This is a genomic window from Streptomyces sp. RLA131, assembly GCF_056270125.1.
Window position 1 is genome coordinate 1510033 of the sequence record NZ_JBWDOQ010000002.1, and the last position, 357468, is coordinate 1867500.

Below are 357468 nucleotides of genomic sequence, written 5' to 3' on the forward strand. Positions count from 1 at the left end.
GGTACTCCTTGCCGTCGGCGTCCCAGAGCCGGGCGCCCTCGCCGCGCACCAGCGGCAGCCGGGGGGTGCCGTAGTTGTCCATCAGCGAGCCCTGCCAGCGCCGCGTGAACTCCTGGTTGGTCATGACCGTCCCCCTTCGGTGTCGCCGGGCGCGTCCGGCACGACCATCGTGCCGATTCCCTCGTCCGTGAAGATCTCCAGCAGGATGGAGTGCGGCACCCGGCCGTCGATGACCCGGGCGGTGGTGACGCCGTTGCGTACCGCGTGCAGGCAGCCCTCCATCTTGGGCACCATGCCGCTGGACAGCTCGGGGAGCAGTTTCTCCAGCTGGCTCGCGGTGAGGCGGCTGATCACCTCGTCGCTGTTGGGCCAGTCCTCGTAGAGGCCCTCGACGTCGGTGAGGACCATCAGCGTCTCGGCGCCCAGCGCGGCGGCGAGCGCGGCCGCGGCGGTGTCCGCGTTCACGTTGTAGACATGGGTGTCGTCGGCGCTGCGGGCGATGGAGGACACCACGGGGATCCGGCCGTTGTCCAGCAGGGCCTCGATGGCGCCGGTGTCGATCGCGGTGATCTCGCCGACCCGGCCGATGTCCACGGCCTCGCCGTCGATCTGCGGGAAGTGCTGGGTCGCGGTGATGGTGTGGGCGTCCTCGCCGGTCATGCCGACGGCCAGCGGGCCGTGCTGGTTGAGCAGTCCGACCAGCTCACGCTGGACCTGGCCGGCCAGCACCATCCGTACGACGTCCATCGCCTCGGGGGTGGTGACCCGCAGCCCCGCCTTGAACTCGCTGACCAGGCCGTGCCGGTCGAGCTGGGCGTTGATCTGCGGGCCGCCGCCGTGGACGACGACCGGCTTGAGTCCGGCGTGCCGCAGGAAGACCACGTCCTGGGCGAAGGCGGCCTTGAGCCCCTCGTCGATCATGGCGTTGCCGCCGAACTTGATGACGACGGTCCTGCCGTTGTGGCGGGTCAGCCACGGCAGCGCCTCGATGAGGATCTGGGCCTTGGGCAGGGCGGTGTGCTTGCGAGTGGTGCTCATGAGCTGTACGCGCTGTTCTCGTGGACGTACTCGGCGGTCAGGTCGTTGGTCCAGATGGTCGCCGTGTCGGTGCCGGCGGCGAGGTCGGCGGTGATGTGCACCTCGCGGTAGCGCATGTCGACCAGGTCGCGGTCCTCGCCGACCGAGCCGCCCTTGCAGACCCAGACGCCGTTGATGGCGACGTTGAGGCGGTCGGGGTCGAAGGCGGCGGAGGTGGTGCCGATCGCCGAGAGCACCCGGCCCCAGTTGGGGTCCTCGCCGTGCAGGGCGCACTTGAGGAGGTTGTTGCGGGCGATGGACCGGCCGACCTCGACGGCGTCGTCCTCGGTGGCCGCGTTGACCACCTCGATCCGGATGTCCTTGGAGGCGCCCTCGGCGTCGCCGATCAGCTGCCGGGCGAGGTCGGCGCAGAGCTTCTCGACGGCGGCGGCGAACTCGTCCTGGGCGGGGGTGACTCCGGAGGCGCCGGAGGCGAGCAGCAGCACGGTGTCGTTGGTGGACATGCAGCCGTCGGAGTCGGCCCGGTCGAAGGTGGTGCGGGTCGCGGCGCGCAGTGCCCGGTCCAGGGCGGCCGCGTCCAGGTCGGCGTCGGTGGTGAGGACGACCAGCATGGTGGCCAGCCCGGGGGCGAGCATGCCCGCGCCCTTGGCCATGCCGCCGACCGTCCATCCCGTGCCGTCGACAACGGCGGTCTTGTGGACGCTGTCGGTGGTCTTGATGGCGATCGCGGCCTTCTCACCGCCGTGTGCGGACAGTTCGGCGGCGGCCTTGTCAATGCCGGGCAGCAGCTTGTCCATCGGCAGCCGGATGCCGATCAGGCCGGTGGAGGCCACCGCGATCTCGGCGGCGTTCCCGCCGGTCGCCTCGGCGGTCCGCTCGGCGGTGGCGTGGGTGTCCTGGAAGCCCAGCGGGCCCGTACAGGCGTTGGCGCCACCGGAGTTGAGGACGACGGCGCTCACCGCGCCGCCCTTGACGACCTGCTCGGACCAGACCACCGGTGCGGCCTTGACGCGGTTGGAGGTGAAGACGCCGGCGGCGGCGAGGCGCGGCCCGTTGTTGACCACCAGGGCCAGGTCGGGGTTGCCGTTCTCCTTGATCCCGGCAGCGATGCCCGCCGCCGTGAATCCCTTCGCTGCCGTGACGCTCACGGTGTCTCCTTCTTCTTCGCTGCATGGGGGAGGTGGCAGGGCACGGCCCTGACCAGAAGCGCCGCGAGCGCCCGGCGGGCGAGCCGCAGCCCGCTCACGGCGCCACCCCGGTGGTGGTCAGCCCCAGCTCCTCCGGGAGCCCGAGGGCGATGTTCATACTCTGGATCGCGCCGCCGGCGGTGCCCTTGGTCAGGTTGTCGATCGCGCTGATGGCGATGATCCGGCCGGCGGCGGCGTCGAGGGTGACCTGGATCAGCGCGGCGTTGGAGCCGTACACGGCGGCCGTGGAGGGCCACTGGCCCTCGGGCAGCAGATGTACGAAGGGCTCGTCGGCCAGCGCCTTGTCGTACGCCGACCGTACGGCGTCGGCCGTCACGCCCGGCCGGGCCTTGGCGCTGCAGGTGGCGAGGATGCCGCGCGACATGGGGGCGAGCGTCGGCGTGAAGGAGACCGAGACCCGCTCCCCCGCCGCCGCCGACAGGTTCTGGATCATCTCCGGGGTGTGCCGGTGCCCGCCGCCGACGCCGTACGGGCTCATGCTGCCCATGACCTCGCTGCCCAGCAGGTGCGGCTTGGCCGCCTTGCCCGCGCCGGACGTGCCGGACGCGGCCACGACGACCGCCTCGGGCTCGGCCAGCCCGGCGGCGTACGCCGGGAACAGCGCCAGCGAGGCCGCGGTGGGATAGCAGCCGGGCACCGCGATCCGCCGGGAGCCCGCCAGCGCCGCGCGGGCGCCCGGCAGCTCCGGGAGGCCGTAGGGCCAGGTGCCGGCGTGCGGGGAGCCGTAGAACGTCTCCCAGTCGCCGGCGTCCTCCAGCCGGAAGTCGGCGCCGCAGTCCACGACCAGCACCCCTTCGCCGAGCTGCTCGGCGACCGCGGCGGACTGGCCGTGCGGCAGCGCCAGGAAGACCACGTCATGCCCGGCGAGGACCTGTGCGGTGGTCGGCTCCAGCACCCGGCCGGCCAGCGGCAGCAGATGCGGCTGAAGCCCGCCGAGGCGCTGTCCGGCGTTGGTGTTGCCGGTCAGGGCACCGATCTCGATCCCGGGGTGGTTCAGCAACAGGCGCAGGACCTCTCCGCCCGCGTACCCGCTCGCTCCCGCCACCGCTGCCCGCAATGCCATCGAATCCTCCATAGCCGATGGCATGACTATACGGTCTCCGGAAGCTTTATGCAATGAAGAGATGGACTCCCCGGCTTCGGCCGTGAGACGTTGCGCTTCAGTTGGCGGGTTTGCAATCGACCTGGCGGGTTGTGCGCGAGGCAGTGACGATGATGCGCAGGCGCTGGCTCACCAGCCCAGGCCATCCCGACGGACGGTAGCCTTCAGTCAGGCTTCGGCCGAGGGTTCTGGATCCGCGAGGGCATCGGCGAATCGCTCCTCAGAGGCGAGGGCGCGCAGGAATGGGCCGACCAAGCGGCGGGTGATGGCGCCGGGGGCGTCATTGAGTTCGGCCCAGGTGGTTCCGGTCGCTTCCTGGTAGGCGTCCTGGTCATAGCGGGTGGTAGAGCTGAAGCCGCCCCAGTTCTGCTGCCCGGAGTAGGGGCGGCGGCCACGAAGGCGGGTAGCGCCCAGGGCGAGGGCCCAGTTCCCGACGTAGCCAGCCTCCTCGGCGGCGGCAAGCACGAGAGCGAGGAAGCGGCGGGTAAAGCTCACTGCGGAGGCGTCGAAGATCATCTGGTCGCCAGGGTTGATCGCGTCCGAGAGACGGCTGGAGAACAGCCGCAGACCGCCGTTTTCGAACACCTGCAGTTCAATCACGTCCTCCGCGCGGTAGCTCCCCTCGACGGGAGCGTATTCGCGAGCTTCTCCGAGATTGGTAGAGGCCCGGGCAGCGCCCCCGTTGCGCCGGTAGCCGTTTCCGGCGTCCAGGAGGTCCGGGGAGGCATCGACGCTGGTCAGGATGGTGTTCAAGGCTGGGGTGTGTGCACGCTGGATGAATTCGGCGAGTTTCAGGTTCCAGCCGGGTCCACTGGTGAGCTTCAGGAGCATGTCCCGGCGGCCCGCCAGGGGATGCGCGACCAGGAAGAGGTGGGATTGCTCGCCGACCTCGCGCAGCGGGTCCTGGTCGAATTCTCGCTGCAGCAGCGCGAGCGCGTCCTGTTCGGCGGACCGGCGCCGCGAGTGGAGGCGCGCGACCTCAGGGTCGGTAAGAACATGCTTGGTCTTGTCATTGCGGCCGTAGTAGCGGCCGTCGACCATGTGGGGTGCCTGCGGGCTCGCCGGGACGTGGACCAGGAGGTAGCCCTGGGTGCGGTCCGCGTCGGTGGCGATGGCCTCGGTGACGACGTTGAACGGCGGGTCGGGGATGGAGCGGGCGACGGAGTCGACCTTCTCCGCCAAGCCGGCCAGCGGTTGCGGCGTGAGGTTGAATGTGCGGTTGGGTTTATCCTCGCCGATACCGATGATCAGGGTTCCGCCGTCGATGGCGAAGGAGGACAAGTCCTTGGCCAGTTCCTTGTTGTCGCCCTTGGTGACGAGTTCCTTCTTCACATCCAGACGACTCGACTCATCGATCAGCCCGCCGTCGATGACGGACTGAAGATCGGCTTCGCTTTTGGGCGTCCATCGGGGGGTGTCCGAGGAGAGGTAGATCGACGTCACGGAAATCCTTACGACTCGTGCAGCAGATGCCCCCGTCCCGGAGGCGTTGACGGAGAGTATGGGCCATGTGCACCAATAGGTGCATTTGGATTCCTGATGTCAGTCGCACTGGTACCGCTTGTCGCCTGACATGGAGCCGCGGACCAACCACCTGCTCTCGCTGTTCGACGGTCACGGCCTGTGAACGGCTGGGGTTCACGGCCGGATGTTCGTCGCGTGCCGGATCGCGAGTTCTCCGTTGGCGCCGCGCCCGAGGTTGCCGGTAGGAGCGCACCAGCGGCAGCCGATGTCCTGGCGGGCATCTTGGGGAAGGCGTTCGCGAATACGTGGGCGGTGAATGACTGATCCGAGGTCGTCATCGTCCTGGTGAAGGCCGGCGGATGCGAGCAGGAAGTGGGTCAGGGCCTCGCTGGCGGCGAGGGTGTTCAGAGGCATCACGCTCGGCGCGGGAACCCCAGGGACGTAGCGGGCCTGTTCCCGTTCCGCGTCCGGGTGCATCTCGATGGCGAGTTCGGTGCGGTCGATGAACCGATTGCACCAAAGGCATCCGATGCCGGGCGCGATGAGGCGGGTGGCCGTGTGGATCTGCCCGATCTCGCCGTCGCTGGTAACGGGGATCTTCACGCCGACCTGGGTCGCGGGAATGAGGTACTCGTGGACGGCGGAAGACTCAAACCAGTTCGGTCGGGGCCAGCGGCGGGCCGTCTTTGAGGAAGCGGGAGACGAGATTCGCGAGGTCGGCAGGGTAGATCGTCTGCGAGGTCTCGCGAATTTCGGTGATGGTCCACCAGTGCCAGGCACGGATCGTATCCGATTGGGTGGCGAGCGCGGGATCGACGGTGCCCGGCGCCACGACCGTCACGAAGTAGCGTTCGACCTGGCGAGCTGGCTTGCCTCCGACCATGTGCTCCTTGGTGCGGACCGCGAGTTCCGGGCCGAAGCTGACGTCGGTGACGCCGAGTTCCTCGCGGAGTTCCCGCAGGGCCGCTGCTTGGTGAGTCTCACCGGGATCCAAGGATCCCCCGGGGGTTGCCCAGAAACCTTCTCTGCACCAGTCAAGCGGCGGGACTCTGTACCTTCCACGGTGCTCAGAGGCGGTGGCGGAGGTACCAGAGAGTGGCACAGCTTCCCGTGACGGCTGGCGGGTGGTTGCGTCGCCCCAGAATGCGGTCCGCGGAGCCTCGCTGCACCGTCGCTGTTCTGGGTGATCCCACCGTCGGTGACGTCTTCGGCCTTGGCCTGCGTGTGTGCAACGTTCTGGACGACATGCCGGCCTCCGTGGCTTCGATGCCTCGACCTTGGACCGGTGCGAGCGCTGATCTATGGCAGGTCAGGTAAGAGGCTCGCCCTATCGCCGAAGAGGAAACCCGTCTTTGTAACAAGCGGACGAATGCGGCTTGACTGCACTGCTAAAGGCATACGGCAACACGGTGCAAGCCCGGTCCGGTCGTGCGACGTGGACGATGGACAACCCGGTTGTGTCGGTGCGCAGACCGTTCTGTGTTTTGAACCTGTTTCTCAACTGTGGATGTTCCAGTCCCGCGCCGGCCGCACCTTGCGGTCTTTTCTCGGAGGCATTTCCGAAATGAACGCAACGATGCGCAGATTCGTCATAGGTACCGCCGCGGTTTCTATGGCTCTTTCCGTAGCCGCCTGTGGGAAGGCCGGGGACGACGGCTCCGGCAGTGACAGCACCGGCTCTTCCTCCGGAGGCAACTCCGTCGGTCTCCTGCTGCCGGACAGTGTCACCGCGCGCTACGAGAAGTTCGACAAGCCGTACTTCGAGGCCAAGGTCAAGTCTCTCTGCCCGGACTGCACCGTCGAGTACGCGAACGCCGCCGGCGACCCCGCCAAGCAGGCGCAGCAGATCAGCAGCATGGTGACCAAGGGCGTCAAGGTCCTCGTGGTCGACCCGCAGGACTCCGCCGCGATCAAGTCCTCCATCCAGTCCGCGGTGGACAAGGGCATCAAGGTCATCGCCTACGACCGCCTGGCCCAGGGCCCGGTCTCGGCGTACGTCTCCTTCGACACCGTCAAGGTCGGCGAGCTCCAGGGCCAGGCCCTGCTCGCCGCGCTCGGCTCCAAGGCGACCACGAAGTCCAAGGTCGTCATGATCAACGGTGACGACGCCGACCCGAACGCCGCCAAGTTCAAGGAGGGCGCCCACAAGGCCCTCGACGGCAAGGTCGACATCGCCTACGAGCAGTCCGGCCTGTGGAAGGACACCGTCGCCGCGCAGAAGATGTCCGCCGCGATCACCCAGCTCGGCGCGAAGAACATCGCGGGCGTCTATGCCGCCAACGACGGCATGGCCGGCGGTATCGCCACCGTCCTCAAGGGCGCCGGCATCAGCGGCATCCCGCTGACCGGTCAGGACGCCGAGCTCGCCGCCATCCAGCGCATCCTCACTGGAACCCAGTCGGCCACCATCTACAAGGCATTCAAGCCTGAGGCGGAGGCTGCCGCCCAGCTCGCGGTCAACCTGATGCAGGGCAAGGACATCTCCTCCCTCGCCACCCAGACCGAGACCAGCGGCTCCGGCGACAAGGTCCCCTCCCGGCTGCTGACCCCGGTGTCGGTCACGGTGGACAACATCAACGACACGGTCGTCAAGGACGGCCTGTACACGGTTGCTGACATCTGCATCGCCGGCTACGCCACCGACTGCAAGAAGGCCGGCCTCGAATAGGCCCGGCCTCACCGGCCGGGGGTCATCCCCGGGTCTTGCCCTCGGCCCGGGTCCGGGAACGCCGCACCGTTCCCGGCTCGCCGCCGGGCCGCTCGCAGAACTCGTCCGGCGCCCGCCCACCTTCACTCCCCGCTACCGGGCGGCGCCGGACGATACCGCCGCCGAGAGTCACACGCTTTGCGCCTCATTCTTTTGTCATCCACCGCGCCTTTCGACAAGCGCGGCATCCCCGCCGGTCAGGCGGCGAAGGAGATGGTTCACGTGTCCGCTACGCCCGTGCTGGCGTTGCGCGGAGTATCCAAGCGATTCGGTGCTGTGCAGGCACTCACCGATGTCGAACTGGAGGTCCACGCCGGAGAAGTGGTCGCGCTCGTCGGCGACAACGGCGCAGGAAAGTCCACCCTGGTCAAGACGATCACGGGTGTGCACCCCATCGATGAGGGCGTCATCGAGTGGGAGGGCGACCCGGTCAGCATCACCAAGCCGCACGACGCCCAGGGACTCGGCGTCGCGACCGTCTACCAGGACCTCGCCCTGTGCGACAACCTCGACGTGGTCGGCAACCTCTACCTCGGCCGTGAGCTGCTGCACCGCGGCGTCATCGACGAGGTCACGATGGAGAAGAACGCCCGCGAGCTGCTGAGCACCCTTTCCATCCGGATCCCGAGCGTGCGCATCCCGATCGCCAGTCTCTCCGGCGGTCAGCGCCAGGTCGTCGCGATCGCCCGCGCGCTCATCGGCGACCCGAAGGTCGTCATCCTCGACGAGCCGACCGCGGCCCTGGGCGTCGAGCAGACCGCACAGGTCCTCGACCTCGTCGAGCGGCTGCGCGAGCGCGACCTCGGCGTCATCCTCATCAGCCACAACATGGCCGACGTCAAGATGGTCGCGGACATCGTCGCCGTCCTGCGCCTGGGCAGGAACAACGGCTCCTTCCCCGTGAATGACACCAGCCACGAAGACATCATCGCCGCGATCACGGGTGCCACGGACAACGCCGTGACCCGTCGTGCGGGGCGTCGCACCGCGGAGGCGGCACAGTGAGCAAGACCTCGAAGACCCTCAACGACCGCTCTGCGGGCGCTACCAGCCCCGTATCGGGCGAGGGGGACACCGTCGCGGCCGCCGACGACCTCACCGCCGCGCCGATCGCCGTAGTCGACCCGCGCCTGCTGGTTCGTGAGGAGGGGCTCAAGGGCTACGTCACCGAGTTCAAGCGGAAGACCAAGGGCGGCGAGCTCGGCTCCCTGCCCGTCGTCGTCGGCCTGATCGTCATCTGGGCGATCTTCCAGCTGCAGAACGACCGCTTCCTGAGCTCCGACAACCTGGCGAACATCAGCTACTACCTGTCGGCCACCGGCATGCTCGCCATCGGCCTGGTGTTCGTGCTGCTGCTCGGCGAGATCGACCTGTCCGTCGGCTCGGTCAGCGGTCTGGCGTCCACCCTGTTCGCGGTGTTCGTGGTCAACCAGGGGTTGAACGCCTGGCTCGCGCTCGCTCTCACGATCATTACGGGCATCCTGATCGGTGCGCTGCACGGCTGGTTCTTCGCCAAGCTCGGTGTACCCGCCTTCGTGGTGACCCTGGCCGGTTTCCTCGGCTGGAACGGTCTGATGCTGTGGCTGCTGGGCGACAGCGGCACCATCAACATCCCGTCCGACTCCGGCCCGGTCCACCTGCTCGGCCAGAACTCGTTCTTCATGGACCAGGCCGTCATCGGCGCCTACCTGCTGGCCGGTCTCGGCGTCGTGCTGAGTCTCGTCGGCAACGTCAACGAACAGCGCCGCCGCAAGGCCGCGAACGTGCCCTTCCGGCCCACCAGCGAGATCTTGCTGCGCGTCATCCTGCTGGCTCTCGTGTCCTTCGCCGCAGCAGCCGTGCTGAACAACGCAGCCGGCGTCTCCAACGCGCTCGTCATCTTCCTGGCCTGCCTGATCATCGTGGACTTCGTGCTGCGCCGCACCACCTACGGCCGGAAGGTGTTTGCGGTCGGTGGCGGCACGGAGGCGGCCCGCCGTGCGGGTATCAGCGTGCCGATGATCCGTATCACCGTCTTCGCGATCGCCGGTGGCTTCGCCGCCGTCGGCGGCATGTTCTTCGCCGGCCAGACCGCCAGCGCCACGCTGTCCGCCGGCGGCGGCAACACCCTGATGCTGGCGATCGCCGCGGCGGTCATCGGCGGCACGTCGCTGTTCGGCGGTCGTGGCTCCGTCTGGTCCGCCCTGCTCGGCATGCTCGTCATCCAGTCGATCCAGACGGGTCTGGACCTGCTGAACATGAACACCTCGATCCAGTACATGATCACCGGTGGTGTTCTGCTGGGAGCGGTCGTCATCGACTCCGTCTCCCGCCGCAGTCAGAAGGCCGCCGGCCGCGCCTGACGCGCACCGGCCCTATGACGTGCCGCCGCCTGCACCTGACCCAGGCGGCGGCACCCGCCATGTCCTGCCCCCAGCGATCCGGCACAGAAGCATGAACGACAGCGCCACGGCAGGTGTGAGGCACGGAGCAGACGATGGCGACATCCGGTGGGGCCACGGATCGCGACCACCGGCGATCGTCACGGACGGGACAGGCGCGATGCCCTCGAAGCAGGAGCAGACCGGCTCGCTGCCTCCCCGCGGTCTGGGGAAGTCCTGTGTCCTGTGCGGAGCGAGAGCAGGGCTCAGGAGGGGTTGTGCGCGGTGATCTCTCGAGCGATCCGGTTGAACGTCACCGCGTCGGTGCTGCGCAGGGCGAAGGCATAGACGTCCACCGTCGGCGGGGGATTGATGGTCACCAGGTCGAGCGAGGCGGGCAGGGCGTAGCCGGAGGGCACCAGGGTCGCGCCCAGACCGGCGTCCACATAGGAAACGGCGGCATTCAGAGTAGCTGCTGACGGATCGTCCGTGCGCGTGTCGCCGATCGAATTCCGCAGTCCGGTCAAGACCGGAGCGTTCGACGGACAGGTGACCCAATCCTGTGCACCGAGGTTCCCGGCCGGCACAGAAGCCGTGGGGGAGGAGCCGTGGGGGACGGCCATCCCGAGTTCCAGTGAGCCGATGCGGTGCTTTCGCTCCCGCCACGACGAGGCGTGAAGAGGACCGACGCCGACGTCGATGCCCCCCGATCTGACTGCCTCGCTGAGCGATGCCGCGTCGGCGAAGTTCACGACGCGGGCCGAAAGCTTCGAAGCGGACGCCCGCAGACTTGCCACGGACTTCGCCAGCCACAGGGTGGGCGTCATCTCGTTCGCGCCGATGATGAGGTCCTTGCGCGTGCTGCTCGCTGCCCGGACCGCCACCTCCCGCGCACGCTGGACCGCATGCATCGCCTGCTGGGCCTCGACGAGGAAGGCCCGCCCCGCGGGAGTGGTGGAGGTGCCCGTCGCCGTCCGCTCGAACAGCACGACACCCAGGGAGCGCTCCAGGCTCGAGAGCTGCTGGGACAGGGACGGCTGGGCGACATGCAGTGCTTTCGCGGCGGCGCAGATGGCCCCCGCTTCATCGACAGCGAGCGCGTACTCGATCTGCCGCAGAGTGACTGTCATAGGACCACTCTAATGGCACCTCATAGGCTTGCCCTATAGCCATTTCCTCTTAGGTAAGTGAGAAGTGGTCTTTGTTACCCCTCCAGCGAGCGTGTTTCGCTACTCGTATGACTCCCCAGATAGACGCCGTCGGCGAGATCGACCGTCTCGCCGACACCCTGCGTGGCTTCGACATCGTCGACCTGAGCCACACGCTGGAAATCGGCATCCCCACTTTCCCGACGCATCCGAAGTACATCATCGCCGACTACGTGTCGATGGACGACGTCGCGGAATTCAAGCAGCTCATCATGTGCGACCACTCCGGCACGCACATCGACTCGCCTTCGCACTTCGTCCCCGATCCCGAGGACCCCCGGCGGATCTCCACCGCTGACCTGAGCGTGTCCCAGCTGATCGGCCGCGCCGTGGTGATGGCCTTCGGCCCGTTCGAGGCCACCAGCCACCACATCAGCCTGCAGGACGTGCGGGCCTGGGAGGAGGCGAACGAGCCGGTCCGCGAGGGCGACATCGTCATCATCAACACCGGCTGGGCCCGGCACTGGAAGCGCATCCCCGAGGGCTTCGACTACCTGCGCGGCTGGCCAGGGCTGAGCGGTGAGGCGTCCGCCTACCTGCGCGGCAAGAACATCAAGGCCGTCGGTATCGACTGCATCAGCATCGACCCCGGTGACGTGTCGGGCGCCGGCCTGAAGGCGCACTACGAGTTCCTGCCCAACGGCATCCTGGTCCTGGAGAACCTGACCAACCTCGACGGCCTGCCCCCGGTGGTCCTGTTCGCCGCCCTCCCGCTGAAGATCGCAGGCGGCACCGGTTCCCCGGTCCGCGCAGTCGCTCTCGTCGCCAAGGGAGAATCCCGTGTCTGACCACATCACGCTGCGCGACGTCGAGCTCCCCCCGCTGTCCGCGCTCGAGCCCGAGCCGGTCCTGTCGGGCGAGGTGTACGCCGGCCGTATCAGCCGCACGCGCGTGCGGATGCGCGAGCTGGGCCTTACCCACCTCATCGCCTACGCCGACCGGGAACACCCCGGCAACAGCCTCTACCTGACGGGTTTCGACCCCCGGTTCGAGGAAGCCCTGGTGGTGCTGGACCTGGACAATGCACCCTGGATCCTCGCCGGCAACGAGTCGGGCGCGATGATCCCCGGCCTGCCCGTCACCGCGACCGCCGTGCTGTGCCAGTCGCTCAGTCTGCCCGGGCAGGACCGCAGCATCCAGCAGCGCATCTCCGCAGCCCTGCGCCAGGCCGGCGTCGGCCCCCAGTCCCGCGTGGGACTCGTCGGATGGCGGCAGATCACGACCGGCGACTCCCCCGTCTCGCCGTACGCCTACGCCGTCCCGGCCTTCGTGATCGGCGAGATCCTCGACGTCACCCAGAACCTCACCGACGCCACGTCGATTCTCATGGGCATCGACGGCCTGCGCTCCCGCAACGAGGCCGACCAGGTCGCGCTCAACGAGCACCGCGCCACCCGCGCCGCCGGCCACGCCTGGCGCGCACTTGAGGCCCTCAAGCCCGGACGCTCGGAATTGGCGACCGCCGAGCACATGGCCCTCAACGGCCTGCCCCTGACCGCGCACGTGATGCTGACCACCGGGTCCGGCAAGGTCGTGGGCCTGTGCAGCCCCAGCGACCGCGTGATCGGGCACGGAGACCTGCTGTCGACCGCGGTCGGGCTCCAGGGCGGACTGACCTCGCGCGCCGGATACGTGCTGCGCGCCGACGAACTCGACCAGCGGCAGATCGACTTCGCGGCCGGCTACTTCGCCGCCATCGCCACCTGGTACCGGGCCCTCACCCTGGGGGCATCGACCGCCGAGATCGCCGAGCAGACCACGCAGGAGCTGGCGAAGTCATCGATCCGCCCGCTGCTGAACCCCGGGCACCTGCAGCACATCGACGAATGGCTCGACAGCCCCTTCGCCGCCGGATCACACGGCACCGTCCACTCCGGCATGTCACTGCAAGCCGACATCATCCCCGTGGGAGCCACACCGGACCTGGCCGCCAACTGCGAGGACGCCGTCGCGATCGCCGACGCCGACCTGCGCGCGAAACTCACCGAGCGCTATCCGCAGATGTGGGCACGCGTCACCGCCCGCCGCACCTTCATGACGCAAACCCTCGGCCTGCAGATCGCCGAAGAAGTCCTTCCCCTCTCGGACCGGCAGGCAGTGCTGCCGCCCGCACTGCTCTCGCTCTCCTCGGTCCTGGTCGCCACCGCCACCGCGTAGCAGCGAGCGCGTCCGGCGTAGCCAGACAAACCCAGCCTCTCCCTGAGGGCGCTGGTGCATTCCAAGGTACTGGCGACAGCACCCCCCAGATATCAAGGACAGGGGCAAACGAGTCATACCGGCCTCGAAGGCCACGAGCCCGAACCGGGCTCTACAACGAAGGTATGGGCATCGACTCTCGGCATGGACTCGATGGGATCGCTGGTGCACAGCAGGTGTCGCCGTGTGCCGACTTCAGCTGGCACACGGCGACAGGCCGGCTTCTGCCCCTGAGTGAGCGCCTACCCGGCCAGTTCGATCGATGTGGCGGGAGGGCCGCTTCGGAGGTAGTCGATGATGAGTTTGGCGAGGCCGAGCGGATAGATCGTCTCAGCCGTCTCCTGCATCTCGTGCAGACTCCACCACTGCCAAGCGCTGATGTCGTCAGGCTGGCCGGCTCGGGCCGGGTCGATCACGACAGCGTCCACGACGGCCATGAAGTATTTCTCTACCTGCCGGGCCGCCTCGCCTCCGACAAGGTGGTCCTTGGTCCGGATCGCCAGCTCAGGACCGACCTTAACCTCGATCTTGCATGACGGTCCGTCGGTTTCTCCGGCGGGCCGTTTCACTGTTGTGGGCTGAACGTGGGAATGGCAGTGGCCCGGCTGTCGCGTCGGGTGGGCGCCGGGTTCCACGGCTCCGGTGGGGTGGTGCTGCTCGCAGGGGCGGGAAAATGCTGGTCAGTCGGGGTTCGGCAGGGCTTGGAGCCGGTCGGCCGCTGCGGTGATCACGTCGGTCCAGGGCCAGTGCGTCGGGAGGTGGAGGTAGCGGCGGCGGCCGGTGGTGACGAGGTGGGCGGCGGCGGAGAACAGCCACAGCCGCAGGCGTTTGGGCTCCCACCGCCTGCTCTGGCCGGTGAGGGCGAGCATGGGCATCCAGGCGAGCAGGTCCAGGGCGAGCTGGACGATCTCCAGCCAGATCTGGTTCTGCGCGAAGCCGTGCAGGGGGAGGTTGCGCAGGCCGGTGTCGCGTGCGTTGCGGATGCGGTCCTCGCAGCGGGCGCGCTGGCGGTGCCGCAGTTCCAGGGCGGCGATCGCGGTGCCGGGAGTGTTGGTGGCGAAGCAGGTCAGCCGCAGGCCGTCGGCGTCGGTGAAGCGGAGCTGGGCGCCGGGGTGCGGTCGTTCCCTGCGGACGATCAGGCGCATTCCCTTCGGCCAGCCCGTCAGGCAGTCCCCGCCGATCTCGGCGACCCAGGCGCCGTCGCGGACATCGCCTCCGGGCTCGACGGCCGGCGTCCAGGCCGATGCCGGGACCTGCAGCACAGCCTGGTGGATGGTGTCGGTGATGGTCATGCCGACCGAGTACGACAGCCACCGGCCCCGCGCGGTGAGCCAGTTGACGAACTCGTGGGTGCCGCCTGCGGAATCGGTGCGGATCAGGGTGCGGCGCCCGCGCCGGTACTTCTTCGGGAGCTGGGCCAGGGACAGCTGGGTGGCGGTGATGTGGTCGGCGGCGGTGTTGCTGCCCGCGTTCCCCGCTCGCAGCAGGCCCGCCACCGGCTCACCGGCCCCGACCGCCCCGTGGTCGACGAACCCCATGATCGGGTGGTGGCCGAACGTCCGCTTCCAGGTCGCAGCGGCGTGCTGCTTGTCCGAGTGCGCGATCACCAGCACCCCGTCCAGGTCCACGATCACCTGACCGTCCCGGTCGGGGGCTGCGTCCCCGGCCGCGGCCCAGACATGTTCGCGGACCTGGGCGCGGGCCCGGCGGATCGCGGTCAGCACGCGCTTCCCGCCGAGGGCGAGCGTGTCGACCAGGCGGGAGACCGTCGGGTCGGAGGCCACCGGCCCGAACACGCCCGGTTCGGCCCGCAGCACCTCGACATCGGCCAGGCAGTCCCCGCCCAGCGCCACTGCCAGCGCTACGTCCAGCAGGATCTTGCCCGGATCGTGCACCGTCCGCTGCTTGCGCCACGGCGCCAACGCTGCCGATATCGCGCTGTCCAGGCCGCTCTTGCGGACCGTCTCCACCAACAGCACGACCCCGGCCTGAGAAACCACTCCCCGGCCACCGCCCTCGACACGGACACGGGGGTAGGACCCGGTATTCTTCTTCACCTGAGGAGTGCAACTTTCCTGACGACGACGTGACCCTAGACAAGTCCCATCGTCCCAGGTCAGCGGCACTCCTCGCTTATTTGATCAAGCCTCGGACACCCGCAGTCGCGAAAGCGCGAGGTTAGTGCAGTCAACTGGACGCCGTTTTCCGAGTAGCTGAGGAGGAGTACGCGGTTGTCGGTGTCCAGAACGATGACGCGAGCGGCTTCACGGAGTTGTGGTGACGGCATCACATCAGTTTCGCAGTGGATCGGGGTTCTGGTTTGCGGAGGTTCGGCTGCCGTCAGCGTCGATGGCCTGCGCGAAGTGATCGGCGTAGGCGGTGAGCGTGGTTCGTAGCGCGGCGTAGTGCTTCAGGGGTTCCGGATGGGTGAGCTGGTGCCAGGTGGTGTTGCGCCGGCCGGCCCAGTCCGCTCTGATCTCTGGTGGCTGGATGGCTTCGAGCGGGCGGGGAGCGAAGAGATGCTCACCTTGGGTGATGTACGCCCAGATGAAGATCGAGGCAGCCTGGCGTTTCCGATCGTCGTAGGCGGGCTGGTTCCCGGGGAAGTGCGGGAAGGAGGTGATCATGTGGTGCCATGCTTGCGGAGGGAGGATCCAGTTCTTGAGTGCCTCGCGTCGCTGCTGGTAGTTGATCGGGGCCGGGTCGTCATCGAGTTCGTTCGCGAGGTTGTGCAGGGCTTCGTCGAAAGCGAAGGGGTCAGGTTGAGTACGGGCCCAGCGGTGGGTGTTGTCGATGGACACGTGGACGGAGAATCCCAGGAATTCCGCTGCCTGGTCCAGCGACCCCCCAAGCGCGAGTTGTGCCAGGCGCACGGAGGCTGTGCGGCGGAGCTTTCGAGGGTTGACGTCGGTGAAATGTGAGAAGTGCCGGTCGAACCAGTTCTGCCGCAGGAAAGCGGGGACGTGTTCAGGCGGGAACTGCCGGTGACCTGTTCCGGCAGCTGATCGTCCGAACCGGGTTCTGCTGCCCCTGAAGGTGCGGACGAGTGGTCCTGCAGCTTCCCTCAAGTGGGGACTGCATTCGTCAGCGTTCGTGGTGAAGGCCATAGACCATGACGCACTCCGCGTCTGTGCCCGGTTTTCCGCCACGAGCGGGGCCAGTACCGCTCGCAGGTCCGGGCTGTCCAGGATGTTCTGGGCGGCGTGCAGAAGTGCTGCCGTCGCATGAGATTCCGCAGGGAGAACGGAGAGGAAGCGCAATCGTTGATTGGAAGTGATCAGTTCTTCCTGTCGGTTCAGGTACTGGTCTGCGGCTTCGGCGGGTGTGCCAGGAGAGCTGAGCCGGGCTTTCGGCCACGTGACGCAGACCAGCGAGGTGATCATTTTTAGGTCATTGAAGTACCGGGCCGTATCATCTGCGGGCTGACGGAGATCCAACATCGCGAGAATGCGATGTTGGAGAGTGAGGAGGTCCCGAGATGGCCGTTCGGGAGGCATTGCCGACTGGTCCAGGCGGGTGCCGCATGCCGGGTCGGAGCGGTGAGCCCGGTCATGCACACGGAGTGAGTTCCGGCATTGTGCTGAGTGCAGACCCACATCTCCGACCCGGGCGGCCAAGCGCCCGTGTTCGCCTGAGTTGGCGGGTTGGTGGCAGCCTGGACAGAGGTGCTGGAGATAGACCTGGTGCTCGGGGCAAATGAAGATCACGGGCAGACGCCAAAGCTTCTTCCAGGCGCCGCCGTGCCGTTGTTGGATGGGTGAGCCGTCACCGGCCAGGCACTGCGGGCAGTAGCGGGCGGCTCTTCGGAAGAGCCAACTGGTAGTGCGTGGACGCCGGATGGCGTAGGGCTGGAGTACTCGGGTGACCGATGGGTAGCGCCCGTTCCAGCAGGCCAAGGTCAAGGCGGTGACCTCGGGCGGGGTCAGGCGGGTGGCTGTGGCGAATGCGACCGTCAGGTCGCTGGACATGGCGGTGGCCAAGGAGACGTCGGAGGAGAGCAGGCCGTGGGCGTTGATGCCCGCGATGCCGGTGCGACGCATCAGCCAACCCGGCGAGAGGCTGAGCCGGTGGGACAGGCGGAGAACGAATCCGGTGAGGGACTCTCCGGGCAGCGGGTCCAGGCTGCGGGGCAGCGGTGCCGTGGTCATCGCGGTCACCGGGCACCTTGCGCGGCTGCGGGGCCGTGGTCGTCGTAGACCGAGTTGCGTGACGGTTTGCGATTCCCGGTCGGGCGGGGCGGGACGGCAGGCACTTCGCCGGCAGTGGGATCCCGGCCCGGCGCCCCGGCCAAGTCGATGGTGATGCTCTCCAGGAGCTGTTCCGTCAGTCGTTCCTGCCCGGTCTCGATGGCTTCCCGGCACCCGTCTTCCATCAGCCGTTCAAGCAGGCCGACAACACCGTCGGTCCGCTGATAGAGGTATTCGGGCATGGTGCCTGCGGTGAGCATCCCTTCGGGGGCGCTCATGAGCCGCAGTTCGTACTCGACGCCGGCCAGGTGATCGATCCACGCAGTTATCTGGTCGTCGCTGTCATAGCGGAAGCGGTCGAGTTCGACGAGGTCGAAGCGGCGTTCGGTCTGGGTCGCTTCCAGCCCATGGATCTCGGCGTGCCGCGACGGAGGCATGACTACCTGCCCGGCCCGGGGGTCGTGACGGCCTTCCCGTAACAGGCCCGAGGCTGGGATGTCGACGCCGATCAGCACCAGGGTGACGTTCATGCTCATGAACGCGCGGATGAGATCGAGGGTGTCCTGGTCGTCGGCGCGGTGCATGCGGAGCCTGGTGATGTCGTCCAGCAGCAAAGTCTTCGTGCCATGATCATGCAAAGAGGCAGCGACCTGGCGGACCAGGTCGGGCAGGTCCATGTTCTTCGTTTCAGCACCGTAGAAGCTCAAGATCGCCTTGCAGGTGCTTTTCGGTTTCGCGGTCACGGGGGTCTGGACATAGGCAACCGGAGCGTGCAGATCACGGGTTCCTGGCAGTGCGTCGGGGTTGAGGTTGCGGTGCAGGGCGAGCCACCGGTCCTCGAAGGCAGCGGCGACCTCGCATGTGGATTCGGTCTTCCCCTGATAACCCCCGCCAGTGATCATCACTCCGGCGCGGGTGGTGGGTTTGTGCTTGAGCGCGTTGCTCTCGATGCGGCCGTTCAGCAGCTTCGCGATGGCTCGGCTCATGGGTGTGTCCAGCAGCGGGAGATTGGCGTGGGTGGCTGCCCGGTGCAGGTCGTGCAGCGTCCGCCGCCGAGGACTCAATGCCCGCCAGGCGGCCAGGTCGAGCCGGGGCGCCGGCTCGAAGACGCCCCGGGAGGTCCGCCAGGACTGCCAGCCCGCCGCGGTGTCCCGCTGCGGTGGTGGGCCGGGGAGGATGAAGGGAATCGCGCTGTCCGTCACTCGGGATCGCCTGCCCCGGCCGGGTCGTCCTCGTCGGGGAGTACGAATACGCCCTGGTGCCGTAGTGCTTCGCCCATCCGGGGCGGCAGGGTGGGGCGGGAAGAGACGGCGGTCTCGCGGCGGCGCCGGCGGTCCGCATCGATGGCCTGCTGGTTGTGCTTGACCAGCTCCAACGGCTTTATGGCTGCCGGGCGTTGTGGGAGTGCGGGCGTGGAGTTCGCGGGGCGGTCCGTGGCGGCGGCTCGGGCGCGAGTCAACTCGCGTGCCCGTTCAGCTTTCTGCGTCTTGGTCATCTGGCTCGGCCATGCCGTCACGGGGGTATGGCCGGCGACCAAGTCCAGGAGCACGGGCAGCAGTTCGCTGTCGTCGCGCGGTTTCAGGCCGGAGCGGGCCGCCTCGCGCAGGACCTCGCGGACGCGTGCGTCGGAGAAGGCGAGGACGTCGTCCCCAGGCGGCAGACCGCGCCAGCGCAGCGGATGCCACTCACCGGTGTCAGGGTGCTCGAAGAAGACTTCCCTGCAGTCCCGCGGATCACGGCGGACAATCCACTCGCCCCGGTAGACACCGCTGCGGCGTGATCGGCGTCCCCGATATGGGTCAAGGACGGGATCGTCATACCAAAGTCCGCCGGCCTTCACTCCGCGATTCCCGTGGATCATCACGGAGTGGGCGGGCAGTAGCTGGTAGTAGAGGCTGGGCTCGGGGACCTGGAGGTCGATTCCCTCGCGGGCGCCCGCCATCGCGAACAGCGTGTTCGGGCTGTGCCGCCCGCCCGGGTCCCAGGCCGGAGCGTGCTCCGCCAGCTGTCGGTTCTGCCAGATCTTGACGGTCCACGTGGCCAGAAGGTGTTCCATTTCCTCCAGGGTCCAGACCGCGTCGCCTTCAGGATCGGCGCCGCGGTCGGCGACATCGATGCCGCTGTAGCCGAGAAGCATCTCCAGCAGCAAAGACCGAATTCCTCCGAAGGCGCGCTCGCAGGCAGCCTTGTCGGTCGGGCGCATGACACGGGCCGGCAGCACAACCACCCCCAACGTGCGGGCGACCTGTACCAAATGGTGATTCTTGTAGACGCTGCCGTGATCGGTGGTCACAGTCTCCGGGGCGAAAAACGGCCGTCCCGCCACCGGGTAGCCGGCGAACTCCGCCACCAGCGCTGCCGGAACCCCCGGGTAGAGCCACCGCATATCCTCACCCCAGCCGGGCCTCATCGGCAGCGGAAGCATCACATCCCTCAGCAGCATCGCCACTTCCACCGATGAGTCAGATCCGGGTGTCAGCCGGAAGGCAACCAAGGAGTGTGTGAACGCGTCCAGGGCCAGGGTCAGGTCAACAGAGATCGGCTCTCCGAAGACATCGTCGAGGACCTTGACCGGCAGGGGCGTGGTGTCCAGCACCACGACCTGTCCCGGCCGGGTGATCACCACTCGCGAAGTACCGGCGTCCACCGCCGCGGCGGAGCGGACGTAGCGCTGCCGGGCGCCCTGCGAGCCGAACCACTCCTTCCAGACCCTCCACAACGTCACATAGTGCGGGATGTTCTTCTCCGCCTCCGGGCCGAACTTCTCCCGGACGTACTGGTGGATCATGCGTTCCTTGGTCCGCATGCTCACCTTCGAGCGGTGCAGCGTCTCCGCATGAACGGCTTGGATCGCCTCCTCGATCTCCGGCTTGATCGAAGGGTGCCCGCGCAACGGCGGCGTCCACCGCCCATCCGCCAGCCCCATCACCCCATGCTCATCGAGCTGGGCGGCCATCCGCTCCAGGGTGCGGTGGCTGATCTGCCCCAGCCCGAGCAGCTTGGCATCCTGCGTGTGAAGGCCCTGCAGCTCGGCCACCTTCGCCAGGCGGCGCTGGGTCAGTGTCGTTCGCTCGGGGTCGTACTCAGGGCGCGGTTCACCCGGCTCGGCCCAGAACCGACTGCCGCTGCGGAAGCCTGTTTCGACTTCCAGCACGTGTGCCATCCGGGCTCGTGCCCGGTCCTGGTGGACCCGCTCCAGGTCCTCGATCTGGGGCCGCTGACGACCGTCATCCATCTCCCTCTCCTGCCCGGTAGATCCACGTCTTGTCCTTGAAGGGCTGAGCCAGGTCCATGGCCAGGCGGCGGTGCCAGAGCAGATGGATGGTGTGAGTGCGGGCGACCGCCGGTAGCGACGTGCCCTCCACCAGGTCGACGAACCGCCGCGGCCGTTCTTGAACCCCTGCCAGCAGCTGCTGCTGAAGACCGAGCCGGTCGGCCATGCTCCGGCGACGGGACGACAGCGTGTCGATGCCCGTCATGACATGCCGTCGCCACCCGGTCACCACGGCATAGCGCCAGCCCACCGCAGCCGCAGCCTGGGCTGCTGCCGCGAAGCGAAGCTCGTCCTCCGGCTTGATCCTCCCAGCGGGCCGGACGTCCAACAGCCAACCGGCGCCCGCCCCCAGCGCCAGGAAGTCCGGGGTGTGCTCGCCCGATCCCTCCTCGGCGGTGAACCGCAGCCGGAACGGCTGGGACAGCACCTCGGTCACGCCTCCGGCAAAGTCCAACGCCAGCAGCAGCCGCCGCTCGGCGAGACTCTCGAACCCGTGCTGTCGCCCCGTGGACACCAGGCACTCAAGCCCGGGACGGTGTTCCTGACCAGTGCGCCAGGAGAAACGCCGCAGCGGAACGGACGACAGCATCGGCGCCCCGGCCAGGTCCTTCACCGGGCAGACAACGTCAGCCTTGCCGGCCTTCCATGTGGTGGTCCACCGGCGTGTCCAACCCGGACCGCTGTCCATCTGGCGTACCGCCCGTTCCGGCAGGGCGTACGGAGCACACAGACCCTCAAGCGTGCACGCATGGGACCAGACCACGGAGGACTCGACGCCTCCCGTACGGAATACGGCGTCCATGCCACCAGAACACCGCCACCGCCAGTGCCCCGCAAACGATTCTCACAAAACAGCACCAACCCCCCATCGAGGGCCCTATGCTGCCCGCCAACCACCACGCAGAACCCGTTGACTGAAACGCAACGTCTCGTAGGATGAGACGTTGCGTTTCGATCACCGACGCGTGGAGGGCTCCGCGGCCTCGCCCTGGTGGAGGCTCTGGCGGGCAGCTGAGGCGTCAGGACGGCCGGTCCTCCGGTAAGAAGTGTGGGCGGAGCTGCCCTAACGGCTGTAGCAGGTCAGAGGAAATGCCCGCTGGCGAGGTAGGGCGCCGGGACTGGCATGTCGCGAACGGCGGTGTAGCCCTCCTGGCCGATGTCGAGACAGGCGGCCAGACCGACATCGACCGCCCACTCGTTGGGGGTGGTGATGCAATTGACCAGGGTCCTTCCCTGTGACGAGGCCAGGGCCTCCCACAACAGTCTCTGCGCGGTTTCCGGGTGCGCGGCAGCCAGCAGCGACGCCCGTCCTCGGTCGTCGATGTAGACGTATCCCGGCCTGGTCCGGTCCGCGGACACGACCAGCCGTAGGGTGCCAAGCATGTAACCGTGATCGGGGCCATGGCGCGCGACACGCAGATCCCGGTCCAGCCGGTCCATCCACTCGAAGTCGTCGGACCGGCCCTCCCGCAGGCCGTCGACTGCGGGGAGGGTAGACCGGTCGACGATGCCGACCATCCGCATCTGCGGGTGGAGCGAGAAGCCCGCCAGCCGGTATCGGCGGGTGGCACCGGGGTGGACGCTGGAGGAGAAGATGCCGGGGCGCCCGTCGGCGTAGGCGAGGGCGGCGTCCATCAGGCGCTTACCGATGCCCTGTCCCTGGTGGCTGGGCAACACGCCGTAGGTAGCAAGGAACCACAGACGGCCGCGGTTCTGCGAGATGGCGAACCCGACTGCTCTATCGGCGCCGGCATCCGCCTCCACCGCGACCCAGCACCCTTCTGGATCGACGCTCAGGAAGAAGCGCATCCGGTCGATCCACTGCTTTGAGGCGACCGCCGAACGTGGCTCGACTTCCGGATCGCTGACCCGCCTGGTGCCCTCCTCCGCCTCGAAGAACGTCACCGCCGAAGCACGTTCGGCCGACGGGAGATCGTTCTCTTGCATCGGCCTGACCTGCACAGAGTCCATCACTTCAGCGTAAAGAACGGTCAGGCCATGCCGCACCCGGATTTCTGGGCCGCCTCCGGCCCAACATAGGCAATAGCTTGCCCGCCAGTCATCACGCACAACCCGCCAACTGAAGCGCAACGTCTCAGCCGTTGAGACTGAGCGGGTTACGGTCCGCGCTCCGGAGAGCGAATGCCTGCCGGTGTGATCGCACAGCTGCGCCCTGAATGATCTCGTCGCGCCGTACGCCATTGAGCCGGCGGTGGCGGAGAGGTTGGACACGGGCCCCGGGTGGGCTCGGCGGTGGACGGCGAGCTGGAAGACCGAGCAGGCAGATGTGGTCTGCCCGGTCCAGGAGCTGGCTGGCGTCCCGGCCATCGCCTCGGTGCCGGTTCGCGGGTTCACCTGGCGGGCGGGGCAGCGACATCGTCCCGGGTTGCAGTACCTGCTGGCCACAGGGCGGATGCATGGCTTTGAGAGCCTGGCCGAGCGGAATCTGTTGATCGCCCTCGACTTCGCCGGCGACGTGATGGAGGTGCTGTCGCAACCGTTCAAGCTGCGGTTCACCACTACGGACGGCAGCGAGGACCACACGCCGGACTTCCTGGTGCTCTGGCCCGATACGGCTGTGCTGATCGATGTCCGGCCCGGGCACTTGGTCAAGGACAAGGACCTGGTGAAGTTCGCCGCGACGGAGTGGGCAGCCGGAGCTGTGGGGTGGCGCTACCTGGTGGCTTCCGGCTGGCGCCGCCAGGTGCTGACCGGCCTTGATGCGCTGTCCGCGCGGAGGCGCCCGAAGTCCGATCGCCTCGGGCTTCCTCAAGATCAGCGGCACTCGATGGATCCGCTCCTACTACGACGACCTCGACACCTGGTCCTACTTCGAGCTCGACGCCGAGGGCTGGGCACTCCGCCACGTCGACCTTCAAGGCCCCACTCTGCGACCAGTCACCGCAGCTGCCTTGAGCGAGGTCCTCGACATCCGTGACCGCGGCGATCGCACCGCTATGGCTGTCTATCAACACAAGTACGGCATCCTCGCCGAGGGCAGCCTGGACGGCTGGCAGGACACCGACTCTGCGGCCGAGATCACGGCGACCGAGTTCGAACCCATTTGGGCATCAGCCCGTGAGGGCATCACGGGTGCCACTGATTGATCAGGTGGTGTCCCCTGGAGTGGTGTAGCAGCGATCACTTCTCGCGACTTGCTGCTACCACATCGCGCTACTACACCACTCTGCGGGACACGATCCGCACACCGGACCGGCGGTCGACGGCAGTCACCCCCAGCCCTGGCAGCCAGCCGACCCTGCTTATGCTCACGCCCATGGCACTCGAATGGGAACAGATCATCGTCGACTCCTCCGACCCCATCGCCCTCGGGCGCTGGTGGGCCGAGGCTCTCGGCTGGGTAGTGGTCGACGAATCCGAGGAGATCATCGAGATCCGGCCTGAGCCGGACCAGATGCCGGGGCTGCTCTTCGTGCCTGTCCCCGAGGGCAAGACGTCGAAGAACCGGCTCCACCCCGACTTCCGCCCCGACGACCAGGAGGCCGAGGTCGCCCGGCTGCTCTCCCTCGGTGCCCGGCGCGCCGACACCGTGCAGGACGAGCAGCGCTGGGTGACCCTCCTCGACCCGGAGGGCAACGAATTCTGTGTCCTGGGTGAGCGGAAGAGCTGAGCGGGGCCGGGCAGCCGTTCGGGCGGAGGTGCCGGACGGTTTCGCCCACCCGCAGCTGCCCCCGCCGCTACCTCCCCGAAGGCAGCATGGACAAGATCTACCCCCAGGACATCGACCAACTCGACCCGGCTACACCACTACACGGGACATGACCATTGATCATCGTCATGCCCAGATAGGGGGAGGCTCCGAAACGGCGCTTCCGACCTTCTCAGCGATTGAGCGTTCCACTTGGCGAAACGGGCCAACTGAGCCGCTCAGTCACAGCCGTGCGGCGTCGGCCGATAGCCGGCCATTCCGATCGATGGTCGGCCGGCCTTGAAGTGACGGGCCGGTCCTGACCTCGCCGGCCCCTGCCCGGGGCGCATCGCCCCCACCCCCGGTGAGAGGCGACGGGTGGACTGTCGCCGCAACTTGGCGAGCCCCAGTTCTCCGCCTCCGCGCTCGCGCTGGGGGGTCTTGTGGGCGCCAGCATGCCGGCGCCCGCCGCCGCCGTACGCCGAGCCCGCCTGCGGCGGCTCCATCGGCGACTGGAGGGACATCGACGTGGCCTCCCGCTACAGCGGCACCCTCACGACCAGTTCCGGCGGCACGGTGGAGCGCACCGTTTCCCTGGAGGGCGACACCGCGTGGGTTCCCGGTGAGACAGACAAGGTCTCGTACACCTTCACGGCGGGGAAGTTGACCTGGTACACCGGCGACGAACACGGCGGTACGAGCTTCAGCCTCAGCTCGCCGGAGTGCGCGCCGGGAGACACCCGCGTCACCGGCGCGCAATTCGAGGCGAGTTCGGGTGGCATGGGCGGTGGCGGCTCCGAGAAGGGTCGGCTCACCCGGAGGTGAGCTCCCCGAAGCGGTAGAAACGCGGTGCTCGTACGCGTGGGCCCCTCACCGAGCGGCGAGGAGCCCAAGCCTTGGGGGCTGGCCCCGCCGGCGGTGGGTGGGTGGTTGTCGACGGGATCCGACACCACTTGTCGCTCGGGGCCGAGAACGCCTCGTTCGGCCGTAGGGCGATACACGGTGCCTGCGGAGCTGTCAGCCTGCCAGCCGAGCTTTCCAGATCTCCTCGCTGGGCCATTGCTGGGCCCAGTCGGCGGAAACTTCTTCGTAGTCCCGCGCAGGCTGGGGTGCCTGAATCTCAATCAGATCTTCAACGACGAAGTCGCAGGCCCGCAGCAGACGGAGCATCTCACCGTGTGGCAGGACGAACTCCACGTGATTCCCCCAGTCCAGCCGCGTCAGGCCGAATTGGCCGCGGGACAGAGTGGTGGATGCCGGTCCCTCGGGCGGTACACACAGCGCGAACAGCGGTGAGTAGCGCGAGAACACCAGCCGGCCTCCAGGAACGAGAAGCCGGGCTGCCTCCGGGATCCACTGGTAGGGGTCGCACCACAGCGAGGCGCCGTATTCGCTGATCGCCAGGCCGAACGTGTTGTCCTCGTAGGGCACCTTCTCGGCATTGCCCAGGACAAGGGGGAAGTCGATGCCGAACTCCGCCTGCATCGCGCGAGCCGTGGCGAGCTGCTTCTCCGAGAGGTCGATCCCGACCGGGTGGGCTCCTGCTCTGGCCAGCCAAGCGGAAACATAGGCAGTACCGCAGCCCAGCTCAATGGTGCGCATCCCGTCGATGCCGTCGGGAAGCACGGAAACCTGCGACTCAGGGGTGGCCCACAATCCCCAGGACGGTTCCACCTGCGCCCAGTGATCACGGGCGAGCGGCCCGTGCCACGCAGCCGCCTCGTCATCCCAAAAGCGTCGGTTCTGCTCCACATGGTCCGCCGGGCCGTCATGAGTCATGGAGGCATTCGATAGAAGATGCTGCTGTTCCGGCAACGGAATTTTCACGGCGCCGGACTCCCTCGAAACGCGCGGCCGGCACGACGGCCAGGTAGGCACCACCACCTGCGGCGCGCATCACAGGCCGGCGAGCAGCTCCACCACCGGACCCCCGTCAGCGCGACCACTTCGCAACAGACGGTGCTACTTCTCATCGACATTCTCGGGCTCGTTGATCGCGAAGTGATGCCGAACCCATCGACAAACGTTGCTCACTCCCACCTCCGAGACCAGGTGGGTGCCGGCGGGGCCGTTCTCGCGTAGAAGCCCGAACGGGGTGATCGGCCGCCGAGGGCGACGAGGCGTTGTCACCCGGCCGGTCCAACGACCGGCCGGGGCGCGGGGTACGGCGCGGTCAAATCCGGGGGTGGCATCCGGGCTGAAGATCCCCAGCCGGGTCGGGTCCGTAGGCCACGGGGCGACCGGGAGCCAGGTATCGGTCGACGCACTGACCAACTACGAATCGTGACGGCGGTCGGACCTGCGCGGTTCCAGACGCCGCTGGCCACCTATCGGTCGCAGTCACACGGCCGCGCTCAACGACAGGTGGCCGTCCGCGGTCGCGGCCCCCCGAGCCTTGGCCGGTGCGCAACAGCCGGGATGTGACGCCCTACTGTCGGCGACATGACGGAGCCTGTGGTGCGACCGCACCCCCACGAGGACGACCCGGGCGTGGCACGCCTGGTCGCGCTGTCCGACGGCATCTACGCCATCGCGATGACGCTGCTCGTCATCGACGTGGCGGTCCCCGCGCACCTGGACGACACGGCGTTCCACAAGGCCCTGGGCGACGCCCTCCCCAACCTCGGCGCCTTCGCCCTCAGCTTCACCCTCATCGCCGGATTCTGGCGTGACCACCGCCGCATCCTCACCGCGCTGCCCGCCGGGACGACCGTGATCACCCGGCTGGTCCTCCTCGGGCTGGGCCTGGTCGCCCTGCTGCCCTTCCCCACCGCGCTCCTGGCCGAGTACGCCTCCCAGCCAGAAGCGGTCGCCCTCTACGCGGGTGCCATGGCCGCGATCCACGCGGTGCACGCGGCCCTGCTGCTGCTCACGCAACGCCAGGTGCACCCCTCGCCCGCGTCGCCCGCCGCCGTGGCCCGCCGCCGCTTCACCGCCCGGCTCGGCGCCAGCGTGCTGGTCTTCGGCCTCTCCGTGCCCCTGGCCTTCGTCGACCCGGCGGCGGCCATGTGGTTCTGGCTCACGCTCGTCCCCGTCCACTACGTCATCGGCCACCACGTCCGGCGGCTCCGGCCGCGGTGAACGGCGGCTCGCCTACTTCGTCGCCACGTAGACGGTGTTGGTCGCGGTCCCGCCCTGCAGCGGGTTGGCGAAGTCGACGACGTGGGCTTCCGATCGCGCGAAGACCTCCGCGAGCACGGCGCCGAACAGCTCGTCCGGAGGATCGTTGGACCACAGGGCGAAGACACCACCGGGATGGAGGCGTCCGGCGAGAGCGCGCAGCCCCGCCGGCTCGTAGAGCGCCGCGTGACGGGGGTGCAGCACATGACGCGGCGAGTGGTCGACGTCCAGCAGGATGGCGTGGAAGCGACGGTCCGGGGTCCGGGGATCCAGACCGCCGGAGTCGCCGATCATCGCGAAGAAGTCGCCGTGGACCAGCCGGCAGCGGGAGTCCGACGCCAGCCGGGCACCCAGTGGCACCAGCCCGCGCTCATGCCACTCGATCACCTCGCTGAGCGCGTCGACCACGATCAGCGAGCGCACCCGGGGGTCGTCCAGCGCCGCCTGCGCGGTGTAACCGAGGCCGAGCCCGCCCACGGCGACATCCAGTTCGGCGCCCGGCAGTTCCGCCAGTCCCAGACGGGTGAGCGCGATCTCGCCCGCCGTGAAGAGGCTGGACATCAGGAACTCGTCACCGAGCTTCACCTCGTACACGTCCTCGCCCGACCCGGGGTCCCGGCGGCGGCGCAGACTGATGTCGCCCATCGGTGTGGGGCGCCAGTCGATCTCCTCGAAACGCGCGCTCATCCGTTCGCCTCTCTGCGTCACCGATGCCGGCGGGTGGTGCGTCCGGGCGCCCCGGACGACGATGACGGGCCTCCCGCGAACCGGTCGCAGGGGGCCGGGAAGGGCTCAGGAACGCGGCTGGCGGGGCTGGTCGCGCCGCTCGGCGTTCTTCTCCTTGATGCGCACCGCTTCCTTGCGGACCTCGGCCTGGGTGGCGCGTTCCTGCCGCAGCCACTCGGGCTGGTCCTGCTTGAGCGCGTCGATCTGCTCCGTGGTGAGGGCGTCCGTGATCCCGCCGCGGGCGAGGCCCGAGATGGAGATGCCCAGCTTGGCCGCGACCACGGGGCGGGGGTGCGGGCCGTTGCGTCGCAGCTCCTGCAGCCACTCGGGCGGATCGGTCTGCAGGGCACTCAGCTCGTTGCGCGAGACGACACCCTCCTGGAACTCGGCGGGGGTGGCCTCGAGGTACACACCCAGCTTCTTCGCCGCGGTCGCGGGCTTCATCGTCTGGGTGGTCTGGTGCGACGTCATGGTGCCAAGGGTATCGAGCGTGTGCGCCACCTCCGACCACGACCGGTAGCCTGGCCATGTGACAGCCTCGGAAACACCCCCTTCGTTCCGGCTCGCGTACGTCCCGGGGGTGACGCCCACCAAGTGGGTACGGATCTGGAAGGAACGGCTCCCCGAGGTCCCTCTGGAACTTGTCGCGGTGTCGGCCGCCGAGGCGCCCGACGCGTTGCGCGGCGGCGCCGCCGACGCCGGTTTCGTACGACTGCCGATCGACCGGACGGACCTCAGCGCGATCCCCCTGTACGCCGAGACGACGGTGGTCGTGGTCCCGAAGGACCACGTCGTGACGGCGGCCGAGGAGGTCTCCGCCGAGGATCTGGCCGACGAGATCGTGCTGCGTCCCCTCGACGACACCCTCGGGTGGGAGCACCTGCCCGGACAGCCCGCGAAGGAGCGCCCCGCCACGACTGCGGACGCCGTGGAACTGGTGGCGGCGGGCGTGGGCGTGCTGGTCGTGCCGCAGTCACTCGCCCGGCTGCACCACCGCAGGGACCTCACCTACCGGCCGCTCACGGACGCCCCCGAGTCCCGGGTCGCGCTGTCCTGGCCCGAGGACGGGACCACCGACCTGGTGGAGCAGTTCATCGGGATCGTCCGCGGGCGGACCGTCAACAGCACCCGCGGCCGCCCGGCGGCCCAGCCGCAGCCCAAGGCGAAGGCGAAGCGCCCCGACACGGGCGGGGCGCAGCGCAAGCCCGCGGCCGGCAGGAGCCCGCGGAGCGGTTCCGGTGGCGCCAAGGGCGGCAAGCGCGGGAAGCCCCGCCGCCGTTCGTAGGGCCGGCGCCGCCGTCCGGCCCGGGCCCTACGAACGGCGGCGGGGCTTCCCGCCCCGGGCCGGCGGATGCCGGCCGGGGGCGGGACCGCTGCCGCCGGCGGGTCAGCCGAGGGTGGCGATGGCCTGGTTGAAGGTGGCCGACGGGCGCATGACGGTGGCCGCCTTGGCCGCGTCGGGCTTGTAGTAGCCGCCGATGTCGGCGGGCGAGCCCTGGACGGCGATCAGTTCGCCGACGATGACCTGCTCCTGCTCGGAGAGGGTCCGGGCGAGGGCCGCGAACGCCTTGGCGAGCTCGGCGTCGTCGCTCTGGCCGGCCAGCTCCTGCGCCCAGTAGAGCGCGAGGTAGAAGTGGCTGCCGCGGTTGTCGATACCGCCGAGGCGGCGGCTGGGCGACTTGTCCTCGTTGAGGAAGGTGGCGGTCGCGCGGTCGAGGGTGTCGGCGAGGACCTGGGCGCGGGCGTTGCCGGTGGTCTGCGCGAGGTGCTCGAAGCTGACCGCGAGGGCCAGGAACTCACCCAGGCTGTCCCAGCGCAGGTAGTTCTCCTTGACCAGCTGCTGGACGTGCTTGGGGGCCGAGCCGCCGGCGCCGGTCTCGAAGAGGCCGCCGCCGTTCATCAGCGGGACGACGGACAGCATCTTGGCGCTGGTGCCGAGTTCGAGGATCGGGAAGAGGTCGGTGAGGTAGTCGCGCAGGACGTTGCCGGTGACCGAGATGGTGTCCTCGCCGCGGCGGATGCGCTCCAGGGAGAACGCGGTCGCCTCGACCGGGGACTTGATCTCGATCCGCAGGCCCTCGGTGTCGTGGTCGGCCAGGTAGGTCCTGACCTTCCCGATGAGGACGGCGTCGTGCGCGCGGCTCTCGTCCAGCCAGAACACCGCCGGGACGCCGGTGGCGCGGGCGCGGGTGACGGCGAGCTTGACCCAGTCCTGGATCGGCGCGTCCTTGGTCTGGCACATCCGGAAGATGTCACCGGCGCCGACGGTCTGTTCGAGGACCACGTTGCCATCGGTGTCCACGACCCGCACCGTGCCGGTGACGGGGATCTCGAAGGTCTTGTCGTGGCTGCCGTACTCCTCGGCCTTCTGCGCCATCAGGCCGACGTTGGGCACCGAGCCCATGGTGGCGGGGTCGAAGGCGCCGTTGGCGCGGCAGTCGTCGAGGACGACCTGGTAGACGCCGGAGTAGCTGCTGTCGGGCAGCACGGCGAGGGTGTCGGCCTCCTGGCCGTCCGGGCCCCACTCATGTGGCCGGAGGTGCGGATCATGGCCGGCATGGAGGCGTCGACGATGACGTCGCTGGGGACGTGCAGGTTGGTGATGCCCTTGTCGGAGTCGACCATCGCCAGGGCGGGGCCCTCGGCGAGCTCGGCCTCGAAGGACGCCTTGATCGCGTCGCCCTCGGGCAGCGCCTCCAGGCCCTTGAGGATGCCGCCGAGGCCGTCGTTGGGGCTGAGGCCGGCGGCGGCGAGGGTGCGGCCGTGCTCGGCGAACGTCTTCGGGAAGAAGGTGCGCACCACGTGGCCGAAGACGATCGGGTCGGAGACCTTCATCATCGTGGCCTTGAGGTGGACGGAGAACAGCACGCCCTCCGCCTTGGCGCGGGCGACCTGCGCGGCGAGGAACTCGCGCAGCGCGGCCACGCGCATGACGGACGCGTCCACGACCTCGCCCGCCAGTACCGGTACCGACTCGCGCAGGACGGTGGTGCTGCCGTCGTCCCCGGCGAGCTCGATGCGCAGCGAGCCGGGCGCGGTGACGACCGCGGACTTCTCGGTGGAGCGGAAGTCGTCGGCGCCCATGGTCGCGACGTTGGTCCGGGAGTCGGGGGACCAGGCGCCCATGCGGTGCGGGTGCGTCTTGGCGTAGTTCTTGACCGAGGCGGGGGCGCGGCGGTCGGAGTTGCCCTCGCGCAGCACGGGGTTGACGGCGCTGCCCTTGATCTTGTCGTAGCGGGCGCGGACGTCCTTGTCCTCGTCGGACTTGGGGTCGTCCGGGTAGTCCGGCAGCGCGTAGCCCTGCTGCTGCAGCTCGGCGACCGCGGCCTTCAGCTGCGGGATCGAGGCCGAGACGTTCGGCAGCTTGATGATGTTCGCCCCGGGCGTCTTCGCCAGCTCGCCGAGCTCGGCGAGCGCGTCGTCGATCCGCTGGTCCTCCTGGAGGTACTCCGGGAAGACGGCGATGATCCGGCCCGCCAGAGAGATGTCACGGCTCTCCACAGTGACCCCGGCCGTCGAGGCGTAGGCCTCGATCACCGGCAGGAACGAGTACGTCGCCAGGGCCGGCGCCTCGTCGGTGTGCGTATAGATGATGGTCGAGTCAGTCACCGGGTGCTCCGCTCCACGTCTGCAACATTGCTCGACATCAAGATATCTCCTGCGCGCCCTCGTCTCGACAGGGCCCTGCGGGACTGAAAGCGTTGACATGAGCGGCGGGCGATCGCAGACTACTTGGTCAAAGATTCAATAAACGGTCGTTCACCGGTGAACGCGAGAGACCGCGAGGGACCCGCGAGCAAAGGAATGCCGCCATGACCATCCACCGCGAACTCCTGATCGGCGGCAAGGACGTACCCGCCGTGTCGGGCCGTACCACCGAGGACATCAACCCCTACACCGGGGAGGTGTACGCCACCCTCGCCGCGGGCGGCACCGAGGACGTCACCCTGGCCGTGGACGCCGCGCAGGCGGCCTTCGCGGACTGGGCGGCGACGAGCCCGTTCGCCCGGCGGGCGGTCTTCCTCAGGGCCGCCGACATCCTGGAGTCACGCGGCGAGCAGGCCGCCGGCCTCATGGCCGGCGAGGCGGGCGGCACCCGCCCGTGGGCGTACTTCAACGTATCGCTGGCCGCCAACATGCTCCGCGAGGCGGCCGCCGCGATCACCGCCCCGCGCGGCGAGGTGCTCGCCGCGCAGGAGCAGGGCGCCCTCGGACTGGCGGTGCGCGAGCCGGTCGGGGTGGTGGCGGCCTTCGCCCCCTGGAACGCCCCGGTGATCCTGGGCGTACGGGCCGTGGCCGCACCACTGGCGGCCGGCAACACGGTGGTGGTCAAGCCCAGCGAGGACGCCCCGCTGGCGTGCGGGCTCTTCGTCGCCGACGTACTGAGGGAGGCCGGGCTGCCGGACGGCGTGCTCAACGTCGTCACCAACGCGCCCGAGGACGCCGCCGAGGTCGCCGAGGCCCTGGTCGCGGACCCGCGCGTACGGGCGGTCAACTTCACCGGATCCACCGGGACCGGCCGGATCATCGGCACCCACGCCGCCCGCCACCTCAAGCCGGCCGTCCTGGAACTCGGCGGCAAGAACGCCATCCTCGTCCTGGACGACGCGGACGTGGAGTACGCGATCGACGCCGTCACCTTCGGCGTCTTCATGAACGCCGGCCAGATCTGCATGTCAGGCGACCGCGTCCTGGTCCACGAGTCGCTGGCCGAGGCGTTCACGGCCGGGTTCACCGCCAAGGTGGCCGCCCTGCCGTCCGGCGACCCCGCCGAGCCGACCACCGTGATCGGCCCGCTGGTCAGCGCGGCCGCGGCGCGGCGGGTGGCCCGGCTGGTCGCCGACGCCACCGCCAAGGGCGCCACCGTCCTGACCGGCGGCGGCGAACCGCGGGGCGCGGTGCACCCGGCGACGGTACTGAGCGGGGTCCCCAGGGACGCGGACCTCTACCACGGCGAGGCCTTCGGACCGGTCTGCGTCATCGAGACCTTCTCCACCGACGACGAGGCCGTCGCGCTGGCCAACGACACCGACAACGGCCTCACCGCCGGCATCATCACCGAGAACGGCACCCACGGTCTCGCCGTGGCCCGCCGGCTGCGCACCGGCATCGTCCACATCGGCGACCAGTCCGTCGCCGACGAGCCGCAGGCCCCCTTCGGCGGCTTCAACGCCTCCGGCTACGGCCGCTTCGGCGGCCGCTGGGGCATCGAGGCCTTCAGCAACACCCGCTGGGTGACCCTGGCCACCCAGCACGCGCACTTCCCGTTCTGAGGGCCGTCCCGCACCCGGAGGGCCGGTGCCCGGTGCGGCGGCGGACATACCGTCACGCCTCGGGCACCGCGACGACGGCTTCCACCTCGATCAGCAGCTCGGGACGGTAGAGCGCGGCGACCCGCACCAGGGAGCTCGCCGGGTTGGGGCGGTCGCCCAGGGCGGGCCGGATCAGCTCGTCCCGTACGTCCCGCATCGGCTGGAGGCCGGCCGGCTCGGTGACGTACCAGGTGAAGCGGACGACATCGGGCCAGTCCGCGCCGAGCGAGCGCAGCACCCGGTGCGGATTGCCCAGGGCCTGGCGGGTCTGGGCGGCCAGGTCGTCGCCGACCGGGTCGCCCCCGGCGTCGATGGCGACCTGGCCGGAGACGAAGGCCAGCCGGCCGGTGGCGGTGACGGCGTGCGCGTAGCCGGGCCCGGGCGCGAGATCCGGGACATCGGCGAGACGATCGGTGATCGGCATGGCGTGACCGTACGCGCCAAGATCCTTACCCGGCACGGCATTTACCGGCCGGGGCGGTACCGTCCCGCGCATGGACGACTACCGGAACGACCCGGCCGCCGCCGCGCGGGACTTCGTGCGGGAGCGGTACCCCGAGGCCCTGGCCGCCTTCCTCGGTGGCTCCACGGCGCGCGGCGAGGGGACCGCGACCTCCGACCTGGACATCGTGCTGGTGCTGCCGGAGCCGGCGCGGGTCCGGGGCGAGAACCTGCTGTGGGGCGGCTGGCCGGTCGAACTGTTCGTCCACACCGGGGAGTCGGTGACGGCCTTCATGGAGTTCGACCGCTCCCGCGGCTCGGGCACGACGGCCTTCATGTGTGCCACCGGCGCCGTGCTGCACGACCGCGACGGCACCGCCGCGCGGCTGCGCGAGGCCGCCCGGCGCTCGCTGGCCGCCGGGCCGCCGCCCGCCACGCCGGAGCAGCTGGAGCGGGCCCGCTACGAGGTCACCGACCTGCGTGACGACCTGCTGGGCGCCACGGACGAGGACGAGCTGCTGGTGATCGCCACGACCCTGCTGGAGCGCACCGCCGGGCTGCTGTTCTCCGTACGGAACCACTGGCACGGCGCCGGCAAGTGGCTGCCCCGGCGGCTGCGGGAGGCCGCGCCGGAGCTGGCGGAACCGCTGCTGGGCGGCTGTCGCACGCTGGTGCGCGGCGGGCCGCGCGAGCCGTTCGCCGAGGCGGTGGCTGCCGCCCTCGACGTCTGCGGCGGTCCGCTGTGGGCCGGATACCGGCGGGAGCCGGACGCCCGGATGCTCGCGTACATACGCGAGGCGCACACGAAGGGTGCGGACCGGGCGAGCGCCCCTAGACTGGAGACGCAGGCTCCAGACCGCACCTAGGGAGGTCGGATCGGATGCACGCGAATGTGGGCGACACCCTGAAGCAGCACGGCCGGGTCGTCGGGCAGCACGACCGGGACGCGCAGATCGTCGAAGTCATCGGCAGCGGCGGCGAGCCGCCGTACCGGGTGCGCTACGAGGACGGGCACGAGTGCGTGAAGTCCCCCGGGCCCGACTCCGTGGTGGTGCACCAGCCGGGGCAGGAGACCATCCCCTCGCCCTGACGACGCGATGCCCTGGCGTACCGCTGACGCCGCCGGCGGCCGGCCGCGTCAGCGGTAGTCGTAGTGGTCGGCCACGACCCGGCTCATCGCGCCGATCGGGTCGGCCACCACCTGTTTGGCGGCGAAGAAGACGTTGCCGCGCACCTGCGGGTACCCGGCGCCGAAGCTGAGGTGCCGGGACAGCTCGTCCGGGTCCTGCCAGGCGGCGGGCTGCCCCGGCGCGCCCGCCTTGTAGAGGGCCTCGCCGATGTAGAGCCGGACGCGGGTGCCCTCGACGACCCGGGACCACCACGGGATCAGCTCTGCGTAGTCGGCGGCGGCGTTGCCCAGGTGCCAGTAGACCTGGGGGACGATGTAGTCGATCCACTCCTTGCGCACCCAGCCCCGGGTGTCCGCGTACAGGTCGTCGTAGGTCTGCACGCCGGCCCGGGTGTCGGAGCCGAGCCGGTCGGTGTCGCTGTTGCGCCAGACCGCGAAGGGGCTGACGCCGAACCGGGTGCCGGGCCGGATCTGCCGGATGCGGGCGGCGGTCTCCTGGACCAGCCGGTCGATGTTGTCGCGCCGCCAGTCGGCACGGCTGTCGAAGTCCGATCCGTGGCGTTGGTACGCGTCGTCGTCGTCGAAGGTCCGGCCGGCGACCGGGTAGGGGTAGAAGTAGTCGTCCCAGTGGACGGCGTCGACGGCGTAGTGCCGGACCGCGTCCAGCATCGCGTCCTGGACGAAACCGCGCACCTCGGGCAGCCCGGGGTTGTAGTAGAGCTTGCCGCCGTAGGGGATCACCCAGTCGGGGTGCACGCGGGCGGGGTGGCGGGCGGTCAGCCGGGAGGGGTCGGTGTGGTTGGCGACCCGGTAGGGGTTGAACCAGGCGTGCAGCTGCAGCCCGCGCTGGTGGGCCTCGTGGACGGCGGTGCCCAGCGGGTCCCAGCCGGGGTCGCGGCCCTGGGTGCCGGTGAGGTACTCCGACCAGGGCTCGTACGGTGACGGCCACAGGGCGTCGGCGGTGGGGCGGACCTGGAACATCACGGCGGTGAGGCGGCGGTCGACGGCGGCGTCGAGCAGGTCGAGCAGTTCCCGCCGCTGCCGCGCGGCGGACAGACCGGGGGCGGACGGCCAGTCGAGGTTGGCGACGGTCGCGATCCACATGCCCCGCATCCGGGTGCGCGCGACGGCGGCCGCGCCCCCGCCGGCCCTGCCACGGGCGGCCCTGGCGCCCGCGACCGCGTCACGGGCCGCCGCGTCGCCGGCGGCCGGGAACGCCAGGGTCAGCGCTCCGGCGGCTCCCGCGGTGAATGCCCGGCGGGTGATGTGCTGGTCCATGTGGCCCATGACTGCCCCTTGATGGTCCGTTCGGCGCTCCGCTGTGCTGACTGTCCGTCACGTCTGCCTGTCCCGCTCGATGATGGGGGGCCAGGGGGGCGGCGGGCAATCCTCACGCCGTCGCGGCGTGTCACCGCGGCGAGCCACCGGGGCGAGCCACCGCGCGGGAGGCGGTCCACGCGGTCCGGAGTCACGGCGGCGCCGGCCGGGAAAGCCCTTTCCCCACCCCTTCTCGCCCACGCGGGCGGCCGCTACCATCGGTCTGCGATCCACTATGGGAGCGCTCCCAATACGTTCCGTCCACCCACCGCCCGCACCGCGCGGTTGTACGGAGAGGGAGTCCCGCCATGCCACGAAGAGCTTCAGGACCTGTCCTGGGCGCACTGCTGGCCGCCCTGGCCCTGTTCGCCGGACTACTTTTCGCCGGTGCGGCCTCGTCCGCCCACGCGGCGGCCGCCGCCGAGACCTACACCTGGAAGAACGCCCGGATCGACGGCGGCGGCTTCGTCCCCGGCATCATCTTCAACCGCTCCGAGAAGAACCTCGCCTACGCCCGCACCGACATCGGCGGCGCCTACCGCTGGAACGAGAGCGGCAAGTCCTGGACCCCGCTGACGGATTCCGTCGACTGGGACCACTGGGGGTACACCGGAGTCGTCAGCCTCGCCACCGACTCCGTCAACCCGGACAAGGTCTACGCGGCCGTCGGCACCTACACCAACTCCTGGGACCCGAACAACGGGGCGGTGCTCCGCTCCTCCGACAGGGGCGCCACCTGGACGGCCTCCGCGCTGCCCTTCAAGCTCGGCGGCAACATGCCCGGCCGCGGCATGGGCGAGCGCCTCGCCGTCGACCCCAACAAGAACAGCGTCCTGTACCTGGGCGCGCCCAGCGGCAACGGCCTGTGGCGCAGCACCGACTCGGGCGTGACCTGGGCCAAGGTCACCGCCTTCCCCAACGTCGGCAACTACGCCCAGGACCCGACCGACACCTCGGGCTACGCCAGTGACAACCAGGGCATCGTCTGGGTCACCTTCGACGAGCGCACGGGCAGCTCGGGCAGCGCGACCCAGAGCATCTACGTCGGCGTGGCCGACAAGGACAACACCGTCTACCGCTCGACCGACGGGGGCTCGACCTGGTCACGTATCGCGGGCCAGCCCACCGGCTACATCGCCCACAAGGGCGTGCTGGACCCGGTCAACGGCTACCTCTACATCGCCACCAGCGACACCGGCGGCCCCTACGACGGCGCCAAGGGCCAGGTCTGGCGGTACGCGACCGCGACCGGTACCTGGACCAACGTCAGCCCGCTGTCCGACTCCGACACCTACTTCGGCTACAGCGGCCTGACCGTCGACCGCCGGCACCCCGGCACCGTCATGGTCACCGGCTACAGCTCCTGGTGGCCGGACACCCAGATCTACCGCTCCACCGACAGCGGCGGCACCTGGACCCACGCGTACGACTGGAGCGGCTACCCGAGCCGTACCTTCCGCTACACCCAGGATGTGTCCTCCGTGCCGTGGCTGACCTTCGGCACCAATCCGTCGCCGCCCGAGGTGACGCCCAAACTGGGCTGGATGACCGAGGCGTTGGAGATCGACCCCTTCAACTCCGACCGCATGATGTACGGCACCGGCGCCACCGTCTACGGCACCGACAACCTCACCGCCTGGGACACCTCCGGCGGCCAGATCAAGATCACACCGATGGTCAAGGGCATCGAGGAGACCGCGGTCAACGACCTGGTCAGCCCGCCGTCCGGGGCCCCGCTGCTCAGCGCCCTCGGGGACATCGGCGGCTTCCGGCACACCGATCTGACCGCCGTGCCGGCGATGATGTACACCTCCCCCGGCTTCACGACCACCACCAGCCTCGACTTCGCCGAGTCGAGCCCGGGCACCGTGGTCCGGGTCGGCAACAACGACACGGCGCCCCGGGTCGCCTTCTCCACCGACAACGGCGCCAACTGGTTCCAGGGCTCCGAACCCTCCGGCGTGACCGGCGGCGGCACGGTCGCCGCGGCGGCCGACGCGAGCGGCTTCGTCTGGAGCCCGGACGGCACCGGCGTCAACTACACCACCGGTTACGGCAGTTCCTGGACGGCCTCGACCGGCGTGCCGGCCGGCGCCACCGTGGAGTCGGACCGCAAGAACGCCAAGAAGTTCTACGCCTTCAAGTCCGGCACCTTCTACGTCAGCACCGACAGCGGCAAGACCTTCGCCGCCACCGCCGCCACCGGTCTGCCCGCCGACGGCCCCGTACGCTTCAAGGCGGTCCCCGGCACCGAGGGCGACATCTGGCTCGCCGGCGGCGCCACCACCGGCAGCTACGGCCTGTGGCACTCCACCGACTCCGGGGCCTCCTTCAGCAAGCTCTCCAACGTCCAGCAGGCCGACACCATCGGCTTCGGCAAGGCCGCCACCGGCGCCTCGTACCAGGCGCTCTACACCAGCGCCAAGATCGGCGGCGTCCGCGGAATCTTCCGCTCCACCGACGCGGGCGCGTCCTGGGTCCGGATCAACGACGACGCCCACCAGTACGGCTGGACCGGCGCCGCGATCACCGGCGACCCGCGGGTCTACGGCCGGGTGTACGTCAGCACCAACGGCCGGGGCGTGCTGTACGCCGACACCTCGGACACCACGGGCGGCGGTACGGCCACACCGACCCCGACGGCGACCCCCACCACCTCCCCCACGACCGGCCCGAGCCCGACCACGAGCCCGACCACGACCACGTCACCGGCGGGCTGCGCGGTGACCTACGGCATCACCAGCCAGTGGAACACCGGCTTCCAGGGCGATGTGTCGATCAGGAACACCGGCTCCTCGGCGGTCAACGGCTGGACACTGGCCTGGACCTTCCCCAACGGCCAGACGATCTCCCAGCTGTGGAGCGCATCCTGGACCCAGGCCGGCTCGACGGTCACCGCCACCGCCCTGAGCTGGAACTCCACCATCGCCGCCGGAGCGTCGGTCTCCTTCGGCTTCACGGCCGGCTGGTCGGGCACCAACGGGAAACCGACCGCCTTCACGCTCAACGGCGCCGCCTGCACGGTGACGTAACCGAGGCCGAGGCCGAGGCCGCAACGGCCACCGGCCACCGGCCACCGGCCACAGCCGTGCAGGTGTGCCCACCACGCAGGTGTAGTGTCGGTCGGTGCGATCCGGCCCGTACCGTGGTACGGGCCGGATGCCGTTTCGGGACCGGGGAGAGGAAGAGGCCAGAGCGTTGAACGACATCCAGAACGTCGGTGTGGTGGGCTGCGGCCAGATGGGCGCGGGCATCGCGGAGGTGTGCGCCCGTGCCGGGCTCGACGTCCGGGTCGCCGAGACCACCGGTGAGGCCCTGGAGTTCGGCCGCACGCGGCTGACCAACTCCCTCACCAAGGCCGCCGAGCGCGGCAAGATCACCCAGGACGAGCGGGACGCGGCCCTGGGGCGGCTGTCCTTCACCACGGATCTGGGCGAGTTCGCCGACCGGGATCTCGTCATCGAGGCCGTCGTGGAGAACGAGCAGGTCAAGACCGAGATCTTCCAGGTCCTCGACCAGGTCGTGAGCCGCCCCGACGCCATCCTGGCCTCCAACACCTCCTCCATCCCCCTGGTCAAGCTCGCGGTCGCCACCTCACGCCCCGACCAGGTCCTGGGCATCCACTTCTTCAACCCCGCCCCGGTGCAGAACCTGGTCGAGCTCATCCCCGCGCTCACCACCGGCGACCAGACCCTGCTGCGAGCCGAGAAGCTCGTCACGGATGTGCTGGGCAAGCACGCGATCCGCGCCCAGGACCGCTCCGGGTTCATCGTGAACGCGCTGCTCATCCCCTATCTGCTCTCCTCGATCCGGATGTTCGAGTCCGGTATAGCCAGCCGCGAGGACATCGACAACGGCATGGAACTGGGCTGCGCCCACCCCATGGGCCCGCTCAAGCTCTCCGACCTCATCGGCCTCGACACGGTCGCCTCGGTCGCCGACTCGATGTATCACGAGTACAAGGAGCCCCTGTACGCCGCTCCGCCGCTCCTCCAGCGCATGGTCGACGCGGGGCGGCTGGGTCGTAAGACCGGCCACGGCTTCTACGACTACGCGTAGTTCAGCGCGTAGTTCAGCGGCGCGGCCGGGCCGCGCCGTCCAGCGGGACCGTGACGGTCACGGTGCGGGAATCCGCGGCGTCGATGTCGAGGTCCACGGGGACGAGCGCGGCGCCGGAGGCGATGACGGCGGCGGCCATGGCGTGGGCCAGGGCCGTACGGGAGCGGACGCCGAACTTGCGGTAGATGCGGGAGAGCGTTCCCTCGACGGTCTTGACGCTGATGAACAGCTCGGCGGCGACCTCGCGGTTGGTGGCGCCGCCGCCTACCAGGGTGGCGACCCGGTGCTCGGTGGCGGTGAGCCGGGGTCCTCCCCCGCCGCCGCGTTCCACCGCGTCCAGGCGGCCCAGTTCCTCCCGGGCCTTGGCCGCCAGGGGCGCGGCCCCGGCCTCGCCGCAGATGCGCAGGGCCTCGGTGAGGGCGGCCCGGGCGGCGGTACGGCGCCGGGAGCGGCGTTCGACGGCGCCGAGGGCGATGAGCGTGCGGGCCAGGTCGACCGGCAGCGGCAGGTTCCGGAGCCGGTCGGCGGCGGACTGCAGCCGGGAGACGCCCTTCCCGGCGCGGCCGAGGGCGGCCTCCCGCAGGCCCTCGGCACGTTCGAGGGCGGCGAGGCCGCTGCCGGGGGTCTGCCGGCCGGTGCGGCGGTGGGCGGCCTGGAGGACCTCGCCGGCCGCGTCGGTCTCGCCGAGGACGACCAGGGCTTCGGCGAGGTCGGCGTACCAGCGCAGGGCGGCCGGGTCGGCGATGCCCATCGACTCCCCGGCGCGGCGCACCCGTTGCAGGGCCTCTACGGCGGCGGCGTTGCCGTGGCTGCCGCCGGCCAGCGCGTGGGCCTGGCCGAGGGCGGCGAGGGCGCGCAGCAGGAAGAGCTGGTCGCCGTCGGCCTCGCAGGCCCGGACGGCACGTTCGGCGAGCCGGATGGCGTTGCCGGTGTCGCCGCCGGCGATCTCGGCGAGGGCGACGGCGTAGAGGGCGGGCGGTGAGGCGCTGCCGGCCCCGGCGGGTAGCCGGGCGATCCGGGCGGCGCCGGCCAGCGCCTCGTGGCAGAGGCCGGCCCTGACCTGGATGCGGGTGAGGGCGACCAGGGTGGCGACGGTTTCCTCGACCCCGGCGATGTCGCCGATGCGGGCGAGGAGCTCGGTGACCTCCTCGTGGGCGTCGGTGACCCGGTCGGCGTCGGCGGCCAGCAGGGCCCCGGTACGGATCAGGCCCCAGGCGCCGGGTTCGTCGTCGCGGCCGCCGAGCAGGGCGAGGGCGTCCCGCAGGGCGCGGTCGGCGGCGGCCGTGTCTCCGTGCAGGGCCTGGAGGCGGGCGAGCAGGGCGAGGGCGGCGAGCAGGGTGTCCGCCGCGTCGGGGCCGGCCTCGCGGGCCCGGTCGGCGGCCTGCCGGGCGTGGGTGGCGGCCCGGGCCGGGCGGCCGCCCAGGAGGTGGCGGACGGCGGCCCAGTGGTGGAGCCGGGCCTGAAGCCCGGGGTGCCCGGCGGATTCTGCGAGGCCCTCGTCGATGAGGCGGGCGGTGCCGGCGAGTGCCTGGCCGGCGTTGCCGAGCAGGATGAGCCGGGCCCGTACCCGGTGGGTGGCGGACGCCGCGCCGGTCAGTACGGTCTGCGCGGTCCGGGCGGCCTCGTCGCGCAGCCCGGCGTCGCAGGCGTACCCGGCGGCGGCCAGCAGCCGGTCGGCCCGCTCGCCCGGCAGCGCCCGCGGGGTGCGGCGGGCGGCGAGTTCGGCCAGTTCGGCGGCGACGGCGGGGTCTCCGGAGCGGCGGGCGGTGCCCGGCGGCGGCGATGAGGGTGCGGGCGGTGGCCTCGTCCTCGTAGGGGTGGGCGAGGGCGAGGTGCCGGGCCCGCTGGACGGGCTCGGTGACCGCACCGGCCAGCAGTGCGTGCACCGCGCGCCGGCTGTGCTCGGGGGCGTCGGCGTGGACGGCGGCGCGGATCAGCGGGTGCCGGAAGCGTACGGTGCCGTCGGCGTCGGCGGCGGCGATGCCGAGGTTCTCGGCGGAACCGAGGTCACGGGCGGGGTGCGGCACCCCGGCGGCGTGCAGCAGGGTCAGGGTGGGGCGCTCGGCGGCGCCGGCCACGAGCAGGGTGTGCCGGGCGGCCGCGGGGAGCCGGCGGACCCGGTCGAGCAGCAGGGCGCGCAGCCTCGGCGGTACCGGCAGCGGGCCGCCCGGAGTGGCGGGCAGCCCTTCGCGGAGCACGGCGCGGCCGAGTTCGAGACCGTAGAGCGGGTTGCCCCCGGCGGCGTGCCCGACGGCCCGCAGGGCGACCGCCGGGAGCCGGTCGCCGGTGTCCGCGCGCAGCAGCGCCTCCGACTCGGCGCCGGACAGCGGCGGTACCCGGATCTCGGCGGTGCCGGGCGGGCAGCAGGGCAGCCGGGTGGGCTGCTGCCCGTCGGCCACCCGCTCGGCGGCGAGGAACCGCAGTCCCGTACCGGGGTCGAGCCGGCGCAGGGCGAAGCCGAGGACCTCGCCGCTGGGCTGGTCGAGCCACTGCAGGTCGTCGATGACCAGGTGCAGCGGGCCGTCGGCGGCCAGCGCCGCCAGGACGTCGAGCACCGCGACCCGGACCGCGAGCCGGCCGCGGTCACCGGCCGGGGCGCGCCCGCGCAGCAGGGCCGCGCGCAGCGCCGCCCCGGTGGCGGGCGGCAGCGCGTCGACGTAGCGGCCGGGCACCGCGGTGAAGAGGTCGATCAGGCCGACGAAGGGCAGTCTGGCGTCCTCGGCGGCGGGGGCGCAGCGCAGCAGGGTGCCGCCGCAGTCCGGCGCCGCGCGGTCGTGCGGCGGGGTGAGCGCCTGGACCAGGGTGGTCCTGCCGATACCGGCCGGTCCGTACAGCAGGACGCCGGGAACGGCGGTCAGCTGTGTCCGGGCCTGGTCGAGAAGTTCCCGACGCCCGATCATGGACGGCATCTGGACATGACAAGCTACTGGCGAGTCGCTTGTCAATGACCGGCGTCACGCCGGGCCCGGCGGCCCGTCCGCGCGGGGCAGCAGCACCATCCGGCGGACGTACGGTCCCGCCCCCGGTACTTCCGTCACGTCGTCGGTGCGTTCACAGACCGCGGTGGCCCAGCCGGCCCGGCCGAGCGCGAGCAGCATCCGGTCGCGCTGCTCACCGGCGGGTCCGACGACGGTGATCACCTCTCCTGCGGGAGCGGTGCCGGTGGGCGTGGCCATCCGTGCCCTCCTTCTCTTGGACGCGATCCGCGATCCGCGATATGAGCGTTTTCTTCATCGAACGCCCATTAGATCTACCAAGGATGAGAAGGATCGGCGGCGCGGCACTCCGGGAAGGAAGGTGCTCTGTCCTCAAACGCCGGGCCGGGGGCACTCCCCCGCCCAGCGGTAGCTGGGGGCGCTGAGAGTCAGCCGGCCCGGCGCTTGAGGACAACCCGGGGTTACGCGCCGCGCAGCACCGCGCCGGTGCGGTCGGCGGCCACCGTGACGGCCGCGTCACGGGCGGCGGACGCCTCGTCGGCCGTCAGGGTGCGGTCGGCGGCCCGGAAACGCAGCGCGTAGGCCAGGGACTTCTTGCCCTCGCCGATCTGTTCGCCGGTGAAGATGTCGAACAGGCGCAGCGATTCGAGGAGTTGGCCGGCGCCGTCGCGCAGGGCGGCCTCGACGTCGGCGGCCGGGACGGAGTCCTCGACGACGAGAGCGACGTCCTGCGTGGCCACCGGGAAGGCGGACACGCGGGGCGCGACGACCGGACCGGCAATGGCCCGCTCCAGGCCGTCGAGGTCCAGCTCCATGGCCGAGGTGCGCTCGGGCAGGTGCAGCGCCTTGATCACCCGGGGGTGCAGCTCGCCGGCGTGGCCGACCAGGGTGCCCCCGGCGTGGAGCGCGGCGCAGCGGCCCGGGTGCCAGGGGGCGTGCTGGTCCTTGCGGACGGTCAGCTCGACCCCGGCCTCGCGGGCGATGATCCGGCCGGCCTCGACCGCGTCGGCCCAGCCCGCCGGGTGACCCTGGCCCCACCAGCCGGCCTGCTCGCGGGCGCCGGTCAGGACGACCGCGACGCGGCGCGGCTGCCGGGGCAGCGCGGCGTCGAGCGCGGCGATCTCGGCGTCCGTCGGGCGGCGGTCGACCGGCAGACGCGGCGGCGCGGGCTCCTCCCCGCTGGGGCGGAAGACCAGGCCGGTCTCGAAGAGCGCCACGTCGTGCGCGCCCCGGCCGGTGTTGCGGCGCAGCGTGGCCAGCAGCCCGGGCAGCAGCGTCGTACGGAGCGTGGGCTCCTCGTCGGAGAGCGGGTTGGCGATCCTGACCGTGGTGCGGCGGGGGTCGTCCGCGTCGAGGCCGAGCTGGTCGAAGACGCCCTCGCCGAGGAACGGGTAGGCCTGGATCTCGACATAGCCGGCCCCGGCCAGCGCCCGGCCGACCCGGCGGCGCAGCTTCTGCGACTCCGTCAGGCCGCGCCCGGAGGGCAGCTTGGGCAGGGTGGAGGGCAGGTTCTCGTACCCCTCCAGCCGGATGACCTCCTCGGCGAGGTCGTTGGGGTCGGTGAGGTCGGGCCGCCAGCTGGGCACGGTGACCGCCAGGTCGTCCGCGCCGTAGACGTCGCAGCCGACCTGCTGGAGGCGGCGTACGACGGTCTCGCGGCCGTACTCCATGCCCGCGACACGGTCGGGGTGGTCGGCGGGGATGGAGATGGTGTGCGGCGCGGAGGGCGCGATGATCTCGGTGACCCCGGCCTCGGCGGTGCCGCCGGCCAGCAGCACCAGCAGGTCGACCGTGCGCTGGGCGGCGGCGGAGGCGGCCTGCGGGTCGGTGCCGCGCTCGAAGCGCTTGGAGGCCTCGGAGGACAGCTTGTGCCGGCGGGCCGTCCGGGCGATGGCCACCGGGTCGAAGTGCGCCGCCTCGATCACGACATCGGTCGTGGCGGCGGAGGTGTCGGCCTCGTCGTGGTCGGCGATCTCGGTGTTGGCGCCGCCCATGACGCCGGCCAGGCCGATCGGGCCGCGGTTGTCGGTGATGACCAGGTCCTCGGGGTCGAGGACCCGGACCGTGCCGTCGAGCGTGGTGAGCTTCTCGCCCGGCTGTGCGCGGCGGACACCGATCGTGCCCTCGACCCGGCTGCGGTCGTAGGCGTGCAGCGGCTGGCCCAGCTCCAGCATCACGTAGTTGGTGATGTCCACGGCGAGCGAGATCGGCCGCATGCCGGCCTTCTGCAGCCGCCGCTGGAGCCAGATCGGCGACCGGGTCTCGGGGTCGAGGCCGGACACCGTGCGGGCGGTGAAGCGGTCGCAGCCGACCGGGTCGGAGACCTTGACCGGGTAGCCGTAGGAGTTGGGGCCGGGCACGTCGAGCAGGGCCGGGTCGCGCAGCGGCAGCCCGTAGGCGATGGCGGTCTCGCGGGCGACACCGCGCAGCGACAGGCAGTAGCCCCGGTCGGGGGTGACGGCGATGTCGAGCACCTCGTCGACGAGCTCCAGGAGCTCTATGGCGTCGCTGCCCACCTCGTGCTCGGGCGGCAGCACGATGATGCCGTGCGAACCGTCGTCGCCCATGCCCAGCTCGGAGCCGGAGCAGATCATGCCGTGCGAGTTCCGGCCGTAGGTCTTGCGCGCGGAGATCTCGAAGTTCCCGGGCAGGACACCGCCGGGGAGGATGACGACGACCTTGTCGCCGACGGCGAAGTTGGTGGCGCCGCAGACGATCTCCTGCGGCTCACCGGTGCCGTTCGCGGAGCCGACGTCGACCGTGCAGAAGCGGATGGGCTTCTTGAAGCCCTCCAGCTGCTCGATGGTGAGCACCCTGCCGACGACGAGCGGGCCCTTGAGCCCGGCGCCGAGCTGCTCGACGGTCTCGACTTCGAGACCGGCGGAAATGAGCTTGGCCTGGACGTCGCGGCCGGTCTCACCGGCGGGCAGGTCGACGTACTCCCGCAGCCAAGAAAGCGGGACCCGCATCAGATCTCCATCCCGAACGGAAGGGTGAAACGCACGTCACCCTCGACGATGTCTCGCATGTCCTCGACGTTGTGACGGAACATCAGCATTCGCTCGATGCCGAAGCCGAACGCGAAGCCGCTGTACTTCTGCGGGTCCACACCGCAGGCGGTGAGCACCCGCGGGTTGACCATGCCGCAGCCGCCCAGCTCGATCCAGCCCTCGCTGCTGCAGGTCCGGCAGGGGCGGTCGGGGTTGCCGACCGACTCGCCGCGGCAGACGTAGCAGGCCATGTCCATCTCGGCGGACGGCTCGGTGAAGGGGAAGTAGTTGGGGCGCAGCCGGGTGGTGATGTCGTCCCCGAAGAGCGCCTGGACCATGTGGTCGAGGGTGCCCTTGAGGTCGGCCATGGTCAGGCCCTCGTCGATGGCGAGCAGTTCGATCTGGGTGAAGACCGGGGTGTGGGTCGCGTCCAGCTCGTCGGCGCGGTAGACCCGGCCCGGGCAGATGACGTAGACCGGCGGCTCGCGGTCGAGCAGCGAGCGGATCTGCACCGGGGAGGTGTGCGTGCGCAGCACGACACCGCTCTCCTCGTCACCGCCCGCGCTCTTGCCGCTGCCCTTGGCCTTGGCATTGGCCTTGCCATTGGCTACGAAAAACGTGTCCTGCATGGTGCGGGCGGGGTGGTCCGACCAGATGTTCAGCGCGTCGAAGTTGAACCACTCGGCCTCGACCTCGGGGCCCTCCGCGACCTCGTAGCCCATGGCCACGAAGATGTCGGCGAGCCGGTCGGAGAGGGTGGTCAGCGGGTGCCGGGCACCGGCGGGGACACGGTCGTAGGGCAGGGTGACATCCACCGCCTCCTCGACCAGCACACGGTCGTCACGCTCGGCCTCCAGCACCTCCTGCCGGGCCTTCAGCGCCTGGTTGACCGCACCGCGCGCCTGGCCGACGCGCTTGCCGGCCTCGGCCTTCGCGTGCGGCGGAAGGGCGCCGATCTCACGGTTGGCGAGCGCCAGCGGCGAGCGGTCACCACTGTGGGCGACCTTCGCCTCGCGCAGCGCGTCGAGGTCGGCGGCCGACGCGATCGCGGCGAGCGCCTCGTCGCGCATGCGCTCGATCTGTTCCGGTTTCAACGCCTCGACCTCAACAGGGTCGTACGACTTATTGGGTGCCGACATTTCTTCCCGTTCCGATGTGGGTGCTGGCGCGGCCTGCCCGACCGGCACGTGCCAAGGGTCGAGTCTACTGGGACCGCGATGATCCGCCGGTCATGCCCGCCGGGGGTTGTGGACAACTCGCACAGTCGCTCAGGCCATGAAGGCCGGCGCCCCGACGGGCAGGATAAATCGGAACTGGGCGCCGCTGCCGGGCGCGCGGCCGACCGTGATGGTGCCGCCGTGGGCCTCGACTATGCCCTTGACGATGTACAGGCCCAGGCCGGTGCCACCGCGCTTGCTGCCCCGCCAGAAACGGGTGAAGACGCGGCTCACCGACTCCTCGGGGATGCCGGGGCCTTCGTCGCTCACGGTGACCGCTGTTCCTTCCGTCTGCCCCTTGGAGGGCGCGGGTGCCACCTCGATGGTGACAGTTCCCTCGCCGTGCCGCACCGCGTTTTCCAGCAGGTTGCCGAGGATCTGGTCGATCTTGTCGGGGTCGGCCCACAACGCGGGCAGCGACTGGTCCACACGGACGGCGAAGCGCTCGGGCCGCTGCCCGGCGGCGACCTGCGCGTCGACGTGGCGCCGTACGGCGGCGGCCATGTCGACCGGCTGGCGGCGCAGCTCCAGGCGGCCGGAGTCGATCCGGGAGATGTCGAGCAGTTCGGCGATCAGCCGCGTGACGCGGTTGGCGTCGGCGTAGACCGTCTCCAGCATCAGCTTCTTCTGGTCGTCGGTGAAGCGCTCCCACTTGGCCAGCAGCGTGGCCGTGAAGCCCTTGACGCTGGTCAGCGGGGAGCGCAGCTCGTGCGCGACGGTGGCGATCAGCTCGGCGTGGCTGCGCTCGGTACGCCGCCGGGCCTCGGTGCCGCGCAGCGCGACGACCAGCCGGTGGAGGGGACCCCCGGGGTACGTACGGACGTACCGGGCGGAGACCAGCACCTCGCGGCCGCCGGGGAGCAGCAGATTGCGCTCGGGCTGGCCGGTGCGGATGGCCAGCCCCCGGTACGGGTCGGTGACGGTCCACCAGCGGCGGCCCTCCAGGTCCTCCAGCGGCAGGGCCTGCTCGATCGGCAGGCCGATGACGGCGGGCGGGCGCAGGGCGGTGATCCGGGCGGCGGCGGTGTTGAAGCAGATGACCCGGCCGCTCTCGTCGGCGACCACCAGGCCGTCGGGCAGGTCGTCCGGTGTCAGGCCGTACTCGGTGAGGATCTCCGCCCAGCCGGACAGGGCGTCCCGCGCGGACCGGCCGGTCGTCCTGGCTTCCATCCCCGCGTCCCCCCTTCCAGGGCCCCCGGGGCGCCACCCTACTAGCTGATTGTTACGGTGCGGCACCCTCCGGGAGCGCGCTGCGCCCGCGCGGAGGCATAGAGGCAGACGGCGGCGGCCGTGGCGAGGTTGAGGCTTTCGGCGCGGCCGTGGATGGGAACCCGTACCACCTCGTCGGCGAGTGCGCGGGTCTGTGCCGGCAGGCCCCACGCCTCGTTGCCGAAGATCCAGGCGGTGGGCCCGCCCATCGACCCCTCGTCCAGCTCCGCGTCCAGATCCCGTTCCCCGGCGCCGTCCGCGGCCAGCAGCCGCACGCCGGCGCCCCGCAGTCCCTGGACGACGGTCTCCACCGGCACCCCGACCGCGACCGGGAGGTGGAAGAGGCTGCCGGCCGAGGCCCGGACGGCCTTGGGGTTGTAGAGGTCGACGGAGGCGTCGGTGAGGACCACGGCGTCGGCCCCGGCGGCGTCCGCGCAGCGCAGGACGGTGCCGGCGTTGCCGGGGTCGCGGACGTTGGCCAGGACGGCGACCAGCCGGGGGCGGGCGGCGAGGATCTCCTCGAACGGCCGGTCCAGGAAACGGCAGAGCCCGACGATGCCCTGCGGGGTGACCGTGTCCGACATCTCCGCGACGACCTCGGGGGTCGCGGTGAGGACGGGGACGCCGGCCTCGTGGGCGGCGGCGAGGATGTCGGCGTGCCGGCCGGCCGCCTCGGGCGTCGCGTACACCTCGACGAGGTGCGGGACGGCCTCCCGGACGGCCTGCGGACCCTCGGCGATGAACCGGCGCTCCTTGCCGCGGAAGCTGCGCTTGGCGAGCCGGTGGGCGGCGGTGACACGCGGGGAGCGCAGGGAGGTCAGCTCGGGGCCGGGCATGGTCCGGGGTCTCATTTCGTGGGTCGTGGGCAGAGGTTCCGCGGCGCCGACGGCCCGGGGGCCGGTGACCGGTGGCTGTGGGCCGGGGTGCGCGCCCGGCCACCGGCGCCTCGTCCGGGGCGGACGGCCCGGGCACGCCGCGGGCCCGCAGGCGGCGATCCGCCTGCGGGCCCGGTGCCCGCTCAGGGCAGGCGCGGCGTCGCGTCAGGCGGCCTTGGGGGCGTTGACGTCAGCCGGAAGGGCCTTCTGGGCGACCTCGACCAGGGCGGCGAACGCCGGGGCGTCGTTGACGGCCAGCTCGGCGAGGATCTTGCGGTCCACCTCGACCTGGGCGGCCTTGAGGCCCTGGATGAAGCGGTTGTAGGTGATGCCGTTGGCGCGGGCAGCGGCGTTGATGCGCTGGATCCACAGCTGACGGAAGTCGCCCTTGCGCTTCTTGCGGTCGTTGTAGTTGTAGACCAGGGAGTGGGTGACCTGCTCCTTGGCCTTGCGGTACAGACGTGAGCGCTGACCGCGGTAGCCGCTGGCGGCTTCGAGGATCGCCCGGCGCTTCTTGTGGGCGTTGACTGCCCGCTTGACGCGTGCCACTTGATAACTCCTAGTGAAGGACCGCGGTGGTACTCACGCGGCCCGAAAGACGGATAGGTCCCGGTGATGTGCGGCGCGCCCCGGACGGGGCGCGGCGCTCACTTGCCGAGAAGCTTCTTGATCTTCTTCGCGTCGGCCGGGGCCAGCACGACGGTGCCGGTGAGGGCACGGGTCTTGCTCGACGGCTTGTGCTCAAGCAGGTGGCGCTTGCCGGCACGCTCACGGACAACCTTGCCGGAGCCGGTGAGCTTGAATCGCTTGCTCGCACCGCTGTGCGTCTTGTTCTTCGGCATGGCGCCGTAGTCTCCTCGTCGCTGGCCCTCCCGTCCGCCGAAGCGGACGGAGAGCGTCAGTACTTCATTGCGCCCGGAGCGGTCGCCCCGGGCTCTGGCTACGCCGTCAGTTGTTCTCGTCGGCGGTTTCGTCGGCGGTTTCGCCGGCCTCGGCTGCCTCGGCGGCCTCGGCGGCCTCGGCTGCGAGAGCGTCGTCGTACGCCTGCTGCTCCACGTCCGACGGGTTCTCCGGCAGGCGACCGGCCTTGCGGGCGGCCTGCGCCTCGCGGGCTTCGGCCATCGCCTCGGTCTTCTTCTTGTGCGGACCGAGAACCATGATCATGTTTCGGCCGTCCTGCTTCGGCGCGGACTCCACGAAGCCCAGCTCCTGGACGTCCCCCGCCAGCCGCTGGAGCAGCCGGTGACCCAGCTCGGGCCGGGACTGCTCACGGCCACGGAACATGATCGTGATCTTGACCTTGTCGCCCTGCTTGAGGAACCGGACGACGTGACCCTTTTTGGTGTCGTAGTCGTGCGGGTCGATCTTCGGCCGGAGCTTCATCTCCTTGATGACCGTGTGCGCCTGGTTCTTGCGCGCCTCACGGGCCTTCATGGCCGACTCGTACTTGAACTTCCCGTAGTCCATGAGCTTGCAGACCGGCGGACGTGCGGTCGCCGCGACCTCGACCAAGTCCAGGTCGTACTCCTGCGCGAGTTCCAGGGCCTTGGCAAGCGGCACAATGCCGACCTGCTCGCCACTGGGACCGACGAGTCGCACTTCTGGGACGCGAATCCGGTCGTTGATACGGGGCTCGGCGCTGATGGGGCCTCCTCGGTAGCACCACGCGACTGACTGGCCGACAGCCGCGTTTACGTCAATTGTTATCCGTCCGGCCCGGGCCAGGGCGCAAAAAACGCCCCGAAACGGGTCACAGGCGGGGCTCCTCACAACCGGGAGCACCGCCGCGGCATTCCCGCGGGGCGCATCGGGCAGTGGCACGCACGTCCTGATGACGCGGTGCACCGCCTGACCGGAACCCGCCGACCTCTACGGTCGGCCAGGTGGGAGATCGGAGCCTCCACTTGTGGGCTGAAGACCTGTTCGCACGGAGCTCGCAAGGTGTCCAGCCGGTCAATCGTCAAGCATACCAGCGATCGACCGCAGTCCGTAATCGGCCACACGGGGCCTATCGTGTGAGGCATGAGCGACGCGACCCCGCAGAACGACCGCCCCGACTTCGACACCATGACCCGCGACATCGCGGACGTCCCCGCGGTCGAGGTGATCACGACGGTGGCCGTCCACCTGATGAGCGCCGCGGCGGTCAACCTCGGCCTCGCGGAGGAGGGCACGGACCACAAGGACCTGGACGAGGCCCGCAAACTCATCACCGCCCTGGCCGGCCTCGTCACGGCCGGCGCCCCCGAGATCGGCTCCTACCACGCCGGCCCGCTGCGCGACGGCCTGAAGTCCCTCCAGCTCGCCTTCCGCGAGGCCTCGCTCGTCGCGGACGAGCCGGGCCAGGGTCCCGGCGAGAAGTTCACCGGGCCGGTGTACGGCAAGTAGCGGCAGTCAGCGCCGCCGCCCACAGCTACGGCTACAGCTCGAACAGCGGTACGCCCGGCAGTCCGGCGCCGGCCGGCAGCAGGGCGAGGTCCAGCCCCTGGCGCAGGGTGCCGCGCAGCACCTCGTCACCCGCCAGGGCCCGCGCCACACGCCGGGCGACCTCGGCCACCGCGGCGCCCTCCGCCAGCACCAGGCCGAGCGTCCCGTCGGAGGTCTCGGCCGGCACCAGGTAGGCCCGTACGACGCCGGGCTCGGCGGCCACCGCCGCACGGACCGCCTCGCGGACCGACGGGTCGGTGAGCGGGTCGGCCAGCGGACGTCCCTCGGCGACGGCGCGCAGAGCGGGGCCGCTGAGGGCGTAGGGGGCGGGGCCGGCCATGTCGATGAGCAGGGTGTCGGCACCCTCGTGCGCGAGGGCCTGGAGCGCCTGGCCCAGCGGCACCGCGACGGGGCGGGCGTCGGGGCGCCAGCGGGCGAGCGTGGCGGTGGAGGTGAAGGCGGGCAGGGCGCGCCGGCCGTCGGCGGCCCGGACCGTGGGGACGGCCATGTCGCTGGTCTTCTCGCGGCGCAGCGTTTCTCCCGCCGGTCCGGCGGCCACCTCCTCGACCTCTCCCAGCAGTGCGACCACCGGCACGAGCAGCCGCGCGGCGGGCAGCGCGGCGAGCACCTCCCCCTCGGCCGTGCGGTCGGCGGGTGAGGCGTCGTACGCGAGGAGCGCGGCGGCGAGCCGGGGGTCGGCGGTGCCGTCGTCGTCGGAGAAGCCGGGATCGGGAATGTTCTTCAGGGCCACGGGTCGAGGGTAGCCGGGCCCGCGGACAGGAATTTCTTACGGGCTTTTAACCCTGCTCCCATGGGGCACGCAGGTTCGATATCTAGCGTCCCGGGACATGGCATCCGAGACCTCTGAGAGCGCGGACCGTCCCGCCCCATCGCGGCGGCGCGCCGACCGGCGCCGCTCCCGCGCCACCGGCCCCCGCGCCGTCGTCGTCACGGCCGTGGCGGCGACACTGCTGCTGGGCACCGGGCTGGCGACCACCGCGTATGTGAAGGCCCAGGGACGCGGAACGGGCTCGGCCGCTCCGGCGGCGTCGGCCTCCTCCACCCAGGCGGTGGCGAACGCGGTGGCCGCGATGGCGACGACCAAGCCCCTGGTGGACTGGGACGACGTACTCGACAAGGCGCTGGCCGGCGTGACGAAGAGTTCCGCCGCGAAGTACTCGGTGGCCGTCCTGGACACCGGGTCCGGGGACAGCGCCGTGTACGGAAGCGGGTCCTTCGACACGGCGAGCATCGTCAAGGTCGACATCCTGGCGACGCTGCTGCTCCAGGCGCAGGACGCCGGGCGCGCGCTGACGGACAGTGAGAAGGCCGCCGCCAAGGTCATGATCGAGAACAGTGACAACACCGCGGCCAGCACCCTGTGGCAGACCATCGGCACCGCCTCCGGGCTCGACACGGCCAACCGGCGGTTCGGGCTGACCGGGACCAGCGGCGGCAGCGGGGTGCTGTGGGGCCTGACCCAGACCACGGCCGCCGACCAACTGCGGCTGCTGGAGGTGGTGTTCGGCAGGGCACCGGGGCTGAACGCCGCCTCGCGCTCGTACATCCAGGGCCTGATGGGCCAGGTCAGCACCTACCAGGACTGGGGGGTGCCGAGCGCGTCCACCGGGGACTTCGAGGTCAAGAACGGCTGGCTGCAGAGGAGCACGACCGCCCTGTGGGACATCAACAGCATCGGCCGGGTGACCTCCGGCGGTCACACCTACCTGGTGGCGGTGACCTCCAGCGGCAGCAGCACGATGAACAGCGGCGTCGCCCTCGTCGAGGGGGCGGCGCAGGCGGCCGTCAAGGCGTTCAACAAGGCCACGGCGGAGTCGGGTTCCTGACCGGCGGCGGCGGGGGCGGCGGGGTGTGGCGCGGGACGTCGCGCCGGGCCTCCCGCCGGCCGCGCCGCATCAGCCGGGTCGCCATGGCGACCAGCGCGCACCCGGCGACCGCGAAGCCGACGGCGATGCCGTCGCCCAGGCCGCCCCCCTCGTCGTCCTGCGACGACTGCCGGGCGGCACCGGGCCCGGAACCGAAGTACTTCTCCCCGTACGCCGACGGGGCCGGAGCCTGCGGAACCGGCTTGAGTCCGGCCGCCGCCTTGAGCGCGGCGGCCGGGTCGATCAGCCCGGTCCCCACGTCGTCGCTGCGCCCGCCGGCGGGACTGTCCCTGGTGGTGTCCTCCAGGACTTCCTTGATCTGGGCCGGGCTCAGCTTCGGATAGGCGGAGCGGATCAGCGCGGCCGTGCCGGAGACGTACGCGGACGCGGTGCTGGTGCCCCAGCCCTCGTAGTAGTGCCGGTCGGGGTCGGCGATGACGACGTCGACGCCGGGCGCGGCCACGGCGGCGTACCAGCGGCGGGTGGAGAAGTCGGCCCGGTTGCCGTAGCGGTCGACGGCGGCGACGGCGATCACCCCGGGGTAGGCGGCCGGATAGGAGGCGCGGTTGCCCTCCTTGCCGCCGTTGCCGGCCGAGGCCACCACCACGACACCCTTGGCCAGGGCGTACTGGATCGCCTCGTCCTCCTGCGGCTCGGGGTGGGCGGTGCTGCTGTCGTCGCCCAGCGAGAGGTTGATGACGTCGGCGCCGTGGTCCGCGGCCCAGCGGATGCCCTCGGCGAGCGCCCCGCCGCGGGTGGTGCGGGCCTTCTTCCGCTGCGGGTCCTTGTCCTCCAGGATCACCCGTACGGGGAGGATCTTCGCGTCCGGCGCGATGCCGAGGACACCGTCGGCGCGGCCCGCGCCGTGGCCGTGCCCGGCGATGATCCCGGCCATGCCGGTGCCGTGCCGGGCCCAGGAGCTGTCACCGCGCTCCGCCCCGAAGCCGACCATGTCCTTGCCGGCGAGCACCTGTCCGGTCAGGTCGGGGTGGGTGTCGTCGACCCCGGTGTCCAGCACGGCGACGGTGACGCCGGCGCCCTTGGCGGTACGCCAGGCCTGCTCGGCGTGGAGTGCGCCGAGCGCCCAGTCCGCGTCGCGTACGGCGTCGGCGTGCGCGGGCGCGGCGGGGCTCGCGACGACGGCGGCCGCGGCTGCGAGGGCGGCCAGCAGGCCGCGTACCCGGCTCATCGCGGCGGCTCCGAGGACGGGCTCACGGCTCTGGCGGCCTTGCGCACCCGGGCGTCGACCGCGTCCGACAGCGCCTCGGCGGCGTTGCCGAGGCCGGACTGGGCGGGGGCCGAGGTCGCGCCGTCGGCGGAGGCGGCGGAGGCGGGCTGCGGGACGTCGATCTCGCGGCCGTCGGCGAAGCCGCTCACCGCGTACACGACGACCGGCAGGTCGGCCGAGACGTCGACCGTCCAGCTCGCCCGCTGCCGGTCCCCGAAGCCGGAGGCCGCCGTACCGGCGAAGGCCACCGGACGGGGCATCAGATCGGTACGGGAGCCCAGGTGTTCGTCGTTCCAGCGGTTGTGCAGCGCCAGCATGGTGGCGGCGTCGGTCCTGGTGACCAGGATGCCGACGGTGGTCACGTCGGTGGAGGTCGCGTCGGTGTAGGTGGCGCGGAGCAGCCGGACACAGCCGGCCGGGGCCAGCACCTTGGCCAGCAGTGGGTCGAAGGCGTCGGCGCAGTCGCTCTCCGGCGCCACCCCGATCCGCGTCCACGTCCGGTCGGCGCCGCCGGGGCCCGCCGCCCGGCCCTTGACGGTGCGGGGGAACAGGGTGTCCACCGGGGCGCTGTGCCACAGGGCGCGGGTCGCGCCGAAGGCGCTGGCCGAGGCCTGCGCCGCCGTGGGCACCCCGGCCGCCGCGTCGTGGTTGATGACGGCGCCGACGACCGCGCCGCCGAGCAGGCCCAGGCCCAGGACCAGGCACAGGGCCGCCAGGGCCGGGCGCTTGGGCCGCGGCGCGGCGTGCGCGTTGGGGACGTACTCCTGCTGGGCCGCGTACCGGGGCGGGCGCGGCTGCCGGGCCGCGCGCGGGTCACGTGGGTACGGCTGCGGCTGCCGGTACGGCTGCGGTTGCGGCATGGGCTGCGGCATGGGCTGAGACCGAGACTGCGGCTGGGGCATGGGCTGCGGCTGGGACGGCGGCTGCTGCTGCGCCCACTGCGGTGTGCGCGGCGGCGGATACTGCGGCGGCAGGGGCGGTGGCGGGGGTATCGGACGCGTACGCGGTGGCGGAAAGCCCCGGTGCGGCGGCGCCGGATGCGGCCCGGCTCCCCCACGGTCGACTCCGGTGCTCACCCGGCGCCCCCTCGTCAGATGCTCGGCACGTGAGTGACCACGTGGGTTGTCGCACGCTCTTGTCACAGCGTGCGCGTCACTCTACGGGTTGCGGGGCGTTAATTCTCAGCTGGGCCGGATCCGTTGCCCCTACCGCCGGGTAGGGGCATTCTGGCAAGCTGCGGCCATGTCAGATCGCGCAGCCGACCGGCGTCGGTACGACCGGGCCACGGCACACCTCGACGCGCCGTTGGCCGTCGTCGACCTCGAAGCATTCGACGCCAACGCGGCGGACCTCGTGCGCCGCGCGGGCGGCAAACCGATCCGGGTGGCGTCCAAGTCCGTGCGCTGCCGCGCCCTGCTGGAACGGGTGCTGGCCCGCGACGGCTTCGCCGGGATCATGTCGTTCACCCTCGCCGAGTCGCTGTGGCTGGCCCGCGCGGGCTTCGACGACGTCCTGCTGGCCTATCCCTCGGCGGACCGGGCGGCCTTCGCGGAGCTGGCCGGCGACCCCAAGCTGGCCGGCGCGGTCACCGTGATGATCGACGACGTGGCGCAGCTCGACCTGGTCGACGCCTCGCGCGGCGGCGGCTCGGAGATCGTCCGCGTCGCCCTGGAGCTGGACACGTCGCTGCGCATGCTGGGCGGCCGGGTACGGATCGGCGCCCTGCGCTCGCCGCTGCGCGAGCCCGCCCAACTCGCCGCGCTGGCCCGCGAGGTGGCCCGCAGGCCCGGTTTCCGGCTGGTCGGCCTGATGGCCTACGAGGGGCATGTGGCGGGCGTCGGCGACGCGGTGGCCGGCCGCCCCTTCCGCTCCCGGGCGGTGCGCCTCATGCAGTCCACCGCCCGCCGTGAACTCGCCGCGCGCCGAGCCGAGGTGGTGCGGGCGGTGCGGGCGGTCGCCCCGGACCTGGAGTTCGTCAACGGCGGCGGCACGGGCAGCGTCCAGTACACCGCCGCCGAGGACGCGGTCACCGAGATCGCCGCCGGCTCCGGGCTGTTCGTCCCCCGGCTCTTCGACAACTACACGTCCTTCCGGGGGCGCCCGGCCGCGCTCTTCGCCCAGCCCGTGGTGCGGCGCCCCGGCGTCGGCGTGGTGACCGTGCTGGGCGGCGGGTATCCCGCCTCCGGTGCCGCCGGCCCCGACCGGCTGCCCGTGCCGTACCTCCCCGAGGGTCTGCGCTACGACCCCCAGGAAGGGCCCGGCGAGGTCCAGACGCCGCTGATCGGGTCCGTCGCGGACGACCTGCTGATCGGCGACAAGGTCTGGTTCCGGCACGCCAAGGCGGGCGAGGTGTGCGAGCGGTTCGACACCCTCCAGCTCATCGAGGGTGACCGGGTGGTCGGCACCGCCCCGACCTACCGGGGCGAGGGCCGGACCTTCCTGTGACGGACGGGCCGCCCGGCGGCCGGGCGGCCGGGCGGGCAAAGCGAGCGGGCGGGCGGGCGGAAAAGGCGTGGAGCCGCCCCCGCCCGACCCGCCATGCTTCCGGCATGAGCAACAGCACGCCGCGCACCGCCCCCCGTGACGCCCCGCCCGCCGCCGAGGGCGTCCGCATCGGGTGGCACGAGGTCGCGCCCTGGATCCGGCAGGCCGTCGAGGCCGACCTCGGCGGCATCGTCGTGGGCGCCGCGGGCCAGGTCGGCGGGTTCTCGCCCGGCGCGGCCGTACGGCTCACCCTGGACGACGGGCGGCGCGCGTTCGTGAAGGCGGTGAGCGCCGGCCAGAACCCCGAGAGCCCCGGTATGTACCGCGACGAGGCGCGCAACGCGGCCGCGCTGCCGCCCCGCGTCCCGGCGCCGCGACTGCTGGCCACGTACGACGACGGGCACTGGGTGGCGCTGCTCTTCGAGGACGTCGAGGGCCGCCATCCCCGGACCCCGTGGCGGCAGGGCGAACTGGACCGCGTGCTGCGCGGGATCGAGGAGCTGTCGGCCGCGCTGACGCCCTCCCCGGCCGCCGTGCCGTCGGCCGGGGAGCGGCTGGCCGGGGCGTTCCGGGGCTGGCGGACCCTCGCGGCGGAGTACGCCCGCGGGGAGAACGGCCTCGACGGGCTCGCGCCCTGGGCCCGGGAGCGGCTGGCCGCGCTCGCGGACCGCGAGGCCGGCTGGGCGGCCGCCGCCGAGGGCGGCACGCTGGTCCACGCCGACCTGCGGGCGGACAACATCCTGCTCACGGCCGACCGTGTGGTCTTCGTGGACTGGCCGCACGCCTGCCTGGCGGCGCCCTGGTTCGACCTGCTGCTGATGCTGCCCTCGGTCGCCATGCAGGGCCTCCCAGGAACAGCCCCCTTGCCGGAGGCGCTGTTCACCACGCACCCCACGGCCCGTGACGCCGATCCGGACGCGGTGACGACCGTACTGGCCGCGCTGGCGGGGATGTTGCTGGAGCGGGCCCGGCATCCGGCGCCCCCCGGGGCTGCCGACGCTGCGGCCGTTCCAGCGGGCCCAGGGAACGGCGGCGCTGGAGTGGCTGCGGCATAGGCTGGGAGCATGAGTGATCTTGTGTTCCGGCGGGCCGCGGTCGCCGACATACCCGTGATCGTCGCGATGTTCGCGGACGACGGTCTGGGACGGGGCCGGGAGACCCCGGACGACCTGCAGCCGTACTACGCCGCCTTCGAGCGGGTGGCGGCCGACCCCAACCAGCACCTGACGGTCGCCGAGCGCGACGGCCGGCCGGTCGGGGTGCTGCAGCTGTCGGTGATCCCGGGGCTGTCGCGGCGCGGTACGACCCGTTCGGTCATCGAGGCGGTCCGGGTGCACGGCGACGCGCGCGGCACGGGGCTCGGCACGGCCCTGATGGAGTGGGCGATCGAGGAGTCCCGCCGGCTGGGCTGCACCCTGGTGCAGCTCACCTCGGACAACGCGCGCACCGAGGCGCACCGGTTCTACGAGCGGCTGGGCTTCACCGGCTCGCACGTGGGCTTCAAACGGCAGCTGTGACCAGCCCCCGCATCACCCGTTCGTCGTCGCCCATCTCGGGGTGCCACTGGACACCGAGGACGAAGGGGTCGCCGGGCAGTTCGACGGCCTCCACGGTGCCGTCCCCGGCGTGCGCGGCGACGGTCAGGCCGTCGCCGAGCCGGTCGAGGGCCTGGTGGTGGAAGGTGGGCACCGACGCGGCCTCCGGCACCAGCGCCGCGTAACGGGTGCCCGGCACCGGCCGGACCTCGTGCGAGCCGAAGACACCGGCCCGGCCGCGGTGGCCGTCCAGGTGCTGTACGAGGGTGCCGCCGAGGGCGATGTTGAGCAGTTGCATGCCGCGGCAGATGCCGAGCAGGGGCAGGCCGGCGGCCAGGGCGGCGTCGATGAGGGCCAGCTCCCAGGCGTCGCGTTCGGGGGCCGGCGGGCCGGTGCGGGGGTCGCGGGAGGCACCGTAGCGGGCCGGGTCGGCGTCGGGGCCGCCGGCCACGACCAGCGCGTCGAGCCGGGCCACGGCGGCGCCGGCCCGCTCGGGGCCGTCCGGGGGGAGCAGGGCGGCCAGGCCGCCGGCGCGCTGCACCAGGCGGTGGTATCCGGCCGGCAGGAGGGCGGCGGGCAGGTCCCAGTCGCCCCACCGGGCGGACGCCTCCAGATAGGTGGTGACGCCGATCAGCGGACAACGGGACATGGACGGGCTCCTGACGACGCGCGCAACGCGGATTTCTGGTCGCACCGTACCCAAGTCGGTGCTCAGCCCGTACTTTTGGATCACCTGACGGCCGCTAGGAGAGGTGATCCCCTGTGGTGCACCGCAGAGCCCCGCTCAGTACGGAAGAACTACGGCGGCTGGCCGAGGCCGGGAAGATCGACACGGTGGTGGTCGCCTTCACCGACATGCAGGGCCGCCTGCAGGGCAAGCGCTTCGCCGCGCGCCACTTCCTCGACGACGTCCTGGAGCACGGCACCGAGGGCTGCAACTACCTGCTGGCCGTGGACGCCGAGATGAACACCGTCGACGGCTACGCGATGTCCTCCTGGGAGCAGGGCTACGGCGACTTCGCGATGCTGCCCGACCTGACGACGCTGCGGCTGACCCCCTGGGACGCGGGCACCGCCCTGGTCGTCGCCGACCTCGCCTGGCTGGGCGACGCGGCCCCGCCGGTGGCCGCCTCGCCGCGCCAGATCCTGCGCCGCCAGCTCGACCGGCTGGCCGAACGCGGCTGGTCGGCCTACGTCGGCACCGAGCTGGAGTTCATCGTCTTCAACGACACCTACGAGCAGGCCTGGAACGGCGGCTACCGCGATCTGACCCCGGCCAACCAGTACAACGTGGACTACTCCCTGCTGGGCACCGGCCGGGTCGAGCCGCTGCTGCGCAGGATCCGCAACGAGATGGGCACGGCCGGCATGCGCGTGGAGTCGGCGAAGGGCGAGTGCAACCTCGGGCAGCACGAGATCGCGTTCCGGTACGACGAGGCGCTGACCACCTGCGACCAGCACAGCGTCTACAAGACCGGCGCCAAGTCGATCGCCGCGCAGGAGGGCCGCGCGCTGACCTTCATGGCGAAGTACGACGCCAGGGAGGGCAACTCGTGCCACATCCACCTCTCGCTGCGCGACGGTGAGGGCAACCCGGTCTTCCACGACGCGGACTCCCGCGACCACGGCATGTCGGAGACCATGCGGCACTTCCTGGCCGGGCAGCTGGCCGCGCTGCGCGACTTCTCCCTGCTCTACGCGCCCAACATCAACTCCTACAAGCGCTTCCGCCCCGGCTCCTTCGCGCCCACCGCGGTCGCCTGGGGCCCGGACAACCGCACCTGCGCGCTGCGCGTGGTCGGGCACGGCCCGGCCGCGCTGCGCCTGGAGAACCGGGTGCCCGGCGGGGACGTGAACCCCTACCTCGCCGTCGCCGGGATGATCGCGGCCGGGCTGTACGGCGTGGAGCACAAACTGACCCTCCCCGAGCCGGTCACCGGCAACGCGTACACCGCCGGAGGCACCCGGCACGTCCCGGCGACGCTGCGCGAGGCGGCCGGGCTGTGGGAGGCGAGCCCGATCGCGGTGGCGGCCTTCGGCGAGGAGGTCGTGAGCCACTACCTGAACATGGCCCGTGTCGAACAGGACGCGTACGACAGCGCGGTCACCGACTGGGAGCGCCACCGCTCCTTCGAACGCATGTGAGGCGCAGGTGCTCGAAGTCCTCAACCCGGCCACCGAAGAGGTGATCGCCACCGTCCCCGCCGCCTCGGCGCGGGAGGTGGACGCGGCCGTCGTCCGGGCCGCCCGCGCCCAGACGGCCTGGGCCGCCCTGGCCCCGGGCGACCGGGCACGGCTGCTGCGCCGCTTCGCGGACGCCGTCGACGCCCGCACCGGCGAACTGGCCGCCCTGGAGGTCAGGGAGGCCGGCCACACCACCGCGAACGCCCACTGGGAGGCGGGCAATGTCCGCGACCTGCTGGAGTACGCGGCCGGGGGCGTGGAACGCCTCAGCGGCCGGCAGATCCCGGTGCCGGGCGGCGTGGACATCACGTTCCTCGAACCGCTCGGGGTGGTCGGGGTGATCGCGCCCTGGAACTTCCCGATGCCCATCGCGGCCTGGGGCACCGCCCCCGCGCTCGCGGCCGGGAACGCGGTGATCCTCAAGCCCGCCGAGACCACCCCGCTGACCGCGCTGCGGCTGGCGGAACTGGCCCTGGAGGCGGGGCTGCCGGAGCACCTGTTCCAGGTGCTGCCGGGCACCGGCCCGGTCGCGGGCGCGGCCCTGGTCGAGCACCCCGGGGTGGCGAAGATCGTCTTCACCGGGTCGACCGCCGTGGGCAAGCGGATCATGGCGACCTGCGCGAACAGCCTCAAACGCGTCACCCTGGAGCTCGGCGGCAAGTCGCCCAACATCGTCTTCGCCGACGCGGATCTGGAGAAGGCCGCGCGGACCGCGCCCGCCGCCTTCCTCGACAACGCCGGACAGGACTGCTGCGCCCGCACCCGCGTCCTGGTGCAACGGCAGGTGTACGACCGCTTCCTGGAGCTGCTGGAGCCCGCCGTACGGGCCGTCACGGTCGGCGACCCGGCCGATCCGGCCACCGACATGGGCCCGCTGATCTCCGCCGCGCAGCGCGACCGGGTCGCGGCGTACGTGGCACCCGGCGCGCCGGTCGCCTTCCGGGGCAGCGCCCCCGGGGGCAAGGGCTTCTGGTATCCGCCGACCGTGCTGACCCCGCACGACCCGGGTGCGCCGGTCGCGGTCGAGGAGGTCTTCGGGCCGGTCGCGGTGGTGATCCCGTTCGAGGACGAGGCGGACGCGCTGCGGCTGGCCAACGCCACCGCGTACGGCCTGTCCGGCTCCGTCTGGACCCGGGACGTCGGCCGCGCCCTGCGGCTGGCCCGGGGCACCCGGGCCGGCAACCTGTCGGTCAACTCCCACAGCTCGGTGCGCTACTGGACCCCCTTCGGCGGCTTCAAGCAGTCCGGGCTGGGCCGGGAGCTGGGGCCGGACGCGCTGGCCGCGTTCACCGAGACCAAGAACGTATTCATCAGTACGGAGGACTGACCGTGACCGAAGAAGCAGTGTGCCGTCGCCTGGTGGACCGTACGGCGGTGATCACCGGCGCCGGCAGCGGCATCGGCCTGGCCACCGCCCGCCGGCTGGCCTCGGAGGGCGCCCGGGTGGTGTGCGGCGACATCGACGCGACCGCCGGCAAGGCCGCGGCCGAGGAGGTCGGCGGGCTGTTCGTCCAGGTCGACGTCACCGACGCCGAGCAGGTGGACGCGCTGTTCCAGGCGGCGTACGACACCTACGGCAGCGTCGACATCGCCTTCAACAACGCGGGGATCTCACCGCCCGACGACGACTCGATCCTCACCACCGGCATCGAGGCCTGGAAGCGCGTCCAGGACGTCAATCTGACCTCGGTCTACCTGTGCTGCAAGGCGGTGCTGCCCTACATGCGGCGCCAGGGCCGGGGGTCCATCATCAACACGGCGAGTTTCGTGGCGGTGATGGGCGCCGCGACCTCGCAGATCTCCTACACCGCCTCCAAGGGCGGCGTGCTGGCCATGTCCCGTGAGCTGGGCGTGCAGTTCGCCCGCGAGGGCATCCGGGTCAACGCGCTGTGCCCGGGGCCGGTGAACACCCCGCTGCTGCGGGAGCTGTTCGCCAAGGACCCCGAACGGGCCGCGCGGCGGCTGGTGCACATCCCGCTGGGCCGGTTCGCGGAGCCCCGGGAGATCGCCGCGGCGGTCGCCTTCCTGGCGAGCGACGACTCGTCGTTCGTCACCGGGTCGCAGTTCCTGGTGGACGGCGGCATCGCCGGGGCATACGTGACCCCTCTGTAACCCGGCAAGGGGCCCTCTCTCACGGGAATCTTAAGCTGATAGACCTAAAGTGACGCCGTGACGATGACGACCCCGCCCGGCTGGTACCCAGAGCCAGGGCACACAGGCAACGACGGCCCGGCACTGGAACGCTGGTGGGACGGGACCGAGTGGACCGAGTACACCCGCGCCGCGCAGGGCCACGCCGCCGCTTTCCCGGCCGCCCCCGGCTACCAGCCCTACCCGGGTGACGTCGTCGCCGGCGGCGCCCCGTCCGGGCGGCGGGGCGGCCGGATCGCCATCGCCGTCGTGGCCGCCGTGGTGGTGGTCGCGGCGGTCGTCGGCGGCGTCGTCGCGCTGACCTCCGACAACGGCGACGGAACCGCGGCCGACGGCCGGCCCACCCCCTCGGCCAGCGCCCCCTTCGGCCAGGGCGGCCCGGGCGGCGGCGCCGACGGCGGCCCGAGCGGCGCGCCCAGCGGCGCGCCGTCCACCCGGCCGTCCGCGCAGCCGAGCGCCGAGGAGGGCTTCCTGCCCGACGTCAACAACGGCGTCAGCCTGCCGCTGCCGGACAACTGGACGGCCGGCTACGACAGTACGGGCACCGCGCTGATGGTGGTCGGGCAGTACGCCTGCCCCGCCGACACCTCGCTCAGCTGCTCCCGCGGCGGTGTCAGCTCCCGCTCCGCCACGGCCGCGAAGCTCAAGGCCACCACGGCCGAGGCGGCGGCCAAGGAGGACATCTCCAAGAACGTCGAGGAGTCCTACGGCGCGAAGGCCTACGGCGGGATCACCTCCCACCAGCAGCTCAAGTCGCAGGCCGTCACGGTCGCCGGTGAGAAGGGGTACCTGGTCCGCTGGAAGGTCGTCACGAAGAAGGGTGACGACGGCTACGTCCAGTCGCTGGTCTTCCCCTCGCCCGGCGACAGCAAGAAGCTGGTCGTGGTCCGCTTCGGCTTCGACATCAACGCCAAGGCACCCAAGGCCTCGGTGATGGACACCATCACCAAGGGCATCAAGGAGACCGGGTCGTCCAGCGGTACCGGCGTCTGAGCAGGTCAGCCCAGAGCCCGCCGCAGGACCGCCGGGGCCTCGGCCAGTGACGGCCCGTACCAGGTGAGGTGCCTGCCGCTGACCAGCGCGGACCTGATGCCGGGGAACGCCTCGGGGCCGTCGTCGGCCGTGAAGGCGTAGGGCTCGTCGGGAAGGACCACGAGGCCGGCGCCCATGGCGTTCAGCTCGGCGGCCGGGATCCGGGGGTAGCGGTCGGCGTGGCCCGCGCAGGCGTTGTCCACGCCGAGGCGGGCGAGGAGGTCACCGGCGAAGGTGTCCCGGCCCAGCACCATCCAGGGGCGGCGCCAGACGGGGACGACGGCGCGGCGCCGGGTCACCGGGGCGGGCAGGGCGCGCCAGGCGGCCTCGGCGTCGTCGAGCCAGCCGGGCCGGGACAGGCCGCAGCCGTCGGCCAGGACGCGGTGCAGTTCGGCGAAGGCCTGGCCGAGGTCGCGCACCTCGGTGACCAGCACGTCGAGCCCGGCCTCGCGCAGCGCGGCGAGGTCGGGCTCACGGTTCTCCTCCTCGTTGGCGATGACGAGGTCGGGGGCGAGGTCGATGATCGCGGGGACGTCGGGATTCTTGGTGCCGCCGATCCGCCGGACGCCGAGCCCGGCGGGGTGGCTGCACCAGTTGGTGGCGCCGGCCAGCAGGCCGGGGGCGGTGGCCGCCACGGCCTCGGTGAGCGAGGGGACCAGGGAGACCACGCGGCGTACGGTGGGGCGACCGTTCATCGCCCCACCGTATCCAGGCCCGTCCGCGTCAGGCCCCTCCGTCAGGAGGAGACCGGCGCGAGCCTGTCGGCCAGACCGGGCTGCTTCTCGAGCCAGCTCCGTACGCCGTCCTGCTCGTGGCCCTGGCCGGCGTCCTGGATGGCCGCCTCCAGGCCGGTGAGCTGCTTCTCGCCGAGGTGGAAGTCCTTCAGCCACTTCGCGACCCGCGGTTCGTCGGAGGCGAAGCCCTTGCGCGCGAGGGTGTGCACGCCGTCGCCCTTGCCCCAGGCGCCGAGCGGGTCCTTGAGCTTCTTCAGGGAGTGCTTGCTGTACGCCCAGTGCGGTGACCAGAGGGTGACCACCACGGGCTCCTTGGCGGCGACGGAACGGTCGAGCTGGGCCAGCATGCTCGCGGTGGAGCCGGTGGTGACCTGGTACTCCCCGTCCAGTCCGTACTTCTTGAGCACGGTGTCGTTGAGCATCTTCATCATGCCTGCGCCGGGCTCGATGCCGATGATCCGGCCGCCGAACTCCTTGCTCCTGCCCTTGAGGTCGGCGAGCGAGTCGACGCCCTTGACGTAGGAGGGGACGGTGAGTTCCAGCGAGGTGGGGCCGTACCAGGAGCCGTAGTCGTCCAGTTGGTCGCGGTACCTCTCCCAGTAGGACTTGTGGGTGGTGGGCAGCCAGGAGTCGGTCTCGAAGTCGACCTTGCCGGTGGACATGCCGGTGTAGAGCGCGCCGACGTCGTACTGGGTGGCCTTGGGGCTGTAGCCGCGCTCCTCCAGGATCTCCTTCCACAGGTAGGTGGAGGCGATGCCCTCGTCCCAGGGGATGTAGCCGAGGTCGACGGTACGGCCGTGGCCGACGTTCTTGCCGGCCGCGACGTTGTCACCGCCGCCGGAGCCGGTGAAGACGTTCATACCGCCCGCGACCAGGGCCAGGACCACGACGCCGACCACGGCGACGGCGGTCTGCGGCCGGTAGCTCCAGAACGTCGGGGCGGGCAGCGCCCGGCGGCCGAGCGGCGACACCCGGCTGCCCAGCGCGCCGGTGATCCGGTCGAGGTACATGGCCAGGATCACCACGGAGATACCGCCCTCGAAGCCGAGGCCGATGTTGACCTGGCTGATCGCGGTGAAGACCGAGGAGCCGAGGCCGCCGCCGCCGACCATGCCGGAGATGACGACCATGGACAGCGCCAGCATGATGACCTGGTTGATGCCGGCCATCAGGGTGGGCAGCGCCAGCGGAAGCTGCACGCGCAGCAGGGTGTTGCGCGGGCTGGTGCCGAACGCCTGCGCGGCCTCGACGAGTTCGCCGTCGACCTGGCGGATGCCGAGTTCCGTCATGCGCACGCCGGGCGGCATGGCGAAGACGATGGTGGCGATGATGCCGGGGACCTGGCCGACACCGAAGAAGAAGATGCCGGGGATGAGGTAGACGAAGGCCGGCATCGTCTGCATGAAGTCCAGTACCGGGCGCAGCACCGCGCCGACCGTGCGGTTGCGGGCGGACCAGATGCCCAGCGGCACGGCGAGCACCACGGTGATGACGGTCGCGACCAGCACCAGGGACAGGGTGTCCATGGCCTGGTCCCACTGCTGTACGGAGTCGATGAGCGCGAAGCCCACGAAGGTGAGCACCCCGGCGGTCAGACCGCGCAGCCACAGCGCGACGACGGCCAGGATCCCGGCCAGCAGCAGCGGTTCGGGGGCGCGCAGGACCGCGTCGAGTCCGTCGTACATGCCGGAGACGACGGCGGTGATGAAGTCGAAGAGCCAGGCGGCGTGGTCGCGCAGATAGGTGACGGCGCTGTCGATCCAGTCGCCGAGAGGGAGCCTAGGCATGGGCGGCCTCCTCCTCGGTGGTCTTCTCGGCCGTCCGGTCGGCGGTCACCGCGGGCGACGCGGCGGTCACCGCGGGCACCGCGGCGGGCTCGCCGGCGGTCACCGCCGGGGATGGTGCCTCGGGGGGATCCCCCGCCAGCGCGGCGAGCAGGGCCTGCTGGGGGATCAGGCCCGCGAGACGGCCCTGTTCGCCGCGTACGGCGATGGGCTCGTCGCTGCGCGCGCCGATCGCGCACAGTTCGGCGATCGGGGTGTCCGCGGTGACGGACTCGCCGGCCGGGTAGGCCGCTGTGCCGGCCGGGCAGGACTCCATGACGGCGGCGGCGGTGAGCACCCGGCTGCGGTCGACGTCCTGGACGAAGGACGCGACGTAGTCGTTGGCGGGGTGCAGCAGGATCTCCTCGGCGGTGCCGATCTGCGCGATGCGCCCGTCGCGCATGACGGCGATGCGGTCGCCGATGCGCATGGCCTCGTTGAGGTCGTGGGTGATGAAGACGATGGTCTTCTTGAGCCGTTTCTGCAGTTCCAGGAGCTGGTCCTGCATGTCGCGGCGGATCAGCGGGTCGAGGGCGCTGAAGGACTCGTCCATCAGCAGCAGGTCGGCGTCGGTGGCCAGCGCGCGGGCCAGGCCGACGCGCTGCTGCATTCCGCCGGACAGCTCGTCCGGCCAGGACTTCTCCCAGCCGGCCAGCCCGGTGAGCTCCAGGGCCTCGGCGGCGCGCCGGTCGCGCTCCTCGCGCGGGACGCCCTGCACTTCGAGGCCGTAGGCGGCGTTGTCCAGCACCGTGCGGTGCGGAAAGAGGGCGAAGTGCTGGAAGACCATGCTGATGCCGTGCGAGCGCACCCTGCGCAGTTCGCGCGGATCGAGGGCGGTGAGGTCCTGGCCGTCGAAGAGGACGCGTCCCGAGGTGGGTTCGAGCAGCCCGTTGAGGGTACGCAGAAGCGTGGACTTGCCCGAGCCGGACAGTCCCATGACGACGAAGATCTCGCCCTCGCGGACATCGAAGCCCGCGTCGATCACCGCCGCGGTCGTGCCGCTCTCCCGCAGCTCGTCACGGTCGGCCCCGTCCTGGAGACGGCGTACCGCCTCCTGCGGACGTGGGCCGAACACCTTGTACAGATGCTCCACTCGCAGCCTGGACACAAACACCTCTCGGGTCGTACGGAACACGACCCGCTTCCCCCGCGGGCAGGTCGTGGGAGCGTGCCGGGACGGGCCCGTGCGGCCGGTCGCGCGCCTGTGGTGCGGTTGGGCGTCGACGTCCGGATGCTCCGAGAACGGCGGCTGCCCGGCAGCAAACGGAGCAAACCATTCCGTGAGCGAGGTCACGTTGTCGGTGGCGTACGGCATCATCGGGTGCGTGACGACGCGACGCCTGATGCTCCTGGACACGGCCAGCCTCTACTTCCGTGCGTACTTCGGCGTGCCCGACTCGGTGCGGGCGCCCGACGGCACTCCGGTGAACGCCGTGCGCGGGCTGCTCGACTTCATCGCGCGGCTGGTCGCCGACCACTCCCCCGACGACCTCGTGGCCTGCATGGACGCCGACTGGCGCCCTCAGTGGCGGGTGGAGCTCATCCCCTCGTACAAGGCCCACCGGGTGGCCGAGGAGGCGCCCCAGGGGTCGGGCGCCGCCGACATCGAAGTGGTGCCGGACACCCTGTCCCCGCAGGTCCCGGTGATCGAAGCCGTGCTGGACGCGCTGGGGATCGCCCGGGTCGGCGTGCCGGGGTACGAGGCGGACGACGTGATCGGCACCCTGACCGGGCTGGCGGCCGGCCCGGTGGACATCGTCACCGGCGACCGTGACCTCTTCCAGCTGGTGGACGACGCGCGGGGGGTGCGGGTCCTCTATCCGCTCAAGGGCGTCGGCAGCCTGGATCTGGTGGACACCGCCTGGCTGCGCGCCAAGTACGGGGTCGACGGCTCCGGTTACGCCGACCTCGCCCTGCTGCGCGGCGACCCGAGTGACGGTCTGCCGGGGGTGCCGGGGGTGGGCGAGAAGACGGCCGCGAAGCTGCTGGACGCCTACGGCGACCTGGCGGGGATCATGGCCGCCGCGGACGACCCGCTGTCGAAGCTCACCCCGGCGCAGCGCAGACGGCTATTCGAGGCGCGGGAGTACGTCGCCGTGGCGCCGAAGGTGGTGCGGGTCGCCGGGGACGTACCGCTGCCGGAGTTCGACCCCGCACTGCCGGGAGCGCCCAAGGATCCCGCCGCGCTGGAGGCGCTGGCCGGGCGGTGGGGCTTGGGAGGATCTTTGCAACGACTGCTGGAGGTCCTGGGTTAGGCTTACCTAACTCAAACCCTTTCAGGAGGTCGGCATGGCAGACCGTCCGGCGCGCAAGCCGCCACAGCTGCACCGGGGGCGCGTCGAGCGCGTCGAGCGGCTGACCCCGCACATGATCCGGGTCGTCCTCGGCGGCGACGGGCTCGCGAACTTCTCCGCGGGCACGTTCACCGATCACTACATCAAGCTGTCGTTCCCGCAGGATGGCGTCGACTACGGCGAGCCCTACGACCTCCAGCGGATCCGCGCCGAGCTGCCGCGCGACCAGTGGCCCTGGCAGCGTACGTACACCGTGCGGCGCTGGGACGCCGACGCGCGCGAGCTGTGGGTGGACTTCGTGCACCACGGCGACGAGGGCGTGGCCGGCCCGTGGGCGGCCGGCGCCCAGCCCGGCGACGAACTGTTCTTCGCCGGCCCCGGTGGCGGGTACGCCCCGGACGAGGACGCGGACTGGCATCTGCTGGCGGGGGACGAGAGCGCGCTGCCCGCCATCGCGGCGGCCCTGGAGCGGCTGCCCGCGGGCGCGCGGGCCCACGCCTTTGTCGAGGTGGACAGCGAGGCGGACGAGCAGAAGACCGAGACGGCCGCCGACGCCGAGATCGTCTGGCTGCACCGTGACGGGGCGCCGGTCGGCGAGAAGCTGGTGCGGGCCGTGTCGGAACTGGCGTTCCCCGAGGGCACGGTGCACGCCTTCGTCCATGGCGAGGCCGGTTTCGTGAAGGAGCTGCGGCGGGTGCTGCGGGTCGAGCGGGGTGTCGCGCGCGAGCAGCTGTCGATCTCCGGCTACTGGCGGCTCGGGCACGACGAGGACGGCTGGCAGTCGGGCAAGCGGGTGTGGAACGAGCAGGTGGAGGCCGAGCAGGAGGCCGCAACCGGCGCCTGACACGGGAGAGCTGCAAGGGGCAGGGCCAACGGGCTCTGCCCCTTACCGTTTCCCGCGGTCAGACCGACTTCTGGTAGGTGCGGAAGGTGCGGGTCGACAGCCAGACCGCCGCCACCGCCAACGCGAGCAGCGCACCGCCGCGGCTGAGCACCACACTCGGGTCGGGGCTGCCGGACATCGCCGAACGGCCGGCGACCATCGCCCAGTTGACGGGGTTGAAGTCCGCTGTCCGGCGCATCCAGCCCGGCATCAGCGCGGGGGCCATGAAGGCGGAGGACAGGAAGGTCAGCGGCAGCAGCAGGAAGGTGTTGACGCCGATGATGCTCTCCCGTTCGCGCACCAGCATGCCGATGGCGTTGGACAGGGCGCCGAAGACCGTGCCGAGCAGGATCGAGGCGACGATCAGCACGAGGATGCCGCCGATGCCGCCGGGGTAGTCGGCGCCGCCGGCCTTGCCGAGCAGGATGATGCACACCGACTGGAAGGCGGTGGACAGCCCGAGCTGCACGACGTTGGCGTTGATGATGGCGCTGCGGCTGACCGGAGTGGTGAGGAAGCGGTTGAGCGTGCCGCGCTCGATCTCCTCCAGGGTGCCCATGCCGGCCCACATGCTGGAGCCCAGGGCGCTCATCACCACGATGCCGGGGACGAGATAGTCCAGGTAGGGCGTGGTGCCGAAGCCGGGCAGCTCGACGACCCGGCGGAAGAGGGCACCGAAGAGGAACAGCCAGATGACCGGCTGGACCAGGGTGATCACCAGGTAGACCGGCTGCCGCAGGATCGCCATCAACTGACGCTGCGTCATGTACCAGGTGTCGGTGAGGGTGTTCGTGCTCATCGGGCGCCTCCGGCGGCGATCAGGGGGGCGTCCGCGTCGCCGAAGCGGCGGCCGGCGTGGCGCAGGTACACGTCGTCGAGCGAGGGACGGGCCACGGTGACGGACGCCACGGCGGCGCCCTCCCGTTCGAGTACGGCGAGCACGTGCGGCACCGCCGCCGCCCCGTCGTCGGCGCGCGCACTGAGCCGGCGGCCGTCGAGCACCGCCTCGCGCACCCCGGCGAACTCCGCCAGCGCGGTCCGCAGGAGCTGGGCCTCGACCGGGCCCGGCGGCTCGCGCAGCTCCACCTGGACGGCGTCGCCGCGCAGTTCGCCCTTGAGCCCTTCGGGGGTGCCCTCGGCGACGACGCGGCCGCGGTCGACGATGGCGATCCGCTCGGCGAGCCGGTCGGCCTCCTCCAGATAGTGGGTGGTGAGCAGGATTGTCAGCCCCTCCTCGCCGGCCAGCCGGGAGATCTCCTCCCACATGGCGGCGCGGGCCTCGGGGTCGAGCCCGGTGGTCGGCTCGTCGAGGAAGAGCACTTCGGGCCGGTGGACCAGGCCCAGCGCGACATCGAGGCGGCGCTGCATGCCGCCGGAGTACGTCTTGACCATCCGCCGGGCCGCGCCGGCCAGGTCGAAGCGGTCGAGGAGTTCGTCCACCCGGCGGGTGAGGGCGGCGCCCCGGACCCCGTAGAGCCTGCCCTGGAGCAGCAGGTTCTCGCGCCCGGTGGCGACCGGGTCGGCGCCGGAGCGCTGGGCGACGACCCCGATGGCACGGCGTACCCGGCCGGGGTGGCGCAGCGCGTCGTGCCCGGCGACGACGGCACTGCCGGAGTCCGGGCGGGCCAGGGTGGTGAGGATCTTGACGGTGGTCGACTTGCCGGCGCCGTTGGGGCCGAGCAGGCCGAAGACGGTGCCGGTATCGACGGTGATGTCCATGCCGGCGAGGGCGGTGACGTCACCGGGATAGGTCTTGGTCAGGTCGCGCGCCGTGATGGCGGGCGCGTGCGTGGTCATGGCGGATTCCTCCGTGTGGTGGGCCGGTCGTCCGGGCGGACCGATCCACGGGAGGGGAGCCGGGCTATCCTGGGTGTGCCGCACCCTCGATCGCCTGGCCTGTTCCCGCAGGTCCGGTCCGGGGTTCACGATCCCGGCGTCCGCTGTTCCCGCAGCGGGCACCGGGATCGCCCTGTCAGGTGGGCGGTTCGCTCTTCGCCATCTCCTCCTTGGGGCGTTCGACGGCCGGCGTGTGCGAGGTCCGTTCCTCGATCTCGGCCCACTTGTCCGGGATCTCGCGGGTCTCGTGCCACTGCTGCCACTCGGCGACGCCGGACAGCGTGCCGTTCCTGATCTCCTCGACCAGGCCGCGCACCCACCGCGCCTCGGCGTCGAGCATGTGCGCCTGGTACTCGGTCTCGATGGTGAAGACCCGTGGCAGCTCGTCCCCCAGCTTGCCCAGCATCCCGCGCACCCCGGCCGCCCGCAGTTCGATCCGGCCGGCCCGCTGCTCCAGCAGCCCCACGACCTCGTCGAGCGGCAGGACCAGCAGCAGCGAGAGCGCCGCCTCGAAGGCCGGATACTCGTGCTGCGGTACGGAGATGAGGTCGGCGAGCCAGTCGTGCATCTCCACGGCGCCGGCGGCGGTGAGTCCGTACAGCGTCCGCTCGGGGCGGTTGCCCTGCCGCTGGACACCGGTGACCTCGACGAAGCCGTGTTTCTCCAGGTTCTGCACGACGGTGTAGAGCGACCCGTAGTTGATCTTGATGCTCTGTTCCTTGCCCCGGTGACGGAGCACGGACGCGATCTCGTACGGATGCATGGGCCGTTCCGCGAGCGTCGTCATCACCGCCAGCGCCAGGGGATTGCTGAGCTTGCGCCGTATCACCACGATCACCGCACCTCGCTTCCGTATATCCGTAGCCGAACATATCGCGAGTCATAGGCTTTGACAACCGCGATACATCGCGTATTTGACGGTGAGGACTTCGGAGCGCGGGCGATACGGCGGCGTCATCCGGGCGAAACGCTCCACCCCTAATTTCTGTCAACCGACAGGAATCGCAGGCATCCAGCGACAGGGGCCTCCCCATGACCGCCACCGCACCGCCCCCCAAAGCCCCCAAAGCCCCGACAGCCACCACCACCGACCCGGACTCCCGGGAACTCGCCGGGTTCGGCTACCGGCAGGAACTGCACCGCAGCATGGGGCGTTACGCCTCCTTCGCCGCGGGCTTCTCCTTCATCTCCGTACTGACCACGGTGTTCCAGTTCTTCGCCTTCGGCTACTCCTTCGGCGGCGCCGCCTTCTTCTGGACCTGGCCCGCCGTGCTCATCGGCCAGCTGCTGGTGGCCGCCTGCTTCGCCGAACTCGCCGCCCGCTACCCGATCTCCGGCGCGATCTACCAGTGGTCGACCCGGCTGAGCACCCCCGCCTTCGGCTGGTTCGCCGGCTGGATCATGGTCGTCGGCCAGGTCGTCGTGGTCGCCGCGGCGGCGCTGGCCCTTCAGGTCGTACTCCCCGCGATCTGGTCCGGCTTCCAGCTCGTCGGCGGCGACCCCTCGCCGGTCACCTCCAGTGGAGCCGCCAACGCCGCGCTGCTGGGCGTGATCCTGCTGATCCTGACCACCGTCGTGAACACCCTCGACAACCGCGTCATGTCCACGATCAACCGCGTCGGGGTCACCGCGGAGATCATCGGCGCCGTCCTCATCGTCGTGCTGCTCCTGACCCATGTGGAGCACGGCCCCGGCGTCACCCTGCACACCGGCGGCCAGGGCGGCGCGATCGGCGCGCTGCTGGTCGGCTCCTTCACCGCCGCGTACGTCCTCATCGGCTTCGACAGCGCCGGCGAGATGAGCGAGGAGACCCACGCCCCGCGCCGTACCGCCCCCCGCACCATCCTCACCGCCCTCGCCGCGGCCGGCGTACTCGGCGGGCTGCTGCTGCTCGCCGGGCTGCTGGCCGCGCCCAGCCTCACCGACGGCCGGCTGGCCGGCGAGGGCCTGAGCTACGTCCTGACCAGCAGCCTCGGCGACGGCGTCGGCAAGGCCCTGCTCCTCGACGTGACCGTGGCCATCGCGGTCGCCACCCTCGCCATCCAGACCGCCGGCTCCCGGATGCTCTTCTCCATGGCCCGCGACGGCGTCCTGCCCTTCTCCGCCGGACTCTCCAAAGTCTCGCCGCGCACCGGCATGCCCTCCACCACGGCCCTGGTCGTCGGCACCGGCGCGGCCGCCCTCTGTCTGCTCAACCTCGCGTCCCCCGACGCCTTCCTGGCCATCGGGACCACCTGCATCGCCATGCTGTACCTCGCCTACGCCATGGTCACCGGCCCCCTGCTGCTGCGCCGGCTGCGCGGCGGCCTCCCGGCCGGCGGCACCGACGAGTCAGGACGCCCGCTGTTCTCGCTGGGCCGCTGGGGCATCCCGGTCAACGCCCTCGCCCTGGCCTACGGCCTGGCCATGACGGTCAACCTCGCCTGGCCGCGCGCCGCCGTCTACGACCCGGCGGGCGGGCACTGGTACTTCCAGTGGTTCACCATTTTGTTCGTGCTGGTCACGGTAGGGATCGGAGCCCTGTACCAGTGGCGGAGCGCACAACGCCCGCACTCGGCTGAAGAACCCGCTCCGGCTCTCCCGGAACCGATTCGATAGCCGCCGCGGTCGTATCCTCCGCGATCGGCCAGAAGCCGACGTACTTGTCGGGCCTGATCGACGGCTTCGAGTGCCCGAGGCGGACCTGAACCAACTTCACGTTCCCGCTTCGTGATCAACCTCGTGGCGCAAAAGTCCCGACGACCTCCGCCAGTCCGAAATGGTTCGGGCTCGGCGGGTGTGATCTCGGCCCCCGGCCTGGGCACCCCGTGTCAGGTACGGCAGACACGCGGGACCGGCCGGGGCAGCGGGTGAGGTCGGCCTCGCGACGCAGGAGTGGTCCGAAAGCGGCGGCGAAGGGCTGTCCCGTGATCCCCGGTGGATCGGCGCGCGGCGTCGGATGCGGTGCATCGCAAGGCGGTGGGGGCACCCCCGGCGGTAGCTGGGGGAGGTCGTCCTGATACCGGGTGTGTTCGGGCGATCCGACAACGCGGCGAGGTGCCGTAGTCCCCCGGCCCGGCGGCTGGGAGGTGCCCCCAGTCGTCCGTGCGCCCGCCGGGGATTACGGGACAGCCCTTCGGGAGCGACATGCGCGCGATGGGCGGTTGTTTGCCCCAATTTGCTAACTCGTATGAAACGACAAACAGTTGACTGATTCTCGAACGAATGATCTTCTTCCGCTTATGCCGAATTCGAGCACTCGAACGGGTGTTTTGGCAGAGGCGTGAGGCGAAAGGTGAACGTGAAAAGAGTAAAGACCAAGAGACCCGCGCTTGGAGCGGTCTTGGGAATCAGCCTGCTGTTGGTCGCCGGGACTCCCTCGGTGTCCCTCGCCCTTGGAGCCCCCACGGCGGTGGGCTCGTCCACCGCGCCGGCGATGCCGTCGACCGGCGGCCCCGGCGCCGAGATCGGGAAGACCTCGACCGGCACGGCGCAGCGGTGGATCCCGCTGATCACCGGCGACCGGATCGCGGTCGACGCGAAGGGCACGGTCGTCTCCGCGATGCCCGCGAAGGGGCGCGAGGACATACCGATCCGGGTGGAGAGCGCGGGCGGGCATGTCTTTGCCATGCCCGATGACGCGCGGAGCCTGGTGCAGAGCGGCCGGTTGGACCGGAGCCTGTTCGACATCACCACGTTGAGCACGCCCGACTACACGAAACGCGACGATCTGCGTCTCATCGTCATGTACGACCAGGGCCGCCAGGCGGCCAGGACGGCCCTGCGGTCAACTGCCGGGGCCGAAGTGCAGCGCACGCTGCCGAGCGTCAACGCCGACGCCATCAGCGCTCCGGCCACTGGCGCCACGGAACTGTGGTCCGCCCTCACCAACGGGTCGGCGGACACGGCGAAGCGCACCGTCGCGCCGGGTATCGCCTCGGTGTGGCTCGACGGTGCCGTCCACGCCAGCCTGGACAAGAGCGTACCGCAGATCGGGGGCCCTGAAGCGTGGGCGGCCGGTTACGACGGTACCGGTACGAAGATCGCCGTACTTGACACGGGTATCGACACCACCCACCCCGACCTGGCAGGTCAGGTCGTCGCAGAACACAACTTCTCCAAGTCGCCGAACACCGGGGACGCATACGGTCACGGTACGCACGTCGCGTCCATCGCGGCCGGTACCGGAGCCAAGTCCGGCGGCAAGTACAAGGGTGTGGCGCCGGGTGCCAGCCTCCTGAACGTCAAGGTGCTCGACGACAACGGCAGCGGCGACTTCTCCCAGATCATCGCGGGTATGGAGTGGGCGGCGGCCCAGAAGGCGGACGTCGCCAACCTCAGCCTCGGCAGCTACGACTCCTCGGAGATCGATCCGATGGAGGAGGCCGTCAACAGACTGTCGGCCGAGAGCGGAACACTCTTCGTCGTCGCGTCCGGCAACAACGGTCTGGAGGGGGACGGAACGGTCAACACGCCGGGAAGCGCCGACGCGGCCCTGACCGTCGGAGCGGTGGACAAGCAGGACCAGCTGGCCTCGTTCTCCAGCATCGGCCCGCGTGTCGGTGACGGAGGGATCAAGCCCGACCTGACGGCGCCGGGAGTGGACATCGGGGCGGCTGCCGCCCATGACAGCAAGATGGCCGAAGAGGGCAAGCCCGTCGCGGACGGCTATGTGGCGCTGAGCGGCACGTCGATGGCGTCCCCGCACGTCGCGGGCGCCGCGGCCATCCTTGCCCAGCAGCACCCCGACTGGACCGGCGACGACCTCAAGCAGGCGCTGATCGCGTCGACGACGCCGGGCGAGTACACGGCGTTCCAGCAGGGCTCGGGCCGGGTCGACCTGCGGACGGCGATCAAGCAGACGGTGCTTCCCCGAGAGGCATCGCTGTCGTTCGGTCTGGTGCAGTGGCCCCACACCGACGACCAGCCGATCAGCAAGGCCCTCACCTACCGCAACACCGGTGGCTCCCCGGTCACGTTGACGGTGACCGCGAACGCCACCGGGCCGGACGGAAGCCCCGCGCCCAGCGGCATGTTCACCGCTGACAGCCAGGTCACGGTTCCGGCGTACGGCGAGAAGACCGTGAACGTCACCGTCGACCCTCGGATCGCCGGTTCCGCGACGGGTGCCTACACCGGGCGGATCACGGCCGTCGGGGACGGGCAGACCGTCGGCACCGCGATGGCGGTGGAACTCGAATCGGAGATGTACAACGTCACGCTGAAGGTTCTGGACCGCGAGGGCAAGCCCGCGCCCGGACCGTCATGGGACGCTCAGCTGCAGGGCCTGGACGGGCCGCTCAGGGGAAGGTTCACCCCCCTGGGCGGGAGCGCCTACCAGGTGCGCGTCCCCAAGGGCAGGTACTTCCTCGACGCCACGGTCCGGGTGGACCCGGCGGGGTCGACCAGCCAGGGCTTCGACTGGCTCAACCAGCCCTCACTCGACGTCAGCAAGGACGTCACCGTGACGCTGGACGCACGCACCGCCAAGCCGGTCGACATCACGGTCCCGGACCGTTCGGCCCATCAGGCCTTCGGCTTCGTCAGTGCGAGCAGTGAAAGGTCCGACGGATTCATCGTCCTGTACGGGGTGTTCGTTTCCTCCTTCAAGAACCTCAGAACCGCGCACGTCGGCCCGAAGGAGACGGAGCCCGGGGAGCGTCTGGGCCAGAAGATCGACGTCTCCTTCCACTCCGGCGCCGAGGGACACGACGAGTACCAGTTGGTGTACACGCCGACCGGCGACAAGTTCGTGACCGGCTTCACCCGGCACACCACGCCCCGCGAGTTCGCCAAGATCAAGGTGACGGTGGGAGCACCGGCGAAGAACAAGGTCGGATTCGTCTCGGCGTGGACGGAGGCGGGCGGCGGCCTCGCCGCAGCGCATCCCCTTCCCTACACCGGGACCCTCCATCTGCTCGCGGAGAGCGGCCCGTGGGGGTTGGTATTCTATCAGACGGTCGACGACGAGACCTTCGAAAGCGAGTACATCTCGGCTCCCGTGGCGTACAAGAAGGGCCACTCCTACAAGAAGACGTTCAACGTGGGTGTCTTCGGCCCCGATCTTCCGGAGGGCGCCGGCCTCATCAGGGCCGACGAGGTTCTGAAGGGCTCGGTGCCGTTGTTCTCGGACGGCAGCGGCAACTCGAGCGACAACAACAACGCTCCGTACGAGAGCGCCCTGACGTCCGTGTACCGCGACGGAACCCTGGTCAGCAGGAGCATCTACCCGTTCGACTTCTTCTACATCGCGCCGGAGGAGCGGGCGGACTACCGACTGGACGTCACGGAGACCCGCGGCGGGGTGGCTGACGTCTCCAAGAGGGTCGACGCGAGCTGGACGTTCTCGTCCGAGCTCGCTCCGGGAATCACCAAGCTGCCGACCTCGGTCGTGCGGTTCAACCCCGCGCTGTCCCTGGAGAGCACCGGCAAGGCGAGGGCCGTGGTGCGGGTGCCCGTCACCGTCAAGGGTTCCGCCGCCGGGAGGAACCTCAAGTCCCTGACCGTGCAGGTCTCCTACGACAAGGGAGTCCACTGGAGCAAGCTGTCCGTGTGCGACGGCAAGGTCCGGGTAACCAACCCCAAGGCCGGCGGCAGCGTCTCGTTCAAGGCGAAGGCCGTCGACAAGCAGGGCAACTCCGTCGACGAGACCATCATCGACGCGTACCTGACAAAGTAGCCGGAATCGGGTGGGACCCGAAGGGTCCGACCACGCGCCGGGCGATGCGCTCGGCCGGGAGTTCCCGGTCGAGCGCCTCGCGTGCGGCGACTGCCGGTTCGACGGCGGCCGCGGCGCTCGGACGTTGGTGGCGGCCGCAGGCCGCGGCCGCCTCATCCTGCGGTTCTGACGTCTCCATTCGACATGGCCGGCATCCCCGGCGAAGCCCGCGTCGACTGAGCGACGGGCTGTTCGGCCAGTGCGTTCGCCCAGTCGACGCACTTGGGCGGGATACACGCCGAGGATGCGAACCTCGGACGAGAAGAAGCGCAGCAGGTCCCGGCCGCTCTCCGCCGCGCGCCCCTCGCCCGGCCGCCGGTTGGCGGCGAACGCCACCGCCGGCCATGGGCGTCTGCCGTCCGATGGCAGACGCCACAGTCCGCAGAGCGCGAAGCCACCCGGAACCGGCCGGGCGGCAGGGCGGACACCGGCGTCGGCGACGGGAAGGGCGGTGATGAGCGACGCGGCCCAGTTCCACGTGCTGGTGAAGGCCTCCCAGGCCGCCGCGGGGTCGTGACAGCCGTCGAGCTCGAAGCGTTCGAGCACCCGTGGCAGGCCCGCGTCCGGCCCAACTGTGCTCAGGTGGCCATCACGCACGGCCGTCGTCGCGTCTTTCGGTCAGCTTGCTCGCCGTTCCAGGGCCCGGTCGTCGTCAGGACGGCAGGGCTGCGTAGTCCAACTCCCCGCCTTGCGCGTAGCGGTGCGCCTGCCGCCGAGGGGACACCGGGGTTGCCGGTCCGGCAGTCGGAGGGACGGCGCCCGGTGCTTCGGGAACCACATGGTGCTGCCGTCATTCATCGTGTAGCAGCTTCGTCCGGAACTTTCAGAGCCTCATGGGCCGTGACCAACGCGCCGCTGCCCATGAAGCAGAAGCTCCTCTGCGCAACGTTCCTCCACGCAGCAGGCGACGTCCGGACCGCTTCGACCGGTGTCTGGTCCTCACTCCATTCACGTACGCGTCGCGGACGAAGGTTCACGTGAGCCCAGCCATAGGCCGTCAAGGGCGGGCGGCCGCCGGACACGGCGCGGCGCCCCACAGGGCATTCACCGCGGTCTCGACCGTGCCAGCGAGCACCGCGCGCCCGGCCGGCACGTCCGGCGGCACCGGAGTGACGGCGCTCGCCGGGACGACGTAGCGGGTCTGGTGCGGGTACAGGCAGAAGACCCTGCGGCCGGCCAGCTCGCCGGGGCCCTCCCCGACCACCCCGAGGCTGAGGTAGCCGTACTTCACCGGCCCCGGGAAGTCGCCCTCCCGGAAGGGGGCACGCATGGCGCCGCGCCGGCTCTGCGGCGCTCCGCCGCGGAACACCAGCCTTTCGGTGCCGCGACTCACCCCGGACCACGGTGAGCGCACCAGCACCTCACCGTGCGTATTTCCCACGGCACGGCCTCAATCCGAGAGCGTGGCCCGCCTGTACGCCCACGCCGTGTCCGTCCGTGACACATACACATCTGTCGTCGGGCGACAATAAATCACCTGTTTGACCGGTGACGAATCCTGTGGAACAGTCATCGCGCAGCCCACCGCGATGCCCCGGAGACGATCTGGTGGCATGCCCTGCGACCAACACATCGCCCCTTGGGAACCGGACAACGGAGGATTTCAAATGATCGGCAGGCGTAACTTCAGCAAGGCTGTCGGCCTGGGTGCCGGCGCAGCCGCGGTCTCGCTGGCCGGCTTCCAAGGAAGCGCGAAGGCCTCAGCCGCAGCCCACCGGGGTGGTGGCACTCCGGCGCCGACGGTGCCCACGGTGACCCCCGGCACACACACCTCGTTCGCCACACTGAAGCAGGTCAAGGCGGGTGTGCTGGACGTCGGCTACGCCGAGGCCGGCCCCGCTCATGGCCCGGTCGTCATCTGCCTGCACGGCTGGCCCTACGACATCCACAGCTATGTCGATGTCGCTCCCCTGCTGGCGGCGGAAGGCTACCGGGTCATCGTCCCCTACCTCCGCGGCCACGGCACGACACAGTTCCTCTCCTCCCGGACGTTCCGCAACGCCCAGCAGTCCGCGGTCGCCCTCGACATCATCGCCCTGATGGACGCCCTGAAGATCGAAAAGGCCGTTCTCGCCGGCTTCGACTGGGGCTCACGCACCGCCGACATCATCGCGGCCCTCTGGCCCGAACGCGTCAAGGCGTTGGTATCAGTGAGCGGATACGTCATCACCAATGTCGAGGCGCAGAAGAAGCCGTTGCCCCCCAAGGCCGAACATGCGTGGTGGTACCAGTACTACTTCGCCACCGAGCGGGGCCGTCTCGCCATGGAGGACAAGACGGACCGGCACGACCTGTGCCGCCTTGTCTGGGACACCGTCTCCCCGACCTGGCACTTCGACGACGCCACCTTCGAGCGCACAGCCGCCGCGTTCCAGAACCCCGACTACGCGGCCATCGTGATCCACAACTACCGCTGGCGGCTCGGCCTCGCCGACGGCGAACGCCGCTACGACCGGTACGAGAAGCAGCTCGCCACCCGGCCCGTCATCGGGGTGCCCACCATCACCCTCGACCCCGAGCTCGATCCCTTCACCGCGCCCGGCAACGGCGCCTCGTACCGTGATCGGTTCACGGGGAAGTACGACCACCGAACGCTGACCGGCATCGGCCACAACCTGCCGCAAGAGGCTCCCGCCGCCTTTGCCCAGGCGGTCGTCGATGTCGACCACTTCTCAGGCCGCCGTACTCGTGCGTCACATGCGGCGCACGGGGAGGAACCACGTGAAGACCAGTAACCCGATCTTCTCTCGCTGGGGATTCGACCGCACGGTCGGTCAGGCCGGCACCAGCGTGCGGCAGCCGGTCGGCGCCTCGGATGCCGCCCGCCCCACGGTCGATCACCTGACCAATCCGTACCAGTAGACCAGGGGTCCAGGCCTCCTGAACGGCTCTCGGGCCGACCGTGCCACGATGACGTTGGACGACGTGATCGTCCGCACTGCGACAGCGCTCCCTGCCGTGGCTCTGGCAGCGGCTCTGTCGTGGATCCTGCTGCCCGTCGACGAGACGAACATCGGCCGGTCGTACGGGGCTCGCCATCGGCGCGGCCGTCATCGCCTTACCATCCCGCACAGCGACGACTGAGCTGCCGGCACCGGCGAGGGGGCATGCGAACCGCACGCATGCCCCCTCGGTCAGTTCCTCCTCCGACATGTCCGCCGGGCCGCAGCGGTAGAGATGGCCGCGCACGAAGTCGCGGGATCTCCTGACTCCCCTCAGGTCGGTCCCCACTTGCGAGCCGACGGTGTCCAGTCGCGCCGCGGCGCTGTCGCCGTCCCGACCGCGATGCGCCGGTCCGTTCCAGGAGCGCCGCCGGCCCATGGCCCTCGGTGGCGTATGCGGCCACCGCGCAGCGCAACCTTGCGCAACTTCCCCATCACGGCGGCGCTTTCGATCGGGTGGCCCTCCACGTCCCCGATGACCAGTTTCTGTGTCGCCTCGGCGATCGCTTGGCGCTTGGTGCTCAGTTGGACGCGCTGGACGGCCGAGTCCAGGAGTCCGGCCATCATGGTCAGTACGGCCCTTCCCCCGGGCGGGAAAGTCCGCGGTCCGCCGAAGGACAGACAGCAGATCCCGACGACGTGCTCGGCTTCGGGGCATCGGCACGTCGATGACCTACCTGCCGCCGACGAGCGGAAGGTAGGCGGCGGCATGCGCCTTGTCGTCGGGCCCGTCGCGCGGGTTGGGCTGACGACCGGGCTCGCCGCGAAGGAACAGCGCCCGTCCCCGCATGGCGCGGGCGGCGGGCGCGCGGGCCCGCAATCCGCTGCCGTGGAGTTCCCGGACCAGGTGCGACGACTCACCGCTGTGCCCCAGGGCCCACAGGCGAGCCGCCCACGGGGTACCCCTGTCCTGAGAAACGGTGTGCGTTGGATGTGTCCGCGCCCTTTCGAGACCCTGTTGGCCGCCCATCCAGCGCGACTCAGTACACCCGGAGCCCGGGGGTCACACTCGCCGCATCATGTGGGCCTTGGCTTTTTCGGTATCGGTAGCTGCGTGGTCGTGCCGCAGCCACCGGGAGTGATGCCGCGCAGCCCAAGACGTGCTGACATATCCCGTGCGCATCCCGAGCCTCGCCTCGGGATCCTGGTACGCCTTCCGCATGTGCCCGACCAGGACGATGGTGATCGCCCAGGCGAGGCAGTCGTGCACGAAGATCGCGCTGGTACGAGAGATGAAGGGCAGCAGTCCCATGAACCACATGAGCAGACCCGTGAACATCATCACCAGCACGGCGCCCGCGACCCAGCCCGCGTAGATCTTCTGGCCCGCGTTGAACTTCCCGGCCGGCCGAGCGTCCGGCGACGACCGCCGTCTGCGGACGGCCCTCAACCACTGTCGGTCGTATACCGCGAAGCGGTTCAGTCTGCGCAGGTCCGCGCGGAGGTCCTGGGAGAGAAGCCCGAGCAGGAAGGGCAGCGGCAGACAGATGCCCGACCACTCATGGAGGGTGGCCATCAAGTGGCGTCGGCCGACGAGTTGGGACAGCGGGCCGAGGTACAGACAGGCCGCGGTGACCAGGCACAGCAGCATCAGCCAGCCGGTCGCCCGGTGGACCATGCGTTCGGCAGGGCTGAACCGGCGGACCCTGCCGGTCCGCTCAGGCCGCTTCACTGTGCCTGTCGGCGTCGTCGAGCCAGCCGTCGACCGCATAACCGCGCTCCTCCCAGTAGCCGGGGATGACCTTGCCGGTGACCGAGATACCGGACAGCCACTTGGCCGATTTGTAGAAGTACATGGGGGCCACGAAGAGGCGCACCGGTCCGCCGTGTTCGTGGGTGATCGGTTTGTCCAGCATGTTGAGCGCCACCAGAACATCCGAGCGGCGCGCCTGCTCCAGGGTGAGGCTTTCGCTGTAGGCGCCGTCGAAGCAGGTGAACCGGATGGCCGCGCCCTCGGAGCGCACTCCGGCGGCATCAAGGAGGTGCGCCAGCTTCACGCCTTCGAAGGGCGTTTTGTCCACCTGCCATCCGTCCGTGCACAGGACGTCGTGGACGACCCGGGTCTGTGGCAGGGCACGCAGCTCTGACAGCGTGTAGGTCTTCGGCCGGTCGACCAGGCCGTCGATCCGCAGCTCGTAGTTCGTCTCGTTCTTGCGCGGCACGGAGCCGACGATGCTGTAGTACCGGAATCCGCCGGGGTTGGGAAGCAGGCCGGTGAGGCCAGTCGCGTCGACCTGCGAGGCGGCGCCGAGGAACCCCTCCCAGCCGCGCTGCAGATATGGGGCGGTGGCGAGGCCCGCGGCACCCGCGGCAAGCATGCCCAGCAGCGCCCGCCGCCCCACCGGCGCGCCTTCGGCGTTCCGTTTCGGCTGTTCTGCCACGTTCAGCGCTCCTTCGAGGTGTCGGCTATTTCGGCGACGCGCGTCGCGCGACGCGCGAGACGGTCGCGTCTGTGCAACCGAAGGTGACGGCCGGCCTGACGGAGGCGTCGAAAACGCGCAGTGCCGGACCGCGGAGCCTGGACTGCTTGTCTCCACGGCACCTCGGCCCGCGCCGATCCTTGACACCCCTCAGGGACTGAAGGACCAGGCCACCTGGCTCAGCCGATAGCCGCGACGCCGTCACCAGTTAAAGCGGTGACGATGGTGACACGACCTCCCGCGCACTGTCAACGAAAGGGACGAAGGCGATCGATCAACCAGCGGCCGACCGAGCCGTCGCAGCGAGGTGCCGCCGGCGCCCGCAGGCCTCTATGGCGAATGCGCTGCCGCCGACTCCGCGGCAGGCCGAGGCCCTTGACAACTGCACAATTCACCGCGACCACAGGGCCCCAGGCGAAGCGCCAGGCGACGAGCCGAAGGCTCGCCTTCCTGACAGCGATGACCCTTGCCATCACTTGAAGTCACCTGTCAGAATGGTGACGTGAATTATGATCACGTTTTCGTGTGCGGCAATCCTGCCCTCGACTTCGCCGCGACTCTGCGCGCGCGACGTTCGGTGCGCTTCGAGATGTTCGTTACACCGGACCGGCTGGACGCCTGGTACGTGGAGTCCGGACTCGCCGACACGATCACGCCTGGCGACGAAGACGACATCGAGCAGGCCAAGGCGGTGCGGGAGGCCATCTACGAGCTCGTCACGGCCCGTCGTCTCGGGCAGGAGTACGGCGGGGAGGCGCTCAGCGTGTTGAACACCGTTGCGCGCAAGCCCCCCACGTCGCCGCAGCTCACCCCGACCGGGCGCCGGACCGAGGCGACCCCCGAACAGGCCCTGTCCACCGTCGCTCGGCATGCCGTCGAACTGCTCAGCGGTCCGGATGTGCCTTTGATGAAGGAGTGTGGCAACCCCGAGTGCACCCGCGTCTACGTCGACCGCTCCCGAGGCGTGCGCCGACAGTGGTGCGGCATGGATTCCTGTGGGAACAAGATCAAGGCAGCCGCCTACCGCGCCCGCAAGAAGAGCGCGCCCACGGTGGCCGCTCGCTGAACGTCGACACCGTCTGCGGGGCAGTACTCGAGGACGGCGGAGGACGGCCGATTCCAAGGTCTCGATGGCCCCCGGGGGTCAAGATCGGCCTGTTGACCTCCCGTGGTGGGCGATATCGTCCTCCGACGCCCCGGGCAGACCGGAAGCCGCTCTGACACCGATGGGCAAGGCGCGGCGACAGCGGCCCGGCGTCGGGACACCTGTCCCGCCCCGATGGCCTCAGTCAGTCGACCGGACCGACGCCATGGACGAGCTGCCGTCCAGCCGCGCCGGAACAGTGGTGCCCGCCCGCGACGCGAAGCGTGTCCAAGGGCGACAAGGCGGCAGAACACCAGGACGAGACTTCGTGGCACAGCCCGGCCAGCCGGTTCGCGGAAGCGCTGAGCAAGGTGAGGGCCTCGGCCGCTCGTGCGGCGGCTCCACCAGCAAGATCCACCTGAGCGCCGAGGGCCGCTGTCGCACGGCCCAGCTCAACACCACCCACGCCAAACCATGGATCTGAGGCGATCCGACGCCGTCTACCCGACGCTTGAGCAACGGTGGAGTCCACGCTGACCAGCGACAGGTCGACCCCGCCTCGCGCGCCGGCCTCGGTGATCATCCCTTCCATGAGCGCCTGAACACGCCCCTGCCCGCCCACGAGTGGAACCGGCCGTGGATGGCGGACCGATTGCCGTACCGCTCGGGAGAGCTTCTCCCCCGTTGGCGGCGGCCACGGCTCACCCTGCGCCTGATTTCCAGGGGTGATATTTCCCTGCGGTGAGGCCGTGGCCCCCCGGTCAAGAATCAAAGACCCAGGTCCAACGCAAGGCACGAGAAATAATTCCACGAACCTTCGGGGTTGTAGGAGTCAGTTTCCAGACGGTTCGGCGAGGCCTGCTTGGTCTCAACCATTTCCTCATAGCGGATACGCGCCGGCAGCTTACCGAACCGCTCGTGCCGTGCCACTGCCGTATCCATCGCACCTTCAATTCCCACGGTGGTTTCCTTTCCGTCGTATCGAACCAGCGCAAGCTCACCGCGACTGCTAGCGACAAGAGTGTGCCGACCACACGTCACCTGTCAAGGTGGTGACGGTTGAGTTTCGACACTCGGCCCCACCTCTCATCGGTCGCGTGCAGTGACCAGCGTCACGACGACGGCCGCCCCCTTCCCGCGCGGCCAGGGACACATTTGGCCACCGCACGAACTTGATGCCGACGTGAGCCGGCGCGGATCCTCTCCCCCGCGGGCCCCCTGCCGCGTCGGCCTCCCCGCGCCACACCCCGGGAAAGGCGCTCCGGCCGGCTCCGCCGGTTCAAGGGCGGCGCGCGTCGGTGAACACCTTGGCCTCCCGCCAGGCCGCGACCAGGTTGAGGCGGGTCGGGGTCTCCCCGGCCCGCGCGGCCTCCTTGGTGTGCATGTCGGCGCAGAAACCGCACCGGATGTGACGTGCGCCTCCCCCGCCGGCTCAACCGGACAGCAGGGCCTCGCCCTCGCGGCGGAGCTTGGGCAGCACATGCTCGGCGCAGCCCGCCACGCGCAGGGCGGCGTCGGCGGTGGCGGCCGCGAAATGGGCCGGGTCACGGTCCGGGGACTCACGGCGGATGAGGATGACGCCCTCGATGAGGCCGAAGACGAGGTCGGCGCGGAGCCCCAGGTCGGCCGGGGCCAGGCCGGCGCCGGCGGTGGTGGCCGCCAGCAGCTCGGCGTAGCCGGCCTTGAGGTCGTCGCGTGCGGCACGGAAGGCCGTGAAGCGCTCGGCGCCGACCTCGGGCAGCAGATAGAGCGCGCCGGGGTTGTGCGGGCCGGCGCAGAGCAGGGCGACGTCGGCCCGGCACAGGGCCCACAGCCGGGCCTCGGCGGGGACCTCGTGGCGGGCGGCGAGCCCGCGGGCCAGCTCCAGGGAGGGCCGGACGGTGCCTTCGAGCAGGGCGGCGAGCAGATCCTCCTTGCCGCCGAAGTAGTGGTACATCGAGGCCTGGCGCATGCCGGCCCGTTCGGCGACGGCGCGGGTGGTGGTGGCGGCATAGCCGCGTTCGGCGAAGAGTCCGGCCGCCGCGGTGAGGAGTTCCTCGCGTGCCGTCAGACCGCTGTCCGGTCGCGTCTGCGCGCGCGGCCGTCCGACGCGCCGTCCCGTGGTGCTCACCCGACGATCGTCGCACACGCGCGCGGACCGCCCGGCGCGTGAGTGGTCGGTAACTCCCGCGAAACAGCCGGGCAATCGGCCCGAAGTCCCGCCCGCCTAATTTCTGTCGCACGACAGAAATCAGGATCCCCCAACCGGAGGTGGAAGCCGTGGCGACAGGGACGACACACGGGGCCCGCGACCATGCCCGTGCCCAGGAGGGCAACCGGGTCGACACCATGCCGACGCTTCCCGCCGGTGACTGGCCGGCGCCACCCGCCGGTGTCACACCGGACCGGGTGGTCTGGGCGGAGACCGTGGCGGGCGGCAACTACACGCACAAGGTCCTCGCGCGCGGCACCGAACTGCGCCTCACCGACCTGGCCGGGGACGCCTGCGCCCATGTGCTGCTCTACGCGGACGGCCGCCCCTGGGAACGGCTCAACGCCGCCGACACCGTCAAGGTCGCGTGGAACGCCTACCTCGGCGAGGGCCGTCTGCTGCTGTCCGGCCAGGGCCGTGTCCTCGCCTCCGTGGTCGCCGACAGCGGCTCCCGCCACGACGCGCTGTGCGGCACCTCCACCGCGGTACTCAACAGCCGGCGCCACGGCGACGGTTCGCCGCAGGGCCCCTCCCCCGCCGGGCGCGAGCTGCTGAAGCTGGCCGCGCTCAAGAACGGCCTGGAGCCGCGCGACCTGCCGCCGTCGGTCTCCTTCTTCCAGGGCGTACGTGTCGTGGCCGACGGCAAGCTGGAGTTCACCGGATCGGCCGGCCCGGGGGCGTTTGTGGTGCTGCGCGCCGAGCAGCCGCTGACCGTACTGATCGCCAATGTGCCGCATCCGCTCGACCCGCGCCCGGAGTACGTCAGCACCCCGCTGGAGGTGCTGGCCTGGCGCGCCGCGCCGACCGCGCCCGGCGACCCGCTCCGGGAGGCCACCCCCGAGGGCCGCCGCGCCTTCCTCAACACCGCCGACCACCTCACCGCCAGGGGGCTCCAGTGACCGCGCCCGTGACCGCGACCGCGACCGGCACCACCTCCGTCGTACCGGCCCGCGCCCCCTGGTCGGCGGTGGTCCGCCGGGGCGAGCACCTGACCATCACCGACCTGGGCGGCAACCAGGCCGTGGACTGCCTGCTGTACGACGCCCACGACACCGCCGTCCGCTACAGCGCCCCCGACACCGTCCATGCGCAGGGCGGCATCTTCCTGACCACCGGCAGCGTGCTGCTCTCCAACGAGCACACCCCGCTGATGACCGTGGTCGAGGACACCTGCGGGCGCCACGACACCGTCGGCGGCGCCTGCTCCAAGGAGAGCAACACCCTGCGCTACGGCCACCACACCTGGTCCCAGCACGCCTGTGTGGAGAACTTCCTCGTCGAGGGGGCCAAGTACGGCCTGACCGGGCGCGACCTGGTCAGCAACATCAACTGGTACATGAACGTCCCCGTCGAGGAGGACGGAACCCTCGGCATCGTCGACGGCATCTCCGCGCCCGGCCTGAAGGTCGTCCTGCGCGCCGAGACCGACGTCCTGGTCCTGGTCTCCAACTGCCCGCAGATCAACAACCCCTGCAACGGCTTCGACCCGACCCCGGTGCAGATGACGATCAGCGGGGGCACCGCATGACGGGATTCGACACGCTCCTGGTCGCCAACCGCGGTGAGATCGCCGCCCGGATCATCCGCACCGCCCGCCGCCTCGGCCTGCGCACCGTCGCGGTCTACTCCGACCCCGACCGGGCCGCCCCGCACGTCCGGCTGGCCGACGAGGCCGTACGGCTGGGGCCCGCCCCCGCCAAGGCCAGCTATCTCGACGTCGACGCCGTGCTGGAGGCCGCCCGCGCCACCGGCGCCGGCGCCGTCCACCCCGGGTACGGCTTCCTGTCCGAGGACGCGGGCTTCGCGCGCCGCTGCGAGGCCGCCGGCCTGGCGTTCGTCGGCCCCACCCCGCACCAGCTGGAACTGTTCGGCGCCAAGCACACCGCGCGCGCCGCCGCCGCGGCCGCCGGGGTGCCGCTGCTGCCCGGCACCGGGCTGCTCCCCGGCCTGGACGCGGCCCTGGAGGCGGCGGAGTCGCTCGGCTACCCCGTCATGCTCAAGGCCACCGGCGGCGGTGGCGGCATCGGCATGCAGGCCTGCCACTCCCGCGCCGAACTCGGCGAGGCCTGGGACCGGGTGCAGCGGGTCGCCGCCGCGTCGTTCTCCTCGGCCGGCGTGTTCCTGGAACGGCTGGTGGAGCACGCCCGGCACGTCGAGGTCCAGGTCTTCGGCGACGGACACGGCCGCGTCGTCACCCTCGGCGACCGCGACTGCTCCCTGCAGCGCCGCAACCAGAAGGTCCTGGAGGAGGCCCCGGCCCCCGGGCTCCCGGACTCCGTACGCGCGCGACTGACCGACAGCGCCCGCGCGTTGTGCGCCTCCGTCGGCTACCGCTCGGCGGGCACGGTGGAGTACGTCCACGACGCGGCGCGCGGCGAGGCGTACTTCCTGGAGGTCAACACCCGCCTCCAGGTCGAGCATCCGGTCACCGAGGAGATCTACGGCGTCGACCTGGTGGAGTGGATGCTGCGGCTCGCGCGCGGCGAAACCCTCGACCTGTCCCCGGGCACCGCGCGCGGCCACGCGGTGGAGGCCCGGGTCTACGCCGAGGACCCCAGCCGCGGCCACCGGCCCAGCGCGGGCCTGCTGACGCGGGTCGGTTTTCCGCAGGACGTACGCGTCGACGCCTGGATCGAGACCGGCACCGAGGTGACGACCTCCTACGACCCGATGCTCGCGAAGATCATCGCCCATGGCACCGACCGCGCCGACGCCCTCGACCGGCTGGGCCGGGCCCTCGCCGCGACCCGGGTCGACGGCATCGAGACCAACCTCGGCCTGCTGCGGGCGGCCGTCGCCGAGCCCGCGCTGCGCTCCGTCACCCACACCACCGCCACGCTGGACACGGTCGCCGACCCCACCCCCCGGATCGAGGTCGTCCGCGCGGGCACGCTGACCACCGTCCAGGACTGGCCCGGCCGCACCGGGCTGTGGCACGTCGGCGTACCCCCCTGCGGCCCGATGGACGACCTGTCCTTCCGGCTCGGCAACGAGGCGCTGGGCAACGACGAGGGCGCCCCCGGTATCGAGTGCACCCTCCAGGGGCCGCAGCTGCGCTTCACCCACGCCACCACCATCTGTGTCACCGGCGCCCCGGCCGCCGTCACCGTCGACGGGGTGCCGGTCCCGCGGTGGGAGCCGTTCACCGTCCCGGCGGGCGGCCTGCTGGACGTCCCGGCACCGGACGGGGCGGGCCTGCGGACTTATGTGCTGTTCGCGGGCGGCCTGGACGTGCCGGGCTTCCTCGGCAGCGCCGCCACCTTCACCCTCGGCCGGTTCGGCGGCCACGGGGGCCGCGCCCTGCGGGCCGGCGACGTGCTGCACGGCGGGGGCCGCACCACCGGGGGCACCCCGGTGCCCGGCGGACGGCGGCCGCGGTTCGGCACCCGGTGGCTGGTCGGCGCGGTCGAAGGGCCGCACGCCGCACCCGAGTTCTTCACGCGGGACGACATCCACGACTTCTACGCCGCCGAGTGGAAGGTCCACTTCAACTCGGCCCGCACCGGCGTGCGGCTGGTCGGCCCCAAGCCGCGCTGGGCGCGAACGGACGGCGGCGAGGCGGGACTTCACCCCTCCAACATCCACGACACCCCGTACTCGGTGGGCGCCGTCGACTACACCGGCGACATGCCGGTACTGCTGGGGCCCGACGGCCCCTCCCTCGGCGGCTTCGTCTGCCCCGCCACCGTCGTCACCGGGCAGCGCTGGAAACTCGGCCAGCTGCGGCCCGGCGACACCGTCCGCTTCGTGCCGGTGAGCGACAACACCACGGCCCCGACCCCGGTGGCCTCGCGCCCCGCGCACCTCGACGGCGGCGTCCTGGAGCGCCTCCCGGAGACCGGCGCCCGGCCGTCCGTCACCTACCGCCGCAGCGGCGACGACAATCTGCTCATCGAGTACGGGCCCATGCAGCTCGATCTCGCGCTGCGCATGCGGGTGCACGCCCTGGCCGAGCGGCTGGCCGCCGACGCCCTGCCCGGCGTCGTCGACCTCACCCCGGGCATCCGCTCGTTGCAGGTCCATGTCGATCCCGGCGTCCTGCCCACCGCCAAGCTGCTCGACCTCGTCCAGGAGGCCGAGGCCGCGCTGCCACCCACCGACCAGCTCCGGGTGCCCAGCCGCACCGTCCATCTGCCGCTGTCCTGGGACGACCCGGCCACCCGGGAGGCCATCGCCCGCTACATGGCCGGCGTCCGCGACGACGCGCCCTGGTGCCCCTGGAACATCGAGTTCATCCGCCGCGTCAACGGGCTCGCCTCCGTCGACGACGTCTACCGGACGGTGTTCGACGCGGAGTACCTGGTCCTCGGCCTCGGCGACGTCTACCTCGGCGCGCCCGTCGCGACCCCGCTCGATCCCCGGCACCGGCTCGTCACGACCAAGTACAACCCCGCCCGGACCTGGACCGCCGAGAACTCGGTGGGCATCGGCGGCGCCTATCTGTGCGTCTACGGCATGGAGGGGCCCGGCGGCTACCAGTTCGTCGGCCGCACCGTCCAGGTGTGGTCCAGCCGCACCCCCGAACAGCCCTGGCTGCTGCGCTTCTTCGACCGCATCAAGTGGTATCCGGTCGAGGCCGCCGAACTGCTCGACATGCGGGCCGACATGGCGGCCGGACGGCTGGCGCTGCGGATCGAGGACGGCGAGTTCTCCCTCGCCGGCCACCAGCGCTTCCTGGCCGACAACGCCGCTCCCATCGCGGAGTTCCGGGCCCGGCAGGCCGCCGCGTTCGGCGCCGAGCGCGACGCCTGGGAGGCCGCGGGCGAGTTCGCCCGGGCCGAGGCGGCCACCGCCCCCGCCCCCGCGACGGCGGAGGTCGCCGTCCCGGCCGGGGGGTGCGCCGTGGAGGCCGAGTTCGCGGCGAGTGTCTGGCAGCTGGCGGTCCGGCCGGGTGAGCGGGTGCGCGCCGGTCAGAAGCTGCTGGCCCTGGAGGCCATGAAGATGGAGTCCGCGGTCGAGGCGCCCGCCGACGGCGTCGTCGCGGAGATCCTGGTCGGCCCCGGCGACCAGGTGGACGCCGGCACGGCGCTGCTCACCCTGGGCCCGGCGTGAGCCCCGGACACCCCGACCGGATCCACCGGACCGACCGCACCGACCGCACCGACCGCACCGACCGCCAGGAGACGCGATGACCGGACCAGCCCTCACCCGTGTACGCGCCGCGTACCGCCGCGTCGCGGAGGCCGACCGCCCCGAGATCTGGATCGGCCTGCGCCCGCGGTCCGAGACGGAGGCCGAGGCGCGGGCCGTCGACGCCCGCCTCGCCGCGGGCGAGGTGCTCCCCCTCGCCGGTACCGTCGCGGCCGTCAAGGGCAACATCGACGTCGCCGGGCTGCCGACGACCGCCGGCTGCCCGTCCTATGCCTACCAACCGGCCGCCGACGCCCCGGCCGTGGCCCGGCTCAGGGCAGCCGGCGCCGTCGTCCTGGGCACCACCAACCTCGACCAGTTCGCCACCGGCCTGGTCGGCACGCGCAGCCCGTACGGGGCCGTGCGCAACGCGTACGACCCGCTGCGGGTCAGCGGCGGATCCAGCAGCGGTTCGGCGGTCGCCGTGGCACTCGGGATCGCCGACTTCGCCCTGGGCACCGACACGGCGGGCTCCGGCCGGGTCCCGGCGGCCTTCAACGGGATCGTCGGCATCAAACCGACGTACGGACTGGTCCCGACCGGCGGCGTGGTACCGGCGTGCGCGAGCCTGGACTGCGTGACGGTGTTCGCCCGCACCCTCGGGGAGGCGGAACGGGCCCTCGGCGTGCTGGCCTCCGGCGCACCGGAGCGGCCCGACGTACGGCCCGACGTACGGCCCGATGTACGGCCCGACGTGCGGCGCCCCGGCCCGTGGCGGGTCGCGGTACCGCCGGCCGGGCAGCTGGGCGAGCTGGACCCGGGCTGGGCGGAGGCCTTCGACGAGGCGGCCCGCTCCCTCGCGGCGGCCGGGGCGGAGCTGCGGACCATCGACCTCACGCCCTTCTTGGAGGCGGCCGCACTGCTCTACGAGGGGGCGTTCGTGGCCGAGCGCTACACCGCCGTAGGCAGCTTTGTCGACAAACACACCGGCGACCCGGGGCTGGACCCGACCGTCGCCCGCATCATCACCGCCGCCCGCGACCTGCCCGCCCACCGGCTCTTCGCGGACCAGGACCGCCTCGCCGGACTCCGCGCGCGGGCCATGGCCGGGCTGGGCGACGCGGACGCGCTGCTGCTGCCCACGGCGCCCGGCCACCCGACCCTCGCCGAGGTGGCCGCCGACCCGCTGGGGGCCAACGCCCGCCTGGGCCGGTTCACCAACTCCACCAACCTCTTCGGGATGTGCGGGATCGCCGTCCCGGCCGGCGAGGTCGGCGGGCTGCCCTTCGGCGTGATGCTGCTCGGCCACGGCTTCACTGACGACCGGGTGGCCTCCGTCGCCCGGCTGCTGCGGCCCACCGCCCGCCTGGTGGTGGCCGGCGCCCATCTGACCGGCCAGCCGCTCAACCACCAGCTGCTGGACCTGGGCGCCCGGCTGCGGGCCACCACCACCACCGCGCCCGAGTACCGGCTGTACGCGCTGGACACCGAACCGGCCAAGCCCGGACTCGTCCGCGTCACCGGGAACGGGGCCGCGATCGAGGCCGAGGTCTGGGAACTGCCCCTGGAAGGGCTGGGGGCGTTCCTGGCCGCACTGCCCCGGCCCATGGCGCTGGGCCGGGTGGCCCTCGCGGACGGCACGGCCGCCCCCGGGTTCCTCTGCGAGCCGGCGGCGGTCCGGGGAGCCTCCGACATCACCGCGTACGGCGGATGGCGGGCCTACCTGGCGCGGTGACCGCCCTGGTCCACCGGGTCGTGCGGCCGACGGCCGCACGACCCGGTGAACGCTCGCGGTCTCAGCCCACCGACGAGTACGCCACCACGCCCCGCAGCAGGGCGTCGACCGCCTTGCGGGCGTTGCGCCGCACGGGGCTCGCCTCGGGTGCCGCCTGGGCGATCTGGCCGAGCACGTCGATCAGCTGCTTCGTCCAGCGGACGAAGTCACCGGCCGGCATGTCGGCGTCGCGGAGCACCGCGTCGAGCCCCTGGCCCGACGCCCACCGGTAGGCGGGCCAGGCGAAGCCGAGGTCGGGCTCGCGCTGGCCCACGCCCTCGGTCTGGTTGATGCGGTGCCGCTCCTCCAGCAGATCGAGGCGGCCCCAGATACGGACCATCTCGGCGAGCGCGTCCCGGGCGTTGCCTGACGGCAGGCGGGGCGGCATCGCGTCGTCCGCCGAACGGGCCTCGTAGACCAGGGCGGAGGCACAGGCGGCGAGTTCGGCGGGGCCGAGGCCGTCCCAGACGCCGTCGCGCAGGCACTCGCTGGCCAGCAGGTCGAGCTCGCCGTAGAGCCGGGCCAGCCGGCGGCCCTCGGGGGTGACCTGGTCGCCCTCCAGGTATCCGAGCTCGGTCAGCAGTCCGCAGATCCGGTCGAAGGTGCGGGCGATGGTGTTCGTACGGCCTTCGATACGGCGCTCCAGCTGCCGGGTGTCGCGCAGCAGCCGCTGGTAGCGCTCGGCCCAGCGGGCGTGGTCCTCGCGGTCGTCGCAGCCGTGACAGGGGTGGGCCCGGATGTCGGCGCGCAGCCGGGCGATCTCACGGTCGTCGGCGGCGGCCGCCCGCTCCTTGCGGTGCCGGGGCGGGCCGGCGATCCCGGCCGGGCCCACCTTGGAGCGCATGGCGGAGGCGAGGTCGCGCCGGGACTGCGGGCTGCGCGGGTTGAAGGTCTTGGGGATGCGCATCCGGTCCAGGGCCTCGACCGGCACCGGGAAGTCGATCGGCGCCAGCCGCTTGACCTGCCGTTCGGCGGTGAGCACGAGCGGGCGCGGCCCGTCGTAGGCCTGGATCTGGTCGTGCCGGGGGTGCTGGCCGGTGCTGCGGCCGGCCGGTACGCCCGGGTCGAGCACCAGGGCCAGGCCGGCGAACCTGCCCGCCGGGACCTGGATGATGTCGCCCGGCTTGAGCTTCTCCAGGGCGCCCGCGGCGGCGGCCCTGCGCTGGGTGGTGCCCTCCCGGGAGAGTTCGGCCTCGCGGTCCTTGAGCTGCCTGCGCAGGCTCATATAGGCGTCGAAGTCGCCGAGGTGGCAGGTCATGGACTCCTTGTAGCCGTCCAGTCCCTCCTCGTTGCGCTGCACCTGCCGCGAGATGCCGACCACCGAGCGGTCGGCCTGGAACTGGGCGAACGAGGTCTCCAGCAGCTCCCGCGAGCGGTGCCGCCCGAACTGCCCGACCAGGTTGACCGCCATGTTGTACGAGGGCTTGAAGGAGGAGCGCAGCGGATACGTGCGCGTGCCGGCCAGGCCCGCGAGCGCGGCCGGGTCGAAGCCGCGCTGCCACAGCACGACGGCGTGGCCCTCCACGTCGATACCGCGCCGCCCGGCCCGCCCGGTGAGCTGGGTGAACTCACCCGGGGTGATGTCGGCATGGGTCTCGCCGTTCCACTTGACGAGCTTCTCCATGACCACCGACCGGGCGGGCATGTTGATGCCGAGTGCCAGGGTCTCGGTGGCGAAGACCGCCTTGACCAGGCCGCGGACGAACAGCTCCTCCACGACCTCCTTGAAGGTCGGCAGCATGCCGGCGTGGTGCGCGGCGATGCCCCGCTCCAGGCCCTCCAGCCATTCGAAGTACCCCAGGACGTGCAGGTCCTCGTCGGGGATGGACTTGGTCCGCTCCTCGACGATGGCCCGGACCTTCGCCCGGGCCTCCTCGTTGTTGAGCCGCAGGCCCACCGCCAGACACTGCTGGACGGCGGACTGGCAGCCGGCCCGGCTGAAGATGAAGGTGATGGCGGGCAGCAGTCCCTCGGAGTCCAGCCGCTCGATGACCTCGGCCCGGCTGGGTGTCCACACCCGGCTGCGCTGCCGTCGTTCCCGCTCCCGGTCGGCCTCGCGGACCTTGCCGCGCCCCCGGCCGAAGTTCCCCTGGCTCTCCGTCCGGGCCAGCCGGACCAGCTCGGGGTTGACCTCGCGGCGGATCCGCTCGGAGGGGCCGGCGCCGTCGCGCTTCTCCTCGTACAGGTCGTACATCCGGCGGCCGGCCAGCACGTGCTGCCACAGCGGGACGGGGCGGTGCTCGGAGACGATGACCTCGGTGTCGCCGCGCACCGTGTCCAGCCAGTCGCCGAACTCCTCGGCGTTGGAGACCGTCGCGGACAGGGACACCAGCGTGACGGACTGCGGGAGGTGGATGATGACCTCCTCCCACACCGCGCCCCGGAAGCGGTCGGAGAGGTAGTGCACCTCGTCCATCACCACATGGCCGAGACCGTCGAGGGCCTGTGATCCCGCGTACAGCATGTTGCGCAGGACCTCGGTGGTCATGACGACGATCGGGGCGTCGCCGTTGACGCTGTTGTCGCCGGTGAGGAGGCCGACCTTCTCCGCGCCGTAGCGTTTCACCAGGTCGGTGAACTTCTGGTTGGACAGCGCCTTGATGGGCGTGGTGTAGAAGCACTTGCGGCCCCTGGACAGGGCCAGATGGACGGCGAACTCGCCGACGATGGTCTTGCCGGATCCGGTCGGGGCGGCGACCAGCACGCCCTTCCCGGCTTCCAGTGCCTGGCAGGCCTCGATCTGGAAGGGGTCCAACTCGAAGTCGTACAGCTCCCGGAAGGGAGCGAGGGCGGTGGCCTGGTCGGCAGCCCGGAGCTTGGCGGCGGCATAGCGCTCTGCGGGGGACATCTCGTCACTCATCTTGAAAACGAGAGTACCGGCAGGCACTGACAGCCGACGTGATCTTTTCTGTTCGGATGTCCGGAGGGGCCAGGTCATGCCCGGGTCGCGACCTGCTCGCGCTCAGGACGCGGCCAGGTCCCGGTCAGGTCCCGGTCAGGTCGCGTCGTCGAAGCCGTCGCCGGCTTCGAGCTCCTCACGCCTGCTGGCCTGCTCGGGCAGGGAGGCGCCGACCGACTCCGGGGTCAGGTCCAGATCGGAGGCCTCGTCGTCGTCCAGGTCCGCGTCGGGGTTGGCCCGGCGGCGGCGCCGGTCGTTGAGCAGGGAGACACCGACGGCGACGAAGTACAGCACCCAGATCGGGCCCGCCAGGGCCAGCATGCTGAGCGGGTCGGTGCTCGGCGTGGCGATGGCGGCGAAGACGGTGATGCCCATGATCATGCCGCGCCACCAGCCGGCCATCTTCTTGCCGCTGAGGATCCCGGCGAAGTTGAGCAGCACCAGCAGCAGCGGCAGCTCGAAGGAGAGGCCGAAGACCACGACCATGCGCGTGACGAGGTCGAGGTAGTCGTCCAGCGGCAGCAGGTTGTCGACGTTGGCGGGCGTGAAGCCGATCAGCACCGACGCCGTGGTCGGCAGGATCTTGTACGCGAAGAAGGCGCCGGCCAGGAAGAGCGGGAAGCCCGCCCCGACGAAGCCGATCGCGTACTTCTTCTCGGCCCTGTGCAGGCCGGGCGCGAGGAAGGCCCAGAGCTGGTAGAGCCAGATCGGGGTGGCCAGCACGACACCGGCCATGAGGGAGACCTTGAGTGCCAGCGTGAACGGCGTCAGCAGGCCGTTCATGGTGATGTGCGCGCAGTGCTTGTCCGACGCCGTCTGCTGGACGATGTCGTTCAGCGACGCGCTGCAGCCGATCGACTTCAGCACCGGATCGACCAGGAAGGCGATCAGCTGGTTGTAGTACAGGGCCGCGACGACGGTGACCACGCCGATGGCCAGGACCGACTTGAAAAGCCGGTTGCGCAGCTCACGCAGGTGCTCCGCGAGGGACATGCGCCCCTCGGGGTCCTTCTCCTGCTGGCGGGCAGACTTGAGCAACCCACGTCCTCATCTCGTGCGGCAGCCGTCGTCGCCGTCGGCTTGGTGTCCCTGTCGTCGTGGCCTGGGGCGGAACGCCGGGTCAGCTCTGGGTGGTGGTGTGCTGCTGGGGCTCGCTGACCGGACGGGCGCTGGTCACATCGCCGGGGGCGGCCTGGATGGTCTTGGGCGCGGCCTGCTGCTGCGCGGTGGCGTCGTCGGCGGGCGGGCCGGCCGGGGCCGGCGCGTCGTCGCTCTTCATCGCCTTGGCCTCGCTCTTGAGGATGCGCATGGACTTGCCGAGGCCGCGTGCCATGTCCGGGAGCCGCTTCGCCCCGAACAGCAGCAGGACGACGACAAGGATGAGGATGATCTCAGGGGCGCCGAGCTTGCCGAACATAAGCGAATACCTTCTCACCGAGGCGGCGTGGGTCCATGTCTGCCGACGGCCAAACGGATGTCCGGCCCTCGTACTGTCAGCGATCGTAACCTGCGGGGGTAAACGTCTGGCAATCCCCCGGCATCCACGTGGTTGCCGCCCCCGCCGCTCTCGTCCGGGGCTGCTTCGCCAGCGTACCTCCCGATCATGTGAAGAACGAGGGGCCGAGGTGTCAGCGCTTTCCCGAGCGGTGATACCAGGTATCCGCTCAGCGCCTGGCGGTCTCCCCTGCCCGCCTGACCAGCGGCTCCGCGGCACGCCGCAGATCCTGTGAGACTCGTGCGAGTTCTTCGGTGCTGCGGCCGAGCTGACCGGCCAGATTCCGGACCTCGGCGAAGACCCGGATTCCCAGGACGCCCAGGACGAGAATGCCGGCGGTCGCCAGGCCGACGTAGAGATAGAGCCACCACATGGCAGGAGATCCTATGCGTCCGCGGGTCAGCCGATGTGCAGACGCATGGTGCTGACGCCGCTGCCGGTGAGGAGTTCGACTATGCGCTCGCCCGCCGGTCTGCGTACGACCATGTCGCACTCGGGGCAGATGAAGGAGTAGAAGGTGGTTTTGTGGCTGCCCCCTATGGCCAGCCGCAGGGCGCTCGCGGTCAGCTCGAAACGGGCCCGGCAGTCGGGGCAGGCGGCCTTGAACACGACGCTCGGCACCATCACCGCATTCTCCTTCTACTCGCCGTACGCCGCCAGGGCCTCCGCGGCGGCCCGCCGGGCGCTGTCCGCGAGGTCCCGTGGGGAGACGATCCGGCCGTCCCGGCCCAGCCGGAGGGCGAGCCTGCGCAGCGAGCCCGGGTCGGGGGTGCGCAGCGTGACCCGCAGGGCGCCGTCGGGAAGTTCCTCGGCGGTGTCGTGCGGGTAGTACTCGGCGACCCAGCGGCCACCGGGGCCGACCTCGACCACGACCTCCGGGTCGTCGCCGGCCGGCTGGACCAGGCCCCGGTCCAGGTCCCGGGGCTCGAAGCGGGGCGGGTCCGAGGCGATGTCAAGGAGCCTGATCTCGGCGACCCGGTCGAGCCGGAAGGTGCGCCGGTCCTCCGACAGGTAGCACCAGCCCTCGAAGTAGGTGTGGCCCACGGCGAACAGCCGGATGGGGTCGACCTCGCGTTCGGTGAGCGCGTCCCGCGAGGGCGAGTAGTAGCGGATCCACAGCCGGCGGCCCTCGGTGATGGCCCGGTCGACGTCGGCGAACACGCTGCCCTCGGACTCGAAGGTCACCGACAGTCCGCTGCTGGCCCCGGCCGCCTCGCCGGCCGCCGTCTCCACCTTGGCGGTGGCGCGCAGCAGCGCCTGCCGGTCGCTGTCGCGCAGCCCGGGGAGGTTGGCGACCGCGCGGGCGGCCACCAGCAGCGCGGTGGCCTCGTCGGAGGCCAGCCGCAGCGGCTGCGAGGCCTCGCCGAGGGCGCCCTCGTTGTGCCACCAGATCCGCTCGCCGTCGGTGTCGATGTCGAGCAGGTCACCGCCCCGGAAGCTGGTGCCGCACAGCGGCAGCACGTTCAGGTCGCCGATCAGCTCGGCCTCGGTGACCCCGAAGGCCCGGGCGACGTCGCTGACGCGGGCCCCGGGTCGTTCGCGCAGATACGTCACCAGGGACAGCATCCGGCGGGTCTGGTCGATCGCGTTGGCCATCTGTACGTGACCCCTCAGCCCTTGGCGACGGCGCGCAGCCGGTCGATGACGTCGGCCCGCAGCTCGGCCGGTTCCAGAACCACCACATCGGGCCCGAACTCCACCAGCCAGGCGTCCAGCCCGTGGCCGTACGGGATCTCCAGCTCGTCCCAGTGCGCGTCGACGGGCACGGTCTCCACCGCCCGGGCGCGCAGCGGGTAGCCGGAGTCGCGGCGCAGCCGGATGCGGGCGGTGCTGCCGGTGTCGCCCTCGCCCGCCCAGCCGGCGACGGCGGCTCGTACGTCGACATGGTCGGGGACGGGCGCGGTGAAGCCTCCGCCGCGGACCCGCACCCGGCCGGTGATGCGGGAGAGCCGGAAGACCCGGACGGCGCCGCGGTCGCGGTCCCAGCCGGCCACGTACCAGTGGCCGCGCCAGCACTCCAGGGCCCAGGGCTCGACCTGCCGGGGCTCGGGCCGCGCGGCGTTGGCCTTGCGGTAGTCGAAGGCCACGGCCCGGCGTTCGCGGGCGGCGGTCATCAGCGGCTCGAAGGCGGGCTCCGGGGCCGGGATACGGGGTTCCAGGGCGCTCAGGCCGGTGGCCGCACCGCCGGGCAGGTCGTCCGTGCCGTCGTCGAAGGGGACTCCGGCGGCGCGCAGTTTCTGCAGGGCGCCGCTGGCGGCCTCGGCGAAGCGGGCCTGCTGCCAGACCTTGGCGGCCAGGCTGAGCGCGGCGGCCTCCTCGGCGTCGAGGGCGATCTCCGGGAGGCGGTTGCGGTCGCGGCGGGCGAGGTAGCCGATCTCGCCGTCCAGGCTCTCGATGGTGTCGATGACCATGCCGAGCTCGCGCAGATCGTCCTTGTCCCGCTCGAACATCCGGTTGAAGGCGTCGTCCGAGCCCTCGTGGTAGGCCTCGATGGAGGTGCGCAACTCGCGCTTGCTGACCGGGCGCCGGGTGTTCATCAGGCACAGCGCCAGGTTCATCAGCCGCTCGGCCTTGGCAATGGCCACTCGCGCAACCGTCCTTGTCCTGGAATCACGTGATGAAGCCGCGCCGGTCCGCCCCCGCCCGGGCGATTGCAGCAGCTCCCGATCGAGACCGTACCGCGACGACGCTGCGCGGCAAAACCGCCGGGGGAAATGCCGGGAGCCCCTGCTGGGCAGGGGCTCCCGGGGCTACTTGGCCGCGACGTCCGTCAGACGGAGAGCAGGTCCACGACGAAGATCAGGGTCTCGCCCGGCTTGATGGCCGGGGTGGGGCTCTGGTTGCCGTAGGCGAGGTGCGCGGGGATGGTCAGCTGGCGGCGCCCGCCGACCTTCATGCCCTGCACGCCCTTGTCCCAGCCCTTGATGACGCGGCCGCCACCGAGGGGGAAGGTGAAGGGCGAGTTGCGGTTCCAGCTGGCGTCGAACTCCTCGCCGGTGCTGAACGAGACACCCACGTAGTGGACGGTGACGTTGTGGCCGGACTTGGCCTCCGGGCCGTCACCCTCCCAGATGTCCTTGATCTCCAGCTCCGCCGGGGGGTTGCCACCGGGGAAGTCGATCTCGGGCTTTTCGATGCTCACGTGCTTGCTCCTCGTTGAATTGCGGTCAACCTGGTCATTCTTGCAGCTCCGGGCCGGGCGGCTCGCTACAGGACGGCGAGGATGTCGACCGAGAAGACCAGCGTGGAGTTGGCCGGGATGCTGCTCTGCGCGGTGGAGCCGTAGCCCAGCGACGGCGGGATCACCAGCAGCAGACGGCTGCCGACCTTCTTGCCGGTCAGGCCCTGCGTCCAGCCCTTGATGACCTGGTTGAGGGTGAAGGAGGTGGGCGAGCGGTCCCAGCTGCTGTCGAACTGCTTGCCGGTCTTCCACAGCACGCCCTTGTACTGGACGACCACCGTGTCGGTGCTCTTGACCGCCTTGCCGTCACTCTCCAGGACGTAGTTCGACACCAGCTTCGTGGGCGGGGTCTTGGAGGACGGGACGGTGATGGAGGGGGCCTTGCCGTCGGTGTTGGTGCCGACCTTGGGCAGGGCCGCGTCGGTCTGCTTGACGACGGCGCCCTTGGCGGTCTTGGGCACGGTGGTGGTGGAGACGATGTCCACGACGAAGACCAGGGTGGAGTTGGCCGGGATGGTGGTGCTGACCGCCTGGCTGCCGTAGCCCAGGGACGGCGGGATCACCATCTCGACGCGGCTGCCGACCTTCTGCCCCACCAGGCCCTTGTCCCAGCCCTTGATGACGGCGTTGGTGCCGATGGCGGTGGTGATGGACTTCTTCTGGTCGTAGCTGTTGTCGAAGACCTTCGCCGACTTGAAGATCTGGCCCAGGTAGTTGGCCTGGATGAAGTCGCCCTTCTTCACCGTCGCGCCCGTGCCCTGGATCACGGTCCTGGTGACCAGCTTGGTCGGCGCGGTCCCCGTGCCCTTGGCGACGGTCGGCTTCGCGCCGAACTTCGCACCGGCGGTGATCTCGGGCACTCCGCTTCCGGCGGAGGAGGATTTGTCGTCGCCACCGCCGCAGGCCGCCGTCAGCAGCAGGGCGGGCACGATCAGGAGGGCGGCTAGTCGTCGGCGCACGGTGGATGCCTCAGCTCATCGGTGGTTCGTTACGGACGGTCAGGGCCGCCACTCTACGACGTGCGTGGGGCCCCGTACGAGTAACGTACGGGGCCCCGCGTCGCATTGACGCCACCTGTCACATTCCGGCGATCAGCTTCTCCACCCGGTCGTCGACCGATCGGAAGGGGTCCTTGCAGAGCACGGTGCGCTGCGCCTGGTCGTTGAGCTTGAGGTGCACCCAGTCGACGGTGAAGTCCCTGCGCTGCTCCTGCGCGCGGCGGATGAAGTCGCCGCGCAGCCGGGCCCGGGTGGTCTGCGGGGGCACCGACTTGGCCTCGAAGATCTTGAGGTCGTTGCAGATCCGCTTGGCCTTTCCGCGCTTCTCCAGCAGGTAGTACAGGCCGCGCCGACGGTGGATGTCGTGATAGGCGAGGTCTATCTGCGCGATGCGCGGGTGGGACATGGTGAGGTTGTCGCGGGCCCGGTACCGCTCGATCAGCTGATACTTCATCACCCAGTCGATCTCGGTGCCGATCTTGTCGAGATCGCCGCTGCCGATGGACTCCAGGGTGCGTCCCCACAGTTCGAGGACCTGCTCGATGACGCCGTTCCGGATGCCGCGGCGCTCGCAGAAGTCCACCGCCTTGGAGTAGTACTCCTCCTGGATCTCCAGCGCGGAGGCCTCGCGGCCGGAGGCCAGACGCACCTTGCGGTGGCCGGTGATGTCGTGGCTGACCTCGCGGATGGCCCGGATCGGGTTCTCCAGGGTGAGGTCGCGCATGACGGTGCCCGCCTCGATCATGCGCAGCACCAGGTCGGTGGCGCCGACCTTGAGCAGCATGGTCGTCTCGGACATGTTGGAGTCGCCGACGATGACGTGCAGGCGCCGGTAGCGCTCGGCGTCGGCGTGCGGCTCGTCGCGCGTGTTGATGATCGGGCGGGAGCGGGTGGTCGCGGAGCTGACGCCCTCCCAGATGTGCTCGGCCCGCTGGCTGACGCAGTAGACCGCGCCTCTGGGGGTCTGCAGCACCTTGCCGGCGCCGCACAGCAGCTGCCGGGTGACCAGGAAGGGGATCAGGATGTCCGCGAGCCGGGAGAACTCCCCGTGGCGGGCCACCAGGTAGTTCTCATGACAGCCGTAGGAGTTCCCGGCGGAGTCGGTGTTGTTCTTGAAGAGGTAGACGTCACCCGCGATCCCCTCCTCGTGCAGGCGCCGTTCGGCGTCGACGAGGAGGCCTTCGAGGATGCGCTCGCCCGCTTTGTCGTGGGTGACCAGCTCCGTCACGTTGTCGCACTCGGGAGTGGCGTACTCCGGGTGCGAGCCGACATCGAGGTAGAGGCGGGCGCCGTTGCGGAGAAAGACATTGCTGCTACGACCCCATGACACGACACGGCGGAAGAGGTACCGCGCCACCTCGTCCGGGGACAGACGCCGCTGTCCTCGAAACGTACATGTGACGCCGTACTCGTTCTCCAGCCCGAAAATGCGGCGGTCCATGACTGAACATTACGCCTGATGCGTGGAGCTGAAACCGGGTTCGGCCACGGCGATTCGATCTTTTTCGGTCCGGCCGGCCGGGTTTGAACAGGTAAGGAACCGGCCACACGCGAGCAGTACCGCCAGCGCCACCAGGCCACCGGCCCCCGCGACGGCGAAGGCGGCGGTGGCGCCCCCGTACTGCGCGGCCGGACCCGCGCCGGCGGTGCCCAGGGCCGCGCCGACACCGAAGGCGGTGACGATCCACGAGAAGGCCTCGGTGACGGTGCCCGCCGGGGCGTGCCGGTCCACGACCACGAACGCGCAGGCCAGTACGGGTGCCAGGAACAGCCCGGCCAGCCCGGCCAGCGCGGTCATCGACGGGACACCGGGCACCAGGGCCAGCGGCAGGTAGCAGGCCGCCAGGCCCGCCACCAGCAGCCGCAGCCGGCGCTCGGGCACGCCGGGCCACTGCCGGGCCCCGTAGACCAGTCCGCCCACCAGCGCGCCGAAGCCGATCGCGGAGAGCAGGTAGCTGGAGACCATGCCGCCGCCGTGGCTGTCGGCGTACGCGACCGAGGCCACCGCGATCGAGCCCAGCGCGACGCCGACGAAGAACAACGAGCCGATCAGCGCGACCAGCCCGGGGGCCCGCAGCGGCCCCAGCCAGTCCGCCGCGCGCGGCGCCGCCCGCCAGGCCCGGGAGGGCTGCGAGACCACCACCGACAGGGCACCCGCGACACCGACCGCGGCGATCCACAGCAGGGCCGCCGTCTCGGAGAACGCGGCCACCAGCAGGGTCACCAGCAGCGGGCCGACGGCGAACATCACCTCCTGGGCGGCGGCGTCCAGCGCGTAGGCGGTGTGGACGCGGTCGGCCCGCTTGAGCACGCCCGGCCACAGCGCCCGCAGTCCGCCCTCCAGCGGAGGCGTGAAGAACCCGGCGATGACCATGGCGGCGTAGGCGAGCGGGAGGGGGTCGGGGCCGGTGAGGGCGAACAGCGTCATGCCCGCCGCCGAGAGCAGTGCGGCCGGGAGCATGACGCGGGGCTGGCCCCAGCGGTCGACGGCCCGGCCCAGCAGCGGCTGGCCGACGGCGTTGGCGATGCCGTAGACGGCGGACAGGATGCCGGCGAGGGTGAAGTCGCCGCCCTGGGAGCGGGTGAGCAGCACGATGCCGAGGGCGGCGGTGGCGTTGGGCAGCCGGCCGGTCAGGGTGCCGGTGAGCAGCCGTACGGCGTGCCGGGTGCGCAGCAGGTCCAGGTATCCGGCCGCCATCGCTGCTCCGCTTCCCCGGGAGGTCCCGGCTGCTCGTCCCCCGCGTGTTTCCTTGCGTCCACTGCGTGGTGTTACGTATAACGTGCTGGTCTATACGTAGCATGGCACACAGCGCGGGTCCACCCCATGGACGCCGCCGCCAGGACGAGAGGACCGGCACCGACGTGACGCGCACGGGCAGTCCCGCGCCCCCGGCCCGGCCGACCAGCAAGGACGTGGCCCGCGCGGCGGGTGTCTCACAGGCCACGGTGTCGCTGGTGCTGGGTGACAAATGGCGCGGCCGGGTCTCCGAGCGCACCGCGGAGGCCGTCCGCGCCGCCGCCGGGGAGCTGGGCTACCGGCCCAACCTCGCCGCCCGCAACCTGCGTCTCGGCCGCACCCGCACCGCCCTGCTGGTCGTGCCCACGATCACCAACGAGTACTTCGCCCGGGTCTACACCGGCGCCGCCCGGGTGGCCGCGCAGCACGGCTTCGGCGTGGTCCTCTACCCCTCCCCCGAGGGCGTCGGCCCGGCCCGGGACCCCTTCGGTTCCGCGCAGGCCGCCCTGGACGGCGTCATCGCCTCCTCCATGGCGGCCGACGCCCTCGCCGCCATCGGGGACGGCGGACTGCCGCTGGTGATGCTCGACGCCGATCCCCGCGAGCCCGGCCCGGCCGCCACCGTCAACCTCGCCATCGCCGACGGCATGCGGCAGACCGCCCGGCATCTGCTCGGCCTCGGCCACCGGCCCGACCGGATCGCCCATCTGGCCGCCGGCATCGACAGCTGGACCTTCCGGGTCCGCGCCCGGGCGCTCCACGACACCCTGGGCACCACCCCGGCCACCGAGCTCTCGCCGCTGACCTTCGAGGACGCCCGGCACGCCACGGAACGCCTGCTGGACCGCCCAGGTCCCCGGCCCACCGCTCTGGTCTGCGACGACGACATCCTGGCCGTCGGCGCCTGCAAGGCCCTGCGCCGGCGGGGGGTGCGGGTGCCGGACGACATGTCGGTCACCGGCTATGACGACTTCGCCCTGGCCACCGCCGTCGAGCCCGAACTCACCACCGTGCGGCTGCCCGCCGAGGAGGTCGGTGCCGGCGGCATGACCGCGCTCCTGGACGCCCTGGAGAGCCGCCCCGTCACCAGCACCGATCTGCCGGTGCGGCTGGTGGTACGCGGCTCCACGGCGGCGCCCCGGCAGCCGTAGGGCCGCCGGGGCGCCGGCCCGGCTCCAGGACCGCCGGGAACGCTGCCCGCTCCTTCTGGTGCGGCTACTCCTCGGCCTCGTCCGACGGCTCGTCCGTCTTCGTCGCCGAAGCGTCCTCGGCCTCCAGCAGCCGGCTCAGCTGACGGCCCAGGATCCGCTTGAACTTCCGCTGCTGCGGCCGCGTCCGGTCCAGCACCGCGACCTCCAGCTGCTCGGCCGTCAGCTGACGGTCCGTGCCGTTGGTGTCCCGGCCCAGCGACTCCACGGCCAGCTTCAGCGCCTCGGCCAGTGACATGCCGTCACGGTGCCGCTGGTCCAGATAGCTGCCGATCTGGTCGGAGTTGCCGCCGACCGCCACCGCGCCGTGCTCGTCCACGATCGAGCCGTCGTGCGGCAGCCGGTAGATCTGGTCGTCCTCCGGGGCCGGACCGACCTCGGCGACGATCAGCTCCACCTCGTAGGGCTTCTCGCCCACACTGGAGAAGATCGTGCCCAGCGTCTGGGCGTAGACATTGGCCAGACCGCGCGCCGTGACGTCGTCACGGTCGTAGGTGTAGCCCCGCAGATCGGCGTAACGGACGCCGCCGATGCGGAGGTTCTCGAACTCGTTGTACTTGCCCACCGCCGCGAAGGCGATCCGGTCGTAGATCTCGCTGACCTTGTGCAGGGCGCGGGACGGGTTCTCGGCGACGAAGACGATGCCGTCGGTGTACTGCAGAACGACGACACTGCGGCCGCGCGCGATGCCCTTGCGGGCGTACTCGGCACGGTCCGCCATGGCCTGCTGGGGTGAGACATAGAACGGCGTCGACACCGGCTATCCGTCCCTTTCTGTCAATGGCGAATACATCTGCGCTCAGATGCTCGGAGTGCTCGGAGTTCCCGGAGTGCTCAGAGCAGCTCGGCCCGCGGGCCGTCCGGCTGCTCCAGCCGCCGCTCGATGATGGAACGGGCGATCTCGGAGGACTCGGACTCCGTCAGCTTCCGGAAGCCGTCCTCGGTGATGACGGTGACGATCGGGAAGATCCGGCGCGCCACGTCCGGGCCGCCGGTCGCCGAGTCGTCGTCCGCCGCGTCGTACAGCGCCTGGACGACCAGCGTGGTCGCCTGGTCCTCCGTCAGCTCCTTGCGGTACAGCTTCTTCAGCGCTCCGCGCGCGAACACCGAGCCCGAGCCGGTGGCGGCGAAGCCCAGCTCCTCCGAACGCCCGCCCGTCACGTCGTAGGAGAAGATCCGGCCCCTCTCGCGGTCGGTGTCGTACCCCGCGAACAGCGGCACGACGGCCAGGCCCTGCAGGGCCATCCCGAGGTTGCTGCGGATCATGGTCGACAGGCGGTTCGCCTTGCCCTCCAGGGAGAGCACCGCGCCCTCGATCTTCTCGTAGTGCTCCAGCTCCAGCTGGAACAGCTTCACCATCTCCACGGCCAGGCCGGCGGTCCCGGCGATGCCCACCGCCGAGTACTCGTCGGCCGGGAAGACCTTCTCGATGTCCCGCTGCGCGATGACATTGCCCATGGTGGCCCGGCGGTCACCGGCGAGCACGACCCCGCCGGCGAAGGTCGCCGCCACGATGGTCGTCCCGTGCGGCAGCTCCACCGCGCCGAGCCCGGCCGGCAGCGGGCGGTTGCCCGGCAGCAGGTCGGGCGACTGCGCGCCCAGGAAGTCCATGAACGAGGACGAGCCGGGCGTCAGGAAGGCGGCCGGCAGACGCCCGGTGCTACGAGTGTTGGCTTCCACGCGTTTCCTTCCACGTAATCCGCTGCACGGCGCAGCAGCTCTGGGTTGACCTTGAACTGCCCCGGACCGCCGTCGCAGTTGAAGCAGAGAACTGATCGCACCCTACCCGTCGTGTGATCGTGATCCACCTGCTGCGGGCCGGGAGTTGGGCAGGCAGAACCCGATCACGGTCAGGGCGCCGCCGAAAGCCTTCGGGGACCGCGCCGCGGGCAGAGCGGGAGGGTCGCGTTTCGCGCGCCTCCCGCTCTGCCCGCCTGCCGGCCGGCTCGGCATTCCGCTGGCCGGAGCACGGCTTACGGCAGTAAGCCGAACCGCCGGCCGGAGAATTCGTACTACTCTCCGCCCTTTTGCACGAAGGACCGGACGAAGTCCTCGGCATTGGACTCGAGCACGTCATCGATCTCGTCCAGCACGTCGTCCACGTCGTCCGACAGCTTCTCCTGCCGCTCCTTGAGATCGGAGGCGGCCTGCGCGTCCTGCGCGGTCTCCTCGACCTCCTCGGTCGAACGCGTGGCCTTCTGCTGCCCGCCGTCGGTGTCCTTGGTAGCCATGTACCTCACCCCGCTCCGGTGTCATGTCCTACAAGATCAGACCCTACTCGCAGGGTCTGACATCGGCCTTCGGTTGCTCCAACCTACGGGAGCCACTCAGATGATTCCCGGTTCTGAGGCATTTCAGCCGCTTCTCAGCCCCCGGACAAGATCCGTACCAGCTCCTCCGCCGTGCGGCAGCGGTCGAGGAGTTCCTTGACGTGGTTACGGGTACCGCGCAGCGGCTCCAGGGTCGGCACCCGCTGGAGGGAGTCGCGCCCCGGCAGGTCGAAGATCACGGAGTCCCAGGAGGCGGCGGCGACGTCGTCGGCGTACTGTTCCAGACACCGGCCCCGGAAGTAGGCGCGGGTGTCCTCCGGGGGCTTGGTACGGGCCCGGGTGACGTCCTCCTCGTCCAGCAGGCGCTGGATGCGGCCCCGGGCGACGAGGCGGTTGTAGAGGCCCTTGTCGGGGCGGACGTCCGCGTACTGGAGGTCCACCAGATGGAGGCGGGCCGCGTCCCAGCCGAGGTTGTCGCGGCGGCGGTAGCCCTCCATGAGCTCGCGTTTGGCGATCCAGTCCAGCTCGCCGGACAGGCTCATGGGGTCGCTTTCGAGGCGGTTGAGAACGTCCTCCCACCGTGCCAGGACGTCCTTGGTCTGGTCGTCGGCGTCGGTGCCGAAGCGGTCCTCGACATACTTGCGGGCCAGCTCGCAGTACTCCATCTGCAACTGCACCGCGGTCAGCGTCCGGCCGCTGCGCAGCGTGACCAGCCGCCGCAGGGTCGGGTCGTGGCTGACCTGGTGCAGCGTCCGTACCGGCTGGTCGACGGCCAGGTCGACGTTGATGAAGCTGTCCTCGATCATGGACAGCACCAGGGCGGTCGTGCCGAGCTTGAGGTAGGTGGAGATCTCCGACAGGTTCGCGTCGCCGATGATCACATGGAGCCGGCGGTACTTCTCGGCGTCGGCGTGCGGTTCGTCGCGGGTGTTGATGATCGGCCGCTTGAGCGTGGTCTCCAGGCCGACCTCGACCTCGAAGTAGTCCGCGCGCTGGCTGATCTGGAAGCCGTTCTCGTGACCGTCCTGGCCGATTCCCACCCGTCCGGCGCCGGTGACGACCTGGCGGGAGACGAAGAAGGGCGTCAGGTGCCGCACGATGTCCGAGAAGGGGGTCTCCCGCTTCATCAGGTAGTTCTCGTGGGTGCCGTAGGACGCGCCCTTGTTGTCGGTGTTGTTCTTGTACAGATGGATGGGCTGGGCACCGGGCAGCTGGGCAGCGCGTTCGGCGGCCTCGGCCATGATGCGCTCGCCGGCCTTGTCCCACAGGACGGCGTCGCGGGGGTTGGTGATCTCGGGCGAGGAGTACTCGGGGTGGGCGTGGTCGACGTACAGACGGGCACCGTTGGTGAGGATGACGTTGGCCAGGCCGATGTCCTCGTCGGTGAGCTGGCTGGAGTCGGCCGAGTCCCGTGCCAGGTCGAAGCCGCGGGCGTCCCGCAGCGGGTTCTCCTCCTCGAAGTCCCAGCGGGCGCGGCGCGCCCGGTGCATCGCCGCCGCGTAGGCGTTGACGATCTGGGACGAGGTGAGCATGGCATTGGCGTTCGGGTGACCGGGAACGGAGATCCCGTACTCCGTCTCGATTCCCATTACTCGCCGTACGGTCATGCGGCCCTCCTTGCCCGGCTCCGGCCCGTGCTGGGCCGGACGCTCAAGTACCGCTTCGCATATGGCCCCAGTGCGGCTCCTGGTGCGGTACCGACGAGCCTAGAACGCGAGGACGGTGCTGGGGAGATCATTTCGCGCTTTCTTCGGGTGCTTCGGGGGTGTTTCGGGGCGAAACACTCCGGCTGCGGGTGCCCCTGCGTGGGCAACCGCAGCCGGAGGGTGATCGCGCTACAGGTACTGGCCGGTGTTGGCGACGGTGTCGATGGAGCGACCGGTGTCGGCGCCCTGCTTGCCGGTGACGAGCGTGCGGATGAACACGATCCGCTCGCCCTTCTTGCCGGAGATGCGGGCCCAGTCGTCCGGGTTGGTGGTGTTGGGCAGGTCCTCGTTCTCCTTGAACTCGTCCACGCAGGCGGCGAGCAGGTGGGAGACGCGGAGTCCGCGCTGTTTGTGGTCCAGCCAGTCCTTGATCGCCATCTTCTTGGCCCGGTCCACGATGTTCTGGATCATGGCGCCGGAGTTGAAGTCCTTGAAGTACAGGACCTCCTTGTCACCGTTGGCGTAGGTGACCTCCAGGAAGCGGTTCTCCTCGGTCTCGGTGTACATCCGCTCGACCACGGCCTGGATCATGGCGTCGACGGTGCCGGCGCTCGACCCGCCGTGCTCCGACATGTCCTCGCTGTGCAGCGGGAGGGTCGGGACCAGGTACTTGGAGAAGATGTCCTTGGCCGCCTCGGCGTCCGGCCGCTCGATCTTGATCTTCACGTCCAGGCGGCCGGGCCGCAGGATCGCGGGGTCGATCATGTCCTCGCGGTTGGAGGCGCCGATGACGATGACGTTCTCCAGGCCCTCCACACCGTCGATCTCCGCCAGCAGCTGCGGGACGATGGTGTTCTCCACGTCCGAGCTGACACCGGAGCCGCGGGTGCGGAAGAGGGACTCCATCTCGTCGAAGAAGACGATGACCGGGGTGCCCTCGCTGGCCTTCTCCCTCGCCCGCTGGAAGACCAGGCGGATCTGCCGCTCGGTCTCGCCCACGTACTTGTTGAGCAGCTCGGGACCCTTGATGTTGAGGAAGTAGCTCTTCCCCTGCGGCTGGCCGGTGACCTCGGCGACCTTCTTGGCAAGGGAGTTGGCGACCGCCTTGGCGATAAGGGTCTTGCCGCAGCCCGGAGGGCCGTAGAGGAGGACGCCCTTGGGCGGGCGCAGCTCGTACTCCTTGAACAGCTCGGCGTGCAGATAGGGCAGTTCGACCGCGTCGCGGATCTGCTCGATCTGGTTGCCGAGGCCGCCGATCTGGCGGTAGTCGATGTCGGGGACCTCTTCGAGGACGAGGTCCTCGACCTCGCTCTTGGGCACCCGCTCGTAGACGTATCCGGAGCGCGGTTCGAGCAGCAGGGCGTCGCCGACGCGCAGGGCGCCGTCGAGCAGCGGTTCGGCGAGCCGTACCACCCGCTCCTCGTCGGTGTGCCCGACAACCAGGGCTCGTTCGCCGTCCTCCAGGACCTCCTTGAGGGTGACGATGTCGCCGATGCTCTCGAAGGCCATGGCTTCCACCACGTTGAGCGCCTCGTTGAGCATGACTTCCTGGCCGCGCCGGAGTTCCTCCGTCTCGACGGACGGGCTGACGTTCACCCGCAGCTTGCGGCCGCCGGTGAAGATGTCGGCCGTGCCGTCCTCGTTGACCTGCAGGAACACACCGAAGCCGGCAGGCGGCTGGGCAAGCCTGTCCACTTCTTCCTTGAGGGCCACGATCTGGTCGCGGGCCTCCCGGAGCGTGTTCGCCAGCCGCTCGTTCTGAGCGGACACGCCTGACAGGCTGCTCTGCAGCTCGACGATCCGCTCTTCGAGAACTCTCGTGTGACGCGGAGAGTCGGCGAGCTTACGTCGCAGGACGGCGATCTCCTGCTCAAGAAAGGCGACCTGGCCCGTGTGGTCATCCTGACCACGGGTCGGTCGGCCGCCACGGTTGATGTCGTCGTCGTGGGCCGCCACGGTCCTCACCTCCTCCAAGGGGAGCTGGACGTTTCCAGACCCTACCTGTGCCGGTAGGGGTGTAAACCCCTAGATCACCAAAGACGGTCGGGGTGTGTCCGATCTTCACCCTTGCGCACGTCCTCTCGCGAGGGAGATACCCACCCAGCAACATCGGAAAGCGGGCGGTTGTATCGTCGATTCGGTCAACGCCCGTCAGGGGCGGTTCCATCCCGGTTTCTGACCGGACTACGAACGGCAGGCGAGGTATCCGTGAGTGAGCCGGCAGTCGAGGCGCTGGAAGTCTGGATCGACCAGGACCTGTGCACCGGCGACGGGATCTGTGTCCAGTACGCGCCCGAGATCTTCGAGCTGGACATCGACGGTCTCGCCTATGTGAAGGGCGACGACGCGGAGCTCCGCCAGGCACCCGGGGCCACCGCGCCCGTGCCGCTGCCGCTGCTGACCGACGTGGTGGATTCAGCCCGGGAATGTCCGGGCGAGTGCATTCATGTACGCAGGGTTTCGGACAGCGTGGAGGTCCACGGTCCCGAGGCCGTGTGATCTGTCACACACTCCCGGCGAGAGGCCCCGGCACCGCGTAGTAGGTGCCCGAACGCCATTCCCAGGTGTAGGAGCGCTGCTGATCCGGGCAGCATCGGGGTACGTCCTCGCCGGAGTAGCCGAGGACGGTGGCTTTGACCGTGCCGTCGGAGATCCGGAGGTCCTTGATGGAGCGCTGTTCCCCCGGGTTCACGAGGGTGTCGGTGATCCGGGGCGTCCGGCTGCCCGCGCCGCTCGCGGAGAGGACGTAGAGCCCGCTGGGCGGGGTGCCGGTCCCGGACTGGCAGCGGACGACGGCGACCGTCTCGGCGCGGCCGTCCCGGTCGAGATCGCCCGAGACCTGGTCCACGACGTCCACCGGGCCACCCGCGCAGTCCAGGGGGTAGTGGGCGGCCTTGGCCCGCGGCGCGCCGGCGGCGGAGCCGCGCGAGGAGCGCGGGGCGGCTCCGGCGGGCTGGACGAGCGCGCCCGCCGCGATCACGGCGGCGACCACGGCGGCCGTGGCGATCCAGTGCACGGATCGGGCTCGGGTGTGGGAAGGGGCCGGGCCTGCGGAGGGCTGCACGCGCCTGTCTCCTGTGGAGTTCGTGTTGCTGGTGTGGCCAGCATGGTGCCATACCCGCCGGGGCCGCGGAACGGCCGGGGCCCGGTGTCGCCGGAACGGCTCCGCCGCCCGCCCCTGACGGGGAATCGGGCGGCGGAGGCCGGGGGTTGCGGGCCGGTCGGACCTGTACCGGTCAGCTGTTGTCGTCGGCCTGGGCGGCCGGCTCGGGCTGCTGCGGCTGCCCGGACTCAAGCTGCTCGGGCTGCCCGAGCGGCTCGGGCTCGACGAGCTGCTCGGGCTCCGGCTGTTCGGGCTGCTCCGGCTTCGCGGTCCGCTCCGCCTTCGCGGTCTGCTTGGCCATACCGCCCCGGCTGGCGCTGCCCGGACCGGTGTAGTCCTCGCCGTACGCGCCCGGCGCGGGCCGGCGGCGTCGCAGCGGGGGCTCGACGCCGTCGGCGAGGCGCCGGGCGGTGAGCAGGAAGCCGGTGTGGCCGATCATGCGGTGGTCGGGGCGTACCGCCAGTCCCTCGACGTGCCAGGTGCGGACCATGGTCTCCCAGGCGGACGGCTCGTTGAAGGTGCCGTGTTCGCGGATCGCCTCGACGGTGCGGGCGAGCTGGGTGGTGGTGGCCACGTAGGCGCAGACGATACCGCCGGGCACCAGGGCCTTGGAGACGGCCTCCAGGCACTCCCAGGGGGCGAGCATGTCCAGGATGACGCGGTCGACGTCGGTGTCGCTGAGGTTGTCCTGGAGGTCACCGACGGTGAGCTGCCAGGCGGGGTGGGGGCCGCCGAAGTAACGCTCGACGTTGCCGGTGGCGATCTCGGCGAAGTCGGCACGGCGCTCGTAGGAGTGCAGCATGCCCTGGTCGCCGACGGCGCGGAGCAGGAACATGCTGAGCGAGCCGGAGCCGACGCCCGCCTCCACGACGCGGGCGCCGGGGAAGATGTCGGCCATCGACAGGATCTGCCCGGCGTCCTTGGGGTAGACCACGGCGGCACCGCGGGGCATGGACAGGACGTAGTCGGGGAGCAGGGGGCGCAGCGCGAGGTAGGCGACGTTTCCCGTGGTGCGGACAACACTGCCCTCGGGAGCACCGATCAGCTCGTCGTGCGGGAAGGAACCCTTGTGGGTGTGGAAGTTCTTCCCGGCTTCGAGCGTGAAGGTGTAGTGACGTCCCTTGGGGTCGGTGAGCTGGACCTGGTCCCCGACCTGGAAGGGGCCGCGACGACGGGCGGCACCGGTCGGTTCGGACATGCCGGTAAGCCTACCGGCCCTAACTCTGGGGTCGTGCCATGGCCGCCAGGAAGGCCCGCTCGACGTCGGCCGTGGAGAGCACCCCGTAGATCTCGCCGGTCGGCTCGACGACCAGGTACTCGGTGGCGGGGGTGGCCCGGAGGGTGTCCAGGAGGTCCTCGCCGGCCAGTTCCGCCGAAACCTTCATGCCGGGCCTGATGTCCTGCGCGAGGCCGGAGACGGCCACCCAGGGACGGCGGTGTTCGGGGACGCCGACGATCGCGGTCTCGCGGACGACGGCGGTGGGGTCGCCGTGCCCGTCGACGACCACGAGGGCGCGGGCGCCCGCCTCGTTGGCCCGGCGCAGGGCCTCGGACAGCGGGGTGTCGGAGGCGACGGGCACGGCGCGCCGGGTGAGGGTGCGGGCCTGGAGCTCGGGCAGGTGCTCGCGGAGCCGGGCCATGCGCAGGCTGTTGCCGGCGCCGGTCCAGATGATGGCGGCCAGGATCGCGGCGAGCAGGGCGTCGGTGAGGGAGTCGAAGCCGGTGGAGCCGTCACCGCCGTCGGAGACCCCGCCCGCGTACGACAGCAGGGGCAGGCCGACCAGCACCGCGATGGCCAGCGCCCGGCCGGTCCAGGCGGCGGCGACGGTACCGGTCATGGGCCTGCCGGTGAGCTTCCAGACCACCGCGCGCAGCATCCGGCCGCCGTCCAGCGGCAGGCCCGGCAGCAGGTTGAACGCGGCGACGATCAGGTTGCTGATCATCAGGCCGCCGAGCAGCACTCCGGGTACGGTGCCGGGCTCGACGAACTTCATGCCGACGTAGAAGACCCCGGACAGCACCAGCGAGAGCAGCGGCCCGACGAAGGCGAGGACGAACTCGCGGCCGGGCGTCTCGGATTCCTTCTCGATCTCCGAGACGCCGCCGAAGAACTGGAGCTGGATACGCCGTACGGGGAGGTCGAAGCGGAGCGCCGCCACCGTGTGGGCGAGTTCGTGGACGAGGACGGAGGCGTAGAAGGCGACCGCGAAGAACAGCGAGACGAGGTAGCGGGCGCCGCCCAGCTCCGGCAGGACGCGGTCGAGCTGGCCGCCGAAGACCCAGGTGATGAGGGCGGCGACGAGGAACCAGCTGGGGGCGACATACACGGGCACGCCGAAGATGCGGCCCATCAGGATCCCACCGCCTGCCGGGCGCTTGCCGTTGCCGTTGTCGCCGTCGGCCGGCGGTTGCCCGTTCTCGCTCACTGGTTCCCCTCGTTCGGACACGTCTGACGTCGATGGTATTGCCCGGTCGCACGGTGCCGACACCGGCTGTCGGTGAGTGGCAGAGCCACGACCACCGGAACCCGCTACGAGTATCAATGTCAGTGGTACGCCGTAAGGTCGCGGCATGGGCACCACTGAAGACAGCATTCCCGTGCAGCGCGAACCGGGGCCGCGGCCGCCGGTCTCGTTGTCACCCTCGCGCGCCTCGGACTTCATGCGGTGTCCCCTGCTGTACCGGCTGCGGGTGATCGACCGGCTGCCGGAGAAGCCCTCCGAGGCGGCTACCCGGGGCACGGTGGTCCATGCGGTGCTTGAACGGCTGTTCGACGTACCGGCCGCCGAGCGCACCGCCGAGCGGGCGCGGGCGCTGCTGCCGGGCGAGTGGGAGAAGCTGCTGGCGTCCCGGCCCGAGCTGGCCGGGCTGTTCGCGGCGGACGCCGAGGGCGGGCAGGGCGGTGACGGCGGCGGTGCCCGGCTGGCGGCGTGGCTGGAAAGCGCCGCCGCCCTGGTGGAGCGGTGGTTCACCCTGGAGGACCCGACGCGCCTGGAGCCCGCCGAGCGCGAGCTCTACGTGGAGACCGAGCTGGAGTCGGGGCTGACCCTGCGGGGCTATGTCGACCGGCTGGACGTCGCGCCGCTCACCGGCGATCTGCGGGTGGTGGACTACAAGACGGGCAAGGCCCCGCGCCCGGAGTACGCGGACGAGGCGCTGTTCCAGATGAAGTTCTACGCGCTGGTGCTGTGGAAGCTGCGCGGCACCGTGCCGCGCCGGCTCCAGCTGGTCTATCTGGGCAGCGGCGACGTGCTGACGTACGACCCGACGGAGGCCGATCTGCGGACGGTGGCGCGCAGACTGGAGGCGCTGTGGGACGCGATCCGGCTGGCGACCGAGACGGGTGACTGGCGGCCCCGCCCGGGACGGCTGTGCGACTGGTGCGACCACCGCGCGGTGTGCCCGTCCTTCGGAGGCACTCCCCCGCCGTACCCGCTGCCGGTGGTGGGGAAGAATGAGGACACCTCGGCAACGGCCGAGACGGTGTGAGGGGGACCCCGTGGCCATTCGCGTTCTGCTGGTGGACGATCAGCCGCTGTTGCGCACCGGCTTCCGCATGATTTTGGAGGCCGAGCCCGATCTCGCCGTGGTCGGCGAGGCCGGGGACGGCCAGCAGGCCCTGGACCAGGTGCGCGCGCTGCAGCCCGACGTGGTGCTGATGGACATCCGGATGCCGCGGATGGACGGGGTGGAGGCGACCCGCCAGATCACCGGCCCGGGGCGGGACGGCCCGGCGAAGGTGCTGGTGCTGACCACCTTCGACCTCGACGAGTACGTGGTGGAGGCGCTGCGCGCCGGAGCCAGCGGCTTCCTGCTCAAGGACGCCCCCGCGACGGAGCTGGTGCAGGCGATCCGGGTGGTGGCCGGGGGCGAGGCGATGCTCGCGCCGAGCATCACCCGGCGGCTGCTGGACAAGTACGCGGGCCGGCTGCCGTCGGGCGAGGATCCGGTGCCGCAGGCGCTGCACACCCTGACCGAGCGCGAGGTCGAGGTGCTCAAGCTGGTGGCGCGCGGCCTGTCGAACGCGGAGATCGCGGCGGAGCTCTTCGTCAGCGAGACGACGGTCAAGACACATGTCGGCCATGTGCTGACCAAGCTGGCGCTGCGGGACCGGGTGCAGGCGGCGGTCTACGCGTACGAGAGCGGCCTGGTACGCCCCGGGGCCCAGTGACACCTCCGGGCCCTGCCTGATGCCCCCCGGGGCGGCCCCGGGGGCCGCCCCGGCCGCCGTCTAGCGGTCGGAACCCTTCTCGATCTCCCAGAAGCGGAAGACGGCCGCCGGGTCGAGGCTCCACTCCAGGCCGTTGATGTTGTCCTGGGCGACGGCGAACTGCTTGCCCTGCCAGAGCGGGATGACCGGGACGTCGGCGGCGACGCGGTCCTGGATGTCCTTGAAGTCCCCGGCGGCGGAGCCGCGGTCGGACTCGGCGGCGGTCGCCGGGATGAGCTGACCGGTGATGCGGCTGTTGCTGTAGTGGTTGAACAGCACGTTGCCCTCGCCGAAGAACGGGACGGTGAAGTTGTCGGGGTCCGGGAAGTCCGGGACCCAGCCCTTGACGTAGGCGGCGTACTTTCCGGCCTCGATGTTCTTGGCGTAGGTGTCGGCGTCGACGGTCTTGACGGTGACGTCGAACAGGCCGGTGACGTTGAGCTGCGCGGCCAGGGTCTTCAGCTCGGCGACGGTGCCGGTGCCGTAGCGGACCGGGGTGGCCCACAGGGTGAAGGTGACCTTGTCGGTGATGCCGGCCGTCCGGAGCACCGACCGCGCCCGGGCGGTGTCGCCGCCCTCGCCGTAACGGTCGAAGAAGGCGGTGTTGTGGCCGGTGATGCCGGCCGGGACGATCGAGTAGAGCGGGTCGACCGTGCGCCTGTAGACGTCGCGGATCATGGACTGGCGGTCGATGACGTACGCGATGGCCCGGCGGACGGCCTTGTCGCCGACGACCTCGTCGTCGAGGTTGAAGACCAGGTGCTGGATCTCGGCACCGCTGCCCTCGACGACCTGCAGGCCGGAGTGGGTGGTGCTGGTGGAGGCCTGCAGCTTGGCTATGTCGGCGAGCTTGAGTCCCCGGTAGGCGAAGTCGACCGTGGCGTCGGTGACTGCCTTCTTGAGGGTGGTCTCGTTGTTGTAGAAGCGCATGGTCATGCCGGAGTTCCTGGCCTCGGCGTCACCCTTGTAGCTGCCGTTGACCTTGAAGACGGCTTCCTTGTTCTTCTCGTACGAGTCCAGCGTGTACGGGCCGGAGCCGACGGCCTTCCCGTCGGTGCGCAGGGCGTTCATCGAGTACTCGTTGTGGTCCACGATGGAGCCCGCGGCCGAGGCGACCTTCATCGGGAAGGTCGCGTCGGAGTACTTGAGGTGGAAGACGACCTTCTCCGACGAGGGGGTGTCGATCTTCTTGACCGAGCCGAGCAGTGCGCCCGCCGGGCCGTTCTCGTCGTTGATCTTGATGGTGCGCTCGAACGAGAACTTCACGTCCGCGGAGGTCAGGTTGTCGCCGTTGCTGAACTCCAGTCCCGGCTTCAGGGTGCAGGCGTACGTCTTGGTGTCGTCGTCGGTGAACGCGCAGCTCTTGGCCGCGTCGGGCTCGGGCGTGGTGCCGCCCCGGGGGAAGGCGAGCAGCGACTGGAAGACGTTGTTGAAGACGATCCACGAGCCGACGTCATAGCCGGCTGCCGGGTCGACGGAGGTGACCTTGTCGGTGATGCCCATGGTGACGGCCTCGCCGGAGCCGCCTCCGGCAGCCCCCGATCCGCACCCGGCGACGACCACGGCCGACAACGTCACGGAAAGCGGAAGCACAAGCCGCTGCAAATTCCTCACGAGCATTCCTCACAGGTCTCGACCACAAGGTCGCGCGGTTCCCGGACGCGCTGCTGTCCGGGACCCGCGCGACCGAGGGGTCATCCTGTCACGCCGCGGCTCAGTTCTCCGTACTGGGTCGTGGAAGCGGAATTCAGCAGCCACTCGACGCCGCTGATGTCGTCGCGGGCCGCCACGTAGCCCTTCGCCTGCCAGAGCGGGATCAGCGGGACGTCCTGGGCGATGATGTCCTGCATCTCGCCGAAGTCCGTGCCGGTGGAGTCGCGCTCGGCCTGCTCACGGGTCTTCGGGAGCAGCGTGTTGTTGATCCTGGTGGACTTGTAGGGCAGGTTCAGGAAGTTGTCGACGATGAAGGGCGCGACGTAGTTGTCCGGGTCCGGGTAGTCCGGAGCCCAACCCAGGCCGTAGAAGGCGTACTTGCCGGCGATGGCCTTGGAGACGAAGGTGTCGTACGGCACCTTCTTGATGGTGAGGTCGAACAGCCCGCTGGAGTCGAGCGTCTTCTTCAGCCACAGGGCCTCTTCACCGGCGGAGGAGCCGGCGGTGCTGCGGTAGGAGTAGGTGATCTGCACCGGGGTGGTGATGCCCGCGGCCTGCAGGGTCTGCTGGGCCTTGCTCACGCTCGGCTCGCCGTACTTGTTGTAGAACGAGTTCTTGTGGCCGCTGATGCCCTGCGGAACGATCGAGTACAGCGGGTCGACGGTGCGCTCGAAGGTGTCACGGGCCAGCGTCGAGCGGTTGATCAGCTCGGCCACCGCCTGGCGGACCGCCTTCGGCTCGACCGAGTCGAACTTCGTGTTGAAGAAGAGGTACCGGGTCTCGGTGCCGGCGGCCTCGGTCAGGTTCACACCCTTGACCTTGCCGTCCTGGATGGCGTTGAACTGGGCGGGCTTGAGGGCGCTGGAGCCCGCCGCGACGTCGACGCTGCCGTCCGCCAGCGCGTCCTTCAACTTGGCGGAGTCGTCGAAGAACCTGATCTCGATCTTGCCGTTCTTCTGGCTGGCGTTGCCCTTGTAGTCCTCGTTCTTGGACAGCACGGCGGACTTGCCCTGGCTGAAGGAGTCCAGCTTGTACGGGCCCGACCCGACGGCCTGCAGGCCCGTGTAGCCGGCCTTGGCCGGGTAGACCTGGCTGTCCACGATGGAGCCGGCGGACGTGGCGAGCTTGTACGGGAACGTCGCGTCGGAGGCGGCGAGGTCGAAGACGACCGTCTTGTCGTCCGGGGCCTCCACCTTCTTCAGCCCGGACAGGATGCTGGCCGGGCCCGAGTCGTTGCCGATCTTGAGCATGCGGTCGAAGGAGAACTTCACGTCCTCCGAGGTCAGCGCGTGCCCGTTGGTGAAGGTCAGCCCGTCCCGCAGGGTGCAGCGATAGGTCTCGTTGTGCTTGTCGGAGAACACGCAGCTCTTGGCGGCCTCGGGCTCCGGGGTGCTGCCGCTGCGCGGCAGCCGAAGCAGCGTCTGGAAGAGGTTGGACTGCACGTTCCAGGTGCCGGCGTCGTAGGAGAAGGCCGGGTCGAGCGGGGCCGGGGTGTCCTTGGAGACAACTATGGAGTCCGTACTGCCGATGACAATCGCCTTGCCGTCGGAACCGCTGCTTCCGGAGCCCCCGCAACCGGCCAGTACAAGCGCGGTCAGGCCCATCAGGGCCGGCAGCACCAGTGGCGTGCGCTTCATCCTCGTCGTTCTCCCTTATCCGGCCATCGGCCGTGCAGTTCAGTGTCGTGCTGGTACGTCAGCTGATACGTCAGTGGTGCTGGCCGTCGACAGCGGATGAGGGGCTCGCACATGTGGGCGACGATACCGAGAACGCAGGGGTACGGCACGAGGCTTGGGACGATGTTGACGAGGAGCCGTGACGGCAGCGGTATGGACCTGCGAGGACAGTACTTCGAAGGCCCGGCGACACTGGAACGCGGACAAGTCGGGGCTGAATCACGAGCAGGTAACGGAGAGCCGTGCACCGATATCCGGACACCGGAACGATCCGGCGGATTAACGTCTCGATACGGACACAACGACCCTGTGGACGCGGGCATTCCGGGTGCCGGGCGAGGTAATGTCCGCCTCGCGCCCCGCGATTGACGTGACGAGAATCACGCGGCGACTTCCTCCAATGGTCAGCGGAAACCCCGGCACACCAATTCGCGAGGACACCCTCAGTGCGCGGACGTAATCAGAGAGCGCAGGAAACCCAGGTCGACGTGTTCGAGCGAGGACACGACGGTGCGTCCCTCGGCGGCGCCGATCGGCGCGATGGAGGGCACCGCCACCACCCGGCAGCCGGCCGCCTCGGCCGCCGCCACGCCGGTCGGGGTGTCCTCGATGACCACGCAGCGGGCCGGGTCGGCGCCCAGCCGGGCCGCCGCGACCAGATAGGACTCCGGGTGCGGCTTGGGCCGGCCGACCTCGTCACCGGCGATCGAGAGCGCGAAGTGCCGGTGGCCGAGCGAGTGCAGCACGGAGTCGATGACGTTCCGCTGGGAGGCGGAGACCAGCGCCGTGGGCACCCCGTGGGCACCGAGTTCGGTGAGCAGCCGGCGCGCGCCGGGCATCAGCGGCACCCCGCGGCCGATCAGCTGGGCGAAGCGGACGTTGATCAGGGCGGACAGCTCGGCGATGGTGGCGTCGGTGCCGGTGACCGAGATCAGATGGCCCAGGCTGCGGGCCATCGGGCCGCCGACGACGACCTCCCGGTGGATGTCGTCGATGGCGTGGCCCATCTCGGCGAAGACCGCGACCTCCGCGTCCCACCAGAAGCCCTCGGTGTCCACGAGGGTGCCGTCCATGTCCAGGAGTACGGCCTGCAGAGCCGAGCCGTCGGCCGGTGAGGCCTCCACGGCGGGAATTGTGCTGGTCATACGGCCCACTCCTCGCGCTGTCCAGGGGAGACGAAGGCCGGTCGCCATGGCTCCACGGTGGTGGGGCGGGGCGACCGGCCTCTACCGGACCGTCCAGTATACGACGGATCGACTCGGCGGCCACCGATTCCACGGCAGGGTGCCCACCAGGGTGCGCCGGCGGCCCCGGAGCGCACCCCGGGGCCGGGCGGCTCAGCGCGCGTTGAAGTACTTGGCCTCGGGGTGGTGGATGACGATGGCGTCCGTGGACTGCTCGGGATGCAGCTGGAACTCCTCCGAGAGCACCACGCCGATACGCTCCGGTTCGAGCAGTTCGGCGATCTTGGCGCGGTCCTCCAGGTCGGGACAGGCACCGTAGCCGAGCGAGAAGCGGGCGCCCCGGTACTTCAGCGCGAACATGTCCTCGACCTCGGCCGGGTCCTCGCCGGAGAAGCCCAGTTCGGAGCGGACCCGGGCGTGCCAGTACTCGGCGAGGGCCTCGGCGAGCTGGACGGACAGGCCGTGCAGCTCCAGGTACTCGCGGTAGGAGTCGGTGGCGAACAGTTCGTTGGCGGCCTCGGAGATCCGGTTGCCGACGGTGACGACCTGCAGGCCCACGACATCGGTCTCGCCGGAGTCCTCGGGGCGGAAGAAGTCGGCGAGGCAGAGCCGGCGGCCCCGGCGCTGGCGGGGGAAGGTGAAGCGGGTGCGCTCGGTGCCGTCCTCGTGGAGCACGATCAGGTCGTCGCCCTTGGAGACGCAGGGGAAGTATCCGTACGTGACGGCGGCCTCCAGCAGACTGTCGGTCTGCATCCGGTCGAGCAGGCCGCGCAGCCGGGGCCGGCCCTCGGTCTCCACCAGTTCCTCGTACGTCGGGCCGCCGGCGCGGGCCTGCTTGAGCCCCCACTGCCCCTTGAACAGGGCACCCTCGTCCAGCCAGGCGGCGTAGTCCTTGAGCGGGATGCCCTTGACGACCCGGGAGCCCCAGAAGGGCGGGGTGGGGACGGGGTTGTCGACGGCGACGTCGGAGCGGATCTGGCCGCGGTTCTCCTCGGGCTCCTCGACCGGCTGCTCGCGCCTGGCGACCCGGCGCTGCTTGAGCTCGGGCAGGCCGGCGCCGGGCACCCCGCGCTTGACGGCGATGAGCGCGTCCATCAGGCGCAGGCCCTCGAAGGCGTCGCGGGCGTAGCGGACCTCGCCCTCGTAGATCTCGTGGAGGTCCTGCTCGACGTAGGCCCGGGTGAGGGCGGCGCCGCCGAGGATGACGGGGTAGTCGGCGGCCAGCTTGCGCTGGTTGAGCTCCTGGAGGTTCTCCTTCATGATCACGGTGGACTTGACCAGCAGGCCCGACATGCCGATGACGTCGGCGCGGTGCTCGACGGCGGCGTCCAGGATCGCCGAGACGGGCTGCTTGATGCCCAGGTTGACCACGGTGTAGCCGTTGTTGGACAGGATGATGTCGACGAGGTTCTTGCCGATGTCGTGGACGTCGCCGCGGACCGTGGCCAGCACGATGGTGCCCTTGGCCTGCCCCTGGCCGTCCTCGGTCTTCTCCATGTGCGGCTCCAGATACGCCACCGCGGTCTTCATGACCTCGGCGGACTGGAGTACGAACGGCAGCTGCATCTGGCCGGAGCCGAACAGCTCACCGACGACCTTCATGCCCTCCAGGAGGGTGTCGTTGACGATGTCCAGTGCCGGGCGGGCGGCCAGGGCCTCGTCGAGGTCGGCCTCCAGACCGTTCTTCTCGCCGTCGATGATGCGGCGCTGCAGCCGCTCGTCGAGCGGGAGCGCGGCCAGTTCCTCGGCCCTGCCCGCCTTGACGGACTTCAGGTCGACGCCCTCGAACAGCTCCAGGAAGCGCTGCAGCGGGTCGTAGCCCTCCCGGCGGCGGTCGTGGATCAGGTCGAGGGCGACCTCGCGCTGCTCGTCGGGGATGCGGGCGATCGGCAGGATCTTGGAGGCGTGCACGATGGCGGAGTCCAGCCCGGCCTCGACGCACTCGTTGAGGAAGACCGAGTTGAGCACGACGCGGGCGGCCGGGTTGAGGCCGAAGGAGATGTTGGACAGGCCCAGGGTGGTCTGGACGGCCGGGTGGCGGCGCTTGAGCTCGCGGATGGCCTCGATGGTGGCGACGCCGTCCTTGCGGGACTCCTCCTGGCCGGTGCAGATGGTGAAGGTCAGGCAGTCGATGAGGATGTCCGACTCCAGCACTCCCCAGTTGCCGGTGAGGTCGGCGATCAGCCGCTCGGCGATGGCGACCTTGTGCTCGGGGGTACGGGCCTGGCCCTCCTCGTCGATGGTCAGGGCGATCAGGGCGGCGCCGTGCTCGGTGGCCAGCTTCGTGACCTTCGCGAAACGGGACTCGGGGCCGTCGCCGTCCTCGTAGTTGACCGAGTTGATGACCGCGCGGCCGCCGAGCTTCTCCAGGCCGGCCCGCAGCACCGGCGGTTCGGTGGAGTCCAGGACGATCGGCAGGGTGGAGGCGGTGGCCAGGCGTCCGGCGAGCTCGTTCATGTCGGCGACGCCGTCGCGGCCGACGTAGTCGACGCACAGGTCCAGCAGATGGGCGCCCTCGCGGATCTGCTCGCGGGCCATCTCCACGCAGTCGTCCCAGCGGCCCTCCAGCATGGCCTCGCGGAACTTCTTCGAGCCGTTGGCGTTGGTGCGCTCCCCGATCGCCAGGTAGGAGGTGTCCTGACGGAAGGGCATCGTCTGGTAGAGAGAGGCGGCGCCGGGCTCCGGGCGCGGCTCACGGCGGGCCGGGGTCAGGCCGTCCATGCGGTCGACGAGCTGCCGCAGGTGCTCCGGCGTGGTGCCGCAGCAGCCGCCGACCAGCGACAGTCCGTACTCGCGGACGAAGGTCTCCTGGGCGTCGGCCAGCTCGGACGGGCTGAGCGGGTAGTAGGCGCCGTCCCTGGCGAGGATGGGCAGGCCCGCGTTGGGCATGCAGGACAGCGGGACGCGGGAGTGCCGGGCCAGGTAGCGCAGGTGCTCGCTGTAGGCCTCCGGGCCGGTGGCGCAGTTCAGCCCGATCATGTCGATGCCCAGCGGCTCCAGGGCGGTCAGGGCCGCGCCGATCTCGGAGCCGAGCAGCATGGTGCCGGTGGTCTCGACGGTGACCGAGACGATCAGCGGCAGGTCGAGACCGGCCACCTCCAGCGCGCGCCGGGCGCCGACGACGGAGGCCTTGGTCTGGAGCAGGTCCTGGGTGGTCTCCACCATGATCGCGTCGGCGCCGCCGGCGATCATGCCCTCGGCGTTGCTCTGGTAGGCGTCGCGCAGCGCCTGGTACGGGGCGTGGCCCAGGGTCGGCAGCTTGGTGCCCGGGCCCATGGAGCCCAGCACCCAGCGCTGCCTGCCGTCGCGGGCGGTGAAGGCGTCGGCGGTCTCGCGGGCGATCCGGGCGCCGGCCTCGGAGAGCTCGTGGACCCGCCCGGGGATGTCGTACTCCCCCAGGGCCGCCAGGTTCGCGCCGAAGGTGTTGGTCTCGACACAGTCCACGCCGACCTCGAAGTACGCCTCGTGGACCGAGCGCACGATGTCGGGGCGGGTGGCGTTGAGGACCTCGTTGCAGCCCTCCAGCCCCTGGAAGTCCTCCAGCGAGGGGTCGTGCGACTGCAGCATGGTGCCCATCGCGCCGTCGGCCACCACGACGCGGGTGGCGAGGGCCTCCCGGAGCGCTGCGGCCCGGCCGGCGGAGCTCGGCGACGAGCTCGGGGACGAGGGGGACGACGGGGACGGCGAGGCCATGGATGTGCTCCCTGGGATGCGACGGCTGTCGGCTTTGCCCGTCCGACGGGTCGGACGGGCACGCGGCCAGACTAACCCGGTGCCGGAAGTCGCTCCCGGACATTCCGAGGGGCGGACGCCAGGTGTCACACTCTTCTCTGGAAGCATGTGGTCGGCATCGTCTGACATCGTTCAGCATTGTCGACCCACTTCTGGCCGTCATTACGGAGGGTGTTTCATGCCAGGACCCATCCAGTCGCTCACCAGGGCGGCGGCGATCCTGCGGCTGCTCGCGGGCGGCGAGCGCAGGCTCGGCCTGTCGGACGTGGCCTCGTCGCTGGGACTCGCCAAGGGCACCGCGCACGGGATCCTGCGCACGCTCCAGCAGGAGGGGTTCGTCGAGCAGGATCCGGTCTCCGGCAAGTACCAGGTGGGCGCCGAGCTGCTGCGGCTGGGCAACACCTATCTGGACGTGCACGAGCTGCGGGCCCGCGCCCTGGTCTGGACGGACGACCTGGCCCGCTCCAGCGGCGAGGCGGTCTATCTGGGCGTGCTGCACCAGCAGGGCGTGCTGATCGTGCACCACGTCTTCCGGCCCGACGACAGCCGCCAGGTGCTGGAGGTCGGCGCGATGCACCCGCTGCACAGCAGTGCGCTGGGGAAGGTGCTCTCGGCGTTCGACCCGGTCGCGCACAGCGAGGTCACCGACATGGAGCGGGAGGCGCTGACCTCGCGCACGGTCACGGAGCTGCCGGACTTCGAGGGCATGCTCGATCTGATCCGCGCCCGGGGCTGGGCCTCGGACCTGGAGGAGACCTGGGACGGGGTGGCGTCGATCGCCGCGCCGATCCACGACCGGCGGAGGATGCCGGTGGGCGCCGTGGCGATAACCGGCGCCGTGGAGCGGGTCTGCGACGAACACGGCGACATCCGGGCCCAGTTGGTGGCGGCCCTGCGGGACTGCGCGCGCTCGGTCTCCCGCGATCTGGGCGCCGGACGTTTCTGAGACGTTTCTGAGACTTTTCGTACTTTCGGGAGTCCTGGCTCACACACCCCTTGACGGGTGCCGTCAGGCAGGAGTTCACTTCCGTTCGGCGGTCGACAATGTCGAACACCTGCCGACGGAATCGGTAGGCTGTACGAGGTCGACGACCGCTTTGCCCTCCCCTGGACGTGGACAAAGGAGTCGCGGGTGTCCAGCGACAAGATCTTCATCGGCGAGACCATCGGTACCGCCATACTCATCCTTCTCGGCGGTGGTGTCTGCGCTGCGGTCACCCTCAAGAGCTCCAAGGCCCGGAACGCCGGCTGGCTGGCCATCACCTTCGGGTGGGGCTTCGCCGTGCTGACGGCCGCCTACATCTCGGGCAGCCTCTCGGGCGCCCACCTCAACCCCGCGGTGACCATCGGTCTGGCCATCGACACCGGCAAGTGGAGCCAGGTCCCGGTCTACCTCGCCGGCCAGATGCTCGGCGCGATGATCGGCGCGGCACTGGTCTGGATCGCGTACTACGGCCAGTTCCAGGCCCACATGAACGACCCCGAGATCGCGGCCCTGGCCAAGAACAGCGACAGCCCGGCCGGTCCGGTGCTCGGCGTCTTCTCCACCGGCCCTGAGATCCGTAACACGGTCCAGAACCTGGCCACCGAGATCATCGGCACCTTCGTACTGGTGCTCTTCATCCTGACCATGGGCCTCACCAAGGGCCTGGCGGTCTCCGGCACCGGCACCCTCATGGTCGCCTTCGTCGTGGTGAGCATCGGCCTGTCCGTCGGCGGACCCACCGGCTACGCCATCAACCCGGCCCGTGACCTCGGACCGCGCATCGTGCACGCCCTGCTGCCGCTGCCCAACAAGGGCGGATCGGACTGGCGCTACGCCTGGATACCCGTCGTGGGCCCGATAGTGGGTGCGGCGCTGGCCGCCGGCCTGTACAAGATCGCGTTCTGAGCGTACGCAACCGAGTCCGAGGATCTGAGGAGCACACCGTGACCGACGCACACACCACCGGCCCGTTCATCGCGGCCATCGACCAGGGCACCACCTCCAGCCGCTGCATCGTGTTCGACAAGGACGGCCGGATCGTCGCGGTCGACCAGAAGGAGCACGAGCAGATCTTCCCCAAGCCCGGCTGGGTCGAGCACGACGCCGCCGAGATCTGGACCAACGTCCAGGAAGTCGTCGACGGGGCGGTCACCAAGGCGGGCATCACCGCCGCCGACGTCAAGGCGATCGGCATCACCAACCAGCGCGAGACCACCCTGCTGTGGGACAAGGCGACCGGCGAGCCGGTGCACAACGCCCTGGTCTGGCAGGACACCCGCACCGACGCGCTGTGCAAGGAACTGGGCCGCAACGTCGGCCAGGACCGCTTCCGCCGCGAGACCGGCCTGCCGCTGGCCTCGTACTTCGCCGGCCCGAAGATCCGCTGGCTGCTGGACAACGTCGAGGGCCTGCGCGAGCGCGCCGAGCGCGGCGAGATCCTGTTCGGCACCATGGACAGCTGGGTGATCTGGAACCTCACCGGTGGCCCGAACGGAGGCGTGCACGTCACCGACGTCACCAACGCCTCGCGCACCATGCTGATGAACCTGGCCACCCTCCAGTGGGACGAGAAGATCCTCGTCTCCATGGAGGTCCCGGCCGCGGTGCTGCCGGAGATCCGTTCCTCCGCCGAGGTCTACGGCCACGCGGCGAGCGGTCTGCTGGCGGGCATCCCCGTCGCCTCCGCGCTGGGCGACCAGCAGGCGGCCCTGTTCGGCCAGACCTGTTTCGCCGAGGGCGAGGCCAAGTCGACGTACGGCACCGGCACCTTCCTGCTGATGAACACCGGTGAGACGCCGGTCAACTCGTACAACGGCCTGCTGACCACGGTCGGCTACCGGATCGGCGACCAGAAGCCGGTCTACGCACTGGAGGGCTCCATCGCGGTCACCGGTTCGCTGGTGCAGTGGATGCGGGACCAGATGGGCCTGATCAAGAGCGCGGCCGAGATCGAGACGCTGGCCTCCTCCGTCGAGGACAACGGCGGCGCCTACTTCGTGCCGGCCTTCTCCGGCCTGTTCGCCCCGCACTGGCGCTCCGACGCCCGTGGTGTCATCGCCGGCCTGACCCGCTACGTCACCAAGGCGCACATCGCCCGTGCCGTACTGGAGGCCACCGCCTGGCAGACCCGCGAGATCGTCGACGCGATGACCAAGGACTCCGGTGTCGAACTGGCCGCGGTCAAGGTCGACGGCGGTATGACCTCCAACAACCTGCTGATGCAGACCCTCGCCGACTTCCTGGACGCCCCCGTGGTGCGCCCGATGGTCGCCGAGACCACCTGCCTCGGCGCCGCCTACGCCGCCGGTCTCGCCGTCGGCTTCTGGGCGGACACCGACGAACTGCGCGCCAACTGGCGCCGGGCCGCCGAGTGGACGCCCGACATGGACGCGGCCCAGCGTGACCGCGAGTACAAGAGCTGGCTCAAGGCCGTCGAGCGGACCATGGGCTGGCTCGAAGACGAGAACTGACGAGGAGCAAGCCAGAAATGAGCACCCTGCAGAGCGTCCCGACCCTGGGGACGCACCCGACCGCCGGCCGCAACCCCGGCCGTTCCGAGACCCGGGAGCTGCTGAGCCACGCCACGTACGACCTACTGGTGATCGGCGGCGGCATCCTCGGCACATCGGTGGCCTGGCACGCCGCGCAGTCCGGGCTGCGGGTGGCCATGGTGGACGCCGGTGACTTCGCCGGCGCCACCTCCTCCGCCTCCTCCAAGCTGGTCCACGGCGGTCTGCGTTACCTGCAGACCGGCGCGGTCCGGCTGGTGGCGGAGAACCACCAGGAGCGGCGCGCGCTCGCCAAGGACGTCGCGCCGCACCTGGTCAGCCCGCTCACCTTCTACCTGCCCGTCTACAAGGGCGGCCCGGTGAGCGCCCCCGTGCTCGGTGCCGGGGTCTTCGCCTACACCGCGCTGTCCGCCTTCGGCGACGGCGTCGGCAAGGTGATATCCCCGGCCCGGGCCGCGGCCGGCAACCCCGGTCTGAACACCGACAACCTCAAGGCCGTGGCGGTCTACTACGACCACCAGATGAACGACTCGCGGGTCGCGATCATGACGGTCCGCGCGGCCGTCGAGGCCGGGGCCGTGGTGCTCAACCACGCCGAGGTCACCGGCCTGCGCTTCACCCGCGGCCGGGTCAGCGGCGCCGACCTCAAGGACCGTACGGACGGCACCGAGTTCGGTGTCGACGCCCGGATGGTGCTCAACGCCACCGGCCCGTGGGTGGACCACCTGCGCAAGATGGAGGACGCGGGCTCCGACCCGTCGATCCGGCTGTCCAAGGGCGCGCACGTGGTACTCAAGCGCAAGACGCCGTGGAAGGCCGCCATGGCCACCCCGGTCGACAAGTACCGCATCACCTTCGCCCTGCCGTGGGAGGACCAGCTGATGCTGGGCACCACGGACGAGGAGTACACCGGTGACCCGGCGGACGTCCGGGCCACCGAGTCCGACATCCAGCAGATCCTGGACGAGGCCAGGCTCTCGGTGAAGGACGAGCACCTGGACCGCAGCCTCATCACCTACGCCTTCGCGGGACTGCGGGTACTGCCCGGCGGCCCCGGCGACGTCAAGAAGGCCAAGCGCGAGACGGTCGTCAGTGAGGGCCGCGGCGGCATGCTCTCGGTCGCCGGCGGCAAGTGGACCACGTACCGCCACATCGGCCGTACGGTGGTCGACAAGCTCGCCAAGCTGCCGGGCCGGCCGCTCGCCGACGACATGGAACCGCTGTCCCGGCTGCCCAGGCGGCTGCCGCTGCCCGGTGTCGCCAACCCCAACGCGGTGGCTCACCGGCTGCTGGTGGACCGTGACCCGGGCAACCGCATCGACCCACTGACGGCCCGTCACCTCGCCACCCACTACGGCTCGTTGTCCTTCGACATCGCCCGCCTGGTGAACGAGGACCCGGCACTGGGCGAGCGCATCCACCCCGACGCCCCCGAGATCTGGGCCCAGGTCGTCTACGCCCGCGACCACGAGTGGGCGCAGACCGCGGACGACGTGCTGCGCCGCCGTACGACCCTGACCGTACGCGGCCTGGACGACGAGTCCGTACGCGGCCGGGTCGAGGAACTGCTCGCGAAGCGGGACTGACACCGCCCGCGGGCATGCGAGAGGCCGGGTGGGAAGCAGCTGCTTCCCACCCGGCCTCTCGCATGCCAGGACGCCCGCGGCGGTCAGAGCGCGGCGCCGACGTCCGCCGGGACGGCGAACGCGGCGCGGTCGACGATCAGCGCACGGCCCAGCAGCAGGGCCTGCCGGGAGGCGGGGACCTGGAGGGGGTCGGGGAGGGTGGTGAGGTCGGTGAGGTGGGCGAAGCCGATGACGCGGCGGATGATCTCGGTGCCGGCGAAGCCGAGGCTCTGCGACCAGAGTTCGCGCAGGAACCGGTCGAGGTAGGCGTCGTCGAAGAAGGTGTCGACGCGGGTGGGCCACAGGCGGCGCAGCTCGGCCTCGAAGCCGTGCCAGCTGAGGGCGAGCTGGTCGGTGTGGTCGCCCTCGATGCCCAGGGCGCGGGCGCGCAGGGCGGAGACCAGCACATTGCCCCAGTACAGGCCCAGGTCGAAGCCGATGGGGCCGACGAAGGAGAACTCGGGGTCGAAGACCCGGACCACCGGGGCGCCGGCGCGTTCGCCGACCATGACGCTGCCGGTGTGGAGGTCGCCGTGCAGGAGGGCCTGGGCGCTGGTCATGAACAGGTGCCGGAGTCCGGCGACCTCGGTACGCAGCGGCCGGTCGGCGCGGAACGCGGCCGCGAGGTCGTCGAGGCCGGGGTGCCAGTGGTTGTGCTCGTGCTCGACATAGGGCTCGGAGAGGACGACGTCCTCGGTGATCCGGCACAGCTCGGGGCTGACGGAGGCCGCGATGAAGGCCTTGCGGTCGGCGGAGGGCATGCCGAAGTCGCTGGTGGCGAAGGAGAGCCGGGCGACGAACTCGCCGATGCGGCGTGAGGTGCCCTCGCCGTACGATCCGCCGTCGTTGAGGACGGTGCGCAGGACCTGGAGGTCGGACATGTCCTCCATGGTCAGGGCGTAGTTGGCGGCGTCGTAGCCGTGGACGGCCGGGATGCTGTCCGGGGCGACGGCGGCGACCTGCCGGTAGGCGCGGGCCTCGGCGTCGGCGCGGCCGGGGGACATCGGCCACGAGGGGCCGGCCACCCGCACCCAGGGCAGGGCCTGCTTGACGGCGAGGCTGCGGCTGCCGTCGGGGGCGGCGGCGATGAACACCCGGTTCATGTTGCCGTCGGAGACCTCGTGCACGTCGACCGGGCCGGCGTTCCAGTGGCCCTGCTCGCGGAGGTAGCCGGCGATGTCGCCGGGCTCAAGGATTCGGTACGTCATGCGCGCTTTCCTCGGGACAGGGTGAAGCTGAAGACCAGGGCGAGGATGAGGACCGTGCCCTCGACCACGTCCTGGGTGTAGTAGGGCAGGCCCTTGATGGTCAGGCCGGTGGTGATGACGCCGATGAGGACGGCGCCCAGTGCGGTGCCCCAGACGTTGGGCTTGCCGCGGCCCAGTACCGAGGTGCCGACGAGGGCGACGGCGACGGCCTCCAGGAGCTGGGACGTGCCGGCCGAGACGTCGCCCTGGCCGATGCGGGCGGCCAGGATGAGGCCGCCGGTCGAGGCGAGGACGCCGGACAGGACGTAGGCCAGGGCCCGGTAGGCGCCGACCCGGATGCCGGCCAGCCGGGAGGCCTCGGGGTTGGCGCCGATCGCATACAGGATCCGGCCCCAGCGGGTGCGGGCCAGGAAGACATAGGCGAGGACGGTCAGACCGCCGAAGACGACCACGGAGACGGGGATGCCGGCGATCGTGCCCCGGTCGATGGACAGGAAGCCGTCGGTGAAACGGCCGGGGGCGGTGGTGCCGTCGGACAGGGTCATGCCCGCGGAGAGGGACTGGCCGTCGACGAGGACCAGCTTGAGGCCCTGGATGACGAACAGGGTGCCGAGCGTGGCGAGCATGTCGGGGATCCTGAGGACGACGATCAGCACGGCGTTGACCAGTCCGGCGAGCGCCCCGGCCGCGATGACGGCGATGATCGCGACGACGCCGACCTGGTTGTACACCACCATCGTCTTGGCTGCGACGGTGACCCCGAGCCCGGCGACGGCGCCGACGGACATGTCCATGCCGCCGACCGCCATGGTGAGGGTGACACCCAGGCCGAGGATGGCGGCGACGGAGACGTACCGCAAAGTGTCCAGGAGGGTGGCGGAGTCGCGGAAGGCGGGCTCGCTGAGCGAGAAGTACGTGAACAGGGCGACCGTGACGAAGATGAAGCCGTACTTGATGACGGCGCCCTGCACGCGCACCCCCGTGCCGGGAGCGGCGGGCAGGGCCGCCTTCACCTGCGGGGCGGTTGACTCGGTCGTGGTCATCGGGAGTGGCTTTCTGTGCGGGCGATGGTCTGGATCACCTGGTCGCGCTCGGCGTCCTCGCCGTACGCGTCGAGCCGGATCTCGCCCTCGGTGAGGACGATGAGGCGGTCGGCGACCTCCAGGACCTCGTCCACGTCGGCGGAGAGCACGAGGACGGCGGCGCCGTCCGCGGCGAGGGCGCGGGCGCGGCGGCCGATGTCGCGGCGGGCACCGATGTCCACGCCTCGGAACGGCTCGTCCAGGATGAGGACGCGGGGAGTGGTGGCGAGCCAGCGGCCGACGACGACCTTCTGCTGGTTGCCGCCGGACAGCTCCTCCACGGTGCTGTTCTCGTCACGGGCGACGACGCCGAGTTCGCCGATGGTGCGGCGGCCGAGGGCGGCCTCCTGGGAACCGCGTACGAGACCGGCCCGGGAGAGGGACCTCAGGAACGGCAGCGAGACGTTCCGCGCGACCGTCCAGCCGGGGATCAGGGCGTCGGCGTGCCGGTCCTCGGGCACGAGGTGGACGCCGCGGCTGATGGCGTCGGCGGGACGGCGCGGCCGGTAGGGCCTGCCGTCCAGTTCGAGGGTGCCGGCCGGGAACGGCTCGGCGCCGAACAGGCCGCGGGCCAGTTCGGTCTTGCCGGCGCCCAGCAGGCCGACGACGCCGGTCACCTCTCCGGAGCGGATGTCGAGGTCCTGCGGGCGACGGCCGGGGAGCAGCGGCACGCCGCGCAGGCGGAGCGCGGCCGCGCCGGTGCCGCCGTTGCCGTCACGGGGGCGGGCGGTGGTCGCGCCCTGCGGCTGGGCGAGCATGGCGCGCAGCGCCCGGTCCCAGTCGAAGGGCTTGGTGAGGTCGTCGGTGAGACGGCCGTCCCGCAGGACGACCAGCCGGTCGGCCAGGGAGTCGATCTCGCCGAGCCGGTGGGACACGTACAGCACGGCGATGCCCTCGGCGCGCAGCCGGCCGACGATGGCGAACAGCCGCTCGGCCTCGGTGGCGGACAGGGCGGAGGTCGGCTCGTCCAGGACGAGCAGCCTGGGGCGGGTGGACAGGGCGCGCGCCAGGATCAGCAACTGCTGGTCGGAGATGCCGAGTTCGGCGACATCGCGGCGCAGCACATCGGTGTCCCAGCCCAGTTCCAGGGTGGCCTGGATCTCGCGCGCGCGGGCCAGCAGCCTGCGGCCGTTGAGCAGCGGGTTGCCGCGGCCCTGGGCCAGTTCCTCGAAGACCAGGTTCTCGGCGACCGACAGGCCGGGGACGACGCCCTCGCTGATCCGCTGGTGGACGGTCTGGATGCCCAACTGCCGGGCGGCCAGCGGCGACTGGAGGGCCACCGGTTCGCCGCCCACCAGCACCTGGCCGCCGTGGCTCGCGTGCACACCGGACAGGATCTTGATCAGGGTCGACTTGCCGGCCCCGTTGGCCCCCAGCAGCGCGACGACGCTGCCGGGGGCGAGGTCCAGCGAGACGGAGGTGAGGACCGGCTTGCCGCCGAAGGCCATGGAGACATCACGGAGTGAGACGGCCGTCTCGTCCTGTGTCCCGACAGGCACCTCAGTGGGCGACATCGGCGATCCAGTCCGCCGTGCTCACCTTGCTGAGGTTGAGCGCCGGGAGCGCCTCGCGCAGCTGGTCCATGTTCTTGATCTTCTTGCCGACCAGGAAGTCACGGGTGATGGCGACGGCCGGGAACTCCACGGAGGACTTGTTCAGCTGACCGGCCAGTTCCAGGGCGGTGGTGCGGACCACGGCCGCGCCGACCGCGGAGGGGTCGGTGCCCGCGGTGGCCACCCAGGGGCTGTTCTTGGCGGTGATGGCCTGGATGTCGGCGTTGGAGACGTCGGCGCCGAACACCTTGACCTTGCCGGCCAGCTTCTTGTTCTGGACGGCGAGCAGGGTGCCCTTGGCCAGCTCGTCGTAGGGGGCGAAGATGCCCGTGACGTCGGAGTGCTGGGTGAGGGCGGCGCTGACCAGCGGCACGTTGTCGGTGGCGGTGGAGTCGGTGACCTTGCCGACCTTGAACTCCTGGGTCCAGCCGTTGGCGGTGACCGCCTTCTTCCAGACGCTGTCGCGCTTGTCCAGGGCCGCGTAGCCGGCGACGTTGACGTAGCCGACCTTGGCGTCCTTGCCGAGGGACTTGCCCATGACGCCCAGCACGGCGGAGGCCATGCTCGCGTCGTCCTGCTCGGTGCTGATCACCTTGGAGTTGGTGGTGTCCACGTCGTAGACGACGACGGTGATGCCCTTCTTGACCGCCTTGTCGATGACCGGCTCGATCGTGTCCGGGAAGCCGTGGTCGACGATGATCGCCTTGGCGCCGGAGTTGATGGCCGAGGACAGGTCGGTGGCCTGCTTGGCGTTGTCGGCCTGGGCGTCGTAGACCGTGAGGTCGATACCGAGGGCCTTGGCCTGCGCCTTGGCGCCGTTGCCCCACTGCTCGAAGTAGTCGCCGGCGCCGCTCTGCCGCACCAGGGCGACCTTGACGCCGCCCTGGTCGAAGGGGGCGGGCTTCTTGCCGGTCGCGGCGGAGGCGGAGGCCGCGGTGTCACCGGTGGCGTCCGAGGCGGAGTTGGACTGGGAGCAGCCCGCCGCGAGAAGGACGGAGGCGGAGGCGAGGGAGATCGCGGCGAGGGGAAGTCTGGCCGAACGGGACATGACGGGGCTCCGTGGTGCTGGTGCGTGACGCGGGAATCACACGGGGAAGGACGCGGGGAAACGCGCGGGACGGACTGCGCGGGAGAGCTGTGCGGCGACAGGTGCCCGGGAGGCGGCGCGGGAGGCCGCGTGAACTCCGGTGTCCGGAGCGGGGGAACGGGACCGACGACAGGGGTCAGCGACAGCTGGCCGTGGTCATCCGGAGCAGGTCCACGTACAGCCGCCGTACGAGCAGCAGCTTCTTCATAGGAAAAGCATGGGAACAATTTCGGCCATTCGTCAAAGCCTGAGACAATTGATCTCAGGGGTTGAGACGTCGACTTCGTCACACCGTCCCGGGCCAGGACCTCGGGTTACCATCCGAAAACCGGCAGCCATCCGCATTTCCTGGAGTTCTCCATGACCCTTCTGACCACGTGGCCGGAAACCGGCCCCGGCACCGTCGTGCGGCGCACCTCCGACCCGGCCGAGATCGCCGCCGCCCTGGCACCGCTGGGCGTGCGTTACGAGCAGTGGCCGGTCCGGTCCGACGTACCGGCCGACGCCGACAGCGACACCGTGTTCGCCGCCTACCGCGCCGAGATCGAGAAGCTGAACCAGGAGGAGGGCTTCGCCACCGTCGACGTCGTCGCCCTGCACCCCGGCGACGACCCGGACTTCCCGGCCAAGGCCGCGGCGGCGCGGGAGAAGTTCCTCAGCGAGCACACCCACGACGATGACGACGAGGTCCGCTTCTTCGTGGCCGGGGCCGGGATCTTCTACCTCCACGTCGGCGGCGAGGTCCACGCCGTCTACTGCGAGAAGGGCGACCTGCTGGGCGTCCCCAAGGGCACCACCCACTGGTTCGACATGGGCACCGCACCCTCCTTCACCGCCATCCGCTTCTTCCACGAGGAGGACGGCTGGGTCGGCACCTTCACCGGCGACAGCATCGCGACCCGCTTCCCGGACTTCGACACCATCCACGCGGGACTGCACGCGTGACCGCAGTCATGACCGCACTCATGACGAGCGGCTTCGACGCGGAAGCCGTGGTGCTCGACATCGAGGGCACCACGAGCGCCACCGGCTTCGTCGTCGACGTGCTCTACCCGTACTCGCGCAAGAGGTTCGCCGGCCTGCTCACCGACCGGGCGTCGGATCCGGCCGTGACCCGGGCGGTCGGCCAGGTCCGTGAGCTGCTCGGCGAGCCGGACGCCGACGCCGTCCGGATCGAGCAGGCGCTCAACACCTGGCTCGACGAGGACCGCAAGGCCACCCCCCTGAAGACCCTTCAGGGCATCGCCTGGTCCGAGGGGTTCGCCCGGGGCGAGCTGGTCTCGCACTTCTACCCCGACGTGCTGCCGCGGCTGCGCCACTGGCACACGGCGGGCGTACGGCTGCACGTCTACTCCTCCGGGTCGGTGGCCGCCCAGCGCGCCTGGTTCCGGCACTCCCCCGAGGGCGATCTGCTCCCCCTCGTCGAGGGCCTCTACGACACCGAGAACGCCGGCCCCAAGCAGTCCGCCGGCTCCTACCGGGCCATCACCGCCGCCATCGGGACCGAGCCGTCGCGCACCCTCTTCCTCTCCGACCGTGCGGCGGAGCTGGACGCCGCCCGTGAGGCCGGCTGGCTCACCGTGGGCGTACGTCGCCCGGGCGAGCCGTACTACGAGGCCGGGGTGGGCGACCATCCCGAGGCCGCGGCCTTCACCGACATCCGTATCAACGCGTAAAGGACCCCCGCAGTGACCGAGACCGAGACCACGACCGGGACCACGCCGGAAACCGCGGCCGCCCCGGGGACCGACGCGGCCGCCGACCTCCACCGGGCCGGATCCGTCCTGGCCGCCGAGGCCGCCCGCTACGCCTCGTTCGGGTGGATGCGCGGCACCTCGGGCAACCTCTCGGTCGTGGTGTCCCGCGACCCGCTGCGGCTGGCCGTCACCGCCAGTGGCCATGACAAGGGCGAGCTCACCGCCTCCGACGTGGTCCTGGTCGACGGCCAGGGCGCCGCGGCCGGTCCGGGCCGGCCGTCCGCCGAGGCCGAACTGCACGCCCGGGTGGCCCGGCTGACCGGCGCGGACGCGGTGGTGCACGTCCACACGGTGGCCTCGGTGGTGATGGGTCACCGCAGGCCCGGCGGACTCGTCTTCAGCGACCTGGAGATGCTCAAGATCTTCGGCCACCCGGCCGAGGGCGAGGAGATCACCCTTCCCGTCATCGCCAACAGCCAGGACATGGGCGTCCTGGGCGACCGCCTCGAAGCCGCCCGCGACCCGCGCATGCCGGCCGTCGTGGTGGCCGGGCACGGCATCTACGCCTGGGGCCCGGACCCGCGCCGGGCCCGGCACCACACCGAGGTCGTGGAGTGGCTGCTGGAGCTGGAGATCGCGCGCTCGCGCTGACCCGCACCGCCGCGACCCACGCTGCTCCGACCCGTTCCGCCCCGACCCGCGCCGCCCTGCGGCGTCTTCGCACGACCGACGGCCCCCGCACCCGCAGGGGCCGTTCGCGTATCCCCGTCCCCGCCGAACCGTCAGGAAAGCGCAGGCGGAGCGAGTTGACAGCACGTCATGCCCTACAGCACTCTTTCACTACTTGATTAGCGAAAGGGGGTAAGGCTGTGTTCGAGTACCGCATCGACCGGCGCAGCGGCGTCGCCACCTACCTCCAGATCGTCCACCAGACCAAGCAGGCCCTGCGGCTGGGCCTGTTGGAGCCCGGTGACCGGCTGCCCACCGCCCGCGAGGTGGTGGAGGCGACAGCGATCAACCCCAACACCGTCCTCAAGGCCTACCGCGAACTGGAGCGCGAGGGCCTGGTCGAAGCCCGGCGCGGCCTCGGCACGTTCGTACAGAAGTCGCTGGACGGCGCGTCCGCCGGCTCACCGCTCGGCACCGAGCTGGCGGGCTGGATGCGGCGGGCACGGGCCGGGGGGCTCGACCGCGAGGGCGCCGCCGCGCTGTTCCAATCCGTGCTGGACCAGGAGTTTCCCGAGGGGGACCAATGAGCGAGGACACGGCCGCACTTGAGGCCGTCATGCTCGGCAAGCAGTTCCGGCCCGGCCGCGGACACGTCCTGCGGGACTGCTCCTTCCGGCTGCCCGCGGGCCGGATCTGCGCACTGACCGGGCCGAACGGGGCCGGCAAGTCCACACTGCTCGCCCTCGCGGCCGGGCTCCTGCGGCCGACCGGCGGAGAGATACGGGTGCTGGGCACCAGCCCGGCGCGGGCGCGCGAGCGGATCGCGTACGTCGCCCAGAACAAGCCGCTGTATCCGCAGCTCACCGTCGCCGCGACGCTGCGGCTCGGCGCCGAACTGAACCCGGGGCGCTGGGACCCGGCCACCGCCGAGCGGATCGCGTACAACGGCGAACTGGAGCCGTACACGAGGATCCGGTCCCTGTCCGGCGGCCGGCGCACCCGGGTCGCGCTCGCCCTGGCCTTCGGCAAGCGGCCCGAACTGCTGCTGCTGGACGAGCCGATGGCCGACCTCGACCCCCTCGCCCGGCACCAGCTGACCGGCGCCCTGATGGCCGAGGCCGCCGAACACGGCACGACGATCCTGATGTCCTCGCATGTCGTCGCCGAACTGGAGGGCGCCTGCGACCACCTGCTGCTGATCGGCGCCGGCCGGGTGCGCCTGGCGGGTGAGAGCGAGACCATCCTGGCCGCCCACTCCCTGCTGACCGGTACCGGCCCGGACTTCGGCCCGCACACGGTCGTCGAGGAACGAGCCACCGGTCGCGGCCGGACCGCGCTCGTCCGCCCCGTCGGCCCGGTCGACAGCGCGGCCTGGCTGGTCGAGCAGCCGACGCTGGAAGAGCTGATCCTCGCCCATCTGCGCAACCCCGACGCCCCCGCGTGGCACGCGGGGAGCGCCGCCGCCGTGAACTCCCAGGAGGCTGTCGCATGACCGCTGTCACTCTCCCTGTCCCCCGGGGGCTGGCCTGGTCCGTTCTGCGGGTGCATCGGGTGCCGTTGTGGATCTGGACCGCCTTCGTCGCCGTCGGCTCCGGCGGACTGCTCTGGCTGTACCGGCTGGCCGGGGAATCCCGCGGTGCCGAGGGGTTCGGCATCGTCTGCGGCACGGGCTCCGGTGTCCCGCCCTGCGACGACCTGGCCAACGACATCGTCTCCGCCTACTGGGCCTGGCTCGGTCCCGCCGCGACCCTGATCACCTGTCTGCCGTTCGCCGCGGCCGTCTTCGCCGGCGGCGCGCTCATCGGCCGTGAGCTGGAGAACGGCACCGCGGCCCTGGCCTGGACCCAGTCCGTCACACCGGCACGCTGGCTCGCCGCCAGACTGGCGGTGCCCGCGGTGCTGCTCGGTACGGGCACGGCGCTGCTGTCGGTCCTCTTCAGATGGGTGTGGTCGTCGGGCAGGCAGTACGGGATCTACCAGTGGTACGGCGGCGACACCTTCCACGCCACGGGCCCGGTGGGCGTCGCCTACGTCCTGCTCGGCCTGGCCCTCGGTGTACTCGCCGGCCTGCTGACGCGGCGCACGCTGAGCGGGCTGGGCCTGGGGTTCCTCGCCACGCTGCTGGTCCAGGTCATCGGCGGTGCCTACCGCTTCGAGCTGTGGCCGAAGACGACCTGGACCGGCACGAGGGTGCTCAACCTCCCCGACAACGTCGTGTACTTCGACCGGGGCGTCATCACCGCGGCCGGCCGGCAGGGCAACAACCACGCCTGCGTCGGCAGTGACTCCGCGGCCGACCTCAAGCGGTGCGTGACGGAGTCCGGCGCCACGGACTTCTACGCCGTGGTCCACCCCGCCTCGCACTACTGGCCGCTCCAGCTCGTCGAGACCGGCGTGGTCCTGACGGTCGCCGGGCTCGCGACGGCGGCAGCCTTCTGGCTGCTGCGGCGACGTACGCCCTCACGGGGGTAGGGCGTACGTCGCGTCTCCCCCGAAGGCCCCGCGGCAGGCTCTGCCGCAGGGCTGCGGCCGGCCTGCCGCCGGCCCGCTGCCCGCCTACCGCAGGCGGTCGCCGGGGAGTTCGCCCGCCGACACCTCAAGGACACCGCGCTCGGTGACCAGCGCGGTGACCAGGCTTCCCGGGGTGACGTCGAAGGCGGGGTTGTGGCCCCGGGAGCCGGCGGGGGCGGTGCGCAGGCCGGACCAGTTGAGGATCTCGGCCTCGTCGCGCATCTCGATGTGGATGGCGTCGCCGGTGGCAGTCGCGAGGTCGACCGTGGTGGTGGGGGCGGCCACCATGAACGGGATGCCGGCGTGGGCGCAGGCGAGGGCGATGCCGACGGTGCCGACCTTGTTGGCGGTGTCGCCGTTGGCGGCGATGCGGTCGGCGCCGACGACGGCGACGTCGATCTCACCGCGCAGAATCGTTCCGGCAGCGGCGGCGTCGGCCTGGACGACATGCGGGATGCCGTCGTGGGCCAGCTCCCAGGCGGTGAGCCGGGAGCCCTGGAGCAGCGGGCGGGTCTCGTCGGCGTGCACCACCTCGACCAGGCCGCGGGCGTGGAGTTCACGGATGACGCCGAGCGCGGTGCCCCAGCCGGCGGTGGCCAGGGCGCCGGTGTTGCAGTGGGTGAGGACGCGCAGCGGCCGGCCCGCCCCGATGCGCCCGACCAGCCAGTCGGCGCCGTACGCGCCCATGTCGTGGTTGGCCCGCAGGTCCTCGCGGACGATGGCGTCGGCCTCGGCCAGCACGGCCGCCACCCCGCGGGAGACCAGCGGGGCGACCCGGTCGACGCACACCGCGAGATTGACGGCGGTGGGGCGGGCCTGGCGTATACGGGAGACCGCGGCGGCCAGCTCGTCACCGGTCCAGCCCTCACGCCCGCCCTGCAGGACGGCGAGCGCCACGCCGTACGCGCCCGCGGCCCCGATGGCCGGCGCACCGCGCACCACCAAGTGCGTGATGGCGTCGACGAGTTGGCCGACCTCGCGGACGGCGATGCGGTCCAGGCGGGCGGGAAGGGCCGTCTGGTCGATCAGGGAGAGGCCGTCCCCGGTCCACTCGACGGCACGCAAGTCCTGGCTCTGGCTCATGCCGTCACCGTACCCGACCTGCGAGAACCACAGTTCGAGACGCCGGTGCGGGGCTCTCGGAAGCGGTGTTACCCTCACGGCTCCCGACCGGCCGACTGGTGAAGGAGAGCAACCATGCGCGTACGAATGTGCAGGTTCGTGCTCACGGTTCGCCGCCATGTCGATCACGGTCGCTGCGGGACGTCCTGCTGTCCTCGCTGAGCCGCTGTCCTCGCTGAGCAGCGTCACTCACTCCCGCCTCATCACATCGCAGTACCCGCCTGTGCTCCGCCAGGCCTGTCCCTAAGGCGTACCCTCATGTCCTTCAGACGTCGTACCCTCCAGCTGACCGGCGTCACCGCCGGCGTCGTTCTTCTCGCCACCGGCTGCAACGCCTCCGCGAAGAGCACCGGCACCTCCTCCTCCGGTGCCGCGAAGAAGTCCTTCACCCTGGTCACCCCGGACGCGGTGTCGCAGAACGAGTTCCTCAAGCTCGCCGTGACCGGCGTGAAGGCCGCCGCCACCGCGCACGACGGTACGGCGAAGGTCTACGAGAGCACCGACACGTCCTCCCAGCAGCAGAACGTGCAGGCGGCCGTCGCCGCCGCCCCGGACGTGATCGTGCTGGTGGGCTACGAGTTCGCCGACATCGCCGCGCAGCAGGCCAAGGCGCACCCGAAACAGCAGTTCCTGATCGTGGACTCCTGCACCACCAAGACGTACAAGAACGTCACCTGCGCGCTGTTCCGCGAGCACGAGGCGGTCTATCTGGCGGGCGCCGAGGCGGGTCTGCTGACCACCTCCGACAAGGTCGGCGCGGTGGACGTGCTGGACACCCCGCAGTTCCGCCGCTACAGCGACCCCTTCGCGGCGGGCGCGAAGAAGGTCAACTCCAAGGTGAGCTCCACCACGCGCTTCGTGGGCGGCCAGTCGCCGTTCAACGACGCGGCCCGCGCCAAGGCCCAGGCCACCACGCTGGGCGCCGCCGGCGTCGACCAGGTGATGGCGGCCTCCGCGGCCGGCAACACCGGCGTCTTCCAGGCGGCCAAGGCCAAGGGCTTCACGGCGTACGGCGTGGATGTCAACCAGTGCCTGACCGCGCCCGGCTACGTCGTGGACAACGTCATCAAGAAGACCGACACCGCGGTGAAGAAGGGCATAGCCCAGGTGCTGTCCGGCAGGACCGGCACCACGGTCTCCTACGGTCTCAAGGAGGGCGGCATGTCGCTGACCGGCCTGGAGAGCGGTGTGGCGTCCTCCAAGTGCCTGATCGCCGACCACCCCGACGTGCTCAAGAAGGTCGAGGCGCTGCGCGACGAGATCGTCGCCGGGAAGCTGACGGTCGATGACCCCGCCGCTTCCTGACCAGCACCCCTACGCGGTCGAGCTCCGGGGAATCGTCAAGCGGTTCCCCGGCACGCTCGCCAACGACCGGGTGGACCTGCTGGTACGGCACGGGGAGATCCACGCCCTCATGGGCGAGAACGGCGCCGGCAAGTCCACCCTGATGTCGGTGCTCTACGGCATGCTGCGCCCGGACGCCGGCACCGTGACCGTCGACGGCCGCGAGGTGGCCTTCGCCGACCCCAGCGAGGCGATCGCGGCCGGGCTGGGCATGGTGCACCAGAGCTTCAAGCTCTTCCCGTCGCTGACGGTCGCCGAGAACGTGGTCTACCGCGCCGAGCCGCGCCGGTTCGGCTTCGTCGACCGGGCCGCGGCGGTGCGGGACGTGGCCGCGCTGGCGGAGCGCCACGGGCTGGCCGTCGACCCGCGTGCCCGGGTCGGTGACCTGCCGGTGGGCGTACGGCAGCGGGTGGAGATCCTCAAGCTGCTGCACCGGGGCGCCCGCACCCTCATCCTGGACGAGCCGACCGCCGTGCTCACCCCGGCCGAGGCCGACTCGCTCTTCACCGTGCTGCGCTCGCTGACCGCCCAGGGGCGCACCGTCCTGCTGGTCACGCACAAACTGCGTGAGGTGCTGGAGGGCAGTGACAACGTCACCGTCCTGCGGGACGGCCGGGTCGCCGCCCGGCTGCGTACCGCCGGCACCACCGCGGCGGAGATCGCCGCCGCGATGACCGGGCGGCAGGTCGAGCTGGACCGGGTCCACCCGGCGGGCACCCCGGGCGGGACCGTGCTCGCCGTGGACGGACTCACGACGGACGGGGTGCGCGGGGTCTCGCTGTCCGTGCGTGCCGGTGAGATCGTCGGCGTCGCGGGCGTGGCGGGCAACGGCCAGAGCGAACTGGTCGAGGCCCTGGCTGGGCTGCGGCCGGTCTCGGCCGGCCGGATCGACGTGGCCGGGCAGGACGTCACCCACGCGTCGGCGGCCGCCCGGCGCGCGGCTGGGCTGGCCTACGTACCGGAGGACCGGGCGGCGGTCGGCACCGCGCTGACCGCCACCGTCGCGGAGAACCTGGCCATGGGGCACCACCGTTCCCTCGGGGTGCGGCCCGCCGCGCTGCGGGCCCACGCCGCCGCCGTCACCGAGCGGTTCGGGATCAGGGCGGCGTCCTCGGACGCCCCGGCGGGGTCGCTGTCCGGCGGCAATCTGCAGAAGCTCGTCATCGGCCGTGAACTCGCCCACAACGCGCCGCTGCTGATCGTCGAGCAGCCCACCCGCGGCGTCGACATCGGCGCCGTGCAGACCATCCACGACCAGCTGATCGCCTACCGCGACGCCGGGCACGCCGTGCTCCTGGTCTCCGCGGAGCTGAGCGAGATCCGGGGCCTGTCGGACCGGGTCCTGGTGATGTACGAGGGCCGGGTGGCCGCCGCGTACGACCGGGACGAGGCCGACGAGGCCACGCTCGGGCTGGCGATGGCCGGCGGCGTCGCGGCGGGTACGGCCGCGCCCGGCATCGCGGCCGCACCCGCCGAGGAGGGCCGCTGACATGGCGTTCACCACACTTGTCCCCACCGCCCGCAGGGCGCTGCGCTCGCCGGTCCCGCACTCCGTACTGGCCGCGCTGGTCATCGGCGCGCTGTTCCTGCTGGGCACCGGGGCCGATCCGCTCGCCGCGTACGGCGCGGTGGTCAGCGGCTCGCTCGGCCCCGAGGGGATCACCTCGACGCTGTCCACCGGTACCAGCGTCCTGGGCCTGGCGCTCGCGCTGGCGATCCCGCTGCGGGCGGGCGTGTTCAACCTGGGCGGCGACGGCCAGCTCGTGCTCGGCGGCATCAGTGCCGCCGTCGTCGGCCTGTACGTGCCGCTGCCCGCGCCGCTGGCCGTGGTCGCCGCGCTGGTGGCCGGCATCCTGGCGGGCGCCGGCTACGCGGCCCTGGCCGCGGTGTGCGAGAACCGGCTCGGGGTCCCGCTGCTGGTCAGCAGCCTGCTGCTGAGTTATCCGGCGGTGTCGCTCGCCTCCTACCTGGCGCGGTACCCGCTCAAGGACCCGGACTCCAGCCTGCCGCAGACCCGGCAGCTGCCCGACGGCGTGGCGCTGCCCGCGTTCGGCTCGTCGGCGGTGACCGTCGGCCTGGTGCTGGTGGCCGTCGTCGCGGCGGCGTACGTCTACGCGGACGCCCGCACCCCGGCCGGCTACGAGATCCGGATGACCGGGCTGAACCCGCGCTTCGCGGCGTACGCGGGCGTGGACCGGCCCCGGCTCACGCTGCGGCTGATGGCCGTCTCCGGCGGCGTGTGCGGGCTGGTCGGCGCGATCGGGGTGCTCGGCTTCCCGTACCGCTTCCTGGACGGTTCGCTCACCGAGGCCGGGCACACCTGGACCGGTCTGACGGCGGCGCTGCTGGCGGCCGCCGCCCCGGTGGGCACGACGCTGGCCGCGCTGTTCTTCGCGGCGCTGGAGGTGGGCGGGCTCAGCATGGAGCGGGCCACCGAGGTGCCGCGCGAACTCACCCAGGTGCTGCAGGCGATCATCATCGTCTTCCTGGCCGCCCGTTTCCGGTTCGCCGGGCGGCGCGGGCCCGGCCGGGCCCGCGCCGGCAGCGCGGAGCCCGGCAGCGCGGAGCCCGGAAGTGCCGGGGCCGAAAGCACGCCTGCGAACGAGAGCGAGTCCGTCTGATGTCCATCGACTCCGACCTCTTCTTCGCCGCGCTGCTCGCGCTCACCCCGATCCTGCTGGCCGCCCTGGGCGGGGCGCTGTGCGAGCGCGCCGGGGTGTTCAACATCGGTCTCGAAGGCATGATGCTGGTCGGCTGCTTCGCGGCCGTCGCCGGCAGCTGGTTCACCGGGAGCGCCTGGGCCGGGGTGCTCGCGGCGGCGCTCGCCTCGGCCGGGTACTCACTGATCCTCGCCGTGGGCGCGATCACCCTGCGCGGTGACGCGGTGGTGCTCGGCGTGGCCATGAACCTGCTGGCGGTGGGGCTCACCAGCTTCCTGCTGCGGACCGTGTTCGGCGTGCAGGGCACCTTCTCCGACCCGTCGCTGGCCGGGCTGCCGGGCATCGACCTGCCGTTCCTCGGGCCGGTGCTGTCCGGGCACTCGGCGCTGGTCTACCTGTCCTGGGCGGTGGTCGCGGCGACCGCCCTCTTCCTGTCCCGGCACGCCTGGGGGCTGCGGCTGCGCGGCGTGGGCGAGGCCCCGGACGCGGCGGCGACGCTCGGGGTGAGCCCGGCGAAGTACAAGTACGGCGCGGTGCTGGCCTCCGGTGTGCTGTGCGGGCTGGCCGGGGCGCAGCTGGCGCTGGGCAATGTGACCCTGTTCTCCGAGAACATGACGGCCGGGCGCGGCTGGATCGCGGTCGTCGCGGTCATGCTGGGACGGGCCGCCCCGGTCGGCGTGCTGGCCGCCGGGCTGCTGTTCGGCGTCGCCGAGGCGGTCGGCTTCCGGCTCCAGGGCCTGGGTCTGCCGCAACAGGCCACCGACGCGGCCCCGTATGTCGTTACGCTCATCGCCCTCTTCCTTTCCACGGCGCGACGGCGCCGGCGCAAGCCCATCGGAGTCGGATCGTGACCGCTGACCTGCTGCCCATCACCCGCATCCCGCGCACCGGACTGCCGCCGCACGCGGTGGTCGTCGGCGACCCGGCCCGCGCGGCCGAGGTCGCGGCGCTGCTGGACGACAGCCGCGAGGTGTCCCACCACCGCGAGTACCGCACCTTCACCGGTACCTGGAAGGGCACGCCCGTGGTGGTGTCCTCGCACGGGGTGGGCGGGCCGGGCGCGATCTGCCTGTTCCAGGAGCTGGCGGACGCCGGGGTCCGTACGATCCTGCGCTTCGGCACCGCCGGCGCGATCCGGCCCGGGATCGCCGACGGCGACCTGGTCATCGCCGAGGCGGCGGTCCGGGACGACGGGGTGACCCAGCAGCTGCTGCCGCCGGAGTACCCGGCCTTCGCGGCGCCGGAGGCGGTACTGGCGCTCCAGCGGGCCGCCCTGGCCGAGGGCGCGCCGCACCACCGGGGCGTGGTGTGGACCCGGGCGGCCTTCCAGCCGGGCTTCATCGCGCTGCCCGGGGACGCGTACGCCCGGGCCGGGATCGCGGCGATCGAGATGGAACTGTCGGCGCTGCTGGTGCTGGCCTCGACCCGGGGCCTGGTGGCGGGCGGCATCCTGGTGATCGACGGGGCGAACGCCGACGAGCTGGTCGACGCGGAGGACCCCTTCTCGACCGCCGGCTACGACCCGCACCGCGAGGTGGTCGCCACCGGGGTGGCCCGGGGCAGCCGGGTAACGTTGGACGCCGTGCGTCTGCTGGCGACCGCCGCCGACGGAAAGTGATCCTGGACCGGACGAGGGGAAACCAGACGTGACCGAGGCAGACCTGCTGGTGCACGGCGGCGACATCCTCACGGTGGACGCGGCCGGCACCGTCATCGCCTCCGGGGCGGTCGCCGTCCGCGACGGCGAGATCATCGCGGTCGGGCCCGCCGACGAGCTGCGGGCCGGGTACCTCGCCGTCGAGGAGATCGACGCCACCGGCTGCCTGGTCCTGCCCGGCCTGATCAACACGCACACCCACCTGGCGATGACCCTGCTGCGCGGCTGCGCCGACGACGTCACCCTCCAGGGCTTCCTGGAGCGCGTCATCCCGCGCGAGGCCGAGCTGCTCTCCCCCGAGCACGTCGCCGCCGCGCTGCGGGTGGCGGTCGCGGAGAGCGTACGGTCCGGGGTGACCGCGGCCCTGGACATGTACTGGTTCCACGAGGCGGCCGAGGCCGTCGCGGCGCAGACCGGCTGGCGGCTGCTGACCGGGCCGACCTTCATGGACGTCCCGGGCCCGCCGGACGGCCGGGCGTACGAGGACCGGCTCGGCTGGGCCCGCGCGGATCTGGCCGCCCGCGCCCCGGCGCCGGGCACCCGTCCGGTGGTCTTCGCCCACAGCACGTACACCCTCTCCCCCGACCAGCTCACCGGGATCGCGGCCCTGGCCCGCGAGCACGGCGCGCTGCTGCACATCCACGCCGCGGAGAACGCCGCCGAGGTCGCCACCGTCGTCGAACGGCACGGCAAGCGGCCGGTCGAGCTGCTGGACTCCCTCGGGCTGCTCGGCCCCGATGTGCTGCTGGCCCACGCCGTGGACCTCACCGACGCCGAGATCGCCGCGCTGGCCAGGACCGGGACGGCGGTCGCCCACTGCCCGGTCTCCAATCTCAAGCTGGGCTGCGGCATCGCCCGGGTCACCGACCTGCTGGTGGCGGGCGTCACCGTCGGCCTGGGCACGGACGGCGCCGTCAGCTCCAACACCCTGGACCTGCTGGGCGCGGTACGGGTCGCCGCCCTCGTCCACAAGGCGGCCGGCGACCCGACCGCCGTCACCGCCGAGCAGGCCGTGCGGATGGCCACCATCGAGTCGGCCCGCGCCCTGGGCCTCGACGCGCGGCTCGGCTCCCTGGAACCGGGCAAGCGCGCCGACCTGCTGGTCCTGGACCTGGCCCGACCGCATCTGACGCCCCGTCACAACCCGTGGTCGATGGTCGCGTACGCCGCTGCCGCCGCCGACGTACGCGACACCGTCGTCGACGGCCGGATCCTGATGCGCGACCGCGAACTGCTCACCCTGGACGAGCCGGCCGCCCTGGCCGCCCTGCACGAACTGGCGGACCCGGCATGAGCGAGCACACCGTCACCCGGGGGTTCACCGGCCGGGCCACCGCCGCCGACCGCGACCCGCGGCTGCCCCCCGGCCAGTACGACGCCCGCGACGGCTGGCCCGTGCTGTCCGCCGAGGTCACCCCTGAACTGACCGAGGCCGACTGGACGTTCCGCATCGACGGTCTGGTCGAGGCGCCCCGCAGCTGGGACTGGGAGCAGGCGCACGCCCTCCCCCGCTCCGAGTACCGGGGCGACATCCACTGCGTGACGACCTGGTCGAGGTTCGGCACCCGCTTCGCCGGCGTCAGCCTGGACTCCTTCCTGGCCCTCGTCGGCCCGCGACCCGGGGCCAGCCATGTCGTCGCCTGGTCCCACACCGGCTACACCACCAACCTCCCGCTGGCCGACGTGACCGGCGGCCGGGCCTGGATCGCCTGGGAGCACGACGGCGAGCCGCTGGCCCCCGAACACGGCGGCCCCGCCCGGCTGCTCGTCCCCCACCTCTACTTCTGGAAGAGCGCCAAGTGGATCGCCGGACTGCGGATCCTCGACCACGACGAGCCCGGCTTCTGGGAGGCCAACGGCTACCACCACCGGGGCGACCCGTGGCGGGAGGAGCGCTACTCCGGTGACTGACACCACCTTCGTCCCCGCCACCCGGTTCGCCGTCCCCGGCCGCATCGCCGTCAGCAACCGGGCCGCCGCCACCTGGCAGCGCGCCGTGATCACCGAGATCCGCCGCGAGACGCGTCGCACCGCCACCTTCCGGCTCGCCGTCCCGCAGTGGTCCGGCCACCTGCCCGGCCAGCACCTCATGCTGCGCCTGACCGCGCCCGACGGCTACACCGCCCAGCGGCACTACTCCATCGCCTCGGCACCCGAACCCCCCGGCGGCTCCGGACACATCGAGCTCACCCTCGACCACGCCGAGGGCGGCGAGGTCTCCGGCCACCTTCACACCATCGCCCGCCCCGGCGACACCCTCGAAGTCCGCGGCCCCCTCAGCGGCTTCTTCGCCTGGCCCGGCGACCGCCCCGCCCTGCTCCTGGGCGCCGGCTCCGGTGTCGTCCCCCTCATGTCCATGCTCCGCCACCACCGCCTGCGCGGCCTGGACGTGCCGCTGCGCCTGGTGGTCTGCGCCCGCACCCCCGAGGACCTGATCTACGCCGGCGAGTACGGCCGGGAGACCACCGTCGTCCACACCCGCACCGACGGCCGCCTCAGCGCCGCCCACCTCGCGCCGTTCCTCGGCGAGGGGCAACCCCCGGGTGGCTGGGAGGCGTACGTCTGCGGCGGCAACGGCTTCGCCGAACACGCCTCCCGCCTGCTGGTGGCCGGCGGGCAGCCGGTGGACCGGATCCGCATCGAGCGATTCGGCTGATCAGCGCGGACAGGGTAGTGTGATCACGTTCACCGGGACGTGGCGCAGCTTGGTAGCGCACTTGACTGGGGGTCAAGGGGTCGCAGGTTCAAATCCTGTCGTCCCGACGGTGTGAAGGGTCTTCACGGGCGAGAGCCCGTGAGGACCCTTCTTTCTTGTCGCCGGCCACGACGCCGAAGCCGCCGCCCGCAGGGCGGGGCACGATGTGCCCCGTGGCGAGCGTCCGGAGCGCCGCGTCGGGCCCACCGCACGCCCTACCGCCGCCGGCTGTTCAGTGGACGCAGAACTCGTTGCCCTCAGGGTCCCGCATCACGGCGGAGAACGAACCCGAGCCGTGCGAGTCCTCGACGCGTGACAGGGACGCGCCCACGCTCTCCAGCCGCGCCACAGCGGCAAGCACTCGCTCCTTGCGGGTGGCGAACGGGACGCCACGGCCTCCGCTCACGCCCAGATCGAGGTGCAGCCGGTTCTTGACGGCCTTCGGCTCGGGTACCTGCTGGAACCAGATCCGTGGGCCGACACCAGTCGGATCGACGACGGAGTCACTGCAGTCGCCCGCGCCCAGCTCCTCCTCCGGCAGGCCCTGGTCCAGCCAGTACGCCCGCCAGGTGGAGAACGGTGCGGGCGGCGGCTCGACCTTGTACCCGAGTGCAGCGGCCCAGAAGGCCGCGAGCCGCTCGGGCTCGGCACAGTCGATGGTCAGCTGGAGTTTCGGACTGATGCTCACCAGCCAACTCTAGTGGCCGTGTCGGCGCCGACCGCGACCAGCGGCCGCTGGTCGGCGAGGAAGGCGTTCAGGTCGTCGTAGGACAGCGCACAGTGCCGTACGGTCGTGGGCGCGTCACCGCACCAGGTCAGTGCCCGGCGCACGCCTTACCACCGCACAGGAGACGAACGCCATGAGCGACCCCCGCACCGAGGCGGCCGGGCCGACGGTGATCCTGCGGCCCGCGCCGCAGCGCACCGCCCGCATCTTCACCCCGGCGGCCCTCGCCCGGCTCCACGACCGCTTCACCGTCGTCGACCTGGAGAACGACCCGTCCGACGCGGCCCTCGACGCGGCACTGCCCGAGGCGTTCGCCGTCATCGGCCAGCCCGACCTGCCCGCCGAGCGCATCGCCCGCGCCCCTCGGCTGCGGGCCCTGCTCAACGTCGAGGGCAACTTCTTCCCCAACGTCGACTACGCCGCCTGTCACCGGCACGGCGTCCACGTCCTGGGCTGCGGCCCCGCCTACGCCCAGGCCGTCGCCGAGTACGCGCTCGCTCTCGCCCTCGACCTCGCGCGCGGCATCAGCCGCGAGGACCGCGCCTTCCGGGCGGGCCGCGAACGCTATGTCTCCGACGGCAACGCCGACGCGATCCTGCTCAGCCGCGCCCCCGTCGGTCTCATCGGCTTCGGCAACCTCGGCCGCGCCCTGCACCGGCTGCTGGTCCCCTTCCGGGTCACCACCCGCGTCTACGACCCCTGGCTGCCCGACAGCGTCCTGCGCGACCACGACGTCATCCCCGCCACGCTGGAGGAGACCCTCACCCACAGCCGGTTCGTGTTCGTGCTGGCCACCGTCACCGCCGAGAGCCGGCAGCTGCTGGGCCCCGGCCGGCTCGCGCTGCTTCCCGACCGGGCCCGCCTGATCCTCGTCAGCCGCGCGCCCGTCGTGGACTATCCGGCCCTGCTCGCGGAGGTCGCGGCCGGACGGCTGCTGGCCGGCGTCGACGTCTGGCCCGACGAACCGGTCCCCGCCGGCCACCCGGCCCGCGAACTGGAGGGCCTGGTCCTGTCGGCACACCGGGCCGGCGGCATCCCTCAGGCCTTCCACGAGATCGGCGACATGGTCCTCGACGACCTCACCCAGATCTCCCGCGGCCTGCCGCCCGCCCGTATGCAGGTCGCCGCCCCCGAACTCGTCACCCGCTACCGCAACCGCCCCGTCACCTGAGGGGGCGCAGCGGGCGCGGCACCTTCACCCGGCCGGTGAGGCGGCCGGTGGCGACGGCGTACAGCCGCTCCTTCGCCCACCAGAACAGCCGGTCGTCGCACGGGTCGGGGGCGGTGACGAAGCTGAGCCGGGTACGTTCCAGCAGCGCGCGGGCCGTCCCGTCGAGGCTGCCGGGCCGGGCGGGGGTGAGCAGGACCTCGCTGTAGCGGGGCAGGGTGACCAGGACGCCGTCCGGGCAGGGGCCGGGCAGGAAGCGTTCGAGGGCGGGCAGGGCGCTGGTCACGTAGGGGCTGCCGGGCCGGGTGACGGCCCGGATCCCGCTGTCGTCGTCGGTGACGGTGAAGGCGGGCAGCTCGTCGCGGAGGGTGTTGGCGAGAGCGTGGCTGCCGGGGTCGTGGATGACGAGCCGGCGCGCGCGGTCGCGGGTCAGCGGGCCGCGTCCGTCGAGGTGGATGACGAGGTCCAGCAGGTCGCCGTACGGGGTGCAGATCAGCCGGCTCCGCTCCGGTTCGTCGAGCCGGGGGGTGACCTGGACGCGGAGCCGGTCCTCCAGGACGCCGAGCCGGTCGCGTTCGGCCATGGCGGCGGTGACCTGGGCGGCCTTGGCGGCGAGCCAGGACTCGACCTGGCCCGGCCAGGAGCGTCGGGGCAGTCGCGCGCAGGCGGCGGTGATCGCTTCCAGCGAGATGTCGGCGTGGACGGTGCCCACGGGCAGCACCAGCAGCCCGGTGTCGGTGTCGATCATGGCGTGCGGCGCCAGCCCGGGCAGCAGACCGGCGACCAACGCCCTTACCCCGGCGGCGACATCTGGTTGAGTCTCCATCCGCCGTTCATATCAGCCGGGCCGCCGAACGGGTCAACGAGGTCCCCGGCAGCGCGTCGCCACCGCCGTGGGCACGGCGGCCCGCTGTCCTGGGGGCATGCCACCCACGACCACGGACACCGTCCTCGCGGACTCGCTCTCCTACCGTCTGAAGCTGCGGCTGCTGGGGCCGCCCATGGTCTCGGAGCGGATCGCCACGGAGAAGCTCGGCAACCGCACCGCGCTCGGGGTACTGGCCTCGGACTGCATCTCCTCGTCCGCGTACGGGTCGGAGGAGATGCTGCGGGTGCTGGTGCCGGTGGCGGGGGCCGCGGCCTTCTCGCTGCTGCTGCCGGTGACCGGGGCGATCCTGCTGGTGCTGGTGCTGCTGACGCTCTGCTACAGCGACGTGGTGATGATCTACACGCGGGCGGGCGGCAGCTATGTCGTGGCACGCGAGAACTTCGGGCCGGACATCGCGCAGATCGCGGCGGTGGCCCTGCTGGTCGACTATGTCGTCACCGTCGCCGTGCAGGTGTCCGCCGGAACCAACGCGATCGTCTCGCTGGCCCATCTGCTGGGCGACGGCTGGACCGGCCTGGATCCGTACCAGCTGCCGATCAGCGTCGGGGTGGTGCTGGTCCTGGCGTACGGGAATCTGCGCGGGATGCGCGAGGCGGGACGGGCGTTCGCACTGCCGGCCTATCTGTTCATGGGCGCGGTGGGGCTGATGATGCTGGCCGGGGTCGTACGGGGGCTCACCGGTGGGCTGCCGCACGCCGACCTGACCGCGCCGGGGGTGGTGCCGCTGGGGGTGCCCGGCGACGGATGGCTGTACGGGGTCCCGGTGTTCATGGTGCTGCGGGCGTTCGCCAACGGCGGTTCGTCACTGACCGGGCTGGAGGCCATCTCCAACGGCATCGCGGTGTTCCGCGAGCCGCAGGGCGTCAACGCGCGGCGGACCCTGGTGACGATGAGCTGCGTGCTCGGCGTTCTGGTGCTGGGTGTCTCCCTGCTGGCGCACGCCACCCACGCGGTCCCGTACAGCGACGGCACACCGACGGTGATCGCCCAGGAGGCCCGGCTGGTCTTCGGCGGCGGGGTGCTGGGCATGGTGGGCCTGGTCTATGTGCAGCTGGCGACCGCCCTGATCCTCTACACCGGCGCCAACACCCCCTTCACCGGCTTCCCGTACCTCGCCAGCTTTGTCGCCGAGGACCGCTTCCTGCCGCGCCGGCTCACCCGGCGCGGCCACCGGCTGGCGTTCTCCGGCGGCATCCTCACCCTGTCGGCGGTCTCGCTGGTCCTGCTGCTGGTCACCGGGGCCAGCGTGGACCGCCTGGTGGCGCTGTACGCGATCGGCGTCTTCACCGCGTTCACCATGGCCGGGGCCGGGCTGATGACCTACCACCGGCGCCGCCGGGAGCCGGGGCGCGGCTGGCGGATCGCGGTCAACGCCACGGCCGCGGTGGTGTCTGCGGCGGTCGTCCTGATCTTCGCGGTCACCAAGTTCACCGAGGGTGCCTGGCTGGTCGTGGTGGTCTTCCCGCTCGGGGTGTGGGCGCTGATCCGGATCAACCGGCAGTACCGGGCCGAGGCCGCCGTCCTGAGCGCGCTGCCCCCCAGGGCCGACGACCGCCCGGCGTGGCGGCGGCATGTGGTCTGCGTCCTGGTCGACAGCCTCGACCTGGCCGTCCTCAACGCGCTGCGCTACGCCCACGCGCTGTACCCCGACGACGTACGGGCGGTGCACATCGTCGTCGACGAGCCGCGCGCCCGCCGGCTCGCCGCGCGCTGGCAGGCCGCGGAGGCGGTGAGTGTGTCCCTGGAACTGGTCGACTGCCCGGACCGCAGGCTGCACCACGCCGTCGCCGAACTCGCCCTGCGGTGCACGGCCGACGGCGAGACCGCCATGACGCTGCTGGTGCCGCGCCGCACCTACACCCCGTTGCTGGGGCGGCTGTTGCACCCGGGCACCGGAGAGGTCCTGGCCAGGGCCCTGGACCACCTGCCGGACGTGGCGGTCACCATCATCCCCTTCGACGTCCAGCAGGCCGTCCGGGGAACCGGCGGCGCGGGGATTGCGTCGCAGTGACGACGAGCCCATCATGCGGTGAGAACAGAGGGGGGACGCGATGGCATCGGCACCGGGGGCGGAGACGTATACGGACGCGCACACCGACGACGAGTGGCTGTTCGGGGCGGCGTTCGGGGCAACCGGCGAGGAACACCCGCGAGGGCCCGGGGAGCACCCGTCCGACGGGACCGGCGGCAACCGGGGCAAGCTGCTCGGGGGGCTGATCGTGCTGCTGGTCCTGGGCGTGGTGGCGGTCGGCCTGGTGATCCTGGTCGCGCCGTCAGTGAGCGCGATCGGCGGCTGCGGCGGGGGCTGACGGGCCGCCGCCGGCACCGAGGAGATACGGCAGACGCCGGGTGAGGAAGCGGCGCGGGAACTCGTCCCGCAGCCGCCACAGCCCGGCGTCGACCACGAAGTGGGCCATCACCGCGCCCAGATACGCCCCGTACAGCGCCCGCCCGGCCGGCGTGGAGTCGTGCAGATGCGAGGCCAGGTTGAGCGCGACACCCAGCAGCAGGCCGATGTTGAGCAGCAGCGCCAGGCTCACCAGCCGGGACAGGCCTCGGCGGCCGCCGCCCGCGACCAGCGCCATGATCAGCAGGTACTGGTAGCCGTGGGCGGCGGTGAGGCCGGCCACGGCGGCGTACGGCGAGGTGAACAGGAACACCGGCAGGAAGAACAGCAGCGACAGCCCGTACACCGCGGCGAAGGCCGCGCCGGGCGGCCGGCGCAGGAGCAGCACGCAGCCCGCGCCGACCGAGGCCGCGTACGCGAGCGCCGCCACCGGGAACAGGAAGCGCAGCCGCAGGTCCACGGTGAGCTGGAGCAGTTCGGGCCGGGACAGCAGGGCGGCGATGCCGGCCAGCCCGGCGGCGGTGACGGCCAGCCGTTCGGCGCGGGTGAGGCGGCCGGCGCCGAAGGCGGTGGCGCTGAGCGCGGCCAGGCCCAGATTCTGCTTCTGGAAGTGGAAGAACTGCCAGGCCAGGAAGGCCGGGAGCAGCCAGACGAAGGTGCCGGCCGGCGCTGCGGCGGCGGCCAGGGCGGCGCACACGATCAGGACCAGCGGCGCCAGGACGTACCGCCCGCGCCGGGCCAGCATGTGGCGCCGTACCTCGGGCACGGTCCAGAACCAGGCGGTGGTGGCCACATGCACCGACGTCCCCAGGAAGAGCAGTGCGCCCAGCGCCGGCACCGGCCGGGCCGTGCCCGCCGGGGCGAGCGCGACGGCGGCCGCGTAGCAGCCCAGCGTCAGCGCGACCGTGCCGCCCAGCCATGTCCCCCTCAGCATCAGGCCAGGATAGGTCCCGGGTGGAGCTTGTCGAACTCCTGCGCGGTCATCCCGAAGAGGACCTCGTCCCAGTAGCGTCCGTTGGCGAAGTCGTGGTCGCGCAGCCGGCCCTCCTCGCGGAAGCCGAGTCCGCGGTGGAAGGCGATGGAGCCGGTGTTGAAGGACCAGGCCGTGGCCTCGCACTTGTGGAAGCGGCGTTCGTGGAACATGAAGGCGAGCAGCAGCCGTACGGCCTCCGAGCCGTAGCCGCGCCGGTGGTACCGGGGGCCGAGCGCGATGCCGTACGCGAAGCGTCCGGCGGGCAGATCGACACCGTGGGTGCTGACCTCGCCGACGAGCAGCCCTTCCTCCAGGGACTCCACGCCCAGCGCGAAGGCGTCGTCGCCGGGCTTGCGCTCCGCCGTCGCCCGCTCCTTGGCCCAGGCCTTGTACCCCTCGTCGGAGCGCGGCGGCTGGACCATCCATCCGTCGCGCTGTACGTCGGTGTCCTCGTCGAACTCCCGGAACCGCTCCCAGTCTCCCGGCTCTATCGCCCGCAGCCGCACCCGCTGCCCCGTCCACATGGAAGTCATACGTCCACGGAAGCAGCCGTGCGCGGCCGTTGTCCAAGGAGTTTCACCGGTGCTGTGGTCGTGGTCGTGGTGGTGGTGGCGGGCTGAGCCGGTACCCGGGTCCGCACGGGCCGGCTGATCGGACCGGGCACTCGCCGGGCGGGACCCGGGGGCATAATGGCCGATACATCGGAGGTCTGGCGCGGAACAAGGGGAAGGAGGCCGCTCATGGCGGTCACCGACGAGGCGATCGAGAAGATCAAGGGCATGATCGTCTCGGGTGCGCTGCGCCCCGGCGACCGGCTGCCCCGGGAGAGCGAACTCGCCGCCGGGCTGGGCCTGTCGCGCAACTCGCTGCGCGAGGCGGTCCGCGCGCTGTCGCTGATCCGGATCCTGGACGTACGGCAGGGCGACGGCACGTATGTCACCAGCCTCGACCCGCAGCTCCTGCTGGAGGCGCTGAGCTTCGTCGTGGACTTCCACCGGGACGACACGGTGCTGGAGTTCCTGGCCGTCCGCAGGATCCTGGAGCCGGCCGCCACCGCGCTGGCCGCCACCCGGATCACCGGCCCCGAACTGGACGCGCTGGACGCGCGGCTCGACGCGCTCGGCGAGCGGCCCTCGGTGGAGCAACTGGTCGCCGCCGACCTGGAGTTCCACCGGAGCATCGTGCAGAGGTCGGGTAACTCCGTGCTGTGCTCGCTGCTCGACGGACTGTCGGGCCCGACCACCCGGGCGCGTGTCTGGCGCGGGCTCACCCAGGAGGACGCCGTGAGCCGCACCCTCCACGAACACCGGGCGATCCTGGGCGCGTTGCGCGACCGGGACGCCGAGGCCGCGCGCTCGTGGGCGACGGTGCACATCGCGAGCGTGGAGCAGTGGCTGCGCTCGACGCTGTGAGCGGGAGCCCGCCACGGACCGCCCCGGCCGCCCCGGCCCCTCCCCGGCCCCTCCCCCGGCCCCCGGCCTACGCCTGTGTCGCCGGGCGCAGCCGCAGTCCCTGCATACCGCCGTCCACCGCCAGCGCCGTCCCGGTGACGCTCGCGGCGGAGGGCCCGGCGAGATAGACGATGGCGGCGGCGACCTCCTCCGGGCGGACCAGCCGGCCCATCGGCTGACGGGCGTCGAGCGCGGCCCGCTCGGCGGCCGGGTCGTCGGCCAGGTCCAGCAGCCGGCCGATCCAGGGGGTGTCCGCCGTACCGGGGTTGACGCAGTTGACCCGGACCCCCTCGCGGACGTGGTCGCCGGCCATCGCCAGGGTCAGGGACAGCACGGCGCCCTTGGTCGCGCTGTACAGGGCGCGCTGCGGCAGCCCGGCGGTGGCCGCGACGGAGCAGGTGTTGGTGATCGAGGCGTCGTGCCCGTCCGCCGCGGCGCGCCGCAGATACGGCAGCGCCGCCCTGGAGGTGCGCACCATGCCGAGGACGTTGACGTCCAGGACCCGGTGCCATTCGTCGTCGGCGTTGTCCTCCACGGTGCCGACCGCGCCGATCCCGGCGTTGTTGACCAGGATGTGCAGCCGCCCGCCGAACTCCGCGGCCGCGGCGGCGACCGCGGCCCGCACGGTCTCGTCGGAGCTGACGTCGGCCTTGAGGCGCAGGGCCCCGGCCGGGGCGGAGGAGGGATCGCGGTCCAGGACGGCGACCCGGGCGCCGCGTGCCAGCAGCAGGGCCGCGGTGGCGGCGCCGATCCCGGAGGCGCCGCCGGTGACGAGGGCGCCGGTTCCTGTGAGGTCGGTCATCGGCGGGCCTCCAGCCGGGCCCGCCAGATCGGGCCCTCGGGGTAGCGGTGGTCGGCGACGGACTCCGCGTGCATGGCGGCGGAGAACCCGGGCGCGGCCGGGGCGCGGTAGCGGCCGCCGGTGACCACGGCCGGGTCGGTGAAGTGCTCGTGCAGATGGTCCACGTACTCGATCACCCGGTTCTCCCAGCTCCCGGACACCGCGACATAGTCGAACATCGCCAGATGCTGCACCAGCTCGCACAGTCCGACGCCGCCCGCGTGCGGGCAGACCGGCACCCCGAACCTGGCGGCGAGCAGCAGAATGGCGATGTTCTCGTTGACCCCCGCGACCCGGGCCGCGTCGATCTGCACGAAGTCCACCGCCCCGGCCTGGAGCAGCTGCTTGAACACCACCCGGTTCGCGACATGTTCGCCGGTGGCCACCTTCACCGGCTGCCCGGCGCGGATCGCGGCGTGCGCGAGGATGTCGTCGGGGCTGGTCGGCTCCTCGATCCAGTACGGGTCGTAGGGCGCGAGGGCGGTCATCCACTCGATGGCGGCGGCCACGTCCCAGCGCTGGTTGGCGTCGACCGCGATCCGGATGTCGGGGCCGACGGCCTCGCGGGCCAGCCGCATCCGGCGGATGTCGTCGTCGAGGCTGCCGCCGACCTTGAGCTTGATCTGGGTGAAGCCGTCCGCGACGGCCTTCTTCGCCAGCCCGGTCAGCTTGTCGTCGGTGTAGCCCAGCCAGCCGGGAGAGGTCGTGTACGCCGGATATCCCCGCTCGCGCAGCCGCGCCGCGCGCTCCGCCCGGCCCGGTTCGGCGGCGCGCAGGATCGCCACGGCCTCGTCGCGGGTCAGGGCGTCGCTCAGGTACCGGTAGTCGACCAGGTCGGCGATCTCCTCGGGGGACATCGAGGCCAGGAACTCCCACACCGGCTGCCCCGCCTCCTTGGCGGCCAGGTCCCAGGCCGCGTTGATGACGGCGCCGGCGGCCATGTGCATCACCCCCTTCTCCGGTCCCAGCCAGCGCAGTTGGGAGTCGTGGGTCAGCTCGCGGTACAGCCCGCCAAGATCACCCGTCACGCTGCCGACGGTCCGCCCCTGCACGTAGGGTCTCAGTGACCGGACGGCGGCGGCGACCACGTCGTTGCCCCTGCCGATCGTGAAGCACAGGCCGTGGCCCTCCAGTTGGCCGGGGGCGTCGGTGCGGAGCACGACATAGGCGGCGGAGTAGTCGGGGTCGGGATTCATGGCGTCGGAGCCGTCCAGCTGTTCCGAGGTGGGGAATCGGACGTCGATCACCTCGACCCCGGTGATGGTCGGACTCATATGTCACGCTCCGCTGGGGGATTCATCGGATGACTTGCTGGACATCCGATGTATAGACCGAACCCAAGGGCGAAGTCCAGGGTTTGGTGACGACGAGGGGAACAAGGATCGGATGTCTGACCGAGAATCGACGTCTCCACCGGGGCGATCCCGAGGGTGGCGGGCCGTCCGCCGGATGGTGCGGGAACGTTCCGCCCGGCGGGCGGGGCGGGACAGGGGCACCGCCCGCCCCGCCGTGCGATGGGCGCGGCGGGGCGCCCTCACGCTGGTACTGGTCGTACTCGTTCCGGTGGCGGCGGCCGGCACGGCCCTGCGCCTGGAGTACGCGGGCGATCCCGAGGGCGCGGGCCGCACCCGCGGCCGGGATGCCCTCTGGCTGGGCCACGCATGGGTGGACGGCCGCCGGGACGCGGCGGACCTCGCGGCGCTGGCGAAGCGCCTCGGGGGCACCGGGATCCGGGACCTGTACGTGCACACGGGGCCGCTGGAGCACGACGGGAGCCTGGACGCCGCGCTCTACCCGGAGGCCGGCCGGCTGGTCCGCGCGGCACACCGGGCGCTGCCGGGGGTACGGGTGCAGGCGTGGCTCGGCGACATCGTCTCGCACCAGGGGTCACCCGGCCTCCGTCCGGACCACGCGGCGACCCGCTCCGCTGTCGCGGCGAGCGCGCGGCAGGTCCTGGACGCGGGCTTCGACGGCGTCCACTTCGACCTGGAGCCGATGTACTCGGGCGACAGCGGCTTCCTGGCCCTCCTCGACGCCACCCACCGTATGACGGCCGCGCGCGGCGTCCCGCTGTCGGTGGCGACGCACCAGATCGAGCCGCTGCCCTCCCTGCACTCCGCCGTCCACAAGTACTGGTCGCAGCGGTACTTCGGCGAGGTCGCCCGGCGCGTCGACCAGGTCGCGGTGATGGCGTACGACAGCTGGATGCCGCTGGAAAGCCTGTTCGGCGGCTCCGTGGCGCACCAGACCGCCCTGGCCCTCGAAGCCGTCCCGGCCGGGACGGATCTGCTGATCGGCCTGCCCGCGTACCACACCCACACCAACGGCCATCACCCCTCCGCCGAGACCGTCGGCGCCGCCGTCCGCGGCGCCCGGCTGGGGCTGGGCCGGCACGACCCGGAGCGGAAACGTTTCGGCCTCGCCCTCTATATCGATTTCACCGCGACCGAGGAGGATTGGGCCGCATACCGCTCTTCGTGGGGCAAGACGTGACCGGACGCGTACGTGAGATGACGATGGGGATCATCCCCGTAGGAGGGCTGCGGCACCGGCCCCCGGAAGCCTTAGGCTGGTGCCGCACGCGGAAGCGGACCGAAATGACGAAGTTCGGCAGGTACGGCAGCCGGTGGGGGCGGCGAAGGTCCCCTCTCCGGCCGGAAGGAGGCGCTGGGTGATCGAGCTCGAGGGTGTGCCCGAGCTGATCGACCCGGTCATGGTGGCCGCGTTCGAGGGCTGGAATGACGCCGGGGACGCCGCCTCCACGGCGGTCGGGCACCTGGACCGGGAGTTCAAGGGTGAGGTGTTCGCGGCGCTGGACGCCGAGGACTACTACGACTTCCAGGTCAACCGGCCGACGGTCTGGCTGGACGGCGGCGTACGGAAGGTGACCTGGCCCACCACACGGCTGTCCGTGGTCCGCATCGAGACCCCCAAGCCGCGCGACCTGGTGCTGGTGCGCGGCATCGAGCCCAGCATGCGCTGGCGGTCGTTCTGCAACGAGATCCTGGGCTTCGCTCACGAGCTGGGCGTGGAGATGGTGGTCGTGATGGGCGCCCTGCTGGGCGACACCCCGCACACCCGCCCGGTCCCCGTCACCGGGGTGACCTCCGACCCGGACCTGGCCGCCGCCCTCAACCTGGAGGAATCCCGGTACGAGGGCCCGACCGGGATCGTCGGCATCCTCCAGGAGGCCTGCACGCACGCCGGCATCCCCGCCGTCAGCCTGTGGGCGGCCGTCCCGCACTATGTCTCCCAGCCGCCCAACCCCAAGGCGACCCTGGCCCTCCTCAACCGCCTGGAGGACCTGCTCGACCTGCGCATCCCGCTCGGCGAGCTGCCCGAGGACGCCCGCGCCTGGCAGGTCGGCGTCGACCAGCTGGCCGCCGAGGACACCGAGGTCGCCGAGTACGTCCAGAGCCTGGAGGAGGCCCGCGACACCGCCGAGCTGCCCGAGGCCTCCGGCGAGGCCATCGCCCGCGAGTTCGAGCGCTACCTGCGGCGCCGCGAACCCGGCTCCCCCGGCCACGCCACGCAGAGCGGTGAGCCGATGGACGGCCCCTATCTGCGGGACCGCCCGCAGCCGCCGCGCGAGACCAAACCGGACGACGACGAGCCCGACGAAGACCGGTAACACCACGGCGCCGCCGCCCCGGAAGGGGACGGCGGCGCCGTTGCGTGGGCCTGTCGGCCGGTGCCTCAGAGCGCGACGCCGAGCAGCGCGTCCACCGCCCGGGAGATCAGGCCGGGCGCACCGGTGTCCGTACCGCCCTCGCGTTCCTGCAGGGCCGCCCAGCGGTCCACGGCGGCCAGTGCGGAGGGCGCGTCGAGGTCGTCGGCCAGGGCCTGGCGGATCTCCTCCAGCACGCCGTCGGCCGGCGGCCCGTCGGGGCGGGAGACCGCCGCCCGCCAGCGGCCGAGCCGTTCGGCCGCGGCGGCGAGCACGCCGTCCGTCCACTCCCAGTTGTCCCGGTAGTGGTGGGCGAGCAGGGTGAGCCGTATGGCAGCAGGGTCGACCCCGCTGCCGCGCAGCCGGGACACGAAGACCAGGTTGCCCCGGGACTTGGACATCTTCTCGCCGTCGAGCGCGACCATCCCGGCGTGGACGTACGCCTTCGCCATCGGGAACTCGCCGGTCAGCACCTGGGCGTGGGAGGCGCCCATCTCGTGGTGCGGGAAGGCCAGGTCGGAGCCGCCGCCCTGGACGTCGAAGCCCATTCCCAGGTGGTCCAGCGCGATGGCCACGCACTCGATGTGCCAGCCGGGCCGCCCCGGGCCGAGGCTGCCGCCGTCCCAGCTCGGTTCGCCCTCGCGGGCCGCCAGCCACAGGATCGGGTCCAGCGGGTTCTTCTTCCCCGGGCGGTCCGGGTCGCCGCCGCGTTCGGCCGACAGCAGGCGCATCGCGGCGGCGTCCAGGTTGGACACCGTGCCGAAGTGCGGGTCCGACTCCACCGAGAAGTAGACGTCGCCCTCCAGCTCGTACGCCGCTCCGGCGTCCCGCAGCCGCTCGACCAGCGGGACGATCCCGGGAATGGCCTCGACGGCGCCGATGTAGTGGGCGGGGGGAAGCATCCGCAGGGCCGTCATGTCCTCGCGGAAGAGGTCCGTCTCGCGCTCCGCGAGCCCCGTCCAGTCCTCGCCGTCCCGCGCCGCCCGCTCCAGGAGCGGGTCGTCGATGTCCGTGACGTTCTGGACGTAGTGGACCTGGCGCTTCGTGTCGAGCCACACGCGCTGCACGAGGTCGAACGCGTTGTAGGTGGCCGCGTGCCCCATGTGGGTGGCGTCGTAGGGAGTGATCCCGCACACGTAGATGCGGGCGACCGGACCGGGCTCCAGGGTTACCGGGCCGCCGGTCGCGGTGTCGTAGAGGCTTAGGTCGCGTCCGCTGCCCGGAAGGGCGGGGACGTCGGAAGCGGGCCAGGCATGCATGTCATGAGATTAACCGGCTGCCTGACCAGCAAAACGACCGCGGCCACCGTGATGGGGGTGATACACGTCCTTGCGGCATCCTGCGAGCTGTGTATCAGCCGGTTCCGGCCGGTGGCGGTTTCGTCCTCGGACCTAGGGCGTGTTGCGAAAGTCCCGCCTGCTCCACGACGCCTGGCACGCACGCTCGCCGCGTTGTCGGGATCATCCAAGTACGTCCAGTACGAGGACGACCCTCCGCCTTGCGATCGCACGCACCAGACGCCGCGGAGCCCGCCCTGCGGGCGGACGGCGCTACTTTCGCAACACGCCCTAGATCGGCGGCCAGGGAATGGCGGGCCACGCCCCGCTCGGCACCGGGTGGCGGCCGGTGTCCAGGAGGGCGGCGACCCTCTCGCGCAGGGCCAGCAGCTCGGCGGGGGTGACCAGATCCGCCAGCCGGGCGGCGAGCGGACCGTCGGCCAGATCGTCGGCCAGCCCGGTGAGGACGGCGCGGGCCTCGTCGTCGAGGGGTTCGCCGGCCCAGCCCCACAGCAGGGTGCGCAGTTTCGGCTCGGTGTTGAAGGTCACGCCGTGGTCGATGGCGTAGAGGTGGCCGCCGGTCGTCGGAAGGAGGTGGCCGCCCTTGCGGTCGGCGTTGTTGATGACGGCGTCCAGCACGGCCAGGCGGCGCAGCCGCTGGTCGTCGGCGTGCACGAGCAGGGCGGTGCGGCCCTCGCCGACCTCGGCGAAGCCGACGGCCTTCCAGCCGGGGCCGGGCTCCTCGCCCTCCACCAGGGCGAGCAGGCCGTCCACGCCCAGGCCGCCCTCACCGTCGCCGTCGTTCCCGTTCTCGCCGTCGCCGTTCTCGCCGTTCTCGGCCGGGGTCTCTATCCACAGCTGGCACATGCCCTCGCCGTACGGCCCGTCGCGCAGCACGGTGGGCGGCACCAGCCCCCAGCCGGTCGCCTCGGAGACCAGATACGCGGCGACCTCACGCCGGGCGAGATTGCCGTCGGGGAAGTCCCACAGCGGCCGTTCGCCGGCCACGGGCTTGTAGACGCACGCCGACTGCCGGCCCTGGTACTCCACGGCGCAGTAGAGCACCGCGTTGGACGCGTCGCGCACCCGCCCGCGCACGGTGAGCTCGCCGTGCGTGAGCAGGTCGAGCTCCGCCGTCAGGCCGTCGCCGACCGCCGGTACCCGTTCTGACGCGGGCATACGTGTCCTTCCGGGTCCAGGGGCAGACTGCACAGCGGGCACGGCGGGCGCCCGGCGGAGACCACGTCCAGGGCGCGTTTGGCGAAGGACCGGGCCTGGGCGCCGGTGAGGCGGACCCGGAGCAGCGGGGGGCCGTTCTCGTCGTCCTGGAGGAGCAGTTCCTCGGCGGCTTCGAGGTCCTCCTCGTCACCGGGCTCCACCTCGACGAGCGCCTGGGCCTCCAGGATCATCCGCTCCTCGGCGCCGTCCCAGGCCAGGGCCATCGTGCCGACCCGGAACTCCTCCTCGACGGGGGCGTCCAGCGGGGCGGTGTCGGCCATCTCCGACGGGGCGACGGCGGGCACCGGGGCCGCGCCGCCGGTGCGGCGGACCACCTCGTCGAGCAGCTCGTCGATCCGTTCTGCCAGCGCCTCGACCTGGGTCTTCTCCAGGGCGACGCTGGTGGTCCGGCCGGCGGCGGTGGCTTGCAGGAAGAACGTGCGCTGGCCGGGCTGGCCGACCGTCCCGGCCACGAACCGGTCGGGTTTGTCGTAGAGGAACACCTGACGCGGCACTTCCCGCTCCGTTTCTGTCACTCGTGCAGGCTCACCACCCTACTGCGGAAGCTGATCACGAGTTGCCGGTGCCGCCGCCCACCACCGCGTCCCCCGGGGCCCCCGCTTCGGGCTTCTCACGCGGGGCCAGGGCACTGAGGTCGCCGGTGTCACCGAGCCGCAGCAGGAAGGGGCGTTGCGGGCCGTAGCTGATCGCGGTGACCGAGCAGGGGTCGACGGCGAGCCGCTGGAACAGGTCCAGGTGCATGCCCAGGGCGTCGGCGGCGATGGACTTGATGATGTCTCCGTGCGAGCAGAGCGCCCAGACCGCGTCCGGGCCGTGCTCCGCCTCGATCCGGTCGTTCCACTCCCGTACCGCGTCGACGGCCCGGGCCTGCATGGCCCGCACCGACTCGCCGCCCTCACCCGGGAAGACGGCGGCCGACGGATAGCGCTGGACGGTCGCCCACAGCGGTTCCCCGGCGAGCTCGGCGAGCTTGCGGCCGGTCCAGTCGCCGTAACGGCACTCGCCGATCCGGTCGTCGTTGTGCGCCTCCAGTCCCGGCCGGGTGTCCAGCAGCGGCTGCACGGTCTCGCGGCAGCGCTGCAACGGGCTGGTGACGACGGTGGCCAGCGGCACCACGGCGAGCCGGGCGGCCAGCGCGACCGCCTGGTCGCGGCCGATGTCGTCCAGGGCTACGCCGGGGCTCCAGCCGGCCAGCACGCCGTCGCTGTTGGCGGTGGACCGGCCATGGCGGACAAGGATCACGGTGGGCATGCCCACACCCTACGTGGGGTGCCGGTCCGGCATGGATCGCGGCGATCGCGGAAGGATAACCAGGGTGATCGTGGACTGTGCCATCTATCAGGACGGACGCCGCAGCGACGGCCCCAAAGACCTGTCCGACGCCCTCGACAAGGCGCGTGCCCTGGGCGACGCCTTTGTGTGGATCGGCCTGTACGAGCCCTCCGAGGAGGAGTTCGAGCTGGTCACCGCCGAGTTCGGGCTGCACCCGCTGGCGGTCGAGGACGCGCTCAAGGCCCACCAGCGGCCCAAACTGGAGGTCTACAAGGACTCGCTCTTCCTGGTCCTGAAGCCGGTGGACTACGACGACGCGCAGGACACCGTCGCGGCGGGCGAGCTGATGGTCTTCATCGGCGACTCCTTCGTGGTGACGGTCCGGCACGGCCACGGCATCGCGCCGGCCGACGTCCGCCACCGCATGGAGGCCGACCCGGAGGTGCTGCGGCACGGCCCCTCGGCGGTGATGTACGCGATCTGCGACTCGGTCGTCGACCACTACACCGAGGTCGGCAGCGAGCTGCAGACCGACCTGGAGGAACTGGAGACCGAGGTCTTCCAGCCCGACGCGTCGACGCCCTCCTCGTCCGGGCACAGCATGGCGAGCATCGCGAGCCGGATCTACAACTTCAAGCGCCAGGTCCTGGAGTTCAGGCGGGCGACCGGGCCGCTGGCCCTGCCGATGGACCGCCTCGCGGCCGGCTCCGTACCTTTCACCGAGCCCAGGACGCAGCCCTTCTTCCGCGATGTCGCCGACCATCTCACCCGGGTGAACGAGCAGGTGGAGGGCCTGGACCGGCTGATGTCGGACATCCTCCAGGCCCATCTGACGCAGGTGAGCGTCCGCCAGAACGACGACATGCGCAAGATCTCGGCCTGGGCGGCGATGGCCGCCGTCCCCACCATGATCGCGGGCATCTACGGCATGAACTTCGACCACATGCCCGAACTCCACTACATCTGGGGCTACCCGGCGGTCCTGACCGTCACCGCCGGGCTGGTCGTCGCCCTCTACCGCCAGTTCAAGCGCCGGGGCTGGCTCTGAGGGCCTGGATCGCCGCCTCCGCGGTGGGCGCCGGGCCGCCCAGGGCGTCGCGGCGGGCGGGCATGGACAGGGTGACCATGCGCCGCCAGCCGATCAGCCGCTCGTAGCCGTACACCGCGTGGATACCGGCCCGCAGGGCCAGCGCCTTCGGCCTGGGCCAGCGCAGGATGCGGCCCATGCCGTCCATGACGGCGAGGCTGACGTCGCGGTAGACGCGGATCTCGGTGAGCGCGCAGACGCGCAGCACGCGCTGGATGGTGCGGCCGTGGCCGCCGCGGGCCAGCCGCAGCAGTTCCTCGTGGCAGTAGGCGAGGTGGTTGTCCTCGTCGTGCGAGATCATCCGTACCGCCCTGCCGATGTCCGGGTGGTCGCCGAAGTACCGGGTGAGCAGCCGCATCTGCTCGGCCGCCCGCTGTTCGGTGACCCGGCTGTGGGAGAGGTACACGAGGATGTCGTGCTCGCTGAGCGGCTCCTCGCGGCGCAGCTGGTCGTGGGCGAGGCCGATACCGGCCCGCTCCAGCAGCATCGTGTAGTCGGTCCCGGGCGGTACGGGGACGGGCCGGAGGCCGCGCCGGTGCAGCAGGGCGTCGAAGATCCGGCCGTGCTTGTCCTCGTCGGCGCCGTGCCGGGCGACCTTGGGGACCAGGTCGCGCCGGTCGGCGGGAACGAGGGCGGCGATCCGGCCGTTCTCCCAGCCGCCCTGCGACTCACCGCTGGCGGCGATCGAGCAGAAGAGCCGGAACGAGTCGTCGTTGTCGAGGATCTCCTGGAAAAGGCTCTTGGCCGACAGCATCACTTACCTCCGCTTACCGCCCGGAAAAACCGACATACAGAGGAAAAGTCAAGCCTTGTCCCCGGAGGCGGGCAACAGCAATCACCCCGGGTGGGCCGTAACTCCTGGCGTTCAGGTGCGTTGTGTTTGGTGACGGCCGTGGCGGGGAAGACCCCCGAGCCCCCACCACGGCCGCAGAAAACACAGCGATTCGCAACCCGACGTGACTTGTCGTACCTCCTGGGTAAGGTGCAACAACGGGGTCGGGGGGTGCGACCCCCTCCAGGGGTTCGGGATCGCGAAGCAGGTGGACATGTTCAGCAAGGCCACGAGGAGCCGTCCTACGGCCAGCCGAATCGGCCCGGCGGGCTCGGACTGGTCGCCGTACGGGCGCCTCGACGACGCCGCACACGCCTATTTCCTGCATGCCGACGTCGCGCTGGACGCGATCTCCGGGGTGCTCGGGCGGCGCCGGATCCGCGGCTTCACCCTGGAGCGCGTCGTGGATCTCACCGAGGCGGGCACCTCGGTCTGGCAGGAGGCTGCCGTGTGCGACGGTCGGCGCCTCATCCTGTGGCACAGCGAGGAACTCGCCGACGACAGCGCCCCCGGCGGCACCGTGCTCGACTCCTCGGTCCAGGTGCTTCCGCTGGACGGCATCGGGCATGTCGGCATGCGGACCCTGGTCGGCCGGGACGACGAGGGCCGGCGGGTCGACCGGGGGGTCTTCGTGGTGCTGGCCACCGCCATGCCGCACGAACTGAGCGCCGTCCAGAGCGGTGACGCCGACGGCACCGTCGCCGCCGCCCGCTTCCGCCCCGAGGCGTTCCGGTTCAGCAAGTCCCTCGACGACGGCGGCGCCGGCCAGATAGAACGGCTCATCGCCTTCGGCCGGCTCCTGGGCCGGCTGGTGCCGGGCTAGGCCCGCGGCCCGGCAGCCGTGTGCCGGGCGGCTCTCGCCGCCCGGCACACGCTCAGGCTCTCCGGTCGCTCAGGCCAGACCCGCGAGCTCCAGCGCTCGCGTGCCGGCGCGCAGCGCGGCCATCCGCTCGTCGAGGGTGAAACCGGCCGGGCTGAGGCTCAGCGTCGTCACCCCCGCCTCGGCGTAGGCCCGCATACGGTCGGCGATGCGCTCGACGGGGCCCAGCAGGGTGGTGGAGTCGATCAGGTCGCGCGGCACCGCCGCCGCCGCGCCGTCCTTGTCACCGGCCAGGTACTTGTCCTGGATCTCGGTGGCCTCCTTCTCGTAGCCCATGCGGCGGGCGAGCTTGTTGTAGAAGTTCTGCTGCCGGCTGCCCATGCCGCCGACGTACAGCGCCGTGTAGGGACGGAAGAGGTCGGCCAGCGCGTCCACGTCGTCGCCCAGGGCGATCGGGACGGTCGGGCAGACGTCGAAGCCCTCCAGCGTCAGGCCGACCTTCTCGCGGCCCGCCCGGATCGGGGCGAGGGCCGTCTCCTCCAGGTGCTCGGCGGAGGGGAAGATCAGCAGCGCGCCGTCGGCGATCTCGCCGGTCTGCTCCAGGTTCTTGGGGCCGATCGCGGCGATGTAGAGCGGGATGTGCTCGCGCTCGGGGTGCACGGTGAGCTTGAGCGGCTTGCCGGGACCGCCGGGCAGCGGCAGGGTCCAGTGCTCGCCCTCGTACGACAGGCGCTCGCGCGTCATGGCCTTGCGGACGATCTCGACGTACTCGCGGGTCCGGGCCAGCGGCTTGTCGAACTTGACGCCGTACCAGCCCTCGGAGACCTGCGGGCCGGACACGCCGAGGCCGAGGCGGAACCGGCCGCCGGACAGCGAGTCCAGGGTGGCGGCGGTCATCGCGGTCATCGCGGGCGTACGGGCCGGGATCTGGAAGATCGCGGAGCCGATGTCGATCCGCTCGGTCTGGGCCGCGACCCAGGAGAGCACCGTCGGCGCGTCGGAGCCGTAGGCCTCGGCGGCCCAGCAGACCGCGTAACCGAGCCGGTCCGCCTCCTGCGCGACGGCGAGATTGTCCGAGTCCATCCCGGCGCCCCAGTAACCGAGGTTGATCCCGAGCCGCATACCGCTCCCCTTACCGATCAGTAACGTCGTTGTCCCCCGGACCTTATCGCCCCGGGCGCCGTCCGGCGGCTCCCCGTGCCTTGTCAGCTTCGTCACTGCACCCCGCCGACCGCCTCCGGCAAGTACTCTCACCGGTCATGGAGCAACGGCATCTCGGCCGCACCGGCCTGCGCGTTTCCCGGCTCGGACTCGGCACCCTCACCTGGGGGCGGGACACCGGAGAGCGCGACGCCGCGGATGTGCTGAAGACCTTCTGGGCGGCCGGCGGGACGCTCGTCGACACCGCGGACGTCTACTCCGACGGCGGCGCCGAATACCTCCTCGGCCGCCTCATGGAGGAGCTGGTGCCGCGCTCCGACCTGGTGATCGCCACCAAGGCCGGCAGCGTTCCCGACCCCGACCGCCGCTTCGACGGCTCGCGCGGTCATCTGCTGGCGGCGCTGGACGCCTCGCTGCAACGGCTCGGCACCGACCATGTCGACCTGTGGCAGGTGCACGCCTTCGACCCGCTGACGCCGCTGGACGAGACACTCCAGGCCCTCGACCTCGCCGTCAGCTCCGGCCGCGCCCGCTACGTCGGGGTCTCCAACTACTGCGGCTGGCAGCTCGCCAAGGCCGCGACCTGGCAGCGGGCGGTCCCGGGGCGCACCCCGCTGGCCAGTACGCAGATGGAGTACTCGCTGCTCCAGCGCGGCGTCGAGCGCGAGGTGCTGCCGGCCGCGCTGGACCTGGGCGTCGGGCTGCTGCCGTCCTCACCACTGGGCCGGGGCGTACTCACCGGCAAGTACCGCTCCGGCATCCCGCAGGACTCACGCGGCGGCTCGGAGGACATGGTGCCCTTCGTGGCCCCGTATCTGGACGAGCCGGCCGGCCGCATCGTGGACGCCCTGGCGACAGCCGCGGACGGGCTGGGCGCCACCCCGCTCCAGGTGGCCCTGGCCTGGATCCGGGACCGGCCGGGAGTCGCCGCGCCGATCGTCGGCGCGCGCAACGCGCAGCAGCTCACGGCGGCTCTGTCAGTGGAGGCCCTTAGTCTTCCGGATGAGATCTGTGAGGCGCTGGACGATGTGTCGGCGCCGCTGCACCGCTACCCGGACCACGACTGGAGCACGCTGTGACGACCGAGAACCAGGGCCAGGGCACCGGACTCTCGCCCGAGCTGCGGGACCTGGCCGCCGCGGTACGGGCCATCGAACGCGGCGAGCAGCCCGCCGCGCGGCCGGCGCCCGCGGCCCGGCCGACGGCTCCCGCACCGGCTCCCGCACCGGCCCCCGGGCAGGATCCCGGGGTGAATCCGCAGGCGGGTCCCGGGGCGGGTCCCGCAGCTGATTCCCGGCCCGCTTCCGGGGCCGCGCCGGCGGCCCGCCCGGTGATCCCCGCGTCCGAGGACGCCGTCGCCGACGCTCGGGCCGTGCTGGCGGCGGGCGGCGCCCCGCAGACCCTGGCCGAGGCGGCGGTCGCCGCGCTGGGCGAGCGGGCCGGTGCGGTGCTGCGCGAGGACCCCTGGCAGGTGCTGGCCGTGGCCGGCGTCCGGGTGGAGCAGGCGGACGGCTTCGCCGGGGCGCTGCTCGGCGGCGCCGGCGGCCCCGACGACGAGCGGCGGGTCCGGGCGCTGGTCGGCTGGCTGCTGGAACGGGCCGCCGAGCAGGGCCACACCGCGCTCGAAGCCTCCGTACTGCAGGCCGCGTTGGGCAAGCAGTCGGTGTCCGATCCCGAGGAGGCGCTGCGGGTGGCGGTCGCCGACGGCGGCGTCCTGGTCTTCCACGACACCGAGGGCGAGGTGGACGAGACGTCGGAGGTGCGGCTGCTGTTCGGCCTGGACCGGTACGCGCTCGCCGAGGAGAGCCTGGCCGACGGGCTGGGGCGGTTGCTGAACACCTTCGAGCCCGTCGGTCCGGACGAGGACGGACCCGGCTGGGAGGCCGCGGCCACGGCTGCGCCCTCGCCCTCGGCCGCGGCGCTGATCCGGGCCGCCGCCGCGAGCGGGCTGGTGGCGCACACCGGTGGCGAGGCGGCCCGCGCCGAGCCGCTGGCCCTGGTGGCGGCCGCCCGGTCGCTCGGGCTGCGGGCCTACGCGGCCACCCACGCCCCCGCGGCCGACGGCTCGGACTCACTGACCGTCGGCGCCCTGCTCACCGGCGCCGGCGGCCCCGGGCGGGACGAGGACGGCACGCTGGCGCTGGACGTACTGGCGGTGCTGGACGCGCCGCAGCTGGACGTGGAGACGGCGGCGACGCTGGTGGAGGCGGTGCCGGACGGGGCACGGCTGGTGCTGAGCGGGGATCCGGGCGTGCTGTGGTCGGCCGGGCCCGGGCGGGCCTTCGCGGATCTGCTGGCCGCCAGGAGCTGCCCCCAGGTGGCGTCCCGCACCCCGGACCCGGGGCCGATCGGCGAACTGGTGTCGGGCATCGGCATCGGCGAGCTGGAGCAGGTCGAGGCACCGGGCAAGGAGGTCGTGACGGTGCCGGTGCGGGACGCCGGCGAGGCCGTGCACCGCACCGTGCAGCTGGTCGCCGACTCGGTGCCGCGCGCCATCGGCATCCCCGCCGGCCAGACCCAGGTGATCACCCCGGGACACGGCGGCGCGGCCGGCACCCGGGTGCTCAACGCGGCCCTGAAGGAACGTCTCAACCCCGGCCCCGGCCGCTTCGGCGGCTTCGACCCCGGCGACCGGGTGCTCCATGTGCCGGCCCCCGGCCACGCGGTCGCGGGCACCGTGGTGACGGCCGGCCCGGACGGGCTCCACCTGGACTGCGGCGGTGCCCGCGTCGTCGTACCGCCGGACGCGGTGACGGCCGGCGCCGTACGGCACGGCTGGGCGGTGACCGCGCACCAGGCGGCCGGAATGCGCTGGCCGGCGGCGGTCGTGGTGCTGCCCGGGGACGCGGTGGGGGCGCTGACCCGGTCCTGGGTCTATACGGCGTTCAGCCGGGCGGAACGCCATCTGTCGGTGGTCCAGGGCGTGGACCAGGCGCTGGCCAGGGCGGTCTCCGAGCTGCCCGCCAAGGAACGGACGACCCGCCTGCGGGCGGTTCTGCGCGAGCAGGCGGGCACGTCGGCGACCTCGGAGTAGCGGAAACGGCGGGACGGCTGCGGTCTACCGGTCCGGGTCGAGGGCGTCCAGTTCGTCGTCGAAGACCGCGCTGACGTCGAAGCGGCAGATGACGAGCTGGGGATCGGCCTGGTCGAAGGGGGCGGTCAGCCACTCCCCCGCCTCGGCCGGCTCGGCGGCGGTGACCCACAGCGTGGAGTCGCCCTCGTCGAGGCCGAACTCCTTGTGCCGCTGCGCGATCTCATCGGGTTCGTACTCCCCGAAGAGCACGCCGACGGCGGCGTTGACGCTGTCGCCGGCCGGGTCGTCGTCGGCGCCGGCGACCCGTTCGGCCTGCGCGAACAGCCGCTGTGGCTCGGTCACGGTGTAGTCGCGCCGGATCAGGACGCTGATCGCGGCCGGGTTCTCCGGCCCCGCGTACTCGGGAAGGTTGTCGCCGGAGGGCACCTCGAAGGGTGTGACCTCGTCAAAGGCGTCGTAGAGCAGCTCGTCGTAGGCTTCGGCCGCCGTGGCGAGGGCGTCGAACGCGGCATAGACCGCGGGGTCGTCCTCCCCGCTGCGGCTCTCGATCGCTTCGAGGTGACGGTCCAGCGCGGACTTGACCGCCTCGGCGGCGGCACGTACCTCGTCAACGGTGGGCTGCGCGGCATCAGACATGCAGCAGACGCTATCCGTACCAGGGTGTTCCCCGCACAATAGATGCGATGCCCGAATACGAATTCAGAGAGATGTACGTGCCGCGGGGTGTGACCCGCAAGGAGGCACAACGGCTGTTGACCGACCAGGCGGAGTACGGCCACTGGGAGTTGGACCGGGTCCGCCTCTACCCCGACGGAAGCCGCAGGGTGCGGCTGCGCCGCCGGATCATCCGCCAGGTACGGGCTACGTGGTGAGACGACATGGAGCGGCGCCCCGTGATTCACGGGGCCCCGCTCCATGCTGCTCGAAACGCGCTCAACGCGCCCGTGGCATGAGTACCGGGATCAGACCCGGGCCTTGCGGGACCGGCGGAAGAGCACCGCGCCGCCCAGCAGCAGGCCGGCGCTGCTGAACAGCGTCAGACCCAGGTTCTCCGAGCCGGTGTGGGCCAGCTGCGGACCGCTCGGCCTCGACGGCACATTGACGACCGGCTTGCCCGGGTGTCCGGGCCTGACCGGGCGCTCCGGGGACTTCGGACCGTGGCCGGGGTGGTGGCCGTGGTGACCGTGGTGACCGTGTTCATGGCCGTGGCCGTGGCCGTGCTCGTGGCCGTGGCCGTGCTCTTGGCCGTGCCCGTGGCCGTGGCCGTGCTCGTGGCCGTGCTCATGGCCGTGGCCGTGCTCGTGGCCGTGCTCATGGCCGTGGCCGTGGCCGTGGCCGTGGCCGTGCTCGTGGCCGAAGCCGTTGACGCACGTGTTGCCGATCGCCCCGTTGCCCAGACCGACGACGTTCACCGAGTTGCCGCAGGCGTTGACCGGAACGTCAACGGGCACCTGGATGACGTTGCCCGAGCCGACGCCCGGTGAGCCCGCCGCGATGGCCTGCGCGTTGGCGCCGCCGCCGCGGTGACCGAAGCCGTCGTGGCCCGAACCGTCGTGGCCGAAACGGCCGTGGTCCGAACGGTCACGGTCGCCGCGCGAGCCGTGGTCGCCGTCGTGGTCCCAGCCGCCGCGCTCGGACCGGTGGCCGGAGCCGCGGTCGTTGCCGCGCTCCCAGCCGCGGTCGTTGCCGCGCTCCGACCGGTGGCCGAAGCCGTTGCGGTGACCCCGGACGTGGTGGTCGCCACCGCCGTTCACGCAGGTGTTGCCGGCCGCCGGGTTGAGCGCTCCGACGATGTTGATCGTGTTGCCGCACGCGTTCACCGGGACGTGGACGGGCACCTGGATGGTGTTCCCGGACAGCACACCCGGTGAGCCGGCGGCCACGCCCTGCGCGTTCGAGTCGGCGTAGGCCAGCCCGCCGGTAACCGCAAGCACACCGCTCGTGGCGACCACGGTGAGCAGGCCCTTCTTCGCGACCTGTCGCATGATTCTCCCTGCCTTGGTAAGGAACTTTGGAACAGACAGATGGGTCCTGGACCGCTGTCCGGTTCCCACCAGTAGCCGTCTCGGCCCCGGAACACCGGGATGGCGCTCCAGGGCCGAGCGGGGTCGGACCGTCAACCGGTCCGACGCAACGTCACTTGTTGATGCAGGTGTTGCCGATCGCGGGGTTGAGCAGCCCGACGACGTTGATGGTGTTGCCGCACAGGTTGACCGGGATGTGCACCGGAACCTGAATGACGTTGCCCGACAGCACACCCGGGGAACCGATAGCGGCCCCCTGAGCGTTGGCGTCGGCGACGGCCACGCCCGCACCTGCAGCCACAAGACCACCGGTGACAGCGGCAGCGGCGACGACCTTCTTGATCATTTTTCCTCCTCGTTGGCAAAACGGCCCCAGACCGCGGACCGCACAGGACTCAACGACGACAGAGGAGGCGGGCTACTACCGGCCGGATTCATTCACCCTTTTCGGCTAAACAGGCAGGGAGGCGTAACTATTGGGCAAATGTCGACCTGTCGTTTCCACCGCATGTGGCGGGCGGGAGGCGGTCAGCAGTCGTCGAGGAAACGGTCCAGCACCCGGACGCCGAACTTCAGGCCGTCCACCGGAACCCGCTCGTCCACGCCGTGGAACATCCCGGCGAAGTCCAGCTCCGGCGGCAGCTGGAGCGGCGCGAAGCCGAAGCAGCGGATCCCCAGGTCGTCGAAGGACTTCGCGTCCGTGCCGCCGGAGAGCATGTACGGAACGGCGCGGGCGATCGGGTCCTCGGCCTTGAGCGCCGCCTGCATGGCGTCCACCAGCGACCCGTCGAAGCCGGTCTCCAGCGCGATGTCGGAGTGCACGTCCTCCCGCTTGACCCGGGGGCCCAGGACCCGGTCGAGGTCGGCGAGGAACTCCTCCTCGTAACCCGGCAGGAAACGCCCGTCGACATGCGCGGTGGCCTGGCCCGGGATCACATTGACCTTGTACCCGGCGCCAAGCATCGTCGGGGCCGCCGTGTTCCGCAGCGTCGCGCCGATGATCTTGGCGATGCCGCCCAGCTTGGCCAGCGTCGCGTCCATGTCCTCCGGGTCGAGCTCGGTGCCCAGCGCGTCGGCCAGCTCGTCCAGGAACGACCGCACGGTCTTGGTGATCCGTACCGGGAACTTGTGCCGCCCCAGCCGGCCCACCGCCTCGCACAGCTCGGTGATCGCGTTGTCGTTGTTGGTCATCGACCCGTGGCCGGCCGTGCCCTCCACGGTCAGCCGCATCCAGTGCATGCCCTTCTGGGCCGTCTCGATCAGATACAGCCGCAGGTTCTCGTTGACCGTGAAGGAGAAGCCGCCGACCTCGCCGATGGCCTCGGTGACGCCCTCGAACAGCTCCGGGTGCTTGTCCACCAGGTGCCGCGCGCCGAAGACGCCGCCGGCCTCCTCGTCGGCGAGGAACGCCAGCACGATGTCGCGCGGGGGCCTGCGGCCGCTGCGCAGCCGGTCCCGTACGACGGCCAGCGTCATCGCGTCCATGTCCTTCATGTCGACCGCGCCGCGGCCCCACACGCAGCCGTCGGCCACCTCGCCGGAGAACGGGTGGTGCGTCCAGTCCTCGGCGTTGGCCGGTACGACGTCGGTGTGGCCGTGGATCAGCAGCGCCGGGCGCGAGGGGTCCTCCCCGGCGATCCGCGCCACCGTGGAGGCGCGGCCCTTGTGCGACTCGAAGATCCGGGGCTCCAGGCCGACCTCCGCGAGCTTCTCCGCCACGTACTCGGCCGCCGCGCGCTCACCCGGCCCCGAGTGGTCGCCGTAGTTGCTGGTGTCGATCCTGATCAGGTCCCGGCACAGGTCGACCACCTCGTCCTGGCCGGTGGTCGTACGGGCGGCCGCGTTCGTCTCGCTCACGCTGTCTCCTCCTCATTCGGGTTCCACCGCCATCCTCCCGCGCCTGTCCACCCCGGCGCCGCCCGGGAGCTCGATCACCGGTGATCGGGCACCCCCGAATGTTTGCTATCGTTTCCTACGTCGCGACGGCCGAGAGGCCGGCGGCGACACACCTGGTCCGGGTGGCGGAATGGCAGACGCGCTAGCTTGAGGTGCTAGTGCCCTTTATCGGGCGTGGGGGTTCAAGTCCCCCCTCGGACACTTTGCATTCTGTTATGTTCTACGGTCTTTTCACGCGGCGTTGTTCAACGCCCGTCGCCCGCTCCCGGCCTCCGGCCAGGCGCGGGTTTTTTCGTGCCCGGCACCCGGCGGCGTGCCGGGTGACCCGCTGCGTGACGGCGACCCCGCGGTGGTCAGCGGCCGGGGCCGGCATGGCCCAGCGGATGGCTGAAGCCCTGGTCGGCGATGAGCCGGGCGGCCCCGGTGAGTTCAGCGGCGAAGCGTTCGACGGCCTCGTACGGGAAGCGCTGGCTGGGTCCGCTGAGGGAGAGCGAGGCGATGACGGCGCCGGAGCGGCCGGTGACCGGGACGGCGACGGCGGTCAGGCCCTCGTCCCACTCGCTGCTGCTGACGGCGTAGCCGCGCCGGGCGGTCTCCTCGGCCGTCGCGCGCAGCCGGGCGGCGTAGGGCTCGCCCTGGGGTGAGGCGCCGGCGACCCGGCGCAGCAGCGCGTCGCCCGCGTCGCGCAGCAGGACCTTGGAGGAGGCGCCGGCCCACAGCGGCTGCTCGTCGCCGACGTCGACGACATGGCGCAGCGGGTGCGGGCTCTCCTCGTGGGCCACGCACACCCGCCGGATGTCGCGGGCGACGAAGAGGTTGACGGTCTCACCGAGCCGGTCGGCCAGATCCCGCATGACCGCGCGGGTCTCGCGCGGGACCTCCCACTGGCTGCGGGCCAGATAGGCCCAGCGCCACAGGCCGGGGCCCGCGGTGTAGCCGCCGGGGGCGGACCACAGCAGTCCGCTCTCCTCCAGGGTCTGGACCAGGCGCAGCACGGTGGTCTTGGGCAGCCCGGTGGCCTCGGTGATCTGCCGCAGGGTGAGCACCGGCCGGTCCTCCGTCAGCAGCGCCAGGATGTCCAGGGCCCGCCGTACGCTCCGCACTCCGCCGGCGCCGTCGGCCTCGCGGCCCGGCTCTCGGCCGCCCTTGTCGTCCAATGCCGCTGCCTCTCCGTGGCCCGGTCCGTTCCGGGGCGTCCTGAACGCACCTTATCCCCGCGCGTCCGCTCTGGTCCGCTGGGTGGAACGGGTTTCCCTGGTCTGCGCGACTGACCCGCCGTATTCTCTCCGTACAGCGGGTCATCTGGTCCACACAACGGACCATAGATCAAGCAGACCGGGCAGACCACGCCGTCGCGACCTGCTCGCCAGTCGGCTCGGTCCGCAGGAGGTCCGTGCCCGGGCGGCCGACCTCGGGCTGACCATCGACCTGTACCAGCCGATGCGCTACGTCGAGGCCCTGCCCGCCGAGCTGTTCGCCCGCGCTAAGCGCCGGGCCGAGCTGAAGTTCGACGTGATGCGGCGGCTCGGGGCCGATCTGCTGCTGGTGTGCTCCAGCGTCTCCCCCGAGGCCGTGGACGACGACGATCTCGCCGCCGCGCAGCTGCGGCTGCTCGCCGGGCGCGCCCACGAACACGGCATCCGCATCGCGTACGAGGCACTCGCCCGGGGGCGGCACATCAGTACCTACGACCACGCGTGGCGGATCGTCGAGCGGGCGGACCATCCGGCGCTGGGGGTGTGCCTGGACAGCTTCCACATCCTGTCCCGGGGCTCGGACCTGGCCGGTATCGACCGGATCCCGGGCGAGAGGATCTTCTTCCTGCAGCTCGCGGACGCGCCGCTGATGGCGATGGACGTGCTCCGGTGGAGCCGGCACCACCGCTGCTTCCCCGGGCAGGGCGGCCTCGATGTCGCGGCCCTGGTGCGGCACGCGGTGGCCGCGGGTTACCGGGGACCGCTGTCCCTGGAGGTCTTCAACGACGTCTTCCGGCAGGCCGAGGCGGGAAGCACCGCCGTCGACGCGCTGCGTTCCCTGATAGCGCTGGAGGAGAGCGCGGGGATCTCCGCCCTGCCGGCCCCCGTGGTGCCCACCGGGTTCGCCTTCGCCGAGCCGGCCACCCCCGACACCGGGCCCGTCGCCGCGCTGCTGGCGGCGCTGGGGTTCGTACGGACCGGCAGGCACTCCGGGAAACCGGTGGAGCTGTGGGAGCAGGGCGACCGGATCCTGCTCAACAGCGGCACCGCCACCCGCCGCGAGGGCACCGCGCCGGCGGTGAGTCGGCCTGGAGTCCCCCGACCCCGGGGCCGCCGTCAAGCGCGCCGAGTCGCTGCTCGCCCCGGTGCTGCCCCGGCGGCGGGCCGAGCAGGACGTGTCGCTGGACGCGATCGCCGCGCCGGACGGCACCGGGCTCTTCCTGTGCGCCACCCGCCGCCCGGGGCACCCCGACTGGACCCGCGACTTCGGGGCCGGCGCCACCGCCACCGCCACCGCCACCACGGGGACGCTGTCGCGGGTCGACCATGTGGCGCTCACCCAGCCGTGGCACCAGTTCGACGAGGCGGTCCTCTTCCACCGCGGTGTGCTCGGGCTCCAGCCGCACGAGAGCGTCGAACTGGCCGATCCGTACGGGCTGTTCCGCAGCCGTGCCCTGTCAGGCGGCGAGGGCGGGCTGCGGCTCGTCCTCAACCTCGCGCCCACGCCCGCGCAGGAGGACGCCCGGGCCCAGCACATCGCCTTCGCCACCGACGACATCACCGCCGCGGCGCGCGCGGTCCGGGCCGCCGGCGGCGCGCCGCTGGACATCCCGGCCAACTACCACGACGACCTGGACGCCCGGTACGAGTTCGCCGCCGGCGAGCTGGAGACGTACCGCGAGCTGGGCATCCTCTACGACCGCGACGAACAGGGCGGCGAGTTCCGGCACTTCTACACCGCGACCGTGGGCCGGGTCTTCTTCGAGGTCGTCCGGCGCACCGGCGGCTACCGGGGCTACGGCGCCGCCAACGCCCCCGTCCGCCTCGCCGCGCAGCGGGGCTGAACTCACGCGCCGCTCAGTCGTCCGCGTGGTGGCGGTCGGGGCGGACGGCTATGTGGTCCGGCTCCAGTTCCAGCATGACGCGGTCCCTGATGGCGAGGGCGTCGGTGAAGTCGCGGGGCAGCTGGAGGCGGCCGGCGCGGTCGACGGTGGCGTACTCGCGGGCGGTGACGGATTCCAGGCCGGATTCGTCGACCGTGGTGCGGCGCAGCACCTCGGAGGCGATGCGGCCGTCGCGCAGGGCGACGGTGCGGCGGACGGCGGAGGCGACGGTGAGGTCGTGGGTGACCACCACAACCGTGGTGCCGAGTTCCTCGTTGGCCTTGCGGAAGGCGTCGAAGACCTGATCGGCGGTGGCGGAGTCCAGTTCGCCGGTGGGTTCGTCGGCCAGGACGACGGACGGGGAGTTGGCCAGGGCCACGGCGATGGCGGTGCGCTGCTGTTCGCCGCCGGACATCTGGTGCGGGCGCCGGTCCGCGCAGTGGGCGACCCCGAGCATCCCGAGCAGGTCGTCGGCGCGGGCCGCGCGCCCGCGCCGGCCGCGCGGGCCGCCGCTCAGCCGCATGGGCAGGACGACGTTCTGCGTGGCCGTCAGATAGGGCAGCAGATTGCGGGCCGTCTGCTGCCACACGAAGCCGACCACCTCGCGGCGGTAGCGCAGCCGGGCCGCGGCGTCCATGGCCAGCAGGTCGAATCCGGCGACGGAGGCGGCCCCGGCGGTCGGCACGTCGAGCCCGGCGAGGATGCCGAGCAGGGTGGACTTGCCGCTGCCGGACGCGCCCACCAGTGCCATGAGTTCACCCCTGGCGACCAGCAGATCGAGGCCCTGGAGGGCCTGCACCTCGACGCCGTCGGCGGTGAAGATCCGTACCAGCCGGTCGCAGGCGATCAGCGTGTCCTGACCGTGGCCGGGGCCTTCGCGCCGCTCGGTGGCGCGGCGCTCCAGCTCCGCCAGCGTGATCGCGGTCGCCGTCGCCGTCGTGGTGTGCTGTGCCGGGTCCGTCATGCCCGTTCCCCCATTCTGAGTTCGGCGCCCTCGCCGCCGCGTCCGGTCAGCCAGGCCTGCGCCGCCAGGATGACGCCGGCCAGCAACAGCAGGCCTGCCGACGGCAGCAGCAGCGCGGCCGGGTCGGTCCGCAGGACCGTGCCGGCGGTCCCGGCGGCCGGGGTGCGGGCGGCGAAGGCGAGTGCGGTGAGGTCGACGCCGGGGCGCAGCAGGGGGATCACGGCCAGGCCGACCAGGATTCCGCCGGCCGCCCCGAGCAGGGTCTGCGGCAGCATTTCGAGGAGTGCCAGGCCCTGGCACTGGCGGCGGCTCATGCCCATGGTGCGCAACCGGGAGAGCAGCGCGCCGCGTTGCGGGGCGCTCCGCAGCAGCGAGAGCAGCAGGGCCAGGGCGCTGTAGCCGGCGCCCGCCGCGACCGCCGTGAGATAGACCTGCCGGGCGCCGGTCTGCAGGGGCGTGGCACCGTACCGGGCGTACACCTCGGACCGCAGGGCGACCGGGACGGGGTGCGGAGCCCGCTTCACCGCGGCGCGCAGCGCGCCGGCGTCCAGGTGCGGCCCCGTGACGTACAGCGCGGTGGGCCGGGCCTGGGCCATGGCGTACGCCGGGACGACGACGAAGTCGCCGTCGGGGGCCGCCGGGGTGCTGTCCAGGACCGCGGCGACCCGGATCCGGGTCGCGCCCGAGGAGGCGTCGGCGGCGGCGGTGGAGTCACCGAACTCCTTGGCCAGGCGCGGTGACACGACCGCCGGGACGGCGCCGTGGCCGGCCCCGCGGGTCAGCGCGACCGTGGGGAAGGGGGTGCCGGGGGCGGTGCGGGCGGTGAGCCGGGCGTACGCGGCCGGTTCCACGACGAGCAGCTCGTACGGGGTCCCCCGGGCCTCGGTGGTCAGTGCCTCGGTGTGCACGGCCACCACGTCCCGTACGCCGTCGACCCGCTTGACGCGTGCCGCCAGCCCGTCCGGCAGGGTGCTCGGCGCACCGGCCGAACCGGCCGCACCGACCCGGGCGTCGGCGCCGACAGCGGTCAGCGCCGCCCGGTCGCGGCCCGCCGCCACCCCGGCCAGCACGGAACCGCCGAACGACGTGACCGTCAGCGCCGTCAGCACCGCCAGCAGCGGCAGTGCGGCGCCGGCGGGGGCCCGGCCGGCCCGGGCCAGGCCCAGGTGGGCGACGGCGCCGGGGAGCCGGGCGGCGGGGCGGGCCAGCAGGCGCAGCGGCAGCGGGTACAGCCGCAGCAGCACCAGGGCCACCGCCGCCGCGACCAGTACCGGGGCGGCGGCGGTCAGCAGGTCGGCGCCGCCGTCCGCGGTGCCCCGCCTGCGCAGTGCCAGGACCGCGCCGGTGACGACCACGGCCAGGGTCAGTTCGGCGACCGTACGGCGGCGCGAGGGCCGGGCGGTGGCGACGTCCTCGCGCGCGACGGGGCGGGGCCTGCGGTGGGCGGCCACGGCCCGTACCGGCAGCGCCAGTGAGGCGACGGCCGCGACGAGGGCGGCGAGCAGCAGCGCGGTCGCGTACCGCTCGGTGGGCAGCAGGAACAGCGCGAGTACGGCCCCGGCCGTGGCGGCGGGCACGGCGACCGCGGCGCTCTCGCCGAGCAGCCGGGCGCCGATGCCGGTCAGGGCGGCGCCGCGGGCCCGCAGCAGGGTCAGTTCGGGGCGGCGGCGGGCGGCGGCCAGGGCGCCGGTCATGAGCAGCACGCAGGCGGCGACCGCGCCGACACCGACGGCGGCGACCAGCACCAGCGGCTGCGCGGCGGCCCGTTCGCGGGCGAAGGAGGCGAGCAGGACGCTCAGACCGCCCTCCTCGACGGCCACCCCGGGCTGCGCCGCGCGGGCCTGGAGCCGGGTCGCCGCCGGGCCGTCGGTCAGTGCGCTCAGTTCGGCGCGCAGGGCGGGGACCTGGCGGGCGGTCAGGGCCGCGGTGTCGGCCTCGTGGTGCCAGTAGAGCCGGGCGCCGCCGTGGAGGGTGAGCAGGAGGGCGGTGGCGTCGTCGTCGATCAGGGCGGTGAAGTGCCAGTAGTACGTGGGCTCGCCGCCGGGCATCGAGGGCGGCACGGTGACCAGGGTCGGCGCCCGCAGGTCCTCCTCGGCGTTCCAGTAGGGCGTGCCGGGGGCGCGGGGCCGCACGATGCCGGTGATGCGTACGGTCAGCGGCGCGCCGGTGGCGTCGGTGAGGTGGACGGCGGAGCCCGCGCGCAGGCCGAGCCGCCGGGCGGTCGCGGTGGTGAGTGCCGCCTCGACGGTGCCGGCGGTGGTGGCGCCGCCGGTGGTCGTACGGGCGCCGGGCAGGCGTCCGCTGACCAGCCGGGTGTGCGCGGCCAGACCGGGCTGCGCGACCAGGGTGGTCTGCGGGTCGAGCCGCGGGGTGGGCCGGGGCAGTCCCGGGTCACCGGCCGTGACGCCCTGCGCGTTCCGTACCCCGTATACCGCGTTCACCTTCTCCGGCCGGCCCAGCGCCGACCCGGCGAGCCGCCGGAACTCCTTCTCGGTCGCGGACATCGCGCCGGGCTTCACCAGCCCCTGTGCGCCGCCCGGCCCCGGCATCCACGACGTCCACGACAGCGTGGTCTCCATGCTGACGCCGCGGTCGGCCGGCGGGGCGCTGTCCAGCGCGTCGCGCAGGGCCGCGTTCTCGTAGCCGTCGACGGCACGTGGCAGCCCGGCGGCCAGGAAGGCGGTGACCAGCACCAGCACGGCGAGCGCGAGCGCGCCGCCGGGGGCGGCCCGCAGCCGGGTACGTATCCAGGGCGCCTCGGCGCGGCCGGGCCCCGGGCCGCGTCCGGGCCCGGGGCCGCGTCCGGGGCCTGCTCCGGCTCCAAATCCGGCTCCGGCTCCGGCTCCGGCTCCGGAACGTGATCGGGTCATCGGTCACTCACCCCCTTGCCGGCGCAGCGCCCGGGCGGGGTCGCCCGGCCGCAGCGCGGTCACCACGACGACGAGCAGCGGCACCACCGCCACCGCGGCCAGCAGCCGCAGCAGCGGCCCGGCCGGCAGCTGGACCAGGACCGGCGGGACGGGGTGGCGGGCCTGCGCGGTGAGCACGATCAGCGGGACGACGAGGCGGGTCAGCACTCCGCCCAGTGCCACCCCGATGCCCACGGCGACCAGCACCAGCAGCCCCTGCTCGGCGGCGATCACCCGGGCCAGGCCGCCCCGGGAGGCGCCCAGTGCGCGCAGCACCGCGAACTCCCCGGCACGTTCCCTCACGGCACCGGCCGCGGAGACCGCGAAGCCGGCGGCGGCCAGCAGTACGGCGGCCACGACGGCGGCCGGGAGCGCCGACTGCGGGCCGGCGCCGAGCGGGTCGGCGCTCAGCTTCCGCCGCTCCTCGGCCCGGACCAGGACGGAGTCGGTGTCGCTGCGGTCGCGCAGCGCGGCGGTGACCCGGGGGCCGGCGCCGGGGGCGGTGGCCAGCCACCATTCGCCGGGTTGCAGGCCGCCCAGCTCCTGGTCCCCCAGGACGCGGTTGACGGCGCGGAGGTCGAGCAGCAGGGCGCCCCCGTCGGTGCCGGAACTCCCGGTGCCGCCGTCGCTGCCGTCCTGGGTGCCGTCGGCGCCGGTGCCGGTGCCGGTGCCGGGCAGGGACCGGACGACGCCCGTGATGCGGACGGTCAGCTCGGTGCTCGCCAGGCTGATCTTCACCGAGTTCCCGGTCCGGGCCCCGGTGGCGCGCAGGAAGGCGTCGTCGGCGACCCCGGACAGCGCCGGGGCGGCCCGGACGTCGGGGCGCAGGGTGAGGGTGGCGCCGTCGGACCCCTGGTCGGCGAACTCCTGGAACGGCTCCTGCCCGGTGTCGTACCGCACGGACAGCGGCGTGCCCGTGCTCGAACTCGGCTTCCGGGAATGGGCGTTGGCGTAACCGTTGGTGGCGATCCGCGGGAAGTCGTCGTTGTCGACCGCCGTGGCGGCGCTCCACCGCGAGCCTGCGGGCACCGGGACGGCCCGGGTGCCGCCGCCGTCCATGACGGCGCGCAGGCCGGCGACGACCAGCCGGTGGTGCTCGGTCCGCCTCGGGACGAGGTAGTCGGCCCGGAGGCCGGTGAGCCGCAGCGGGCCGGCCGGGGCGGCCCCGGCGGCGAGCCCGGCCTCGGCGGCGAAGTCGGCGGTCAGGACGTGCGGTTCGCCGTCGGAGAGCAGGTCGCCCAGACGGAAGGAGTAGCGCACGCCGTAGCGGTCCTCGACGGTCGCGGTGAGGGTGTCGGTGACGCCGCCGTGGCCGCCGGCCGGCCCCGTGGAGGTCAGCCGCGCGGTGATCCGCAACCGGGCGGTGCCGTCGGGCAGGACGAACCCGCCGCTGTCGCCGTCCTCCGCGTGCAGCGGCGCCAGCAGCCGCGGCACCGACCGGTCGGCCAGGTCGCCGCGCAGCCGCAGCACCTTGGCGGCGGCCGCGGTGTCCATGGTCAGAGCGGTCGCGGTGCGCTCCTGCGACAGCGGTACGTCGGTCCGGTTGACGGGCACCGCCGTGGTGATCCCCCGCGTGCCGTCGTACACCCCGCCCTGGCCGAACGGCGAGGTGGTCGAGCCGGTGACCCGTACGTCGGCGCCCACCGCGAAGTCCGCCTGGTCACGCTGCGACCGGGCCCAGCTGGAGGCGTCGCCGACCGCGAACATGCCCATCGCCACGGCGAGTACGAGCAGCAGCGCCGGACCGCTGCCCCGGGCAGGCCGCCGGGACAGCTGCCAGCCGGTCAGTGCCGTCGGCAGGCCGCGCGCCAGGACCGCCAGCCGTTCACCCAGCCGGGCGGCGAGCGGCAGCAGCCGCAGGGCCACGACCGTACCGGCGAGCAGGCACAGGGCGGGCGCGGCCACCAGCACCGGGTCCACGCCGAGCGCCCCGGCGGAGTCGGCGGTCAGTGCCCCGGCCCCCGAACCCCGCCGGGACAGCTGCCAGTACGCGAGCCCGGCGATCGCGGCGAGCCCCAGGTCCGCCCCGGCCTGTACGGCCCCGGGCAGTGGCCCGCGCCGGGCCCCGGCGGCCCGTTCGGCGGCGTATCCGGCGGGGCGGCGCAGTGCGGGCCCGGCCACGGCCACCGCGCAGGCCAGGGCCGTGGCGGCGGCCACCCACCAGGCGCCGGCCGGCCCGCCGACGCGCACGCCCGCCCGGTCGGCCAGCAGCCGCATCAGCGGCCCGGCCAGCAGCGGCGCCGTCACGGCCGCCGGCACCGCCAGCAGCAGGGCCTCCGCTCCCGCCAGTCCCGCCACCCGGCCGCGCGAGGCGCCCCGGGCCCGCAGCAGCGCGGTCTCCCCGGCGCGTTCGCGGGCCAGCAGCCCGGCGACCAGCAGCAGCGCGAAGGCGGCCACCAGGCCCAGCTGGAGCGTGCCGATCAGCAGCGTGGAGCGGCTCACCAGCAGGGTGCCGCGCAAAGTGGTCAGCAGCTCGGGCAGATCGCTGCGCGCCGACGCGGCACCGTCCTGTGACGTGTCGCCGAGGCGCTTGACGCCCCGTACGACCGCCTTGCGCAGCGGCTCGATCCGGTCCGGCGTGATGGTGGAGAAGTCGGCGCGGGCCTGCCAGGACATCGCGACCGCCGCGACCCGCCCGGAGTCGAAGACCCCGGGGTCGGCGAGCAGCGGCCCGTACGTGGTGAACGCCGAGGTGGACACCCCCCGGCCGCCGAGCGTGTCGAGCCGCCAGTACGGGGAGGTGCGGTCGACCGGACGGTAGACGCCGGTCAGCCGCACGCGCAGCGCCGGGCCGCCCAGCCGGTCGGTGAGGGTGAACTCGTCCCCCGCCCGTACCCCCAGCAGCCTGGCGGCGGTCTCGGGCACGGCGACCGGCACGGCGCCGTGCCCGGGTGCCTTGCCCGGGCGGCTGCCCTCGGTCATCGTCACCCGGGTGCGGTCGAAGGTGGCCAGCAGCGTCAGGTCCGGGTCGGCGCTCCTCGCCGCCCCGGCGGGGCGCAGCGCGCGCGGCAGCGCGTAGGGCCCCGAACGTGTGCTGGCCGCCACCCGCACCGGCAGCCCGTCGTACGCCCGCGCGGCCGCTTTCCGTACGCTCGCGTCCATGCGCACGCGGTCCCGGCCGCCGACGTCCGCCTGCACCTCGACGAGGCTGCGCGGATCCGACCGGTCCTGCAGACCGCGGCGCAGTCCGGCCTCACCGATCGCCCCGCCGTAAGCGGCGAGGGCGGCCAGCACACAGGTCGTCAGGACCACCGAGAGCAGCGCCGAGCACAGCAGCAGCCGGTGCGCGCGCACGCGCAGCAGCAGAAACCCCGTCACCCGGTCACCCGGTCATCCCGTCACCCCGTTACCCGACGCCTCGACGCCCCGACGCCCCGACACAGGGTGTCCCCCTCGGCACCGCAGCCGACCCTACCCCGGGCGTACGCTGACCGTCATGAGCGGGGGAACGCGGGAACAGCGCGAGCACGGGGAGCAGCGGGGGCAGGGGGCGAACCGGGGCACGGCGGTCCGGGACGACCCGGCGGCGGGCGGCATGGTGGTCGTCGAGGACCTGGTGAGGACGTACGGCAGCGGGGACACCGCGGTGCGCGCGGTGCGCGGGGTGTCCTTCACCGTGGCGCGCGGTGAACTGGTCGCGCTGCGCGGGCGGTCCGGCTCCGGGAAGACCACCCTGCTCAATCTGGTCGGCGGCCTCGACCGCCCCGACTCGGGCCGGGTCACGGTGGACGGCACCGAGGTGGCGGGGCTCGGAGAGAAGGAGCTGCTGGCGCTGCGCCGGGACCGGATCGGTTTCATCTTCCAGTCCTTCGGTCTGCTGCCCATCCTCACCGCCGCCGAGAACGTCGCCGTGCCCCTGCGGCTGCGCAGGGCCGAACGCCGCGAGCGTGAGGAGCGCACCGCCCTGCTGCTGGCCCTCGTCGGCCTCGAAGGTCACGCCGCGCAGCGCCCGGGCGAGCTCTCCGGCGGTCAGCAGCAGCGCGTCGCGATCGCCCGCGCGCTCGCCAACCGGCCCGCCCTGCTCATCGCCGACGAGCCGACCGGTCAGCTCGACGCGGAGACCGGCCGCTCCGTGATGGAACTGCTGCGGGCCGTCGTGCGCGCCGAGGGCGTCACCGCGCTGGTCGCCACGCACGACCCGCAGCTGATCGAACTCGCCGACCGGGTACTGGAACTGCGGGACGGCCGGATCGTCCAGGAAGGGTGACGTCCGGGCTCACGGCTCTACCGCACCACGGCACTACAGCACTACCGCGCCCGGGCCTCGCGCCACGCGCGGACGAGGTCCTCGACGTCGTAGGGCTTCAGATTGAGCGGCGGCCCGGCGGGCGGCAGGCGCAGCGCGGCGCGGATCTTCTCGTTGACGTTCTCGATGATCACGCGCACCTGGTGTTCGGTCGCGGCGGCGGAGGCGGCCTCCAGGGCGTCCTCGGCCTCCTTGCGCAGGGCCAGCGCGGGCGGCAGCGCGCTCAGCTGCTCGCGGTGCATCTTCTGCTTGATCCACCACAGCTCGTCGTAGGGCCGGTCCAGGGCGGGCAACGGTTGGCCGAAGCCGGGCAGGTCCCTGAAGTCGCCGCGATCCGCCGCTTCGCGGATCTGTTTGTCGACGAATGACTCGAAGCTGACACCGGGTGGCTTGCGCTCTGTCACCCTTCCGAGGTTACAGTCCGGCCATGTCCTTCCGCAGCCGGCCAGACGACGACGTCCCCGCCGACTCCCCCTTCGGCATCGCCAACCTCCCGTACGGGGTGTTCACCACCGCCGACCGCCCCGGGGACCGCCGTATCGGCGTCGCCTACGGGCGGTACGTCCTCGACGCGGGCGCCGCGGCACGGGCGGCGGGCGCGCCGGACCCGCTGCTGGAAGCCGCCACGCTCAACCCGCTGCTGGCGGCGGGCCGGCCGGTCTGGACGGCGGTACGGGCCCGCCTCACCGCGTGGCTGACCGACCCCGCCCCGCGGGCGGCGGTGGGACCGCATCTGGTGCCGCGCGACTCCGTCGCCCTGCATCTGCCCTTCGAGGTCGCCGACTACGCCGACTTCTACGCCTCCGAGCACCACGCGGCCAACCTGGGCCGTATCTTCCGCCCGGGCGGCGAGCCGCTCACCCCCAACTGGAAGCACCTGCCGATCGGCTACCACGGCCGGGCCGGCACGGTCGTGGTCTCCGGCACCCCGGTGGTCCGCCCCAGCGGCCAGCGCAAGGCGCCGGACGAGGCGGTGCCCGCCTTCGGGCCCACCCGGCGCCTGGACATCGAGGCCGAGCTCGGCTTCGTGGTGGGCGGCCCGACGGCCCTGGGCGAGCCGGTGCCCCTGGACCGGGCCGACGACCATGTCTTCGGTGTCTGCCTGGTCAACGACTGGTCCGCCCGCGACATCCAGGCCTGGGAGTACGTGCCGCTGGGGCCCTTCCTCGGCAAGTCCTTCGCCACCTCGGTCTCCCCGTGGGTGGTGCCCCTGGAGGCCCTCGCCGCCGCCCGGGTGGCCCCGCCGCCGCGCGACACCGAGCCGCTGCCCTACCTGGACGACCGCACGTCCCCTCCCGCCGGGCTGGACATCGCCCTGGAGGTCCGGCTCAACGGCACGCTCGTCTCCCGGCCCCCGTTCGCCTCCATGTACTGGACGTACGCGCAGATGCTGGCCCATCTGACCGCGAACGGCGCCTCGCTGCGCGCCGGCGACCTCTTCGCCTCCGGCACCGTCAGCGGCCCCGGGGCCGGCACCCGGGGCGCCCTGATCGAGCTGACCTGGAACGGCGCGGAGCCGATCGCCCTGGCCGACGGTTCCCGGCGCACCTTCCTGGAGGACGGCGACGAGGTCACCATCACCGCGACCGCCCCGGGCACCGACGGGGTCCGTATCGCCCTGGGCGAGGTCACCGGCCGGGTACGGCCCGCGGTGTGACGGCGCCGCCGGCCGACGCCGGCGGCCGCCGGCCGGGCTCGGCGGGCTGGTTGCTCTGGTCGGGCTGGTCAGGCTGGTCAGGGCTGGGGTCCGGTCGCAGCCAGGTGGTCAGGGCCCACCACCAGTGCAGGGTGCCCAGCGGCCCGGACCGGCCCTCGGAGAGGGTGTCGGTGAGCGACTCCCCGGTGATCTGCTGGAGCCGGCCGAGCCGGTACCGGACGGTGTTGGGATGGGTGAACAGGGCCGCCGCGGTCTGGTCCAGGCGCCTGCCGTGGTCGAGGAACGTCAGGGCGGTGAGCGCGATCTGACGGTGGAAACCGTCCGACCGGTCGAGGGATCCCAGCAGCCCGCGGCTCAGGTACGAGCCCAGCAGCGGCTGTTCCGCCAGGGCGATCTCACCGGCGAAGTCCGTGAGATCGCGCAGTCCGCGCAGCCCCCGCCGGCTGCCGATGTCCAGGGCGCGGACGCAGAGCCGGTGCACCGGGCGCAGTTCGTCCAGGGCGGTGACCGGCGAGACCACGACCAGGGCGCCCCCGGTGATCTCCTCGCTCCTGGGCATCCGGGGGCTCAACCCCACCAGGTGCCCGTCGACCAGCCCGGAGATCCCGCGCAGCGACGAGAGCCCGCGGGTGAGCAGACGTGTGTGCGCGGGATCGCCGGCCTCGGAGACCAGGCAGTGGTGCACCCCGTCCGGCCGTATCCCGGCCTTCGCCAGGTCCTCGGGGGCCGGGGGCGCGTCGCCCGCCAGCAACCGGCGCAGCAGCCGGGTCCGTGTCTCGTCGGCCGCGTGGGGCATGCCCTGCTCGGCGGCGCGGTATCCGTGGACCACATGACGCTGGAGTGCGTCGCCGTACTCCTTCAGCCGCAGGACCGCGGTGAGCAGCACGGCGTCGGGCACCCCGGCGGACCGGCAGCGGTCGACGGTGATCTCCACCGCGCGGGCGAGGGCGGCCTGGACGCCGCGCAGTACGGCGGTCATCGGGACGCGCTGCCCGGCCCGGTCGGTGCCCAGCAGCAGGGCGGCGGCGAAGTCCTGCTCCTCGGCCCGGTCGAAGGTGGCGAACCACTCACCGGCGGCGGTGACCAGGGCGGCGACATGCCGGCGGCTCTCCGCCTCGGTGAGCCGGGCCACGTCGGGCGCGTGGGTCCTCGCCGCCCGTACGAGCTCGCCGCACACGTCCGCGTCGGCGGCCATGACCCGCAGGATCCCGGTGACCGGCCCGTACTGCGGCTCGGGCTGCGGGCCGTGCTGCGACTCGTGCTGGGCGCTGACCGTCATGAGCCCCGCCTTTCTCCGTCCGGGCGCTGTCGCCGGGCCACAACGACGGGGCGGACGCGTTGACGCCCGGCCACTACCGCACGCGCGTGGCGAACTGATTATCTGTGAGCTACCGCACAGTAACAGCGCGGTCATTCCCACAACACCCTCCACGAGCGCGTTCCGCGCCTCCCCCTTGCCTACCCCTTCCGGAAGGTAATCCATGGAGAACCCCGCAGGCCCGCCCGTCGTCAGCCGCCGCCGTGCCCTGGCGGTGGCCGGAGGCGTCATCGCCGGCGCGACCGCCTTCGCCCACGCGACACCGGCCTTCGCCGCCCAGTCATCGGACGCCGATGTGATCGTCATCGGCGGCGGGCTGGCCGGCCTGGTCGCGACGGCCGAACTGGCGGACGCCGGGCGCAAGGTGCTGCTGCTGGACCAGGAACCGGAGTCCAATCTGGGCGGGCAGGCGTTCTGGTCGTTCGGCGGCCTGTTCCTGGTCGACTCCGCCGAGCAGCGCCTGATGGGTGTGAAGGACTCCCAGGAGCTGGCCTGGCAGGACTGGCAGGGCGCGGCCGGCTTCGACCGCGGCGTCACCGATCCCGGAGGTCAGGACTACTGGGCCCACAAGTGGGCCGAGGCCTATGTGGACTTCGCCTCCGGGGAGAAGCGGTCCTGGCTCTACGGGCAGGGTGTGCGCTGGTTCCCGCTGGTCGGCTGGGCCGAGCGCGGCGGTGGCCTGGCCGACGGGCACGGCAACTCGGTGCCCCGGTTCCATGTCACCTGGGGCACCGGCCCGGCCGTGGTCGAGCCGTTCGAGAAGCGGGTGCGGGCGGCGGTGGCCAGTGGACGGGTGACGTTCAAGTTCCGGCACCGGGTCGACGAACTGGTCCGTACCGGCGGCGCCGTCACCGGCGTGCGCGGAGCGATCCTGGAGCCGAGCAGCGCCGCCCGGGGGGTCAGCACCTCCCGCACCGTGGTCGGCGACTTCGAGCTGCGCGCCCCGGTGGTCGTCGTCACCTCCGGCGGCATCGGCGCCAACCACGACCTCGTACGGGCCAACTGGCCGGCCCGCCTCGGCACTCCGCCCAAGAACATGATCACCGGTGTGCCCGCGCATGTGGACGGCCGGATGCTCGCGATCACCGAGCAGGCCGGCGGACGCATCGTCAACCCGGACCGGATGTGGCATTACACCGAGGGCCTGCAGAACTACGCCCCGATCTGGCCCAAGCACGGCATCCGCATCCTGCCCGGCCCGTCCTCGCTCTGGTTCGACGCCACGGGCAAGCGCTTCTCCGCCCCCAACCTGCCCGGCTACGACACCCTCAGCACGCTGAAGGCGATCACCGACACCGGGTACGACTACTCCTGGTTCGTCACGACCCAGAAGATCCTGGCGAAGGAGTTCGCGCTGTCGGGCTCCGAGCAGAACCCCGACCTCACCAACAAGGACATCCTGCTCACTCTCTCGCGCGCCTGGCAGACCCCGGAACCGATCGAGCGGTTCAAGAAGAACGGTGTCGACTTCGTCGTCTCCACGACCCTGCCCGAACTGGTCGCCGGCATGAACAAGCTGACCGGCGACAACCTGATCGACCTGGCCGACCTCAAACGGCAGATCGACGCCCGGGACCGCGAGATCGACAACCCGTACACCAAGGACGTCCAGGTCATGGGCATCCGCAACGCCCTGAACTACCCCGGGGACTACCTCAGCCGCACCGCCTCCGCCCACAAGATCATGGACTCCACGGCCGGCCCGCTGATCGCCGTACGTCTCAACATCCTGACCCGCAAGACCCTCGGTGGACTCCAGACCGACCTGTCCGGCCGCGTCCTGGACAGCACCGGCACCCCCGTCCCCGGCCTGTACGCGGCCGGCGAGGTCTCCGGCTTCGGCGGCGGCGGCGTACACGGCTACCGCTCCCTGGAGGGCACCTTCCTGGGCGGCTGCCTCTTCTCGGGCCGTCAGGCGGGCCGGGCAGCGGCCGCCGCCACCGCGACCTGACGTCGGCGCCCCGGCGGTCGGTGGGCGCCGGGGGCGGGTTGCCGGGCCGCCCCGGCCGCCCGTGCTGCCCCGGCTGCCCCGGTCGCCCCGGTCGGTCGGGGCCTACTCCCGCGGCGGCTGCGCGAGCCGGGGCACCCGCGTCCGCCCGCTGCCGGGGCCGCGGAGGACCTGTTCCGGCCGCACGTCAGGGCCGGACACGACGGAGCGGGTGCTCACCCCGCCCGGGCTGCCGCAGCGCGCCAGGTCCGGACCCGCCCCGAACTCGCCTCCACCCGACTCCGGCACGGGGGCAGTCACGCTTTGTCAGTGGCTGGTCGTACGGTGCGAGCAGGATCCTGGAGGGAGTGCGGTGGGGTTTTCCGGAGACGTCATCTTTGGCCGCAGTGATCGTCCGCTGCTGGAGGCGCCGGTGTTCGGCAGCATCCGGCAGGAGGCCGGAGGCACGGTCCGTTCGTGGTGGCCCCGGCGGGGTGGCTGGCAGACGCTGCAGTTCGACCACGGCCTGACGGCCCACCCCGACGCGGTTCTTCCCGCGGTGGTCGAATGGACCGGGACCGCGGCCTGTTTCGTTTCCGTCCACGACAGTGATGTCGCGCTGGTGACCGGGACGGCACCCGGCGGGAAGTGGTGGGAGGCGTGTCTGAACCTGGAACCGGCGGCAGCGCTGTGGGCGGAGGAACCCGAAGACGTTGACGACACGAGCCTGTGGGCGGACACACCCGGATTCGCCGAGGCGGTGCGACTCAAGCGCGCGGAGCTGGAGTCGAAGGTGACGTCCTCCGCGGAAGGCGCCCTGACCTGGGCTGCGGCAGCCGGCTTCGGGCATGGCACGGAGGTCACCTCGATCGAGGAACTGCTGCGCTCTCGTGAGGTCTTCGTGGAGGACCTGCTCACCGCGCTGCTCGACGGCCTGGGCTTCCCGGCGGCCGCACCGTCGTGATCGTGGGCCCGGGAGTCGGGCCCCCGCACCCCCTGCGCTGCCCGGCCGCCAGGCCGACGGCACGGCAGTGGCGCAGCCCGGCTCAGGCGGGGACCCCGGTGTGGAGGCGGGCACGCAGGAAGGTGCCCGCGCCGGCCAGGGCAGCTGCGGCTTCTTCGAGGAGCGCCGCGAGTCTCGTCGCGTCGTCGAGGAGGATCTCGTGGGAGCGACCTGGATCAGCAGGGGCGGCAGGCCGGTCAGGTCCGCGAACACGGGGCTGGTCAGCCCGTCGGCCGGGTCGGCGGCGGCGACGTAGTCGGCGACCCGGCGCCGCAGCCCGTCCGGGGTGAGGGCGGGATCGGCGGCGGCCTTCTGCGCCATGCTGACGCTGGTGAGGGTCAGGTCGGCCAGGGGGAGAACAGGACGGCCGAGGACGGCTGCGGCAGCCCCGCCGCCCTCAGGGCCACGAGGGTCGCCACGGCGAGGCCCGCTCCGGCGGACTCCCCGGCCAGGGCGATCCGGGCGGCGGGCAGGCCGCTGTCCAGCAGCCCCCGGTACGCGGCCACCGCGTCCTCGACCGCGGCGGGGTAGGGGTGTTCGGGCGCGAGCCGGTAGTCGACCGAGACCACCCGGGTGCCGGCCTGCCGCGCGATGCCCGAGGCCAGGCCCACGGAACCGGCCGCGGATCCGACGGCGTACGCGCCGCCGTGAAGTAGAGGACCGCGCTGCCGGACCGGCCGCCCGCGACATCGACGCCGATCACGGGAACGCCGCCGAGCGACCCCGGCGTCGTCACGACGTCATCGGCCAGGGGATGCGCCGTCAGCATGTCCTCGAAGAGCACGCGCTGCTCCTTGAGGTCTCCGTCGAGGCCGAGGAGCGCGTTGCGCATCAACTGGTCGACGGCGTCGCGCTGCTGCTTGCCCACAGTCGTTGTCCTGTTCGTTCGGTTCCTGGGTCCGGGCCGTTCACCGGGGCCCGCGCGGGACACGCGTTTGCGCCGGCCCTCGCGGGCAACGGCGTTGGCGGGTGGCCGCGCCTCAGGCCATCCCGCCGTTGGTGAACAGGACCTGGCCGTTGACCCATCGGCCGGGACCGGCGAGGAAGGCGACGGTCTCGGCGATGTCGGCCGGGGTACCCAGGCGTTCGAGCGGGGGCTGGGCGGCGAGGCGGTCCAGGGTGTCCTGGTCCTTGCCGTCGAGGAACAGGGCGGTAGCGGTGGGGCCGGGTGCCACCGCGTTGACGGTGACGTCACGCCCGCGCAACTCGCGGGCCAGCGCCAGGGTCATGGCTTCGACGGCACCCTTGCTGGCGGCGTAGGCGGCGTAACCGGGGAACGCGAGCCGGGTGACCGACGTCGAGAAGGTGACGACGGCCCCGCCGGCGCGGGTCCGGCGGGCCGCCTGCTGGGCGACCACGAAGGTGCCGCGGATGTTGGTGCGGTGCATCCGGTCGAGAGCGTCGAGGTCGAATTCGGCGACCGGTCCGAGGACCATCACCCCGGCGGTGTGGACGACGACGTCGATCCCGCCGAACGCCGCCTCCACCGCGTCGAACGCGCCGGCCATGGCGCTCTCGTCGGCGACGTCACCCGTCACCGCGATCGCCCGCCCGCCCGCGGCCTCGATCGCGCCGACGGTGTCGTCGGCCGCGGCCTTGTTGCCGGCGTAGTGCACCGCGACGGCCATCCCGTCCGCGGCGAGCCGCTCGGCGACGGCGCGGCCGATGCCCCCCGACGCGCCGCTGACAAAGGCGACTCTCACAGTCGTGGTGTCGGACATGCGGACTCCTTCGGATCTCAGTTATGAACGTAGCGTCCATATAATCATATTGTGAACGGCCGTCCATATGTCACTCTGGGTGGCGTTCTTGAGACATGAATCCCGGGGAGGTCGGTCCGATGCCGGTGCCGGAGCCGTCAGAGCAGGAACCGCCCGAGCGGGCACGGCGAGGCCGCGGACGGCGGCCCGCCGCCCAGGTGCGCGCCGAGATCCTCACCGCGGCGGGCGCCCTGCTGCTCGGCGAGGGCATGGCCGCGTTCACCATCGAGCGGGTCGCCGACGAGGCCGGCGCCAGCAAGACCACGATCTACAAGTGGTGGCCGTCCAAGGGCGCACTCGCCCTGGACGCGTACTTCCACGCGGTCGAGTCGACCCTGGCCTTCCCCGACAGCGGTGACATCGAGCACGACCTGACCACGCAGATCCGCGCCTTCGCCCACCTCGTCGCCGAGACGACGGCAGGCCGGGTCATCGCCGAGCTGATCGGCCAGGCCCAGACCGACCCCGACCTCTCCGCCGCCCTGACCGCCCACTACAGCGGCCCCCGGCGCGAACTCGCCGTGGAGGCGATGCGACGCGCCCAGTCACGCGGTCAACTCCGCCCCGACGTCGACCCCCAGGTCGTCGTCGACCAGCTCTGGGGCGCCTGCTACCACCGGCTGCTCCTGCCCAACCTGCCCGTCACCGAGGAGTTCGCGGTCAGCCTGGTCCACAACATCCTGCGCGGAATCCGGGCGTGACCACCCGACGCGGTCGGCAGCCGCGTCCGCTCCGCCGGCGGCGGCACCGCGAGGAACGAGACGGACGGCGCGGGGGCCGGGCCCGAGGGCCCGGCCCCCGCGCCGGTGAGGGGAGAACGCTTCGTCGCTACTTGACGGTGGCCTTGCTCTGCACGATGTACGCCGAACCCGAGGCCGGTTTGATCGTGGTGGAGGTCTTGGCCACCGTGGCGTTGCGCACGGTCAGACCCGTCTTCGCGGTGATCGTCACCGAGGTCAGGGTCAGCCCGGTGATCGGCTGCTCCGGCAGGCCCACGATCTGCCCGGCCTCGGTGGCGCCGGTCGCGGTGATGCCGGAGATGGTGATGTCGTGGTAGTTCGGCGTGGTGCTGGTGATCGCCTGCGCGGCGTCGCCGTCCGCGGGAACCTTCGGGTAGTACCCGACGACCTGGATCGGGGTCGTCACATTGGTCATCGTCAGGTTCTTGTACGTGATGTCGTGGACCTCGCCGCCACGGTCCCGCGCGGTCTTGATCCGGACCCCTGCGGTGGTGCTGTTGAGGGTGTTGTCATGGATGTTGATGTCGTAGACGCCACCGGCCGTGTAGCTGCCGATGGACAGACCATGACCGTGCAGGATCGTGCAGCCGCTCAGCGAGATGTCATGGGCCGGCCCGTTGGCCGTCGAGGAGTCGATGGCGATGTTGTCGTCCCCGACATCGATCGTGCTGTTGGTCACCGCGACGCCCGAGGACGACCACACGTCGATTCCGTCGGTGTTGGGTGAATCCGACGGCGACGAGATCGTGAGCTTGGTGACGGCGGCCGTGGTCACCTTCTTGAGGGTGATGTGCACGTTCGGGGCGTTCTTCAGCGTGATCCCGGTGATCTTCAGGTTCGAGGCGTCGTTGACCGACACCAGGCCGGGCCGGGGCGACAGGGTCTTGCCCGCTGCCTTCTCCGCCTTGGTCACGGCCCACCACGTGGCGCCCTGGCCGTCGATCGTGCCCGCTCCGGTGATCGTGAGGTTCTTGCCGGTGCCGGCCAGCAGCGGAGCCAGCTTCGATCCCGACGCGGGATAGTCCGCCACGTCCTTCGAGGCGAGCAGGGTCGCTCCGGAATCGATGGTGAAGGTGAGGTCGCCGGGCAGCGTCAGGGCGCCCGAGAGGTACTTGCCGCTGGTCAGTTCCACGGTGCCCTTGCCCGCGCAGGCGTTGATCGCCTTCTGCAGGGCCGCGGTGTCCTTCGTGGTGCCGTCGGCCTTCGCCCCGTAGGCGGTGGGCTTGCACACCGTGCCGGACGCCGTGCTCGTCGTGGCGGTGGCGGTGGCGGTGGCGGTGGCGGCGGCGGTGGCGGCGGTGATCGGGTTCCAGCCGTCCGAGCCGGCCAGGTACTTCGCCGGGGTGTAGCTCGCCGCCTGGGAGTCGCTCAGCTGCGACCGGTTGGAGTTGACGGTCGCCCCGGCCCCGGTGTTCTTGTACTCGTTGAACCGGGCCTTCGTCCACACGGCGCTGGACATGTCGCTCCAGGGCTGTCCGGTGTTGACGAACGACCCGAGGGTGGACTCGCGGTAGAGCACCTGCGCGTCCTGACGCCACGGGCGGCCGAGGCTGCCGGTCTTCGTGGTCGTGGGCCCGGTGATGTTCGACTTGTAGAAGAGGTATCCGTAGGCGCGGGTCGCCGGTGTGCTGGCCGCGGTGATGTAGCCCCCGCTGCTCAGCTGGTGGATCTCGTTCTGGTCGAAGACCGCGATCCCGCCGCCGAAGATGAAGTCGACGGTGCCTTCCACATACGACTTCAGGAAGTAGGCCCGCGCCGAGTCGTTGACCAGGAGGGTGTCCTGGTGGCCGAGGATCCGCACGTTGGTGAGGACCGCGCGGTCGGCGGACAGGCTCAGCGCCACCGCCTGGCTCGTGCCGGCAGAGGCGTCGTAGTCGTTGGATATGGTCAGGTTCGAGGCCGAGAAGTCGTGCCCGTCGATGAACGCGGTCGCGCTGCCGAAGGTCCCGTACGTCGTCCCGTCCGCCTTCTTGGTGCCGGCCGAGTGGTTCTCGACGAGCACGACGTCGGAGGCGGCTGACCCGAGGCCCTTCAGCGTCACGTAGGGCTTGGTGCTCGGGATGGTGAAGACGCCCCGGTAGGTGCCCTTCTTGATGGCGACGGTCACCTGCTTGGTGTTGTTCGCCGGGACCTTGTCGATCGCCGCCTGCACCGTTTTGACGTCACCGGAACCGTCGGCGGCCACCGTGATCGTCGTGCCCGAGGCCGAGGCGGTGGCCGAGGTGCCGGCCGAGGCCGTGGCGGTCGAGCCGCTGCCGACCGGGGTCAGCGACCAGCGCTTGTTGCTGTTGGTGGTGCAGGTCTCCTGGACCACCGCGGCGCCGGACGCGGTGCTCGCCTTCTCGTCGCTGATGCACAGACCGCTGTTGACGTTGACGATCTGGAAGGTGCTGTCGCGCGTCGCCTTCAGCGTCCACAGCTGGTTGGCCTGATCGGTCCCGCAGCCCCACTGCTGCAGCCGGACCCCACTGGCGGTGGAGGCGTTCGGGACGTCGAGGCACTTCCCGCTGGCGACGGACTTGATGTTGAACTCGCCCGATCCCCGATCGACCAGGGTCCACTGCTGGTTGCTCTGCCCCGAGCCGCAGCCCCACTGCTGGATCAAGGCGCCGCTGGTCGAGCTGCTCCCGATGAGATCCATGCACAACCCGCTCCTGGCGACCGCGAGGTTGTAGGTGCCGGCCTTCACGCCGGAGTCACCGGATCCCGAGCCGCTTGTGGCCGCCGCCGCGAAACCGACTCCGGCGACGACGAGAGTGGCCACGCCACCCACCGCCGCGATGGGCCACCGGGTCCGTCTGTCCCGCTTGTGCCGACTGAGGTTCATGCCGATCCTTTCTCCGTTGCTGCTTCGGAGACGGTGCGCATCAGCACCCCATAACGCGTTCGCGGCCATGAATTTTTAGCGGATACCCCGCCCGGCCCGGCTCGGCCCTCGACTCGCGCCTCGACTTGACCCCCGACTTGACCTCCGGTTGCCCCTCGGGTTGACCCTCCGGAAACCCGTGTCATCATGAGCGCCTTCCGCTGAGGGACCACTCTGTGAGGGTGCATTGCGCAACGTTTCGGCACGGCCCACGGCCGACACGGCGACTCATCTGTCCGGAACCGACCTGGTCAACGCTGCCCGATCCGGAGATCCCCGCGCACGGGCCGCCCTGTTCAGCGAGTATCTGCCCCTGGTCTACAACGTCATCGGGCGAGGACTGCACGGGCACGCGGACGTCGACGACGTCGTCCAGGAGACCATGCTGTCCGCCATGCGGGCGCTGCCCCGGCTCCGCGAACCCGAGCGTTTCCGATCCTGGATCGTGGCCATAGCGATCCGGCAGATACACGATCACGGACGGCGGAACAAGGCCACGGTGGCCCATCAACTGCCCCTGGCCGACGTGGCCGACGTCCCTGATCCCTCCCGCGACCTGGCAGAGCTCGCCGCCGACCGACAGGCTCTGTCCCGGGCGAGCGGCGATCTGCTGGAAGCCAGCCGGTGGCTCAGTGGCGACCAACGCCGGACGCTGGCCCTGTGGTGGCAGGAGACCGCCGGGCAGCTGACCCGCGCCGAGGTCGCCGACGCACTGCGCCTGAGCGTCCCGCACACCGCGGTACGTATCCAGCGGATGAAGGCCAAGCTCAGACTCGCCGTCGGCGTGCTCGCCGCGTGGCGGGCCCGACCGCGCTGCCCCGAGCTCGATGCCCTCGGGGACGGCGGCACGACGGCGGCCGGGGAACGGCGGCTGACCAAGCTCAGCCGCCATGTGGCGGGCTGCCCGCGGTGCGAGGCGGCGGCCGGTGCCTGCCTTTCCATCGACGACCTGCCGATCCGGATCGGAGCGCTGACGGTCCCGGTCGTGCTGGCGGCCCGCATCCCGGGCCTCGTCGGTCCGCATGGTGCGACCGCCGCGCCGGTGTCCTCAGCGCTGAGTGCCCTCCGCCACGGTCCGGGCCGGGTCACGGCGAAGTCCGCCGTCGCCGTGGGCGGCACGGCGACTCTCGCCGCGGTGCTCGGCATCGCGATCTGGCCGGCACTCCTGCCTCGCCCTCACACCACTCCGGCGGTGCGGACCCCGGCCCCGATCGCGAGCTCCTCACGCCTGCCCGGCCGGACCCCCTCGACGACGACCACGACGGCCGGTCAGACGCCGTCCCCCACCCCGAAAGCCGCGGCCCCCGCCTACTCCGGCGTCGCGACCGCCGACTACTACGTCGCCCCCGGTGGGGACGACGCGAATCCGGGCACCCTCGCCCGGCCCTTCGCCACCGTGACCCGGGCCGTCGCCATGACCGAGCCGGGCCAGACGGTCGCCGTCCGCGGCGGCACCTACCGCCCCGGGACCACGGTCGCCCTCAAGGCCTCCGGCACGGCGGATCACCGGATCACGGTGAGCAACTACCGCGACGAGCATCCCGTGCTCGACGGGTCCCGGATCCCGGCAGACGCCTCGTTCATCGTCCAGAGCGGCGGGTATGTCACGGTGCAGGGCATCGAGATCGTCAAAGCCCCCGGCCACCCCTACGTCTGCGACTCCTGCCACAACGACGTCCTGGCCCGGCTCAGCGTTCATGGCAACGGGCAGACCGGACTGCTGCTCCACGGCACCGGGACACACGACAACCTGGTCCTCAACAGCGACTTCTTCGACAATCACGAGTCCGGGTCCGGGTCCGGGTCCGGGTCCACCGGCGGGTACATCAACGGTCTGGTGTTCAATGACGGCTCCGGTACGGGCAACCGGATCCGGGGATGCCGGTTCTACGACAACTCGGGCGACGGAGTGGACCTCAGCCGATTCGGCGACGCCGTGACCATCGACCACAGCTGGGCGTTCGGCAACGGCGTCAATCGCTGGGGTATCGCGAACTTCTCCAGCGGAGGCAGCGGGTTCAAGCTCGGCGGCGACACGAGCCGTCAGGTCGACCACGTTGCCACGGACAGCGCGGCCTGGGACAACGCCGGCTTCGGATTCACCGAGACGGGCAGCGCGGCAGCCCCCCGGCTGACCAACGACACGGCCTTCCGCAACGGGGCGGCGGGATTCGCCTTCGTCTCCTCCGCCGCAACCCTGCGGCGCGATCTCGCCCTGGCGAACCACCCCGACTCCTGGCTGGGCGACCGTACGCAGCACACGGGCAACTCCTGGGACCAGTCGGGCTGGACGACGGCGGCACTGCGCCTCACCGACGCCGCAGCGACGACCGCCGACCGCGACCCCGACGGACAACTGCCCTCCACGCGCTTCCTCAGCAACATCAAGTCCCCGACGATCGGCGCCGCGTTGACGTCCTGATCACTTCCAGCGGCCGGCCTGTGGCCGGGGTCGGTCACCTGCGGGCACGGTGCGCTGTCTTCGTCAGCTGCAAGGACCCGCCCAGCATCCCCTGCTATGGACGATTCGGCGCACGTCATCGACTGGTTGCAAAGCTGGTACGCGGCCCAGTGCGACGGCGACTGGGAGCACGAGTGGGGCGTGAAGATCGAAACGCTCGACAACCCTGGCTGGACCATCAGCATCGATCTTGAGGAAACGGTGCTGGAATGGCGTGAGTACCCCCGCCAGGACGTGCATCGCAGCACGCATGACTGGTTCTCGGTGTGGACCTCAGAGAAGACCTTTCGCGCCGTGTGCGGTTCCGGCAACCTCACCGAGGCCCTCACGCTTTTCCGGTCCTGGGCGACCGGCAGTTCCCTTCCGGTCCCACCGCACATGCAGGGTGGCGGGCTTGCGGAAGACCAGGCCGTACGGGGCCGCGGGGTGGACGGCATCGAGGCGCAGGGCGGGGAGGCGTTCCAGCAGGTGCTGGACGGCGATGCGGGTTTCCAGACGGGCGAGGTGGGCGGCGGGACAGTAGTGCGGGCCGTGTGCGAAGGACAGTTGGAGACGCGCGTTCTCGCGGCGGACGTCGAACAGGTCGGGGTCGGGGAAGACTGCCGGGTCGCGGTTGGCCCCCGTCAGGGAGACGGTGACGAGGTCGCCGCGGTGGATCATGGCCGGGCCGAGGACGGTGTCGCGGGTGGCGTAGCGGTCCACGACCGCCGCGCCGGGTTCGAGGCGTAGTGATTCCTCGATCGCGCCGTCCAGCAGATCGGCGTCGGCCCGGACCAGAGCGAGCTGGCCGGGGTGCAGCAGCAGGTGCAGCAGCGCGTTGGTGATCATCGCCTCGGTGGTCTCGATGCCTCCGAACATCAGCACCGCGGCATTGGATGCCACCTCGGGCACTGTCAGCTGCCCGGCGGCCGAGACGAGGAGGGAGGAGGTGTTCCGGTCGGCGACGGTGGCTTCCACCGCGGTTCGCAGCTGCGTGTACGCCGCGACACCCGCGGTCCCGCCTCGTGGCCGGCGGTGATGTCCGAGACCGACCGCACGATGGAGTCGTACCAGGCGAGCACCGTGTCCCCGGTGGTCCCGGCCAGCCCCAGCGCCTCGGTCACCACCGCGACCGCGAGGGGTCCGGCGAAGGCACGTCGCAGTTCGGCGGCGCCTGTCGGCTCCAGCGTGGTGATGAGCCGGTCGGTCTCCCGCTCGATGAACGCGGCGAAACCGTCACGCACGGCCCTGGGGCGGAAGGGGGCGGTGAAGGGCTCGCGGTGCCGGGCGTGGTGGTCGCCGTCGAGGGACAGCATGCTGGGGCCGACGACCTGCGCGGTGGAGAACCGGGGGTCGTCGACGGTGAAGGTGTCGGCGTCCCGCATCACGCTCAGCGCGAGATCACGACGGGTCACCAGCCAGCCGTCCAGTTCGGGGAGCCAGGACATCGGCTCCTGCGCACGGAGCAGCGCCAGTCGCGGATGCGGGTCCCGGGCGAGTTCGGCGAGCGTGGTCGCGGCACCGAGGGGGTAGGAGCCGGCGACGCTCATGGCGCGCCTTGGCCCGGCAGGGAGGAAGGGTTCACGCTGCTGAGGCTAACAATCGCCCGGCACGCGCCGCTTGGTCGCTGCGGTCGCGTCCGTGAGGGCGCACTCGGCGGGCCGACGAGCGGAACAGTCTGAGTAGGCTTGATCGCGAACCGTAGCCCTTGACCCCATGGGACGCTGGAGCGACAGTGGCCAACCCCTTTGCACCGCCGCCGGAGATCCCCGGCCAACCGTTGTGGTCACCGTTTGACGAATACCTCTGGCACGCGTGCGACATACTCGCGGATGTTCTCGAAGGGCACCTGACCCGCCGACCGGTTGTGGCCACGACCGCACGACTGCGACACGGCGATCGTGCACTCGCTGTCGGGCCGGGACAACGTCTGACCTGGAGAGCCCTTGGCAGCGGAAGGTACACCCACAACAACGTCGCTGCCTTCGGCAGCCCTGGCTTTGTGATCGGTTCCCTGGCCGGCGCCGCAATCGGGAACTCCGCTCGCCGTCGTCAGGCAGCACGTGATGCCCAGCCGCGTTGGACAGCGGACGGGACCGGCGAGGTCACGCTCACGCTCCAGAGGCTCCACTTCGCGCATTCCGCGGAACTCGACCTCGAATGGGGGGCGTTGAGCTCTATCGACCTCGTGGCCGCTGATGTCTTCCAGACGGGTTTCGTCAACACTCGTGGTTCCCGGACGATGGTTCGTGTGCGGACGCCATGGGCCTCGCTTGCCTTCGCGCTTGCTGCGATCACCGCGTTTCCGGCTCACCCGCGTTTACTCACCGGCGGCTGGCTTCCTCCGGACTTCGAGCAACGGTGTGCCCGGGCAGGCCGTCCATGTCGTCCGGCGGCGCATCTCGCGCTGCGCGCGAACGGCGCCTAGTGCTGCGCGGCGAGCATCAGGCTGACCAGGGCTGACCACAGGTGGCCGGCCCTGGTCGTGCCACTCTGCGCTTCCTGCGCGGTGAGGACCTCGGGTACGTCGACCGTGCGTTGCCGCTGGCTCCGACACGACGTCGATGCTGGACAAGGGCGCATGACGATCTTCCCCGCTCCCGGTGATCGGGACCGCCGGGGCCGGCTGATCATGCGCCAGGTCCCGGCTCGGTGACCTGGCCACCGTCGTCCGGAGCGGATGCCGGGCGCACCCGTGGAAACCCGGGTGCCTGCCGCTTCTGCGCAGGGGTGAGCCCCTCCACACGCGCGGTGAAGTCCGCCACGCGGCGGTGCGTCGCTCCCATATGAGCCTCCCGGTACAGGAAGCCCTCGATGTCGGTCAGGCCGCGGGCGGCCTCCTCACGTGCGTCCATGGCGTACCCCCGATGGAAACGAGAACCCCACATGGTCATGCGGTGCTGCCCTCCTCCGCACGGCCGGCACCCGGGCCCTGCGTCCGCCCACTCGTGACGAAGGCGTCCCCCGGGTGCTGCACGGAGGCGAGAGACACGAGGTCCCGGCCCGTCATGGCCGCGGTGAGCCAGACCGCCAGAACGCGGATCTTGCGCTCCCAGCTGGGCACCGCCAGCACGTGATAACCCCGGTGCATCAACCACGCCGGGAATCCCTTGATGACGATGCCCTTGTACTGGAAGATGCCCTGCCCCAGCCCCAGCGTCGCCACCACGCCCAGGCTGCTGTGGCGGTAGTTCCGGACTCGGCGCGCGCGCAGGTCGGCCACGAGGTTCCTGGCGAGGAGCCTGTCCTGCCGCACGGCGTGCTGGGCGTTCGGTACCGTGCGTGCGCCCGGAACCGGCGAGGCCAGGTCGGGAATGGTCGCGTCGTCACCGGCCGCCCACACGTCCGGCACCGGTTCGCTGTCCGTGCCCACGCGCAGATCGGGGCGGACCAGCAGCAGGCCACGCTCGTCGACCGGTAGGTCCGTGTGGTTGTGCACGACCGGGTTCGAGGCGTTGCCGGCGGCCCAGACGATCAGTGTGCAGTCGTACTCCTCTCCGTCGGAGAGGACGACGTGGCCGTCCTCGGCGGACAGCAGTTGCGTGTTCAGATGGACATGTGCGCCGCGGCGTTCCAGGTGGCGCACCACCCAGGCACCCGGCTTGTCGCTCACCTCGGGCAGGATGCGGCCCCGGGCCTCGACCAGGTGGAAGGACAGGTCGTCGACGGTCAGTTCCGGATAGGACTTGAGCATCGCGGTCGCCAGCGACAGCAGTTCACCGAAGCCCTCGACGCCGGAGAACCCACCTCCCACGAACGTGACGGTGAGCAGCTTTCGCCGCTCGGGGCCGGGTGGCAGCGACGCGGCCTGGTCGAACGCGGTCATCAGCCGGTCACGGATCGCCACGGCCTCCTCCACGTGCTTGAGTCCGATGGCCTGCTGCGCGAGCCCGGGAACGGGGAAGGTGCGGGTCACGGCGCCGGCGGTGACCACGAGGATGTCGTAGCGCAGCTCGTAGGCGTCTCCGCGCACCGGGCGGACGGTCACCGTACGGTCCGCGTCGCGGATCTCGGTCACGGTCCCCGAGATCAGCCGGGTACGGCGCAGGTGCCGCCGCAGCGACACGACGGCGTGACGTGCCTCCACCGAACCGGCCGCCACCTCCGGCAGGAAGGGCTGATAGGTCATGTACGGGCGCGGGTCGACGACCGTGACCCGCGCCTCGCCCGAACGCAGCGCCTTCTCAAGGCCCCACGCGGTGTAGAAGCCCGCGTAGCCGCCACCGACAATCAGAATCTCTCGCATGATTCCCTCTGCTTGTTGTCCGTCACCACGTAGACCGCGCAGGCCGGGCCGATGTGACACGCAAGGGCGACTCAGGCCGTGGAAGTGGCTACCTGCCCGGCGTTCTCGCCCGCAGACAGGGTGCTTGCGCGCCGGGGACCAGGTCTGCGACCTCGTCCGGCGCCGGTCCGTCCGGCACGGGCAGTCCCTGTCGAAGCGGCTCACCGGGGTCGCTGTCGCTCAGGAGTTGGTGGACGGCTCCGTCCATGTCCAGGTGGCATTCCTCGGTACCGGCGGGCACCACCGCGAGGGTTCGTCGCAGGAATGCCTCCAGGGCTCGCGCCGAGGCGGTCACGACGACCGCCTCCTGCTTCGGACACGGGCACAGCGCGATGTGCGCGTTGCCCGCCCCTGGGCCAAGCATCCGGCACACCACCGGGGCAAAACTGTCGGGTTCTCTCATCACATCACCGCTCGGTAAACCGGTGGGATCAGGGGAGCTCGGAGGGCACACGGTGTGACGTGTCATGCGCCTGCTCGTGTGATCCAGGGGCATCACGATTCTGCGCGGCCCCGTGAGCCCGTGCCATCAGTCAGATGACCCGCGAGTCGCCGACGCAGTCACCTTACTGATGTTCATCCTCGCGGGCCGGTGCACGGTGAGCCCAGGCTTTCCCGACAGGAGATCACGGCGCTGCTCGGGCAGGGCACGGCCGCGGGCCGTGCCCTGCTGCTCTCCGGGGAGCCGGGTGTGGGCAAGAGCGTGCTGCTGGGTGAGATCGCCAGGGTCGTGTCCGGGGCGGGCGCCCGGGTTCTGCCGGCCGTCGGCGTCCGGTTCGAGGCCGAACTCGCCTACGCCGGTCGTCCACCAGCTGCTGTTGCCGCTGGACGACCGGTTCGAACGTATGGGAGACCCTCGTCGGAAGGCTCTGCGCGGTGCCCTGGGTTTCGGTGGCGATCCGGTGCCCGACAGGCTGCACGTCTGCGACGCGGTGCTCTTTTTGCTGCGCCAGGCGGCAACCGAACACCCTGTGTTCATCGTCGTGGACGACCTCGCCTGGCTCGACGGGGCCAGTTCTGAGGTGCTGGGCTTCGTCGCCCGTCGGCCGGCGGGCAGCCGCATCGGTGCCCGCTTTCCGGGGCTGGCCGCACCTGTACGGCACCGCGTCCTGACTCAGGCGCAGGAGGTGCGCCCGAGCACCGGCGCTCGTACGGTGAATCAGCAGCTCAGCGCATGCGGCCCCGGGGCTTCAGGGGCGTTGGGGGCAAGGCGGGGGCCGGGATCGGCGCCCCGTCATAGCCTCGTACGGTGCCGAAACGATCACTGGTCATCCAGTCGGCACGGGCCTGCGCGATATCGTCCTGGGTTCTGCCCACGAAGTTCCACCACATGACGATGTGTTCGTCGAAGGGTTCGCCGCCCAGCAGCATCAGCGCGCTGTCGGCGTCGGCCCGCAGGGGCAGTTCGGTGCGGCCGCAGCCGAGGTAGAGCATGGAGCCGGCCTCGACCGGTACGCCGTCGACGGTGGCGGCGCCGGACATGGCGAGCACGGCGTACTCGAAGTCCCGTTCCAGGGGGAGCCGGGCGTCCGTGCCGGCGGCGAGGGCGAGGTCGGCGCCGACGATCGGGGTGTAGGCGGTGCCGGGCGAGGTGGCGCCGTCGACCGAGCCGAGGATGACGGTGGCGCGGAGGCCGCGGCCGCCGTTCACCTCGGGGAGGGAGGCGTGGTGCTCGAAGGCGGGTGCGGTGTGGCGGTGGGCGTCGGGCAGGGCGACCCAGAGCTGGGCGCCGTGCAGGAGCCTGGCGTGCTCGCGCGGGGACTCCTCGGAGTGCGAGATGGCCCGCCCGGAGGTCATCAGGCCCAGCTCGTACGGCCGTACGGTCCGCAGGCTGCCCAGGCTGTCGCGGTGCAGCACCTCGCCGTCGTGCAGCCAGCTGACGGTCTGCAGGCCCATGTGCGGGTGCGGGGGCACCTGCATGCCGGGCTCGTCGGCGATGTCGTCGGGACCGTAGTGGTCGACGAAGCACCAGGCGCCGACCATCCGGCGGCCGAGGTTGGGCAGCAGCCGCCGTACGACCGTGCTTTCGCCCAGGGGTACGACGCGCGGGGCGAGGAGTTCGTGGACCGGCCGCGCCGAGACGTCGTCCCGGCCGCCGCAGAGGGAGGGGACCGGTTTCTGGTCAAGATTGCTCATGGTCCCGACCGTACGCCTGGCGGCGTGCGGTGTGCGGCGTCAGGAGATGGCGGTGTGGACGCCGTGGATCATGTCCCAGGCCTCGCCGACGTAGCGCTCCCGCTCGCCGAGGTGCAGCTGCGGGAAGTAGTTCTTGAGGCCGTCGACCGCCTGTTGTTCTGATTCGCGGCAGTCGCGCAGCAGGAATATCGCCTTGCGCAGGATGTCGTTGTCCATGAATTGAGGTTAGACAGCGAAACACCTGATCAATCGCGTTTTCGGCAGTCATGACCGAAGTGCGGACGGCTTTTTGCCGTCCCGATACTCACGGCTCATTTATGTCGCTCAACAGCGTCACGGGTATCTCAAGAGAGCACGCCCGGAGGAATTCACCGAGGCTCTTGGCCTGCGGGTCGGGCCTGGTCGAGGCGGCGACGCCGTCGCCGAGCAGGCCGTGGATCACGAAGTTGACGGCCCGCAGGTTGGGCAGTTCGTGGCGGCTGACGGAAAGTCCCGCCGCCTCGGGCAGCAGTTCGCGCAGCAGGCCGACGTCCAGGGTCGCCCGCAGCCAGGCGTACGCGTCGTCACCGCGGGCCCAAAGGCCTACGTTGGCGTCGCCGCCCTTGTCGCCGGAGCGGGCGCCGATGATCCGGCCCAGCGGCGCGCGGGCGGTGGGGCCCCCGGGCGGGCGCCCCTGCCGCGGCACGGAGGCCGGCGGCGGGATCACCGGCGGCCGGCGGGGCGGTTCGGGTACGGCAAGCCGGGTGCCGTCGGACAGGACGGCCTCGGCCCGTACGGCGTCGGCGGCGAGCAGGGCCGGCCAGTAGACGCCGTACTCCTCGGCCCGGGGGGAGAAGTGCTCCAGGTACAGCCCGGGGTAGCCGGACAGGCCGGTGCCGACGACGTCGGTGAACAGCGAGCGGCCCACGGTGTCCGGGTCGGGGTCCTTGACGGTGAGGGTGAGCCGGGAGGTGGCCGCCGGGGTGTCGCCACCGTGCTCCAGCCGGACGTCGTACGTGGCGAAGCGCCCGGGGCCGCCGGTGGCGTCACGGAGGGTGGCCTCGGCGAAGGCGGCCTTGGCCTCGATGTCGAGTCCGGTGAGCGCGAAGACCGCGGAATTGCGGTAACCGCCACGGTAGTTGAGGCAGACCTTGAGCGTGTCGGGGGCGGGTTCCCCCCGGGCGCCGCTGACCTGGACCCGGTCGGGGCCGAGCTGCCGGAGCCGCACGGTGTCGAAGCGGGCGATGACGTCGGGATTGAGGTAGGCGGGTCCGCCGATCTCGTAGAGCAGCTGGGCGGTGACGGTGTCGACGGTGACGGCGCCGCCGGTGCCGGGGTGTTTGGTGATGACGGCGGAGCCGTCGGCGCGGAGTTCGGCGATGGGGAAGCCCGGGCGCAGCGGCTGGTCGAGTTCGGTGAAGAAGGCGTAGTTGCCGCCGGTGGCCTGGGCGCCGCACTCGATGATGTGCCCGGCGGTGACGGCTCCGGCGAGCCGGTCCCAGTCGTCGGTCGCCCAGTCGAAGGCCCAGGCGGCCGGGCCGGCCACCAGGGCGGCGTCGGTGACCCGGCCGCAGATCACCACGTCGGCCCCGGCCCGCAGCGCCTCCGTGATGCCCCAGCCGCCGAGGTAGGCGTTGGCGGTGACCGGTTCGGCCCCGGAGCCGGCCAGTGGGCGGCCGGTGGCCAGGTGGGCGAGGTCGTGGCCCTCCTTCTGGAGCCGCGGCAGCCGGGCGAGCAGGTCGTCGCCCTCGACATGGGCGATCCGGGGCCGCAGCCCGGCGGCCCCGGCGAGGGTGCCGAGCCGGGCGGCCAGTCCGGCCGGGTTCAGCCCGCCCGCGTTGACCACGACCTTGATGCCGCGCTCCAGGCAGGTGCCGAGGACGTCGTGCATCTGGGCGAGGAAGCTGACGGCGTATCCGGCCCCGGGGTCGCGCTGCCGGGCCTTCCACAGGATCAGCATCGTCAGCTCGGCGAGGTAGTCGCCGGTCAGGACGTCTATCGGGCCGCCCTCGACCATCTCGCGGGCGGCGGATAGCCGGTCCCCGTAGAAGCCGGAGCAGTTGGCTATCCGCAGGATGCCGTCCCCGGTGCGTGCCTGGCCCTCGCGCAACATGTCCCCCTGTGCCCTGTACCCGGTCGCTGCCTGTGGTGGTGCCCGCGCAACTGTGCCGCCTGTGCGGGCGGGTTGCCCGCGCAGGTGGGTTGCCCGCGCCGGTGGGTTGCCCGCGCCGGTGGTGCCCGGTGGTGCTTACGCCGCCCGCAGGCCCTCCGCCCGCTCACGCGCCTGCTCGGGCGTGAGGTAGATGTCGGTGACCTCGAAGTCCCGCAGCCTGGCGGGGCGCCGGGCCTGGAAGCCGGTACGTACGAAGTCGTCCCCGGCCACCGAGTTGAGCATCCAGCCGGCGACGGTCCGGAAGCGGGCGGGGAAGGTCCGCAGTGCTCCCAGATGATAGCCACGGGCGACGACCTGGGCGGCCGGTCCGCTGAGCGGGATGCCGAACGGCTTGGAGACCGCCTGGGCCCCGCCGAGGTCGACGACCAGGCCGAGGTCCTTGTGCTCGTACGGCTTGCCGGGCCCGCCGCGCAGCGCGGCGACGACGTTCTCGGCGGCGACCTTGCCCTGGCGCATGGCGTGCTGGGCGGTGGGCGGGCAGACCGCGTCGGCGCCCTTGGCGAGGTCGGGGACGGCGGCGGAGTCGCCGAGGGCGAAGATCCCGTCGACGCCGGGCACCGCCATGTCGGCGCCGACGACCAGCCGGCCCCTGACGGTCTCGCTGCCGAGGGTGGCGACCAGCGGGCTGGCGACCACCCCGGCGGTCCAGATCAGCGTCCGGCTGGGGATCTTGCGCCCGTCGGTGAAGGTCACCAGGTCCTCGGTGACCTCGGCGACCGAGACCCCGAGGGAGACCTCGACACCGCGCTTTCTGACGATCTCCAGCGCCTTCTGGCCCAGCTTGTCGCCGAGTTCGGGCATCAGCTTGGGCGCGATGTCGATGAGGTGCCACTTGATGAGCCCCGGGTCGAGCCGGGGGTAGCGCTTCACGGCGGCGGTGGTGAGGCGCTGCAGGCAGGCCGCGGTCTCGGTGCCCGCGTAGCCGCCGCCGACGACCACGAACTGCAGCCGGGAGGCGCGCTCGGCCTCGTCGGCGCTGGCGGAGGCGAGGTCGAGCTGGGTGATGACGTGGTCACGGATGTACGCCGCCTCGGCGAGGGTCTTCATGCCCCGGCCGTAGTCGGTGAGCCCGGGGATGTCGAAGGTCCGGGTGACGCTGCCGGGGGCGAGGACGAGGTAGTCGTAGCGCTCGACGAACTCCTCGTCGGTGATCTTCTTGATGACCACGGCCTTGCCGGGCGCGTCGACCCCGATCGCCCGGCCCGGGATCACCTGCGTACGGTGCAGCATGCGGCGCAGGGCGACGGCCACCGCCTGCGGGGTCAGGACGCCCGCCGCGACGTGCGGCAGCAGCGGCAGGTAGAGCTGGTGGCTCCATGGGGACACCAGGGTGATCTCGGCCTCGTCCGGCGACAGCCGCCGCTCCAGGCGGTGCGCGCACTCCATGCCGGCGAACCCGCCGCCCACCACGAGAATCCGGGGTCGATTCATGCTCTGCCTCTCCAGAGGGGCGTTTCCTGTCCTGCGGCCACGCTCGCACAAGCGCCCTACGGCCGCGAACGGAGCACTACCCCGCGCGTGGCGGGGCAATCCGGCCCAGCGTCCGATCAGGGGTCCCGACCGGAGTCCAGACCGAAGTCCGGACCGAAGTCCAGACCGGAGTCCAGACCGGAGTGAGGACGGCCGATGAGTCACGCCAGAACCGAGCTCCCGCCGTGCGGTTTCGGCTCGGAACTGCGGGACGCGATCAGTCTGCGGGGCCTGGTGATGGTCCTCGGCGGGCTGGTGATCCAGCTGGCGTTCATCGTCTCCTGCCTCGGTGCCTTCCCCTCCCCCACCCCGCGCCGGATCACGGTCGCGGTGGTCGCCCCGGCGCAGGCCCGGGGCAGATCGTGGACCGGCTGAACGCCCTGCCCGTACGGTGGACGCGGGCTTCGTCCAACGAGGCCGGCGGCAGCACCGACACCCTGCTGGTCGCCTCGGCCGCCGGCCCGTCGGTGTCGTCGCAGACCGCCGCCCGGATCGCCCAGGAGCTGGAGAAGGCCCAGCACCGGCAGGTCACCGTGACCGACATCCGGGCCCCCGGCAAGGGCGACGGCCGCGGCATGACCTCGTTCTACCTGAGGACCACGGGCCCTCCCCGCACGGCCTTCGCACGACCGCGCTCGGTTTCGCCGTGGCGGCCGTGATGTTCGCGGCCCTTCCCGCGAGCATGCTGCTGGGGGTGGGCTGAGGTGATCAGGGTGCTGATCGCCGACGACGAGCCGCTGATCACGGCCGGGATCCGCACGGTGCTGGAATCCGCCGGCGACATCGACGTCATCGCACAGGCGGAGAACGACCGTTCGGCGGTGGAGCAGGTGATCGGGCACCGTCCGGATGGGGCGCTGATCGACATCAGCATGCCGGTGATGGACGGTCTGAGCGCCGTCGAGGACCTCCGCCGGCGGATGCCCGGGCTGCGGACCGTGATGCTGACGGCGTTCGGTGCGGAGCCGCACGTGCTGCGCGCCCTCCACCACCGCGCGACCGTTCCTGCTCAAGAACTGCGCTCCCGACGAGCTGATCCACGCGGTCGGAGCGGCGCACGACGGCGACGCCTATCTCTCTCCGCCGGTGGCGCGCCTGGTACTGGGCATGATCGCGCCCGTGGAGGCCGGCCGCAGACAGCAAGCCGTCGAGCGGCCGGCCGCCCTGACGGCCCGTGAGTCGCAGGTCCTGCGGCTGGTCGCCGAGGGCCTGTCCAACGCCGGGATCGGCCGGCGGCTCCACACCAGCGAGACGACCGTCAAGACCTGTGTGAGCCGTGTCCTCGCCAGGCTCGGCTGCTCCAACCGTGTCCAGGCGGCCCTGCTGGCCCGCGACGCCGGTCCGCGACATCTCAGCGGAACCGATCCCCACGGCACGGCGATCGGTCCTGAGGCACCTGCCGCGGCGCGGGGCGTTCTCGTCTAGGGTGACGCCATGCCGCCGACGCCGACGCACGACGATCTGCCGCAGTTCGCACTCGCCTTCCCCGGGCCGTTGCGCGACCGGCTCGTCGCCGCCGTGCTGTCCGGTGCGAAGACCTCCACGACCGGGCTGCTGCGGGAGTACGAGCAGGACGGTGATCCGCTGCCGGTGCCCGGGGACCGGGCCGTGATGGTCGACTCCGCCGGGCGGCCGGTCGCCGTGGTGGAGACCACGCAGGTGCGGGTCGTCCCGCTGGGCGAGGTCGACCTGGCCCACGCCGTCGACGAGGGCGAGGGTCACGTGTCGGTCGCCGGGTGGCGGGCGGCCCATGAGGGCTTCTGGCACAGCGAGGAGATGCGGGAGGCCCTCGGCGACCCGGAGTTCACCGTCGGCGACACCACCACGGTCGTCGCCGAGCGGTTCCGGGTCGTGGAACGGCTCGCGCTCGACAGCCAGGACGTACGGGACGCCCAGGACGTACTGGACGCCGGCGAGCTCCTGGACATCGTCGACGAGCACGACCGCGTCGTCGACCGGGTGGCCCGCGCCGAGGCCTATGCCCGGGGGCTGCGGCACCGCTGCGTCTTCATCCACGTGACGGACGGCCAGGGCCGGGTCTTCGTCCACCGGCGGACGGCCCGCAAACTGGTCTTCCCCTCGCTGTACGACATGTTCGTCGGCGGTGTGGTCGGCGCGGGCGAGAGCTACGACGACGCCGCGCTGCGCGAGGCCGAGGAGGAGCTGGGCGTCCACGGACTGCCGCGGCCCGTACCGCTGTTCGGCTTCCTCTACCAGGGCGCCGGGGATTCCGCCGGCCACAGCTGGTGGAGCCGCGTCTACGAGGTGCGCTGCGAACTGCCGGTGCGGCCCCAGGCCGAAGAGGTGGCGTGGCACGCCTTCCTCACCCGCGACGAGCTGGACCGCCGGCTGACGGAGTGGACGTGGGTGCCGGACGGCCTGGAGGCCTACCGCAGGCTCAGGGCCCAGGCCCTGTCCGACAAATAGCGCCGCCCGCCCGGAGGGCGGGTCCCACGGCTCCCCCGGCCACCGCCGGGTGGGGGTGTCTCCTTGCGTGCGATCGCAAGGCGGTGGGGGCACTCCCCCAGCCTTCGGCCGGGGGCACCCCCACCGGACCGAGTCCGGGGGAGATCACCCTCGTAGTGGGCTGCTCGGACCTGCGTGCCAGACGCCGTGGGACAGGCGGGATGTGTCGGACAGGGCCTAGGCTGGCCGGTGTGATCGGCTGGGTGACCCGGGTGCGGCTGTGGCTGTCGCCGCAGGAGACGCGTACGGAGGGCACGACTCCCGACTACCGCTTCTCCCTCGCCAACGAACGCACCTTCCTGGCCTGGCTGCGCACCGCCCTGGCGCTGATCGGCGGCGGTTTCGCCGTCGACCAGTTCCTGCCGAGGCTGCACCGGCCGGTGCGGGTGACGCTGGCGGTGCTGCTGCTCCTGGGCGGCGCGATGTGCGCGCTGCGCGCCGTCAACCACTGGATCCGCTGCGAGCGCGCCATGCGGCGCGGGGAGGATCTGCCGGTGTCGCGCTTCCCGGTCCTGCTGGCGCTGCTCGTCACGGCCGTCGCGCTGCTCATGGTGCTGGTCGCCGTGCTCGGCTGGGCCGGCTGATGGCCGCCGGGCGCGACCCGGGGCTGCAGCCCGAGCGGACCCGGCTGGCCTGGCGCCGTACCACCCTGGCCTGCGCGGTGGCGGCGGTCCTGGCCGGCCGGCAGGCCCTGCACCGGGGGCTCTCACCGGCCGGGGTGGTGGCGGTGGCGCTGTGCGCGCTGGTGCTGCTGGCCTTTCTCGCCCTCGCCCAGGCCCGGATCGCCGCTCTCGGCACCGGCCGGCCGCCCGCCGCACTGCCGCCGGGTACGGCGGTGGCGGCGGTGGTGTGCGTGATCGCGCTGGCCGCGTTCGGGGCCTCGGTGCTGGTGTGAGCGCCCGGGCCGGGTGAGCGGTCAGGCGGCGGGTTCCTCCACCGGGGTGCGCAGGCCGGCGTCCCACTTCTCCTCGATGCGGCCGTACTTCCAGACGGCGAGGGCGACGGCCCAGGTGGCGACGAAGAGACCGACGATCCAGAAGCCGACGGTGTTGAGGTCGACGGAGGAGACCGCGTCCCAGAAGGGGCCGGTGAGGTCGAGCTTCTCGGCGAGGATCGAGAGCAGTTCGATGCCGCCGATGATGAAGGCGACCGCGATGGACAGGCCGGTGATGGTGAGGTTGTAGTAGACCTTCCGGACCGGCTTGGAGAACGCCCAGCCGTAGGCGAAGTTCATGAATGAGCCGTCGATGGTGTCCAGGAGGGACATGCCGGCGGCGAAGAGCACGGGCAGGCACAGGATCGCGTACCAGGGCAGGCCCGAGGCCACCGAGCCGGCGGCGAGGACGAGCAGGCTGATCTCGGTGACGGTGTCGAAGCCGAGGCCGAAGAGGATGCCGAGCGGGTACATCTGCCAGGGCTTGCGGATGGCGCGGGTGGCGCGGCCCAGGATGCGGTTCATGAAACCGCGGTTGTTCAGGTGCTCTTCGAGTTGTGCCTCGTCGTAGTTGCCTCGGCGCATGTCGCGGAAGACCCTGCCCAGGCCGACCAGGATGACGAGGTTGATGGCGGCGATCAGCAGCAGGAAGGCGCCGGAGACCAGGGTTCCGACGAGGCCGCCGACCTGGTGCAGCCGCGAGTCGTCGTCGGCGAGTCCGGTGCCGACCGCCCGGACGCCGAGGGCCAGCAGGAAGGTGAGGCCGAAGACCACCGAGGAGTGCCCCAGCGAGAACCAGAAGCCCACCGAGAGCGGACGCTTGCCGTCCTCCATGAGCTTGCGGGTGGTGTTGTCGATGGCGGCGATGTGGTCGGCGTCGAAGGCGTGGCGCAGGCCGAGGGTGTAGGCGGTCAGGCCGGTGCCGAAGCCGAAGGCGCCGCCGGCGAGCCGGTAGTGGCCGGGGACGACGATGAAGGCGAGCAGGCCGAAGCCGACCAGGTGCAGGAGCAGCACGAAGCCGGCCATGCCTCCGAGGCCGCTCCACTCACGGCGGGTGAGGGCCGGCATGCGGGTGCGTTCGGTCTGGGCCACGGGCGTGTCCTCTGCGGGTCGGGAATCGTTATTGCGCATAGTACGCAACAACGATTCCCGTGCACAGAGCGGGTCCGCGCCGGGGCGCGGCCACGGGTCAGCCGACGGTGACGACGATCTTGCCCCGGGTGTGGCCCTCGGCGTTCAGCCGCTGGGCGTCGGCGGCGCGCTCCAGCGGGAACGTGGCGGCGACCTCGACGCCCAGCACGCCGCTCTCGGCGAGTTCGCCCAGGGCCGCGAGGTCGGCCGCGTCGGGGCGGACCCAGAAGTAGCGTCCGCCGAGGCCGAGCACGGCCGGGTCGGCGATGGAGACGAGCCGGCCCCGGTCGGCGAGCAGGTCGGGCGAGATGGTGAGCGCCTCACCGCCGATCAGGTCCAGGACGGCGTCCACCCCGCCGGGGGCGAGGGCGGCGACCCGGTCGGCGAGCCCCTCCCCGTACGTGACGGGCTCGGCGCCCAGCGAGCGCAGGTAGTCGTGGTTGCGCTCGCTCGCGGTGCCGATGACGCGGGCTCCGAGGTGGGCGGCGATCTGGACGGCCAGCGAGCCGACCCCGCCGGCCGCGGCGTGCACGAGCACGGTCTCGCCCTTGCCGAGCCGGATCGCCCTGACCAGCGACTGGTAGGCGGTGAGCCCGGCCAGCGGCAGCCCGGCGGCCTGCTCGAAGCTCAGGCCGCGGGGCTTGCGGGCCAGGGTGCGCACGGGGGCGGCGACGTACTCGGCGAAGGTGCCCCGGGAGAGGAAGTCCTCGCGTACGTAGCCGATGACCTCGTCGCCCTCGGCGTACTCGACCGCGTCCACCCCGGGCCGGACGACCACCCCGGAGACGTCCCAGCCGGGCACGACGGGGAAGGCCGTGGGCAGCAGCCCGTCCAGGCCGCCCGCCTGGGCCTTCCAGTCGACGGGGTTGACGGCCGCCGCCCGGACCCTGACCAGGACGTTGTCCGGGCCGACCTTGGGCTCGGGCAGCTCCCCGTACTCCAGGACCTCGGGGCCGCCGTAGGTGCGGTAGCTGATCGCCTTCATGAGCCTGCTCCTCAGACGGTCGCGGGAGTGGATTCGGCGGAACCCATGGAACCCGTGGAACCAGCGGTCGCGGTGCCGGTCGTCCCGGGCCCAGCTTCGGCCGCCGGGCCGGGTTCCGCCACAGCGGGCGGCTTCCGCAGGCCCAGCCAGGCGACCAGCGCCACCAGGGCCAGGGCGACGGTGGCGATGACGAAGCTCAGCGTGAACTGCGACTCGGCGGGCAGCGCCGGGTAGCCGGCCGGCAGTCCCCGGACACTCCTGGAGGCGAGCACGGTGGTGATGACGGCGGTGCCGATGGCGCTTCCGGTGGACCGGGAGATGGAGTTGATGCCGTTGGCGATGCCGCTCTGGTGGTGCGGGACGCTCGCCATGATCACGGCGGGCATGGCCGCGTAACCGAAGCTGATGGCCACACCGATCAGCATCCCGGCACCGATCACCGACACGTCGTGCGTGTGGTCGGCGGTGATCCAGGCGAAGCCGGCGACCCCGGAGGCGGAGGCCAGCGCGAGCACCAGCCGCGGGCCGTGGCGGCGGACCAGCTGACCGCCGACCGGGGCGGCCAGCAGCGACATGACGGCGCTGGGCAGCAGGTACTCCACGGAGGCCCGCAGGATGGAGGCGTCGAAGCCGTAGCCGACGACGGCCGAGGGCATCTGGACGAGGTAGGAGATGCCGATGAAGGAGGTGAAGGAGCCGAAGCCGACCAGCAGCCCGGCGGCGTTGGCGAAGAGCACCGGCCGGTGGACGAACATCCGCATGTCGACGAGGGGTTCACGGACCCGGCGCTCCACCAGCACCCAGACCGCCGCCATGACGGCGGAGCCGGCGAAGGAGCCGGTCGTACGGGCGGAGGACCAGCCCCACTCGTGGCCCTGGGTGATGGGCAGCAGGAGCAGCACGAGGGTGGCGGCCAGGCTCAGCGCGCCCAGCACGTCGGTGCGGCCGCCGGACTTCTGGCGGGTGGCGGGGACCAGCAGGACCACCGCGGCCAGGGCGATCACGGCCAGCGCGGTGGCCAGCCAGAAGGCGCTGCGGTAGTCGGGGTCGTCACCGGAGGTGAGCAGGCCGACGGCGACCAGCGCGAGCCCGCTGCCGAAGGCGAGGGTGCCGCTGACCAGGGCCATCGCCCCGGGGAGCTTGGCCGGGCGGATCTCCTCGCGCAGGACGGACAGGGCCAGCGGGAAGATCGCGGTGGCGGCGCCCTGGAGCACCCGGCCGACGATGAGCCAGCCGAGGGAGTGAGTCGTGGCGGCGAGCACGGAGCCCGCGACCATCACCACCAGGACGGCGACGAGGGTCTGCTTCTTGCCGTGCTGGTCGCCGAAGCGGCCGAGCAGCGGGGTGAAGACGGCGGCGGACAGCAGGGTGGCGGTGGTGACCCAACTGGCGTTGGCGGTGGTGGTGTTCAGGCTGGTCTGGATGAGCGTGAGGATCGGCACGACGAGCGTCTGCATCATCGCGACGACCATGGCGGCCAGGCTCAGCGCGAAGACGATGACCGTCTCGTTCTGCGGCCCGGCCGGCTTGGCCGATCCGTCCCGCTTGGCCGATCCGTCCCGCTTGTCCGGCGCGTCGAGGGTGTTCATGGGGTTTGCGGCTTCCCTGCTGTCAGTTGCTTCATGACGTTGATGCTTGAGGACGTCAAGCAACAGGATCGACCGTAGGCGCCGATACTTAAGGTCGTCAAGTTAATGATTCAGGTCCTCAAGCATCCTGGGTACACTCGGGCCATGACCGCCCCCGTCTCGTCCACCCCCGCCAAGATCCAGCTGCTGGAACTGCTCGCCGCCATCGGCACCGCCCAGTGGCAGGACTTCGCGGCCGCCGCCGCCCGGCACGGCCTCACCTCCATGCAGGCCAAGGTCCTCGCCCAGCTGCACGGCCCGGTCCCGATGCGCGGCCTGGCCGAGGCCCTGGTGTGTGACGCGTCCAACATCACCGGCATCGTCGACCGGCTGGAGTCGCACGGGTTCGTACGCCGCGAGGTGAGCCCCACCGACCGCCGGGTCAAGAACGTCGTCGCCACCGATCTCGGCCGCGACACCATCCGCCGCGTACGCGAGGAGATGCAGGCCACGCACGGCGCGCTGGACACCCTGGACGACGAGGAGCGTTCGGCACTGTACGGCCTGCTGGAGCGGCTGCGGCCGGTGATGGAGGACCGGCACCGGGCCTGACCCGGCGGCCCGGGCACCCTCGGCCCCGGGTGCGGCCTTCCGGTTTTCGCGCCGGTACGCTACGCGGACGCAGGAAGGCCCAAGGATTCATGTATCTGATCACCGGTGTCCCGGCATCCGGAAAGTCCACGGTGGCGCGGGAGCTGGCCGGACGCCTGCCGCGTTCCGCGCATGTCAACGGCGACGCGTTCCGGCGGATGGTGGTCGGCGGACGGGTGGAGACGGAACCGGCGTACGACCCCGAGGCGCTGCGGCAGTTGCGGCTGCGGCACGAGATCGCTGCGGCGACGGCGGACGCGTACGCGGCGGCGGGATTCGTACCGGTGCTCCAGGACGTGATCCTCGGTGACGAGCTGGCACGGACCATCTCGATGGTGCGCACCCGGCCACTGCATGTGATCGTGCTCGCCCCCAGCCCGCGCGCGGTCGCCGAACGGGAGGCCGGCCGGGCCAAGTCGGCCTACGGAGTGTGGACCCCGGCGGAGCTGGACCGGGCGCTGCGCGAGGAGACCCCGCGGTTCGGCCTGTGGCTGGACACCACGGACCAGACCCCCCAGGAGACCGTGGACGCGATACTCCTGCACGCGGCGCCCTGAGATCCGGCGCGCAGGCGCCCGTGCCGGTACTGCCACGGGTACGAAACACCCACGGCGTTCCCCCAGCGGGTCGCCCGGACGAGGAGGTACCAGCGCATGACCGCTGTGGTGGTTGTCATGGGAGTGTCCGGATCGGGCAAGACGACGGTCGGCGCACTGCTCGCCGAACGGCTCGGCGTCCCGTACGCCGAGGCGGACGATTTCCACTCGCCCGCCAACGTCGCCAGGATGGCCGCCGGCCACCCGCTGGACGACGCCGACCGGGCGCCCTGGCTGGACGCGATCGCCGGCTGGATCACCGCCCGCCACGGCAGCGGCGGTGTCATCAGCTGCTCGGCGCTGCGGCGCCGCTACCGGGACCGGCTGCGGTCGGACGCCCCGGACCTGTTCTTCCTCCATCTCGACGGGCCGAGCGAGCTGATCGCCGCCCGGCTGGCCGCCCGGACGGGCCACTTCATGCCGCCCGGCCTGCTGCGCTCGCAGTTCGAGGCCCTGGAGCCACTGGAGCCGGACGAGGCGGGGGCGGTCGTCCCGCTCGACGGCGACCCGGAGCAGATCACCGAGCGGGCGCTGGCCGCCCTCCCGCGCTGACGCGGCGCGCGGGGGCCGGTGACTGCTACGTTCCTCCGGTGCCCGTCACCGAGGAAACCGCGCCATATCTCACCGAACTGGCACCCGGGGTGCACGCCTACGTCCAGCCGGACGGCGGTTGGTGCCTGAACAACGCCGGATTCGTCAGTGACGGACACAGCACCCTGCTGGTGGACACCACCGCGACCGAGGAGCGCACCCGGATGCTCCGCGACGCGCTGCTGGCCACCGGCGCCCCGATGCCCTCGTACCTGGTGAGCACCCATCACCACGGGGACCACACCTACGGCAACCACCTGTTCGCCGGGCAGGCGGAGATCATCGGGCACGCCGCCTGCGCGACGGAGCAGGAGGCCGCCGGCCACCAGCTCCACCTGATCTGGCCCGACGTGGAGTACGGCGAGGTGCCGGTGACGCCGCCCACGGTCACGTACCAGGACCGGACGGAGCTGGAGGCCGGCGGCACCCGGGTGGAACTGATCCACCCGGGGCCGGCCCACACCACCGGGGACACCATCGTCTGGCTGCCCGAGCGGCGGGTGGTCTTCACCGGGGACCTGGTCTTCAACGGGGCCACTCCCTTCGTCCTGTTCGGCTCGCTCAGCGGCTCCCTGCGGGCCCTGGGGGTGCTGCGCGAGCTGGACGCGCGGATCGTGGTGCCCGGCCACGGCCCGGTGTGCGATCCGGGGGCGTACGACACGGTGGAGCGGTATCTGCACCAGGTGGCCGTCCTCGCCGCTCAGGGGCGCGCCGCCGGGCGCACCCCCCTGGAGACGGCCCGGACCGCCGGTCCGGACGATTTGGGCGCCCTGACCGAGCCCGAGCGGCTGGTCGCCAATCTGCACCGCGCCTACGCCGAGATGGACGGGCTGCCGCCCGGCGTGCCCCTGGACCTGGTGGCCGTCCTCGGTGACATGGCCGCTCTCAACGGCGGGACGATCCCGCGCAGCCGGGCCTGAACCGGGCCGCGACCGCCAGGTCCGCGCGGTGTGTCGCCCGCCTCGTGTCCGGGTCAATGTGCCGGGGGAACTGGACGACATACCGACTGGTCGGCATGATGGTCGGAGGCAGGCATCCACCAGGGGCTAGGAGCGTTGATGAGCGGCGGGACGGACAATCCACCGGGACTCGATCCCGGGCGGCTGCGCGAGCATCTCGACCACGCGCGCCCCGGGCTGGTCACCGGTCCGCTGCGGGCCTCGCTGATCGAGGGCGGCCGGTCGAATCTGACCTACGCCGTCACCGACGGCACCTCCCGGTGGGTCGTACGCCGTCCGCCGCTCGGCCACGTCCTGGCCACCGCCCATGACATGACCCGTGAGCACCGCGTCATCAGCGCCCTGCACGGCACCCCGGTGCCCGTGCCCGGCACCGTACTGCTCTGCGAGGACCCCGAGGTGATCGGGGCGCCCTTCTACGTCATGGAGTACGTGGACGGCGTGCCGTACCGCTTCGCCGGCGAACTGGCCGCGCTCGGTCCGCGGCGCACCCGGGAGGTGGTCATCGGCCTGGTGGACACCCTGGTGGCCCTGCACGCCGTGGACCCGCAGGCGGTGGGGCTGGGCGACTTCGGACGACCGGAGGGCTTCCTGGAACGGCAGCTGCGGCGCTGGGGCAAGCAGCTGGACGCCTCCCGCAGCCGGGAGCTGGCCGGTATCGACGAACTGCACGAGGCCCTGGCGAAGGCGCTGCCCGCCTCGGGCCCGGCGGCGGTGGTGCACGGCGACTACCGGCTGGACAACGTGCTGGTCGGGCCGGAGGACGACCAGGTCAAGGCGATCCTGGACTGGGAGATGTCCACCCTCGGCGATCCCCTCACCGACCTCGGTCTGCTCGTGATGTACAGCGACCGTGAGGCCCCCGCCGACTCCCCCGTGCCCACCGCGAGCGGAGCCCCCGGCCACCCGGACGCCCACGAGATCATCGCCCGCTACGCACAGGGCTCGGGCCGCGACGTGTCCGCCATCGGCTGGTACACCGCCTTCGCCTACTTCAAGCTCGCGGTCATCGCCGAGGGCATCCACTACCGCTACACACTCGGGCAGACCGTCGGCGCCGGCTTCGACCTCATCGGCGACCTCGTCCCCGGCCTCATCACCCGGGGCCTGAACATCCTCCAGGAAGGCTGAGCCGCCATGGACTTCGCGTACGACACCCGCACCGAGGAGCTGCGCGAGCGGCTGCTGACCTTCATGGACGAGCATGTGTACCCGGCCGAGCCGGTCTTCGCGCGGCAGCGCGAGGAGGCCGAGGGCGACGCCCGCTGGGCCGCTCCGCCGGTCGTGGAGGAGCTGAAGGCGCAGGCGCGGCGGCAGGGCCTGTGGAACCTGTTCCTGCCGGGCGAGCGGGGCGCGGGCCTGACCAACCTCCAGTACGCCCCGCTGGCCGAGATCACCGGCCGCAGCCTGCACCTGGCCCCGCCCGCGCTCAACTGCGCCGCCCCCGACACGGGCAACATGGAGGTCCTCAACGACTTCGGCAGTGAGCAGCAGCGCAAGGCCTGGCTGGAGCCGCTGCTCGCGGGCGAGATCCGGTCGGCCTTCGCGATGACCGAGCCCGACGTCGCCTCGTCCGACGCCACCAACATCGAGACCCGGATCGAGCGCGACGGTGACGAGTACGTCGTCAACGGCAGCAAGTGGTACATCTCCGGGGCGATGAACCCGCGGTGCCGCATCTTCATCGTCATGGGCAAGTCCGACCCGACGGCCGAACGGCACCGCCAGCAGAGCATGATCCTCGTGCCGAGGGACACCCCCGGCGTCGAGGTCCGGCGCGGTATGCGGGTGTTCGGCTACGACGACGGGGATCACGGCGGGCACGCCGAGATCGTCTTCCGCGATGTGCGGGTCCCCGCGGAGAACCTCGTCGGCGAGGAGGGCGGCGGCTTCGCCATCGCCCAGGCCCGGCTCGGCCCGGGCCGCATCCACCACTGCATGCGGCTCATCGGCATGGCCGAGCGTGCCGTGGAGCTGATGTGCCGGCGGGCGGCCGGGCGGGTCGCCTTCGGCAAGCCGATCGCCGAGCAGGGCGTCGTCCAGGAGTGGATCGCCGAGGCGCGGGTGGAGATCGAGCAGCTGCGGCTGCTGGTCCTGAAGACGGCATGGCTGATGGACACCGTCGGCAACCGGGGTGCCCACACCGAGATCCAGGCCATCAAGATCGCCACCCCGGCGAAGGTCGGCCTCATCCTCGACCGCGCGGTACAGGTGCACGGCGCGGGCGGCGTCGGCCAGGACTTCCCGCTCGCCGAACTCTGGGCCGCCGCACGGACGCTGCGCCTGGCCGACGGCCCGGACGAGGTCCACAAGCGGTCACTGGCCCGCCGCGAGCTGAAGAAGCACCATTGACTTCCTCCCCGGCCTAAGGTCGGGGATTCCCGTCTGCTCCCACCGCGCGGGGGCTGTGGGCTGCTTCGGGTGGGTTGCTGCTTCGTCGCGCGGTGCCGGTACGAGTACCGGGCTTACCTGCGCTCCACAGCCGTTTACGGTCTCCGCCTGTCCGGCGGCGACCTTGCGTCCTTCGGTCCTGATGTTGAGCGCGGCGTTCACGTCGCGGTCGTGGACGGTCCCGCAGTTCCCGCAGGTCCACTCGCGGACCGTCAACGGTTTGGGGCCGTTCTTCACCCCGCAGGCGGAGCAGAGCTGCGAGGAGGGGAAGAACCGGTCCACGCGGGCGAAGGTCCGCCCGTACCGGGCGGCCTTGTACTCCAGCATGCTCACGAACGCGGACCATCCGGCGTCGTGCACGGACTTCGCCAGGCGGGTGCGGGCGAGGCCTTTCACCGCGAGGTCCTCGACGTACACCGCTTGGTTCTCGCGGATGATCGTCGTGGACAGCTTGTGGTGGAAGTCCCGCCGTGCGTCGGCCGTGCGGGCGTGAGCCCGTGCGACCTTGACCACGGCCTTCCTGCGGTTCGCCGAGCCCTTGGTCTTGCGGCTCAGGTTCTGCTGCGCCTTGCGGAGCTTCTTCTCCACGCGCCGGAAGAACTTCGGGGAGGAGATCTTGCGGCCGTCGGAGAGGACCGCGAAGTGGGTGAGGCCCAGGTCGATACCCACCTCGGGCATCGTCTGCGGCAACACCTCGGACCCGTCCGTCCCGACGACGAACGAGGCGAAGTACCGGCCCGCCGCGTCCTTGGTCACGGTCACCGTGGACGGGGTCGAGGGCAGGGCGCGCGACCACTTCACCGGCACGTCGCCGATCTTCGGCAGCGACAGCTTCCCGCCCGGCGTGATCCTCCAGCGGGCATTCGCGGTGAACCGTACCGACTGCCGGTTGTCGCGCTTGGACTTGAAGCGGGGCGCTCCCATGCGGGGGCGCTTGCCTTTGAGACCGTCGAAGAAGTTCCGGTAGGCGGTATCCAGGTCGCGGAGCGACTGCTGCAACACGACGGACGACACCTCGCCCAGCCACGCCCGCTGCGGAGTCTGCTTCGCCTGGGTGATGAGCAGCTTCGACAGGTCCCCGGTCTTCGGGAACGGAAGGCCCTCCGCACGGACGGCCTCCCGCGCCCTGAGGGCGTCGTTGTAGACCACCCGCACGCACCCGAACGCCCTGCCCAGCAGCACGCGCTGACCGGCCGTCGGGTTCAGGCGGAAGCTGTACCGAAGCTGCATACCGTGATCGTACTGAACTTGGTTTATGGCTGATATACAGAACATCCGTACTGGTAGGCACTGCACTTTCGCCCTTCATGCGCACTTGGTTTTTCGTGACGAAGTACCGGCATCGGGTCTTCAACGACGCCCACCTGAAACGGATGGAAGAGATCATGCGCGCGGTGTGCGCCGACTTCGAGTGCGAACTCGTCGAGTTCAACGGCGAGAACAACCACGTCCACCTCCTCATGAACTTCCCGCCCAAGGTCGCCCTGTCCAAGCTGGTCAACTCCCTGAAGGGCGTCAGCTCGCGCAGGCTCCGCCAGGAGTACCCGGAACTGGTCCGGCACTACTGGCGGGCGCAGCGCCTGTGGTCCGGCTCGTACTTCGCCGGATCGGCGGGCGGGGCTCCGCTGTCAATCGTCCGTCAGTACATCGAGCAGCAGAACCGTCCGCTTTGACCTGCGGCTCAGAGCACTTCCCAGAATCGCTTCACCACCGGGCCGAAGCCCGGCGCACTGCGATTCATCTCCGGTAGCCGGGCGCGGAGCCGCAGCCCCGGCGCGGTGACCGGGTTGGTTCACCGGGTCCGTGCCGGGGCCGAAGACCGCTGCTGGCGGAAAGCGCGGCCTCTGGGGCAGGATTCCGGTGCACGCCTCCGACCAGCCGGGGGAATCCGTTGAGCGACCAGATCGGCGCCGGTGCCTCGGCGGACGGCTGCCGGGAGCGGCTGGCGGCGCTGGACGGGGTGCCGGCCGGCACCCCGGACAGCACGCCGGACGACGCGCCGCACTGACGCGCCGCCCGGCCCCGGGCCGGGCGTCAGGGAATGACGACCAGGCGGCCGGTGGTCGTGCCGTCGGCGACCCGCTGGACGGCGTCGGCGGCACCCTCCAACGGGACGCGTTCGCTGACCAGCGGCTTGACGGCGCCCTCGGCGGCGAGCCGGGTGAGGGCGTCGTGAGCCGCGCGTACGGCGGCCGGGTCGTGGGTGTTGTACAGGCCCCAGTGCAGTCCCAGGATCGAGTAGTTCTTGACGAGGGCGTGGTTGAGCCCGGGGGCGGGGATGGTGCCGCTGGTGAAGCCGACCACGACGATGCGGCCCTCGAAGGCGACGCACTTGGTGGACCTGGTGTAGGCGTCGCCGCCGACCGGGTCGAAGACGACGTCGGCGCCGCGGCCGCCGGTGGCCTCCTTGACGGCGGCGACGAAGTCGGCGGTGTGCCGGTCGACGACCAGGTCGGCGCCCAGTTCCCGGGCCGCCTTGACCTTCTCGGGGCCGCCCACGACGCCGATGACCGTGGCGCCGGCGGCCTTGCCGAGCTGGATGGCGGCGCTGCCGACGCCGCCCGCGGCGGCGTGCACCAGGAGGGTCTCCCCGGCTTTGAGCCCGGCCCGGCGGTGGAGGGCGAAGAAGGCGGTCTGGTAGCCGATGTGGAGGGCGGCGGCCTCGGCGTCGTCGAGGGCCTCGGGGGCCGGAAGCACGCCGGCGGCGGGGACGACGGCGAACTCGGCGAAGGCACCGCCGGGCAGGGCCGCGGGGGTGATGACCCGGGCGCCCACGGCGAGGCCGGTCACGCCCTCGCCGAGCGCGGTGATCTCGCCGCACAGTTCCACGCCCGGGGTGAAGGGCAGCGGGGGCCGGATCTGGTAGACGCCCCGGCAGATCATCGCGTCGGGGAAGTTGACGCCCGCTGCGCGCACCCGCACCAGGACCTGGCCGGGGCCGGGTTCGGGGTCGGCGACCTCGTCGAGGCGCATCGCCTCACGCGGTTCACCGTTCTCGTGCACACGCCATGCCTTCACGTCGAACTCCCCTTGGGGGTCAGGGCTGCCGTACGGAGTGCAGCAGCAGGTCTGCGTAGTCGTGGCCCACCTGCTCGGCGGTGAGCGGTCCGCCGTGGCGGTACCAGGTGCCCAGGTGGTGGACGGAGCCGAAGAAGTAGTCGACGACCAGGTCGGGGCGGACGGCGGCGCGGAAGACGCCTTCGGCCTGGCCCTCCTCGACCAGGGCGCGGAACTTCTCGTGGTAGCGGCGGCGGTCGGCCCGGACCGCCTTCTGCTTCTCGGGGCCGAGCTGGTGCATGGACCGGAAGAAGATCTTGGTGTCGTCCAGGTTGGCGATGCTGGTGACGACGACGTCGGCGGCGGCCTCGAAGAGCCGGTCCACCACCTGGTCGGGCTTGCCGGCGATCGCTTCGAGGCGCTGCATCTGGAGGCGCAGCACCCGGCCGTAGATCTCGTGCAGCAGGTCGTCCTTGCTGCCGAAGTAGTGGTACAGCGCGCCCTTGGTCACCCCGGCGGCCTCGACGATCTCCTGGACTGAGGTGCGGTCGTAGCCGCGTTCGGCGAACAGGCGGGTGGCCTCGGCGAGCAACCGCTGCGGCACGGCGGCCGGTGCGGCGCCGGTCCCTGCCCCGGTGCCGGGTTTCGCGGTGGCCTTCGCGCCGGCTCTCGCGGTGGCCCTCGGGGTGGTGGTCCGTGCCATGGCCTGCGCCTGCCCTTCGTCGTACGAGTGCGTGGCCAGCATACCGGGCGGTATGTGAACTACTCCCCCTGTTCCTCCTCCAGCTGCCGCTGGACGCGGTTCATTCCGCCGATCCAGCGGTCGGGGTCGGTGGCGCGGGCGAGGTAGTAGTCGGCCGCCTCGGGGTGCGGGAGGATCAGGAAGCGTTCGTCGGCGATGCCCTGGAGGACGGCGTCGGCGACCTCCTCCGGCTCGATGGCGGTGGGGGCCAGCACGAGCCGCCCGGCCTGTCCGGCCGAGCGCAGCATGTCGGTGCGCACACCCTGCGGGCAGACCGCGTGGACCCGCACCCCGCGGTGGCGGTAGGTCACCGCGAGCCACTCCGCGAAGGCCAGGGCGCCGTGCTTGGTGACGGAGTACGGGGCGTCGCCGACCATGGTGAGCAGTCCGGCGGCGGAGACGGTGGCCACGAAGCGGCCCTCGCCGCGCTCCAGCCACTCCGGGAGCAGTTCGCGGCTGGCACGCACATGGGACATGACGTTGACGTCCCAGACCCGCTGCCAGACCTCGTCGTCGGCCTCCGGGCCGGCCATGCTGCCGGTACCGGCGTTGGCGCAGAAGATGTCGACGCGGCCGCCGAGCGCCTCGCGGGCCGGGGCGACCACGCCGGAGGCGTCACCGGGGACCGCGATGCCGCCGATCTCGTCCGCCACGGCCTTTGCGGCGCCCTCGTCGAGGTCGTTGACCACGACCCGGGCACCCTCGGCGGCGAAGCGGCGGGCCAGGGCCGCGCCGATGCCGCCGCCGGCTCCGGTGACCACTACCCGGGCGTCTCGCAGCGCTGCCACCATCGTGTCCACTCCCTCGTGTCGGCTCCCGCGACATACTAAGCGGTCGGTCAGGACGACGGAAGGGTTCCCCGCCGGTCCGCCGGAAAATACGTGTGCGCGGCGTATGGCCGTACCCGTACCCCCTTGGGATGATGCGCCCCATGAAGGGCATCACCGTGAAGCCGTACTGGGAGCTGACCTTCGATGCCGACGGGGACGTCGACACCACTCAGCGCGCCGGCCTGACCTCGGGGGTCACCGCCCGGGGCGTCACCGACCTGATCGTCTTCTCGCACGGCTGGAACAGCGACCGCTCCGGCGCCACCCGGCTCCACGACCGCTTCCTGCGGCCCGTCCCCGGGCTGCTGCGCGGCGCGACCGCGCCTGCGAACGCGCCCGTGCCTGCGCCCGTGCCCGTGCCTGCGCCTGCGCCTGCGCCTGCGCCTGCCGTACCCGGGTACGTGGGCGTCCTGTGGCCCTCGATGCGCTTCTCCGACGAGCCGATCCCCGACTTCGAGCCCACCTCCGCCGTCACCGGGGCACGGGACGGGGCGGCGGTCCTGGACGACCGGACGCGGCGCGCCCTGGCCGAGGTCTTCCCCGGCGGCGGGCCCCTCGTGGGGCGGCTGGCGGCGCTGCTGGAGGAACGGCCGGACGACGACCGGCGGATCGCGGAGTTCGTGGCGCTGACGCGCCGGCTCACCGGGGTCGACGGCGCGGCCGTCGACACCACCGACGAATCCTCCGCCGTCGCGCCCGCGATGCTGGTGGACGACCCCGTCGCCGTCTGCGAGGTGTTCGCGGCCTCACTGGAGCCCGGCCTGCTCGACGGGCTGCGCGCGCGGATCTGGAACGGCGCCCACGAAGTGCTGCGCCAGGCCACGTACTACGCCATGAAGCGCCGGGCCGGTACGGTCGGCGAGCACGGGCTCGGCCCGGCGCTCGGCGCCGTCGCCGCCGCCCGGCCCGGCATCCGGATCCATCTGGTCGGGCACAGCTTCGGCGGCCGCGTGGTCTCCTTCGCGCTGCGCGGACTGCCGGACGGCGTGCGCGCCGTGAAGTCGGTGACCCTGCTCCAGGGCGCCTTCTCGCACTACGCCTTCGCCGCCGTCCTCCCCCACGACCACGCGCACGGCGGCGCCCTGCGGGACGTCCGGCGCCGCGTCGACGGGCCGGTGGTGTCGTGCTGGTCGGCGCACGACAGTTCCCTGGGCACCATGTACCCACTGGCGTCCAAGCTGGCCGGGGACGACCGCGGTCTGTTCGAACTGAGCGAGCGCTGGGGCGCGATGGGCCACGACGGCATGCAGGCCGTCGATCCGTGCGCCCGGCTGACCCTGGCGCAGGCGCTCGGCGGGGCCTTACCGGCGAGCGGCTGCGTCAATGTCGACGTGTCCGCCGTGGTGCGCGCCGGCGGGCCGCCCTCGGGGGCGCACAGCGATATCTGCCACGAGGAGCTGACCCGGCTGGTACTGCGGGCGGCCCGGCTGGCCTGAACGGCCCCGCGAGCCGCGTTCCGTCCTCGACCGCCGGACGGGGCCGGTCCTTCGGCCCCTCCGGCGATCGAGGACGAGTCACCGCACTAGCGGTGTGCGGGGAACTCGACGACCTGCTGGAAGGTGGGACGGTTCTGCCAGGTGATCTTGTCGTGCTTGATGCCGCCCAGGGTGCGCTGGATGATCGAGTCGGCGCACCACTGGTCGCCCGCCGAGCAGGCGTCGTCACCGGGGTAGACCTGGGCGGCGGTCAGGGCGACGGCCGTCTTCAGGGTGCTGAGCAGGATGTCACGGCAGGCGGACAGCGATCCGTCGCCGCAGTAGGTGTCGGCCAGTCCGCCGCTCACGGAGTCGCCCAGGACCGTACGGAGGTCCTTGTCGACATAGCTCCACCAGCCGTACTGGAAGGAACTGCCGGCGTGCGAGCCGGTGGGCCCGTGACCGGCCGAAGGGGCCTCGTCGATCGAGAGGTTGGCGGTGAAGGCCTCGTACAGGTCGCTGCCGAGGCCGGGTTGGAACTCGCCCTTGACCAGCAGCGGCCACCACCCGTCCAGGATGCGGATCGCGGTGGCGTTGGCGTAGGTGTGGGAACCCGAGGAGGTCTCCTTGCGCTTGCCGCCGGCGGTGACCCAGTCGGAGAGCTGGGTGACGGCGGTGGCGAGGGTGGAGTCGGTCACGGTCTGCGACTTGACGACCCTGAGCAGCTCCGGCAGGACGTCCTCGGCGCGCAGATCGGTCAGCGAGGCGTCCGCCATGGCCTGGACGAGCTTGACGCGGGTGACCCCGCCCGCCTTCACCAGGGCCTTGACCCGGTCCTCCAGCAGATCACCGCGGTGCACGGAACCGTCACCCCAGCTCGCGGCGGTGTAGTCCTTGGCGACCTTGTTGTTCCAGGAGATGTAGTAGTCCTGGTCCACGGACTGCGGATGGGCGGAGGCCGGCGTGTAGTCGGCGACGTTGGTCGTGGCGTTCCAGTTCTGCCACTCGTACGCGGGCCGGGCCCAGGCCGGGAACTCGGCGTCGACGCCGGTGGCGCGGACCGGGTTGTTGCCGCTGTTGATGTAGGCGGTGTGGCTGGAGTCGGCGTAGAACCAGTTGAACGTGTAGTTGATGTGCGACGCCGCCGCCTGGAAGGTGGCCGGGCTCGACACGTAGTCGGGGTCGTTGAGCATCTGGAAGCCGACGATCGAGTCGGCCTCGTGCATGTACGACGAGCGCAGCGAGGTGTAGGCGACCTTCTTGCCGTCGACCGTCGCGCGGTACTCCACGGGGCCGTACTTGGTGCGGTAGACCTGCATGCGGTAGGAACCGGCGGCGGTGGAGTCGGCGGTCGTCGGGGTCCAGGCGTTGGTCTGCTCGACCTTGTCCATGGCGGTGCAGCTGCCGTGGTAGAGGTAGTGGTAGTCGTCCGTGCACAGCTCGACCGCGTAGCTGTCGATCACGTCCTGACCCGAGGTGGTGGCGCTCCAGGAGTAGTCCTGGCCCCGGCCCAGTTCGACGTACATGCTCAGCCCGGCGAAGGACGCGCCGCGGGCGCTGATACCCGGGCCCTGGATCTCCTGGAGCATCAGCAGCTGTGGCGCGAAGTAGCCGGTCTGCGGGCCGAACACGGCGATCGGGTGGCCGCTGGCGGTGTACTTGCCGCTGACCACCAGGGCGTTGGACATGCCGCGCTTGGCCGAGGTGAGGGCGGTGGCCGCCGCCGTGGCGGAGGCGGTGCTCGCCGAGGCGGTCGCGGCGCTGCCGGTGCGGTCGTAGACCAGGGGTTCCTCGGTGACCGTGCCGGAGTCGGGCAGTGCCTCGCCGACGGCGGTGGCGGGCTTGGTGGCGTACGGGAAGCTCTCGCCGTTGTGGACGGTGAGGGTGGCCTCGGCGTCGTTGCGCTCGCGGAAGGACTCCCAGACCTTGGTGCCCTCGGTGGTGCCGTACTGCTCCTGGGCGGCCATCAGGGACAGCGCGTTGTTGACCTCGCCGCCGCCGCCGGAGCCGAAGAGCGCGCCGATCACGGCGGCCAGGGCGACCAGGTCGGTGAGCTTGAAGTGGTCGATGGTCCCGGCGTTGGTGACGGAGTCCTTGTGGCCGGTCAGGACGTACTCGCCGGGGAAGTAACGGCCGCTGTCGGAGGCGTCGATGTAGGCGTTGACGCCGGTGAGGTAGGCGCCGGCGTCGGCCAGCGCCTGGGTGCCCCGGGCGCCGTTGTTGTTGGCGATGTAGTCGATCTGGGCCTGCAGATCGGCCTCGGTGTACGGCGCGTTGCGCCAGAACTGCTGCTCCAGGCCCTGGTTGGACTCCGCGCCGCCGGCGAACGGGGTGAGCTGGCCCCGGCCGACGTGCCGGAAGACGTCCATCAGCCACAGCCGGTCCTCGGCGGCGGCGTATCCGGCGCCGTACTCGGTGCCGTAGCGGGTGGTGCCGGTGATGTGCGGGACGCCGGTCTTCTTGTCCCGGACGATCGTGACGTCGGTGCGCCCGCCGGGGGACTCGGTGGAGGCGACCTGGCCCGAGGCGACGCCGAGCGAGGCGTCGTTGAAGAAGCTGCTGATGGTGGAGGTGGTCAGGGACTGGTAGCCGGAGGCCAGATTGCCGTACGGGGCGAGCTGGTCGTCGGCATGGGCCGGCTGGGAGCCGAACGCCTGGTTGAGCAGGACCTGCGCCAGGGTGGCGTTTCCGTTCTCCCCCGGAGGCAGGATGTCGTTGCACTGCGACTGGCAGTAGTCCGTGACCGTGGCGGCGCTCGCTGTCTGTGGCAGCGGTGCGACAAGTGTCGCCCCGAGTGCGATGACCGCGGCACCGGCGACCGTTCTGAGCTTTCCGAGCTTGCTGAGCGGGGCGATACGCAGACGCATAGCTGCTCCTCCCGAGGACCGATGCGATGGACGTTACCGGTGGTATGACCCATCGGTAAGGTGAACATGCGTCACCTTTTGGTGAAGGGTCCCAAGATCCGGGTGAGTTCGGGACGGGGATGGATCCGTATCGCCGTTCGTTACGTCCATTCGACAGCGATGCGGTACTGATGACGGAGGTGGCATGCCATGGCCGGATTCCGAAGTCTTGCGAGACAGGTGCGCGATCCACGGCGCTCCCCCACTTCGCGGCGCACCTACCTGCGCCGATGCCTCGAACGTTTTGCCCCCTATGGCCACCGGGCCACCTGGGACCACCTCAGCGCGCGGGCGGGCTTCGCCCCTCAGGACCGCGAACCGGACCCCGCCCGGCTGGTCGCGGCCCTCGAAGAACTCGAAGAGGCCAGAGCGGTCTGGCTCGCCTACGAGGCGGACTTCGCGGCCCGCCGGAAGAGGGAGAAGTTCTACGGCATCCGGCAGCCCGGAGCCCTCGACGACTGGCACCGCCGTACCTGGGGCGGCAACGGCGTCGCCTGGTGCGACGACCCCACCGTCCACCCCTGCGACCGGCTCCCCGACGTCCTGCGGCGCATCATCGCCGCGATCGAGGCCGATCCCGGCTCCGCCTGCCCCGTCTGCTGCGACTCACGGATCCGCTGGCACCACGACCTCGCCCACGAACCCGCCTCCGGCCCGGTCTGCGCGAGCTGCGGGATCGTCGTACCGGTACCGGTGCTCACCGAACGGGCCCTGGAGGACGCCCGCGACGCGCAGCGGTACGCCCTGAGGTGACGCCCCGAGGTGACGCCCCGAGCCCCGGCGGCCGGCCGGGCTACGCCGGCCGGCGGTCGTACTGGACGGCCAGGCCGTCCACCAGGGCCCGCAGTCCGGTCTCGAAGGCGCCTTCGTCCACGGCCTGTTGCCGCTCCGCGAGCAGGTGGGCCCGGCCCAGGTGCGGATAGGCGACGGCGTCGTACGCGGTGGGATCGTCCACGAAGCCGCGGGCGAAGGAGCCGAGCGCCGAGCCGGCGACGAAGTACCGCATGAGGGCGCCGATCCGGGTGGCCTGGCCGGGGGGCCAGCCGGCGGCCGTCATGGCGCCGAAGACGGCGTCGGCCATGCGCAGCCCGGCGGGCCGCCGGCCGGGTCCCTGGGCGAGGAAGGGGACGATGTTGGGGTGGGCGGCCAGGGCCGCGCGGTACGAACGGGCCCAGCCCACGAGGGACTCCCGCCAGTCCGGGTCGCCGTCGAACATCGACAGGTCGACCTGGGCGACGACGGCGTCGGCGACGGCGTCGAGGATGTCGTCCTTGGTCGTGAAGTGGTTGTACAGGCTCGGCCCGCTGACCCCCAGCTCGGCCGCGAGCCGCCTGGTGGAGACCGCCTGCAGCCCCTCCCCGTCGATCAGCGTGAGCGCCGTCGCGACAATGCGCTCACGGCTGAGCAGGGGCTTGCGGGGGCGGGCCATGCCGCTCATAGTAGAGGCTGCCGCACGGAAACTAGCAGTGCTAATTTACGAGGACGGGAACCGACACCATGGATCTCGCACTGTCCGACGAGCAGGCCGCGGTACGGCGGCTCGCCGCCGACTTCACCGACCGCGAGGTCGCCCCGCACGCCGCCGCGTGGGACCGGGCGGAGAGCGTGGACTGCGGGATCGTGAAGAAACTGGGAGCGCTGGGCTTCCTCGGGCTGACCGTCCCGGAGGAGTACGGCGGCTCTGGCGGTGACCACCTGGCGTACTGCCTGGTCACCGAGGAGCTGGGCCGGGGCGACTCCTCGGTGCGCGGCATCGTGTCGGTGTCGCTGGGACTGGTCGCCAAGTCCGTCGCGGCCTGGGGCAGCGAGGCGCAGAAGCGGGAGTGGCTGCCGCGACTGACCTCCGGCGAGGCGGTCGGCTCCTTCGGTCTCACCGAGCCCGGCACCGGCTCGGACGCCGCGAACCTCACCACCCGCGCGGTGCGCGACGGCGGTGACTACCTCATCAGCGGCACCAAGACGTTCATCACCAACGGCACCTGGGCCGATGTCGTCCTGCTCTTCGCCCGGACCGGCGACGCCCCCGGCCACAAGGGCGTCAGCGCCTTCCTGGTGCCCGCGGACTCCCCCGGCCTGACCCGCCGGGAGATCCACGGCAAGCTGGGGCTGCGCGGCCAGGCCACCGCCGAACTGGTCCTGGACGGCGTGCGCGTGCCGGCCTCGGCGATGCTCGCACCGGAGGGCAAGGGCTTCTCGGTGGCCATGTCGGCCCTGGCCAAGGGCCGGATGTCGGTGGCGGCCGGCTGCGTCGGCATCGCGCAGGCCTGCCTGGACGCCGCCGTGCGGTACGCGGGCGAGCGCGAGCAGTTCGGCAAGCCGATCGCCGCGCACCAGCTGGTCCAGGAGCTGATCGCCGACATCGCGGTCGACGTCGACGCGGCCCGGATGCTGACCTGGCGGGTGGCCGACCTGATCGACCGGGGGCTGCCCTTCGCCACCGAGTCGTCGGTGGCCAAGCTGTACGCGAGCGAGGCCGCGGTGCGCAGCGCCAACAACGCGCTCCAGGTCTTCGGCGGCTACGGCTTCATCGACGAGTACCCGGTGGGCAAGCTGCTGCGCGACGCCCGGGTGATGACCCTGTACGAAGGCACCAGCCAGATCCACAAGCTGCTGATCGGACGGTCCCTGACCGGGATCTCGGCGTTCTGACCGACCGGCTGGTATCGAAGTGCCGGTGTCCGAACCCCGGCGGGCCAACCCGGCCAGGATTCGGACACCGGCACTAAGCGCTTGCTCAGTCTCGATGTAGGGTGTCCGCCATGAGCGCGGAGGCCGAGCAGACCGAGACCGGGACATGGACCGGCATCACCCCCGACGCCGCCAGGCGGCTGGTCGTCGCCGCCGTGGAGGCGTTCGCCGAGCGGGGCTACCACGCCACGACGACCCGCGACATCGCGGGCCGGGCGGGGATGAGCCCCGCCGCGCTCTACATCCACTACAAGACCAAGGAAGAGCTGCTCTACCAGATCAGCGGCGTCGGCCACCGGCTCTCCCTCGGCCTGCTCCGGTCCGCCGCGAACAGCGGCGGGAGCGCCGCCGACCGGCTGGGGGCCGCCGTACGGGCCTTCGTCCGCTGGCACGCCGAGCACCACACCACGGGGCGGGTGGTGCAGTACGAGCTGGGCGCACTCAGCGCCGAGCACTACACCGAGATCGTCGGGCTGCGCCGGGAGAGCGAGAACGTGATCCGGTCGGTCATCCGTGACGGTGTCAAGGCGGGCGAGTTCGATGTGCCGGACGTCTCCGGCACCACGCTGGCCGTGCTGTCGCTCTGCATCGACGTGGCGCGCTGGTTCAATCCCGACGGGCGCCGGACGCCCGACGAGATCGGCGCCCTGTACGCCGATCTCGTCCTGCGCATGGTGCTCGCTCAGAGGTAGAAGCGGGCGACCGTCTCCGCGACACAGACCGGCTTGTCGCCGCCCTCACTCTCGATGGTGACGACGGTGACGAGCTGGATGCCGCCCGGCACATCGGACAGTTCGGCGATCCGCGAGGACGCGCGCAGCCGGGAGCCGACGGGCACCGGCGCGGGGAAACGGACCTTGTTCACGCCGTAGTTGACGCCCATCTTGACACCCTCGACCGTGAGCAGGCCGGCGGTGAACTGCGGGATCAGGGACAGCGTGAGATAGCCGTGCGCGATGGTGGTGCCGAAGGGGCCCTGCGCCGCCCGCTCGGGGTCGACATGGATCCACTGGTGGTCGCCGGTCGCCTCGGCGAACAGGTCGATCCGCTTCTGGTCGATCTCCAGCCAGTCCGTCGTACCGAGTTCCTCGCCGACCGCGGCCCGCAGCTCGTCCGGTGACGCGAAGGTCCTGCCCTGCGACATGTCGTACCTCCCGTAGGTTTCTAAGCGCTTGCTCAGCATAGCGGGCTCGGTAGAGTACGGGGGATGTCGTCCCTCCCGATCGAGCACCGCCTGCTGACCGTCGGCATGCTGAGCCGGCGCAGCGGCGCCGCGGTCTCGGCCCTGCACTACTACGAGGCCCAGGGCCTGATCACCAGCACCCGCACCAGCGGCAACCAGCGCCGCTACTCCCGCGACACGCTGCGCCGCATCGCCTTCGTCCGCGCCGCCCAGCGGGTCGGCATGCCACTGGCCACCATCCGCGAAGCCCTGGACGGCCTCCCCGAGGGCCGCACCCCGACCCCCGAGGACTGGGCCCGCCTCTCCGCCGCCTGGCGCGACCGCCTCGACGCCCGGATCACCGAACTCACCCAGCTCCGCGACAACCTCGACGAGTGCATCGGCTGCGGCTGCCTGTCGCTCCAGCACTGCAGGCTCTCCAACCCCGGCGACACATTGGGCGACCGGGGGCCGGGGGCACGCCGGCTGCTGCACCCACCGGACTGACCCCCACCCCGGCCCGACGGACGGAGTCCGGCGCAGCCACCCGAAGCAAGCGAAGCGCCCGCGAGGGCGGCGTCAAGAACCGGGCCACATTGGGCGACCGGGGGCCGGGGGCACGCCGGCTGCTGCACCCACCGGACTGACCCCCACCCCGGCCCGACGGACGGAGTCCGGCGCAGCCACCCGAAGCAAGCGAAGCGCCCGCGAGGGCGGCGTCAAGAACCGGGCCACATTGGGCGACCGGGGGCCGGGGGCACGCCGGCTGCTGCACCCACCGGACTGACCCCCACCCCCACCCCGGCCCGACGGACGGAGTCCGGCGTCCGGCGTCAGAAAACGGTCACCACAGTGACGGCTTGCGGGTTGCCCAGGGGCGGGCCGCTTCGAGTTGGGCGGACAGGGAGATGAGGGTCGCCTCGTCGCCGTAGCGGGCGCCGAACATGGTGCCGATGGGCAGGCCGGCCTCCGTCCAGTGCAGGGGGACGTTCACCGAGGGCTGGCCGGTGGCGTTGAAGATCGGCGTGTACGGGGTGAAGGCGGCGAGGGCGGCGAACTCGGCGGCCGGGTCGGCGTCGTCGCGCAGGCCGCCGACGAGGGCGGGCGGCTGGGCGAGGGTCGGGGTGAGGATCAGGTCGTACGTGGAGTGCAGGGCGCCGGCGATCAGCTCGCCGAGGGCCCGGAACGCGTACAGGGACTCGGCGAACTTCGGGCCGGAGACCCCGGCGCCGGCCGCGCGCAGGTGCCGGGTGAGCGGAATCAGCAGTTCCTGCTGTTCCGGGGCGACCGGGTAGGACGTGGACATCACCGCCCACACCTGGGTGAAGGCGGTGAGCAGGGAGTCGTCGACCGGCAGGTCGAGTTCGTCGACCTGGTGGCCCAGCGCGCGCAGCAGCTCCACCGTGCCGTCGTACGCGGCCCGTACGTCCGGGTGCAGTTCCACGCCCGGGACCGGGGGCTGGGGCAGGCCGACCACCTTCAGCGGGCCCGGTTCGCGGGCGGCGAAGCCCGCGAAGGTCTCCCCCGGCGCCAGGGAGGGCGCGGCGTAGGGGGCGCCGGGGGCCGTGCCGGACATGACGTCCAGGAGCGCGGCGGCGTCGGCGACGGTGCGGGCCAGGGGGCCGCTGGTACTGAGGCCGGTGATGTCGTGGGTGACCGGGCCGGGGCTGATCCGGCCCCGGCTGGGCTTGATGCCGAACAGGCCGCAGACGGAGGTGGGGATGCGGATGGAGCCGCCGCCGTCGCTGGCGTGGGCGATCGGCGCCAGGCCCGAGGAGACGGCCGCCGCGGCGCCGCCGCTGGAGCCGCCGGCCGAGCGGTCGAGGTCCCAGGGGGTGCGGGCGGGCGGCGCGAGCCGGTTCTCGGTGTAGCAGGGCAGCCCGAACTCGGGGGTGTTGGTCTTGCCCAGCAGGATCGTCCCGGCCTCACGCAGCCTGGCGACCACATGGTCGTCGGTGTCCGGGACGTGGTCGGCGTACGCCGCCGAGCCGAGAGTGGTGCGCACGCCCGCGGTGAAGGCGAGGTCCTTCACCGGCACGGGCACGCCGTGCAGCGGCGACAGTTCCCGCTCCCGCCCCTCGCGGCGGGCCGCGAGGGCCTGCGCCTCGGCGTCGGCGGCCTGTTTGCGGGCGATCTCGGGAGTGACGGTGATGAACGCCCCGACGGTGTCGTTCAACCGGTCGATCCGGTCCAGGTAGTGGTCGGTGAGCTCGGTCGGCGACACGGTCCCTCCACGGACCGCCTCGGCCTGCTCCACCGCTGTCAGATCGTGCAGCTCCGCCATGCGCTTTGCCCCTCCGTCGCAGTGTCCCGTGCCCGGCATCCTCGCGTAACGGAAGGGGCCCGCGCCACAGCGTCGTGGCGCGGGCCCCGGTCCGGGGGACGGTGATCCGGCGAGTCGGACGAGTCGGACGAGTCAGGCGACGGTCAGGACGAGCGCGCCGGTGTAGGTGCTGCCCGCCTTGATGGCGGTGGCGGTGCCGTCGACGGTGAGGGACACCTTCCTGCCCTTGGGGGCGAGGACGGCGGCCTTGCTGCCGACGACCAGCTTGGTGAGGTGGGAGGTACCGGTCACGGTCCACTTGGAGCCGTTGTCGAGGGAGACGACGACGCCGTTGTTGACGGCGGCCTGCACGGTGTTGGTGACCACACCGAGCAGCCGGTAGTCGGCCGAGGTGATGGTGGACTGCCGGTGGGCGGCCGAGGACGCGCTGATAACGCCGCAGACGGTGGAGCCGTCGAAGGTGAGCACCAGGTTCTTGCCCTTGCGCATGGCGTTGTAGAAGTCGCCGTTGAGGGCGATGTCGGTGAAGGTGGCGTTGGCGTCCGCGCTGTGCACGGCGGTGACGTCGAAGCTGGCGTCCCTGGTCGCCGCGCCGGTGGGCTCGGTGTAGACGCCGGTGTTCAGCAGCACGCCGTCGGCCATCACCGGTCCCGGGTCATCGTCCTCGATGACCTGGAAGATGATGCCGTCCTTCGGGTTGAGCCGCGCCCCCTTCGAGCCGTCCACGGTCACCGTGACCTGCTGGCCCTTGTCCAGGAAGGTGGCCTTCTCGGTGTTGACGACGGTGCCGCCGCTGATGTCGACCGAGCCGGCGCCGTGCCACATGAAGCCCCAGCGACGGGAGTTGATGACCGTGTTGCGCGGGGCGAGGGCGCGCAGTTCGTGCGCGGTCAGCCCCAGCTCCAGGTCCTCGTTGAGCTGGGCGACGGCGTCGCGGCCGCTGTCGCCGTAGTAGCAGGCGCCACCGCGGTTGATCAGCGCGTACGTGGCCACGTCGAGCCGGCAGCCGAGGAAGCGCTCGGTGACGTTGCCGATGGCGTACGAGGCGTAGCCGTCCTGGCCGGTGTTGCCGGCGTGGCAGTTGATGGCGGTCAGCTGCGCGTTTGAGCTGCCGTCGACGGAGAGTGCGCCCCAGCCCTCGGAGAACACGGACGAGTTGATGTAGGCCGCCCTGGTCTCGGTGCCGAGCAGGTTGGTGGCGCGGTTGTTGCCCGAGATGCCGAGCATCCAGGGCGCGTCCTGCATGTAGGGGAGGTTGACGGTGGACTGGTAGCCGTCCGGCAGAACACCGTCCCTGGTGCGGATCGTGGAGTTCTTGACGATCACGTTGCTGCCGCCGTCGGCGATGACCGCGGTGCGCACCGCGCCCTTGTTGCGGATGTCGGCGCCGTCGACGACCAGCGTGGTGCCGCCGGTGCCGACGATGCTCGCGCCGTAACCGACGAAGTCGGAGCGGCCGTTGCCGGTGAAGGCGATCGAGGGGTGCTCGACCGTGTAGGAACCACCGTCGGCGTACACGCCGTTGAAGACCTCACCGGTCGAGGTGAGGCTGATGTTCTTGGCGTAGGTGTCGGTCAGCTTGCCGCCGACCACCGCCGCCAGTACGGACTTCGTCTTGTCGATGCCGTCGGCGCCGACGTGGATGGCCTGGCGGAAGGGGAAGACCAGGCCGTTGTACGTGATGTCGTTGGACCCGGCGACGGTGAGGACGATGTCGCCCCGGTAGGTGCCGGCCGCGAACGCCGGGGTGGTGCCGCCGGCTTCGGTGATCGCCTGGCCCGTCTCGACCCCGTCGACGGTGAGCGACAGCCGGTGGCCGTCGGGGGCGGTGAGGGTGCCGCCCTCCTCGATCACCAGCACGTTGGCCCGGGTGGTCGTGGAGATCTCCTTGGTCTCCCCGGCGGCAACGGTGATCTTCCTGGTCGTCGTCGCCGCCGCGGCGGTGGCCGCCGGCGACCACAGCAGGGTCGCGGCCCCGGTGGCGGCGCCGGCCGCCAGAATCGAACGTCGCGTTATAAGCGTCATGTCATGCCTCACCCTGATTGGGGGCACCTTTGCCCCTGTTGAGCAGCGGTTCGAGCATGAGTGAAGCAGCGCGTGAGATTCGTTCAAAGGCTCTTGCTCGGATGCACAGATTCCCCGTCGGCATGACAGAGATCGGCCCCGGACATACCCCCGTGCTCAGAAGATGATCAGGGCCCGGCCGCCGCGTCCGGCGAGCATCGCGTCGAAGGCGGCCGGGATGCCGTCCAGTCCGATGCGTTCGGTGACCATCGCCGACAGGTCCAGACGGCCCGCGCGTACGTGCTCCGCCAGCACCGGGAGGTCCTTGGCGGGGTCGCTGTCGCCGTAGACGCAACCGGACAGTGTGCGGCCGAAGTAGAAGAGTTCCAGGGCGGAGAAGGACACCTGTTCGTCCTTGCCGCCGATGCCGACGACGGTGGTGCGGCCACCCCGGCGGGTGGCGGACCAGGCGGTACGGATGGTGTCGGCGCGGCCCACGCACTCGATGGCGACATCGGTGCCGAAGCCGCCGGTCAGCCTGCGGATCTCCTTGGCGGCGCCGGCCGAGGCGACCACGAAGTCGGTGGCTCCGGCGGCCCGGGCCAGCTCCTCCTTGGCCGGCGAGACATCGACGGCCACGATGGTGCCGGCGCCGGCGATACGGGCCGACTGCAGCACGGCCAGCCCGACCCCGCCGACGCCGAAGACCGCCACCGACTCCCCGGGGCGGACGGCGGCGTTGTGGTGGACGGCGCCGTAGCCGGTCAGCACGGCGCAGCCCAGCAGCGCGGCCTCGACGAGCGGGACGCCGTCGGGCAGCGGCAGCACGGCGGCCGCCGGGACGACGGTCTCCTCGGCGAAGACAGCGGTGCCCAGCCCCGGGTACAGCTCGGTGCCGTCCGCGGTGAGCCTGGCGTACGGAGTGGTGGCGGCCGCCCCGGCGTTGGCGCACAGCCAGGGTTCGGCGAGGCCGCAGAAGTGGCAGTCGCCGCAGGAGGGAGCCCAGTTGAGGACGACCCGGTCGCCGGGCGCGACGCCGGTCACGCCCTCGCCGACCCGGGTGACCGTCCCGGCGCCCTCGTGGCCCAGGACGGCCGGCACGGGCTGGCGCAGGGTGCCGTTGGACAGTGACAGGTCGGAGTGGCACACCCCGGCCGCCGCGAGGCGGACCGTGACCTGGCCGGGGCCGGGCGCGGGAAGGTCGATCTCCGCGATCACCAGCGGGACGTTGACGGCGGGCAGTACGGCGGCGCGGGTCACGGGTGCTTTCCTCTCGGCACTGTTCAGGTGGCTCAGGACTACGGGCAGGACTGCGGGCAGGACTGCGGGCAGGACTGCGGGCGGAACTGCTCAGAACTGAAGGGACTTGGTGTGCAGGTACTCGGCGAGGCCGTGGACGCCCAGTTCGCGCCCGAAGCCCGACTGCTTGTGGCCGCCGAACGGGGCGAGCGGGTTGAAGCGGCCGCCGTTGATGTCGACCTGCCCGGTGTCCATACGGCGGGCGAAGGCCACCGCCTCGTCGCGGTCGGCCGCCCAGACCGCGCCGGCCAGGCCGTACACCGTGCCGTTGGCGATCCGCAGGGCGTCGGCCTCGTCCTCGTAGGGCAGGATCGACAGGACGGGCCCGAAGATCTCCTCCTGGGCGATGGTCATCTCCGGCGTGACGTCGGCGAAGATCGTGGGGCTGACGTAGTAGCCCGTCTCCAGCGGGGCCTCGGGGCCGCCGGCGACCAGGCGCGCGCCCTCCTTGACGCCCTGCTCGATGTAGCCGCGTACGCGGGCCTGCTGCGCGGCGTTGACCAGCGGGCCGACCCGGGTCCCGGGGACGTACTTGGCCACCGCGGCGGCGGCCAGCTCGACGGCCTCGTCGTACTGGTCGCGGTGGACCAGCATCCGGGTCCACGCGCTGCACGTCTGGCCGGAGTTGGACATGACGTTGGCGACTCCGGCACTGACCGCGCGGGCCAGGTCCGCGCCGGGCAGGATGACGTTGGCGGACTTGCCGCCCAGTTCGAGCGCCACCCGCTTCACGGCGGCGGCGGCCGTGGCGGCGATCCGCCTGCCGACGGCCGTGGAGCCGGTGAAGGAGACCAGGTCGACCCCCGGGTGCTCGGCCAGTGCCTGGCCGGCGACCGGTCCGACGCCGGTGACCAGGTTGAACACCCCGGCCGGGAAACCCGCTTCGTGCACCGCGTCGGCGAAGAGCCGGGCCACCAGCGGGGTGTTCTCGGCGGGCTTGAGCACGACGGTGCAGCCCGCGGCCAGGGCCGGCGCGACCTTCGCGACGATCTGGTGCAGCGGGTAGTTCCACGGCGTGATCGCCCCCACCACACCGACCGGCTCGTGGTGGACGGTCGAGTTGCCGACCTGCTCCTCGAAGGCGTACGTGGCCAGGATCTCCGCGTACGATCCCGCGACCGCGATCGGCAGATCCGCCTGCACCGCCTGGCTGAACGCCAGCGGTGAGCCCAGCTCCGCCGTCACCGTGCGGGCGATCTCCTCGCGGCGGGCGGCGAGCCCGTCACGCAGCGCGGTCAGCAGGGCCGCGCGTTCCCGGGGCGGGACGGCGGACCAGGCGGGCAGGGCCGCGCGGGCGGCGCGGACGGCGGCATCCACGTCGGCGGCGGTGCCGGCCGGCACGGCGGCGATCACCTGCTCGTCGGCGGGGTTGACCACCTCGATCCGCTCGGTGCCGGCGGCCGGCCGCCAGGCGCCGTCGATGTACATGCCGTCGTGGAGCTTCACGGTCATCCTCCCGGAGGGGTGGGGATGGTGCGGGTCCGCACCGTCGGTGCGGGTCCGCACCAAACTAGCACCGGTAGTTTTTCGGCTGATCCCCATGGTCCCCCATGCTCCCCCGTGGTGGCGGGTCACCCCACTGGGGCGATGTGCACCGGGAATCCGTTGAGGACGGCCGTCCCTGACAGCGGGTCCAGCAGGGTGCCGTCGAGGAGCTGGTTGACGTTGACGCCGGGGTCACGGGCCGCGACGCCCAGACGGGTACCGGGCCGGTCGTGGCCCCAGCCGTGCGGCAGCGAGACCACGCCGGGGCGCAGCGAGTCGGTGACCTCCACCGGGACTTCGAGCTCAGCGCCGGGCCCCTTGACCAGCGCGGGCGCGGCGTCGGTGAGGCCGAGGCGGTCGGCGTCGTCGGGGTGGATCTGCAGGGTGCAGCGATTGGTGCCGCCGGTCAGCGCGGGCACGTTGTGCATCCAGCTGTTGTTGGAGCGCAGATGGCGGCGCCCGATCAGGACGAAGCCGTCCGGGCCGCGGTCCAGGGAGCGCCGCAGCCGGGGGACGTCGGCCACCACCGGGCCGGGCGCGAGCTCGACCGTGCCCGAGGCCGTCCGCAGGATCTCGGGGATACGGGGCTTGAGGGCGCCCAGGTCGACGCCGTGCGGCGCGGCGCGCAGCCGGGCCAGGGTGAGGCCCTGCGGGTCGGCGCCGAAGGCGTCGCCGTACGGGCCCAGTCGGAGCATCAGGTCGAGCCGGCGCTCGTGCCCGGCATCGCCGGTGAGGGCGGCGGCCAGTTCCGCCGCGTCCCGCCCGGCGACCGGGGAGTGCGGGTCGGCGGTCTCCTTGGCCAGGGTGGCGGCGATGACCTGCTCGTCCACGGCGGCCGGGTCGGCGTCCGGCCCGGCACCGTAAAGGATCATGACCAGCCGGGAGAGGATCTCGGCCTCGTCGGGGCGACCGTCGGCCAACGGCAGCGCGGCGGGCGAGTAGCGGGCGTTGTCGCGTACCGAGAAGTTGGTGAACGCGAAGTCGAAGTGCGGGCTCTGCGAGGGCGGCGGCGGGGGCAGGACGACGTCCGCGTGCCGGGTCGTCTCGTTGAGGTAGGGGTCGACGCTGACCATGAAACCGATGCCGTCCAGCGCCCGGGACAGGCGCTCGCCGTCGGGTGCCGAGAGCACCGGGTTGCCGGCCACCGTGATCAGCGCCCGGACCTGGCCGGCGCCGGGGGTGTCGATCTCCTCGGCCAGGGCGGAGGCGGGGAATTCGGAGGCGGTCTCGGGGTGGCCGGAGACCCGGCTGTGCCAGCGGCCGGTGACGAACCCACGGCCGGGCCCGGCCGGGCGCGGCGCCCGCCCGGTGGGCGAGAGCGGGAACATGACGCCGCCCGGCCGGTCCAGGTTGCCGGTCAGGGTGTTGACGACGTCGATCAGCCAGCTGCCGAGGGTGCCGAACTCCACGGTCGTGCTGCCGATCCGCCCGTAGACCGCGGCCGAGGGCGCGGCGGCGATCTCCCGGGCCAGCTCCCGGATCTCCTCGGCGGTGACGCCGCAGTGGCCGGCGACCGCCTCGGGCGTGAAGTCGCCGGCCAGCGCGCGCACCTCCTCGACGCCGGTGACATGCCCGGCCGGCCGCCCGAGGTCCACCAGGTCCTCGGCGAAGAGCACCTGGACGACCGCGAAGAGCAGGGCGGCGTCCGTGCCGGGCCGGGGGGCGAGATGGCGGTCGGCGAGCGCGGCGGTGCGGGTGCGGTTGGGGTCGATGACGGTGAGCCGTCCGCCGCGCCGACGCAGCGCCTTGAGCTTGCCGGGGAAGTCGGCGGCGGTGGCCAGACTGCCGTTGGAGACCAGCGGGTTGGCGCCGATGATCACCAGGTGGTCGGTGCGGTCCAGGTCGGGGACGGGGATCGCGAAGGCATGGCCGAAGAGGTAGCCGCAGGCGACCTGCTTGGGCATCTGGTCCAGGGTGCTGGCCGCGTAGATGTTGCGGGTGCCCAGTGCCCGGATGATCAGCGGCGGGTAGAGCCCGCCGGCGACGGTGTGGACGTTGGGGTTGCCGAGGTAGACGGCGACCGACGCGCCGCCGTGCTCGCGGATCACCCCGCCGAGACCGGCCGCCACGGCTTCGTACGCCTCCGTCCAGCTCGCCTCGACCAGCTCGCCGTCGCGGCGGACCAGGGGGCCGGTGAGCCGGTCCGGGTCGGCGTCGAGGTCGCCGAAGGTGGCGCCCTTGGGGCAGACGAAACCGGCGCTGAAGACGTCCTCGCGGTCACCGCGAGCGGCGGTGACCCGGCCGCGGTCGTCGTCGATGGTGAGGGTGAGGCCGCAGGTGGCCTCGCACAGCGGGCATATACGCAGGGCGGTGCGGCTCATCGGCCCTCCCGTCAGGGGTTGGGCGGCCAGCATACCGACCGGTAGGCATGCCGTCAGCCGACGTTGCTCAGCCGCCGTCCAGAGCCTGCGCGAGATAGGCGTGGAGCAGCACCTTGGTCTCGGCGACGATCCGCGGATCACCGGCCGGGTCGGTGTGGAAGGCGAGCTGGAGCAGGGCGTCGGCGGCCTCCACGCCGACGGTGAAGGTCAGCGCGAGCGCCTGGCGTCCGGATCGGGGCCGAGGTGGACGGCGAGCAGCGTGCGCAGCCGGTCGGCGACCCGGTGGTTGGCGGCACCCCGGGCACCGGGGACGGGGATACCGAAGTCGACCAGCCCGAAGCCGGGGACGGTGCGCTTCATGGCCACGTACTCGTCGACGGCGAGATCGATCGCGGGCCGCCAGCCCCGGGCCCCGTCCGGCCCGGCCAGGCGCGCGGCGATCCGGGTGACGTACTCGTCGAGGTTGCGCCCGGCCAGCGCGTCGGCCATGGCGCGCTTGTTGGAGAAGAAACGGTAGACCGACCCGATCGGCACGCCCGCGCGGACCGCCACGGCGCGGGTGCTCAGCTCCTCGTAACCCACCTCGTCGAGCAGCCCGGCGGTGGCGTCGAGGATGCGGCCGAGGCGTTCGGCGCTGCGTCGCTGGACAGGGGCGCGGCGGAGTCCGGTGGCGGCGTGCACAGGTCCATCATGCCGTGCCGCCCCACTCGGGTCCGGTGGCCGGGCCCGGACTGCCGGATCGCCGGCGGACGACCGACGGACGACCGACGGACGACCGACGACCGACCACCGGACCTACGGCCGGACGGTTGACGGATGGCCCAGCCATTCCTATGGTCGAGCACAGGAATGGCCGCGGCGACCCTGGGAGCCCCCGATGACCAGCCCGGACCAACAGGTAAAGGACCTCACCTACTCCCCCGGCTTCGGGAACGAGCACCTCAGCGAGGCCGTGCCGGGCGCCCTCCCGGTCGGCCGGAACTCGCCGCAGCGCCCACCGATGGGCCTGTACGCCGAGCAGCTCAGCGGCACCGCCTTCACCGAGCCCCGCCATCTCGGCCGGCGCAGCTGGCTCTACCGGATCCGCCCCTCCGCCGCCCACCCGCCGCTGCGCAGGATCGGCAACGGCCTGCTGCGCGCGGCCCCCTTCCGCGACACCGAGCCCGACCCCAACCGGCTGCGCTGGGGCCCGCTCCCGCTGCCGCTGCCCGACCGGGCCACCGATTTCGTCGACGGGCTGGTCACGGTCGGCGGCAACGGTGACGTCATGCGCCGCGAGGGCATCGGCATCCACTGGTACGCCGCCAACCGCTCCATGGACGACCGGGTCTTCTCCTCGTCCGACGGCGAGCTGCTCATCGTCCCCGAGCACGGCGCCCTGCTGCTCCGCACCGAACTGGGCCTGCTCGGCGTCACGCCCGGCCACATCGCCCTGATCCCCCGCGGCCTGCGCTTCCGTGTCGAGCTGTGCGACCCCGCAGCCGGGGCCCGCGGCTATGTCTGCGAGAACTACGGCAGCCCCTTCCGGCTGCCCGACCTCGGCCCGATCGGCGCCAACGGCCTGGCCAACGCCCGTGACTTCCTCGCCCCCGTCGCCGCCTACGAGGAGCGCGACGGCGAACCCGTCGAGGTGATCAGCAAGTTCGGCGGCAACCTGTGGGCAGCCACCTACGACCACTCCCCGCTCGACGTCGTCGCCTGGCACGGCAACCACGTCCCGTACGTCTACGACCTGCGGCGCTTCAATGTGCTCGGCACGGTCAGCTACGACCACCCCGACCCGTCGATCTACACCGTGCTCGCCGCCCCCGACGCCGACTTCGTCGTCTTCGCCCCGCGCTGGCTGGTGGGCGAGGACACCTTCCGGCCGCCGTACTTCCACCGCAACGTCATGACCGAGTTCATGGGCCTGATCGAGGGTGCCTACGACGCCAAGACCGCCGGCGCCGACGGCTTCGTGCCCGGCGGCGCCTCCCTGCACAACATGATGTCCGCGCACGGACCGGACCGTACGACCTTCGACCGGGCGAGCGGGGCCGAGCTGCGGCCCCAGAAGGTCGACGACGGCCTGGCCTTCATGTTCGAGACCCGCTGGCCGGTCGTGCCGACGGAGTACGCGATGAACGGGCCGCACCGCCAGGACGGTTACGACAAGGTCTGGAGTGGCCTTGAGCGGCTCTTTCGCCCCTGACCCGCTGCTCCTCAACCGCAGACTCCCGCTGTGGTACCAGGTCTCGCAGTCGCTGCGCGCCTCCGTACTCGGCCGCCCGGCCGACGCACCGCTGCGGCTGCCAACCGAGAACGCGCTCGCCGAGCACTACGGGGTCGGTGTCCTGACCATGCGCCAGGCCCTCAAGGAGCTGGAGACCGAGGGCCTGATCACCCGGCACCGCCGCCACGGCACCTTCATCGACCCCGCCGCCCGCCGCGGGGCCCCGGTCCGGCTCCTCGGGTCGGTGGACGCCATCGTCGCCCACCAGTCCGGCGAACGCACCACGGTCCTGGGACACCAGCCGGTCCCCGTCCCGGCCGACCTCGCCGCGCTCTTCCCCGGCGAGACCGAACTCGTCCGCTACCGGCGCCTGCGCTACGACGAGGAGACCGACGAGCCCGTCAACTGGGCCGAGAACTACGTCCTTCCGGCGCTCGCCGACCGCCTCGACCCCGCCGAGCTCGTGCACTCCCCCATGACCCGCGTCCTGCGCGACCGCCTCGGCGTACGGATCAACCGCGTCACCGACACCGTGGAGGCCCGCCTCGCCGACCCCGAGACTGCGGCCCTGCTGCGGGTGCCGCTGCTCAGCCCGATCCTGCACTGCACCGGGGTGGTCCACGACGACAGCGAGCGCGTGGTGGACGTGGCCCGCATCCGGTACCGGGGGGACCGCTTCTCCTTCACCGTCACGATGGACGCCCGCTAGGCCGTGGCCGCGCGCTCACCGGGTCGCGCGGCCTTCGGAGGCCGTGGGGCCGATGGCGGTGCCGCCGCCCCTGTGGTGCAGCAGGACCCAGGCGACGCCACCGGCGGCCAGGGCCAGGGCGAGGATCCCGGCGACGACGGCGGCCACGGCCCGGCGCGGACAGGCCGGAGCGGCGGCGGCGTGCAGCCGGGCGGCGGTACGGGGCCGGGCGGCGGTGACGGCGGCGTCCGCCGAGGGCGTGGGGCGCCTCGGCGCCGCCACGGCGGCCGTCGGCCGGTAGGAGGCACGGCCCGCCGCGGCGGCGTCGAGCAGTCGCTGGGCCTCGGCGCCGTCCATCCGCTCGGCGGGGTCCTTGCGCAGCAGTCCCTCGATGACCGGGGCGAGGGCCCCGGCCAGCCGGGGCGGGGGCAGCGGTTCGTCCACGACGGCCCACAGGGTGTTCAGGGCGGTGTCGCGGCGGAACGGCGACCCTCCCTCCACCGCCACGTGGAGCAGGATCCCCAGCGCCCACAGATCGGACGCGGGGCCGGTGGGGCGGCCCAGGGCCCGTTCCGGGGCGAGGTACTCGGGCGAGCCGACGACCTCTCCGGTGCGGGTGATGGCGGAGCTGCCCTCGATGAAGGCGATGCCGAAGTCGGTGAGGACGACACGGCCGTCGTTGCCGATCAGGACGTTGCCGGGTTTGACGTCGCGGTGCAGGACGCCCCGCCCGTGGGCGACCCGCAGCGCCGCGAGCACCCGGCTGCCGGTCTCGGCGGCGCGGCGCGGGGAGAGCGGCCCGTCGGCGTCCAGGACGTCGGACAGGGAGAGGCCGCGCACCAGCTCCATGACGATCCACGGGGTGCCCTCGGCCATCGCCACGTCGTAGACCGTGATGGCGTTGGGGTGGTCCACACGGGCCGCCGCGCGGCCCTCCTGCTCCAGCCGGGCGTAGAGCCGGAGCACCGCGTGCTCGTCGAGCCCTTCCGGGGCCCGGACCTCCTTCACGGCGACCTCGCGGCCCAGCAGTTCGTCGTGGGCGAGCCACACCACGCCCATGCCGCCCCGGCCCAGCTCGCTCAGCAGCCGGTACCGTCCCGCCAGCACCCGGGTCGTCATCGGCGAACCTCCCGTCGCGTCGGTTCTTCCCCCGCTACGGGCGCACCGGTCACAGACCGCTCATGCTCCTGAACACCAGCACGCAGCCGAGCGTGAAGACCACGGTCGCCGTCACCAGCGGTGCCGCGCGCTGCGCGAGGACCAGCAGCCGGCCACTGCGCCGGGCCTGGACCCGGCCGGCCAGCTTCCCCAGACGTACGACGGCGAACCCGGCCGCCGTCAGGGTCAGCGCGAGCCCCATGCCGTACGCGAGCACCAGCAGGAAGCCGAACCACGCCTGGCCCAGGGCCGACGCGCCCACCAGGACGACGACCGCCGACGGGCTGGGGACCATGCCTCCGGCGAAGCCGAGCAGGATCGTGCTGCGCAGGGTGAGCTGGGGGGTGGGGTGGTGGTGATGGTGGTGCGGCCGGGGAGCCGGGCGTTCGGCGGTGAGCACGGCGGTGACAGCGGGCACGGAGGCGAGTCCGGCGGCCTGCGCGGGGTCGTGGTCGTGCCCGTGCCCCTGCGCATGCCCGTGATCGTCGTGGCCGTGGCCGTGCCCGTGCCCGTCCCCATGGCCCTGTCCATGCCCGTGTCCGTGGTCATGCCCGTGGTCGTGGTCGTGGGAGTGGCTGTGGCCGTGCTCCTGGCCGCGCAGCCGCCATGCGCGCCGCAGCAACGCCGCTCCCGCGAAGGTGACCAGCAGACCGCTGGCCACACCGAGCCAGCCGATGACCGAAGGAGCCGCCGCGGAGCCGGCGGTGACCAGCAGGCCGAGCACGAAGACACCCATGGTGTGGGTGACGGTCACCGAGGCGCCCAGGGCGAACATGTCGCGCCGCGAGGTGCGTCCACCGGCCGCCGCCGCCGCGGCCATCAGGGTCTTGCCGTGGCCGGGGGCCAGGGCGTGTATCGCCCCCAGCAGCAGCGCGGCGCCGAAGGCGAGGGCGGCGAAGCCGGGGGTCAGGTCGTGCCGGGAGACCAGGCCGGTGAGGGCCGTGGTCCAGCGGTCGGCACCGCGCGGCAGGACGGAGGAGGCCACGGGCGTGCCGGTGGACGACGAGTCGGCCAGGGCCGGTCCGCCCGGAGTCGTGCGCAGCGCTGCCGACCGCTCGTTCGACGGTGAGGACAGCAGGTCCTTGGGGTAGGAGGTGAGCCGCTGCGAGATCGACCGCCGCGCCACGTCCGAGCGGGTGAGCGTCCTGCGGTCGCCGCGCGCGGTGATCTCGCGCCAGCCGGGGCCGGTGCCGATGTCCTTGGGGCGGTACGTGATCGTGGCGGCGTCCCCGCGCGGCAGGGCGGCCGTCAGCCGGCACTGCACCCGCAGCGTGGGCAGGCCCGCCTGCCCGGGGCGCAGGGAGGCCTTGGCGGAGCCGACGCCGAGCTGCTCGCGCTCTCCGCCCACCGTGAGCCGGGCGCCCCGGGCGGCGTCCGCGCAGCGGCTGTCCGCCCAGGTCCGGAGTTCCGCGGGGGCCAGGGTGTTGTCCTCGTCGGTGTCGATGTCGGCCTTGGCCTGCGCGGCCGGGATCTCGGCGAGGTCCTCGACGTGGTCGACGGTGAGCCGGGCGTCCGAGGCGACCAGGCCGTCGTAGCGGTTGACGGTGAAGTTGCCGAGTGGATGCGCCGAGGCGGCGGCCACCGGGAGGGCGACCAGGGCGGCGGTGACGGCCAGTACGGCCGCGATCCGGGCTTTCACTTGGCGCCCTCCAGCCCGTCCAGGGCGGCGCGGGCCGTCTTCGACGAGGTGGGCGAGAAGCCGGGGTTGAGCTTGAGCGCGGCCTTGAGCGAGCCGCGGGCCGCGTCCTTGTCGCCGAGGGCGCGTTCGATCATGCCCCGGTGGTAGAGGAACAGGGCGTTGCGGTAGCCGGGAGCGGCGGCGTGCTTGGCGTAGGTGAGCGCCTCGCGGTCGTGGCCGTTGACGTGGAGGGCCCAGGCGAGGGCGTCGGCGGTGTGCACGCTGTGCCGGCGCTGCCATTCGGCCCTGGCCGCGGTGAGGGCTTCCTCGCGGTCGCCGTGGTCGGCGGCGACGAGGGCCGTGTCGAGGTCGGTGGCGACGCCGTTGGCGCGGGCCAGTTCGATCCAGGTGCCGACCACGTTGTACTGCTGCTTGGCGCGCTTGCGGTCACCCAGCGCCTCGTACACCTCGCCCAGGGCTGCGAGCTGGGCCGGCAGCGGGTACCGGCGGACGACCTCGCCGAGATCGGCGGCGGCCTTGTCGAGGTCGCCGCGGGCGGCGTGGGTGCGGCCGCGGCCCTCCAGGGCGGGGAGGTAGGAGGGCGAGGCGGTGAGGGCCTGGGCGAAGTGCTTCATGGCGGCGGTGTAGTCGCCCTGGGTCCAGGCCAGCTGGCCCAGCGCGGTGGCCACGTAGGCGATGTCGCCCGGGGAGACGGCCTGGTCGAGGGCTTCGAGGAGGATACGGCGGGCGCCGCTGACGTCGCCGCGCAGTTCGAGCACATAGGCGTAGCGCGTGAAGATCGGGATGCCGGGGCGCAGGGAGTCCGCCTGGCGCGCGGCCCGGTAGGCGGCGTCGTAGCGGCCGAGTTCGACGAGGGCGTCGATGCGCACGGCGAGGGCGCGTTCGTTGTAGGCGTTGACGGTCAGGGCGCTGTCGGCGTTGCGCAGCGCGGTGGGGAAGTCATGACGGGCGGCGGCGAGGGCGGCCCGGCCGGCGAGGGCTGCGTCGTTGTCCTTGCGCTGGATCGTCATGGAACGGTCGAACGCCTCCTCGGCCTGGGGATAGCGGGTCGGGTCGCCGGTGGTGCGGGCCTGTTCCACGTAGGCGGCGCCCAGGGTGGCCCAGCTCCCCGCGTCCTTGGGCTGCGCGCGCAGGTGCTGTTGCAGGGCCGCGATGCCGCTCGCCAGGTCGCCGTCCGCGATGCGTTCCAGTGACGCGTCGGCGGCCACGGTCGCCTTGCCGGCGGCTGCGGGGTGGGTGCTGCCGCCGATCGCGATGGCCGCCGCGGTGAGAGCCGTCGCGAGCGCCACGACCACGGCCGCCGTGCGCAGTTTTCGGCGCCGGGGCAAGACGGGCGGCTCGGGCGCGTCAGGTGCGCTCACGGTTTCTGCGGTGGCGGACATCGCGGGTACCTCTCTGGGTGCGGCGGTACGGCTGTGCGGCGCGGTGGTTCTGGGTGGCTCGGCCGCCCCGTGGGGGGGTGAGCGGGAGGGGCGGCCGAGCGGGTGGCGTGGCCCGGGTGGGGGGTCCGGACCACGCCTGCCTGGGGGTGGTTACGGTGTTCCGGCCGGCCCGCGGGCCGGCCGGGCCCCGTCAGCGCCCGTGGTAGGCATCCAGGTCGAAGCGGCTGCGACGCTGCCGTCCCCGCCACCACACCAGACCGCCGCCGAGGAGCAGCACACCGGCCGCGCCGGACGCCGCCGAGACGGCCAGCACCGTGTTGTCACTGCCCGAGACCAGGCCGCCGCCGTTGAGGAGGGTGCGGTCGGACTTGGTGGAGTTCGTCGAGGCCGCGTCCGAGCCGGAGGCCGGGAGCGCCACGTAGGGGAAGCTGTGCTCGAAGTCGGCGTCGTTGGCGTCGACCGCGTCACCGAGGTCGTTCTTGCTGCCGACCAGCTCGCCCTCGACGGCCTGCAGCGAGATGTCGAGCACGTCGTCGGTCAGCCGGCGCCCGTTGGGGAAGCCGGCGTTGTCGCCGTCCAGGACACCGAGGCGCTTGGGCGACTTGGCGGGCTTGATCGAGGTGTTGAGCCGCAGTTCCTCGGACGCCCGCACGTACGGGGGCTTGTTGAGGCCGTCGACACCGGTCAGGAAGACCGAAACCAGGTCGTCACGGGGCTCGTCCGGCGCCTTGATCTTGAAGATGCCCTCGATCAGCTTGGGCAGCTCGGGCTCGGTGACGTTGTCCGCGAACTGGGCGTCGTCGTAGGGGTCGGACGCGTTGAACTTGTCCTTGTCCTTGAGGGGGTTGACGACCTCGTTGACCAGCGGGTTGCCCAGCCGGGAGACCTGGACGTACCGCCCGCTGGAGTTGAGCCGCTGGGTGGTGGACCAGATGCCGATGATCGGCTGCTTCTTCGACTCACGGATGTACTTGGTCGGGACCTGGATGCCGAGGGTGTTGACGTTGTACCCGGCGAGGGTGTCGTCGCCGACCTCGGACAGGTCACCGCCGTACAGCAGGTCGAAGACCCGCAGGTCGGCGAAGAACGGGTCGTCGGCCTGGCCGGCGAAGACGGTGGTGCCGCCGCCTATCTTCTTGATGGCGTGCTTGCGCAGCGCCGAGTAGTCGGGCATCGACGCCTTGCCGACGTTGGACGGCGCGACCGGCACGTTCCTGGCGATCCGCGTCTTCTTCACGACCCGCCCGCTGTGCACCTTCAGCAGGTCGATGTTGTACGTCTGGATGAAGTTCAGGTCCGGGTCGTCGAGGCTGGTGACCGGGCCGGTGTTGTACAGGAAGGTGTCCCCGCTGCGGAAGTGGTCCTTGAAGCTCCAGCGGTAGACGTAGTCGCTCTGGGCGTCGCCGTCGTTGTCGATGTGGATGTCGTACTGGGCGTTGTCGGCGAACTTGTAGAAGTTGGGGCCGCCCGCCGGGTCCTCGAAGGGGATGAAGTTGGCCAGCAGCGTCGTCTTGCTCTTCTTGTCGGGGCTGACGAAGGCGTACAGGTCGGTGGTGTCGAACTGGGGCTGGCCCGAGATCAGCGGCGCCTCCCGGTGGCTGGAGGCTTCGGCGGCCTGCGGCTGGAGTGCGGCGACGCCCGCCGTGGCGAGCCCTCCGGCAGCCAGGGCGGCCGCGGTGAACAGGGCGATCCTGCGGGACCCTCCTGCCCTGATCCGGGCCTTGAGCCTGAGCCTGCTCTTGCTGTCTGCGGTCATCGCGTCGGTCCTTTGGCGTCAAGTGCCGGTGCCCTGTGGCAGAGGCGCTCACGGGGTTGTTCGGAGGCCATACGTCTGCGGATTGGTAAGAAGTTCAGTCAGTTGGGCAATCCGTTGAGATACGTCGCTCCGAACACCACTTGCCGCGACAATGACGGGCCGGGATCAGATGGGGAGGAGACACGTTGCAATTGGTTCGGAAGGACGTCCGGGACAGCCAGGAGGCGGACCGGCTTCTGCCGTTGGTCGGCCGTGGTGATCACCGCGCCTTCGAGGAGCTGTACACCTTGGTGTCCGGCCCTGTGTACGGCCTGGTCAGAAGGGTTTTGCGGGACCCCGCGCAGTCCGAGGAGGTCGCCCAGGAGGCACTGCTCGACGTATGGCGCAGCGCTCCGCGGTACGACCCGGAGCGCGGCACCGCACTCGCCTGGATCATGACCTTCGCCCACCGCAGGGCCGTCGACCGGGTACGGTCGGCGCGCGCCGCCACCGAGCGGGAGCTGCGGATCGGGCGGCGGTCCGACGGACCCGCCTTCGACCAGGTCGCGGAGGCGGTCGAAGGCACCCTGGAACGAGAATGGCTGCTCCGTTGTCTGGAGCGGCTGACCGATCTGCAACGGCAGTCGGTCACGCTGGCGTACTACGACGGCTACACGTACCGCGAGGTCGCGAACCGCCTGTCCGTACCGCTGGGCACGGTCAAGACACGGATGCGCGACGGCCTCACCAGGCTGCGCGAATGCCTGGGGAGCGCGGCATGAGGCGCCGGATCCATGAACTCGCCGCGGTCTACGCGCTCGACGCGCTGGAGCCACGTGAGCACCGCCGGTTCGAAAAACATCTGGCTCGCTGCGAGCCCTGCGCCTACGAGGTGCGGCGGCTCGCACAGGACGTCCTGCGGCTCGGCCGGGCCGCGTCGTTCCCACCACCGCCGATGATGCGCGACCGGGTGCTCACCGCGGTGCTCACCATGCCGCAGGAGGCCGCGCCGGCCCGTCCGGCCACCGACATCCCGGTCACCCGGGCAGGCACCCGGGCCGCCTCACGGGCCCGGGCCAGGCCCCGGATCCGGTTCACGGCGGTGGCCGCCGCGTTCTGTCTGGCCGCCGCCGTGGTGATGGGTGTGCAGTACGTACGGACCAGTACCGAGCTGGACCGCGAACGTACCGCCGCGGCGGCCGTCAACCAGGTGCTCGGCGCGCCCGACGCGAAGGCCCGCAGCGCCAGCGACAACCAGGGCCGGGGCATCACCGCCGTGGTGTCCGACTCGCTGCACCGCGCCGTCGTCACCGCCCACGGGCTGGCCGCGGCGCCGTCCGGGCGCGACTACCAGCTGTGGCTGATGTCCGGCGACAGCGCCGTACGGTCGGTCGGCCTGCTGCCGGACGACGGTGTGCCGCTGGTCGCCACCGCCCTGAACGACAAGTCCACGGCCTTCGCGATCACCGTTGAGCCGGATGGCGGATCGACCCGGCCCACCACCGACCCCGTCGCGCAACTCCCTTTGGTCGTACAGGAAACGGGCAGTATCACGTCAACAGCCTTGACTCAGAGGTGAATCCGGGGCACAGGATGCGCGGGTGACGCGGCCAGGCGATAGGGTTACCCTGCCCGGTGCCGGGTGCCCTCGAACGGGTGGGGAGTGTCATGGAACAGATAGCTATGCGGAGCAGGCCACGGGTGCCTGCCATCAACTGCGGGAGCAGTGCGTCCAGCGCGCGCGTCGACCGTCATCTCGCGATACTGGCCGGCCCGGCCCTGCCGCAGCGCGAGACGGCTGAGGCCACCTTGCTGATGCAGGAGCTCACCGCTCGCGACCACACGCGTACCAGGGCCAGCCGCAGCGCCCGGGTCTCGCTGTTCGCGCCCCTGCGACGGCTGCGCCGTTCGCTCTTCGGCAGCCGCAGCTGACCCTTCGCACCACCCTCCCCGGGCAGGTTCGGAGGCCCCGCCGTCCCGGCACCGCGCCGGTGCGTCCGGACCTGCTCAGCGCACCCCTGTTCCCCCTGGTGGGTGGGGTCGGTGTCGCACCGGGCTCCTCTCCTCAGCGCTCGCGACGCGGGTACTTTCGAGTCGGACCCGGGATCCTCGCTCGTCGCTTGCGGGGAGCACCCCGGTACGCCCCCTCCCAGGTCTCCTCGCGGCCCCAGCCCGGTTGGCCGTCTGTCGCGGAAGAGGCCACCGGCCCGGGAGGGGACGACGTCGGGGTGCCCCCCGCAAGCGACGAGAACCGGCTTACGGCACCGAACACTGTTGGCCTGGCGTTCGAGCGCTGAGGTGGGGGTACCCCCGGACGGAGTCTGGGGGAGGGATGCCGACGGCGGCACCGCCCCCCCCCCCGGGCGCAAAGCTAGAGCAGGGCGAACTGGCCGTCCGGGCCTTCCTCGTGGTGGTCCAGGACCGAGGCCGGGCGCCGGGCCGTGTCGGGCACGGGGAGGACGCCGGCCGCGCGGAGCTCCTCGGGGGCGATGTGGTCGCCGGCGGCGGCCACTCGGGCGGTGAGGTCGCGGCGCCGGGGGCCGAGGTCGTCCAGGAGGGCCACCACGGTGATCAGTTCGAGCAGTTCCGACGTACGCGAACGCGGCCAGCCGACGTCGCCGACGGCCCCGAGCGTGCCGGGCTCGCCCGGCGACGTACGGCGCTCGCACCAGGGTTCGGCGAACTGCCAGGCGGCTTCCGGCACCGGGGAGATGACGCCGTCGCCGAGGCGCAGGGCCTGCTCCCCGGGGTCGTGACCGGCGGCACCGGGGCGCTCCGGGACGGCCGCCCTGACGTAGGGGCGCCGCCCGCCCGGCATGCGGGGCCGGCCGGTACCGCACCGGGCGCCGTAGGTGTGCAGCCACAGGATCTCGCGGCCCAGGGTCACGCCCTCGGCCCAGAGTCCGGGATCGGCGGTGAGGGTGACGCCGGGGAGCGTGCCGACGGCGGTCCAGGCGAGAACGTCCTCCGGGGCGACGGGCAGGCCGAGCCGGCGGGCGAGATGGCCGAGCAGGCCGGGGGCGAGATTGGGGTCGAGGCCGCCGGGGCGGCGGTAGAGCGGGCGGATCCGCTGCCGGCGGCCGACCGGGAGCAGCGCGGAGTACGTCAGGCCGGCCCCGGGGTGCTCGACGGCGTGGATCTGGTGGGTGTCGTCCGTGACCCGCCACAGCTCGGGGCGGGCCGCGTCGATCACCCGGTTGTCCGGTATCAGCCACTGGCGGTCGAAGGGCCCGTCGGTGACCCGGACCGGCTCCGGGCACGGCCCGTGCTCACGGGCGAGCCGGCCGCCGGGCGCCGGGTGGCCGGGGAGCTGGGGTACGGCGGAGTAGGGGGTGCGGGACCTGGTCACCTCGAACAGCGCGTCCCGCTCGGCGGGTTCCGCCCTGGTCAGCCGGGCCCACCGGGCCTTCAGGGTCGCGGGTTCGGCCGCCGTCACCCAGCCCCGGCCCAGCCGTGGCGCGGTGACCGCCCACGGCATGATCTCGTCCAGCGCCAGCGAACTCCCCACGCCCCGCATGGTAGCGGCGACCCCCGGTGCGGTCCGGGGGCCACCGCGGCAGGGCGCGCTACGCGGCTGCGGTGAAGGCGGGCAGATAGCCGCCGGACTGGCCGGAGGCGGTGGGGTGGTAGGACTCGTAGACCGGATAGGTGAGGCTGTGGAGCCAGGCCGAGCCGGAGCACAGTTCGTGCCCGGTGAAGTTGGCGCGGACGTCGGCGAAGACGAAGCCGTGGTCGGCGGCGCGCTTGGCGGTGGTGTCGTCCAGGAGGTCCGCCGCCGCGTTGATGGCGGAGCGCTTGGTCTGGCTGAGCCCGATGCACAGGGTGCCGAGTTTGTAGAAGCGCGGGTATCCGAGGACGACGACGGTGGCGGAGGGGGCCTTGGCGCTGATCGCGTCGTAGACGGCGTCGAGCCGGCCGGGGAGGGTGTCGGTGGCGAAGGCGCGGGCGGTGTTGATGCGGCTGACGCAGGTGGCGTCGGAGCTGGTGACGCAGGTGGTCATGACGTCGGAGAAGCCGGCGTCGTTGCCGCCGATGCTGATGCTGACGAGGGTGGTGCTCGCGCTCAGGGCGCCGAGTTGACTGTTGAGGACGTCGGCCGTCTTCGCGCCGGAACAGGCCGTGAAAGAGAACCCGGACGGAGTATGCGCGGCGGCCCAGAGTGCGGGGTACGCCTTGCTGCTGCGGTAGCAGCTGCCGCTGGCGCTGTCGTAGCTTCCGCTTCCCACTCCGGCGGAGTAGGAGTCGCCGAGGGCCGCGTAGACGGGGCCCGCGGCGTGTGCCGAGCCCGTGCCGAAGAGGGCGAGGGCGGTGGTGAGGAGCAGCGCGGATGCGGCTGCCGGGAATCGGGACAGTCTCATGAAACCTCCCTTAGCAGGATCTCTGCCGCATCTTTCGTACCAAGGAGTAACTGGTTCGGGAAGTGTTCATGCCACGATTTCCTGACATGAACATGGGAGTCGCTCGGCTGTTTTCTTGACGAGTCCGGCGGGGCTGCGCCACATTGAAGCCCTGCATCCGGCGTTTTGGGGGGCTAAGTCGCCAATGCAACCAACGCGCAGACAGACGTTCGGCAGGGAATCACTACCGCTGTTCGCCGGGGCCGCGGTCGGGGTCGGTGCGGTCGGCGCGGTGCTCGCGCTGATGGACATCACCTCGCCCGTCCGGGCCCCGTTCACCCTGTTCTTCCTGCTCGTCGCCCCGGGCGCGGCACTCGCCGCCGCCCTGGGCACGCTGGACCCGCTCAGCCGGGCGGTGGCCGGGGCGGCCGGGGCCGTCGTGGTGGACCTCCTGGTCGCCCAGGCGATGCTGACCCTGCACGTGTGGTCGATACGCGGCGGGGTCGGCGTCGTCACGGCGGTGAGCGCCGCGCTCTTCCTGCTGCCGCCGCTGAGACACGCGTACACCCGGGCCGGCGGAGGTCGCTGACGTGAGCATCTCGGTGTACCGCCCCGGGGATCTGACCGCCGCCGACCGGGCGGCCTGGGCGGACACCCAGAAGCGGGCCGCCGCCGCGGGCAGCCCACAGCTCGGGAACCCGTTCCTCGCACCGGAGTTCACGCTCGCGGTGGGCCGCCATCACCGCGGGGTACGGATCGCGGTGCTGCGCGAGGACGGCGAACCGGTCGCGTTCTTCCCCTTCCAGCGCAGCACCGCCGGGGTCGGCCGCGCGGTGGGGCTGGGACTCTCCGACTGCCAGGGGCTGGTGCACCGGCCAGGCTTCCAGTGGGACTCCCGCGAACTGCTGCGCGCCTGCGGGCTGGCGGTGTGGGAGTTCGACCATCTGGTGGACGGCCAGAAGCCCTTCGAGGAGGGGATCAGCGGCGCGTACCCGTCGCCGGTCATGGATGTGGAGCACGGCTATGCGTCGTATCTCGGCCACATCCGGGGCCGGTCGCCCAAGTTCGTCCGCACCACCCTGGCCAAGGAGCGCCGGCTCGGCCGCGACGTGGGCGAGGTCCGCTATGTGCACGACGAGCGGGATCCGGCGGCACTGCGCACGCTGATGGGGTGGAAGTCCGCCCAGTACCGCAGGACCGGGCGCGGCGACCGGTTCGCCCGGCCGTGGATCGTCGCACTGGCGGAGCAGCTGTTCCACTCGCGGGGCCCGTCGTTCTCGGGGCTGCTGTCGGTGCTCTACGCGGGCGGGCGGCCGGCCGCCGCGCACTTCGGGATGCGTTCGCCGTCGGTGCTGGCGTGCTGGTTCCCGGCGTACGACCCGGCGTACGCCCGGTACTCGCCGGGGCTGGTGCTGCATCTTCGGATGGCGGAGGCGGCGGCGGCCGAGGGGGTGGCCTACCTCGACCTGGGGCGCGGCGGGAAGGAGTACAAGGAGTCGCTCAAGACCCGCGATCTGATCGTCTCGGAGGGCTGGGTGACCCGGCGTCATCCGGTGGCACTGGGGCACCGGGCCCGGCGTGCGCCGGTGCGCGCGCTGCGCAACGCGGTGACCGGCCGACCCGGGTTGCGGGAACCGGCAGACCGGTTGCTCAAGGTGGTCGGCAGGTTGCGCACCGGCGCACAATAGCGGACATTGCCGGATGGTCAAGATCAATGTGTCGACAGCCTGTCAATTTCGGTCAAAGGGTAATCGCCGTCACAGGTCTTGCCATAGAGCCCCAATCATCAATACCGTCGTACATCCGCCCGCATCGGTCCATCACAGTCAGCGGCTCAGGGGAGGGCTCGTCAGTCGCGATGGAACGGCGCGGGACGCGGTAGGGGGGTGCCGTGCCCGGTCACCGGGGCATGTGTGCCGAGCCGCGCGGCCGGTCACGCATGCCCACCCGCCTGACCCGCCAAGAGCCTTGACGCGTACCGCTGTTGCGCGGCAGCACGCTCCGGGCCAGGTCAGACCCCCCTTTCGAACCGGAAACACCGAGGACCACCCGGGGGCGGGCGGTCCACCGGACGAGAGGGAAAAAGGACTCATGAGCTCCTTTCCGCGCCCGGCAGCCACCGGGCAGGCTCCTACGGTCATGCCGTCGCCGTCCCACTTCACTCCGGTCTCCTCGCACTTGGCGATCGCGCCGCTGGTCAGCGTGGTCATCCCGGCGATGAACGAGGCGGAGAACCTGCCTCATGTCTTCGCCACGCTGCCTTCCTGGATCCACGAAGTGGTGCTCGTCGACGGCCACTCCACGGATGACACGGTGAAGGTCGCCCGCGAGCTACGACCGGACATACGGGTCGTCGAACAGACCGGCAGGGGCAAGGGCGACGCGCTCATCAGCGGGTTCGCCGCCTGCACGGGCGAGATCATCGTCATGGTCGACGCCGACGGCTCGGCCGACGGCAACGAGATCGTCTCCTATGTGTCGGCCCTGGTCGGAGGGGCCGATTTCGCCAAGGGGTCACGCTTCGCCAACGGGGGCGGCACGGACGACATGACCCCGGTCCGCAGACTCGGCAACCGGGTGCTGTGCTCGGTGGTCAACGCCAGGTTCGGGGCCCGCTACACCGACCTCTGCTACGGGTTCAACGCGTTCTGGCGGCACTGCCTGGACAAGATCACCCTGGACTGCACGGGCTTCGAGGTCGAGACCCTGATGAACATAAGGGTCGTCAAGGCCGGCCTGCGCGTGCAGGAGATACCGAGCCACGAGTACGTACGGATCCACGGCGTGAGCAATCTGCGGGCGGTGCGCGACGGCCTGCGGGTGCTGCGGGTCATCTTCGGCGAGCGCCGCGGGGAGACCCTGTGAACGCGGAGCCCGGCGCGCGGGCCCTCGCGGGGCGCATCTGCGTCGTCGTCTGCGTCTACACCGAGGACCGCTGGGACGACATCCTCGCCGCGGTGGCCTCGGTGCGGGCGCAGAGCCTGCCCGCGCACGAGACCCTGCTCGTCGTCGACCACAACCCGGCGCTGCTGCGGCGGCTGGCGCGGACGTACGACGGTGTGGCGGGGGTGCGCGTACTGGCCAACGCCGGGCCGCGCGGGCTGTCCGCCGGGCGCAACACCGGCATCGCCGCCTGCGCGTCGGAGGTCGTCGCCTTCCTCGACGACGACGCCGTCGCCGAACGCGACTGGCTCCGCTGGTTCGCCGACGCCTACGCCGATCCGTCGGTGCTGGGCGTCGGCGGCCGCACCCGCCCGGTGTGGGCCTCGGGACGCCGTCCCCGGTGGTTTCCCGAGGAGTTCGACTGGGTGGTCGGCGCGTCCTACCGGGGCCAGCCGTCCGGAAGGGCCAGGGTGCGCAACGTGCTGGGCGGCAACGCCTCCTTCCGGCGGATCGCCTTCGACCTCGCCGGCGGCTTCACCACCGGCATCGGCCGGGACGGTGACCGCCGCCCGATGGGCTGCGAGGAGACCGAGTTCTGCATCCGGCTGGCGCGGGCCGAACCGGGCGCGGTGCTGCTCGTCGACGACCGCGCGGTCATCTGGCACCGGGTCCCCGCCGCGCGGGAGCGCTTCTCGTACTTCCGGGCCCGCTGTTACGCCGAGGGCCTGTCCAAGGCTCTCGTCGTCCGCAGCGTCGGCACCCGGGACGGTCTGGCGACCGAACGGGCCTACGCCGCGCGGGTACTGCCGCTCGGTGCCGCACGGGCGCTGTCCGGCGGGAGGTGGGGCCGCGCGGGCGCGATCGTGGCGGGAGCGGCCACCACCGCGGCGGGGTACGGGGCCGCGCGGCTCGGGGAGCGGTTCGCGGGGCGGGCGACGGGAGGGGCCCGGCGATGAGGCATGACGGCGCCGTGCCGATCCTGATGTACCACGCCGTGGCGGACGCTCCCCGGCGGGCGGTGTACGGGCTGTCGGTGGCCCCGGACGCCTTCGCCGAGCAGATGCGGTTCCTGGCCGAGGGCGGCTTCACACCGCTGACCGCCTCGGCGCTGGCGACTGCGTGGCGGAACGGCCGGCCGCTGCCCCGGCGTCCCGTGCTGATCACCTTCGACGACGGATACGAGGGCGTGCACCGGCACTGCCTGCCCGTGCTGGCCGAGTCCGGCTTCCCGGCGACGCTGTTCGTGTCGACGGGATGGCTGCCGGGCCCGTACGAGGTGGGCGGGGCGGCGCCGGACACCATGCTCGACTGGGACCAGGTGCGCGAACTGGCGGCCGGCGGCGTGGAGATCGGCGGCCACAGCCACACCCATCCGCAGCTGGACCTGCTCACCGACGAGCGGCTGTGGTCCGAGGTGCTGCGCTGCCGGGAGATCATCCACGACGAGCTGGACGGGGTCGCCGGCGGGGGGCCGCCGTCGTCGTTCGCGTATCCCTACGGCTATTCGAGCCGCCGGGTGCGCCGGACCGTCCGGGCGGCCGGTTTCGGTGTGTCGCTGGCGGTGGGCAACGCGCTGGCGGCACGGCGGCAGGGGCCGTACGCGCTGGAGCGGGTGACGGTGCGGCGCGGCACGGGCATCGAGGAGTTCGGGCGCGTGGTGGAGGGCGAAGCGGCGGCGGTGGCCCGGAACTTCGCCGGGGACCGGGCGCTGACCAAGGGGTACGCCCTGGTACGCCGGGCCCGACAGGGCCTGCGGAAGGTGTCCGGGCACCGTGTCTGAGACGGCGACCAGAAAGGACCCGGCCCCCGGCGGCGACGAGACCGGCCCCGACGGAGGCACCACGGGGGCGGGCGGCGAACGCGGCGAGCACGGCGAGCACGGCGGCAAAGGCGGCAGCGGGGCGGCCGGGAGCGGTGGGGCGGCCGGGAGCGGCCATCTGTTCCGCAACGCGTATGCGCTGATGCTCAACACCGGGGTGTCCGCGGTCCTGGGCCTGGCGTACTGGCTGGTCGCGGCCCGCCAGTACACCGAGGACGCCGTCGGCCGGGGCTCGGCGGCCATCGCTGCGATGAAGTTCCTGGCCGGGCTGATGGCGGTGACCCTCACCGGGGCCATGACCCGCTTCGTCCCGGTCGCCGGGCGGGCCGCCGGTCGGCTCATTCTCCGTACGTACGCCGGGAGTTCGGCGGTGGTGGCGGTCTCGGCGGCGGTCTTCCTGCTGACACTGGACTTCTGGGGGCCGTCGTACCGCTTTCTGCACGGGCCGGTCAACGGGCTCGGGTTCGTCGCGGCGGTGACCGGCTGGTCGCTGCTGACCCTCCAGGACGGGGTACTGACCGGGCTGCGCAGCGCGCTGTGGGTGCCGGTCGGCAACACGGTCTTCTCGGCGGGCAAGCTGGCGCTGCTGATCGGCCTCGCGGCGGCGGTGCCCACCGCCGGGGTCTTCGTGTCGTGGGTGGCGGCCATCGCCCTGTCCGTGATCCCGCTGGGCTGGCTGGTGTTCCGGCGGCTGGTGCCCCGGCATGCCGCCGCCGCGGAGCGGGCGGAGCCGCCGACGGTGCGGCAGATGGGGCGCTTCGTCGCGGGCGACTCCACCGGCTCGCTGTTCGCGCTGGCCGTGGTCTACCTGGTGCCGGTGATCGTCGCCTCGCAGATCAGCTCCGCCGACAACGCGTACTTCTACATCACGATGACCATCGGCGGCACCATCGACCTGCTGGCGATCAACATGGGCTCGTCACTGACCGTCGAGGGCTCCCACGACCCGGCCGGGATCGCCGGGAACTGCCGGGCCGCGCTGCGCCGGATGGCCCGCATCATGGTGCCGATCGTGGTCTTCCTGCTGGCCTTCGCGCCACAGATCCTCGGCGTGTTCGGCAGGGGGTACTCGGATCAGGGCGCGCCGCTGCTGCGGCTGCTCGCACTGTGCTCGCTGACCCGGGTGGTGATCGAGGTCTACTTCGGGGTGCTGCGGGCCCAGAGCCGGACCGCGCTGCTCGCGGTGCTCCAGGGCGTGCTGTGCGTGCTGGTGCTGGGGCTGACCCTGACGCTGCTCACGCCGCTGGGCATCGTCGGCGCCGGCTGGGCGGAGCTCGGCAGCCTGGTCGTCATCGCGGTGATCTCCGTGGGCGGGCTGCGGCGGGTGACGGCGGCGTCCGGTCCGGCCCCGGCCGCCGAGGAACCCGCGCCGGACACCTCGGCCGCCGGGGACGATCTGGAGGTGGTCTACGGCACCCGCTGGGCCGAGCGCGCCGCCCTGGACCAGGACACGCCGCGGGTGGGCGTGCGCGGCGACTTCGACCATCCCGAACGGCGGCCGCCCGTCGCGCCGCCCACCCCGCCGCGGGGCGTCCCGGCCGTGACTGCGAAGGTCATCGCGCCGGTGCCGCCACCGCGAGAGCCGGAGCCGGGGCCGGAGCCGTGTGCGGAGCCCCGGTCGCGGGTGCGGCCGTCGTGGGCGCCGCTCACCCTGTGGATCCTGCTGGCCCTGGCCCTGGCCCTGTACTGGCTGCCGTTGCGCGGCCTGGGCGACACGCGGCTCGACGCCATGAACGGCCTCGGGCTCGTCTCCGTCCTGCCCGGGGCCACCCTGGCCGGCGCCGCGCTGCTGGTCGTGGCGTTCGCGGGCGGGCTTTGGCTGCGCACGCCCCGGCCCCGGCTGCTGCTGGCCGTGCTGCTGGCGACGGTGGTCTGCCTGCACGCCCTGCCCGCCGTCCTGGAAGCGCAGCCGCGCTTCGCGACCGCCTGGCAGCACGCCGGTTTCGTCGACTACATCGGCCGCACCGGCGTCGCCGCCCCGGACATGGACGCCCGCTTCTCCTGGCCCGGCTTCTTCGCCGGGGTCGCGCTGGTCGCCGGGGCGTGCGGGGTCACCGACCTGACCGAGGTCCTGCGGTGGTGGCCGCTCGCCGTCCAACTGCTGTGTCTGGCACCGCTGACGCTGCTGCTGCGGTCGGTACGGGCCGGATGGCGCGCCAAGTGGTGCGCGGCCTGGTTCTTCGCGCTGTGCGGCTGGGTCGGGCAGGACTACTTCTCACCGCAGTCCCTCAACCACCTGCTCTACCTGATGCTCGTGGCCGTCCTGCTGGTCCACTTCCGCCCTGCCGGGCCGCCCCGGGGCCGGCGCGTCCCCGGCGAGGCGGAGGTGCCGGCCGCCGGCCGCGCCGACCGGGCGGTCCTGCTGGCCGTGGTGGCCGGGCTCTTCGCCGCCTCCGTCGCCGGCCACCAGCTCACGCCCTTCATGATGCTGGGCACGCTGGCCGTCCTGGTGCTGGTCCGCCGGTCGTCGCCGCGCGGGCTGCCGGTGCTGTGCGGGGTGCTGCTCCTGGGCTGGGTCGGCCTCCTCGCCGAGCCCTACTGGTCCGGGCACTTCGACGAGCTCTTCGGCGGCGTCGGCTCGCTCGGCGGAAACGTCTCCTCCAGTGTCTCCGGCCGCATCCAGGGCGGCAGCAGCGTCCACAGACTCGTCCTGTACGTACGGGTGCTGCTCGCCGCCTCCGTGCTGACCCTGGCCGCCTCCGGCTGGCTGCGCCGCCGAGTCGCCGGTATCGACGACCGCGCCCTGCTGGTGCTGGTGCTGGTGCCGTTCTGCGGCTTCGGCATGCAGTCGTACGGCGGCGAGATGGCGCTGCGGGTCTTCCTGTTCGCCCTGCCCGGTGCCTGTGTGCTGGCCGCGCTCGCCGTCTTCCCGCGCGCCTCCGCCGACTCCGGCTCCGACCGGAGCCGGCTCGCCCCGCTGGCCGCGCTGGTCGCCGGCTGCGTCCTGATGGGCGGCTTCCTCGTCGCCCGCTGGGGCAACGAGCCCTTCGAGCGGGTCCGTACCGGGGAGGTCGCCGCCATGGACTACGTCTACGGACACGACACGCCCTCGGCGCGTGTGCTGTGGCTGAGCACCGACACCGTCGACGACGTCACCCCGAGCCTCCCCTGGAACGCGCGGGACATGGAGAAGGTGACCTATCTGCCGGTGCTCGCCCCCACCGATCCGGCGCGGGTGACGCCGCTGGTCACGGCGCTCAGGGAGGCCGGGCCGCTGTCGTATCTGATCGTCTCGCGCGGCCAGACCGCCTATCTCCAGCTCGACGCGGGCTTCTCCACGGCGTGGCCCGGCACCCTCCTCTCCGCTCTGGACGCCTGCGGCGACCTGCGGCGGGTCCTGGTCAACGACGACGCCGCCGTCTACGAGATGCGGGGGCGGCCGGCGGACCGGCCGGTCCGCGCCCCACCGCGCGAACGGGTCTTCCCCGTCGTGACCTGGACCGCCTGGACCGTGGCCGGCGCGGTGGCGGGCCTGCTGCTCGTACTGCTGCTCGGCGCCCGCGAGCTGGTCCGCGTCACTGTCCCGGCGCAGCGCCGGCGGCGCGTGATGCGCGGGTCGGCATGGGCCGCGGCCCCCCTGGTGGTGGTGTTCCTGGTCGCGCTGGCCGACCGCTTCCTGACGCTGAGTTGAAGCTCAGAGCCGGTTCAGCCAGCGAATGCCGTAGGCCCCGAGGTCGAAGGACCGGCCGTCGACCCGGGCGTGGACGGCGCGGTCCAGGGTGTTGACGACCAGCACGGCCCGGTCGGAGGCGAGGACCCGGACATTGGGGCTGTCGTCGGCGGCGACCCTGCGGAAGCCGGTGCCCGGCGGGAAGGCGGCGGCGAAGCGGCGCAGCAGGTCCAGCATGGGGAGCGGTTCGCCGCCGCCGGCGGCGAGTTCGGTGCTGGTCCACAGGCAGCCGGGGCAGGAGGCGCCGCGCTCCTGGGGGTTCCAGTAGAAGGCCGTGGCGGAGCCGCCCAGGGCGAGCTGCATCATCGCGGCGGCCTGTACGGCGGTGCGGTGGGCCTCGGTCCAGCCGGCGGCCCGGGGCTCGACGTACCACTCGGCCCACCAGAGGGGCAGCGAGGTGCGTTCGGCGACCCAGCGGCCGATGGCGGCGAACTTCTCGGTGGCGGCGAACTCGTCGGGCCGCAGGCTGTCGTCGTGGTTCATGCTGGAGCCGTCAAGGACGACGAAGTCCGCGCCCGCCTTGTGCCTGAGCCAGTAGTCGACGACGTCGAGCGAGCGCTGGTCGGCGGCGCCCCAGGCCCCCTTGAGGGATCCGGAGGCGTCCGCGCTGTCGTCACCGGGGGCGAAGCTGTCCATGACGACGTAGGGGCCGCCGACCAGGTTCCGCGGGTCGGCCTTCTTCACGGCCCGGTAGACGAGGTTGTAGAGCCGGGTGTAGGCCTCGTAGTCCCAGCGGCCCAGGCCGTCGTTCCAGAAGCCCTTGAACTCGTTCCAGACCATGAAGTGCCGGACGTCGGGATAGCGTTCAGCCACCTTCGCGGCGAGGGCGGCGAAGTCGTCGAAGTGGGCGGCGGCGGGGGCCGCTTCGAGGTCGGACCAGTCCGTGGTGCCGGCCCTGCCGCCCTTCATCCAGTCGGGCGCGCAGCACAGGGTGATGACGGGGGTGCCGCCGGTACGGCGGATGAGGTCGACGCGGTGGTCGAGTTCGGTGAAGTCGTAGTGGCCGGGCGAGGGTTCGGGGTTGTCGGCGCCCCAGCCCATGACGGCCTGGTCCTGCGGGAGGGACTGCCCGGACAGGAGTTCGCCGGCCGACTTCCTGGCGTAGCTCTCGCCGTGGTCGGCGCTGAACTCGGTGTGGGTCAGCCCGAAGCCCAGCCGGACGCCCGGCTTCCCGGCGGAGGACACGGACGGACCGCCGGGGGCGTGGACGCCGGCACCGCCGCTGTTACCGGCCCTGGTGTCGCCGCCGCACATCGACAGCAGCAGGGCAAGCGTCACAAGACCGGTCACACCGACGCCGAGCAGCGCGGTGACGCCGCGCCGCCCCGCCCCTGCCAACCTCATACGTGTGCTCGCATGACGTCCCATCACCGGACAGGGTAGCCGCGAATATGCCCGGAAGGAGCTGCTTGTCCCCGGTGGAAACCCGAAAAATGCTGTGCGAACGGGCCTGCTGTGCCGGATCATGACCGTCATGTCCGAACCGACCGCAGAACCGGGGAGGCCCGTGCCGCAGGCGCATCCCACCACACCCCACCAGTCCATGCAGCTCCGGCTTAACATGGACGACAGCGACTCGCCCTCCGACGTCGTGGACGCCCTGTTCCTGGGCCGTTTCGCCTCCGGTGAGCAGCCGTACGCGCGCGGCGCCTCGCTGGACAGCGTCAAGTCGGGTCTGACGCTGCTCCCGCCGGAGGCGGCCGTGCTGCGCTCGGCCCGTGACAAGGACCGCAGCGCCACCCTCGCCGAGGGCGAGGGCTGGACGGTGCTGGTGTCGCGGTGGAGCCGGGGCGCCGACGTGACGGTGACGGCGGTCAGCGAGGAACTGGCGGAGCACCTGCTCGCCCGCTGCGTGGACGGCGCGGAGGACGAACCCGAACCGCAGCCGGAGAACGTGACCATGGGCTTCTGGTACGTCTCGCCCCGGCGTGGCCCGCACCGCACCACCCGCCAGATCAGCGCCAGGACCTGGGAGGAGGTGCGGGAGAACTACACCGCCCCGGTGGCCGACGCGATGGGCGGGCTGATGAAGCTGACGGCGGACGACATCGCCGGGCGGCTGCTGCTCCTGCACGGGCCGCCGGGTACGGGGAAGACCTCGGCGCTGCGGACGCTGGCGCGGTCGTGGCGGGACTGGTGCCAGGTGGACTGCGTACTCGACCCGGAGCGGCTGTTCAACGACGTCGGCTACCTGATGGACATCGCCATCGGCGAGGACGACGCGGCGGGCGGCCGCTGGCGGTTGCTGCTGCTGGAGGACTGCGACGAACTGATCCGCGGCCAGGCCAAGCACCAGACCGGCCAGGCCCTGTCGCGGCTGCTCAACCTCACCGACGGTCTGCTCGGCCAGGGGCGGAACGTGCTGGTCGGCATCACCACCAACGAGGACCTGGAACGGCTGCACCCGGCGGTCGTCCGGCCGGGCCGCTGTCTGGCCAGGATCGAGGTGGGGCAGCTGACCCGCACCGAGGCGGTCAACTGGCTCGGCACTCCCGAGGGCATCGGCCGCGACGGGGCGACCCTGGCCGAGCTGTACGCGCTGCGGCGCGGCGCCTCCTCGCCCGGCGCGATCCCGGCCATCCCCTCGCCCGCCCCGGCCATGACCTCCTCGGACGGCCTCTACCTCTGACGGCCGCCGGGCCGGTCTGATCTAATCACGTGCATGATGCAGGAGTTTGATCAGGCGACCCGGCAGGCCTGGGCCGCCCTCGACGGACCCGAGGAACTGCCGGCCCGGGTGACGTACGGCGGGCCGGCCGGGCTGCCGGCCGCCCGGCTGCCCGTGATGCCGCTCGCCGGGGCGACGGTGGCCGTGTGCGCGCTGGCCGCCGCCGAGCTCACGGCACGCCGCGCCGGCGGCCCGGTGCCCGCGGTACAGGTCGATCTGGGGGCGGTGGCCACGGCCTTCGTCAGCGAGCGGCACCTGCGGATCGACGGCAGGCCCGGCGACACCTTCGCCCCGCTGTCCCGCTTCTGGCCCTCCGCGGACGGCGGTTGGGTGCGTACGCACGCCAACTACCCCCACCACCGGGCCCGGCTGCTCGCCGCGCTGGGTGTGCGCGACGAGGCGGGCACGGCGAAGGCGCTGGCCGGCCTGCCCGCCGAGGAGGCCGAACAGCTGGTGTTCGCGGCCGGTGGCCTGGCCGTGGCGGTACGTACGCCGCCGCAGTGGGCGGCGCATCCGCAGGCAGCGGCGGCCGCGGCGGCACCCCTGGTCCGTAGCGGACCTCTGGGCAGCGCGGCTGTCCCCCGGGCACTGCCCGCGCACCCCCTTCCGGCGGCCGGGATCCGCGTGCTCGACCTGACGCGGGTCATCGCCGGGCCGGTGGCGACCCGTACCCTCGCGCTGCTCGGCGCGGACGTGCTGCGGATCGACCCGCCGGAGCTGCCCGAGTCCGCGGACGCGCACGCCGACACCGGCTTCGGGAAGCGGTCGGTGTCCCTGGACGCGCGCAGCCCGCGGTTCGAGGAGCTGCTGGCCTCGGCGGACGTCGTCGTCACCGGCTACCGGCCGGGCGCGCTGGACCGACTCGGCCTGTCCGCGCAGGCGTTGGCCGAGCGGCGGCCGGGGCTTGTCGTGGCCCAGCTGTCCGCCTGGGGCTTCGACGGTCCCTGGGCCGGTCGCCGCGGCTTCGACAGCCTCGTACAGGCCGCGAGCGGTATCGCGATGACCGAGGCCGGGCCGGACGGCCGTCCCGGGGCGCTTCCGGCCCAGGCCCTGGACCACGGCACGGGCTATCTGCTGGCGGCGGCCGTACTGCGGGCGCTCACCCTGCGGCAGGAGGACGGGGCCGGGCGGCTGATCCGCCTCTCGCTGGCAACCACCGCCTCCTGGCTCACCACCGGGCTCACCCCGCCCGCCCCGTCCCCGGCCGGTTCCGCTCCGTACGACCCGGCACCCTGGCTCACCGGCACCGACAGCCCGCTCGGCCGGCTCCGACACGCGCTGCCCCCGGTCCGGTTCACCGGCTCCCCCGCCGACTGGTCGCGTCCGCCGGGCCCGTTGGGGGCCGACCGTCCCGTCTGGCTCTGACGGCCCTCGCACGGTGGGCGCGTCGGCGCGTCACGCCCCGTACTCGGCCCGCAGGGCCTCTTCGGCGGCGGCGCGGGCCGCCGCGTGGTCGAGGCCGAGGCGGTGCGCGCGCTGCGCGTAGGCCGTCGCGGCGGCGGCGGCCTCGCGGGCGGCGGCGTCACCGGCGGCGGCGACGAAGGTGCCGTTGCGGCCCCGGGTCTCGATGACGCCGTCCGACTCCAGCGCGCGGTAGGCCTTGGCCACGGTGTTGGCGGCCAGGCCCAGTTCCCCGGCGAGCGCCCGTACGGTCGGCAGCTTGTGGCCGACCGGCAGCGCACCGGACCGCGCCTGGTCGGCCACCTGCGAGCGCAGTTGCTCGAAGGGGGCGGTGGACGAGGCGGCGTCGATGTCGATCTGGAGCGTCACGGAGCCATTGTGCGTCAGGCACCCGCCAGAGGGACGGCCCGGCCCGGCGCGTCCGGGTCGTGGGCGATCCGATCACCCGGCTCGTGCAGATGGAGCAGGAAGCGCTCACCGGCCCGGTAGGCGTCGAGGCCGGCCCGGCAGTACGCGACCATGTCGTCGGGCAGCGCGTTGAGCGGGAACCAGCCCAGCTCCGAGCACTTGTCGGGCTCGGCGTTGACCGGCTGCCGGTCGCCCCCGGACAGCCGCGCCTCGAAGAACCAGCCGATACGCGCGCTGCCGTCCGGTGCCCGGTGCTGCATGACCAGGGCGACCGGGAGCGCGTCGGGGTCGAGGACGACACCGATCTCCTCCGCCGCCTCACGGATCATGGCGGCGCGCACGTCCTCGCCGTCCTCGACATGACCGGACGGCGCGTTCAGCAGACCGTCGGCATAGCCGGTGCCCGCGCGACGGGCGAGCAGGATCTCGTCCCCGCGCCGCAGGATCAGATGGACGTCGACGACCTCGGTGTGGCGGCGCGGCGGCGCCACCCGGATCACGGCCGCGTAGCGCTCGTCGGTGACGTGACGGCCCCACAGGGCGCTGTCGTGGGCGAGGTGTTCGATCATGGTGTACCCGGCGACGGGCGCGGCGAGCCCGGCGAGGGTGTCCGCGGTGATGCCGACCGGCTCGCTCTCGCCCCAGCGGCCCTCGACGAGCACCATACGGCCACCGCGCCGGAGCAGACCCGCCCAGTGCCGGAGCGCCCCGGCGGGGTCGGGCAGCGCCCACAGGACGTGCCGGACGAGCACGACATCGAACCGGCCGCCGGCCACCGGCGGGCGGGCGGCGTCACCGACCACGACCCGGGCGCCGGTCCCCGCCAGCTTGGCCCGCGCCAGCCCGGCCATCCGGGGCGAGCTGTCGACGGCGGTGACCCGGTGGCCCTGCTCGGCGGCGAGCAGGGCCAGGCTGCCGGTGCCGCAGCCGAGGTCGAGCACGTCGCAGGGCCCGTCCGGCAGCCAGCCGCGTATACGCGCGGCCCAGGCGGCCCGGACGGCGGGGCTGCGGAGACCGTGGTCGGGCTCGTCGTCGAACGTGTCGGCGGCGGCGTCCCAGTAGTCGGTGAGGTCCTCGGTGGTCATGCTCCGATCGTGCCACCCGGCACTGACAGTCCCAGGTTCCGGTAGCGCGCCCGGCGGGCGGCGGTCCGGGCGGCCGGGTCCTGGGTACGCAGGGCGGCCAGTTCGGCGCCGAGCACGTCCCCGAGGACGGTGAGAAAGGCCCCGGCACCGAGGTCCTCCTCCGGGCCCTCCTCGATGACCCGGTCGACGATGCCGTGGGCGAGCAGGTCGGCGGAGCGTACGCCCTGCCGGTCGGCGACCTCGTAGGCGCGTTCGGTGGTGCGGTACAGAATCGCCGAGGCGCCCTCGGGCGGGAGCGGGGAGAGCCAGGCATGGCGGGCGGCGAGCACCCGGTCGGCCGGGAGCAGGGCCAGCGCGCCGCCGCCCGCGCCCTGGCCGAGGAGGAGGCACAGGGTGGGAGCGGGCAGACCCACCAGGTCGGCGAGGGAACGGGCGATCTCCCCGGCGAGGCCGCCCTCTTCGGCCTCCTTGGACAGGGCGGCGCCGGCCGTGTCGACCACAGTGAGCAGCGGCAGGTCCAGCTCGGCGGCGATCCGCATCCCGCGCCGGGCCTCGCGCAGCCCGCCGGGCTGGATGCTGCCCGGCCGGTCGTGGCCCAGCACCACGCAGGGAGTTGGCCCGAACCGGGCCAGAGCCAGCAACAACCCCGGATCCCGCTCCCCGGCCCCGGTCCCGCTGAGCGGAGTGACCTCGGTGGCGGCAACCGCCAACAAGTCGCGCAACCCCGGCCGCTCGGGCCGCCGCGACCGCCGGATCGACTCTTCCGTGGACACGTCCGGTCCGGAGCCGGAGCCACGGCCCGCGGCCCCGCCGGCGCGAGTCGCGCCGCCGGGCGGAGCAGCACCGGCGGGCGTCCCGCCAGGCAAGGCAGCACCGGTAGAGGCGACATCGGCGGAAGCACCACCGCGCGGCGCAGCACCGCCGGGCGCAACACTGCCCGGCGCAACACCGGCAGGCGCAACACCGGCAGGCGCGGCACCGCCGGGCACACCGCCGAACGGCGCGGCATGGGCCGGAGCGGCACCGGCAGGCGCGGCACCGGCAGGCGCGGCACCGCCCGGCGCAGCACCGGCAGGCACACCGCCGAACGGCGCGGCATGGGCCGGAGCGGAGCCGCCGGGCGCGGCACCGCCCTGCGCAACACCGCCGGGCGCGGCACCAACGCCGGGTGGTGCGGGGGTTTGCGTGGCCTCGCCGGAGAGTACGTGCAGGGCCCGGGCGGCGACCTCGGCGAGTTGGGTCGCGGGGAGCACCGCGTCGACGATGCCGTTGGCCAGGAGGTTCTCCGCGGTCTGCACGCCGGGCGGGAACTCCTCGCCGTACAGGGCCTCGTGGACGCGCGGGCCGAGGAAGCCGATCAGGGCTCCCGGCTCGGCGGCCGTGAGGTGTCCCAGCGATCCCCAGGAGGCGAGGACCCCGCCGGTGGTGGGGTGCCGCAGGTACACCAGGTAGGGCAGCCGGGCCGCCTTGTGGTCGGTGATGGCGGCGGCGACCTTGACCATCTGCAGGAAGGCGATCGTGCCCTCCTGCATCCGCGTGCCGCCCGAGGCCGGTGACGCCAGCAGCGGCAGCCGTTCGCGGGTGGCCCGCTCGACGGCCCGGACCAGCCGCTCCCCCGCCGCGACGCCGATCGATCCGCCGAGGAACCGGAACTCGCCCGCGACGACGGCGACCCGGCGGCCGCGGATCCGCCCTTCCCCGGTGATCACTGACTCGTCGAGCCCGGTGCGGGCGCGGGCCTTGTCGAGGTCGGCCAGGTAGTCCGCGTCGTACAGGTAATCCGGCAGGTTCAGTTCAGGGACCGGTTCGTCCCAGCCGCGCCACGTCCCGGGGTCGACGACGGCGTCGATGAGCTGAAGCGCGGCGGGGCGGTCGCTGCGACTCGGTTCGGTCATACGGACACCCTGTCATGGCGCGGCTAGGATCCAGTCTCTGCCTGTCTGTTGTCCGGTTCCCGCGGGATGGATCGCTGAATGCTCACTCGGCTGCGGATCGAGGGACTGGTCAAGGTCGCCGACCGGACCCAATTCTCCTGGGGTACGGGGGTCGTGCTCGCGGTGGACTGCTTCATCTGCCGCCGTGCGCACCGCTCGCACCTGCTGGAGGCCGGTGAGCCCGCCGGGCGTTGTGTCTCGGGCCGGCGGGCGGGCGAGGAGGTGCCGGCGGGGGTGTACAGCTTCAGCGACACCTCGCTCACGCATCCGGCGCCGGTGCGGATCACCGGGTTCGACCAGTCGGTGTACCGGGCCGCGGGGCACCGGGAGGCGCACCGGCTGCGGTGCGAGGTCGATCACTGGTGGGCGCCCTTCGACGATCCGGCCGACGGCAGGCCGGGCCGGGAGTTCCCGGCGCATCCGTGGGCGCGGCTGTCCGTCGCTCTGGGGTGCCGGGCCTGCTTCGACAAGGGGGACCGGGAGGCGCTGCGCCGGCCGGGGACGCGGGAGTTCCAGACCAACCAGTCGTATCCGGCGGTGTGGTCGTGCCCGGCGTGCGAACGCGAGCTGGCCACTGTGGAGAGCCCGCCGCACATCCGGCTGCGGTGAGGTTTCTCAGGCCACGCTCAACGGCGGCTCAACCGCGGCATAAGGATTCGCCGGACCGCCTCCGAGCTGGGGTTCTCGGGTGTCCGGCGGGCTAGCGTGCTGCTCGCCCGGCACCGCCCGCCGCCGAAGGAGATCCCACGATGACCGCCCGGACCGCCGTACTCCGTAAGGCCGTTGCCGCAGCCGCCACCGCCGTGGTCCCGCTCGTGCTGACCGGGCTGGCCGCCGCGCCGGCGAGCGCGCACGGGACGATGGGCACGCCGGTCAGCCGGGTGCTGACCTGTTACGCGGAGAATCCGGAGAGCCCGAAGTCGGACGCGTGCAAGGCCGCCGTCGCGGCGGGCGGCACGCAGGCGTTCTACGACTGGAACGGCGTACGGATCGGCGACGTCGACGGGCAGCACCAGCAGCGGATTCCGGACGGGAAGCTGTGCAGCGCGGGCAACGACGAGTTCAAGGCCCTGGACCTGGCCCGTGCCGACTGGCCGGCCACCCGGCTGAGCAGCGGTCAGCAGACGCTGTCGTTCCGGGTCACGGCGCAGCACAAGGGCACTTTCGCGCTGTACATCACCGATGACAGCTACGACCCGTCGCAGCCGCTGAAGTGGTCGGACCTGGAGTCGGAGCCGTTCGCGACCGTCACCGACCCGAGTGTGGTGAACGGCGGTTACGTCCTCCCGGTGAAGGTGCCGGCCAGGTCCGGCCGTCAGCTGATCTACGCGATCTGGCAGCGCTCGGACAGCCCCGAGGCCTTCTACTCCTGCTCGGACGTGGTCTTCGGCGGCTCCTCCGCCGCCGCGACGACCACGACGGCAGCGGCGACGACGGCCACAGCGGCGGGGCCGGCGTCCGCGACCCCGGCGGCCGTGGCCTCGACGCCGTCGGACTCGCAGATCGCGGCGGGCGCGAGCCGGTCCACCGTCGTGCACCACCACGCGGCCTCCGCCACGGCGTCCCCCACAACCTCCTCCGGCTCCCTCGCGGCCGGGGCCTCGGCGTCCCCACTGGACCTGGCCGAGACCGGTGGCTCCGGCAGTCCGGCACCGTATGCGATCGGCGGGGCGGCGGCCGTGGCCCTCGGCGCGTCGGCGCTGATGCTCGCCGCATGGCGCCGGAGCCGGGTGCACGGCCGCCGTTCGTAGCCGGCCGGGGTCAGCCGGTGAGGGCGGTCAGGCAGGTGGCCGTGGTGGCGTGGGCCGGGTCGAGGGCGTTGGCGGCCAGGTGGAAGGCGATCAGGTCGCCGAGCCCGATCGCCACATGTTCGGACAGGTCGATCGAGCAGCTGTCCTGGAGCAGGACGTTGTCGACGCCGGAGCCGGTGAGGTTGCCGGAGGTGTAGGGGGTGACGACCTCGTCGTACTTGGTCGTGACGACGGTGTACTTCACTCCGGGGACGGTGTCGCCGCCCGCGTTGAGCTTGGTCAGGAAGGCGGAGCCGGCGATCTGGTCCCGCAGTCCCTGCGGGAGGCTCGCTACGAGGGCGGCGGCGGCCGGGTACTCGTCGGCCAGGTGGGTGATGCCGCTGAGGGTGGTGCCGTGGTTGTCGGGGGCGAGGCCGACGAGGGCGTTGACCTTGGCGGCTCCGCCGAGGAACTTGAGGTAGTAGCGCGGCATCATGCCGCCCTCGGAGTGTCCGACGATGTCGACCTCGGCGGCGCCGGTGGCGGCGAGGACCGTGTCGACGTAGGTGGAGAGCTGCTGCGCGGAGTCCGTGATCGGGCCGAGTCCGTAGAAGAGGGGGACGCCGGGCAGCTGGCCGTAGTCGAGGGAGAAGACGCAGTAGCCGCGGGCGACCAGGTACGGGGCGAACGCCAGCCAGTTGTCGACCGAGTTGCCCAGGGTGCCGTGGACCAGGACGACGGGGCGGGGGTGGGCTGCGGAGGGCTTGCAGGAGTAGTTGTTCCAGCCGCTGCTGACGGACGCGGCCTCGGCGGTGACGGCTCCGGTCGCCATGGGGACGGCGGCCAGGGCGGTGGTGAGGGCCATCACGGAGACGATCCTGGGGAGGGATCTCAGCTTCTTGGGCAGCATCGTGTGAACTCCTTGCAGGTCAGTGGGGGAGAGCGTGAAAGAGCAGCACGCTCGCGTGACTTGCGACCCGGATCACAAGATGTGGCGCTCCTGCCAAATTACGGGCGAGTAGTAAAACTGAGAAGTTACGTGTCGGTAAAATATTTCCACTTCGGTGGATCAACCTGTGAGTAACCTGTATGTGCTTATGCCGCGCCGGCGGTCGCGGCGAGACACGCCGCCCTCGGACCGAACCGGACCCTCGCCCGGTCCACGGCCTCCTCGATGCGGCGGGCCTTGTCGTCGGCCTGGTCCAGCGTCAGCTGACGGGGCGCGCCCTCGGCCGGCGCCAGCCCCTCGGCGCGCAGCGACAGGGCCCGCACCCGGGCGCGTTGCAGGCCCAGCGACTCGTACAGCCGGTAGCCGGCGGCGGCCAGCGGCACGCCGTGGCCGGTCGGTTCGGCCAGCGCGCGGGCGCGGACGGTCGTGCTGCGGTCGGCGTAGCGGACGGTGAGGGTCAGCGAGCGGGTCACCTGGCCGGTGGCGCGCAGCCTCGCGCCCAGTTCCTCGGTGAGCGAGAGCAGTGCCGCCCGGTGGCGTACCGGATCCAGCTCGTCGCGGCCGAAGTGGCGTTCACCGCCGACCGAGCGGGCGGGCGCGTTCGGGGTGACCCGGGCCGGGTCGATGCCGTGGGCCTGCTCGTGGATCCGGCGGCCGGCCGCCGCGCCGAGGATCCGCTGGAGCGTGCCGAGCGGCGCCGCCGCGACCCGTCCGGCACTGTCCAGCCCGTACGAGCACAGCCGGCGGGCCGTCGCGGGCCCCACCCCGTGCAGCGCGGCCACCGGCTTGCGGGCGAGGAAGGCCGCCACGGCCTCGGGCTCGTCCGGCACGGTCCGTACCGCGCCGGACGGCCCGTCATGTGCCGCCATCCGGGCGAGCAGCGGGTTGCCGGCCACCCCGATCGTGCAGTCGGCCCCGTAGCGGGCCAGTGCCCGCACCCGGATCAGCGTGGCCAGTCCGGTCGCGTCCCGCCCGAAGTAGCGCAGGGCGCCGCCGACATCGGCCAGCGCGGCGTCCGGCGGCAGTGCCTGCACCACCGGCGTCACCTGGCCGAGCAGCGCGAGCAGCGCCTCGTACGACCGCGCCCCGAGGGGGCCGCCGCCGACGGGGTGGAAGTGCGCGTACAGCACATGCGGTCCGGTGCGGCGGGTCATCCCGCGCTCCCGGGGCTGGAGTGCCAGAGCTTGCGACCGGTCGGGGCCCCCTCGCCGGGCGGGCGGAGGTCGGCCCAGGGGTGCATCTCGTAGCCGGTGGACATCCGGACCCGGCGGCCCGGGTCCGCCCCCGGGGCCGCCGGGGTGTCCGGGGTCCCCGGCTGCGGGGCGGCCTCGGCGAGGCGCCGGGCGACGGCGTCGAGGCCGCCGGTGCGCCGCAGGGCGGCGAGTTCGGCCAGGTCCCAGACGGCGGCGCCGACGACGCTGAGGCTCTGCGGCCCGCGCCGCTGGACGACGCCCCGCACCAGCAGCAGCCAGGAGTGGAAGACCGTGTGGGCGCAGGCCTCGTGGCTGTCGTCGAAGAAGGCGCAGTCGACCAGCCCCGTGCCGTCGTCCAGGGTGGTGAAGACGACCCGGCGCCCCGAGCGGACCGGCGGGGTCTGGGTGGCCGCCTTCGCCCCCGCCACCAGCACCGTCTCGCCGTGCCGTACCTCCCTCAGCCGGCCGGCCGGCACCGCGCCGAGCTCCTCCAGGAAGGTGTGGTGGTCGCTCATGAGATGCCGGGAGGCGTCCATGCCGAGGACCCCGAGCTCGGCGTTCAGGCGTTCGGTGTCGTCCATGTCGGGCAGCCCGGCCGGGACCGCCGGCTCCGACGCCATGAGCGGGAGCTGACCGTCATGGGTGAAGGCCCGGCCGCCCGGCCGGCGCAGCTCGGCGACCTGGAGCAGCAGATCCCGCCGGTTGGCGCCGAAGGCGTCCAGCGCGCCGACCTGGACGAGCCGTTCGGCCACCGGACGGCCGGGCCGGGCGCGCTGCCACAGGTCCGGCAGCGAGGAGTAGGGCTGTCCTTCGACGATCCGGCCGACCTCGGCCTCGCTGATGCCGTGCACCTCGGACAGGGCCAGCCTCAACCCCCACTTACCGGACACCAGTTCGATTCTATGGTCCGGCCCCGACCGGTTCACGTCCAGCGGCAGCACCGCCACCCCCCGCCGCCGGGCGTCCGCGAGCAGCAGCCGCTTGGGGTACATGCCCGGGTCGTGGGTGAGCAGCCCGGCGTAGAAGGCCGCCGGGTGGTGCGCCTTGAGCCAGGCCGACTGGTAGGTCGGCACCGCGAAGGCGACCGCGTGCGCCTTGCAGAACCCGTACGCGCCGAAGGCCTCCAGGATCTCCCAGGTCCGCCGGACGACCTCCCGCGCGTACCCGCGCTCGCCCGCCCGCGCCGCGAACCAGGCCCGCACCCGCCCCTGCCGGTCCGGGTCGGACAGCGCCCGCCGCGCCTCGTCGGCGACATCCCGGCCGCAGCCGGTCATCACGTTCATGATCTCGATCACCTGCTCGTGGAAGACCACCACGCCGTACGTCTCGCGCAGCGCGGCCTCCAGGTCGGGGTGCGGGAAGCGCACCGGGGCCCGCCCGTGCCGGGCCTCGATGAAGGGCTTCACCATGTCGGCGGCGACCGGCCCCGGCCGGAAGAGCGAGATGTCCACGACCAGGTCGTGGAAGGTGGCCGGCTGCAACCGCCCGACCAGGTCCCGCTGACCCGGGGACTCGATCTGGAAGCAGCCGAGCGTCTCGGCGGACCGGATCAGTTCGTACGTGGCGGGGTCGCCGTCGGGGACGCCGTCCAGGTCGATCCGGCCGCCGCCGGTCCGCTCGATCTCCCCCAGCGTGTACGCCATCGCGGACTGCATCCGCACGCCCAGCACGTCGAGCTTGAGCAGCCCGAGGTCCTCGACGTCGTCCTTGTCGAACTGGGACATCGGAAAGCCCTCGCCGCTGGTCGGCATGACCGGCGTACGGTCCAGCAGCCCGGCGTCCGAGAGCAGTACCCCGCACGGATGCATGGCGACGCCGCGCGGCAGCGCGTCCAGTGCCTCGACCAGCCCCCAGAGCCGTCCGTGGTCCTCAGCGCAGACCTCGCGCAGCTCGGGCAGCTCGGCCAGCGCCGTGCGGGCGTCACGCGCCCGGATGTGCGGGAAGGCCTTGGCGAGCCGGTCGACGGTCGCCGGGTCCATGCCGAGCGCGGCTCCCGCATCACGTATGGCATGTCGTACGCGGTAGGTCTCGGGCATGGCGACGGTGGCGACCCGCTCGGTCCCGAAGCGGTCCAGGATCCGCCGGTAGACCTCCAGCCGGCGCGCGGACTCCACGTCGATGTCGATGTCGGGCAGGGCCGTGCGCCGCTCGGACAGAAAGCGCTCCATGAGCAGCCCGTGCCCGACCGGGTCCGCCGTGGCGATCCCCAGCAGATGGTTGACCAGCGACCCGGCTCCCGACCCGCGCGCGGCGACCCGGATGCCCATGTCCCGTACGTCCCTCACAACTTGACTTACCGTCAGGAAGTACGGGGCGAAGCCCAGCCGCGCGATCACCCCCAGTTCGTCGTCGAGCCGGTTCCAGCGCTCACGGTCCCTCCGGTAGCCCTTGCGCAGCATTCCGGCGGCGCAGCGCGACCGCAGCACCCGGTCGGCGGCGCGGCCGTCCGCGCCGACCATCTCCGGCTCCGGGAAGTGCTTCCGCCCGATCCCCAGGTCGTCCTCCGGGTCCACGGCGCACGCGCCCGCCGTCTCCTCGGTCGCCCGCAGCAGCCGGTGCGCGTCGCCACGCCGGAATCCGGCCGCCTCGACGATCCGCTCGGCGGTACGGGCCATGTCCCCCGCGTCCTTGAGCCAGCGCTCACCGCCGTCCAGGGCCTCCGCCCCGCGCGCGTCGACGGGCACCAGCCGGCGGGCGGCGTCCAGCACGTCCGCCACCTCGCCCTGGCCGGGGTCGGCGTAGCGGACGGCGTTGCTCAGCACCGGCGTCACACCCTGCTCCACGGCGAACCCGAGCGTACGGGCCGCCAGCCGCAGCGAGCCCGGACCGGTGCCGGTCCGCCCGTGGTGGACGGTCTCCAGCCGCAGCGCGTCCCCGTACACCTCCCGCCAGGGCCCCAGCAGCCTCGCCGCCCGGTCCGGCCGGCCGGCGGCCAGCGCGCGGCCGACCTCGGACTCCGGACCCAGCAGCACGAACAGCCCCTCACCGCCGAGGGCGTCCCAGGTCACCCCGGCCTCGGTGTGGGCGGCGCTCACCAGCCGGCACAGGGTGCCCCAGCCGCGCCCGTCCCGGGCCAGGAAGACGGCCCGCCGCGGCGCCTCCGCCACGAACGCCCCACCGCGCACCGGGGTCCTGCGGCGCTTCTCCGGCCGCCCCGCGTACGCCTCCGGCACCGCGAGCCCCGCCCCGAACAGCGGCCGCACCCCCGCCTGCGCGCAGGCCTTCGCGAACCGCACGACCCCCGCCACGGTGTCCCGGTCGGTCAGCGCCAGCGCGTCCATCCCGCGCTCCGCGGCCCGTACCGCCAGCCGCTCCGGGTGCGACGCCCCGTACCGCAACGAGAAGCCCGACACCGCGCTGAGGTGCGTAAACCCCGGCATACGCACCTCCCGCTGCTCACGTGCCCCCTCCCTCTCGGTCTCCTTCCTCCACCATAGACCACTCCTCGAACATTCGTACGAATGCGTGCTCGCCGGCTCCCACCGGGACTCTTCGTGTGCTTCCATTGACCGTGAGTTGCCGGCACACCTCATGAGGAGCCGCCATGCCGATGCTGCTGATCAAGGGCTCGTTCCAGATCAAGAACGCGAAACCCGACGGTGACACCGTCGGCTTCACCCCCACCCGGCATCCCGACTGGAACCGCGTCAGGGACTCCCGGAAACTCGACCTCACCAACGGCTGCCGGGCCAGTCTGCGGCTGGACGGCATCGACGCGCTGGAGACCCACTACGGGCCGCTGACGGCGCCGATCCACCAGCCGCTGCCCTTCGCGCACGCGGCCAGGGACGAGCTGCTGAAGTGGCTCGGCTTCACCTCCGTGCAGCACGCGCCGGACGACGAGAAGGTCACCGACGCCGTCCCCGAGACCGTGCCCGGCTTCATCCTCACCGGCGGGGTCGACATCCATGGCCGCTGCGTGGCGCTGGTCGGCCGGGGCCCCCTGCCCGAGGGCACCAGGAGCGGGGAGGAGGTCACTGTCGGAGTACCGCTGCTGCGGGCCACCGCCAACCACCACCTGGTCACGGAGGGCCTGGCGTTCCCGACCTTCTACAGCAACCTCTTCGAGGACCTGCGCACGGAACTGGCCGCGGCGACCAGGCAGGCCCGGACCGCGGGCAAGGGGCTGTGGCCCAGCGACGTGACCACCACCGGGGCGAAGGTCACCGGCCTGTCCTCGATCACCGACGACGTGGTGATCCTGCCCAAGCTGTTCCGCCGGCTGTCGGACTACCTCAAGCTCGGCGAGCCGTCCCTGGCCTCCTTCCGCGCCTTCCTGGCCGGGGCGGCCGACGAGTTCCACATCACCTCGTCCACGACACCCGGGGCGCGGGTCACCGGCCTGCACAACGTGGTCGAGGTGACCAACAGTCACACCGTGCGGATGACCGTCCCCATCGAGGACCTCGTCTTCATCGAGGCCTGAGCCCGGGGCCCGGCGGCGCGGACCGTCCGGGGAGGCCGCTGGATACCGGCTGAAGATCCCCCGCCCAGGCCAGCAACTCCTCGTCCGCGCCCGGCCGGGCCACGCACTGCAGTCCGAGGGGCAGACCGTTCGCGGCGCGGCCCGCCGGGAGACTCACCGAGGGAAGGCCCGCGTTGCTCCAGGGCAGGCACATGACGGAGTCACCGGTGCTGCCGAGCCCCAGGGGCGCCGCCCCGGTGGCGGAGGGGGCGAGCCACAGATCGACGCCACGGTCCGACATGGTGGTGAGGACACGGTCGCGGAAGCGGTCCCGCTCACGTGACGCCCGCAGGTAGTCGGCGTGGCCGATGGCGTGGCCCTGCCGGACCGCGGCGGTGGTCTGCTCGCGGTAGAGGTGGCCGTGGCGGGGGAACCAGTCGGCGTGGGTGCGGGCGACCTCGTAGCGGTTCATGGTGAAGAGCTGCCGTACGGTGTCGTCGAATCCGGCCATGACGGGGACCTCGCGGACCTCGAAGCCCGCCGAACCGAGCCGCTCCACCTGGGTCTTGAAGGCCGCCAGCGCCTCGGCCCCGGCACGCTCCAGATAGGGACCGACGGGGATGCCGAGCACCGGCGGCCGCCGGTGCCCGGCATCGGACCGCACCGGCCGCCAGCCGTCGCACACGACGGCCGCGCAACGGGCCGCACCGGCGACATCCGGCGCGAAGACCCCTACCGTGTCGAAGCTGGGGGCGTTGGCGATGACCCCGTCGACCGGTATCCGCCCGAAGGTGGGCTTGAAGCCGACCACCCCGCAGTACGCGGCCGGGCGGATCACCGAGCCGACCGTCTGGGTGCCGACGGCCAGCGGGACCATGCCGGCGGCTACGGCCGCCGCCGAACCGGAGCTCGAACCGCCGGGCGTGTGCGCCGGGTTGCGCGGGTTGCGGGTGGGACCGGGCGCGGTCACCGCGAACTCGGCGGTCACCGTCTTGCCCGCGATCAGCGCCCCCGCCGCCCGCAGCCGGGTGACCAGGGTGGCCTGCGGGCCCGCCAGCACCCCGGGCGGCAGCACGGATCCGGCCCGGGTCGGCAGACCGTCGACATGGATGATGTCCTTGATCCCGACCGGGACGCCGTGCAGCGCGCCGCCGGGCGGAAGGGCCCGCGCCTCGGCCACGAGGCGGGCGGCGCGACCGGGTTCGGGGACGAACGCGTGGATCCCGCGGTCGGCCTCGTCGATACGCCCGGGATCATCGGGATCATACGAAAGCCCCATACGGGTCACCCTACGGTCCGCGTGAGGGAGTTCACCCGGATTCCCGCCGTCAAGGGCCTCGCGGATGGACGGTATCCGCAGCTCTGGGCACAGGCGGGCGGGATTGCGGGGTGCGGCGCCGGGGCAGCCGGGAAGGCCCGCGCAGTCCCCCGCTCCACAGGCGTCCCCCGCGTTACAGCGGCTGCCGTCCGGTGTGTGCCCGGGGGTTGCGAAGGCGACGGTCCGGCACGGTTTACTGTCGCGCATGACGGCGACCGACCCCACGCCCAGAGCCCTCGCTCACCCCGTACGGCTGCGCATGATGAGGCTGACCCGGACCGGATCCCGGTCCGCCGAACTCGCCCGCGAACTCGGTATCTCGCACGCCCTGGCCGGCCGGCATCTGCGCCGGCTCGTCGCCGTCGGCCTGGTGGAACCGGCCGAGGCACGCCCCGGCCCGTCCGGCCACGGGCTCCCCGGCGAGGGGGACGCCGAGTTGTGGCTGTCGCCGGACGCCTGGGACGACTTCCGGCACCGGCTGGCGGCCCGGCTGGTCACGCTGCACGAGCAGGCGCGGGCGCCGCACACGGCGGGGACGGTGCGGGCGGGGGCCGTGCGGATGGGGGCGACCGTGATGGCCTTCCCGTCGCTGCCCCGTGAGCGCGAGCGTGAACGCGAGAAGAGCCCCGGACACCGCCGCTGAGGGCGTCCGGGGCTCGGCTCACTCCGGGCCTGTCGCGACGGGCCCTGGCCGGTCCCTAGCCGATCTTCGCGGCGACCGCCTGCAGCGCGGTGGTCACCGGCTGGAAGAAGGTCTCGCCGCCGGCCGTGCAGTCGCCGCTGCCGCCCGAGGTGAGACCGATCGCGGCGCCGTCCTCGGTGAAGAGCGAGCCGCCGCTGTCGCCGGGTTCCGCGCACACGTCGGTCTGGATGAGCCCGGTGACCGAGCCCTCCTCGTAGTTGACGGTGGCGTCGAGCCCGGTGACCGTACCGTCGTGCAGCCCGGTGGTGCTGCCCATCCGGAACACCTGGAGGCCGACCGTCGCCTCGCCGGCCTCGGTGATGGCGACCGTGCTGCCGTCGCCCACATTGACCTCGCTGGGCGCGTCGGTGGCGGCGTCGTCGTACTTGACGAGCGCGAAGTCGCCGTCTCCGGGGAAGGTGGCCTGGTCGACGGTGGCGAGGGGGGTGCCGTCCTGTGTGTCGGACCACTGCTCGAAGGCGACCCCGCAGTGACCGGCCGTCAGGAAGGCGGGCGAACCGTCGGAGGCGGTGACGTTGAAGCCGAGCGAGCAGCGCGCGCCGCTGCTGAAGATGGCGTCGCCGCCGGAGAGGAAGGGCTTGAACTCGCCGGCCGTCTTCTCGATCCGGGCCATACCGCTGCCCAGCGACTTGACGGTGGACTTCACCGTCGCCAGCTCGGCGGCGGTGACCGTGCTGTCGACGGTGACCTGGATCTCGTTGGTCTTCGGGTCCACCGCCCAGGCGGTGCCGGGGATACTGGCCTGCGCCTTCAACGTCTTTGCCGCACCCGCGAGTTCGGCGGTGGTGTTCTGCACGCTTCTGGCCACGGCGCCGGCCTTCTCGACCTGGACGACCACGTTGTTGTCGTCGCCGTTGACCACGTTGATGATCACCTGGCCGGCCTGCGCGTCGTAGAAGGCCCCGGCGATGGCCGAGCCGAACTGCGAGGTGAGGCCGGAGACCAGGTCCTGCGCGGCGTCGGCGGAGAGGGTCTTCGGAGTGGTGTCGGTCTCCGAGGCCATGGCGTTCGGCAGCACGACGGCCGCTGCCGCGAGGGCGGCGGCACCGGCTCCGGCCAGGATCGCCTTCCGCTTGGGTATTCGTCGATGACTCAACTCATGACCTCCTGTGGGGCGAAGGTTGGGCGAAACATTGCCCGGCAAATCGCACAAAACCAGAAAAAAGTCGTGTCCACGCCAAGCAATGCCGATGAGTATTCCCACCATCGGACGACAAGTGCAAGGCCCTGTTCCGCTTTTGCCACCACCGGCGTACAATCCGCTGGCTCCGCGCCGCCCGTCCGTGATGGACTGCCGCGCGATGACAGACCTCACCGCACTCACACCGCAGGCGCTGGAGTACCGCGCCGCGTACGACGACCAGATCCGGGCCCGGCTCGTCCCCGGCGCGGAACGCGTCGGGCCCCTCCTCCGGCAGGAGTTCCCGGCGGGGCCCGGCTTCATCGGGTACCGGGACCTCGGCGGGCTCGACGGCCCCGCGCTGGACGCGCTCATCGCGGAGCAGCGGGACCACTTCGCCGCACTCGGCCGGCCGGTGGAGTGGAAGCACCACGGCCACGACCTGCCGGCCGACCTGCCGCGGCGGCTCACCGCCGCCGGCTTCGTCCCGGACGAGCCGGAGACGGTGATGGCCGGGCCGGTGGACACCCTCGCCGGGGCACCGCCCGTGCTGCCGGAGGGCGTACGGCTGCGCGAGATCACCTCACGGGCGGATCTCGACCGGCTGGCGGAGATGGAGGCCGCCGTGTGGGGCGAGGACCGCTCATGGCTGGCGGACGCGCTGGAGTCCGAGCTGGCCGGACCGGGCGACCCCTGCGTGATCGTGGTGGCGGAGGCACGGTCGCCGGGGGCGCCTCCCGAGATGGTGTGCGCCGCGTGGATCCGTTTCCACGAGGGCACCGACTTCGCGTCCCTGTGGGGCGGTTCGACGCTCGCCGCCTGGCGGGGCCGCGGCATCTACCGGGCGATCGTCACCCACCGGGCCGGGCTCGCGGCGCGGCGCGGTCACCGCCTGCTCCAGGTGGACGCGAGCGAGGACAGCCGGCCGGTCCTGAACCGGCTGGGCCTGGTCGCGGTCACGACGACGACTCCGTACCTGTGGCAGCCGGCCGGCTGAGGGCCAGCCGAGGGCTCGGCCGAGGGTCGGCTGAGGGCGGGCCGCTACTCGGTCAGCTCGGGCCGTTGTTCTCCGTCGGACTCCACGGCGGGCGGACGGACGGCGGCCGGAGCCGACGGGACAGCCGGGGCGGCCGGGGCGGACGGAACAGCGGGAGCCGACGGGACAGCCGGGGCAGCGGGCTCGGCGGGAGGTGCCGCGGACGGCGCGGTCGCCGGCGAGGCGCGTTCGAGGAAGCGCAGCAGCTCGACGGGAAAGGGCAGGACGAGGGTCGAGTTCTTCTCGGCGGCGACGGCGACGACCGTCTGGAGAAGGCGGAGCTGGAGCGCGGCGGGCTGCTCCGACATCACGCCCGCCGCTTCGGCGAGCTTCTTCGACGCCTGCAGCTCCGCGTCGGCGTTGATGACACGGGCGCGGCGCTCACGGTCGGCCTCGGCCTGCCGGGCCATCGACCGCTTCATGGTCTCCGGGAGGGAGACGTCCTTGATCTCGACCCGGTCGATCTGCACGCCCCATCCGATGGCCGGGCTGTCGATCATCAGCTCCAGGCCCTGGTTGAGCTTCTCGCGGTTGGAGAGCAGATCGTCCAGATCGCTCTTGCCGATGATCGAGCGCAGCGAGGTCTGGGCCATCTGGGAGACGGCGAAGCGGTAGTCCTCGACGTTGATGACCGCGTCCGCCGCGTTGACGACCTTGAAGTAGACGACGGCGTCGACCTTGACCGTGACGTTGTCCCGGGTGATGCCGTCCTGACCGGGCACCGGCATCGTCACGATCTGCAGGTTGACCTTACGGAGCCGGTCGACACCCGGAATGATCATGGTAAAGCCCGGTGCGCGGACCTCGGCCCTCAGCTTCCCCAGCCGGAAGACCACACCCCGCTCGAACTGCTGCACAACCCGCATGCCGGCGAGCGCGTAGACCGCGCCGGCGGACAGCACGGCTGCCACCAACTCCACGACCATCACGGCCCCCTGCCGTCCGCGCCGGGCGCGGCATCGCGAGTCCGTGCCCCCGGGGGGAACACCACGGGAGCGGTGATTCCACGGTACCTCTCGGGGCGCGGCTCGGGCAGGCCTGCGCGGGGGCGGCCGGGCGCACCTCGGCCGGCCGTTCAGCTCCGCGGCAGCCCTTCCGCCGCCCTGGACAGCCGGGCGGCGACCACCCGCGGCTGATCACGGAGCTCGGGGGGCTGATGGACCTCGAAGTCCACGCCCAGCATGCCGATGAAGACCGCGAGTGCGTCCAGCGACTCGGCGCCGGTGCGCAGCACGCAGGTGCCGTCGTCGACGGCCTCGACGGTGGCGAAACCGGAGGAGGTGTACTGCGCGACGTTCTCGGCGGCGGTGCGCAGCGTGGCCACCGCCTGGTAGCGGTACGCGCGTGAGGTGACGCCGCGTGCGACGTGGGCGGCGGCGTCCATGGGCGGCTCGCGCAGGGCGAAGCGGGGGCCGGCCGGGGACTTGGGGTCCATGCGGTCGACGCGGAAGGTGCGCCAGTCGGCGCGGTCGGTGTCCCAGGCGAGCAGGTACCAGCGGCCGGCGTGGTGGACCAGGCGGTAGGGCTCGACGGTGCGGCGGCTGGAGGTGCCGCCGTGGTCGAGGTAGTCGAAGCGCAGCCGTTCGCGGTCGCGGCAGGCGGCGCCGATGACGGTGAGGACGGCCTGGCCGACGGCGGCCGGGGCGGTGCGCCCGGAGACGGCGACGGCCTGCATGGCCTGGACGCGGTGGCGCAGCCGGGAGGGCAGCACCTGCTCCAGCTTGGCCAGCGCGCGCAGCGAGGTCTCGGCTGTCCCCTCCACGCTGCCGTCGGTGCCGGTGCGCAGGCACAGCGCGACGGCTATCGCCTCCTCGTCGTCGAGCAGCAGCGGCGGCAGTGCCGCGCCGGCGCCCAGCCGGTAGCCGCCCGCCGTGCCGGGGGTGGCGTGCACCGGGTAGCCGAGGGTGCGCAGCCGCTCCACGTCGCGTCGTACGGTCCGGGTGGTCACGTCGAGCCGCTCCGCCAGCCCGGGGCCGGTCCAGTCACGGCGGGACTGGAGGAGGGAGAGCAGCCGCAGCAGACGGGCCGAGGTCTCCAGCATGGGCCAAGTCTGGCATCGCTCGCGGACAGCTACTGACCGCGATGACCGCTGAACGGCGGGCCCCCGGCCCCCACCCGCCGGAGAGACGAAGACCGGGGGTGGGAACCGGGGGCGTGGCCGATCGGTCTAGAAGACGCTCACGCCGTAGTAGCTGAGCGCCTCGGTGACGGGCTGGAAGAAGGTCTCGCCGCCGGAGGTGCAGTCACCGCTGCCGCCGGAGGTGAGGCCGAGCGCGATGCCACCGGAGGTGTAGAGCGGGCCACCGGAGTCGCCGCCCTCCGCGCAGACGGTGGTGTCGATCATCTGGTAGACGATGTCGCCGCTGCCGTAGTTGACGGTCGCGTTGAGCGCGGTGACCTTGCCGGAGTGGATGCCGGTGGTGGAGCCGCTGCGCAGCACGGACTCACCGACGTAGGCGGCTGCCGAGCTGGTGATGTCGGTGCTGCCGGCGCCGCCGGTCTTGGTGACCGAGGTGTTGGTGTACTTGACCAGCGCGTAGTCGTTGGTCGGGAAGCTGTAGCTGACGTTGGTGCCCAGCGTGGTGGTGTGACCCGAGTTGCTGTACCAGGTCGACGCCACCTCACCGCAGTGCCCGGCCGTCAGGAAGTAGTACGTACTTCCGCTGACCACGTTGAATCCCAGTGAGCAGCGGTACGCGCCACCGTAGATCGCGCCGCCACCGGTGATCAGCTTGTTGAAGGTGCCGGAGGTGCGCTTGACGACGACCGCGCTGCCGTAGGACGCGGTGGCCTTCTTCAGCGTGGCCAGTTCGGCCTTGCTGACCGAGGCGTCGGCGGTGACGACGAGCTGGTCCGTCGTGGGGTGGATGGCCCAGGAGGTGCCGCCGATGTCGGCGGCCTTCATGGCGGCCCCCGCCTTGTTGAGGTGTGCGGTGCTGTACTTGACGACCTTCGGGACGGCGCCGGAGGCGCGTACGGCCGAGGCGTCGGCGGCGTCGGTGATGTTGACGACGAAGGACTTGGACGTGCTGTCGTAGTACGAACCGGCGGTGGCCGCCGAGCCGAGCGAGGTGGTGACGTCGGCCGCGAACTGCGCCCGTGCCTTGACCGTGGGGGCGGCCTGGGCGGCGGTGGGGGCGGCCAGTGCGGTGGCGGCCAGCAGGCCGGTGGCGGCGACGGCGATCAGCCGCGCTTTCGCCGCGACACCGGTATGGGGGATGGTGCGCGTGATCCTCACTTGTTTCCTCCTGTGGGGGTGGAGAGGTCCCTTGGGTGCGGGTCCGTGAGGCGCAGGCAGAGACTTGCCTCATAGGTCATGTCCCTGACAAGCACTCCCGGGAGTATCGCGAGCCCGCTCCACCCGCACAAGAGGGCGCCGCGCCCGGCCGCCGGAAAACACCCGCCGGGAACGGCGCGGCGGGGTCCGTCCGTTGCCGCTCGCACATGGTGGCCGGGCGCTGGGGCGGAGTATCCAGAACGCCCCACAGGGGCACAAGGGCGGCTTTCGGCCTCGCAAACTCCCGTAACCCGCCGTAAGGTGCCGCATCGCCGTCAGCAGGCAGCGCCCGCGGGGAAAGCGGAATCCCCGGAGGCACTGCCAGCTGACGGTGCGTCAGAGTGTGCTGATCTGCCGCTCACCCGCCTCGACGGCGAACGGCAGGGTGTTGCCCGGCGGCGGGAACGGGCAGATGAACCCGTCGGAGAAGGCGCAGGGCGGCAGCAGGGCCCGGTTGAGGTCCAGCACCACCGAGCCGTCGGCCTCCGGCACCCCGGGCCGGATGAACCGGAAGCGGTAACTGCCCTTACCGCTGGTCGCGTCGGCGATCACCCCCCACAGCCCGCCGTCGGACTCGACGGCCACGGTGAGCGTGTGCGCGGCGCCGCCGACGGTGAAGGACAGCTCGCCGCCGACGCCCAGCCCGCGCTGTACGCCGTCGGCGTTGGGCACCTGGATGGTGCGGGTGGTGTCGTACCGGCGGAAGACGGCCGGCACCACCCAGCGCTCGTCGTACGCGAAGGCCTCGATCCCGGCGAAGGCCTGCCGGGTGGGCGCCGCCGGGTCCCAGATCCGTACCGCCCACAGGCCCTCGCGGCGGATCACCACGAGCCTGCGGTCGTCGCCCTCCGGCCGGTACTCCTGGTCCGGGTGCAGCTCGACCCGCTCCCCCGTGTCCGTGGTGAGGGTGACCGCGTCGCCGTCCGGGGCCTCGGCCCAGTGGCCCGGCACCCCCTCGATGCGTCCGTCCACCGCGTCGACCAGCCAGAAGGTGCCGGTCAGGGCCAGCGGCCCGTACGGCGCGGAAACCGCCTCGGCGCGCTGCTCGCGCCAGGCCTTCCACTCCTGCTGTGCCTGTTCTGCATCAGTACTCATGGTGTTCAAGCCTTCCACACGGGTTGTGCCGGACCGGGACGGTGACGGGGCGTCTGGCCCTCGTACTCCTGTCGGAACGACCGGTGGGCCGGGCGGGGCCGGCCCAGATGCTCACGCAGCGTCGTACCGGGGTAGAAGCCGCGGAACCGGCCGCGGTGCTGGAGCAGCGCCACGGTTCCGTTCACCAGGCGTTCCAGGTCACGGAGCGGTTCGGCGGGGCGGATGTGGAAGCCGTCGACGGCGCCCGATCCGTGCCAGTCGGCGATCAGTTCGGCCAGCCCGACCGGACCGCCGGTGTACCGGGCCGAACGGTCCGGGCGCGCCTCTCCGGACTCGGCGCCGCCCAGGTCGGCGGTCAGCTCCGCCAGCACGGTCAGGGTGTCCGGGTCACGGCCGGCGGCGGCCGCGGAGGCCCGCAGCCCGTCGCGGGCGGCGGCGGCCGAGGCCCGGTCGGTGGCGCGGACCCAGGCGATGTCGGCGTACCGGGCGGCCGCCCGGCAGGCCTGCGGTGTCGAGGCGCGCACCGCGGTGACCGGGTGGCCCTGCGGGGGCCGGGGAACGGCGCCGGAGCCGCCGGAGCCGTCCGCCCAGTTGTCCCACAGCCGGGCGACGGCCTCGGCGACCTCGCCCGCCTCCCGCCACAGCTCCTCGGCCGGGGCGGCGGGACGGCGCCCGGCATCACGGGGCCCGTCGCGGGGCCCGGTCCGGGACCCGGTCCGGGACCCGGTCCGGGACCCGGCTCCGGTGGTGGACACCTCCACCGTCCAGCCGGCCCGGCCGCCGCTCACCCGGTCGAGGGCGGCGACGGCGGCCGCGACCCGGAACGGCTCGGCGTTCGTGGTCGTGACGGTCGGCACCAGGCCGATCCGGTCGGTCAGCGGGGCGATGCGGGCCAGTACGCCCGGCGCGTCGAGGCGGCCGGCGCCGTCCCCCGGGGGCGCGGGGGAATCGCCGAGGGTGACGAAGTCCAGCACGCCGCGTTCGGCGAGCCGCACGGACTCGGCGTAGGCGGAGGCCGTGCGGTGCTCGGTGCCACCCTGCACCCGGCCGTCGATGGCGACGGCCAGGTGCAGGGGGCGGGTCGGTGCGGGCATGGGGTGGGTGCCTCCGGGTCAGCTGCTGGTCTTGGGCAGGCCCTGCGGGTTGAGCTCGGACGTGGTGACCGCCTCGTTGGACAGACCCCAGCGCTTGAGGACCTTGGCGTAGGAACCGTCCTTGATGACCTTGTTCAGGGCGTCGTTCAACGCCTTGACCAGGCCGTTGTCCTTCTTGGTGATCGCGGCGATCTTGCCCTGGACGGTCTTGCCGCCGCCCGAGTAGGTGCCGACGATCTTTGTCTTGCCGGTGACGGCGACGTGGTACGCGGAGGTCGGGTTCGGGCCGAGATAGGCGTCGATCCGCCCGGAGTCGAGGGCGAGGTAGTAGTCGGAGGCCTTGTTGTAGTACTTGATGTCGACCGGCTTGAGGCCGTCCTTCTCGTCCTGCTTGCTCCACTCCACGAGGATCTTCTCCTGGTTGGTGCCGGAGCTGACGCCGATGGTGCGGCCCGCGACGTCCTTGGGGCCGGTGACCTTCCAGTCGGCGCTGCTCCTGGCCTCGAAGGCGAGGTTGTCGAGCCGGTAGGTGGCGAAGTCGTACTTCTCCTTGCGCTCCTCGGTCACGGTGACGTTGGCGAGAGCGACGTCGTTCTTGCCGCTGTCCAGGCCGATGAAGAGGTTCTCCCAGGACGTGACGTTGAACTTCGGCTTGAGGCCGAGGGTGTCCGCGACCAGCGTCGCGAGGTCGTACTCGATGCCGATCGGGGTCTTGTCGTCGGTGGCGTAGAAGCCCAGCGGCGGGGCGGTGCCGGCGGTGCCCCCGATGACGAGCGTGCCGGTGCCGCTGATCTTCGACGGCACTTCGGCGGCTATGGCGGCGTCCTTGGTGCCTCTGATCCGGTGCTGGTCCGGGCCGAGGTTGATTTTGGTGCCCTTGACCGTGGTGTTCGCCGCCTTCTGGTCGGCCGCGTCGGTGTTCCCGCCGCAGGCGGTGAGGGCGAGCAGGGCGACGGCCGGGACGAGGGCGGTGGCGTTGAGCTTCACGTGGGTACTCCTGGGTGCTTTGCGGGCGTTGTGTTTGTTGTGTTGTGTTGTGTTGTGTTGTGTTGCCGGTGCCGGGAAATCGGGAGACGCCGGAGAGAGGTCACAGGACCTTGGAGAGAAACGCCTTGGTGCGGTCGTGACGCGGGGTGTCGAAGACCTCGCCGGGCGCGCCCTGTTCGACGATCCGGCCGCCGTCCATGAAGACGACGGTGTCCGCCACCTCCCGGGCGAACCCGATCTCATGGGTGACGACGATCAGGGTGGTGCCGCCGTGGGCCAGGTCCTTGATGACGTCGAGGACCTCCCCCACCAGCTCCGGGTCGAGGGCCGAGGTCGGCTCGTCGAAGAGCAGCACCTTCGGCTCCAGCGCCAGCGCCCGCGCGATGGCGACCCGCTGCTGCTGGCCGCCGGAGAGCCGGCGCGGGTACTCGCCGGCCTTGTCGGAGAGGCCGACCCGGTCCAGGAGCGCCAGCGCCAGTTCGGTCACCTCCCTGCGCGGCCGCTTCAGCGCGGAGACCGGGGCCTCCACGACGTTCTCCAGCACGGTCAGGTGCGGGAAGAGGTTGAAGTTCTGGAAGACGAAACCGATCCCGGTGCGCTGCCTGAGGACCTCGCGCTCCTTGAGCTCGTACAGCTTGTCGCCGGAACGGCGGTAGCCCACCAGCCGGCCGTCGACGCTGATCCAGCCCCGGTCCACCTTCTCCAGGTGGTTGATGGTCCGCAGCAGCGTGGACTTGCCCGAGCCGGAGGGCCCCAGGATCACGGTGACGGAACCGGCCTCGACCCGCAGGTCCACGCCCCGCAGGACGTCGAGCGAACCGAAGCTCTTGTGGACGCCCCTGATGTCGATGATCGTGCTCATGTCCGGACTCCCCGCGCGAAGTGGCGTTCCACGTAGTACTGGGCGACCGACAGCACCGAGGTCAGGACGATGTACCAGAAGGTCGCCACCAACAGCAGCGGGACGACCCGCCCGTTGCGTCCGTAGATCACCTGGACCTGGTAGAAGAGCTCGCCGATCGCGACGACGGAGACGATCGAGGTCCCCTTGAACAGCGAGATCACCTCGTTCGCGGCGCTGGGCAGGATCGAGCGCATCGCCTGCGGCAGCACGATCCGCCGCAGCTGCCGCAGCCGGGGGATCCCGAGCGCGGCCGCCGCCTCCAGCTGGCCGCCCTCCACCGACAGCACACCGCCGCGCACGATCTCCGCGAAGTACGCGGCCTGGTGCAGCGAGAGCCCCAGCACCGCGGCGCCCAGCGGCCCGAGGTCCAGGGTGCGGAAGCTGAGGAAGCCGGGCCCGAAGGGGACGCCGACGCTCAACCGCTCGTACAGCACGGTGAGGTTGAACCAGAAGATGACCTGGACGATCAGCGGGATGGAGCGGAACGCCCATACGTAGCCGAAGGCCACCGCCTTCAGCAGCGGGCTCTTCGACAGCCGCATGAAGGCCAGTACGACGCCCAGCACGAAGCCGATCACCGTGCCGTAGACGGTCAGTTCCAGGGTCACCCCCAGCGCGGTGATGATCGTCCCGGAGGAGAAGTAGAGCCCGAAGGTCTCCCAGTCCCAGGCCGGGTTGGTGACCAGGCCGTGGACGAACTGGGCGAGCAGGACGGCGACGACGAAGGTCGCGGCCCAGCGCACCGGATGCCGGGTCGGCACCACTTTCAGGGCGGAGTAGTCCTCGGGGGCCGAGCCCGCGGGTGGGGCCTTGCCGATGGGCGGATCACTGGTCAGCGACATGGGGGTACCTCAAAAGGGGAGGGGGATGACGGAAGACGGAAGGAAGTGCTCAGTCGGGCGCGGCCGGGCCGGGCGGCCCGGCCGGGCGGGCCGGACTCGGCCGGGCGGTTACGCGCTGAGCCGCGCGTCCGTACAGGAGGAGAGGGCGCCGAGGAAGGTCAGCAGGGCGCGGGCGGTCGCGTCGTTCTGCCGGAAGGCCGGGCCGTTGGTGCCCGGGCGGGTGAAGGCGCCCGCCGAACGGGCGTCGGTGTGCGGGCCGAGCGCGAAGCGGCGCGGGTGCGGGCGGCCGGAGCGGTCGATGATCCGGCCGTCGTCGGCGGTGACGGCCAGCAGGCCCGCCTCGGTCGAGCTCACGCCCGCCCCGTCCCCGCTGCCCGCGCCGGGCCCGCTGTCCCCGCCGGGCACGCCGGGCCGCTCGTGCAGCGAGCGCAGCAGCGGGTCGCGCGTACGGTGGACGGTCGGTCCCGGCAGCCTGGCCTCCACCAGGGCCTTCGCCTCCACGGATGCGCCGGGCACGCTCGGGCTGTCCGCCCGGAAGACTCCGCGCGCCGGGTCCGTCGTGACGACGGTGTCCGGTCCCAGGAAGCGCACCAGCCCGGCCCGGGACAGGGCGAGCAGCTGGCGCAGCCGGGGCCCGGGCGGGCCGGAGGCGACCGAACTGAAGAAGCCGTGCCACCACTCCCCGACATCGCCGAGCCGCAGCATCTGCCCGTACACCGACAGCAGTCCGAGGAACACCGCCAGGTCAGGGCTGTGCGCCGGGTCATGACTTCGGGCGAGGTCCGCCCTGATGTGGTCGCGTACGCCGTCCTGCAACTGCTCCGGGCCGGTGAAGCGGACCCCCGCCAGCGGCCGGTCCAGGGCCGTCAGATCCAGCCGGTCGGCGGGGTCCGGTACCGCCTCGGCGACCAGCTCCGCCAGTTCGGGGCTGCCGGGGCCGGCCGCGGCGTAGCGGGCGTCGAACTCCGCCCAGCTCAGGGCCGTACGTCCCGGATGGGCGGCGAACAGCTGGTGGTAGTGCGCGAAGCCCAGTTCCTTGGCGACCAGCGGCCAGACGTCCCGCCGGAAGTCCGGCCGTCCGGGCCGGGCCAGCAGCTCGTCGACCTGCGGGGGGCCGAAGTACCTGGGCAGCGGCGGGCGTTCACCGCGCCACCCGTAGCCGATCTTGGAGTGGTAGGGCACTCCGCGCCGTGAGCCCACGTACAGCACGGGCTCCCGGCCCGACGGGCGGTAGACCGGCTCGCCGGTGGCGTCCTCGTCGTAGTGCCCGCCTCGGCCCTCGGTCACCAGCACCATCAGGTCGACGAAGGCCAGTCCGAAGCCTCGGACGATCACCGGCTCGCCGGGCGCCAGTACCGACAGGTCGCTGTCGGCGGTGAACTCCGGCGGCAGGTGGACCAGTCGGTGCTCGGCGGCGAACTCCGTGAGCCTTCGCTGTTCCTCGTCGGGCTCCGCGTCCAGGTGCCCCAGGGCCAGGACCACCAGGTCCGCGGTCACCGGCTCCGGCCGCCCCTCCAGCCACACGCTCTGCCGGCCGTCCCGGGTCCCGGTCAACCGGACCGCCCGCCGGGGATGCGGACGCACGGTGATGCCGGGCGGCAGCGCGGCCGTGGTCCGCTCGTGGACCCAGCGCAGATAGGCGCTCTGCAGCCGCCGGCTCGCGAAGCTCTGCGCCGTCAGGGCCCGGGCCTCGGCCTCCAGTCGCCCGTCGAGCCCGGTCACGGCGAACTCCCCGCGCCTGATCCCCTCCGCCCACTGGGCGAGCGAGGGGCCGGGCAGGATGGGCCCCTCGGCCTCCACCGACACGTCGGTGAACATCGTGACGTCCTCGGCCATCGAGTTCATCCACAGCAGCGGTGACTGGTCGTCGCGCCAGACCCGGCCGCCGCCCGGCGGGAACGGGTCCACGAGATGGATGTCCAGCCGGCCCCCGGCGTACAGCCCGGCGGCGTTGGCGGCGATCCGTTCCAGCAGACCGGTGCCGCGCGGGCCGGCGCCGACGATCACCAGCGAGGGTGCCGACGACGGGGAGGACGACGCGGAAGAGCGAGAAGAAGGAGGTGACGCGGCGGAAAGCGCGGCGGCGGACAGGGATGCGGACATGCGGAGGCTCCGTGGATACGCGGAAGTTCACGGGTCCTGTCTGCACACAGCCGCGTCCCTCAACACGGCGGGCCACCGTGGCGACCTGCCATGAGGCTAAGCCCGGAACATCGGCCGCTGTCAAGCATGTCCGCATGCTGAGCCTGCCGTCTCACGTGGTTGACGTGGGCGCGTCCGTGCTGTTCCACTGTCGCCATGCGTACCTGTCAGCTGGTCACCCGCGACCACATCGACTTCGGTCGAGTGTGGTCGTCGTCGTGTTGTCGCTGACTCGATAGCCGCCCCGCGCCCTTCGCGCGCCGGGCCGGCTGACGGCTTCCTCCGCCTCGCCTGCCTCACACACGTACCACCCCTCCCTCCCTCAGTACGACCTGTACGACCCGTACGCCCGTACGACCTATTGCGACGTGCGCCGCGAAAGTGCCGTGGACGCCGTCGAGTTGTGCACCGTGAAGGCGACCGTCCCCGGCAGATAGCGGTCGTCCGACCATTCCACCGGCCGGCCGGCCGGGTCCGTCGAGCGCCGGCGTTCGCGCAGCAGGGCGTCGCCGAGCCCGCAGGCGAGCAGCCGGGCGTCGTCCGCGTCGGCCGGGGCCAGATCGATGGTGTGGTCGGCGTCGGTGAAGAGCACGCCCTCGGCCTCCAGCAGCGCGCTGTGCGAGTCGGCATCGGGGTCGAAGCGTTCGACCAGCTCCCCCACCCATTCGGGGTACACGGCGCGCTCGACCATCACCGGGCGCCCGGACAGGGTGCGCAGCCGCAGCACCCGGTAGACGTACGCGCCGCCGTCCAGGCGCAGTTGCTCGCGTTCCAGGGGCCCGCCGGGCTCCCGTACGACGGAGACGGTGCGCCCGCCCGGTGACTCGCCGATGGAACGGGCCCAGCGGGCGAAGCTGGTCAGCTCGGCGAAGCTCTGCACCCGGGCGGCCCCGAGAACGACCCGGCGGGTGCCCCGGCGGGAGGTGACCAGGCCGTCGGCGCGCAGCAGGGCGAGGGCCTGGCGGACGGTGCCCCGGGAGACCCCGTACTGCGCGGCGATCGCTCCCTCGGCGGGCAGCCGGGCGCCCGATCCGTAGGCTCCGGCCGCTATCGACTCCCGGAGGTCGGCCGCGACCCTGCGGTACAGGCTCTGCGGCGACGGCGACGGCGGCTGCGGCTGCGGTGACTGTGGTGACTGCGGTGACTGCGGCGTTTCCGGCCGCCCGGTGCCGTCCACTCCCACTCCACCCGCCTTTCTGCTGGTCATCTGCGCCGTCGACCCTACCCGGTCGCCCCATGGCCGGATCTTTTCTGTGGACGACCCCGGGCCAACCCGTTTTGTTAACTTCCGCGACACCATGCTCCGTCGTACTGTCCCTAAGTTGTACAGCCAACTTGGTGTTACTCCTCTCCCAGCCGTCCTCCGCTCGTACAGGAGACCCCCGTGGCCCACCCGTCGCCCGCCCCCGCCCTCGTCGCCGCCCGCGTCGCCGTCCTCGGCGCCGCGCTCACCGCCGCCGCCCTCACTCTCACCGCCTGCGGCTCCGCGCCCAGCACCGCGGGCACCACCAGCAGCGCCGCGAAGGCGACCTCCGCCGCGGACGCCGGCGGCCTCCGGGCCCTCGTCGAAGCGGCGAAGAAGGAGGGCACCCTGCACGTCATCGCCCTGCCGCCGGACTGGGCCAACTACGGCGCCGTCATAGCCGGGTTCAAGAAGAAGTACGGGATCAAGGTGGTCAGCGAGAACCCGTCCGGGTCCAGCCAGGACGAGCTCAACGCCATCACCTCCCGCAAGGGCCAGGACCGTGCCCCGGACGTCGTCGACCTCGGCAGCACCTTCGCGCTGAGCGCCGCGAGCCAGGGCCTGCTGGCCCCGTACGAGGTCGCGGACTACGACAAGATCCCGGCCGCCCAGAAGGACAGCAAGGCCCGCTGGTACAACGACTACGGCGGCTACATCTCGATCGGCTGCGACGCCAAGAGAGTCAGGACCTGTCCCACGACCTTCGCCGACCTGCTCAAGCCGCAGTACAAGGGCCAGGTCGCCCTCAACGGCAACCCGACCAAGTCCGGCTCCGCCTTCGGCGGGGTCTACGCCGCCGCGCTCGCCAACGGCGGCTCCCTGGACGACATCCAGCCCGGCCTGGACTTCTTCGGCAAGCTGAAGAAGAACGGCAACTACAACCCGGTGGAGTCCACCCCGGCGACCGTCGAGAAGGGCGAGACGCCGATCAGCATCGACTGGGACTACCTCAACGCGGGCTACGCCGACGAGTTCAGGAGCAAGGGCGTCGACTGGAAGGTCTCGGTGCCCTCCGACGGCCTGTTCGCCCAGTACTACTCGCAGGGCATCAACAAGGACGCCCCGCACCCGGCCGCCGCCCGCCTGTGGCAGGAGTACCTCTACAGCGCCGAGGGCCAGAACCTGTGGCTCAAGGGCTACGCCCGGCCGGTCCTGATGGACGCCCTCAAGACCGCCGGCACGCTCGACGCCACCGCCGCCGCCAAGCTCCCGACCGTCTCCGGCACCGCGAAGTTCCCGACCGAGGCCCAGCAGGACAAGGCCAAGAAGGTCGTGACCGAGGGCTGGTCCAAGGCCGTGGCCGGCTGAGGCGCGGACCCACACCATGACCACGGCCTCCGCCGCGACGCCGTCCCCCGCTTCCGCCGCCGATGACCTCGGCGGCGGAAGCGGGGCGGCCCTCGCGCCCCCGTCCCGCAGGCACCGCCGCACTCCCGGCGGCTGGCTCGCCGTCCTGCCCCTGCTGCTGTTCGTCGCCGTCGCCTTCGGCCTGCCCGCCCTCGCCATCGCCATCGGCGCCTTCACCACCTCCGACGACGCCCCCGGAGGCGCCGGTTGGACCGGCGACAACATGACGCTGTCGGTGCACGGCGCCTATCTGACCGCCCTGCTGGGCAGCGTCAAGCTCTCCGCGCTCACCGCGCTGCTCGGTGTCGTCCTCGGGCTGCCGCTCGCCCAGGCGGTGGTCACCTCCCGCTTCCGCGCGCTGCGCGAGGCCGTACTCGCCGCCTCCGGTGTGCTGGCCAACTTCGGCGGCGTACCACTGGCGTTCGCCTTCGTCGCCACCCTCGGCAACGCCGGCGAGCTGACCCGGCTCCTCCACCTGGGCGAGCACGGCTGGAGCCTGTACACCTTCTCCGGCCTCACCCTGGTCTACCTCTACTTCCTGATCCCGCTGATGGTGCTCACCATCACCCCCGCCCTGGAGGGCCTGCGCGTCCAGTGGCGCGAGGCCGCCCGCAACTGCGGCGCGACCGGCGGCCAGTACTGGCGGCATGTGGCGCTGCCGGTCCTCGCGCCGTCCCTGCTCGGCGGCTTCGTACTGCTCTTCGGCAGCGCCTTCGCCGCCTACGCCACCGCCGCCGCCATGGTCGGCAGTTCGGTGCCGCTGATCACCCTGCAGATCGCCGACGCGCTGTCCGGCAACGTCCTGGTCGGGCAGGGCAACGTCGCCCTCGCGCTGAGCCTGGACATGATCCTGATCGCGGGCGTGGTGATGGCGGTCTACGTCCCGCTGCAGCGAAGGAGCGCCCGATGGCTGCGCTGACCACCCGCCGGAGCGCCCGGCCCGGATACTGGCGCGGCGTCGTCGCCCTCGTCGCCGGGCTGTACTTCCTGGGCCCGCTCGCCGCCTCCGTCGTCTTCACCGTCGACGTGCCCGGCCAGGGCCTCACCCTCGGCGCCTACACCGGCATCCTGGGCGCCGACGGCTTCCTGTCCAGCCTGCGGCTCACCCTCGAACTGGCCGTCGCCACCATCGCCGTACTGCTGCTCCTGCTCGTCCCGGCGATGATCGCGACCCGGCTGGCGGCTCCCCGGCTGCACGCCCTCGTCGAGATCGTGTGCTCGCTGCCGCTGGTGGTGCCCGCCGTGGCGCTGACCGCCGGCTTCGTCTCGGTGCTGCGCTGGGGACCGACCAAGCTGGCCCGCACCCCGCTCTACGAGACCATCCTGCAGATCCAGAACCCCTCCTTCCCGGTGGTCCTGGTCCTGGTGTACGTGCTGATGGCGCTGCCGCTCGCCTACCGCACCCTCGACGCCGGGCTGCGCGCCCTGGACCTGGCCACCCTGGTCGAGGCGGCCCGCAGCTGCGGGGCGAGCCCGGCCCGCGCGGTGGTACGGGTCGTGCTGCCGAATCTGCGCGGGGCGCTGCTGAACACCGCGTTCCTGACCCTGGCCCTGGTGCTCGGCGAGTACACGGCCGCCGCGATCCTCGGCTTCACGCCGTTCGCGGTGTGGATCGTGGGCATCGGCGGCAGCCAGGCGCAGATGTCGGTGGCGGTGTCGGTGCTGAGCCTGGTGCTGACCTGGGTACTGCTGCTGGCCCTGGCCGCCGCCGGTCGCGGCGGCACACTCCGAGTACGTAACCCCCGTAAGAACTCCGGCAAGCAGGAGACGACCTCGTGACCGCCACCCTCGCATTCCGCGGCCTGCGCCGTGTCTTCGGCAGCACCGTCGCCCTCGACGGCCTGGACCTCGACGTCGCCTCCGGTGAACTCCTCGCCCTGCTCGGCCCGTCCGGCTGCGGCAAGACCACCGCCCTGCGGATCCTGGCCGGCTTCGAACAGCCCGACGCCGGCCAGGTGCTGGTCGACGGCGAGGACATCACCGGCGTTCCGGCGCACCGCCGCAACGCCGGAATGGTCTTCCAGTCGTACAGCCTCTTCCCGCACCTCAGCGCCTGCGACAACGTCGCCTTCGGCCTGCGCATGCGCGGCACGGGAGCCGCGGAGCGCCGCAGACGGGCGGGCGAACTGCTGGAACTGGTGGGGCTGCCCGACCACGGCGACCGCTTCCCGCACCAGCTGTCCGGGGGGCAGCAGCAGCGCATCGCGCTGGCCCGGGCACTGGCGCTGGAGCCCCGGGTGCTGCTGCTGGACGAGCCGCTGTCGGCGCTGGACGCCAAGGTGCGGGTCGCCCTGCGGGAGGAGATCCGGCGGCTCCAGCTGGAGCTGGGCATCACCACCCTGTTCGTCACCCACGACCAGGAGGAGGCGCTGTCGACCGCCGACCGGGTCGCCGTCATGCACGGCGGCCGCCTGGAGCAGTGCGCGCCGCCCGCCGAGCTGTACGACACCCCGGCGACCGCGTTCGTCGCCGAGTTCGTCGGCACCATGAACCGGATCCCCGGCCGGACCGGCACCGACGGCACGGTGGAGGTGCTGGGCCGGCGGCTGCCGCTGCGCGGCGAGGCCCGGGCGGACACGGACGTCGACGTCCTGGTCCGCCCCGAGGCCCTGGAGGTCGTGGTGGACGGCGACGCCCGGATCGTCACCGCCGCCTTCCACGGTTCCGTCACCCGGCTGACCCTCGCCATGCCCGACGGCACCACCCTCAAGGCCGATGTGCCCAGCCACCGCGCCGCCGAGCTCCCGGCCGGGGCGGCCGTCACGGCCGGCCTGCCGGACCGCCCGGTGCTCGTGGACGACCGTGCGCGCTGAGCCCGTACGGCTGGACGCCGTGCTGTTCGACATGGACGGAACCCTGGTGGACACCGAGGGGGTGTGGTGGCAGGCGGCGGCCGAGGCGGCGGCCCGGCTCGGCCTGGATCTGACCGACGCCGACATCCCCGACGTCCTCGGCCGTTCCGTCGGCCACACCGCCTCCCACCTCGCCCGGCTCGCCCCCGGCGCCGCCCCGCCGGATCTCGCCGAGCAACTGGACTCCCGCTTCGCCGAGTTGGTCGCCCGGGATGTGGCGCCCCGGCCGGGCGCGGTGGCCCTGCTGGACGCGCTGCTGGCCGCCGGGGTGACCACCGCCCTGGTCACCGCGTCCCCGCGGCGGGTCGCCGACCTGGTCCTGGACGCCCTGGGGCGGGAGTACTTCACGGTGTCGGTCTCGGCCGACGACACCGTACGCACCAAGCCCGCCCCCGATCCCTATCTGGAGGCGGTGCGGCTGCTCGGCGCGGACCCGGCGCACTGCGTCGCCGTCGAGGACACCCCGACCGGGGTCGCCTCGGCGGAGGCCGCGGGCTGCCCGGTCCTGGTCGTGCCGTCGGCCGTGCCGATCGCCCCCGCGCCCGGGCGCACCCTGCTCGACAGCCTCCGCCAGGCCGACCCCGAACTGCTGCGCTCCCTGGTCGCCCCGGCTCCGGGGGACGAACGCGAACGCCGCTGACCGCGGGCCGCCGAGCGCGACGGTCCGCGGACGGACCGGCGGGACTGTCCGACCCCACCGACATAATTGGTGGTCAGGCCGCGTTCCTGCCGCGGCTCTTGGACGGGTCCTCGCTGCGTGCTGCGAGCCGGCCCGTCCGAGTCGGTGTTCGCTGACGTGCTTTGGCCGTTCGGGGGAAGACGTGCCTCTGCGGAGAGGCCGACGAGGCTCCCGGGCCACGGTCGGCAGATCATCGGCTTGTTCTACCTGCCGGGAACGGCGGGTTCGGCTACCTGCGAGGTCCAGACGATGATTACGACAATCGGACAGCGAACGGCATACGGCCGGACGGCCGCGCCGCGTCACCCTCCCGAGGGGCAGCGCTCCCGCGATCATTCCGACGTGTCATCAGCCACACTGTTCCTAGGGGCGCTTGACTCTCCGGCACTATTTTCTGCACCAGCTCTGTCACGAATCCCCGATGCGGGGGCTATCCCCTTGGCGCAACATCCGCATCATGGACGACCATAGTGTTGCGGACAGCACAGACCGCGGGTGAGAGGAGGCGTCCAATGGGTTCGGTTCGAAAGGCGAGTGCCTGGCTGGGCCTCGTCGACGACAACGGCGGCGAGAACTACTACGACGAGGACTACGCCGAGTACAACGAGGGCGCCGGTCAGAGTGATTCCTGGGTCACGGACCCGCGGATCCGGGTGGCGGGCGAGTCCGCCACCGAACAGGGCCGACGGATCGCCACGGTCACCCCGGACAGTTTCCGGGACGCCCGCGGCATCGGTGAGCTCTTCCGTGACGGCGTTCCCGTCATCGTCAACCTCACCGGCATGGAACCCGACGACGCCAAGCGCGTCGTCGACTTCGCCGCCGGTCTGACCTTCGGTCTGCGCGGCGACATCGAGCGCGTGGCCACCCGGGTCTTCCTGCTCACCCCCTCCGACTACAGCGTCGTCAACGCCGACCACAAGCCCGGCGGCGACGGCTTCTTCAACCAGAGCTGACACCGCCACCGGACCGGGGACCCGCATCCCCCGGCCCGGTGGTGGATGGTCAGCGGAAGGCGTCCAGGCCGGTCAGCGCCTTGCCGAGAACGAGCTGGTGCATCTCCACCGTGCCCTCGTAGGTGAGCACCGACTCCAGGTTCGTGGCGTGCCGCATCACCGGATACGCCAGCGAGATGCCGTTCGCCCCCAGAATCGTCCGCGCGGTGCGGCAGATCTCGATCGCCTCGCGCACGTTGTTGAGCTTGCCGAAGCTGATCTGCTCGGGACGGAGCCGGCCGGCGTCCATACGGCGTCCGAGGTGGTGGGCGAGCAGCACACCCTTGTGGAGTTCGACGGCCATGTCGGCCAGCTTGGCCTGGGTGAGCTGGAAGCCGCCGATCGGCCGGCCGAACTGCTCGCGGGTCCGGGAGTACTCCAGCGCCGCGTCGAAGGAGCTGCGGGCGGCGCCCATCGAGCCCCAGACGATGCCGTACCGGGCGTGGCTGAGACAGCTCAGCGGGCCCTTGAGCCCGGTCACCTCCGGCAGGACGGCCCCGGCCGGGAGCCGGACGTCGTCCAGGACGAGTTCGCTGGTCACCGAGGCCCGCAGAGACCACTTGTGCTTGATCTCGGGCGCCGAGAAGCCGGGGGTGTCCGTCGGGACGGCAAAGCCGCGGATACCGTCGTCGGTGCGCGCCCAGACGACGGCGACGCCGGCCACGGAGCCGTTGGTGATCCACATCTTGCGGCCGTTGAGCACCCAGTCGTCACCGTCGCGCTTGGCGTACGTCCGCATCCCGGACGGATCGGAGCCGTGGTCGGGCTCGGTCAGCCCGAAGCAGCCGATGACCTCGCCCGAGGCCATCCGGGGCAGCCAGGTCTCGCGCTGTTCCTCCGAGCCGAAGCGGTGGATGGCGTACATGGCCAGCGAGCCCTGTACGGAGACCAGCGACCGGATCCCCGAGTCGGCGGCTTCCAGCTCCAGGCAGGCCAGGCCGTACTGCACGGCGCTCGCGCCGGCGCAGCCGTAGCCGGTCAGGGACATCCCGAGGGCACCGATGGAGCCCAGCTCGCGGGCGAGTTCGCGGATGGCGGGGAGTTCACCGCGCTCGTACCAGTCGGCGACATACGGCAGGACACGGTCGGCGGCCCAGCGCCGTACGGTGTCGCGGACGGCGAGGTCCTCCTCGGTCAGGAGGTCGTCGAGGCCGAGCGGATCGTGCGGATCAAATGCGGACATGGCCAGAAGCTACGTGCGCACCTTCTCCGCGTAAAGCCCCACGGGGACCTGGGCGGGTATGTCGGCGGCGGCTGCCTGCGCGGAGGTGGCGGCCGGGGCGGAGGTGCAGGCCTGGGCGGAGGTGGCGGCCGGGGGCTGGACGGGGCCGCAGTCCATCACCCGGGGCAGCCGCAGCGCGGCCAGCGCGCCCAGCACCAGCAGTCCGGTGCTGACCAGCAGGGTGATGTGGAGACCGTGCACGAACGAGTGCCGGGCGGCGTGCCGCAGGGCGGCGCCGGCGGAGCCGCCGAGCCGGTCGGAGACCTCGTAGGCCTCGCCGAGTGACTTGCCGGCGTCGGCGGAGGCGGCCGCCGGGACGCCGGGCACGCGGGCGACGCCGGGCCCGTAGGTGGCGTTCATGACGCTGCCGAGCAGCGCGATGCCGATGCCGGCGCCGAGCTGGAACGAGGTCTCGCCGATGGCGGCGGCACCGCCGGCCTGGGCGGCCGGGGCCTCGCTCAGCATGGACTCGTACGCCCCGAACAGGGTGGTCTCCAGGCCGAAGCCCAGCATGACGAAGCCCGTGGTGAGCAGCCAGGGCCGGTCGTGCTGGCCCATCAGGGTCAGGCCGAGGACGGCCGGCGCGGTGAGGGCGAAGCCGAAGCTGACCGTGGCGCGGGGGCCGAAGCGGTGCAGCAGCCGCGAGCCGAGCAGGCCCGCGGCCATGGCGGCGAAGGTCAGCGGCAGCAGCCGCAGTCCGGTCGCCAGCGGGCTGAGGCCGAGGACGAGTTGCAGGTACTGGACGGCGATGAGTTCCAGGCCGACCAGCGCGAGCATGGCGAGCACGATGCAGCCCACCGAGGTGCTGAAGGCAGGGCGGGAGAACATCGCCATGTCGATCAGCGGGTACTCGCGGCTGCGTTGCCGCCGTACGAAGAGGACCAGCAGCGCGACGCCCACCAGCAGCGGCGCCAACGTGCCGGCGTGCAGGAGCCCCTCACCGCCGCCGAGCCGCTTGACGCCCAGGACCGCGCCGAGCACCCCGCAGGCGGCCATCATCGCGCCGAGCACGTCCCAGGGGCCGTTGCGGCTGCCCCGGGACTCGGGGAGCAGCCAGCGGGCGACGGGCACGATGACGGCGAGCACGGGGATGTTGATGAGGAAGACCGAGCCCCACCAGAAGTGCTCGACGAGGAAGCCGCCGAGTACGGGCCCGACGGCCGCGCCGACGGCGGCGACCGCGCTCCACACGCCGATCGCGACGGCGCGCTCACGGCGGTCGGGGAAGACCTGGCGCAGGATCGACAGCGTGGCCGGCATGATCATCGCGCCGCCGACGCCGAGCAGGGCGCGGGCCGCGATGAGCAGGTGCGCGTCGGGGGCGAAGGCGGCGATCCCGGAGGCGACGGCGAACAGCCCGTAGCCCAGCAGCAGGATGCGGCGACGGCCGACGCGGTCGCCGAGGGTGCCGAAGAGGATCAGCAGGGAGGCCGCGACCAGCGGATAGACGTCGACGATCCACAGCAGCTCTATCGCGCCGGGGCGCAGGTCCTCGGTGACGGCCGGAACGGCGACGTGCAGCACCGTCGCGTCAAGGGCGACGAGCAGCAGACTGATACAGAGGACGACGAGAACGGTCCAGCGGTTCGCGGGCCGGTTGTGCTGCCGTGGGACGTCCGCCGGCCTCACGTTGCCGGCATAGGTCGTCCCTGTCATGTACGTACCTCCCAGCGGTGCGCTCACGGTCCGGCCGGGCGGGGCAGTGGGGGACGGTCCCGGAAGTGCCCAGCGGGAAGGCGAGTGAAGTCGACAGCGTACGCGAAGCTCCGCCGGCGGTGAGTGGCATGCGTCACCTTCCGCGGGTGTGGGGCCGGTCACGGCGCCGGGGCGGCCGGGGCCGTGGGCGATAATCGGGCCGGTGACCGCATTCGCCGCCGACGCCGACGCCGCTGCCGACTCCGCCGCACCCCCCGGCGCGCCCGAAAAGCCTGAAACGCCCGACCCTGCCGACCCTGCCGACACCGCCGGCACCGTCGGCACCGCCGACACCGCAGACACCGCAGACACCGCAGACACCGCAGACACCGCCGGCAGTCGCGACACCCCCGCCGACGCCGGCGCCTCCCCGCCGGGCCGCTTCCGCCGCCCGGGGCGGGCCCTGCGCGCCGCCGCCCCCGCCCTGCTGGTCTACGCCGGGGTGCGGCTGCTGGGTCTGGCCGTGCTGGCCGGGTGGAGCGCGGCGGAGGGCCGCAGCCCGCACCAACTGCTCTCCGCCCGCTGGGACTCGCTGTGGTACACCCGGGTCGCCGAGGGCGCGTACGGCTTCAGCGTGCGTCTGCCCGACGGGCGGATCCACTCCGACCTGGCGTTCTTCCCGCTCCTCCCGGCGCTGGAGCGGGGCATCTCCGCCGTCACCCCGCTCACCGCGCCGGACGCCGGGCTCGCCGTCGGCGCGGTGGCCTCGCTCGTCGCGGCCTGGGGGCTGTACGCGATCGGGGCGCTGCTGTACGACCGCCGGACCGGCGTCGTACTGGCGGCGCTGTGGGCGGTGCTCCCGGTCGGGATCGTCCAGTCGATGGCGTACACCGAGTCGTTGTTCACAGCGCTGGCCGCCTGGAGCCTGTACGCGGTGCTGACCGGGCGCTGGGTGTGGGCGGGCTCCCTCGCGGCGGCCGCCGGGCTGACCCGGCCGGTGGGGCTGGCCGTCGTGGCGGCGGTGTGGGCGGGCGCGGCGGTGGCCCGGCGCCGGGACCCGCGGCTGCTGCTCGGCGTGGCGGTCGCCCCGCTGGGCTGGCTCGGCTATGTGACCTGGGTGGGGGTGCGCACCGGCAGCCCGACCGGCTATCTGGACGTCCAGGCCGGGTGGGGCAACGGCTTCGACGGCGGCGCGGCCTTCGCCGGCTTCGTGTGGAAGAACCTGACCGGGCCGGTGTTCCTGGCCGGGGTGGGGCTGTGCGCGGCGGTGGCACTGATCGCCTGGCTGTGCGTGCTCTGCGTACGGCGGCGCCAGCCGTTGCCGCTGCTGGTGTACGGCGGCCTGGTGGTGGCGCTGGCGCTGGCGGGTTCCGGCTACTTCGGCTCCAGGCCCCGGCTGCTGCTGCCGGCCTTCCCGCTGCTGCTGCCGGCGGCGGCGGCCCTGGCCCGCTGGCGGCCGGCCCGGACGGCTCTGCTGCTGGTGCCGGTGGCGCTGGGCTCGGCGGTCTACGGGGCGTTCTGGCTGCTCGGCTCGGGTCCTCCGTGAACCCGCCGGAACGTCCGGGCCAATAACCGATAAACAGCGACGTCAATAAAGAATAAGGATCACGGTCCGCGGATCACCTCAACGCGCCCCGCGGAAAATCGAAATCCGAGCATCCGGCATTCCGTCGAATCCGAGCCACGAGACACAGATCGAGACACAGCCCACATCACATCGTCATTACAAAGCAGCTGGATCGACCGGACTTTGCCATCACACGCTGTAACGTCGATTGAGTGCGCACCGAAGACAAGCTCGCTGAGGCAGAGGAGCGACCGAGCGCACGCGTTCCGCTGCGGATGAGCCGGACGCGTGCCTGGTTGTTCGGCACGACCGTCGTGTCCTACGTGACGATCGTGTTCGCCGTGCTGACCTCGTCAAAGCTGGTCACGCTCGACTGGCAGGTCATGATGTTCCGGCCCTACAAGCAGTGGCCGCAGATCCATCACTTCCTGGACTACTTCGTCGTCCTCGGGCAGCGCGGGCCGACCGCCGTCATGGTCGCCGCCTGGCTGGGCTGGCGCTCCTGGCGCCAGCGGACGCCGCGCCCGATGCTGGTGCTGGGCGCCTCACTGCTGCTGCTGAACGTCACCGTGGGGGCGGTCAAGGTCGGCCTCGGCCGGCTGGGCCCGCACTACGCGACCACCGTGGGCTCCCCCGAGCTCTTCGCCGGCGGCGATATATTTCCTTCCGGCCACACCGCCAACGCCGTCGTGACCTGGGGTGTTCTGGCCTATCTGGCCACCACCGCGGTGGTCCGCCGGGTGGCCTCGGTGATCGCCGCGCTGCTCGCGCTGAGCGTCGGGTTCACCACCATCTACCTCGGTACGCACTGGGTCAGCGATGTGCTCCTCGGCTGGGCGGCGGGGCTGCTGGTCCTGCTGTCACTGCCCTGGATCGAGCCGGCGATCGCCATGGCCGAGGCCTATGTACGGTCCGCCTGGCTGCGCCTGCGGTACCGCTCCGCCACGAGCCGCCCCACCCCCGTGCCGGTCCTGGCCCGCGAGGCGGTGGCCGCCGCCGGCGTCCACCCGGGCCGTACGGCGGCCGCCGCGGCCCATCACCAGGCCCGGCCGCACACCGCGCGCCACGAGCGGACGCCGGTGACCCCGGTCGGCAGTCGCCGTCCCCCGGTCGAGCGGCCCTCCCGGCCGGCCCCGCTGGGTCAGCCCGCGCGCGGCCGCAGCACCGCGGGCTGACACCGCCTCCCGTCGTCCCGCGGGTGGCGGTCAGCCCTTCCAGCAGCGGGTCACCGTGCCGTCGGCGACCGTGAAGTTGAGCCGTCCCGAGCGGTACTCCATGGTGACGATCGCACCGGGCGGCAGGGAGCGGACCGCGGTCCAGCCCTGTCCCCTGGCGCGCCGCTCGGCGTCCTGCGCGGCGAGGCCGACATAGGTGTCCGGCTCGTCCCGCTGTTGCTCTCCGGGGTTCCCATTGGATGCCATACGGGCCACCGTAGGCGCATTGCGAGCATGACGGAAGACACACTCGGGCTGGATCGTCACACTTCTGTCACAGAAACCCGGGTGGCGTTTGGTCTACGCCGTTCACTCGTTAGGGGCACGTTTTTCGGCCTCTCACGCATTTCTCATCAGCCCCTTTCAAGAAACTCATGATTCCCCTGGCTGAATTCAGCCGGGCCACCCCGGACGGCGATCCGCACACTTTCCTCACGTCGCCGCCGGTGGTCCCCCAGCTCATCGTCCGTCAGATATACGGGCATGAATGGGCCGGGCACCGAACCGGCGCGCGGCCGAGCGCACGGTCGCCCGGACCTCCCGCTCGGGCAGGCCGATACGGACGCCGGCGTCCACCAGGGCGGCCGCGACCTCCTCGCCGTGGCCCGCCTGGTAGGCGCGGCAGGCCGCCCAGTAGAGGCGTTCGTTGCGCTCCCCCACCGCCGAGCCGAGGACGAAGTTGACCAGCGGCGTGGCGGAGCGGACGGCACTCGCGGACATCCGGGGCCGGGCGGCCGGGGCCGGCGGCGCCGGGGGCGGGACGAGCAGCCGGAGCAGCCCGGCCGGGGCGGGGGCGGGCGGCAGATAGGCGGCGCCGGGGGCCAGCCGGTAGCGCCCGGCGCGGGTGCGGGAGCCGGGACCGACCAGATATCCGCCCGAGCCGCGCACATCGATGCCGGGGGCCAGGCGGCGTACGGAGTTGGGCACGGCGAGGCCGGCCGGGCCGGCGAGCCACAGATGACGGCCGCCGCTGGGGGTGATGACGGTACGGGTCAGCGGCACCGTGAAGTCGTGGGCGGCGGCGAGCACGGTCAGGTCGCGCAGCCCGTCGGCGGCGTTCTTGCGGTCCAGGTCGAGGCCGATCAGATGGTGCGGGGGCCGCCCGCAGGCCACCCCGTACCCCCGGGCCCAGGGGGCGGCGGCGAACAGCTCGCGCACCCGCGCCGGGTCGGCCGAGGCGTCGTACACGCCGTGCCCGAGCCGGCCGCACTCGCCGCGGCAGGGCGCCCCCGCCGTGGTGGGTGCGGCGTCGTCATGGTGCGGGGAGCGGATGGCGGGCAGCTTGGAGCGGGCCAGCGGGAAGACCGCCAGCCCTTGCGTCGCGGCCGCCAGCGCGTGTTGCAGTGCGTGCGTGTAGTCGGGATGCACCACCCCCTTATCGTACGTCCGTTCGACTCGGAACACAGTGGTTCCGACCGGCGTGAACCAGCCGAAAACCGTCGGCCGAAAGTGCCCGGTGACTGTCCGGCGCGCGCTCTCGCGCCGGATCGGCCGCCGCGCGCATCATGGGGAGTCCGCCCAGAAGCTGCGAGACCGACGCGAGGGGTACGGAACGGATGGGAACCGACACCGCCCGGGCACCCGCCGTCCCGGCCCGTACACGCAGGCCCGGCCGGCTGGTCGTCGACTGGCTCACCACCACCGACCACAAGAAGATCGGGCATCTCTACCTGATCACGTCGTTCGGGTTCTTCCTGGCGGGCGGCCTGATGGCGCTGCTGATGCGGGCCGAACTGGCGCGGCCTGGGCTGCAGATCGTCTCCAACGACACCTTCAACCAGCTGTTCACCATGCACGGCACGATCATGCTGCTGCTCTTCGCGACCCCGACCTTCGCGGGCTTCGCCAACGAGATCATGCCGCTGCAGATCGGCTCACCGGATGTGGCCTTCCCCCGGCTGAACATGCTCTCGTACTGGCTGTTCCTCTTCGGCGGCCTGATCGTCGTCGGCGGGCTGCTGGTCCCGGAGGGCGCGGCGTCCTTCGGCTGGTTCGCCTACGCGCCGCTGAACAGCGCCCGGCACTCCCCCGGGATCGGCGCCGACATGTGGATCATGGGGCTGGCGCTGGCCGGTTTCGGCACCATCCTGGGCGCGGTCAACTTCATCACGACGATCATCGGGATGCGGGCCCCGGGCATGACCATGTTCCGGATGCCGATCTTCACCTGGAACGTGCTCTTCACCTCGGTCCTGGTGCTCTTCGCCTTCCCCGTACTGGCGGCCGCGCTGCTCTGCCTGGAGGCCGACCGGCGCTTCGGCGCCGTGGTCTTCGAACCGCAGAACGGCGGGGCGCTGCTGTGGCAGCACCTGTTCTGGTTCTTCGGGCATCCGGAGGTCTACATCATCGCGCTGCCGTTCTTCGGCATCATCTCCGAGATCATCCCGGTCTTCTCGCGCAAGCCGATCTTCGGCTACGCCAGCCTGATCGGCGCGACGATGGCGATCGCCGGGCTGTCGGTGGTGGTCTGGGCGCACCACATGTTCGTCACGGGCGCGGTGCTGCTGCCCTTCTTCTCCTTCATGTCGTTCCTGATCGCCATCCCGACCGGGGTGAAGTTCTTCAACTGGATCGGCACGATGCTGCACGGCTCGCTGTCCTTCGAGACCCCGATGCTGTGGTCGGTCGGCTTTCTGGTCAGCTTTGTCTTCGGGGGGCTGACCGGCGTCATCCTGGCCTCGCCGCCGCTGGATTTCCACGTCAGCGACACCTATTTCGTCGTCGCCCACTTCCACTACGTGGTCTTCGGCACCGTCGTCTTCGCGACCTTCGCCGGCTTCTACTTCTGGTGGCCCAAGTTCACCGGCCGGATGCTCGACGAACGGCTGGGCAGGATCCACTTCTGGACCCTCTTCACGGGCTTCCACACCACGTTCCTGGTCCAGCACTGGCTGGGGGTGGAGGGCATGCCGCGCCGTTACGCCGACTACCTGGCCGCCGACGGCTTCACCGCCCTCAACACCGTCTCCACCATCGGCTCCTTCCTGCTGGGGGCCTCCACGCTGCCCTTCCTGTACAACGTCTGGAAGACCCACCGGTACGCCCCGCGGGTCACGGCCGACGACCCGTGGGGCTACGGACGTTCCCTGGAGTGGGCGACCTCCTGCCCGCCGCCGCGCCACAACTTCGTGACGCTGCCGAGGATCCGCTCGGAGTCCCCGGCCTTCGACCTGCACCACCCCGCGGTGGCGGCGCAGGCCGAGGAGTCGTGACGGCCGTCAGCCGACCTTGCCGGTGCCCGCGCCCGCGCTCACCGAGGCGGCCGTGGTGGAGTTGGACTCCGGGGTGTAGCTGTAGGTGGGCTTGTACGACGAGGTCTGGGTGATGTCCGTCGTGGAGCTGGCGTAGATGTTGTTGAGCTGGTTCGCATAGCCGTCCACGTCGCTGTCACCGGTGGTGGTGATGGCGTCGGGGACGCTGGTGAAGACGTTCCGCTCGACGTAGACCTCGGCGCCCATCCGGGAGTGGATGCCGCTGTCGCCCACGTTCTGGAAGTAGTTGTTCAGGATGTGTGCCTTGCCGAAACGGATGCTCGGCAGCCGGGAGTTCACGTCGTAGAACCAGTTGTGGCTGTACGTCACCCGCAGGTGGCCGGTGTCCTCGGAGGAGTTGGAGTCCGAGTGGCCGACAAGGCTGACCTTGTAGTGGTCGTGGAACTTGTTCCACGAGACGCTGACGTAGTCGGCGGCGTGGGTGATGTCCAGCAGCCCGTCGTAGTAGTCCTTGCCGTGGGTCCGGTCGGACGACAGGTCGTTGTGGTCGACCCAGACGTAGGTGGACTTCTGGATGGTGATGGAGTCCGTGCCCACCGGCTTGCTGAACACCAGGTTGCGGATGATGACGTTGCTCTCGTTCTTCACGCGCACCCCGCCGCCGGTGAGACCGGAGCCGGAACCGACGCCGATCACCGTGGTGTTGGAGCCGATGTCGACCTGGCCCGACAGGGAGATCAGGCCGGAGACCTTGACGACCTTGGCCGTGTCGCCGCTGACCGCGGAGGTGAACGCGGACAGCGAACTGACGGTCGTCGACGAGGCCGAGCCCCCGCCGGTGGTGCCGGCGCCGTAGCCGACGGGCGAGGACTCGTACGAGGCCGCGTGCGCGGGGCCGGTGCCGGTCACGGTCAGCGCCGTGGCTACGGCGAGCGCGAGCGCCGTCAGGGCAGGGGTGAAGTGCTGCTGCTTCATGATGCTGGGACCTCTCGTCCAGAGGTGATGTGGGGGCTGCCGTGGGGGCGGCACGTCAGCACATGAAAGCGTTTACTGATGTTGTCCCGCCATTGAGGGCGGGCTGGAGCGGCTCACTGCGCAGTGATGGCCATCACATCGACTTCAAGCTAGCAAGCGCTTGCTGGGCCGTCAACGCCCGTGCGGCACCAGAGTCTCAGCGCTTTCGGCCCACCCGGCGGACCCGTCGCAGCACGGCCTTGAGTACGTCCTTGCCCGCGTACGCCGCCCCCAGCGCGTACCCTCCGGCGGTGCGCCCGAGGCCGCGCAGGCCGGCGCCCGGACCGCCACGGGCCGCGAGGAGTTCGGCGAACAGGGCGGCATGGGCGGCGGCCGTGCGCTCGGGGTCGTACCGCCGCGCCTTGCGCAGGGCGGCGGCACCCATCGCGCGGCGGCGCTCGTCGTCGTTGATCAGCTCCAGCAGGGCGGCGGCCATGGCGTCGGTGTCACGCGGCGGTACGAGCAGGCCGTCGGTGCCGTGGTCGATGATCTCGCCCGGCCCCAGCGGACAGTCCGTACTGACGACGGGCAGTCCGACCCGCATGGCCTCCACGATGGTCATGCCGAAGGACTCCATGCCGGAGGAGACGGCCAGCACCGAGCCCTTGGCCAGTTCGGCCTCGATGGGCATGACCCGGCCCATCAGCCGCACCTGCTCCCCGAGCCGCAACTCCTCGATGAGCGCGGCGAGCCGATCCCGCTGCTCACCCCCGCCGTAGATCCGCAGTCCCCAGTCCGGACGCTCGGCGGCGACCTTGGCGAAGGCCCGGATGAGGTCGTGGTACCGCTTGACGGGCACCAGCCGCCCGGCGGCGACGACATACCGGCCCGTCAGGGCGGAGGGCGCGATGCCGGTGTCCGGCACCCCGTTGGGCACCGCCAGCACCCGCACCCCGGGCAGCCGCAGCCGGCGGCGGTAGGCCTCGGCGTCGGCTTCGGTGGTCGTGGTCACCGCGTCGAGCCGGGGGTAGAGGCGGCGCAGCACAAGGGTGAGCCGGGTGGGGTGGGAGTCCAGGGTGAGGTGCTCCTGCGCCACCCGCACCAGGCCGCGCGGCGCCTGCCGGGCGATGTGCGCGTTGAGCCCCGGCCGGGTGCCGACCACGACATCGGCGTCCAGCCCGGCCAGACAGTTCCCGATCCGCTCGTCGGTGAGCCGGTTGTACTGGCCGTAGCGGTGGTCGCCGGCCGGGAAGACCGCGGCCGGCAGCCGGGTGAGCGGGTGGTCGCCCTCGTACGAGGGGCTCTTGCGGCGCAGGTCGACGAGATGTCGGAGCCGGATGCGCGGATCATGCTCGAACAACGCGCGCTCGCGGTGCCGGAAGACGGAGATGATCTCGACCTCGTGCTCCTGCTCCACCAGGGCCGCGGCCAGGTGGAAGGTGGTGCGGATCGTGCCGCCGTATCCGTAGGCGTTGTGGATCAGAAACGCTATGCGCATGCGTGGCCCGTCGCTTCCCGCAGTTCCCGCGGACCCGGCGTCCGCCTTACCAGTGGCAAGACCCGCACCCCCCGGCCCGGGTTGTCCTCCATCACAGGCCTGTGTCAGAGCTGTGATCGCATCGATAGTCCAGGCCGGGAACCTTATGGCCGGTAAGGGAGTTGGGGCACGACTAAACAGTTGTTCCCGAGGTCACCCCCACGGGTGAGGCGGGCCGGAACCCTGCCGGGCCGGGCCGTCGCCGGAGAACTCCCGCAGCGGCGGGCGGAGTCGGCCGCAACCGCGCGGCGGCCGACGACATGCGCTCACGGCAGACGGAGCAGCGTCCCGGGGACGATCACCGCACCGGGGTTGAGGCGTCGCAGTTCCTCCGCCCCGCCGGGCACCTCAAGGCGGTCCGCGATCGACTCCCATGTCTCGCCGGGCCGTACGGTGCACCGGCGCCCGGAGAGCCCGAGCCGGCGGGAGCACTCGGGCCACGCCTCCCAGCCCTGGTCGCCGACAATGTTCTCGGCCACGGTGATCTGGTCGTCGCGCGAGGCGAGATCGGGCCGCTGGGCGTAGCCGAGGCCTTCGTGCTCGGTCCAGGTGGACTGCTGGATCTGGAGCCCGCCGTAGAAGCCGTTGCCCGTGTTGGTGTCCCAGACGCCGCCGCTCTCACAGCTGGCGACGTCGTCCCAGACGGGCGCGTGGTCGGCGGCGGCGGCCGGAGCGGCCGGGGCGGCGCACGCGATCAGGACGGCGCCGAGGATCGCCGCGCCGAGGCGCCGCAGGCGCGAACTCGGTGAACGCCACTGGATCATGGGCCACGACGCTAGGCACGGCGCGGCGGACGGCCCGGCCGCCGCGCCCGCCGCGGACGGGGTCCCACCCGGTCGGAGCACGCCGCACCGGCCGGACGGGACCCCGCGATGTCACAGTGCCAGCGACTGCCCCGGCACGATCAGGTTCGGATCGGCGCCGATCACGGCCCTGTTGACGGCGTAGAGCTTCTTCCAGGTGGTGCCGTGGGCGGCGGCGATACCGCTGAGGGTGTCGCCGGAGGCCACCGTGTAGTGACCGCCGTGCGTCGTCGCGCGGCTCTGGCCGCGCGCGGTGTGCGTGCCGCGCCCGCTGCCGTTGGTGGTGGACTTCGGCACTGTCGCCCGTGTCCGGTTCTCGGCTCCGGCGGCCGGCGCCGCGGTGCCGTACGCGCCCGCCTTCACGGAGCAGGTCGGCCAGGCCCCCCAGCCCTGGGCACTCTGCACCTTCGTCGCGACGGCGATCTGCTGGGTCCTGCTGGCCCGGTCGGCGGTCGCCGCGTAGGCGGTGCCGCCGTACGCCCGCCAGGTGCCTGCGGAGAACTGCAGTCCGCCGTAGTACCCGTTGCCTGTGTTGATCTGCCAGTTCCCGCCGCTTTCGCAGCTCGCGATGCGGTCCCACACTCCGCTGTCGGCGGCCGATGCCTGTCCCGCCGTGGCCATGAGGGCCAGTGGGGTCAGGCCGGCGGTGATGCCGACGAGTACTGCGGTGTTCCGGTACTTGGCTGTGACGGCCATGGATTCCCTCTCCACGGACCCGGGAAGTCCCCCTGCTGTTGCTGCTGGACCGCCTGCCCGGCGTATCGGACGCCGTTGGCACGCGGTCCGGTCGCTCGCCGGCGAGTGGTGCCGTAACACTTCATGGTCACCCTCCGTACGAGCCCTCCCGGGCGGTGCTCCTTGCACACGGCGGAGGAATCTAGGCAGTACGGGCTGCGGAAGCAACCAAGTGCCTTGCCGTGCAGGCCAGTTGATGGTTACTCGGAGTAAAGGCCAATTCCGGACACCCTATTTGTCGCCTGATATCGCATTACATCAATACACCTCATATGCGGGCTGTGATTCAGCTCATATCCACACCGGCCCACCCATGGGCCGTAGTTGACATGGAGTAACCAATTCCGGTTCTGAACTCACCGTGTGCATCCGACATGTGTTCCGGGATCGGAGAAAGGCGTGACTCCCACCACAGATCCTCCGTTGTCACTATGTGCCGGGCACAGCCCGGCGAAGAGCCCGCACAGTCAAGGAGGCCCTCGTGCCGGCCATGCTCGATGTCAGCGACGACGTACGCGCCGAGATCGGTGAACAGGAGGCCGCGCGTCTGCTGGCCGGCGACAGCGCGCCGGGCACATACGACTGCACCTCCTGCCGCACCCCGGGCGACAGCTCCAGGGAACGCACCAGCACCGTGCTGTTCGTCGGCGAGGAGACCGCCGTCCTCGCCTTCGCCCATGCCACCTGCATCCCCTCACAGGTCGTGCCGGTGCCCGAGCAGCAGCTCCAGGGCGCGGTGCACAGCATCGAGGGCGACGGCACGGGCCCCGGCTCCGCCGCCGAGGCCGAAGCCGCGGCAGCGGCGGCGCAGGCCGACACCCAGCCGCGGCAGGCGGTGCTCGGCATCACCTGCGGGCTCGTCCTGGTCAAGGACGCGATCTGCCCCACCCTGGTGATCGAGCCCACCGGACCGATCGCCCGCCCCGGCCAGGACGGCGACTCCGACGAGTTCCTGCCCATCCTGATGGAGCAGGGCTTCCTGCCGGTCCGCGACCTGGTCATGCCGCCCTCCCCGCTGCCCGGCTGGTCCGTCCTGCTGGCCATGGGGCAGCTGCACGCCATCCTCCAGCCCGGCGCGGTCGGCGCCTGGTGGCAGGCCCACCAGCCGCTGGCGGTCAGCGACGGCTGGCGCGCCGCCGTCAACAAGTCCAACGAGGTGTACGTCTACGCGGCCCCGGCCGGCTCCATCGGCCAGCAGCCCCGCGAGGACCTGCTCCAGGCAGCCCTCGTCCGCGCCGCCGAGCGCGGCCTCCTGGTCGGCGCGACCATGCCGCTCTCCGGCACCTGATCTGCGCCTGACCCTCGCCTGACCTGCCGTCAGCCGACGGGGCGCGTACGGATTTCCGTACGCGCCCTCGTCGTGCGCGAGCCGCGGGGGTGATTCGGCCTCACGCCCCGCATCCAGGACGAACCGTCGCTCGTTGGCACAGACGTGCACACCTTTGACGCCTCCCGAGCCCAGTTCCGCAGCCAGATCCCCGCCATGCGCGCCGCGTCGCAGGACACCCCGGGAGGCTCGGGCACGCCGATCTACGACGCTCTCTACGCCGAGTACCGCCGTCTCTTCCGCAGCCTGCCCGGCGACCGCACCGGTGAGGAATCGCTCCGCTTCAACGGCTTCGAGCCCCTCCATCGCGCCGCCGGCCGCCACCGCGGCACGCTGCCCGCCGCGCTCCCCCCGGGCACGACGGACAACCGCCAGCACGGCCAGTAACGGCGGAAGCCGCCCTGCTTCTCGCGCCCGCGCTGCCGCCGGCGCCGGATACCGCGACATCGCGGGGAGCGACCCCCGCACCCCACGAAGCCGGGCGGCCCCGCCCCCGCACGAAGAGGGCCGCAGGCCCTACTTCTTGCGCCCGCGCTTCTCCCGCACGCGCACCGAGACCTGCACCGGCGTCCCCTCGAAGCCGAACTCCTCACGCAGCCGGCGCTCGATGAAGCGGCGGTAGCCCGCCTCCAGGAAGCCGGAGGCGAAGAGGACGAAACGCGGGGGCTTGGTACCGGCCTGGGTTCCGAACAGGATGCGGGGCTGCTTGCCGCCGCGGACCGGGTGGGGGTGGGCGGCGACGATCTCACCGAGGAACGCGTTGAGGCGGCCGGTGGGGACGCGGGTCTCCCAGCCCTCCAGGGCCGCCTCGATGGCCGGGACGAGCTTCTCCATGTGGCGGCCGGTGAGCGCCGAGACGTTCACCCGGGGCGCCCACTGGACCTGCACCAGCTCCTGCTCGATCTCGCGTTCGAGGTAGTAGCGGCGCTCCTCGTCGAGCTGGTCCCACTTGTTGTACGCGATGACGAGCGCGCGTCCGGCCTCGACCGCCATCGTGATGATCCGCAGGTCCTGCACGCTGATGGACTCGCTGCCGTCGATCAGGACGACCGCGACCTCGGCCTTCTCGACCGCCGCGGCGGTGCGCAGCGAGGCGTAGTAGTCGGCGCCCTCCTGCAGGTGGACGCGACGGCGGATGCCGGCGGTGTCCACGAACTTCCAGGTCTTGCCGCCGAGCTCGATCAGCTCGTCGACCGGGTCGCGGGTGGTGCCGGCCACCTCGTTGACGACGACCCGCTCCTCCCCCGCGACCTTGTTCAGCAGCGAGGACTTGCCGACGTTGGGCCGGCCGATCAGCGCGACCCGGCGCGGGCCGCCCAGGGCGACGCCGAAGGTCTGGGCGGGTGCCTCGGGGAGGGCTTCGAGGATGGCGTCCAGCAGGTCGCCGGTGCCGCGGCCGTGCAGCGAGGAGACCGGGTACGGCTCACCCAGGCCCAGGTTCCACAGCGCGGTGGCGTCCGCCTCGCCGGAGGGGCCGTCGACCTTGTTGGCGGCCAGGACGACGGGCTTGCCGGCCCGGCGCAGCAGCTTGACGACGGCCTCGTCGGTGTCGGTCGCGCCGACCGTGGAGTCCACGACGAAGACCACCGCGTCGGCGGCGTCGATCGCGAACTCCGCCTGCGCGGCGACGGACGCGTCGATGCCGAGCACGTCCTGCTCCCAGCCGCCGGTGTCGACGAGCTTGAAGCGGCGGCCGTTCCAGGTGGCCTCGTACGTCACCCGGTCCCGCGTCACACCGGGCTTGTCCTCGACGACCGCCTCGCGGCGGCCGATGATCCGGTTCACCAGGGTCGACTTGCCGACATTGGGCCGGCCGACCACCGCGAGCACCGGCAGCGGGCCGTGGCCGGCCGCCGCCAGGTCACCGGCGACCTCGTCGAGGTCGAAGCCCTCCTCGGCGGCGAGCTCCATGAACTCGGCGTATTCGGCGTCGCCGAGCGCGCCGACCTCGCCGTGCTGGTTCTCGATGTCCATGAAGCGTCTTCTCCGTCGATCGTTGTCAGTCCGGGTCCTGCGCGTCTGCTCAGACCCCGGTGTGGTTCAGGGACGCGGTGCGTGCCCCGTGGCACGCCTCGCGTACTTCAGGTGCGCCGTCAGGCGCTCCTGGATGCGGACCGTCGCGGCGTCCATCGCCGTACGGGTGCGCCGGCCGCTGCCGTCGCCGGCGTCGAAGGGGTCACCGAAGACCACGTCGATCCGGCTGCGCAGCGGCGGCAGCGCGGGGACCATCCGGCCGGAGCGGGCGCTGCCCAGCACCGCGACCGGTACGACGGGCGCGCCCGAGCGCACCGCGAAGTAGGCCAGACCGGCCCTCAGCTCGGCGAAGTCGCCGTCGCCTCGGGTGCCCTCGGGGAAGATCCCGAGCACCCCGCCGCGCTCCAGCAGGCCGAGCGCGGCGGTGATGGCCGTACGGTCGGCGCTCGCGCGGTCGACCGCGACATGGCCGACCGCGCGCAGAAACGGGTCGAGCGGTCCGACGAAGGCTTCCTTCTTGACCAGGAAGTGCACCGGACGCGGCGAGGTGCCGATGATCATCGGACCGTCGACGTTGTGCGAGTGATTGCCGGCCAGGATCACCGGCCCCGAGGCCGGCACCCGCCAGGCGCCCAGCACGCGGGGCCGCCACAGGCCGTTCATCAGCCCGATCCCGATCCGGCGGCCGACCGCCGCGCCCCGGTGTCCTGGGGTTTGTGGAGTCACGCGGCGTCCCGCTTCTCCTCGATGAGCGTGACCACGCACTCGATGACCTGGTCCAGGGTGAGGTCGCTGGTGTCGACCTCCACCGCGTCCGCCGCCTTGGCCAGCGGCGATGTCTTGCGCCCGGAGTCCGCGGCGTCCCGCTTGACCAGTGCCGCCTGCGTCGCGGCCAGGTCGGCCGCCTCGGTGGCCTTGAGCTCCCCGGCGCGGCGCGCGGCGCGCGCGGCGGCCGAGGCGGTCAGGAAGATCTTCACCGTCGCGTCGGGCAGCACCGTGGTACCGATGTCGCGGCCCTCGACGACGATGCCGCCGGCCGCCTTCACCGCCGTCTCGCGCTGGAGCTCCAGCAGCCGGGCCCGCACCTCCGGCACCGCGCTGACCGCGCTCACCGCCGCCGTGACCTCCTGGGTACGGATCGGCGCGGACGCGTCCATCCCGTCCACGGTGATGGTCGGCGCCAGCGGGTCGCTCCCCGACTCGATCACCGGCTTCCCGGCGGCGTCCGCCACCGCGACCGCGTCGTGGACGTCTATGCCGTTGTTCAGCATCCACCAGGTGATCGCCCGGAACTGGGCCCCGGTGTCCAGATAGCTCAGGCCGAGCTTGGCCGCGACCGCCTTCGAAGTGCTGGACTTGCCAGTGCCCGAGGGGCCGTCGATCGCGACGATCACCGGATTCGACACAGTCGGGGGACCTTTCTGGTGCACGGTGGAAGACGGCCATATCGTGTACGCCGTCCCTCAAGGTTACCGGCCCCCCGCTGGGGCCTGTACCACGGACAGCCCCGGCCCCGCTGCGGGGCGGCAGCGGCGTGCGGGATCACACCCGCAGCGACCAGCCCCGCTCCCGCAGCGCCGCCGCCAGCACCGGCGCCGCCGACGGCTCCACCATCAGCTGCACCAGACCCGCCTGCTGTCCGGTGGAGTGCTCTATGCGCACATCCTCGATATTGACCCCCGCCCGTCCCGCGTCGGCGAAGACCCGCGCCAGCTCACCGGGCTGGTCACCGATGAGGACGGCGACGACCTCGTAGGACTTGGGGGCGGAGCCGTGCTTGCCGGGGACCTTGGCCTGGCCGGCGTTGCCGCGGCGGAGGAGGTCCTCGATGCCGGTGGCGCCCTCGTGGCGCTTGGCCTCGTCGGCGGACTGGAGGGCGCGCAGTGCCTGGACGGTCTCGGTGAGGTCGCCGGCGATGTCGGCGAGCACGTCGGCGACGGGACCGGGGTTGGCGGAGAGGATGTCGATCCACATACCGGGCTCGGAGGCGGCGATCCGGGTGACGTCACGGATGCCCTGGCCGCACAGCCGTACGGCGGTGTCCTCGGCGTGCTGGAGACGGGCGGCGACCATGCTGGAGACCAGGTGCGGGGTGTGCGAGACCAGGGCGACGGCCCGGTCGTGGGCGTCGGCGTCCATGACGACGGGTACGGCCCGGCAGAGGGCGACGAGCTCCAGGGCGAGGTTGAGGACCTCGGTGTCGGTCTCCGGCGTGGGGGTGAGGACCCAGGGGCGGCCCTCGAAGAGGTCGGCGGTGGCGGCCAGCGGGCCGGAACGCTCGCGGCCGGACATCGGGTGGGTACCGATGTACGAGCGCAGGTCGACCCCGAGGGCCTCCATGTCGCGGCGCGGGCCGCCCTTGACGGAGGCGACGTCGAGGTAGCCGCGGGCCAGTCCGCGCCGCTGGGCGGCGAACAGCGTGGTGGCGACGTGCGCGGGCGGCACCGCGACGAGGGCCAGGTCGACCTGCCCGGCCGGGGCCTCGTCCGTGCCGGCGCCGAGGGCGGCGGCGGTGCGCGCGGCGGTGCGGTCGTGGTCCTCCAGGTGCACCCCGACGCCGCGCGCGGCGAGCGCGAGCGCGGCGGAGGTGCCGATGAGGCCGGTGCCGATGACGATGGCGGTTCTCACTGGGCGATGTCCTTGCGCAGGGCGCCCGCGGCACCGAGGTAGACGTGGGAGACCTCGCCCTTGCCCAGTCCGGTCTCGACATGGGCGAGTATGCGCACGACGCGGGGCATCGCGCCGGCGATGTCGAGCTCCTGCGCGCAGACCAGCGGCACGTCGGTGATGCCGAGCTTGCGCGCGGCGACCGCCGGGAAGTCGCTGTGCAGGTCGGGGGTGGCCGTGAAGATCACACTGATGAGGTCGTCCACCGCGAAGGCGTTGCGCTCCAGGATGGCGGTGAGCAGCTCGGCGACCTGCTCGTGCATGTGCCCGGCCTCGTCCCGCTCCAGCTGGACGGCTCCGCGGACCGCTCGTACCGCCACGTCATGCTCCTTGTGTCCCTGGTGTGCGTACCGGATCAGCGTAGTCGTGGGGCGACGGTACGCGGCCGGGCCGACCGCCCTGCGAGACGCGCGGGGTCCGGGCCCGGCGGAACCGGTACAACATGTGCATGATCTTCCATCTGGTGCCGCTGGACGACTGGCTGCGCGACCCGGAGCGCCCGTACGCCCCCGCGTCGCTGGCGCGGGAGGGCTTTGTGCACTGTTCGCCGGACGAGGCGACCACCCTGGCGGTCGCCAACGCCTTCTACCGCGACACCGCCGGCCCGCTGATGGCGCTGCTCATCGACGAGCGGCTGCTGGACGCCGAGGTCGTCTGGGAGGACCCCGACCCGGCGCCGCCGGCCGGCGCCCCGCCGGGCACCCGCTTCCCGCACGTGTACGGGCGCGTCAACCGCGGCGCGGTGGCCGGGATGATGGAGGTCCGCCGTGACGCGGACGGAGAGGCCCGGTCACTGGCCCTGTGGTCCTGAGCGCCGGTCCGAAGCGCCGTTTCTGTGACGTTGCGCCCCTGGACGCGGCATTCGCGATCCGCTTCCATGGTGGTGGCCTGATGCCGCCTCGGGGGAGGACCGCACATGACGCGATCCGGACCGCTCCACACCCTTCTCGCCGGGCTGGCCCTCGCCCTGGTGATGCTGTCGCTCAACGCCACCACGGGCTCGGGCACCTCGTCGTACGGCGGCGCCCCGCCGTCTCCCGTCTCCGCCGCGCCGTCGGCTTCCGCCGCGCCCTCGGGTTCCTCGTCGCCTTCGCCGTCACCGACGGGGAAGGCGACGAACCCGGCGTCACCGGCCGCGCCGCCCGACGCGGACTACGCGGGCCGCACCGCCGACCGCACCGCGAGCGTGGCCATCACCCTGAGCAGGGGCAGGGCGGTCGCCTACGTCTGCGACGGCCGCACCAAGGAGGCCTGGCTGCGCGGTGACGTGGCGGCCGACGGCGGTATGCGGCTCACCGGCGCGAACGGCGCGCGGCTGGACGGCACCGTGTCCGGCACCGGCAGCCGCAGCCATGTCACCGGCACCGTCGAACTCACCGGCCGCGACTGGCGGTTCAGCGCCGCCCGGGCGGTCAAACCGTCCGGGCTGTACCGGGCGACCGGGCGGGTGCGGGGCGCCCGCGTCGTCGGCGGCTGGATCGTGCTCCGGGACGGCGCGCAGGTCGGCGTCGTCAACCGCGACGGCACGCCGTCCGCCGCGCCGTCCATCGACCCGGAGACCGGCGCCGTGACCGTCGACGGCACCCGGCTCACCGCCAAGCCCGTCGTCCCCTGACCGCCCGAGCCCGGAGCCGCCCCATGAGCGCCGACCCGAACGCCCGCACGGCCTCCTTCTCCCCTCCGCCCGGCGACCGGGAGAGCGGCCCGCGCGGCGCCGCCGTCTACCTCGCGCCGGCGCTGGCCGCCGCCGCGGTCGCCGTCGCCCTGGGCGCGTACGGCAGGCTCCACGACCCGGCGGGCACCGCCTTCAACCTGGCCGGTTTCTCCAGCACGGGTGCCGTCAAGTCCTGGCTGGCCTCGGCCGCCTTCGCCTTCGCGCTGGTCCAGCTCGCCTCGGCGCTCGCCATGTACGGGAGGATTCCCGCCCTGCGCGACGCGTCCTGGACCGGCCCGCTCCACCGCTGGTCGGGGCGGGCCGCCTTTCTGCTGGCCGTCCCGGTCGCCGTGCACTGCCTGTACGCGCTGGGCTACCAGACGTACAGCCCCCGCGTGATGTGGCACTCCCTGCTCGGCTGCTTCTTCTTCGGTGCCTTCAGCGCGAAGATGCTGCTGCTCCGCTCGGAGCGGCTGCCCGGCTGGCTGCTGCCGGTGGTCGGCGGTCTGGTCCTGACCGGGCTCACGCTGCTGTGGCTGACCTCCGCGCTGTGGTTCTTCCGTACCCACGGGGTCAGCACATGAGGCGCCGCGCGCTGCTGGCCGGGCTGACAGGACTCACCGGCCTGACGGGACCGGCCGGGCTGGCCGGCTGCGCCCGGTACGGCGACGAGGGCGCCGGCGCCCCGGCGCAGCCCTCCGCGCTCCCTTCGGGCGGCGGCGGCGAACCGCTGGTGCGGGCCTCAAAGGTGCCGGTGGGCGGCGGCACCGTCCTGGCCGACCGGAAGATCGTGGTCACCCAGCCCACCGCGGGCGACTTCAAGGCCTTCTCCGCCGTCTGCACCCACCAGGGCTGCACGGTCAAGGATGTCTCCGGCGGCACCATCAACTGCCCCTGCCACGGCAGCAGATTCCGGGTCGCCGACGCCTCCGTGGCCGCCGGACCGGCCCCCTCCCCGCTGCCGGCCCGGCAGATCAGCGTAAAAGCCGGTGAGATCCTGCTCGGCTGACGCGTACGATCCGCCCTCATGCACGCCCACGACCTGGTCCGCCACCACACCGTCTACGCCTGCGTCATGGGCTCGCGCGCCTTCGGCCTCGCCACCGACGCCAGCGACACCGACCTGCGCGGGGTGTATGTCGCGCCCACCCCGCTGTTCTGGCGGCTGGCCAAGCCCCCCGCCCATGTGGAGGGCCCCGCCGAGGAGCAGTTCAGCTGGGAGCTGGAACGCTTCTGCGAACTCGCCCTGCGCGCCAACCCCAACGTCCTGGAGTGCCTGCACTCCCCCCTGGTCCGGCACGCCGGCCCCACCGGCCGCGAACTCCTCGACCTGCGCGGGGCGTTCCTGTCCCGCCGGGTCCACGACTCCTTCGGCCGTTACGCCACCGCCCAGTTGAGGAAGTTCCGTACCGGCCCGCCCCGCTGGAAGCCGGCCATGCACCTGCTGCGGCTGCTGACCAGCGCCCGCGACCTGCTGCGCACCGGCGAGCTCCACATCGACGCCGGCGAGCACCGCGACCGGCTCCTGGCCGTCCGGCGCGGCGAGGTCCCCTGGCCCGAGGTGCGGTCCTGGGCGCTGCGGCTCACCGCCGAGACGGACGCCGCCGCGCTGCGCACGCCGCTGCCGGCCGAGCCGGACCGGGCCCGCGTCGAGGACTTCCTGATCCGCGTCCGGCGCGCGTCCTGCGGCCAGGGCTGAGCTACGCCGCGACCCGGGTCCGTACGACGAGGTCGTGCAGCGCGCCGTAGGCCGTGGCCTCGTCGGGCAGCCGGGAGGTCTCCTGGGCGTGGTCGAGGGCGGCGTGCAGGCCCTCGACGTCGGCACGGACCTGCTTGGGGTCGAGGTCCTCGGCGAGGCCGTGCTCGGCGAGGACCTTGTCCCGGATCAGCTCGCGGACGTACGGGGGCGCCGGGATCCCGGTCCCCAGCAGGGTGGGCAGATGGGCCTCGACGGTGCCGGTGCCCATGAGGTGGATGCCGGTGAGCAGCACGCGGAAGGTGTAGAGGAGCGGCTTGATCTCGCGGGTCTTCTCGTACAGCTCCCACTGGGTGCGGGCGAAGCCGCGGTAGTGGTGGGCGTGGTGGCGGGTGATGACGCCGGGCGCGAGGTCGACGAGCTGGGCGTGGACGGCGCCGGTGTGCACCACCAGGGGCGAGAGCAGCTGCTCCAGGACGTAGCCGTTGCGCCGCAGCATGAGGCGGGCGAACTTCAGCAGGTCGTGGGTGACGAGGTCGAGTTCGAGGCCGTCGCGGTCCCACATCCGGGTCTGGGTCTCCTCGCCCTCCCGCAGGCCGATGATGTCGGCCAGCGGCAGGAGGTGGACGCCGCGCACGTCCACGTCCGAGTCGCGCGAGGGGAACCCGTAGAGATGCGCGCCCGAGACGGTGGCGAACAGCAGCGGGTGGCCCTGCTCGGCGAGGACCGGGCTCAGATCGGGGAGCCCGGCCTCACGGAGGCGTTCGGAGTGGATGGTCATGGACGCCATCCTCCTCGGATCGGTGCCTGCCGGACCATGTGATTCTCGTTAAAGATCGCACGGGCTCCGGTACGGACCTGCTACAGCTCGACCTCGCGCATGAGCATCCCGACCTCGGTGTTGGTGAGCCTGCGCAGCCAGCCGGACTTCTGGTCGCCGAGCGGGATCGGCCCGAAGCTGGTGCGCACCAGGCGCTCCACGGGGAAACCGGCCTCGGCGAGCATGCGGCGCACGATGTGCTTGCGGCCCTCGTGGAGGGTCACCTCGACGAGGTAGTTCTTGCCGACGTTCTCCACGACGCGGAAGTGGTCGGCGCGGGCGAGCCCGTCCTCCAGCTCGATGCCGTCCTTGAGCCGCTTGCCCAGGTCCCGGGGCAGCGGGCCCTGGATCGCCGCGAGGTAGACCTTCTTGACGCCGTAGCGGGGGTGGGTGAGGCGGTGGGACAGCTCGCCGTGGTTGGTGAGCAGGATGATGCCCTCGGTCTCGGTGTCGAGACGGCCGACGTGGAAGAGCCGGCTCTCACGGTTGGTGACGTAGTCGCCCAGGCACTGGCGGCCGTCGGGGTCCTCCATGGTGGACACGACACCGGCCGGCTTGTTCAGCGCGAAGAACAGGTACGACTGGGTGGCGACGGTCAGGCCGTCGACCTTGACCTCGTCCTTGTTCGTGTCGACCCGGACACCCTGTTCGGTGACGACCCTGCCGTTGACCTCGACCCGCCGCTGCTCGATCAGCTCCTCGCAGGCACGCCGGGAGCCCATGCCGGCCCTGGCCAGCACCTTCTGCAGCCGCTCGCCCTCCTGCTCGGCGCCGGGGAAGGTCTTGGGCAGGTTGACCTTCGGCTTGTCGTGGCGGGCCCGGTTGCGCTCCTCGATCTGCGCGTCCAGCTCGCGCGGACGGGCCGGAAGGGGCTTGCGGCCGCGGTTGCCGGTGGGCTTGTTGCTCGGCTTGGAGGGGGCGACGCCGCCGGGCCGGTTCGCGCCGGACTGGCCGGTGTCGCCGACGTCGTAGCGGCGCTCCTCGGGCCTGGGCTTGGCCTTGCGCTTCTCCCCTTCCTTGGGGGCTCCGCGCCTGGCCGCGTCGCCGGTGCCGCCGGTGCCGCCCGCGCTGCGGGGTTTCCGGTTGCCGCCGCTGTTCCTGTCACTGCTTCGCATCAAGAATCCGTAATCGAGGTCGTGTCCGGTGCATCCGGGTCGAATGACGGAACCCCTTCGAGGGAGTCCGCCTCGACGGCGTCCGCCTCCGGGAGGAAGGGCGCGAGCTCGGGCAGTTCGTCCAGGCCGCGCAGGCCCATCCGCTCCAGGAAGTAGTTCGTCGTCCTGTACAGGATCGCACCTGTCTCGGGTTCCGTCCCACCTTCCTCCACCAGACCCCGTTGCAGGAGGGTGCGCATCACGCCGTCGCAGTTGACCCCGCGCACCGCCGAGACCCGCGAACGGCTCACCGGCTGCCGGTACGCGACGACGGCCAGGGTCTCCAGGGCGGCCTGGGTCAGCCGGGCCTGCTGGCCGTCCAGGACGAACTTCTCGACGGCCGGCGCGTACCCGGGCCGGGTGTAGAACCGCCAGCCGCCCGCGACGAGCCGCAGGTCGAAGCCGCGCCGGTCGCGCGCGTACTCGTCGGCGAGTTCGCGCAGGGCGCGGGCGATCTCGCGGCGGGGCCGCTCCAGGACCTTGGCCAGGCTCTCCTCGGTGGCGGGCTCGTCGACGACCATCAGCACGGCCTCCAGGGCCGGCCTGAGATCCAGCCCGCCGACGTCGGCGGAGAGCGACCCGGCGGGCTCGGGCACGGGCTCGGGCGCTTGGTCAGTCATCGTCCTTGCCGTCCTTCCTCACGGACTCCGCGGGCTTCGCGGGCTGGTCGAACTCGTCGGTCACCAGCGGTCGCGTCGTGGCGTCCGCCCCGGCCGTCCAGCGCACCAGGAGCGTACCGAGAGCCTCCTCCTGGTCCAGGGCGACCGCCTTCTCCCGGTAGAGCTCCAGCAGGGCCAGGAAGCGCGCCACGACGGTCAGGGTGTCCGCCGCGTCGGCCGTCAGTTCCTGGAAGCTGGCCTCGCCGCGCTCGCGCAGCAGCGCGATGACGTGCTCCGCCTGCTCGCGGACGCTCACCAGCGGCGCGTGGATGTGCTCGACGTAGACCTGCGGCTTCGGCCTGGGCTGCATCGCCTTCACCGCGAGCCGCGCGAAGCGCTCCGGGCCGACGCTGAGCACGACCTCCGGCAGCAGCTCGGCGTGCTGGGGCTCCAGACCGACCGTACGGGGGTGGTACAGCGCCTCGGCCTCCAGGCGCTCCGCGAAGATCGCCGCGATCCGCTTGTACGCCCGGTACTGCAGCAGGCGCGCGAAGAGCAGGTCCCGGGCCTCCAGCAGCGCCAGGTCCTCCTCGTCCTCGACCTCGGCGGCGGGCAGCAGCCGGGCCGCCTTCAGGTCGAGCAGGGTGGCGGCGACCACCAGGAACTCGGTGGTCTGGTCCAGGTCCCAGTCCGGGCCCATGGCGCGGATGTACGTCATGAACTCGTCCGTCACCTTGGACAGCGCGACCTCGGTCACATCCAGCTTGTGCTTCGAGATCAGCTGGAGGAGCAGGTCGAACGGCCCCTCGAAGTTCGCCAGCCGCACGGTGAACCGGGCCTCGGCGGGAGCGGCGGGAGCAGCGGGCTCGGCGGGAGCGGCGGGCTCGGCGGGGGTCGGAGCGGCGGGTTCCGGCTCGGCGACGGCTTGCTCGGGCTCGGGCGGTGGCGGTGGCGGGGGCTCGGGCGGTGGCGGTGGCTCGGGATCCCGGTCCCCGGCCAGGGGCGCGCCGCCGCCCCGGCCGAGGCGGCGGCGGGGCGGACCGGCGGGGACGTCGGGAGCGGGCATCGCGGTCCTGTGCTGGCTGCGGTGGGCGGGGCCGGGGGCGGGGGGACGACCCCTCCGCACCGTACCGCGCCCGAAGCGCTCAGCGGCCGCGCAGCCGCCGTACGAGGATGCTGGCGTCGCCGCGCGACTCCAGGTCGGCCAGGACCACCGCGACGGCCTCACGGACGATGCGGCCGCGGTCGACCGCCAGCCCGTGCTCGCCGCGCAGCACCAGGCGGGCGTGTTCGAGGTCCATGAGCTCCTCGGCGGAGACGTACACCGTGATCTTCTCGTCATGGCGCTCACGGCCGCTGGGGCGGCGGTTGGCGCGAGAGGACTTGCGGCGGGGCTGCTGCTGGGCCGCGGACTGGGCCGCGGCGGACGCGGGGGCCGGGCCGGGCTGCGGGCGGCGCTGCGGGGCCACGACCGCCTGGGACGGCTGCTCGGGGCCGGGGGCCGGCGCGGTGACCGTACGGGCCGTGGCGGCGTCGCCGTCCGGCTCGGCCCCGCGGCCGCCGTGCTCGGCGTCCTCCTCACCGGCCCCGGTGCCCGCACCGGACGCCGGTGCGGGCACCGCGCGCAGGCCCGGGGCCGACTGCTCCCCGTTGGCCTCCTGCCGTGGCGCCGAGGACTGGAGGGCCCTGCCCCCGGTGGTCCGGAAGAGCTCGTCGGCCCCCGGGAGACTCACTCGGCGTGACACCGGGCGAGCACCTCCCTGGCGAGCTGGCGATAGGCGGCTGCGCCGACCGAGTTGGAGGCGTACGTGGTGATCGGCTCACCGGCGACGGTGGTCTCCGGGAAGCGGACCGTACGTCCGATGACGGTGTGGAACACGTTGTCGTCGAAGGCCTCGACGACCCGCGCGAGGACCTCGCGGCTGTGCACCGTACGGGAGTCGTACATCGTGGCCAGGATGCCGTCGAGTTCGAGCTCCGGGTTGAGCCGCTCGCGCACCTTCTCGATGGTCTCCGTCAGCAGCGCGACACCGCGCAGCGCGAAGAACTCGCACTCCAGCGGCACGATCACGGTGTGGGCCGCGGTCAGCGCGTTGACGGTGAGCAGGCCGAGCGAGGGCTGACAGTCGATCACGATGTAGTCGTAGTCCGACATCAGCGGCTTGAGGGCGCGCTGCAGCGTGGACTCGCGGGCGACCTCGCTGACGAGTTGGACCTCGGCGGCCGACAAGTCGATATTGCTGGGGAGCAGGTCCATCCCCGGCACGGCCGTCTTGAGCAGCACCTCGTCGGCGGCCAGGCCCCGCTCCATGAGCAGGTTGTAGACCGTGATGTCCAGTTCCATCGGGTTGACCCCGAGCCCGACGGACAGCGCGCCCTGCGGGTCGAAGTCCACCAGCAGCACGCGACGGCCGTATTCGGCCAGCGCGGCACCGAGGTTGATGGTCGAGGTGGTCTTGCCGACCCCGCCCTTCTGGTTGCACATCGCGACGATCTTCGCCGGTCCGTGCTCGGTCAGCGGTCCGGGGATCGGGAAGTACGGCAGCGGGCGGCCGGTGGGGCCGACGCGCTCGCGTCGCTGACGGGCCGCGTCGGGCGCGAGCGTGGCCGCGTACTCGGGATCGGGTTCGTATTCCGCGTCGGGGTCGTAGAACTGACCGTCCTGCAGATCGTCCTCGTATGGCGCCATGGCTTGCGGTGCTTGCGTCTCCGGGTTGGTGCCGGGGCGGCGGGCTTCGAAGGTTCGCACGGCGACGGAGCCCACTGCCTCAAGCCGGCTCGGGCCGTTGGCAGATACGGTCATTCCTGGTTGACCACCCCCGGGAGCAAATGTCGACTCGTTCACAAGTCGTCTTACCTCCTTGGTGACCAGGCAACTTCTAGACAGGTCAGCGTTGCAGCATGCCGACGGTTCGCGACTCTATGGCGTGTCGGTGGTCCACAGCAACACAATCCGCCGGACACGGCGCGATGTGTCGGCAATCGAACACCCCTCTGTCAAGGGCGTAACGAGCCCGACGCCGACGTTTCGGAGGGGTACGAATCGGCAGAACAGTAACGTTCTACACCTACGGCCGGGTCGTGAGCGTCACGACCCGGCCGTAGGTATCAGATTGGCGACATGTTGACGAAGTCGACACTCACTCAGGCGAGCAACGACGTGATGTCGACCGCCTCCAGGCCGTGCGCCTCGGCCACGGGACCGTAAACGACCTGTCCCTCATGGGTGTTGAGGCCCCTGGCGAGCGCGGCGTCACGGCGCAGCGCGTCGCGCCAGCCGAGGTTGGCCAGTTCGACGATGTACGGGAGCGTGGCGTTGGTCAGCGCGTACGTCGAGGTGTTGGGGACCGCGCCGGGCATGTTGGCGACGCAGTAGAACACCGAGTTGTGCACCTCGAAGGTCGGCTCGGCGTGCGTGGTGGGGCGGGAGTCCTCGAAGCAGCCGCCCTGGTCGATCGCGATGTCGACAAGTACCGATCCCGGCTTCATGCGCGAGACCAGCTCGTTGGTGACCAGCTTGGGAGCCTTGGCGCCGGGGATCAGCACCGCGCCGATCACCAGGTCGGCCTCGACGACGGCCTTCTCCAGCTCGAAGCTGTTGGAGACGATGGTGGTGACCCGGGTGCCGAAGATCTTGTCGGCCTCGCGCAGCTTGTTGATGTCGCGGTCCAGCAGCGTGACATGGAAGCCCATGCCGATGGCGATCTGCGCGGCGTTCCAGCCGGAGACTCCGCCACCGATGACCACGGCCCTGGCCGGGGCCACACCCGGAACGCCGCCGGGGAGTACGCCACGGCCGCCGGCCGAGCGCATCAGGTGGTAGGCGCCGACCTGCGGGGCCAGCCGGCCGGCCACCTCGGACATCGGGGCCAGCAGCGGCAGGCCCCGGCCGGGAAGCTCGACGGTCTCGTAGGCGATGGCGGTGGTGCCGGACTCCAGCAGCGCGTCGGTGCACTCGCGGGAGGCGGCGAGGTGCAGGTACGTGAAGAGCGTCTGGTCCTTGCGGAGGCGGTGGTACTCCTCCGCGACGGGCTCCTTGACCTTCAGCAGCAGGTCGGCGGTGGCCCAGACCTCGTCGGCGGTACCGAGGATGGCCGCGCCCGCACCGGTGTACTCGGCGTCCGGGATGGAGGAGCCGAGACCGGCCCCCTGCTCCACGAAGACCTCGTGCCCGGCCCGGACGAGCTCATGCACACCGGCGGGCGTGATGGCCACGCGGAACTCGTTGTTCTTGACCTCGCGGGGGATGCCGACCTTCACGTCGATCACGGTCCTTGCGTAAACGGAGGGTTTTCAGGCAGGTCTCCGGAAATATCACGCCAAAGCAGGGTACGCCGGACCTGACCGCGATGTTCCACGGTACGACCAAGTGTAGTGAAGGAAGACTCACTGTCCAGCCTTACAAAGTGACCAGTTTTCGCGAAGACATTGGCATTTTCGTAGGTAGACGCCATCAGTCAAGGTCAGACCCGGGCCGACGGCACAGACCGGACGGGGCCGAACGGGGCGCGGCACGCCGCGCCGGGGCAGGCGCAGCTGGATCGGGCGGGGCACGGGCACACCGGGGCCGCAGGCCCAGGAACGGGACCAGCGCCGCGCGCAGGCCGGACCCGGGACCGGCCGGGGGGCACGCTGAGGCCGCCGGGCCCAGGCAGGGCACACCGGGAACACCGGGACCGGCGCCGGCCCCGCACACGCCAGGGCCGCCGGCCACCGGCCAGAAGCACACTGGGGCCGCAGGCCCAAGGGCCCACCCGGACCACAGACCCAGAAGCACGCCCGGGCCCAGACCCAGAAGCCCACCCGGGCCGCAGGCCCAACAGCCCGCCCGGCCGCAGGCGCAAGGGCCCACCCGGGCCCAGACCCAGAAGCCCACCCCGGCCGCAGGCCCAAGAGCCCGCTCGGGCCGCAGGCCCAGAAGCACGCCCGGGCCCAGACCCAGAAGCCCACCCGGGCCGCAGGCCCAACAGCCCGCCCGGCCGCAGGCGCAAGGGCCCGCCCGGGCCCAGACCCAGGAGCACGCCCGGCCGCAGGCCCAAGGGCCCGCTCGGGCCGCAGGCCCAGAAGCCCACCCGGCCGCAGGCCCAAGAGCGCACCCGGGCCGCAGGCCCAAGGGCCCACCCGGGCCACAGACCCAGAAGCCCGCCCGGGCCGCAGACCCAGAAGCCCGCCCGGGCCGCAGGCCCAAGAGCGCACCCGGGCCGCAGGCCCAAGGGCCCACCCGGGCCACAGACCCAGAAGCCCGCCCGGGCCGCAGGCCCAAGAGCCCGCCCGGCCGCAGGCCCGGAAACCCGCCCGGGCCGCAGGCGCAAGGGCACGCACGGGCCGCAGGGCCGGGGGTCAGGGCTGCTGGTCCTCGGGGACGTCGCCGTCGGGGAGCAGCCGTCGGGCGGCGGCCCGCTGCAACCGGGCTCCGGCCGGGTCGCCGAGCCGTTCCAGGGTGTCCGCCATGCGCAGCAGCACCGCGCCCTCCAGCCGCTTCTCGCCCGCCTCGCGGGCCCAGTACAGGGCGTCGCGGCAGCTGCGCAGGGCCTCCTCCGGGTGTCCGGCGTACTCCTGGACCCGGGCCACCTCGCTCAGCGACCGGGCCTGGGCCGGCAGATCCTTCAGCCGGCGGTGCGCGGCGGCGGCCGCCCGCCACTCGCGCAGCGCGGTTCCGTACCGCCCGGCGTAGGTCGCCAGCGCGCCGAGCCGGCTGTGCAGCCGTGCCTGGTGGGCGAGCTCGCCCCGGGTCTGCCGCAGGGCCAGGGCCCGGCCGAACCAGTCCGAGGCCCGCTGCGGGTCGTCCAGCTCCAGATACGTGCCGGCGATCGCCTCCAGCGCCCGGCCCTCGGCGTCCCCGTCGAAGCCCTCACGGGCGGCCACCAGCGCGGCCCGGTAGCGGTCCAGGGAGTCCAGCGGGCGGGCGCCCTCCGCGTCCAGGTCGCCGAGGTTGATCAGGGCGGCGGCCTTCTCGCGGTGCAGGCCGCGCCGCTCGGCCACGTCCAGGACCAGGGTGTGCAGCTGGTAGCGCTCGGCGGTGGTGTCACCGGCCCCGGGGTCGGCGGCCAGGGCCCGGACGAGGGCGGCCACCAGCCGGCGGGCCAGGGTGTCCAGCTCGCCGTCCGCCACGGCCCCGCGCACCGCGGCCAGCAGCACCGGCAGCCGGGGCCGCAGCCAGTCGCTCGCGGCGGCCGGGGAGGGGAAGCGCAGGGCGGGCGGCACGTCCTCGGGCTCCGTGGTGAGCGCGGCCCGGCAGGCCAGCAGCAGCCGTACGGTCCGCTCCAGCATCCGGGCCCGGGCGAGCCGCACCTCGCCGGGCCGGTCCAGGGCCTCCAGCAGCTCGCGCAGCGCGGGGGCCAGGCAGCCCGGTACCCGGTAGTGCGTGGGACCTGCTTCGAGCAGTCCGCAGGCGGCCAGGTCGTCCAGGGTGGCCCGCGCCGCGCCCGGTGAGCAGCCGGCCAGCGCCGACGCGGTCTGGGGGTCGGCCAGCCCGGCCGGGGCCAGCGTCATCAGCCGCAGCAGCCTCGCGGCCGGCTGCGCCAGCGCCCCGTACACCAGCAGGAAGGCCCGCCGGAGCGGGTCGGGGGCCTCGGCCTCCCTGAGCAGCCGGGTGGCGTCGGTCACCGACATCCGGGGCTGGGTGGCCAGCCAGGCCGCGACCAGGCGCAGTGCGGCGGGGTGGCCTCCGCACTCCTGCGCCAGCACCTCCGCGCCGCGCGGGTCGTTGGTGATCCGGACCGGCCCGACCGCCTGTGCCAGCAGGTCGAGCCCCGCCGGTCCGTCCAGGCCGCCCAGGGTGCACGGCCGCACGTCCGGTACGCCGGGCAGCGGGCCGTCGGAGGTGGCGACCACCAGGTTCCCGGGGCCTTCGGGGAGCAGGTCGAGCAGTTGCTGCGGCCGGGTGACGTCGTCCAGGACCAGGACCACCCGCCGTCCCGCGAAGACGGCCCGTACGTCTGCGTCCTCGCCGGCGCCGACCGCCCGCAGCAGCGACCGGGCGGCCTGCCCGGTGCCGCCGTCGGCGGGCAGCCGTACGAAGTACTGGCCGCCCGGATACCGCGCGGCGACCTCGCGGGCCAGCCGTACCGCCAGCGCGGTGCGCCCCGAGCCCGGCCGTCCGGCCACCAGCAGCACCCGGCTGCCGCCGGCGGCCTGCCCCCGCAGTACGTCCAGGCCGGGCCGGTCGATGTCGGCCCGCAGCGCGTCCAGCTCCCTGCGGCGCCCCACGAAGTACGGCGGATCCGGCGGCAGTACGGCCTCCGCCGTGCCCGGCACAGCCTCCCGCAGCTCTTCGGCGTCCAGCACCTGATCCGCCACGGGCCCACTCCCGTCCTGCCGCGCACGACCCCGCCGCCCCTGCGTACGGGAACGGGCTGAGCCTAATTCACCGCGACCGCTGCCTTCCGGCCACCGACGCGCCGGATCAAGCTGAATATCACTCCGTCGGATCAGCGGGCCGGGTGATCAGGACCGGGTGATCAGGACCGGCGATCAGGTGGGACTACGCCGTGAAGGGGCGCGCGGGCCACGGGGCGTCGGCCGGCCGCAGCGACTCCAGGCCGCCGTCACCGGCCGCGAGCGCGGCCTGCAGGGCCAGGACGCCCACCACCAGGCAGTTGTTGTGCAGCTCCCCCGCGAGGACACCGCGCACCAGTTCCGCGAGCGGGACCCGCGCGAACTCCATGTCGGCCTCCTCCTCCGACACCTCGAAGCGCTCGCCCTCGGCATCGGAGACGCCCCGGGCCAGGAAGATCCGCACGGCCTCGTCGCAGCCGCCCGGTGTCGTGTAGACGTCGGCGAGGACCCGCCAGTCCTCGGCCTTGACGTGGACCTCCTCGTAGAGCTCACGCTGCGCCGCGCTCAGCGGGTTCTCGCCGGGTACGTCGAGCAGCCCGGCCGGGATCTCCCAGAGCTTCATCCGCACCGGGTGCCGGTACTGGCGGAGCACCAGCACCCGCCCGGCCTCGTCGAGGGCGAGCACGGCCACCGATCCGGGGTGGACCTGGTAGTCGCGGCGGACGACCGATCCGTCCGGCATGACCACATCATCCGTACGGACGCTGGTCTTGTTGCCGGTGAACGGGGTGGCGGTCCCGGTGACCTGCCACTCCTCGGGGATGTCGTGGATCACGTGTTGCCCTCCATGTGCGAGCGGTGCCGGTGCGGATCCCCCGAGGGGCCCGCACCGGCACCGTACCGATCATGCCTGCTGCTGCCGGACCGCGGCCGCGACCAGGCCCGCGAAGAGCGGGTGCGGACGGGTCGGACGGGACTTCAGCTCGGGGTGCGCCTGGGTGGCGACGAGGTACGGATGCACCTCGCGCGGGTACTCGACGTACTCCACGAGCTTGTTGTCGGGCGAGGTGCCGGAGAAGACGATCCCCGCCTTCTGCTCCAGCTCACCGCGGTACGCGTTGTTGACCTCGTAGCGGTGCCGGTGCCGCTCCTCGACGTACGGCTGGTCGCCGTAGACCTCGCGCACGATGGAGCCCTCGGCCAGCTTCGCCGGGTACGTGCCGAGCCGCATCGTGCCGCCCAGGTCGCCCTGGCCGGCGACGATGTCGAGCTGCTCGGCCATGGTCGAGATGACCGGGTGGGCGGTCGCCGGGTCGAACTCGGTGGAGTTCGCGTCGGCGATGCCGGCCAGCGAGCGCGCGGCCTCGATGACCACGCACTGCAGACCCAGGCACAGGCCCAGCAGCGGGACCCGGTTCTCCCGGGCGTAGGTGATCGCCGAGACCTTGCCCTCGACCCCGCGGTCACCGAAGCCGCCGGGGACGCAGATCGCGTCCACGCCGGCGAGTTCGCGCGCCGCGCCGGCCGCCGTCCGGCAGTCGTCGGAGGTGACCCACTTGATCTTGACCCGGGCCTTGTTGGCGAACCCGCCGGCGCGCAGCGCCTCGGTCACCGACAGATAGGCGTCCGGCAGGTCGATGTACTTGCCGACCAGCGCCACCGTGACCTCGTGGTCGGGCTGGTGCACCCGGGCGAGCAGGTCGTCCCACTGGGTCCAGTCCACATCACGGAACGACAGGTTCAGCCGGCGGACGACGTACGCGTCCAGGCCCTCGGTGTGCAGCACCTTGGGGATGTCGTAGATCGACGCTGCGTCCTTGCAGGCGACGACCGCGTCCTCGTCCACGTCGCACATCAGCGAGATCTTGCGCTTGATGGACGCCGGGACATCGCGGTCGGCGCGCAGCACGATCGCGTCGGGCTGGATACCGATGTTGCGCAGCGCGGCGACCGAGTGCTGGGTCGGCTTGGTCTTCAGCTCGCCGGACGGGCCGATGTAGGGCAGCAGGGAGATGTGCACCACAAAGACGTTGTCGCGGCCGACCTCGTGCCGGACCTGGCGCACCGACTCCAGGAAGGGCAGCGACTCGATGTCGCCGACCGTGCCGCCGACCTCGGTGATCACCACGTCCACGTCACCGGCCGCCATGCGGCGGATCCGGGACTTGATCTCGTTGGTGATGTGCGGGATGACCTGCACGGTGTCGCCCAGGTACTCGCCGCGGCGCTCCTTGGCGATGACGGTCGAGTAGACCTGCCCGGTGGTGACGTTCGCGGAGCCGTCCAAGTCAACGTCTAGGAAGCGCTCGTAGTGTCCGATGTCGAGGTCCGTCTCGGCACCGTCGTCCGTGACGAAGACCTCACCGTGCTGGAAGGGGTTCATCGTGCCGGGATCGACATTGAGATACGGGTCGAGCTTCTGCATGGTGACCCGCAGGCCACGGGCCTTGAGCAGGGCCCCCAGGCTGGAAGCGGTCAGTCCCTTGCCGAGCGAGGAGGCGACACCCCCGGTGACGAAGATGTGCTTGGTCGTCGTGGATTTCGGCGGCATGGCCAAGAGGGGGCTCCCGTGGTCGCGAGGTGAGGGTCGGGGCGGCACCATGGATTCAGGGGAGGCGCCACCGCGGCGGTTCAGTGGTTCAGCCCACCGGCCCACGGGCTACCAGGGTATCAGCGACCGGGCTCCGCCGCGTCCGGCCACGGCCCGCTTACACCCTGCGCGACAGCTCCGTGACGCCATGGCGCGATCCGCAGAAATTTTTGCCGCCACCGGGAAGCGGAATATTCCGGCTACCAGGAGTCTCGTACGACAAAATGCACCCGACCGGCCCATCAGCTTCGGTCGTCGCTTCCACACCCCTCGCATCCACGTCGTATCCTGCTCGGACACATCGATTCGATGCGAGTCGGCCGGCACGGCACCACCCCGCCCGCTCCCGGACAAGAGCTCATCGAAGGATCCCCAGACCTTGATCGCCCCGCGTGGGCGACGCCGTCGTTGACTGGAGATACACGTGGCCGGGCGTATCGAGGATTACGCACTCATCGGCGATATGCAGACCGCCGCACTGGTCTGCCGGGACGGCACTGTCGACTGGCTGTGCCTGCCCCGCTTCGACTCCCCTGCCGTCTTCGCGGGCCTTCTCGGCACCGACGACCACGGCTTCTGGCGGCTGGGTCCCGCCCACACCCCCGGCACCGAACCGCCGGCCGCGACCAGGCGTCGCTACCGGGGGGACTCGCTGGTGCTCGAATCCGAGTGGGACACCCCACGCGGCACCGTGCGCATCATCGACTTCATGCCGCCGCGTGACGGAGCGCCCCAGCTCATCCGTATCGTGGAGGGTGTCAGCGGGCGCGTCCCGATGCACTCCGCGCTGCGCATGCGTTTCTCGTACGGCCAGGTCACGCCCTGGGTCCACAAGGTCGGCGACCGTACGGTGGCCGTCGCCGGACCCGACTCGGTCTGGCTGGACACCGAGGTCGACACATACGGCAAGGACCTGACGACGTACTCCGACTTCACCGTCGCCCCGGGCGACCGGATCGCCTTCACGATCAGCTGGGAGCCGTCCCACAAGCAGCCCCCGGCACTGCCCGAGCCCGAGAACGGCCTGGAGAGCACCGAGGCCTTCTGGCGGGAGTGGGTCGACCAGTGCACCTACCACGGCCCCTACCGGGACGCGGTGGTCCGCTCGCTGATCACCCTCAAGGCGCTGACGTACGGACCCACCGGCGGCATCGTCGCCGCCCCCACGACCTCGCTGCCCGAGGACATCGGCGGCGTGCGCAACTGGGACTACCGCTTCACCTGGCTCCGGGACGCCGCGATCACCCTGTCCTCGCTACTGCGGACCGGCTACCGCGACGAGGCCCGCGCCTGGCGTGAGTGGCTGCTCCGAGCGGTCGCCGGCGATCCCGAGAACCTGCAGATCATGTACGGCATCGCCGGTGAGCGCGAGCTCGGCGAGACCGAGCTGGACTGGCTGCCCGGCTACGAGGGCTCCACCCCGGTCCGGGTCGGCAACGGCGCCGCGCACCAGCTCCAGCTGGACGTCTACGGCGAGGTCACCGAGGCCCTGCACCTGGCCCATATGACGGGGCTGGCCCGCAACGACTACGCGAGCGTCCTCCAGCTCAAGCTGATCCGCTACCTGGAGCAGCACTGGGACGAGCCCGACGAGGGCATCTGGGAGGTCCGCGGCCCCCGCCGGCACTTCGTCCACTCCAAGGTCATGGCGTGGGTGGCCGTCGACCGCACCGTCAAGCTCATCGAGTCCGGTGAGGTCGACGGCCCGCTGGAGCGGTGGCGCGAACTGCGCGACGAGATCCACTGGGACGTGTGCGAGAAGGGTTACGACAAGGAGCGGAACACCTTCACCCAGTCGTACGGCTCACGCGAGCTGGACGCCTCCCTGCTGCTCATCCCGCAGGTCGGCTTCCTGCCGCCGGACGACAAGCGGGTCATCGGCACCATCGAGGCCATCCAGCGCGAGCTGTCGACCGAGGACGGCTTCGTGCTGCGCTACCCGACCGACGGCGGCGGCGAGGGCGGCGAGAACCTCGACGGCCTCCCCGGCGACGAGGGCGCCTTCCTGGCCTGCTCGTTCTGGCTCGCCGACGACCTGGCGATGATCGGCCGGGTCGACGAGGCCCGCCGGCTGTTCGAGAAGCTGCTCTCGCTGCGCAACGACCTCGGTCTGCTGGCGGAGGAGTGGGACCCCCGCCTCCAGCGCCAGGTCGGCAACTTCCCGCAGGCCTTCAGCCATGTGCCGCTCATCGACACCGCCCTGCGCCTGACGGCCAGCGGCGCGTACGGGGGCTGACCCCGGCCGCCGCTGCCTGCTGCCTGCTGCCTCCGATGTCACATCCGTGCGACGCGCTCCGTCACAGCTGTGAAGGACGTACGGACCCGGCATCGGAGGCACTGTCATGACCGCTCGCATCTCCCTCACCCCCCGTCGGACGCTCACCGTGAGGCTGAGCACCTGGTACTCCCGCCGCACCTACGGGAAGGTGATGGAACCCGCGCTGGTCTTCGGGCACCACCCCAGGGCGCTGCGCGCGTACTTCGGTTTCGAGACGAAGGTCGCCAGGTGGAAGGAGCTGGACCCGGCCCTGAAGCACCTCGCGGAGATGGCGGCCGCGGTCAGCATCGGCTGCTCCTGGTGCGTGGACTTCGGCTACTGGGTGTCGGACCGGCTCGGCACCCCGCTGGAGAAGGTCGGTCAGGTGCCCCGGTGGCGGGAGCACCGGGACGTCTTCAGCGACGTGGAGCTGCTGGTGCTGGAGTACACGGAGGCGGTGACCGCGACGCCGCCCGCCGTCACCGACGAGCTGGCCGCGAGCCTGCTGGACCGGCTCGGCGAGGCGGCCTTCGTCGAGCTGACGGCGATCGTGGCCCTGGAGAACTTCCGCTCACGCTTCAACAGCGCGGTCGGCCTGAGCAGTCAGGGCTTCTCCGACGCGTGCGCGATCCGGCCGCCTGCCGTCGCGCAGGTTCAGCCGCGCTCCGCCGCCAGCTCGTCGTAGATGCTCAGCACCTGGGCGACCGTGTCGTCCTCGGTCGGCCAGGTGGCGGCCTGGGCCCGCCCGGCTGCGGCCAGTCCGGCCCGCCGGGCCGGGTCGGCGAGCAGCCGGGTCACCACCTCCGCGAGCGCGCGGGCGTCGCCGTAGGGCACCAGCTCCCCCGCCTCGCCGATCAGTTCGGCGGTCCCGCCGACCGCGGTGGCCACCAGCGGAACCCCGGCGTGCAGCGCCTCCTGGGCGATCAGCGCCCGCGCCTCCCAACGGCTGGGCAGCACCACCAGATCCGCCGCCGCCAGCAGCTCGGGCACGTCGTCCCGGCGGCCCAGCAACCGTACCGGCAGCCGCTCGGCGTCGATCCGCCGCCGCAACGCCTCGCGCCGCGACCCCTCACCGGCGATGACCACCACCGGGCGCGGGTCCGCCGCGCACCAGCCGCGCGAGGCGTCCAGCAGCGTGTCGTACCCCTTGTGCGGCTCCAGCCGCCCCACCGCCAGCAGCAACGGCCGGTCCACGGCGCCGAACTCGGCCCGGGTCTTCTGCCGCCGCAGCTCCCTCTCCACCGCCTGCTCCGGCGGCAGTGGCGTCCGTACCGGCGCCGGTACGGCCACCGGCGCGAGCCGTGCGTCCCGGGCACCCACCGTCCGGGCCCGGTCCACCAGGTCCGAGGAGGCACCCAGCACCACGGTCGCCGCCCGGGACACACGCCGTTCCAGCAGCGCGAGCAGCCGGGCCCGGGTGCCCTCCGCGAGCACCGCGCTGTGCCAGGTCACCACCAGCGGTGTGCGCCGGCCGCCGAGCGCCAACGAGGCCAGCAGACCGGCCCGCAGGCCGTGCGCGTGCACGACATCGGCATCCGTGCTCGCCGCGCGCAGTGCGGTCACCACCGCCGCGTCGGCCTTCCCCGCGCTGCGCGTGATCTCCACCGCCGCGAACCGCGCGCCCACCGAGGCGAATCCGTAGTCCCGGGCCGCCACCGCCGGCCCGCACACCGTCACCGTCACGCCCCGCGCCACCAGACCGCGGGCCAGGGAGGACACATGCGCACCCGCGGTCTCACCCAGCACATGAACGGCGTGCAGCTGCCCGCGCAACGGGGTCGGTGTGCTGCTCACTCGCGCTCGGGCTCCTGACTCGGCGTCGTACGGCGGGCGTTGTGCCCACCCTCAAGGATGCCAGGCCGTCCCCGCTTCCCGGGAACGGTCACCGTGCCCCACGCGGTCTGACGTACGCCGGATCACCCGTACGTGTCACGGCGCCCCCATGTGTCCAGGGCCCGCACAACCGGCGCACCCCACAGCGCCTCGCCGTGACTCACCTTGTCCCCCACCAGCGCCAGGGCCAGCAGCGCCGTCGCGTACGCCACCAGGCGCCCCCGGCCGCCTCCCGCCGGCCCTGTCGCCGCTGTCGTCCCTGGCGCCGTGGTCGTCCCTGACGCCGCTGTCGTCCCTGTCGCCGCCACCACCGCCGCCACCCCGAGGGCCGCGCCCAGCGCGTGCGCCCCGGCGTCCCCCAGCATCGTGCGCTCCCCCAGGTCGTCCCCCAGCACGGCGACCGCCGCCCCCACCGCTCCCGCGGCCGGCGGACCCGACGGCGCCCCGGCGGCGATCACCAGCTTCACCGCGCGTCCCGGCCGCACATCCACCAGGTTGACCGCGTGCGCGGCGCCCGCGATCACCACACCGGCCAGCACCGCGTCGAGCGGCCGCTCCCGCACCATCGCTCCGGCCACCAGCCCCGCCCCGCCGATGCCGAACAGCTTCACCGCCCCCGAGTCCACCTCGCCCCGCCGCAGTGCCCCCAGGTGCGCCCGCAAGCCCCGCTGCGCGGCCGACCCCCGCTGATCGTCGTAGGCCCCGCACCCGGCGGCCACCACCGTCGCCAGCGCCGCGGCAGCCCTGGTCCGGCCCGGCACCCCGGGCGCCGCCGCGAGAGCCACCGACACACCCACGGCCGCCGCCAGGCCGCCGTGCAGGTCGACCGTGCGGCCCGCGTGGTTCACGCGCAGCCACCGCCGCGCGTCGCCCCCGGGCGGACGGCGCCGCAGCACGGCGTACGTCGCCCGGGTGACACCGAAGGCGACCAGGGCGGTCCGCGTTCGCGTCCCGGCACCACGTACGGCCGCGGCACCGGGCCCCCGCGCGTCTATCCGGCGTCCCGGGCCGCCGCCAGCAGTTCCTCGGCGTGCGCACGGCCGAGTTCGGAGTCCTCCAGGCCGGCGAGCATCCGCGAGAGCTCCCGTACCCGCTCCTCGCCTTCGAGGACCTTGACGCCGCTGCGCGTGACGGACCCGTCGCTGGTCTTCTCGACGAGCAACTGCCGGTCGGCGAAAGCGGCGACCTGGGGCAGGTGCGTGACGACCACGACCTGCGCGGTCCGCGCCAGCCGCGCCAGCCGCCGGCCCACCTCGACCGCGGCCTTGCCGCCGACACCCGCGTCGACCTCGTCGAAGAGATACGTCGGCACCGGATCCGAACCGGCGAAGACCACCTCGACCGCCAGCATCACCCGCGACAGCTCACCGCCCGAGGCGCCCTTGGCGATGGGCCGGGCCGGCGAACCGGGGTGCGGGGCGAGCTGCAGCTCGACCTCGTCAACGCCGTGCGGGCCGAAGGCGACCGGACGGCCGCCGACCTCGATGCCGTCGGCGTCCTCGCTCTGCCGCAGCTCGACCCCCACCCGGGCGTGCGGCATGGCCAGCGAGGCCAGTTCGGCGGTGACGGCCGCGCCGAACCGCTCCGCGGCCTCCGCACGGGCATCGGTCAGGGCCTGCGCGAGATCACCGAGCTCACCGCGCAGCGCGTCACGCTCACCGGTCAGACCGCCGATGCGCTCGTCGTCGCCCTCCAGCTCACCAAGACGGCCGGCGCCGGCCTCGGCCCAGGCCAGCACGGCGTCCACGTCCCCGCCACCACCGGCCTCACGACCGTACTTACGGGTCAGATGGGCCAGCACCGAGCGCCGTTCCTCCACCGCCGCCAGCCGCAGCGGATCCGCGTCCAGATCGTCCGCGTAGCCGGCCAGCTCCCCGGCGACGTCGCCGAGCAGGATGCCGACCTCGCCGAGCCGAGCCGCCAAGGCGGCCAGCGCCGGGTCGTGGGCCCGTACGACGTCCAGCGCGCGCTGCGCACCCGCGACCAGGGCCCCGGCGTCGATGCTCTCCGGGTCCTCGGGGTTTCCGGCCAGAGCCGCGTGCGCGATGGCCGCCGCCGAGGCCAGCGACTCCGCGTGTCCGAGCCGCTCCGCCTCGGCCGCCAGCTCGACATCCTCGCCCGCCACCGGCTCGGCGGCGGCGACCTCGTCGAGCCCGAACCGCAGCAGGTCGGCCTCCTGGGCCCGCTCCCGTGCCCGGGTGGTCAGTTCGTCCAGCTCGGCGGCGACATCCCGCAGGCGCCGGTAGGCGGCCGCGTACTTCGCCAGCGGCACCGCCACCGCGTCACCCGCGTAGCGGTCGAGCGCCGCGCGCTGCCGGGCGGGCCGCAGCAGCCCCTGCTGGTCGGTCTGGCCGTGAACGGCGACCAGCTCGGCCGCCAGCTCACCGAGCAGCCCCACCGGTACCGAACGCCCGCCCACAAAGGCCCGGGAACGCCCCTCCGCCGAGACCGTACGGCTGATCAGCAGCGCGCCGTCGTCCAGCTCCGCACCGGCCTCCTCGGCTCGTACGGCGACCGGCGAATCGGCGGCAAGACTGATCCGCCCCTCCACCGAGGCCGTTTTCGTACCGATCCGTACCAAACCCGGATCGGCCCGGCCGCCGAGCAGCAGGCCGAGACTCGTGACGACCATGGTCTTGCCCGCGCCGGTCTCGCCGGTCACCGCCGTGAAGCCGGGTGACAGCTCCACCACGGCGTCCTCGATGACTCCCAGCGACCGGATCCGCATCTCCTCCAACACGGATACGACCATACGAGGTTTCCCGCCCGCCGCGCGACGGGCCTCGCCCCTCACGCCCGTCTACGAGGCCAGGTCCGGGCGGATCACCGTCGCCCGGCGGCCCGACGACCCACGCGCGGCACCGGGAAAGCAGCGGGCGCCGCCCACCAGCGCGGACGACGCCACTTCGCCGGCAGGCGCTAGTGCGGCGCGCCCCGCCAGCCCGCCACCGGCAGGGCGAACTTCGCCACCAGCCGGTCCGTGAACGACGCGTGATGCAGCCGGGCGAGCCGCACCGGCACCGCGCCGCGCCGCACCTCGACCCGGGCGCCCGCCGGCAGATCGACCGTCCGCCGCCCGTCGCACCACAGCACGCCGTGCGGGGTCTGCGGCTGCACCTCCACCGCCAGCACCGACCTCGGCGAGGTCACCAGCGGCTTGGCGAACAGCGCGTGCGCGCTGATCGGCACCATCAGCAGTGCCTCCACCTCCGGCCACACCACCGGCCCGCCCGCCGAGAAGGCGTACGCGGTCGACCCGGTCGGCGTCGCGCAGACCACCCCGTCACCGCCGAAGCGGGACACCGGCCGGCCGTCTACCTCCGTGACCACCTCCAGCATCCGCTCGCGCGCCTGCTTCTCCACCGACGCCTCGTTGAGCGCCCAGTCGGTGTGCACGATGTGCCCGTCGTTGCGCACGAGCACATCGATGGTCATCCGCTCCTCGACCTCGTACGCCTTGGTGACGACCCGGTCGACCACCTTGTCGAGGTCGTCGCGCTCCGCCTCCGCGAGGAAGCCCACCCGGCCCAGGTTGACGCCGAGCATCGGCACCCCGGACGCCCGGGCGAACTCCGCGCCGCGCAGCAGCGTTCCGTCCCCGCCCAGCACGATGATCAGCTCGCAGCCCTCCACGGACACCGGGCCGATCTCCTCCACCGTCTGCAGCGCGAGCTCGTCGGGCAGCGACAGATCCGCCGCCTCGTCGAGCAGCACGCGCACCGCGATGCCGCTGCGCGTCAGGCCGCGTACGACCCGCTCGGCGCTGCGGATCGCCGCCGGGCGGCCGGTGTGCGCCAGCATGAAGACGGTGCGCTGCTCCTCGTCCGGTTCCGGACGTGCTTCGCTCCACGTACCGCTATGCGTCTCGCTCAACGGGGCCCCTCCGTCACAGCACGGTCGACATCCGCCGGGTCCAGTTCTGGCGCCCCGGCGCGCAGCCACAGAAAGTACTCCACATTGCCCGACGGCCCCGGCAGCGGGCTCGCCGTCACGCCCAGCACGCCGAGCCCCAGCCCGCGCGCCTGCCCGGCCACATTCCGTACCGCATCAGCGCGAAGCTGCGCACTCCGTACGACACCACCACTCCCCAGCCGCTCCTTCCCTACCTCGAACTGCGGCTTGACCATGAGCACCAGATCCGCGTCCGGCGCGGCGCACCGCACGAGGGCTGGCAGCACGAGCCCCAGCGGGATGAAGGACAGGTCCCCGACGATGATGTCCGCCGGCTCGTTGTCGATCTGCTCCAGCGTCAACTCGCGAACGTTGGTACGGTCCTTGACGGTGACGCGTTCATCGCTCTGCAACGACCACGCGAGCTGGCCGTATCCCACGTCCACCGCCACGACCCGGGTGACGCCGTTACGGAGCAGTACGTCCGTGAAGCCGCCGGTCGACGCACCCGCGTCCAGCGCCCGGCGGCCCGCCACCCGCAGCCCCTGCGGCACGAAGGCCGCCAGCGCCCCGGCGAGCTTGTGCCCGCCCCGGGACACGTAGTCCGGATCACCGTCGTCCTCGGTCACCACGACCGCCGCGCTGGTCTCCACCTGCGTGGCCGCCTTGGTCGCCGTCGCCCCGCCGACCGTCACCCGGCCCGCCGCGATCAACTGGCTCGCGTGCTCGCGCGAACGGGCCAGCTTCCGGCGCACCAGCTCCGCGTCGAGCCTCCTGCGCTGGCCCCGTGACACTGCCACCTGCGGTTCAGCTCCTGTTGTCGTCGAGTGCGGTGAGCGCGTCGCGCAGCCCACGGTGTACATCCTCGTACACCTCGATGTGGTCCTGCGTCGGCAGTGTGTCCGCGTCGCCCAGCCGCGTGAGCAGGGCGTCCACCTCAGGGTGCCCCGTCCCGGGCAGCTCCACCCCGAGCGGCGCCGCCCCGGCGTCCCCCCGCCCATCCACCGCTTCGTCCCTCACCGGCTCACTCACCCCCCGCCTCCGGCGCGACCCGCGTCCCCCGCCCGGAAGCGGGAGCGGCCTTCTTCGCCACCGCCGTCTTCCTTGCAGGGCTCGCCTTCTCGGCGGAAGCCGCCTTCTTGGCGGGGCTGGCCTTCTTCGCCGGAGCTGTCTTCTCGCCCGAAGCCGCAGACGCCTTGGCGGAAGCCGCCGCTGTGACGGGGCTCGCCTTCTTCGCCGTCGCCGTTTTCTTGGCGGGGCTCGTCGTCTTGGCGGGAGCCGCCTTCTTGGCCACGGCCCGCGTCGTCTTCTTCGCCGGCGCCGCAGCAGCCTTGGCCGGAGCCGCCGTCTTGGCGGGACTCGCCTTCTTGGCCGCGGCCGACGCGACCGGCGCCGCAGACGCCTGAGCGGGAGCCGCCGTCTTGGCTGGGCTCGCCTTCTGCGTCACCGCCGTCTTCTTGGCGGGAGCCGACGCAGTCTGCGTCGCAGACGTCTCGGCGGGAGCCGCCTTCTTGGCCACGGCCCGCGTCGTCTTCTTCGCCGGCGCCGCAGCAGCCTTGGCCGGAGCCGCCGTCTTGGCGGGACTCGCCTTCTTGGCGGGAGCCGACGTCTTGGCAGGGCTCGTCGTCTCGGCGGGAGCCGCCTTCTTGGCCACGGCCCGCGTCGTCTTCTTCGCCGGCGCCGCAGCAGGCTTGGCCGGAGCCGCCGTCTTGGCGGCGCTCGCCTTCTTGGCCGCGGCCGGCGTGGCCTTCTTCACCGGAGCCGCAGCCGCCGTCTTGGCCGGGGCCGACGCGGCCGGCGCCGCAGACACCTTGGCGGGGGCGGAAGCAACAGGCTCCACCGGTGCCTCGTCGACGGGCACATGCTCGACCGGCGGCACGGGAGCCGGCCCAGGGGCCGGCACGGTCACCGGCCCGGCGTCCACGCCGCTCCCGCCGCCGTCCGTGCCCGCGTCCGTGCCCGCGTCCACGTCCACGTCCACGTCCGTGCTCTCAAGGTTCCGAACGCGCCGCTCAAGCGCCTCCAGGACGACGCCTACCTTCGTGACCTCGTCGGCAACCCGGCCGACCCGGCTCATGGCCTTGTCGATCTCCTCCCGTACCAGCCCGACCAGCAGGTCCCGGTTGGCGCGCCCCGAGGCGATGAGCTCGTCAGCCAGGGTCTGGACCTGCCGTTGGAGATCGTCGACGTCTATGCCGGTCTGGTCGAACAGCTCTCGCGCGGCGGCGGTCGCCCGTCGGCGCGTGGTCTCGGTCAGACCGCCCGCAATCTGCAGGCAGGTACGCAGTGCGTCCCGCATCGTCTCACTCCTCGCTTGTGTAGCTGCCGTTCCTGACGCTACCGCCTACGGTGCCATCTCCCGGCGTCAGTGCCCTGAGGTACGGTCGGACGCGACCTGCTCAGCCGGCCCATGAACGGGAGACGCGCCACCGATGGCGACCATCGCGGAGTGCCGCAGCGCACTCGACCGCCTGTCGGAGAACCTCGCGGGGGCCGACGGGGACGTGCGCGGCGCCGCCGCCCTGGACCGCTCCCTGAGCTGCCGCATCACGGATCTCGACGTCACCTTCGTCGGGCGGCTCACCGACGGCCGCATCAAGGACGTCAGCACGGTGAACGGCCCCCCGCCCTCGAAGGCCGAGATCCGCCTCACCATGGCCGGCGACGACCTGATCGCCCTCGTCAACGGCGAACTGCACTTCGCCCGCGCCTGGGCGGCCGGCCGCGTCAAGCTGGAAGCCGGCGTGCGCGACCTGCTCCGCCTGCGCAAGCTGCTCTAGGGCCGCCGCGCAGGCGCCCGATCCGCGGCTCACAGCCCCAGCCGGGCGAGCGCCTTTCCCGCGTCCAGCCCGCAGGACCCGTCACCGGCGGCCGTCCACGCCGCCGCGCACAGCGCCCGCAGCCCGTCCATCGGCTCGCCCTCGCCCTCCAGGGCCAGGGCACGGTCCCCCGCCGACGCGGTCCACCCACCGCACGCGAAGGCCTCCCCGGCCGCCGTCACCTCCGGCTGCGCCGTGAGCAGCCCGCGCAGGTCGGCGTCCACATACGTCGGCCGGTACTTCGGCTCCGCCGCCAGCAGCAGGGCGGCGTCCGTCACCCCGGTGAGCACCAGCAGGGAGTCGACGCCGGCCGCGTTGGCGCCCTCGATGTCGGTGTCGAGCCGGTCGCCGACGACCAGGGGCCGCTTCGCCCCGGTCCGGATCACCGTCTCGCGGTGCATCGGCGGCAGCGGCTTGCCCGCCACCTGCGGCTCGGCTCCGGTGGCGATCCGTACGACCTCCACCAGCGCCCCGTTGCCCGGTGCCTTGCCGCGCGCGGTCGGGATCGTCAGATCCGTGTTGGACGCGAACCACGGCACCCCCCGGTTCACGGCGTACGAGGCCTCCGCGAGCTGCGCCCATCCCACGTGCGGCGCGTAACCCTGAACCACCGCCGCCGGGTCGTCGTCCGCCGAGGTGACCGGCTCCAACCCCCGCTCGCGCAGCGCCGCGAGCAGCCCGTCCCCGCCGACGGCCAGCACCCGCGCGCCCGCCGGCACCTGGTCGGCGATCAGCCGGGCCACGGCCTGGGCGGAGGTGATGACCTCCTCCGCCTCGGCCGGGACGCCGAGCTCGGTGAGGTGCCCGGCGACCGCCTGCGGCGTACGGGCGGCGTTGTTCGTGACGTACGCGAGGTGCATGCCGTGCTCGCGCGCTGCCCCCAGCGATTCGACGGCGTGCGCGATGGCGTCGCCGCCCGCGTAGACGACCCCGTCGAGGTCGAGCAGCGCGGTGTCGTACCCCTTGTCCAGGGGTTTTTCGCTCACAGCCGGGACGGTGCGCTGGATCATAAGCTAGTCGCTCCTCGTGTGGTGGTGGGTTCATCACATCATCCCGGGCCCACGCAACCCGCGTAGCATGCTCGAATGAGCACTCAGGGTCCCGGCGACAGCGGCCCGGCGGGCGGGCTGCGGCTGGCACCGTTCCGGGGGCTCCGTTACGTCCCCGAGCGGGTGGGCAGTCTGGCCGCCGTCACCTCGCCCCCGTACGACGTCGTCGTACGGCCCGAGGGCCAGCGGGAGCTGGAGACCTCCGACCCGCACAACGTCGTCCGCCTCATCCTCCCCAACGAGCCCGACCCCGCCGCCCGCCACCGCCAGGCCGCCTGGGCGCTCTTCCAGTGGCAGGAGGAAGGCGTCCTGGAGGCCGACCGGGAGCCCTCGCTGTACGTCTACGAGCAGCGTGACGGCGACCTCCTCCAGCGCGGCCTGATCGGTGCGCTGCGCCTCACCCGCCCGGAGGAACGGGTCGTCCTGCCGCACGAGGACGTCATGCAGGGCCCTGTCGCCGACCGGGCCTCCCTGATGCGCGCCACCGCCGCCAACCTGGAGCCATTGCTCCTGACCTACGACGGCGGAGGCGGGAGCACGGCCGCCGAGATCGTGGACCGCACAGCCGAGAACCGCGAACCCCTGCTGGAGACCAGCACCGAGGACGGCATCAGGCACCGCCTGTGGGCCATCACCGACCCGGCACAGATCGCCACCGTCGACGCAGATCTGGCCCATCACCAGGCCCTGATCGCCGACGGCCACCACCGCTGGGCCACCTATCTGCGGCTCCAGGCCGAGCAGACCGGTCCCAGTCCCTGGGACTACGGCCTCGTCCTGCTCGTCGACAGCGCCCGCTACCCGCTGCGCGTGCGCGCCATCCACCGGTACCTGCCCCGGCTGGCCGTCGAGGACGCGGTCCGGGCCGCCGGCACCGCCTTCCGCGTCCAGCCCGTCGAAGGCCCGCTCGAACACGCCCTGCGGGTCCTGGAAGCCGCCGGCGCCGACGGCAACGCCTTCCTCCTCGCCGGCGACCACCGCTTCTGGCTGCTCGACCACCCCGACCACCGGCTCCTCGACGAGGCCCTCCCCCACGACCGCCCCGAGGCCTGGCGCCGCCTGGACGCCGCCGTCCTGCACGGCCTGCTGCTCGACCGCGTCTGGCAGGTCCCCGACGCGCCGGAGCACATCCGGTACATCCACGACACCGCCGCCGCCGTCGAACAGGCCGAGTGGCACGGCGGCACGGCGGTCCTGATGCACCCGGTGCGCGAAGCCGTCGTGCGCGAACTCGCCAGGCAGGGCGTGACCATGCCGCGCAAGTCGACCTCCTTCGGCCCGAAGCCGGCCACGGGGCTGGTGCTGCGAAGCCTTCAGCTGGAGTGACCCGGGACGGGAAACGACGAAGGGGCGGTACCCGTTGCCACGGGTACCGCCCCTTCGTCCTGCTCACTCGGACTTGAACGGATCGTCCAGGAAGGTGGACGGGTCGGCCTCGTCGGTGACGTCCGACTCGGCCACGCCACCGGCCGCCGGCTTCACGTCGGCCTCGTCATCGGCCTCGGCCTCGGGCTCGGCCTTGTCATCAGCTTCGACAGCGGAGTCCTCGACGTCGTCGTCGGCAGCCTCAGCCACATCGGCGACCTCGGCCTCGTCGGCCTGCGTCTCCTCGTCGACGACCTCCACGAACTCGACGCCGTCCAGCTGAGCCAGCCGGTCCGAGGCGTCCGTCGTGCCGTTGTGGTCGGCCTCCAGCGCCTTCGCGAACCAGTCGCGGGCCTCACGCTCCCGGCCGACCGCCAGCAGCGCGTCGGCGTACGCGTAACGCAGCCGCGCCGTCCACGGATGCACCGCGCTCGACGCCAGCTCCGAGCTCTGCAGGGTCACCACGGCGGCCTCGGCCTGGCCCATGTCCTGCCGGGCCCCGGCCGCGACCAGCCGCATCTCGACCTGTCCGGCCCGGTCCAGCTTCTGCACCTCCGGCGCGCCCGCCATCTCCAACGCACGCTCCGGACGGCCCAGACCACGCTCGCAGTCCGCCATCACGGGCCACAGGTCCACGGTCCCGGTCATCCGACGCGTCGTCCGGAACTCCGCGATCGCCTCCGCGTACCGCTCGGTCGCGTACGAGGCGAAACCGGCCGCCTCCCGCACCGCCGCCACACGCGACGCCAGCCGCAGCGCGACACGCGAGTAGGCATACGCCTGCTCCGGGTCCTCGTCCAGCAGCTGCGCCACCATCACCAGGTTGCGCGACACATCCTCGGCGAGACCCTTGGGCAGGCTCATCAGCTCCTGCCGCACGCTCGGGTCGATCTCCTGGCCGGTGACCTCGTCCGGAATCGGCAGCCGCTTGACCGGCTCGCGCTCCTCCCGACGGTCGTCCCGTCCCCGGTTCTCGAACCGCCCACGTCCCTGCACCGACGGCCGGCGATCCCCACGGGGACGGTCGTCACGGCGGTCGTCGCGGCGGAACCCGCCGCGGTCGTCCTCGCGACGCGGCCCACGCGGACGGTCGTCACGGGGACGGTCCTCGCGCGGGCGCTCGAAGCTACGGGGGCGCTCGTCACGACGGTCGTCACGACGGAACCCACCCCGGTCCTCACGCGGACGGTCCTCGCGGGGACGGTCCTCGCGCGGGCGCTCGAAGCTGCGCGGACGCTCGTCACGACGGTCATCGCGGCGGAACCCGCCGCGGTCGTCCTCTCGACGCGGCCCACGCGGACGGTCGTCACGCGGACGGTCCTCACGCGGGCGCTCGAAGCTACGGGGGCGCTCGTCACGACGGTCGTCACGACGGAACCCACCCCGGTCCTCACGCGGACGGTCCTCACGCGGGCGCTCAAAGCTGCGCGGGCGCTCGTCACGACGGTCGTCGCGACGGAACCCGCCGCGGTCGTCCTCACGACGCGGCCCACGCGGACGGTCATCCCCACGACGGTCGTCACGGGGACGGTCCTCGCGCGGACGTTCAAAGCTGCGGGGACGGTCGTCGCGACGGAAGCCGCCACGGTCGTCCTCACGACGCGGCCCACGGGGACGGTCGTCACGGGGGCGATCGTCACGCGGACGCTCAAAGCTGCGCGGACGCTCGTCGCGGGGACGGTCCTCACGCGGACGGTCGAAGCTACGGGGGCGCTCGTCACGACGGTCGTCACGACGGAAGCCACCGCGGTCGTCCTCACGACGCGGCCCACGGGGACGGTCGTCACGGGGGCGATCGTCACGCGGACGCTCAAAGCTGCGCGGACGCTCGTCACGGGGACGGTCCTCACGCGGACGGTCGAAGCTACGGGGGCGCTCGTCACGACGGTCGTCACGACGGAAGCCGCCACGGTCGTCCTCACGACGCGGCCCACGAGGACGGTCATCACGAGGGCGATCGTCCCTGCGGAAACCGCCGCCGCCATCGTTCCGACGGTTGCCACCGCCGGCCCGGTCGCCGTCCTTTCGGGGGCCACCGCTCCGGTAGCCGCCGCCCTGCTGCGGACGCGACTCCCTGCGCTCGGGCCGCTCCGGTCGATCCTCGGGCGAGTTGGACATAGACGGTGGCTCCTGTCGATTCGTACTGCTCCAGTGCCAGTCTCTCGCACTCAATGAGAGAACGCGCACTGGCGATAACAAAACAAAAAAAGACCCTCGGTCCCAGCGCTGTGGCCGGGACCGAGGGTCCTGAAAGATTGTTCGGCAGTGTCCTACTCTCCCACAGGGTCCCCCCTGCAGTACCATCGGCGCTGAAAGGCTTAGCTTCCGGGTTCGAAATGTAACCGGGCGTTTCCCTAACGCTATGACCACCGAAACACCATCGGGTGTCTCCAAGCGAACAAGCACACTTTTAAGTTAAGTGACTCAATTTGTTCACCGGTGCGACTGTTCGCAACCCGGGAACCAAACAGTGGACGCGAGCAAATGAGGACAAGCCCTCGGCCTATTAGTACCGGTCAGCTCCACCCCTTACAGGGCTTCCACATCCGGCCTATCAACCCAGTCGTCTACTGGGAGCCTTAACCAATCAAGTTGGTGGGAATACTCATCTCGAAGCAGGCTTCCCGCTTAGATGCTTTCAGCGGTTATCCCTCCCGAACGTAGCCAACCAGCCATGCCCTTGGCAGGACAACTGGCACACCAGAGGTTCGTCCGTCCCGGTCCTCTCGTACTAGGGACAGCCCTTCTCAATATTCCTACGCGCACAGCGGATAGGGACCGAACTGTCTCACGACGTTCTAAACCCAGCTCGCGTACCGCTTTAATGGGCGAACAGCCCAACCCTTGGGACCGACTCCAGCCCCAGGATGCGACGAGCCGACATCGAGGTGCCAAACCATCCCGTCGATATGGACTCTTGGGGAAGATCAGCCTGTTATCCCCGGGGTACCTTTTATCCGTTGAGCGACGGCGCTTCCACAAGCCACCGCCGGATCACTAGTCCCGACTTTCGTCCCTGCTCGACCCGTCAGTCTCACAGTCAAGCTCCCTTGTGCACTTACACTCAACACCTGATTGCCAACCAGGCTGAGGGAACCTTTGGGCGCCTCCGTTACATTTTAGGAGGCAACCGCCCCAGTTAAACTACCCACCAGACACTGTCCCTGATCCGGATCACGGACCGAGGTTAGACATCCAGCACGACCAGAGTGGTATTTCAACGACGACTCCACCATGGCTGGCGCCATGACTTCACAGTCTCCCACCTATCCTACACAAGCCGAACCGAACACCAATATCAAGCTATAGTAAAGGTCCCGGGGTCTTTCCGTCCTGCTGCGCGAAACGAGCATCTTTACTCGTAGTGCAATTTCACCGGGCCTATGGTTGAGACAGTCGAGAAGTCGTTACGCCATTCGTGCAGGTCGGAACTTACCCGACAAGGAATTTCGCTACCTTAGGATGGTTATAGTTACCACCGCCGTTTACTGGCGCTTAAGTTCTCAGCTTCGCCACACCGAAATGCGACTAACCGGTCCCCTTAACGTTCCAGCACCGGGCAGGCGTCAGTCCGTATACATCGCCTTACGGCTTCGCACGGACCTGTGTTTTTAGTAAACAGTCGCTTCTCGCTGGTCTCTGCGGCCACCCCCAGCTCACCGAGTAAATCGGATCACCAGTGATGGCCCCCCTTCTCCCGAAGTTACGGGGGCATTTTGCCGAGTTCCTTAACCATAGTTCACCCGAACGCCTCGGTATTCTCTACCTGACCACCTGAGTCGGTTTAGGGTACGGGCCGCCATGAAACTCGCTAGAGGCTTTTCTCGA

At 71.9% G+C, this 357468-nt stretch carries 309 protein-coding genes, 2 tRNA genes, 2 rRNA genes and 11 pseudogenes (2 of these 324 cut by a window edge); 138 read left to right on the forward strand and 186 right to left on the reverse strand.

Features of this window, described 5'->3' with window-relative positions:
* The 7 genes from RWE79_RS07840 to RWE79_RS07870 form a co-directional block, all read right to left on the reverse strand.
* Positions 1–124, reverse strand: partial view of an acetylornithine transaminase gene (locus RWE79_RS07840; RefSeq protein WP_475939289.1) — the beginning only. It extends 1070 nt beyond the left edge of the window; only the first 124 of its 1194 coding nucleotides appear in the window; its start codon is at positions 122–124; the stop codon falls past the left edge of the window.
* Positions 121–1038, reverse strand: coding sequence for an acetylglutamate kinase (argB, locus tag RWE79_RS07845; RefSeq protein ID WP_475939290.1), 918 nt, complete (start codon positions 1036–1038; stop codon positions 121–123). The genes RWE79_RS07840 and argB overlap by 4 nt, the downstream gene beginning before the upstream one ends.
* Entirely contained in the window at positions 1035–2186 is a 1152-nt protein-coding gene (argJ, locus tag RWE79_RS07850; protein WP_475939291.1) for a bifunctional glutamate N-acetyltransferase/amino-acid acetyltransferase ArgJ, read from the reverse strand. Before argJ ends, argB begins: the two co-directional genes overlap by 4 nt.
* A 94-nt stretch (positions 2187–2280) precedes the next feature.
* Positions 2281–3309, reverse strand: a complete 1029-nt coding sequence (argC, locus tag RWE79_RS07855) for an N-acetyl-gamma-glutamyl-phosphate reductase (RefSeq protein ID WP_475939292.1) — start codon at positions 3307–3309, stop codon at positions 2281–2283.
* A 207-nt stretch (positions 3310–3516) separates the two neighbouring features.
* Positions 3517–4791, reverse strand: coding sequence for an AlbA family DNA-binding domain-containing protein (locus RWE79_RS07860; protein WP_475939293.1), 1275 nt, complete (start codon positions 4789–4791; stop codon positions 3517–3519).
* 195 nt (positions 4792–4986) lie between these two features.
* Positions 4987–5415: a hypothetical protein gene (locus tag RWE79_RS07865; RefSeq protein ID WP_475939294.1), complete on the reverse strand. Its 429-nt coding sequence runs from the start codon at positions 5413–5415 to the stop codon at positions 4987–4989.
* Between the two features lie 46 nt (positions 5416–5461).
* Complete coding sequence (locus RWE79_RS07870; protein ID WP_475939295.1) at positions 5462–5914, reverse strand: NUDIX hydrolase; 453 nt, start codon at positions 5912–5914, stop codon at positions 5462–5464.
* Between the two features lie 474 nt (positions 5915–6388).
* On the opposite strand from RWE79_RS07870, the gene RWE79_RS07875 reads away from it, so the two are divergent.
* The 3 genes from RWE79_RS07875 to RWE79_RS07885 all read left to right on the forward strand — a co-directional run bounded on the left by RWE79_RS07875 (position 6389) and on the right by RWE79_RS07885 (position 9861).
* Positions 6389–7480, forward strand: coding sequence for a sugar ABC transporter substrate-binding protein (locus RWE79_RS07875; RefSeq protein WP_475945662.1), 1092 nt, complete (start codon positions 6389–6391; stop codon positions 7478–7480).
* 252 nt (positions 7481–7732) lie between these two features.
* Positions 7733–8524 (forward strand): ATP-binding cassette domain-containing protein, encoded by a 792-nt coding sequence (locus tag RWE79_RS07880; protein WP_475939296.1) that lies wholly within the window; start codon positions 7733–7735, stop codon positions 8522–8524.
* Positions 8521–9861: a sugar ABC transporter permease gene (locus tag RWE79_RS07885; RefSeq protein WP_475939297.1), complete on the forward strand. Its 1341-nt coding sequence runs from the start codon at positions 8521–8523 to the stop codon at positions 9859–9861. Before RWE79_RS07880 ends, RWE79_RS07885 begins: the two co-directional genes overlap by 4 nt.
* A 284-nt stretch (positions 9862–10145) precedes the next feature.
* Here the strand turns inward: RWE79_RS07885 and RWE79_RS07890 are convergent, their stop codons facing one another.
* Positions 10146–11009 carry a LysR family transcriptional regulator gene (locus RWE79_RS07890; RefSeq protein WP_475939298.1) on the reverse strand — a complete coding sequence of 288 codons (864 nt, stop codon included), beginning with the start codon at positions 11007–11009 and terminating at the stop codon, positions 10146–10148.
* 107 nt (positions 11010–11116) lie between these two features.
* Here RWE79_RS07890 and RWE79_RS07895 point away from each other — a divergent pair, with 107 nt between their 5' ends.
* Both RWE79_RS07895 and RWE79_RS07900 read left to right on the forward strand, forming a co-directional pair.
* Positions 11117–11875 (forward strand): cyclase family protein, encoded by a 759-nt coding sequence (locus tag RWE79_RS07895; RefSeq protein ID WP_475939299.1) that lies wholly within the window; start codon positions 11117–11119, stop codon positions 11873–11875.
* Positions 11868–13244 carry a hypothetical protein gene (locus RWE79_RS07900; RefSeq protein WP_475939300.1) on the forward strand — a complete coding sequence of 459 codons (1377 nt, stop codon included), beginning with the start codon at positions 11868–11870 and terminating at the stop codon, positions 13242–13244. The genes RWE79_RS07895 and RWE79_RS07900 overlap by 8 nt, the downstream gene beginning before the upstream one ends.
* A 281-nt stretch (positions 13245–13525) precedes the next feature.
* On the opposite strand, the gene RWE79_RS07905 is transcribed toward RWE79_RS07900, so the two are convergent.
* The 7 genes from RWE79_RS07905 to RWE79_RS07935 form a co-directional block, all read right to left on the reverse strand.
* Complete coding sequence (locus tag RWE79_RS07905) at positions 13526–13852, reverse strand: NUDIX hydrolase (protein WP_475939301.1); 327 nt, start codon at positions 13850–13852, stop codon at positions 13526–13528.
* Positions 13853–13963: 111 nt separating this feature from the next.
* Positions 13964–15340, reverse strand: coding sequence for an IS1380 family transposase (locus RWE79_RS07910; protein WP_475939302.1), 1377 nt, complete (start codon positions 15338–15340; stop codon positions 13964–13966).
* 234 nt (positions 15341–15574) lie between these two features.
* Positions 15575–17431, reverse strand: a complete 1857-nt coding sequence (locus RWE79_RS07915) for a TniQ family protein (protein WP_475945664.1) — start codon at positions 17429–17431, stop codon at positions 15575–15577.
* 5 nt (positions 17432–17436) lie between these two features.
* Positions 17437–18672, reverse strand: a complete 1236-nt coding sequence (locus RWE79_RS07920) for an AAA family ATPase (protein WP_475939303.1) — start codon at positions 18670–18672, stop codon at positions 17437–17439.
* Entirely contained in the window at positions 18669–20705 is a 2037-nt protein-coding gene (locus RWE79_RS07925) for a transposase (protein WP_475939304.1), read from the reverse strand. The genes RWE79_RS07920 and RWE79_RS07925 overlap by 4 nt, the downstream gene beginning before the upstream one ends.
* Positions 20698–21357, reverse strand: a complete 660-nt coding sequence (locus RWE79_RS07930; protein WP_475939305.1) for a TnsA-like heteromeric transposase endonuclease subunit — start codon at positions 21355–21357, stop codon at positions 20698–20700. The genes RWE79_RS07925 and RWE79_RS07930 overlap by 8 nt, the downstream gene beginning before the upstream one ends.
* 467 nt (positions 21358–21824) lie before the next feature.
* Positions 21825–22715, reverse strand: coding sequence for a GNAT family N-acetyltransferase (locus tag RWE79_RS07935; protein ID WP_475939306.1), 891 nt, complete (start codon positions 22713–22715; stop codon positions 21825–21827).
* Positions 22716–23464: 749 nt separating this feature from the next.
* Here RWE79_RS07935 and RWE79_RS07940 point away from each other — a divergent pair.
* From RWE79_RS07940 to RWE79_RS07950, 3 genes are all read left to right on the forward strand, one after another.
* Positions 23465–23851, forward strand: coding sequence for a hypothetical protein (locus RWE79_RS07940; protein WP_475939307.1), 387 nt, complete (start codon positions 23465–23467; stop codon positions 23849–23851).
* 170 nt (positions 23852–24021) lie between these two features.
* Positions 24022–24375 (forward strand): VOC family protein, encoded by a 354-nt coding sequence (locus tag RWE79_RS07945; RefSeq protein WP_475939308.1) that lies wholly within the window; start codon positions 24022–24024, stop codon positions 24373–24375.
* Positions 24376–24834: 459 nt separating this feature from the next.
* The gene (locus tag RWE79_RS07950) at positions 24835–25218 is read left to right on the forward strand and encodes a hypothetical protein (RefSeq protein ID WP_475939309.1); all 384 of its coding nucleotides are present in this window, start codon (positions 24835–24837) and stop codon (positions 25216–25218) included.
* Between the two features lie 192 nt (positions 25219–25410).
* Here RWE79_RS07950 and RWE79_RS07955 read toward each other — a convergent pair whose 3' ends face one another.
* A complete protein-coding gene (locus RWE79_RS07955; RefSeq protein WP_475939310.1) occupies positions 25411–26220 on the reverse strand; it encodes a class I SAM-dependent methyltransferase in 810 nt (269 codons plus the stop codon).
* A gap of 615 nt (positions 26221–26835) precedes the next feature.
* Between RWE79_RS07955 and RWE79_RS07960 the strand changes: the two genes are divergently transcribed.
* On the forward strand, positions 26836–27474 hold the full coding sequence (locus tag RWE79_RS07960) for a TMEM175 family protein (protein WP_475939311.1): 639 nt from the start codon (positions 26836–26838) through the stop codon (positions 27472–27474).
* 12 nt (positions 27475–27486) lie between these two features.
* Here the strand turns inward: RWE79_RS07960 and RWE79_RS07965 are convergent, their stop codons facing one another.
* Both RWE79_RS07965 and RWE79_RS07970 read right to left on the reverse strand, forming a co-directional pair.
* On the reverse strand, positions 27487–28200 hold the full coding sequence (locus tag RWE79_RS07965) for a polyamine aminopropyltransferase (protein ID WP_475939312.1): 714 nt from the start codon (positions 28198–28200) through the stop codon (positions 27487–27489).
* Positions 28201–28305: 105 nt separating this feature from the next.
* Positions 28306–28710, reverse strand: a complete 405-nt coding sequence (locus RWE79_RS07970; protein WP_475939313.1) for a DUF5997 family protein — start codon at positions 28708–28710, stop codon at positions 28306–28308.
* A 58-nt stretch (positions 28711–28768) separates the two neighbouring features.
* Between RWE79_RS07970 and RWE79_RS07975 the strand changes: the two genes are divergently transcribed.
* Positions 28769–29524 carry a LysR substrate-binding domain-containing protein gene (locus RWE79_RS07975; protein ID WP_475939314.1) on the forward strand — a complete coding sequence of 252 codons (756 nt, stop codon included), beginning with the start codon at positions 28769–28771 and terminating at the stop codon, positions 29522–29524.
* A 102-nt stretch (positions 29525–29626) separates the two neighbouring features.
* Here RWE79_RS07975 and RWE79_RS07980 read toward each other — a convergent pair.
* Positions 29627–31848, reverse strand: a pseudogene (locus tag RWE79_RS07980) (NADP-dependent isocitrate dehydrogenase).
* 203 nt (positions 31849–32051) lie between these two features.
* Here RWE79_RS07980 and RWE79_RS07985 point away from each other — a divergent pair.
* Positions 32052–33512: an aldehyde dehydrogenase family protein gene (locus tag RWE79_RS07985; RefSeq protein ID WP_475939315.1), complete on the forward strand. Its 1461-nt coding sequence runs from the start codon at positions 32052–32054 to the stop codon at positions 33510–33512.
* 52 nt (positions 33513–33564) lie between these two features.
* On the opposite strand, the gene RWE79_RS07990 is transcribed toward RWE79_RS07985, so the two are convergent.
* The gene (locus tag RWE79_RS07990) at positions 33565–33975 is read right to left on the reverse strand and encodes a RidA family protein (RefSeq protein ID WP_475939316.1); all 411 of its coding nucleotides are present in this window, start codon (positions 33973–33975) and stop codon (positions 33565–33567) included.
* A 70-nt stretch (positions 33976–34045) separates the two neighbouring features.
* On the opposite strand from RWE79_RS07990, the gene RWE79_RS07995 reads away from it, so the two are divergent.
* Positions 34046–34858 (forward strand): nucleotidyltransferase domain-containing protein, encoded by an 813-nt coding sequence (locus RWE79_RS07995; protein WP_475939317.1) that lies wholly within the window; start codon positions 34046–34048, stop codon positions 34856–34858.
* Positions 34859–34872: 14 nt separating this feature from the next.
* Entirely contained in the window at positions 34873–35082 is a 210-nt protein-coding gene (locus RWE79_RS08000; RefSeq protein WP_475939318.1) for a DUF1918 domain-containing protein, read from the forward strand.
* Positions 35083–35130: 48 nt separating this feature from the next.
* Here the strand turns inward: RWE79_RS08000 and RWE79_RS08005 are convergent, their stop codons facing one another.
* Entirely contained in the window at positions 35131–36399 is a 1269-nt protein-coding gene (locus RWE79_RS08005) for a glycoside hydrolase family 10-like protein (RefSeq protein ID WP_475945666.1), read from the reverse strand.
* Between the two features lie 347 nt (positions 36400–36746).
* Here RWE79_RS08005 and RWE79_RS08010 point away from each other — a divergent pair, with 347 nt between their 5' ends.
* Positions 36747–39470 (forward strand): cellulose binding domain-containing protein, encoded by a 2724-nt coding sequence (locus RWE79_RS08010; RefSeq protein WP_475939319.1) that lies wholly within the window; start codon positions 36747–36749, stop codon positions 39468–39470.
* 166 nt (positions 39471–39636) lie between these two features.
* Entirely contained in the window at positions 39637–40497 is an 861-nt protein-coding gene (locus RWE79_RS08015; RefSeq protein ID WP_475939320.1) for a 3-hydroxybutyryl-CoA dehydrogenase, read from the forward strand.
* Positions 40498–40510: 13 nt separating this feature from the next.
* Here the strand turns inward: RWE79_RS08015 and RWE79_RS08020 are convergent, their stop codons facing one another.
* The 10 genes and pseudogenes from RWE79_RS08020 to infC all read right to left on the reverse strand — a co-directional run bounded on the left by RWE79_RS08020 (position 40511) and on the right by infC (position 51425).
* Positions 40511–42364, reverse strand: coding sequence for a helix-turn-helix domain-containing protein (locus RWE79_RS08020; protein ID WP_475939321.1), 1854 nt, complete (start codon positions 42362–42364; stop codon positions 40511–40513).
* 625 nt (positions 42365–42989) lie between these two features.
* Positions 42990–43406 (reverse strand): annotated as a pseudogene (locus RWE79_RS08025) (ATP-binding protein); the annotation flags it as partial.
* 45 nt (positions 43407–43451) lie between these two features.
* A complete protein-coding gene (locus RWE79_RS08030) occupies positions 43452–43673 on the reverse strand; it encodes a hypothetical protein (protein WP_475939322.1) in 222 nt (73 codons plus the stop codon).
* Positions 43674–43894: 221 nt separating this feature from the next.
* A complete protein-coding gene (gene pheT, locus RWE79_RS08035; RefSeq protein ID WP_475939323.1) occupies positions 43895–46402 on the reverse strand; it encodes a phenylalanine--tRNA ligase subunit beta in 2508 nt (835 codons plus the stop codon).
* Complete coding sequence (gene pheS / locus RWE79_RS08040) at positions 46402–47562, reverse strand: phenylalanine--tRNA ligase subunit alpha (protein ID WP_475939324.1); 1161 nt, start codon at positions 47560–47562, stop codon at positions 46402–46404. The genes pheT and pheS overlap by 1 nt, the downstream gene beginning before the upstream one ends.
* Before the next feature lie 129 nt (positions 47563–47691).
* Entirely contained in the window at positions 47692–48810 is a 1119-nt protein-coding gene (locus RWE79_RS08045; RefSeq protein ID WP_475939325.1) for a sensor histidine kinase, read from the reverse strand.
* Positions 48811–48851: 41 nt separating this feature from the next.
* Positions 48852–49685, reverse strand: a complete 834-nt coding sequence (locus RWE79_RS08050) for a TrmH family RNA methyltransferase (protein WP_475939326.1) — start codon at positions 49683–49685, stop codon at positions 48852–48854.
* 204 nt (positions 49686–49889) lie between these two features.
* Entirely contained in the window at positions 49890–50273 is a 384-nt protein-coding gene (gene rplT / locus RWE79_RS08055) for a 50S ribosomal protein L20 (protein WP_475939327.1), read from the reverse strand.
* Positions 50274–50371: 98 nt separating this feature from the next.
* A complete protein-coding gene (gene rpmI, locus RWE79_RS08060) occupies positions 50372–50566 on the reverse strand; it encodes a 50S ribosomal protein L35 (RefSeq protein WP_475939328.1) in 195 nt (64 codons plus the stop codon).
* Between the two features lie 106 nt (positions 50567–50672).
* A complete protein-coding gene (gene infC / locus RWE79_RS08065; protein WP_475945668.1) occupies positions 50673–51425 on the reverse strand; it encodes a translation initiation factor IF-3 in 753 nt (250 codons plus the stop codon).
* Positions 51426–51746: 321 nt separating this feature from the next.
* On the opposite strand from infC, the gene RWE79_RS08070 reads away from it, so the two are divergent.
* Positions 51747–52112: a DUF1844 domain-containing protein gene (locus RWE79_RS08070; protein WP_475939329.1), complete on the forward strand. Its 366-nt coding sequence runs from the start codon at positions 51747–51749 to the stop codon at positions 52110–52112.
* Between the two features lie 31 nt (positions 52113–52143).
* On the opposite strand, the gene RWE79_RS08075 is transcribed toward RWE79_RS08070, so the two are convergent.
* Positions 52144–52902, reverse strand: coding sequence for an SseB family protein (locus RWE79_RS08075; RefSeq protein ID WP_475939330.1), 759 nt, complete (start codon positions 52900–52902; stop codon positions 52144–52146).
* A gap of 97 nt (positions 52903–52999) precedes the next feature.
* On the opposite strand from RWE79_RS08075, the gene RWE79_RS08080 reads away from it, so the two are divergent.
* Positions 53000–53998: a serine hydrolase gene (locus RWE79_RS08080; protein ID WP_475939331.1), complete on the forward strand. Its 999-nt coding sequence runs from the start codon at positions 53000–53002 to the stop codon at positions 53996–53998.
* Here RWE79_RS08080 and mycP read toward each other — a convergent pair.
* Both mycP and RWE79_RS08090 read right to left on the reverse strand, forming a co-directional pair.
* The gene (gene mycP, locus RWE79_RS08085) at positions 53967–55226 is read right to left on the reverse strand and encodes a type VII secretion-associated serine protease mycosin (RefSeq protein WP_475939332.1); all 1260 of its coding nucleotides are present in this window, start codon (positions 55224–55226) and stop codon (positions 53967–53969) included. The genes RWE79_RS08080 and mycP overlap by 32 nt on opposite strands.
* Positions 55223–56125, reverse strand: a complete 903-nt coding sequence (locus RWE79_RS08090; protein WP_475939333.1) for a hypothetical protein — start codon at positions 56123–56125, stop codon at positions 55223–55225. Before RWE79_RS08090 ends, mycP begins: the two co-directional genes overlap by 4 nt.
* A gap of 382 nt (positions 56126–56507) precedes the next feature.
* On the opposite strand from RWE79_RS08090, the gene RWE79_RS08095 reads away from it, so the two are divergent.
* From RWE79_RS08095 to RWE79_RS08105, 3 genes are all read left to right on the forward strand, one after another.
* Positions 56508–57710 carry an amino acid deaminase/aldolase gene (locus RWE79_RS08095; RefSeq protein ID WP_475939334.1) on the forward strand — a complete coding sequence of 401 codons (1203 nt, stop codon included), beginning with the start codon at positions 56508–56510 and terminating at the stop codon, positions 57708–57710.
* Positions 57711–57814: 104 nt separating this feature from the next.
* The gene (locus tag RWE79_RS08100; protein WP_475939335.1) at positions 57815–58804 is read left to right on the forward strand and encodes an aminoglycoside phosphotransferase family protein; all 990 of its coding nucleotides are present in this window, start codon (positions 57815–57817) and stop codon (positions 58802–58804) included.
* A gap of 9 nt (positions 58805–58813) precedes the next feature.
* Complete coding sequence (locus tag RWE79_RS08105) at positions 58814–59266, forward strand: N-acetyltransferase family protein (RefSeq protein ID WP_475939336.1); 453 nt, start codon at positions 58814–58816, stop codon at positions 59264–59266.
* Here RWE79_RS08105 and RWE79_RS08110 read toward each other — a convergent pair.
* Positions 59250–59933, reverse strand: coding sequence for a gamma-glutamyl-gamma-aminobutyrate hydrolase family protein (locus RWE79_RS08110; RefSeq protein ID WP_475939337.1), 684 nt, complete (start codon positions 59931–59933; stop codon positions 59250–59252). The two genes, RWE79_RS08105 and RWE79_RS08110, sit on opposite strands and share 17 nt — an antisense overlap.
* A gap of 113 nt (positions 59934–60046) precedes the next feature.
* Here RWE79_RS08110 and RWE79_RS08115 point away from each other — a divergent pair, with 113 nt between their 5' ends.
* From RWE79_RS08115 to RWE79_RS08130, 4 genes are all read left to right on the forward strand, one after another.
* Entirely contained in the window at positions 60047–61429 is a 1383-nt protein-coding gene (locus tag RWE79_RS08115; RefSeq protein ID WP_475939338.1) for a glutamine synthetase family protein, read from the forward strand.
* A gap of 7 nt (positions 61430–61436) precedes the next feature.
* The gene (locus tag RWE79_RS08120; RefSeq protein ID WP_475939339.1) at positions 61437–62795 is read left to right on the forward strand and encodes an aldehyde dehydrogenase family protein; all 1359 of its coding nucleotides are present in this window, start codon (positions 61437–61439) and stop codon (positions 62793–62795) included.
* 2 nt (positions 62796–62797) lie between these two features.
* On the forward strand, positions 62798–63580 hold the full coding sequence (locus RWE79_RS08125; protein WP_475939340.1) for a 3-oxoacyl-ACP reductase: 783 nt from the start codon (positions 62798–62800) through the stop codon (positions 63578–63580).
* A gap of 63 nt (positions 63581–63643) precedes the next feature.
* Positions 63644–64612 carry a DUF2510 domain-containing protein gene (locus RWE79_RS08130; RefSeq protein ID WP_475945670.1) on the forward strand — a complete coding sequence of 323 codons (969 nt, stop codon included), beginning with the start codon at positions 63644–63646 and terminating at the stop codon, positions 64610–64612.
* 5 nt (positions 64613–64617) lie between these two features.
* On the opposite strand, the gene RWE79_RS08135 is transcribed toward RWE79_RS08130, so the two are convergent.
* The 3 genes from RWE79_RS08135 to RWE79_RS08145 are packed head-to-tail and all read right to left on the reverse strand — an operon-like array spanning position 64618 to position 68316.
* Positions 64618–65346, reverse strand: coding sequence for a helical backbone metal receptor (locus RWE79_RS08135; protein WP_475939341.1), 729 nt, complete (start codon positions 65344–65346; stop codon positions 64618–64620).
* A 41-nt stretch (positions 65347–65387) separates the two neighbouring features.
* A complete protein-coding gene (locus tag RWE79_RS08140; RefSeq protein WP_475939342.1) occupies positions 65388–67172 on the reverse strand; it encodes an ABC transporter permease/substrate binding protein in 1785 nt (594 codons plus the stop codon).
* Positions 67165–68316 carry a quaternary amine ABC transporter ATP-binding protein gene (locus RWE79_RS08145; RefSeq protein WP_475939343.1) on the reverse strand — a complete coding sequence of 384 codons (1152 nt, stop codon included), beginning with the start codon at positions 68314–68316 and terminating at the stop codon, positions 67165–67167. Before RWE79_RS08145 ends, RWE79_RS08140 begins: the two co-directional genes overlap by 8 nt.
* A 235-nt stretch (positions 68317–68551) precedes the next feature.
* On the opposite strand from RWE79_RS08145, the gene RWE79_RS08150 reads away from it, so the two are divergent.
* On the forward strand, positions 68552–69463 hold the full coding sequence (locus RWE79_RS08150; RefSeq protein WP_475945673.1) for a 5'-3' exonuclease: 912 nt from the start codon (positions 68552–68554) through the stop codon (positions 69461–69463).
* 34 nt (positions 69464–69497) lie between these two features.
* Positions 69498–70346, forward strand: coding sequence for a siderophore-interacting protein (locus tag RWE79_RS08155; RefSeq protein ID WP_475939344.1), 849 nt, complete (start codon positions 69498–69500; stop codon positions 70344–70346).
* 58 nt (positions 70347–70404) lie between these two features.
* Here the strand turns inward: RWE79_RS08155 and RWE79_RS08160 are convergent, their stop codons facing one another.
* The 3 genes from RWE79_RS08160 to RWE79_RS08170 form a co-directional block, all read right to left on the reverse strand.
* Entirely contained in the window at positions 70405–71184 is a 780-nt protein-coding gene (locus RWE79_RS08160) for an ABC transporter permease (RefSeq protein ID WP_475939345.1), read from the reverse strand.
* Positions 71181–72182, reverse strand: a complete 1002-nt coding sequence (locus tag RWE79_RS08165) for an ATP-binding cassette domain-containing protein (RefSeq protein ID WP_475939346.1) — start codon at positions 72180–72182, stop codon at positions 71181–71183. The genes RWE79_RS08160 and RWE79_RS08165 overlap by 4 nt, the downstream gene beginning before the upstream one ends.
* Before the next feature lie 175 nt (positions 72183–72357).
* Positions 72358–73008, reverse strand: a complete 651-nt coding sequence (locus tag RWE79_RS08170) for a PadR family transcriptional regulator (RefSeq protein WP_475945675.1) — start codon at positions 73006–73008, stop codon at positions 72358–72360.
* 245 nt (positions 73009–73253) lie between these two features.
* Here RWE79_RS08170 and RWE79_RS08175 point away from each other — a divergent pair, with 245 nt between their 5' ends.
* Together RWE79_RS08175 and RWE79_RS08180 are read left to right on the forward strand one after the other, a co-directional pair.
* Positions 73254–74819 carry an amino acid permease gene (locus RWE79_RS08175; protein ID WP_475939347.1) on the forward strand — a complete coding sequence of 522 codons (1566 nt, stop codon included), beginning with the start codon at positions 73254–73256 and terminating at the stop codon, positions 74817–74819.
* Between the two features lie 724 nt (positions 74820–75543).
* Positions 75544–78879, forward strand: coding sequence for a S8 family peptidase (locus RWE79_RS08180; protein WP_475939348.1), 3336 nt, complete (start codon positions 75544–75546; stop codon positions 78877–78879).
* Positions 78880–79939: 1060 nt separating this feature from the next.
* On the opposite strand, the pseudogene RWE79_RS08185 reads toward RWE79_RS08180, so the two are convergent.
* Positions 79940–80284 (reverse strand): annotated as a pseudogene (locus RWE79_RS08185) (dehydrogenase); the annotation flags it as partial.
* Positions 80285–80525: 241 nt separating this feature from the next.
* Here RWE79_RS08185 and RWE79_RS08190 point away from each other — a divergent pair.
* The 3 genes from RWE79_RS08190 to RWE79_RS08200 are packed head-to-tail and all read left to right on the forward strand — an operon-like array spanning position 80526 to position 82002.
* The gene (locus tag RWE79_RS08190; protein WP_475939349.1) at positions 80526–81653 is read left to right on the forward strand and encodes an alpha/beta fold hydrolase; all 1128 of its coding nucleotides are present in this window, start codon (positions 80526–80528) and stop codon (positions 81651–81653) included.
* Complete coding sequence (locus RWE79_RS08195; protein WP_475939350.1) at positions 81640–81780, forward strand: hypothetical protein; 141 nt, start codon at positions 81640–81642, stop codon at positions 81778–81780. Before RWE79_RS08190 ends, RWE79_RS08195 begins: the two co-directional genes overlap by 14 nt.
* 48 nt (positions 81781–81828) lie before the next feature.
* Positions 81829–82002 carry a hypothetical protein gene (locus RWE79_RS08200; protein ID WP_475939351.1) on the forward strand — a complete coding sequence of 58 codons (174 nt, stop codon included), beginning with the start codon at positions 81829–81831 and terminating at the stop codon, positions 82000–82002.
* 861 nt (positions 82003–82863) lie between these two features.
* Here the strand turns inward: RWE79_RS08200 and RWE79_RS08205 are convergent.
* Entirely contained in the window at positions 82864–83571 is a 708-nt protein-coding gene (locus RWE79_RS08205; RefSeq protein WP_475939352.1) for a cytochrome b/b6 domain-containing protein, read from the reverse strand.
* Complete coding sequence (locus RWE79_RS08210) at positions 83519–84187, reverse strand: molybdopterin-dependent oxidoreductase (RefSeq protein ID WP_475945677.1); 669 nt, start codon at positions 84185–84187, stop codon at positions 83519–83521. Before RWE79_RS08210 ends, RWE79_RS08205 begins: the two co-directional genes overlap by 53 nt.
* A gap of 595 nt (positions 84188–84782) precedes the next feature.
* Here RWE79_RS08210 and RWE79_RS08215 point away from each other — a divergent pair.
* Complete coding sequence (locus RWE79_RS08215; protein WP_475939353.1) at positions 84783–85346, forward strand: CGNR zinc finger domain-containing protein; 564 nt, start codon at positions 84783–84785, stop codon at positions 85344–85346.
* Between the two features lie 786 nt (positions 85347–86132).
* Here RWE79_RS08215 and RWE79_RS08220 read toward each other — a convergent pair.
* The 3 genes and pseudogenes from RWE79_RS08220 to RWE79_RS08230 form a co-directional block, all read right to left on the reverse strand.
* A complete protein-coding gene (locus tag RWE79_RS08220; RefSeq protein WP_475946437.1) occupies positions 86133–86324 on the reverse strand; it encodes a hypothetical protein in 192 nt (63 codons plus the stop codon).
* Between the two features lie 325 nt (positions 86325–86649).
* A pseudogene (locus RWE79_RS08225) lies at positions 86650–86766 on the reverse strand (carboxymuconolactone decarboxylase family protein); the annotation flags it as partial.
* Positions 86767–86796: 30 nt separating this feature from the next.
* Positions 86797–87474: a TetR/AcrR family transcriptional regulator gene (locus RWE79_RS08230; protein ID WP_475939354.1), complete on the reverse strand. Its 678-nt coding sequence runs from the start codon at positions 87472–87474 to the stop codon at positions 86797–86799.
* A 149-nt stretch (positions 87475–87623) separates the two neighbouring features.
* Between RWE79_RS08230 and RWE79_RS08235 the strand changes: the two genes are divergently transcribed.
* From RWE79_RS08235 to atzF, 4 genes are all read left to right on the forward strand, one after another.
* On the forward strand, positions 87624–88454 hold the full coding sequence (locus RWE79_RS08235) for an urea amidolyase associated protein UAAP1 (RefSeq protein WP_475939355.1): 831 nt from the start codon (positions 87624–87626) through the stop codon (positions 88452–88454).
* Positions 88451–89083 (forward strand): urea amidolyase associated protein UAAP2, encoded by a 633-nt coding sequence (locus RWE79_RS08240; protein WP_475939356.1) that lies wholly within the window; start codon positions 88451–88453, stop codon positions 89081–89083. The genes RWE79_RS08235 and RWE79_RS08240 overlap by 4 nt, the downstream gene beginning before the upstream one ends.
* A complete protein-coding gene (gene uca / locus RWE79_RS08245; RefSeq protein WP_475939357.1) occupies positions 89080–92607 on the forward strand; it encodes an urea carboxylase in 3528 nt (1175 codons plus the stop codon). Before RWE79_RS08240 ends, uca begins: the two co-directional genes overlap by 4 nt.
* A gap of 76 nt (positions 92608–92683) precedes the next feature.
* A complete protein-coding gene (atzF, locus tag RWE79_RS08250) occupies positions 92684–94360 on the forward strand; it encodes an allophanate hydrolase (protein WP_475939358.1) in 1677 nt (558 codons plus the stop codon).
* 61 nt (positions 94361–94421) lie between these two features.
* Here the strand turns inward: atzF and RWE79_RS08255 are convergent, their stop codons facing one another.
* The 11 genes from RWE79_RS08255 to RWE79_RS08305 all read right to left on the reverse strand — a co-directional run bounded on the left by RWE79_RS08255 (position 94422) and on the right by RWE79_RS08305 (position 105670).
* A complete protein-coding gene (locus RWE79_RS08255) occupies positions 94422–97259 on the reverse strand; it encodes a DEAD/DEAH box helicase (protein WP_475939359.1) in 2838 nt (945 codons plus the stop codon).
* Between the two features lie 135 nt (positions 97260–97394).
* Positions 97395–98336 (reverse strand): twin-arginine translocase subunit TatC, encoded by a 942-nt coding sequence (tatC, locus tag RWE79_RS08260; RefSeq protein WP_475939360.1) that lies wholly within the window; start codon positions 98334–98336, stop codon positions 97395–97397.
* Positions 98337–98418: 82 nt separating this feature from the next.
* The gene (gene tatA, locus RWE79_RS08265; protein ID WP_475939361.1) at positions 98419–98715 is read right to left on the reverse strand and encodes a Sec-independent protein translocase subunit TatA; all 297 of its coding nucleotides are present in this window, start codon (positions 98713–98715) and stop codon (positions 98419–98421) included.
* 247 nt (positions 98716–98962) lie between these two features.
* Positions 98963–99166, reverse strand: coding sequence for a hypothetical protein (locus RWE79_RS08270; RefSeq protein WP_475939362.1), 204 nt, complete (start codon positions 99164–99166; stop codon positions 98963–98965).
* Between the two features lie 26 nt (positions 99167–99192).
* Positions 99193–99417 carry a hypothetical protein gene (locus RWE79_RS08275; RefSeq protein ID WP_475939363.1) on the reverse strand — a complete coding sequence of 75 codons (225 nt, stop codon included), beginning with the start codon at positions 99415–99417 and terminating at the stop codon, positions 99193–99195.
* A gap of 15 nt (positions 99418–99432) precedes the next feature.
* Entirely contained in the window at positions 99433–100389 is a 957-nt protein-coding gene (locus RWE79_RS08280) for a helix-turn-helix transcriptional regulator (protein ID WP_475939364.1), read from the reverse strand.
* A 14-nt stretch (positions 100390–100403) separates the two neighbouring features.
* The gene (locus RWE79_RS08285; protein ID WP_475939365.1) at positions 100404–101378 is read right to left on the reverse strand and encodes a helix-turn-helix transcriptional regulator; all 975 of its coding nucleotides are present in this window, start codon (positions 101376–101378) and stop codon (positions 100404–100406) included.
* Between the two features lie 185 nt (positions 101379–101563).
* Entirely contained in the window at positions 101564–101935 is a 372-nt protein-coding gene (locus RWE79_RS08290; protein ID WP_475939366.1) for an FKBP-type peptidyl-prolyl cis-trans isomerase, read from the reverse strand.
* Positions 101936–102000: 65 nt separating this feature from the next.
* Positions 102001–102933 (reverse strand): FKBP-type peptidyl-prolyl cis-trans isomerase, encoded by a 933-nt coding sequence (locus tag RWE79_RS08295; protein ID WP_475939367.1) that lies wholly within the window; start codon positions 102931–102933, stop codon positions 102001–102003.
* A gap of 118 nt (positions 102934–103051) precedes the next feature.
* Positions 103052–104413 (reverse strand): Pup--protein ligase, encoded by a 1362-nt coding sequence (gene pafA / locus RWE79_RS08300; protein ID WP_475939368.1) that lies wholly within the window; start codon positions 104411–104413, stop codon positions 103052–103054.
* Positions 104414–104422: 9 nt separating this feature from the next.
* Complete coding sequence (locus RWE79_RS08305) at positions 104423–105670, reverse strand: MFS transporter (RefSeq protein ID WP_475939369.1); 1248 nt, start codon at positions 105668–105670, stop codon at positions 104423–104425.
* Positions 105671–105834: 164 nt separating this feature from the next.
* On the opposite strand from RWE79_RS08305, the gene RWE79_RS08310 reads away from it, so the two are divergent.
* Complete coding sequence (locus RWE79_RS08310; RefSeq protein ID WP_475939370.1) at positions 105835–106860, forward strand: LacI family DNA-binding transcriptional regulator; 1026 nt, start codon at positions 105835–105837, stop codon at positions 106858–106860.
* Between the two features lie 64 nt (positions 106861–106924).
* Here the strand turns inward: RWE79_RS08310 and prcA are convergent, their stop codons facing one another.
* From prcA to arc, 6 genes are all read right to left on the reverse strand, one after another.
* Positions 106925–107674 (reverse strand): proteasome subunit alpha, encoded by a 750-nt coding sequence (prcA, locus tag RWE79_RS08315; protein ID WP_475939371.1) that lies wholly within the window; start codon positions 107672–107674, stop codon positions 106925–106927.
* A gap of 77 nt (positions 107675–107751) precedes the next feature.
* The gene (gene prcB, locus RWE79_RS08320) at positions 107752–108597 is read right to left on the reverse strand and encodes a proteasome subunit beta (protein ID WP_475939372.1); all 846 of its coding nucleotides are present in this window, start codon (positions 108595–108597) and stop codon (positions 107752–107754) included.
* Positions 108549–108725 carry an endonuclease domain-containing protein gene (locus tag RWE79_RS08325; protein ID WP_475939373.1) on the reverse strand — a complete coding sequence of 59 codons (177 nt, stop codon included), beginning with the start codon at positions 108723–108725 and terminating at the stop codon, positions 108549–108551. The genes prcB and RWE79_RS08325 overlap by 49 nt, the downstream gene beginning before the upstream one ends.
* 204 nt (positions 108726–108929) lie before the next feature.
* Positions 108930–109148 carry a ubiquitin-like protein Pup gene (locus RWE79_RS08330; RefSeq protein WP_475939374.1) on the reverse strand — a complete coding sequence of 73 codons (219 nt, stop codon included), beginning with the start codon at positions 109146–109148 and terminating at the stop codon, positions 108930–108932.
* Between the two features lie 134 nt (positions 109149–109282).
* A complete protein-coding gene (gene dop / locus RWE79_RS08335; RefSeq protein ID WP_475939375.1) occupies positions 109283–110794 on the reverse strand; it encodes a depupylase/deamidase Dop in 1512 nt (503 codons plus the stop codon).
* Positions 110795–111022: 228 nt separating this feature from the next.
* Positions 111023–112789, reverse strand: a complete 1767-nt coding sequence (arc, locus tag RWE79_RS08340) for a proteasome ATPase (RefSeq protein ID WP_475939376.1) — start codon at positions 112787–112789, stop codon at positions 111023–111025.
* A gap of 252 nt (positions 112790–113041) precedes the next feature.
* Between arc and RWE79_RS08345 the strand changes: the two genes are divergently transcribed.
* Positions 113042–113332, forward strand: a complete 291-nt coding sequence (locus tag RWE79_RS08345) for a ferredoxin (protein WP_475939377.1) — start codon at positions 113042–113044, stop codon at positions 113330–113332.
* Between the two features lie 4 nt (positions 113333–113336).
* Here the strand turns inward: RWE79_RS08345 and RWE79_RS08350 are convergent, their stop codons facing one another.
* The 3 genes from RWE79_RS08350 to RWE79_RS08360 all read right to left on the reverse strand — a co-directional run bounded on the left by RWE79_RS08350 (position 113337) and on the right by RWE79_RS08360 (position 116362).
* Positions 113337–113897, reverse strand: a complete 561-nt coding sequence (locus tag RWE79_RS08350; protein ID WP_475939378.1) for a hypothetical protein — start codon at positions 113895–113897, stop codon at positions 113337–113339.
* 172 nt (positions 113898–114069) lie between these two features.
* Positions 114070–115134 (reverse strand): tRNA (adenine-N1)-methyltransferase, encoded by a 1065-nt coding sequence (locus RWE79_RS08355; protein ID WP_475939379.1) that lies wholly within the window; start codon positions 115132–115134, stop codon positions 114070–114072.
* Between the two features lie 19 nt (positions 115135–115153).
* Positions 115154–116362, reverse strand: coding sequence for a site-2 protease family protein (locus RWE79_RS08360; protein ID WP_475939380.1), 1209 nt, complete (start codon positions 116360–116362; stop codon positions 115154–115156).
* Positions 116363–116507: 145 nt separating this feature from the next.
* Between RWE79_RS08360 and RWE79_RS08365 the strand changes: the two genes are divergently transcribed.
* Together RWE79_RS08365 and RWE79_RS08370 are read left to right on the forward strand one after the other, a co-directional pair.
* On the forward strand, positions 116508–117425 hold the full coding sequence (locus tag RWE79_RS08365; RefSeq protein ID WP_475939381.1) for a RecB family exonuclease: 918 nt from the start codon (positions 116508–116510) through the stop codon (positions 117423–117425).
* Positions 117426–117435: 10 nt separating this feature from the next.
* On the forward strand, positions 117436–118107 hold the full coding sequence (locus RWE79_RS08370) for a response regulator (RefSeq protein ID WP_475939382.1): 672 nt from the start codon (positions 117436–117438) through the stop codon (positions 118105–118107).
* Between the two features lie 60 nt (positions 118108–118167).
* Here RWE79_RS08370 and RWE79_RS08375 read toward each other — a convergent pair whose 3' ends face one another.
* The 4 genes from RWE79_RS08375 to metH all read right to left on the reverse strand — a co-directional run bounded on the left by RWE79_RS08375 (position 118168) and on the right by metH (position 126352).
* Positions 118168–119766 carry an ABC transporter substrate-binding protein gene (locus RWE79_RS08375; RefSeq protein WP_475939383.1) on the reverse strand — a complete coding sequence of 533 codons (1599 nt, stop codon included), beginning with the start codon at positions 119764–119766 and terminating at the stop codon, positions 118168–118170.
* A 74-nt stretch (positions 119767–119840) separates the two neighbouring features.
* The gene (locus RWE79_RS08380; protein ID WP_475939384.1) at positions 119841–121436 is read right to left on the reverse strand and encodes an ABC transporter substrate-binding protein; all 1596 of its coding nucleotides are present in this window, start codon (positions 121434–121436) and stop codon (positions 119841–119843) included.
* A 482-nt stretch (positions 121437–121918) separates the two neighbouring features.
* Positions 121919–122620, reverse strand: a complete 702-nt coding sequence (locus RWE79_RS08385; protein ID WP_475939385.1) for an HAD family hydrolase — start codon at positions 122618–122620, stop codon at positions 121919–121921.
* Positions 122621–122812: 192 nt separating this feature from the next.
* Positions 122813–126352: a methionine synthase gene (metH, locus tag RWE79_RS08390; protein WP_475939386.1), complete on the reverse strand. Its 3540-nt coding sequence runs from the start codon at positions 126350–126352 to the stop codon at positions 122813–122815.
* A 217-nt stretch (positions 126353–126569) separates the two neighbouring features.
* On the opposite strand from metH, the gene RWE79_RS08395 reads away from it, so the two are divergent.
* From RWE79_RS08395 to RWE79_RS08410, 4 genes are all read left to right on the forward strand, one after another.
* Complete coding sequence (locus RWE79_RS08395; protein WP_475939387.1) at positions 126570–127337, forward strand: IclR family transcriptional regulator; 768 nt, start codon at positions 126570–126572, stop codon at positions 127335–127337.
* A 186-nt stretch (positions 127338–127523) separates the two neighbouring features.
* The gene (locus RWE79_RS08400; protein WP_475939388.1) at positions 127524–128282 is read left to right on the forward strand and encodes an MIP/aquaporin family protein; all 759 of its coding nucleotides are present in this window, start codon (positions 127524–127526) and stop codon (positions 128280–128282) included.
* Positions 128283–128320: 38 nt separating this feature from the next.
* Complete coding sequence (gene glpK, locus RWE79_RS08405) at positions 128321–129847, forward strand: glycerol kinase GlpK (protein WP_475939389.1); 1527 nt, start codon at positions 128321–128323, stop codon at positions 129845–129847.
* Between the two features lie 17 nt (positions 129848–129864).
* Positions 129865–131472, forward strand: a complete 1608-nt coding sequence (locus RWE79_RS08410) for a glycerol-3-phosphate dehydrogenase/oxidase (protein WP_475939390.1) — start codon at positions 129865–129867, stop codon at positions 131470–131472.
* An 83-nt stretch (positions 131473–131555) separates the two neighbouring features.
* On the opposite strand, the gene mtnK is transcribed toward RWE79_RS08410, so the two are convergent.
* Genes mtnK through RWE79_RS08430 form a run of 4 tightly spaced genes read right to left on the reverse strand, consistent with a single transcriptional unit; the run spans position 131556 to position 136402 of the window.
* Positions 131556–132719: an S-methyl-5-thioribose kinase gene (mtnK, locus tag RWE79_RS08415; protein WP_475939391.1), complete on the reverse strand. Its 1164-nt coding sequence runs from the start codon at positions 132717–132719 to the stop codon at positions 131556–131558.
* The gene (locus RWE79_RS08420) at positions 132716–133762 is read right to left on the reverse strand and encodes an ABC transporter permease (protein WP_475939392.1); all 1047 of its coding nucleotides are present in this window, start codon (positions 133760–133762) and stop codon (positions 132716–132718) included. The genes mtnK and RWE79_RS08420 overlap by 4 nt, the downstream gene beginning before the upstream one ends.
* Positions 133759–135315, reverse strand: a complete 1557-nt coding sequence (locus RWE79_RS08425) for a sugar ABC transporter ATP-binding protein (protein WP_475939393.1) — start codon at positions 135313–135315, stop codon at positions 133759–133761. The genes RWE79_RS08420 and RWE79_RS08425 overlap by 4 nt, the downstream gene beginning before the upstream one ends.
* Positions 135302–136402 carry a substrate-binding domain-containing protein gene (locus RWE79_RS08430; RefSeq protein WP_475939394.1) on the reverse strand — a complete coding sequence of 367 codons (1101 nt, stop codon included), beginning with the start codon at positions 136400–136402 and terminating at the stop codon, positions 135302–135304. Before RWE79_RS08430 ends, RWE79_RS08425 begins: the two co-directional genes overlap by 14 nt.
* Before the next feature lie 399 nt (positions 136403–136801).
* On the opposite strand from RWE79_RS08430, the gene RWE79_RS08435 reads away from it, so the two are divergent.
* The 6 genes from RWE79_RS08435 (at position 136802) to RWE79_RS08460 (ending at position 141279) form a co-directional block, all read left to right on the forward strand.
* Positions 136802–137386 carry a 1,2-dihydroxy-3-keto-5-methylthiopentene dioxygenase gene (locus RWE79_RS08435; protein ID WP_475939395.1) on the forward strand — a complete coding sequence of 195 codons (585 nt, stop codon included), beginning with the start codon at positions 136802–136804 and terminating at the stop codon, positions 137384–137386.
* Positions 137387–137406: 20 nt separating this feature from the next.
* A complete protein-coding gene (gene mtnC / locus RWE79_RS08440; RefSeq protein WP_475945679.1) occupies positions 137407–138117 on the forward strand; it encodes an acireductone synthase in 711 nt (236 codons plus the stop codon).
* 108 nt (positions 138118–138225) lie between these two features.
* Positions 138226–138789 carry a methylthioribulose 1-phosphate dehydratase gene (mtnB, locus tag RWE79_RS08445; protein ID WP_475945681.1) on the forward strand — a complete coding sequence of 188 codons (564 nt, stop codon included), beginning with the start codon at positions 138226–138228 and terminating at the stop codon, positions 138787–138789.
* A gap of 218 nt (positions 138790–139007) precedes the next feature.
* Complete coding sequence (locus RWE79_RS08450; protein WP_475939396.1) at positions 139008–139394, forward strand: GntR family transcriptional regulator; 387 nt, start codon at positions 139008–139010, stop codon at positions 139392–139394.
* On the forward strand, positions 139391–140299 hold the full coding sequence (locus tag RWE79_RS08455) for an ABC transporter ATP-binding protein (RefSeq protein WP_475939397.1): 909 nt from the start codon (positions 139391–139393) through the stop codon (positions 140297–140299). Before RWE79_RS08450 ends, RWE79_RS08455 begins: the two co-directional genes overlap by 4 nt.
* Entirely contained in the window at positions 140296–141279 is a 984-nt protein-coding gene (locus RWE79_RS08460) for a hypothetical protein (protein ID WP_475939398.1), read from the forward strand. Before RWE79_RS08455 ends, RWE79_RS08460 begins: the two co-directional genes overlap by 4 nt.
* Positions 141280–141363: 84 nt before the next feature.
* Here RWE79_RS08460 and mtnA read toward each other — a convergent pair whose 3' ends face one another.
* The gene (gene mtnA / locus RWE79_RS08465; protein WP_475939399.1) at positions 141364–142401 is read right to left on the reverse strand and encodes an S-methyl-5-thioribose-1-phosphate isomerase; all 1038 of its coding nucleotides are present in this window, start codon (positions 142399–142401) and stop codon (positions 141364–141366) included.
* 297 nt (positions 142402–142698) lie between these two features.
* On the opposite strand from mtnA, the gene RWE79_RS08470 reads away from it, so the two are divergent.
* The 9 genes from RWE79_RS08470 to RWE79_RS08510 all read left to right on the forward strand — a co-directional run bounded on the left by RWE79_RS08470 (position 142699) and on the right by RWE79_RS08510 (position 150864).
* Positions 142699–143745: a BMP family ABC transporter substrate-binding protein gene (locus RWE79_RS08470; protein ID WP_475939400.1), complete on the forward strand. Its 1047-nt coding sequence runs from the start codon at positions 142699–142701 to the stop codon at positions 143743–143745.
* Positions 143726–145273: an ABC transporter ATP-binding protein gene (locus RWE79_RS08475; RefSeq protein WP_475939401.1), complete on the forward strand. Its 1548-nt coding sequence runs from the start codon at positions 143726–143728 to the stop codon at positions 145271–145273. The genes RWE79_RS08470 and RWE79_RS08475 overlap by 20 nt, the downstream gene beginning before the upstream one ends.
* A 1-nt stretch (position 145274) precedes the next feature.
* Positions 145275–146405, forward strand: a complete 1131-nt coding sequence (locus RWE79_RS08480) for an ABC transporter permease (RefSeq protein ID WP_475939402.1) — start codon at positions 145275–145277, stop codon at positions 146403–146405.
* On the forward strand, positions 146405–147295 hold the full coding sequence (locus RWE79_RS08485) for an ABC transporter permease (protein WP_475939403.1): 891 nt from the start codon (positions 146405–146407) through the stop codon (positions 147293–147295). The genes RWE79_RS08480 and RWE79_RS08485 overlap by 1 nt, the downstream gene beginning before the upstream one ends.
* Positions 147292–148062 (forward strand): nucleoside phosphorylase, encoded by a 771-nt coding sequence (locus RWE79_RS08490; RefSeq protein WP_475939404.1) that lies wholly within the window; start codon positions 147292–147294, stop codon positions 148060–148062. Before RWE79_RS08485 ends, RWE79_RS08490 begins: the two co-directional genes overlap by 4 nt.
* A gap of 28 nt (positions 148063–148090) precedes the next feature.
* Positions 148091–149395 carry an amidohydrolase gene (locus RWE79_RS08495; RefSeq protein WP_475939405.1) on the forward strand — a complete coding sequence of 435 codons (1305 nt, stop codon included), beginning with the start codon at positions 148091–148093 and terminating at the stop codon, positions 149393–149395.
* The gene (locus RWE79_RS08500) at positions 149392–150012 is read left to right on the forward strand and encodes a sulfite oxidase-like oxidoreductase (protein ID WP_475939406.1); all 621 of its coding nucleotides are present in this window, start codon (positions 149392–149394) and stop codon (positions 150010–150012) included. The genes RWE79_RS08495 and RWE79_RS08500 overlap by 4 nt, the downstream gene beginning before the upstream one ends.
* Positions 150005–150757 carry a ferredoxin reductase gene (locus tag RWE79_RS08505; RefSeq protein WP_475939407.1) on the forward strand — a complete coding sequence of 251 codons (753 nt, stop codon included), beginning with the start codon at positions 150005–150007 and terminating at the stop codon, positions 150755–150757. Before RWE79_RS08500 ends, RWE79_RS08505 begins: the two co-directional genes overlap by 8 nt.
* Positions 150758–150790: 33 nt before the next feature.
* Positions 150791–150864, forward strand: a tRNA-Pro gene (locus RWE79_RS08510).
* A gap of 164 nt (positions 150865–151028) precedes the next feature.
* Here RWE79_RS08510 and RWE79_RS08515 read toward each other — a convergent pair.
* The gene (locus RWE79_RS08515; RefSeq protein WP_475945683.1) at positions 151029–151478 is read right to left on the reverse strand and encodes a VOC family protein; all 450 of its coding nucleotides are present in this window, start codon (positions 151476–151478) and stop codon (positions 151029–151031) included.
* A gap of 2 nt (positions 151479–151480) precedes the next feature.
* A complete protein-coding gene (locus RWE79_RS08520) occupies positions 151481–151627 on the reverse strand; it encodes a hypothetical protein (RefSeq protein WP_475939408.1) in 147 nt (48 codons plus the stop codon).
* A 29-nt stretch (positions 151628–151656) separates the two neighbouring features.
* Here RWE79_RS08520 and RWE79_RS08525 point away from each other — a divergent pair, with 29 nt between their 5' ends.
* Complete coding sequence (locus RWE79_RS08525) at positions 151657–152694, forward strand: NAD(P)-dependent oxidoreductase (protein ID WP_475939409.1); 1038 nt, start codon at positions 151657–151659, stop codon at positions 152692–152694.
* Here the strand turns inward: RWE79_RS08525 and RWE79_RS08530 are convergent.
* Complete coding sequence (locus tag RWE79_RS08530) at positions 152687–153517, reverse strand: hypothetical protein (RefSeq protein ID WP_475939410.1); 831 nt, start codon at positions 153515–153517, stop codon at positions 152687–152689. The two genes, RWE79_RS08525 and RWE79_RS08530, sit on opposite strands and share 8 nt — an antisense overlap.
* A gap of 97 nt (positions 153518–153614) precedes the next feature.
* Between RWE79_RS08530 and RWE79_RS08535 the strand changes: the two genes are divergently transcribed.
* Both RWE79_RS08535 and RWE79_RS08540 read left to right on the forward strand, forming a co-directional pair.
* Positions 153615–155591: an APC family permease gene (locus tag RWE79_RS08535; protein WP_475939411.1), complete on the forward strand. Its 1977-nt coding sequence runs from the start codon at positions 153615–153617 to the stop codon at positions 155589–155591.
* Positions 155592–155631: 40 nt separating this feature from the next.
* Complete coding sequence (locus RWE79_RS08540; RefSeq protein ID WP_475939412.1) at positions 155632–155889, forward strand: hypothetical protein; 258 nt, start codon at positions 155632–155634, stop codon at positions 155887–155889.
* Here RWE79_RS08540 and RWE79_RS08545 read toward each other — a convergent pair.
* Positions 155854–156861, reverse strand: a complete 1008-nt coding sequence (locus RWE79_RS08545) for a hypothetical protein (RefSeq protein WP_475939413.1) — start codon at positions 156859–156861, stop codon at positions 155854–155856. The two genes, RWE79_RS08540 and RWE79_RS08545, sit on opposite strands and share 36 nt — an antisense overlap.
* Positions 156861–157433: a GNAT family N-acetyltransferase gene (locus RWE79_RS08550; RefSeq protein ID WP_475939414.1), complete on the reverse strand. Its 573-nt coding sequence runs from the start codon at positions 157431–157433 to the stop codon at positions 156861–156863. The genes RWE79_RS08545 and RWE79_RS08550 overlap by 1 nt, the downstream gene beginning before the upstream one ends.
* Before the next feature lie 207 nt (positions 157434–157640).
* Between RWE79_RS08550 and RWE79_RS08555 the strand changes: the two genes are divergently transcribed.
* On the forward strand, positions 157641–158312 hold the full coding sequence (locus tag RWE79_RS08555; RefSeq protein ID WP_475939415.1) for a FadR/GntR family transcriptional regulator: 672 nt from the start codon (positions 157641–157643) through the stop codon (positions 158310–158312).
* Between the two features lie 67 nt (positions 158313–158379).
* On the opposite strand, the gene RWE79_RS08560 is transcribed toward RWE79_RS08555, so the two are convergent.
* Positions 158380–159153, reverse strand: coding sequence for an SDR family NAD(P)-dependent oxidoreductase (locus RWE79_RS08560; protein ID WP_475939416.1), 774 nt, complete (start codon positions 159151–159153; stop codon positions 158380–158382).
* Positions 159150–160466 carry an L-fuconate dehydratase gene (locus tag RWE79_RS08565; RefSeq protein WP_475939417.1) on the reverse strand — a complete coding sequence of 439 codons (1317 nt, stop codon included), beginning with the start codon at positions 160464–160466 and terminating at the stop codon, positions 159150–159152. Before RWE79_RS08565 ends, RWE79_RS08560 begins: the two co-directional genes overlap by 4 nt.
* 175 nt (positions 160467–160641) lie before the next feature.
* Between RWE79_RS08565 and RWE79_RS08570 the strand changes: the two genes are divergently transcribed.
* Positions 160642–161685: a glycoside hydrolase family 18 protein gene (locus RWE79_RS08570; RefSeq protein WP_475939418.1), complete on the forward strand. Its 1044-nt coding sequence runs from the start codon at positions 160642–160644 to the stop codon at positions 161683–161685.
* 178 nt (positions 161686–161863) lie between these two features.
* Positions 161864–162823, forward strand: a complete 960-nt coding sequence (locus tag RWE79_RS08575) for a PAC2 family protein (RefSeq protein WP_475939419.1) — start codon at positions 161864–161866, stop codon at positions 162821–162823.
* Positions 162824–162888: 65 nt separating this feature from the next.
* Here RWE79_RS08575 and mshC read toward each other — a convergent pair whose 3' ends face one another.
* The 4 genes from mshC to RWE79_RS08595 all read right to left on the reverse strand — a co-directional run bounded on the left by mshC (position 162889) and on the right by RWE79_RS08595 (position 166626).
* A complete protein-coding gene (gene mshC / locus RWE79_RS08580) occupies positions 162889–164118 on the reverse strand; it encodes a cysteine--1-D-myo-inosityl 2-amino-2-deoxy-alpha-D-glucopyranoside ligase (RefSeq protein ID WP_475939420.1) in 1230 nt (409 codons plus the stop codon).
* A gap of 309 nt (positions 164119–164427) precedes the next feature.
* Positions 164428–165315, reverse strand: coding sequence for an SCO1664 family protein (locus RWE79_RS08585; protein ID WP_475939421.1), 888 nt, complete (start codon positions 165313–165315; stop codon positions 164428–164430).
* Positions 165273–165869, reverse strand: coding sequence for a DUF3090 domain-containing protein (locus tag RWE79_RS08590; RefSeq protein ID WP_475945685.1), 597 nt, complete (start codon positions 165867–165869; stop codon positions 165273–165275). Before RWE79_RS08590 ends, RWE79_RS08585 begins: the two co-directional genes overlap by 43 nt.
* 55 nt (positions 165870–165924) lie before the next feature.
* Positions 165925–166626 (reverse strand): histidine phosphatase family protein, encoded by a 702-nt coding sequence (locus RWE79_RS08595; RefSeq protein WP_475939422.1) that lies wholly within the window; start codon positions 166624–166626, stop codon positions 165925–165927.
* A 64-nt stretch (positions 166627–166690) separates the two neighbouring features.
* Here RWE79_RS08595 and RWE79_RS08600 point away from each other — a divergent pair, with 64 nt between their 5' ends.
* Complete coding sequence (locus RWE79_RS08600; RefSeq protein ID WP_475939423.1) at positions 166691–167695, forward strand: magnesium and cobalt transport protein CorA; 1005 nt, start codon at positions 166691–166693, stop codon at positions 167693–167695.
* Here the strand turns inward: RWE79_RS08600 and RWE79_RS08605 are convergent.
* Positions 167673–168488: a ferritin-like domain-containing protein gene (locus tag RWE79_RS08605; protein WP_475939424.1), complete on the reverse strand. Its 816-nt coding sequence runs from the start codon at positions 168486–168488 to the stop codon at positions 167673–167675. The genes RWE79_RS08600 and RWE79_RS08605 overlap by 23 nt on opposite strands.
* Before the next feature lie 292 nt (positions 168489–168780).
* Here RWE79_RS08605 and RWE79_RS08610 point away from each other — a divergent pair, with 292 nt between their 5' ends.
* The gene (locus tag RWE79_RS08610; protein ID WP_475939425.1) at positions 168781–169389 is read left to right on the forward strand and encodes a hypothetical protein; all 609 of its coding nucleotides are present in this window, start codon (positions 168781–168783) and stop codon (positions 169387–169389) included.
* Between the two features lie 69 nt (positions 169390–169458).
* Here the strand turns inward: RWE79_RS08610 and RWE79_RS08615 are convergent, their stop codons facing one another.
* Positions 169459–170508: an LLM class F420-dependent oxidoreductase gene (locus tag RWE79_RS08615; RefSeq protein ID WP_475939426.1), complete on the reverse strand. Its 1050-nt coding sequence runs from the start codon at positions 170506–170508 to the stop codon at positions 169459–169461.
* 137 nt (positions 170509–170645) lie between these two features.
* Here RWE79_RS08615 and RWE79_RS08620 point away from each other — a divergent pair, with 137 nt between their 5' ends.
* Together RWE79_RS08620 and RWE79_RS08625 are read left to right on the forward strand one after the other, a co-directional pair.
* A complete protein-coding gene (locus RWE79_RS08620; protein ID WP_475939427.1) occupies positions 170646–171626 on the forward strand; it encodes an aldo/keto reductase in 981 nt (326 codons plus the stop codon).
* Positions 171623–173581, forward strand: coding sequence for a helix-hairpin-helix domain-containing protein (locus RWE79_RS08625; RefSeq protein ID WP_475939428.1), 1959 nt, complete (start codon positions 171623–171625; stop codon positions 173579–173581). The genes RWE79_RS08620 and RWE79_RS08625 overlap by 4 nt, the downstream gene beginning before the upstream one ends.
* 24 nt (positions 173582–173605) lie before the next feature.
* Here RWE79_RS08625 and RWE79_RS08630 read toward each other — a convergent pair whose 3' ends face one another.
* Complete coding sequence (locus RWE79_RS08630) at positions 173606–174217, reverse strand: hypothetical protein (RefSeq protein ID WP_475939429.1); 612 nt, start codon at positions 174215–174217, stop codon at positions 173606–173608.
* 47 nt (positions 174218–174264) lie between these two features.
* On the opposite strand from RWE79_RS08630, the gene RWE79_RS08635 reads away from it, so the two are divergent.
* The gene (locus tag RWE79_RS08635; protein WP_475939430.1) at positions 174265–174453 is read left to right on the forward strand and encodes a DUF5703 family protein; all 189 of its coding nucleotides are present in this window, start codon (positions 174265–174267) and stop codon (positions 174451–174453) included.
* Positions 174454–174543: 90 nt separating this feature from the next.
* Here RWE79_RS08635 and RWE79_RS08640 read toward each other — a convergent pair whose 3' ends face one another.
* The 3 genes from RWE79_RS08640 to RWE79_RS08650 all read right to left on the reverse strand — a co-directional run bounded on the left by RWE79_RS08640 (position 174544) and on the right by RWE79_RS08650 (position 177462).
* Entirely contained in the window at positions 174544–175566 is a 1023-nt protein-coding gene (locus RWE79_RS08640; protein WP_475939431.1) for a chaplin, read from the reverse strand.
* Positions 175567–175717: 151 nt separating this feature from the next.
* Positions 175718–175951 carry a chaplin gene (locus RWE79_RS08645; protein ID WP_475939432.1) on the reverse strand — a complete coding sequence of 78 codons (234 nt, stop codon included), beginning with the start codon at positions 175949–175951 and terminating at the stop codon, positions 175718–175720.
* 182 nt (positions 175952–176133) lie between these two features.
* Complete coding sequence (locus RWE79_RS08650; RefSeq protein WP_475939433.1) at positions 176134–177462, reverse strand: M20/M25/M40 family metallo-hydrolase; 1329 nt, start codon at positions 177460–177462, stop codon at positions 176134–176136.
* A 155-nt stretch (positions 177463–177617) separates the two neighbouring features.
* Between RWE79_RS08650 and RWE79_RS08655 the strand changes: the two genes are divergently transcribed.
* Positions 177618–177702: transfer RNA gene (locus RWE79_RS08655), tRNA-Leu, on the forward strand.
* A 152-nt stretch (positions 177703–177854) separates the two neighbouring features.
* Here the strand turns inward: RWE79_RS08655 and RWE79_RS08660 are convergent.
* Positions 177855–178658 (reverse strand): IclR family transcriptional regulator, encoded by an 804-nt coding sequence (locus tag RWE79_RS08660; RefSeq protein ID WP_475939434.1) that lies wholly within the window; start codon positions 178656–178658, stop codon positions 177855–177857.
* A 199-nt stretch (positions 178659–178857) separates the two neighbouring features.
* On the opposite strand from RWE79_RS08660, the pseudogene RWE79_RS08665 reads away from it, so the two are divergent.
* Positions 178858–180541 (forward strand): annotated as a pseudogene (locus tag RWE79_RS08665) (TIM barrel protein); the annotation flags it as partial.
* Positions 180542–180554: 13 nt separating this feature from the next.
* Here RWE79_RS08665 and RWE79_RS08670 read toward each other — a convergent pair.
* From RWE79_RS08670 to RWE79_RS08680, 3 genes are read right to left on the reverse strand one after another with little or no spacing between them, the layout of a single operon-like run.
* Positions 180555–181544 (reverse strand): ATP-binding cassette domain-containing protein, encoded by a 990-nt coding sequence (locus RWE79_RS08670; protein WP_475939435.1) that lies wholly within the window; start codon positions 181542–181544, stop codon positions 180555–180557.
* Positions 181541–184414, reverse strand: coding sequence for an FtsX-like permease family protein (locus RWE79_RS08675; RefSeq protein WP_475939436.1), 2874 nt, complete (start codon positions 184412–184414; stop codon positions 181541–181543). Before RWE79_RS08675 ends, RWE79_RS08670 begins: the two co-directional genes overlap by 4 nt.
* A gap of 3 nt (positions 184415–184417) precedes the next feature.
* Positions 184418–187771, reverse strand: coding sequence for an FtsX-like permease family protein (locus tag RWE79_RS08680; RefSeq protein ID WP_475939437.1), 3354 nt, complete (start codon positions 187769–187771; stop codon positions 184418–184420).
* Between the two features lie 217 nt (positions 187772–187988).
* Here RWE79_RS08680 and RWE79_RS08685 point away from each other — a divergent pair, with 217 nt between their 5' ends.
* The gene (locus tag RWE79_RS08685; RefSeq protein WP_475945687.1) at positions 187989–188660 is read left to right on the forward strand and encodes an ABC transporter ATP-binding protein; all 672 of its coding nucleotides are present in this window, start codon (positions 187989–187991) and stop codon (positions 188658–188660) included.
* Between the two features lie 41 nt (positions 188661–188701).
* Here RWE79_RS08685 and RWE79_RS08690 read toward each other — a convergent pair whose 3' ends face one another.
* Entirely contained in the window at positions 188702–189103 is a 402-nt protein-coding gene (locus RWE79_RS08690) for a DnaJ family domain-containing protein (protein WP_475939438.1), read from the reverse strand.
* Between the two features lie 23 nt (positions 189104–189126).
* On the opposite strand from RWE79_RS08690, the gene fahA reads away from it, so the two are divergent.
* On the forward strand, positions 189127–190356 hold the full coding sequence (gene fahA, locus RWE79_RS08695) for a fumarylacetoacetase (RefSeq protein WP_475939439.1): 1230 nt from the start codon (positions 189127–189129) through the stop codon (positions 190354–190356).
* Here the strand turns inward: fahA and RWE79_RS08700 are convergent.
* Positions 190328–191635: a PucR family transcriptional regulator gene (locus RWE79_RS08700; protein ID WP_475939440.1), complete on the reverse strand. Its 1308-nt coding sequence runs from the start codon at positions 191633–191635 to the stop codon at positions 190328–190330. The genes fahA and RWE79_RS08700 overlap by 29 nt on opposite strands.
* Positions 191636–191837: 202 nt before the next feature.
* On the opposite strand from RWE79_RS08700, the gene RWE79_RS08705 reads away from it, so the two are divergent.
* From RWE79_RS08705 to RWE79_RS08715, 3 genes are all read left to right on the forward strand, one after another.
* Positions 191838–193625, forward strand: coding sequence for an FAD-binding dehydrogenase (locus RWE79_RS08705; RefSeq protein WP_475939441.1), 1788 nt, complete (start codon positions 191838–191840; stop codon positions 193623–193625).
* Positions 193626–193974: 349 nt separating this feature from the next.
* Complete coding sequence (locus tag RWE79_RS08710; protein WP_475939442.1) at positions 193975–194565, forward strand: hypothetical protein; 591 nt, start codon at positions 193975–193977, stop codon at positions 194563–194565.
* Between the two features lie 100 nt (positions 194566–194665).
* Positions 194666–194860 (forward strand): hypothetical protein, encoded by a 195-nt coding sequence (locus tag RWE79_RS08715; RefSeq protein ID WP_475939443.1) that lies wholly within the window; start codon positions 194666–194668, stop codon positions 194858–194860.
* A gap of 82 nt (positions 194861–194942) precedes the next feature.
* On the opposite strand, the gene RWE79_RS08720 is transcribed toward RWE79_RS08715, so the two are convergent.
* On the reverse strand, positions 194943–195215 hold the full coding sequence (locus RWE79_RS08720; RefSeq protein ID WP_475939444.1) for an alpha/beta hydrolase fold domain-containing protein: 273 nt from the start codon (positions 195213–195215) through the stop codon (positions 194943–194945).
* A gap of 369 nt (positions 195216–195584) precedes the next feature.
* Positions 195585–196325: an SDR family oxidoreductase gene (locus RWE79_RS08725; protein ID WP_475939445.1), complete on the reverse strand. Its 741-nt coding sequence runs from the start codon at positions 196323–196325 to the stop codon at positions 195585–195587.
* Between the two features lie 119 nt (positions 196326–196444).
* Here RWE79_RS08725 and RWE79_RS08730 point away from each other — a divergent pair, with 119 nt between their 5' ends.
* Positions 196445–197065, forward strand: coding sequence for a TetR/AcrR family transcriptional regulator (locus RWE79_RS08730; RefSeq protein ID WP_475939446.1), 621 nt, complete (start codon positions 196445–196447; stop codon positions 197063–197065).
* Between the two features lie 127 nt (positions 197066–197192).
* Here the strand turns inward: RWE79_RS08730 and RWE79_RS08735 are convergent, their stop codons facing one another.
* Positions 197193–199868 carry a pectinesterase family protein gene (locus RWE79_RS08735; protein WP_475939447.1) on the reverse strand — a complete coding sequence of 892 codons (2676 nt, stop codon included), beginning with the start codon at positions 199866–199868 and terminating at the stop codon, positions 197193–197195.
* A gap of 289 nt (positions 199869–200157) precedes the next feature.
* On the opposite strand from RWE79_RS08735, the gene RWE79_RS08740 reads away from it, so the two are divergent.
* Positions 200158–202392 (forward strand): sigma-70 family RNA polymerase sigma factor, encoded by a 2235-nt coding sequence (locus RWE79_RS08740; protein WP_475939448.1) that lies wholly within the window; start codon positions 200158–200160, stop codon positions 202390–202392.
* A 96-nt stretch (positions 202393–202488) separates the two neighbouring features.
* A pseudogene (locus RWE79_RS08745) lies at positions 202489–202719 on the forward strand (Imm53 family immunity protein); the annotation flags it as partial.
* Here the strand turns inward: RWE79_RS08745 and RWE79_RS08750 are convergent.
* Positions 202705–203289, reverse strand: a complete 585-nt coding sequence (locus RWE79_RS08750) for a cytochrome P450 (protein ID WP_475945689.1) — start codon at positions 203287–203289, stop codon at positions 202705–202707. The pseudogene RWE79_RS08745 and the gene RWE79_RS08750 sit on opposite strands and share 15 nt — an antisense overlap.
* Before the next feature lie 35 nt (positions 203290–203324).
* On the reverse strand, positions 203325–203960 hold the full coding sequence (locus RWE79_RS08755) for a hypothetical protein (RefSeq protein ID WP_475939449.1): 636 nt from the start codon (positions 203958–203960) through the stop codon (positions 203325–203327).
* A 185-nt stretch (positions 203961–204145) separates the two neighbouring features.
* Between RWE79_RS08755 and RWE79_RS08760 the strand changes: the two genes are divergently transcribed.
* A complete protein-coding gene (locus RWE79_RS08760; RefSeq protein ID WP_475939450.1) occupies positions 204146–204838 on the forward strand; it encodes a hypothetical protein in 693 nt (230 codons plus the stop codon).
* A gap of 202 nt (positions 204839–205040) precedes the next feature.
* Here RWE79_RS08760 and RWE79_RS08765 read toward each other — a convergent pair whose 3' ends face one another.
* The 7 genes from RWE79_RS08765 to RWE79_RS08795 form a co-directional block, all read right to left on the reverse strand.
* Complete coding sequence (locus tag RWE79_RS08765; protein WP_475939451.1) at positions 205041–205265, reverse strand: hypothetical protein; 225 nt, start codon at positions 205263–205265, stop codon at positions 205041–205043.
* 35 nt (positions 205266–205300) lie between these two features.
* Positions 205301–206656 carry an NAD(P)/FAD-dependent oxidoreductase gene (locus tag RWE79_RS08770; protein WP_475939452.1) on the reverse strand — a complete coding sequence of 452 codons (1356 nt, stop codon included), beginning with the start codon at positions 206654–206656 and terminating at the stop codon, positions 205301–205303.
* 88 nt (positions 206657–206744) lie between these two features.
* Positions 206745–207098, reverse strand: a complete 354-nt coding sequence (locus RWE79_RS08775; protein WP_475939453.1) for a hypothetical protein — start codon at positions 207096–207098, stop codon at positions 206745–206747.
* A gap of 764 nt (positions 207099–207862) precedes the next feature.
* Entirely contained in the window at positions 207863–208831 is a 969-nt protein-coding gene (locus tag RWE79_RS08780; protein ID WP_475939454.1) for a pirin family protein, read from the reverse strand.
* Positions 208832–208870: 39 nt separating this feature from the next.
* On the reverse strand, positions 208871–209047 hold the full coding sequence (locus RWE79_RS08785; protein WP_475939455.1) for a hypothetical protein: 177 nt from the start codon (positions 209045–209047) through the stop codon (positions 208871–208873).
* An 88-nt stretch (positions 209048–209135) separates the two neighbouring features.
* Positions 209136–210923 carry an acyclic terpene utilization AtuA family protein gene (locus RWE79_RS08790; protein WP_475939456.1) on the reverse strand — a complete coding sequence of 596 codons (1788 nt, stop codon included), beginning with the start codon at positions 210921–210923 and terminating at the stop codon, positions 209136–209138.
* Between the two features lie 135 nt (positions 210924–211058).
* The gene (locus RWE79_RS08795) at positions 211059–212414 is read right to left on the reverse strand and encodes an NAD(P)/FAD-dependent oxidoreductase (RefSeq protein WP_475939457.1); all 1356 of its coding nucleotides are present in this window, start codon (positions 212412–212414) and stop codon (positions 211059–211061) included.
* 195 nt (positions 212415–212609) lie between these two features.
* Here RWE79_RS08795 and RWE79_RS08800 point away from each other — a divergent pair, with 195 nt between their 5' ends.
* The 7 genes and pseudogenes from RWE79_RS08800 (at position 212610) to RWE79_RS08830 (ending at position 215814) form a co-directional block, all read left to right on the forward strand.
* The gene (locus tag RWE79_RS08800) at positions 212610–212828 is read left to right on the forward strand and encodes a hypothetical protein (RefSeq protein ID WP_475939458.1); all 219 of its coding nucleotides are present in this window, start codon (positions 212610–212612) and stop codon (positions 212826–212828) included.
* Positions 212816–213112 (forward strand): hypothetical protein, encoded by a 297-nt coding sequence (locus RWE79_RS08805; protein WP_475939459.1) that lies wholly within the window; start codon positions 212816–212818, stop codon positions 213110–213112. The genes RWE79_RS08800 and RWE79_RS08805 overlap by 13 nt, the downstream gene beginning before the upstream one ends.
* A gap of 45 nt (positions 213113–213157) precedes the next feature.
* Positions 213158–213794, forward strand: a pseudogene (locus RWE79_RS08810) (response regulator transcription factor); the annotation flags it as partial.
* A 93-nt stretch (positions 213795–213887) separates the two neighbouring features.
* A pseudogene (locus RWE79_RS08815) lies at positions 213888–214298 on the forward strand (ASCH domain-containing protein); the annotation flags it as partial.
* A gap of 6 nt (positions 214299–214304) precedes the next feature.
* Positions 214305–214880: an NUDIX hydrolase gene (locus RWE79_RS08820; protein WP_475945691.1), complete on the forward strand. Its 576-nt coding sequence runs from the start codon at positions 214305–214307 to the stop codon at positions 214878–214880.
* 200 nt (positions 214881–215080) lie between these two features.
* On the forward strand, positions 215081–215503 hold the full coding sequence (locus tag RWE79_RS08825; RefSeq protein WP_475939460.1) for a YidH family protein: 423 nt from the start codon (positions 215081–215083) through the stop codon (positions 215501–215503).
* Positions 215503–215814, forward strand: a complete 312-nt coding sequence (locus tag RWE79_RS08830; protein WP_475939461.1) for a DUF202 domain-containing protein — start codon at positions 215503–215505, stop codon at positions 215812–215814. Before RWE79_RS08825 ends, RWE79_RS08830 begins: the two co-directional genes overlap by 1 nt.
* A gap of 21 nt (positions 215815–215835) precedes the next feature.
* Here RWE79_RS08830 and nicT read toward each other — a convergent pair whose 3' ends face one another.
* The 3 genes from nicT to RWE79_RS08845 all read right to left on the reverse strand — a co-directional run bounded on the left by nicT (position 215836) and on the right by RWE79_RS08845 (position 219558).
* On the reverse strand, positions 215836–216921 hold the full coding sequence (nicT, locus tag RWE79_RS08835) for a Nickel transporter NicT (protein ID WP_475945693.1): 1086 nt from the start codon (positions 216919–216921) through the stop codon (positions 215836–215838).
* Positions 216922–217042: 121 nt separating this feature from the next.
* Positions 217043–217969, reverse strand: a complete 927-nt coding sequence (locus RWE79_RS08840) for an NADP-dependent oxidoreductase (RefSeq protein ID WP_475939462.1) — start codon at positions 217967–217969, stop codon at positions 217043–217045.
* An 11-nt stretch (positions 217970–217980) separates the two neighbouring features.
* Entirely contained in the window at positions 217981–219558 is a 1578-nt protein-coding gene (locus RWE79_RS08845; RefSeq protein WP_475939463.1) for an MFS transporter, read from the reverse strand.
* Positions 219559–219702: 144 nt separating this feature from the next.
* Between RWE79_RS08845 and RWE79_RS08850 the strand changes: the two genes are divergently transcribed.
* The 6 genes from RWE79_RS08850 to RWE79_RS08875 all read left to right on the forward strand — a co-directional run bounded on the left by RWE79_RS08850 (position 219703) and on the right by RWE79_RS08875 (position 224686).
* Positions 219703–220149: a MarR family winged helix-turn-helix transcriptional regulator gene (locus RWE79_RS08850; protein ID WP_475939464.1), complete on the forward strand. Its 447-nt coding sequence runs from the start codon at positions 219703–219705 to the stop codon at positions 220147–220149.
* Between the two features lie 89 nt (positions 220150–220238).
* Complete coding sequence (locus RWE79_RS08855) at positions 220239–220745, forward strand: AAA family ATPase (RefSeq protein WP_475939465.1); 507 nt, start codon at positions 220239–220241, stop codon at positions 220743–220745.
* A 96-nt stretch (positions 220746–220841) separates the two neighbouring features.
* Entirely contained in the window at positions 220842–221336 is a 495-nt protein-coding gene (locus RWE79_RS08860; protein ID WP_475939466.1) for a gluconokinase, read from the forward strand.
* A gap of 38 nt (positions 221337–221374) precedes the next feature.
* On the forward strand, positions 221375–222295 hold the full coding sequence (locus RWE79_RS08865) for an MBL fold metallo-hydrolase (RefSeq protein WP_475939467.1): 921 nt from the start codon (positions 221375–221377) through the stop codon (positions 222293–222295).
* Positions 222296–222433: 138 nt separating this feature from the next.
* Positions 222434–223465, forward strand: a complete 1032-nt coding sequence (locus RWE79_RS08870; protein WP_475939468.1) for a phosphotransferase family protein — start codon at positions 222434–222436, stop codon at positions 223463–223465.
* A gap of 6 nt (positions 223466–223471) precedes the next feature.
* A complete protein-coding gene (locus tag RWE79_RS08875) occupies positions 223472–224686 on the forward strand; it encodes an acyl-CoA dehydrogenase family protein (protein WP_475939469.1) in 1215 nt (404 codons plus the stop codon).
* Here the strand turns inward: RWE79_RS08875 and RWE79_RS08880 are convergent.
* Positions 224651–225955 carry an RNA-guided endonuclease InsQ/TnpB family protein gene (locus RWE79_RS08880; protein ID WP_475939470.1) on the reverse strand — a complete coding sequence of 435 codons (1305 nt, stop codon included), beginning with the start codon at positions 225953–225955 and terminating at the stop codon, positions 224651–224653. The genes RWE79_RS08875 and RWE79_RS08880 overlap by 36 nt on opposite strands.
* 25 nt (positions 225956–225980) lie before the next feature.
* Between RWE79_RS08880 and tnpA the strand changes: the two are divergent.
* A pseudogene (tnpA, locus tag RWE79_RS08885) lies at positions 225981–226398 on the forward strand (IS200/IS605 family transposase).
* A 361-nt stretch (positions 226399–226759) separates the two neighbouring features.
* Here tnpA and RWE79_RS08890 read toward each other — a convergent pair.
* The 3 genes from RWE79_RS08890 to RWE79_RS08900 are packed head-to-tail and all read right to left on the reverse strand — an operon-like array spanning position 226760 to position 229255.
* Complete coding sequence (locus RWE79_RS08890) at positions 226760–227743, reverse strand: NADPH:quinone oxidoreductase family protein (protein WP_475939471.1); 984 nt, start codon at positions 227741–227743, stop codon at positions 226760–226762.
* 19 nt (positions 227744–227762) lie between these two features.
* Positions 227763–228425 carry a TetR/AcrR family transcriptional regulator gene (locus tag RWE79_RS08895; RefSeq protein WP_475945695.1) on the reverse strand — a complete coding sequence of 221 codons (663 nt, stop codon included), beginning with the start codon at positions 228423–228425 and terminating at the stop codon, positions 227763–227765.
* Between the two features lie 59 nt (positions 228426–228484).
* Positions 228485–229255: an SDR family oxidoreductase gene (locus tag RWE79_RS08900; RefSeq protein ID WP_475939472.1), complete on the reverse strand. Its 771-nt coding sequence runs from the start codon at positions 229253–229255 to the stop codon at positions 228485–228487.
* A gap of 140 nt (positions 229256–229395) precedes the next feature.
* On the opposite strand from RWE79_RS08900, the gene RWE79_RS08905 reads away from it, so the two are divergent.
* The gene (locus tag RWE79_RS08905; protein WP_475939473.1) at positions 229396–230730 is read left to right on the forward strand and encodes a serine-threonine protein kinase; all 1335 of its coding nucleotides are present in this window, start codon (positions 229396–229398) and stop codon (positions 230728–230730) included.
* A gap of 86 nt (positions 230731–230816) precedes the next feature.
* Here the strand turns inward: RWE79_RS08905 and RWE79_RS08910 are convergent, their stop codons facing one another.
* On the reverse strand, positions 230817–233576 hold the full coding sequence (locus RWE79_RS08910) for a penicillin acylase family protein (protein ID WP_475939474.1): 2760 nt from the start codon (positions 233574–233576) through the stop codon (positions 230817–230819).
* 189 nt (positions 233577–233765) lie between these two features.
* On the opposite strand from RWE79_RS08910, the gene RWE79_RS08915 reads away from it, so the two are divergent.
* On the forward strand, positions 233766–234368 hold the full coding sequence (locus tag RWE79_RS08915) for a hypothetical protein (RefSeq protein ID WP_475939475.1): 603 nt from the start codon (positions 233766–233768) through the stop codon (positions 234366–234368).
* Positions 234369–234408: 40 nt separating this feature from the next.
* Here RWE79_RS08915 and RWE79_RS08920 read toward each other — a convergent pair whose 3' ends face one another.
* Entirely contained in the window at positions 234409–235044 is a 636-nt protein-coding gene (locus RWE79_RS08920) for a TetR/AcrR family transcriptional regulator (RefSeq protein WP_475939476.1), read from the reverse strand.
* Positions 235045–235112: 68 nt separating this feature from the next.
* On the opposite strand from RWE79_RS08920, the gene RWE79_RS08925 reads away from it, so the two are divergent.
* Both RWE79_RS08925 and RWE79_RS08930 read left to right on the forward strand, forming a co-directional pair.
* Positions 235113–236264, forward strand: a complete 1152-nt coding sequence (locus RWE79_RS08925; protein WP_475939477.1) for an acyl-CoA dehydrogenase family protein — start codon at positions 235113–235115, stop codon at positions 236262–236264.
* 110 nt (positions 236265–236374) lie between these two features.
* Complete coding sequence (locus RWE79_RS08930; protein WP_475939478.1) at positions 236375–236995, forward strand: TetR/AcrR family transcriptional regulator; 621 nt, start codon at positions 236375–236377, stop codon at positions 236993–236995.
* Here the strand turns inward: RWE79_RS08930 and RWE79_RS08935 are convergent.
* Positions 236986–237447: a MaoC family dehydratase gene (locus RWE79_RS08935; protein WP_475939479.1), complete on the reverse strand. Its 462-nt coding sequence runs from the start codon at positions 237445–237447 to the stop codon at positions 236986–236988. The genes RWE79_RS08930 and RWE79_RS08935 overlap by 10 nt on opposite strands.
* 63 nt (positions 237448–237510) lie before the next feature.
* On the opposite strand from RWE79_RS08935, the gene soxR reads away from it, so the two are divergent.
* Positions 237511–237972 carry a redox-sensitive transcriptional activator SoxR gene (gene soxR / locus RWE79_RS08940; RefSeq protein ID WP_475939480.1) on the forward strand — a complete coding sequence of 154 codons (462 nt, stop codon included), beginning with the start codon at positions 237511–237513 and terminating at the stop codon, positions 237970–237972.
* Between the two features lie 337 nt (positions 237973–238309).
* On the opposite strand, the gene RWE79_RS08945 is transcribed toward soxR, so the two are convergent.
* The 6 genes and pseudogenes from RWE79_RS08945 to RWE79_RS08970 all read right to left on the reverse strand — a co-directional run bounded on the left by RWE79_RS08945 (position 238310) and on the right by RWE79_RS08970 (position 247539).
* Positions 238310–239749: an amidase gene (locus RWE79_RS08945; RefSeq protein WP_475939481.1), complete on the reverse strand. Its 1440-nt coding sequence runs from the start codon at positions 239747–239749 to the stop codon at positions 238310–238312.
* A 132-nt stretch (positions 239750–239881) separates the two neighbouring features.
* Positions 239882–241774 carry a hypothetical protein gene (locus RWE79_RS08950; protein WP_475939482.1) on the reverse strand — a complete coding sequence of 631 codons (1893 nt, stop codon included), beginning with the start codon at positions 241772–241774 and terminating at the stop codon, positions 239882–239884.
* Positions 241775–241930: 156 nt separating this feature from the next.
* Positions 241931–243013 (reverse strand): Zn-dependent alcohol dehydrogenase, encoded by a 1083-nt coding sequence (locus RWE79_RS08955; protein ID WP_475939483.1) that lies wholly within the window; start codon positions 243011–243013, stop codon positions 241931–241933.
* A 90-nt stretch (positions 243014–243103) separates the two neighbouring features.
* Entirely contained in the window at positions 243104–244498 is a 1395-nt protein-coding gene (locus RWE79_RS08960; protein ID WP_475939484.1) for an aldehyde dehydrogenase family protein, read from the reverse strand.
* A gap of 125 nt (positions 244499–244623) precedes the next feature.
* On the reverse strand, positions 244624–246858 hold the full coding sequence (locus RWE79_RS08965; protein ID WP_475939485.1) for a molybdopterin oxidoreductase family protein: 2235 nt from the start codon (positions 246856–246858) through the stop codon (positions 244624–244626).
* Between the two features lie 67 nt (positions 246859–246925).
* A pseudogene (locus RWE79_RS08970) lies at positions 246926–247539 on the reverse strand (TetR/AcrR family transcriptional regulator).
* Positions 247540–247735: 196 nt separating this feature from the next.
* On the opposite strand from RWE79_RS08970, the gene hmgA reads away from it, so the two are divergent.
* Together hmgA and RWE79_RS08980 are read left to right on the forward strand one after the other, a co-directional pair.
* Entirely contained in the window at positions 247736–249049 is a 1314-nt protein-coding gene (hmgA, locus tag RWE79_RS08975; RefSeq protein WP_475939486.1) for a homogentisate 1,2-dioxygenase, read from the forward strand.
* Positions 249027–249779: a GntR family transcriptional regulator gene (locus RWE79_RS08980; RefSeq protein ID WP_475939487.1), complete on the forward strand. Its 753-nt coding sequence runs from the start codon at positions 249027–249029 to the stop codon at positions 249777–249779. The genes hmgA and RWE79_RS08980 overlap by 23 nt, the downstream gene beginning before the upstream one ends.
* Positions 249780–249794: 15 nt before the next feature.
* Here RWE79_RS08980 and RWE79_RS08985 read toward each other — a convergent pair whose 3' ends face one another.
* The 4 genes from RWE79_RS08985 to RWE79_RS09000 all read right to left on the reverse strand — a co-directional run bounded on the left by RWE79_RS08985 (position 249795) and on the right by RWE79_RS09000 (position 255693).
* The gene (locus RWE79_RS08985; protein ID WP_475939488.1) at positions 249795–250877 is read right to left on the reverse strand and encodes a serine/threonine-protein kinase; all 1083 of its coding nucleotides are present in this window, start codon (positions 250875–250877) and stop codon (positions 249795–249797) included.
* A gap of 49 nt (positions 250878–250926) precedes the next feature.
* Positions 250927–252555 carry a HoxN/HupN/NixA family nickel/cobalt transporter gene (locus RWE79_RS08990; RefSeq protein ID WP_475939489.1) on the reverse strand — a complete coding sequence of 543 codons (1629 nt, stop codon included), beginning with the start codon at positions 252553–252555 and terminating at the stop codon, positions 250927–250929.
* Positions 252552–253937 carry a tetratricopeptide repeat protein gene (locus RWE79_RS08995; protein WP_475939490.1) on the reverse strand — a complete coding sequence of 462 codons (1386 nt, stop codon included), beginning with the start codon at positions 253935–253937 and terminating at the stop codon, positions 252552–252554. The genes RWE79_RS08990 and RWE79_RS08995 overlap by 4 nt, the downstream gene beginning before the upstream one ends.
* A 190-nt stretch (positions 253938–254127) precedes the next feature.
* Positions 254128–255693: a DUF4331 domain-containing protein gene (locus RWE79_RS09000; protein ID WP_475939491.1), complete on the reverse strand. Its 1566-nt coding sequence runs from the start codon at positions 255691–255693 to the stop codon at positions 254128–254130.
* A 191-nt stretch (positions 255694–255884) separates the two neighbouring features.
* Here RWE79_RS09000 and sigK point away from each other — a divergent pair, with 191 nt between their 5' ends.
* The 3 genes from sigK (at position 255885) to RWE79_RS09015 (ending at position 257604) form a co-directional block, all read left to right on the forward strand.
* Positions 255885–256454: an ECF RNA polymerase sigma factor SigK gene (gene sigK, locus RWE79_RS09005; protein WP_475945698.1), complete on the forward strand. Its 570-nt coding sequence runs from the start codon at positions 255885–255887 to the stop codon at positions 256452–256454.
* Entirely contained in the window at positions 256451–257251 is an 801-nt protein-coding gene (locus RWE79_RS09010; protein ID WP_475939492.1) for an anti-sigma factor, read from the forward strand. The genes sigK and RWE79_RS09010 overlap by 4 nt, the downstream gene beginning before the upstream one ends.
* Before the next feature lie 89 nt (positions 257252–257340).
* Positions 257341–257604: a hypothetical protein gene (locus tag RWE79_RS09015; RefSeq protein WP_475939493.1), complete on the forward strand. Its 264-nt coding sequence runs from the start codon at positions 257341–257343 to the stop codon at positions 257602–257604.
* 439 nt (positions 257605–258043) lie between these two features.
* Here RWE79_RS09015 and RWE79_RS09020 read toward each other — a convergent pair whose 3' ends face one another.
* Both RWE79_RS09020 and RWE79_RS09025 read right to left on the reverse strand, forming a co-directional pair.
* A complete protein-coding gene (locus RWE79_RS09020; protein ID WP_475939494.1) occupies positions 258044–259189 on the reverse strand; it encodes a type ISP restriction/modification enzyme in 1146 nt (381 codons plus the stop codon).
* 49 nt (positions 259190–259238) lie between these two features.
* Positions 259239–260030: an SGNH/GDSL hydrolase family protein gene (locus tag RWE79_RS09025; RefSeq protein ID WP_475939495.1), complete on the reverse strand. Its 792-nt coding sequence runs from the start codon at positions 260028–260030 to the stop codon at positions 259239–259241.
* Positions 260031–260301: 271 nt separating this feature from the next.
* Here RWE79_RS09025 and RWE79_RS09030 point away from each other — a divergent pair, with 271 nt between their 5' ends.
* The 6 genes from RWE79_RS09030 (at position 260302) to RWE79_RS09055 (ending at position 268342) form a co-directional block, all read left to right on the forward strand.
* Positions 260302–260598: a hypothetical protein gene (locus RWE79_RS09030; protein WP_475939496.1), complete on the forward strand. Its 297-nt coding sequence runs from the start codon at positions 260302–260304 to the stop codon at positions 260596–260598.
* A 1-nt stretch (position 260599) separates the two neighbouring features.
* On the forward strand, positions 260600–261697 hold the full coding sequence (locus tag RWE79_RS09035) for a GNAT family N-acetyltransferase (protein WP_475939497.1): 1098 nt from the start codon (positions 260600–260602) through the stop codon (positions 261695–261697).
* Between the two features lie 403 nt (positions 261698–262100).
* Positions 262101–262874 carry a glycosyltransferase family 2 protein gene (locus RWE79_RS09040; protein WP_475939498.1) on the forward strand — a complete coding sequence of 258 codons (774 nt, stop codon included), beginning with the start codon at positions 262101–262103 and terminating at the stop codon, positions 262872–262874.
* A complete protein-coding gene (locus RWE79_RS09045) occupies positions 262871–263848 on the forward strand; it encodes a glycosyltransferase family 2 protein (RefSeq protein ID WP_475939499.1) in 978 nt (325 codons plus the stop codon). The genes RWE79_RS09040 and RWE79_RS09045 overlap by 4 nt, the downstream gene beginning before the upstream one ends.
* Positions 263845–264672 (forward strand): polysaccharide deacetylase family protein, encoded by an 828-nt coding sequence (locus RWE79_RS09050; RefSeq protein ID WP_475939500.1) that lies wholly within the window; start codon positions 263845–263847, stop codon positions 264670–264672. The genes RWE79_RS09045 and RWE79_RS09050 overlap by 4 nt, the downstream gene beginning before the upstream one ends.
* A gap of 181 nt (positions 264673–264853) precedes the next feature.
* A complete protein-coding gene (locus tag RWE79_RS09055) occupies positions 264854–268342 on the forward strand; it encodes a lipopolysaccharide biosynthesis protein (RefSeq protein ID WP_475945700.1) in 3489 nt (1162 codons plus the stop codon).
* A gap of 3 nt (positions 268343–268345) precedes the next feature.
* Here the strand turns inward: RWE79_RS09055 and RWE79_RS09060 are convergent, their stop codons facing one another.
* Complete coding sequence (locus RWE79_RS09060) at positions 268346–269749, reverse strand: GH39 family glycosyl hydrolase (protein ID WP_475939501.1); 1404 nt, start codon at positions 269747–269749, stop codon at positions 268346–268348.
* A 106-nt stretch (positions 269750–269855) separates the two neighbouring features.
* Between RWE79_RS09060 and RWE79_RS09065 the strand changes: the two genes are divergently transcribed.
* Both RWE79_RS09065 and RWE79_RS09070 read left to right on the forward strand, forming a co-directional pair.
* On the forward strand, positions 269856–271010 hold the full coding sequence (locus tag RWE79_RS09065; RefSeq protein WP_475939502.1) for a DUF5925 domain-containing protein: 1155 nt from the start codon (positions 269856–269858) through the stop codon (positions 271008–271010).
* 33 nt (positions 271011–271043) lie between these two features.
* Positions 271044–272414, forward strand: coding sequence for a CoA transferase (locus RWE79_RS09070; RefSeq protein ID WP_475939503.1), 1371 nt, complete (start codon positions 271044–271046; stop codon positions 272412–272414).
* Positions 272415–272444: 30 nt separating this feature from the next.
* Here the strand turns inward: RWE79_RS09070 and RWE79_RS09075 are convergent, their stop codons facing one another.
* From RWE79_RS09075 to RWE79_RS09085, 3 genes are read right to left on the reverse strand one after another with little or no spacing between them, the layout of a single operon-like run.
* A complete protein-coding gene (locus RWE79_RS09075; protein ID WP_475939504.1) occupies positions 272445–272819 on the reverse strand; it encodes a GntR family transcriptional regulator in 375 nt (124 codons plus the stop codon).
* A 14-nt stretch (positions 272820–272833) separates the two neighbouring features.
* Positions 272834–273943 carry a methyltransferase domain-containing protein gene (locus RWE79_RS09080; RefSeq protein WP_475939505.1) on the reverse strand — a complete coding sequence of 370 codons (1110 nt, stop codon included), beginning with the start codon at positions 273941–273943 and terminating at the stop codon, positions 272834–272836.
* Entirely contained in the window at positions 273940–275838 is a 1899-nt protein-coding gene (locus RWE79_RS09085) for a carboxyl transferase domain-containing protein (RefSeq protein ID WP_475939506.1), read from the reverse strand. Before RWE79_RS09085 ends, RWE79_RS09080 begins: the two co-directional genes overlap by 4 nt.
* Positions 275839–275916: 78 nt before the next feature.
* Here RWE79_RS09085 and RWE79_RS09090 point away from each other — a divergent pair, with 78 nt between their 5' ends.
* Together RWE79_RS09090 and RWE79_RS09095 are read left to right on the forward strand one after the other, a co-directional pair.
* Positions 275917–276486 carry a hypothetical protein gene (locus RWE79_RS09090; protein ID WP_475939507.1) on the forward strand — a complete coding sequence of 190 codons (570 nt, stop codon included), beginning with the start codon at positions 275917–275919 and terminating at the stop codon, positions 276484–276486.
* 140 nt (positions 276487–276626) lie between these two features.
* Positions 276627–277628: a lytic polysaccharide monooxygenase auxiliary activity family 9 protein gene (locus RWE79_RS09095; RefSeq protein WP_475939508.1), complete on the forward strand. Its 1002-nt coding sequence runs from the start codon at positions 276627–276629 to the stop codon at positions 277626–277628.
* A gap of 10 nt (positions 277629–277638) precedes the next feature.
* On the opposite strand, the gene RWE79_RS09100 is transcribed toward RWE79_RS09095, so the two are convergent.
* The 3 genes from RWE79_RS09100 to RWE79_RS09110 form a co-directional block, all read right to left on the reverse strand.
* The gene (locus tag RWE79_RS09100; protein WP_475939509.1) at positions 277639–278517 is read right to left on the reverse strand and encodes an esterase/lipase family protein; all 879 of its coding nucleotides are present in this window, start codon (positions 278515–278517) and stop codon (positions 277639–277641) included.
* 185 nt (positions 278518–278702) lie between these two features.
* On the reverse strand, positions 278703–279710 hold the full coding sequence (locus RWE79_RS09105) for a DNA polymerase Y family protein (RefSeq protein WP_475939510.1): 1008 nt from the start codon (positions 279708–279710) through the stop codon (positions 278703–278705).
* A complete protein-coding gene (locus tag RWE79_RS09110; protein WP_475939511.1) occupies positions 279707–283129 on the reverse strand; it encodes a DNA polymerase III subunit alpha in 3423 nt (1140 codons plus the stop codon). The genes RWE79_RS09105 and RWE79_RS09110 overlap by 4 nt, the downstream gene beginning before the upstream one ends.
* Positions 283130–283293: 164 nt before the next feature.
* On the opposite strand from RWE79_RS09110, the gene RWE79_RS09115 reads away from it, so the two are divergent.
* A complete protein-coding gene (locus RWE79_RS09115; protein WP_475939512.1) occupies positions 283294–284175 on the forward strand; it encodes a thermonuclease family protein in 882 nt (293 codons plus the stop codon).
* Here the strand turns inward: RWE79_RS09115 and RWE79_RS09120 are convergent.
* Positions 284162–285433, reverse strand: coding sequence for an amidase (locus tag RWE79_RS09120; protein ID WP_475939513.1), 1272 nt, complete (start codon positions 285431–285433; stop codon positions 284162–284164). The two genes, RWE79_RS09115 and RWE79_RS09120, sit on opposite strands and share 14 nt — an antisense overlap.
* Before the next feature lie 244 nt (positions 285434–285677).
* On the opposite strand from RWE79_RS09120, the gene RWE79_RS09125 reads away from it, so the two are divergent.
* Positions 285678–286115: a helix-turn-helix domain-containing protein gene (locus RWE79_RS09125; protein WP_475939514.1), complete on the forward strand. Its 438-nt coding sequence runs from the start codon at positions 285678–285680 to the stop codon at positions 286113–286115.
* Between the two features lie 58 nt (positions 286116–286173).
* On the opposite strand, the pseudogene RWE79_RS09130 reads toward RWE79_RS09125, so the two are convergent.
* Positions 286174–287271 (reverse strand): annotated as a pseudogene (locus RWE79_RS09130) (S1 family peptidase); the annotation flags it as partial.
* 205 nt (positions 287272–287476) lie between these two features.
* Between RWE79_RS09130 and RWE79_RS09135 the strand changes: the two are divergent.
* Entirely contained in the window at positions 287477–288292 is an 816-nt protein-coding gene (locus RWE79_RS09135) for a GNAT family N-acetyltransferase (protein ID WP_475939515.1), read from the forward strand.
* Between the two features lie 44 nt (positions 288293–288336).
* On the opposite strand, the gene RWE79_RS09140 is transcribed toward RWE79_RS09135, so the two are convergent.
* The 10 genes from RWE79_RS09140 to RWE79_RS09185 all read right to left on the reverse strand — a co-directional run bounded on the left by RWE79_RS09140 (position 288337) and on the right by RWE79_RS09185 (position 299879).
* Positions 288337–289257, reverse strand: coding sequence for a slipin family protein (locus RWE79_RS09140; RefSeq protein WP_475939516.1), 921 nt, complete (start codon positions 289255–289257; stop codon positions 288337–288339).
* Positions 289258–289406: 149 nt separating this feature from the next.
* Entirely contained in the window at positions 289407–290372 is a 966-nt protein-coding gene (locus RWE79_RS09145; protein WP_475939517.1) for a helix-turn-helix transcriptional regulator, read from the reverse strand.
* A gap of 126 nt (positions 290373–290498) precedes the next feature.
* Complete coding sequence (locus RWE79_RS09150; RefSeq protein ID WP_475939518.1) at positions 290499–291569, reverse strand: S1 family peptidase; 1071 nt, start codon at positions 291567–291569, stop codon at positions 290499–290501.
* A 375-nt stretch (positions 291570–291944) separates the two neighbouring features.
* Complete coding sequence (locus RWE79_RS09155; protein ID WP_475939519.1) at positions 291945–292703, reverse strand: DUF1684 domain-containing protein; 759 nt, start codon at positions 292701–292703, stop codon at positions 291945–291947.
* 5 nt (positions 292704–292708) lie between these two features.
* A complete protein-coding gene (locus tag RWE79_RS09160) occupies positions 292709–293797 on the reverse strand; it encodes an LLM class flavin-dependent oxidoreductase (RefSeq protein ID WP_475939520.1) in 1089 nt (362 codons plus the stop codon).
* Between the two features lie 18 nt (positions 293798–293815).
* Positions 293816–294784, reverse strand: coding sequence for an ABC transporter substrate-binding protein (locus tag RWE79_RS09165; RefSeq protein WP_475939521.1), 969 nt, complete (start codon positions 294782–294784; stop codon positions 293816–293818).
* Between the two features lie 100 nt (positions 294785–294884).
* Positions 294885–295646 carry an amino acid ABC transporter ATP-binding protein gene (locus RWE79_RS09170; RefSeq protein ID WP_475939522.1) on the reverse strand — a complete coding sequence of 254 codons (762 nt, stop codon included), beginning with the start codon at positions 295644–295646 and terminating at the stop codon, positions 294885–294887.
* Positions 295643–296530: an amino acid ABC transporter permease gene (locus RWE79_RS09175; protein WP_475939523.1), complete on the reverse strand. Its 888-nt coding sequence runs from the start codon at positions 296528–296530 to the stop codon at positions 295643–295645. The genes RWE79_RS09170 and RWE79_RS09175 overlap by 4 nt, the downstream gene beginning before the upstream one ends.
* 108 nt (positions 296531–296638) lie before the next feature.
* A complete protein-coding gene (locus tag RWE79_RS09180; protein WP_475939524.1) occupies positions 296639–298633 on the reverse strand; it encodes an FAD/NAD(P)-binding protein in 1995 nt (664 codons plus the stop codon).
* Between the two features lie 397 nt (positions 298634–299030).
* The gene (locus RWE79_RS09185) at positions 299031–299879 is read right to left on the reverse strand and encodes a GntR family transcriptional regulator (RefSeq protein WP_475939525.1); all 849 of its coding nucleotides are present in this window, start codon (positions 299877–299879) and stop codon (positions 299031–299033) included.
* A 177-nt stretch (positions 299880–300056) separates the two neighbouring features.
* On the opposite strand from RWE79_RS09185, the gene RWE79_RS09190 reads away from it, so the two are divergent.
* The 6 genes from RWE79_RS09190 (at position 300057) to RWE79_RS09215 (ending at position 305749) form a co-directional block, all read left to right on the forward strand.
* Entirely contained in the window at positions 300057–301223 is a 1167-nt protein-coding gene (locus RWE79_RS09190) for an ABC transporter substrate-binding protein (protein WP_475939526.1), read from the forward strand.
* Between the two features lie 16 nt (positions 301224–301239).
* Positions 301240–302181, forward strand: a complete 942-nt coding sequence (locus RWE79_RS09195) for an ABC transporter permease (RefSeq protein WP_475939527.1) — start codon at positions 301240–301242, stop codon at positions 302179–302181.
* Entirely contained in the window at positions 302169–303041 is an 873-nt protein-coding gene (locus tag RWE79_RS09200) for an ABC transporter permease (RefSeq protein WP_475939528.1), read from the forward strand. The genes RWE79_RS09195 and RWE79_RS09200 overlap by 13 nt, the downstream gene beginning before the upstream one ends.
* The gene (locus RWE79_RS09205; RefSeq protein ID WP_475939529.1) at positions 303038–304075 is read left to right on the forward strand and encodes an ABC transporter ATP-binding protein; all 1038 of its coding nucleotides are present in this window, start codon (positions 303038–303040) and stop codon (positions 304073–304075) included. The genes RWE79_RS09200 and RWE79_RS09205 overlap by 4 nt, the downstream gene beginning before the upstream one ends.
* Entirely contained in the window at positions 304065–304754 is a 690-nt protein-coding gene (locus tag RWE79_RS09210; protein WP_475939530.1) for an HAD family hydrolase, read from the forward strand. Before RWE79_RS09205 ends, RWE79_RS09210 begins: the two co-directional genes overlap by 11 nt.
* A 551-nt stretch (positions 304755–305305) precedes the next feature.
* Entirely contained in the window at positions 305306–305749 is a 444-nt protein-coding gene (locus tag RWE79_RS09215) for a cell division protein SepF (protein WP_475939531.1), read from the forward strand.
* Between the two features lie 49 nt (positions 305750–305798).
* On the opposite strand, the gene RWE79_RS09220 is transcribed toward RWE79_RS09215, so the two are convergent.
* The gene (locus tag RWE79_RS09220) at positions 305799–306971 is read right to left on the reverse strand and encodes an acyl-CoA dehydrogenase family protein (RefSeq protein ID WP_475939532.1); all 1173 of its coding nucleotides are present in this window, start codon (positions 306969–306971) and stop codon (positions 305799–305801) included.
* Between the two features lie 9 nt (positions 306972–306980).
* Positions 306981–308666 carry an MFS transporter gene (locus RWE79_RS09225; RefSeq protein ID WP_475939533.1) on the reverse strand — a complete coding sequence of 562 codons (1686 nt, stop codon included), beginning with the start codon at positions 308664–308666 and terminating at the stop codon, positions 306981–306983.
* A gap of 442 nt (positions 308667–309108) precedes the next feature.
* On the opposite strand from RWE79_RS09225, the gene RWE79_RS09230 reads away from it, so the two are divergent.
* Both RWE79_RS09230 and RWE79_RS09235 read left to right on the forward strand, forming a co-directional pair.
* Positions 309109–310191: a hypothetical protein gene (locus RWE79_RS09230; protein ID WP_475945702.1), complete on the forward strand. Its 1083-nt coding sequence runs from the start codon at positions 309109–309111 to the stop codon at positions 310189–310191.
* Positions 310192–310424: 233 nt separating this feature from the next.
* Positions 310425–311387: a phosphatase PAP2 family protein gene (locus RWE79_RS09235; RefSeq protein ID WP_475939534.1), complete on the forward strand. Its 963-nt coding sequence runs from the start codon at positions 310425–310427 to the stop codon at positions 311385–311387.
* A gap of 30 nt (positions 311388–311417) precedes the next feature.
* Here the strand turns inward: RWE79_RS09235 and RWE79_RS09240 are convergent, their stop codons facing one another.
* Together RWE79_RS09240 and RWE79_RS09245 are read right to left on the reverse strand one after the other, a co-directional pair.
* Complete coding sequence (locus tag RWE79_RS09240; RefSeq protein ID WP_475939535.1) at positions 311418–311633, reverse strand: I78 family peptidase inhibitor; 216 nt, start codon at positions 311631–311633, stop codon at positions 311418–311420.
* Between the two features lie 252 nt (positions 311634–311885).
* Positions 311886–312797, reverse strand: coding sequence for a bifunctional DNA primase/polymerase (locus RWE79_RS09245; protein ID WP_475939536.1), 912 nt, complete (start codon positions 312795–312797; stop codon positions 311886–311888).
* Positions 312798–312982: 185 nt separating this feature from the next.
* Here RWE79_RS09245 and ctaD point away from each other — a divergent pair, with 185 nt between their 5' ends.
* Positions 312983–314638: an aa3-type cytochrome oxidase subunit I gene (gene ctaD, locus RWE79_RS09250; protein WP_475939537.1), complete on the forward strand. Its 1656-nt coding sequence runs from the start codon at positions 312983–312985 to the stop codon at positions 314636–314638.
* A 6-nt stretch (positions 314639–314644) separates the two neighbouring features.
* On the opposite strand, the gene RWE79_RS09255 is transcribed toward ctaD, so the two are convergent.
* The 4 genes from RWE79_RS09255 to RWE79_RS09270 all read right to left on the reverse strand — a co-directional run bounded on the left by RWE79_RS09255 (position 314645) and on the right by RWE79_RS09270 (position 318628).
* Positions 314645–315613, reverse strand: coding sequence for a pectate lyase family protein (locus RWE79_RS09255; protein ID WP_475939538.1), 969 nt, complete (start codon positions 315611–315613; stop codon positions 314645–314647).
* A 196-nt stretch (positions 315614–315809) separates the two neighbouring features.
* Complete coding sequence (locus RWE79_RS09260) at positions 315810–317090, reverse strand: glycosyltransferase family 4 protein (RefSeq protein WP_475939539.1); 1281 nt, start codon at positions 317088–317090, stop codon at positions 315810–315812.
* Between the two features lie 305 nt (positions 317091–317395).
* Entirely contained in the window at positions 317396–317893 is a 498-nt protein-coding gene (locus RWE79_RS09265; RefSeq protein WP_475939540.1) for a transglycosylase family protein, read from the reverse strand.
* A gap of 111 nt (positions 317894–318004) precedes the next feature.
* A complete protein-coding gene (locus RWE79_RS09270; protein ID WP_475939541.1) occupies positions 318005–318628 on the reverse strand; it encodes a LysM peptidoglycan-binding domain-containing protein in 624 nt (207 codons plus the stop codon).
* Positions 318629–319157: 529 nt separating this feature from the next.
* Between RWE79_RS09270 and RWE79_RS09275 the strand changes: the two genes are divergently transcribed.
* Positions 319158–319955, forward strand: a complete 798-nt coding sequence (locus RWE79_RS09275) for a hypothetical protein (RefSeq protein ID WP_475945704.1) — start codon at positions 319158–319160, stop codon at positions 319953–319955.
* Between the two features lie 144 nt (positions 319956–320099).
* A complete protein-coding gene (locus tag RWE79_RS09280) occupies positions 320100–320381 on the forward strand; it encodes a hypothetical protein (RefSeq protein ID WP_475939542.1) in 282 nt (93 codons plus the stop codon).
* Between the two features lie 129 nt (positions 320382–320510).
* Here RWE79_RS09280 and der read toward each other — a convergent pair whose 3' ends face one another.
* From der to aroH, 5 genes are all read right to left on the reverse strand, one after another.
* Positions 320511–321968, reverse strand: a complete 1458-nt coding sequence (gene der / locus RWE79_RS09285; RefSeq protein WP_475939543.1) for a ribosome biogenesis GTPase Der — start codon at positions 321966–321968, stop codon at positions 320511–320513.
* A gap of 66 nt (positions 321969–322034) precedes the next feature.
* Entirely contained in the window at positions 322035–322631 is a 597-nt protein-coding gene (locus RWE79_RS09290; RefSeq protein ID WP_475945706.1) for a lysophospholipid acyltransferase family protein, read from the reverse strand.
* Between the two features lie 59 nt (positions 322632–322690).
* Positions 322691–323374, reverse strand: a complete 684-nt coding sequence (gene cmk / locus RWE79_RS09295) for a (d)CMP kinase (protein WP_475939544.1) — start codon at positions 323372–323374, stop codon at positions 322691–322693.
* A gap of 136 nt (positions 323375–323510) precedes the next feature.
* Entirely contained in the window at positions 323511–324596 is a 1086-nt protein-coding gene (locus RWE79_RS09300) for a prephenate dehydrogenase (protein ID WP_475939545.1), read from the reverse strand.
* Entirely contained in the window at positions 324593–324955 is a 363-nt protein-coding gene (aroH, locus tag RWE79_RS09305) for a chorismate mutase (RefSeq protein ID WP_475939546.1), read from the reverse strand. Before aroH ends, RWE79_RS09300 begins: the two co-directional genes overlap by 4 nt.
* 128 nt (positions 324956–325083) lie before the next feature.
* Between aroH and RWE79_RS09310 the strand changes: the two genes are divergently transcribed.
* The 5 genes from RWE79_RS09310 (at position 325084) to RWE79_RS09330 (ending at position 327988) form a co-directional block, all read left to right on the forward strand.
* A complete protein-coding gene (locus RWE79_RS09310) occupies positions 325084–325446 on the forward strand; it encodes a DUF952 domain-containing protein (protein WP_475939547.1) in 363 nt (120 codons plus the stop codon).
* A 105-nt stretch (positions 325447–325551) separates the two neighbouring features.
* Positions 325552–326250, forward strand: coding sequence for a hypothetical protein (locus tag RWE79_RS09315; RefSeq protein ID WP_475939548.1), 699 nt, complete (start codon positions 325552–325554; stop codon positions 326248–326250).
* 23 nt (positions 326251–326273) lie between these two features.
* On the forward strand, positions 326274–326873 hold the full coding sequence (locus RWE79_RS09320; protein ID WP_475939549.1) for a DUF6529 family protein: 600 nt from the start codon (positions 326274–326276) through the stop codon (positions 326871–326873).
* Positions 326870–327298: a Rieske (2Fe-2S) protein gene (locus RWE79_RS09325; RefSeq protein ID WP_475939550.1), complete on the forward strand. Its 429-nt coding sequence runs from the start codon at positions 326870–326872 to the stop codon at positions 327296–327298. The genes RWE79_RS09320 and RWE79_RS09325 overlap by 4 nt, the downstream gene beginning before the upstream one ends.
* An 18-nt stretch (positions 327299–327316) precedes the next feature.
* Entirely contained in the window at positions 327317–327988 is a 672-nt protein-coding gene (locus RWE79_RS09330) for a nucleotidyltransferase domain-containing protein (protein ID WP_475939551.1), read from the forward strand.
* Between the two features lies 1 nt (position 327989).
* Here RWE79_RS09330 and RWE79_RS09335 read toward each other — a convergent pair whose 3' ends face one another.
* From RWE79_RS09335 to RWE79_RS09380, 10 genes are all read right to left on the reverse strand, one after another.
* Entirely contained in the window at positions 327990–328766 is a 777-nt protein-coding gene (locus RWE79_RS09335; RefSeq protein ID WP_475939552.1) for a nucleotidyltransferase domain-containing protein, read from the reverse strand.
* Between the two features lie 80 nt (positions 328767–328846).
* The gene (locus RWE79_RS09340; RefSeq protein ID WP_475939553.1) at positions 328847–329920 is read right to left on the reverse strand and encodes a pseudouridine synthase; all 1074 of its coding nucleotides are present in this window, start codon (positions 329918–329920) and stop codon (positions 328847–328849) included.
* Positions 329920–330579, reverse strand: coding sequence for an SMC-Scp complex subunit ScpB (gene scpB / locus RWE79_RS09345; protein ID WP_475939554.1), 660 nt, complete (start codon positions 330577–330579; stop codon positions 329920–329922). The genes RWE79_RS09340 and scpB overlap by 1 nt, the downstream gene beginning before the upstream one ends.
* Positions 330572–331624, reverse strand: coding sequence for a segregation and condensation protein A (locus RWE79_RS09350; protein WP_475939555.1), 1053 nt, complete (start codon positions 331622–331624; stop codon positions 330572–330574). Before RWE79_RS09350 ends, scpB begins: the two co-directional genes overlap by 8 nt.
* Before the next feature lie 79 nt (positions 331625–331703).
* On the reverse strand, positions 331704–332303 hold the full coding sequence (locus tag RWE79_RS09355; protein WP_475939556.1) for a hypothetical protein: 600 nt from the start codon (positions 332301–332303) through the stop codon (positions 331704–331706).
* Positions 332288–333247 (reverse strand): ParA family protein, encoded by a 960-nt coding sequence (locus tag RWE79_RS09360; RefSeq protein ID WP_475945708.1) that lies wholly within the window; start codon positions 333245–333247, stop codon positions 332288–332290. Before RWE79_RS09360 ends, RWE79_RS09355 begins: the two co-directional genes overlap by 16 nt.
* Before the next feature lie 455 nt (positions 333248–333702).
* Positions 333703–334827: an alanine dehydrogenase gene (gene ald, locus RWE79_RS09365; RefSeq protein WP_475939557.1), complete on the reverse strand. Its 1125-nt coding sequence runs from the start codon at positions 334825–334827 to the stop codon at positions 333703–333705.
* A 1071-nt stretch (positions 334828–335898) separates the two neighbouring features.
* Positions 335899–337857 carry a hypothetical protein gene (locus tag RWE79_RS09370; protein WP_475939558.1) on the reverse strand — a complete coding sequence of 653 codons (1959 nt, stop codon included), beginning with the start codon at positions 337855–337857 and terminating at the stop codon, positions 335899–335901.
* Between the two features lie 184 nt (positions 337858–338041).
* Entirely contained in the window at positions 338042–338671 is a 630-nt protein-coding gene (locus RWE79_RS09375; RefSeq protein ID WP_475939559.1) for an NUDIX domain-containing protein, read from the reverse strand.
* A 69-nt stretch (positions 338672–338740) separates the two neighbouring features.
* A complete protein-coding gene (locus RWE79_RS09380; protein WP_475939560.1) occupies positions 338741–340387 on the reverse strand; it encodes a CTP synthase in 1647 nt (548 codons plus the stop codon).
* Between the two features lie 463 nt (positions 340388–340850).
* Here RWE79_RS09380 and RWE79_RS09385 point away from each other — a divergent pair, with 463 nt between their 5' ends.
* Both RWE79_RS09385 and RWE79_RS09390 read left to right on the forward strand, forming a co-directional pair.
* Positions 340851–342662 carry a glycoside hydrolase family 15 protein gene (locus RWE79_RS09385; RefSeq protein WP_475939561.1) on the forward strand — a complete coding sequence of 604 codons (1812 nt, stop codon included), beginning with the start codon at positions 340851–340853 and terminating at the stop codon, positions 342660–342662.
* Between the two features lie 106 nt (positions 342663–342768).
* A complete protein-coding gene (locus RWE79_RS09390; RefSeq protein ID WP_475939562.1) occupies positions 342769–343368 on the forward strand; it encodes a carboxymuconolactone decarboxylase family protein in 600 nt (199 codons plus the stop codon).
* On the opposite strand, the gene RWE79_RS09395 is transcribed toward RWE79_RS09390, so the two are convergent.
* The 7 genes from RWE79_RS09395 to RWE79_RS09425 all read right to left on the reverse strand — a co-directional run bounded on the left by RWE79_RS09395 (position 343338) and on the right by RWE79_RS09425 (position 350706).
* Positions 343338–344477: a glycosyltransferase family 4 protein gene (locus RWE79_RS09395; RefSeq protein WP_475939563.1), complete on the reverse strand. Its 1140-nt coding sequence runs from the start codon at positions 344475–344477 to the stop codon at positions 343338–343340. The genes RWE79_RS09390 and RWE79_RS09395 overlap by 31 nt on opposite strands.
* Positions 344478–344599: 122 nt before the next feature.
* Positions 344600–345448: a hypothetical protein gene (locus RWE79_RS09400; RefSeq protein ID WP_475945710.1), complete on the reverse strand. Its 849-nt coding sequence runs from the start codon at positions 345446–345448 to the stop codon at positions 344600–344602.
* A gap of 59 nt (positions 345449–345507) precedes the next feature.
* Positions 345508–347268 carry a DNA repair protein RecN gene (gene recN / locus RWE79_RS09405; RefSeq protein ID WP_475939564.1) on the reverse strand — a complete coding sequence of 587 codons (1761 nt, stop codon included), beginning with the start codon at positions 347266–347268 and terminating at the stop codon, positions 345508–345510.
* Positions 347269–347435: 167 nt separating this feature from the next.
* The gene (locus RWE79_RS09410; RefSeq protein ID WP_475939565.1) at positions 347436–348389 is read right to left on the reverse strand and encodes an NAD kinase; all 954 of its coding nucleotides are present in this window, start codon (positions 348387–348389) and stop codon (positions 347436–347438) included.
* On the reverse strand, positions 348386–349201 hold the full coding sequence (locus tag RWE79_RS09415; RefSeq protein ID WP_475945712.1) for a TlyA family RNA methyltransferase: 816 nt from the start codon (positions 349199–349201) through the stop codon (positions 348386–348388). The genes RWE79_RS09410 and RWE79_RS09415 overlap by 4 nt, the downstream gene beginning before the upstream one ends.
* A gap of 13 nt (positions 349202–349214) precedes the next feature.
* Positions 349215–349439, reverse strand: coding sequence for a hypothetical protein (locus RWE79_RS09420; RefSeq protein WP_475939566.1), 225 nt, complete (start codon positions 349437–349439; stop codon positions 349215–349217).
* Positions 349432–350706, reverse strand: a complete 1275-nt coding sequence (locus tag RWE79_RS09425) for a hypothetical protein (RefSeq protein ID WP_475939567.1) — start codon at positions 350704–350706, stop codon at positions 349432–349434. Before RWE79_RS09425 ends, RWE79_RS09420 begins: the two co-directional genes overlap by 8 nt.
* Before the next feature lie 133 nt (positions 350707–350839).
* Here RWE79_RS09425 and RWE79_RS09430 point away from each other — a divergent pair, with 133 nt between their 5' ends.
* Positions 350840–351187: a sterol-binding protein gene (locus RWE79_RS09430; RefSeq protein WP_475939568.1), complete on the forward strand. Its 348-nt coding sequence runs from the start codon at positions 350840–350842 to the stop codon at positions 351185–351187.
* Between the two features lie 29 nt (positions 351188–351216).
* Here the strand turns inward: RWE79_RS09430 and RWE79_RS09435 are convergent, their stop codons facing one another.
* Positions 351217–352236: an HAD-IIA family hydrolase gene (locus RWE79_RS09435; RefSeq protein WP_475939569.1), complete on the reverse strand. Its 1020-nt coding sequence runs from the start codon at positions 352234–352236 to the stop codon at positions 351217–351219.
* 75 nt (positions 352237–352311) lie between these two features.
* Between RWE79_RS09435 and RWE79_RS09440 the strand changes: the two genes are divergently transcribed.
* Positions 352312–353601, forward strand: a complete 1290-nt coding sequence (locus RWE79_RS09440; protein ID WP_475939570.1) for a DUF1015 family protein — start codon at positions 352312–352314, stop codon at positions 353599–353601.
* 63 nt (positions 353602–353664) lie between these two features.
* Here the strand turns inward: RWE79_RS09440 and RWE79_RS09445 are convergent, their stop codons facing one another.
* From RWE79_RS09445 to RWE79_RS09455, 3 genes are all read right to left on the reverse strand, one after another.
* Positions 353665–354636: a hypothetical protein gene (locus RWE79_RS09445; RefSeq protein ID WP_475939571.1), complete on the reverse strand. Its 972-nt coding sequence runs from the start codon at positions 354634–354636 to the stop codon at positions 353665–353667.
* A 1261-nt stretch (positions 354637–355897) separates the two neighbouring features.
* A 5S ribosomal RNA gene (gene rrf, locus RWE79_RS09450) occupies positions 355898–356014 on the reverse strand.
* A 112-nt stretch (positions 356015–356126) separates the two neighbouring features.
* Positions 356127–357468 (reverse strand): 23S ribosomal RNA (locus RWE79_RS09455); it runs 1783 nt beyond the window's last position.

What these genes read in the sequence shown, in the direction of transcription:
- RWE79_RS08475 (WP_475939401.1), top strand. Translation starts at nt 143,726, where the DNA reads ATGACCCCGCCGCTTCCTGACCAGCACCCCTACGCGGTCGAGCTCCGG.
- RWE79_RS08900 (WP_475939472.1), bottom strand. Translation starts at nt 229,255, where the DNA reads ATGGTGGCAGCGCTGCGAGACGCCCGGGTAGTGGTCACCGGAGCCGGC.
- RWE79_RS08105 (WP_475939336.1), top strand. Translation starts at nt 58,814, where the DNA reads ATGAGTGATCTTGTGTTCCGGCGGGCCGCGGTCGCCGACATACCCGTG.
- RWE79_RS08595 (WP_475939422.1), bottom strand. Translation starts at nt 166,626, where the DNA reads ATGCCCACCGTGATCCTTGTCCGCCATGGCCGGTCCACCGCCAACAGC.
- RWE79_RS09085 (WP_475939506.1), bottom strand. Translation starts at nt 275,838, where the DNA reads ATGACCGAACCGAGTCGCAGCGACCGCCCCGCCGCGCTTCAGCTCATC.
- RWE79_RS09270 (WP_475939541.1), bottom strand. Translation starts at nt 318,628, where the DNA reads ATGGCCGTCACAGCCAAGTACCGGAACACCGCAGTACTCGTCGGCATC.
- RWE79_RS09000 (WP_475939491.1), bottom strand. Translation starts at nt 255,693, where the DNA reads ATGACCGCAGACAGCAAGAGCAGGCTCAGGCTCAAGGCCCGGATCAGG.
- RWE79_RS08620 (WP_475939427.1), top strand. Translation starts at nt 170,646, where the DNA reads ATGGAGCAACGGCATCTCGGCCGCACCGGCCTGCGCGTTTCCCGGCTC.
- rpmI (WP_475939328.1), bottom strand. Translation starts at nt 50,566, where the DNA reads ATGCCGAAGAACAAGACGCACAGCGGTGCGAGCAAGCGATTCAAGCTC.
- RWE79_RS08755 (WP_475939449.1), bottom strand. Translation starts at nt 203,960, where the DNA reads ATGAGCGTCGCCGGCTCCTACCCCCTCGGTGCCGCGACCACGCTCGCC.
- RWE79_RS09020 (WP_475939494.1), bottom strand. Translation starts at nt 259,189, where the DNA reads ATGCGGGGCGTGGGGAGTTCGCTGGCGCTGGACGAGATCATGCCGTGG.
- RWE79_RS08915 (WP_475939475.1), top strand. Translation starts at nt 233,766, where the DNA reads ATGGCCGGATTCCGAAGTCTTGCGAGACAGGTGCGCGATCCACGGCGC.
- RWE79_RS09325 (WP_475939550.1), top strand. Translation starts at nt 326,870, where the DNA reads ATGAGGCGCCGCGCGCTGCTGGCCGGGCTGACAGGACTCACCGGCCTG.
- RWE79_RS08795 (WP_475939457.1), bottom strand. Translation starts at nt 212,414, where the DNA reads ATGAATCGACCCCGGATTCTCGTGGTGGGCGGCGGGTTCGCCGGCATG.
- pheS (WP_475939324.1), bottom strand. Translation starts at nt 47,562, where the DNA reads ATGTCGGCACCCAATAAGTCGTACGACCCTGTTGAGGTCGAGGCGTTG.
- RWE79_RS08545 (WP_475939413.1), bottom strand. Translation starts at nt 156,861, where the DNA reads ATGCTGAGGGGGACATGGCTGGGCGGCACGGTCGCGCTGACGCTGGGC.
- RWE79_RS08945 (WP_475939481.1), bottom strand. Translation starts at nt 239,749, where the DNA reads ATGGCGGAGCTGCACGATCTGACAGCGGTGGAGCAGGCCGAGGCGGTC.
- RWE79_RS08170 (WP_475945675.1), bottom strand. Translation starts at nt 73,008, where the DNA reads ATGACGACGCTCGCGGAACGGCCCATGCATCCGTACGAGATCGCGTCC.
- RWE79_RS08570 (WP_475939418.1), top strand. Translation starts at nt 160,642, where the DNA reads ATGGTGCGGGAACGTTCCGCCCGGCGGGCGGGGCGGGACAGGGGCACC.
- RWE79_RS08920 (WP_475939476.1), bottom strand. Translation starts at nt 235,044, where the DNA reads ATGGCCCGCCCCCGCAAGCCCCTGCTCAGCCGTGAGCGCATTGTCGCG.
- RWE79_RS08935 (WP_475939479.1), bottom strand. Translation starts at nt 237,447, where the DNA reads ATGTCGCAGGGCAGGACCTTCGCGTCACCGGACGAGCTGCGGGCCGCG.
- RWE79_RS08770 (WP_475939452.1), bottom strand. Translation starts at nt 206,656, where the DNA reads ATGCGAGAGATTCTGATTGTCGGTGGCGGCTACGCGGGCTTCTACACC.
- RWE79_RS08200 (WP_475939351.1), top strand. Translation starts at nt 81,829, where the DNA reads ATGACGTTGGACGACGTGATCGTCCGCACTGCGACAGCGCTCCCTGCC.
- RWE79_RS09440 (WP_475939570.1), top strand. Translation starts at nt 352,312, where the DNA reads ATGAGCACTCAGGGTCCCGGCGACAGCGGCCCGGCGGGCGGGCTGCGG.
- RWE79_RS08460 (WP_475939398.1), top strand. Translation starts at nt 140,296, where the DNA reads ATGACCGCTGTCACTCTCCCTGTCCCCCGGGGGCTGGCCTGGTCCGTT.
- RWE79_RS08610 (WP_475939425.1), top strand. Translation starts at nt 168,781, where the DNA reads ATGTTCAGCAAGGCCACGAGGAGCCGTCCTACGGCCAGCCGAATCGGC.
- hmgA (WP_475939486.1), top strand. Translation starts at nt 247,736, where the DNA reads ATGACCAGCCCGGACCAACAGGTAAAGGACCTCACCTACTCCCCCGGC.
- RWE79_RS09110 (WP_475939511.1), bottom strand. Translation starts at nt 283,129, where the DNA reads ATGCCGGGGTTTACGCACCTCAGCGCGGTGTCGGGCTTCTCGTTGCGG.
- RWE79_RS09330 (WP_475939551.1), top strand. Translation starts at nt 327,317, where the DNA reads ATGCACGCCCACGACCTGGTCCGCCACCACACCGTCTACGCCTGCGTC.
- RWE79_RS09160 (WP_475939520.1), bottom strand. Translation starts at nt 293,797, where the DNA reads ATGCCCGCACCGACCCGCCCCCTGCACCTGGCCGTCGCCATCGACGGC.
- RWE79_RS08855 (WP_475939465.1), top strand. Translation starts at nt 220,239, where the DNA reads ATGTATCTGATCACCGGTGTCCCGGCATCCGGAAAGTCCACGGTGGCG.
- der (WP_475939543.1), bottom strand. Translation starts at nt 321,968, where the DNA reads ATGGACATCGAGAACCAGCACGGCGAGGTCGGCGCGCTCGGCGACGCC.
- RWE79_RS07965 (WP_475939312.1), bottom strand. Translation starts at nt 28,200, where the DNA reads ATGAGCGCGCGTTTCGAGGAGATCGACTGGCGCCCCACACCGATGGGC.
- RWE79_RS08010 (WP_475939319.1), top strand. Translation starts at nt 36,747, where the DNA reads ATGCCACGAAGAGCTTCAGGACCTGTCCTGGGCGCACTGCTGGCCGCC.
- RWE79_RS08860 (WP_475939466.1), top strand. Translation starts at nt 220,842, where the DNA reads ATGACCGCTGTGGTGGTTGTCATGGGAGTGTCCGGATCGGGCAAGACG.
- RWE79_RS08905 (WP_475939473.1), top strand. Translation starts at nt 229,396, where the DNA reads ATGAAGGGCATCACCGTGAAGCCGTACTGGGAGCTGACCTTCGATGCC.
- RWE79_RS08675 (WP_475939436.1), bottom strand. Translation starts at nt 184,414, where the DNA reads ATGACCCGATCACGTTCCGGAGCCGGAGCCGGAGCCGGAGCCGGATTT.
- RWE79_RS08830 (WP_475939461.1), top strand. Translation starts at nt 215,503, where the DNA reads ATGGCCGCCGGGCGCGACCCGGGGCTGCAGCCCGAGCGGACCCGGCTG.
- RWE79_RS08470 (WP_475939400.1), top strand. Translation starts at nt 142,699, where the DNA reads ATGTCCTTCAGACGTCGTACCCTCCAGCTGACCGGCGTCACCGCCGGC.
- RWE79_RS08135 (WP_475939341.1), bottom strand. Translation starts at nt 65,346, where the DNA reads ATGAACGGTCGCCCCACCGTACGCCGCGTGGTCTCCCTGGTCCCCTCG.
- RWE79_RS09145 (WP_475939517.1), bottom strand. Translation starts at nt 290,372, where the DNA reads ATGCTGGAGACCTCGGCCCGTCTGCTGCGGCTGCTCTCCCTCCTCCAG.
- RWE79_RS07995 (WP_475939317.1), top strand. Translation starts at nt 34,046, where the DNA reads ATGGACGACTACCGGAACGACCCGGCCGCCGCCGCGCGGGACTTCGTG.
- RWE79_RS08790 (WP_475939456.1), bottom strand. Translation starts at nt 210,923, where the DNA reads ATGTTGCGCGAGGGCCAGGCACGCACCGGGGACGGCATCCTGCGGATA.
- RWE79_RS08385 (WP_475939385.1), bottom strand. Translation starts at nt 122,620, where the DNA reads ATGACCAGCACAATTCCCGCCGTGGAGGCCTCACCGGCCGACGGCTCG.
- RWE79_RS09335 (WP_475939552.1), bottom strand. Translation starts at nt 328,766, where the DNA reads ATGACCATCCACTCCGAACGCCTCCGTGAGGCCGGGCTCCCCGATCTG.
- RWE79_RS08005 (WP_475945666.1), bottom strand. Translation starts at nt 36,399, where the DNA reads ATGGACCAGCACATCACCCGCCGGGCATTCACCGCGGGAGCCGCCGGA.
- RWE79_RS09220 (WP_475939532.1), bottom strand. Translation starts at nt 306,971, where the DNA reads ATGTCCGCATTTGATCCGCACGATCCGCTCGGCCTCGACGACCTCCTG.
- mycP (WP_475939332.1), bottom strand. Translation starts at nt 55,226, where the DNA reads ATGAGCCGGGTACGCGGCCTGCTGGCCGCCCTCGCAGCCGCGGCCGCC.
- RWE79_RS08910 (WP_475939474.1), bottom strand. Translation starts at nt 233,576, where the DNA reads ATGCGTCTGCGTATCGCCCCGCTCAGCAAGCTCGGAAAGCTCAGAACG.
- RWE79_RS09105 (WP_475939510.1), bottom strand. Translation starts at nt 279,710, where the DNA reads ATGACCCGCCGCACCGGACCGCATGTGCTGTACGCGCACTTCCACCCC.
- RWE79_RS09100 (WP_475939509.1), bottom strand. Translation starts at nt 278,517, where the DNA reads ATGCTGCCCAAGAAGCTGAGATCCCTCCCCAGGATCGTCTCCGTGATG.
- RWE79_RS08455 (WP_475939397.1), top strand. Translation starts at nt 139,391, where the DNA reads ATGAGCGAGGACACGGCCGCACTTGAGGCCGTCATGCTCGGCAAGCAG.
- nicT (WP_475945693.1), bottom strand. Translation starts at nt 216,921, where the DNA reads ATGCCGGCCCTCACCCGCCGTGAGTGGAGCGGCCTCGGAGGCATGGCC.
- RWE79_RS08585 (WP_475939421.1), bottom strand. Translation starts at nt 165,315, where the DNA reads ATGCCCGCGTCAGAACGGGTACCGGCGGTCGGCGACGGCCTGACGGCG.
- scpB (WP_475939554.1), bottom strand. Translation starts at nt 330,579, where the DNA reads ATGACTGACCAAGCGCCCGAGCCCGTGCCCGAGCCCGCCGGGTCGCTC.
- RWE79_RS09095 (WP_475939508.1), top strand. Translation starts at nt 276,627, where the DNA reads ATGACCGCCCGGACCGCCGTACTCCGTAAGGCCGTTGCCGCAGCCGCC.
- RWE79_RS08050 (WP_475939326.1), bottom strand. Translation starts at nt 49,685, where the DNA reads ATGCCCGGCCCCGAGCTGACCTCCCTGCGCTCCCCGCGTGTCACCGCC.
- RWE79_RS09350 (WP_475939555.1), bottom strand. Translation starts at nt 331,624, where the DNA reads ATGCCCGCTCCCGACGTCCCCGCCGGTCCGCCCCGCCGCCGCCTCGGC.
- RWE79_RS08800 (WP_475939458.1), top strand. Translation starts at nt 212,610, where the DNA reads ATGAGTCACGCCAGAACCGAGCTCCCGCCGTGCGGTTTCGGCTCGGAA.
- RWE79_RS09200 (WP_475939528.1), top strand. Translation starts at nt 302,169, where the DNA reads ATGGCTGCGCTGACCACCCGCCGGAGCGCCCGGCCCGGATACTGGCGC.
- RWE79_RS09290 (WP_475945706.1), bottom strand. Translation starts at nt 322,631, where the DNA reads ATGAACGGCCTGTGGCGGCCCCGCGTGCTGGGCGCCTGGCGGGTGCCG.
- RWE79_RS08395 (WP_475939387.1), top strand. Translation starts at nt 126,570, where the DNA reads ATGCCAGGACCCATCCAGTCGCTCACCAGGGCGGCGGCGATCCTGCGG.
- RWE79_RS08985 (WP_475939488.1), bottom strand. Translation starts at nt 250,877, where the DNA reads ATGACGACCCGGGTGCTGGCGGGACGGTACCGGCTGCTGAGCGAGCTG.
- RWE79_RS09260 (WP_475939539.1), bottom strand. Translation starts at nt 317,090, where the DNA reads ATGCGCATAGCGTTTCTGATCCACAACGCCTACGGATACGGCGGCACG.
- pheT (WP_475939323.1), bottom strand. Translation starts at nt 46,402, where the DNA reads ATGCGGGTCCCGCTTTCTTGGCTGCGGGAGTACGTCGACCTGCCCGCC.
- RWE79_RS09195 (WP_475939527.1), top strand. Translation starts at nt 301,240, where the DNA reads ATGACCACGGCCTCCGCCGCGACGCCGTCCCCCGCTTCCGCCGCCGAT.
- RWE79_RS08775 (WP_475939453.1), bottom strand. Translation starts at nt 207,098, where the DNA reads ATGAGAGAACCCGACAGTTTTGCCCCGGTGGTGTGCCGGATGCTTGGC.
- RWE79_RS08765 (WP_475939451.1), bottom strand. Translation starts at nt 205,265, where the DNA reads ATGGACGCACGTGAGGAGGCCGCCCGCGGCCTGACCGACATCGAGGGC.
- RWE79_RS08275 (WP_475939363.1), bottom strand. Translation starts at nt 99,417, where the DNA reads ATGGTGCCGAGCGTCGTGTTCAAGGCCGCCTGCCCCGACTGCCGGGCC.
- RWE79_RS09155 (WP_475939519.1), bottom strand. Translation starts at nt 292,703, where the DNA reads ATGAGTACTGATGCAGAACAGGCACAGCAGGAGTGGAAGGCCTGGCGC.
- RWE79_RS08480 (WP_475939402.1), top strand. Translation starts at nt 145,275, where the DNA reads ATGGCGTTCACCACACTTGTCCCCACCGCCCGCAGGGCGCTGCGCTCG.
- RWE79_RS08155 (WP_475939344.1), top strand. Translation starts at nt 69,498, where the DNA reads ATGGCAGACCGTCCGGCGCGCAAGCCGCCACAGCTGCACCGGGGGCGC.
- RWE79_RS08255 (WP_475939359.1), bottom strand. Translation starts at nt 97,259, where the DNA reads ATGAGTGACGAGATGTCCCCCGCAGAGCGCTATGCCGCCGCCAAGCTC.
- RWE79_RS08280 (WP_475939364.1), bottom strand. Translation starts at nt 100,389, where the DNA reads ATGGCCAACGCGATCGACCAGACCCGCCGGATGCTGTCCCTGGTGACG.
- RWE79_RS07960 (WP_475939311.1), top strand. Translation starts at nt 26,836, where the DNA reads ATGACGGAGCCTGTGGTGCGACCGCACCCCCACGAGGACGACCCGGGC.
- RWE79_RS08555 (WP_475939415.1), top strand. Translation starts at nt 157,641, where the DNA reads ATGGCGGTCACCGACGAGGCGATCGAGAAGATCAAGGGCATGATCGTC.
- RWE79_RS08500 (WP_475939406.1), top strand. Translation starts at nt 149,392, where the DNA reads ATGAGCGAGCACACCGTCACCCGGGGGTTCACCGGCCGGGCCACCGCC.
- RWE79_RS08160 (WP_475939345.1), bottom strand. Translation starts at nt 71,184, where the DNA reads ATGAGCACGAACACCCTCACCGACACCTGGTACATGACGCAGCGTCAG.
- RWE79_RS09175 (WP_475939523.1), bottom strand. Translation starts at nt 296,530, where the DNA reads ATGTCGCTGACCAGTGATCCGCCCATCGGCAAGGCCCCACCCGCGGGC.
- mtnA (WP_475939399.1), bottom strand. Translation starts at nt 142,401, where the DNA reads ATGAGCCAGAGCCAGGACTTGCGTGCCGTCGAGTGGACCGGGGACGGC.
- RWE79_RS08540 (WP_475939412.1), top strand. Translation starts at nt 155,632, where the DNA reads ATGGCATCGGCACCGGGGGCGGAGACGTATACGGACGCGCACACCGAC.
- RWE79_RS08330 (WP_475939374.1), bottom strand. Translation starts at nt 109,148, where the DNA reads ATGGCTACCAAGGACACCGACGGCGGGCAGCAGAAGGCCACGCGTTCG.
- RWE79_RS09180 (WP_475939524.1), bottom strand. Translation starts at nt 298,633, where the DNA reads ATGTCCGCATCCCTGTCCGCCGCCGCGCTTTCCGCCGCGTCACCTCCT.
- RWE79_RS08175 (WP_475939347.1), top strand. Translation starts at nt 73,254, where the DNA reads ATGACCGCCACCGCACCGCCCCCCAAAGCCCCCAAAGCCCCGACAGCC.
- RWE79_RS09070 (WP_475939503.1), top strand. Translation starts at nt 271,044, where the DNA reads ATGATGCAGGAGTTTGATCAGGCGACCCGGCAGGCCTGGGCCGCCCTC.
- RWE79_RS09050 (WP_475939500.1), top strand. Translation starts at nt 263,845, where the DNA reads ATGAGGCATGACGGCGCCGTGCCGATCCTGATGTACCACGCCGTGGCG.
- RWE79_RS09060 (WP_475939501.1), bottom strand. Translation starts at nt 269,749, where the DNA reads ATGGGACGTCATGCGAGCACACGTATGAGGTTGGCAGGGGCGGGGCGG.
- RWE79_RS08045 (WP_475939325.1), bottom strand. Translation starts at nt 48,810, where the DNA reads ATGGAAGCCAGGACGACCGGCCGGTCCGCGCGGGACGCCCTGTCCGGC.
- RWE79_RS08705 (WP_475939441.1), top strand. Translation starts at nt 191,838, where the DNA reads ATGGAGAACCCCGCAGGCCCGCCCGTCGTCAGCCGCCGCCGTGCCCTG.
- RWE79_RS07890 (WP_475939298.1), bottom strand. Translation starts at nt 11,009, where the DNA reads ATGACAGTCACTCTGCGGCAGATCGAGTACGCGCTCGCTGTCGATGAA.
- RWE79_RS09340 (WP_475939553.1), bottom strand. Translation starts at nt 329,920, where the DNA reads ATGCGAAGCAGTGACAGGAACAGCGGCGGCAACCGGAAACCCCGCAGC.
- recN (WP_475939564.1), bottom strand. Translation starts at nt 347,268, where the DNA reads ATGGTCGTATCCGTGTTGGAGGAGATGCGGATCCGGTCGCTGGGAGTC.
- RWE79_RS09055 (WP_475945700.1), top strand. Translation starts at nt 264,854, where the DNA reads ATGCTCAACACCGGGGTGTCCGCGGTCCTGGGCCTGGCGTACTGGCTG.
- RWE79_RS07945 (WP_475939308.1), top strand. Translation starts at nt 24,022, where the DNA reads ATGGCACTCGAATGGGAACAGATCATCGTCGACTCCTCCGACCCCATC.
- RWE79_RS08845 (WP_475939463.1), bottom strand. Translation starts at nt 219,558, where the DNA reads ATGAACACCCTCGACGCGCCGGACAAGCGGGACGGATCGGCCAAGCGG.
- RWE79_RS09140 (WP_475939516.1), bottom strand. Translation starts at nt 289,257, where the DNA reads ATGGTCGTGGAGTTGGTGGCAGCCGTGCTGTCCGCCGGCGCGGTCTAC.
- RWE79_RS08530 (WP_475939410.1), bottom strand. Translation starts at nt 153,517, where the DNA reads ATGGAGACTCAACCAGATGTCGCCGCCGGGGTAAGGGCGTTGGTCGCC.
- RWE79_RS08840 (WP_475939462.1), bottom strand. Translation starts at nt 217,969, where the DNA reads ATGAAGGCGATCAGCTACCGCACCTACGGCGGCCCCGAGGTCCTGGAG.
- RWE79_RS08875 (WP_475939469.1), top strand. Translation starts at nt 223,472, where the DNA reads ATGGACTTCGCGTACGACACCCGCACCGAGGAGCTGCGCGAGCGGCTG.
- RWE79_RS09185 (WP_475939525.1), bottom strand. Translation starts at nt 299,879, where the DNA reads ATGACCAGCAGAAAGGCGGGTGGAGTGGGAGTGGACGGCACCGGGCGG.
- RWE79_RS08420 (WP_475939392.1), bottom strand. Translation starts at nt 133,762, where the DNA reads ATGACCACGACCGAGTCAACCGCCCCGCAGGTGAAGGCGGCCCTGCCC.
- RWE79_RS08140 (WP_475939342.1), bottom strand. Translation starts at nt 67,172, where the DNA reads ATGCCTAGGCTCCCTCTCGGCGACTGGATCGACAGCGCCGTCACCTAT.
- RWE79_RS08700 (WP_475939440.1), bottom strand. Translation starts at nt 191,635, where the DNA reads ATGACGGTCAGCGCCCAGCACGAGTCGCAGCACGGCCCGCAGCCCGAG.
- RWE79_RS08550 (WP_475939414.1), bottom strand. Translation starts at nt 157,433, where the DNA reads ATGACTTCCATGTGGACGGGGCAGCGGGTGCGGCTGCGGGCGATAGAG.
- RWE79_RS08365 (WP_475939381.1), top strand. Translation starts at nt 116,508, where the DNA reads ATGGGCACCACTGAAGACAGCATTCCCGTGCAGCGCGAACCGGGGCCG.
- RWE79_RS08635 (WP_475939430.1), top strand. Translation starts at nt 174,265, where the DNA reads ATGCCCGAATACGAATTCAGAGAGATGTACGTGCCGCGGGGTGTGACC.
- fahA (WP_475939439.1), top strand. Translation starts at nt 189,127, where the DNA reads ATGTCCTTCCGCAGCCGGCCAGACGACGACGTCCCCGCCGACTCCCCC.
- RWE79_RS08730 (WP_475939446.1), top strand. Translation starts at nt 196,445, where the DNA reads ATGCCGGTGCCGGAGCCGTCAGAGCAGGAACCGCCCGAGCGGGCACGG.
- RWE79_RS08870 (WP_475939468.1), top strand. Translation starts at nt 222,434, where the DNA reads ATGAGCGGCGGGACGGACAATCCACCGGGACTCGATCCCGGGCGGCTG.
- RWE79_RS08485 (WP_475939403.1), top strand. Translation starts at nt 146,405, where the DNA reads ATGTCCATCGACTCCGACCTCTTCTTCGCCGCGCTGCTCGCGCTCACC.
- RWE79_RS08375 (WP_475939383.1), bottom strand. Translation starts at nt 119,766, where the DNA reads ATGCTCGTGAGGAATTTGCAGCGGCTTGTGCTTCCGCTTTCCGTGACG.
- RWE79_RS09120 (WP_475939513.1), bottom strand. Translation starts at nt 285,433, where the DNA reads ATGGGGCTTTCGTATGATCCCGATGATCCCGGGCGTATCGACGAGGCC.
- RWE79_RS07895 (WP_475939299.1), top strand. Translation starts at nt 11,117, where the DNA reads ATGACTCCCCAGATAGACGCCGTCGGCGAGATCGACCGTCTCGCCGAC.
- dop (WP_475939375.1), bottom strand. Translation starts at nt 110,794, where the DNA reads ATGACCGTACGGCGAGTAATGGGAATCGAGACGGAGTACGGGATCTCC.
- RWE79_RS07875 (WP_475945662.1), top strand. Translation starts at nt 6,389, where the DNA reads ATGCGCAGATTCGTCATAGGTACCGCCGCGGTTTCTATGGCTCTTTCC.
- RWE79_RS08950 (WP_475939482.1), bottom strand. Translation starts at nt 241,774, where the DNA reads ATGACGCTTATAACGCGACGTTCGATTCTGGCGGCCGGCGCCGCCACC.
- RWE79_RS09065 (WP_475939502.1), top strand. Translation starts at nt 269,856, where the DNA reads ATGTCCGAACCGACCGCAGAACCGGGGAGGCCCGTGCCGCAGGCGCAT.
- RWE79_RS08425 (WP_475939393.1), bottom strand. Translation starts at nt 135,315, where the DNA reads ATGTCGCCCACTGAGGTGCCTGTCGGGACACAGGACGAGACGGCCGTC.
- RWE79_RS07990 (WP_475939316.1), bottom strand. Translation starts at nt 33,975, where the DNA reads ATGCCGATCACCGATCGTCTCGCCGATGTCCCGGATCTCGCGCCCGGG.
- uca (WP_475939357.1), top strand. Translation starts at nt 89,080, where the DNA reads ATGACGGGATTCGACACGCTCCTGGTCGCCAACCGCGGTGAGATCGCC.
- RWE79_RS09275 (WP_475945704.1), top strand. Translation starts at nt 319,158, where the DNA reads ATGCTCGATGTCAGCGACGACGTACGCGCCGAGATCGGTGAACAGGAG.
- RWE79_RS08535 (WP_475939411.1), top strand. Translation starts at nt 153,615, where the DNA reads ATGCCACCCACGACCACGGACACCGTCCTCGCGGACTCGCTCTCCTAC.
- RWE79_RS08925 (WP_475939477.1), top strand. Translation starts at nt 235,113, where the DNA reads ATGGATCTCGCACTGTCCGACGAGCAGGCCGCGGTACGGCGGCTCGCC.
- RWE79_RS09255 (WP_475939538.1), bottom strand. Translation starts at nt 315,613, where the DNA reads ATGAAGCAGCAGCACTTCACCCCTGCCCTGACGGCGCTCGCGCTCGCC.
- RWE79_RS08850 (WP_475939464.1), top strand. Translation starts at nt 219,703, where the DNA reads ATGACCGCCCCCGTCTCGTCCACCCCCGCCAAGATCCAGCTGCTGGAA.
- argC (WP_475939292.1), bottom strand. Translation starts at nt 3,309, where the DNA reads ATGGCATTGCGGGCAGCGGTGGCGGGAGCGAGCGGGTACGCGGGCGGA.
- RWE79_RS09010 (WP_475939492.1), top strand. Translation starts at nt 256,451, where the DNA reads ATGAGGCGCCGGATCCATGAACTCGCCGCGGTCTACGCGCTCGACGCG.
- RWE79_RS07935 (WP_475939306.1), bottom strand. Translation starts at nt 22,715, where the DNA reads ATGGACTCTGTGCAGGTCAGGCCGATGCAAGAGAACGATCTCCCGTCG.
- RWE79_RS08380 (WP_475939384.1), bottom strand. Translation starts at nt 121,436, where the DNA reads ATGAAGCGCACGCCACTGGTGCTGCCGGCCCTGATGGGCCTGACCGCG.
- RWE79_RS09125 (WP_475939514.1), top strand. Translation starts at nt 285,678, where the DNA reads ATGACGGCGACCGACCCCACGCCCAGAGCCCTCGCTCACCCCGTACGG.
- RWE79_RS09315 (WP_475939548.1), top strand. Translation starts at nt 325,552, where the DNA reads ATGACGCGATCCGGACCGCTCCACACCCTTCTCGCCGGGCTGGCCCTC.
- RWE79_RS08640 (WP_475939431.1), bottom strand. Translation starts at nt 175,566, where the DNA reads ATGCGACAGGTCGCGAAGAAGGGCCTGCTCACCGTGGTCGCCACGAGC.
- RWE79_RS08670 (WP_475939435.1), bottom strand. Translation starts at nt 181,544, where the DNA reads ATGACGGACCCGGCACAGCACACCACGACGGCGACGGCGACCGCGATC.
- RWE79_RS08630 (WP_475939429.1), bottom strand. Translation starts at nt 174,217, where the DNA reads ATGTCTGATGCCGCGCAGCCCACCGTTGACGAGGTACGTGCCGCCGCC.
- RWE79_RS08080 (WP_475939331.1), top strand. Translation starts at nt 53,000, where the DNA reads ATGGCATCCGAGACCTCTGAGAGCGCGGACCGTCCCGCCCCATCGCGG.
- RWE79_RS09040 (WP_475939498.1), top strand. Translation starts at nt 262,101, where the DNA reads ATGAGCTCCTTTCCGCGCCCGGCAGCCACCGGGCAGGCTCCTACGGTC.
- RWE79_RS08410 (WP_475939390.1), top strand. Translation starts at nt 129,865, where the DNA reads ATGAGCACCCTGCAGAGCGTCCCGACCCTGGGGACGCACCCGACCGCC.
- RWE79_RS08825 (WP_475939460.1), top strand. Translation starts at nt 215,081, where the DNA reads ATGTGTCGGACAGGGCCTAGGCTGGCCGGTGTGATCGGCTGGGTGACC.
- atzF (WP_475939358.1), top strand. Translation starts at nt 92,684, where the DNA reads ATGACCGGACCAGCCCTCACCCGTGTACGCGCCGCGTACCGCCGCGTC.
- RWE79_RS08000 (WP_475939318.1), top strand. Translation starts at nt 34,873, where the DNA reads ATGCACGCGAATGTGGGCGACACCCTGAAGCAGCACGGCCGGGTCGTC.
- RWE79_RS08190 (WP_475939349.1), top strand. Translation starts at nt 80,526, where the DNA reads ATGATCGGCAGGCGTAACTTCAGCAAGGCTGTCGGCCTGGGTGCCGGC.
- RWE79_RS08685 (WP_475945687.1), top strand. Translation starts at nt 187,989, where the DNA reads ATGGTGGTCGTCGAGGACCTGGTGAGGACGTACGGCAGCGGGGACACC.
- RWE79_RS07915 (WP_475945664.1), bottom strand. Translation starts at nt 17,431, where the DNA reads ATGACCACGGCACCGCTGCCCCGCAGCCTGGACCCGCTGCCCGGAGAG.
- RWE79_RS08995 (WP_475939490.1), bottom strand. Translation starts at nt 253,937, where the DNA reads ATGTCCGCCACCGCAGAAACCGTGAGCGCACCTGACGCGCCCGAGCCG.
- RWE79_RS09320 (WP_475939549.1), top strand. Translation starts at nt 326,274, where the DNA reads ATGAGCGCCGACCCGAACGCCCGCACGGCCTCCTTCTCCCCTCCGCCC.
- RWE79_RS08785 (WP_475939455.1), bottom strand. Translation starts at nt 209,047, where the DNA reads ATGGACAACGACATCCTGCGCAAGGCGATATTCCTGCTGCGCGACTGC.
- RWE79_RS09435 (WP_475939569.1), bottom strand. Translation starts at nt 352,236, where the DNA reads ATGATCCAGCGCACCGTCCCGGCTGTGAGCGAAAAACCCCTGGACAAG.
- RWE79_RS09215 (WP_475939531.1), top strand. Translation starts at nt 305,306, where the DNA reads ATGGGTTCGGTTCGAAAGGCGAGTGCCTGGCTGGGCCTCGTCGACGAC.
- mtnC (WP_475945679.1), top strand. Translation starts at nt 137,407, where the DNA reads ATGACGAGCGGCTTCGACGCGGAAGCCGTGGTGCTCGACATCGAGGGC.
- RWE79_RS09265 (WP_475939540.1), bottom strand. Translation starts at nt 317,893, where the DNA reads ATGATCCAGTGGCGTTCACCGAGTTCGCGCCTGCGGCGCCTCGGCGCG.
- RWE79_RS09090 (WP_475939507.1), top strand. Translation starts at nt 275,917, where the DNA reads ATGCTCACTCGGCTGCGGATCGAGGGACTGGTCAAGGTCGCCGACCGG.
- RWE79_RS08070 (WP_475939329.1), top strand. Translation starts at nt 51,747, where the DNA reads ATGAGCGACGCGACCCCGCAGAACGACCGCCCCGACTTCGACACCATG.
- metH (WP_475939386.1), bottom strand. Translation starts at nt 126,352, where the DNA reads ATGGCCTCGCCGTCCCCGTCGTCCCCCTCGTCCCCGAGCTCGTCGCCG.
- RWE79_RS08525 (WP_475939409.1), top strand. Translation starts at nt 151,657, where the DNA reads ATGAGCGACCCCCGCACCGAGGCGGCCGGGCCGACGGTGATCCTGCGG.
- mtnK (WP_475939391.1), bottom strand. Translation starts at nt 132,719, where the DNA reads ATGACGTACCGAATCCTTGAGCCCGGCGACATCGCCGGCTACCTCCGC.
- RWE79_RS09025 (WP_475939495.1), bottom strand. Translation starts at nt 260,030, where the DNA reads ATGAGACTGTCCCGATTCCCGGCAGCCGCATCCGCGCTGCTCCTCACC.
- RWE79_RS08130 (WP_475945670.1), top strand. Translation starts at nt 63,644, where the DNA reads ATGACGACCCCGCCCGGCTGGTACCCAGAGCCAGGGCACACAGGCAAC.
- RWE79_RS09310 (WP_475939547.1), top strand. Translation starts at nt 325,084, where the DNA reads ATGATCTTCCATCTGGTGCCGCTGGACGACTGGCTGCGCGACCCGGAG.
- RWE79_RS08645 (WP_475939432.1), bottom strand. Translation starts at nt 175,951, where the DNA reads ATGATCAAGAAGGTCGTCGCCGCTGCCGCTGTCACCGGTGGTCTTGTG.
- RWE79_RS08605 (WP_475939424.1), bottom strand. Translation starts at nt 168,488, where the DNA reads ATGCTGTCGGCCAAGAGCCTTTTCCAGGAGATCCTCGACAACGACGAC.
- RWE79_RS09360 (WP_475945708.1), bottom strand. Translation starts at nt 333,247, where the DNA reads ATGGCGCCATACGAGGACGATCTGCAGGACGGTCAGTTCTACGACCCC.
- RWE79_RS09080 (WP_475939505.1), bottom strand. Translation starts at nt 273,943, where the DNA reads ATGACCACCGAGGACCTCACCGACTACTGGGACGCCGCCGCCGACACG.
- RWE79_RS08560 (WP_475939416.1), bottom strand. Translation starts at nt 159,153, where the DNA reads ATGACCGACCTCACAGGAACCGGCGCCCTCGTCACCGGCGGCGCCTCC.
- RWE79_RS09425 (WP_475939567.1), bottom strand. Translation starts at nt 350,706, where the DNA reads ATGCGGGACGCACTGCGTACCTGCCTGCAGATTGCGGGCGGTCTGACC.
- RWE79_RS07970 (WP_475939313.1), bottom strand. Translation starts at nt 28,710, where the DNA reads ATGACGTCGCACCAGACCACCCAGACGATGAAGCCCGCGACCGCGGCG.
- RWE79_RS08750 (WP_475945689.1), bottom strand. Translation starts at nt 203,289, where the DNA reads ATGTTCGGAGGCATCGAGACCACCGAGGCGATGATCACCAACGCGCTG.
- RWE79_RS08565 (WP_475939417.1), bottom strand. Translation starts at nt 160,466, where the DNA reads ATGAGTCCGACCATCACCGGGGTCGAGGTGATCGACGTCCGATTCCCC.
- RWE79_RS08095 (WP_475939334.1), top strand. Translation starts at nt 56,508, where the DNA reads ATGTCAGATCGCGCAGCCGACCGGCGTCGGTACGACCGGGCCACGGCA.
- RWE79_RS09135 (WP_475939515.1), top strand. Translation starts at nt 287,477, where the DNA reads ATGACAGACCTCACCGCACTCACACCGCAGGCGCTGGAGTACCGCGCC.
- argB (WP_475939290.1), bottom strand. Translation starts at nt 1,038, where the DNA reads ATGAGCACCACTCGCAAGCACACCGCCCTGCCCAAGGCCCAGATCCTC.
- RWE79_RS08435 (WP_475939395.1), top strand. Translation starts at nt 136,802, where the DNA reads ATGACCCTTCTGACCACGTGGCCGGAAACCGGCCCCGGCACCGTCGTG.
- soxR (WP_475939480.1), top strand. Translation starts at nt 237,511, where the DNA reads ATGTCGTCCCTCCCGATCGAGCACCGCCTGCTGACCGTCGGCATGCTG.
- RWE79_RS08100 (WP_475939335.1), top strand. Translation starts at nt 57,815, where the DNA reads ATGAGCAACAGCACGCCGCGCACCGCCCCCCGTGACGCCCCGCCCGCC.
- RWE79_RS08355 (WP_475939379.1), bottom strand. Translation starts at nt 115,134, where the DNA reads ATGTCCGAACCGACCGGTGCCGCCCGTCGTCGCGGCCCCTTCCAGGTC.
- RWE79_RS09430 (WP_475939568.1), top strand. Translation starts at nt 350,840, where the DNA reads ATGGCGACCATCGCGGAGTGCCGCAGCGCACTCGACCGCCTGTCGGAG.
- RWE79_RS08110 (WP_475939337.1), bottom strand. Translation starts at nt 59,933, where the DNA reads ATGTCCCGTTGTCCGCTGATCGGCGTCACCACCTATCTGGAGGCGTCC.
- RWE79_RS08090 (WP_475939333.1), bottom strand. Translation starts at nt 56,125, where the DNA reads ATGCCGCAACCGCAGCCGTACCGGCAGCCGCAGCCGTACCCACGTGAC.
- RWE79_RS08895 (WP_475945695.1), bottom strand. Translation starts at nt 228,425, where the DNA reads ATGGCACGGACCACCACCCCGAGGGCCACCGCGAGAGCCGGCGCGAAG.
- RWE79_RS09225 (WP_475939533.1), bottom strand. Translation starts at nt 308,666, where the DNA reads ATGACAGGGACGACCTATGCCGGCAACGTGAGGCCGGCGGACGTCCCA.
- mshC (WP_475939420.1), bottom strand. Translation starts at nt 164,118, where the DNA reads ATGCATGCCTGGCCCGCTTCCGACGTCCCCGCCCTTCCGGGCAGCGGA.
- RWE79_RS07985 (WP_475939315.1), top strand. Translation starts at nt 32,052, where the DNA reads ATGACCATCCACCGCGAACTCCTGATCGGCGGCAAGGACGTACCCGCC.
- RWE79_RS07880 (WP_475939296.1), top strand. Translation starts at nt 7,733, where the DNA reads ATGGTTCACGTGTCCGCTACGCCCGTGCTGGCGTTGCGCGGAGTATCC.
- RWE79_RS09170 (WP_475939522.1), bottom strand. Translation starts at nt 295,646, where the DNA reads ATGAGCACGATCATCGACATCAGGGGCGTCCACAAGAGCTTCGGTTCG.
- RWE79_RS08270 (WP_475939362.1), bottom strand. Translation starts at nt 99,166, where the DNA reads ATGTGGTGGCTCTATCTCTACGTCGGCCTGGCGACCGCCGGCATTCTC.
- RWE79_RS08205 (WP_475939352.1), bottom strand. Translation starts at nt 83,571, where the DNA reads ATGCGGTCGACGGCTGGCTCGACGACGCCGACAGGCACAGTGAAGCGG.
- pafA (WP_475939368.1), bottom strand. Translation starts at nt 104,413, where the DNA reads ATGGACCGCCGCATTTTCGGGCTGGAGAACGAGTACGGCGTCACATGT.
- ctaD (WP_475939537.1), top strand. Translation starts at nt 312,983, where the DNA reads ATGGGAACCGACACCGCCCGGGCACCCGCCGTCCCGGCCCGTACACGC.
- RWE79_RS08965 (WP_475939485.1), bottom strand. Translation starts at nt 246,858, where the DNA reads ATGAGCCGCACCGCCCTGCGTATATGCCCGCTGTGCGAGGCCACCTGC.
- RWE79_RS08165 (WP_475939346.1), bottom strand. Translation starts at nt 72,182, where the DNA reads ATGACCACGCACGCGCCCGCCATCACGGCGCGCGACCTGACCAAGACC.
- RWE79_RS08305 (WP_475939369.1), bottom strand. Translation starts at nt 105,670, where the DNA reads ATGGCGGCCGGATACCTGGACCTGCTGCGCACCCGGCACGCCGTACGG.
- RWE79_RS08880 (WP_475939470.1), bottom strand. Translation starts at nt 225,955, where the DNA reads ATGCAGCTTCGGTACAGCTTCCGCCTGAACCCGACGGCCGGTCAGCGC.
- RWE79_RS08930 (WP_475939478.1), top strand. Translation starts at nt 236,375, where the DNA reads ATGAGCGCGGAGGCCGAGCAGACCGAGACCGGGACATGGACCGGCATC.
- RWE79_RS09015 (WP_475939493.1), top strand. Translation starts at nt 257,341, where the DNA reads ATGGAACAGATAGCTATGCGGAGCAGGCCACGGGTGCCTGCCATCAAC.
- RWE79_RS08030 (WP_475939322.1), bottom strand. Translation starts at nt 43,673, where the DNA reads ATGGCCACGCCCACCGGCACCGCTCCCGCAGGAGAGGTGATCACCGTC.
- RWE79_RS09240 (WP_475939535.1), bottom strand. Translation starts at nt 311,633, where the DNA reads ATGGCATCCAATGGGAACCCCGGAGAGCAACAGCGGGACGAGCCGGAC.
- RWE79_RS08615 (WP_475939426.1), bottom strand. Translation starts at nt 170,508, where the DNA reads ATGCGGCTCGGGATCAACCTCGGTTACTGGGGCGCCGGGATGGACTCG.
- RWE79_RS08430 (WP_475939394.1), bottom strand. Translation starts at nt 136,402, where the DNA reads ATGTCCCGTTCGGCCAGACTTCCCCTCGCCGCGATCTCCCTCGCCTCC.
- tatA (WP_475939361.1), bottom strand. Translation starts at nt 98,715, where the DNA reads ATGTTCGGCAAGCTCGGCGCCCCTGAGATCATCCTCATCCTTGTCGTC.
- RWE79_RS08150 (WP_475945673.1), top strand. Translation starts at nt 68,552, where the DNA reads ATGCTCCTGGACACGGCCAGCCTCTACTTCCGTGCGTACTTCGGCGTG.
- RWE79_RS09390 (WP_475939562.1), top strand. Translation starts at nt 342,769, where the DNA reads ATGACCGCTCGCATCTCCCTCACCCCCCGTCGGACGCTCACCGTGAGG.
- RWE79_RS08780 (WP_475939454.1), bottom strand. Translation starts at nt 208,831, where the DNA reads ATGAGCAATCTTGACCAGAAACCGGTCCCCTCCCTCTGCGGCGGCCGG.
- RWE79_RS07925 (WP_475939304.1), bottom strand. Translation starts at nt 20,705, where the DNA reads ATGGATGACGGTCGTCAGCGGCCCCAGATCGAGGACCTGGAGCGGGTC.
- RWE79_RS09380 (WP_475939560.1), bottom strand. Translation starts at nt 340,387, where the DNA reads ATGCCGCCGAAATCCACGACGACCAAGCACATCTTCGTCACCGGGGGT.
- RWE79_RS07940 (WP_475939307.1), top strand. Translation starts at nt 23,465, where the DNA reads ATGCGCTGTCCGCGCGGAGGCGCCCGAAGTCCGATCGCCTCGGGCTTC.
- RWE79_RS09115 (WP_475939512.1), top strand. Translation starts at nt 283,294, where the DNA reads ATGCCGATGCTGCTGATCAAGGGCTCGTTCCAGATCAAGAACGCGAAA.
- RWE79_RS08725 (WP_475939445.1), bottom strand. Translation starts at nt 196,325, where the DNA reads ATGTCCGACACCACGACTGTGAGAGTCGCCTTTGTCAGCGGCGCGTCG.